The sequence below is a fragment of the Aureimonas sp. ME7 genome, assembly GCF_903970965.1.
Lineage (GTDB): Bacteria > Pseudomonadota > Alphaproteobacteria > Rhizobiales > Rhizobiaceae > Aureimonas.
Map to the genome: position 1 here is coordinate 53,616 of NZ_CAJCKW010000001.1, position 453,632 is coordinate 507,247.

Annotated in this window: 405 protein-coding genes, 4 pseudogenes and 1 riboswitch (1 of these 410 only partly in view); of the genes and pseudogenes, 224 read left to right on the forward strand and 185 right to left on the reverse strand. The window is 69.1% G+C overall.

All coding sequences use genetic code 11. The annotated features are described in order from the left end of the window. From H7A85_RS00290 to H7A85_RS00325, 8 genes are all read right to left on the reverse strand, one after another. Window positions 1-176, reverse strand: the start of a protein-coding gene (locus H7A85_RS00290) for an ABC transporter permease (RefSeq protein WP_182083897.1). It extends 679 nt beyond the left edge of the window; the window shows 176 of its 855 coding nt (coding positions 1-176); its start codon is at window positions 174-176; the stop codon falls past the left edge of the window. Between the two features lie 13 nt (window positions 177-189). Next, a complete protein-coding gene (locus tag H7A85_RS00295; protein WP_182083898.1) occupies window positions 190-1,026 on the reverse strand; it encodes an ABC transporter ATP-binding protein in 837 nt (278 codons plus the stop codon). 21 nt (window positions 1,027-1,047) lie between these two features. Beyond that, window positions 1,048-1,377, reverse strand: coding sequence for a ferredoxin family protein (locus tag H7A85_RS00300; RefSeq protein WP_182083899.1), 330 nt, complete (start codon window positions 1,375-1,377; stop codon window positions 1,048-1,050). Then, window positions 1,374-3,008: an FAD-binding protein gene (locus tag H7A85_RS00305; RefSeq protein ID WP_182083900.1), complete on the reverse strand. Its 1,635-nt coding sequence runs from the start codon at window positions 3,006-3,008 to the stop codon at window positions 1,374-1,376. The genes H7A85_RS00300 and H7A85_RS00305 overlap by 4 nt, the downstream gene beginning before the upstream one ends. A gap of 26 nt (window positions 3,009-3,034) precedes the next feature. After that, window positions 3,035-3,622, reverse strand: a complete 588-nt coding sequence (locus H7A85_RS00310; protein ID WP_182083901.1) for a thioredoxin family protein — start codon at window positions 3,620-3,622, stop codon at window positions 3,035-3,037. 224 nt (window positions 3,623-3,846) lie between these two features. Beyond that, a complete protein-coding gene (locus H7A85_RS00315) occupies window positions 3,847-4,074 on the reverse strand; it encodes a hypothetical protein (RefSeq protein ID WP_182083902.1) in 228 nt (75 codons plus the stop codon). Window positions 4,075-4,125: 51 nt separating this feature from the next. Then, window positions 4,126-5,676 (reverse strand): sodium:proton antiporter, encoded by a 1,551-nt coding sequence (locus H7A85_RS00320; protein ID WP_182083903.1) that lies wholly within the window; start codon window positions 5,674-5,676, stop codon window positions 4,126-4,128. Between the two features lie 120 nt (window positions 5,677-5,796). Beyond that, on the reverse strand, window positions 5,797-6,474 hold the full coding sequence (locus H7A85_RS00325) for an arylesterase (RefSeq protein WP_244630852.1): 678 nt from the start codon (window positions 6,472-6,474) through the stop codon (window positions 5,797-5,799). A 176-nt stretch (window positions 6,475-6,650) separates the two neighbouring features. Between H7A85_RS00325 and H7A85_RS00330 the strand changes: the two genes are divergently transcribed. Next, entirely contained in the window at window positions 6,651-6,956 is a 306-nt protein-coding gene (locus H7A85_RS00330; protein WP_182083904.1) for a DUF433 domain-containing protein, read from the forward strand. A gap of 194 nt (window positions 6,957-7,150) precedes the next feature. Here H7A85_RS00330 and H7A85_RS00335 read toward each other — a convergent pair whose 3' ends face one another. Continuing rightward, the gene (locus tag H7A85_RS00335) at window positions 7,151-7,579 is read right to left on the reverse strand and encodes a DUF1622 domain-containing protein (RefSeq protein ID WP_182083905.1); all 429 of its coding nucleotides are present in this window, start codon (window positions 7,577-7,579) and stop codon (window positions 7,151-7,153) included. 231 nt (window positions 7,580-7,810) lie between these two features. Further along, a complete protein-coding gene (locus H7A85_RS00340; RefSeq protein ID WP_182083906.1) occupies window positions 7,811-8,017 on the reverse strand; it encodes a hypothetical protein in 207 nt (68 codons plus the stop codon). 291 nt (window positions 8,018-8,308) lie between these two features. Here H7A85_RS00340 and H7A85_RS00345 point away from each other — a divergent pair, with 291 nt between their 5' ends. Continuing rightward, the gene (locus H7A85_RS00345; protein ID WP_244630853.1) at window positions 8,309-8,779 is read left to right on the forward strand and encodes a CreA family protein; all 471 of its coding nucleotides are present in this window, start codon (window positions 8,309-8,311) and stop codon (window positions 8,777-8,779) included. A gap of 296 nt (window positions 8,780-9,075) precedes the next feature. On the opposite strand, the gene H7A85_RS00350 is transcribed toward H7A85_RS00345, so the two are convergent. The 6 genes from H7A85_RS00350 to H7A85_RS00375 form a co-directional block, all read right to left on the reverse strand. After that, the gene (locus H7A85_RS00350) at window positions 9,076-10,476 is read right to left on the reverse strand and encodes an AarF/ABC1/UbiB kinase family protein (protein ID WP_182083908.1); all 1,401 of its coding nucleotides are present in this window, start codon (window positions 10,474-10,476) and stop codon (window positions 9,076-9,078) included. Window positions 10,477-10,480: 4 nt separating this feature from the next. Next, a complete protein-coding gene (locus tag H7A85_RS00355; protein WP_182083909.1) occupies window positions 10,481-10,975 on the reverse strand; it encodes a DUF427 domain-containing protein in 495 nt (164 codons plus the stop codon). After that, window positions 10,972-11,502 (reverse strand): DUF393 domain-containing protein, encoded by a 531-nt coding sequence (locus H7A85_RS00360; RefSeq protein WP_244630854.1) that lies wholly within the window; start codon window positions 11,500-11,502, stop codon window positions 10,972-10,974. The genes H7A85_RS00355 and H7A85_RS00360 overlap by 4 nt, the downstream gene beginning before the upstream one ends. A 420-nt stretch (window positions 11,503-11,922) precedes the next feature. Further along, a complete protein-coding gene (nth, locus tag H7A85_RS00365) occupies window positions 11,923-12,600 on the reverse strand; it encodes an endonuclease III (RefSeq protein ID WP_244630855.1) in 678 nt (225 codons plus the stop codon). 71 nt (window positions 12,601-12,671) lie between these two features. Further along, window positions 12,672-13,619, reverse strand: coding sequence for a bifunctional helix-turn-helix domain-containing protein/methylated-DNA--[protein]-cysteine S-methyltransferase (locus tag H7A85_RS00370; RefSeq protein WP_182083910.1), 948 nt, complete (start codon window positions 13,617-13,619; stop codon window positions 12,672-12,674). An 85-nt stretch (window positions 13,620-13,704) separates the two neighbouring features. Then, entirely contained in the window at window positions 13,705-14,184 is a 480-nt protein-coding gene (locus H7A85_RS00375; protein ID WP_182083911.1) for a DUF2244 domain-containing protein, read from the reverse strand. Between the two features lie 88 nt (window positions 14,185-14,272). Between H7A85_RS00375 and nth (H7A85_RS00380) the strand changes: the two genes are divergently transcribed. Beyond that, window positions 14,273-15,133 carry an endonuclease III gene (gene nth / locus H7A85_RS00380; RefSeq protein WP_182083912.1) on the forward strand — a complete coding sequence of 287 codons (861 nt, stop codon included), beginning with the start codon at window positions 14,273-14,275 and terminating at the stop codon, window positions 15,131-15,133. 110 nt (window positions 15,134-15,243) lie between these two features. Then, a complete protein-coding gene (locus tag H7A85_RS20770; protein WP_244630856.1) occupies window positions 15,244-16,110 on the forward strand; it encodes a hypothetical protein in 867 nt (288 codons plus the stop codon). A gap of 14 nt (window positions 16,111-16,124) precedes the next feature. On the opposite strand, the gene queE is transcribed toward H7A85_RS20770, so the two are convergent. The 4 genes from queE to H7A85_RS00405 form a co-directional block, all read right to left on the reverse strand. Further along, on the reverse strand, window positions 16,125-16,847 hold the full coding sequence (gene queE / locus H7A85_RS00390) for a 7-carboxy-7-deazaguanine synthase QueE (RefSeq protein ID WP_244630857.1): 723 nt from the start codon (window positions 16,845-16,847) through the stop codon (window positions 16,125-16,127). After that, a complete protein-coding gene (locus tag H7A85_RS00395; protein ID WP_182083914.1) occupies window positions 16,844-17,200 on the reverse strand; it encodes a 6-pyruvoyl tetrahydropterin synthase family protein in 357 nt (118 codons plus the stop codon). The genes queE and H7A85_RS00395 overlap by 4 nt, the downstream gene beginning before the upstream one ends. Next, on the reverse strand, window positions 17,200-17,898 hold the full coding sequence (queC, locus tag H7A85_RS00400) for a 7-cyano-7-deazaguanine synthase QueC (protein ID WP_182083915.1): 699 nt from the start codon (window positions 17,896-17,898) through the stop codon (window positions 17,200-17,202). Before queC ends, H7A85_RS00395 begins: the two co-directional genes overlap by 1 nt. A gap of 102 nt (window positions 17,899-18,000) precedes the next feature. Continuing rightward, entirely contained in the window at window positions 18,001-18,774 is a 774-nt protein-coding gene (locus H7A85_RS00405; protein WP_182083916.1) for a sulfate transporter family protein, read from the reverse strand. Between the two features lie 144 nt (window positions 18,775-18,918). On the opposite strand from H7A85_RS00405, the gene gshB reads away from it, so the two are divergent. The 3 genes from gshB (at window position 18,919) to H7A85_RS00420 (ending at window position 22,349) form a co-directional block, all read left to right on the forward strand. Next, window positions 18,919-19,857 (forward strand): glutathione synthase, encoded by a 939-nt coding sequence (gene gshB, locus H7A85_RS00410; RefSeq protein WP_182083917.1) that lies wholly within the window; start codon window positions 18,919-18,921, stop codon window positions 19,855-19,857. A gap of 124 nt (window positions 19,858-19,981) precedes the next feature. Then, the gene (locus H7A85_RS00415) at window positions 19,982-20,662 is read left to right on the forward strand and encodes an SH3 domain-containing protein (protein WP_182083918.1); all 681 of its coding nucleotides are present in this window, start codon (window positions 19,982-19,984) and stop codon (window positions 20,660-20,662) included. Window positions 20,663-20,816: 154 nt separating this feature from the next. Continuing rightward, window positions 20,817-22,349, forward strand: a complete 1,533-nt coding sequence (locus tag H7A85_RS00420) for a YifB family Mg chelatase-like AAA ATPase (protein ID WP_182083919.1) — start codon at window positions 20,817-20,819, stop codon at window positions 22,347-22,349. A gap of 196 nt (window positions 22,350-22,545) precedes the next feature. On the opposite strand, the gene grpE is transcribed toward H7A85_RS00420, so the two are convergent. From grpE to H7A85_RS00435, 3 genes are all read right to left on the reverse strand, one after another. Beyond that, complete coding sequence (gene grpE, locus H7A85_RS00425; protein WP_182083920.1) at window positions 22,546-23,277, reverse strand: nucleotide exchange factor GrpE; 732 nt, start codon at window positions 23,275-23,277, stop codon at window positions 22,546-22,548. Window positions 23,278-23,402: 125 nt separating this feature from the next. Next, window positions 23,403-24,620, reverse strand: coding sequence for a heat-inducible transcriptional repressor HrcA (gene hrcA / locus H7A85_RS00430; RefSeq protein WP_244630858.1), 1,218 nt, complete (start codon window positions 24,618-24,620; stop codon window positions 23,403-23,405). Window positions 24,621-24,739: 119 nt separating this feature from the next. Next, window positions 24,740-25,777 (reverse strand): acyltransferase, encoded by a 1,038-nt coding sequence (locus tag H7A85_RS00435; protein WP_182083921.1) that lies wholly within the window; start codon window positions 25,775-25,777, stop codon window positions 24,740-24,742. 363 nt (window positions 25,778-26,140) lie between these two features. On the opposite strand from H7A85_RS00435, the gene rph reads away from it, so the two are divergent. The 7 genes from rph (at window position 26,141) to H7A85_RS00470 (ending at window position 31,415) form a co-directional block, all read left to right on the forward strand. Further along, window positions 26,141-26,860 (forward strand): ribonuclease PH, encoded by a 720-nt coding sequence (gene rph / locus H7A85_RS00440; protein WP_182083922.1) that lies wholly within the window; start codon window positions 26,141-26,143, stop codon window positions 26,858-26,860. 61 nt (window positions 26,861-26,921) lie between these two features. Further along, window positions 26,922-27,575, forward strand: a complete 654-nt coding sequence (rdgB, locus tag H7A85_RS00445; protein ID WP_182083923.1) for an RdgB/HAM1 family non-canonical purine NTP pyrophosphatase — start codon at window positions 26,922-26,924, stop codon at window positions 27,573-27,575. A gap of 2 nt (window positions 27,576-27,577) precedes the next feature. After that, a complete protein-coding gene (gene hemW / locus H7A85_RS00450) occupies window positions 27,578-28,771 on the forward strand; it encodes a radical SAM family heme chaperone HemW (RefSeq protein WP_182084453.1) in 1,194 nt (397 codons plus the stop codon). Further along, window positions 28,768-29,094 carry a YnfA family protein gene (locus tag H7A85_RS00455; RefSeq protein ID WP_182083924.1) on the forward strand — a complete coding sequence of 109 codons (327 nt, stop codon included), beginning with the start codon at window positions 28,768-28,770 and terminating at the stop codon, window positions 29,092-29,094. Before hemW ends, H7A85_RS00455 begins: the two co-directional genes overlap by 4 nt. Next, the gene (gene rsmI, locus H7A85_RS00460) at window positions 29,091-30,011 is read left to right on the forward strand and encodes a 16S rRNA (cytidine(1402)-2'-O)-methyltransferase (protein WP_182083925.1); all 921 of its coding nucleotides are present in this window, start codon (window positions 29,091-29,093) and stop codon (window positions 30,009-30,011) included. The genes H7A85_RS00455 and rsmI overlap by 4 nt, the downstream gene beginning before the upstream one ends. Then, window positions 30,001-30,387: a YraN family protein gene (locus H7A85_RS00465; RefSeq protein ID WP_182083926.1), complete on the forward strand. Its 387-nt coding sequence runs from the start codon at window positions 30,001-30,003 to the stop codon at window positions 30,385-30,387. Before rsmI ends, H7A85_RS00465 begins: the two co-directional genes overlap by 11 nt. Before the next feature lie 29 nt (window positions 30,388-30,416). Beyond that, window positions 30,417-31,415, forward strand: a complete 999-nt coding sequence (locus H7A85_RS00470) for an adenosine kinase (RefSeq protein WP_182083927.1) — start codon at window positions 30,417-30,419, stop codon at window positions 31,413-31,415. A gap of 193 nt (window positions 31,416-31,608) precedes the next feature. Here the strand turns inward: H7A85_RS00470 and folD are convergent, their stop codons facing one another. Then, on the reverse strand, window positions 31,609-32,508 hold the full coding sequence (gene folD / locus H7A85_RS00475; RefSeq protein ID WP_182084454.1) for a bifunctional methylenetetrahydrofolate dehydrogenase/methenyltetrahydrofolate cyclohydrolase FolD: 900 nt from the start codon (window positions 32,506-32,508) through the stop codon (window positions 31,609-31,611). A gap of 152 nt (window positions 32,509-32,660) precedes the next feature. Here folD and H7A85_RS00480 point away from each other — a divergent pair, with 152 nt between their 5' ends. Genes H7A85_RS00480 through H7A85_RS00490 form a run of 3 tightly spaced genes read left to right on the forward strand, consistent with a single transcriptional unit; the run spans window position 32,661 to window position 34,951 of the window. Further along, window positions 32,661-33,440, forward strand: a complete 780-nt coding sequence (locus H7A85_RS00480; protein WP_182083928.1) for a 3-hydroxybutyrate dehydrogenase — start codon at window positions 32,661-32,663, stop codon at window positions 33,438-33,440. 35 nt (window positions 33,441-33,475) lie between these two features. Further along, window positions 33,476-33,619 carry a DUF3096 domain-containing protein gene (locus H7A85_RS00485; protein WP_182083929.1) on the forward strand — a complete coding sequence of 48 codons (144 nt, stop codon included), beginning with the start codon at window positions 33,476-33,478 and terminating at the stop codon, window positions 33,617-33,619. Window positions 33,620-33,658: 39 nt separating this feature from the next. Next, the gene (locus H7A85_RS00490; protein WP_244630859.1) at window positions 33,659-34,951 is read left to right on the forward strand and encodes an FAD-dependent oxidoreductase; all 1,293 of its coding nucleotides are present in this window, start codon (window positions 33,659-33,661) and stop codon (window positions 34,949-34,951) included. A 148-nt stretch (window positions 34,952-35,099) separates the two neighbouring features. Here the strand turns inward: H7A85_RS00490 and H7A85_RS00495 are convergent, their stop codons facing one another. Continuing rightward, window positions 35,100-35,846: a sulfite exporter TauE/SafE family protein gene (locus H7A85_RS00495; RefSeq protein WP_182083931.1), complete on the reverse strand. Its 747-nt coding sequence runs from the start codon at window positions 35,844-35,846 to the stop codon at window positions 35,100-35,102. Window positions 35,847-35,927: 81 nt separating this feature from the next. On the opposite strand from H7A85_RS00495, the gene H7A85_RS00500 reads away from it, so the two are divergent. Beyond that, window positions 35,928-36,827, forward strand: coding sequence for a LysR substrate-binding domain-containing protein (locus tag H7A85_RS00500; RefSeq protein WP_348519687.1), 900 nt, complete (start codon window positions 35,928-35,930; stop codon window positions 36,825-36,827). A gap of 92 nt (window positions 36,828-36,919) precedes the next feature. Here H7A85_RS00500 and H7A85_RS00505 read toward each other — a convergent pair whose 3' ends face one another. From H7A85_RS00505 to H7A85_RS00540, 8 genes are all read right to left on the reverse strand, one after another. Further along, on the reverse strand, window positions 36,920-37,324 hold the full coding sequence (locus H7A85_RS00505; protein WP_182083932.1) for a hypothetical protein: 405 nt from the start codon (window positions 37,322-37,324) through the stop codon (window positions 36,920-36,922). A gap of 195 nt (window positions 37,325-37,519) precedes the next feature. Beyond that, window positions 37,520-38,161 carry a cob(I)yrinic acid a,c-diamide adenosyltransferase gene (cobO, locus tag H7A85_RS00510; RefSeq protein WP_182083933.1) on the reverse strand — a complete coding sequence of 214 codons (642 nt, stop codon included), beginning with the start codon at window positions 38,159-38,161 and terminating at the stop codon, window positions 37,520-37,522. Further along, entirely contained in the window at window positions 38,158-41,868 is a 3,711-nt protein-coding gene (cobN, locus tag H7A85_RS00515; protein WP_182083934.1) for a cobaltochelatase subunit CobN, read from the reverse strand. The genes cobO and cobN overlap by 4 nt, the downstream gene beginning before the upstream one ends. A gap of 1 nt (window position 41,869) precedes the next feature. Then, a complete protein-coding gene (gene cobW / locus H7A85_RS00520) occupies window positions 41,870-42,949 on the reverse strand; it encodes a cobalamin biosynthesis protein CobW (RefSeq protein ID WP_182083935.1) in 1,080 nt (359 codons plus the stop codon). Between the two features lie 6 nt (window positions 42,950-42,955). Next, on the reverse strand, window positions 42,956-43,468 hold the full coding sequence (gene cobU, locus H7A85_RS00525) for a bifunctional adenosylcobinamide kinase/adenosylcobinamide-phosphate guanylyltransferase (RefSeq protein ID WP_182083936.1): 513 nt from the start codon (window positions 43,466-43,468) through the stop codon (window positions 42,956-42,958). Further along, window positions 43,465-44,184, reverse strand: a complete 720-nt coding sequence (locus H7A85_RS00530) for a CbtA family protein (RefSeq protein WP_182083937.1) — start codon at window positions 44,182-44,184, stop codon at window positions 43,465-43,467. The genes cobU and H7A85_RS00530 overlap by 4 nt, the downstream gene beginning before the upstream one ends. Window positions 44,185-44,341: 157 nt before the next feature. Next, window positions 44,342-44,518: a CbtB-domain containing protein gene (locus H7A85_RS00535; protein WP_182083938.1), complete on the reverse strand. Its 177-nt coding sequence runs from the start codon at window positions 44,516-44,518 to the stop codon at window positions 44,342-44,344. Window positions 44,519-44,549: 31 nt separating this feature from the next. After that, window positions 44,550-44,792, reverse strand: a riboswitch (cobalamin riboswitch). Window positions 44,793-44,947: 155 nt separating this feature from the next. After that, a complete protein-coding gene (locus H7A85_RS00540; protein WP_182083939.1) occupies window positions 44,948-45,865 on the reverse strand; it encodes an NADP-dependent oxidoreductase in 918 nt (305 codons plus the stop codon). 161 nt (window positions 45,866-46,026) lie between these two features. On the opposite strand from H7A85_RS00540, the gene H7A85_RS00545 reads away from it, so the two are divergent. Together H7A85_RS00545 and H7A85_RS00550 are read left to right on the forward strand one after the other, a co-directional pair. Beyond that, complete coding sequence (locus H7A85_RS00545) at window positions 46,027-46,716, forward strand: helix-turn-helix transcriptional regulator (RefSeq protein ID WP_244630860.1); 690 nt, start codon at window positions 46,027-46,029, stop codon at window positions 46,714-46,716. A 231-nt stretch (window positions 46,717-46,947) separates the two neighbouring features. Beyond that, complete coding sequence (locus tag H7A85_RS00550; protein ID WP_182083941.1) at window positions 46,948-47,799, forward strand: SDR family oxidoreductase; 852 nt, start codon at window positions 46,948-46,950, stop codon at window positions 47,797-47,799. Between the two features lie 8 nt (window positions 47,800-47,807). Here H7A85_RS00550 and H7A85_RS00555 read toward each other — a convergent pair whose 3' ends face one another. Together H7A85_RS00555 and H7A85_RS00560 are read right to left on the reverse strand one after the other, a co-directional pair. Further along, window positions 47,808-49,277 carry a cobyric acid synthase gene (locus H7A85_RS00555; protein ID WP_182084456.1) on the reverse strand — a complete coding sequence of 490 codons (1,470 nt, stop codon included), beginning with the start codon at window positions 49,275-49,277 and terminating at the stop codon, window positions 47,808-47,810. A gap of 23 nt (window positions 49,278-49,300) precedes the next feature. Next, window positions 49,301-50,047 carry a TSUP family transporter gene (locus H7A85_RS00560; RefSeq protein WP_182083942.1) on the reverse strand — a complete coding sequence of 249 codons (747 nt, stop codon included), beginning with the start codon at window positions 50,045-50,047 and terminating at the stop codon, window positions 49,301-49,303. Between the two features lie 454 nt (window positions 50,048-50,501). Between H7A85_RS00560 and H7A85_RS00565 the strand changes: the two genes are divergently transcribed. From H7A85_RS00565 to cobM, 6 genes are read left to right on the forward strand one after another with little or no spacing between them, the layout of a single operon-like run. Further along, window positions 50,502-51,704 carry a sirohydrochlorin chelatase gene (locus tag H7A85_RS00565; protein ID WP_182083943.1) on the forward strand — a complete coding sequence of 401 codons (1,203 nt, stop codon included), beginning with the start codon at window positions 50,502-50,504 and terminating at the stop codon, window positions 51,702-51,704. A gap of 4 nt (window positions 51,705-51,708) precedes the next feature. Continuing rightward, window positions 51,709-52,359: a precorrin-8X methylmutase gene (locus H7A85_RS00570; RefSeq protein WP_182083944.1), complete on the forward strand. Its 651-nt coding sequence runs from the start codon at window positions 51,709-51,711 to the stop codon at window positions 52,357-52,359. After that, on the forward strand, window positions 52,356-53,564 hold the full coding sequence (gene cbiE / locus H7A85_RS00575) for a precorrin-6y C5,15-methyltransferase (decarboxylating) subunit CbiE (protein WP_182083945.1): 1,209 nt from the start codon (window positions 52,356-52,358) through the stop codon (window positions 53,562-53,564). Before H7A85_RS00570 ends, cbiE begins: the two co-directional genes overlap by 4 nt. Continuing rightward, the gene (gene cobI / locus H7A85_RS00580; RefSeq protein WP_182083946.1) at window positions 53,561-54,292 is read left to right on the forward strand and encodes a precorrin-2 C(20)-methyltransferase; all 732 of its coding nucleotides are present in this window, start codon (window positions 53,561-53,563) and stop codon (window positions 54,290-54,292) included. The genes cbiE and cobI overlap by 4 nt, the downstream gene beginning before the upstream one ends. Continuing rightward, complete coding sequence (gene cobJ, locus H7A85_RS00585) at window positions 54,289-56,094, forward strand: precorrin-3B C(17)-methyltransferase (RefSeq protein WP_182083947.1); 1,806 nt, start codon at window positions 54,289-54,291, stop codon at window positions 56,092-56,094. Before cobI ends, cobJ begins: the two co-directional genes overlap by 4 nt. Further along, the gene (cobM, locus tag H7A85_RS00590; protein WP_182083948.1) at window positions 56,091-56,870 is read left to right on the forward strand and encodes a precorrin-4 C(11)-methyltransferase; all 780 of its coding nucleotides are present in this window, start codon (window positions 56,091-56,093) and stop codon (window positions 56,868-56,870) included. Before cobJ ends, cobM begins: the two co-directional genes overlap by 4 nt. Here cobM and H7A85_RS00595 read toward each other — a convergent pair. Both H7A85_RS00595 and H7A85_RS00600 read right to left on the reverse strand, forming a co-directional pair. Next, the gene (locus H7A85_RS00595; protein WP_182083949.1) at window positions 56,859-57,596 is read right to left on the reverse strand and encodes a cobalt-precorrin-6A reductase; all 738 of its coding nucleotides are present in this window, start codon (window positions 57,594-57,596) and stop codon (window positions 56,859-56,861) included. The two genes, cobM and H7A85_RS00595, sit on opposite strands and share 12 nt — an antisense overlap. Then, complete coding sequence (locus H7A85_RS00600; RefSeq protein WP_182083950.1) at window positions 57,586-58,716, reverse strand: cobalt-precorrin-5B (C(1))-methyltransferase; 1,131 nt, start codon at window positions 58,714-58,716, stop codon at window positions 57,586-57,588. Before H7A85_RS00600 ends, H7A85_RS00595 begins: the two co-directional genes overlap by 11 nt. A gap of 47 nt (window positions 58,717-58,763) precedes the next feature. Here H7A85_RS00600 and H7A85_RS00605 point away from each other — a divergent pair, with 47 nt between their 5' ends. The 3 genes from H7A85_RS00605 to cbiB are packed head-to-tail and all read left to right on the forward strand — an operon-like array spanning window position 58,764 to window position 62,043. After that, window positions 58,764-60,065, forward strand: coding sequence for a cobyrinate a,c-diamide synthase (locus tag H7A85_RS00605; RefSeq protein WP_182083951.1), 1,302 nt, complete (start codon window positions 58,764-58,766; stop codon window positions 60,063-60,065). Beyond that, entirely contained in the window at window positions 60,062-61,078 is a 1,017-nt protein-coding gene (gene cobD, locus H7A85_RS00610) for a threonine-phosphate decarboxylase CobD (protein WP_182083952.1), read from the forward strand. The genes H7A85_RS00605 and cobD overlap by 4 nt, the downstream gene beginning before the upstream one ends. Next, the gene (gene cbiB / locus H7A85_RS00615; RefSeq protein ID WP_182083953.1) at window positions 61,075-62,043 is read left to right on the forward strand and encodes an adenosylcobinamide-phosphate synthase CbiB; all 969 of its coding nucleotides are present in this window, start codon (window positions 61,075-61,077) and stop codon (window positions 62,041-62,043) included. Before cobD ends, cbiB begins: the two co-directional genes overlap by 4 nt. On the opposite strand, the gene cobS is transcribed toward cbiB, so the two are convergent. Beyond that, window positions 62,033-62,809 (reverse strand): adenosylcobinamide-GDP ribazoletransferase, encoded by a 777-nt coding sequence (gene cobS / locus H7A85_RS00620; protein ID WP_182083954.1) that lies wholly within the window; start codon window positions 62,807-62,809, stop codon window positions 62,033-62,035. The genes cbiB and cobS overlap by 11 nt on opposite strands. Window positions 62,810-63,083: 274 nt before the next feature. Between cobS and cobT the strand changes: the two genes are divergently transcribed. Next, complete coding sequence (gene cobT, locus H7A85_RS00625; RefSeq protein ID WP_182083955.1) at window positions 63,084-64,100, forward strand: nicotinate-nucleotide--dimethylbenzimidazole phosphoribosyltransferase; 1,017 nt, start codon at window positions 63,084-63,086, stop codon at window positions 64,098-64,100. Between the two features lie 3 nt (window positions 64,101-64,103). On the opposite strand, the gene H7A85_RS00630 is transcribed toward cobT, so the two are convergent. The 5 genes from H7A85_RS00630 to H7A85_RS00650 all read right to left on the reverse strand — a co-directional run bounded on the left by H7A85_RS00630 (window position 64,104) and on the right by H7A85_RS00650 (window position 68,468). Then, window positions 64,104-64,319 carry a DUF3329 domain-containing protein gene (locus tag H7A85_RS00630; RefSeq protein ID WP_182083956.1) on the reverse strand — a complete coding sequence of 72 codons (216 nt, stop codon included), beginning with the start codon at window positions 64,317-64,319 and terminating at the stop codon, window positions 64,104-64,106. A 250-nt stretch (window positions 64,320-64,569) separates the two neighbouring features. After that, window positions 64,570-65,757: an OpgC domain-containing protein gene (locus H7A85_RS00635; RefSeq protein WP_182083957.1), complete on the reverse strand. Its 1,188-nt coding sequence runs from the start codon at window positions 65,755-65,757 to the stop codon at window positions 64,570-64,572. A gap of 167 nt (window positions 65,758-65,924) precedes the next feature. Beyond that, the gene (locus H7A85_RS00640) at window positions 65,925-66,248 is read right to left on the reverse strand and encodes a hypothetical protein (RefSeq protein WP_182083958.1); all 324 of its coding nucleotides are present in this window, start codon (window positions 66,246-66,248) and stop codon (window positions 65,925-65,927) included. Then, window positions 66,245-67,885 (reverse strand): glucan biosynthesis protein G, encoded by a 1,641-nt coding sequence (locus tag H7A85_RS00645; protein ID WP_244630861.1) that lies wholly within the window; start codon window positions 67,883-67,885, stop codon window positions 66,245-66,247. Before H7A85_RS00645 ends, H7A85_RS00640 begins: the two co-directional genes overlap by 4 nt. Window positions 67,886-67,973: 88 nt before the next feature. Next, entirely contained in the window at window positions 67,974-68,468 is a 495-nt protein-coding gene (locus H7A85_RS00650; protein WP_244630862.1) for a MarR family winged helix-turn-helix transcriptional regulator, read from the reverse strand. Window positions 68,469-68,789: 321 nt separating this feature from the next. Between H7A85_RS00650 and H7A85_RS00655 the strand changes: the two genes are divergently transcribed. The 4 genes from H7A85_RS00655 to H7A85_RS00670 all read left to right on the forward strand — a co-directional run bounded on the left by H7A85_RS00655 (window position 68,790) and on the right by H7A85_RS00670 (window position 73,630). Next, window positions 68,790-70,436, forward strand: a complete 1,647-nt coding sequence (locus H7A85_RS00655; protein ID WP_182083959.1) for an MFS transporter — start codon at window positions 68,790-68,792, stop codon at window positions 70,434-70,436. Window positions 70,437-70,450: 14 nt separating this feature from the next. Next, on the forward strand, window positions 70,451-71,776 hold the full coding sequence (locus H7A85_RS00660) for an HlyD family secretion protein (protein ID WP_244630863.1): 1,326 nt from the start codon (window positions 70,451-70,453) through the stop codon (window positions 71,774-71,776). Window positions 71,777-71,871: 95 nt separating this feature from the next. Next, complete coding sequence (locus H7A85_RS00665; protein WP_182083960.1) at window positions 71,872-72,366, forward strand: DUF4142 domain-containing protein; 495 nt, start codon at window positions 71,872-71,874, stop codon at window positions 72,364-72,366. Window positions 72,367-72,547: 181 nt separating this feature from the next. Continuing rightward, the gene (locus H7A85_RS00670; protein WP_182083961.1) at window positions 72,548-73,630 is read left to right on the forward strand and encodes a catalase family protein; all 1,083 of its coding nucleotides are present in this window, start codon (window positions 72,548-72,550) and stop codon (window positions 73,628-73,630) included. Window positions 73,631-73,652: 22 nt separating this feature from the next. Here the strand turns inward: H7A85_RS00670 and H7A85_RS00675 are convergent, their stop codons facing one another. Further along, on the reverse strand, window positions 73,653-74,201 hold the full coding sequence (locus tag H7A85_RS00675) for a cytochrome b (RefSeq protein ID WP_182083962.1): 549 nt from the start codon (window positions 74,199-74,201) through the stop codon (window positions 73,653-73,655). Window positions 74,202-74,337: 136 nt separating this feature from the next. Between H7A85_RS00675 and H7A85_RS00680 the strand changes: the two genes are divergently transcribed. After that, complete coding sequence (locus H7A85_RS00680) at window positions 74,338-74,766, forward strand: sulfocyanin-like copper-binding protein (protein ID WP_182083963.1); 429 nt, start codon at window positions 74,338-74,340, stop codon at window positions 74,764-74,766. Between the two features lie 50 nt (window positions 74,767-74,816). Here H7A85_RS00680 and H7A85_RS00685 read toward each other — a convergent pair whose 3' ends face one another. Then, entirely contained in the window at window positions 74,817-75,278 is a 462-nt protein-coding gene (locus tag H7A85_RS00685; RefSeq protein ID WP_182083964.1) for an Lrp/AsnC ligand binding domain-containing protein, read from the reverse strand. 152 nt (window positions 75,279-75,430) lie between these two features. Between H7A85_RS00685 and putA the strand changes: the two genes are divergently transcribed. Further along, a complete protein-coding gene (gene putA, locus H7A85_RS00690) occupies window positions 75,431-79,120 on the forward strand; it encodes a trifunctional transcriptional regulator/proline dehydrogenase/L-glutamate gamma-semialdehyde dehydrogenase (protein ID WP_182083965.1) in 3,690 nt (1,229 codons plus the stop codon). A 15-nt stretch (window positions 79,121-79,135) separates the two neighbouring features. On the opposite strand, the gene purU is transcribed toward putA, so the two are convergent. From purU to H7A85_RS00705, 3 genes are all read right to left on the reverse strand, one after another. Beyond that, window positions 79,136-80,020, reverse strand: coding sequence for a formyltetrahydrofolate deformylase (gene purU / locus H7A85_RS00695; protein ID WP_182083966.1), 885 nt, complete (start codon window positions 80,018-80,020; stop codon window positions 79,136-79,138). 91 nt (window positions 80,021-80,111) lie between these two features. Further along, window positions 80,112-82,487: an EAL domain-containing protein gene (locus H7A85_RS00700; protein ID WP_182083967.1), complete on the reverse strand. Its 2,376-nt coding sequence runs from the start codon at window positions 82,485-82,487 to the stop codon at window positions 80,112-80,114. Window positions 82,488-82,606: 119 nt separating this feature from the next. Beyond that, window positions 82,607-83,473, reverse strand: a complete 867-nt coding sequence (locus H7A85_RS00705) for a DMT family transporter (protein WP_182083968.1) — start codon at window positions 83,471-83,473, stop codon at window positions 82,607-82,609. Window positions 83,474-83,654: 181 nt separating this feature from the next. Between H7A85_RS00705 and H7A85_RS00710 the strand changes: the two genes are divergently transcribed. Next, entirely contained in the window at window positions 83,655-85,052 is a 1,398-nt protein-coding gene (locus tag H7A85_RS00710) for a PLP-dependent aminotransferase family protein (RefSeq protein ID WP_182084460.1), read from the forward strand. After that, on the forward strand, window positions 85,049-85,567 hold the full coding sequence (locus H7A85_RS00715; RefSeq protein WP_182083969.1) for a metallophosphoesterase family protein: 519 nt from the start codon (window positions 85,049-85,051) through the stop codon (window positions 85,565-85,567). Before H7A85_RS00710 ends, H7A85_RS00715 begins: the two co-directional genes overlap by 4 nt. 19 nt (window positions 85,568-85,586) lie before the next feature. Here H7A85_RS00715 and H7A85_RS00720 read toward each other — a convergent pair whose 3' ends face one another. Together H7A85_RS00720 and H7A85_RS00725 are read right to left on the reverse strand one after the other, a co-directional pair. Further along, entirely contained in the window at window positions 85,587-86,429 is an 843-nt protein-coding gene (locus H7A85_RS00720) for a hypothetical protein (RefSeq protein WP_182083970.1), read from the reverse strand. Between the two features lie 108 nt (window positions 86,430-86,537). After that, entirely contained in the window at window positions 86,538-87,449 is a 912-nt protein-coding gene (locus H7A85_RS00725; RefSeq protein WP_244630864.1) for a LysR family transcriptional regulator, read from the reverse strand. Window positions 87,450-87,546: 97 nt separating this feature from the next. Here H7A85_RS00725 and H7A85_RS00730 point away from each other — a divergent pair, with 97 nt between their 5' ends. Then, window positions 87,547-88,776: an acyl-CoA dehydrogenase gene (locus H7A85_RS00730; protein WP_182083971.1), complete on the forward strand. Its 1,230-nt coding sequence runs from the start codon at window positions 87,547-87,549 to the stop codon at window positions 88,774-88,776. Beyond that, window positions 88,776-89,927: a CaiB/BaiF CoA-transferase family protein gene (locus tag H7A85_RS00735; protein ID WP_182083972.1), complete on the forward strand. Its 1,152-nt coding sequence runs from the start codon at window positions 88,776-88,778 to the stop codon at window positions 89,925-89,927. Before H7A85_RS00730 ends, H7A85_RS00735 begins: the two co-directional genes overlap by 1 nt. Here H7A85_RS00735 and H7A85_RS00740 read toward each other — a convergent pair. Beyond that, on the reverse strand, window positions 89,924-90,979 hold the full coding sequence (locus tag H7A85_RS00740) for a phosphotransferase (protein WP_182083973.1): 1,056 nt from the start codon (window positions 90,977-90,979) through the stop codon (window positions 89,924-89,926). The genes H7A85_RS00735 and H7A85_RS00740 overlap by 4 nt on opposite strands. Window positions 90,980-91,328: 349 nt before the next feature. On the opposite strand from H7A85_RS00740, the gene H7A85_RS00745 reads away from it, so the two are divergent. Further along, window positions 91,329-92,639 carry an aspartate aminotransferase family protein gene (locus tag H7A85_RS00745; RefSeq protein ID WP_182084462.1) on the forward strand — a complete coding sequence of 437 codons (1,311 nt, stop codon included), beginning with the start codon at window positions 91,329-91,331 and terminating at the stop codon, window positions 92,637-92,639. A gap of 10 nt (window positions 92,640-92,649) precedes the next feature. Here H7A85_RS00745 and H7A85_RS00750 read toward each other — a convergent pair whose 3' ends face one another. After that, the gene (locus tag H7A85_RS00750; RefSeq protein WP_182083974.1) at window positions 92,650-93,336 is read right to left on the reverse strand and encodes a GntR family transcriptional regulator; all 687 of its coding nucleotides are present in this window, start codon (window positions 93,334-93,336) and stop codon (window positions 92,650-92,652) included. A 451-nt stretch (window positions 93,337-93,787) separates the two neighbouring features. Between H7A85_RS00750 and H7A85_RS00755 the strand changes: the two genes are divergently transcribed. The 7 genes from H7A85_RS00755 (at window position 93,788) to H7A85_RS00785 (ending at window position 103,742) form a co-directional block, all read left to right on the forward strand. Then, on the forward strand, window positions 93,788-94,762 hold the full coding sequence (locus H7A85_RS00755; RefSeq protein WP_182083975.1) for an AraC family transcriptional regulator: 975 nt from the start codon (window positions 93,788-93,790) through the stop codon (window positions 94,760-94,762). Window positions 94,763-95,020: 258 nt separating this feature from the next. Continuing rightward, window positions 95,021-97,045: a hydantoinase/oxoprolinase family protein gene (locus H7A85_RS00760; protein WP_182083976.1), complete on the forward strand. Its 2,025-nt coding sequence runs from the start codon at window positions 95,021-95,023 to the stop codon at window positions 97,043-97,045. Between the two features lie 6 nt (window positions 97,046-97,051). Then, entirely contained in the window at window positions 97,052-99,013 is a 1,962-nt protein-coding gene (locus tag H7A85_RS00765; protein ID WP_182083977.1) for a hydantoinase B/oxoprolinase family protein, read from the forward strand. Between the two features lie 86 nt (window positions 99,014-99,099). After that, on the forward strand, window positions 99,100-100,182 hold the full coding sequence (gene torT, locus H7A85_RS00770) for a TMAO reductase system periplasmic protein TorT (protein ID WP_182083978.1): 1,083 nt from the start codon (window positions 99,100-99,102) through the stop codon (window positions 100,180-100,182). Between the two features lie 8 nt (window positions 100,183-100,190). After that, window positions 100,191-101,744, forward strand: a complete 1,554-nt coding sequence (locus H7A85_RS00775; RefSeq protein ID WP_244630865.1) for a sugar ABC transporter ATP-binding protein — start codon at window positions 100,191-100,193, stop codon at window positions 101,742-101,744. Then, entirely contained in the window at window positions 101,741-102,754 is a 1,014-nt protein-coding gene (locus H7A85_RS00780) for an ABC transporter permease (RefSeq protein ID WP_182083979.1), read from the forward strand. The genes H7A85_RS00775 and H7A85_RS00780 overlap by 4 nt, the downstream gene beginning before the upstream one ends. Continuing rightward, entirely contained in the window at window positions 102,747-103,742 is a 996-nt protein-coding gene (locus tag H7A85_RS00785; RefSeq protein WP_244630866.1) for an ABC transporter permease, read from the forward strand. Before H7A85_RS00780 ends, H7A85_RS00785 begins: the two co-directional genes overlap by 8 nt. A 4-nt stretch (window positions 103,743-103,746) precedes the next feature. Here the strand turns inward: H7A85_RS00785 and hisD are convergent, their stop codons facing one another. Next, complete coding sequence (hisD, locus tag H7A85_RS00790; RefSeq protein WP_182083981.1) at window positions 103,747-105,039, reverse strand: histidinol dehydrogenase; 1,293 nt, start codon at window positions 105,037-105,039, stop codon at window positions 103,747-103,749. A 137-nt stretch (window positions 105,040-105,176) separates the two neighbouring features. Between hisD and H7A85_RS00795 the strand changes: the two genes are divergently transcribed. From H7A85_RS00795 to H7A85_RS20970, 10 genes are all read left to right on the forward strand, one after another. Further along, window positions 105,177-105,725 (forward strand): cupin domain-containing protein, encoded by a 549-nt coding sequence (locus tag H7A85_RS00795; protein WP_182083982.1) that lies wholly within the window; start codon window positions 105,177-105,179, stop codon window positions 105,723-105,725. A 96-nt stretch (window positions 105,726-105,821) separates the two neighbouring features. Further along, the gene (locus tag H7A85_RS00800) at window positions 105,822-106,871 is read left to right on the forward strand and encodes an ABC transporter substrate-binding protein (RefSeq protein ID WP_182083983.1); all 1,050 of its coding nucleotides are present in this window, start codon (window positions 105,822-105,824) and stop codon (window positions 106,869-106,871) included. Window positions 106,872-106,943: 72 nt separating this feature from the next. After that, complete coding sequence (locus tag H7A85_RS00805; RefSeq protein ID WP_182083984.1) at window positions 106,944-108,005, forward strand: ABC transporter ATP-binding protein; 1,062 nt, start codon at window positions 106,944-106,946, stop codon at window positions 108,003-108,005. Further along, on the forward strand, window positions 108,002-109,180 hold the full coding sequence (locus H7A85_RS00810; RefSeq protein WP_182083985.1) for an ABC transporter permease: 1,179 nt from the start codon (window positions 108,002-108,004) through the stop codon (window positions 109,178-109,180). The genes H7A85_RS00805 and H7A85_RS00810 overlap by 4 nt, the downstream gene beginning before the upstream one ends. Before the next feature lie 5 nt (window positions 109,181-109,185). After that, window positions 109,186-109,968, forward strand: coding sequence for an ABC transporter permease (locus H7A85_RS00815; RefSeq protein ID WP_182083986.1), 783 nt, complete (start codon window positions 109,186-109,188; stop codon window positions 109,966-109,968). A 134-nt stretch (window positions 109,969-110,102) separates the two neighbouring features. Beyond that, window positions 110,103-110,939 carry an FAD binding domain-containing protein gene (locus H7A85_RS00820; protein WP_244630867.1) on the forward strand — a complete coding sequence of 279 codons (837 nt, stop codon included), beginning with the start codon at window positions 110,103-110,105 and terminating at the stop codon, window positions 110,937-110,939. After that, complete coding sequence (locus H7A85_RS00825; protein WP_182083987.1) at window positions 110,936-111,415, forward strand: (2Fe-2S)-binding protein; 480 nt, start codon at window positions 110,936-110,938, stop codon at window positions 111,413-111,415. Before H7A85_RS00820 ends, H7A85_RS00825 begins: the two co-directional genes overlap by 4 nt. Further along, on the forward strand, window positions 111,408-113,768 hold the full coding sequence (locus tag H7A85_RS00830; RefSeq protein WP_182083988.1) for a xanthine dehydrogenase family protein molybdopterin-binding subunit: 2,361 nt from the start codon (window positions 111,408-111,410) through the stop codon (window positions 113,766-113,768). Before H7A85_RS00825 ends, H7A85_RS00830 begins: the two co-directional genes overlap by 8 nt. A 491-nt stretch (window positions 113,769-114,259) precedes the next feature. After that, complete coding sequence (locus H7A85_RS00835; RefSeq protein WP_182083989.1) at window positions 114,260-115,642, forward strand: aspartate aminotransferase family protein; 1,383 nt, start codon at window positions 114,260-114,262, stop codon at window positions 115,640-115,642. Beyond that, complete coding sequence (locus tag H7A85_RS20970) at window positions 115,639-116,304, forward strand: nuclear transport factor 2 family protein (protein WP_182083990.1); 666 nt, start codon at window positions 115,639-115,641, stop codon at window positions 116,302-116,304. The genes H7A85_RS00835 and H7A85_RS20970 overlap by 4 nt, the downstream gene beginning before the upstream one ends. Before the next feature lie 3 nt (window positions 116,305-116,307). On the opposite strand, the gene H7A85_RS00845 is transcribed toward H7A85_RS20970, so the two are convergent. Further along, the gene (locus H7A85_RS00845) at window positions 116,308-116,715 is read right to left on the reverse strand and encodes a helix-turn-helix domain-containing protein (RefSeq protein WP_182083991.1); all 408 of its coding nucleotides are present in this window, start codon (window positions 116,713-116,715) and stop codon (window positions 116,308-116,310) included. Between the two features lie 71 nt (window positions 116,716-116,786). On the opposite strand from H7A85_RS00845, the gene H7A85_RS00850 reads away from it, so the two are divergent. Next, window positions 116,787-117,584 carry an NAD(P)H-binding protein gene (locus tag H7A85_RS00850; protein WP_182083992.1) on the forward strand — a complete coding sequence of 266 codons (798 nt, stop codon included), beginning with the start codon at window positions 116,787-116,789 and terminating at the stop codon, window positions 117,582-117,584. A gap of 64 nt (window positions 117,585-117,648) precedes the next feature. Here H7A85_RS00850 and H7A85_RS00855 read toward each other — a convergent pair whose 3' ends face one another. The 10 genes from H7A85_RS00855 to H7A85_RS00900 all read right to left on the reverse strand — a co-directional run bounded on the left by H7A85_RS00855 (window position 117,649) and on the right by H7A85_RS00900 (window position 126,781). Further along, window positions 117,649-118,842, reverse strand: a complete 1,194-nt coding sequence (locus H7A85_RS00855; protein WP_182083993.1) for an ABC transporter substrate-binding protein — start codon at window positions 118,840-118,842, stop codon at window positions 117,649-117,651. Window positions 118,843-118,886: 44 nt separating this feature from the next. Further along, on the reverse strand, window positions 118,887-119,972 hold the full coding sequence (locus tag H7A85_RS00860; protein WP_182083994.1) for a branched-chain amino acid ABC transporter permease: 1,086 nt from the start codon (window positions 119,970-119,972) through the stop codon (window positions 118,887-118,889). Between the two features lie 5 nt (window positions 119,973-119,977). Then, entirely contained in the window at window positions 119,978-120,883 is a 906-nt protein-coding gene (locus H7A85_RS00865; RefSeq protein WP_182083995.1) for a branched-chain amino acid ABC transporter permease, read from the reverse strand. Window positions 120,884-120,885: 2 nt separating this feature from the next. Continuing rightward, window positions 120,886-121,620, reverse strand: coding sequence for an ABC transporter ATP-binding protein (locus tag H7A85_RS00870; RefSeq protein WP_182083996.1), 735 nt, complete (start codon window positions 121,618-121,620; stop codon window positions 120,886-120,888). Then, window positions 121,617-122,369 (reverse strand): ABC transporter ATP-binding protein, encoded by a 753-nt coding sequence (locus H7A85_RS00875; protein ID WP_182083997.1) that lies wholly within the window; start codon window positions 122,367-122,369, stop codon window positions 121,617-121,619. The genes H7A85_RS00870 and H7A85_RS00875 overlap by 4 nt, the downstream gene beginning before the upstream one ends. A 195-nt stretch (window positions 122,370-122,564) precedes the next feature. Next, a complete protein-coding gene (locus H7A85_RS00880; RefSeq protein WP_182083998.1) occupies window positions 122,565-123,536 on the reverse strand; it encodes a biotin-dependent carboxyltransferase family protein in 972 nt (323 codons plus the stop codon). Continuing rightward, a complete protein-coding gene (locus tag H7A85_RS00885; RefSeq protein ID WP_182083999.1) occupies window positions 123,526-124,401 on the reverse strand; it encodes a carboxyltransferase domain-containing protein in 876 nt (291 codons plus the stop codon). The genes H7A85_RS00880 and H7A85_RS00885 overlap by 11 nt, the downstream gene beginning before the upstream one ends. Before the next feature lie 10 nt (window positions 124,402-124,411). Beyond that, a complete protein-coding gene (locus tag H7A85_RS00890) occupies window positions 124,412-125,779 on the reverse strand; it encodes an acetyl-CoA carboxylase biotin carboxylase subunit (RefSeq protein ID WP_244630899.1) in 1,368 nt (455 codons plus the stop codon). Next, window positions 125,776-126,009 (reverse strand): acetyl-CoA carboxylase, encoded by a 234-nt coding sequence (locus H7A85_RS00895; protein ID WP_182084001.1) that lies wholly within the window; start codon window positions 126,007-126,009, stop codon window positions 125,776-125,778. Before H7A85_RS00895 ends, H7A85_RS00890 begins: the two co-directional genes overlap by 4 nt. Before the next feature lie 46 nt (window positions 126,010-126,055). Then, complete coding sequence (locus H7A85_RS00900; RefSeq protein WP_182084002.1) at window positions 126,056-126,781, reverse strand: LamB/YcsF family protein; 726 nt, start codon at window positions 126,779-126,781, stop codon at window positions 126,056-126,058. A 132-nt stretch (window positions 126,782-126,913) separates the two neighbouring features. Between H7A85_RS00900 and H7A85_RS00905 the strand changes: the two genes are divergently transcribed. The 4 genes from H7A85_RS00905 (at window position 126,914) to H7A85_RS00920 (ending at window position 130,605) form a co-directional block, all read left to right on the forward strand. Then, entirely contained in the window at window positions 126,914-127,825 is a 912-nt protein-coding gene (locus H7A85_RS00905; RefSeq protein WP_182084003.1) for a LysR family transcriptional regulator, read from the forward strand. Window positions 127,826-127,917: 92 nt separating this feature from the next. After that, window positions 127,918-128,886: a magnesium/cobalt transporter CorA gene (gene corA, locus H7A85_RS00910; protein WP_182084004.1), complete on the forward strand. Its 969-nt coding sequence runs from the start codon at window positions 127,918-127,920 to the stop codon at window positions 128,884-128,886. Window positions 128,887-129,131: 245 nt separating this feature from the next. Further along, window positions 129,132-129,602: a 6,7-dimethyl-8-ribityllumazine synthase gene (locus H7A85_RS00915; RefSeq protein ID WP_182084005.1), complete on the forward strand. Its 471-nt coding sequence runs from the start codon at window positions 129,132-129,134 to the stop codon at window positions 129,600-129,602. A 103-nt stretch (window positions 129,603-129,705) separates the two neighbouring features. Next, on the forward strand, window positions 129,706-130,605 hold the full coding sequence (locus H7A85_RS00920; protein ID WP_182084006.1) for a dihydrodipicolinate synthase family protein: 900 nt from the start codon (window positions 129,706-129,708) through the stop codon (window positions 130,603-130,605). Between the two features lie 10 nt (window positions 130,606-130,615). Here the strand turns inward: H7A85_RS00920 and H7A85_RS00925 are convergent, their stop codons facing one another. Next, a complete protein-coding gene (locus H7A85_RS00925; protein WP_182084007.1) occupies window positions 130,616-131,455 on the reverse strand; it encodes a bifunctional allantoicase/(S)-ureidoglycine aminohydrolase in 840 nt (279 codons plus the stop codon). Between the two features lie 225 nt (window positions 131,456-131,680). Here H7A85_RS00925 and H7A85_RS00930 point away from each other — a divergent pair, with 225 nt between their 5' ends. The 11 genes and pseudogenes from H7A85_RS00930 to H7A85_RS00980 all read left to right on the forward strand — a co-directional run bounded on the left by H7A85_RS00930 (window position 131,681) and on the right by H7A85_RS00980 (window position 143,829). Beyond that, window positions 131,681-132,598, forward strand: coding sequence for a LysR family transcriptional regulator (locus H7A85_RS00930; protein WP_182084008.1), 918 nt, complete (start codon window positions 131,681-131,683; stop codon window positions 132,596-132,598). Between the two features lie 132 nt (window positions 132,599-132,730). After that, window positions 132,731-134,398: an OFA family MFS transporter gene (locus tag H7A85_RS00935; RefSeq protein WP_182084009.1), complete on the forward strand. Its 1,668-nt coding sequence runs from the start codon at window positions 132,731-132,733 to the stop codon at window positions 134,396-134,398. A gap of 71 nt (window positions 134,399-134,469) precedes the next feature. Further along, on the forward strand, window positions 134,470-134,955 hold the full coding sequence (locus tag H7A85_RS00940; protein ID WP_182084010.1) for a formate dehydrogenase subunit gamma: 486 nt from the start codon (window positions 134,470-134,472) through the stop codon (window positions 134,953-134,955). Beyond that, complete coding sequence (locus H7A85_RS00945) at window positions 134,952-136,541, forward strand: NADH-quinone oxidoreductase subunit NuoF (RefSeq protein ID WP_182084011.1); 1,590 nt, start codon at window positions 134,952-134,954, stop codon at window positions 136,539-136,541. The genes H7A85_RS00940 and H7A85_RS00945 overlap by 4 nt, the downstream gene beginning before the upstream one ends. A 28-nt stretch (window positions 136,542-136,569) precedes the next feature. Beyond that, window positions 136,570-136,800 (forward strand): annotated as a pseudogene (locus H7A85_RS00950) (DUF4287 domain-containing protein); the annotation flags it as partial. Further along, on the forward strand, window positions 136,784-139,657 hold the full coding sequence (fdhF, locus tag H7A85_RS00955; RefSeq protein WP_182084013.1) for a formate dehydrogenase subunit alpha: 2,874 nt from the start codon (window positions 136,784-136,786) through the stop codon (window positions 139,655-139,657). The pseudogene H7A85_RS00950 and the gene fdhF, both read left to right, overlap by 17 nt. Continuing rightward, window positions 139,654-139,956 (forward strand): formate dehydrogenase subunit delta, encoded by a 303-nt coding sequence (locus H7A85_RS00960; protein ID WP_182084014.1) that lies wholly within the window; start codon window positions 139,654-139,656, stop codon window positions 139,954-139,956. Before fdhF ends, H7A85_RS00960 begins: the two co-directional genes overlap by 4 nt. Window positions 139,957-140,097: 141 nt before the next feature. Next, on the forward strand, window positions 140,098-140,490 hold the full coding sequence (locus H7A85_RS00965; RefSeq protein ID WP_182084015.1) for a GFA family protein: 393 nt from the start codon (window positions 140,098-140,100) through the stop codon (window positions 140,488-140,490). Window positions 140,491-140,706: 216 nt separating this feature from the next. Continuing rightward, entirely contained in the window at window positions 140,707-141,972 is a 1,266-nt protein-coding gene (locus H7A85_RS00970; protein WP_182084016.1) for an extracellular solute-binding protein, read from the forward strand. A gap of 37 nt (window positions 141,973-142,009) precedes the next feature. Beyond that, window positions 142,010-142,882, forward strand: coding sequence for a sugar ABC transporter permease (locus tag H7A85_RS00975; RefSeq protein ID WP_182084017.1), 873 nt, complete (start codon window positions 142,010-142,012; stop codon window positions 142,880-142,882). Next, window positions 142,876-143,829 carry a carbohydrate ABC transporter permease gene (locus tag H7A85_RS00980; RefSeq protein WP_182084018.1) on the forward strand — a complete coding sequence of 318 codons (954 nt, stop codon included), beginning with the start codon at window positions 142,876-142,878 and terminating at the stop codon, window positions 143,827-143,829. The genes H7A85_RS00975 and H7A85_RS00980 overlap by 7 nt, the downstream gene beginning before the upstream one ends. On the opposite strand, the gene H7A85_RS00985 is transcribed toward H7A85_RS00980, so the two are convergent. Then, entirely contained in the window at window positions 143,812-145,362 is a 1,551-nt protein-coding gene (locus tag H7A85_RS00985; RefSeq protein ID WP_182084019.1) for a YcaO-like family protein, read from the reverse strand. The two genes, H7A85_RS00980 and H7A85_RS00985, sit on opposite strands and share 18 nt — an antisense overlap. A 349-nt stretch (window positions 145,363-145,711) precedes the next feature. Here H7A85_RS00985 and H7A85_RS00990 point away from each other — a divergent pair, with 349 nt between their 5' ends. The 7 genes from H7A85_RS00990 (at window position 145,712) to H7A85_RS01020 (ending at window position 153,059) form a co-directional block, all read left to right on the forward strand. Continuing rightward, window positions 145,712-146,233, forward strand: coding sequence for a sigma-70 family RNA polymerase sigma factor (locus tag H7A85_RS00990; RefSeq protein ID WP_182084020.1), 522 nt, complete (start codon window positions 145,712-145,714; stop codon window positions 146,231-146,233). A gap of 88 nt (window positions 146,234-146,321) precedes the next feature. Then, a complete protein-coding gene (locus H7A85_RS00995) occupies window positions 146,322-147,287 on the forward strand; it encodes a FecR domain-containing protein (protein WP_244630868.1) in 966 nt (321 codons plus the stop codon). Window positions 147,288-147,420: 133 nt separating this feature from the next. Beyond that, window positions 147,421-149,838: a TonB-dependent siderophore receptor gene (locus tag H7A85_RS01000; protein ID WP_182084022.1), complete on the forward strand. Its 2,418-nt coding sequence runs from the start codon at window positions 147,421-147,423 to the stop codon at window positions 149,836-149,838. A gap of 23 nt (window positions 149,839-149,861) precedes the next feature. Beyond that, complete coding sequence (locus tag H7A85_RS01005; protein ID WP_182084023.1) at window positions 149,862-150,737, forward strand: alpha/beta hydrolase-fold protein; 876 nt, start codon at window positions 149,862-149,864, stop codon at window positions 150,735-150,737. 131 nt (window positions 150,738-150,868) lie between these two features. Then, window positions 150,869-151,516, forward strand: coding sequence for a CDP-alcohol phosphatidyltransferase family protein (locus H7A85_RS01010; RefSeq protein ID WP_182084024.1), 648 nt, complete (start codon window positions 150,869-150,871; stop codon window positions 151,514-151,516). Then, on the forward strand, window positions 151,513-152,118 hold the full coding sequence (locus tag H7A85_RS01015; RefSeq protein WP_182084025.1) for a lysophospholipid acyltransferase family protein: 606 nt from the start codon (window positions 151,513-151,515) through the stop codon (window positions 152,116-152,118). The genes H7A85_RS01010 and H7A85_RS01015 overlap by 4 nt, the downstream gene beginning before the upstream one ends. After that, window positions 152,115-153,059, forward strand: coding sequence for a phosphatidate cytidylyltransferase (locus H7A85_RS01020; RefSeq protein WP_182084026.1), 945 nt, complete (start codon window positions 152,115-152,117; stop codon window positions 153,057-153,059). Before H7A85_RS01015 ends, H7A85_RS01020 begins: the two co-directional genes overlap by 4 nt. A 33-nt stretch (window positions 153,060-153,092) precedes the next feature. On the opposite strand, the gene H7A85_RS01025 is transcribed toward H7A85_RS01020, so the two are convergent. Further along, a complete protein-coding gene (locus H7A85_RS01025; protein WP_182084027.1) occupies window positions 153,093-154,055 on the reverse strand; it encodes an SDR family NAD(P)-dependent oxidoreductase in 963 nt (320 codons plus the stop codon). A gap of 162 nt (window positions 154,056-154,217) precedes the next feature. Here H7A85_RS01025 and H7A85_RS01030 point away from each other — a divergent pair, with 162 nt between their 5' ends. Further along, entirely contained in the window at window positions 154,218-155,108 is an 891-nt protein-coding gene (locus H7A85_RS01030) for an AraC family transcriptional regulator (protein ID WP_182084028.1), read from the forward strand. Window positions 155,109-155,128: 20 nt separating this feature from the next. Here H7A85_RS01030 and H7A85_RS01035 read toward each other — a convergent pair whose 3' ends face one another. From H7A85_RS01035 to H7A85_RS01055, 5 genes are all read right to left on the reverse strand, one after another. Then, the gene (locus tag H7A85_RS01035) at window positions 155,129-156,736 is read right to left on the reverse strand and encodes an EAL domain-containing protein (protein WP_210270205.1); all 1,608 of its coding nucleotides are present in this window, start codon (window positions 156,734-156,736) and stop codon (window positions 155,129-155,131) included. 190 nt (window positions 156,737-156,926) lie between these two features. Then, on the reverse strand, window positions 156,927-157,238 hold the full coding sequence (locus tag H7A85_RS01040; RefSeq protein WP_182084029.1) for a hypothetical protein: 312 nt from the start codon (window positions 157,236-157,238) through the stop codon (window positions 156,927-156,929). A 41-nt stretch (window positions 157,239-157,279) separates the two neighbouring features. Beyond that, window positions 157,280-158,743, reverse strand: coding sequence for a radical SAM protein (locus tag H7A85_RS01045; protein WP_182084466.1), 1,464 nt, complete (start codon window positions 158,741-158,743; stop codon window positions 157,280-157,282). A 27-nt stretch (window positions 158,744-158,770) separates the two neighbouring features. Continuing rightward, window positions 158,771-159,040, reverse strand: a complete 270-nt coding sequence (locus H7A85_RS01050; RefSeq protein WP_182084030.1) for a hypothetical protein — start codon at window positions 159,038-159,040, stop codon at window positions 158,771-158,773. Window positions 159,041-159,126: 86 nt separating this feature from the next. Continuing rightward, window positions 159,127-161,139, reverse strand: coding sequence for a PAS domain-containing sensor histidine kinase (locus H7A85_RS01055; protein WP_182084467.1), 2,013 nt, complete (start codon window positions 161,137-161,139; stop codon window positions 159,127-159,129). Between the two features lie 250 nt (window positions 161,140-161,389). Between H7A85_RS01055 and H7A85_RS01060 the strand changes: the two genes are divergently transcribed. The 4 genes from H7A85_RS01060 (at window position 161,390) to H7A85_RS01075 (ending at window position 166,361) form a co-directional block, all read left to right on the forward strand. Further along, window positions 161,390-161,977: a phosphatase PAP2 family protein gene (locus tag H7A85_RS01060; RefSeq protein WP_182084031.1), complete on the forward strand. Its 588-nt coding sequence runs from the start codon at window positions 161,390-161,392 to the stop codon at window positions 161,975-161,977. A gap of 150 nt (window positions 161,978-162,127) precedes the next feature. Then, window positions 162,128-162,865, forward strand: a complete 738-nt coding sequence (locus tag H7A85_RS01065; RefSeq protein ID WP_244630870.1) for a DeoR/GlpR family DNA-binding transcription regulator — start codon at window positions 162,128-162,130, stop codon at window positions 162,863-162,865. Between the two features lie 111 nt (window positions 162,866-162,976). Next, a complete protein-coding gene (gene deoC, locus H7A85_RS01070) occupies window positions 162,977-163,969 on the forward strand; it encodes a deoxyribose-phosphate aldolase (protein ID WP_182084468.1) in 993 nt (330 codons plus the stop codon). A 4-nt stretch (window positions 163,970-163,973) separates the two neighbouring features. After that, on the forward strand, window positions 163,974-166,361 hold the full coding sequence (locus H7A85_RS01075; RefSeq protein WP_182084033.1) for an aldehyde dehydrogenase family protein: 2,388 nt from the start codon (window positions 163,974-163,976) through the stop codon (window positions 166,359-166,361). Window positions 166,362-166,365: 4 nt separating this feature from the next. Here the strand turns inward: H7A85_RS01075 and H7A85_RS01080 are convergent, their stop codons facing one another. From H7A85_RS01080 to H7A85_RS01090, 3 genes are all read right to left on the reverse strand, one after another. Then, complete coding sequence (locus H7A85_RS01080) at window positions 166,366-166,650, reverse strand: hypothetical protein (protein ID WP_182084034.1); 285 nt, start codon at window positions 166,648-166,650, stop codon at window positions 166,366-166,368. A 117-nt stretch (window positions 166,651-166,767) separates the two neighbouring features. Then, window positions 166,768-167,547 (reverse strand): ethanolamine ammonia-lyase subunit EutC, encoded by a 780-nt coding sequence (gene eutC / locus H7A85_RS01085; protein ID WP_182084035.1) that lies wholly within the window; start codon window positions 167,545-167,547, stop codon window positions 166,768-166,770. Next, on the reverse strand, window positions 167,544-168,944 hold the full coding sequence (locus H7A85_RS01090; RefSeq protein ID WP_182084036.1) for an ethanolamine ammonia-lyase subunit EutB: 1,401 nt from the start codon (window positions 168,942-168,944) through the stop codon (window positions 167,544-167,546). The genes eutC and H7A85_RS01090 overlap by 4 nt, the downstream gene beginning before the upstream one ends. 299 nt (window positions 168,945-169,243) lie before the next feature. On the opposite strand from H7A85_RS01090, the gene H7A85_RS01095 reads away from it, so the two are divergent. Both H7A85_RS01095 and pbpC read left to right on the forward strand, forming a co-directional pair. Next, window positions 169,244-174,727 (forward strand): alpha-2-macroglobulin family protein, encoded by a 5,484-nt coding sequence (locus tag H7A85_RS01095; RefSeq protein WP_182084037.1) that lies wholly within the window; start codon window positions 169,244-169,246, stop codon window positions 174,725-174,727. 17 nt (window positions 174,728-174,744) lie between these two features. After that, window positions 174,745-176,826, forward strand: a complete 2,082-nt coding sequence (pbpC, locus tag H7A85_RS01100; protein ID WP_182084038.1) for a penicillin-binding protein 1C — start codon at window positions 174,745-174,747, stop codon at window positions 176,824-176,826. A 239-nt stretch (window positions 176,827-177,065) separates the two neighbouring features. On the opposite strand, the gene H7A85_RS01105 is transcribed toward pbpC, so the two are convergent. The 6 genes from H7A85_RS01105 to H7A85_RS01130 all read right to left on the reverse strand — a co-directional run bounded on the left by H7A85_RS01105 (window position 177,066) and on the right by H7A85_RS01130 (window position 184,123). Beyond that, a complete protein-coding gene (locus tag H7A85_RS01105; RefSeq protein ID WP_182084039.1) occupies window positions 177,066-177,947 on the reverse strand; it encodes a dihydrodipicolinate synthase family protein in 882 nt (293 codons plus the stop codon). A gap of 41 nt (window positions 177,948-177,988) precedes the next feature. Continuing rightward, window positions 177,989-179,149 (reverse strand): iron-containing alcohol dehydrogenase, encoded by a 1,161-nt coding sequence (locus H7A85_RS01110; protein ID WP_182084040.1) that lies wholly within the window; start codon window positions 179,147-179,149, stop codon window positions 177,989-177,991. Window positions 179,150-179,162: 13 nt separating this feature from the next. Next, window positions 179,163-180,188 (reverse strand): 4-hydroxythreonine-4-phosphate dehydrogenase PdxA, encoded by a 1,026-nt coding sequence (gene pdxA / locus H7A85_RS01115; protein WP_182084041.1) that lies wholly within the window; start codon window positions 180,186-180,188, stop codon window positions 179,163-179,165. After that, the gene (locus tag H7A85_RS01120; RefSeq protein ID WP_182084042.1) at window positions 180,185-181,306 is read right to left on the reverse strand and encodes a four-carbon acid sugar kinase family protein; all 1,122 of its coding nucleotides are present in this window, start codon (window positions 181,304-181,306) and stop codon (window positions 180,185-180,187) included. Before H7A85_RS01120 ends, pdxA begins: the two co-directional genes overlap by 4 nt. A gap of 815 nt (window positions 181,307-182,121) precedes the next feature. Beyond that, window positions 182,122-182,865, reverse strand: a complete 744-nt coding sequence (locus H7A85_RS01125; protein WP_182084043.1) for a FadR/GntR family transcriptional regulator — start codon at window positions 182,863-182,865, stop codon at window positions 182,122-182,124. Between the two features lie 91 nt (window positions 182,866-182,956). Continuing rightward, on the reverse strand, window positions 182,957-184,123 hold the full coding sequence (locus tag H7A85_RS01130; protein WP_244630900.1) for an exo-alpha-sialidase: 1,167 nt from the start codon (window positions 184,121-184,123) through the stop codon (window positions 182,957-182,959). Window positions 184,124-184,446: 323 nt separating this feature from the next. Between H7A85_RS01130 and H7A85_RS01135 the strand changes: the two genes are divergently transcribed. The 8 genes from H7A85_RS01135 (at window position 184,447) to H7A85_RS01170 (ending at window position 195,014) form a co-directional block, all read left to right on the forward strand. Beyond that, window positions 184,447-185,949, forward strand: a complete 1,503-nt coding sequence (locus tag H7A85_RS01135; RefSeq protein WP_182084045.1) for an ABC transporter substrate-binding protein — start codon at window positions 184,447-184,449, stop codon at window positions 185,947-185,949. A gap of 79 nt (window positions 185,950-186,028) precedes the next feature. Beyond that, window positions 186,029-186,943 (forward strand): ABC transporter permease, encoded by a 915-nt coding sequence (locus tag H7A85_RS01140; protein ID WP_182084046.1) that lies wholly within the window; start codon window positions 186,029-186,031, stop codon window positions 186,941-186,943. 5 nt (window positions 186,944-186,948) lie between these two features. Continuing rightward, window positions 186,949-187,896: an ABC transporter permease gene (locus H7A85_RS01145; RefSeq protein ID WP_182084047.1), complete on the forward strand. Its 948-nt coding sequence runs from the start codon at window positions 186,949-186,951 to the stop codon at window positions 187,894-187,896. Continuing rightward, window positions 187,889-189,490 (forward strand): ABC transporter ATP-binding protein, encoded by a 1,602-nt coding sequence (locus tag H7A85_RS01150; RefSeq protein ID WP_182084048.1) that lies wholly within the window; start codon window positions 187,889-187,891, stop codon window positions 189,488-189,490. Before H7A85_RS01145 ends, H7A85_RS01150 begins: the two co-directional genes overlap by 8 nt. A 105-nt stretch (window positions 189,491-189,595) precedes the next feature. Further along, window positions 189,596-190,324, forward strand: coding sequence for an HAD family hydrolase (locus H7A85_RS01155; protein ID WP_182084049.1), 729 nt, complete (start codon window positions 189,596-189,598; stop codon window positions 190,322-190,324). 88 nt (window positions 190,325-190,412) lie between these two features. Next, a complete protein-coding gene (gene betB, locus H7A85_RS01160) occupies window positions 190,413-191,885 on the forward strand; it encodes a betaine-aldehyde dehydrogenase (RefSeq protein ID WP_182084050.1) in 1,473 nt (490 codons plus the stop codon). 43 nt (window positions 191,886-191,928) lie between these two features. After that, the gene (gene betA / locus H7A85_RS01165) at window positions 191,929-193,581 is read left to right on the forward strand and encodes a choline dehydrogenase (RefSeq protein WP_182084051.1); all 1,653 of its coding nucleotides are present in this window, start codon (window positions 191,929-191,931) and stop codon (window positions 193,579-193,581) included. 125 nt (window positions 193,582-193,706) lie between these two features. Then, window positions 193,707-195,014: a PQQ-dependent sugar dehydrogenase gene (locus H7A85_RS01170; RefSeq protein WP_182084052.1), complete on the forward strand. Its 1,308-nt coding sequence runs from the start codon at window positions 193,707-193,709 to the stop codon at window positions 195,012-195,014. Between the two features lie 7 nt (window positions 195,015-195,021). Here H7A85_RS01170 and H7A85_RS01175 read toward each other — a convergent pair whose 3' ends face one another. From H7A85_RS01175 to H7A85_RS01195, 5 genes are all read right to left on the reverse strand, one after another. Next, window positions 195,022-196,008: an AraC family transcriptional regulator gene (locus H7A85_RS01175; RefSeq protein WP_182084053.1), complete on the reverse strand. Its 987-nt coding sequence runs from the start codon at window positions 196,006-196,008 to the stop codon at window positions 195,022-195,024. Between the two features lie 224 nt (window positions 196,009-196,232). Then, on the reverse strand, window positions 196,233-197,054 hold the full coding sequence (locus H7A85_RS01180; protein ID WP_182084054.1) for an ABC transporter ATP-binding protein: 822 nt from the start codon (window positions 197,052-197,054) through the stop codon (window positions 196,233-196,235). Continuing rightward, window positions 197,051-199,063 carry a Fe(3+)-hydroxamate ABC transporter permease FhuB gene (gene fhuB / locus H7A85_RS01185; RefSeq protein WP_280514896.1) on the reverse strand — a complete coding sequence of 671 codons (2,013 nt, stop codon included), beginning with the start codon at window positions 199,061-199,063 and terminating at the stop codon, window positions 197,051-197,053. Before fhuB (H7A85_RS01185) ends, H7A85_RS01180 begins: the two co-directional genes overlap by 4 nt. After that, window positions 199,060-199,935, reverse strand: coding sequence for an ABC transporter substrate-binding protein (locus H7A85_RS01190; protein ID WP_182084055.1), 876 nt, complete (start codon window positions 199,933-199,935; stop codon window positions 199,060-199,062). Before H7A85_RS01190 ends, fhuB (H7A85_RS01185) begins: the two co-directional genes overlap by 4 nt. A 423-nt stretch (window positions 199,936-200,358) precedes the next feature. Further along, window positions 200,359-201,534, reverse strand: coding sequence for a YihY/virulence factor BrkB family protein (locus H7A85_RS01195; protein WP_182084056.1), 1,176 nt, complete (start codon window positions 201,532-201,534; stop codon window positions 200,359-200,361). A 222-nt stretch (window positions 201,535-201,756) separates the two neighbouring features. Between H7A85_RS01195 and H7A85_RS01200 the strand changes: the two genes are divergently transcribed. From H7A85_RS01200 to H7A85_RS01220, 5 genes are all read left to right on the forward strand, one after another. Continuing rightward, window positions 201,757-202,260 (forward strand): helix-turn-helix transcriptional regulator, encoded by a 504-nt coding sequence (locus H7A85_RS01200; RefSeq protein WP_182084057.1) that lies wholly within the window; start codon window positions 201,757-201,759, stop codon window positions 202,258-202,260. A gap of 215 nt (window positions 202,261-202,475) precedes the next feature. Continuing rightward, entirely contained in the window at window positions 202,476-202,820 is a 345-nt protein-coding gene (locus tag H7A85_RS01205) for a YbaN family protein (protein ID WP_182084058.1), read from the forward strand. A 137-nt stretch (window positions 202,821-202,957) separates the two neighbouring features. Beyond that, window positions 202,958-203,908 (forward strand): substrate-binding domain-containing protein, encoded by a 951-nt coding sequence (locus H7A85_RS01210; RefSeq protein WP_182084059.1) that lies wholly within the window; start codon window positions 202,958-202,960, stop codon window positions 203,906-203,908. A gap of 53 nt (window positions 203,909-203,961) precedes the next feature. Beyond that, window positions 203,962-205,542, forward strand: coding sequence for a sugar ABC transporter ATP-binding protein (locus H7A85_RS01215; RefSeq protein ID WP_182084060.1), 1,581 nt, complete (start codon window positions 203,962-203,964; stop codon window positions 205,540-205,542). Then, window positions 205,539-206,552: an ABC transporter permease gene (locus H7A85_RS01220; RefSeq protein ID WP_182084061.1), complete on the forward strand. Its 1,014-nt coding sequence runs from the start codon at window positions 205,539-205,541 to the stop codon at window positions 206,550-206,552. Before H7A85_RS01215 ends, H7A85_RS01220 begins: the two co-directional genes overlap by 4 nt. Before the next feature lie 250 nt (window positions 206,553-206,802). On the opposite strand, the gene H7A85_RS21045 is transcribed toward H7A85_RS01220, so the two are convergent. Beyond that, window positions 206,803-207,543 (reverse strand): MucR family transcriptional regulator, encoded by a 741-nt coding sequence (locus H7A85_RS21045; RefSeq protein ID WP_182084062.1) that lies wholly within the window; start codon window positions 207,541-207,543, stop codon window positions 206,803-206,805. A 302-nt stretch (window positions 207,544-207,845) separates the two neighbouring features. Between H7A85_RS21045 and H7A85_RS01230 the strand changes: the two genes are divergently transcribed. Next, the gene (locus H7A85_RS01230) at window positions 207,846-209,069 is read left to right on the forward strand and encodes an MFS transporter (protein ID WP_182084063.1); all 1,224 of its coding nucleotides are present in this window, start codon (window positions 207,846-207,848) and stop codon (window positions 209,067-209,069) included. Window positions 209,070-209,254: 185 nt separating this feature from the next. Here H7A85_RS01230 and H7A85_RS01235 read toward each other — a convergent pair whose 3' ends face one another. Further along, entirely contained in the window at window positions 209,255-209,917 is a 663-nt protein-coding gene (locus H7A85_RS01235) for an OmpA family protein (RefSeq protein ID WP_182084064.1), read from the reverse strand. 311 nt (window positions 209,918-210,228) lie between these two features. Here H7A85_RS01235 and H7A85_RS01240 point away from each other — a divergent pair, with 311 nt between their 5' ends. Next, window positions 210,229-211,122, forward strand: coding sequence for a tetratricopeptide repeat protein (locus H7A85_RS01240; RefSeq protein WP_182084065.1), 894 nt, complete (start codon window positions 210,229-210,231; stop codon window positions 211,120-211,122). Between the two features lie 16 nt (window positions 211,123-211,138). Here the strand turns inward: H7A85_RS01240 and H7A85_RS01245 are convergent, their stop codons facing one another. The 3 genes from H7A85_RS01245 to H7A85_RS20975 form a co-directional block, all read right to left on the reverse strand. Then, window positions 211,139-212,524 carry an MFS transporter gene (locus H7A85_RS01245; RefSeq protein ID WP_182084066.1) on the reverse strand — a complete coding sequence of 462 codons (1,386 nt, stop codon included), beginning with the start codon at window positions 212,522-212,524 and terminating at the stop codon, window positions 211,139-211,141. Between the two features lie 163 nt (window positions 212,525-212,687). Beyond that, window positions 212,688-213,719 (reverse strand): aspartate-semialdehyde dehydrogenase, encoded by a 1,032-nt coding sequence (locus H7A85_RS01250; protein ID WP_182084067.1) that lies wholly within the window; start codon window positions 213,717-213,719, stop codon window positions 212,688-212,690. A gap of 263 nt (window positions 213,720-213,982) precedes the next feature. Continuing rightward, window positions 213,983-214,108, reverse strand: a complete 126-nt coding sequence (locus H7A85_RS20975; protein WP_280514897.1) for a hypothetical protein — start codon at window positions 214,106-214,108, stop codon at window positions 213,983-213,985. Between the two features lie 254 nt (window positions 214,109-214,362). On the opposite strand from H7A85_RS20975, the gene H7A85_RS01255 reads away from it, so the two are divergent. Next, on the forward strand, window positions 214,363-216,018 hold the full coding sequence (locus H7A85_RS01255) for an MFS transporter (RefSeq protein WP_182084068.1): 1,656 nt from the start codon (window positions 214,363-214,365) through the stop codon (window positions 216,016-216,018). An 84-nt stretch (window positions 216,019-216,102) separates the two neighbouring features. Here the strand turns inward: H7A85_RS01255 and leuB are convergent, their stop codons facing one another. The 3 genes from leuB to leuD all read right to left on the reverse strand — a co-directional run bounded on the left by leuB (window position 216,103) and on the right by leuD (window position 220,126). Continuing rightward, complete coding sequence (leuB, locus tag H7A85_RS01260) at window positions 216,103-217,218, reverse strand: 3-isopropylmalate dehydrogenase (protein ID WP_182084069.1); 1,116 nt, start codon at window positions 217,216-217,218, stop codon at window positions 216,103-216,105. Between the two features lie 97 nt (window positions 217,219-217,315). Beyond that, a complete protein-coding gene (locus H7A85_RS01265; protein WP_182084070.1) occupies window positions 217,316-219,316 on the reverse strand; it encodes an EAL domain-containing protein in 2,001 nt (666 codons plus the stop codon). A 204-nt stretch (window positions 219,317-219,520) separates the two neighbouring features. Then, window positions 219,521-220,126, reverse strand: a complete 606-nt coding sequence (gene leuD / locus H7A85_RS01270; protein WP_182084071.1) for a 3-isopropylmalate dehydratase small subunit — start codon at window positions 220,124-220,126, stop codon at window positions 219,521-219,523. Between the two features lie 127 nt (window positions 220,127-220,253). On the opposite strand from leuD, the gene H7A85_RS01275 reads away from it, so the two are divergent. From H7A85_RS01275 to H7A85_RS01285, 3 genes are read left to right on the forward strand one after another with little or no spacing between them, the layout of a single operon-like run. Continuing rightward, window positions 220,254-221,144, forward strand: a complete 891-nt coding sequence (locus H7A85_RS01275) for a CoA ester lyase (RefSeq protein WP_182084072.1) — start codon at window positions 220,254-220,256, stop codon at window positions 221,142-221,144. After that, the gene (locus H7A85_RS01280) at window positions 221,141-221,347 is read left to right on the forward strand and encodes a DUF1737 domain-containing protein (protein ID WP_182084073.1); all 207 of its coding nucleotides are present in this window, start codon (window positions 221,141-221,143) and stop codon (window positions 221,345-221,347) included. The genes H7A85_RS01275 and H7A85_RS01280 overlap by 4 nt, the downstream gene beginning before the upstream one ends. A gap of 15 nt (window positions 221,348-221,362) precedes the next feature. Next, window positions 221,363-222,079, forward strand: a complete 717-nt coding sequence (locus tag H7A85_RS01285) for a TIGR02117 family protein (RefSeq protein ID WP_182084074.1) — start codon at window positions 221,363-221,365, stop codon at window positions 222,077-222,079. Here the strand turns inward: H7A85_RS01285 and H7A85_RS01290 are convergent. The 3 genes from H7A85_RS01290 to H7A85_RS01300 form a co-directional block, all read right to left on the reverse strand. Further along, a complete protein-coding gene (locus H7A85_RS01290) occupies window positions 222,076-222,927 on the reverse strand; it encodes an MOSC N-terminal beta barrel domain-containing protein (RefSeq protein ID WP_182084075.1) in 852 nt (283 codons plus the stop codon). The genes H7A85_RS01285 and H7A85_RS01290 overlap by 4 nt on opposite strands. Window positions 222,928-222,940: 13 nt before the next feature. Beyond that, window positions 222,941-223,363 (reverse strand): metallopeptidase family protein, encoded by a 423-nt coding sequence (locus H7A85_RS01295; RefSeq protein WP_182084076.1) that lies wholly within the window; start codon window positions 223,361-223,363, stop codon window positions 222,941-222,943. A 72-nt stretch (window positions 223,364-223,435) separates the two neighbouring features. Then, on the reverse strand, window positions 223,436-224,113 hold the full coding sequence (locus H7A85_RS01300; protein ID WP_182084077.1) for a L,D-transpeptidase: 678 nt from the start codon (window positions 224,111-224,113) through the stop codon (window positions 223,436-223,438). 345 nt (window positions 224,114-224,458) lie between these two features. Between H7A85_RS01300 and H7A85_RS01305 the strand changes: the two genes are divergently transcribed. The 4 genes from H7A85_RS01305 (at window position 224,459) to H7A85_RS01320 (ending at window position 230,832) form a co-directional block, all read left to right on the forward strand. Next, window positions 224,459-225,472, forward strand: coding sequence for a hypothetical protein (locus H7A85_RS01305; protein ID WP_182084078.1), 1,014 nt, complete (start codon window positions 224,459-224,461; stop codon window positions 225,470-225,472). Between the two features lie 169 nt (window positions 225,473-225,641). Further along, window positions 225,642-227,021 carry a DNA polymerase Y family protein gene (locus H7A85_RS01310; protein WP_244630902.1) on the forward strand — a complete coding sequence of 460 codons (1,380 nt, stop codon included), beginning with the start codon at window positions 225,642-225,644 and terminating at the stop codon, window positions 227,019-227,021. 17 nt (window positions 227,022-227,038) lie between these two features. Continuing rightward, a complete protein-coding gene (locus H7A85_RS01315; protein ID WP_182084079.1) occupies window positions 227,039-230,509 on the forward strand; it encodes an error-prone DNA polymerase in 3,471 nt (1,156 codons plus the stop codon). Window positions 230,510-230,544: 35 nt separating this feature from the next. Further along, entirely contained in the window at window positions 230,545-230,832 is a 288-nt protein-coding gene (locus H7A85_RS01320) for a SelT/SelW/SelH family protein (protein ID WP_182084080.1), read from the forward strand. 62 nt (window positions 230,833-230,894) lie between these two features. On the opposite strand, the gene H7A85_RS01325 is transcribed toward H7A85_RS01320, so the two are convergent. Together H7A85_RS01325 and H7A85_RS01330 are read right to left on the reverse strand one after the other, a co-directional pair. Continuing rightward, a complete protein-coding gene (locus H7A85_RS01325; protein ID WP_182084081.1) occupies window positions 230,895-231,329 on the reverse strand; it encodes a DUF1236 domain-containing protein in 435 nt (144 codons plus the stop codon). Window positions 231,330-231,419: 90 nt separating this feature from the next. Beyond that, the gene (locus H7A85_RS01330; RefSeq protein WP_182084082.1) at window positions 231,420-231,782 is read right to left on the reverse strand and encodes a DUF427 domain-containing protein; all 363 of its coding nucleotides are present in this window, start codon (window positions 231,780-231,782) and stop codon (window positions 231,420-231,422) included. A gap of 151 nt (window positions 231,783-231,933) precedes the next feature. On the opposite strand from H7A85_RS01330, the gene H7A85_RS01335 reads away from it, so the two are divergent. Further along, entirely contained in the window at window positions 231,934-232,503 is a 570-nt protein-coding gene (locus H7A85_RS01335; protein WP_182084083.1) for a sigma-70 family RNA polymerase sigma factor, read from the forward strand. After that, on the forward strand, window positions 232,500-233,234 hold the full coding sequence (locus H7A85_RS01340) for an anti-sigma factor (protein ID WP_182084084.1): 735 nt from the start codon (window positions 232,500-232,502) through the stop codon (window positions 233,232-233,234). The genes H7A85_RS01335 and H7A85_RS01340 overlap by 4 nt, the downstream gene beginning before the upstream one ends. 17 nt (window positions 233,235-233,251) lie before the next feature. Here the strand turns inward: H7A85_RS01340 and H7A85_RS01345 are convergent, their stop codons facing one another. Next, window positions 233,252-234,157, reverse strand: coding sequence for an alpha/beta fold hydrolase (locus H7A85_RS01345; RefSeq protein WP_182084085.1), 906 nt, complete (start codon window positions 234,155-234,157; stop codon window positions 233,252-233,254). Between the two features lie 123 nt (window positions 234,158-234,280). Between H7A85_RS01345 and H7A85_RS01350 the strand changes: the two genes are divergently transcribed. From H7A85_RS01350 to yacG, 6 genes are all read left to right on the forward strand, one after another. After that, entirely contained in the window at window positions 234,281-234,808 is a 528-nt protein-coding gene (locus H7A85_RS01350; protein WP_182084086.1) for an AAA family ATPase, read from the forward strand. 66 nt (window positions 234,809-234,874) lie between these two features. Continuing rightward, the gene (locus H7A85_RS01355) at window positions 234,875-235,033 is read left to right on the forward strand and encodes a hypothetical protein (RefSeq protein WP_182084087.1); all 159 of its coding nucleotides are present in this window, start codon (window positions 234,875-234,877) and stop codon (window positions 235,031-235,033) included. 114 nt (window positions 235,034-235,147) lie between these two features. Then, window positions 235,148-236,437 (forward strand): UDP-N-acetylglucosamine 1-carboxyvinyltransferase, encoded by a 1,290-nt coding sequence (gene murA, locus H7A85_RS01360; protein ID WP_182084088.1) that lies wholly within the window; start codon window positions 235,148-235,150, stop codon window positions 236,435-236,437. A gap of 175 nt (window positions 236,438-236,612) precedes the next feature. After that, entirely contained in the window at window positions 236,613-236,831 is a 219-nt protein-coding gene (infA, locus tag H7A85_RS01365; RefSeq protein WP_024349579.1) for a translation initiation factor IF-1, read from the forward strand. Window positions 236,832-236,838: 7 nt separating this feature from the next. Next, the gene (locus H7A85_RS01370; RefSeq protein ID WP_182084089.1) at window positions 236,839-237,471 is read left to right on the forward strand and encodes a Maf-like protein; all 633 of its coding nucleotides are present in this window, start codon (window positions 236,839-236,841) and stop codon (window positions 237,469-237,471) included. A gap of 11 nt (window positions 237,472-237,482) precedes the next feature. Further along, the gene (gene yacG / locus H7A85_RS01375; RefSeq protein ID WP_244630872.1) at window positions 237,483-237,674 is read left to right on the forward strand and encodes a DNA gyrase inhibitor YacG; all 192 of its coding nucleotides are present in this window, start codon (window positions 237,483-237,485) and stop codon (window positions 237,672-237,674) included. 4 nt (window positions 237,675-237,678) lie between these two features. On the opposite strand, the gene H7A85_RS01380 is transcribed toward yacG, so the two are convergent. Both H7A85_RS01380 and H7A85_RS01385 read right to left on the reverse strand, forming a co-directional pair. Beyond that, window positions 237,679-238,290 (reverse strand): transglutaminase-like cysteine peptidase, encoded by a 612-nt coding sequence (locus tag H7A85_RS01380; RefSeq protein ID WP_182084091.1) that lies wholly within the window; start codon window positions 238,288-238,290, stop codon window positions 237,679-237,681. A 287-nt stretch (window positions 238,291-238,577) separates the two neighbouring features. After that, window positions 238,578-239,399, reverse strand: a complete 822-nt coding sequence (locus tag H7A85_RS01385) for an alpha/beta hydrolase (RefSeq protein ID WP_244630873.1) — start codon at window positions 239,397-239,399, stop codon at window positions 238,578-238,580. A gap of 174 nt (window positions 239,400-239,573) precedes the next feature. Between H7A85_RS01385 and infC the strand changes: the two genes are divergently transcribed. Then, complete coding sequence (gene infC / locus H7A85_RS01390) at window positions 239,574-240,113, forward strand: translation initiation factor IF-3 (RefSeq protein WP_244630903.1); 540 nt, start codon at window positions 239,574-239,576, stop codon at window positions 240,111-240,113. 115 nt (window positions 240,114-240,228) lie between these two features. On the opposite strand, the gene H7A85_RS01395 is transcribed toward infC, so the two are convergent. Together H7A85_RS01395 and H7A85_RS01400 are read right to left on the reverse strand one after the other, a co-directional pair. Then, window positions 240,229-241,599 carry a pyridoxal-dependent decarboxylase gene (locus H7A85_RS01395; RefSeq protein ID WP_182084092.1) on the reverse strand — a complete coding sequence of 457 codons (1,371 nt, stop codon included), beginning with the start codon at window positions 241,597-241,599 and terminating at the stop codon, window positions 240,229-240,231. Then, window positions 241,596-242,051, reverse strand: coding sequence for a helix-turn-helix domain-containing protein (locus H7A85_RS01400; RefSeq protein ID WP_182084093.1), 456 nt, complete (start codon window positions 242,049-242,051; stop codon window positions 241,596-241,598). Before H7A85_RS01400 ends, H7A85_RS01395 begins: the two co-directional genes overlap by 4 nt. Window positions 242,052-242,174: 123 nt before the next feature. Between H7A85_RS01400 and H7A85_RS01405 the strand changes: the two are divergent. From H7A85_RS01405 to H7A85_RS01500, 20 genes and pseudogenes are all read left to right on the forward strand, one after another. Further along, window positions 242,175-243,399: pseudogene (locus H7A85_RS01405) on the forward strand (MFS transporter). Window positions 243,400-243,643: 244 nt separating this feature from the next. Continuing rightward, window positions 243,644-243,844, forward strand: coding sequence for a 50S ribosomal protein L35 (rpmI, locus tag H7A85_RS01410; protein WP_182084094.1), 201 nt, complete (start codon window positions 243,644-243,646; stop codon window positions 243,842-243,844). A gap of 41 nt (window positions 243,845-243,885) precedes the next feature. Continuing rightward, window positions 243,886-244,302, forward strand: coding sequence for a 50S ribosomal protein L20 (gene rplT / locus H7A85_RS01415; protein WP_182084095.1), 417 nt, complete (start codon window positions 243,886-243,888; stop codon window positions 244,300-244,302). 208 nt (window positions 244,303-244,510) lie between these two features. Continuing rightward, window positions 244,511-245,362, forward strand: a complete 852-nt coding sequence (locus H7A85_RS01420) for a serine/threonine protein phosphatase (protein WP_182084096.1) — start codon at window positions 244,511-244,513, stop codon at window positions 245,360-245,362. A 125-nt stretch (window positions 245,363-245,487) separates the two neighbouring features. Beyond that, window positions 245,488-246,570, forward strand: coding sequence for a phenylalanine--tRNA ligase subunit alpha (pheS, locus tag H7A85_RS01425; RefSeq protein ID WP_182084097.1), 1,083 nt, complete (start codon window positions 245,488-245,490; stop codon window positions 246,568-246,570). A gap of 19 nt (window positions 246,571-246,589) precedes the next feature. Continuing rightward, window positions 246,590-247,639 (forward strand): glycosyltransferase family 2 protein, encoded by a 1,050-nt coding sequence (locus H7A85_RS01430; protein ID WP_244630874.1) that lies wholly within the window; start codon window positions 246,590-246,592, stop codon window positions 247,637-247,639. A gap of 71 nt (window positions 247,640-247,710) precedes the next feature. Next, on the forward strand, window positions 247,711-248,127 hold the full coding sequence (locus H7A85_RS01435; RefSeq protein WP_182084098.1) for a hypothetical protein: 417 nt from the start codon (window positions 247,711-247,713) through the stop codon (window positions 248,125-248,127). 48 nt (window positions 248,128-248,175) lie between these two features. Next, on the forward strand, window positions 248,176-250,590 hold the full coding sequence (gene pheT / locus H7A85_RS01440; RefSeq protein WP_182084099.1) for a phenylalanine--tRNA ligase subunit beta: 2,415 nt from the start codon (window positions 248,176-248,178) through the stop codon (window positions 250,588-250,590). Between the two features lie 33 nt (window positions 250,591-250,623). Continuing rightward, a complete protein-coding gene (locus tag H7A85_RS01445; RefSeq protein ID WP_182084100.1) occupies window positions 250,624-251,610 on the forward strand; it encodes a Gfo/Idh/MocA family oxidoreductase in 987 nt (328 codons plus the stop codon). 218 nt (window positions 251,611-251,828) lie between these two features. Beyond that, window positions 251,829-252,872 carry a penicillin-insensitive murein endopeptidase gene (gene mepA / locus H7A85_RS01450; RefSeq protein WP_182084101.1) on the forward strand — a complete coding sequence of 348 codons (1,044 nt, stop codon included), beginning with the start codon at window positions 251,829-251,831 and terminating at the stop codon, window positions 252,870-252,872. Window positions 252,873-253,091: 219 nt separating this feature from the next. Next, window positions 253,092-254,117 carry a glucokinase gene (locus H7A85_RS01455; RefSeq protein WP_182084102.1) on the forward strand — a complete coding sequence of 342 codons (1,026 nt, stop codon included), beginning with the start codon at window positions 253,092-253,094 and terminating at the stop codon, window positions 254,115-254,117. 293 nt (window positions 254,118-254,410) lie between these two features. Continuing rightward, window positions 254,411-256,192, forward strand: coding sequence for an ABC transporter ATP-binding protein (locus tag H7A85_RS01460; RefSeq protein ID WP_182084474.1), 1,782 nt, complete (start codon window positions 254,411-254,413; stop codon window positions 256,190-256,192). Between the two features lie 14 nt (window positions 256,193-256,206). Continuing rightward, window positions 256,207-257,025, forward strand: a complete 819-nt coding sequence (dapB, locus tag H7A85_RS01465) for a 4-hydroxy-tetrahydrodipicolinate reductase (RefSeq protein ID WP_182084103.1) — start codon at window positions 256,207-256,209, stop codon at window positions 257,023-257,025. Between the two features lie 35 nt (window positions 257,026-257,060). Further along, window positions 257,061-257,681: a 2,3-bisphosphoglycerate-dependent phosphoglycerate mutase gene (locus tag H7A85_RS01470; RefSeq protein ID WP_182084104.1), complete on the forward strand. Its 621-nt coding sequence runs from the start codon at window positions 257,061-257,063 to the stop codon at window positions 257,679-257,681. Window positions 257,682-257,861: 180 nt separating this feature from the next. Next, window positions 257,862-258,875 (forward strand): sulfate ABC transporter substrate-binding protein, encoded by a 1,014-nt coding sequence (locus H7A85_RS01475; RefSeq protein WP_182084105.1) that lies wholly within the window; start codon window positions 257,862-257,864, stop codon window positions 258,873-258,875. Window positions 258,876-259,086: 211 nt separating this feature from the next. Continuing rightward, a complete protein-coding gene (gene cysT / locus H7A85_RS01480; RefSeq protein WP_182084106.1) occupies window positions 259,087-259,977 on the forward strand; it encodes a sulfate ABC transporter permease subunit CysT in 891 nt (296 codons plus the stop codon). Beyond that, entirely contained in the window at window positions 259,961-260,869 is a 909-nt protein-coding gene (gene cysW, locus H7A85_RS01485; RefSeq protein WP_182084107.1) for a sulfate ABC transporter permease subunit CysW, read from the forward strand. The genes cysT and cysW overlap by 17 nt, the downstream gene beginning before the upstream one ends. A gap of 18 nt (window positions 260,870-260,887) precedes the next feature. Continuing rightward, on the forward strand, window positions 260,888-261,916 hold the full coding sequence (locus H7A85_RS01490; RefSeq protein ID WP_182084108.1) for a sulfate/molybdate ABC transporter ATP-binding protein: 1,029 nt from the start codon (window positions 260,888-260,890) through the stop codon (window positions 261,914-261,916). An 88-nt stretch (window positions 261,917-262,004) separates the two neighbouring features. Continuing rightward, window positions 262,005-262,688 (forward strand): hypothetical protein, encoded by a 684-nt coding sequence (locus H7A85_RS01495; RefSeq protein ID WP_182084109.1) that lies wholly within the window; start codon window positions 262,005-262,007, stop codon window positions 262,686-262,688. 216 nt (window positions 262,689-262,904) lie between these two features. Further along, window positions 262,905-265,067 carry a TonB-dependent siderophore receptor gene (locus H7A85_RS01500; RefSeq protein ID WP_182084110.1) on the forward strand — a complete coding sequence of 721 codons (2,163 nt, stop codon included), beginning with the start codon at window positions 262,905-262,907 and terminating at the stop codon, window positions 265,065-265,067. A gap of 109 nt (window positions 265,068-265,176) precedes the next feature. Here H7A85_RS01500 and H7A85_RS01505 read toward each other — a convergent pair whose 3' ends face one another. Both H7A85_RS01505 and H7A85_RS01510 read right to left on the reverse strand, forming a co-directional pair. After that, complete coding sequence (locus tag H7A85_RS01505; RefSeq protein WP_182084111.1) at window positions 265,177-266,193, reverse strand: LLM class flavin-dependent oxidoreductase; 1,017 nt, start codon at window positions 266,191-266,193, stop codon at window positions 265,177-265,179. Between the two features lie 171 nt (window positions 266,194-266,364). Then, on the reverse strand, window positions 266,365-266,763 hold the full coding sequence (locus H7A85_RS01510; RefSeq protein ID WP_182084112.1) for a RidA family protein: 399 nt from the start codon (window positions 266,761-266,763) through the stop codon (window positions 266,365-266,367). Between the two features lie 158 nt (window positions 266,764-266,921). On the opposite strand from H7A85_RS01510, the gene H7A85_RS01515 reads away from it, so the two are divergent. The 6 genes from H7A85_RS01515 (at window position 266,922) to H7A85_RS01540 (ending at window position 273,317) form a co-directional block, all read left to right on the forward strand. Further along, on the forward strand, window positions 266,922-267,521 hold the full coding sequence (locus tag H7A85_RS01515) for a TetR/AcrR family transcriptional regulator (RefSeq protein WP_182084113.1): 600 nt from the start codon (window positions 266,922-266,924) through the stop codon (window positions 267,519-267,521). 100 nt (window positions 267,522-267,621) lie between these two features. Continuing rightward, window positions 267,622-269,937: a Tex family protein gene (locus tag H7A85_RS01520; RefSeq protein WP_182084114.1), complete on the forward strand. Its 2,316-nt coding sequence runs from the start codon at window positions 267,622-267,624 to the stop codon at window positions 269,935-269,937. An 87-nt stretch (window positions 269,938-270,024) separates the two neighbouring features. Beyond that, window positions 270,025-271,509 (forward strand): FAD-binding oxidoreductase, encoded by a 1,485-nt coding sequence (locus tag H7A85_RS01525; RefSeq protein WP_348519688.1) that lies wholly within the window; start codon window positions 270,025-270,027, stop codon window positions 271,507-271,509. Further along, window positions 271,506-271,919: a DUF4383 domain-containing protein gene (locus tag H7A85_RS01530; protein WP_182084116.1), complete on the forward strand. Its 414-nt coding sequence runs from the start codon at window positions 271,506-271,508 to the stop codon at window positions 271,917-271,919. Before H7A85_RS01525 ends, H7A85_RS01530 begins: the two co-directional genes overlap by 4 nt. Next, window positions 271,916-272,983 (forward strand): hypothetical protein, encoded by a 1,068-nt coding sequence (locus H7A85_RS01535; RefSeq protein ID WP_182084117.1) that lies wholly within the window; start codon window positions 271,916-271,918, stop codon window positions 272,981-272,983. The genes H7A85_RS01530 and H7A85_RS01535 overlap by 4 nt, the downstream gene beginning before the upstream one ends. Continuing rightward, entirely contained in the window at window positions 272,967-273,317 is a 351-nt protein-coding gene (locus tag H7A85_RS01540) for a hypothetical protein (protein ID WP_182084118.1), read from the forward strand. Before H7A85_RS01535 ends, H7A85_RS01540 begins: the two co-directional genes overlap by 17 nt. Here the strand turns inward: H7A85_RS01540 and H7A85_RS01545 are convergent. Beyond that, window positions 273,290-274,342, reverse strand: a complete 1,053-nt coding sequence (locus H7A85_RS01545) for a DUF1176 domain-containing protein (protein WP_182084119.1) — start codon at window positions 274,340-274,342, stop codon at window positions 273,290-273,292. The genes H7A85_RS01540 and H7A85_RS01545 overlap by 28 nt on opposite strands. A 137-nt stretch (window positions 274,343-274,479) precedes the next feature. Further along, window positions 274,480-275,355, reverse strand: coding sequence for an oxidoreductase (locus H7A85_RS01550; protein ID WP_182084120.1), 876 nt, complete (start codon window positions 275,353-275,355; stop codon window positions 274,480-274,482). A gap of 91 nt (window positions 275,356-275,446) precedes the next feature. Here H7A85_RS01550 and H7A85_RS01555 point away from each other — a divergent pair, with 91 nt between their 5' ends. The 5 genes from H7A85_RS01555 to H7A85_RS01575 all read left to right on the forward strand — a co-directional run bounded on the left by H7A85_RS01555 (window position 275,447) and on the right by H7A85_RS01575 (window position 281,158). Next, window positions 275,447-276,373: a LysR family transcriptional regulator gene (locus H7A85_RS01555; RefSeq protein ID WP_182084121.1), complete on the forward strand. Its 927-nt coding sequence runs from the start codon at window positions 275,447-275,449 to the stop codon at window positions 276,371-276,373. A 185-nt stretch (window positions 276,374-276,558) separates the two neighbouring features. Then, window positions 276,559-278,079, forward strand: coding sequence for an aldehyde dehydrogenase (adh, locus tag H7A85_RS01560; RefSeq protein ID WP_182084122.1), 1,521 nt, complete (start codon window positions 276,559-276,561; stop codon window positions 278,077-278,079). A 63-nt stretch (window positions 278,080-278,142) separates the two neighbouring features. Next, window positions 278,143-278,493 carry a DUF779 domain-containing protein gene (locus tag H7A85_RS01565; RefSeq protein ID WP_210270214.1) on the forward strand — a complete coding sequence of 117 codons (351 nt, stop codon included), beginning with the start codon at window positions 278,143-278,145 and terminating at the stop codon, window positions 278,491-278,493. A 71-nt stretch (window positions 278,494-278,564) separates the two neighbouring features. Next, complete coding sequence (locus tag H7A85_RS01570) at window positions 278,565-280,859, forward strand: FdhF/YdeP family oxidoreductase (RefSeq protein WP_182084124.1); 2,295 nt, start codon at window positions 278,565-278,567, stop codon at window positions 280,857-280,859. Further along, window positions 280,856-281,158: a hypothetical protein gene (locus H7A85_RS01575; RefSeq protein ID WP_182084125.1), complete on the forward strand. Its 303-nt coding sequence runs from the start codon at window positions 280,856-280,858 to the stop codon at window positions 281,156-281,158. The genes H7A85_RS01570 and H7A85_RS01575 overlap by 4 nt, the downstream gene beginning before the upstream one ends. Window positions 281,159-281,174: 16 nt before the next feature. On the opposite strand, the gene H7A85_RS01580 is transcribed toward H7A85_RS01575, so the two are convergent. The 7 genes from H7A85_RS01580 to H7A85_RS01610 all read right to left on the reverse strand — a co-directional run bounded on the left by H7A85_RS01580 (window position 281,175) and on the right by H7A85_RS01610 (window position 288,212). Next, the gene (locus tag H7A85_RS01580) at window positions 281,175-281,660 is read right to left on the reverse strand and encodes a VOC family protein (RefSeq protein WP_182084126.1); all 486 of its coding nucleotides are present in this window, start codon (window positions 281,658-281,660) and stop codon (window positions 281,175-281,177) included. A gap of 63 nt (window positions 281,661-281,723) precedes the next feature. Then, a complete protein-coding gene (locus tag H7A85_RS01585; RefSeq protein ID WP_182084127.1) occupies window positions 281,724-282,554 on the reverse strand; it encodes an aldo/keto reductase in 831 nt (276 codons plus the stop codon). A 139-nt stretch (window positions 282,555-282,693) separates the two neighbouring features. Continuing rightward, window positions 282,694-283,866 carry a zinc-dependent alcohol dehydrogenase gene (locus H7A85_RS01590; protein ID WP_182084128.1) on the reverse strand — a complete coding sequence of 391 codons (1,173 nt, stop codon included), beginning with the start codon at window positions 283,864-283,866 and terminating at the stop codon, window positions 282,694-282,696. A 160-nt stretch (window positions 283,867-284,026) separates the two neighbouring features. Beyond that, window positions 284,027-285,718: a dihydroxyacetone kinase subunit DhaL gene (gene dhaL / locus H7A85_RS01595; protein ID WP_182084129.1), complete on the reverse strand. Its 1,692-nt coding sequence runs from the start codon at window positions 285,716-285,718 to the stop codon at window positions 284,027-284,029. Between the two features lie 49 nt (window positions 285,719-285,767). Next, window positions 285,768-286,409 carry a dihydroxyacetone kinase subunit DhaL gene (gene dhaL / locus H7A85_RS01600; RefSeq protein WP_182084130.1) on the reverse strand — a complete coding sequence of 214 codons (642 nt, stop codon included), beginning with the start codon at window positions 286,407-286,409 and terminating at the stop codon, window positions 285,768-285,770. A gap of 13 nt (window positions 286,410-286,422) precedes the next feature. Next, window positions 286,423-287,421 carry a dihydroxyacetone kinase subunit DhaK gene (locus H7A85_RS01605; RefSeq protein ID WP_182084131.1) on the reverse strand — a complete coding sequence of 333 codons (999 nt, stop codon included), beginning with the start codon at window positions 287,419-287,421 and terminating at the stop codon, window positions 286,423-286,425. A gap of 20 nt (window positions 287,422-287,441) precedes the next feature. After that, window positions 287,442-288,212, reverse strand: a complete 771-nt coding sequence (locus tag H7A85_RS01610) for a GolD/DthD family dehydrogenase (protein WP_182084132.1) — start codon at window positions 288,210-288,212, stop codon at window positions 287,442-287,444. A gap of 416 nt (window positions 288,213-288,628) precedes the next feature. On the opposite strand from H7A85_RS01610, the gene H7A85_RS01615 reads away from it, so the two are divergent. Then, window positions 288,629-290,875, forward strand: a complete 2,247-nt coding sequence (locus tag H7A85_RS01615; protein ID WP_182084133.1) for a methyl-accepting chemotaxis protein — start codon at window positions 288,629-288,631, stop codon at window positions 290,873-290,875. Window positions 290,876-291,034: 159 nt separating this feature from the next. Here the strand turns inward: H7A85_RS01615 and H7A85_RS01620 are convergent, their stop codons facing one another. Both H7A85_RS01620 and H7A85_RS01625 read right to left on the reverse strand, forming a co-directional pair. Then, entirely contained in the window at window positions 291,035-292,168 is a 1,134-nt protein-coding gene (locus H7A85_RS01620) for a hybrid-cluster NAD(P)-dependent oxidoreductase (protein ID WP_244630875.1), read from the reverse strand. Then, complete coding sequence (locus H7A85_RS01625) at window positions 292,165-293,421, reverse strand: aromatic ring-hydroxylating dioxygenase subunit alpha (protein ID WP_182084134.1); 1,257 nt, start codon at window positions 293,419-293,421, stop codon at window positions 292,165-292,167. The genes H7A85_RS01620 and H7A85_RS01625 overlap by 4 nt, the downstream gene beginning before the upstream one ends. Before the next feature lie 175 nt (window positions 293,422-293,596). Here H7A85_RS01625 and H7A85_RS01630 point away from each other — a divergent pair, with 175 nt between their 5' ends. Beyond that, window positions 293,597-294,526: a GlxA family transcriptional regulator gene (locus H7A85_RS01630; RefSeq protein ID WP_182084135.1), complete on the forward strand. Its 930-nt coding sequence runs from the start codon at window positions 293,597-293,599 to the stop codon at window positions 294,524-294,526. Window positions 294,527-294,553: 27 nt separating this feature from the next. Here H7A85_RS01630 and H7A85_RS01635 read toward each other — a convergent pair whose 3' ends face one another. The 11 genes from H7A85_RS01635 to H7A85_RS01685 all read right to left on the reverse strand — a co-directional run bounded on the left by H7A85_RS01635 (window position 294,554) and on the right by H7A85_RS01685 (window position 307,981). After that, window positions 294,554-295,063: a prolyl-tRNA synthetase associated domain-containing protein gene (locus H7A85_RS01635; protein WP_182084136.1), complete on the reverse strand. Its 510-nt coding sequence runs from the start codon at window positions 295,061-295,063 to the stop codon at window positions 294,554-294,556. A 119-nt stretch (window positions 295,064-295,182) separates the two neighbouring features. After that, on the reverse strand, window positions 295,183-296,226 hold the full coding sequence (locus H7A85_RS01640; RefSeq protein WP_182084137.1) for a glycine betaine/L-proline ABC transporter ATP-binding protein: 1,044 nt from the start codon (window positions 296,224-296,226) through the stop codon (window positions 295,183-295,185). Then, complete coding sequence (locus H7A85_RS01645) at window positions 296,219-297,106, reverse strand: proline/glycine betaine ABC transporter permease (RefSeq protein WP_182084138.1); 888 nt, start codon at window positions 297,104-297,106, stop codon at window positions 296,219-296,221. The genes H7A85_RS01640 and H7A85_RS01645 overlap by 8 nt, the downstream gene beginning before the upstream one ends. A 104-nt stretch (window positions 297,107-297,210) precedes the next feature. Further along, the gene (locus H7A85_RS01650; protein WP_182084139.1) at window positions 297,211-298,218 is read right to left on the reverse strand and encodes an ABC transporter substrate-binding protein; all 1,008 of its coding nucleotides are present in this window, start codon (window positions 298,216-298,218) and stop codon (window positions 297,211-297,213) included. 763 nt (window positions 298,219-298,981) lie between these two features. After that, a complete protein-coding gene (fdhA, locus tag H7A85_RS01655) occupies window positions 298,982-300,166 on the reverse strand; it encodes a formaldehyde dehydrogenase, glutathione-independent (RefSeq protein WP_182084140.1) in 1,185 nt (394 codons plus the stop codon). Window positions 300,167-300,197: 31 nt separating this feature from the next. Then, window positions 300,198-301,589 (reverse strand): L-serine ammonia-lyase, encoded by a 1,392-nt coding sequence (locus H7A85_RS01660; protein ID WP_182084141.1) that lies wholly within the window; start codon window positions 301,587-301,589, stop codon window positions 300,198-300,200. A gap of 108 nt (window positions 301,590-301,697) precedes the next feature. Further along, window positions 301,698-302,258, reverse strand: a complete 561-nt coding sequence (locus tag H7A85_RS01665) for a sarcosine oxidase subunit gamma family protein (RefSeq protein ID WP_182084142.1) — start codon at window positions 302,256-302,258, stop codon at window positions 301,698-301,700. Between the two features lie 14 nt (window positions 302,259-302,272). Beyond that, the gene (locus H7A85_RS01670) at window positions 302,273-305,266 is read right to left on the reverse strand and encodes a sarcosine oxidase subunit alpha (protein ID WP_182084143.1); all 2,994 of its coding nucleotides are present in this window, start codon (window positions 305,264-305,266) and stop codon (window positions 302,273-302,275) included. Further along, entirely contained in the window at window positions 305,263-305,565 is a 303-nt protein-coding gene (locus H7A85_RS01675; RefSeq protein WP_182084144.1) for a sarcosine oxidase subunit delta, read from the reverse strand. The genes H7A85_RS01670 and H7A85_RS01675 overlap by 4 nt, the downstream gene beginning before the upstream one ends. An 11-nt stretch (window positions 305,566-305,576) precedes the next feature. Continuing rightward, window positions 305,577-306,830: a sarcosine oxidase subunit beta family protein gene (locus H7A85_RS01680; protein ID WP_182084145.1), complete on the reverse strand. Its 1,254-nt coding sequence runs from the start codon at window positions 306,828-306,830 to the stop codon at window positions 305,577-305,579. Window positions 306,831-306,976: 146 nt separating this feature from the next. Continuing rightward, on the reverse strand, window positions 306,977-307,981 hold the full coding sequence (locus H7A85_RS01685; RefSeq protein ID WP_182084146.1) for a GlxA family transcriptional regulator: 1,005 nt from the start codon (window positions 307,979-307,981) through the stop codon (window positions 306,977-306,979). Window positions 307,982-308,274: 293 nt separating this feature from the next. Here H7A85_RS01685 and H7A85_RS01690 point away from each other — a divergent pair, with 293 nt between their 5' ends. Next, window positions 308,275-310,836, forward strand: coding sequence for an FAD-dependent oxidoreductase (locus H7A85_RS01690; protein ID WP_182084147.1), 2,562 nt, complete (start codon window positions 308,275-308,277; stop codon window positions 310,834-310,836). A gap of 88 nt (window positions 310,837-310,924) precedes the next feature. On the opposite strand, the gene fhuB (H7A85_RS01695) is transcribed toward H7A85_RS01690, so the two are convergent. The 8 genes from fhuB (H7A85_RS01695) to H7A85_RS01730 form a co-directional block, all read right to left on the reverse strand. Continuing rightward, on the reverse strand, window positions 310,925-312,883 hold the full coding sequence (gene fhuB / locus H7A85_RS01695; RefSeq protein ID WP_182084148.1) for a Fe(3+)-hydroxamate ABC transporter permease FhuB: 1,959 nt from the start codon (window positions 312,881-312,883) through the stop codon (window positions 310,925-310,927). Beyond that, window positions 312,880-313,806, reverse strand: a complete 927-nt coding sequence (locus tag H7A85_RS01700) for an ABC transporter substrate-binding protein (RefSeq protein WP_210270206.1) — start codon at window positions 313,804-313,806, stop codon at window positions 312,880-312,882. The genes fhuB (H7A85_RS01695) and H7A85_RS01700 overlap by 4 nt, the downstream gene beginning before the upstream one ends. A 34-nt stretch (window positions 313,807-313,840) precedes the next feature. Then, on the reverse strand, window positions 313,841-315,961 hold the full coding sequence (locus H7A85_RS01705) for a TonB-dependent siderophore receptor (protein ID WP_182084149.1): 2,121 nt from the start codon (window positions 315,959-315,961) through the stop codon (window positions 313,841-313,843). A gap of 129 nt (window positions 315,962-316,090) precedes the next feature. Further along, window positions 316,091-317,821 carry a biotin carboxylase N-terminal domain-containing protein gene (locus H7A85_RS01710; protein WP_182084150.1) on the reverse strand — a complete coding sequence of 577 codons (1,731 nt, stop codon included), beginning with the start codon at window positions 317,819-317,821 and terminating at the stop codon, window positions 316,091-316,093. Beyond that, entirely contained in the window at window positions 317,818-319,440 is a 1,623-nt protein-coding gene (locus H7A85_RS01715) for a carboxyltransferase domain-containing protein (RefSeq protein ID WP_182084151.1), read from the reverse strand. The genes H7A85_RS01710 and H7A85_RS01715 overlap by 4 nt, the downstream gene beginning before the upstream one ends. Window positions 319,441-319,448: 8 nt before the next feature. Next, complete coding sequence (locus H7A85_RS01720; RefSeq protein ID WP_182084152.1) at window positions 319,449-320,255, reverse strand: putative hydro-lyase; 807 nt, start codon at window positions 320,253-320,255, stop codon at window positions 319,449-319,451. 15 nt (window positions 320,256-320,270) lie between these two features. Continuing rightward, window positions 320,271-321,047, reverse strand: coding sequence for a 5-oxoprolinase subunit PxpA (locus tag H7A85_RS01725; protein WP_182084153.1), 777 nt, complete (start codon window positions 321,045-321,047; stop codon window positions 320,271-320,273). A 13-nt stretch (window positions 321,048-321,060) separates the two neighbouring features. Further along, window positions 321,061-322,335: an NRAMP family divalent metal transporter gene (locus H7A85_RS01730; protein WP_244630876.1), complete on the reverse strand. Its 1,275-nt coding sequence runs from the start codon at window positions 322,333-322,335 to the stop codon at window positions 321,061-321,063. Between the two features lie 367 nt (window positions 322,336-322,702). Between H7A85_RS01730 and H7A85_RS01735 the strand changes: the two genes are divergently transcribed. Next, a complete protein-coding gene (locus tag H7A85_RS01735; RefSeq protein WP_182084154.1) occupies window positions 322,703-323,371 on the forward strand; it encodes a GntR family transcriptional regulator in 669 nt (222 codons plus the stop codon). 10 nt (window positions 323,372-323,381) lie between these two features. Here H7A85_RS01735 and H7A85_RS01740 read toward each other — a convergent pair whose 3' ends face one another. From H7A85_RS01740 to H7A85_RS01760, 5 genes are read right to left on the reverse strand one after another with little or no spacing between them, the layout of a single operon-like run. Next, window positions 323,382-325,418 carry a hypothetical protein gene (locus H7A85_RS01740; RefSeq protein WP_182084155.1) on the reverse strand — a complete coding sequence of 679 codons (2,037 nt, stop codon included), beginning with the start codon at window positions 325,416-325,418 and terminating at the stop codon, window positions 323,382-323,384. Then, window positions 325,415-326,563 carry a VWA domain-containing protein gene (locus H7A85_RS01745; protein WP_182084156.1) on the reverse strand — a complete coding sequence of 383 codons (1,149 nt, stop codon included), beginning with the start codon at window positions 326,561-326,563 and terminating at the stop codon, window positions 325,415-325,417. Before H7A85_RS01745 ends, H7A85_RS01740 begins: the two co-directional genes overlap by 4 nt. After that, a complete protein-coding gene (locus H7A85_RS01750) occupies window positions 326,560-329,034 on the reverse strand; it encodes a DUF5682 family protein (RefSeq protein ID WP_182084157.1) in 2,475 nt (824 codons plus the stop codon). The genes H7A85_RS01745 and H7A85_RS01750 overlap by 4 nt, the downstream gene beginning before the upstream one ends. Further along, the gene (locus tag H7A85_RS01755) at window positions 329,034-330,137 is read right to left on the reverse strand and encodes an AAA family ATPase (protein ID WP_182084158.1); all 1,104 of its coding nucleotides are present in this window, start codon (window positions 330,135-330,137) and stop codon (window positions 329,034-329,036) included. Before H7A85_RS01755 ends, H7A85_RS01750 begins: the two co-directional genes overlap by 1 nt. Then, window positions 330,134-334,006, reverse strand: a complete 3,873-nt coding sequence (locus H7A85_RS01760; protein WP_182084159.1) for a DUF4132 domain-containing protein — start codon at window positions 334,004-334,006, stop codon at window positions 330,134-330,136. The genes H7A85_RS01755 and H7A85_RS01760 overlap by 4 nt, the downstream gene beginning before the upstream one ends. A gap of 301 nt (window positions 334,007-334,307) precedes the next feature. Between H7A85_RS01760 and H7A85_RS01765 the strand changes: the two genes are divergently transcribed. Then, window positions 334,308-335,534 carry an MFS transporter gene (locus tag H7A85_RS01765; RefSeq protein ID WP_182084160.1) on the forward strand — a complete coding sequence of 409 codons (1,227 nt, stop codon included), beginning with the start codon at window positions 334,308-334,310 and terminating at the stop codon, window positions 335,532-335,534. 5 nt (window positions 335,535-335,539) lie between these two features. On the opposite strand, the gene H7A85_RS01770 is transcribed toward H7A85_RS01765, so the two are convergent. Next, window positions 335,540-336,283: a hypothetical protein gene (locus H7A85_RS01770; RefSeq protein ID WP_182084161.1), complete on the reverse strand. Its 744-nt coding sequence runs from the start codon at window positions 336,281-336,283 to the stop codon at window positions 335,540-335,542. A 218-nt stretch (window positions 336,284-336,501) separates the two neighbouring features. Then, window positions 336,502-336,906: a host attachment protein gene (locus H7A85_RS01775; RefSeq protein ID WP_182084162.1), complete on the reverse strand. Its 405-nt coding sequence runs from the start codon at window positions 336,904-336,906 to the stop codon at window positions 336,502-336,504. Between the two features lie 159 nt (window positions 336,907-337,065). Here H7A85_RS01775 and H7A85_RS01780 point away from each other — a divergent pair, with 159 nt between their 5' ends. The 7 genes from H7A85_RS01780 to H7A85_RS01810 all read left to right on the forward strand — a co-directional run bounded on the left by H7A85_RS01780 (window position 337,066) and on the right by H7A85_RS01810 (window position 346,927). Next, window positions 337,066-337,794, forward strand: coding sequence for an SDR family oxidoreductase (locus H7A85_RS01780; protein ID WP_182084163.1), 729 nt, complete (start codon window positions 337,066-337,068; stop codon window positions 337,792-337,794). 236 nt (window positions 337,795-338,030) lie between these two features. Next, window positions 338,031-339,038 carry an ABC transporter permease gene (locus H7A85_RS01785; RefSeq protein ID WP_182084164.1) on the forward strand — a complete coding sequence of 336 codons (1,008 nt, stop codon included), beginning with the start codon at window positions 338,031-338,033 and terminating at the stop codon, window positions 339,036-339,038. Between the two features lie 49 nt (window positions 339,039-339,087). Beyond that, complete coding sequence (locus tag H7A85_RS01790) at window positions 339,088-340,020, forward strand: sugar-binding protein (protein WP_182084165.1); 933 nt, start codon at window positions 339,088-339,090, stop codon at window positions 340,018-340,020. Window positions 340,021-340,090: 70 nt separating this feature from the next. Continuing rightward, window positions 340,091-341,620: a sugar ABC transporter ATP-binding protein gene (locus tag H7A85_RS01795; protein ID WP_182084166.1), complete on the forward strand. Its 1,530-nt coding sequence runs from the start codon at window positions 340,091-340,093 to the stop codon at window positions 341,618-341,620. Window positions 341,621-341,933: 313 nt separating this feature from the next. Then, window positions 341,934-344,519 (forward strand): EAL domain-containing protein, encoded by a 2,586-nt coding sequence (locus tag H7A85_RS01800; protein ID WP_182084167.1) that lies wholly within the window; start codon window positions 341,934-341,936, stop codon window positions 344,517-344,519. Window positions 344,520-344,557: 38 nt separating this feature from the next. Continuing rightward, a complete protein-coding gene (locus tag H7A85_RS01805) occupies window positions 344,558-345,802 on the forward strand; it encodes a type III PLP-dependent enzyme (RefSeq protein WP_182084168.1) in 1,245 nt (414 codons plus the stop codon). A gap of 27 nt (window positions 345,803-345,829) precedes the next feature. Then, the gene (locus tag H7A85_RS01810) at window positions 345,830-346,927 is read left to right on the forward strand and encodes a DMT family transporter (RefSeq protein ID WP_244630877.1); all 1,098 of its coding nucleotides are present in this window, start codon (window positions 345,830-345,832) and stop codon (window positions 346,925-346,927) included. Here the strand turns inward: H7A85_RS01810 and H7A85_RS01815 are convergent. From H7A85_RS01815 to H7A85_RS01835, 5 genes are read right to left on the reverse strand one after another with little or no spacing between them, the layout of a single operon-like run. Continuing rightward, window positions 346,924-347,688 (reverse strand): class I SAM-dependent methyltransferase, encoded by a 765-nt coding sequence (locus H7A85_RS01815; RefSeq protein WP_182084170.1) that lies wholly within the window; start codon window positions 347,686-347,688, stop codon window positions 346,924-346,926. The two genes, H7A85_RS01810 and H7A85_RS01815, sit on opposite strands and share 4 nt — an antisense overlap. A gap of 14 nt (window positions 347,689-347,702) precedes the next feature. Continuing rightward, a complete protein-coding gene (locus H7A85_RS01820; protein ID WP_182084171.1) occupies window positions 347,703-349,340 on the reverse strand; it encodes an ABC transporter ATP-binding protein in 1,638 nt (545 codons plus the stop codon). After that, a complete protein-coding gene (locus tag H7A85_RS01825) occupies window positions 349,340-350,506 on the reverse strand; it encodes an ABC transporter permease subunit (RefSeq protein ID WP_182084172.1) in 1,167 nt (388 codons plus the stop codon). The genes H7A85_RS01820 and H7A85_RS01825 overlap by 1 nt, the downstream gene beginning before the upstream one ends. Beyond that, window positions 350,499-351,422, reverse strand: coding sequence for an oligopeptide ABC transporter permease OppB (oppB, locus tag H7A85_RS01830; protein ID WP_182084173.1), 924 nt, complete (start codon window positions 351,420-351,422; stop codon window positions 350,499-350,501). Before oppB ends, H7A85_RS01825 begins: the two co-directional genes overlap by 8 nt. Before the next feature lie 55 nt (window positions 351,423-351,477). Beyond that, the gene (locus H7A85_RS01835; RefSeq protein WP_182084174.1) at window positions 351,478-353,073 is read right to left on the reverse strand and encodes a peptide ABC transporter substrate-binding protein; all 1,596 of its coding nucleotides are present in this window, start codon (window positions 353,071-353,073) and stop codon (window positions 351,478-351,480) included. A 245-nt stretch (window positions 353,074-353,318) separates the two neighbouring features. On the opposite strand from H7A85_RS01835, the gene H7A85_RS01840 reads away from it, so the two are divergent. Next, window positions 353,319-355,265 carry an EAL domain-containing protein gene (locus tag H7A85_RS01840; RefSeq protein WP_182084175.1) on the forward strand — a complete coding sequence of 649 codons (1,947 nt, stop codon included), beginning with the start codon at window positions 353,319-353,321 and terminating at the stop codon, window positions 355,263-355,265. Window positions 355,266-355,280: 15 nt separating this feature from the next. On the opposite strand, the gene H7A85_RS01845 is transcribed toward H7A85_RS01840, so the two are convergent. The 15 genes from H7A85_RS01845 to tssA all read right to left on the reverse strand — a co-directional run bounded on the left by H7A85_RS01845 (window position 355,281) and on the right by tssA (window position 374,996). Further along, the gene (locus H7A85_RS01845; protein ID WP_182084176.1) at window positions 355,281-356,423 is read right to left on the reverse strand and encodes a polysaccharide biosynthesis/export family protein; all 1,143 of its coding nucleotides are present in this window, start codon (window positions 356,421-356,423) and stop codon (window positions 355,281-355,283) included. Between the two features lie 151 nt (window positions 356,424-356,574). Then, window positions 356,575-357,459 carry a hypothetical protein gene (locus H7A85_RS01850; RefSeq protein ID WP_182084177.1) on the reverse strand — a complete coding sequence of 295 codons (885 nt, stop codon included), beginning with the start codon at window positions 357,457-357,459 and terminating at the stop codon, window positions 356,575-356,577. Next, window positions 357,456-358,778 (reverse strand): type VI secretion system-associated protein TagF, encoded by a 1,323-nt coding sequence (tagF, locus tag H7A85_RS01855; protein ID WP_182084178.1) that lies wholly within the window; start codon window positions 358,776-358,778, stop codon window positions 357,456-357,458. The genes H7A85_RS01850 and tagF overlap by 4 nt, the downstream gene beginning before the upstream one ends. A gap of 15 nt (window positions 358,779-358,793) precedes the next feature. Next, window positions 358,794-362,258 carry a type VI secretion system membrane subunit TssM gene (gene tssM / locus H7A85_RS01860; RefSeq protein WP_182084179.1) on the reverse strand — a complete coding sequence of 1,155 codons (3,465 nt, stop codon included), beginning with the start codon at window positions 362,256-362,258 and terminating at the stop codon, window positions 358,794-358,796. Next, window positions 362,255-363,733, reverse strand: coding sequence for a type VI secretion system protein TssL, long form (tssL, locus tag H7A85_RS01865; RefSeq protein ID WP_182084180.1), 1,479 nt, complete (start codon window positions 363,731-363,733; stop codon window positions 362,255-362,257). Before tssL ends, tssM begins: the two co-directional genes overlap by 4 nt. A 5-nt stretch (window positions 363,734-363,738) precedes the next feature. Further along, window positions 363,739-365,079, reverse strand: a complete 1,341-nt coding sequence (tssK, locus tag H7A85_RS01870) for a type VI secretion system baseplate subunit TssK (protein WP_182084181.1) — start codon at window positions 365,077-365,079, stop codon at window positions 363,739-363,741. After that, a complete protein-coding gene (locus H7A85_RS01875; protein ID WP_182084182.1) occupies window positions 365,076-366,335 on the reverse strand; it encodes an FHA domain-containing protein in 1,260 nt (419 codons plus the stop codon). Before H7A85_RS01875 ends, tssK begins: the two co-directional genes overlap by 4 nt. An 18-nt stretch (window positions 366,336-366,353) precedes the next feature. Then, a complete protein-coding gene (gene tssG / locus H7A85_RS01880) occupies window positions 366,354-367,343 on the reverse strand; it encodes a type VI secretion system baseplate subunit TssG (protein ID WP_244630878.1) in 990 nt (329 codons plus the stop codon). After that, window positions 367,340-369,103: a type VI secretion system baseplate subunit TssF gene (gene tssF, locus H7A85_RS01885; RefSeq protein ID WP_182084183.1), complete on the reverse strand. Its 1,764-nt coding sequence runs from the start codon at window positions 369,101-369,103 to the stop codon at window positions 367,340-367,342. The genes tssG and tssF overlap by 4 nt, the downstream gene beginning before the upstream one ends. Beyond that, window positions 369,096-369,605: a type VI secretion system baseplate subunit TssE gene (gene tssE / locus H7A85_RS01890; RefSeq protein ID WP_182084184.1), complete on the reverse strand. Its 510-nt coding sequence runs from the start codon at window positions 369,603-369,605 to the stop codon at window positions 369,096-369,098. Before tssE ends, tssF begins: the two co-directional genes overlap by 8 nt. After that, a complete protein-coding gene (locus H7A85_RS01895; protein ID WP_182084185.1) occupies window positions 369,598-370,407 on the reverse strand; it encodes a type VI secretion system accessory protein TagJ in 810 nt (269 codons plus the stop codon). The genes tssE and H7A85_RS01895 overlap by 8 nt, the downstream gene beginning before the upstream one ends. Before the next feature lie 11 nt (window positions 370,408-370,418). Then, the gene (gene tssC / locus H7A85_RS01900) at window positions 370,419-371,810 is read right to left on the reverse strand and encodes a type VI secretion system contractile sheath large subunit (protein WP_182084479.1); all 1,392 of its coding nucleotides are present in this window, start codon (window positions 371,808-371,810) and stop codon (window positions 370,419-370,421) included. A gap of 19 nt (window positions 371,811-371,829) precedes the next feature. After that, window positions 371,830-373,308 (reverse strand): type VI secretion system contractile sheath large subunit, encoded by a 1,479-nt coding sequence (tssC, locus tag H7A85_RS01905; RefSeq protein ID WP_182084186.1) that lies wholly within the window; start codon window positions 373,306-373,308, stop codon window positions 371,830-371,832. Between the two features lie 28 nt (window positions 373,309-373,336). Continuing rightward, window positions 373,337-373,858 carry a type VI secretion system contractile sheath small subunit gene (gene tssB, locus H7A85_RS01910; protein ID WP_182084187.1) on the reverse strand — a complete coding sequence of 174 codons (522 nt, stop codon included), beginning with the start codon at window positions 373,856-373,858 and terminating at the stop codon, window positions 373,337-373,339. Window positions 373,859-373,946: 88 nt separating this feature from the next. After that, on the reverse strand, window positions 373,947-374,996 hold the full coding sequence (gene tssA / locus H7A85_RS01915) for a type VI secretion system protein TssA (RefSeq protein ID WP_244630879.1): 1,050 nt from the start codon (window positions 374,994-374,996) through the stop codon (window positions 373,947-373,949). A 267-nt stretch (window positions 374,997-375,263) separates the two neighbouring features. On the opposite strand from tssA, the gene tssH reads away from it, so the two are divergent. The 14 genes from tssH to H7A85_RS01985 all read left to right on the forward strand — a co-directional run bounded on the left by tssH (window position 375,264) and on the right by H7A85_RS01985 (window position 386,478). Continuing rightward, window positions 375,264-377,930, forward strand: coding sequence for a type VI secretion system ATPase TssH (gene tssH, locus H7A85_RS01920; RefSeq protein ID WP_182084188.1), 2,667 nt, complete (start codon window positions 375,264-375,266; stop codon window positions 377,928-377,930). Between the two features lie 83 nt (window positions 377,931-378,013). Beyond that, the gene (locus H7A85_RS01925; protein WP_090677105.1) at window positions 378,014-378,490 is read left to right on the forward strand and encodes a type VI secretion system tube protein Hcp; all 477 of its coding nucleotides are present in this window, start codon (window positions 378,014-378,016) and stop codon (window positions 378,488-378,490) included. Window positions 378,491-378,576: 86 nt separating this feature from the next. Continuing rightward, a complete protein-coding gene (locus tag H7A85_RS01930) occupies window positions 378,577-379,167 on the forward strand; it encodes a hypothetical protein (RefSeq protein ID WP_182084189.1) in 591 nt (196 codons plus the stop codon). Then, complete coding sequence (locus H7A85_RS01935) at window positions 379,167-379,562, forward strand: contact-dependent growth inhibition system immunity protein (protein WP_182084190.1); 396 nt, start codon at window positions 379,167-379,169, stop codon at window positions 379,560-379,562. The genes H7A85_RS01930 and H7A85_RS01935 overlap by 1 nt, the downstream gene beginning before the upstream one ends. A gap of 14 nt (window positions 379,563-379,576) precedes the next feature. After that, the gene (gene tssI / locus H7A85_RS01940) at window positions 379,577-381,685 is read left to right on the forward strand and encodes a type VI secretion system tip protein TssI/VgrG (protein ID WP_182084191.1); all 2,109 of its coding nucleotides are present in this window, start codon (window positions 379,577-379,579) and stop codon (window positions 381,683-381,685) included. 56 nt (window positions 381,686-381,741) lie between these two features. Beyond that, on the forward strand, window positions 381,742-382,245 hold the full coding sequence (locus tag H7A85_RS01945) for a hypothetical protein (protein WP_182084192.1): 504 nt from the start codon (window positions 381,742-381,744) through the stop codon (window positions 382,243-382,245). Then, entirely contained in the window at window positions 382,245-383,099 is an 855-nt protein-coding gene (locus H7A85_RS01950; protein WP_182084193.1) for a hypothetical protein, read from the forward strand. The genes H7A85_RS01945 and H7A85_RS01950 overlap by 1 nt, the downstream gene beginning before the upstream one ends. A 146-nt stretch (window positions 383,100-383,245) precedes the next feature. Further along, window positions 383,246-383,494, forward strand: a complete 249-nt coding sequence (locus H7A85_RS01955; protein ID WP_182084194.1) for a hypothetical protein — start codon at window positions 383,246-383,248, stop codon at window positions 383,492-383,494. A gap of 9 nt (window positions 383,495-383,503) precedes the next feature. Continuing rightward, a complete protein-coding gene (locus H7A85_RS01960) occupies window positions 383,504-383,644 on the forward strand; it encodes a hypothetical protein (protein WP_182084195.1) in 141 nt (46 codons plus the stop codon). Window positions 383,645-383,672: 28 nt separating this feature from the next. Next, complete coding sequence (locus tag H7A85_RS01965) at window positions 383,673-384,053, forward strand: PAAR domain-containing protein (RefSeq protein ID WP_182084196.1); 381 nt, start codon at window positions 383,673-383,675, stop codon at window positions 384,051-384,053. 2 nt (window positions 384,054-384,055) lie between these two features. After that, complete coding sequence (locus H7A85_RS01970) at window positions 384,056-385,135, forward strand: DUF4123 domain-containing protein (RefSeq protein ID WP_182084197.1); 1,080 nt, start codon at window positions 384,056-384,058, stop codon at window positions 385,133-385,135. Between the two features lie 4 nt (window positions 385,136-385,139). After that, entirely contained in the window at window positions 385,140-385,604 is a 465-nt protein-coding gene (locus H7A85_RS01975; protein WP_182084198.1) for a hypothetical protein, read from the forward strand. Window positions 385,605-385,613: 9 nt separating this feature from the next. Further along, the gene (locus H7A85_RS01980; protein ID WP_182084199.1) at window positions 385,614-386,075 is read left to right on the forward strand and encodes a hypothetical protein; all 462 of its coding nucleotides are present in this window, start codon (window positions 385,614-385,616) and stop codon (window positions 386,073-386,075) included. A 25-nt stretch (window positions 386,076-386,100) separates the two neighbouring features. Beyond that, on the forward strand, window positions 386,101-386,478 hold the full coding sequence (locus H7A85_RS01985; protein ID WP_182084200.1) for a hypothetical protein: 378 nt from the start codon (window positions 386,101-386,103) through the stop codon (window positions 386,476-386,478). Window positions 386,479-386,582: 104 nt separating this feature from the next. Here the strand turns inward: H7A85_RS01985 and H7A85_RS01990 are convergent, their stop codons facing one another. From H7A85_RS01990 to H7A85_RS02015, 6 genes are all read right to left on the reverse strand, one after another. Continuing rightward, entirely contained in the window at window positions 386,583-387,587 is a 1,005-nt protein-coding gene (locus H7A85_RS01990; RefSeq protein WP_182084201.1) for an ABC transporter ATP-binding protein, read from the reverse strand. A gap of 32 nt (window positions 387,588-387,619) precedes the next feature. Continuing rightward, window positions 387,620-388,669: a Gfo/Idh/MocA family oxidoreductase gene (locus H7A85_RS01995; RefSeq protein WP_182084202.1), complete on the reverse strand. Its 1,050-nt coding sequence runs from the start codon at window positions 388,667-388,669 to the stop codon at window positions 387,620-387,622. Then, window positions 388,666-389,508 (reverse strand): carbohydrate ABC transporter permease, encoded by an 843-nt coding sequence (locus H7A85_RS02000; protein WP_182084203.1) that lies wholly within the window; start codon window positions 389,506-389,508, stop codon window positions 388,666-388,668. Before H7A85_RS02000 ends, H7A85_RS01995 begins: the two co-directional genes overlap by 4 nt. Before the next feature lie 10 nt (window positions 389,509-389,518). Then, entirely contained in the window at window positions 389,519-390,442 is a 924-nt protein-coding gene (locus H7A85_RS02005; protein WP_182084204.1) for a sugar ABC transporter permease, read from the reverse strand. 80 nt (window positions 390,443-390,522) lie between these two features. After that, window positions 390,523-391,785: an ABC transporter substrate-binding protein gene (locus tag H7A85_RS02010; protein WP_182084205.1), complete on the reverse strand. Its 1,263-nt coding sequence runs from the start codon at window positions 391,783-391,785 to the stop codon at window positions 390,523-390,525. Window positions 391,786-391,832: 47 nt separating this feature from the next. Then, window positions 391,833-392,735, reverse strand: a complete 903-nt coding sequence (locus tag H7A85_RS02015) for an N-acetylmuramic acid 6-phosphate etherase (protein WP_182084206.1) — start codon at window positions 392,733-392,735, stop codon at window positions 391,833-391,835. A 433-nt stretch (window positions 392,736-393,168) separates the two neighbouring features. On the opposite strand from H7A85_RS02015, the gene H7A85_RS02020 reads away from it, so the two are divergent. The 7 genes from H7A85_RS02020 to H7A85_RS02050 all read left to right on the forward strand — a co-directional run bounded on the left by H7A85_RS02020 (window position 393,169) and on the right by H7A85_RS02050 (window position 398,010). Further along, the gene (locus H7A85_RS02020) at window positions 393,169-394,056 is read left to right on the forward strand and encodes a BadF/BadG/BcrA/BcrD ATPase family protein (RefSeq protein WP_182084207.1); all 888 of its coding nucleotides are present in this window, start codon (window positions 393,169-393,171) and stop codon (window positions 394,054-394,056) included. After that, window positions 394,053-394,811 carry a GntR family transcriptional regulator gene (locus H7A85_RS02025; RefSeq protein WP_182084208.1) on the forward strand — a complete coding sequence of 253 codons (759 nt, stop codon included), beginning with the start codon at window positions 394,053-394,055 and terminating at the stop codon, window positions 394,809-394,811. The genes H7A85_RS02020 and H7A85_RS02025 overlap by 4 nt, the downstream gene beginning before the upstream one ends. Then, complete coding sequence (locus H7A85_RS02030) at window positions 394,808-395,833, forward strand: SIS domain-containing protein (protein ID WP_182084209.1); 1,026 nt, start codon at window positions 394,808-394,810, stop codon at window positions 395,831-395,833. The genes H7A85_RS02025 and H7A85_RS02030 overlap by 4 nt, the downstream gene beginning before the upstream one ends. Before the next feature lie 139 nt (window positions 395,834-395,972). Further along, entirely contained in the window at window positions 395,973-396,527 is a 555-nt protein-coding gene (locus tag H7A85_RS02035) for a fasciclin domain-containing protein (RefSeq protein ID WP_182084210.1), read from the forward strand. 87 nt (window positions 396,528-396,614) lie between these two features. Next, the gene (gene msrB / locus H7A85_RS02040) at window positions 396,615-397,100 is read left to right on the forward strand and encodes a peptide-methionine (R)-S-oxide reductase MsrB (RefSeq protein WP_182084211.1); all 486 of its coding nucleotides are present in this window, start codon (window positions 396,615-396,617) and stop codon (window positions 397,098-397,100) included. Window positions 397,101-397,270: 170 nt separating this feature from the next. Further along, entirely contained in the window at window positions 397,271-397,708 is a 438-nt protein-coding gene (locus H7A85_RS02045; RefSeq protein ID WP_182084212.1) for an Hsp20 family protein, read from the forward strand. 44 nt (window positions 397,709-397,752) lie between these two features. After that, the gene (locus H7A85_RS02050) at window positions 397,753-398,010 is read left to right on the forward strand and encodes a DUF1150 family protein (RefSeq protein WP_182084213.1); all 258 of its coding nucleotides are present in this window, start codon (window positions 397,753-397,755) and stop codon (window positions 398,008-398,010) included. 78 nt (window positions 398,011-398,088) lie between these two features. Here H7A85_RS02050 and ptsN read toward each other — a convergent pair whose 3' ends face one another. The 6 genes from ptsN to lptC all read right to left on the reverse strand — a co-directional run bounded on the left by ptsN (window position 398,089) and on the right by lptC (window position 403,160). Continuing rightward, window positions 398,089-398,553 (reverse strand): PTS IIA-like nitrogen regulatory protein PtsN, encoded by a 465-nt coding sequence (ptsN, locus tag H7A85_RS02055; protein ID WP_182084481.1) that lies wholly within the window; start codon window positions 398,551-398,553, stop codon window positions 398,089-398,091. Window positions 398,554-398,695: 142 nt separating this feature from the next. Next, the gene (raiA, locus tag H7A85_RS02060; protein ID WP_182084214.1) at window positions 398,696-399,271 is read right to left on the reverse strand and encodes a ribosome-associated translation inhibitor RaiA; all 576 of its coding nucleotides are present in this window, start codon (window positions 399,269-399,271) and stop codon (window positions 398,696-398,698) included. 179 nt (window positions 399,272-399,450) lie between these two features. After that, window positions 399,451-400,905 (reverse strand): RNA polymerase factor sigma-54, encoded by a 1,455-nt coding sequence (rpoN, locus tag H7A85_RS02065; protein ID WP_182084215.1) that lies wholly within the window; start codon window positions 400,903-400,905, stop codon window positions 399,451-399,453. 138 nt (window positions 400,906-401,043) lie between these two features. Further along, complete coding sequence (lptB, locus tag H7A85_RS02070; protein ID WP_182084482.1) at window positions 401,044-401,796, reverse strand: LPS export ABC transporter ATP-binding protein; 753 nt, start codon at window positions 401,794-401,796, stop codon at window positions 401,044-401,046. A 138-nt stretch (window positions 401,797-401,934) separates the two neighbouring features. After that, window positions 401,935-402,555 carry an LptA/OstA family protein gene (locus H7A85_RS02075; RefSeq protein WP_182084216.1) on the reverse strand — a complete coding sequence of 207 codons (621 nt, stop codon included), beginning with the start codon at window positions 402,553-402,555 and terminating at the stop codon, window positions 401,935-401,937. Then, entirely contained in the window at window positions 402,552-403,160 is a 609-nt protein-coding gene (lptC, locus tag H7A85_RS02080) for an LPS export ABC transporter periplasmic protein LptC (RefSeq protein WP_182084217.1), read from the reverse strand. The genes H7A85_RS02075 and lptC overlap by 4 nt, the downstream gene beginning before the upstream one ends. Before the next feature lie 388 nt (window positions 403,161-403,548). On the opposite strand from lptC, the gene sppA reads away from it, so the two are divergent. The 3 genes from sppA (at window position 403,549) to H7A85_RS02095 (ending at window position 405,451) form a co-directional block, all read left to right on the forward strand. Next, the gene (gene sppA / locus H7A85_RS02085) at window positions 403,549-404,505 is read left to right on the forward strand and encodes a signal peptide peptidase SppA (protein ID WP_182084218.1); all 957 of its coding nucleotides are present in this window, start codon (window positions 403,549-403,551) and stop codon (window positions 404,503-404,505) included. 116 nt (window positions 404,506-404,621) lie between these two features. Further along, on the forward strand, window positions 404,622-404,903 hold the full coding sequence (locus tag H7A85_RS02090; RefSeq protein WP_182084219.1) for an integration host factor subunit beta: 282 nt from the start codon (window positions 404,622-404,624) through the stop codon (window positions 404,901-404,903). A gap of 146 nt (window positions 404,904-405,049) precedes the next feature. Continuing rightward, a complete protein-coding gene (locus H7A85_RS02095; RefSeq protein WP_182084220.1) occupies window positions 405,050-405,451 on the forward strand; it encodes a lipopolysaccharide assembly protein LapA domain-containing protein in 402 nt (133 codons plus the stop codon). Between the two features lie 4 nt (window positions 405,452-405,455). On the opposite strand, the gene H7A85_RS02100 is transcribed toward H7A85_RS02095, so the two are convergent. Continuing rightward, window positions 405,456-405,920, reverse strand: coding sequence for a carbon monoxide dehydrogenase subunit G (locus H7A85_RS02100; RefSeq protein WP_182084221.1), 465 nt, complete (start codon window positions 405,918-405,920; stop codon window positions 405,456-405,458). A 132-nt stretch (window positions 405,921-406,052) separates the two neighbouring features. Between H7A85_RS02100 and H7A85_RS02105 the strand changes: the two genes are divergently transcribed. From H7A85_RS02105 to H7A85_RS02120, 4 genes are all read left to right on the forward strand, one after another. After that, window positions 406,053-407,138: a class I SAM-dependent methyltransferase gene (locus H7A85_RS02105; protein ID WP_244630880.1), complete on the forward strand. Its 1,086-nt coding sequence runs from the start codon at window positions 406,053-406,055 to the stop codon at window positions 407,136-407,138. Beyond that, window positions 407,123-407,989 (forward strand): RNA methyltransferase, encoded by an 867-nt coding sequence (locus tag H7A85_RS02110; RefSeq protein ID WP_182084223.1) that lies wholly within the window; start codon window positions 407,123-407,125, stop codon window positions 407,987-407,989. Before H7A85_RS02105 ends, H7A85_RS02110 begins: the two co-directional genes overlap by 16 nt. Next, window positions 407,989-408,480 carry a signal peptidase II gene (gene lspA / locus H7A85_RS02115; RefSeq protein WP_182084224.1) on the forward strand — a complete coding sequence of 164 codons (492 nt, stop codon included), beginning with the start codon at window positions 407,989-407,991 and terminating at the stop codon, window positions 408,478-408,480. Before H7A85_RS02110 ends, lspA begins: the two co-directional genes overlap by 1 nt. 218 nt (window positions 408,481-408,698) lie before the next feature. After that, window positions 408,699-409,544, forward strand: a complete 846-nt coding sequence (locus H7A85_RS02120) for a GNAT family N-acyltransferase (RefSeq protein ID WP_244630905.1) — start codon at window positions 408,699-408,701, stop codon at window positions 409,542-409,544. Window positions 409,545-409,560: 16 nt separating this feature from the next. Here H7A85_RS02120 and H7A85_RS02125 read toward each other — a convergent pair whose 3' ends face one another. Next, on the reverse strand, window positions 409,561-409,863 hold the full coding sequence (locus H7A85_RS02125) for a DUF1236 domain-containing protein (protein WP_182084226.1): 303 nt from the start codon (window positions 409,861-409,863) through the stop codon (window positions 409,561-409,563). Window positions 409,864-410,215: 352 nt separating this feature from the next. Here H7A85_RS02125 and mutS point away from each other — a divergent pair, with 352 nt between their 5' ends. The 5 genes and pseudogenes from mutS (at window position 410,216) to murJ (ending at window position 418,853) form a co-directional block, all read left to right on the forward strand. Then, the gene (mutS, locus tag H7A85_RS02130; protein WP_182084483.1) at window positions 410,216-412,858 is read left to right on the forward strand and encodes a DNA mismatch repair protein MutS; all 2,643 of its coding nucleotides are present in this window, start codon (window positions 410,216-410,218) and stop codon (window positions 412,856-412,858) included. Window positions 412,859-412,953: 95 nt separating this feature from the next. Continuing rightward, window positions 412,954-413,307, forward strand: coding sequence for a DMT family protein (locus H7A85_RS02135; protein ID WP_182084227.1), 354 nt, complete (start codon window positions 412,954-412,956; stop codon window positions 413,305-413,307). A gap of 90 nt (window positions 413,308-413,397) precedes the next feature. Continuing rightward, window positions 413,398-414,246 (forward strand): annotated as a pseudogene (locus tag H7A85_RS02140) (SDR family oxidoreductase); the annotation flags it as partial. A 132-nt stretch (window positions 414,247-414,378) separates the two neighbouring features. Continuing rightward, entirely contained in the window at window positions 414,379-417,246 is a 2,868-nt protein-coding gene (locus H7A85_RS02145; protein WP_182084229.1) for a [protein-PII] uridylyltransferase, read from the forward strand. Next, entirely contained in the window at window positions 417,243-418,853 is a 1,611-nt protein-coding gene (murJ, locus tag H7A85_RS02150) for a murein biosynthesis integral membrane protein MurJ (protein WP_182084230.1), read from the forward strand. Before H7A85_RS02145 ends, murJ begins: the two co-directional genes overlap by 4 nt. 18 nt (window positions 418,854-418,871) lie before the next feature. Here the strand turns inward: murJ and H7A85_RS02155 are convergent, their stop codons facing one another. Beyond that, window positions 418,872-419,414 (reverse strand): DUF3597 domain-containing protein, encoded by a 543-nt coding sequence (locus H7A85_RS02155; RefSeq protein ID WP_182084231.1) that lies wholly within the window; start codon window positions 419,412-419,414, stop codon window positions 418,872-418,874. A gap of 184 nt (window positions 419,415-419,598) precedes the next feature. Here H7A85_RS02155 and trpS point away from each other — a divergent pair, with 184 nt between their 5' ends. Continuing rightward, window positions 419,599-420,666, forward strand: a complete 1,068-nt coding sequence (gene trpS / locus H7A85_RS02160) for a tryptophan--tRNA ligase (protein ID WP_182084232.1) — start codon at window positions 419,599-419,601, stop codon at window positions 420,664-420,666. Window positions 420,667-420,890: 224 nt separating this feature from the next. Next, entirely contained in the window at window positions 420,891-421,382 is a 492-nt protein-coding gene (locus H7A85_RS02165) for a universal stress protein (protein WP_182084233.1), read from the forward strand. Window positions 421,383-421,389: 7 nt separating this feature from the next. Here the strand turns inward: H7A85_RS02165 and bluB are convergent, their stop codons facing one another. The 3 genes from bluB to H7A85_RS02180 form a co-directional block, all read right to left on the reverse strand. Next, the gene (gene bluB, locus H7A85_RS02170) at window positions 421,390-422,016 is read right to left on the reverse strand and encodes a 5,6-dimethylbenzimidazole synthase (RefSeq protein ID WP_182084234.1); all 627 of its coding nucleotides are present in this window, start codon (window positions 422,014-422,016) and stop codon (window positions 421,390-421,392) included. A gap of 146 nt (window positions 422,017-422,162) precedes the next feature. Next, complete coding sequence (locus H7A85_RS02175; protein WP_182084235.1) at window positions 422,163-423,587, reverse strand: HAMP domain-containing sensor histidine kinase; 1,425 nt, start codon at window positions 423,585-423,587, stop codon at window positions 422,163-422,165. Further along, entirely contained in the window at window positions 423,584-424,255 is a 672-nt protein-coding gene (locus H7A85_RS02180) for a response regulator transcription factor (protein ID WP_182084236.1), read from the reverse strand. The genes H7A85_RS02175 and H7A85_RS02180 overlap by 4 nt, the downstream gene beginning before the upstream one ends. Before the next feature lie 142 nt (window positions 424,256-424,397). On the opposite strand from H7A85_RS02180, the gene H7A85_RS02185 reads away from it, so the two are divergent. After that, window positions 424,398-425,288 (forward strand): hypothetical protein, encoded by an 891-nt coding sequence (locus H7A85_RS02185; protein WP_182084237.1) that lies wholly within the window; start codon window positions 424,398-424,400, stop codon window positions 425,286-425,288. Window positions 425,289-425,344: 56 nt separating this feature from the next. On the opposite strand, the gene H7A85_RS02190 is transcribed toward H7A85_RS02185, so the two are convergent. Then, window positions 425,345-426,502 (reverse strand): HPP family protein, encoded by a 1,158-nt coding sequence (locus H7A85_RS02190; RefSeq protein ID WP_182084238.1) that lies wholly within the window; start codon window positions 426,500-426,502, stop codon window positions 425,345-425,347. Between the two features lie 164 nt (window positions 426,503-426,666). On the opposite strand from H7A85_RS02190, the gene H7A85_RS02195 reads away from it, so the two are divergent. The 20 genes and pseudogenes from H7A85_RS02195 to truB all read left to right on the forward strand — a co-directional run bounded on the left by H7A85_RS02195 (window position 426,667) and on the right by truB (window position 446,689). After that, the gene (locus H7A85_RS02195) at window positions 426,667-427,248 is read left to right on the forward strand and encodes a NifU family protein (RefSeq protein ID WP_182084239.1); all 582 of its coding nucleotides are present in this window, start codon (window positions 426,667-426,669) and stop codon (window positions 427,246-427,248) included. Between the two features lie 16 nt (window positions 427,249-427,264). After that, the gene (gene tsaB / locus H7A85_RS02200) at window positions 427,265-427,945 is read left to right on the forward strand and encodes a tRNA (adenosine(37)-N6)-threonylcarbamoyltransferase complex dimerization subunit type 1 TsaB (RefSeq protein WP_182084240.1); all 681 of its coding nucleotides are present in this window, start codon (window positions 427,265-427,267) and stop codon (window positions 427,943-427,945) included. Between the two features lie 75 nt (window positions 427,946-428,020). After that, on the forward strand, window positions 428,021-428,545 hold the full coding sequence (locus H7A85_RS02205; RefSeq protein ID WP_182084241.1) for a GNAT family N-acetyltransferase: 525 nt from the start codon (window positions 428,021-428,023) through the stop codon (window positions 428,543-428,545). A gap of 49 nt (window positions 428,546-428,594) precedes the next feature. Continuing rightward, window positions 428,595-429,497, forward strand: a complete 903-nt coding sequence (locus H7A85_RS02210) for a lysophospholipid acyltransferase family protein (protein WP_182084484.1) — start codon at window positions 428,595-428,597, stop codon at window positions 429,495-429,497. A gap of 38 nt (window positions 429,498-429,535) precedes the next feature. Further along, window positions 429,536-430,957 carry a tRNA (N6-isopentenyl adenosine(37)-C2)-methylthiotransferase MiaB gene (gene miaB / locus H7A85_RS02215; RefSeq protein ID WP_244630881.1) on the forward strand — a complete coding sequence of 474 codons (1,422 nt, stop codon included), beginning with the start codon at window positions 429,536-429,538 and terminating at the stop codon, window positions 430,955-430,957. Beyond that, window positions 430,954-431,994: a PhoH family protein gene (locus H7A85_RS02220; RefSeq protein WP_244630882.1), complete on the forward strand. Its 1,041-nt coding sequence runs from the start codon at window positions 430,954-430,956 to the stop codon at window positions 431,992-431,994. Before miaB ends, H7A85_RS02220 begins: the two co-directional genes overlap by 4 nt. Continuing rightward, the gene (gene ybeY, locus H7A85_RS02225; protein WP_182084244.1) at window positions 431,991-432,524 is read left to right on the forward strand and encodes an rRNA maturation RNase YbeY; all 534 of its coding nucleotides are present in this window, start codon (window positions 431,991-431,993) and stop codon (window positions 432,522-432,524) included. Before H7A85_RS02220 ends, ybeY begins: the two co-directional genes overlap by 4 nt. Window positions 432,525-432,552: 28 nt before the next feature. Then, a complete protein-coding gene (locus H7A85_RS02230; RefSeq protein ID WP_244630883.1) occupies window positions 432,553-433,605 on the forward strand; it encodes a hemolysin family protein in 1,053 nt (350 codons plus the stop codon). Window positions 433,606-433,769: 164 nt separating this feature from the next. Then, on the forward strand, window positions 433,770-435,338 hold the full coding sequence (lnt, locus tag H7A85_RS02235; protein WP_182084245.1) for an apolipoprotein N-acyltransferase: 1,569 nt from the start codon (window positions 433,770-433,772) through the stop codon (window positions 435,336-435,338). 128 nt (window positions 435,339-435,466) lie between these two features. After that, a complete protein-coding gene (locus tag H7A85_RS02240; protein WP_182084246.1) occupies window positions 435,467-435,907 on the forward strand; it encodes a helix-turn-helix transcriptional regulator in 441 nt (146 codons plus the stop codon). 108 nt (window positions 435,908-436,015) lie between these two features. Further along, a complete protein-coding gene (gene metK / locus H7A85_RS02245) occupies window positions 436,016-437,224 on the forward strand; it encodes a methionine adenosyltransferase (RefSeq protein WP_182084247.1) in 1,209 nt (402 codons plus the stop codon). Next, window positions 437,214-437,927 carry a tRNA (guanosine(46)-N(7))-methyltransferase TrmB gene (locus H7A85_RS02250; RefSeq protein ID WP_182084248.1) on the forward strand — a complete coding sequence of 238 codons (714 nt, stop codon included), beginning with the start codon at window positions 437,214-437,216 and terminating at the stop codon, window positions 437,925-437,927. Before metK ends, H7A85_RS02250 begins: the two co-directional genes overlap by 11 nt. Before the next feature lie 192 nt (window positions 437,928-438,119). Further along, window positions 438,120-438,746, forward strand: coding sequence for a ribosome maturation factor RimP (gene rimP, locus H7A85_RS02255; RefSeq protein WP_182084249.1), 627 nt, complete (start codon window positions 438,120-438,122; stop codon window positions 438,744-438,746). Window positions 438,747-438,854: 108 nt separating this feature from the next. Next, entirely contained in the window at window positions 438,855-440,450 is a 1,596-nt protein-coding gene (gene nusA, locus H7A85_RS02260; protein ID WP_182084250.1) for a transcription termination factor NusA, read from the forward strand. 35 nt (window positions 440,451-440,485) lie between these two features. Beyond that, entirely contained in the window at window positions 440,486-441,154 is a 669-nt protein-coding gene (locus H7A85_RS02265; protein WP_182084251.1) for an RNA-binding protein, read from the forward strand. A gap of 96 nt (window positions 441,155-441,250) precedes the next feature. Beyond that, window positions 441,251-441,406, forward strand: a pseudogene (locus H7A85_RS21050) (translation initiation factor IF-2 associated domain-containing protein); the annotation flags it as partial. 375 nt (window positions 441,407-441,781) lie between these two features. After that, window positions 441,782-444,505: a translation initiation factor IF-2 gene (infB, locus tag H7A85_RS02270; protein WP_348519691.1), complete on the forward strand. Its 2,724-nt coding sequence runs from the start codon at window positions 441,782-441,784 to the stop codon at window positions 444,503-444,505. A gap of 51 nt (window positions 444,506-444,556) precedes the next feature. After that, a complete protein-coding gene (locus H7A85_RS02275) occupies window positions 444,557-445,087 on the forward strand; it encodes a YcxB family protein (RefSeq protein WP_182084252.1) in 531 nt (176 codons plus the stop codon). A 196-nt stretch (window positions 445,088-445,283) separates the two neighbouring features. Further along, window positions 445,284-445,703 (forward strand): 30S ribosome-binding factor RbfA, encoded by a 420-nt coding sequence (gene rbfA, locus H7A85_RS02280; protein ID WP_182084253.1) that lies wholly within the window; start codon window positions 445,284-445,286, stop codon window positions 445,701-445,703. Beyond that, window positions 445,703-446,689 (forward strand): tRNA pseudouridine(55) synthase TruB, encoded by a 987-nt coding sequence (gene truB / locus H7A85_RS02285; protein ID WP_182084254.1) that lies wholly within the window; start codon window positions 445,703-445,705, stop codon window positions 446,687-446,689. The genes rbfA and truB overlap by 1 nt, the downstream gene beginning before the upstream one ends. A gap of 6 nt (window positions 446,690-446,695) precedes the next feature. Here truB and H7A85_RS02290 read toward each other — a convergent pair whose 3' ends face one another. Next, the gene (locus H7A85_RS02290) at window positions 446,696-447,454 is read right to left on the reverse strand and encodes a ZIP family zinc transporter (protein WP_182084255.1); all 759 of its coding nucleotides are present in this window, start codon (window positions 447,452-447,454) and stop codon (window positions 446,696-446,698) included. 197 nt (window positions 447,455-447,651) lie between these two features. Between H7A85_RS02290 and rpsO the strand changes: the two genes are divergently transcribed. From rpsO to bla, 3 genes are all read left to right on the forward strand, one after another. Next, window positions 447,652-447,921, forward strand: coding sequence for a 30S ribosomal protein S15 (gene rpsO, locus H7A85_RS02295; protein ID WP_182084256.1), 270 nt, complete (start codon window positions 447,652-447,654; stop codon window positions 447,919-447,921). Window positions 447,922-448,244: 323 nt separating this feature from the next. Then, window positions 448,245-450,377 carry a polyribonucleotide nucleotidyltransferase gene (pnp, locus tag H7A85_RS02300; protein WP_182084257.1) on the forward strand — a complete coding sequence of 711 codons (2,133 nt, stop codon included), beginning with the start codon at window positions 448,245-448,247 and terminating at the stop codon, window positions 450,375-450,377. Window positions 450,378-450,564: 187 nt separating this feature from the next. Then, window positions 450,565-451,437 carry a class A beta-lactamase gene (gene bla / locus H7A85_RS02305; RefSeq protein ID WP_182084258.1) on the forward strand — a complete coding sequence of 291 codons (873 nt, stop codon included), beginning with the start codon at window positions 450,565-450,567 and terminating at the stop codon, window positions 451,435-451,437. Between the two features lie 66 nt (window positions 451,438-451,503). Here the strand turns inward: bla and H7A85_RS02310 are convergent, their stop codons facing one another. Next, complete coding sequence (locus H7A85_RS02310) at window positions 451,504-451,932, reverse strand: organic hydroperoxide resistance protein (protein ID WP_182084487.1); 429 nt, start codon at window positions 451,930-451,932, stop codon at window positions 451,504-451,506. Between the two features lie 119 nt (window positions 451,933-452,051). Between H7A85_RS02310 and H7A85_RS02315 the strand changes: the two genes are divergently transcribed. Next, the gene (locus H7A85_RS02315; protein WP_182084259.1) at window positions 452,052-452,531 is read left to right on the forward strand and encodes a MarR family transcriptional regulator; all 480 of its coding nucleotides are present in this window, start codon (window positions 452,052-452,054) and stop codon (window positions 452,529-452,531) included. A gap of 8 nt (window positions 452,532-452,539) precedes the next feature. Here H7A85_RS02315 and H7A85_RS02320 read toward each other — a convergent pair whose 3' ends face one another. Continuing rightward, entirely contained in the window at window positions 452,540-453,592 is a 1,053-nt protein-coding gene (locus H7A85_RS02320) for an aldo/keto reductase (protein ID WP_182084260.1), read from the reverse strand. Window positions 453,593-453,632 lie beyond the last annotated feature (40 nt).

The following is a 453,632-nucleotide window of genomic DNA, read 5'->3' on the forward strand; positions in this document are numbered from 1 at the left end:
GCGTTGATCCAGCCGAGGCGCGGTGCGGCTTCCCAGAGAACGGCGAAGGCGAGGAGCGCGGGAAGGCCGAGGCCGAGGCTGGTCGCTGCGCGCCGCAGTCGCGAGGTGACGGGCGCGAAGCGCAGCCGCGTGCCGACGAAGGGGGCGAAGACGGGCTTGGGCGAAACGAGGGACATGGGCTCGGTCCTTTCAATGCGCGAGCCGCGCGGCGAGGGACCAATCCCCTTGCGCCTTGCGCACCTCGTCGCGCAGCGCCTCCCAGACGCGGGCGCGGTAGCGGTTGAAGTCGTCGCCGTTGCGCAGGTCGATGTCGCGCGGGCGCGGCAGGTCGATGTCGATGATCTCCTTCACGCGCGCGGGCCGGGCGGTCATCACGACGATCCGGTCGGCCAGAAAGATCGCCTCGTCGATGGAATGGGTGACGAAGACGACCGTCGTCTTGATCGTCTCCCAGATGCGCAGGAGCTCGGACTGGAGGATGTCGCGCGTCTGGGCGTCGAGGGCGGCGAAGGGCTCGTCCATCAGGAGCACTTCCGGATCGTTGGCGAGCGCGCGCGCGATCGCCACGCGCTGCTGCATGCCGCCCGAAAGCTGCGCGGGATAGCGGTCCTCGAAGCCCCCCAAGCCGAAGAGATCGAGCAGTTCTCGCGCCCGTTCGCGCCTTTCCCGCTTGCCGACCCCGCGCACCTCCATCGCGTATTCGATGTTTTCCAGGGCCGTGCGCCAGGGAAAGAGCGCATATTGCTGGAAGACGTAAGCCGTCCCCGCGTGGGGGCGCGTCACGGGCTTGCCGTCGATCCGGGCGACGCCCGACGAGGCTTCCGTCAGCCCGGCGATGACGTCGAGCAGCACCGACTTGCCGCTGCCCGAAGGGCCGACCAGCGTGATGAACTCGCCCTTGCGAATGGCGAGGTCGACACCGCCGAGGACATCGACGCGGTCGCTTCGCCGCCCGTCCACGGTGACGCTCTGGCCGGGCTTGAGCTGGAATGTCTTGCGCAGGTCGCTGACGTCGATGCGGTCCATGGATGGGTTCCCGGGATGAGTTCAGTTCTGCGCCGCGCGCAGGAGATGGGTGGGATCGCGGTCAGTGCCGCCGGCGCGTCCCCGGCTCCAGCCCAGCGCCCGGGCATAGGCGCCGAACAGGCCGCGCCGTTCGACCTCGGCTTCGGTCATGCCCGTGGGCCCGTTCGCCTGCTCGGCGACGTAGAGCGCGTCGGTCGGGCAGTAGATCTCGCAGAGGTAGCAAGTCTGGCAGTCGTCCTGCCGGGCGATGATCGGCAGCCCGGTCGCGTCTCGGTCGAAGACGAAGGCGGGGCATATCCGTTCGCAGATGTCGCAGCGGATGCAGCGGTCCCCGGACACGACCTCGATCACGACGCGGCTCCTTCCACACGGGCCTCGGCTTCCCCATCCCAGTCCGCCCGGACTTGGCCCAAGCCGCCCACTGTGATGCGCTGGGCCATGCCGGCGTCGGTTTCCGGGAAATCGCTGCGGCGATGGGCGCCGCGGCTTTCCGTGCGCAGCTGCGCGGCGGCAAGGGTCCAGCGCGTCACCGCCGTGACGGCGGCGACCTCGCGGGCACGCAGACGCCCGATGCCTTGTGCCTGCAAGTGCCGGCTGACCTCCGTCCAGACGGCTTCCACCGCGCGTCGTCCCTCGGCGAGGGTGCCGGCGTGACGGCGATAGTTCCGGCCGAGCGGCGCGATCCGGGCGCGCACTTCGGCCACGGCGCGGTCGAGATCGACGGCGCGCGCCTCGGCCGAGGGCCGCAGACCGGCGCACCCGAGCGGTGCCACGCGGCGCTCGGCCTGCGCGGCCGCACGCCGGGCGGAAAGGCTGGCGCCCCGCCCCGCCCACCAGCCGCTGGCCATCGCCCAGGAGGCGTTGACCGCCCCGCCGCCGGAGACGCCGCCGGTCACGTTCTCTCGGCTGGCCGCGTCGCCGGCCGCGAAAAGGCCGGGAATGCCGGTCGAGCAATCGGCCGATGCGATGCGGATGCCGCCGGTTCCGCGCACCGTGCCCTCGAACTTCAGCTCCACCGGGAACAGGTCGCGGAAGGGATCGAGCCCCATGCGCTCGTACGGCGTGAAGCAGTTGGGCTGGCCCCGGCGCAGCGCGTCCTCGATCGCGGGATCGGCGAGGTCGAGCCGCGCGAGGACGTCGCCTTCCCCCAAGGCCTCGGCGATCAGCCGTTCGGCGGCGCCGATGCCGTTGGTGACGGGTTCGCCGCCCGGCCCCCGGAGCGGCGTGCCGTCCGGCCGGTAGAAACTCGCCCAGCGGAAGGGCAGGCCCTTGTTCAGCGAAGAGCCGCGCGGGGCCAGCGTGTACTTGCCGGTGAACTCAAGCCCCGAAAGGCTCGCGCCCGCTTCCGCCGCGAACAGGTGTCCGTCGCCGGTGAGGCCCGTGCCGCCGAGGATGCGCTCGAAATAGGCGCAGCCGCCGCTCGCCAGGACCACCGCACCGGCACGAATCTCGAAGCTCGCGCCCGATCGCCGCGACATGCCGTTCGCACCCGCCACCGCATGGCCGTCGCCTAGCAATTCCAGGATCGGGTGGTGATCGAGGATGCGCACGCCGCGCTTGGCGACCTGTGCGCGCATGAAGCGCATGTAGTCGGGGCCGCGCAAATTGGCGACGTAGAGGTTTCCCCCCTCGTCGCTCGGAAACGGATAGCCCCATTCGCGAAGGCGCGTCAGGTTCTCGTAGCTCTGGTCGACGCAGCGCAACATCCAGCGGCGGTCGCCGAGCCCGGCCGTTCGCTTCCAGCGCGCTTCCACGGCGGCCTGTCGCCCGTCCCCGGGCGGCACGCACCATGTGCCGGTGTTGGAGGGCGCGGTCGCGCCGCTGGTGCCGAAATAGCCCTTGTCCGCCAAGACGACGCTCGCGCCGGCCTCGGCCGCCGAAAGGGCGGCCCAGGCCGCGGCCGGACCGCCGCCCACGACGAGCACGTCGCAGGCGAGGCGCTCGCCTTCGGGAAGCGATCGGTCCTTGGCGGTGGAGGCCATCCGGCGCGCCCTCGATCCGGCTTCGCTCAGGCGGCGGCCGGGACGACGCCCGGTTCGTTGCCTGCCGTCCACTTGATGTTGCAGCCGATCGAGGGCGTCTGCGCCGCACCGGGTGCCTGTCCGGCGAGGACCGCGTCCACGGCCGCACGCAGGTCCGCGCCGGTCACCGGCTTGCCGTTTCCGGGGCGCGCGTCGTCGAACTGGCCGTGATAGCGGAGCCGGCGCTCGGCGTCGAAAAGGAAGAAGTCCGGCGTGCAGGCGGCGTCGTAGGCCTTGGCCACCTCCTGCGAGGCGTCCTTCAGATAGGGGAAGTCGTAGCCCTGCTCGCGCACCTCCGCCTCGATCCGCTCCAGCGTTTCCTCGGGATGGGCCGCAGCGTCGTTGGAGTTGATGGCGATCACGGCCAAGCCCTTGGCGGCATAGTCGCGCGCGAAGGCCGCGAGTTCTTCGCGCAGGAGCACCACGAACGGACAGCGGTTCGAGATGAAGGCGACGAGGAGCGCCGGTCGATCGGCGAAGTCGGAGAGCGCGACCTCGTGCCCGCCGGGGCCCGGCAGCGAGAAACCCGGAGCCTTGGTGCCGAGGGCGACGGTGTTGGATTGGGTCTTGGGCATGCGAGCCTCCACGCATCGGGGATGCGAAGAGTGGAGCATTCAGTATACTATATTGGTAGACAAAAAATTCCTCGGACGTGCGTCTTGTTAGATTGTTCGTCCGGAGTGCTTTGCCGGGCTGCGATTGGTTGTCGGGACGCGATCGGACCGGAGCGGCATGGCCCGGCCCGGCGGGCGACCCTCGCCGCCGGCCCCGAGGCCCTCCGGCTTCCCGAGCGACAGCATCAGACGGTTGCCCGGTCGAAGAAGGCGTAGCCGAAGCGCACGCGCTGCGCGATGGGCATCTGGCGCTCTGCGGTGCCGCGCGCGGTATGGATGACGGTCGTGTTGCCGGACGCGGTGGCGCCGCTCGTGCCGACGTAACCCTTCTGCATCAGCATCACGGAGGCTCCCGCCTCCAGCGCCGTCATGGCGACCCAGGACCCGGCCGGACCACGCCGAGGCAGCGGCATGATCGGCGGGCGGAAGCCGGGATCGCGATGTCGCCGACCCCAGGTTGGGCGTCAGGTTCGGGTCGCCGTGGCGAGATCGGCGAGATCGATTTCCTCTTCGAGGACATGGAAGGCGTCGTCGCCGATCGTGCCGTCCCGGCGCAGTTCCAGAAGCCGCTGCCGGCGGACCGTCAGCACGCCGGCCCGCAAGGCCTTCTCGGGTGGAGTGGGGCGCCCGTCCCCATCGTCCGCGTCCGCCGCCACGCGCCGCTCGTAGTCCAGCTCGTCGCGCAAGGCGGCCATTCCCGGTGCTCCGTCGTCCCGCACGGCCGCGAGCCCCGCTTCGGCCAGGGCCACACGGGCGATCCTCACCTCCCGGGCGACCGGCCCGTCGTCCTTCAGTCGAAGGACCCGTACCAGCGGACGCAGCGTCGGCCCCTGGATCACCAGAGTTCCGAGGGTGACGGCGAAGGCGCAGAACAGGAGCATGCCGCGCTCGGGAAAGTCGCCGGGCAAGGCCAGTGCCGTGGCGACGGTGACGATGCCGCGCGTGCCCGCCCATCCGATGACGAGGCCGGTTCGCCAATCCGGCGCCCCGCCGCCGTCGAGATCGGCGGCACCGTTCAGCTTGAGCTGCCGCCGGCTCCAAAGGGCCGCGGCAAGGGTCCAGCCCAGCCGGACGGCGATCACGGTCGCGAGGACCGCCGCACCGACGACCGCCCAGCGACCGAGCTCCCCGTCCGGCGCCGACGCGATCACGGCGCCGAGCTCGAGGCCGATGATGAGGAAGGCGAGGACGTTGAGGACGACGACGGCGGTGTCCCAGACGGCGAAGGACGGGATGCGCAGCCGTGCCGACTGGTAGGCGGCGGGCAACCTCGCGAGCGTCATGCCGTAGGCGACGATCGTCAGGATCGGGGACATGCCGAGTCGTTCTGACACCACCCAGACACCAAACGTGGAGACGAACTGGAAGATGATGGAGGACGGTGCGTCTTCGATCCGGCGCGTGATGCCGCCGACGATCCAGGCGAGGGCAAGGCCCGCGACGACGCTGCCGACGAGCGAAAGCAGGAAGGCCGGCGCGATGACCTCGGTGCCGATACCGCCGCCCGAGGCGACGGCTGCGAGCGCGAGGCGGTAGATCAGCAGCGTGGATGCGTCGTTGAGAAGCGCCTCGTTGCGCAGGATCACCGACACCCGATGCGGCAGGCGTACGTCCTGGAGCACCGTCGTCGTCGCGACCGCATCCGGAGGCGCGACGATGGCGCCGATCGCGATGGCGGCCGCCCAGGGGATGCCGGGAACGATCCAATGGACGACGAACGCGGCGGCCGCGGTCGTGAGGCCGACGGCGACGAGTGCCAGGCTGAGGACGGCGCCCCAGTTGCGCTTCAGGTCCCGCAGCGAGGTGTCGTAGGCCGCGTCCAGGAGCACGGGCGCGACGAACAGCGCGAGGACCAGGTCGGGTTCGAGATGGAACTCGACATGGAAGGGCGCGAAGGCGATGCCCACACCCGCGAGCGCGAGGAGGACGGGGTAGGGAAGATGTCCGCGCCGGGCCAGGCCAAGGATCAGAACGCCGACCGCGAGCATCCCGAGGATGGTCTCGAACACGATCATGCCAGGTCGCTCCCATTCAGCTAGGCTCGAGCGCATGAGGTAGCGTGGCATGTCGGAGGCGCCATAGGCTCCGGACCCGCCAACCCGTCGTCCGCTATGCCGGGGCCCCGCGGCGTCCCCTCAATCGGCTGCCGCGCGGCGCGTCTCGAGCTTGCTCAACTCGCGAACGACGGTCGGGAGGATGCCGTCCACGATGCGCTTGACGCCGGCCGCGTTCGGATGGATGCCGTCGCCGAGGTTCAGGCTCCGCTCGCCCGCCACGCCCTTCAGGAAGAACGGATAGAGCGCCGCCGAGTGCCGCTCCGCCAAGCGGGCGAAGATCGGAGCGAACGAACGCGAGGCCTCGTTGCCGAGGCCGGGCGGGACGACCATCCCGGCAAGCACCACGGCCTTCGACCTGCCTCCGACATGCGACAGGACGGTGTCGAGGTTGCGTTCCGTGGTGCCGGGTGCCACGCCCCGGAAGATGTCGTTCGCACCGAACTCGACGATGGTGAGGTCGGTGCCCTTCGGCACGGCGCGCTCCATTCGCGCTACGGCTCTGGCCGACGTGTCGCCGGAGACGCCTGCGTTGGCGACCGTCACGTCGTAGCCCCTGGCCCGAAGCGCGGCCTGCAACTGCGCCGGGAACGCCTCGCCCGGTCGCAGGCCGTAACCGGCCACAAGACTGTCGCCGAACGCGACGATCCGGATCGGCTTCGAGGGTGGCTGAGCGAGCGCGTCGCTACCCGTCGTCACCAGGACGCCGAGCATGGATAGGGCCACCGCGGCGGCTCGGAAAAGAACTCCGTCGGGCATGGGACGTCCTGAGGCGGGGTAAAGGGCAACCATACATGGGCCGGGACAAGCGCATTTGCGACGCGGGGTCAGGCAGGGTTGATCGCGGCGCGTCCATTTGCCCCGAGGGAGTTGGTCACTTTCCTTCGTTCGAACTGTGATCCGACGAAACGCGCACGACATGAGGACGACAAGGAGTGCGGCTATCCCGCGTCGTGTTCGAAACCATGACGGGCACCACGATGCAGATTTTCCATCCGATCTTCGGTGAGCTTGTCACTGCGAACAGGCTGGTTCGCGGCGGCCGTTGGGTCTTTCGCGGCACGATCGTGCCGCTCGACGACGTTTTCGCCGACCTCGACGGGGGCATGAGCCTGCACGAGGTCTGGGAGAAGCACGGAGCGTTGGTGAAGGCCGACCTCGAAGCGGTCGCCGTTCGCGCGTCACGGGGAGGAGCGATGACGATGGGCGAACCGGTGGGGGAGCGACGGCGCGCGGCCTGAGGACGGAGCCGTTCGGTCCGCGTCCTGAACCGGAGGCGGAAGGGCAGGAGGATTCATTTCGCGCAGCGCGGGGAGCCCCGATATCCCGCCCTGAGGGTCGGCGCCGATCGAAGGAGTGCTGACGGCATCCACGGCGACGGATGGCGCCGCAGCGGCAGGACGCGAGGTGCCGGCTGATTGCGGCGCCCATCGTGTCATGTCTGCGAGGGCGTTCGGGTCGAGCTCAAGGGAACGGCATCGCCGAGCGTGGCTCGGCTCCGTTCGCCACGGCCGGCCGCCTCCTTCCGCCACGGCCACCTCCCGTCGATCTCGACCTCCAGCGAGACGCTGAGGAAGGTCCGGATGGCGACGATCCCCGCCAGAACGGCGAGGCTCTGGAGGCTCGGCTCGATGGCGACGGTGTTGATAATGTCGGCCGCAACGAGCAGTTCCAGTCCGAGGAGGATCGAGCGGCCGACGCTCGAGCGATAGGTTCGGTAGGTATCCTCCCCGGGGGCGGAACTCAGCCATTCCCGCAAGTATCGGATCGTCGCGCCGACGATGCCGACGACGATGGCAAGGATGCCGAACACCTCGATGGCGCGGGTCGTCCAGTGCAGGAGGGTGACGAAATCGAGATCCATGGGCGAAGGGCTACGATCTTTCGCGCGGACCGTCGATCCCCCTCTGGGCGCCGGATATCCGCAACCTCCGGCGCTTCGATATCCTCGCTCCGAGGAGCGAAAGGCCCGCTGGCCGCGGCTACTCCCGACCGATCCGCGGCGTCCGTTCGGCGAAGCCGGGACGGGACGCCGCGGGCTCGAGCCTGTTCGCCAAGCGCATTCAGCGGGCGGGGAACGCGATGACCTCGGGTTCTACTTCCCGGCTTGGGTCTTCCTGCCCGGCCGGACGCTGTCGATAGCGGTCCGGATCACGTTCTTCCGGCGGCGGGGATCCATGTCGGGCACTAGGGTGCCCTTCAGCATCTCCTCGCCGATCGCCGCGGTCTCCTCCTTCGTCAAATCGCGGCGACGCATCCGGCCCGCCTCGATCTCCCACGCGTTCATCACACCCTTGGTCACCGGCTTCCTCCTGGTTTCGACGACACAACCGAGCTCGCGGGGCCGATGTTCCGGTGTGGCGACTCCATGCGACCGTCCGGTTGCCGATCTTCCTCGAACCGAGGCCTTGCCAGGCCGGACCGTATCCTCGAAAACCTCGCCAGCCCATGGGTGACGGGTCGCCGGAGCTCCGCCATTCCCGGTTCCTGCCCGTAAGCCCGACGAGCCAACGGCGACACGGGGACCTCCATCGTCTATGACCTTGGGCCCGTCTTTCGTTTCCTTGGTTCCGTCATGAAGCTCCGGCTCGCCTTGTTCGCTCTTCTGCTTCCGTTCCAGGCTTCGGCTCGCGATATCGGGGAAGTGTCGACGGCCTTCAAACTCATCGGCCCGAACCACAAGATCGTCGTGACGGCGTTCGAGGATCCGAAGGTCAAGGGCATCAGTTGCTACGTCGCCCGGCCGCGCACGGGCGGTCTGAAGGGCGCCGTGGGGCTGGCCGAGGATCCGTCGATCGCCAGCGTCTCCTGCGTCCAGACCGGACCCGTCACCTACGCCGAGGCGATCAGCGGGGACGAGGAGGGCGAGCAGGTCTTCGACGAGAGCCGCTCCCTGATCTTCAAGTCGCTGGAGATCGACCGCATCCTCGACAAGGAGAACGGCAGCCTCGTCTATGTCGCGCGGACCACGCGGCTGATCGACGGGTCCCCCAGCACCTCGCTGTCGGTGGTCGCCCCGATGACATGGGAAGCCGTGCCGGCGGAGGCGCCCAAGGTTCGCTGAGAGCTCAACCCAAAGCGCGGCTGTCGCTGGAGCCGCATCGTCCGGCAGCCGGGGACGGGAGGCTTTGTCGGTGTTGCACAGGAGGGAGTGTCGGCACCGGCAGCCAGTCCCGCTGTCTGCCGGCGGCATGATGGGATGGCGTCCCCGGCAACGCTGGCCGCGATGACGCTTCGTACCCCCTTGCAGGCTCGATCCGTCCGGTGCGGGACGCTCGCCGGCAAGTCCCGAGGGACCGGACGGGAGACCGTCGGGCTCGGGCGCAGCGCGCCGAGGCTCCGACATGGGATGCGGCAGTCTCAGTCCGCGCGTCCACCGGGTTCCAATCCGCTCCCGAGGGCCGATGGCACCGGGGAAGCGCCCCTTGGCTGGACGGCTCCCACATGCGCCGCGACCATCGACCGGACGTCGACCCGAGCCTTCAGGCGTGCCGCAAGAAGCGCCATGCCGCTGATCTTGCGCTGGATGAAGAGCGTGTCCGTCGGCGGGACATGCCAGGTCTCGCGGTCGCTCGCCACGGCGGCAGCCTGGTCGCGGATCACGGAGACCATGCGCCGGTCGGCGAAGTCGAACGGACCTGCCCGGGAGGCTTCCGTCACGATGAGTTCGATCATCTGCCCGATCACAGCCTCGTGCCGCCGGACGGCCGCCTCGCCGAGAAAGCCTGCGTCCAGCGCGGCCCTCTTCACCGCCTCGCCATCTCCGGCAAGGCCTGCGGCAAGCAGTGTCCGGTAGCCTCGCGCGGTCGCCGTTGAAACCGTTCGCGTCGCCCCGAAGTCGAGAAGGACGACCCTTCCGGTCGAGGGCTGGTATCGGAAGTTCGCGAAGTTCGGATCGGTCTGCATCACCCGCAAGCGGAACAGTTCGTCGAGGGTGAGATCGATGAGGAGCGCCGCGATCCGGTCGCGCTCGTGTTGCGGGGCGCCGACCATGTCCTCGATCGGCACCCCCTCGACGAAGGACATGGCCAAGACGTTGTCGGTCGTGAAATCCGGCGCCATCGTCGGCACCACGAAGGCGTCGTTGTCCGCCAGACGGTTCCGGTACGCTTCCATCTCGGCGCCCTCGCGCCGATAGTCGGTTTCCTCGTGGAGTTGCGCCTTCGCCTCGGCCAAGAGCGCGGCGATGTCGAGCCCGGGCGGCATAAGGCCGGATACGCGTAAGAGGGCCGCGACGTTGTCGACATCGGCGTCGATGCTTTCACGGACGCCGGGATACTGGATCTTGACCGCCAGCTCGCGTCCGTCGAGCGTCACCGCGCGGTGCACCTGCCCGATCGAGGCCGCGGCGATCGGCTTGCTGTCGAAGCGTTGGAAGCGAATGCGCCATTCCCGCCCCCATTCGCTCGTCAGCACCCGCTCGAGCTGGGCCGGGGGCATGGGATCGGCATCGGCGCGAAGCCGGGCCATGATCTCCGACAGTTCGGCGGGCAGGGCGTCGCCCGCATCCAGCGAGATCATCTGCCCGAGTTTCATCGCCGCCCCGCGCAGGTGCGACAGGCGATCGGCAACCCGCAGGAGGTTGCCGGGCGTCAGCAGCATGTCCCGCATCCGGGGCCGCTGGCCGTCCGCCATGCGCCTTGCGCCCTCGGCGAGCATGCCGCCCGCCACGCCGCCGGCCAGCCGTCCGAACTGACCGAGCCGCGAAAGGCGCCCGCTCGGCACCGGACGACCGCTCGGGCCGTCGTCCCTTTTGCTCATCCGCCTACCATCCCGCGCTGCCCGGTCCGCCCTTGAAGGGACCTGCATATCCATCGGTGATCCAGCCGCCATAGAACGCGCCCGCCTGGGGCGTCACGGTCTGGCCGTCGACGGAGCAGCGATCGAACGGACCCGCATAGAAGGCGACGCGGTCCTTCAGGATGGCGAAGGAGGGGGTCGGCGAGGGATAGCTCCAGCCGACCCGCTCCAGCACGATGCCGTCCGTCACGACATCCCAATAGACCGCCGCGCCCTTCCATTCGCAGAAGGAGCTGCCCTGGGTTCGGCGCAGGGCGGCGGGCTCGATATCCTCCCGCGGAACGTAGTAGCTCGGGGGATGGCTGGTCTCGAGCGTGCGGATCGTCCGACGGCTGTCGACGATCCGGCGGCCCCGATGCTCGATGACGATATGAGCCCCGGTTTCCCGGGCGATGGCGGGCCGAGGGAACGACCAGACGCTTTCCTGGCCGGGGGCGGTTGGCTCCGGTGTCGGTTTCATGGGCGGTCCAGCCGACGGGCGACGCGCTGCAGGGCGGGGCGCACTCTCAGGAACGCGCGGTAGACCCGTTCGAGGAGGGCGAGCGCAGCCGGGTGGCTTGCCGCCATTCCCAACGGGCGCAGGAGCGGAACCGCACGCCACATGGCCGCAAAAGCCTCGGCGCCGCTGACGAGGCGCCCGTTCTCCGATGCGTGGAAGTGGGCGAGAAGGTCGCCGCGGTTCACCGGGCATCCCGTCGTCTCGCCCCGTGACGCATCGACGAAGCGGATCGAGCCGCGACGATCGAGCCTGCGGACGAGGGCTATCTCCCGCCGACACAAGGGGCACGCCCCGTCATACCAAACCGTCAGTTCTTCCATGGCGAAGAGATGGTGCACCCGCATCCCGAAGTCGCGTCCGGCGGCATGCGGCAGATCGCGCCGGGCATCGTGTTCGCGCGTGTTCGTGCCTGCGTCGATATCGGGGTCGCCGAACTCGGCGAGGACACGGGGAGACACATTCCGGGCCCCGTCGAAAGCGGCGCGCATGCCCTTCGAACGGTCGCCGGGATACCCTCACGCCTGCCATGCCGCGATCGAACGGACTGGAGGAATTCGGAACGCAACGGCGCCGCGATTTGGGCACCGGCGATCTTGGGCTCGACGAAATCGCTTGAGGGGGCCGGGTTCATACTCCGCCTCGTCGACCTCGCTCCGGAAAACGGACAGTCCCGTCTCCTGTCGAAGATCCCGCACGCGGAGCGTGGAACGGCAGGGCGGTCGCCCGAGCCGACCGTCCGGATCGTTCGGGTGGCGGCCGGCGCCATGTGCGCGAACATGGGAGCGGCCTCGCAGCACTGTCGGTGCGGCACCGGAATCCTCTCGCGAACTTCGGCTCTCTCGACGGCGATCGGCGAAGGCGCATGTCGAGTCCAGATCATGCGTCGGGAGTCCTGATCTTCGGCAGCATCAGGAGGGCGCCTCCTTCGTGGCGGAGAACCAGCGGCAGAGGTCGTTCAGGAAGCAGGTTTCGCAGCGGGGGCGGCGGGACTGGCAGACGGCCTTGCCGAACTGGATCAGCCAGAAATGGCCGTCGTGCATCGCCCAAGGGGGCACGGTGCGCTCCAGCGCTTCCGCCGTCTTGTCGGCGGTGCGCTCGTTCGTGAGGCCGGTCCGGTTGGCGACGCGGAAGACGTGCGTGTCCACCGCGATCGTGTCTTCGTCGAAGGCGAAGCTCATGACGATGTCGGCGCATTTTCGCCCGATGCCGGGCAGGCTCATCAGCCCCGCCCGGTCGCGCGGCACGACCCGGCCGTGCTCCTCGATCAGGGCGTGACATAGGCGGCGGATACTTTTCGCCTTCATGTTGTAGAGGCCGCAGGGCTTGATCGCGCGCGCGATCTCCTCCTCGCTCAAAGTGAGCATCTCGTCGGGCGTTCGGGCCAGCGCGAAGAGGTTGCGGACGGCGGCGGCCGTGTTCACGTCGCGGCTTTGCGCCGACAGGAGGCAGGACACCACGGAGCGGAACGGGTCGGGCTGATCCTTCGGACCCTTTGCGTCTTTCGTTCGTCCCGGCATGTGCGCCGCGAGACGGCGAAATGTTTCCTCGCGCTCGGCCTCGCCCATTACCTCGCTTCGTTCCGCCATCGCCGCGTCCGCTTCCGTTTTCACGAGGCGGGGACGCGGCAAGGCGGTTTCGGGTTCCCGGCCCGCGACGATCAGGCCGCCGCCTCGCTCCCGCCCTTCACGCCGAACTCCCAGCCCAGCATGGCGCGCTTGCGCGTCAGGCCCCAATGATAGCCCGTCAGCGCGCCGGACTTGCCGACCACGCGGTGGCAGGGCACCACGAAGGACAGGGGATTGCGCCCGACCGCCGCGCCCACGGCGCGCGATGCCTTCGGGCTGCCGATCTCGGCGGCGATGCCGGAATAGGTGTGCGAGGCGCCGAAGGGGATCGCCAGGAGCCGCTCCCAGACCTTGACCTCGAAATCGGTGCCGATCAGGACGACGCGCAGCGGCGCGGCTCCCGCCCAACTGTCCAGTCGGAACACGCGCTCGAGGCGGCGCCCGGCGCCCTCATCCGAGCGGGTGGCGGCCGCGCGCGGCCAGCGGCCGAGAAGATCGGCCAGCGCATGGGCGTCGCCGCCCCGGTCCTCGTCGGAAAAGGCAAGACCCGCAAGGCCCCGCTCGGTCCACACGGCGAGTGCGCGGCCGAAGGGCGTGTCCCCGAATCCGTAAGACAGGGCAAGGCCCTCCCCGCGCGTCTTGTGCGCGCCCGGGCTCATCGCCTCGTGTTTGACGAAGAGATCATGGAGGCGCGAAGGGCCGGACAGGCCGACCTCAATCGCCGTGTCGAGAAGCGGCAGGCCGCCCGCCAAATGCCGACGTGCATGGTCGATGGTGACCGCCTGGAGAAAGGCCTTGGGCGACAGGCCGGCCCAGCGCCGGAAGGTCGCTTCCAGATGGGCGGGCTCGGCGCCGCAGGCGAGCGCGATCTCGGCGAGCGACGGCTGCGCCCGGTAGCGATCGGAGACGAACTCGATCACCCGGCGCACCAGGGCGTAGTCGGACGGGGGCGCCAGGGCTTCGAGGGGGCGGACCGGCGGCTCGGCGACGCTCGGTCCGAGGGCGGGAAGGGGGCCGGGGAAGGGGGCGTGAAGGGTCATGGAAACGCTCTCGGGCCGTCTTGATCAACGGAACGATGAACCCTCCCGCGCGGCGCCGCCACCCGTTTTCCGGCAAGACGCGCCCTCAGCCGCGCTTGGCCTCGTTCAGAGCCCTGGTAAAGGCCTCGGCGAAGCTTTCGCGGTCGTCCGGATTGAGAAAGGCGCCGATCTCGGTCTGCCGCCCTTCCGCGGCCACGGCCATGTGGGTGACGCCGGCCAGCTGGTGGCGGCGCACCAGGAAGCGCGTCCAGAACGGATTGTAGCGCGCCTCGCTCCGGTGCCCCTTCGCCGACGTCTTGACGATGGCGAGCTCGGTGCGCGACACCAGCACCTCCTCGCTGGCCTTGGCCGAACGGAAGCTTGCCTTCAACGCCAGCCAGAGGAGGAACACGTCGAGCCCGAAGAAGCCGACCACCGGCCAGGCGCCGTTGGCGATGAAGATCGCGCACGACAGGACGCTGGCCCCGCCGAACAGGGCCATGGTCACGTTGAAGCCCCGCGTCCCCAGCGATCGGTAGGGGGTGAGCAGGGCGTGGAACAGGGGTGTCTCGGCGCTCTCCGGCATCTCCGGCTTGCCTCATAGGCTGGATCCGTTCCAAAGAACCGGACGACGGATCGCGTGAAGACCTCGGCGGCCAGGATAGGCGAAAATCATGGCGGAAACAGTCCCCGCGTCCAAACGCGCGCCCAGCCGGGCCAAGGCGGCTGCGGCCAAGGCGCCGGCGAAGGGCAAGGCGAAATCGGCCGTCGCCAAGGCGGTGCGGGCCAAGGCCGAAACGGCGGCGCCGCCCATCCCCTATTCGGCCGACGAGATCGCCGAGATCTTCCGCCGCTTCGCCGTGCAGCGTCCCCATCCGACGTCCGAGCTGGAGCATGTCAACACGTTCACACTGCTGGTGGCGGTGGTTCTGTCGGCGCAGATGACGGATGCCGGCGTCAACCGCGCGACGCGTGGCCTGTTCGCCCGAGCCTCGACGCCGGCCGCGATGGCCGCGCTCGGCGAGGACGAGATCCGCGAGGCGATCCGCTCCGTCGGCTTCTTCCGCACCAAGGCGAAGAACGTGCAGCGGCTTTCGGAGATCCTACGCGATGAGTTCGCGGGCGAGGTGCCGCATGACCGGGCCTCCCTGGAAAAGCTGCCGGGCGTCGGTCGCAAGACCGCCAACGTCATCATGAACACGGCCTTCGGCGAGGAAACGCTGGCCGTCGACACCCATATCCTGCGCATCGGCAACCGGCTGAAGATCGCGCCCGGTAAGACGCCGGAAGCGGTGGAGGCGGGGTTCCTGCGGATTATTCCGGACGGGTTCCTGCGCCACGCCCATCACTGGCTGATCCTTCACGGCCGCTTCGTGTGCAAGGCACGAAAGCCCGATTGCGAGCATTGCGTCATCGCCGACCTTTGCCGCGCCGACGAGAAATGGTGCGAAACGCCCGCCCCGCTCGTCGCGCTTCCCGACGCCCCGCCCGGACCCCAGCCGCTGCCGCCGGGCGCCAAGCGCCCGGGCGGGTGAGGCGGGACATGCGATCGGGCGATGACGCCGCCGATCGCGGGGGATAGGCTGGGGCATCCCCCCGGCCGAGACCTTCGAGGCCGGATCGCACGTGACGCGGGAGGCTGGCCATGCGCCGGAAACCGAACGGAGCCGGCCTTCGTCGCGGCCTTGCCGCGACATCGTGCCGGCGCATGGGCTCGGCCGCGCTCGTTCTCGCGGGCCTCGCGTGTTTCGGCCTGCCTGCCCTGGCGGGGAACCCAGCCGAGCCGTCGCGGCCTCCTTACGCCGGGGAGAAGGCCGATTCCCCGTATCGAACCCTACGTTCCGAGGCGCGGTTCGCCTTTCCCGGCGCGCTGCCCGCTCGCGGGATTCTGCTGGCGCGGGGAAACTTCCTTTCGCCGAAGGCGCACTGGATCGTGGTCGATCTCGACGCGGGGACCCTGCGCCGCGCGACGACGCACCTGTCGGGGCGAACGGCGGGCGGCGAGCCCGTCGCCGTCCTCGATGCCGACCGGACGCAGCGCCTCGCGCCCGCCGCGATCGAGGCCCTCGTCATCGGCGCCAACGCGATCTGGAAGGGGGAACCGGTCGACCGGCCGCGGCTCGGCGAGCCGACCGACCAGACCTGCAGCCTCGCCCTCTTCGACGGCGACGAGGTTCTGCACGAGTTCGCCTCGGCCTGCCCGCGACCGGACTTCGCGAAGGCGCTGGACGCGGCGGCGAACCCCGAGCCAGCAGCCGACACGGTGGATCCCGCCGGCTCGCTCCCCGCCGCGATCGGCTCGGCGCACCGGGAGGCCGACGGCACGCTCGTCCTCCGGCTGCGGGCCGAAAGCGAGGACGGCTCGATCATCGGGGACGGCGAGCTGCGCACCCGGCCGGGCGATCCCGACTACGAGCGCGTCCGCCGCCATCTCGGACCCATTCCGCCCGGCGGCGAGGTCGCCGTTCGCCCCTTTCCGAAGACCTGGGACGCGGAGCCTTCGGACCCTTGAACCCGATCCGGAGGTCAGACCCCCTTGCGGTTGCCCCAAAGAAACACGTGGAGCTGGGGCAGGACGCGGGGCTGGAACCAGCCGTCGGCGACCACGGCGTCCACCAGCCAGCGCATGCAAGCGGCGAGCGCTTCGAGATCGGCCGGATCGTCCTCGCGGGCATGTTTACCCGCCGGGTTGCCGGGCTGGAGCACCAGCGGTAGATTGGGAAAGCGCCGGGCGGCACCCCGCGCGAAAGCGTAGTCCGCCTCGTCGAAGACCACGATCTTCATCATCACACGGGCCGGGCCGGCCGCCGCGACGCAGGCCGCGAACGCGTCCCAGTCCGGCACCATGCCGCTCGACGGAGGCTTGGGGCTGAGCACCAGCGTGTCGAGATCCGTGAACCAGGGGCGGGCGATCGAGCCTTGCGTTTCCAGGGCGAAGCGATAGCCCTCGCGCCGGCCAAAAGCGATGAGGGGGCCGAGCGGCTGGATCGCCGGGTTGCCGCCCGACAAGGACACGAGAAGCGGGCGCTCGCCGCTCAAAACTCGCACCCGTTCCCAGATTGCCTCCGCGCTCATCGGCGCCCAGGTGTCGCGGAACGCGCTATCCACCGCGTGCAGCGTGTCGCACCAGTCGCAGCGATAGTCGCACCCGCCGGTGCGCACGAACACGGTCGGCTCGCCGATCAAGGCGCCCTCGCCCTGGATCGTCGGCCCGAAGATTTCCGAAACGCGGATCACGTCCGCGCTCACGGCCGGTATTCCGCCCAGGTCTTCGGCGTTTCCGACACGCGCACGGCGCTGACCTCGGGAAAGCGCGCCCGCGCCCATTCGAAAAGGTGCTGCGCCAGGACCTCGGCCGTCACCCGGTCGTGGCCGAGAACGTCGTTGAGGTGGCGGTGGTCGAACGTGTCGTCGAGATACGCCTTGAACACGCCGAGTTCGCGGTAGTCGCGCACGAAGCCGACGGCATCCAGCGTCGGGGAGGCGAGTTCCACCTCCACCGCGTAGTTGTGGCCATGAAGGCGCGCGCAAGGGTGGCCTTCGGGCAGCATCGGCAGGACGTGGGAGGCGGAAAACTCGAAGCGCTTGGCGATGCGAAACATCAGACGCGCGCCCCCGCCACCGCCGCCTGCCAGAAGTCGGGGTCGTCGTAGCGGGTCGGGTCCCCGACGCCTGCCACCGCGAAGGCCTCGCGACGCTCGACGCAGGTGCCGCAGCGCCCGCAATGATGCACGCCGCCCCGGTAGCAGGACCAAGTGTCGGCGAAGGGCGCATCCACCTCCGCCCCGCGCCGCACGATGTCGGCCTTCGTGGCGTGGACGAAGGGGGCGAGAAGCGCCACCTCGGCATAGCCGTCGAGGGCTTCTTTCTGCATCGCCGCGAAGGCGTCGATGAAGGGCGGGCGGCAGTCGGGATAGATGAAATGGTCGCCGCCATGGACGGCGATGGCGACCGCATCGAGCTTCTGCGCGGCCGCGAGGCCGAAGGCGACGCTCAGCATGATGGCGTTGCGGTTGGGAACCACGGTCGAGCGCATCGTCTCCTCGGCATAGTGCCCGTCGGGCACCTCGACCGCATCCGTCAGCGCCGAGCCGGTGAGGACGCGGCCCAGCACCGACAGGTCGATCAGGTGATGCGGCACGCCGAGCCGACGGGCGGCCGCGGCCGCGAAGTCCAGTTCCTTGGCGTGGCGCTGGCCGTAGTCGAAGGAAACGAGAGCGGCGAGCTGGCCGTCGCGCTTCAGCGAATACGCCAGCACGACGCTGTCCAGTCCGCCGGAGCAGACGACAAGTGTCTTCATGGATGGGATCCCTTGTTTTGACCGGGTGGGCTGCGACCGGAGAACGGGGGTCTTAAGGGATCGGGGGGCCCCAAGCAAACCGGCCAGGCGGCCGGGCCGTCGTCAAAGCTTCGTGCGTTCGTCCGCCGCGCCGGTCGCGATCCGCTCGGCCTGCGTCGCCGGCGGCAGCGGCAGGCCGCCTTCGCGCTGCGACACGCGCTGATGGAGATGCACCATCAGCGCGGCGGCAAACAGCGGGGTCAGGAGGTTCAGGATCGGCACGGCGAGGAAGGCGGCGAGCAGGAGCCCGGCGAGGAAGATCGTGATCCCGTAGCGCCGGCGCAGTGCCCGCACCTCGTCCTCGGAGCGATAGCGCAGCGCGGCGAACTCGAAATATTCGCGCCCCAGGAGATAGCCGTTGATCACGAAGAAGGCGCCGAAGTTCACCACCGGCACGAAGAGAAGCGCGAAGGCCAAGAGATTGCCGAGGATCACGACGCCGAAGAATTTGGCCGACAGAATGATCGAGCGCCCGAGCGGGATCGCGCGGCCCGCATGGCCGCCGGGATAGTCGTCGCGCTCCACCACCTCGGCGACGTCGTCGAGAAACAGCCCGGCGATCACCGCGCTGACCGGCGCGATCAGGAAGGCGAGGAGAAAGGCGAGCGCGATCCCCGCCGCCCAGCCGGCGAAGGTGCCGGCGTTGTCGACCCAGGCCGGCATGTCGGGCGCCCAGCCGGCGAAGAACGGGATCGCCACGACCTCGAACAGCCAGCGCACCGCGAACCACAGCGCCACCAGAACCACCGCCGTCAGCCCGAGCGACTTCCACAGCGCCGCCCGGAAGGGCGGCGAAAAGAGGTCGCGAAGCGCGCGCGCGGCCGAGCCGAGGATCATCGGGGGTGAACTCCGTTGGGTCGTGTCGCTCCTTCACATGGGACGGACGGATCGGCGCGGCAATGACGGGATCGGTGGACTTGGGGCGGGTTTCCCCCTACCTCGCCACGGAAGCTGAGATTTGAGAGAAAAGGGCAGGCCGCCATGGCGCTTAAGGTCGCGGTCCAGATGGACCATGTGTCGGGGATCACGATCAAGGGCGATTCCACCTTCGCCCTGTGCCTGGAGGCGGAGCGGCGCGGGCACCAGCTCTTCCACTACACGCCCGACCGCCTGTCGCTTCGCGACGGCGTCGCCACCGCGCGCGTCGAGACGCTGAATCTTGTCGAGGAGCAGGGCCGGCACTTCACGCTCGGGCAGCCCGAGAAGGTGAATCTCGCCGAAATGGACGTGGTGCTCCTGCGCCAGGACCCGCCCTTCGACATGAACTACATCACCTCGACCCACATCCTGGAGCGCGTCCAGCCGAAGACCCTGGTGGTGAACGACCCGGCCTGGGTGCGCAACATGCCGGAGAAGATCTTCGTCACCGAGTTCGCCGACCTGATGCCGGAGACAATCATCACCAAGGACCCGGCAGAGGTCGCGGCGTTCCGCGCCGAGTTCGGCGAGATCGTGATGAAGCCGCTCTACGGCAACGGCGGCGCCGGCGTGTTCCATCTGACGAAGGACGACCGCAACCTGTCCTCGTTCTTGGAAACCTTCGCGCTTCTCTTCCGTGAGCCCTTCATCGTCCAGCGCTATCTCAAGGACGTGCGCAAGGGCGACAAGCGCGTCATCCTGATCGACGGCGAGCCGGTGGGCGCGATCAACCGCGTGCCGTCCGAAACCGACGCGCGCTCCAACATGCATGTCGGCGGGCGCGCCGAGCCGACCGAACTGACCGAGCGCGAGCGCGAGATCTGCGCCCGGATCGGCCCGACCTTGAAGGCGCGCGGCCAGGTCTTCGTCGGCATCGACGTGATCGGCGACTACCTGACGGAAATCAACGTCACCTCGCCGACCGGCATCCGCGAGGTCAAACGCTTCGGCGGCGCCGACATCGCCGCCCTGTTCTGGGACACGGTCGAGGCCAAGCGCTGAAACGCGCAACCCGCGTCCGGGGTCCCGCGTTTCCTGAACGCCGCATGAACGGCGCGTTCGGGGACCGCTCACCTCGCGCGTGGTGAAATGCATTCCATCGAAGCCTTGTGACGGGACGGCTCCCATGCCCCGACTGAATTCCATAAAGGCCCTCGCGCTCCTCGGAGCGCTCGCCGTTCCCGGCTCGGCGATGGCCGCGACCGCCATCGCCACCACCAACGTCAACCTGCGCGCCGGGCCTTCCACCGCCTATCCGCCGGTCAACGTCGTTCGCGGCGGCGAGGACGTGGAGGTTTTCGGGTGCCTCGCCAACCGCTCGTGGTGCGATGTCGACTTCTACGGCCAGCGCGGCTGGATGTCGTCGAACTATCTCGCCTTCATCAGAGGCGGCGTTCGCTACACCGGCCCGCGCTCGGTCGGCTATATCGGCGCGCCGACGATCACCTACTCGTTCGGCAACTACTGGGACCGGCACTATCGAGGCCGCGACTTCTACCGCGACCGCCAGCGCTGGGATGGCATCTACGGCCCGCGCATCTTTGATCGCGGCCCGCCGCCGCGCGGGCGCGACTGGCGCGACGGTCCGCCGCCTCCGCCCTACGCCGGCCGCCCGGACCGCCGAGACGATCGGCGCGAGCGCTGGGAGGAACGGCGCGAGGATCGCCGCGACCGCTTCGAGCGGGACCGCGACCGCTTCGAAGGCCGCCGCGACCGCGACCGCTTCGAGGACGGCCCGCCGCGCTGGCAGCGCACCGACGCGCCGCCGCCCTACGGCCCGGACAGCGGCTACGACCGGGATTATTGAATATCGAAAGGGCGGCTCGCGGGCCGCCCTTCTTTTTTTCGCGCCTGTGGAAGTCGTCTCCGCGTTCCGTATCCGTTCTTGCTCTGCGTGTGTCTGTCGTTCTAGTCTCGCCTGCCGGTTGGGGTGCCGGCTCGATTGGGGTTCAGAGTCGAGCATGATTTCGCGCGTCAGGACGGTGGCGTTCCAAGGGGTCGACGCCATCCCGGTCGATGTCGAGGTCATGGTCGCGCCCGGCAAGATGGGCATGCAAATCGTTGGCCTCGCCGACAAGGCGGTGGCGGAAAGCCGCGAGCGCGTCCAGGCCGCTCTCCACGCCTCCGGCCTCGCGATGCCGCCCAAGCGCGTCACCGTCAATCTCGCGCCCGCCGATCTGCCCAAGGAAGGCTCCCACTACGACCTGCCCATCGCTCTCGGCCTGATGGCCGCGCTCGGCGCCCTGCCGGCCGATCGGCTCGCTGAATACCTCGTGCTCGGCGAACTCTCGCTCGGCGGCACCGTTTCCCCCGTCGCGGGCGTCCTGCCCGCCGCCATGGCCGCCCATGCCCTCGGGCTCGGCCTCGTCTGCCCGGAGGCGGGCGGCGCGGAAGCGGCCTGGGCGAGCCCCGACATGGCCATCGTCGCCGCCCGATCGCTGATCCAGATCGCCAATCATTTTCGCGGCACGCAAATCCTTGCCCGCCCCGAGCCCGCCATGCGCTCGGCCGCCGCCGACCTGCCCGACATGGCCGAGATCCGCGGCCAGCTCGCCGCCCGGCGCGCGTTGGAAGTCGCGGCGGCTGGGTCGCACAACATGTGTATGGTCGGCCCCCCGGGTTCGGGCAAGTCGATGCTCGCCGCGCGCCTGCCCTCCATCCTGCCGCCGCTGACGCCGCCTGAAATCCTCGACGTGTCGCGCATCGCCTCCATTGCCGGCGAACTCTCCGACGGGCGTCTGTCGGACCGCCGCCCGTTTCGCGCGCCCCACCATTCCGCCTCCATGGCCGCCATGGTCGGCGGCGGCCAGCGCACCCGCCCCGGCGAAGTCTCGCTCGCCCATCGCGGCGTCCTCTTCCTCGACGAACTCCCCGAATTCTCGCCCGCCGTTCTCGATTCCCTTCGTCAGCCCATCGAAAGCGGCCAGAGCGTCATCGCGCGCGCCAACTACCGCGTCACCTATCCCGCCCAGTTTCAGCTCGTCGCCGCCATGAACCCCTGCCGCTGCGGCATGGCCGGCGAGCCCGGCCACACCTGCGCCAGAGGCCCGCGCTGCGCCACCGACTACCAGGCCCGCGTGTCCGGCCCGCTTCTCGACCGGATCGACATCCGCATCGAAGTCCCCGCCGTCTCCGCCGCCGAACTCCTGACCCTCAAGCCCTCCGAATCCTCCGAGACCGTCCGCGCCCGCGTCGAGGCGGCGCGCGCCATCCAGGCCGAGCGCTACCGCGCCCTCGGCCTGCCCCCCGCCACCCTCAACGCCCACTGCTCCGCCGCCCTCGTCGAACGCGTTGCCTCGCCCGACGCCGCCGGCACCAAGCTCCTGCGCGAGGCCGCCGAACGCATGGCCTTCTCCGCCCGGGCCTACCACCGCATCCTCAAGGTCGCCCGGACCCTCGCCGACCTCGCCGGCGCCGAAACCGTCGGCCGCCCCCACCTCGCCGAAGCCATCGCCTACCGCGTCGCCACCGAGCGCCCGGCCCAGGTGGCGTGAGGGGCGCTGAGGGTATTGCGGGGCTGCCGCCCCGGCCCCCGCTCGGGAACGAATTCCCGAACCCTTCTTTTCTTTTGACAACAAAAAGGGGGCCAGCGGCCCCCTTTTTGTTGTCATGACAGATGAGGGGTCCAGGGGAAATCATTTCCCCTGGCGGGGTGCAGGGGTGGAACCCCTGCTAAATCTCAAGCGCCTCTCAAGCGTCCTTGGTGCTCTCGTCCGGCACGCCGGGCTTGGTGTCGGGGCCGGGGGCGGGCGCGGCCTTGGGGCCGCCCTTGGAGACGCCGACGAGGGCGGGGCGCAGGACGCGCTCGCCGATGGCGTAGCCTTCCTGGACGACCTGGACGACGGTGTTGGCGGGCAGGTCGGCGTTCGGGATTTCGAACATGGCCTGATGGAAGTTCGGGTCGAAGCGGGCGTTGAGGGGCTCAAGCTTCTTCACGCCGTGGCGTTCCATGGCGGACAGCATGGAGCGGCCGGTCATCTCGACGCCTTCGACGAGCGATGTGAAACCGGCGTCGCCGGATTCGCGTGCGCCTTCGGGCAGGGCCTGGATGGCGCGGTCGAGATTGTCGGAAACGGACAGCATGTCGCGGGCGAAGTTGGCGACGGCGAACTGGCGCGCGTCCTTGATCTCGCGCTCGGTGCGTCGGCGCAGATTTTCCATGTCGGCGGCGAGGCGCAGGAGGCGGTCCTTGACGTCGGCGTTCTCGGCTTCGAGCTCTGCGATGCGCGCGCGGTCGGCTTCGTTGGCGTTGTCGCCGCCCCAGGTGGGCACGGGCTCGTCGTCGATCGGGGCGTGGCCGGCGGGCGGGTTCATGTCGCCGGCGGCCGCTCCGGCGACGCCGCCGCCCTTGAAGTAGGCCTGGGCTGCGGGGCTGGCGTTGCGCTGGCTCTCGTTCGCGGTCTTGTCGGTCTCGCTCGTCATCGAAGAGGGCGCTCCTTGGCTGTTCTACAGAAGTGGCCGGGCTGGCCGTCGCCGGAACAAGGCCGACGGATGCCCGCCGAGGCAAAAGGGGGTCGGGCCGGATATCGAACGGGGAGGGGCGAAAATCAAGGCCGGCGCGAGGGGGCCGTTCCCGACAGGAGGCGCGACACGAGGCGGGCGGTGTAGTCCACCATCGGCACGATCCGGCGATAGTTGAGGCGGGTCGGACCGATCACGCCGACGGCGCCGATCACCCGGTCGTCGCCGTCGCTATAGGGCGCGATGACGAGCGAGGAGCCGGACATGGAGAACAGCTTGTTTTCCGAGCCGATGAAGATGCGAACGCCGTTGCCCGATTCCGCCAGATCGATCAGCTCCATGATCGAGCTCTTCGATTCGAGGTCGTCGAAGAGGTGGCGCAGGCGTTCCAGATCCGGCGCGTCGTTGGCGCTGCCCAGAAGGTTGGCGCGCCCGCGCACGATGAGGCGCGAAGGCTGGCCCGCCCCTTCGCCCGACCAGACGGCGAGCCCCGCCTGCACCAGCTCCTGCGAGAGGGTGTCGAGGGCGCGGGCGGTGTCGTCCTTCAGGGCGGCGATGCGCACGCGCGCTTCGCTCAATGTGCGTCCGACGACATGGGCGTTGAGAAAATTCGTGGCTTCCACCAGCTGCGAGGCGGTGATGCCGGGGGTGAGCTCGAGGACGCGGTTTTCCACCTCGCCGTTTTCGCCCACCAGCACGACGAGCGCACGGGCGGCGTCGAGGCGCACGAACTCGATGTGCTTCAGGCGGATGTCGGTCTTGGAGGCGAGAACGATGCCCGCCCCGCGCGATAGGCCGGACAAGAGCTGGGAGGCTTCGGTCAGGAGCGCGTCCACCGGGCGCCGCTCGCCCTCGGCGCGCACCCGCTCCTCGATCTCGAGGCGCTCGCGCTCGGGCAGGTCGCCGGTTTCCAGAAACGCGTCGACGAAGAAGCGCAGGCCGATCTCGGTCGGCAGGCGGCCGGCCGAAACGTGGGGCGCGTAGATGAGGCCGAGCGCCTCCAGATCCGACATGACGTTGCGGATGGAGGCAGGCGACAGGGCGCTGGTGAGAAGGCGCGACAGGTTGCGCGAGCCCACCGGCTCGCCGGAATCCAGATAGGTGTCGACGATGAGCCGGAAGATCTCGCGCGAACGCTCGTCGAGCGTCTGGCCGAGATCGAGGCTGCGGTCGAGGTGATCGCGGGAAAAGGACAGGTTGGTGCCGAGCTTCATCACGAGATGGAATATATGGGGCTCGCCCGGCGCGGCCAAGCGGCGGGAGGGTTCATGCGAGGCCTTCGCGCAAGCTCGGGCTCCCGGCATGCCGCCGCCGCGCTCCCGCCTGAAGGCCCGATCGGCATGGAGCGGCCCCCGGCAGCGGAGGCCGCCCCCCTAACCCGCGGCTGGGATGTTTATTCGACCACGGCTCGAGAGGCCGAAGCTCAAGCGATTCCGCGTTCGGCGACAGGCGCGGGCGCTCTGATGAGCTTGGGCAGGCGCATGGCTGGTCGCTCCACGAGTCGGTGAATCACGTAGGCCAAAAGAAGCGCCGCCAGTGTCGAAAGGACGAACAAGGCGACGATCCGATATCCCGTCTGATTCTCCGGCACCCAGGGCATGTTGCGAAATGCGAAGGCAATGCCCAAGCCATGCACGAGATAGAACGGATAGCTGACAAGGCCGAGGAACTGCATGGGCCGGCTGAGCAGCCAGCGGGGTTGGGAGGCCCGGACATGGGCGACGATCAGAACGGCGCCCGCCATCTCCAGGAACCGCGCTTCCCAGCCATGTCCCAGGAAGAGGCTGGAAACCAAGAGGATCGGCACGCCGACCAGAAGCAACAGGGGCGAGCGGGCCAGGGCGCCCGGCACGTTCGCAATCGCGGCGCCCAGAAGGAACGCGGGCAGGAAAAGGGCGTATTGCGACCCTGTATGGCGGAAGACCAGGAAGCTGGGAAAGGATAGAAGAAGCGCGAGAAGCGATCGCCCGCCTGTCGCGGCCCATATGCCGAAGAGCAGGATCGACGCCACGATCTCGACCTGGAGCGACCAAAGGACGCCGTTCGTGTCACGGCTGAGGATGAACATGGTGCGCAGAACCTCGGCCGGTTCCATCGGCGCCACATAGCCGATCCGCGTGGCCAGTCCGAACAGGATGCCGGCGACGATCGAGGTGGGAAGAAGCCGCCAAAGCCGCTCGGTGATGCAGCGAGGCAAGCTTTCGATGCCGGCGTAGCGGCGATCGAACATCGACCAGAGCACGTGTCCGCTCAGAACGAAGAACACCATCACGGCGGCATCGCTCGGCGCCACGATGTAGCCGAGGCGAGCCATGACGTTTTCGAACGGCTGATCGGCGAATTGCCGATACGTCAGCATCCAGACGCCCATGCCCGTGAACGCCAGGATGCTGTGCCCGCCGGCGACGGCCAGAGCGGCCAATCCGCGCAGGCCATCCAGCGCATAATCTCTCGGTGCCATAAGCCTGACCTTGCATCACCGTCATCGATGGATGGTGGAAGGTCGCCCACAGCACAACCTCAGCGAATGGTTTCGCGCGGTTCGTGTAGGGGTTGTGGCGCAATGGCCACAGAGCGTGGTTGCTCGGCCAAGTCGAGCCGAACCATGGGGTGCCAGATCGGCGAAGCGATCCGCTCAGGCCTGCGATCGAGCATCCCTGATCCAACCTGGGGTTCAAGTTCGGTCGGCCGACATGCAGGCATGGGCGCGGGTCATGTGCCGCGCCGCCCGCTCCGCGAGCCGCTGCCGACAGCCACCGCTTTCGGTCCCAGTCCTGATGCGTTAAGGAGACCGCAACATCTTCCCGAATTGAGCGGACATCTCATGCGGCCTTCCAAACGCCAGAACGACGAATTGCGGCTTGTGACGCTGGAGCGCGGTCCTTCGCGCCATGCGGAAGGCTCGTGCCTCGTGCGGTTCGGCGACACCCATGTCCTGTGCACGGCGAGCCTCGAGGAGCGCGTGCCGGGCTGGCTGAAGAACACCGGCAAGGGCTGGGTCACGGCCGAATACGGCATGCTGCCGCGCGCCACGGGCGAGCGCATGCGCCGCGAGGCGGCGTCGGGCAAGCAGTCCGGCCGCACGCAGGAGATCCAGCGCCTGATCGGCCGCTCGCTTCGCGCCGTGGTCGATCTCCAGGCGCTCGGCGAGCGCCAGATCACGGTGGACTGCGACGTGATCCAGGCGGACGGGGGCACGCGCACGGCGGCTATCACCGGCGCCTTCGTCGCCCTGTCGGACTGCCTTGCCTGGATGGAAGCGCGCGGCATGGTCAAGCGCGACGCCGTCCTGAAGGACCACGTGGCGGCGATCTCCTGCGGCATCCATGGGGGGACGCCCGTGCTAGATCTCGACTATCTCGAGGATTCGGCCGCAGAGACCGACGCCAACTTCGTGATGACCGGGCGCGGCGGCATCGTCGAGATCCAGGGGACTGCCGAGGGCGAGCCCTTCTCCAAGGACGAGCTGGCGGCACTCTTGAGCCTTGCCGAAGGCGGCATCGCCACGCTGGTGGAAAAGCAGCGCGCGGTGCTGGCGGGCTGATCCGCCCCCGCGAAAGCCTCGCCCCGTAACCTCCAACCGAACCCGAAGCGCTCCCGAACCCATGGCCAACGATCTGCCCCTCGATCCGAACCGCGGCCCGCTTCTGGTCGCCAGCCACAACGGCGGCAAGATCGCGGAATTCCGCGAGCTTCTCGGACCCCTCGGCTTCCAGGTCGTCTCGGCGGCCGACAAGGGGCTGCCCGAGCCGGAGGAAACCGGCTCGACCTTCGAGGAAAACGCCCGGATCAAGGCGCTGGCGGCCGCGCGCGCCACCGGGCTGCCCGCCCTGTCGGACGATTCCGGGCTCGCGGTCGATGCGCTGGGCGGTGATCCCGGCATCTATTCCGCCCGCTGGGCCGGGCCGGGCAAGGACTTCACGATGGCGATGCGCAACGTGGAAGAGAAGCTGCAGACGGCGGGCGCCACCGACCCGTCGCGCCGCACGGGGCGCTTCGTCGCCGTTCTCTGCCTCGCCTTTCCGGATGGGCAGACGCGCGAGTTCCGCGGCGAGATCGAGGGAACGATCGTCTGGCCGCCCCGAGGCCAGCTCGGCTTCGGCTACGATCCGTGCTTCCTGCCCGAGGGCGAGACGCGGACCTTCGGCGAGATGAGCTCCCATGAGAAGCACGGCTGGGTGCCGGGGCAGGAAACCGCGCTGTCGCACCGCGCCCGGGCCTTCCGCCTGTTTGCGGGGGAAGCCTTGGGCGTCTCGTGAACATGGCTGTCCGCCAGCTCGCCGCGATCCGCCCCTATACGCCCCCTGAAGGCGATCCGGGCTTCGGCGTCTATGTCCACTGGCCGTTCTGCGCGGCCAAATGCCCCTATTGCGACTTCAACAGCCACGTGCGGCACGAGCCGGTGGATCAGGCGCGCTTCGTCGCCGCCTTCCGGCGTGAGATCGCGGCGCAAGGCGCGCGCTCGCGTGGGCAAACTGTCACCTCGATCTTCCTAGGCGGCGGCACGCCGAGCCTGATGGAGCCCGAAACGGTGGCCGCGATCCTCGACACGGTCGCCGCCACCTGGACCGTCGCGGACGGCGCCGAGATCACGCTGGAGGCGAACCCCTCCTCCGTCGAGGCGACGCGCTTTCGGGGCTACCGGGCGGCCGGCGTCAACCGCATCTCGCTCGGCGTCCAAGCGCTGAACGACGCGGACCTGCGCCGGCTCGGTCGCCTGCACGACACGGCCCAGGCGCTCGGCGCGATCCGCCTCGCGCGCGAAATCTTCCCGCGCCTGTCCTTCGACCTGATCTATGCCCGCCCCGGCCAGGGCGTCGAAGCCTGGGAGCGCGAGATCGTCCAGGCGATCGATCTCGCCGCAGACCACCTGTCGCTCTACCAGCTCACCATCGAGGAAGGCACCGTGTTCCACGCCCTTCACAAGGCGGGCAAGCTCGTGGTGCCGGACGGCGAACTCTCGGCCGAGCTCTACGAGGCGACGCAGGCCATCACCCGCGCCCACGGCCTGCCGGCCTACGAGATTTCCAACCACGCGGTGCCGGGCGCAGAATCGCGCCACAACCTGACCTATTGGCGCTACGGCCTTTATGCGGGCGTCGGCCCCGGCGCGCATGGGCGGCTGCCGGGGGCGGACGGGCGCCGCCACGCGGTCGCCAACGAGAAGCATCCCGAAACCTGGCTGCGCATGGTGGAGGACTGGGAGACCGGCTCGGTGGAGGACGTGGCGCTCGCCGACCACGAGCAGGCGGACGAACTGATGCTCATGGGCCTTCGCCTCACTGAGGGCATCGACCTTCTTCGCTGGAGCGCCCTGTCGGGCCGCCCCATCGACGCCGATGTGGAAAGCGATCTCGTGGGCCACGGCATGCTGGAGCGCCTGGGTAACCACCGCATCCGCGCCACCCCCGCCGGCATGCTGGTTCTCGACGCCGTGGTGGCGGACCTCGCGTGAGCGCCTTGCCGGTCTATGCGCTGGCGGCGCTGGCCGAGATCGCCGGCTGCTTCGCGTTCTTCGCCGTTCTGCGCGGCGGAGCCTCGCGGCTCTGGCTCGTGGCCGGCATCCTGGCGCTCGCGGTCTTCGCTCTCGCGCTCACGCGCGTCGAGACGGAGTTCGCCGGGCGCGCCTATGCCGCCTATGGCGGGGTCTACATCCTCGCCTCGCTTCTTTGGATGTGGGGCGCGGAAGGGGCGCGGCCGGATCGGTTCGATCTCGTGGGCGCGGCGCTTTGCTTGAGTGGTGCCGCCGTGATCCTCTGGGCGCCGAGGGGCGCATGAGCGAGGACGATCGCGATCTACCGGAAACGACGGAGCGCACAGGCTTCACCCTGCGCGGTGCCCCCCTTTCCGCGTCCCGCCCCGAGCCGGGCCTTTATCTTGTGGCCACGCCCATCGGCAACCTGTCCGACATCACGCTGCGCGCGCTCGAGATTATCGCCGGCGCCGATGTCCTCGCCTGCGAGGACACGCGCCAGACCGGCAAGCTTCTCCAGCGCTACGGCATCCGCCGGCGCACCTTTTCCTACCACGAGCACAACGCGACGAGTGCGGGCGAGGCGCTTCTGGCCGAACTGGAAGCCGGGCGCTCCGTCGCTCTCGTGTCCGACGCCGGCACGCCGCTTGTTTCCGACCCCGGCTTTCCGCTGGGCGCAGAGGCCATCGCGCGCGGCATTCCCGTCGTCCCCATTCCCGGCGCTTCCGCGCCGCTCGCCGCCCTTCTCGCCTCAGGCCTGCCCTCGGACGCCTTCTTCTTCGCCGGCTTTCTGCCGCCGAAGGAAAGCGCCCGGCGCACCCGCCTCGAAGCGCTGGCCCGCGTGCCCGGAACGCTCCTGTTCTTCGAGGCGCCGCACCGCATCGCCGAAAGCCTCGCCGACATGGCCGCCGTCTTGGGGCCGCGCTCCGGCGCCGTCTGCCGCGAGCTGACCAAGGCCTTCGAGACGATCTATCGCGGCCCGCTGCCGGATCTGGCTGCCGAGTTCGCCGCGATGGAGCGCGTGCGCGGCGAGATCGTCGTTTGCGTCGGCGGCCCGGCGGACGAGGCGGCCCCGTCCGCCGACGATGCCGACGCGATCCTGCGCGGGCTCCTCGCCGAGATGAAGCCCGCGAAAGCCGCCCAGGAGGCGGTGAAGCTCACCGGTCTCACGCGGCGCGAGCTCTACGCCCGCGCCCTTGCCTTGAAATCCGATGGCGGCTGACCGCGCCACCGAGCGTTTGACGGAACGCCGCGCCCGCTTCGCCAAGGGGCATCGCGGCGAATGGCTGGCCGGTTGGGCGCTGCGCCTCAAGGGCTACCGCATCCTCGCCATACGCCACCGCACCAGGGTCGGCGAGATCGACATCATCGCCCGGCGAGGCAACACGATTGCTGTCGTTGAGGTCAAGGCGCGCGCCACCCTGGAGGCCGCGATGGACGCCGTCTCGCCCGCCAGCCAGCGCCGCATCGAGAACGCCGCCGATCTCTGGCTCGCGCGCCAGCGCGACCACGCGGCCCTGTCGCTCCGCTTCGACATCGTCGCCGTCCTCCCCCGCCGCTGGCCCGTCCACATCCCCAATGCCTGGGCTCCCGCCTGATCTCCAAAGCAAAGGTTCCGACCCGCTCCATGGCCGAATACGACCTCCTGACGATCGGCAACGCCATCGTCGACATCATCGCGCGCACCGACGACGCCTTCCTGAAGGACGCCGGCATCGAGAAGGGCGCGATGACGCTGATCGACGCCAAGCGCGCCGAAGACCTCTATGCGCGCATGGGGCCGGCCACGGAAATGTCGGGCGGCAGCGCCGGAAACACGGTCGCCGGCCTCGTCTCGCTCGGCGGCCGGGGCGCCTATTTCGGCAAGGTGTCGAGCGACCAGTTGGGCGGCATCTTCACCCACGACATCCAGGCGCTCGGCATCCACTACGAGACCGCGCCTCTTCCCGCCGAGCCGCCCACCGCCCGGTCCATGATCCTCGTCACCCCCGATGGCGAGCGCTCGATGAACACCTATCTCGGCGCCTGCGTCGAGCTTTCGACTGATGACATCGACGAGGCCGTCGTCGCCGCCTCGCGCGTCACCTATTTCGAAGGCTATCTCTGGGATCCGCCCCGCGCCAAGGACGCCATCCTCCAGGCCGCGCGCATCGCCCACGCGGCGGGGCGCGAGGTCGCCATGACCCTGTCGGACCCGTTCTGCGTCCACCGCTACCGCGCCGAGTTCCTCGACCTCCTGCGCTCGCGCACCGTCGATATCGTCTTCGCCAACGAAGCCGAGGCCCTCGCCCTCTACGAGACCGAAATCCTCAAGGAAGCCCTCCACCACCTGGGGCAGGACACCGCCCGCCTCGCCGTCGTCACGAGAGGCTCGGACGGCTGCGTCGTCGTCGAAGGCGGCACCCGCACCGCCCATCCCGCCACCTTCGTCCCCCACGTCGTCGACACGACCGGTGCCGGAGACCTCTTCGCCGCCGGCTTCCTGCGCGGCTACACCCAAGGCCTCGACCACGCCCAAAGCGCGCGCCTCGGCGCCATCGCCGCCGGTCACATCATCTCCCAAATCGGCCCCCGCCCGCAGACGCCCCTCGCCGACCTGCCGGAGGCGAAGGCGATCCTGGGGTGAGGGGCGCTTGGGGCATCGCAGGGGTTCCACCCCTGCACCCCGCCAGGGGAATGATTCCCCTGGACCCTCATCCTGGTGACAACAAAAAGGGGGCCGGCGGCCCCCTTTTTGTTGTCAAAAGAAAAGAAGGGTTCGGGAATTCCTTCCCGAGCGGGGACCGGGGCGGCAGCCCCGCAATAGCCCCACGTACTCCTCAGAACCGAGGCGCCGTCTCGCCGGCGGCGCGGAAGGCGGCGGAGACGGTGTTGGCCATGAGCATGGCGATGGTCATCGGGCCGACGCCGCCGGGGACGGGGGTGATGGCGGATGCGGTCTCCGCGGCGGGGGCGTAGGCGACGTCGCCGACGAGGCGGGTTTTGCCCTCGCCCTTGTCGGGGGCGGGCACGCGGTTGATGCCGACGTCGATGACGAGGGCGCCGGGCTTGACGTGGTCGGGGCCGAGCGTTTCGGGGCGGCCGATGGCGGCGACGAGGATGTCGGCCTCGCGGCAGAGGGCGGCGAGGTCTTTCGTGCGCGAATGGGCTGTGGTGACTGTGGCGTTGGCGAGCAGCAGGAGCTGGGCCATCGGCTTGCCGACGAGGTTGGAGCGGCCGACGACGACGGCACGCTTGCCGGAAAGATCGTCGCCGAGGGTTCGGCGGATCAGCACCATGCAGCCGGCGGGGGTGCAGGGGACGAAGGCTTCCCCCACGAGGCCGGAGGCGAGGCGGCCGGCATTGACGACGGTGAGGCCGTCGACGTCCTTGTCGGGATGGATGCGCCCGACGACGGTGTCCGTGTCGAGGCCGTTCGGCAGGGGGAGCTGCTGGAGGATGCCGTGGATCGCGGGGTCGGCGTTGAGCCGGTCGATCAGGGCGAGGAGGTCGGCCTGGGGCACGTCGGCGGGCAGGCGGTGGGTCACGGAATGGAAGCCGCATTCGCTCGCCATGCGGCTCTTGGAGCCGACATAGACCTGGCTGGCGGGGTCTTCGCCGACGAGGATCACGGCGAGGCCCGGCTGGGTGCCGGTGCGGGCCTGGAGGTCGGCGGCGGCGCGCTTCACCTCGGCCAGAACGTCCTCGGCCACGGCCTTGCCGTCGATTCTCGTCGCCACCATCGATCCGCCTCGCGTTCTCGGGATTGCTGCGCTGCTTATAGGGCGGGTGCGCGCGGCGTGCGAGCGAGAAAAGCCGTAAGCCCGCCCTGTCTTTCGGCGTGTCGACGCCTATCCTTGGGTGGGACGAGGACTGCCGGCGGGGACCATTCATGCAGCTTGCGGATCAGGCCGCGATCGTGACGGGAGCCGGTTCGGGGATCGGGCGCGCGATCGCGCTGGCTTTCGCGCGCGAGGGCGCCAGCGTCGGGGTGGCGGACATCAACGCCGCGAGCGCCCAGAAGGTCGCCGCCGAGATCGAGGCGACGGGCGGCCGGGCGATCGCGCTTGCCATGGACGTCACCGACGAGGCGATGGTCAACGCGGGCGTCGAGAAGGTGGTGGACCGCTTCGGGCGCCTGGACGCGATGGTGGCCAATGCGGGCATCCAGATCGTGCATCCGATCGAGGAGTTTCCCTACGAGGAGTTCCGCCGCGTGGTAGACATCCATCTCGGCGGCTCGTTCCTTCTGACCAAGGCGGCGGTCAAGCACATGTATCCGCGCCGCTCCGGCTCGCTGATCTACATGGGCTCGGTGCACAGCCACGAGGCCTCGCCGCTGAAAAGCGCCTATGTCGCGGCCAAGCACGCGATCCTCGGCCTCGCCCGGACGATGGCCAAGGAAGGCGGACGGCACGGCGTTCGCTCCAACGTGATCTGCCCCGGCTTCGTGCGCACGCCGCTCGTGGAGAAGCAGATCCCCGAGCAGGCGCGCGACCTCGGCATTTCGGAAGAGGACGTGGTGAGCCGCGTCATGCTGGGCCGCACGGTGGACGGCGAGTTCACGACGCTGGAGGACGTGGCCGATATCGCCGTGTTCCTGGCCGGCTTCGGCTCGAGCGCGCTCACCGGCCAATCGATGACCGCCAGCCACGGCTGGTACATGGGCTGAACGGCCCGAAGACACTGCAGAGAAAGAACCACCCGATGGAAATCATCACCCTTCAGCCGATCGTCGCCTTGATCGCCGGGATCCTGATCCTCGTGATGCCGCGCCTTCTGAACTACATCGTCGCCTTCTACCTGATCGTGGTCGGTCTCACAGGATTGATCGGAACCGCCGGCGTCTGAGCGCATCTTTCAGGGGAGATGATGGCGCGAGGGCGAACGGTGGCGAGTGCGGATGCGGGACGGAGGGTACTGATCCTGGGCGGGGGCGCGGGTGGGCTGGAACTCGCCTCGCAGCTCGCCAAGCGAAGCGACGTGGCGGTCACTCTGGTGGACCGCGAGATGGCCCATCTCTGGAAGCCGCGCCTCCACGAGTTCGCCGCGGGCACCGTGTCCTCGACGCTCGCCGAAGTGTCCTTCTATCTCCTCGCCAAGATGCGCGGCTTCCACTTCGAGCAGGGTGAGGTCGCCGGGATCGATCGTGGCGCGCGCGAGGTCGAGCTTGGCCCCATGCGGGACGGAGAAGGGCGCGAACTGGCGCCGGCCCGGCGCCTCCCATACGACCTTTGCGTCGTCGCGCTCGGCGGCGTGACGCCGGACTTCGGGATCGAGGGCGTCGCCGAAAACGCCATCCGACTGGACGGGCCGGCGGACGCCGAAGCCTTCCGCACCCGCTTTGCCGGCGCGATGATCCGCGCGCGCGCCAGCGGCATTCCCGCCGAGATCGTGATCGTCGGGTCGGGCGCGACGGGCACGGAGCTTGCCGCGCACCTGCGAAACTCGGAAAGCGGGTTCCTGGCGCGCGAGCCGGGCACGAACGGGCCAAAGCTCCTCGGCATCACCATCCTGGAATCGGCGCCCGAGATCATGCCCGGCATCGACGCGGACCTGCGTGCCAAGCTGGTGGAGCGGCTGCGCTCGCTCGACGTGAAGACCGTGACGGATGCCAAGATCGCGGCGATCGAGCCGGACGGCGTGCGCTCGGAATCGGGCGAGCGCTGGCCGTCCGATGTGGCGGTCTGGGCGGCAGGCCTCGTCGGCAACCCACTCCTGAAGGAGTTGGCCGACTTCGAGCTCGACGACAAAGGGCGCATTCGGGTGGACCGGACGCTGCGATCCACCGTGGACGAGCGGATCGTGGCGATGGGCGATTCCGCCAGCGTCGTGACCAAGGGTGCCGACAAGCCTTTGCCGCCGACGGCGCAGGCCGCCGCGCAGGAGGCAGCCTATCTCGTCGACACGGTTTCCCATCTCCTGAAGGGCCAGCCGGTGGAGCCCTTCGCGTTCCAGAACCGGGGCCGGCTCGTTTCGCTCGGCCGTGCCGGGGCGGTCGGTCGCATCGGCTCAGGGAACGGCGACGACTTCCTGATCCACGGTCAGTTCGCGGTCGCCGCCTATCACGCGCTCCAGCGCCAGCACCAATGGCGCGTCCTCGGAACCCTTCGCGGCTCCGTCGCGATCTTCGCCGACATGCTGTCCCCGGCCAAGGGCCCGGCGCTGAAGCTTCACGGGTAGCGTAGGGCGCCTTCCGGGGGACGCGGGGAGCATCCAGCTCGAGGCCGCCGCTCTCGCCGGCGTCGTTCGGCGCGGAAGGGTGGTTCTCGAAGGGTCCGCTCATGTCCGAGATCAGGCTGGGGCAGACGGGTGAGACCGTCGGTTGCCGTTAGAACAAGGGCCGTGACGCCATCTCCAGTCCGAGAAGGAGCAGGAAGACCAGGAACACGCGGCGGAAGACGAGCGGACTGATCCGGGTTCGGACGAGCTGACCGACCTGCATCCCGGCGAGAGCCGGGATGACGGCTAAGACGGAGGCGAGCCAGCCGTCGCCTGCGATCGCGCCGTTCCAGCCGAGGCCGAGACCGAGTGCGATCGTCGAGACCGTGAAGGACAGGCCGAGCGCCTGGACCAGATCGTCTTTATCGAGCCCGAGGGACTGGAGATAGGGGACGGCGGGAATGACGAAGACCCCGGTTCCCCCCGTCACGATCCCCGTGATGAGGCCGACGAGGGGCGAGGCGACGCGCTCCCACCGTTCGGGGACACGAAGCGGGCGCGCGAAGAGCGTATAGACCGCGTAGACGACGAGGGCGACGCCGAGCGCGGTCGTCGTCCGCTGTGTGTCGCCTCCGGTCAGCAGTGCCGAGCCGAGGACCGTCCCCGCGACGATCGTCAGCATCATCGGCCAGAGGCGAAGCGCCAGCGCTCCGAAGCGGGGCCCCGCCAGAAGCTGCCAGACGTTCGTCACGAAGGACGGCGCGAGGAGAAGCGAGGCCGCCGCGAGCGGCGACAGGAAGGCGCCGAGCACCCCCATGGCGACGGTTGGCAGCCCCATGCCGGTGACGCCCTTGACGATCCCGGCGGCGAAGAAGGTCGCCGTGATGGCGGCGAGGAGAAGAAGGTTCTGTTCCATTCGGCCATTCCACCGATCGGGCGAGCCGGCGCAATTCGGAAGAGGCGGCGTCACCCTTCTGCTGTTCCGAAACCTCAGCCCGTGCCACGATCCGTCATGCGCTTCGATCTGCCCGACCTTCGCCTGTTCCTCGCCGTCGTGGATGCCGGGAGCATCACGCACGGAGCCGGTGCGGCGAACCTGTCCCTGGCGGCGGCGAGCGAACGGTTGCGGGACATGGAGATCGCGTCCGGCGTGCCCCTGCTCCTTCGCAACCGACGAGGCGTCGTGCCGACACGGGCGGGCGACACGCTCGCGCATCATGCCCGCCTCGTCCTGCGGCAGGTCGGCGCGATGCAGGCCGAACTCTCCGACCATGCGAAGGGGTTCCGGGGCTCGGTCCGCGTATTGGCGAACTCGGCCGCGATCGTCGGGCTGCTGCCCGAGCGTCTCGGGCCGTTCCTAGCAAGGCACCCAGGAGCGGACATCGACTTGGAGGAGCGACCGAGCCCCGACATCGCGAAGGCGGTGGCGGGTGGGCTGGCCGAGATCGGGATCGTTTCCGATGCGGTCGACACCAGCGGGCTCCGGACCTTGCCCTTCGCGATCGATCGGCTGGTTCTCGTCGCGGCCCGCGATCATCCGCTCGCTGGCGCCGATCGCGTCGCCTTCACTGAGGTCGCCGCGGAGCCGATGATCGGGTTCGAGGGGGCCCTTCAGGTGCAGCTTCGGGACCAGGCCGAGCGGGTCGGCGTGCGCCTGCGTCCGCGCGTGCTCCTTCGCACCTTCGACGGCATCGCCCGAATGGTTGCCGACGGTGCCGGGATCGCCGTCATGCCCGAGTTCGCCGCGCGTCGTGCCCGGCGCTCCGTGCCATTATCGAGCCTGCGGCTGACGGATCCATGGGCAACGCGGCGTCTCCTGCTTTGCACGGGGGAGCGGGCCGAGCTGGAGCCGTTGGCTTTGAACCTGTTTCAGCATCTGGCATCGACCGCAAGCTAGAGCCAGTCCAGATCGGCGCGGCGGATCACCGACCGCTTCGACGGCCGGTCGTCACTGTCGCGAACGTCCAAGCCTCCGGTCGATAGCGGACCTTATGCGCGCGTTCGGGGCGGCAGGGCCGCTTCCGCCTTTTGGAGAAGGCCGGCCAGCGCTTCCTGCAGGGCGTCGGCCGTGGGCACGCGCCATGCGAGCGGATGTGACCCGCCGACTTGAAACGTGTCCACGCCCACGCCTTGCCAGACCCGCGCCCGCCACCGGCCCTCGAATCGTCCCGACTCGCCCGTCTCGGAGGCGTGCAAGGTGACCGTCGCCGTCACGCGGCGGGTTTGCGAGCCGCAAGTTTGGCTTCGTTCGATCTGCACACCCCACCAGGGCCCATCCCGGCTCGAGCGGTTGGAGGCGTCGCGCACGACGCCTGTTGCGAACGGGCCCTGATCGACGCAGAGCGCGACGATCTCATCCAACTCCTTCATGCGCAGATCGAACGAACGGTTCATCGATTCGGCTTTCCCGGAAGCATGGCCCAAGGGGCGATCGAGCGGAACGCTCGAAGCGATCGTTCCCGAATGACCGGCTCGCAAGACGACGAGGGAGGCGCGGACCTGATCGCCAGGGGTCGAAGACCGACCTGGCTTTCGCACGTCGCCTCTTCCGGATCTCTCATCTCCGCCGCCGTGCGCATGGCGTCGGCCTCAGAACTCGATCCCGCGCTGCGCCTTCACGCCGGAGCGGAACGGGTGCTTGACCATTTCCATCTCGGTGACGAGGTCGGCGAACTCGATCAATTCCTCGCGCGCGTTGCGGCCGGTGACGACGACGTGCTTCATCGCCGGCTTGTGCTCTCGCAGAAACTCCACCACCTCGGCGACGTCGAGATATTCGTAGCGCAGGACGATGTTGAGCTCGTCCAAGAGAACCATCTGGTGCTCCTCGTCGAGGATCAGCGCCTTGGCGCGCTCCCAGGCTGCCCGGGCGGCCGCGATGTCGCGCTGGCGGTCCTGCGTTTCCCAGGTGAAGCCGTCGCCCATCGCCGTGATCGTCACTTCGCCGGGAAAGCGCTCCAGCGCCTGACGCTCGCCGGTGTCCCACTTGCCCTTCACGAACTGGACGATGCCGACCCGCATGCCGTTGCCGAGCGCCCGGAAGACGAGGCCGAAGGCGGCGGTGGACTTGCCCTTGCCCTTGCCCGTGTGGACGATGACGAGGCCCTTTTCCTGCGTCTTCGTCGCCAGGATCTTGTCGCGCGCCGCCTTCTTCTTCTTCATCTTCTCGGCGTGGCGGGCGTCGAGTTCTTCTTCGCTCATCTCAGCGACGAGGGCGGATTTCTCGCTCATGGGGTGGCTTCCTCCGGTTCGAGGGCAAAGGTGGCGGAGTTGGAGCGCGGGCGCCAGAGGCCGCGCCGGATGGCGTCGAGGAGCTTCGCCTTCATCTCGGCGAAGGCGGCGGGGTTGTTGGCCCGCATGAACGCCGACACCGTCTCGTCCTCGACGAAGGCAGCGTGGACGGCGTCGAAATGCCGGTCGGCGACGGCGTTGGTGGTGGCGGCGAAGGCGAAGAGATAGTCGACGCTCGCCGCGATCTCGAAGGCGCCCTTGTAGCCGTGGCGCATGACGCCGGCGATCCATTTCGGGTTGACGACGCGGGCGCGAACGACGCGGGCGATCTCCTCGTCCAGCGTGCGGATCAGCGGGCGCTCGGGGCGCGAATGGTCGGAATGATAGGTCGCGGGCGCCGCGCCGCGAAGGTGCTCCACCGCCGCGCTCATGCCGCCGTGAAACTGGTAGTAGTCGTCCGAATCCAGAAGGTCGTGCTCGCGGTTGTCCTGGGTCTGGACCACGGCTTCGAGTTGGCCAAGCCGCGCGGCGAAGGCGTCGCGCTCGGACATGCCTTCCGTGTCCGCGCCGTAGGCGTATCCGCCCCAATGGAGATAGGACTCCGCCAGATCGGCGCGCGCGTCCCAGCCGCCCTCGTCGATCAGCGCCTGCAGCCCCGCCCCGTAGGCGCCGGGCTTGGAGCCGAAGACGCGGAAGCCCGCGCGCTTCATCGCATCCGCCTCGCTCGAACCCTCGGCACGCAAGGCTTGGCCCTCCGCGCGCATGCGCGCGGCGATCGGGTTGTCCTCGGCGTCCTCGTCCAGCGCGCCGACGGCCCGCGCGGCGCGGTCGAACAGGGCGATCTGGTCGGGAAAGGCGTCGCGGAAGAAGCCGGACACGCGAAGCGTGACGTCGACGCGCGGGCGCCCGAGGGCGGCGGGCGGCAGGATCTCGAAGCCGGTGACGCGGCCCGACGCCCGGTCCCAGACCGGCCGCGCGCCGATCAGCGCGAGGGCCTGCGCGATGTCGTCGCCGCCCGTCCGCATGTTGGCCGTGCCCCAGCAGGTGAGCCCGACGCTGCGCAGCCATTCGCCGTGGTCCTGGAGATGGCGCGTCAGCAGCAGGGTGGCGGATTTCGAGCCCAGCGCCCAGGCGGTCTCGGTCGGCACGGCGCGCGTGTCGACGGAAAAGAAGTTGCGGCCCGTCGGCAGGACGCCCGGCCGCCCGCGCGTCGGCGCGCCGGACGGGCCGGGCGGCACGAAGCGACCATCGAGGCCGGCGAGAAGCCCCGCGATCTCCGCCCGCCCACAGGCCTCAATCGAGGGGCGCAGCCGCGCGTCGATCTCGGCGAGGACGGCGGCGGTGGCCGGCCAGCCCTCGCTCAAGCTCCGCTCGCCCGACACGAGCGCGGTGCTCAAAAGCTCCAGCCGCTCCACCGTGTCGCCGTGGGAGCGCCAGGGATCGGCGGTGAGGTCTTGGAGAACGGCGGGGCGCGGGACTGCCCAAGGCGCGGCGAAGTCGCAGGCGAGCGGGTCGAAGCCGTCGAGGCCGAGATCGCGAGCCAAGGCACGCAGAAGGGATTCGTCGGGCGGCTCGGTTCCGCGCGGCAGGCGGGCGAGCGCCACTGTCAGGTCGGTCAGAAGCCGGCCGTCCGGCGCGCGGCCAAAGATGTGGAGCCCGTCGCGGATCTGCATCTCCTTGAGATCGCAGAGCCAGGCGTCGAGCTTTTCGAGCGCGCTGTCGCCCGCCTCCGCCGCGTCGATCCCGGCATCGGCGCCCAAGCCGGAATCGGCGGCAAGCTCGAGGATCTGGCGCCGGAGAAGCGCGGCGCGGCGGGGATCGCCGTTTGAGGCCTCGTAGTATTCATCCACCAGCCGTTCGAGGTCGCGCGCGGGGCCGTGGCTTTCGGCGCGCGTCAAGGGCGGGGTCAGGTGGTCGACGATCACGGCCGCCGCGCGGCGCTTGGCCTGGGAGCCCTCGCCGGGGTCGTTGACGATGAACGGGTAGAGATGGGGCAGGGGGCCGAGCACGGCTTCCGGAAAGCAGCCTTCCGACAGCGCCAGCGCCTTGCCGGGCAGCCATTCCAGATTGCCGTGCTTGCCCATGTGGACGATCGCCTGCGCGCCGAAGGTTTGGCGCAGCCATGCGTAGAAGGCGAGATAGTTGTGCGGGGGCACGAGGTCGGGCGAGTGGTAGCTCGCCTTCGGGTCGATGTTGTAGCCGCGCGCCGGCTGGATGCCGACCACGACACGGCCGAAGCGCGCGAGCGGCAGGGCGAAGCCGTGCGCCGGATCGAAGAACGGATCCGTTTCCGGTGCGCCCCAGCGCTCCGTCACCGCATCGCGCACCGAAGGGGGAAGGCCTGCGAAGAAGCGGCGGTAGTCGGCGAGGGCCAGGGTTTCGCGGATCTCGCGCCCCTCCACGCCGGCGTTCGTCACCCCGCGCTGGAGATGCTCCACCAGGGCGTTACCGTCCGTGGGAAGCGCCGCGAGACCGTAGCCCTCGTCCCGCATCGCCCGCAGGACCTCCAGCGTCCCGGCCGGCGTGTCGAGGCCGACGCCGTTGCCGAGCCGGCCGTCGCGATTGGGATAGTTGGCGAGGACGACCGCGACCCGGCGCTCGGGCGCCGGCGTCGCCCGAAGCCGTGCCCAGGCGCCTGCAAGATCCGCCGCAAAGGTGATGCGCGAGGGCTCGGGCCGGTGCGCGACGATGTCGGTCTCGGTCAGTTCGTGCCATTCGCCCGCCGACTTGAAAGCGAGCGCGCGGGTGAGCACTCGCCCGTCCACCTCCGGCAGGGCGACGTTCATCGCGAGATCGCGCGCCGACAGGCCTTGGGCGGATGCCTCCCAGGCGTCTCGCGTCGAGCCGGACAGAACGCCCTGGAGCACCACGGCGCCCGCCTCGTCGAGAACGGTCGGCCGGAAGGGGCGGCCGGGCGAGGACACGGCAAAACCGGTAAGGTTGACGACGACGGCCGGCGGGCGGGGGCCGAACAGGACGCGCACGGTCTCGACGCTGACAGGGTCCTTGAGGCTCGACACGAAGACCGGGAGCGCATCCACGCCCCGCGCTTCCAGGGCGGTCGCCAGCGCCTCCACCGCCTCCGTCTGCCCGCTCTGGACGAGGGCGCGGTAGAAGACGATCGCGGCGAGCGGGCGCGCCGGATCGGGCGGGAGGCGGGAGGGGCGGTCGAGGATGCCGGCCTTCAGGAGCGGGCGCGCCTCGCCCTCCGCCGCGCGCCCGTCCGCGATGGCTTCCGCAGCCTGCAGGAACGCGTCGGCATTGGCCGCCCCACCCTCGCGCAGGAAGGCCCACAGGCGTTCGCGCTCGGGCGCGGGGAGCGTCGAGTAGCGGTCGAGCCCCGGGTCCGGCCGGTCGTCGCCCGGCAGGATCGCGAGGGGGAAGCCGAAGCGCTGGGCGGCCGAGGCCCAGGCCTCGCAGCCGTGCGGCCAATAGGCCGAACCGCCGAGAAGCCGGATCACCACCAGACGCGCGCCGGGGGCCATACGCTCCGCATGCGTATCGACCGACATCGGATGGGCGAGGCGCAGGAGGTTGGCGAGGCGCAGCGCGTCCGGCCCGAGCCCCAGCCGCGAGGCGGCGGCGGCCAGCGAGGCGAGCTCGGTGTCGGCCGCCGACAGGACGAGGATGCGCCCCGGCGTCTGCCCGAGGTCCACCGCCTCGCGCCCGTCCGCGATCGTGCCGCGCTGGAGGCTGAGGAGATGCACCCTATTCGGCCGCCTGGGACGCGGCGGGCGCGCCGAGGCCCGCGATCGCCGCACGGATTGCCGCTTCCCCGTCGTCGATCGCGTCGTGCAGGCCGATCACCACGAGGCGCGTTTCGCGCGCCTCGCCCGGACCCCAAGGCCGGTCGAAATAGGTCTCGATCCGCCCGCCGACGGCCTGGACGATGAGGCGCATCGGCTTGCCCCGAACGCAAGCGAAGCCCTTGAGGCGCAGAACGCCGTGGTCCGCGATCACCGCGCGCAAACCTTCCACGAACGCCTCGACGTTCTCGATCTCGCCCGTCTCTGCGACGAAGCTCTCGAAATCCTCGTGGTCGTGGCTGTGGCCGTCCGCATGGTGGATCTCGTGATGCGAGCGGCGGGTGGCTATGAGGTCTTCAGTGCCGGCCTTGAGGCCGAGAAGCACGTCGGCGGGCAGCTTGCCGTTCTCGGCCGAGACCACAGTGAGCTTGCGGCCCGCCTCCGCTTCGACCTGCGATTTCACCCGCGCCAGCGTGTCGGCGTCCACGAGATCCGCCTTGTTGAGGACGAGAAGGTCGGCGGCGCGGATCTGGTCCTCGAACAGCTCTTCCAGTGGGTTGTCGTGGTCGAGGCTTAGGTCGGCTTCGCGCGCGGCCTGCACCTTCTCCTCGTCGTCGGCGAAGCGCCCGGCCGCCACTGCGGCCGCGTCGATCACGGTGACGACGCCGTCGACGGTCACGCGCGCCTTGACTTCGGGCCAGTTGAAGGCGGCGACCAGCGGCTGGGGCAGGGCGAGGCCAGAGGTCTCGATGACGATGTGGTCGAGGCGGTCGGATCGCTCAAGGAGCTTTTCCATCGTCGGGATGAAGTCGTCGGCCACCGTGCAGCAGATGCAGCCGTTGGTGAGTTCGACGACGTCCTCCTCGCGGCAGGTCTCGACGCCGCACCCTTTCAGGATGTCGCCGTCGACGCCGAGATCCCCGAACTCGTTGATGACGAGCGCGATGCGCCGTCCGTCGGCGTTCTGGAGGAGGTTGCGGATCAGCGTCGTCTTGCCGGCGCCGAGGAAGCCGGTGATCACGGTCGCGGGAATCTTCTGCATGGGCGTCTAGCCTTTCAAAGTCAGGGGCAGGCCGGCGGCGACCAAGGTGACGTGTGACGCCACGGCCGCGACCCTTTGGTGGAGAAGGCCGGCATGGTCGCGAAATTCGCGCGCCATGGCGTTCTCCGGCACGATGGAAAGCCCGACCTCGCTCGACACGAGAACCACGAGGCCGGGCAGGGGCGTTGCCAGCGTTTCGAGAAGCCTGGCGAAGGCGGCTTCGACGTCGTGGCCCCCGAGCATCAAGTTGGTGAGCCACAGGGTCAGGCAGTCGCCGAGGATCGCCCGGTCCGGGGCGGCCTCGCGGTGGAGCGCCTCTGCCAAGTGCAGCGGCTCCTCGACGGTTTCCCAGGGCGGCGGGCGGCGCTCGCGGTGGAGCGCGATGCGCGCGGTCATCTCGGCGTCGAAGGCCTGCCCGCTTGCCAGGTACAGGGGGCGGAGCCCGCTTGCGAGCACCAGCCCTTCGGCGAACGCGCTCTTGCCCGAGCGCGCCCCGCCCAGAACGAAATGGAGGCTCATGCCGGCCGGGGCAGGGCGCGTCGATCCCGGTCGAGGATCAGCCCGGCGAACGCGCCGACCAGCACCCAGAACAGGACGGACAGCCCAAGCGAGGCCACGGCGAACTCCGCCGCGAGCGTCGCCGGAACGGGACTGGCGATCTCTGCGGGATGGGGCGCGCCGACGAGATGGGGCACGAGAAGCAGCGCCAGCCCCAGAAGGCGCGCGGCGGTGGATGCCTGGAACGCCAGCAAGTAAAGTCCGCCCGCCGAAAGCGCCACGGTGGCGAGCCACCAGAGCTGGCGTGCCTCAAGGTCGGCCGCCGGCATGGCGGGGAGTTCCGGGGGCAGGCCGAGCGCCGGCGCCAGCGACAGGACGGCGAAGCCCGCCAGACCCCAGAGCGCCCCGTTCGCCGCCGTGATCGGATGCCCGAGGAGAAGGCTCGCGCCCAGAAGCAGAAGCGAGAACGCGGCGCCGATCACGAGATTGGCCAGAAGCGTTCCACTGACGCGCGCGGCGTCGAAGCCCTCCGCCGCCGGCGCTCCTTCGGCATGCGCGTGGGCCGGCGACACGAGCGAGGGAAGCGACGCCGCGTGGTCGTGACCCCCGCCCTCGCCCGTTTCATAGGTTTCCGCCGCCAGGATCAGCGGCGTGGTCTTCCAGGACTGGACCGGGGTGATCACCACGCCGGCCAGGATGCCGGCCAGAAGCGCGGCGAAGAGATATCGAACGATCATGGACTCGGAATGCCCCTCGAAGGCCGCCGCGCGCGGGTGCTGCCGCTCGCGGACGCAAAGCCTTTCAAACCACGGAAGAACGTCGGGCCGGTGCCTCGGAGGAGCACTCGGCCGACGCGAAACGAACCCTGGCGGCGCTATGCCGCCCGAAGAGGGATCAGTGGCAGGGAAGGCCCATGGCGTGGCGCGCGTCGTGCGCAGCGTCGTGCAGCGCGTCGGCGCTGGCAAAGCCCGCGCCCCAAAGAAAGAAGGCGCCGAGAACGAGCGAGAAGACGGCCGCCGGCAGGCGTGCGGAAACGGGCAAGGGGGCGACGAGCGCCTTGGAACGGGTCATCGGTTCAACCTCCGTGAGGGCGGCCGGAATGGCCGCCTTGGCAACGGATGGCAGGTCTCCTGGCTCACGGGTCGTCGGCACTCCTCCTGCCTTCCCGGACGAAAACCGTCCAGTGGCGTTTCCGATGGGTGAAAACCCATCGGCGGAGGCGCCTCGCCGCTCTACAGTCGCGGGGTCGGCTGCGATACGGGCCCCGAATTCGGTCGGCCCTTCGCATTCCCTCTTAGCCCGCACCCGACACTGCCGGAGCGGGACCATCCGCCGCCCAGGATAAACGGGTTCGGCCCGCAGTCAATCGGAGCGAAGCGGCAGGTGGCCTCCTTCGCGGACTGCGACCCAGACTGGGCGGACTCCGGACACGCGCCTCGACGGCGCACGTTCGTCATCGATGCGATGGGTCTCGCATGGGATCGTCCGCCGCTCCCATGTTCACGACGCCATGTGCAGGACGATCTTGCCTCTGGGGCGACCGTTCTCCGACAGGTCCAGAGCGTCGGCGACGTTCGCCAGCGGCAGCACCTGTGCCACACGTGCCCGGATCTTGCCGGCTTCCGCCAGGTCCCGGATGGAAGCCAGTTGCGGGCCGTTCGGCTGGCACTGCACCCGCGCCACGCCCGGGCCTTTCTGGCGATCGGCGTCGCTGGGGAACGCGACGGCGGTCGCGAGGAAGCCTTCGGGCTTGAGGACGGCGAAGGCACGCTCATAAATCTCGCCGCCCACCGTATCGAACACGACATCCACGTCTCCGGCGACGTCCTCGAACCGCTGAGCGGTGTGGTCGATGAAGGCGTCCGCGCCCAGGCTGCGGACATAAGCCTCGTTCGCAGCCGATGCCATGGCGATCACATGCGCGCCCGTGGCCTTCGCGATCTGAACCGCGAGCGAGCCGACGCCGCCCGATCCGTTCGTGATCAGAAGGGACTGGCCAGGCATCAGATGGGCGACGTCGAAGAGAGCCTGCCAAGCCGTCAAGGCACCGAGCGGGATCGCGGCGGACTGGACGAAATCCAGCGTTGCGGGCTTGTGCGCGAGGTCCGCAGCCCTCGCGAGCGCATATTCGGCGAACCCGCCCGCATCGATGATGCCGAACACGTCGTCGCCGACCCGGAAATTTTCGACCCCGTCGCCGATACTTTCGACCTTGCCGGCGATCTCGCCGCCCAGATGGATGGGCAGGGTCTTTCCCATCCGCGCGCCCGCGCCGTTCCGAATCTTCCAGTCCACCGGATTCACCCCGGCAGCCTCGACCCGCACGAGCACCTCGCCCGGTCCAGGTGACGGCTGCTCGATATCCGCGAGCCGTACCACCTCGTTGCCGCCATAGGCGTCGATGACCACTGCCTTCATTGCCTTGCTCCGCTTCATCAGGCTTCGCCCGTCGATGCTCGCTGTGATAACGAAATGCGTCAGCGACGAAGCGCCAATCGTCATCGCGCAAAGGCCAAAGCGATATGCCACCGCCCTTTCGCCTTTCCCGCGGCCGCAAGCCTTGCGGCGCGGGCCTTCCCTTGCACGTTCACGACGATGCGCAACTCACCTTCGTGGTGTCGGGCGTCGTGCAGGTCCAGACAAGCGAGGGGCGGTGGTTCGTGCCGCCGCAACTCGCGGTCTGGATCCCGCCGAACGTCATGCATACGATCGAGGTCCTGACCGATGCGGAGCTCTGGCTGGTTCACTGGCAACCCACCGCGATCTCGGATTGGGCGCCGCGGAGCCTTCCCGACCGCACCTTCGCCCTGCATGTCACATCGCTTCTCGGAAGCCTTCTGAACACCGCCTTCGCCGACGATACGTCGGCGGAAAAGGCGGAACTGGTGGTGCGGCTCATGCTGCACGAACTCGTCGAGGCGCCCGACGCTCCCACGTTCCTGCCGCTTCCCTCCAGCCCGGTGGGCCGGCGCATTGCCAAGGTCGCGCTCGGCGACCCGCAGAACAGGCTGAGCGCGGCGGAAACGGCCTTTCGCGCGGCGACCTCCGTTCGCTCGATGAGCCGGCTCTTCCCGACGGAGACCGGATTGACGTTCAAGGCTTGGCGTCAGCGAGCCCGCATCATGCAGGCTATGGAACGTCTGGCACACGATCAACCGATCGCGCAGGTTTCGAGCGCCGCCGGCTTCGCCAGTACGGCCGCCTTCTCATGCGCCTTCCGACAGGTGACGGGGACGACACCCTCGGCCTTCCTGGGGCGACCGCGCTGAATGCCGGCCACAAACCGAAGGGATCTTGCCGACGATCGTCCTCACCCCTTTGCTTTCGATAAGCAGACCGTCCAGCAACCATCCTTATCCCGATACGCTGCCGGTCGGGTTGACGAAGCGCACCAGACGATACCCGAACCCGCGCCCGGCAACGCCCGTCCGCCTTCCCTCGCGCCGCCGTGCGGCTATCTCCCCGGATCCAAGCGACACTGCCCGAGGACGAGACCCGCTATGCATCATCCCGCCATCGCGCCGCTCCACACCGCCGTCGTGATCGGCGGGGCCGCCGGCATCGGGCTGGCCGCTGCGCGCCATTTCGCCAGGAACGGGCTGAAGGTCGCGATCGTCGATCGCCGGATGGAGGATCTGGCGAGCGCGCACGAGGAACTCGTCAGCCTTGCCGACGGCGAGGAAGGGCGGATCGTCGCGGCCGCCTGCGACGTCAGCGACCGGGCGGGCCTCCAGAAGACCGCCGAGCATATCGCCGAGCGGCTCGGCAAGGTGCATGTCCTCATGAACAACGCCGGCATCCAGCCGGGATCCTCGATCTTCGGGACCCAGGCCAACTGGGACGCCGTCCTGTCGATCAATCTCGGCGGCGTCGTCAACGGAACGCGTGCCTTCGGCCCCGACATGATCGCGCACGGCGAGCCGGCCTTGATCGTCAACACCGGCTCCAAGCAGGGCATCACGACGCCGCCCGGCGATCCGGCCTACAACGTCTCCAAGGCGGGGGTGAAGGCCTTCACCGAGGCGCTGGCGCACGAATTGCGGCAAACGCCGGGGCATCAGGTGTCGGCCGCGCTCCTCATTCCCGGCTTCGTCTTCACCGGGCTGACCGCCCGGGGGCGCACCGAGAAGCCCGAAGGCGCCTGGACGCCGGAGGAAACGGTCGGCTTCATGATTGAGCGCCTGGAAGCGGGCGACTTCTACATCCTCTGCCCGGACGGGGAAACCACGCGCCGGACCGACGAGAAGCGCATCCTCTGGGCCGCCGGCGACATCGTGGAAAACCGTCCGCCCCTGTCGCGCTGGCACCCCGACTGGGCCGAGCGGTTCCGCGAATACGCCGCGAAGGGCTGAAAACGGCTTCACCCCCGGCCGAGACCGGCGATCCGGGCCAGCGCCCCGATGTCGAGATGGCGCTCCAGCTCGGCCGCGATCGCATCCAAAGCCGCCTCGACGCCCGCTCGGTGCCCATAGGCCGAAGGGGACACGCCGAACCCTTCGAGAAAGCGCTCGCGCCAGGGATCGCCGGCGAAGAGGCCGTGCAGATAGGTGCCGCTGACCCGCCCGTCGGTGGAGCGCGCCCCTTCCGGCTCGCCCCCGACATGGGCGAAGGGGCGGGCCCGGTCGGCGCCCTCGCTCGATCCCATGTGGATCTCGTAGGCCTCGAAGCCGACGCCCTCCGGCGACATGGCGCGGACCTCGCTCACGCGCTTCTCCCCCGCCATCCGCGTCTCGACGTCGAGAAGCCCGAGCCCGTCGGCCTCGCGCACGTCGCCTTCGATGCCTTCGGGATCGAGAATGCGCCGGCCCAGCATCTGGTAGCCGCCGCAAAGCCCGAGGACATGGCCGCCCTGCCGGTGGTGGTCGAGGATCGCCCGGTCCCAGCCTTGCGCGCGAAGCGCGGTGAGATCGGCGATCGTGGACTTCGAGCCCGGCAGGAGAACGAGCCCGACGCCCTCGGGCCACGGCTCGCCCGGCCTGATGAAGGCGAGATGGACGCCGGGGCTGGCCATAAGCGGGTCGAGATCGTCGAAATTGGCGATATGGGGCAGGCGCGGCACGGCGACGACGAGATCGCCGGGGGCGGCCCGCCCGTTCGCCATCCGCTCCAGCGCCACCGAGTCCTCGGCCGGCAGGCGCGCGGCCGCGCCGAGCCAGGGCACGACGCCCAGACTCGGCCAGCCGGTGAAGCGTGTGACGGCGGCGAGCCCCTCGTCGAAGAGCGACGGGTCGCCCCGGAACTTGTTGATCAGGAAGCCGCGGACGGGCGCGCGATCGTCGTCCGGCAGGATGGCATGGGTGCCGACGAGGGAGGCGATCACGCCGCCCCGGTCGATGTCGCCGACCAGCACGACGGGCACGCCGGCCGCGCGCGAGAACCCCATGTTGGCGATGTCGCCGGCCCGAAGGTTGATCTCGGCGGGCGAGCCGGCGCCCTCGACGAGAACGAGATCCGCGCCTTTGCCGACCTCGGCGTAGCTTTCGAGCACCTTGGCGAGGAGCTGCGGTTTCAGGCGCTGGTAGTCGCGCCCGCGCGCCGAGCCCGCCACCCGCCCCTGCACCACGATCTGCGATCCGGTCTCGGACTGGGGTTTCAGGAGAACCGGGTTCATGTGGACGCTAGGGGCGACGCGGCAGGCGAGCGCCTGGAGCCATTGCGCGCGCCCGATCTCGCCCCATTCGCCGGTTTCGGGAATGGTGGCGACGGCCGCGTTGTTGCTCATGTTCTGCGGCTTGAACGGGCGCACCTGGAGACCGCGGTTAGCGAATAGGCGACAGAGCCCGGCCGCGAGAACGCTCTTGCCGACGTCCGACCCCGTGCCCTGCAGCATCAGCGCGGGCGGGCGCGCAGCGCTCACGACCAGAGAAGGCGCAGCGCCAGCGCGATGCACACGAGAACGAGAAGCGGGCGGATCAGCCCGGCGCCGAAGCGCATGGCGACGCCCGCCCCGGCGCGCGCGCCGAGGAACTGGGCGACCCCCATGCACAGGCCGAGCTTCCAATGGATGGAGCCGACGGTCGCGAAGACCGCGAAGCCGCCGATGTTGGAGGCCAGATTCAGGAGCTTGGTGTGCGCCGTCGCCTTGAGGACGCCGTAGCCGGCGAGCGACACGAAGGCGAGCATGAAGAACGACCCGGTGCCCGGCCCGAACAACCCGTCATAGGCGCCGATCAGCGGCACGAGGAGAAGCGCGAAGGTGCGCGGGCTCATGCGCCGCTCGCGGTCCACGTCCGACAGGCCCGGCTTCAACGCGAAGTAGATCGCGATGGCGATCAGGAGGAAGGGCAGGAGGCGCTGGAGGAATTCGAGCGGCAGGGCGGCGGCCAGAAGCGCCCCGGCTGCCGAGCCGGCGCAGGACAGGGCCGCCGCCGGCAGGAGCGGGCCGAGCTTCACATGGCCCTTGCGGGCATAGGAGATCGTCGCCGAGCTGGAGCCGAACATCGACTGCAGCTTGTTGGTGCCGAGCGCCGTCAGCGGATCGAGACCGCCCAGAAGAAGGGCGGGCACGGTGATCATGCCCCCGCCTCCGGCGATCGCGTCGATCAGTCCCGCGACGAAGGCGGCGGCGACCAGCATGAGGAAAACGGGATCGAAGTCCATGGGATGTCCGGCATCGGCAAAGGAATGCCAGCGGCATAAGCCCCCGGGCGGCGAATGTCCAAGCGCCTCGCGCGCATGGAAGCGGGGACGCACGACGACCTGGGGCCCGAGCGGGGCCGGCTGTGCGTTTCGGCTCCGCCTTTCACGCCCTGCCGGGCGACGCAAGGCCGGAGCCCCTGTTCCGCCGCCCTTTCCGGCATCTGCGCGGACGACTATGGGCACGCTCTATCGGCGCCGGAATGTCGAGCCCCGACCATGCCGACCGGCGTCCCGTCCGGCCCGCCCGGTTTGACGCGGCGGCCCGGCTCGGGCATGACGCTTGCGCCTGACGGTGCCCGAACGGGCTCTCGAAACGATTTTGCGATGCTCCGACCCAAGCCGGGGGACGCGCGCGAAAACTGTCGGAACGATTCGCCGCCGGGTGTCCCGCGGCGCCTCCTCCGGCGCGATAAGGATGGAGGACGCCTTGGTGAAGGCCTTGATGCTGTGCGGCCATGGCAGCCGCGATCGCGGCGCGGTGGAGGAATTCCGGGGTCTGGCCGAAAAGATGGCCCGGCGCCTGCCCGACTGGGCGGTGGACTACGGCTATCTCGAATTCGCGACCCCGATCATCCGTGAAGGGCTCGACGCCCTGCGAGACAAGGGCGCGCGCGAGATCCTGGCGCTGCCCGGCATGCTGTTTGCCGCCGGCCATGCCAAGAACGACATACCCTCCGTTCTCAACACCTACGCCGCCGGCTCGGACGTTTCGATCACCTACGGGCGCGAGCTCGGCATCGACCCGAAGATGATCCGCGCCGCGGGGACACGCATCCGCGAGGCGTTGCGGGCGGACGGCTGGCGCGACGGCGAGCCGCTGCACGACACGATGCTGGTGGTGGTCGGGCGCGGGGCGTCCGACCCGGACGCCAATTCCAACGTCGCCAAGGTGATGCGTCTTCTTTGGGAAGGGCTCGGCTTCGGCTGGGGCGAGACGGCCTATTCCGGCGTCACCTTTCCCCTGGTGGAGCCGGGCCTCGCCCACGCCGCCCGGCTCGGCTACCGGCGCATCGTCGTGTTTCCCTATTTCCTCTTCACCGGCATTTTGGTGGACCGGATCTATGCCGGCGTCGACAAGGCGGCCGCCGCCCATCCGGGTATCCGCTTCCTGAAGGCGGGGTATCTCGGCGCCCACGACCTCGTGGTGGAAACCTTCGTGGACCGGCTGGAGGAGATTCTCCAGGGCACCAACGTGATGAACTGCCAGATGTGCAAGTATCGCGAGCAGGTGCTCGGCTTCGAGACCGAGGTCGGCCTGCCCCAGGAAAGCCACCACCACCACGTCGAAGGCATCGGCACTGGGCCGGCGGCGGGCGAGGGCGTGCACGACCACGGCGAGCATGGGCATTCTCATGAACACCCGCATCATCACCATGGGCACAATGGACACGAACATCATGGACACGAACATCATGGCCATGAGCACCGGCCCCATGGGGACCACCATCACGACGGTGGCCACCACCATGGCGAAGACGGGCACCACCATCACCACAAGCACGGCGCGCATGGGGATCACGCACATTCCCACGACCACGGGCATTCGCACGGCCACACCCATCATCCCTATCCGCATGCCGACCACCCGCTGGGTCCGCGCACGCTGAAGGGGCACTGACACCTTGCCCGTCCCCGCGTACCTGCGCGATCCCGACGCGATCTACGAGGCGAGCTTCCGCACCATCCGCGAGGAGGGCGCCGCCGCGCTCGCGCGGCTGGAGGCGGACGCGCACGACCTCGCCATCCGCATCGCCCATGCCTGCGGCATGGTGGACGCGATCGAGGATCTCGAAATCTCCCCCGATGCGGTGGCGGTGGGACGCGCGGCTCTTGCGAGTGGTGCGCCGATCCTGGTGGATGCACAGATGGTGGCGCACGGGATCGTCGGCGCGCGCCTGCCGCGAAACAACGCCGTGGTTTGCCGGCTTAACGAGCCGGACATTCCTGAGCGTGCAAGGGCCCTTGCCACCACCCGTTCCGCCGCGCAGGTCGATCTCTGGGACGCCGATCTGGCGGGCGCCGTGGTGGCGATCGGCAACGCCCCGACCGCCCTGTTCCGCCTCCTCGAACGGCTGGACGAGGGCGCGCCGAAACCTGCCGTGATCCTTGGCTTCCCCGTCGGCTTCGTCGGCGCCGCCGAATCCAAGGTGGAACTGGCCGCCAACCCGCGTGCTGTCCCCTTCGCGACGCTGCATGGCAGGCGCGGAGGCAGCGCGGTCGCCGCCGCCGCCGTCAACGCGCTCGCCGCCGGTCTGCAAGGCGCGCCGGCATGACGCCCTGGCTCCATGTGATCGGGATCGGAGACGGCGGGCTCGGGGGCCTGACGCCGGAGCAATCCGCGATTCTGACTCGGGCGGAAATCGTCTTCGGCGGCGCGCGCCATCTCGCGATGCTGCCCGAAGGCCATCCCGCCGAGCGCCGCCCCTGGCGCTCGCCCTTCGCCGAATCCGCACCGGATATCCTCGCCGCGCGGGGCCGGCCGTCCGCAGTTCTCGCGACCGGCGACCCATCCTGGTTCGGGCCGGCGAAATGGCTGGCGAGTGTTCTCGACCCGTCCGAATTCCGCGTCCTTGCCTCGCCGTCCGCCTTTTCGCTCGCCGCCGCCCGTCTCGGCTGGGCGCTGGAGGACGTGCGGTGCCTGTCCGTCCACGGTCGCCCGCTCGGCGCTGTGGCGCCCGAGCTTCGCGATGGGGCGCGGCTTCTGATCCTGTCGGAAGACGGATCGTCCCCCGCCGCGCTCGCTGCGCTTCTGGCCGCTCGCGGCTTCGGCCCGAGCCGGCTCCACGTCCTGGAGCATCTGGGCGGCGCGGCCGAGCGCGTGCGCGCGGCGGAGGCGGCCAGCTTCGATCTTCAAGGCATCGCCGCCCTCAACACGGTCGCCGTCGAATGTCGGCTTGGCGATGGTGCGCGCGTCTATTCCAGCGTCCCCGGCCTGCCCGACGCCGCCTTTCGGCACGACGGCAAGATGACCAAGCGCACGCTACGCGCGCTGGCGCTTGCCGCGCTCGAACCCATGCCGGGCTCGCTTCTCTGGGATGTCGGCGCTGGTTCCGGCTCGATCTCGGTGGAATGGCTGCGCGCCGTGCCGGGCGCCCGCGCGGTCGCCATCGAGCCGAACCCCGCGCGCCGCGCGCTGATCGCCGAGAACGTCGCGGCCCTCAACGTCCACGGGATCGAACTCGTCGAAGCGCCCGCCCCACAAGCCTTCGACGGCCTTCCCCCGCCGGACGCCGTGTTCATCGGCGGCGGGCTGACGGACGGCGTCTTCGTGACGGCCTTCAATGCCCTGAAGCCGGGCGGGCGCCTCGTCGCCCATGCCGTGACGCTGGAATCGGAGGCGATCCTCCTTCATCTCCACGAGGTGCACGGCGGCGAGCTCCTGCGCGTGTCCACCGCGACGGCCGAGCCCGTCGGCCCTTATCGCGGCTGGCGCCCCGCCATGCCCGTCACTCACTGGCACCTCACCAAACGCGCATGACCGGCACGCTCTACGGCATCGGCCTCGGGCCGGGCGATCCCGAACTCCTGACGGTGAAGGCCGCGCGCCTGATCGGCGCGGCGGATGTCGTCGCCTATCCGCTCGCGGAAGGATCCCCAAGCCTCGCCCGCACCATTGCCGCGCCGTATCTCACCGGCCGAGCCGAGGAGATCGCGATCCCGCTCTGCATGTCGGCCGACCGGGCGCCGGGGCAGGGCGCCTACGACGAGGCGGCTCCGCTCATTGCCGCCCATCTCGAAGCCGGCCGCGACGTCGCGGTCTTATGCGAGGGCGACCCGTTCTTCTACGGCTCGTTTCTCCAGCTCTTCGCGCGTCTCGGGCGAAGCTTCCCGACCGAGATCGTGCCGGGCGTCTCCTCCGTCATGGCCGCCGCCGCCAAGGCCAAGGCGCCGCTCGTCGCCCGCTCCGATCGCTTCGTCGTTCTGCCCGCCACTTTGCCGGACGAGGTGCTGCGCAGCGCCCTTCTAGCCTGCGAGGGCGCCGCGATCCTCAAGCTCGGCCGCCACTTTCCGCGCATCAAGGCGCTTCTCGCCGAGATGGGCCTTCTCCATGGCGCGATCTATGCCGAGCGCGTCGACCAGCCGGGCGAGCGCATCCTGCCGCTCACTGAATCGGGGCCGAGCGCTCCCTATTTCGCGCTGATCCTCCTGTATCGCGGCACCGAACCGGCGATCGCGAGCACCCGAACCACGAGCATGGCCTTATGAGCGCCCCCGCGATCCTTTGTCTCGGCCCCGCCGCCCTGCCGCTTGCGCGCCGGCTGGCCGATCATCTCGGCGGCGAGGTCCACGGCACCGCGCGCGTCTCCGGCGCCGATGTCACGGTCGCCGATACGGGCGCCCATCTTCGCGACCTGTTCGCGGAAGGCCGCCCTATCGTCGCCCTGATGGCGACCGGCGCGCTGATCCGCATCCTGGCGCCGCTTCTCGCCGACAAGCGCGCCGAGCCGCCGGTCCTCGCGATCGCCGAGGACGGCTCGGCCGTGGTGCCCTTTCTCGGCGGCCATCACGGCGCCAACGATCTCGCCCGGCGCATCGGTGCGCTTCTCGGCACGCCCGCCGCCGTCACCACCGCCGGAGACCTGCGCTTCGGCGTCGCGCTGGACGACCCGCCGGCCGGCTTCGCCCTTCAGAACTCGGAAGATGCCAAGCCCGTCATGGCCGAGCTTCTGGCCGGCGAATATGCCTGGGTCGAGGGCGAGGCGGATTGGCTGATGGCGTCCGCGATCCCGCTCTCCGACGACGGGCGGGTAACGCTGCGCGTCTCGGACGTCGCCGGCGAGCCCGGTCCGCTCGAACTCCTGTATCGCCCGCAAACGCTGGTGCTGGGCCTCGGCGCCGAGCGCGGCGCGCCGCCGGCGGAAGCCATCGCTCTGGCGGAGGAGGCGCTCACCCAAGCCGGCCTCAGCCCGCTTTCGGTGGCCTGCGTCGCCTCGCTGGACCTCAAGGCCGACGAGCCTGCGGTTCATGCCGTCGCCGCTCGATTTCAGGTGCCTGCCCGCTTCTTCGACGCCGCCCGGCTTGAATGCGAAGCGCCCCGCCTCGCCAACCCGTCCGAGGTGGTGTTCCGCGAAACCGGCTGCCACGGCGTTGCCGAAGGCGCGGCGCTCGCCGCCGTCGGCGAGGAGGGGGCGCTGGTTCTGCCGAAGCGCAAGTCGGCCCGCGCGACGGTCGCCATCGCGAAGGCCCCTCGTCCGGTGGACCCGGAGACGGTCGGCCGCGCGCGCGGCCGCCTCTTCGTCGTCGGCATCGGGCCGGGCGCCGCGCATTGGCGCTCGCCCGAAGTCTCCCGCATGGTGGGCGAAGCCACCGATCTCGTCGGCTATTCGCTCTATCTCGACCTCCTCGGACCCCTCGCGAAGGGCAAGGCGCGCCACGACTTCGACCTCGGCGCGGAGGAGGCGCGGGTGCGCTTCGCCATGGAACTCGCCGCAAAAGGCCGCGACGTCGCCCTCGTCTGCTCGGGGGATGCGGGCATCTACGCCATGGCGACGCTGGTGTTCGAGCTGATGGAGCGCGGCGACATCACGGACGGCGCGCGCCGCATCGCCGTCGAGGTGTCGCCCGGCATCTCGGCGCTCCAGGCGGCGGCCGCGCGCGTCGGCGCCCCGCTCGGCCACGACTTCTGCACGATCTCGCTCTCCGACCTCCTGACCCCTTGGGAGGACATCCAGCGCCGCGTGCGCGCGGCGGCGGAGGGTGACTTCGTGATCGCCTTCTACAATCCCGTTTCGCGCCGCCGCCGCACCCAGCTCGCCTTCGCGCGCGACGTTCTTCTCCAGCATCGCCCGGCGCAAACGCCCGTGGTGATCGCCGCCAATCTCGGGCGCGAAGGGGAAAGCGTTCGCGTGGTCGAACTGGCTGCGCTCGACGTCGACGAGGTCGACATGCTCACCGTCGTGATCGTCGGCTCCTCCAACACGCGCAGCTTCACCAGCGGCGAGGGGCGCACCTTCGCCTATACGCCGCGCGGCTACGCGGCCAAGCCAGGAACGGGGATCGGCTCGTGACGGTTCACTTCATCGGCGCCGGACCCGGCGCGCCCGACCTCATCACCCTGCGCGGTCTTCGCCTGATCGAGCGCTGCCCGGTCTGCCTTTATGCCGGCTCGCTGGTGCCGGAGGAGATCGTGCGTTCGGCCCCCAGCAGCGCCCGCGTCCTCGACACCGCGCCGATGCATCTCGACGAGATCGTCGCCGAAATGGAAGCCGCTCATAGGGCGGGCCTTGACGTCGCGCGCGTCCATTCGGGCGATCCGTCGATCTACGGCGCGACAGCCGAGCAGATGCGGCGTCTCGATGCGCTCGCCATTCCCTACGACGTGACGCCCGGCGTTCCAGCCTTCGCCGCCGCCGCCGCCGCGCTGAAGCAGGAACTGACGATCCCCGAGGTCTGCCAGACGATCGTCGTCACCCGCACGGCGATGAAGTCCTCCTCCATGCCGCCCGGCGAGGATCTGGCGACGCTGGGCATGAGCGGTGCGACGCTTGCCATCCACCTGTCGATCCGCAACCTCGCCCATATCGAGCGCGAGCTGTCGCCCCTGGCGGCCTACGGCCCGGACTGTCCGGTGATCGTCGCCTACCGCGTCGGCTGGCCGGACGAGGCCTTCATCCGCGCGACGCTCTCGACCGTCGCCGCCGAGGTGCGCCGGGCGAAGCTGACGCGCACCGCGCTCCTCTTCGTCGGGCGCGCGCTGAGCGCACAAGGCTTCGTCGATTCCAAGCTCTACGACGCCGCCCACCCCCATATCCTGCGCCCGGCGGCGAGGAAGTCAGCCGGCTAACCACGCCAACGCCTCATCCACGCTCGCCGCCAGCGGCCCGGGCGGGGCGGGGGGGCGGTCGATCAGCACCACGGGGAGCCTGAGTTCGCGCGCGGCGGCGATCTTGGCGTAGGACCTCGTGCCGCCCGAGTTGCGGCACAGGAGATGGGTGATGCCGAGGTTGCGGAACAGGTCCGCCTCCGCTTCCCTGCTGCCCGGCTTGCCGAGGATGACGCGGGCCGGAAAGGGCAGCGCCTCAGGCGCGTCCACCATGCGCAAGGCGATGGCGAGATCGGGCCGGTGGCGGAACGGGGCGATGTGCTGCGCGCCGAGCGCCAGGAACGGCCGGCTGCCCGCCGGCAGCGCGTCGCGCGCCGCGCCGAGGCACGACACGCGCACCCAGCGGTCGCCCGGAACGGGCTCCCAGGGAGGGCGCCACAGCGCGAGGCGCGGAACGCCCGCTTGCGTGGCGGCTTCTGCGGCGTTGCGCGACATGCCGACGGCGAACGGGTGGGTGGCGTCCAGGATCCGGGTGAACTTCTCCCGTTTCAGGAACGAGACCAACCCGGCCGCGCCGCCGAACCCACCGATGCGCGTTTCGACGCCCTCCAGTAGGTCCGGCGCGCGGGTCCGCCCGGCCAGCGACAGGACGAGCCGACCCCGATGTTTCACGTGAAACCTTTTGGCAAGGATTGCGGCCTCGGCCGTGCCGCCGAGAAGGAGAACGGCCGGCGGATCACTCGGCACGGGCGATCACCTCGCCGCTCCGGTCGGTCACCACGACCTCGATCCGGCAGGGCGCCTTGCCCACCGCCTCCCGTGCGGTTTCGAGCGCGCCCGTCGCCACCGAGGCGGCGAGGTCGATGCCCCGTTCCGAGGCGATGTCCAGCACCTCCTTGGCCGTGTTGGCTCCAAGGATGCGGGCTTCGAGCGTGCCCGCCGCCGCCGCGTCGATGGAGCGCACGCGCTCCAGCAGGAAGGCGAGGTCCACCTGGCTTCGGCCGGAGTGGAGGTCGAGCGAGCCTTGCGCGAGCTTGGTGAACTTGGCGAAACCGCCGGCGAGCGTCAGGTGCGGCACCGGGTGCCGGCGCAGATATTTGAGGACGCCGCCCGCGAAGTCGCCCATGTCGAGATAGGCGATCTCAGGCAAGGCGGGGTAGAGCCGGCGCGCCGCCGCCTCGCTCGCCGATCCCGTCGCCCCGACGACGCGGGAAAGGCGGCAAGCGCGCGCCACGTCGATGCCGCGATGGATGGAGTGGATCCAGGCCGAGCAGGAGAAGGGATGGACGATCCCGGTGGTGCCGAGGATCGACAGCCCGCCGAGAATGCCGAGGCGCGGGTTCCAGGTGAGCGCCGCCAGCCGCTCGCCGTCCGCGACCTCGATCGCGATCTCGACGTCGGGGGTGAGCCCGTGCTCGGCGCACAGCGCCTCCACCACCTCGCGCATCATCGCGCGCGGCACCGGATTGATCGCGGGCTCGCCGGGCGGGATCGGCAGGCCGGGCTTCGTCACCGTGCCGACGCCTGGCCCGGCTTGGAATACGATGCCAGACCCCGCCGCGCCGAAGCGCACGCGCGCCCCGATCTCGGCCAGATGCGTCACGTCCGGGTCGTCGCCCGCGTCCTTGACGATGGCGGCAAAGGCTTGGGGTCCGTCGAGGCGCGTGCGGTTCAGGGCGAAGGCTGGTGTCTCGCCTTTGGGCAGGCGGATCGTCACCGGGTCTTCGAACCGGCCGGTCAGAAGGGCGCCGAGCGCCGCCTTCGTGGCGGCGGTCGCGCAGGCGCCCGTGGTCCAGCCGCGCCGGAGCGGCACGCCGTCACGCGCCTCCTGCGATTTGGTCCGGCGCTGCCCGAGATCGACACCCATGAAGGGGCTTATAGAGGGGCGTGATCCGTGCGAAAAGCGCCCGCACCATGACGATCCCGAACCCATCCTCCGGCCTTCTCGTCGCGGCTCCCCGATCGGGCAGCGGCAAGACGCTGTTCACGCTGGCACTCCTGCGCTGGGCGCGCGGTCAAGGCTTGCGCGTCGCGCCCGCCAAGGCGGGGCCGGACTATATCGACCCCGGCTTCCATGCGCATGCGCTCGGGCAGCCGTCCGTCAACCTCGACCCGCATGCGATGCGCCCCGCGTTGATCCGGTCGCTCGCCGCGACGGACGGGCGCCCGCTCGTGGTGGAGGGGATGATGGGCCTCTTCGACGGGGCGGCGGACGGCAGCGGGTCCTCGGCCGACCTCGCCGTGCTTCTTCGGCTTCCCGTCGTCCTCGTCGTCGACTGCGCCAAGCAATCGCATTCGGTGGCCGCGCTCGTTCGCGGGTTTCGCGACCATCGAGGCGATGTGCATCTGGCCGGCGTCGTCCTCAACCGCGTCGGCAGCCCGCGCCACGAGGCGATGCTGCGCGGGGCGCTGGAGTCGCTCGGGGTGAGGGTCCTCGGCGCGCTGCCGAACGCGCCGGATCTGGCGCTTCCCGAGCGCCATCTCGGCCTCGTGCCGGCGGGCGAGCACGGCGATCTCGACCGCACGCTCGACCACGCCGCCGCTTGGTTCGCCGGCGGCATGGACTTAGCAGTGATGGAAGCCTTGCTCGCGCCCCGAGCCGTATCGGTCCCGCCGACCGTCTCCACGCTTCCTCCGCTCGGGCGCCGGGTCGCGGTGGCGCGCGACGAGGCCTTCGCCTTCCTTTACCCGCATCTCCTGGCCGGATGGCGGGCGGCGGGCACCGAACTCGCCCTCTTCTCGCCGCTGGCGGACGAAGGGCCGGAGCCGGGTTGCGACGCGGTGTTCCTGCCGGGCGGCTACCCGGAGCTTCACGCCGGGCGCATCGCGGCCGCGTCGGGGTTTCGCGCCGGGATGGAGGCCGCGCGAAACCGGGGCGCCGCGATCTACGGCGAATGCGGGGGCTACATGGTGCTGGGGGAAAGCCTGGAGGACGCGCAGGGGATCGCCCACCCGATGCTGGGCTTCCTGCCGCTGCGCACGAGCTTTCGCCGGCGCCGGCTGCATCTCGGCTATCGCCGCCTCCGTCCGCTCTCCGGCGCGCCTTGGGCCGCGCCGCTGGCGGCCCACGAATTCCATTATTCCACGGTATCCTCGGAGGGCGAGGCGGACCGCCTTTTTGCGGCGATCGACGCGCTGGGGGAGGATCTTGGGGTGATCGGCCTCCGACGCGAGCGCGTGTCCGGCTCCTATGCCCACGTGATCGACCTCGCATGACGACCCATCTCGTCCATGGCGGCGCGCTCGGGGCCGCGATCGCCCGCTTCGGCGGCGCCCTGGAAACGTGGCTGGATCTCTCTACCGGCATCAATCCGGTGCCGCCGCCGATGCCGGCGCTGTCTCCGGCGGTCTTCGCCCGCCTGCCGGAACGGGCGGCTGAGGAGGCGCTGATCGCGAGCGCCTGCTGCTTCTTCGGCGCGGGCGAGAGCGCCGCGATCGCCATCGCACCCGGCAGCCAGGCGCTGATCTCGCTTCTGCCGCATCTCCTCCCCCCCGCCGAGGCCGCGATCCTCGCCCCTGCCTATGCCGAGCACGCGCGCGCGTTTCGAGCCGCCGGGCACCGCGTGCGGGCGATGCCGGGGCTCGGCGATTTGGGCGCGAATACGCAAACCGTCGTGATGGTGAACCCGAACAACCCGGACGGACGGCGCTTCGCCCGCGCCGAGCTTCTCGCGCTTGCCGACCAACTGGCCGAGGGCGGCGGGCTTCTCGTCGTCGACGAGGCGTTCATGGACGCCGACCCATGTGAAACGCTGAGTGGCGACGCGGGGCGTCCGGGTCTCGTGGTCCTCCGCTCCTTCGGCAAGTTCTTCGGTCTGGCGGGCCTGCGTCTCGGCTTTGCGCTCGGCGAGCCAAGGCTTATGGCCGCGATCGCCGAGCGTCTCGGCCCCTGGGCGGTCTCCGGGCCGGCGCTGGCCGTCGGCGCGGCGCTGATGGGCGATGCGGCGCTGGTGGCGACACTTCGCCGCGACATCGCCCTGCGCGCCGATCTGACCCGTGGCGCCATCGGGGGCGCCGGCCTCGAGGCCTTCGGCGACGCCGCCTTGTTCGCGCTGGTGGAGGTGCCCGGCGCCCACGCCCTGTTCGAAGCCTTGGCGCGCCGGCACATCCTGACGCGCCCCTTCGCGGACCAGCCGAACTGGCTTCGCATCGGCCAAGTGCGGGACGAGGCGGAGGCGGAGCGCCTGCGAACGGCGCTTGGCGACGCGCTTGCCGAGATCGGCGCGTGAGCGCGGTTCTGGCGCTGGCCGCGCTTCTGATCGATCGCCTCGTCGGCGACCCCGACTGGTTGTGGCGCCGTCTGCCCCATCCCGTCGTCGGTTTCGGCGCCCTGATCCGCTGGGCCGAGCGAGGTGGCAACCGGCCGCAGTGGCCGGCCGGCCGGCGCCGTGTGGCCGGCGTATTCGCTACTCTCGTGCTTCTCGTCTTGGCCGGCGCGGCAGGCTTCGCGCTGCATCGGCTGCTGGCGCCGCTCGGGATCGCGGGCTTCGCCATGGAAGCCGTGATCGCCTCCATCCTCCTGGCGCAGCGGAGCCTTGCGGATCATGTGCGCCGCGTCGCCGACGCGCTTCGGCGCGAGGGGCTTCCCGCCGGGCGGCGGGCGGTCTCGATGATCGTCGGGCGCGACCCGGAGGCGCTGGACGAGCCGGCGGTGTGCCGCGCGGCGATCGAGAGCCTCGCCGAAAACGCCTCGGACGGTGTCGTCGCGCCTTGGCTCTATCTCCTCCTCTTCGGCTTGCCCGGCCTCTTCGCCTACAAGATGCTGAATACGGCCGATTCCATGATCGGCCACATGAACGAGCGATATCGCGCCTTCGGCTGGGCCGCCGCCCGGCTCGACGATCTCGCCAACTGGCCGGCCGCGCGCCTCGGCGCGATCCTGTTCGCGCTCGTCGCCTCCGCTCGGGTCGGGCGCGTCGGCGCCGTGCGGGCTTGGGGCATCGCCCGACGCGACGCCCCGCAGCATCGATCGCCCAATGCCGGCTGGCCGGAAGGGGCGGTGGCGGGCGCGCTCGGTCTCGCGCTCGGCGGACCCCGGCGCTACGGCGAACTCGTGGTCGAGGCGCCGATGCTTAACGAGACGGGGCGGCGCGAGGCGACCGTTTCCGACATCGGCAGGGGCCTTCGCCTGTTCGCCAGCCTGTGCGACGCCCTTCTTGCACTCACCCTGGCGCTGGCACTCCTCACCCTTTGAGAAGGGCGAGGCCGAGAAGGCAGGCGATCTCGACGATCTGCTGGCAGGCGCCGAGCGCGTCGCCGGTCTGCCCGCCGAGGCGCCGCCGGAGAACGCTGCGCAGCCAGAGGTAGGCGAGGGCGGTGAGGATCGGGGGAAGCAGAAGCGCGCCCCAGCCGAAGACGGAAGCGGTCAATACCGCGCCTGAGCCCCAGCCGATCAGCGCGGCAAGTCGGCCGGCGCGCGGGGAGGGCCGACCCATCCGGTCCGCGAGCCCGCCGGGGTCGGCGGAGGGGAGCTCAGACCACAGGAGCGCCATCGCCCCCCGGCTCGCGGCCGCCGAGCCCATGAGCGCAAGGGCGCCTGCGAGTGGCGAGATGGCCGCGATCTCGGCCAGCGCGGCGACGCGTAGGAGAAGCGAGCCGACGAGTGCAAGCGCGCCATAGGTGCCGATCCGGCTGTCCTTCATGATAGCGAGCGCGCGGGACCTGTCGGCGTGGCCGAACAGCCCATCCGCCGTGTCGCCGAGCCCGTCCTCGTGGAGCGCCCCGGTCAACGCGACGAGCGCGAGGACGGCGATCGCGGCCGTGGTGAGCGGCGAAAGGCCCCATGTGCCGAGGAGCCAAAGGAGAAGCGCCGGCGGCGCGGCGACGAGGAGGCCGACCGCGGGAAAGGCCGCCGCGTCCCCGCCCAGCGGCCATGGGCCGCCATGAAAGGCGCCGGGCGCGGCCGGCAGGCGCGTCAGAAAGGCGGCGGCGCGCAGCAGGGGGCGGATCGGGCGAATCATCGAGGCGAGCCTATACGAAGCTTGGGCTGCCCGGGCGAGCGGTCACATCCCGGTTCGCCGCGCCCCAGCGCGCTCAACGGAGCCGAAGGTGGCTTCGCATCCGGATTCTCGGCCTGGAGAGGAACCCGCTCCGGTGGGTGAAGGGGCAAAGGACGGTGCCGTCCGCGTGGCGTCGTGCCTCGGAGCACATAGGCGGGCTCGGAGATTTGCGAAGCCCCCGCTTTCCCCCTATCACCCGGCCGACCCTCGTTATTGCCCATCGGAGCGCCCATCCATGTCCGCCACCGGCCTTCCCTTCGACGATATCCGCGCCCTTCTTCGCCAGATGCCGGCGGCGGACGCGAAGGCCCGGCACGACGCACGCCACCGGCAGGAGGAACTGACCAAGCCATCGGGCAGCCTCGGGCGGCTGGAGGAGATCGCCGAATGGATGGCGGCCTGGCAGGGGCGCAAGCCGACGGTCGACCGGCCGGTGGTGGCCGTGTTCGCCGGCAACCACGGGATCGCTGAGAAGGGCGTCTCGGCCTATCCCGCGTCGGTGACGCAGGCGATGGTGGAGAACTTCGCGGCCGGCGGGGCGGCGATCAACCAGATCTGCGCGACCTTCGACCTCGGCCTGAAGATCTTCGACCTCGCGCTCGACTATCCGACGGCCGATATATCCGAGGAGGCGGCGTTCGGTGAAAAGGACTGCGCCGCCACCATGGCCTTCGGCATGGAGTGCCTGGCGGGCGAGCCCGATCTCCTGTGCATCGGCGAAATGGGCATCGGCAACACGGCGGTAGCCTCAGCGCTCCTGGCGGCGCTGTTCGGTGGCACGGCGGCGGACTGGGTCGGGCCCGGCACGGGCCAGGACGCGGCCGGCATGGAGCGCAAGATCGCCGTCGTCCAACAGGCGCTCGACCTTCATCGCCCGCATTTCGGCGACCCGCTGGAGGTGCTGCGCCGGCTCGGCGGGCGCGAGATCGCGGCGATGGCGGGCGCGATCCTCGCCGCCCGGCTCCAGCGCGTACCGGTGATCGTCGACGGGTTCGTCGCCACTTCCGCGGCGGCCGTTCTCTACGCGCTGGACCCGCAAGCGCTCGACCATTGCCTGTTCGGGCACGTTTCCGCCGAGCCCGGGCATCGCCAGGCGCTGGAGCGGATGGGCAAGGTGCCGGTCCTGGCGCTCGGCATGCGGCTCGGCGAGGGCACGGGCGCCGCGCTGGCGGCCGCGATCGTCAAGGCGGCGGTCGCCTGCCACAACGGCATGGCGACCTTCGAGCAGGCGGGCGTCGCCGGCCGGGCCTGACGGCTACTCGCCCGGCGTCGTCGCTGGACCCTCGTCCGGGGCGGCGGGCTTGTAGTTGAGAAGAAAGACCCAGGCGCCATAGGCGCCGATGGCGCCCGTCATCACGCCGAACATCGGATCGCCCACCGCGAACTCCACCCCGGCCCAGACCACGCATGTCGCCACCACGGCGACGCGCCGCCAGAGGGGGCGGAAGAAGGGATGCTGGGCGTCTTTCAAGGGCGGGCTCCCGGGCAGACCGGATAACCCGGCCGCTCTTTGTAGCCGAAAGGGCAGGGCCGGCGCCATCCGTGCGCGTCTGACGCTTTCGGGAGCGCACCGGCGTTTTGAAGCCCGTTTCTGCGCCAAGGGCCGGGCGGGCTCGGGCATTCTTTCCGCCCGGCCGCCCCGTTGCATCGCAAACTCCCCGTCCGGCCCGCATTCGAGGAGCCGCGAAGCGCCTTTCGCCGTTTGCGGCAGCACCCGTTCTTCAGGCCTGCGCCCGGCCTGTGCGTGCATGCGCGGGCTTCCAGCCGGCGGGCGCGGGGACGGCCGCGGCGGCCGGTGCCGGCTGGTTCACGGCGCGCCACCAGTCCAGGAACAGGGCGAGCGCGAAGTGGAGCGCGATCCCGAGCGCGATCAGCGCGGTGTCGAGTGCCAGCGAAGGCTCGCGGTTGAGACGCGCCATCTGGAAGGCGAGCGACAGGACGGTGCCGGTCGCGAAGACGGGCAGCGAATGGCGGCCGAGCAGCGTGAACGGGTTGAAGCGGCCGACGCGCTGCAGCGGCGAATGGGCCGGCGCATGGGCGAAGACGTAGACCAGCGCCAGGACGTGGAGAAGGCGCGGCAGGGTGGCATAGGTCTTGTCGAAGTCGCGCAGGAGGTCGGGCAGCGGCAGCGCGCGCTCCCAGCCCCAGAGCGAAAAGGCGACGAAGACGAGCGACAGCGCGAGATAGGCTGATGCCGCGACGTAGAGCGGGCGCGAATAGGCGACCAGCGCCCGGCCCCCGGCCTTGGCGAGCCCTGCCGCCAGACCGATGGCGAAAATGAACTGCCAGGCGAAGGGGTTGAATTGCCAGCCGCCGGGATTGGGGTGGTTCGGCAGGTTGAAGCGCCACATGCCGCATAGCGCCCAGAGCGCGCCCGAAACCAGAAGCAGTCCCGGCAGCCCGAAGCGGCGCACGATCGCCAGCATGGCCGGCACCATGAGAAGCAGCACCGAATACATCGGCAGGATGTTGAGATAGGCGAGCTGATGGCCGAGCGTGGCGATGCCGGCGAGCGTGTCCACCGGCCGGGACATGAAGTAGCCGATGCCCAGCTGCATGAGATAGCGCCCGTCGCCGCTGGCGAGCGCGGTAAAGGCATAAAGGCTGACGACGATCATCGTCAGCGCGATATGGACGAGGTAGAGGACGCCCGAACGGCGGAGCGCCCGGATCGAGGCGATCAGCGGCGAGGCCTGGAGGAAGCTGCGGCCATAGGCGAAGGCGCAGGAAAAGCCGGCCAGGAACACGAACACCTCGGCCGAATCGGAAAAGCCGAAATTGCGCGAGGTGAACCGCTCCCACAGGACGCCGGGAACGTGGTTCACGAAGATCATCAGGAGTGCCAGCCCCCGGTAGAAGTCGACCCGGTGGTCGCGACCGGGGGTCGGCTGGCGGATGGATGCTGCCATCGGATGTTCCGGCTCGATACGCTACGAAGCCCGCCGGCCGTAACGAATCGGCCGGCGACACTCCCATGTCCCTGCCGACCCATATCTCGCCCGGATGGGGCAAGGGCAAGGCGCGGGGGGTGTTTTCCCGAGGGAATGAACCGATAGGCGGGAAGCGACGGGCGGCGTCAGTGTGCCGGATCGCCTCCTTCGTGCTCGCGCAGGATCGGGCGGACAGGCATGGTGAGGGGCGCGCGGGGCGGGGGCAGGAGGAGCTTGCGCAGGAAGGCCAGCGCCTTGCGCTTGCCGAGGCGCGCCGCCTCGATCACGACCTGCGGATCGGGGCCGGTGCGGCCCTCGAACACCAGACGCTCGGCGATCGCCAGGAGCAGATCCTCTTCCGACAGATCGGGCCGGTCCACCAGCATGCCGGCGGGACGCGCGTCGAAGAAGCGTTCGTGCGGCTCGGGGGCGGGCGCCATGGTCGGCGGCGCGACGGGGGGCGCTCTCACGGGCGTCCGGTCCATTGATAGAGCCAGGTTTCGGAGATGATGCGCTGGTTGAAGGAAAGCTTGGCCTTCAGCTCCACCGGCGAGGCATCGAGCTTTTCGAGCTCGATCGACAGGCGCCAGCCGCCGCCCGGCAGCCGGCTCATGCCGCTATGGACGAGGCGCGCCGTGTCCGGGATCTCGAGAATGGGGACCACTACCGCGTCGCCCGACAGGTTTTCCGCCGTGCCGCCGACGAAGTTGATCTCGAAGCGGCGCAGGTTGGTCTCGTTCGTGTCCGCGCCGTTGCCACCGAGCCCGGCATAGGTCGCGCCCACTGTCGCCTGCGAGCTTTCCATCTCGTCGACGAAGCCCCAGTGCATGCGGTAGCGGAACTCGAACTGCGAACCGGCGGCCGGCTTCTCCTCCGGCACCCAGAAGGCGACGATGTTGTCGTTGACCTCCGAATCGGTGGGGATCTCGACGAGCTGGATGATGCCGCGCCCCCAGTCCCCCATCGGCTCGATCAGGAGCGAGGGGCGAAGCTCGTAATGGGCCTCGACGTCCTGATAGTGCGAGAAGTCGCGGTCGCGCTGGAGAAGGCCGAAGAGCTTGGGCGAGTTCTCGCCGAAATAGGAAAGGGCGAGTTCGTCCGGGTTCTTGAGCGGTCGCCACAGGCGCTCACCCGTTGGTCGCAGGATGAACAGGCCATCGCTGTCGTGGACCTCGGGCCGGAAGTCCTCGCGCACGTTGTGGTCGTTTTCGCCGAAATGATACATCGACGTCAGCGGGGCGACGCCGAGCCGCTCCACTTCCGAGCGGAAGAACAGGCGCGCGGTCACCTCGATTTGCGTCTTCACGCCCGGCCGCAGGAGGAAGGAATAGGCACCCGCCAGGCTCGGGCCTTCCAGCTCGGCGTAGAGCTGGATCGTTTCCTGGCCCGGCTGCGGCTTGACGATGTAGAAGGCGGTGAAGCGCGGGAACTCCTCGGCCGTGGCCGTCGCCGTGTTGATGGCGAGGCCCCGCGCCGACAGGCCGTAGCGGTTGTCCTTGCCGAGCGCGCGGAAATAGCTGGCGCCCAGAAACGAGACGAGCTCGTCGTAGAGGTCGGGCCGGTCGAGCGGATAATTCAGGCGGAAGCCCGCGACGCCCGGCAACTGTAGGTTCTGGAAGGCGGACGGGTCGAGCGGGGCAAGGAACTCGAAGTTCGCGCCCGAGAAGATCTGCGGCTGGAAATGGGCGCCGTCGCCGATGAAGAGGCGCGTCGTGTCCTTGTAGAGGAAGCCGGGAAAATAGGCCTGGAGGTGGAAGTTCAGCGGCTCATTGGCCCAAACCGTTTGGTCGCGCCGGTAGAGGATGCGCCGGTATCCGTCGTAGTCGAGATCGGCGATCGGCTGCGGCAGGTCGCGCGCCGGCTCGGCGAAGGGCTGGGCGGCGCGCGCGCGCATCGCGCTCGACAGGGCGTCGAAGGAAAAGGCGTTGAGATCCACCACGGTGGGCGGCACGGCCGGGGGCGGAGTGGGAGCGGCGGGTACCGGGGCGCCGGCGGGAGCCGGAGCGGGCTCCTGCGCCCGCGTGCGCTCGGCCCACAGGAGGGCCAGCGTGCCTCCCAATCCGTATTTCAAGGCCGTGCGGCGGGAGAACTGGGAGGATGTCGTCACGGAAAGGCAGAATCTTTTCTATCAACCGGCAAGGCCCTTAGCATAGGCAAAAAGCCGGCGCCTGCCTAGATTGGCTCGCTCGTCGTGCCTAACGCAGCCGGCGCAGTTTGGCGGATAGGAGCGTGTCGGCCTCGCCGAGCGAGCGAAGGAGCGCCTCGCGCTTTTCGGGCGGCACCGCGCTCGAAAGCTCTACCTCCAGCTTGTCCCAAAGCTCGGTCACGCGCCTGCGCAGCGCCTCGCCGGCGGGCGTCAGCATCACCATGGTGCGCCGGGCGTCTTCCCGGTGCGAGGCGCGCTCCACCAGTTTCTTCTCCATCAGCCGGTCCAGCATCTTGGACACGGTGGAAGGGCGCACGGCCAGCTGGTCGGCCAGCGCCGAGACGCTGATCGGCACGCCCGGCTCGACACGGGCCAGAAGCTGGTCCTGACCGGGATGGAGGTCGAGCTCCATCAGAAGAAGGGACAGAAAGGCCCGTGTGGACTTGGAGATGGACAGAAGGTGCTGCACCAGGCCGACCTGCCCGTTCGGCAGCACGGGGGCGGGCAGGGCATCGTCTGCGGACCGAAGAAGGGGTTCGTTCATCTTCCATCTTGTGAGGGAAGGAAGCGACCGGCGTCTTTAAACTATTTGTAAGTTGGGCAAATAAATTTAACCTTTCCAACCGCGACGGATCGCGCGCCTCGGGTTCCGATCGATACCGCGCGGCGGATCGTCTCCGTTCGAGGAACGGTCGGTCGCCCTTCCGATCGCGCGCCCGGACGGCATATAGGAGCGGAAAGCTCCGGCGTGTCGGCTCCTGGCCACGCGGCGGCGCGCGACGATGCCGAGAGCGTCCGCGACGCAAGGCGGGGCGGTCAGGTGGGCCTGCCGGCCTCGTCCGGTCCCGACGGGAAGCGACATGCCATGAGGTCGATCGAGTATATCGAGCCGCCGCCGAACTGGACGCCGGACGAGCGACCGACGCTTCCCGGCTCTCCGGCCACGCCCTATCACCGCCCGCCGGTGCGGCTCGCCTATATGGCGGTGGGGCTTCTCGTCGGCATCACCGGGGGGCTCGGCAACGCGCTCGTGACCGCCAACCTCCCGCAGATCCAGGGCGATCTCGGGCTGACGCCGGCGGAAGGCGCCTGGCTGCCGGCCGCCTACTTCATGGTCAACGTGTCCTCCAACCTCCTCTTGTTCAAATGCCGCCAGCAGTTCGGCATCCGGCGCTTCGCGGAGGTCGGGATCATCGCCTATGTGCTCGTCACGGTGCTGCACCTCCTGGCCAACGACTACGCGACCGCGCTCTTCGCACGCGCGGCGAGCGGCTTTGCCGCAGCGCCCTTGAGTTCGCTCGGCTTCTACTACACGCTCCAGGCCTTTCCGAAGCGCTTCGTCGGCGCGGCGCTGTGCATCGGCTTCGTCCTGTCCCAACTCGCGACCCCGATCGCCTGGATCGTGTCGCCGCCCCTTCTCGACATCGCCGATTGGCGTGGGCTGTATCTCTTCGAGCTCGGCATGGCGCTCCTGTCCATGGCGGCGGTGGTGGTGCTGAAGCTGCCGCCGGGCATGCGCATCCGCGTCTTCGAGCCGCTCGACATCCTGACCTTCGCGCTGGCCGCGCCCGCCTTCGCGTGCCTCGCCGCGGTCCTCTCGCAGTGGCGGGTGGAATGGTGGGCGGACCAGCCGTGGATGGCCTATGCGCTGATCGCGGCCATCCTGCTTCTGGCCGCTGCCTTCTTCGTGGAGCACCACCGGCGCTTTCCGATGATCCAGACGCGCTGGCTCGGCGCGTCCGAGGTGCTGCGCTTCACCTTCGGCGCCCTGATGCTGCGCTTTCTCCTGTCGGAGCAGACCTATGCGGCCACGGGCCTCCTGCGCACGCTCGGCATGGGGCCCGACCAGCTTCGCCCGCTTTATGTCGTGATCCTCGCCGGAACGGCGATGGGTGCGCTGACATCCGCGGTGCTGTTTTCGCCCAAGCGGATCCTGTGGCTCCTCGCCGCCTCCGTGGTGCTGATCGTCGCGGCGAGCTGGATGGACCAGAGCGCGACGAGCCAGACGCGCCCGCACGACCTGTTCGCCAGCCAGTTCGTCATTTCGCTCGCCGCCGGGATGTTCGTCGGGCCGCTCCTACTCACGGGAATGACGCGCGCGCTGGCCAGGGGCGCGGACTACGTGATCACCTTCGTGATCCTGTTTTCCCTGACGCAGAGCCTCGGCGGTCTCCTCGGCCCGGCCGTCTACGGAACGTTCCAGCAGTATCGCGAACACGAATATTCCGCCGCCATCACGGCCGGCGTCGATCCGACCGATCCCGTAGTCGCCCAGCGTCTGCAGCGCCAGAACCAGATCTATGCCGCGACGATCACCGATCCGGTGCTGCGCGCGGCGCAGGGGCGCGCGCAACTGGCACAGACCGCCACGCGCGAGGCCAACGTGCGCGCCTACAACGATGTCGTCACCCTGAACACCGCGATCGCCGTGGCCTTTCTCGGCTGGTCGATCTTCCGCATTCTTGCCGTGCGCCGCCAGGAACGCCTGGCCGCGCGCGCGAACCCCGCTTGAGGACCGGTCCCATCATGGACGATATGCAGACCCCGACGAAACCCAGCCAAGCCGACGAGGCCGCGCGGCAGGAGGCGGCGGAGCGCGAGGCCATGCAGGGACGCGTCAGCGAACTGGCCACCGACGCGACGCCGGTGGTCGCACGCACGGCCGAGCCCCCCGCGCCCGCGCCGGAGCCCGCTTCCACCTCGGCGCCCGCTGCCGTGCCCGTCGAGGCCCCCAAGAAGCTGAAGCCGAAGCGCGCCACCGTGTTCTGGATGGCGCTGGTGGCCTTGGTCGCCGTCGGCATCATCCTCTACGCCTGGCGCCTCGGCCCCTTCGCCGGCCCGGTGGTCTCGACCGAGAACGCCTATGTGCGCGGGCAGATCACCGTTCTCGCGCCGCAGGTCAACGGCTATGTCACCGACGTCCTGGTGCGCGACTTCGCCCATGTGAAGGCGGGCGACCCCTTGGTGAAGATCGACGACCGGATCTATGCGCAGGCCGTGGCTCAGGCGGAAGCCGCCTTCGCCCAGGCCGAGGCCGCGCTCGACAACAACCGGCAGACCGTGGCGCAGAACCGGGCCGAGATCGTCGCCAAGCAGGCCGCGCGCGCCCAGGCCGGCGCCGAGCTGGAGCGCGCCAAGGCCGATGCCGCGCGCGCGGGCGCCCTGTCACGCGACGGGTTGAAGCCCCAGTCGGAAACCGACCAGGTCGTGGCGACCTTGCGCACCGCCGAGGCCGGCATCGCCTCGGCGGACGCGGCCGTGTCCATCGCAAGGGAGGTGCTCCGCTCGACGGAGGTGTCGCGAAAGGGGCTGGAAGCCAGCGTCCAATCCGCGCAGGCGCAGATCGATCTCGCCCGCATCAACTTCGGCAACACGGTGGTCCATGCCCCACGCGACGGGCAGATCAGCGAGGCCTCCGTTCGCCCGGGGCAATACGTGTCCGCCGGCTCGCAGCTGATGTTCCTGGTGCCCGACACGCTGTGGGTGGTGGCGAACTTCAAGGAAACGCAGGTGCACTACGTCGCCGTCGGGCAGCCGGCGAGCTTCAGCGTGGATGCGCTCGGCAGGCGCCTGTTCCGGGGCCGCGTCGTCGAGATCGCACCGGCCACGGGCTCGGAGTTCAGCGTGCTTCGGGCCGACAATGCCAGCGGCAACTTCACCAAGGTGGTGCAGCGCCTGCCCGTTCGCATCGCGATCGACGGGGGCCAGGGTGAGGCGGAACGGCTGCGCCCGGGCATGTCGGTGGTGGCCCATGTGGACACGACCGGCGCCGCCCCCGAGGCCGGGTCCGGCTGGGCGGAGCGCGGGCTGCAGGCCTTGCGGGAATGGAAGACGGACGCGTTCGGTCGGTAGCCGGCGCCCGATCGAGGCTGGAACACCGGTAGCGATCCCGGCATTGCGCTCTCGAACTGCCCCTGGCGGGCAGCATCCGTTTCCGGGAGAGATTCATGAAGACCCTATTGGCAGCGGCCGCGCTGACGATGTTGTCCACGGCCGCCTTCGCGCAGGCCTCGCCGCAGGATTTTGCCAAGATGGCCGCGTCCGGCGGCCTCTACGAGATCCAGTCGAGCGAGATGATCCTGAAGGACGGGTCGGCAAGCGCCGAGGTGAAGGCCTTCGCCGAGCAGATGGTGGCCGACCACACCAAGGCGGGGGCCGACCTGAAGGCGGCCGCGCAAAAGGCCGGCGTCGACGTGCCTGCGGCCCCGGCTTCCAAGGAAGCCACCAAACTGAAGCAGCTCGGCGAGGCGCCGGCGGCCGAGCGCGAAAAGCTCTACCTGACGCAGCAGCGGCTGGCCCACAACGACGCGGTGGTCCTTCACCGCGCCTATGCGGCGTCGGGCACCGACCCGAACCTCAAGGCCTATGCCGAGAAGGTCGTGCCGATCATGGAAGAGCATTCCACCCATGTCGACAAGCTGCAGGCCGACATGGCGAAATAGGCCTTCGATCGAGAAGACCGAACGCGAAGCCTCGTTTCCCCAGGGGAAGCGGGGCTTTTTGCTGGCGAACCCTTCCTTTCGGTCGTGCCTTGCGAAGTTTTGCCATCAGTCGATGAACCGGCACTCGTTTCGAACGGTTCCAGACAGCGGACCTCGCTCGCTCCCCGAAAGGAACGGTTCCATGGCCTATCTGACCTATCGCCCCGAGATCGAAACGCCCGAGCCGGACGAGGTCGAAACGATCCGCGGCATCATCGAAGGCATGACCCGACAGTCGCAGACGGTGGAAAAGCGCGAAGGCCACGCGGTGCGTGCCAGCCATGCCAAGAGTTCGGCGCTCGCGGTCGGACGCCTCACCGTGCATGCCGACCTGCCGCGCGAGCTGGCGCAAGGGCTTTTCGCCGCGCCCGGCGCTTACGACGTCGCGATCCGCTTCGCGCAAGGGCCGGGCGAAACGCTCAAGGACAGCGTTTCCACCCATCGCGGCATGGCCATCAAGGTGTTCGGCGTCCGAGGGGAGAAGCTGCCGGGGCACGGGCAAGCGACGCAGGACTTCGTTCTGGCCTCCGGGCCGACCTTCCCGTCCGGCACCGCCAGCGGCTTCCTGCGCGACGAGAAGCCGCTGGCGGCGGGTGCCGGCGCGCCGGAGGCGATGAAGAGCGCGGTGTCCTCGATCGCGCGCAACGTCAACCGCGTGCTCCAGGCGGTCGGCACGCAAAGCCCCAAGGCCGACTTCTTCGGCCACCCGTTCAGCCATCCCCTGTCGGAGCCCTATTACAGCCAGGCGCCGCTGCGCTACGGAGAGTATGTCGCCAAGATCGCGGCCTTTCCCGCGAGCGACGCGCAGGAAAAGCTGGCGGGCGAGACGATCGACACGTCCGAGGATCCGGACGCCTTCCGCCATGCCACGAGCCGCTTCATCGCGGAAAACGAGACGCGGTTCGATCTGCGCGTCCAGCTCTGGACGGATTCGCGCACGCAACCGATCGAGGATGCCTCGGTGGAATGGCCGCAAGCGGAATCGCCGTTCATCTCGGTCGCCACGATCGCGGTTCCGCCGCAGGAGGCGTATTCGGCGGCGCGCCAGCGCTATTTCGACGAGGTCATGTCGTTTCGCCCGGCCCACAGCTTGGCTGCCCATCGCCCGCTCGGCTCGGTGATGCGCGCGCGGCTGAAAGTGTACGAGGCGCTGTCCGACTTCCGCCACCGCGAGAACGGCGTGCGCGCCGAGGAGCCGGAGGATGTGTCGCAGATTCCGGCCTGACACGCGTCGCGGCCCCGGCGCCTCAGCCGATCCGCATGCGCGCGAGGAGCCCGTCGCGGTGGACGAAATGGTGCCGGACCGCGCCTGCCACATGCAGCGCGACGAGCGCTAGGAGCACCCAAGCCAGCGTGCCGTGGATCTGGAACAGGCGGTCGCCGAGATCCTCGTCCATCGGGAGGATCTCGGGCAGGGGAAGGCCGAAGGCGCGCACCACGTCCCCCGTCGCGGCCGACGCCGCCCAGCCGAGAAGCGGCATGGCGACGAGGAGCAGGTAGAGCGCGCCCTGGACGGCAGCCGCCAGCCACCGCTCCCAGGCCGGTATGCCGGGCGGGATCGGCTCGACCTTATGGGTCAGCCGCCACACGAGGCGGGCGATGACGACCGCGAGGAGAAGGAGGCCGAACGAGCGGTGCCAGTCCACCAGCGCGGCGCCGAGATCGCTCGGGCCGAGCGCTTCAAAGGTCCAGGCCAGAGCGAACATCGCCACCAGAAGCGCCGCGCTCGCCCAGTGGAGGCGGCGCAGTGCGAGGGGTAGGGGGGCGGCGCCGTTGGGCGCGGAAGCGTCTGGCATCGGGGAAACCTCGAAGGGGGAATGAGCGTTCCTGCGTCCGAGAATGCCTCAAGAATGCCGCGTCCGCATCCCAGCTTCGATCGAACGTTCGTTTCCACCCCGGCCATCGGTCGGACCAACTCCCCCGAGGACATCTATGCGCCAGCTTTCCCTTCCGATCGCCGCCGCCGCCTTCGCCCTCCTTTCGGCCTATCCGGCGCTCGCCGCCGAGACCGTTTCCGTCGAGCTTTTGGGCGAGCGGGGCGGGGCGATGTCGATCAAGCTCGACAAGTCGAGTGTTCCGGCCGGCGAGGTGACGTTCCAGGTCGCCAACGTCGCCAAGAACACGCCGCACGAGATGGTGGTGGTCAAGGTCGACAAGGCCGGTCAGCGCCTTGAGGTCGATCGCGCGACCAACCGCGTCGACGAATCCAAGCTCGATTCCAAGGGCGAGGTGTCCAACCTCAAGGCTGGCCAGGACGGGACGCTGACCGTCAATCTCGCGCCCGGCTCTTACGAGCTGATCTGCAATCTCAAGGGCCACGTCATGGCCGGAATGGTCGTGTCCTTCACCGTGACGGGCTGACGCGCGGCGGCGCGAGGACCCAAGCGGCGGGGGCGCCTTCGCCCTCGCCGCTACTTCTCCTTGATCGCCTCCATCGCGACGTTGGTGGAGGTGCTGGCCACGAAGGGCAGGTTGGAGATGGTTTCGCCCAAGACTTCGCGGTAGCGCCGGATGTCGCGGGTGCGCACCTTCAGGAGATAGTCGAAGCGGCCGGCGATGAGGTGGCATTCCTCCACCTCGCGGATCCGCTTCACCGCCGCGTTGAAGGCGAAGAGCGCGTCTTCCTTGGTGGAGGACAGCTTGACCTCGGCGAAGGCCACATGGTCGAGCCCGATGCGCGACGGATTGATCACCGCCTTGAACCCGTCGATGAACCCGTCCTCGATGAGCCGGCGGAAGCGGTTCTGGCAGGGCGTCTTGGACAGGCCGACGCGCGCGGCGAGTTCCGTCACCGAGATGCGCCCCTCGGCCCCCAGGATCTCGAGGATCTTGCGATCGAAGGCGTCCAGATCGCCTGTCTTGGGGATTTCCATGGGCGTTTCGCCTGTTTCGGAACTTTCGATAAGTTCATACGGCCTTTTCGAGGCCCAAGACAGGGCGGATCGTCACCAAGCGGCATCCTATATTGAGGCATGAGCGCCGGCGCTCTTTCGCACCGGCACCGTTTCGCCCGATCGGATCGCCCATGTCGCACCAACCCGCTCCCGCCCCGCTGGCCGATTTCGAGACGCCGTTCCAGAATTTCGCCCCGCCGATCCGGACGCCCAGCGCCCTGCGCCGGGCGATCACGGCAGCCTATCGCCGCCCCGAACCCGAGTGCCTGCCGCCCCTGGTGGAAGCGGCGCGTCTGCCCGAATCCCTACGCGGCCCGGTGGCCGACACGGCCCGGCGCCTGATCGAGGCCCTGCGCGCCAAGCACAAGGGTTCGGGCGTCGAGGGCCTGGTGCGCGAATACTCGCTGTCGAGCCAGGAGGGCGTCGCGCTGATGTGCCTCGCCGAAGCGCTGCTCCGCATCCCCGACACGGCGACGCGCGATGCCTTGATCCGCGACAAGATCTCCGGCGGCGACTGGACCTCCCATATCGGCGGCGGGCGCTCGCTCTTCGTCAACGCGGCGACCTGGGGCCTCGTCGTCACCGGCAAGCTGACGGCGAGCGTCGAGGAGCGCTCGCTGTCGGCCGCGCTCACCCGCCTTGTCGCGCGCGCCGGCGAGCCTGTGATCCGGCGCGGCGTCGACATGGCGATGCGCATGATGGGCGAGCAGTTCGTCACCGGCGAAACGATTGGCGAGGCGCTGGAGCGGGCCAAGCCTCTGGAAGCGCGGGGCTTCCGCTATTCCTACGACATGCTGGGCGAAGCGGCGACGACGGCCGCGGACGCGGCTCGCTACAACCGCGACTACGAGAACGCCATCCACGCCATCGGCCGGGCGTCGGGCGGGCGCGGCGTCGTGGAAGGCCCGGGCATCTCGATCAAGCTTTCCGCCCTCCATCCGCGCTACGTCCGGGCGCAAGGCGCCCGCGTCATGACGGAGCTTCTGCCGCGCATGAAGGCGCTCGCGGTGCTGGCCAAGGGTTACGACATCGGCTTCAACATCGACGCCGAGGAAGCCGATCGGCTGGAACTGTCGCTGGACCTTCTGGAAAGCCTCGCGCTCGACCCCGATCTCGCCGGCTGGAACGGTCTCGGCTTCGTGGTCCAGGCCTATGGCAAGCGCTGCCCCTTCGCGATCGACTGGATCGTCGACCTCGCGCGTCGCTCGGGGCGGCGCATCATGGTGCGCCTCGTCAAGGGCGCCTACTGGGACGCCGAGATCAAGCGGGCGCAGCTCGAAGGGCTCGAAGGCTTCCCCGTCTACACCCGCAAGATCCACACCGACGTCGCCTATCTCGCCTGTGCCAAGAAGCTCATCGCCGCGCCGGACGCCGTGTTCCCACAGTTCGCCACCCACAACGCGCAGACGCTGGCGGCGATCTACCATCTCGCCGGACCGCGCTTCGTGCCGGGCGACTACGAGTTCCAGTGCCTCCACGGCATGGGCGAGCCGCTCTACGACGAGGTCGTCGGCCGCGCCAAGCTCGATCGCCCCGTGCGTATCTATGCCCCCGTCGGCACGCACGAGACGCTGCTCGCCTATCTCGTGCGTCGCCTCCTGGAGAACGGGGCGAACTCCTCCTTCGTGAATCGCATCTCGGACCCCGGCGTCCCCGTGGCCGACCTCGTGGCCGATCCGGTGGAGACCGTGGCTGCCCAGGATCCCGTTGGCGCGCCGCACGCGGCCATCGCTGCGCCGGCCGCGCTGTTCGGCGCCGAGCGATCGAACTCCGCCGGGCTCGACCTGTCGAACGAGAGGATACTGGACGCGCTCGGCACCGAGCTTCAAACAAGCGCCGCGACCTTCCTGAGCGCGCGCCCCCTTCTGGTGAGTGGCGAAGGGGAGGGCGCGCGGCGCGCGATCCTGAACCCTGCCGATCATCGCGACGCGGTGGGCGAGGTGTTCGAACTGGACGCCGGAAGCGCTGCCGCGATCCTCGTCGCCGCGCGCCAGGCCGCCCCCGCCTGGGGCGCCGTTGCGCCCCCCAAGCGCGCCGCGTGCCTGGAGCGGGCGGCCGACCGGATGCAGGAGCGCATGCCCGCCCTGATGGGGGTCGTGATGCGGGAAGCCGGCAAGTCGGCGGCCAATGCGGTCGGCGAGGTGCGTGAGGCGATCGACTTCCTGCGCTACTACGCGGCCGAGGCGCGGCGCACGCTGGGCCCGGCGCAGGCCCCGCTCGGGCCCGTGGTCTGCATCAGCCCGTGGAACTTCCCGCTCGCCATCTTCACCGGTCAGGTCGCCGCCGCGCTCGTCGCGGGCAATCCGGTGGTGGCCAAGCCCGCCGAGGAAACGCCGCTCATCGCGCATGAGGCCGTGCGCATCCTGCACGAGGCGGGCGTGCCCGCCGGCGCCTTGCAGTTCGCGCCGGGCGACGGGCGCCTCGGCGCCGCGCTGGTGGCCGTCGCCGAGACGACCGGGGTGATGTTCACCGGCTCGACCGAGGTCGCCAAGGCGATTCAGGGGCAGCTGGCCGAGCGCCTGTCCGCGGCGGCCAAGCCGATCCCGCTGATCGCGGAAACCGGCGGGCAGAACGCGATGATCGTCGATTCCTCCGCGCTTGCCGAGCAGGTGGTCGGCGACGTGATCGCGTCCGCCTTCGATTCGGCCGGCCAGCGCTGTTCGGCGCTGCGCGTCCTCTGCCTGCAGGAGGACGTCGCCGAGCGCATCCTCCTGATGCTGAAAGGGGCGCTCCGGGAGCTTGCCATCGGGCGAACCGACCGCTTGGCCGTCGATATCGGCCCGGTCATCTCGGCCGAGGCCAAGGCGGGCATCGAGGCGCATGTCGAGCGCATGCGCGGGCTCGGGCGGCGCGTCGAGCGGATCGAGCTGCCGGCGGAAACCGCCGAAGGCACGTTCGTCGCCCCGACGATCGTCGAGATCGGCTCGCTCGGCGATCTCGAGCGCGAGGTGTTCGGGCCGGTGCTCCACGTCGTGCGCTTCCGCCAAGGCGAGATGGACCGGCTGGTCGATGAAATCAACGCGTCGGGCTACGGGCTGACCTTCGGCCTCCACACGCGTCTCGACGAGACGATCGCGCGTGTCACCGGCCGGATCGCGGCCGGCAATCTCTACGTCAACCGCAACGTCATCGGCGCTGTGGTCGGCGTCCAGCCGTTCGGCGGGCGCGGGCTGTCGGGCACCGGGCCGAAGGCCGGCGGCCCGCTCTATCTCGGCCGGCTGGTCACGCAGGCGCCGGCGGCGCTGGAGCCCCCGGCCAGTTCCCCCGATCCGGCGCTCGCCGACTACGCGCGCTGGCTTGAGCGGAAGGGTTTGAGCGCCGAGGCGGCGCGCGCGCGCGCCGAGGGCGAGCGCTCGCATCTCGGTTTGTCGAAAGAACTCGCCGGCCCGGTCGGCGAAACCAACCTCTATGCCCTTCACCCGCGCGGGCGCATCCTCGCCCTGCCCGAAACGGCGGAAGGGCTGCGCCGGCAGCTGGCGGCGGTGCTGGCGACGGGCAACACGATGGTGGTCGACGCCGCGCCGGTCCTGCGCGAGGCGCTGGCGGACCTGCCGGCTTCCGTGCAAGGCCGCCTGTCCTTCGGGCCAGTATCAGGTGCCTTCGCCGGTGCGCTGGTGGAGGGCGAGGGCGAGCGGGTGCGCGAGGCGAACCGGCGGATCGCCGCGTTCGAGGGTCCGCTGGTGCTCGTCCAGTCGGCGAGCGCGGCCGAGCTTTCGAGCGAGGCGTCGCCTTATTGCCTGAACTGGCTGCTGGAGGAGGTCTCGACCTCGATCAACACGGCGGCGGCCGGCGGCAATGCCAGCCTGATGAGCATCGGCTGACGGCCGGCCTCGTTTCTATCCCATCCGCTCGGAGGCGTAGCCTCCGGGGGAGGCGGGAAACACCACCGTGCTGGAGCCGTTCAGGAAGGTGCGGTGGTGGATATGGGCATGGATGGCGCGCGACAGGACCTGCGCCTCGACGTCGCGCCCGATGGTGACGTAGTCCGCCGCCGACTGGGCGTGGGTGACGCGCGCCACGTCCTGCTCGATGATCGGCCCTTCGTCGAGGTCGGCCGTCACGTAGTGCGCCGTCGCCCCGATCAGCTTCACGCCGCGCTCGTAGGCCTGTTTGTAGGGGTTGGCGCCCTTGAACGAGGGCAGGAACGAGTGGTGGATGTTGATGATGCGCCCCGACATCTTGTTGCACATCGCGTCCGACAGGACCTGCATGTAGCGCGCGAGCACGATCAGTTCGGTACCCGCGCTTGTCGCGATCTCCAGGATCCGCGCTTCCGCCTGAGGCTTGTTGTCCCGGGTCACCGGCACATGGTGGAAGGGGATGTCGTGGTTCACCACGAGCTTCTGGTAGTCGAGATGGTTGGACACGACGCCCACGATCTCGATCGGCAGCGCCCCGATGCGCCAGCGGTAGAGGATGTCGTTGAGGCAATGGCCGAAGCGCGACACCATCAGGAGCACCTTCATGCGCGCGCTCGCGTCGAAGAACTCGTGGGCCATGGAAAAGGGCGCGGCGATCGGGGCGAAATCGCGCCGAAGGGCCTCGAGGCCCACGCCTTCTTCCGACCGGAAGCCGACGCGCATGAAGAAGCGCCCGGTTTCGAGATCGTCGTACTGCGCCGAATCCACGATGTTGCAACCCCGATCCGCCAGATAGGTCGAGATCGCGGCGACGATCCCGCGCGTCGTGGGGCAGGAAACGGTCAGGACGAACTGTTGCATGGCTCTCTTCGCGGCTCGGGGTGGGCTTTGGATCTTCCCTGCCATGCCGGGGCGCGGCGCGACAAGGCCTACGGGGCGCTCGGCGCCCCTCTCAGACGGCCTGGAGAACGCGCTCGCGCCGGGGCTCCCAGGCGAAGCTCGGCCGGGTCTGCGGCCGGCCGACGAGATAGCCCTGGATGTCGGTGCAGCCGAGGCCGCGCAGCGTCTCGAACTGCTCGGGCGTTTCGACGCCCTCCGCCGTGGTGGCGATGTTCATCGTGTTGCCGATCTGGATGATCGCCGCGAGCAGGCTTTTGGACCGTTCGTCGGCATGCGCGTCCATGACGAAGGAGCGGTCGATCTTGAGACGGTCCAGCGGGAATTCGCGCAGGTGCCCGAGCGAGGAATAGCCCGTGCCGAAATCGTCCATCGCGATCTTCACGCCGAGCGCGGCGACCGAGCGAAGCACGTCGGCGATGCGCGCGCCGTCTTCGACGATCGCGGTTTCGGTCAGTTCGATCTCCAGCCGGTAGGGCGGCAGGCCGCTTGCGGCGAGCGCGCGGGTGAGATCGCCGAGGAGACGCGGCGAGGACAGCTGCACGGGCGAGACGTTGACCGCGACATAGGTGTCCTCGCCCCAGCGCGCCGCCTCCCGGCAGGCTTCCTCCAGGATCCAGCGCCCGATCGGCACGATCTGCCCGCTTTCCTCCGCGATCGGGATGAAGCGGGCGGGGGACACGTTTCCGCGCGTGGGATGGTCCCAGCGCAGCAGCGCTTCGAAACCGACGATCCGGTCCTCGGACAAGTTCAGGATCGGCTGATAGGCGAGGTGGAATTCGCCCGCCTCCAGCGCCGTGCGCAGATCCGCCTCGATCGTCTGGTTCTCGGCCACGGCTTCCAGCATGCCGGGGCGGTAGAACGTGGCTCGCCCGCGCCCCTCGTGCTTCGACGTATAGAGCGCGATGTCGGCCATCTGGAGGAGCTGCGTCGTGTCGCGCGCGCCCTGCGCCGCGCAAAGGCCGATGCTGCAGCTGACCGAGACGGTGACGTCGCCGAGATGAAACGGCTCGGCGGCGGCTCGGAGGATGGCCTCGGCCAGCTCGTCCGTCCGCCGCTCGTCGCCGCGAACGATCACGGCCAGCTCGTCGCCGCCCAGCCGCGCGGCAAAGCTTGCAGGGCCGATCAGGCCGCCGACGCGCTCGGCCATCGCCAGGAGGAGCCGGTCGCCCGTCGCGTGGCCGTGGCTGTCGTTGATCGCCTTGAAGCGGTCGAGATCGATCAGGAGCAGCGTGAAATCGGCCGAGCGGGCGAAGCCGTCCTCCAGTCGCCCTTGGAAGGCGCGCCGGTTGCCGAGCCTCGTGAGCGGATCCACGAGGGCCATCTCCTCGGCGCGGTGGCGGGCTTCGCGCTCGCGCGTCACGTCGTCGAAGGTGATGACGGTGCCGTCCGCGCCCGCGGCGCGGACCTCGACGCGAAAGACGCGCGCTTCGTCCGGGGCGTAGTCGAAGCTCCGCTCGTGCCGGGGGTCGACCCATTCGCGGAAGCGGGCCAGCGCCAGCGCTTCGCGCTCCGGCGGCCAGCCGAGCTTCCGGCCGAAGGCGGCGATCATCGCATCGGGCGTCATGCCCGCCGCGATCGTGCCGGGCGACAGGCGGTAGAGTTCGAGATAGCGACGGTTGAAGAGCTGCAGGCGGCCTCCAGCGTCGAAGCACAGGAGCCCGTTCGACATGTTGTCGAGCGCGGTGGCGAGCACGGCCGAATGGGCGCGCTCCTGCGCCTCGAAACGGCGCGCGGCGCGCACGGCCGCGAGCGTGGCCACCAGGAGAACGGTGGCGGTGGCCAGGATCACCTGCATCAGGACCCCCTTCTCGCGCGGGTCGGCAGGCGCCGCGCCCAGAAGGGTGATCTCGGTTCCCATGGACGACACGAAATGCGCGCTCGAAACGGCCGCCACGAACAGGATCCAGTTCGTCGTGACCGAGCCCCGGCAGGCGGGATGGGTCCGCGCCAGCATCAGGCTCGCGGCGCCGATCGCCGCGCCCATCGCGGCCGGCCCGAACGCCGGCCGGATCAGGCATCCCTGGAGCGCTGTCATGCCCATATGATGGACCCCTGCGATGCCGAGGCCCGCCGCCGCGCCGAGCGCGAGCCGCCCGAGGGGGCGCTCCACGCGGGCCGAAAGGGCGAGCGGCAGACCGACCAGAAGAAGGGCCAGCCCGGCGGAGGCTGCGATCGTCTTCGAGTCGTAGTCGAAGACGATGTCCGGCCGGAAGCCGAGAATGGCGACGTAATGCGTGGTCCAGACGGTGAGGCTGGCCACCGTCGCGCTGCCTCCGATCCAGACGAGGCTGCGGGTCGACGCGCGTCCGCGCACGGGACGGGCGAGAAGGGTCGCCGTCAGCCAGCCGCCGATCAGGCAGATGACGAGCGCGACCCAGAGAAAGTCGGCTGCGGTGGATGGGACGAGAAACACGAGCGAGGATGCCATGGGCTGGGTCGATACTTTCGGCAACTCCTTCCATCTTGCGTTGCAAGCGTTAATCCCGTGTTCGACCGACGCGTATCGTCGCAGGCTTTTTCACCTCATGCGAGTGCCTCGCTTCGTTTTCAGCTGAAGCGCCGGGCGCCGGCGACGCAGGCGACCACGCCGAGCGCCGCCGCGACCATGGCGGGGGCGATCGGCTCGCCGAGCACGAGCGCGGCGAGCCCGAGGCCGAAGAAGGGCTGGAGGAGCTGCAGCTGGCTGACGCCCGCCACGCCGCCGAGCGCAAGCCCCCGGTACCAGAACACGAAGCCGAGGAGCATGGAAAACAGGGACACGTAGGCGAGGCCGCCCCAGGCGGAGGCACCGATCCCCGCCCAATCGTCCGGCCGTGTCGCGATGGCGATCGGCACGCTCGCGGGCAAGGACAGGACCAGGGCCCAGGAAATCACCTGCCAGCCGCCGAGGCGCCGCGACAGGGCGGCGCCTTCCCCGTAGCCGTAGCCGCACGCGAGAACCGCCGCCGCCATGAGCGCGTCGCCCCGCAGGGTGCCCGGCCCCCCGCCGGCCAGCGCGAAGCCGGACACGACGAGGGCGCCCAGACCCGCGAAGAGCCAGAACGGGGCACCCGGCCGCTCGGCCCCGCGCACGGTCGCCAGGAGTGCCGTCGCCAGCGGCAGGAGCCCCACGAAGACGATCGAGCGGCCGGCCGGAATGTGCTCGAGCGCCAGCGCGCTCAGAAGCGGAAAGCCGACCACGACGCCGAGCGCCACGCCTAGGAGCGGGGCGAGGTCGGAGCGCCCCGGCCGGCGCTCGCCCAGCATCGCGATGAGCCCCGCGCCGACCAGCGCAGCGATCACCGCCCGGGCGCCCGTCAGGAACAAGGGCGAGAAGCCGGCGAGCGCGAGGCGCGTGGCCGGCAGCGAGCCGCTGAAGATCACGACGCCCAGGAGCCCGCTGCCCCATCCCCTCGTCGATCCCCCTCGTTCCATGGCTCGTCCCCGTTTCGCTGAAGCGCCGGGGCGGGTCTAGCCATCGCGCGCGGGATCGGCCAGAAACGGTTCGGTACGATCGAGCCGAACCGTATGGGTCGATCCGCCCATACGCGGACGAACGGAGGAGGGGAGATTGGAGCGGGAAGGGGCCGGTCCTGCCACGCGCACGGGCGCGGTGATGGACGCGATCCGGCGGCGCATCGCCACGCGCGCGCTCCTGAGCGGCGATCGGCTGCCGTCGATCCGAGGGCTCGCCGCCGCGATGCGCGTTTCGCCCTCGACCGTGGTGGAAGCCTACGACCGGCTGGCCGCAGAGGGACTGATCCGGGCGCGGCCGGGCTCCGGCTTCTTCGTTTCGGACGCGGCGGTGCCGCTCGTGCTGGCGACCGCGCCGGACCCGGTCGAGCGTGCGATCGACCCGTTCTGGGTGTCGCGCCAGTCGCTGGACGCCGGGCCGGAGATCGCGCGGCCGGGTTGCGGCTGGCTGCCGCCGGACTGGATGCCGGTGGGCGCGCTGCGCCGCGCGGCACGCTCCCTCTCCCGCGCGCCGGATGCCGTGTTGACGGACTACGGGCCGGTGCGAGGGTGCCTGCGCCTTCGCGCCCATCTCGCCCGCCGTTTCGCCGCCGAGGGGCTGAATGCCGGGCCGGACGACATCCTCCTGACCGGGTCGGGCACGCAGAGCCTCGATCTCGTCTGCCGGCTTCTCCTTCGCCCCGGCGACACGGTGCTGGTGGACGATCCCTGCTACTTCAACTTCCGCGCGATCCTCGCCGCGCACCGGGTGGCGGTGGTGGGCGTGCCGATGACCGCCGCGGGGCCCGACACGGACCGCTTCGCCGAGATCGCGGCCGCGCACCGTCCAAGGCTCTACCTGACGAATTCCGCCCTCCACAATCCGACGGGCGCGACGCTCATTGCCCCCGTCGCCCATCGCGTCCTCGTTCTTTGCGCCCGTCACGACATCACGGTGGTGGAGGACGAGGTCTTCGCGGACTTCGAGCCCGAGCCCTCCGTCCGGCTGGCGGTTCTGGGCGGGTCGCAGCGCGCGGTTCGCATCGGCTCGTTTTCCAAGACGCTGTCGGCGTCGGTGCGCTGCGGCTATGTCGCGGCTCGGCGCGACTGGATCGAGGGGCTGATCGACATCCAGGTCGCCACGAGCTTCGGGGGGCTCGCTCCGATGGCAGCCGAAATCGTGCACTCTGTCCTTGCCGACGGGAGCTATCGCAAGCACATGGAGGCGCTGCGCCGCCGCCTCGCCTATGCGAGGCGCGAGATCGGCGACCGGTTGGAGAATCTTGGCTACCGGCCGTTCCTGCGTCCACGCGGCGGCTTCACCCTGTGGTGCGAGGTGCCGGGGCCGGGAGGGGCGGCGAGCCTGGCGCGCGCCGCGCTGGAGCGGGGCGTCGTTCTGGCGCCGGGCGAAGTCTTCAGCGTGTCGGGCGAGGCCGGGCGCTTCATGCGCTTCAACGTCGCGCAGATGGGCGAGGCGCTCGTCTTCGAGGTTCTGGCGGAAGGTGCCGCCGCTGCAGAGAGCGTGCCGGACGCGCGCGCTACCCTATCATCGCCGGGATGATCTTCTTCACCGCCGACACCCATTTCAACGATCCGCGCGTCCTGCGCCTCGACCGCCGCCCCTTCGCCGACTTGGCAGCCCACGACGAGGCGCTGGTAGCGGGCTGGAACGCGGCGGTGGCCCCCAGCGACACGGTCTGGCATCTCGGCGACTTCGCGCGCGGGACGCCCGCTGAGGTGGACGTGCTTCTCGTCCGCCTGAACGGCACCAAGCACCTGATCGCCGGCAACAACGACGACGAGGCGACGCGCTCGCTCGCCGGCTGGGCGAGCATCAGTGATTACAGCGAGATCGAGGTGGACGGGCGCCGGCTGATCCTGTGCCATTATGCGTTTCGCACCTGGAACGGCATGGGGCGGGGCGCGATCGACCTTCACGGCCATTCGCACGGAAGGCTGAAGCCGATGACGCGGCAATACGATGTCGGCGTCGACGCCTTTCCGTTCCGGCCCGTCGCGCTGGACGAAATCCTGCGATCTCGCGCGCGGTCGCGAAAGGCGCTGGCGAACGGCTGAGGCAAGGATGGGCTCGGCGTCAGGCGACGCGCGCGTCCAGCGCGGCGAGGAGCCGGGCGGCGCGAAAGCGCGCGTTCTCCTCCGCGCCCTCGGGACGGGCGTCCTCCGGCGGGGCGGCCAGCCCGTCCGCGATCGCTTCGAGGCGCTCGCGGAAGGGGGCGTCGGCGAACCCGAGCTTGTCGCCGGCCCAGACCGCGTCATAGCGCACCCAGGCGCTGTCGTCGGCGAGCCCTCGCATCACCATGGCATGGACATCGGCGCTGTCGCTCGCCGGCTGTTCCATGAAGCGGATCGCCGTTTGGGCGACGCGGCGCACGAAGGGGCTTTCGTCCGAGAGGATGGTCGATTCGAGGATGGCGAGCGTCAGGTCCTTGTCCGGCCGATCGGCGAAGTCTCGGGCGAGCGCGAAGATGTCCGCCGGCATGGCAACGGGTTGGAGGCCGAGTTCCAGCGCGCGGTCGAGAAGATCCTCGTAGCCGCTTTCCTCCGGCTCGGGCGGTCGGGCGCGGTCGGCGAGGATCGCGCCGAGGCACCCGGCGCCGGCGAGCCCGAGCGCGATCAGCTCGCGTGTGCCGAACGCATCGGCCGCGCCCTCGCCGGTGATCGCGGCGGAGATGCCGAAGGGGATGAGGAAGAAGACGCCGGTGACGAGAAGCTGTATCAGATAGGTGACGGGCAGGCCGAGCGCGGTCTTCGCCCCGCCGTGGAGGCTCAAGGAGGCGCGCCACAGGCCCCGCTTCTGCCAGACATAGGCGATCGTCATGAAGACGGCGGCTGAAGGCGCGAACCAGGGCGACAAGCGCAGGGCGCCGGCCGCCACGATGGCGAGAATCATGACGGCAGCGAAAAGCTTCGTCGGCATGCGGGGACGCTCCGTTCGAGGCGCGGCGGGCGGAACCGGGGTCCGAACCCCAAGCCGATCCAATTCCCGGTTGTAGGTCGATCGGGCGATCCGGCCAGTCCCGATCGTTCAGCGCGCGCCCTTCACGCTCTCCTCCAGCCAGCTCCGGAACCGCGCGAAGGCGGGGCGCTCCGTGCTGCGGTCGGGGTAGACCAGCGTATAGGGGGCGGCGAGGCGCATGACGCGGGGCGACGCCAAGGTGAGGAGCCCGGCCTCCAGCTCGCGCCGGACTGCGAAGTCGGGCACCAGCGCGACGCCGAGCCCGGCGAGCGCCCCTTCCACCACGGTCGCGAACTGGTCGAAGCGGTGCCCGCGCAGGATGTCGCGCGCGTCGATGCCTGCTTCCCGAAACCATTCCAGCCACAGGGTCGGGCGCGTCGCCTGCTGGAGAAGGGGAAGGCGTAAGAGCGCGCTCGCGTCGGAAAGCGTGTCCTCCTCTATCAGGCGAGGGCTGGCGACGGCGAGGAGCCGGTCGTCCTCCAGCGCGAGCGATCCGAAGCCGGCGGGGCGCTGGTCGGTGCGCCGGATGGCGGCGTCGAACCCGTCGGTTTCCACTCCCCCGAACACGAGCCGGGCGGCGATGTTGAGGCTGATCGCGGGCTCGAGGCTGGAAAAGGCCTGGAGGCGCGGCACCAGCCAGCGCGAGGCGAAGGTCGGCAGGACGGCAAGGTTCAGGATCTCCGTGCGCCCGCCGAACGCCATGGTCTTCACAGTCGCTTCGTCCAGATGGCGCAGGATCGCCCTGGCGTCGGTCGCGAACAACCGGCCGGCGTCGGACGGGACGAGGCGCTTGCGAACGCGATGGAAGAGGGAAACGCCGAGCTTCTCCTCCAGGAGGGCGAGCGAGCGGCTGACCGTGCTCTGCGTCAGGGCCAGCGCCTCGGCGGCGCTCGTCACCGAGCCCTTTTCCATGCAGGCGACGAAGGCTTGGAGTTCGGAGATCGTCGGCTGGTAGCTCGTGCGCATGGGTGAGAAGTTCATCGAATTCTTCGATGAACTCAAGCGCTATCATCGTTTGCCCGGAAGGGTCGGCGGGGTTTAGGAAGGACACCACATATCGAAAGGGAGAAGCGAACCCATGTCCGCCCTGCCGACGCAAGATACCGAGCGCTCCGCATCCGCACCGTCCCCCGCCGCCTTCGACTGGGCCGATCCGTTCCGGTTGGAGGATCAACTCACCGAGGACGAGCGGCTGATCTTCGAGACGGCGAGCCAGTTCGCCGAGGAACGGCTTCGCCCTCGCATCGTCGATGCCTACCGAAACGAGACGACCGACCCGTCGATCTTCCGCGAGATGGGCGAGCTCGGGCTTCTCGGCGTGACGCTGCCGGCCGAGTTTGGCTGCGCCGAGGCGTCTTATGTCGCCTACGGGCTGGTGGCACGCGCGGTGGAGCGGGTGGATTCGGGCTACCGCTCGATGATGTCGGTCCAGTCCTCGCTCGTCATGTACCCGATCCACGCCTACGGGACGGCCGAGCAGCAGGCGAAGTATCTGCCGAGGCTCGCGTCCGGCGAATGGATCGGCTGCTTCGGGCTGACAGAGCCCGACGCCGGCTCCGACCCCGGCGGCATGCGCACGCGCGCCGAGCGCACGTGCGAAGGCTATCGCCTCCACGGGGCGAAGACCTGGATCTCCAACGCGCCGATCGCCGACGTCTTCGTGGTCTGGGCGAAGTCAGACGCCCATGACGGGGCCATTCGCGGCTTCGTTCTCGACAAGGGCACGAAGGGGCTGTCGGCCCCGAAGATCGAGGGCAAGCTCTCTTTGCGCGCCTCCATCACCGGCGAGATCGTGCTCGACGGCGTGGAGGTCGGCGAGGATGCGCTTCTGCCCAACGTGTCGGGCCTCAAGGGGCCGTTCGGCTGCCTCAACCGGGCACGCTACGGCATTTCCTGGGGCGCGATGGGCGCGGCGGAAGACTGCTGGCACCGCGCGCGCACCTATACGCTGGACAGGACGCAGTTCGGCCGCCCGCTGGCCCAGACGCAGCTCGTCCAGCGCAAGCTCGCCGACATGCAGACCGAGATCGCGCTGGGGCTCCAGGCGAGCCTGCGGGTGGGGCGCCTGTTCGACGAGGGGCGGATGGCGCCTGAGATGATCTCGCTCGTGAAGCGCAACAACTGCGGCAAGGCGCTCGCCATCGCGCGCGAAGCGCGCGACATGCATGGCGGCAATGGCATCATGGGCGAGTACCACGTGATGCGCCACGCGCAGAACCTCGAAACGGTCAACACCTACGAGGGCACGCACGACGTCCACGCCCTGATCCTCGGCCGGGCCCAGACCGGGCTCCAGGCCTTCTTCTGATGGACGGGGGCGACCGCTCCGCGCCGCTTCGCGGAATCAAGGTCCTCGAACTCGCGCGCATCCTCGCCGGACCCTGGATCGGCCAGACGCTCGCCGATCTCGGCGCCGAGGTGATCAAGGTCGAGGCGCCGGAAGGCGACGACACGCGCCGCTGGGGGCCGCCCTTCGTGGAGCACGGGGGCGAGCGGGTCGCGGCCTATTTCCACGCCTGCAACCGGGGCAAGCGCTCGGTGGTGGCCGACTTCTCGACGCCCGAAGGCTGCGCGCTGGTGCGTCGGCTGGCCGGCGAGGCCGACGTTCTCGTCGAGAACTTCAAGGTCGGGGGCCTTCGTAAATTCGGGCTCGACTACGAGACCCTGAGCGCGACCAACCCGCGCCTCGTCTACTGCTCCGTCACAGGCTTCGGGCAGGACGGGCCTTATGCCGCGCGCGCCGGCTACGACTTCATGATCCAGGCGATGTCGGGCATCATGGACCTCACCGGCGAGCCGGACGGCCAGCCCCAGAAGATCGGCGTCGCCTTCGCCGATATCTTCACCGGCCTCTACGGGACGATCGCGATCCAGGCGGCGCTGCGAAAGCGCGAGGCGACGGGGCGCGGCGACCATATCGATATGGCGCTGATGGACGCGATGACCGGCGTTCTCGCAAACCAGGCGTTGAACTACTTCGCCGGCGGCACGGCCCCCAAACGCCTCGGCAACGCCCATCCCAACATCGTGCCCTACCAGAGCTTCGCGGTCGCCGACGGCCACATCGTGATCGCCTGCGGCAACGACCGGCAGTTCGCGCGCTTGGCCACGATCATCGGCGAGTCGGATTTGGCGGGGGACCCTCGCTTTGCCACCAACGAGGCGCGCGTCGCCCATCGCGCGGGCCTGATCGCGATCATGGAAGGGCGCATGCGCCTGATGACGCGCGACGCGCTGCTTGGCCAACTGGAGCGCGAGGGCGTGCCGGCCGGGCCGATCAACACGCTTGCCGACGTCTTCGCCGACCCGCAGGTTCGCCATCGCGGCATGCGTATCGAGCCCGGCGGCGTGCCGGGCCTGCGCACGCCGATCCGCTTCGCGGGCGCCGACCTGTCGTTGGAGCGTCCCTCGCCGCGCCTCGGCGAGATGGATGGCGAGGGCGGCTTCGGCGTCCCTTAGCCGAACCCGCAGGCCTGCCGCAGGATCGCGATGCCCTCGCCGCGCGAAAGTTCGGCGCAGCGCCCGATCGCCATGGCGGCGCGGGCGCGGTTGCGCAGGATATAGGGCGCGTTCTCGGGGTAGCGGTGCGCACGCCATTCGCCGATCGTGATCGACATCGCATGGCGGGTCTGGATCAGGTCGAAGAGGTGATCGAGCTCGCCCTCCGGCACCGGATGAACGGCATGATAGGCCGACACGAGCTCGACGACAGGGGCCAGCGGCGGGCCGTCCGCACCCACTTGATAGGACGCGGCAACCGCCAGATCGTAGATCGCCGGGGTCGCGACGAGATCGCCGAAGTCGAGGATGCCGGTGATCCGGTCCGGGTCGGTTTCGTCCACCAGGATGTTGAACGGGTTGAAGTCGTTGTGAACCACCTGGTGCCGAAAGCCCGGCTCCGCCGGCTGGATCCGGGTCACGAAGCGCGCGAACACCGCCTCGACGCGATCGCGAAGGTCGCGGTCGGCGATGTGATGGGTGAGGGGCACCAGCTGGGCGGCGCGGCGGATGTCCCAGACGATGTCGTGGTCTTCCGACGGGTGGTGGAACGTTTCGAGCGCGCGGGCGAGGCGGCCGAGCATTTGCCCGAGCGCGCGCATCTGCGTGCCCGTCTGGGGCGCGCCGTAGAGGGGGCGTCCGGGAAGCCAGGTCAGAAGCCGGGCGAAATGGGCGTTGCCGTCCCTTTGGGCGAGGAACTCGTGCGCGCCGTCGAGGCCCGGCACGAGGCGCGAGGCGGGCACCTCCGGTGCCGCCCCTTCCAGATGGCGGAGCGCGCGGTTCTGAAACTCCGCGACGCCCGGATCCTCGGCCGCGTTGGCGATCTTGAGGACGAAGCTCTCCCCATCGGCGGCGTCGAGGCGCGCGGTCAGGTCCCGCTCGCTGGTGAGAAGGGTGGCGCGCGTTTCCAGCCCGTAGCGATCGCGCACCAAAGCTACGAGCTCGGACAGGGTGAAGGCCGGCGCGCTGGTCGTGAAGATTGGGTTCGGCTGGGCGGTCGGTGTGGCGGACATGCCGGCATCGTCCTGAAGGGGCAGGGAAGGGGAAAGGCGCTGGGTCGATCGTCGCGCGAGAATGGCAATCGGACACCGGACCTAGCTTCTGTTTTGATATACCATATACGAAGGAAGTCAATCGGTGGGCGAGGCTCCTCCTCGTATCAGGAGCTTGTCCACGAGCGGCAAAACCTATGACGATTGCACGTTGCCTACGCCTAAGATTGGTATATCATGCACCAATTCATCGATGTCGACCTGCTTTCGGCAGTCGATGCGATCGTGCTGGCCTGCCGTTTCCATCATGGACGGAGCCGCTTCGTTTCCCCTTGGAGTCGCCCCGTTGAGCGCTGCCCCCGACCTTTCGATGCCGAACGCCTTCGTCGCCGGTCGCGGCGATGTCTCGCCCGAAAACCTCGGCCTGATCGAGCGCCGCGCCCGGGTGCTCGGCCCGGCCTACCGGCTGATGTACGAATCCCCGCTCCATCTGGTTCGGGGGGAGGGCGTCTGGCTCTACGACGAAACGGGCCGGCCCTATCTCGACGCCTACAACAACGTCACCTCGCTCGGGCACTGCCATCCGCGCGTCGTGGAGGCGATCCGCGCGCAGGTCGGCATTCTCGCCACCAACACGCGCTACCTCCACACCGCGATCCTCGACATGGCGGAAAAGCTCGTCGCGACCTTCCCCCCCGAGCTGTCCCAGGTGATGTTCGCCTGCACGGGCAGCGAGGCGAACGATCTGGCGCTGCGCATCGCCAGGGCGTTCACGGGCGGCACCGGGATCATCGTCACCGAAAACGCCTATCACGGGATCACGGAAAGCGTCGCGGCCTTCTCTCCCTCGCTCGGGCCCTCCGTCGATCTCGGGCCCCATGTGCGCACCGTTCAGGCACCGGGCGCCTATCACATGGGCGGCCGGGACGTCGGCGAGGCGTTCCGCGAAAGCGTCGAGGCCGCCATCGCCGACCTGAAGCGCCACGGCATCAAACCGGCCGTCCTGATCGTCGACACGCTCTTCACCAGCGACGGAGTCCTGCCGGGGCCGGCGGGTTTCCTCCAAGGCGCAGCCGACGCCATCCGTGCCGCCGGCGGGCTCTTCATCGCCGACGAGGTGCAACCCGGCTTCGGGCGCACGGGCGAGGCGATGTGGGGCTTCGAGCGCCACGACGTCCTGCCGGACATGGTGACGCTCGGTAAGCCGATGGGCAACGGCCAGCCGATCTCGGCCGTGGTGATGCGGCCGGAAGTTGTCGAGCACTTCGGCCGCAACGCGCGCTACTTCAACACGTTCGGCGGCAATGCCGTGTCCTGCGCGGCGGCGAGCGCCGTCCTGGAAGCGATTGCGGCGGAGGGCCTGCAGCGGAACGCGCTGGAAACCGGGCGCTATCTCTTGGAGGGCGTCCGGGCGGCCTGCGAGGGCGACGAGGGCGTCGGCGACGTTCGCGGCGTCGGCTTCTTTCTCGGCGTCGAGTTCGTGGCGAACCGGGAAACCCGTGCGCCGGACCGCGAGCGGGCGGGCCGCGTCGTCAACGCCATGCGCGAGCGCGGCGTCCTGATCTCGGTGTCTAGCAAGCACCACAACAGCCTGAAGATCCGCCCGCCCCTGGTCTTCACCCGCGAGAACGCCGATCTCTTCGTCTCCACCTTGAAGGAATGCTTGAGCGCGTCCGCCTGAACCGGCGCGTTCAGGCCGGGGCGGTGGCTTTGCGCTCCGCCTTCTCCAGGGCCTGGAGGTGCGGGACGAGGAGACGGCCGGCCGTCGCGAGATCGGCCACGATGCCGGCGCGCGCGCTCCGCCCGTCGCCGCGCTCCAGGGCTTCGACGATCGCGCGGTGCGCCTCGTTGGCATGCGCCTCGTAGGCCGGCGCGCCGAAGAGCTCCTTCATGTAGGGGCCGGTCTGGCTCCACAGGTCCTGGATCAGTTGGAACAGGCGCGGGGAGCCCGCCTCGGCGTAGATCGCGAAGTGGAACGCCTGGTTTTCCCGGCGATAGCTGTCGTGGTCGCCTCTTCTCAGGCTGTCGTCCATCCCGGCCAAGAGCTTGCCGAGCCGCCGGAGCGCCGCTTTGCCGATGCGCGAGGCGGCGAGTTCCGCCGCAAGCCCCTCCAGTTCGCTGCGAATCCGGGCGATCTCGGCATACTTGTCCGCTTCCAGCGCCGGCACGGCGATCGAGCGGTTGGGAAGGAGCTGGAGCAGGCGCTCGGCGACGAGCCGTTGCAGCGCCTCGCGAACCGGCGTCGTGGAAATGCCGTAAGCCTCCGCCAGCGTGCGGATCACCAGCACCTGGCCGGGATGGAACGAGGCCGCCATCAGGCCCTCGCGGATGCGCTCGTAGGCGAGGTCGTTGAGGGTACGGTACTCGATTTTGGACACGGCGCGCGGCTCTCCTTTTCGTCCAGCGACATATCATATACGAATGCTACAAGCGCTTCTCGATCTCTTCGATATTTCTCCTCATGCTGGGATCGATCGGAATTGGTGAAAAACTTGGCAGAAAATCTGATTTTCCGATACCGCCGGCCGGATAAAACGATTTGACGCCGAGCATCCGAGTTCCGCAACTTATGTGTTGCCTCATGTGCCGTAGCAATAATGCAGCTTATGCTTCGACCTTTCTGCCGAATTGTTGAACACATGAGGGGTGGACACTTCGCTTCATGAAGCGCGAGGGGGCTGGAAAGCTTGGTGGCATGGTTCTTGCTGGGTAGGGTTGAAGCGCCGCGCGATGGCGAACCTCTCTCGAAGGGCCGGTTCGAGCCGTGCGCAAACGACGCGAAGCATGGAGCGCCAGGGCTTTTCAGGAACGAAGATCGGAGCGCCGGGCATGCGATCGAGCTATTCCACCCACGACAGCGCGCCTGAAACCCGCAAGACGGTCTGGCAGGACGCCGTCTCGCGCATCTACTTTCCGCTGGACGTGAAGTTCCGCCCGTCGGTCGAGTTCTCCGGCACGCTCGACGTCTGGTCGCTTGGATCCGTGTCCATCTCGCGCAACCAGTCGGATGCCCTCCTGTATCGCCGCCACGAGCGTCATCTTCTCACCGAGCGCGAGGAAAGCTTCCTGATCACCGTGCCGGACCTGGCCGAAATCCGTTTCGAGCAGGACGGGCGCGACGTGTCCTGCCGGCCGGGCCAGTTCCTGATCGAGCGCAGCCACCTTCCCTACGAGTTCAGCCACCGCGAGCGGGCGCGGCTCTGGGTCATCAAGATTCCGAGCCCAGTGCTGCGCGCGCGCATCGCACGCCCCGAACGGCTGGCGACCCTCCAGTTCGATGCCACGCGCGGCGTCGGCGCCCTGTTCGTCGACATGCTACGCCTGACGGCCGGGCGTCTCGACGAGATGGACGAGCCGGCGCGCCGCCTGATGGGGAACCAGCTCGTGGATCTCCTCGCCATGGCGGTGGAGGCCGACGACCGCGTGCTCGGCACCCGCTCCTCCTCCATCCGCAACGCCCATCTGCAGCGCGCCGAGCATGTCATCCGATCGCGCCTGCGCGACATGGACCTCACCCCCGGCCTCGTGGCCGAGAGCTGCGGAATTTCGCTGCGCTATCTCCATCAGCTCTTCGAGGCGGAGGGCCGGAGCGTTTGCGCCCACATCCGCACGCAGCGTCTTCTGATGTGCGACGCGATGCTGAAGGACCCTTTCAGCCACAAGGCGATCGCCGAGATTGCCTATGAATGGGGTTTCACCGACCAGGCCCAGTTCAGCCGCAACTACCGCGCCCATTTCGGCCAAACGCCGAGCCGCGCGCGCATGGCGGCGCGCTCCGCCCCCTCGGCTTCCGCGAAGCCGTAGTATCGCGCCCTTCCCGCTGATCGAAATTGGTGCACTGCAAGAAAGCGCCTCGGATTTGTGCGAGGATCGCGCTCCGGCACAAGGTTTCGTGCGCGCACGATCAAGAGAAGCCCGACCAAACCCCCTTTAATCCCCTCATGGCCTTCGAAACCGAAGGCTGGATTTCGAGGCCGAACCACGAGCGCGGGGATGCGCCACGCGAACCCGTGGTCCCGCTCGAACCCCGCCCATCGCGACACATCGCAAAGGAGCCCCATCTTGCCGAATCTTCGCGTTGCCGTCGATGTGGGGGGCACCTTCACCGACATCTGCATCATGGACGAGGACACCGGCCTCATCCGGATCGAGAAGACGTCCTCCACCAAGGATCCGATCGACGGCATCATGGGCGGCGTCGGCAAGGCCGGGATCGACCTGTCGAGCGTCGCCCTCTTCAGCCACGGCACCACGGTCGCCACCAACGCCCTGATCACGCGCCGCCTGCCGCGCACCGCCATGGTGTCGACGGAAGGGTTTCGCGACGTGATCGAGATCCGCCGCGCCAACAAGGAAGACCTTTGGGACGTCTACAAGGACGTCGTCCCCCCTTACGTGCCGCGCCGCGACCGGCTGACCGTCCCGGAGCGGGTGGATTCGGCCGGACAGGTCGTGGAGGCACTCGACGAGGCGAAGGCGCGCGAGGTCGCCCGCATCCTGGCTCGGCGCGGCGTCGAGGCGATCGCGGTGTGCTTCATGAACAGCTATCTCAACGGCACCAACGAGCGCCGCATGCGCGAGATCCTGATCGAGGCCATGCCGGACGTGCCCGTTTCGATCTCCTCGCAGGTCCTGCCCGAAATCTTCGAGCACGAGCGCTTTTCCACCACCGTCGCCAACGCCGCGCTGTCGCCCGTCGTCGTCAGCTATACGAGCCGCCTCGGCGAACGGCTGGCGACCGAGGGCTACACCCGCGACCTCCTGCTCCTCCACACCGGCGGCGGCGTGATGACGCCGGGAAGCGTCAAGGACTATGCGGCGCGCCTTGCGGGCTCCGGGATCGCGGCGGGCGCCATCGCCTCGCGTCACATCGCCTCGCTGTGCGGCTTTCCCAATTCCATCGGCCTCGACATGGGTGGAACCTCGACCGACGTCTCGCTCGCCTACGAGGGGCAGTCGCGCGTCACCAAGGACTGGTTCATCGAGTTCGGCTACCCCATCCGCTTTTCTTCGATCGAGGTTCTGACGATCGGGGCGGGCGGCGGCTCGCTCGCCTGGACCGACGAGGCGGGATCCTTGCGCAACGGGCCGCAGTCGGCCGGCGCCTTTCCCGGTCCCGCCTGCTACGGCAACGGCAACGAGCAGGCGACCAACACGGACGCCAACGTCACGCTCGGGCGCCTCGGCACCAGCCTTGCCGGCGGCAAGGTGCAGCTCGACGCGGGTCTCGCCCGCGCCGCCGTGGAGCGCAGCGTCGGCGAGCCGTTCTCCTTGAGCGCGACGGCGGCGGCGGAAGCGATCGTCAAGGTCGCCAACGCCAACATGTCGGATGCGGTTCGCCTGATCTCGATCAGCCGCGGCTACGACCCCCGCGACTTCGCCCTCGTCGCCTTCGGCGGGGCGGGGGCGCTGCACGGGGTGGACGTCGCGCGCGAGCTCGCCATTCCCGCCGTGATCGTGCCGCCCAATCCCGGCGTCACCTCGGCGCTCGGCTGCCTTCTCGTCGACATGCAGCACGACTTCTCGGAAAACTGCATGGTGGAAGCGGCGGACGCCGATCCTGCCGCGGTCGAAGCCCAGTTCGCCCGGATCGAGCGCGAGGCGCTGGACCGGCTCACCCACGAGGGCGTGGCGGAAGCCGACATCGTGCTCCAGCGCTCGATCGACATGATGTATCGCGGCCAATGGCGCTCGCTCGCGGTTTCCGTGCCGAGCTCGATCACCGCCATCGCGCCGCTTGTCGCCGACTTCCACCGCGAGCACCAGCGCGAATACAACTTCCGCCGCGACGACGCGCCGGTGTCCTTCTTCCGCGTCAACCTCAAGGCGATCGGCGTCGTGCCCAAGGCCGAACTCGCCGCCCACGAGCCGACCGGGGCGATCCCTGAGCCCGTTTCGCGCCGCGAAGTCTGGTTCGAGGGGGAGGGGCGCGACACGCCCGTCTACGCCCGTGCCGACCTGCCCTGCGGCTTCCGCTTTGCGGGGCCGGCGATCGTCGAACAGGTGGATTCCACCGTCGTCGTCCCGCCGGGCGCGGCGGCCGAGGTCGATCGGTATCTCAACATCATCATCCGCGTGAAGGGCTGAACCCGCATGGCCGCCGACCAGACGCTCGACCCCGTCACCTTCGAGGTCCTCAAGAACTCCTTCATCACCAGCGTCGACCAGATGGGCGAGCAGGTGCTGCGGACCTGCTATTCCTTCGTGATCTACAATCACGACTTTTCGTCCGCCCTTCACGACGCGAACGGCGAATGCGCGGCGCAGGGCAATCAGGACATCGCCGTCCACGTCGGCACCCTCCATTTCACCTGTCAGGACGTCATGCGCGCCTTCGAGGGCGACATGCACGAGGGCGACGTCTTCGCCATCAACGACCCCTATGCCGGGGGAACGCACTTTTCCGACGTGCGCCTCGTGCGCCCGATCTTTTCGGGCGGCGAGATCATCGCCTTCGCCCAGTCCAACGGCCACTGGTCCGACATGGGCGGCTCGGTGCCCGGCTCCTTCGACGTCACCGCCAAGGACATGTTCCGCGAGGGTCTTCGCATCACGCCCGTGCGCCTCTTCGATCGGGGTGTGATGCGTCGCGACGTCGCCAACATGATCGCCGCCAACACGCGCGATCCCGCCTCCATCATCGGCGACATCCAGGCGCAGGCCGAAGGCACGGCCGTCTGCGCGCGAGAGATCCTGCGCCTCGTCGAGAAATACGGCCGCGACACGGTGAAGACGGGCCTTGCCGAGGTCCAGGACTATGTCGAGCGGGCCGTGCGCCAGCGCATATCAGCCCTTCCCGACGGAACCTGGGAAACGGTGGATTATATCGACCGCGACCCGGCCGGCGGCGAGGGCATGATCCCGATCCGCATCAAGATGACGATCCGGGGCGACAAGGCCTATTACGACTTTTCCGGCAGCCACCCGGTGATCGGTTCGATCTACAATTCGGCCTTCGGCGCCACGTTCTCGGCGGTGGCGGCGGGCATGAAGACCTTCTTTCCCGACCTGCCGCTCAATTCCGGCTTCTACCGCGCGTTCGAGCTGACCGTGCCGGAAGGCTCCATCGTCGATGCGCAGTGGCCGGTCGCGGTGACCGGCTTCCTGATGCCGTTCGAGAAGATCATGAACTCGATCTACGAGATGTGGTCGAACCTGATGCCCGAACGCGCGCTCGCCTGCACGTTCAACCTCGAATACCTGCTGACGGGCGGGCGCGACGCGCGCGTCGCCGACAAGCCGATCTTCATGTTCTACGACTGGCTGCCGGGCGGCTGGGGCGGGCGCAACGGCCGCGACGGCGTCAACGTCACGACGGCGTGCTTTGGCACCGGCATGCTGGCGCAGCCGGTCGAGGGGCAGGAGCGCTCCAACCCGATCCTGACCACGGAATACGACATCCAGCGCGATTCCGGCGGCCCCGGCCAATGGCGCGGCGGGCTCGGCATTTCCAAGGGCTCGCGCATGCTGGCGGCCGAAGGCACGGTGATCTCCTATATCTGCGACCGCGAGCGGGCCGTGGTCTGGGGCATCGAGGGCGGCCTGCCGTCCTCCCCGCACGGGCTGACCCTGACGCGCGCGGGCTCCGACACGCCCGAGCGCCTCGGCACCATCTTCTCCGACGTACCCCTGGGGGAAGGCGACGTGTTCCAGCGCCCGACCGCAGGGGGCGGGGGCTTCGGCGATCCCTTGAAGCGCGACCCCGCCGCCGTTCTCGCCGATGTCGTGGACGACTACGTTTCGGTGGAGCGAGCCGCCAAGGACTACGGCGTCGTGATCCGGCCGATCGACCCCGAAATCTGCGAATACGAAATCGACGAAGCGGGAACGGCGGCGCTGCGCGCCGAGATCGCCGCGACACGCGTCGAAAAGGCGCGCATCGACCCCGCCATCGTCGCCCGGCGCTTCCAGGCCGGCGAGATCGACGCGCTCGACGCCATCCGCCAGCACGCCGTGATCCTCGACTGGGGCTCGGGCGAACTCCTGCCCGAATCCACCCGCCAGTTCCGCGACACCTTCGAGCGGCGCACCCTCGCCCGGTGGGACGCGGCCTGAGGCAAGGCCTCGCCCGAGCCAGTGCATGCCGGACAAGCCGCGTCTTGCCGGCCCCGACCCGTCCTTTCGTTCACAGGAGCCATGCCATGACCTTCCGCCAGCATCTCCCCCGGACTCTCGGCCTCGTGGCCGGCCTTCTCGCCTGCGCGAGCGGCGCTTCCGTCGCCTCGGCCGAGGACGCCGCCCTGCTTCCGATGAAGATCCTCGACGCCTCCTCCGGCACCCCGAGGCCGGCCGAATACACGCCGGTCGGAAAAGCCGAGAAGCCCTACAATCTCTGCGTCCTGTTCCCGCACATGAAGGACAGCTTCTGGGTGGCGGTCGCCTACGGCATCGTGAAACAGGCGGAAGCGGCCAACGTCAACATGACGCTCTACGAGGCCGGCGGCTACGAGAACCTGCCCAAGCAGCTCTCGCAGTTCGACGATTGCCTGGCCAACGGCTCGGACGCCATCATCGTCGGCGCCATCTCGGGCGCCGGGCTGGCGCAGAAGTTCGGCGAGGCCGCCGCCAAGGGCGTGCCGGTGGTCGGCGTCACCAACCCGATCCCGCCGGGCGCCACGCCCGCCGCCAACTACGTCGACTTCGAGGCGATGGGCGGCGTCACCGCCAAGGGGCTCCTGGCGCAGCTGCCGGCCGGCGAGAAGGCCAATGTCGTCACCTTTCCCGGCCCCGCCGGCTCGGGCTGGGCGGAAGCCTTCAACGACGGCTTCAAGAAGACGGTCGCCGCCAACCCGGACGTCACCATCCTCGCCGAGAAGTTCGGGGATTCGGGCGTCGCCGTGCAGCTCCAGCTGATCCAGGACGCACTCCAGTCCTACCCGGACATGAACGTGATCTGGGGCTCGGCGCCGACGGCGGAAGCGGCGATCGGTGCGGTGGCCGAGGCCGGGCGCTCCGACATCCGCATCATCTCCTCCTACGAGAACCAGGCGATGCTGGACGCGCTCAACCGCGGCGACATCCTCGCCTTCGCCACCCAGTATCCGGTGGGTGAGGGGGCCATTGCCATCGATCAGGCCGTGCGCCTCATCGAGAAGAAGGACGTGATCAAGGTGGTGCAGCCGGAAGCGGCCGTGATCGACAAATCCACCGTCGGCAGCGTCAACATGGCGCTCGTTCTGGCGCCCGCCGACTGGACGCCGGTCTACTCCGTCAAGGCGAAGTAAAGGGCGGCATGGGCATGGAGCGAGCCGAGATCCAGGCGCGCCCGGGCGAGGCGGAACCCCTGCTTCGCCTGGCCGGCATCACCAAGCGCTTCACCGGCGTTCGCGCGCTCGACGGCGTCGATCTCGACGTTCGGGCGGGCGAGCTCCATGTCCTGTTCGGCGAGAACGGCGCCGGCAAGTCGACGCTGATCAACGTCGTGTCCGGCACCTTCGCGCCCGACGAGGGAAGCTTCCATCTCAATGGCGAGGAGATCCGCCACCTGACGCCCCAGCGGGCCCGCGCGATCGGCATCAGCCCGGTGTTCCAGGAATTCTCGCTGGTGCCGTCCTTGAGCGTCGAGGAGAACCTGTTTCTCGGCCGCGAGGTGGCGACGGGCGGCGTCCTGCGCGCGGCCGAGATGCGCCGGCGCGCCCGCGCCCTCATCGACGAACTCGGCTTCGATCTCGACCCCGCCGCCCGCGTCGAGGACCTGTCGCGCGCCCATCAGCAGATGGCCGAGATCGCCAAGGCGCTCCTGTCGCCGGTCAAGCTCCTGATCCTCGACGAGCCGACGGCCTCGCTCACCGAGCGCGAGACCGGGCGCCTGTTCGAGCTGATCGCCCGTTTGAAGGCGCAAGGGGTCGGCATCATCTACGTGTCCCATCGCATGCGCGAGATCCGGGCGCTGGCCGACCGCGTCACGGTCCTGCGCGACGGGCGCCACATCAAGACGCTGGATGCGGCCGATGTCGGCGACGGCGAACTCGTCGAACTGATGACCGGACGGCGCATCGACGTCCTGTTTCCCGAGATCCTCCACAAGCCGGAAGGGATCGCGGTGGATGCCGAGAACCTCTCGACGGCCGACGGAACGGTGCGGGGCGTCGACTTCCACGCTCGCGCCGGCGAGATCACCGGGATCGCCGGCCTCGTGGGCTGCGGCAAGTCTGAACTGGTGCGCGCCATCTACGGGCTGGAGCCGATCGCAGGCGGGCGCGTGCGCCTTCACGGCACCCCCTACGAGCATCCGAAGCCGCGCGCGAGCCTGCGGCGCGGCCTTGCCTATTTTCCCGCCAACCGGGTGACGGAAGGCTTGGCCCTGTCCCGCCCGATCCGCGAGAACGCCTCGATCGCGGCGCTGGACCTCCGGCGTTTCGTGCGCTTCGGCGTCCTGCGGCCCGGCGCCGAGCGTCGCCTCGTCGGCTCGATCATGGATACGCTGAAGCTGCGCCCGGCGGGCATCGAGCGGGCGGTCGGCAACCTGTCGGGCGGCAATCGGCAGAAGGTGATGCTGGGTCGCGCGCTGACGCGCGATCTCTCCGTCTTCCTGTTCGACGAGCCGAGCGTCGGCATCGATGTCGGCGCCAAGCTCGAGGTCTATCAGTTCATGAAGCGGCTGGTGGAGGCGGGCGCCGCCGTGATCGTGGTCTCGTCCGAACTTCCCGAAGTGCTTGCCCTGTCCAACCGACTCTATGTCATGCACCACGGGCGCATCGCGGCCGAGCTGTCGGGCGCGGCCAAGACGGAAGGCAACGTCCTGGCGAGCTTCTTCGACGAGGAAGCGCCGGGGAGGGCGGCATGAACGCGCCGGCCCTGGCCCTTCGCGGCATGCCCTCGCGCGCCGCCCGCTTCGATTGGACGCTCGCTCTCCTGCCGATCCTCCTCGTCCTGCTGGTCGCGGGCATGTCGCTCGTCTCGCCCCAGTTCTACGGGCCGATGAACGTCCTCAACATCCTGCGCAACACCTCGTTCCTGACGATCGTCGCGCTCGGCCAGGCCATGGTGATCATCGCCGGTGGCTTCGATCTGTCGGTCGGCGCGGTGGTGGCGCTCGCCAGCGTCGTCTGCGCCAAGACGATGGGATGGGCCGGCGCCGTTTTTCCCGGAAACGATGCGGCGGTCGTCCTGTGCGGTGTCGGCGCCGGGCTCGGCTCCGGCCTCGTCGTCGGTCTCGTCAACGGATTGTGCGTGTCGCGCCTCAAGGTGTCCGGCTTCGTGGTGACGCTCGGCACCATGTCGGCGACGGCCGGCGTCGGGCTGATGATCACCAGCGGCATTCCCGTCTACGGCATGCCCGACGGCTTCGTGAAAGGCTTCGGGCGCGGGCAGGTGCTCGGGCTTCCGATCGCGGTCTATCTGGCGCTCGCGCTCCTTCTCGTCATGATCTTCGTGCAGCGGCGCACCCTGTTCGGGCGCTATGTCTATGCGATCGGCGGCCATGCGGAAGCGGCGGTGGTGTCGGGCGTTTCGATCGAGCGCCACGTGGTCGGCACCTATGTCCTGTCCGGTGTCCTGGCGGCGCTCGCGGGCATTCTCTACACCGCCCTCGTCGGCTCGGGGCAGGCGAGCTTCGGGGGCGACCGCATGATGCTCCAGTCGATCGCCGCCGCCGTCATCGGTGGGGTTTCTTTGCGCGGCGGGGTCGGGCGCGTGGAGAGCGTGGCGCTCGCGGCCCTGTTCCTGACCGCCTTGGGCAACGCGCTCAACCTTCTCCAGGTCGATGCCCGCCTCCAGCCGGTGTTTCTCGGCCTCGTCATGGTGGCGGCTGTGGCGGCGGAAGAGCTCGCGAGACGGAGGGTGCATCGTGTCTGACATCGAACTCGCGGCGACCCCGCCCACCGTCACGTTCGCGGAGCGGCTTTGGCCATGGGCGCTGCCGATCGCGCTTCTCGCGCTGCTTCTCGGATTTGCCACCGTCGACGCGCGGATGCTCGGCGCGGCCAACCTTCTCAACATCGCCCAGCAGACGAGCTATCTGGCGCTTTTCGCCATGGCCCAGACCGTGGTGATCCTGACGCGTGGCTTCGATCTGTCGCTCGGGCCGACCGTGTCCATGGTTTCGGTCGCGGCCGCGCTTGTTCTTACGGCGGCGGCGGGCGCCGGCCACGGCCCCGTCGCGGTTCTTCTTCTCGGACTGCTGGCAGGGCTTGCGATGGGGGTGGCAGCCGGCGTCTTCAACGGCGTCGTGATCGCGCTTCTCGGCGTCAGCCCCTTCGTCGCGACGCTCGGCAGCTACAATGTCGCGATCGGCATCGCCACGACGATCTCAGGGGGACGTCCCGTCCAGGGCGTGCCCGATCTCTTCGCCACCCTCCTGTATCGCGGCACCGTTCTCGGCGTGCCGGCGGCGATCGTGATCGCGGGCGCTGTCGCCGTCCTCCTCCATCTCGTCCTCCGAAGAACGGTGTTCGGCCGTTCGCTCTATCTCGTCGGAACCAACGCGCGCGCCGCCCTCGTCGCCGGCCTGCCGGTGAAGCGCATCCTGGCGCTGGCCTACCTCCTGTGTTCGGTGCTGGCGGCGCTCGGCGCCCTCCTGATGACGGCGCGCACGGGATCGGGCGAGCCCAATCTCGGCGGCTCGCTGTCGCTCCAGGCGATCGCGGCGGCCGTGGTCGGGGGCACGAGTCTCGCCGGCGGGCGCGGCGGCGTCGGCACGGCGATCCTCGGCGCGCTCTTCGTCACCATCCTGTCGAACGGCATGAACTTCGCCCGGATCGACGGCTACGTGCAGATGGTGGTCTTGGGCGCGATCGTGATCCTCGGCGTCGTTCTCGACCGCGCCCGTTTGCGGGCGAGGTAGGCCGTTAGCGAAAGAGCTCCGGCTTTTCCAGCCGGAGCGCCGCGGCCCGGCGATGCCCTTCGAGCCCCTCCGATGCGCTCTGGCGCGAAGCGGGCGGGGCGACGGCCGCAACGCCCTCGTCGGTGAGCCACTGGTGCGTCGCGATCTTCACATAGGACCCGACCCAGAGGCCGCCGGTGTAGCGCCCCGCGCCCATGGTCGGCAGCGTGTGGTTGGTGCCACAGCATTTGTCGGAGTAGACGACGCTCGCCTTGGTCCCGATGAAGAGCGAGCCGTATCCGGTGAGCCGGGCCGCCAGCGCCTTCGGGTCGCGGGTGTGGACCTGGAGATGCTCGGCGGCGATCCAGTCGGAATAGGCGACGAGATCGTCCTCCGACGCGCACACGGCGATCTCGCCCTGTCGCTCCCAGGAGACGCGTGCGACGTTCGCGGTGGAAAGCGTTTCGAGCTGGCGCTCGATCTCGTGCACCACGGCCTCGGCCAGCGGGCGGTGGGTGGTGATGAGGCCGACGCGCGTGTGGACGTCGTGCTCGGCCTGCGCCAGGAGATCGGTCGCGATCACCTCGGCATTCCCCGTTTCGTCGGCCAGCGTGTAGATCTCGCTCGGGCCCGCCAGCTGGTCGATGCCGACCGGGCCGAACACCTGGCGCTTGGCCTCGTTCACATAGGCATTGCCGGGGCCGACGATCTTGTGAACGGCAGGGATCGTTTCCGTCCCATAGGCCATGGCGGCGATCGCCTGCGCCCCGCCGACGCGGAAGATGCGGGTGGCGCCCGACAGGTGGCAGCCCGCGATCATGGCATCTGCCGCCGTCGGCGGCAGGCAGGCGATGATCTCGGCGCAGCCCGCGACCACGGCCGGCACGATCGTCATGATCGGCGCCGACAGGAGGGGGTAGCGCCCGCCCGGCACATAGGCGCCGACGCGTGCCACCGGAATGACGCGGTGGCCGAGATGGAGCCCTGGCGCAAGCTCGATCTCGAGTGGCAGGATGGTCTTCAACTGGGCCTTCGCAAACGCGCGCACGTTGCCGATGGCGAACTCGGTGTCGGCCCGCGTCTGGGGGTCGAGCGCGGCGACCGCCGCTTCGCGCTCCGCCTGCGTCACCTCGAAGGCGTCCGGCGCTACCTTGTCGAAGGCCTGCGAATAGCGCCGTACCGCCGCATCGCCTTCGCCGCGCACCGCCTGCAGTACGTCGGCGACGGTCTGCGAAACGTCGGCCTGCGTTTTCGTGTCGGCCGTGGACGCCTTCACGAAGGTGAGTCGCTTGCGAAGGGTTTCGATCTCGGGGGTCATCCCAGGCATTCCTTGCCGCTGTTTGCGGCAGGACGCTCGCAGATGCAGCATGGACCCACAATGGCGCCGGACCCCATTGTTGAGTATTGTCACCAGAGGCCCGGCGCTTCGACTGGGCCCTAAGACGGGAGCACGACATGCCGGCGATCGGGGCCGCCATCCGGGAACTCAGGCGTCGCCGGCAGCTGACGACGCGTCAGCTCGCGGTGCGCTCCGGGATTTCCCATTCCACCATCTCGCTTCTGGAGCGCGACCGCCTCAGCCCCTCCGTGGACACGCTCGGCGCGATCCTGGAGGCGATGGGCGCGACCTTGTCCGGCTTCTTCTCCGATGTCGGCGCGCAACTGCCCCATTCGCCCTTCTACGGCGCGGACGACCTGCCGGAGATCGGACGCGACGACGGGATCTCCTATCGTATGGTCGGCATCAACCATCCCAACCGACGCCTGCTTCTGCTGCGCGAAACCTATCGGCCGGGCGCCGATACGGGCGAAGCGTTCTCTCACAAGGCGCAGGAGGCGGGGATCGTGACCCGGGGCGTGGTGGAGGTGAGCGTCGGCGACCAGAAGAAGCTCCTGAAAGCGGGCGACGCGTATTACTTCGACAGCGAAACGCCGCACCGCTTCCGCAATCCCGGCTCCGAGCCGGCCGAGCTCATCAGCGCCATCACGCCGCCGACCTATTGACAGGTCTGGAGATTATTTCGACCAGCGCCGCGAAGCCGTTTGTCGGATCGTGCTTTCGTGGTTCAGTTTCGAACCGTTCAACAGGGGAGAAGCGCCATGACCCGCATCGGAATATCCAGGATCCTCGGTGGCCTCGTCGCCGCGACCCTTCTGACGGCCACGCCCGTCCTGGCGCGCGACCTGACCGTGGTGTCCTGGGGCGGCAACTATCAGGACGCCCAGCGCGAGATCTACTTCAAGCCCTTCTCCGAAAAGGTCGGCAAGCCCGTCCTGGAAGAATCCTGGGACGGCGGCTACGGCGTCCTGTCGGCCAAGCTCCAGGCCGGCACGCCCAACTGGGACGCGGTCCAGGTCGAGGCCGAGGAACTGGCGCTCGGCTGCGCCGACGGTATCTACGAGCCGGTGGACTGGGGCAAGCTCGGCGGCGAGGATAAGTTCATCCCGTCCGCCGTCAACGAATGCGGCGTCGGCGCGATCGTCTGGACCACGGGTCTCGGCTACGACGCCGATAAGCTGAAGGAAGCGCCGAAGAGCTGGGCGGACTTCTTCGACACCGCGAAGTTCCCCGGCAAGCGGGCGCTGCGCAAGGGCCCGAAATACGCCCTCGAATTCGCCCTGATCGCCGACGGCGTCGAGCCGAAGGAGGTTTACGAGGTTCTGGCGACCCCGGAGGGCGTCGACCGCGCCTTCCGGAAGCTCGACACGATCAAGAAGGACATCGTCTGGTGGGAAGCGGGCGCCCAACCGATCCAGCTCCTGGCGTCGGGCGAGGTGGTGATGACCTCGGCCTATAACGGACGTCTGGCCGGCATCAACAAGTCGGAAGGCAAGAACTTCCAGATCGTCTGGCCAGGCTCGATCTACGCGGTGGATTCGTGGGTCGTCCTCAAGGGCTCGCCCAACAAGGACGAGGCCTTCGACTTCATCGCGTTCGCCAGCGACCCGGCCAACCAGTCGAAGCTGCCGGACTACATCGCCTACGGCCTGCCCAACAAGGCGGCGGGCGAGATGCTGAAAGCCGACGTCGCGGCCAACCTGCCGACGGCCCCCGCCAATCTCGATGTCGCCATCCCGCTCGACACCGACTTCTGGGTCGACAACATCGAGGCGCTGAACACCCGCTTCAACGCCTGGGTCGCCCAGTAACCACAAGAACCCGACGGGCCGGATCGTCCGCATTCGGCCCTCGTCCTTTCCAGACCAAGCGAACGGAACCTGATGAAGAGCTTCATCCACTTCCAGGACGTGTCGAAATCCTTCGGGCAGACGAAGGTCGTCGAAAATCTGGATCTCGAAGTGGAGAAGGGGGAGTTCCTGTCGCTCTTGGGGCCATCGGGCTCGGGCAAGACCACGATCCTGATGATGCTGGCGGGCTTCGAGAACGCGTCCTCGGGCACGATTCTGATGGACGGCGAGCGGATCGAGGACCTGCCGCCCCACCGGCGCGGCATCGGCGTCGTGTTTCAGAACTACGCCCTGTTTCCGCACATGACGATCGCCGAGAACGTCGCCTTTCCCCTGCAGATGCGAAAGCTCGGCAAGGCGGAAACGAAGGATCTCGTGGACAAGGCGCTCGACCGGGTGCGCCTCAAGCATCTGGCCGACCGGCGGCCCGATCAGCTGTCGGGCGGCCAGCAGCAGCGCGTGGCGCTGACGCGCGCGCTGGTGTTCGAACCCAAGGTCGTCCTGATGGACGAGCCGCTCGGCGCGCTCGACAAGCAGCTGCGCGAGGAGATGCAGCTCGAAATCCGCGAACTGCACCGCCGCCTCGGCCTCACCGTCGTCTTCGTCACACATGACCAGGGCGAGGCGCTGACCATGTCGAACCGGATCGCGATCTTCGACAAGGGCCGGATCGCGCAGATCGGCACGGCAACGCAAGTCTACGACCATCCGCAGAACGCCTTCGTCGCGCGGTTCATCGGCGAAACCAATCTCCTGCCCGCGCGCGTTTCGAGCGCGCAGGCGAGCGGCCTCGTTCTCGACCTCGGCGAGGGCGTCGCCTTGAGCGCTTCGCAAGCGCCGAGCTTTCTTGCCGGAACGCAGGTGATGGTCTCCGCTCGCCCCGAGCGCCTGCATCTTCAAGACGCGAACGCGCCCGGCACGATCGCGATGGAGGTGGACGACGTGGTGTATCAGGGCGACCACCTGCGCCTGCACCTGTCGCGCGGGAGCCTGCGCCTGATCGCGCGCGCCGAGCGGCGCCTCCTGCCTCCGAGCGTCGGAGGAGCGGTGGGCGTGTCGGTCGATCCCGCCGACGTCGCGGTGTTCGCGGCATGACGCGCGCCGGCTCCTCCTTGCGCAGCGCGGCGCTGATCGCGCCCTTGTTCCTGTTTCTCGCGCTCTTCTTCCTGTGGCCGCTTTGGACCATGGTCTCGGTGTCCATGCGCGATCCGGCGGTCGCTGCCGCGCTGCCGCGCACGGCCGCCGCGATCTCGTCCTGGAGCGGCGAGGGCGTGCCGGACACGGATACGCAAGGGGCGCTCCTTGCCGACCTGCGCGAAACGGACGCCGTGGCGCTCGGCGGCGCCGTGCGGCGTTTGAACAGCGAGGTTTCGGGCTTTCGCACCCTGATCCCCAAGACGCAGCGCGCCGCAAAGGATGGCGCGCCGGGTGCGCCGGCCGATCTCGCCGCGCTCGACAAGCGCTGGGCCGATCCCGCCTTCTGGACGGCGATCCGCAACGCCTCCTCCGCTTACACCGACCGGAACCTTTTGGCGGCCGTCGACCTGACCAGGAACGACGCCGGTTCCATCGAAAGCCTGCCCCCGGGAAGCTCGGCCAACCGCCTGATCATCGGGCGCACCTTTCTGATCGCGGGCACGATCACCCTGTGCTGCCTCCTGATCGGTCTGCCCTACGCCATGCTGATGGCGGCCGTGACGGGCTGGAAGCGCAACCTCCTTCTGATGGCCGTCCTCCTGCCGCTCTGGACCTCGCTTCTGGTGCGCACCGCCGCCTGGTTCATCCTCCTCCAGGACCAGGGCGTCATCAACGGCGCGCTCCAGGCGCTGGGTCTCGCGAGCGGGCCCCTGCCGCTGATCTTCAACCGGACCGGCGTCGTCGTCGCCATGACGCATGTGCTCCTGCCCTTCATGGTCCTGCCGATCTATTCGGTGCTGAACACCATCCCGAAGACGCTGATGCCGGCCGCCGCCTCCATGGGGGCGCCGCCGCTCAAAGCCTTCCGGCGCATCCTCCTGCCGCTCGCCATGCCCGGCATCCTGTCCGGCTCGCTTCTCGTCTTCATGGTGGCGATCGGCTACTACATCACGCCCGCCCTCGTCGGCGGCCCGAACGACCAGATGATCTCCTCGATCATCGCCTTCTACGCCCTGCAAACGGCCAACTGGGGCATGGCGGGCGCGCTCGGGCTGATCCTCCTCGTGGTGACGACGGTGCTCTACGTCGTCTACGGCCGTCTGTCGCGCGGCTCGACGCCCGTGGGAGCCTGACCGCGATGTTGCGTGGCTTCCAAACCGTCTTCGGTGCGTTCGCGGTGGTGTTCCTGCTTCTGCCGCTCGTCGCCATCCTGCCGCTCGCCTTCACCTCCGGCATCTTCCTGAACTATCCGATCCCTTCCTTTTCGGGGCGCTGGTTCACCGAGCTCGCGACCGTCGGCGTCTGGCGGCTCGCGATCGTCAACAGCCTCGTGATCGGGTCGGGCGCGACGATCCTATCTGTGGTGCTGGGAACGCTGGCCGCGCTCGGGCTTCGAAACGGGATCCTGCCGTTCCCGAACCTCCTGCGCACCGTGTTCCTCCTGCCCATGGTGGTGCCGGCCGTGGTGCTGGGCGTCGGGCTGCAGATCTCGCTCGGGCGGCTCGGCCTCACGAGCAGCTACATCGGCGTCATCCTCGCCCATACGGTCCTGTGCGTGCCCTTCGTGGTGGTCTCCGTGTCCACCGCGCTCCAGGGCATCGACCGGCGGGTGGAGCGCGCGGCGGCAAGCCTTGGGGCCTCGCCCGCCACCGTGTTTCGCCGCGTCACCTTTCCGCTCGCCCTGCCCGGCATGGTGACGGGGGCCGTGTTCGCCTTCGCCACCTCGCTCGACGAGGTCGTGCTGACGCTCTTCGTCGCCGGACCCAACCAGCGCACGCTGGCGCGGCAGATGTTCTCCACCATCCGCGAGAACATCTCGCCCGCCATCGCGGCGGCGGCCTTCGTCCTGATCGTGGGCACGCTGCTCCTGGGCGCTCTCGTTCTGTTCATGAACCGGCGTCGGCGTCGAGCCACGGTGTGAGCGAGCGGTCTCCCACGACCTTCCCAGTTTCCGCATCTGTTTTTTCGATACCGATTTGAAGGAAGTCGTATTTCACATCCTTGCGTGGAAATGATGCACTGATGGAAATCAAGGCATCCACAAGGATGGCGCCGATGGCGGATCGTTCCTGGCCTTCTTTCACCCAAGCCGATTCGCTCGAGGCCGTTCTGCGCGCCCGCCGTGACGGCGCCGCGGTGCTGGCGGGCGGAACCTGGCTGATGCGCGAGCCGCGACGGGGCGGAACGCTGCCCGTCCGGGTCGTGACGATCAGCGGCATCGCGCATCTCGCTGAAGTGAGCGTCGGCGTGGACGAGGTGCTCGTCGGTGCCGCCGTGACGCACGCGGCGCTGGCCGACGCTCTTCGTGGGCTGGCCGGATTGGAAGCTCTGGCCGCGGCGGCCGAGGGGGCCGCCAATCCGGCGATCCGCCGCATGGCGACGGTGGGCGGCAACCTGTGTGCGAGCGGGTTTTCTGCTGCCGATCTCGTGCCCGCGCTTTTGGCGCTCGACGCGCAGGTGGAACTGGCGGGCGAGACCGGAACGAGCTGGCTCGACATGGAGCGCTTCGTCCGGGAGCGCGACGAATGCCTGAAGAGCGCCTTCGTCACCCGTGTGCGGGTTCCGCGCGCGGCCCTGGCAAGCGTCCATGTCCGCCTGCCGCTGCGCCGGGCCGGCGATTATCCCGTCGCGATCGTTTCCCTCGCCCGCATGCCGGACCGGGGCGTGCGGATCGCCGTCGGCTCCGTAGAGCGGGACGCACGCCGATGGCGGGCGCTGGAAGAGGCTCTGGGCGAGTGGACGGGCGGCGACGCGCTCGCACTGGCGTCGCGCCACAACGATTTCACCGGGCGCGAGAGCATCGAGGCCGAGGGCTGGTATCGCCGCGAGGTCCTTCCCGTTCTGGCGGTCCGCGCCCTGAAGGCACTCGCTTCGGAAAGCACGCGCCCATGAGCATCGAGTTGGAACTCAACGGCGAGCCGTTCCGCTTTCGCGGCGATCCGATGACGCCGCTGGTGGACGTCCTGCGCACCGACGCCTTCCTGACCGGCAGCAAGGCCGTGTGCCGCGAAGGGTTCTGCGGCGCCTGCACCGTCCACATCGACGGCGAAGCGCGGATGTCCTGCCTCGTTCCGGTCGGGCTCGTCGAGAATCGCCGCGTCACCACGATCGAGGGCCTCGGGGCGGGGGCTCGCCATCCCCTGCAGGTGGCCTTCGAGGCGGCCGACGCGGTGCAATGCGGCATGTGCTTTCCCGGCATGGTGATGAGCCTCGCCTGCACGCTGCGCGATCGCCCCGATGCGGACCGGGACGAGATCAAGCGCGCGATGACCGGCAACATCTGCCGCTGCACCGGCTACGAGCGCATCGTGGATGCGGTCGCGGCCAGCCTCCGGCCGTCCTCGAGCGCGGAGGCGGCCGATGCTTGAGCGCCCCGCCCTTGCTCCTGCCACGGTGATGGACCTTCCCCGGCGCGACGCGCGCGACAAGCTGGTGGGGCGCACCCGGTACACCAACGACCGGGCGCGCCCGGACATGCTGCACGCGGCTCTCCTGCGCTCGCCGGTGCCGGCCGGGCGCATCCGGCGGCTCGACGTGTCGAAGGCGCTCCGCTGCCCCGGCGTGCGGGGCGTGGCGACGGGGCGCGACGCGCCCGGCCTCTACGGCATCGGCATCGCCGACCACCCGCTTCTGGCGATCGACGAGGTGCGCTATGTCGGCGAGCCGATCGTGGCGATCGCGGCCGAAACCCTGGCCGAGGCCCGCGCGGCCCTCCTCGCCGTGGAACTGGAGATCGAACCGCTCGATCCCGTGCTCGCCATGGCCGAGGCGCTGGCGCCGGGCGCGCGCCTCGTCCACGAGAACTGGCGGGACTACGAGGTGCTGAGCGAGGGCGGCGCGCGGGGCGCCAACATCGCCTGGGAAGCCAAGACACGCCGGGGCGACGTCGATGCCGCCTTTGCAAGGGCGGACGTGCGCATCGTGGAAAGCCGTTTCGCGGTCGGGCGCCAGAGCCAGGTTCCCTTCGAGCCGCGCGTGGCCATCGGCGCCTGGGAGGACGGGCGCGTCCATATCCAGACCTCGACGCAGGTGCCCTGGACGGTGCGAAACGTGACGGGCCGCGTCCTCGGGTTGCCGCCGGGGCGCGTGCGCGTCACCGTGCCGCCGGTGGGCGGCGGTTTCGGGCTGAAGTTCGACGCCACGATCGAGCCGATCACCGCGCTTCTGGCCAGGGCGACGGGCCGCTCGGTGATCCTCGAGAACTCGCGGCAGGAGGAGATGGCGACCTGCCTTTGCCGCGAGAACGCCGAAATCTGGATCCGCTCGGCGGTGACGGAGGCGGGCGAGATCGCGGGGCGCGAAGCGGTGGTGCTGATGGATTGCGGCGCCTATGGCGGCGAGCAGATCTTCCTGACCACGATGACCGCTCATACGCTCGGCGGCAACTATCGCGTCGGTGCCACGCGCCTCGTCAGCCGCGCGGTCTATACCAACACGCCTCCCAACGGCGCCTTTCGCGCCTGCAACGGCGTCTACAACACGTTCGCCCTGGAGCGGCACACGGACGAGATCTGCGATGCGCTCGGCCTCGACCCCGTCGCCTTCCGCAGGCGCAACGTCATCGGCGATGGCGATCCCGGCGCCACCGGACAGATCTACGAAGGCGACGTCCTGCGTCCCATGATCGAGCGGATGGAGGCCCTGCGGGGCAGAACGGGCACGGCCGAGCACCGGGCGGACGGCCGGCTCTACGGCCGGGCCCTGAGCGTCGGGACCTGGTTCGTCTTCACCGGCCCCTCGGCCGCCACCGTCCATCTGAACGCCGACGCGAGCGCCACCCTGGTGACGTCGGGTGTCGAGATCGGCTCGGGATCCATGGTGCAGGCGCTGCCGCAGATCGTGGCCGCGCAGCTCGGGCTGGAGCCCGACGACGTGGTGGTGCGCGAAGCCGATACCGATGCGGCCGGCGTCGACGTCGGGGTCGGCGGCGGGCGCACCACCGTTTCGATCGGGGCGGCGAGCGTGGCGGCCTGCGCCGAAGTGCGCGACAAGCTCCTGCGCGCGGCAGGCGAACTCCTCCAGACCGTTCCGGAGGACCTGGCGATCGTGAAGGGCCGGGTCGAGATCGCGGGACGGCCGGGTTCGGGCCTGCCGATTCCGGCGGTGGTCGCCCATGCCCAGTCCACCACCGGCCCGATCTCGGGCAGCGGCGCCTTCACGGCCGCGGGGACCCCCGCCATGGCGGGCTGCGCAATGGGGCACTTCATCGACGCCTTGGATATTCCCGTCTTCGTGGTCCACGAGGCGGAGGTCGCGGTGGATCCCGATACCGGCCATGTCGAGGTCCTGGCCTACCGCGTGGTGCAGGATGTCGGTCGCGCGCTCAACCCGCGCGCCGTCCACGGCCAGATCCAGGGCGGGGTGGTGCAGGGGCTCGGCTACGCGCTGCACGAGGCCGTCACCCTCGGGCCGGACGGGGCGATCCGCGAGGACGGGTTCGAAACCTATCGCGTTCCCCTGGCGCTCGACGTGGTGCCGGTGGATGCCGATCTTTTCGAGGGCGCGCCGTCCATCGGGCCGCTCGGCACCAAGGGGGCGGGCGAGGTGCCGATCCTGGCCGTCGGGGCGGCGATCGGCTGCGCCGTGGCGCGCGCGACGGGCAGGCCGGTGCACAGCCTGCCGCTGACGCCGCCACGCGTCCTGGCCATCCTGCGCGGACGCGAAGCGGCGCCCGTCCATGCCCATATCGCTCCGCACTGGACCGCCAACACGCTGGGGTGAGGCGCCCGTGCCGTCCGGCCACCAACGGAACACGATGAACGATCCGAACCGCGACATCGGCCGAAGCCCGCGAGATCGGGTGCCGGGCAGCGAAGCCGGGACGCGACCCGGGGCCCGCGCCGGCATCGCCCTTCGGTGCGAGCGTCCGCGATCGGGCGGCGATGCTCCGGGGAGCGGGGCTCGCCGGGAAAACGCGCATCGGCGTGCGGCGGCGTCCCGCCTCGCGCGACGGGTCGTCCGGGCTTCTGTTCGGGGAGGGCGTGGGCGACCGTCGCGTTTTCCGGACCGATTTCGGCAGGACATGCCGGCCGCCGTCCCCGTTTCGGGTTGCGGGCGCGCGCGAAACGGCGATGATCGGTCTTCAGGACACCGTTTCCGGCGATGCCGGAACGAGCGGCTTCCCGCCGCAACCGCCTTCGCCTCGTAGGATCGGCCCGCATTCCGGCGTATGGTCCCGCGTTCCCATCGGCTTCAGCTTCGGACGGTTGATCATGGACACACTCTCGAACTCGCTCGCGGCGGCCGACATCGCCCATACGCTCCACCCCAACACCAACCTGCGCGCCCACGAGGCGAACGGGCCGCTGGTGATCGCCAGGGGCGAAGGCATCCGCGTCTACGACGACCGGGGCAAGGAGTATATCGAGGGGCTGGCGGGCCTCTGGTCCGTGGGCGTCGGCTTCTCGGAAAAGCGGCTGGCGGACGCGGCCTACGCCCAGATGCTGAAGCTGCCCTACTACCACACGTTCACATCCAAATCGAACGAGCCCTCGATCCGCCTTGCCGAGAAGCTGGCCGAGATCACGCCCGAACCCCTCACGCGCGCCTTCTTCACCTCGTCCGGGTCGGAGGCCAACGACACCATCGTCAAGATGGTGTGGTACATGAACAATGCGCTGGGGCGGCCGAACAAGAAGAAGTTCCTCGCCCGCACCAAGGGCTATCACGGCATCACGGTCGCGTCGGGCTCGCTCACCGGTCTGCCGGTCAACCACCGCGACTTCGACCTGCCGGCGATCCCCGTGCGCCACCTGACCTGCCCCCACTTCTACCGCTTCGGGGCTGAGGGCGAAGACGAGGCGGCGTTCACGCAGCGCCTCCTCGCCGAGCTGGAAAGCGTCATCGCCGAGGAGGGCGCGGATACGATCGCCGCCTTCATCGGCGAGCCGCTGATGTCGGCCGGCGGCGTGATGCCGCCGCCCGCCGGCTACTGGGAAGGTGTGGAGCGGATCTGCCGCGCCAACGACATCCTTCTCGTGTCCGACGAGGTGATCTGTGGCTTCGGGCGCCTCGGCACCCCCTTCGGCTGCCAGAAATACGGCTTCACGCCCGATATCATGACCCTGTCGAAGCAGATCACCTCTTCCTACATGCCGCTCGCGGCCGTGATGATCTCGGATGCGGTCTACAATGCCATCGCCGACAATTCCGCCCGGCTCGGCGTCTTCGGCCACGGCTTCACCGCTTCTGGGCACCCGGTGTCCACCGCCGTCGCCCTCGAAAACATCGCGATCATCGAGGAAAAGGACCTCATCGGCAACGCCGCCCGTTTGGAGGGCGCCTTCCAGGCGGGCCTTCGGTCCTTCGCCGACCATCCGCTGGTGGGCGAGGCGCGGGGCGCGGGGCTGATCGGCGCCCTGGAGCTCGTCGCCGACAAGGCGGCCAAGCGCCCCTTCGAGAAGGTGGGCCGCGCCGGCCAGCTTGCGGCCGCGATCGGCCACGAGGAAGGGCTGATCTTCCGCTCCATCGGCGACCAGCTGGCGCTCTGCCCGCCGCTGATCGTCACCGAGAGCGATGTCGGCGAGATCATGGCGCGGATGGGCCGGACGCTGGAGCGCCTGGAAGGCGCGGTGGCGGCCGAGAACCTCCGGTGAGCCGGCCGGCGGCCGAACCCGTCGTCCATATCGACGACGGGCGGTTCCGCGTCACCGAATGGCGCTTCGCGCCCGGCGCCGAGACCGGCTGGCACATCCACGGGCACGACTACGTCATCGTTCCGCTCACCGACGGACGGTTGGAGCTCGGCCTTCCGGACGGCGGGTCGGCCGAGGCGACGTTGAGCCGGGGCGTGCCCTACTCCCGGCGCACGGGCGTTGCCCACAACGTCGTCAACGGCGGCGACGAGCCGCTCGCCTTTCTGGAAGTGGAGGCGGTGGACAGCGACCTGTCCGCGCGCCGGCTCGAAACGCTCGACCGGTTCCTCGCCGCCTGGAACGGGCGCGACGTCGATGCGCTGATGGCCTGCATGGCCGACTCTTGCGCCTTCCGTGCCTCCGGCGGTCCGGGTGCCGACGGCACCCGCCACGAGGGACGGGGGGCCGTTCGCGCTGCCTACGCGGCGCTGTTCGAGGCCTTCCCGGAAGCGGCCTGGACGCGCGGGCGCCACTCGGTCAGCGGCGACACGGGCCTGTCCTCCTGGCGCTTCGTGGGCGTCACGGCGGCGGGGGAGCGCGTCGAGGTGGACGGCTGCGACATCTTCGACTTCGACGGCGACCGGATCGCGCTGAAGGATTCCTACCGCAAGAATCGCGGCTGACGGCTACCGGTCGGCATGGGCGTCGAAGCGCGCCTGCGCGGCTTCGATCTCGGCCTTGCGCGCTCGGCTCCATTCGACGAGCCGAGCGACTTGCGTCGCGAAGGATCGGCCGAGGTCGCTCAACTCGTAGGTGACGCTCGGCGGAATGCTGGCCTCGACATGGCGCAAGACATGGCCGTCGCGCTCCAACCGACGCAGCGTCAGCGTCAGCATGCGCTGCGAGATGCCGGGCAGGGAGCGCTCCAATTCCCGGTATCGGCAGGGGCCCGCCGAAAGCTGGGCCAGCGCCATCACGCTCCAGCGCTCTCCCAATCGGTCCAGCGAGAGGTGCAATCCGCAATCCTCGTGCGCCGGCGAGCCGCAGGGCAGGAGGTCTTCGCGAAGACGAACATCGGTGTGCGTAGCGGACACGAAAGTGCCTCCTTACGGGTCGGCTCGCCATCCCATAGGTCGGATGCGGATTCAACGAAAGGACCCGCATCATGATCCTCGTCACCGGAGCCTCCGGCCAACTCGCCTCGCTCGTCGCTGCCCAGGCCAGGGCGATCGGTCTGCCCTTCCTCACCGCCGGTCGTTCGGCCGATGCCGACAGGGTGATCGACTTCGACCGGCCGGAAACATTGGACTTCGGCGGTATCTCGACGCTTTTCTGGGTTTCGGCCGGTTATGCGGAGGACGACGTGGTGATCCGCCGCCACGGGGCGGTGCTCGAAGCCGCGCGCCGCCACGGGGTCGGGCATGTCGTCTACACCAGCCTGTCGCGGGCGAGCGACCATCTCGGCTTCGCGCTGGCCCATCGCTGGACCGAGCAGGCGATCCGGGAAAGCGGCATGGACTGGGCGATCCTGCGCAACGGCCTTTATGCCGAACTGATCGGAGCGCTCGCCGCGCCCGTCGGCGGGCGGATCGAGGCGCCGTTCGGCTTCGGCGCCATGTCCGCAGTGGCACGCGCCGATTTGGCCGGGGCGGCGCTCGCCGTCTTGCGCGATCCGGCCTCCCATCGAGGCAGGATCTACGAGCTGTCCGGCGTGACGCCGTTCCGCGCGCCCGATCTCGCCGCTCGGCTCGGCGTGTCCTATGCGCCCCGGAGCCTTGCCGCCGAGCGCGAGCGCTTAGGCGTCCTCCCGCTTCTGCCCTTCCAGCCGCCGATGCTCCTGTCGATCTTCTCCGCGGCCGCCGCGGGCTTTCTCCACACACCGGCGAGCGACCTTCGGGCCTTGGTCCGCGAGCCGCTCGACGCGCTGTCCGTCGCCTGCGAGGCGGCGCGACGCGGCGTCTGATCAAAACGAAAAGGGCGCCCGGCGGCGCCCTTTCCCCATCGATTTTCTAGACGGTTCCGAAGGCCTACTTCAGGATCGCATCCATCGGCACGGGCTCGGACAGGGTCCACTTGCCGACGACGCCCGGCTTGCCCTTCTCGACGTCCACGACGAGGTAGGTGGCGTTGTTCTGGTGGTGCAGTTCGGAGGTGAAGGTGCGCGGGCCGAAGAGGGTCGGCTCGTCCTTCATCTTCTCGAGCTCGGCCACCACGGTCTCGGCATCCGTGGTGCCGGCCCGCTCCACGGCCTTCGCCCAGACGTCCACCATCACGTAGCCGGGATAGGCGTACTGGCTGGAGGGGTCGGCGCCGGTCTTCGCCTTGAAGGCGGCGTTGAAGGCCTTGACGTCCGGGTTCGGGTCGTCGCCGTAGATCGAGCCCTGGACGGGGATGAAGAAGTTCGACAGGTCCGGCACGGCGGGCAGCCAGTAGGAGCCGTCCATGCCCGATCCGGTGAGGATCATCGAGTTGATGCCGGCGGCACGGATCTGCTTCACCGCCGAAACCCCGCCCGGCATCATGGTGCAGAGCATGATCGCGTCGGGCTCCTTCGGCAGCGACTTGATGCGGGTGATCTGCGCCGCGATCGAGGCGTCCTCGTTCTTGAACGTGTCCTCGCCGACGAGCTTGGCACCCTCGGCTTCGAGCTTGGGCATCATCCAGTCGAAGCCGTCGCAGATGCCCTTGTTGTAGACGGTCCAGGTGTCGAGGAGCTTGTAGAAGTCCTTGGCGCCCTTTTCCTTGAAGGCCCATTGCGACATGGCCGCGCCCTGTACGGGAGCGAGCACGGAGGCCGAGAAGGACAAGGGGCCGACGCCCTGGATGCCGGCCTTGACCGATTCGGCGCACAGGAAGAACGAGACCTTGCCGGCGTCCTCGGCGGCGAGCGCTGCCGGCGAGCCGAAGTCGTAGTCGCAGGACACGACCACGAGGTCGGCGCCCTCGTCGATCACGGTGAGGCCGGCCTTGGCGCCTTCCGCCCGGTCGGACTTGGTGTCGGCCTTGACCACTTCGATCCGCTTGCCGAGAAGGCCGCCGGCCTTGTTGATCTCGTCGATGCGGATCAGCGCGGCGTCGGTCGCCGGCTTGTCGTAGGCTTCCATGAAGCCCGATTCGGCGGTGGCGAAGCCGATCTTGATCGTGTCGCCCTCCGCAAAGGCGGGCGCGGTGAGACACACCGATGCCAAGGCGGCTGCGACAAGGTGCTTTGCGTTTGTCATGCACGTCTCCTTTGCTGGACGGCCCGGGCGTCATGCCGGCGGGGTCAGGCGTTGCGGGACTTTCGGAACAGCGTGATCTCGGCTCGGCCGAAGAGGCCGGCCGGCCGGAGCGCGAGGATCACGATCATGATGACGCCGAGCGCGATCTCCTGGAGGCCCTTGGGCAGGGCGAGGGTGGTGCCGCCGACGTCGACGCCCGCTTCGAACCAGCGCAGGATCTGGATCAGGGCGGACAGGATCACGGTGCCGAGCACGGCCCCGGTCAGGCTGTTCATGCCGCCGACGACGAGCATGGACAGCGTGATGAAGGTGAGGCCGAGATAGAAGGTGTCGGGGGTGACGACACCGACCGAATGGGCCATCAGCGCGCCGCCCATGCCCATCACCGCGCCCGAGATCGCGAAGGCGACGAGGCGCTCGCGCGGGATGTCGACGCCCGATGCGCTCGCCGCCGTCGGCTCGTCGCGCGCGGCCCGCAAGGCGAGGCCCGCCCGCGAGATGGCGTGCGCCCAGGCGACGAACACCGCGACCACGGCGCCGATCAGGTAGGGCCAGAGCGTGCGCACGATCGGGATGCCGACCACCGACGAGGTGCCGCCCGTCACCGAGTCCCAGTTGGCGTAGATCGTGTTGATCATCGCCAGCACCGCGAAGGTCGCGATCGAGGCGGCGATGCCCGACAGGCGCATGAGGACGCGGCCGAAGACGAGGGCGGCGAGCCCGGCGAAGAGCGCGGCGAGCGCGGCCGACTGCCAGTAGGGCAGGCGCGCGGAGAGGATGAGGTCCGGCAGGCCGGGCAGGGCGCTCGCCTTCATCACCGGGTTGATGGTGAGCCAGGCCGCCATGTAGCCGCCCAGACACGCGAAGCCGACATGGCCGAAGGAGAGGACGCCGGAATTGCCGATGAAGATGTAGAGGCCGACCACGAAGACGACGCGCACGAAGACGTCGATCACCGTCTGGTTGAACGGGCGCGAGCCGGTCGCGACGGTCACCGCGGCGATGGCGAGAAGGATAAGCGACAGGAGGACCGGCGTCAGGATCGTGCGCCGGGCGAGCGCGAAGCGGGCGGGCTTGCGCGCTTCGGGCAGCGAGGCGGCGAGGGGAAGCGAGGCGGAGGGCGTGGTCATGGGGATCAGACCCTTTCCTTGGTGCCGCGCGCGGCGACGAGCCCCTGCGGGCGGAACAGGAGCACGAGGATCACGGCGGCGTAGACGAAGGCATCGCGGAAGGCGCGCGCGTCGAGCGGCAGCGCGACCTGCATGACGACGGAAGCGGCGCCGAGCAGGAAGCCCGCCAGCACCGCGCCGGCCAGACTCCCGAGGCCGCCGATCACGGTGGCGATGAAGGCCATCAGCATGAGCGAGGCGCCCATCTGGATGTCGACGGTGCCGGTCTGCGCGCCGAAGATCAGGCCGATCGCGCCGGCCAGCGCGCCGGACAGGGCGAAGGCGCCCATGATGACGCGGTTGGCCCTCACACCCAGCATCCGCGCCATGGAGAAGTTCTCGGCCGCCGCGCGCATTTCCAGCCCGAAGCGGGTGCGCCGCAGGAACAGGGTCAGCCCGGCGAGGATGGCGAGCGTCGCCAGGATCGTGATCAGCTGCAGGAGCGGCAGGCGCGCGCCGAGAATCTCGACCGGCTGCGACAGGCCCGGCAGAAGCGAGATCGACTTCGGCCGGCTCGTGAAGAGCATCAGGAGGAAGTAGCGGATCACGAAGCCGAGCGCGAAGGAGGCGATCATCATCGTGGCGGGGCTGGCGTGCCGGAAGCGCCGGAACACGACGATCTCGCAGACGACCGAGAGTCCGGCGCCCACCAGAAGCACGAAGGGCACAAGGAGATACGGGGGCATCTGCCCGGCGAAGACGATCGCCATCGCATCGGTCGAGGGCCAGAGAAGGGCGAAGATCGAGAAGGCGATCACGTCGCCATGGGCGAAGTTGACGAGGCGCATGACGCCGAAGATCAGCGCGATGCCGAGGGCGCCGAGCGCGTAGAGGGAGCCGAGCGAGAGCGCGTCGAAGACGACCTGCAGCATGATCAGTGATCCTCGTAGCCGAAATAGGCGGCCTGGATGGCCTCGCCCTGGCCGAGCTCGCGCGCGTCGCCGTCGAGAAGGATGCGCCCGCCGCGCATGAGCAGCATGCGCCCGCCCACCATGGCGGCGCGGGTGGAGCTTTGCTCGACCACGAGGAGCGTCAGGCCGCGCTGGCGCTGGAGGCCGAGAAGCCGCTCGTAGACCTGGTCGGTGATGTTGGGGGCGAGCCCCAGCGAGGGCTCGTCGATGGCGACGAGCTTCGGCCCCGTCATCAGCGCGCGGCCGATCACGAGCATCTGCTGCTGCCCGCCCGACAGGAGGCCGGCCTGGGAGTGCCGGCGCTCCTTCAGGATCGGGAACGTGTCGTAGACGGCTTCCAGTTCGGCCGCGCTCCTCGCCTTGGCGCCCGGCTCGCGGGTCCGCATGCCGGTGCCCACCAGAAGGTTCTCCTCGATGGTCAGCGAGCCGAAGACCTCGCGCCCTTCCGGCACCATCGAGAAGCCGAGGCGGGCGATGGCTTCGGGCGTGCGACCGGTAATGGGATAGCCGTCGAAGTCGACGGTGCCGCCGGCCACGGGAGTGACGCCGGCGATGGCGCGTAGGAGCGACGACTTGCCCGCCCCGTTCGGGCCGGTGATGAAGAGGGTTTCGCCGTCCCGCATGGAAAAGGACACGTCGCGCACGGCGGTCAGCCGGCCGTAGCGCACCTCGACGCCGGAAAGGTTGAGAACGCTCATACCAGAGCCTCCACGCTGGGGGCGGGTGCGTCGGCGGCCGTGCCCATGTAGGCGTGGCGGACCTTTTCGCTCGCGCGGATGGCGGCGGGCGTGCCTTTCTCGATCACGGCGCCCGAATCGAGGACCACGATGTCTTCGCAAAGGCCGAGCACCAGCCCGACATTGTGCTCGATCAGAAGGACGCCGCAGCCGAGATCTCCCGCGATGCGCCGGATCAGCGCGGAAAGGTCCGCCGCCTCCGGTCCGCTCATGCCGGCCGCCGGCTCGTCGAGAAGGACGAAGGCCGGGCGGCCCATCAGGGCGCGCCCGATCGCGACCCGCCGCTCGTCGGTATAGGGAAGCGTTCCGGCGATGCGGGACTTGAGGTCCGCGATGCCCATCCAATCCAGCATCGCCTCGGCCTCGGCCACCGCCTGCCTGCGCGACAGGCCGAGCCCGACGCCGGTCACCTCGAGATTGTCGATCACGGTGAGATCGCGGAACAGCCGCCCGCCCTGGAAGGTGCGCGCGATGCCGCGTCGGCGCACCTGAAAGGGCTTGAGGCCGGCAAGGCTCGCGCCGTCGAGCTCGACCGTGCCGCCCGTCGGCGCCTGGAAGCCGGTGAGGACGTTGACCAGCGTCGTCTTGCCGGCGCCGTTCGGCCCGATCAGGCCGGTGATGCGCCCGGGCACGATCGGCAGGTCGACCGCCGACAGCGCCTTCAACCCGGCAAAGGCGACGGACACGGAATCCGCCTTCAAGCTTCGCATGCGCCATTCCTTTCCTGTCTCGATGGAAGGGCGCGACGGCCCGCCGGATGGCCGGGACGTCGGCAACTCTTGGGAAGCCCCTCCGATCCGGCCCAAGCGGGGCCGGTTCCTGCGGACGGCCGGCCGCGGAGCCGGACGTTTATCGTGGAGCTCCCCGCGCCGGCCCCCACCGGCGCGCCTTGTTCGAGCGGGCGCTCAGCCCGCGACGTGGTCCCTGGCGCGGGCGAGCGCCTCCTTCGCGTCGGATCTGGCGGCGAGCGCCTCCTCCAAGGTCACGGGCTGGAAGCGCGTCGGCGTGTGAGGCTGGAGCTGGGCGATGAGGTCCATGTCGGCCGAGATCACGACGCCCAGCATCATGTAGCCGCCGCCCGACACCGCATCGCGGTGGAGCACGATCGGCTCCGTGCCGCTCGGCACCTGGACCGAGCCGTAGGGATAGCAGGCGTCGACGATGTTGGACGGGTCGGAGCCGGCGCCGAAGGGCTGCTCGCGGGCGACGAACTCCAGCGGCGCGCCGCCCCGGAAGCGGTAGCCGATGCGATCGGCCTCGGGGGCGACCTTCCAGGTGTCGTCGAAGAAGCGCCGGCCGGCGGCCTCGGTCACGCGGTGCCAGTAGATGCCGGGCAGCATGCGCAGCTCGGCCGGGTTGGCGGGCGCGCGGCGCAGGTTCGGCGGCAGGCTGCGCCCGGTCGCCATCCGCCCCTCGCCGATGGGCAGGACGTCGCCCGCCTTCAGGGCGCGGCCCTCGAAGCCCCCGAGCGCCCCGAGGACGTAGGTGGTGCGCGAGCCGAGCACGACCGGCACGTCGATGCCGCCGGAGATGGCGATATAGGCGCGCGCGCCGCTCTTCAGGTAGCCGAAGGAGAGGCGGTCGCCGGCTTTTACGGGGAAGCTTTCCCAGGTCGGGCGCTCCTCGCCGTTGACCTTGGGCGGCAGCTCGCCCCCGGTCACGGCGACGGCGGCGTCCGCCGTGAATTCGAGCTCGGGGCCCATGAAGGTGGCTTCGAGAAGCGCGGCTTCCGCCTCGTTGCCGACGAGGAGATTGGCGATCGCGGTGGCGAAGCGGTCCATGCCGCCGCCTTCGGGAATGCCGAGATGGTAGTAGCCGGGACGGCCGAGATCCTGGACCGTGGTCGCCAGACCCGGAGAGATGACGTTAACGGCCATCGAGAAGCTCCATCAGCTTGGCGTTGGTACCCGCGATGTCGCGGTTGAACTCGGCGAGGTTGAAGGTGCAGGGGCTGATCGTCGGCGCGAAGGTGTTGGCCTCGATCGCTTCCAGCGTCGCGTCGTAGGCGTCGCGGTCGATCGCCTTGAACTTGACGATGTCGCCCGGCTTGAACAGGCACATCTCGTCGCGGAGGTAGTTCACCTGACGCGTCGGATCGTAGATCGGGGCGGGCGTCACGCCGTACATCTGGTAGCCGCCGGCCCCGCGCACCGAGTAGATCGCGGCGAAGCAGCCGCCGTGGCCGATGGTGAGCTTGGGCGTGTCGGTGCGCGGGCGCAGATACTTCGGCGCCTCGATCTGCCGCTGCCGCTCCACCATCTGGTAGAGCCAGGGGAGCCCGGCGACGAAGCCCACCATCGAAACGAACCAGGGCTGGCCGGAATAGGCCTCTATGAACTCCTCGACGCTCCCGTAGCCGTTGATGCGGGCGGAGTATTCGAGATCGGTCGAGGACGGGTCCTGATGGCGCTCGCGAAAGCGCTGGCCGGTTTCGTGGGTCCACGGGTCCTGGAAGTAGACCGGCAGCTCGATGATGCGGGTGTTCAGCGTCTCGTCCGACTTCGCGGCCGCCGCCTCGAAGGATTTCAGCTCCCGCAGGAGGTCCCGGGGTGAGATCCTGTCGGGGTCGAAGCGGATCTGGAAACTGGCGTTCGCCGGGCAGATCTCCGTGACGCCGGGAATGGCGGCGTCGCGGACGGCCTTGGTCATCGACAGACCGGTGAAGAAGGAGGCGAGCGACATCTCCTCGGAGACTTCCCCGAAGATGTGTTCGTCGCCGCCGAAGCTGAAGCGTATCGACATCGATCCTCCGTCAGGCGCCAAGCGCCGCCGCGTTGTCGGTGAGCCAGCCTTCCAGCCAGCGGGTGTGGACGTCTCCGGCCCGCACGGCCGGGTCGGCCGCGAGCGCGAGAAAGAGCGGTTTCGTGGTCTTCAGGCCGCCGATGCGCGTCTCGCTCAAAGCTCGCACCAGGCGTTCGATCGCCGCCTCGCGTGTTTCGGCGTGGACGATCAGCTTGGCGAGCAGCGAGTCGTAGAAGGGCGGCACCGTGTAGCCGGGATAAAGCATCGAATCGAAGCGCACGCCGGGTCCGCCGGGAATGCGCAGGTCCTCGACCGTGCCGGGGAACGGCGCGAAATCGCGAGAGGGGTCCTCGGCGTTGAGGCGCACCTCGATCGCGTGGCCCTTCACCGCGACATCTTCCTGCCGGATGCGCAAGGGCTCGCCGCCCGCGATCCGCAGCATCTCGGCCACGAGGTCGATGCCTGTGATCGCTTCCGTGACCGGATGCTCGACCTGGATGCGGGTGTTCATCTCGATGAAGTAGAAGCGGTCGGCGCCCTCGTCGTAGAGATATTCGACCGTTCCCGCGCCCGAATAGCCGACGGCCTTGGCGAGCGCCACGGCCGAGGCGCAGAGCTCCTCGCGAAGGGCGGGCGAGAGCGCGCGCGAGGGCGCTTCCTCCCAGACCTTCTGCCGACGGCGCTGCAGCGAGCATTCGCGCTCGAAGCAGTGGATGGCGTTTCGCCCGTCGGCCAGGACCTGCACCTCGATATGGCGCGCGCGCCCGATCACCTTTTCCATGTAGAGGCCGCCGTCGCCGAAGGCGGCGAGCGCCTCGGCCTCGGCCTGGGGAAAGAGCTGGTCGAACTCGGCCTGGCTCCCCGCGATGCGGATGCCGCGCCCACCGCCGCCCGCCGCGGCCTTGATCATCACCGGGAACCCGGTCTCGGCCAGCACCTCGCGCGCCGCCTCGATGCCCGCGACGCGGCCCCGGGAGCCGGGCACCACGGGAACACCGGCTTTCGCCGCCGCTTCGCGCGCCGAGACCTTGTCGCCCATCAGGCGGATCGCGTCGCCCGAGGGGCCGACGAAGACGAGGCCGGCGGCCTTCACGGCATCGGAGAACTCGGCGTTCTCGGCAAGGAACCCGTAGCCGGGATGGACGGCGTCGCAGCCCGTATCGGCAGCCGCCTTCAAGAGCGCGTCGATGGAGAGATAGGACTTGCGCGGCGCCGGCGGGCCGATCGCGACGGCCTCGTCGGCGAGCTGGACATGGAGGGCGTTCTCGTCGGCCGCCGAGTAGACGGCCACCGTCGCGATGCCGAGATCGCGGGCCGCCCGGATCACCCGCACGGCGATCTCGCCCCGGTTGGCGACCAGAAGCTTGGCGAGCATCAGCCGAGATCCGCGAGCGGGGCGCCCGCCATCACCGGCTCCTCGTTGTCGGCGAGAAAGCGGATGTTGTCGCCCGCCACCTCGGAGCGCACCTCGTGGAAGGACTTCATCACCTCGACGAGGCCGATCACGTCGCCGACGGCGACCGCCGCGCCGTCGGCCTTGAAGGGCGGCTGGTCGGGGGCGGAGGAGCGGTAGAACGTGCCCGGAAGCGGCGACAGGATCTGGACCATGGGGAAACTCCGGCAGGCGGGGTGGGGGTTGAAGGGTCAGGCGGCCTCAAGCGCGCCAGGGCGCGATCGCCTCGCGCACGGCCCTTGCGATGTCGAGGGCGTTGGGCGTGTCGGAATGGATGCAGATCGTCTCGCATCGCACGGGAAAGAAGGAGCCGTCCGTGGCCGTGCCCTCGCCCTTGGAAAGCGCGTGGATGCAGCGCCCGGCCATCTCGGCGGGGTCCTTGGCCTCGTGCTCGCGCGTCACGATCAGCGCGCCGCCCGGCTGGTAGTCGAGGTCGGCGTAGAACTCGGCGACGAAGGGAATGCCGCGCGCCTGGTAGACCGTCTCGTGCATCGTGCCCGTCATGCCGAAGAGCGGCACGTCGAAGATCTCGGCCGCGTCGCAGATGGCGTGGGCGATCTCCTCCTGGCGCGCGGCCATGCCGTAGAGGCTGCCATGCGGCTTGATGTGGTGGAGGGGAACCCCTTCCGCCTGGAGGAAGCCGCGCAGCGCGCCGACCTGGTAGATCACCATGTTGGAGACCTCCTCGCGGCTCATCTTCATCTCGCGCCGGCCGAAACCCTGGAGGTCGGGAAGGGACGGATGAGCCCCGACCCCGACACCGGCTTCGCCGGCGCGGCGCACCGTGCGCCGCATGTGGTCCGGGTCGGAAGCATGGAAACCGCAGGCGACGTTGGCGACGTCGATGAGCGGCAGCATGCCCTCGTCGTCGCCCATCCGGTAGAGGCCGAAACCCTCGCCCATGTCGCAGTTCAAGGTGACGCCCATCGGTTCCGAGCCTTCCCATCTGCCAAATTTTTAGCGTTGCAAATTTTTTGCGCAAACGGTTTGAATTGTGAAATAGTAGTTTTGGTTCTTTGATATCGAAAAAATCGATATCCTTTGCGAAGGACGCCCGGCGTGGCCATCACCTTGCGGCAGCTCGACTATTTCATCGCCACCGCCGACAGCGGCCAGGTCAGCCACGCCGCGGTGGACCTCAACATCTCGCAGTCGGCCGTCACCGCCGCGATCAAGGCGCTGGAAGCCGAGCTCGGCGTCAAGCTCTTCGACCGCACCCATTCCGGGGTGCGCCTGACGCTGGAGGGCGGCCGCTTCCTGGAGCGGGCGCGCATCATCACCGGGGCCGTCGCAGCCGCGCTCCAAACCCCCTTGCGCGAGCGCCAGGGGCATTCGGGAACGCTTCGGCTCGGCATGAGCTACACGGTGGTCGGCTATTTCATGTCGCGCTACTACGCCCGGTTCCGCAAGCTCTACCCGCAGATCGAGGTCCGGGTCGTCGAGCTGGCGCGCGAGGCGCTGGAAGCGGGCGTCGTGGACGGCGAGATCGACATGGCCGTCATGCTGGTGTCCAACCTCGAGCGCGGGGAGGAGATCGAGCACGAGATGCTGATGCGCTCGCGCCGCCGCCTTTGGCTGAGCGTCGACCACCACCTGCTGGCCAAGCCCGAGATCAGCCTGGAGGACGTCGCCGCCGAGGACTACGTGATGCTGACCGTTGACGAGGCGCGCACCACCGCCGCGCGCTACTGGGACGCCGCCGCGCTCCAGCCCCGTCCGGTTCTGGCCACGAGTTCGGTGGAAGCCGTCCGTTCGCTGGTGGCGGCGGGCGTGGGCGTCACCGTCCTGTCGGACATGGTGTATAGACCCTGGTCGCTGGAAGGGCAGCGCATCGAGGTGCGCACGCTGGTGGATCCGATCCCCAGCATGGATGTCGGCCTCGCCTGGGCCCGGCATCGACCGATCGTTCCGCCCGCCGCCGTGTTTAGGGCCTTCATGTCGGTCACCATGGGCGGGGGCGGGGGCGGCTGACGGGAAGGCCGGCCCGACAGGCCCGGGCAAGGCATGGGGCGGCTTTGTCGGCCCGCATGCCTCCGTATGGAGCTTCCCGGGGAGGAAATCCGATGTCCGTGATCGCGTCCTATCTCTACCGCGACGGGGTGCGCGTCCGCCCCGTGTCGATCGACGAGCGGATCGACTTTCCCGACGACCGCTCGCAGTTCGTCTGGATCGGCCTGTCCAGCGCCTGCGCCGCCGATCTGGAAAAGCTCCAGGCGCTCTACGGCCTCCATCCGCTCGCCGTGGAGGATGCCTTGAGCGACCGGCAACTGCCCAAGGTCGACATCCACGGCGACCAGCTCTTCGTGATCGCCCGGACCGCCCGCCTCGACGAGGCGACGATTCACTACGGCCAGACCGCGATCTTCGTCGGGCACAGCCACATCATCACCGTGCGGCTCGGCTCGGAGCGCGCGCACCAGCCGCTGCGCGCCGAGCTCGAAACCAACCCCCAGCTCCTGCGCCAGGGCGTTGACTACGTCCTTCACGCGGTTCTCGATTTCATCGTCGACGGCTACCTGCCGATCGTGCGCGCCATCGAGGACGAGGTGGTACGAATGGAGGAGCACATCCTCGATTCCTTCCTGGAGCGGCGCGAACTCGCCCGCATCCTGACGCTGCGCCACGAGCTGATCCGCTTCCAGCGCATCCTGGCGCCGATGGAGGACGTGGCGCGCAAGCTCGCCCGCTCCGAGTTGCCTTGCATCGACCCGGAGGCGCGGCCCTACTTCTCCGACGTCCTCGACCACGTGCGCCGCGTCGAGACGATGGTGGAGGGCCTGCGCGAGGTCCTGGTCTCGGTGGTGGAGTTCTCCAGCCTGATCGAGCAGCAGCGCCAGGGCGCCATCACCCGGCAGCTGGCCGCCTGGGCGGCGATCCTTGCCGTTCCCACCGCCATCGCGGGCATCTACGGCATGAACTTCGAGGTCATGCCCGAGCTCAAATGGCGCTACGGCTACCTCGCCGTATGGATCGCGATCGTTTCGGCCTGCACGATCCTTTATTCGCGCTTTCGCAAGTCGGGCTGGCTTTGACGAAAGAGAGGGCTGCGCGTGAGTTCCGACCGCCCCCTGGAAATTCGTTCCACCCGAGCGGGACCCGTGCGGCAGAGCGATCCGCAAATCGCGGTGGGAACGCCAAACTTCGCGCCTCTTGCATCGGGCGTCCAAGTCTATAGTCGTTCCATGAAACGATGCCGATATTCCATGCGGCAGGTCGGTCGCGAACCCGAAATGACCCGAACTTCGCTGCCGGCCCACCGAATGCCTTCGAGGACGCCATGACCGCACCCCGCTTCGCCTTCGTCAAAGCCAACTGGCATGCCGACATCGTGTCGCGCGCGCTGGAGGGTTTTCGCGAGATCGTGCCGGAGGCGCAGATCGACGTCGTCGACGTGCCCGGCGCCTTCGAACTGCCGCTCGTGGCGCGCGAGCTCGCCCGCACGGGGCGCTACGAGGCGGTGGTGGCCGCCGCCCTCGTCGTGGACGGGGGCATCTATCGCCACGACTTCGTGGCCCAGAGCGTGGTGGACGGCCTGATGCGGGCGGGGCTGGATACCGGCGTGCCGGTCCTGTCGGTGTCGCTGACGCCGCACCACTACCAGGAAACCGAGCACCACAACGCGATCTTCGCCGCCCATTTCGTGGAAAAAGGCCGCGAAGCCGGCCGGGCGGCGCTCGCAATCGTCGAGGTCCACCGCCGGCTGAAGCACGAGGCGCCGGGCTCGGCTCCCTTGCGCGCGGTCGGCTGACACGCCAGCCGCTGTCTCGAGGGTCGGCCCTTCGACGCTCCGGGCGTCTTGCAGGGCACGCATGCCTGTGATCTCCCTTCTCGGCCATGAGGGGAGGGGTTCGATGACCGGCGAGCGACTGTTTCGAGGCGTTTCCGCCTTTCCGATCACGCCCGCCGACGCCGGGGGGCGGGTCGATACCGCGCTTCTCGGCCGCCTTCTGGAGCGGCTTTGCGAGGCGGGCGTCGATTCGATCGGCCTTCTCGGCTCCACGGGAACCTATGTCTATCTGACCCGCGAGGAGCGACGGCGCGCGGTGGCCGCCGCCGTCGAATGCGTGGGCCGGCGCGTGCCCTTGATCGTCGGGGTCGGCGCGCTGCGCACCGATCATGCCGAGGCACTGGCGCGCGACGCGCGCGATGCGGGCGCCGACGCCCTTCTGATGGCGCCGGTGTCCTATACGCCGCTGACGCAGGACGAGGCGTTCGAGCACTACCGTGCGGTGGCCGGGGCGACGGAGCTGCCGCTCTGCGTCTACAACAATCCCGCCACCACGCATTTCCAGTTCGGCCCGGAGCTTCTTCAGCGGCTCGCCGCCATCGACACGATCCGGGCGGTGAAGATGCCGCTGCCGGCGAACGGCGACTATGTGGGGGAGCTTGCCGCCCTGCGCGAGCGAACGGGGCTTGCCGTCGGCTACAGCGGCGATTGGGGCACGGCAGACGCGCTTCTGGCGGGGGCGGACGCCTTCTACAGCGTTCTCGCCGGCCTTCTGCCAGGGCCCGTCCTGCGGCTGGCACGCGCCGCGGCGAAGGGCGAAGCCGCCGAGGCGCGGCGCCTCGATGCGACGCTCGGCCCCTTGTGGGACACGTTCCGAGCCCACGGGAGCCTTCGCGTGATGTATGCGCTCGTTTCCATTCTGGAGATCGGCGAGGCCGCGCCGCCCCTGCCTATCCGGCCCCTGGACGGGGACGCCCGCGATGCGGTCGCGCGGGCGGTGGAGCCGCTTCTCGCCGGGTCCTGAAAGGGCGACCCTAGCCGCGCCCGGCGCCCCGCAAGGCCATGTGCCGGTTGACGTCCTTGTAGAGGAGATATCGGAAGGGACCGGGGCCGCCGGCATAGCAGGCCTGCGGGCAGAAGGCGCGCAGCCACATGTAGTCGCCAGCCTCGACCTCCACCCAGTCGCCGTTGAGATGGTAGACCGCCTTGCCCTCCAGGACGTAGAGCCCGTGCTCCATGACGTGGGTTTCGGCGAAGGGGATGCTGCCGCCCGGCTGGAAGGTAACGATCGTCACGTGCATGTCGTGGCGAAGATCGGCCGGATCGACGAAGCGCGTCGTCGCCCAGGCGCCGTTGGTGCCCGGCATCGGCGTCGGCGCGATGTCGGCTTCGTCGAGGAAGAGCGGCTCCGGCTTGTCCAGCCCCGGCACGGGTTCGTAAGCCTTGCGGATCCAGTGGAAGCGGGCGGGCGAGGGGGAGTCGTTGCGCAAGGTCCAGTTCGATCCGGCGGGCAGGTAGGCGTAGCCGCCGGGCTTCAGCGTATGGGCGGCGCCATCCACGCGCACCGTCGGCTCGCCCTCCACCACGAACAGGACGCCCTCGGCCTCGGCGTCGGATTCCGGCCGGTCCGATCCGCCGCCCGGCTGCACCTCCATGATGTATTGCGAGAAGGTCTCGGCAAAACCCGAAAGCGGCCGCGACAGGACCCAAAGGCGCGTTCCTTCCCAGTGCGGCAGGAAGCTCGTCACGATGTCGCTCATCGTCCCCTTGGGAATCACCGCGTAAGCCGTGGTGAAGACGGCGCGGTCGGTGAGGAGCTGGGTCTGCGGCGGCAGGCCGCCGGTCGGAGCGTAGTAGGAGCGCTTGGGAGGCATCGGGCGGGATCTTTCGGAAGGCGGTTGGCGGGTTTTTAGCGGTTCCAGCCTAGAGGCTGTCACGCCGCTTGGACAGGCGTTCCGCCCTATGCTCGGGGATCGGCGGCGGCCTTCAGCGCCTGTCGGCCCCGCCATTGCCCGCTTGGCCCGCGCCCGCTAACCTTCCGGCCTTGCCCGGCATTCGCTTCGAAGGGGCTGCCTCGTCCCCCCGAACGGAGCCATTCCATGCAGATCCGGCATCTCCAGTATTTCGTGACGCTCGCGCGCATCGGCCATTTCCGACGCGCGGCGGCGAGCTGCGGCGTGTCGCAGCCGACCCTGTCGGCGGGAATCGCATCGCTCGAAACCGCGCTCGGCGTCGAACTCGTGCGGCGCGACCGGCGCTTCGTCGGGCTGACGACGGAGGGCGAGGCGGCGCTCCCCTGGGCGCAGCAGATGCTGCACGACTGCGACGGCATGCTGCGCGCGGCCGGGCGCCCAGGCTTCGGGCTGACCGGGCGGCTCCGGCTCGGGGTGATCCCGGCCGCCATGCCCGCCGCCGGCGCCATCCCGCCGGTTCTGGCTGCCGAGCATCCCGATCTCCAGCCGGTGATCCTGTCGATGACCTCGCGCGAGATCGAGCGCGCGCTCCAGGCGCACGACATCGACGGCGGCGTCACCTATCTCGACAACGAGCCCCTGTCGGGCGTCATCAGCTGGACCTTCTACGAGGAGCGCTACCTGTTCGCGACGCCCGCCGACGGGGCGTTCCGAGGGCGAACCTCCGTATCCTGGGCGGAGGCGGCGAGCGCGCCGCTCTGCCTTCTGACGCGCGACATGCAGAACCGGCGCATCCTCGACGCGCAGATGAGCCGGGTGGGCGTCGACGCCGGCCCGCGCGCCACCGCCAATTCCTACACCGCGCTTCTGTCCATGGTGCGCATGGGCGAACTCTCCTCCATCCTGCCCCACCCCCATGCCCGGATGGCAGACCGCGACCCGGCGATCCTGATTCTGCCCTTCGACGATCCCTCGCCCCCGCAGGCGGTCGGGCTCGTGGTGCTGGACCGTCACCCGATGTCCTCGCTGACGCGTGCGATCCTCGCCTGCGTGCGCTCGGCGGAGTTTCGCAAGCGCATCGAGCCGCTGCGCGGTGAGGGCTGAAACTCCTCCTGATAGGATCGCTCTATCGTCGATCGAGTTTTGAACGTTTGACTCGTTCTAAGTTTGCGTCGAATTTGGGGAGATAAAGAGGCACGGCCGAATTGCCGAAGCCTTGGGATTCCGGGAGGTTGGATGAGTTCCGCAGCCGATGTCGCGCGCCCCGCAGGCGTGGGTTTTCTCGATCGTGAAAACACCGTGGCCAAGGCCGGGTTCAACCGCTGGCTGATCCCGCCCTGTGCGCTCGCCATCCACCTGTGCATCGGCATGGCCTATGGCTTCTCCGTGTTCTGGCTGCCCTTGTCGCGCGCCATCGGAATCTCGCAGCCCGTCGCCTGCGAGGGTATGACTCTCGCGACCGCCCTGTTCACGACGACGTGCGACTGGCGCGTGTCGGACCTCCTGTGGATGTACACCCTGTTCTTCGTTGTGCTCGGCACCGCCGCCGCCATCTGGGGCGGCTGGCTGGAGCGGGCCGGCCCGCGCAAGGCCGGCCTCGTTGCCGCCCTGTGCTGGTGCGGCGGCATGGTGATCTCGGCGATCGGCATCTACACCCACCAGCTCTGGCTGATGTGGCTGGGTTCTGGCGTCATCGGGGGCATCGGCCTCGGCCTTGGCTACATCTCGCCCGTCTCCACCCTCATCAAGTGGTTCCCGGACCGGCGCGGCATGGCGACCGGCATGGCGATCATGGGCTTTGGCGGCGGCGCGATGATCGGCTCGCCCCTCGCCGACATCCTGATGCGCCGCTTCGCGAGCGCCGACGGCGTCGGCGTGTGGCAGACCTTCCTGGTTCTGGCCGCCGGCTACTTCGTGTTCATGGTGGCGGGTGCGCTCGGCTACCGCGTACCGCCTGAGAACTGGCGCCCGGCCGGCTGGACGCCGGCGGCCGGCGGCACCAAGATGATCGCCACCGGCGACGTCCACCTCAAGGACGCGCACAAGACGCCGCAGTTCTGGCTGATCTGGGTGGTGCTCCTCGTCAACGTCACCGCCTCGATCGGCCTCATCGGCGTCGCCTCGCCGATGCTTCAGGAAATCTTCGGCGGGCGCCTGATCGGCGCGGCGGGCACCGGCTTCCTCGACTTCACGCCCGAACAGCGCACGGCGGCCGCGGCCGTCGGCGCCGGCTTCGTCGGTCTCGTGTCGCTCTTCAACATCGGCGGGCGCTTCTTCTGGGCGTCCTTCTCGGACCGGCTCGGCCGCAAGGTGCTCTACGCCACGATCCTGGCGCTCGGCCTCGTGCTCTATGCCGCCGTGGTGCCGTTCTCGGCGTCCTCCGGCAGCGTGTTCCTGTTCGTCGCCGCGTTCTGCATCATCGCTTCCATGTACGGCGGCGGCTTCGCCACGGTGCCGGCCTATCTCGCCGACGTGTTCGGCACCAAGTTCGTGGGCGCCATCCACGGCCGTCTGCTGACCGCCTGGTCGCTCGCCGGCGTCTTCGGCGGCCTGATCACCGGCACGATCCGCGACAACAACATCGCCTCGGGCGTCCCGCGCGATCAGGTCTACCAGCCGATCTTCTTCACGGTCGCCGCGCTTCTGGCGGTCGGCTTCGTCGCCAACCTCCTGGTGCGGCCCGTGGCGCAGAAGTGGCAGATGCGCGAGGCGGCCAAGGGTGCGGCTCCGGTCGGCACCGCACCGGCCACCGTGGCCGCTGCCGCGCCGGCCCCGGCCTTCGGCGACTACGGCATCGGACGCGGCGGCTTTACGGGCCCCGCGATCCTCGCCTGGGTCGTGGTCGGCCTGCCGCTTCTCTGGGGCGTCTTCATCACCCTGCAGAAGGCGGCCGCCTTGTTCTGACGAAAACCCGAGGCGGCGGGGCACCGGGAGAGGGTGCTCCGCCCCTTTCGAACATACGGGAGGAAAGAGCGATGCTCGACAGAGCCAAAGGCTCCGTGCCGTTCGACGCCGAGCGCCTGGGCGAAATCCTGGCCGCCCATGCGGGCCGCCGGGGGGCGCTCCTGCCCATCCTGCACGACATCCAGGTCGAGTTTGGCATGGTGGACGATGCGATGGTTCCGTCGATCGCCGAGGCGCTGAACCTGTCGCGTGCCGACGTCCACGGCGTTCTCACCTTCTATCACGACTTCCGCCGCGCGCCCGCCGGGCGCACGGTGGTCAAGCTTTGCTCGGCGGAAGCCTGCCAGGCGGCCGGCGGCCGGGCACTCCAGCGCGAGGCCGAGACGGTGCTGGGTGTGCCGATGAAGGCAACCAGCGGCGACGGCGCGGTGACGCTGGAGCCGGTCTATTGCCTCGGCCTCTGCTCCGTCGCGCCCGCCGCCATGGTGAACGGGCGCATCCATGGCCGCCTGACCGGCGATCGCCTGCGGACGATCCTCGGGGAGGCCGTGCGATGAGCGCCCCCATCCGCATCTTCGTTCCGGGCGACGCGGCCGCCGTGGCCGTCGGCGCCGACATGGTCGCCAGTTCCTTGCGCAACCTCGCCGCGCTCCGGGGCGTCGAGGTCGAAATCGTGCGCAACGGCTCGCGCGGCGCCCATTTCCTGGAGCCGCTGGTGGAGGTCGAGACGCCGATTGGGCGCATCGGCTACGGACCCGTGACGCCGGGCGACGTCGAGGGCCTCGTGGCCGCCGGCCTGTTCGAGGGCGGGGTGCACCCGCTTCGCATCGGCCGGCCGGAGGAGCACCCCTTCCTCGCGCGCCAGACGCGCTCGACCTTCGCCCTTTGCGGCATCGTCGATCCGCGCTCGGAAAGCGACTACCGCGCCCATGGCGGCTGGCAGGGCCTGCAAAAGGCGTTGAGCCAAAGCGCCGAGGACCGGGTGAAGACGGTCTCCGCCTCCGGCCTTCGCGGGCGCGGCGGCGCGGGCTTCCCGACCGGCATCAAGTGGGACACGGTGCGCCGGGCAGAGGCGCCCCAGAAATTCGTCGTCTGCAACGCCGACGAAGGCGATTCGGGCACCTTCGCCGACCGGATGACCATGGAAGGCGATCCGTTCCGTCTCGTCGAAGGCATGGTGATCGCCGCCGTTTCGGTCGGCGCGACCTACGGCTACATCTACATCCGCTCCGAATATCCGCATGCGATCGAGGCGATGGAGAATGCCATTCTCGCCGCGCGCCGCGCCAAATGGCTGGGCTCCGACGTCGGCGGCTCGGGTCTCGCCTTCGACATGGAGGTTCGGGTCGGAGCCGGCGCCTATGTCTGCGGCGAGGAAACCTCGCTTCTGAATTCCATCGAGGGCAAGCGCGGCATCGTGCGCGCCAAGCCGCCGCTGCCCGCGCTCCAGGGCCTGTTCGGCATGCCGACGGTGGTCAACAACGTCCTGTCGCTCGCCGCCGTCCCGGCGATCTTCGCCGATGGCCCCGAAGCCTACGAGCGGCTCGGCCTCGGGCGCTCGCGCGGCACCATGCCGGTGCAGCTCGGCGGCAACGTCCGGTACGGCGGCCTCGTCGAGGTGCCCTTCGGTATCACGCTCGGGGAACTGGTGAACGAGATCGGCGGGGGCACGGCCTCCGGGCGCCCGGTGCGCGCGGTTCAGGTCGGCGGCCCGCTCGGCGCCTACTTCCCTCCATCGCTCTTCGATACCCCCTTCGACTACGAGGAGTTCGCAAGCCGAGACGGCCTGATCGGCCATGGCGGCATCAGCGTGTTCGACGACACGGTCGACATGGCCCACATGGCGCGCTTCGCGATGGAATTCTGCGCAGCGGAAAGCTGCGGCAAGTGCACGCCCTGCCGCATCGGCGCGGTGCGCGGGGTCGAAACGGTGGACCGGATCCTTGCCAACCGCGAGGCCAAACGTCCGGTTCGGGACGAACTGACGCTGCTTGCCGACCTTTGCGACACGATGAAGTTCGGATCGCTTTGCGCGCTCGGTGGTTTCACACCCTACCCGGTGACGTCGGCAATGACGCATTTCCCGGAGGATTTCGACCTCGACGCTCGTCGCCTTCCGGCCGGGCTACAGGCCGCGGAATAAGGCGCTCGCCCGATGAGCGACGCGCCCAAGACCCAAGGGACCGGCCTCGTACTTGCCCTCGATCGAGAAAACCTACGGGCAGCCGATCGAGCACTGGAAAGCCTTGATCCGGCAACGCGCCGGCTCGCAGCATATGGAGATCGTGAACTGGCTGAAAGCCGAGCACGGTCTTGGACACGGACACAGACACGCCCTCGTCGCCCACACGCTCGCCGAAACGGCGGGTAGCCAGGAGCCGATCCATGAGCCTCGTTTCTGAAACCGACTACGGCACGCCGGCGCGCCGCGCCGAGACGCAGGTGACGCTCACCATCGACGGCGAGACGATCACGGTTCCCGCCGGCACGAGCCTGATGCGGGCCGCCGCCGAGATGGGCACCAAGATCCCGAAGCTCTGCGCGACCGACTCGCTCGAGCCCTTCGGCTCCTGCCGCATGTGCCTCGTCGAGGTGGAAGGCATGCGCGGCACGCCGGCCTCCTGCACCACGCTGGCGGCGCAAGGCATGGTGGTGCGCACCCAGACCGACCGGATCGCCAAGCTGCGGCGGGGCGTGATGGAGCTCTACATCTCCGACCACCCGCTGGACTGCCTGACCTGTTCGGCCAACGGCGACTGCGAGCTGCAGGACACGGCCGGAGAGGTCGGCCTTCGCGACGTGCGCTACGGCCAGCACGGGGAGAACCACGTCCACCGCCATGAAGCGGGCGGGCCGAACCCGCTCTTCATGGAAAAGGACCTGACGAACCCGTACTTCCAGTACGACCCGTCGAAATGCATCGTCTGCTCGCGCTGCGTGCGGGCCTGCGAGGAGGTGCAGGGCACCTTCGCGCTGACGATCGCCGGGCGCGGCTTCGACAGCCGCGTCTCGCCCAGCCAGGGCGAGGACTTCTTCTCCTCTGAATGCGTCTCCTGCGGCGCCTGCGTCCAGGCCTGCCCGACCGCGACCCTGATGGAGAAGTCGGTGGTCGCCATCGGCGTGCCGGAGCATTCCAAGGTCACGACCTGCGCCTATTGCGGCGTCGGCTGCTCGTTCAAGGCGGAGATGCGGGGCGAGGAGTTGGTGCGAATGGTGCCCTGGAAGGACGGCAAGGCGAACCACGGGCATTCCTGCGTCAAAGGCCGCTTCGCCTACGGCTACGCCAACCACCGCGAGCGCATCCTGAACCCGATGATCCGCGCCTCGACCTCCGAGCCCTGGCGCGAGGTGTCCTGGGAGGAGGCGATCGCCCACACGGCGTCCGCGTTCCGCCGCATCCAGGGCAAATACGGGCGCAACGCGGTCGGCGGCATCACCTCCTCGCGCTGCACCAACGAGGAAACGTTCCTCGTCCAGAAGCTGATCCGCGCGGGGTTCGGCAACAACAACGTCGACACCTGCGCCCGGGTCTGCCACTCGCCGACCGGCTACGGGTTGAAGACGACGCTCGGCACCTCGGCCGGCACGCAGGACTTCGATTCGGTGGAGGATGCCGACGTCATCCTGGTGATCGGCGCCAATCCGACCGATGGGCATCCGGTCTTCGCCAGCCGCATGAAGAAGCGCCTGCGCGAGGGCGCTCAGCTGATCGTCGTCGATCCGCGCCGCATCGACCTCGTCAAGACGCCCCATGTCGAGGCCGCGCACCATCTGCCGCTGCGCCCCGGCACCAACGTCGCCGTCCTCACCGCCATGGCGCACGTGATCGTCACCGAAGGACTGGTGGACGAGGACTACGTTCGCACGCGTTGCGACCTCGAAGCCTTCGGGGCCTGGGCCGAGTTCGTGTCCGACGCTTCGCGCTCGCCGGAAGCCGTGGAGCCGATGACGCGCGTGCCGGCCGACGAGCTTCGCGCGGCCGCCCGCCTTTATGCCACCGGCGGTCGTTCGGCGATCTACTACGGGCTCGGCGTCACCGAGCATTCCCAGGGCTCCACCACCGTGATGGCGATCGCCAACCTCGCGATGGCGACCGGCAATATCGGCGTGCGCGGCGCCGGCGTGAACCCGCTGCGCGGGCAGAACAACGTGCAGGGCGCCTGCGACATGGGCTCCTTCCCGCACGAATTGTCGGGCTACCGCCATGTGTCGGACGACACGGCGCGCGCCCTCTTCGAAGGCATGTGGGGCGTCCGGCTCGACGACGAGCCGGGCATGCGCATTCCCAACATGCTGGACGCCGCCGTCGCCGGCGAGTTCAAGGGCATCTACATTCAAGGGGAAGACATCCTTCAGTCCGACCCCAACACGCGCCACGTCACGGCGGGGCTCGCCGCGATGGAATGCGTCGTCGTCCAGGACCTCTTCCTGAACGAGACGGCGGTGCATGCCCATGTCTTCCTGCCGGGCTCGACGTTCCTGGAAAAGGACGGCACCTTCACCAATGCCGAGCGCCGCATCCAGCGCGTGCGCCGCGTGATGGCGCCGAAGAACGGCTACGCCGACTGGGAGGTGACGCAGCTTCTCGCCAATGCCCTCGGCCTGCCGATGAACTACGCGCACCCGTCCGAGATCATGGCCGAGATCGCCTCGCTCACCCCGACCTTTGCCGGCGTATCCTACGAGCGGCTGGAGACGGAATCCCTGCAATGGCCGGTCACCGACAAGGCGCCGGCCGGCACGCCGCTGATGCACCTCGAAGGCTTCGTGCGCGGCAAGGGCCTCTTCGTGGTGACGGAATACGTTCCGACCGACGAGAAGGTCGGCCCGCGCTTTCCGCTGCTTCTGACCACCGGCCGCATCCTGTCGCAGTACAATGTCGGCGCGCAGACGCGGCGCACCGACAACGTCCTGTGGCACGAGGAGGACCGGCTGGAGATCCACCCGCACGACGCGGAAGAGCGGGGCATCCGCGACGGCTCCTTCGTCAAGGTGGCGAGCCGGGCGGGCGACACGACGCTGCGCGCGCTTCTGACGACGCGCGTCGCGCCGGGCGTCGTCTACACGACCTTCCACCATCCGCTGACGCAGGCCAACGTCGTCACGACGGACTTCAGCGACTGGGCGACGAACTGCCCGGAATACAAGGTGACGGCGGTTCAGGTCTCGCCCTCCAACGGGCCGACCGACTGGCAGGAGCGCTATTCGAGCTTTGCCGAAACATCGCGCCGCGTGGCGCCCGCGGAGCCGGCGGAATGAGCGTGGGGGCGGAAGCCGAAAAACTCGTCACCATGGTGAACCAGGTGGCGCGCTTCTTCGAAAGCCAGGCGCACGAGCCGGGCGTCCTCGGCATCGCCGACCACGTCGCAGCCTTCTGGACGCCGCGCATGCGCGAGGCGATCTTCCGCCACGTGGACGAAGGGGGCGTGAACCTCCGGCCCCTGGCGCTGGAAGGCCTCCAATCCTTGCGCGCCCGCCCGCCCAAGGCGGCGGCCGCCAAGCTGGAAGCGGCCGGCGGCGTGTCGGTCGGCACCGAACGGGGTTCGGACGCGGGCTGAGGTCGCGAGGCGGCCGATGGGAAGCACTTCAAGGTTCGGGAACGCCCGTCCCATTGCGGTGTTTGCGGAAGGGGAACGGACCGGCCCGTTTCGAAGCCGCGTGAAGCCCGTGTCCACCCCGATCGATAGGGAAGCGCCTGTATGTCCCGTTTTACCGGCGGCTGCCTCTGCGGCAGCGTTCGCATCTCGGCCGAGGGGGATCCCGATAGGGTCGGCCTTTGCCATTGCCTCGACTGCCGCAAGCACGGCGGATCCTTGTTTCACGCCTGCGCGATCTTTCCGCGGGGCGCGGTCGCGATCAGCGGGGAAACGCGCGAATATGCCGGGCGCTGCTTCTGCCCGACCTGCGGATCGTCGGTTTTCGGCCGCGGGGAGGGCGAGGTGGAGATCGCGCTCGGCGCCCTGGATGCGCCGGATCAGCTGACGCCCACCTACGAGCTCTGGACATCGCGCCGCGAAGCTTGGCTTCCGGCGTTTCCCTTGCGTCATCGATACGAGCGCGACCGCGACGCGGCGTCTTGCTCCGAGGATTGAGGCCCCCCGCTCTTTCCGCTGTTCCAGCTTGGTGCCCGTCGCCGCCGGCCCCACGCGAACGCCCTCCGGTTTTGAAGCGGGTGATCGATGCCATCGCTCGACCGCCCGCGACATAACGTCGTTTCGAGCCCGCTTCGATCCCCCGCGGGTGTCCCGTCCCGGTGCGATGTTGCATGGTCTGCGGGAAAAAAAACGGCGAATCTGGTGGGGCGCGACATGAACACGGCTAGGCGATATGCGATCTCCCTTCTGGGCGTGCTCGGGCTCACCTCCGGGGCCTTCGCACAGGAGCCCGTCACCCTCACCTTCGCCGCGCACTACACCGATACGGAGATGGCGCCGCTCACCGCCTGCTTCCGGCGATACGAGAGCGAAAACCCCGGCATCCGCATCGACTATCGTCAGACGCCGATCGCCGACTTCATGCAGAACGTGATGACCTCGCGCGTGGCGGGCGCGAGCCCCGACATCTACAATGTGTATTCGATCTGGGGAAAGCGCCTCGTCGACAACGCCATCCTCGCCGAACCGCCTGAGGATATCGCCGACTTCATTTCGGCGAACTTCGAGGCGAGCACTGTCCGCTCCGCCGTGGTGGACGACCGGCTCTGGGGCATCCCGGCCGAGGTCGCCCTCTACATGCTGATCTACAACAAGAAGCTGTTCGCGGAGGCCGGCATCGCCGAGCCGCCGAAGGACTGGGCGGGAGTTCTGGACGCGGCCGCGAAAATCGCCAAGCGCGACGACCTCGGGCGTGTCGAGGTCGCGGGCTACGCGTTCGGGCCGAGCGTCGCCAACGCCGCCCATCCGTTCCGCACGCTTCTGTTCTCCAAGGGCACCTCGATCCTCACCGACGATCTCGCGGGCACGCATCTGACGGAAGCGCCCGCCGTCGAGATCCTCGAGGGCCAGGCGAAGCTCTTCCGCGACGGGCTCACCAGCGCCTCGCACCAGATCCGCGACTTTCCCGCCGGGCGCATCGGCATGATCATCGGCGCCAACTGGATGAAGCAGCTGATGCGCGAGGGGCTCGGCGACAAGCTCGACGAGACGGTCGGCGTCGCGCCCATTCCCGGCGGTCCGGACTGGAAGACCTATCAGTATTCCTTCTACCAGGGCGTCGACGCCAACAGTGCGCACGGGCCGCAAGCCTGGGCGCTTCTGCGTTGGCTCAACACGCCGCAAGACGAAGGCAAGCGCTCCTGCGTCGGCGACATGCTCGTGGCGCTCGGCAGCCTGACCGCCAACAAGGCCGATCTGGCCGCCTCCACGGCCGAGTTCGGCGACGCCTTCACCGCGCCCTTCGTGGAAGCGCTACGCTCGGGCCGCGCGGTCGGCGATCCCAACATCGCCCAGACGCCGGAGATGGACCGCATCCTTCGCACCGCCATCGAGGAAGCTTGGCTCGGCCGCAAGAGCCCGGCCGACGCGCTGGCGGGTGCCGACCGCGAGATCACCGACCTCCTGGCGCTGCCGCAATGAGACGGCGCTCCGGCCCGAACGGGCCTCGCGGGGGCGCATGATTTCGGCCAAACGGCTGGCGCCCTACCTGTTCCTGGCGCCGACGCTCGTTCTGGGGTTCGTGTTCTTCGTCCTGCCGCTCGCCCTTTCGCTGGGGCTCAGCTTCATGACCTGGAATTCCTTGAGCCCGCCGCGCTTCGTGGGGCTCGCGAACTATCGATATCTCCTGACCCGCGACCCCTTGTTCTTCGATAGCCTTCGCAACACCGGCACCTTCGTCGGAGCGACGATCGCCTTCGGAGTGCCGCTGGCGCTGGGGCTGGCGCTCGCCTTCCGGCGCAGCCGTTTCAAGCGGATGTGGCGCAGCGCCTTCTGGCTTCCCACCGTCACCAATGTCGTGGCGGTCGCCTATATCTGGCAGTTCCTCCTGGCCGACCCCTATGGCCTCATCAACCGGGCTTTGGGTGTCCTCGGGATCGCCGGTCCCGCCTGGCTGGCGGACCCCGCCTTCGCCATGTCGGCGCTGGTGCTCGTCTTCGTCTGGTTTCATGTCGGCCAGGACATGATGCTGCTCGCGGCCGGGCTCGACGGGATCGACGAGGCTTGCGAGGAAGCCGCCGAAATGGACGGGGCGGGGCCCTTGCGCGTGTTCTGGTACGTCACGCTGCCGCTTCTGAAACCCACGATCCTCCTCGTCGTGATGACCAACATGATCAAGGGCGTCGGCTATTTCGCGCTCATGCTGGTTTTGACCGGGGGCGGGCCGGTGAACACGACCAACGTCGCGGCGCTCCACCTCTACAACATGGCCTTCGGCGACCTGCGCCTCGGCATGGCTTCGGCAGGCGCCTACGTGCTCCTCCTGATCGTCTTCGCCATCGCGCTCGTGCAACTGCGCCTGTCGCGCCGGGGCGGGCTCGAAGCATGGTGAACGTCTCGCTCGCGGATGCGGCGGAAGAGCCGGCTGCCGAGAGTGCGGCAGTTCGCGAGGTCTCGGCCGCCCGCCGCCGGCGGGGCTGGCGCCTCGTTGCCGCGCTGGTGCTGGCGCTCGGCGCCGCCGTCATGGTCCTGCCGTTCGGCGATCTTCTGCTCGGCGCCCTCAGAACGCCCGCTGAGCGCCTGATGCGCCCGCCGGCCTACTGGCCGGCAACGCCGGTCTGGGGAAACTTCACCCAAGTCTTCGAGCGCTATCCCCTGTCGCTTTGGATCTTCAACAGCCTCGTCACGACGATCTCGATCACTTGTCTTCAGGTGGCGACCAGCGTCACGGCGGGCTATGCGCTCGCAAAATTCCGCTTTCGCGGGCGCGACCTCCTGCTGCGCTTCGTTCTCGTCGCGCAGCTCTTTCCGTTTTTCCTGTTCCTGATCCCGCTCGTCTTCATCCTGCGCTACTGGCCGCTTTTCGGCGGTAACGACTGGCTCGGGCAGGGCGGCACCGGGCTCATGGGCACCTACGCCGCGCTGATCCTGCCGTTTTCGGTCTCGTGGTACGGCGTGTTCCTGATGCGCCAGTTTATGATCGGGGTGCCGGACGAACTTCTGGATGCCGCGCGCATGGACGGCGCGGGCGAGGCGCGCATCCTGTGGTCGATCGTCCTGCCGATCGTGCGGCCCGCTGCCGCCACGCTCGCCCTTTTCGTCTTCGTCTACCACTGGAACGAGGTGGCCTGGACGCTGACGGTGACGCAAAGCGCGCCCAGCCTCCAGACCGCGCCGATCGGCATCTACATGGTGCGCGGCGCCTTCGACACCGAAGCCCAGCTGTCGCTGCAGCAGGCGATGATCCTCGTCACCATCGCCCCGGTGATAGCAGCCTTCCTCTTCCTCCAGCGCTTCTACGTCAGCGCCGTGAACGGCCCCTCACGAAGGATGGGCTGAGCCGTCGGTTTCGAGGCTCCAGGCGACGTGGAGCGCTTCCGGCTCGCGGTAGAGCGGATAAAGCGGCCCAACCGCGCGATCCACCGCCGCCGTGTCGAGAAGCGGCTGACGGCCCCCTAAGCGCTCCAGGGCCTGCGGCGTCAGGCGCACGGGGCGCAGCGTCTCGCTTTCCTCGCCGAAGCGAATGAGATCGCTGCCGCTCTCGATCAGGCGCCGCGCGTTGCGCTCGCCGATGCGATAATAGCTCATCGTCTCGACCTCGAGCCCGGGCACGATCACCTTGGCGACCCCGACGCTGCCGTCCGTGGGCGAGCCGTTCACCACCAGAACGTCGAAGCCTTGGGCTTCCAGCGCTTCGGCCGCAAAGCGCCCCTTTTCGCGGCTGGTGGCGAGCGGGGTGGCGGGCAGGTCGGCGAAGCGCTTCGTTGCGCGCCGGTCATAGACCGTGCCTTCCAGCGCGGCTCGGAGATCGTCCGCCGGGCGGGTCGCCCAGTCGCGCATCGCCGTGAAGGCGCGGCTTTCGCCTCCGACGAGGCTCGGCATGGCGTTGGCGAGGAAGTCTTCGATAAAGCCTGCCGGCGCGACGGCGCGCGCCTCGCTCATGCGTCCATGCGCATAGGCCTTGCGGACCCGGGCGGAGCAGAATTCCAGAAGCGCCTTGCGAAGCGCCACCCGGCGGTCGGGATCGCAGGCTTCGCCGCAGGCCGACAGCATGATCGGCTCTCGCGGACCCGATCCCGGCCGGTCGAAGCCGACCACGTAGACATTGGCGAGCCCGAACGCGTCCGTGGCGAATTTCGGGATCACCTCGATGCCGCTTGCGTCGAGGTGGTGCAGGAGGGCGCGCGTCTCGTCGTCGAGATCCCCTTCGTCGATCTCGAGCACTTCGCCCCGGTCGAGCGCGCGGAACCCGAGACCGTTGCCGTCGCGCTGGAGAAGTTCGAGAAGCCCGTGGCCGATCGCCCAGTCGAGGTCGGGGCCCGCGCCGAGGCCGTTGGTGATGAGGGTGGTGAAGGGCTGGTAGCCTTCGGGCAGCTCGAAAGTATCCGTCGCCGCGACGTCCATCGGCACGAGGACCGGCTCATCCGTGCGACGGCGCCGCGCCTCGATCCAGGCGAGGGGTGTGTCCCGTGTGACGGGCGACCCGGCCGGGAGGCAGAGGGTCAGCGGGTCGACGATGCCGCTCTCGCCCCGCTCGCGCAGGAGTTCACTGTAGGAGCCGATCCACCGGGGCTCCTTCATGAGGCGCAGCGTCGGCAGGATCGCCTCGGCGATCTCGGCAAAGGCGCCGATGATCGCCGTATCGTCGTCGAACCCGTAGCCGTAGCCGGACGGAAGGTTGCCGGGCATGGCGCCCGCATCGTCAAGGAACAGGGCGACCTTCCAGGCCTTCACGCCGGTCCGGTCGAGACCCTGCAGGGGAAAGCCGACGAAGCGCCCCGGTGGAAGGGCATCGCGGTAGGCACGCGCGGCCGGCGGAAGTTCGGGCAGGCCCGTCATGCGTTGCGCGTTTTGCGTCGAGGTGTCAGCCATCGTCCAACCCTTGTTCCTGCTGCGTCGGGGGGCGGCCAAGAAGCGCGGCCCCGTCCGCTTCCTAGCCGAGTTCGGCGCCCGGTCCGCTGCGGCATATCCGGCCGGATGCCGAGGCCGGGCGTTGCAGGCAGGGGTTGCGTGAACTGCCGGCCGGCCGAACCCTCAGCGGCAAGCTTAGAATGGCTCCATATCATAGTCGTTGTTATCGTCTCTAGGCTGAACTATAAGCTCGGCACGAGCGTAACTGTTTTTTCGGGATCCCCATCTTGCCTGCCTTCGCCCATATCTTGCCGGCTGTCCGATCGATGGTTCGATCGTTTCGAGGCGGCAAGGTGCAGGGCGCGCTGTGATGCGGCTCGATCACTGGCTCGCCGATCTCTACCGCCGGCACCATCGCGAGCTCGTACGCTACACGACCCGCCTCGTCGGCGATCGGAGCGACGGCGAGGATGTGGCGCAGAACGCCTATCTGCGGCTGGCCGCGCGCCAGGCGGAAACCGCGATCGAGCGCCCGCGCAACTATCTCTTCACCGCCGCGCGCACCGCCGCCTTCGACTTCTCCGCTCGGCAGCACGCCGAATGGCTCACCCGTGTGGACTGGGAGGACGCCGCCGAGCGCGTGGCCGGCGAGGATCCGGCGGAAGCCTTCGAACGGCGCGAGCGCATCCTGCGCCTGGCTCTCGTTCTCAACGAGTTGCCGAACAGCTGCCGGACGGCCTTCGTCCTCAACAAGATCGAGGGGCTGACGCATCGCGAGATCGCGGGGCGGCTCGGCATTTCCGTATCTATGGTGGAAAAGCACATCATGCGGGCGCTGGTTCATTGTCGCGACGTGGCGCGCGATGAAGCTCGTTCCTCGACATCGCGTTGAGGGTAAATCCCGTCTCGGCCGTCTATGGCACGGAAGGCGGCATCCCGCTCGCTCGCGCAAGGCACGGACGACGTTGAGCGAAAACCAGTTGCCCCGACCTTTGCCCTCCCGGGAATTGTCCGACGAAGCGCTTCTGTTTCTGGTCCGGCTCCATTCGGGCGAGAACGAGGACGAAGCGCGGCAAAGCTTCGCCGCCTGGCGCGCCCTCGGCCCCGAGCACGAGGCGGCGGCCAGCGAAGCCGAGGCGCTGTGGGCCGATGCCGGCCACGTCCACCGCGATCCCGCCTCCGGGCGCATCCATCCCGGGCGGCGCCGGGCGCGCCTGTCGCGCCGGCAGATCCTCGGCGGGGCGGCGGGGATTGCCGTGGCGGGCTTCGGGGCCGGCGTCCTTCGCTCCGTCCTGACGCCCTATCTCGCCGATCTCGCGACCGGCACCGGGGAAACGCGGGTGGTCGAGCTTCCCGACGGATCGCGCGCGACCCTCAACGCCCGAACCGCGCTGGACCTCAGCTTCGACGCCGCGGCCCGCATCGTCGAGCTCTTGGAGGGGCAGGCCTTCTTCGAGGTCGCACCCGACCCGGCGCGCCCGTTCGAGGTACGCCGGGGCGCAAGCTCGGTGCGCGCGCTCGGCACCGCCTTCGACGTCGATGCCGCGCTGCCCGGCGGGGCGTTGGCGATCGGCGTCGCCGAACATTCCGTGCGGGTTGCGGCGGGCGGTGCGGGGGAAGTGCTGGTTCTCCAGGAGGGCGAGCGGGTCGTCGTCGGCGGCGACGGGCGGATCGGAGCGGTGTCGCGGGGGGAGCGCGAGGCGGTCGCCGCGTGGCGAAGCGGCATCTTCACCGCGCAGGCGCAGCCGCTCGGCGAAGTGGTCGCCGCCTTGCGCGCCTATTATCCCGGCTGGGTCGTGGTGCGCGGCGAGGCGCTGGCCCGCCTGCCGGTCAACGCCGTTCTCGACCTTCGCCGACCCGGCGCCTCGCTGGACGCGCTGGCCGCCGGCTTGCCGATCCGCGTCCGGCGCCTGTCGGGCGTTCTCACCATCATCGATGCGCCCTGACGATTTTTTTCGAAAAGCCCGAAGTTTTTGTTGAGGGAAAGGGTCCGCTTTCCCGTCTGCCATGGGTGAGGGATGGTCGAAGCTCGGCCGTGGGGACCCCTCCTGTCCAAACCTATCCGAGGGGATCGCTTTCATGTCCGGACGTATCGCATCGCTGAAGACCGCCCTTGCCCTATCGACCGCGCTGGGGCTCGGCGTGCCCGGCGGTGCGGCCTGGGCGCAAGGGGCGAGCGCGGCATCGGCCGCGACGTCCTTCGACCTGCCCGCGCAGCCGCTCAGCCGCTCGCTCGCCGCCCTCGCGCGCGACACCGGGCTGCAACTCGCCTATCCCGCCTCGCTCACCGCCGGGCGCACCGCGCCCGCCCTTCGCGGTGCCTTCACGCGGGAAGCCGCGCTCGCCCGGCTTCTCGCCGGCAGCGGGCTCGACTACGAGTTCCGCTCCGCCGGCACCGTCGCGATCTTCGAGCCGGACGTGCGCGCGACCGGCAGCGTCGCGGCCGATGGCTCGATCGTGCTCGACACGGTGACGGTGGAGGGCGCCGGGGCGCCGGGCGTCGGGCTCGGCGGCGGCGTTGCCCAGGACGGCTATGTCGCCACCAGCGCCAGCGTCGGCACCAAGACGGACACGCCCCTCGTCAAGGTCCCGCAGGCCGTCAACGTCGTCACCCGCAAGCAGCTCGAAGACCGGCGCGTCCAGACGCTGAAGGAAGCGCTGACCTATACGCCGGGCGTGCGCGTCGATGCGTTCGGCCTCGACAACCGGTTCGACGCCTTCTACGTGCGCGGCTTCGACGTGACCTATACCGGTGTCTACCGCGACGGCCTGCGCGAGCTGAACGGCGTGTTCTCCTTGTTCAAGACCGAGCCCTACGGGCTGGAGGCGGTCGGCGTCCTCAAGGGTCCGAGCTCGGTCCTCTACGGGGGCGGCTCGCCCGGCGGCATCGTCAACCTCGTCACCAAGCGGCCGACCGACACGCCGTTCCGCGAGGTCGAGACGCAGGTCGGCAACAACGACCGCTACCAGGCCCAGTTCGACGTTTCGGGCCCGGTGGCCGGCAACGACAACGTCCTCTACCGCCTGACGGGGCTGGCGCGCAGCGCCGATACCGAGTTGCGCAGCGTGCCGGACGATCGCATCTACATCGCGCCCGCGCTCACCCTTCGCTCGGACGACGAGGCGACCACCTTCACGCTGCTCGGCGAGTATTCGCACTACGAGGTCGGCGGCAATCCCGGCATCTTCAGCGAGGACGGGCGCTTCACCGGCATCGAGTCCGGCGATCCGGCGCTCGGAACCTTCCTGCAGGACCAGGGCCGGATCGGCTACGAGCTGACGCACCGGTTCGACGAGACCTGGACCCTGCGCCAGAACGTGCGCTACGCCCATATCTACACCGACTCGCCCTACACCTCGATCAACTTCATCCGTCCGGACCGCTTGTCGGCCTCCCGCTCGGCCGTGGTCGTCAACGACAAGTTGGACTCGTTCGCGATCGACAACCAGGCGGAGGCGAAGTTCGCGACCGGCGCGCTCGACCATACGCTTCTGATGGGGCTCGACTACAATTCGGTCGACGTGCGCCACAAGATCGGCTTCGGCGAGGCGCCCGACCTCAACCTCGTGACGTTCAACTACGGCCAGCAGTTCATCCCGCGGCCGGGCTACAATTTCTACGACGTCACCACGCGCCAGAACCAGACCGGCGTCTACGCCCAGGACCAGCTGGAGTGGAACCGCTTCGTCCTGACGCTCGGCGGCCGCTACGACTGGTTCGACAACCAGGATCGCGCCAACGACAACCTCGGCACGGACGGGGAGCAGGACGACAGCCAGTTCTCCGGTCGCGTCGGGCTCGGCTATCTCTTCGACAACGGCATCGCCCCCTATGTCAGCTATTCCACCTCGTTCACGCCCACGATCGGGCGCAGCTTCGAGGGCGACGCGTTCAAGCCGACCGAGGGCAGGCAGATCGAGGCGGGGGTGAAGTACCAGCCGACCGACACGAACCTTTCGGCCAGCGCCGCCGTCTTCCACATCGTCCAGTCCAACGTTCTGGCGTCCGATCCGGACAACTTCAACTTCCAGATCCAGCGCGGCGAGGTGCGCTCGCAAGGCGTGGAACTCGAAGCCACGACGAGCCTGCCCTTCGGCGTGGACCTCACCCTCGCCTACACCTATCTCGACCTCGAGATCACGCAAGGCGACAATGCCGGCAACAGGCCATCCGGCATCCCCGAGCACAGCGTCTCGCTTTGGGGCGCCTATACGTTTTCCGATGGCCCCGCCGACGGTCTCGGCCTCGGTCTCGGGTTGCGCTACGAGGGCGAAAGCTTCGGCGACGACACCAACACGTTCCGGAACGACGACCGGCTTCTGGTGGACGCCAAGGCGTCCTATGATTTCCGCCGTCTGAACCCGAAGCTGGAAGGCGCGGAAGCGCAGATCAACGTCAAGAACGTCTTCGACAAGCGCGAGCCGGCCTATTCCGGCGGCTTCGGCTACTACACCGAAGGGCGGCAGGTGATCGGCTCCCTGCGCTACCGCTTCTGAGCGAGCGCGAGGGAGCGGCCGCCATGTCCCCGGTGCTGCACCCCGCCGGCCTCACCGACACGGTGTTCTTCGACCTCGTGGGGGAGGACGGGGGGGAGCCCTGGCGCATCTTCCTCCATCGCCCGCCGGGGCCGGCGCCGGAGGGCGGCTGGCCGCTTCTGGCGATCACCGACGGCAACGCGATGATCGCCACCGCCGTCGACGCTGTGCGGGTGCAGGGGGCATATCCCGGCGGCACCAACGTGGCGCCGGGCGTCGTGATGGCGATCGGCTATCCGACGGAGGGCGCCTACGACCCTTGGCGCCGCTCCTTCGACCTGTCGCCTCCGCCCGGCCGTGCCTATCCGCCTTTCGCGGCGGACGGGCCGGAGGTGCGCACCGGGGGCGCCGATCGCTTTCTGCGCTTCATCGAGCGCGAAGCCTTGGCCGCGGCGGACGCGATCACCCCGATCAATCCGGCGCGGCGCACCTTGTTCGGCCATTCCTTCGGCGGCCTCTTCGCGCTCCATGCCCTGTTTTCGGGAACGCGGGCCTTCACCCGCTTCGTCGCCGCCAGCCCGACGATCGGCTGGGAGGACGGGGTGCTGACTCAAACGGAGCGCCGTTTTCTGGAAGCGCCGGCCTTGGGCGGGGAAGTGGTGGTTCACCTGTCGGCGGGCGAATACGAGGGGGACGCGCTGGCCCCCTTCCAGTACGGGCGCGAGGACACGGCCGAACGGCTGGAAAGGGCGCGCACCGTTAGAACGGCGGCCTTGACCAGCGCCATGGCCGAGCGCCTCGCGCGTGTCCCGAACCTGCGCGTCCTTCACGAGACCTATCCCGGCGAAACCCATATGACGATGCTGCCGATCGCCGTTTCGCGAGCGGTGCGCGTCGCCTTTCCCGCCCGCGAGGACTGACGGCGGATCGCGAACCAAAGTATCGCGCAAGAAGATCAAGGAAGGAGCCGCCTCGCTTTTCTTGTCGCCTTCGGCCCTCTTCCATCGTAACGGACGAGGAAAAGGTTGTCGGCCGAGGGGAGCGTTGCGGAATGGGGAATTCGATCGAGGGGGAAGGGCCGGCGGATCGCCGCCCGCTGGCCTCGCGCGGCACGCGCTGGGCGGGAGGGATGGCGCGGGCTCTTCTTCGCACGCGGGCGACGCCGAACGGCATCTCGGCCACCGGCATCCTGTTCGCGGCCGGCGGCGGGCTCGCCTTCGCCTTCGCGCCGGGGCATCCGTGGCTGTTTCTCCTCGGCGCGTTCCTCGTCCAGATGCGCCTCCTGTGCAACCTTCTGGACGGCATGGTGGCGGTGGAAGGCGGGCGCGGATCGCCGACCGGCGCGCTCTTCAACGAGATCCCCGACCGACTGGAAGACAGCGTCCTCTTGATCGGCTTCGGCTACGCGTCCGGCACACCCGAACTCGGCTTCGTGGCGGCGATCCTGGCAGTCCTGACCGCGTATCTCCGGGCCTTCGGCGCTTCGCTTGGCCTCGGCCAGGATTTCGGCGGGCCGATGGCCAAGCCCCAGCGCATGGCCGCGCTGACGATCGGCGGGGTCGTGGCCTTCCTCGAACTCGTCGTCCTCCATTCGCTTTACGTGCCGACCATCGTCCTCGCCGTCGTCCTTGCCGGAACGCTCTGGACCTGCCTGCGGCGCACCGCGCGCATGGCGAGAAGCTTGGAGGCGCGGCGATGATCGACCATCTTCTCGTCGGCCTGTCGCGCTTTCTCGTCGGCGGGCGGCCGGACTGGATCGGCACGCAGCCCTCGCCCCGCCAGCGCATCTACTTCGCCAATCACGGCAGCCATCTCGACACGATCCTTCTCTGGGCGGCGATGCCGAAATCCTTGCGCGCCACCACCCACCCGGTGGCCGCCGCCGACTATTGGGGGCGGGGGCGCCTTCGCCGGGCCATCGCGATCGGGCTCCTGAACTCGGTTCTCGTCGACCGCGCGGGCTCGGCGTCCGGCAAGGATCCGCTGGCCCCTTTGGAGGTCGAACTCGAGCGCGGCCATTCGCTGGTGATCTTCCCCGAAGGGACGCGGGGTGGGGAGCGGCTTCCCGGCCCGTTCAAGTCCGGCCTGTTCCGGCTGGCGACGCGCTTTCCGGAGGCCGAGCTCGTGCCGGTGTATCTGGAAAACCTGTCGCGCGCCTTCCCGCGCGGGGCGTTCCTGCCCGTGCCGATCTCCTGCCACGTGCGCATCGGGGCGCCGCTGCGGCTGGAGCCCGGCGAGGAAAAGGAGGCGTTCCTGGCGCGCGCGAGAAACGCGATCGTCGCCCTTTCGGAGGTGAAGTGACCGTGGATCCGACGCTTCTGACCCTTTTTGCCGGCCTCGTCGTGATCCTGGGCACCGCCAGCATCACGGGCCGGGTCCTCGCCCGCCGGGTGACGAGCCCAGGCGGCCGGGCGACGGTGGACAATCTCAATGCGCGCATCCGCGCCTGGTGGCTGATGATCGCGATCTTTGCGCTCGCCTTCACCTTCGGCAAGGCGGTGACGCTGGTGCTCTTCGCACTGACCTCGTTCTATTGCCTGCGCGAGTTCATCTCGCTGACGCCCACGCGCCCCGCCGACCACCGGGCGCTGGCTTTCGCCTTCTACGTCTTCCTGCCCTTGCAATACGTCCTGATCGGGGTCGACTGGCAGTCGCTTTTTTCCATCGCCATTCCCGTCTACGCCTTTCTACTGCTGCCGGTCCTGGCGGTGCTGAAAGGGGAAACCGACGACTTCCTCGCCCGCACCGCGAAGGTGCAATGGGCCTTGATGCTGACCGTCTACTGCATCAGCCACGCGCCGGCGCTGCTTCTTCTCAAGATCCCGGGCTTCGAAGGGCGGAGCGTCCTACTTCTCTTCTTCCTCGTCACCGTGGTGCAGGCGAGCGATGTCCTCCAGTACATCTTCGGAAAGATCTGGGGTCGCCACAAGATCGCGCCGCTCGTCAGTCCGTCCAAGACCTGGGAAGGGTTCGTCGGCGGGGGAGTCAGCGCGACGCTTCTGGGTGCCGCCCTGTTCTGGATCACGCCCTTCGGGCCGCTGGAAGCTGGTGCCATGGCGGGCGCCATCGTGATCGCCGGCTTCTCGGGCGGGCTGGTCCTGTCCGCGATCAAGCGCTCCATGGGCGCCAAGGACTGGGGGCGGATGATCGAGGGCCATGGCGGGGCGCTGGACCGGATGGATTCGGTCACCTTCGCCGCCCCGCTCTTCTTCCACCTGACGAACTACTACTTCGTGCCGTGAGAAGCAGCGTTTCCTGAAGGACGTGGCGGGCGCTCAGGCGACGCCGGCCACGAGTTCCTCGCTGCGCGCCCACAGCGCCTTCGCGCGCTCGCCGTCCGCCGCATAAGGGCGGACGCCGCCGCGAATGCCCTCGCCGTCCTGCACGGCGGCGACCGCGCAGTCCTCGCAGTAGCGTCCGCCGACCTCGTCGGCTGCGGCGACGGCCGCCGCCCAGACCGTCGTTGCCGCCCCTTGCGGAATGGTCTTGTAGCGGAAGGGCGGTAGGCCGGCCGCCGCGTGCGAGGCGTCGATCCGCTCGATCAGCGCGGTTTCCTCGTCCGGTGTCATGTGACGGGACAGTTCGGTGCGGATGCCGCCGGGGTGAACGGCGGCGGCCCGGATGCCGCTTGCCCGGAACCGGCGATCGAACTCGACGGCGAACAAGGCGTTGGCGGTCTTCGACCGGCCATAGGCGACCCAGGGGTCGTAGGGCGTGTGTTCGAAGTTCGGATCGGCGAGATCCACGTCGGCGAAGCGATGCCCGGCCGAGGACAGGGCGACGAGACGACTGCCCTCGCGCAGGAGCGGCGCGATGCGGTTCGCCAGAACGAAATGGCCAAGATGGTTGGTGCCGAACTGCGTCTCGAACCCGTCCGCCGTCCGTCCGAACGGGGCCGCCATCACGCCGGCGTTCAGGATCACCGCGTCGAACGGCCGGCCGTCGGCGAGCAGTTGGTCGGCACAGGCGCGAACCGAGGCGAGCGAGGCAAGGTCGAGCTCTATGAGATGGAAGCTGCCGCCGCCATGCTCGGCCGCCGATCGAACGGGGGCCGTCGCGCCGTCCGCCTTGGCGAGGTCGCGCGCGGCGCCCACCACCTCGGCGCCGTGCGCGGCGAGCGCGCGGGCGGTCTCGATGCCGAGCCCGGCCGATGCGCCGGTGACCAGGACGCGCTTGGCCGTCAGGTCGATGCCGGCGAGAACCTCGTTGGTCGTGGATTGAGCTCCGAATGGGGGCATGGGTGATACACCTTCTCAAGCCGAGCCCGCCGGAAGCGGCCGGGTCTCGCCTTGTCGATATGGGCGGCGCGCTGCCCGGCCCCGTGCCCGATCGGATCGATTGCTTGCCTATTCCTATCAGCGAACTTGCGCGCCCGGCCGGAATTGCCGATCCTCCTTATCATGCAGGACCTTCTCGATCGCATGACCCGGCGCATCCTGCGCCATGCCGACACCGATCATCGCAAAACGGCGCTGCCGCGCGTCGGCTTCGGCATCTCGCGCGAGGCGGGCCGGGCGATGTCGTCGCACTACGAGCCGATGGCGTGCATCGTGCTTCAGGGCGCCAAGCAGGTGCTGATCGGGACCCAAGTCCTTCATTACGATGCGGCGACCTCGTTCGTCGCCTCGCTGGACCTGCCGGCCACGGGCTGCGTCACGCAGGCATCCGCGGACCGGCCCTATGTCGCGGCGGGGTTGGTGCTCGACCGCGAGCTCCTGTCGGCGATCGCGGCCGACATGCCGCCCGCGCCAAGCGGCGATCCGGTGCCGGGCTTCGGCGTCGCGCCGGTCACGATCGAGCTTCTGGAAGCCTTCGATGGGCTGATCGCGCTTTTGGAAAGGCCGGACGACGTCAGCTTTCTGGCGCCTTCGCGCGAGCGCGAGGTGCTGTATCGCCTGCTCCAGGGAACGCACGGGCCCATGCTGCGCCAGATCGGGCGCGAAGGCAGCCGCCTGTCGCGCGTGCGCCGAGCGATCGACTGGATCGCCGTTCACTTCGACCGGCCGATCCGAACCCAAACGCTGGCCGAGATCGCGGGCATGAGCGTTCCCTCGTTTCACCGCCATTTCAAGGCGGCCACCGCCATGAGCCCGCTGCAGTACCAGAAGCGGCTTCGACTCCAGACAGCGCGGCGGCTGGTTCTTTCGGACGGTGACGCCGGCCGGGCGGCCTATGCGGTGGGCTACGAGAGTGCCTCGCAGTTCAGCCGAGAATATGCCCGCCTGTTCGGCTGTCCGCCCTCGCGCGACGGCGCAGGGATGGAAGGGCGGCAAGCGGCGGAGGTGATCTGACCAGGGTCTGCCCGACGGCGTCAGGCGCCGACCAGGGCGCGCGCCTCGGCCTGGGAAACGAGCTCGTGGGCGGACTGGCCCTGTTCGATGCCGGATTCCAGAAGCTCGGCATGGGCGGCCGAACCCGCGAAGCCGTCGGCGCTGACGGTCAGGCCCAACCCGTGGCCGAGGCCGGCCAGCGCGCGCACCATCCGGCCTGCGTCCGCGTCGCCGAGGCTTTCGGTGAACCGACGGTCGATCTTGACCTTGTCGATCCGGAATTCCTGCATGTGGTGGAGATTGGAATAGCCGGTGCCGAAATTGCCGAGCGCGATACCGACGCCGGCCGCGCGCAAGGGGCCGAGCGCGGTCCGGGCGGCGTCCAGATCGTAGACGATGGTGCTTTCGGCGATCTCGATCTCCAGCCGGTTCGGCGAAAGGCCCGCTTGCCCAAGGATGTCCAGAATGCCGGCGGCCAGGGCGCGGTCCTTCAGCTGGCTCGGCAGGACGGCGACCGTCAGGAGAACGGAATCGGGCCATTCCATCGCGGCCGCGCAGGCCGAGGCGAGGATCCCGCGCGCCAGCTCGTGGATCAGACCGGTTTCCTCCGCGATGGGAAGGAAACGCTCGGGCGGCACCGCGCCGCCGTCCTCGCCCTCCCAGGCGGGCACGGCCTCGAAGCCGACCACCGCACCGCTCGCCAGGTCGAAGGCGGGGCGGAACCGGGGCTGGATGCGCGTTTCGGCGAGCGCCCGCTTCAAGGCGCGCTCCATGCGCTCGCGCTCGCGCACGATCCGGTCCATGTCCTCCTCGAAGAAGCGGAAGGCGGAGCGCCGCTCCGCCTTGGCGCGGTATAGGGCGACGTCGGCCTTGCGGATGGCTTCGGCCGCATTTTGCGCGTCGCCCGGCAGGAGGGCGATCCCGATCCCCGTGCCGATCGGATGGGCGATCCGCCCCGTGCGGATCGGCTCCGACAGGGACTCGATGATGCGCAGCGCGATGCTGGAGGCGGCCTCCGGGCCCATCAGGTGGGGGGCCAAGACCACGAACTCGTCGCCGCCGAGCCGGGCGACGAGGTCGCCCTCGCGCATGGCGCGCAGGAGACGCTGGGCGACGATCACCAGAAGCTCGTCGCCGACGCTGTGCCCATGCGTGTCGTTGACCTGCTTGAAGCCGTTGAGATCGAGGATCAGGAGGGCATGGGAGGCACCGGCGGGGGGCGGGGAGGAGGCCGCGGTGCGCAGGGCCTCCTCGAACTGGCGCCGGTTGGGAAGGCCGGTCAGGGGGTCCTGATAGGCGAGTTCGCGCGCCAGTCGCTCGGCGGCGATGCGCCGGGTCATTTCCCGCTTCTGCTCGAAATAACGGCGCAGGGAGATGACGAGAAGCCCGAGCGCCAGAACGCCGCCCAGAAGCAGGACCTCGTCGAGCTCCACGACCTCCTGGGCGGCGGTTTCATGGCCCTCCGTCATGAAGATATCGACCTCGAAGGCGATGTAGGTGAGCACCGCAAGGCTCGCGGCCAGAATTCCCAGATCGCGCAAGGCGGCACGCCAGCGCAGCAGCAGCCTGCGCGAGGGCGAGGACGCGCGCTCCTGCGCCCGACCGATGGTGCCGGGCATCCTGTCTTCGGTCGATAGCGTATCGGTCATGACGGGAACTCGCGGGAAAGGCGCGGACCCGGATCACCCCCGGAACGAGCGCCGAACAGAACCACGGGGCATGGCCCTGCAGTAGATGTCTCAACCGGCGAAAAATGGAAGACAATCTGAGGTTTTGCCCCATGCCTTCGCCCATGTCGGGGAAGGGGGACGAGGATCTGCGCGCTCCCTTGTCGCCCCGTCAGCGTCCGGAGGGCGGCGCCGACCACATTTCGGCATCGTCGACATGGGCTTTGCGCGTCTTCTTGTCGTAGAGACAGAGCACCGCACGCGCCGAGCCCCGCGTTCGGTCCGATACCAGCATGGCGACCACGCCCACGCGGTCGTCGAACCCGACGATCCGGGACGGGCGGGCGTTGCGCAAACCGCTGGCGGCAAGGCAGGCCTTCTCGACGCGGGCGTCGAACTCGGCCCATGCATCCGGGCTCGATGCGACGGCCGGTCCAACCGCAAGGGCGATGGCGAGGGCGGCGAGGCGGATTCGGTTCGTCATGGAGTGTCGGTGCCTCTTCGGTAGCCTCTTACGGTGTTTTCTCAGCGCCGCCCGAACCATTGTCCGAGCGTCAGCGTCGACGCTTCGTCCGGGGGCGAGCGCCAGAATTCGGCGACCTCGGCCCGCCAAACCCGGAACGAGAAGCGGAAGCACCAGCGCAGGTGGGCACGAAGCTCCCGGTCGGGATGGGCGAGAGCGCGCGCGAGCGCACGGGGACGCGCGTGAACGGCCAGCTCCATCAGCTTCACCAGGCAGAAGATCGCTGAGGCCGACAGGTGGCGCGAGGCGAGCAACTGGTTGCGATAGTCCCATTTGGCGAGATCGCGCTGGATCACGACGCGCCGCTCGTTGTCCGCCGTCCAGTCCGACCAGCGATGGGGCGTGACATACATCGCGTTCAGGAGATCGGGATCGTAGAGCGAGACCTGACGGATGGCGCGGGCGTAGTCGGCAAAGCGCTCCTCCTCGAAGCCGACGATATGGCCGAGCATGGACAGGATGCCGTGCTCGCGCAGGAGCGCCACCGCGCGCTGGTCCTCCATCGTGGTGGAGCCTTTGCGGATGGCCCGGAGCGTTGCGGGATCGGTGGTCTCAATCCCCATGAGGACGCAGATCATGCCGGCGCGCTTCATCAGGGGCAGGAGGTCGGCGTCGCGCACGATGTCGGTGGCGCGGATCGTGGCGAACAGGCGCACGGGCACGTTCTCGTCCGCCATCGCCTGGAGGAACTCGCGCCACAGGCGCTTGGAGGAGGTCGGGTTCTCGTCCGCCAGATCCACGAAACGGACGCCGTGGTTGCGGTGGAGGGAGGCGATCTCGGCGGCGACCGCTCGCGGGTCGCGGTAGCGCCACTTCGTCCAGAACTGGTACTGGCCGCAATAGGCGCAGGAATGCGGGCAGCCGCGCGAGAACTGGACGATGGCCGCGCGCCCGAGCCCGAAGCACTGGTAGAGGTCCCAGTTCTCGATCAGCTCCCAGCCGACGCGCCATTCGTCGAGGCGGCGCAGCATGGGTGCCGGCGCGTTGGTTTGGATGCGGCCGCCTTCGCCGCGGAAGGTGATGCCGGAAACGCCGGCAAGCGGCGCGCCCTCCAACAGGGCTTCCACCAGCGCCGATGCCACGGCCTCGCCTTCGCCGCGCACCACGATATCGACCGCCGGTTCCTCGGCAAGGACGTCCTCGGCGTGATAGGTCGGATAAACGCCGCCATAAACGGTGACGACCTCCGGCAACGCTCGCTTGGCCGCGCGCATGACCTCGAGCGAGGCGGGGTGGGCGGGCGTCGAGCCGGCGTGTCCCGTCATCACGACGCCCGGCGCGAAGTCGGCGATCGCCCGCTCGATCTCCTCGGGCGAAAGATGGCCGCGTTCGGCATCCAGGAGGCGGACCTCGTGGCCGGCGTCGATCAAGGGGCCGCCGAGGCACAGGAGGCCGAAGGGAATCTGGTGCCCGACGCCGCGCGAGGTGAGCGAGAGGTAGGGCGGATTGACGAGGAGGATGCGGATTTTGGAAAAACTCCCGGCGAACGTCTTTCAGGCTCTTGCGCGCGAGGTCGCTCGGACAAGGCCGAACGCCGCAAGGCCGCCCAGGATCGCGACGAGGGTTCGGGCGGCGAGCGAACCCGCCGGATCCGGCAGGCCAGGCGAGAGCAAGGCGTAGAGGAGCGTCGCGATCGCAACCCCGATGGCCTGGGAGCGGACGCTCGAAAGGGCCGCGATCCGGCGAAGAAGCCAGGCGATCAAGGCGCCCAGAAGCGCCGCTCCCAGAACAAGTCCCAGGATGCTTCCGATCAGCGAAGCCACCGACACCTCCCTTGCCCGCTCGCCCTCTTGGGTAGCACTCGCGGCAAGCGCGAGTAAACTGATATCGCGAGTTGTGGTGGGCGGAATCAGGCTGCCATCAGCTCCGCGATGCGCCTCGATAGCGTCGCCATCTCGAACGGCTTGGTGACCACGTGCATGCCGGGCTCCGGATGCCCGTCGCCGAGGATGGCGGTTTCGGCATAGCCGGTCACGAAGATGACCTTCAGGCCGGGGCGCAGCTCGCGCGCCGCATCGGCCACCTGCCGCCCGTTCATGCCGCCCGGCAGGCCGACATCCGTGATCAGGAGGTCGATGCGCGCGCCCGAGCGAACGATTCCCATCGCCTCCGGCCCGTCGGCGGCTTCCAGCGCCCGGTACCCGAGGTCCTCCAAAACATCCACCACCAGCATGCGCACCAGCGCCTCGTCGTCGATCACGAGAACGCTCTCGCCTTCCCGCGCCCGGTGGTCGGCGGTCTCGATCGGCGCGGCGGGCGCTGCAGCCTCGGCCACTCCATGCCGGGGCAGGAAGATGGTGGCCGTGGTGCCGCGCCCCACAGCGGAATCGATGCGCACCTGTCCGCCCGACTGGTGGGCGAAGCCGTAGATCATGGACAGGCCGAGCCCGGTGCCGAGCCCGAGCGGCTTGGTGGTAAAGAAGGGCTCGAAGGCGCGCGCAAGGACGTCCGGCGCCATGCCGGTGCCGGTGTCGGATACGGATAGCGACACGTAGTCCCCGGCCGGCATGTCGCCCGCCGAGCCGGCGCCGTCGTCGATCCGGCGGTTGGCGGTCCGGATCGTGATCGCGCCGCCCTCCGGCATGGCGTCGCGCGCGTTGATGCACAGGTTGAGAAGGGCGTTCTCCAGCTGGTTGGGATCGACGAGGGTCGGCCAGATGTCGTCCGTTCCGTGGAAGGCGAGCGCTATCTGCGGCCCGACCGTGCGGCGCACCAGATCCTCCATGCCGGCCACGAGGCGGTCGATGTCGGTCGCCTTCGGCTCCAGGGTCTGGCGGCGCGAAAAGGCGAGAAGGCGATGCGTCAGGGCCGCCGCGCGCCGGGCGGCGCCTTGCGCGCCCGTCATGTAGGGCTCGATCTCGCCCGAACGACCTTGCTCGATCCGCGCCTGGATCATTTCGAGGCTTCCCGAGATGCCGGCGAGCAGGTTGTTGAAGTCGTGGGCGATGCCGCCCGTCAGCTGTCCGACGGCCTCCATCTTCTGGGACTGGCGCAGCGCCTCCTCGGCGAGGCGCAGCGCCTCGGCCTGCCGCTCGTCGTCGGTGACGTCGCGTCCGAACCCGTAGGTCACGCCGCCGTTGGGCGCGGCCACCCAGGCGATCGAGCGCACCGACCCGGTCTTGTGCCGAAAGCGGTTGACGATGCGCGGCGAGCCGCCGCCGGCCGCCAGCTCGTAGGCTGCCACGGTTTCGCGGTGGTCGCCGGCGAGGACGAATTCGTTGACGTGGTGCCCGACGAGCTCGTGCGGCTCGTAGCCCAGAAGCCGCGTCCAGGCCGGGTTGACGCGCTGGAGGACGCCCTCGCCGTCGATCACGACGATCAGGTCGGGCGAGGTGTCCCACATCAGGTCGCGCTCGGCCGTGCGCTCCTCGACGCGCCGCTCCAGCGTCTCGTTGAGGGCGCGGAGCTCGTCCTGGCTCTGCGCCAGCGCCCGGTCGCCGAGAACCCGGCCCGTGGTCTCGTTGGTGAAGATGAAGAGGCCGGCGACCGCGCCGCGCGCATCGAGGATCCGCGAATAGGAAAAGGTCCACCAGGTGTCGCGTGAACCCCGGTCGGTGTCGAGCTTCCAGGGCAGGTCGGTGAAGCGCTGGCTTTCCCCTGCGAAGGCCGCCTCGATGATGGGTCTCGCCTGGTCCCAGCCGTCCGCCCAAACCTTGTCGAAGCGCTCGCCCATCGCCCAGGGCAAGCGCGGGCCGAGAAGCGGGAAATAGGTCTCGTTGAAGAAGAAGGAGAGCTCCGGCCCCCAGGACAGGATCATGGATTCGGGCGAATTGAGAACGAGGCTGAGCGCGGCGCACAGTTCCGGCGACCAGGTTTCCGGCCGGCCCAGCGGATGGTTCGACCAGTCCCGCTCGCGGATCATCCGCGACGCCTCGCCCCCGCCGTCCAGAAAGCTCAAGGCCGGATTCACGACCGGCGACCCCTGATCGCGTTCACGTGAGACTGCATGGTGCGCACTGCCTCGGTTTTGGCGACGCTTTGGGCCCGCCGCGTTCTCGAATCCCTGTTGGAAGGCTCATAGAAGAAAACGGCAGGTTCCAACAAGCAATGGTGAGCACCGGGGTACGTGTAGACGCCTACCGTCCCCCCCGTTTCGGTGCCATAGAAGGGGCATGACGCAGTCTCAGCCCACGCCCGCCCAGCCGAACGATCTCGAAGCCATCGACCGGTCGATCGGCGAGGAGATGGCCGAGGCGCGACACCACCCCGCCGTGCGCTTCCTCGGCTGGCTGAGCGAGATCGCCGACCAGCCGCAGCTCGCCTCGGTCTGCGGCCTCACCGTTCTCCTCGGCCTCGTGCGCCGGGACGAGCGTCTGGCCGCGACCGGGCTGCAGATGCTGGGGGCGCACGCGCTGGCGACCTTCGCCAAGAGCTGCCTGAAACGGGCGATCAACCGGACGAGGCCGAAAGTGGCGGTCGAGGAAGGGCGCTACGAGATGGAGCTCGGGACAAGCCGGAACGGCGACGACCAGTCCTTTCCTTCCGGCCACACGGCAGGCGCCGTCGCCGTGGCGGGCGTCGTCGCCCTGCGCCATCCGGCGGCGGCGTTGCCGGCCTGCGCCCTGGCGCTCGGCGTGTCGGCGATCCAGGTGCCGCGAGGCAAGCACTATCCCGGCGACCTGGCGGCGGGCGTGGCGATCGGCGTTCTCGCCTCCGGTCTCGTTCTCGCCGTGTCGAAAGCGATCCGCGACGGGCGCTGAGGGAAGCGGGCTGCGAGTGTCTGGCCTGTCGGCCGGGAATGTGACAAGTATCACATTCGACAACGGGGCAACCGGGATCGTCTCCGATTCATCCGCGAGACCGCTTCCCCGTTCATCTGGAGCTCGCCGCCGCCGATGTCCAAAGCCCAGATGAAACGCATCGATGCGCTCGGCCAGGCGATCGCGGCTCGCGGCGTCCTGCATCTGCGCGAGGCGGCCGGTCTTCTCGGTGTTTCGGAAATGACGGTGCGCCGCGATATCGCCGCCCATTCCGGCCGCTTCGCCTATCTCGGCGGCCATATCGTCAACGCGGCGGATCTCGGCGGAGGCGGCACCGCCTACGATCTGGCCAGCGAGGCCGACAGCCACGCGCGGGCCAAGCGCCAGGCCTGCACCCACGCGCTGGCACTTCTCCATCCCGGCGAGACGATCTTCGTCGATTGCGGCACGACGCTGGTGCATCTCGCCGAACAGATCCCGGACGACCTTCCCCTCACCGTGGTGTGCTACTCGCTCAACGTCGCCGACCCCCTGCGGGCCAAGCCGGCGGTGCGCCTCGTGCTGCTCGGCGGCGTCTACCAGCCGGGGTCGGATTCGTTCTCCAGCGAGGACAGCCTGGCGAGCCTGAGCCGGATCGGGCTCGACGCCGCCTTCGTTTCGGCCGGCGGCATCCATGCCGAGCGCGGCGTCAGCTGCTCGCATTTTCACGAGGTCGGCTACAAGAAGCGCGCCATGGCCGGGGCCACGCGGCGCTATCTCGTGGCCGACCGCTCCAAGCTCGACCGCGTCCGCCCGGCCTTCTTCGCGGGTTTGAGCGAGTTCGACGCCTGGGTCTCGGAAGACGGGGTGGAAGCACGCTCGCAAAAGGGGCGCACGATCTCCGCTTGACGAGTCGGCCCTCCGTTCGATACGGATTTCACAAATGATACGATCGTAACATCCGGTGTTCGCCCTGCGAAACCGGATGGTGGAGGAGGCTAGCCGATGTCGGTCCATGCAATGGCCGCCGCGCCGCGCGAACCGGGGGACGCGCCATCGGGCGCCGTGCCGCGCAACGAGGGCATGCCGCTCGACGAGGCCTGGCTGACCGGAGCGCGGGTGAACCTGTCGGCGGCCGAGCGCCGCGTCGCAACCCTGCCCGGGCGCCGCTCGGTGAAAAAGGACGCGCAGGCCGGCTGGCTTCTCAAGGCCGTCACCTGCATCGACCTCACGACATTGTCGGGCGACGACACGGAAGGGCGCGTGCGCCGCCTTTGCGCCAAGGCGCGCTCCCCGATCCGGCCCGATCTTCTCGAAGCCATGGGCATGGAAGGTCATGGCATCACCACGGGAGCGATCTGCGTCTACCACCGCTTCGTGGCGGCGGCCGTGGATGCTCTGGTGGGGAGCGGCATCCCGGTCGCGGCCGTGTCCACCGGCTTTCCGGCGGGTCTTTCCTCGCACGAGGTCAAGATCGCTGAGATCGAGGACTCGGTTCGCGACGGGGCGGCCGAGATCGACATCGTGATCACGCGCGAGCACGTCCTGACCGGCAACTGGCAGGCGCTCTACCAGGAGATGCGCGACTTCCGAAAGGCGTGCGGGCCGGCCCACGTCAAGGCGATCCTGGCGACGGGCGACCTGAAGACGCTGCGCAACGTCGCCAAGGCCTCGCTCGTCTGCATGATGGCGGGCGCCGACTTCATCAAGACCTCGACCGGCAAGGAGGGCGTCAATGCGACGCCGCTCGTCACGCTCGTCATGCTGCGGCAGATCCGCGAGTATTTCGAGCGGACGGGGTTCACCGTCGGCTACAAGCCCGCCGGAGGCATCTCGGCGGCGAAAGACATCCTCACCTACCAGTTCCTGATGAAGGAAGAGCTCGGCCGACGCTGGCTGGAGCCCGACCTCTTCCGGGTGGGCGCGTCCAGCCTTCTCGCCGATATCGAGCGGCAGCTCGAGCATCACGTCACCGGCCGCTATTCGGCCTTCCACCGACACGCGGCAGGGTGAGACGATGAGCGTGGCCCACTATTTCGACACGATGGACTACGGCCCGGCCCCGGAAGCGGACGGGGCGGCGCGCGACTGGCTGAAGCGCTTCGAGGGCGGCTTCGGCCACTTCATCGACGGCGCGTTCCGCGAAGGTCTCGGGGGTGAAACCTTCCAGACTTTCGAGCCCGCGACGGGCCAACCGCTGGCGCGGCTCGCATCCGGCACGGCCGCCGACGTCGATGCGGCCGTGGATGCCGCGCGCCGCGCGCAAGGCCGATGGGCGGCGCTCGGTGGCCATGCGCGGGCGCGCCATCTCTATGCGCTGGCGCGGATGGTGCAGCGGCACGGGCGGCTTCTCGCCGTTCTGGAGGCGATCGACAACGGCAAGCCGATCCGCGAAACGCGCGATCTCGACGTGCCGCTCGTCGCGCGCCACTTCTACCATCATGCCGGCTGGGCGCAGCTTCAGGACACCGAGTTCGCCGGCTACTCGCCGCTGGGCGTCGTCGGGCAGATCATCCCGTGGAACTTCCCGCTCCTGATGCTGGCCTGGAAGATCGCCCCGGCGCTGGCGCTCGGCAACACGGTGGTCCTGAAGCCGGCCGAATACACCTCGCTCACCGCGCTGCTCTTCGCCGAGCTGGCCAGCGAAGCCGGCCTGCCGGACGGCGTTCTCAACGTCGTCACGGGCGCGGGCGAAACGGGCGCGGCGCTCGTCGACCATCCCGGCATCGACAAGATCGCCTTCACCGGCTCGACCGAGGTCGGGCGCCAGATCCGCGAAAGGACGGCCGGCTCCGGCAAGAAGCTGACGCTGGAGCTCGGCGGCAAGTCGCCCTTCATCGTCTTCGATGACGCCGATCTCGACGGCGCGGTGGAAGGCGTGGTCGACGCCATCTGGTTCAACCAGGGGCAGGTCTGCTGCGCCGGCTCGCGCCTTCTCCTGCAGGAAGGGATCGCGCCCGAATTCCTGCGCCGTCTCGAACGGCGCATGGGAACGATGCGCGTCGGCTCGCCGCTCGACAAGGCGGTCGACATGGGCGCGATCGTCGATCCCGTGCAGCTTCGCCGCATCGAGGAATTGGTGGCGGCAGGCGTCGCGGAAGGCGCCAAGCTGATCCAGGCTCCGGCCGATCTGCCGGCCGGCGGCTCGTTCTATCCGCCGACGCTTCTCACAAACGTTCATCCGAGCTCCACCGTGGCGCGCGAGGAAATCTTCGGCCCCGTCGCCGTCGCGATGACCTTCCGCACGCCCGACGAGGCGGTGATGCTGGCCAACAACTCGCGCTATGGCCTCGCTGCCAGCATCTGGAGCGAGACGGTGGGCTTGGCGCTCGACATCGCGCCGAAGATCCAGGCGGGCGTCGTCTGGATCAACGCCACCAACCTCTTCGACGCGGCGGTCGGCTTCGGCGGTTACCGCGAAAGCGGGTTCGGCCGCGAGGGCGGGCGCGAGGGTGCGCTCGAATACCTGAAACCCGACGCCTGGGCGAAGCGGACCCCGCGTGAGAGCGCGGCGCCGTCGGAGCCCGGCGCCCGGCCCCCGCGCGGCTTCGACCCCGTCGCGCTCGACCGGACGGCCAAGCTCTTCATCGGCGGCAAACAGGCTCGGCCGGACGGCAACGGCTCGCGGGTGATCCGCTCAAGCTCCGGCGCGATGGTCGGCGAGGTCGGCGAGGGCAACCGCAAGGATATCCGCAACGCGGTGGAAGCCGCACGCAAGGCCGAAGGCTGGGCGCGGGCCTCGACGCATGCGAGAGCGCAGATCCTCTACTATCTCGCCGAGAACCTGTCGGCGCGCGGAGCGGAGTTCGCCGCGCGGATCGCCAATTCTACGGGCGCGAGCCGGGGGGATGCCGAGCGCGAGGTGGAGGCGGCGGTGCAACGCCTCTTCACCTACGGCGCCTGGGCCGACAAGTTCGACGGGGCCATCCATTCGCCTCCGCTTCGCGGCGTGGCGCTGGCGCTCCACGAGCCGATCGGCACGGTCGGCGTCGTGTGCCCGGACGAGGCGCCGCTTCTCGCCTTCGTCAGCCTCGTCGCGCCGCTGGTCGCCACCGGCAACCGCGTGGTGGCGGTGCCGAGCGAGCGCCATCCGTTGAGCGCGACCGACCTTTATCAGGTGTTCGAGACGTCCGACCTGCCGGCCGGGGTCGTCAACATCGTCACCGGCGCGCGCGAGGCGCTGACCCGCGATCTCGCCGCCCACGACGATCTCGACGCGCTCTGGGTGTTCGGCTCGGCGGAAGCTTCGGCCACGGCCGAGCGCCTGTCGATCGGAAACCTCAAGCGCACGCTCGTCGACGACGGGCTGACGCTCGACTGGTACGATGCGCGAGCAGCCGAGGGCCGCATCTTCCTCATCCAGGCGGTGCAGGTGAAGAACGTCTGGATTCCCTACGGGGACTGACCGCTCAGGCCGAACGGCGGCGCGTCGCGGCGAACACCACGGCGCCCGCCGCGACGCCGGCCAGCGCCCACTTGAAGGGAAGGACGTCGGCGGTTTCGGAGCGGATCGGCAGAACCGTCACCGAGCCCCGGTCGTTCTCGACGCCCATCTTGCCGTCCGCCTTGGCGGCGGCGATCTCTTCCGGCGACACGACCCATTCCGCGCCGCGCCGATTGTCGAGCGTCATCCAGCCGAAACCGACGGCGAGGGCGACCACGAGGGCGAGGACGAGACGGACGGGAAGAGACATGGGAAAACCGGTCCTTGAAGGGTGATCGTTCGCAAGGCGAAGCATCCCTCTAGCAGGAAGCTCGACTTCTTGCTCGTGCCGTGCCCGAAAACGTCGCAGCCTTGCCGGCGCGCGCGCTCAGCCCGGCAGCGACCCGATCGCGCGCCCCCCGTCGCGCCCGAGCGCCACGCCGCTGCGGCCCTCCTCCAGCATACGCGCACCGAGGTCCTCGATCTGGCGCGCGGCGCGCTCGATGGAGAGACCCCCTTCCCGGATGTTGGAGATGCAGTTGCGCCGCGAATCGGGCGTGCCGGGCTTCGGATCGAAGGTCAGATAGGCGCCGAGGCTATCGGCCGCCGACAGGCCGGGCCGCTCGCCGACCAGCACCAGCGCGATCCGGGCACGAAGGGCGGCCCCCGCCTCGTCGCCGAGCGCGACGCGCGCTTCCCGCGCCAGGACCACCGGGGCGAGGCGCCAGCCGCGCGCTTGCGCGATGGCCGAGACGCGGGCGGCGAGCGGGCCGGCGTTCAGTGTGACGGCGGTGGCCGAGAGCCCGTCCGCGATCACAATGCACAGGTCGCTCGGAGCTTCTGCGGCCTCGGACAGGCGGGCGCTCGCCTCGGGCGACAGACGGCGGCCGAGATCGGGGCGGCGCAGGTATTCGGCTCGATCGCGCACGAGGCTTTCCGCCTCCGCGACGGTCAACCCGCCTCCTTCCAGAAGCTCACGGACCGCCGGCCAGTCGACCTTGGTCCACACCGCCTCGCGCGCCCGCGCATGGTCGAGGAGGAAGCGCTGGTGCGCCCCCGTCGGCACCCCGCCGCCGGCATGGCCGAGCGCGACGCGCGCCGCCGTCAGCCGCCGGAGGTCGGGCGCGGCGATGCGTTCGGGCGGCGCCCCGTCGTCCCGGTCGCTCATGCCGCCCCCAGCGCCAGCGCCTGGTGGCCGAGACGGGCGGCGAAGTCGGCCAGAAGCCGGGGCGGGGCGCCGAGCCGCCCGGCCGGGTCGAGAATGCCGGTCTCGATGAGCCATCGCTCGAACTCGGGCGCCGGACGACGGCCCAGCGTCTGCCTCGCGAAGGCGGCGTCGTGGTGCGACAGCGACTGGTAGTTCAGCATGATGTCGTCGGCGCCTGGAACGGTGATCACGAAGTTGACCCCGGCCGCCGCCAGAAGCATCAAAAGCGCGTCCATGTCGTCGCCGTCGGCGTCGGCATGGTTGGTGTAGCAGACGTCCACCCCCATCGGCAGGCCGAGGAGCTTGCCGCAGAAATGGTCCTCCAGCCCGGCGCGCAGGATCTGCTTTCCGTCGAAGAGGTATTCCGGGCCGATGAAGCCGACCACCGTGTTGACGAGAAGCGGGTCGAACTCGCGCGCGACGGCGTAGGCGCGCGCTTCCATCGTCTGCTGGTCGACCCCGAAATGGGCGTCGGCCGACAGCGCCGAGCCCTGGCCGGTTTCGAAATACATGAACTGGCCGTCCTCAGGGCAGCGCTTGAGCGCGCGGGCCGCATCCCGGGCCTCGCGCAGAACAGCCAGATCGACGCCGAACCCGGTGTTGGCTTTTTCCGAGCCGGCGACGGACTGGAACACGAGATCGACCGGCGCCCCGCTCGCCATCGCCTCCAGCGCCACGGTGACATGGCCGAGGCAGCAGGTCTGGGTGGGAATGGCGAGACGCTCGCGCAATTCGTCCAGGAGCTGGACGATGCGGACGTAGTCCTCCACCGTGTCGGTCGCCGGGTTGACGCCGATCACCGCGTCGCCCGAGCCCAGAAGCAGCCCGTCCAGCGCCGAGGCGAGGATGCCGGCCGTGTCGTCGGTCGGATGGTTCGGCTGGTTGCGCGTGGACAACCGTCCGCCAAGGCCGATCGTGGAGCGGAAGCGCGTGACGACGCGGCGCTGGGCGGCGATGGCGACGAGATCCTGCAGGCGGCAGAGCTTGGACACGGCGGCCGTCATTTCCGGCGTCAGCCCATAGGCGAGCGCGGCGATGGCCGGCCCCTTGGCCGCAAGCAGCCATTCGCGCAAGGCTCCGACCGTCAGGCTCGATACGGGTGCGAAGGCTTTCTCGTCGAACTGACGCTCGATGAGGTCGGACACCTCGTCCTCCTCGCCGGGGATCAGTTCCTCGGCCAGAAACGCCCGCAAGGGCAGATCGGCGAGCGCCATCTGCGCGGCAAGGCGCTCCACCGGGCCTTCCGCCGCGATGCCCGCCAGCTGGTCGCCCGAGCGCTCGGGGCTCGCCTTGGCGAGAAGCTCGGCCAGCGTCGCGAAGCGGAACACGGTGTTCTCGACCGTATGGGCGTAAGGCATCGCTTGGCCTTTGCGAAAAGCGCCATCGACCGGAAGCGTCCGGCCGACGGGGACCCAAGAGGTAGCAGCCGCTTTCGCGCCACCGCAAGCCCGCGCCCGGTTCGGGGGGCTTCCAGAATGCCGGGCGTTCTGGCGCCTCTCGTCCTCGGCGCTCCATCCACCAAGCGGGCAGCAAGGCCTTGCCAGGATTCGAACGGGCAACCGGCAGCCCGGCGAAAGACGCCTGGACGGATCAACCGGTGCTTGCGGCGCATCCGCATCCTCTCATAAGGTCGGCTGAGGGATCGGGGAGGGGTGTGATGCGAAACGTTCGGCTTCTGGCGGGCTTGGCTTTCGGCTGGACCCTCGCGCTCGCATCGCTCGGGGGCGCGTCGGCGCAGGAAGGCGAGCGCACGATCGTCGCCGCGCCCGACGCCGACTATTACGGCCACGACTACGACATCATGAAGGATGCCGACCAGAACCTCTGCGAGACCGCGTGTCTGGCGGACAACCAGTGCCGCGCCTTCACCTTCAACACCGCCAAGGGCTGGTGCTTCCTGAAGAACGACGTCGGCGAGCTGCGCGCGGCGGCCGGCGTCGTGTCCGGTCGGATCGCTGTCGCCGCCCCGCCACAAGCCGTCGCCGAGCGCGAGCGCGAACGCATGGCCGAGCTCGCCCTTCTTCCGCGCGAAAGCCTCGACGCCGCCCGCCAGTTCCGTCTGGCGCTGGCCGAGGAGGAGCGCGATCGGTCGATCCCGGCCGGCGAGGCCCTGTGGCCGGCCGCCGACGCCGCGCTGGAGCGCTTCGACTACGGCTCGGCGATGACCGCCTATCGCGAAGCGCTGCGGCGCGACGGGCAATCGGCGCGCGCCTGGCTCGGCCTTTCCGTATCCAGCCTCCTCTTCACCTCGGACGACGGGCAAGCGCGGCAGGCGGCGCGCGAGGTGCGCCAGCCGGCCGCGATCAACGCCTACCTGACGGCGGGCGAGGACCGCGAAAAGGCGGCGGCGCTGGATTTCGTCGCGCAAGGATTTGCGGCCGACGACGACTGGCGGCAGGCCATCCGCACGTGGCGCGCGGCGCTGGCGATCGCGGAGCGGCCCGACGCGCGAAAGCGCTTGGAGGCGGCCGTTGCCGAGCACGGCTTTCGCATCACCGACAACACGGTCGACAACAACGCCGCCGCCCCGCGTATCTGCCTGAACTTCTCCGAGCCGCTCGAGCCCTCCTTCACCGCCGGCGAAACGGCGGGCGACTTCCTCCAAGTGGACGGCGGCGGCGCGCTTCCCGTCTCGGCCAGCGGCTCGCAGCTCTGCGTCGAGGGCGTCACCCACGGCGCGCGCTACCGGCTGGTGGCGCGCCAGGGCATTCCGGCGGCGAGCGGCGAGGTCCTGGCGAAGAACGTCGAAGTGTCGGTCTACGTGCGCGACCGCGACCCCTCCGTGCGCCTGTCGGGCAACGCCTATGTGCTGCCGGCGGGGGGCGAAGCCTCGATCCCGGTGACGAGCGTCAACACGGACACGATCGAGGCGCGGCTCCTGCGCGTCGGCGACCGCGCGCTGGCCCGAACCGTGGGGGCCAGCCGCTTCCTGCGCCAGCTCGAAACCTACGAGCTCGACGAGGTGTCGGAAAGCGACGGCGAGGCGGTGTGGTCCGGCTTCATCGATGTGAAGCGCGCCGCCAACGAGGAGGTGACGACCGCCATTCCCGTCGCCGAGATCCTGAAGGAGCGCCAGCCCGGCGTCTACATCCTGTCGGCCAAGGCGAAGAATGCGCGCTCGGGCGACGATACGCCGGCGACGCAGTGGTTCGTCCTGACCGATATCGGGTTGACGAGCTTTTCGGGCGCGGACGGCTTCCACGTCTTCGCCCGCTCGCTCGGCAGCGCCGAGCCGATCGCGGGCGCCAAGCTCGACCTCGTCGCCGTCAACAACGAGATCCTCGGCACGGTCGAGACGGACGCGGCCGGCCATGCCCGGCTCGCGCCCGGCCTCCTGAAGGGAACGGGCGGCGACCGGCCGGCGCTTCTGATGGCGAGCGGCGAAGCGGGAGACTTTTCCTTCCTCGACCTCACCGCCTCGCCCTTCGACCTCGCCGACCGGGGCGTGGAGGGGCGCGAGCCGGCGGGCGCGCTCGACGTCTTCCTGACCCCTGAGCGCGGCATCTACCGGACGGGCGAGACGGCTCATCTCACCGGGCTCCTGCGCGACGGGCGGGGGGAGGCAGCAGGCGATCTCACAGTGACCGCGATCCTGAAGCGCCCGGACGGCGTCGAGGATCGGCGCGCGGTGATCGAGGCGCGCGACGCCGGCGGCCTCGTCTGGGACGTGCCGCTCGCCGCTGGCGCGATGCGCGGCCTTTGGACGGTCGCCCTCCATACCGACCCGAAGGAGCCGGCGCTCACGACCACGAGCCTGCGCGTCGAGGACTTCGAGCCGGAAAAGATCGACTTCGATCTCAAGCTTCCCGAAGCGGCGATCGACCCCGCCGCCCCGCCGCCGATCGACGTGGACGTGCGCTATCTCTTCGGCGCTCCGGCGGCCGGTCTCGAAGTCTCCGGCGAAACGGTCGTGAGCGTCGCCGATGGGCTCCCCGCCTATCCCGGCTACCGCTTCGGTCTCGCCGACGATGCGCCGACGCCGACGCGCCTGCCCTTCGACGGAGACGTCACGGACGAGGCGGGCAAGGTGCTCGTCGCGCTGGCACCCCTCGAGCTTCCCGCGACCACCAGGCCGCTCCAGGCCTCCGTCCAGATGCGGGTGACGGATGCCGGCGGGCGCCCGGTAGAACGGTCGGAGACGCGGCCGCTTCTGGGCGATCAGGCGCGCATCGGCGTGCGCCCGCTGTTCGACGGGGCGGTGCCGGAGAACGGGCAGGGCGGCTTCGATCTCGTCGCCGTCGGCCCCGACCGGGCGCGCACGGAGCGCTCCGGCGTCGAATGGGTGCTGAACAAGGTCACCACCGACTACCAGTGGTATTCCTCGGCTGGGCGCTGGAACTACGAGCCGGTGGAGCGCCGGGCGCGGGTGGCGAGCGGCCGGGTGGATCTGGGCTCCGCCGATCCGGCGCGGCTGTCGCTGCCGGTGGAATGGGGTTCCTACGAACTTGTCGTCAACGATCCCGGCGGCAAGACGCTGCCCGCCAGCGTCGCCTTCGAGGCCGGCTGGTATGTCCAGCCGAGTTCGGCCGAAACGCCCGACATCCTGAAACTGTCGCTCGACAAGCCGCGCTACCGCGTCGGCGAGACGGCGGTGGTCCATGTTGAGCCGCGCTTTGCCGGCAAGGCCGAGATCCTGGTGATGGACGAGCGCGTGGTCGCGACGGTGGCCGCCGACATTCCGGTGGAGGGTGCCGACATCGAGATCCCCGTCACGCGCGACTGGGGGCCGAGCGCCTATGTCGCGGCGGTCCTGTATCGCCCGATGGATCTGGCTGAGAAGCGCATGCCCGGCCGCGCGCTGGGGCTCGCCCATGCCGGTGTCGATCCGGGCGAGCGCGCGCTTGGCGTCTCGATCGAGGCGCCCGAGCGCATCGCGCCGCGCACCGCGCTCGATGTGGCCGTGCGCCTCGGCAACGTCCAGCCGGGAGAAACCGCCTTTGTCACGCTGGCGGCGGTGGATGTGGGCATCCTCAACATCACCGGCTTCACGCCGCCCTCGCCCAAGGACCATTACTTCGGCCAGCGCCGGCTCGGCGTCGAGATCCGCGATCTCTACTCGCGCCTGATCGACCGGATGCAGGGCGCGCCGGGCTCGGTGCGCTCCGGTGGCGACGCCGGCGCGGACGGCTCGCGGCCGCCGCCGATGGACGATCTCGTGTCCCTGTTTTCCGGGATCGTCACGGTGGATGCCGACGGTGAAGCGCGCGTGTCGCTCGACGTTCCCGACTTCAACGGCACCTTGAAGCTGATGGCGCTCGCCTGGTCGAAGACCGGCGTCGGCGAGGCGAATGCCGACGTCCTGGTGCGCGACCCCGTGGTGGCGCAGGTGAGCCGGCCCACCTTCCTCAGCCCCGGCGACCATTCGCGCATCCAGATCGATCTCAACCACGTGGAAGGGCCGGCGGGGACCGTCCATCTCAGTCTGACGGGCGGCGAAGGAGCGCTTCGCATCGAGGCGAACACTGAGAGCGATCTCCAGCTCGAGCCGAACGGGCGGGCGCGCCTGCTCGTGCCGGTCGAGGCGCTCGCGCTCGGCGATGCGGCGATCGAGCTGGCTTTGCGCACGCCCGGCGGCGAGGTTCTCACCAAGAGCTTCACCCTGCCGGTGCGCTCCATCCAGCCGCGCGAGGTCAAGAAGAGCCGCTTCGAGATCGCGGCCGGCCAATCGCTCGAACTCGGGCCCGACGTCCTCGCCGACTTCCAGGCGGGAACGGGCCGCGCCACCTTGTCGGTGACGCGCTTCGGTGGGTTCGACGTGGCGGGCGTCGTCGCCGCGCTCGATCTCTACCCCTATGGCTGCACGGAGCAGCTGACGAGCCGCGCCCTGCCGCTTCTGTATCTCGACGAAACGGTGCTGGCGGCGGGCCTGCCGGGAACCGGCGACGTCGCCGAGCGCATCCAGACGGCGATTGGAGGCGTTCTCGCCAACCAGAGCTCCTCGGGCAGCTTCGGGCTGTGGGCGCCGGGCGGCGGCGATCTCTGGCTCGACGCCTATGTCACCGACTTCCTGACCAGAGCTCGGGAAACCAGGCATCCGGTGCCGGACGAAGCTTTCAGCCTCGCGCTCGACAATCTCGCCAACCAGATCGCCTATCTTCCCGATGCGCCCGACTGGTCGCAGGCGGCCTATGCCTACTACGTGCTGGCGCGCAACGGCCGGGCGGCGATCGGCGACCTGCGCTACACCGCCGACAACGCGGCCGCCGGCTTCAAGACACCGCTCGCCCAGGCCCAGCTCGGCGCGGCGCTGTCCTTCTACGGCGACGCCTCGCGCGCCGGCTCGCTGCTGCGTCAGGCGGCGGCGAATGCGGCGGCCTTCAGCGACGTCGTCAACCGCGGCGACTACGGCACCCCCTTGCGCGACGGGGCGGCGGTGGCGACGCTGGCGCTGGAAACCGGTGTGGAAGGCGTCGACCTGACGCCCCTGATCACGCAGATCGGCGCGGCGCGCGATCACAAGCGCTACACGTCCACGCAGGAGGACGTGTGGTCGCTTCTCGCCGCCCATGCGGCGCTCGCCAGCCAACCGCCGAGGCTGGAGATCGACGGCGCCGCGCACGAGGGCGGGTATTCGCAGACGCTCGATTCCGGGCGTCTCGCCGGCGGTCTCACCATCGCCAATCGCGGCGAGGCGCCGGTCTCGGTCGCCGTCACGGTCGCCGGTGTGCCGACCGTCGCCCCGCCGGCCGAGGTTTCGGGCTACGAGATCGCTCGCAGCTACTACACGCTGGATGGCGAGCCGGCCGACCTTTCCACGATCGCGCAGGGCGATCGGCTGGTGGCCGTTCTCGACGTCCAGCCGGTGGACGGGCAAGCCGCGCGCCTGATGATCGACGACCCGCTTCCCGCAGGTCTCGCGATCGACAATCCCGCGATTCTCAAGGGCGGCGACGTCGCCGCCCTGGACTTCCTGGAGCTGACGGGCGAGGCCGCCCATACCGAGTTCCGCGCCGACCGCTTCGTCGTGGCGGTGGACAAGCCCGCGAACTCGACGAGCGCCATGCGCTTCGCCTACATCGTGCGCGCCCTGTCGCCCGGCGAGTTCGTGCATCCGGCGGCAGTGGTGGAGGACATGTACCGGCCCGAGCGGCGCGGGCGCACCGACGAGGGCCGCGTGTCGGTCGTCGGTCCGCTGCGCTGACCGGGAAACGCGCTGCGATGGGCCGCGCCCGGTGGTGGACGCTCGCGGCCGTGGCAGGCGTCCTGATCGGAACGGCGGCGGTCGGCGGGACCCTGGCCGAGCGCGCCATCGAGGCGCGCGTCGCGGCCCTGCGCGAGCCCGAAACGGGCTTCGCCGTAGAAGCGCGCGACGGAACGCTCCTGCGCGCCTTTGCCGCCGGGGACGGGCGATGGCGCATGGCGGCGGGCGTCGGGGATGTCGATCCGCGCTTCCTGCGCATGCTGCAGGGCTGGGAGGACAAGCGGTTCGAAACCCATGGGGGCATCGATCCGACCGCGCTCGCACGTTCCGCCTGGGATTCGCTGCGCCACGCCCGGCTGGTGTCGGGCGGCTCGACGCTGACCATGCAGGTGGCGCGGCTTCTCCAGCGCCTGCCGACCGGCAGCGTCAGCGCCAAGGGCCAGCAGATCCTCGGCGCCCTCGCCCTGGAGCGGGCTCGCACCAAGCCGGAGATCCTGTCGCTCTACCTGACGCTCGCGCCCTATGGCGGCAATATCGAGGGCGTGCGGGCGGCGAGCCTCGTGTGGTTCGGCCACGAGCCGAAGCGCCTCACCGCCGGCGAGGCAGCGCTTCTCGTCGCCCTCCCGCAATCGCCCGAGCGCCTGCGCCCCGATCTCCATCCCGAGCGCGCGCGCTTAGCGCGCGACCGCGTCCTCGATCGCATGGCGGCGATCGGCGTGCTCGCGCCCGAAGAAGCGGCCCGCGCCCGGCGCGAGGCGATCCCGACCCGGCGCCGGGAGATGCCGATGCTGGCAGCCCATGCCGCCGCCGACGCACGCGAGCGCACGGTTCGGGAGCGAAGCGGGCGGCCGTCCCGGCGGCTGACGATCGACGCGGCGCTTCAGGCGCGCCTCGAAGCCTATGCGCGGGAAAAGGCGGCGACGCTGCCCAGGCCCCAAAGCCTTGCCATCGTCATCGCCGACTACCGGACGGGCGAGATTCTGGCCACGGTCGGCTCGCCCGACCTCTTCGACGCCGGGCGGCAGGGCTATGTGGACCTGACGAAAGCCGAACGCTCGCCCGGCTCCACGCTGAAGCCGATGATCTACGGCCTCGCCTTCGAGCGGGGCGTCGCCCATCCCGAATCCCTGATGGACGACCGCCCGACCTCGTTCGCCGGATACACGCCCGGCAATTTCGACGGCCGCTTCGAGGGCACGATGACCGCGCGCCGGGCGCTGCAGCTGTCGCGCAACCTGCCGGCCGTGGAGCTTCTGGCCGCCGTCGGCCCGGCGCGCCTCACTGAACGCATCCGAAGGACGGGCGCCACGCTCGAGCTCGGCAGCCGCACGCTGCCGGGCCTGGCGATCGGCCTCGGGGGCCTCGGCATCTCGCTGGAGGATCTCGTTCGCCTCTACGCCGGCATCGCCAACGGCGGCATGGCCAAGCCGCTGCGCATCGACGCCGATCCCCTGGCAGCCCTCCAGGCGGGTCCCGGCCGGCGCATCCTGTCGGAGCAGGCGGCGTGGTACGTCGCGTCGATTCTGGCCGGCGCGCCCGCTACCGCCAAGGGGTCGCCCGGCACGATCGCCTTCAAGACCGGCACCTCCTTCGGCTATCGCGATGCCTGGACGCTGGCCTTCGACGGGCGCCACGTGGTCGGCGTCTGGCTCGGGCGCCCGGACGGGGCGCCGGTGCCGGGTCTCGTCGGGCAGGATGCGGCGGTGCCGGTGATGCGCGACGTGTTCGCGCGGATCGGGCCCGCCGTCCGGTTGCCGGGGCCGCCGCCGGGGATCATGGCCAGCGCCGCCCGCCTGCCGCCCGCCATGCGCCACCTGTCGGCCAAGGGCGGGCGGGCGAAGGCCGACGCGCCCGAGATCGTGTTTCCGCCCAATGCCGCGCGCGTCGAACTCGGGCTGGCGGGAGGGCAAGGCGCCGATCTCGACCTGAAGGTTCGCAACGGTCGCCCGCCCTTTACCTGGTATGTCGACGGACGGGCGGCGCTCACCGGCTTGTTTGGCCGCCAAGCCGTCTGGCACCCGCGCGAGCCGGGCTTCGTGGAGATCTCGGTGGTGGACGCGGCGGGCGGCGCCGCGACGACGCGGGTCTTCCTGGAATAGAAGCCCGTCCTGCAGGAAAAGGCGGATCGGCGACGGCTTGGCCGTCGCCCTCCGCTTCCGAACGGCCTTCCCCCTAGAAGTCCGTCCGAAAAGTCCGCCGGGTCGGCTTGTCGGGTCTTTCCGTCGGCCTCATCGTTGCCGATTCGCCGCCGATGCCGCCGGCATCGACTGCGTTCGGCGCCTCGACCGCGGCGAAAATCCCTCGCCGATCCTCCGCCCGAGACTTTTCGGATGTGCGCTCAGACCAGTTCGTATGCTCGCAGGATCGCGCGGATCTTCTCGTCCTGCGCCGCGTCGGGAAGAAGCGCCGGCTGCCGGCTGGCGCCGACGGAAGCGTCCATCAGGTAGAGCGCGCGCTTCACCAGCGCGGGGGGGTAGCCGAGCGCGTAGAGGTCCTTGCGGAAATTGCCGAAGATCGCCTGCTGGCGGGCCGCTTCCGCCTCGTCGCCGGCGTTGAAGGCGGACAGGATGGCCGCGAGCACGCCCGGCATGACGTTGCCGAGCCCGGAGATGCAGCCGGCCGCCCCGTTTCGGAGCGACCAGTGGACGAGGTGATCGGGCCCGGAATACACGGCAAATCCCGGATGCTCGCGCCCGACGCCGAGATAGGCTTCCAGCGTTTCCTGCGCGCCGCCCGAATCCTTGATGCCGGCGATGTTGCCGTGGCCGGCGAGCCGGGCGGCGGTTTCGGGCTCGATATGGTTCTGGGTGCGGGCCGGGATGTCGTATAGATAGACCGGCGTTTGCACCCCGTCGGCGACGGTGGAGAAGTGGCGGATCAGCCCGTCCTGCGTCGTCTGGATGAAGAAGGGGGTGATTACGGCGATGCCGTCGACGCCGATCCGATCGAACTCGCGTGCGAGTTTCATCGTCTCGAAGGTGGCGGGCATACCGGCATTGACGATGACCTTGGCCACGCCCGCCACCTCGTCCACGACGGCCTCGGTCAGCTGCACCTTCTCTTCGAAGGTGAGGGCCGTGAAGTCGCCGTTGGTGCCCGCGCACATGATGTTGTTGCCGGCCTCGACCTGACGCCGGACCTGGCGGCGCGTCGCCTCGAAGTCCAGGGTCTCGTCGTCGCGAAAGCACGTCACCAGGGCGACGAAGGCGTCTTTGGTCATGGGGCAATCTCCCGGGAAGCGATCGGTCGGCAAGGGAGCCATCAGAGGGCTCGGGTGTAGATCGCCGAGATGTCGTCCTGCGTCATGTCGCGCGGGTTGTTGTCGAGAAGGCGGCGGATGGCATGTGCCTCGCGGGCCATGGCGGGCAGGTCGTCCTCCGGCACGCCGAGCGCCGACAAGCGCATCTCGCAGCCGAGATCGGCGCAGTAGCGATAGGCCGCGTCGAACGCCGCGCCCTCGCCGGGCCCGACCGAGAGACCGAGCGCATCGAGGACGGCGGCGGTCTTTTCGGGCCGCGCGGGCGCGTTGAAGGCGAGCGTATGGGGGAAGACGAGGGCGTTGGCCGCCCCGTGGGCGATGTGGTGGCGCGTGCCGAGCGGATAGGCGACGGCATGGCCCGCCGTGGTGTTGACGGGGCCGAGGCAGAAGCCGCCATAGAGCGAGGCGAGGCAGAGGCCGGCGCGCGCTTCGAGGTCGGACCCGTCGGCGATGGCGCGGGCGAGGAAGCGCCCGACGAGCCGGACACCCTCCAGAGCGTACATGTCGATGAGCGGATGGGCCTTCTTCGACGTGAAGGCCTCGACGCAGTGCGCCATGGCATCGACGCCGCTGGCGGCGGTGACGCCGGCGGGCAGCGTCAGCGTCAGATCGGGGTCGATGATCGCGATGTCGGCCTGGCAGTGGAGGCTTTGGACGGCGAGCTTGTTCTGCGTGGCCGGGTCGGTCACGAGGGCGCGGGTGCCCGCCTCGCTGCCCGTTCCCGCCGTCGTCGGGATCTGGGCGAGGAGGGCGCCCTTGGCGCGCACCTTCTCGGGGCCGACGACTTCGGCGAGCGTCTGCCCCGAGCCGGGCAGAACCGCGACGAGCTTGGCGAGATCCATGGCCGAGCCGCCGCCGAAGCCGATCACGAGTTCGGGCCTCACCGCTTCGGCGATCGCCAGCGCGGCTTCGAGGTTGGGAATGTCCGGCTCGGGCCTCACCTCGCCGAACACCGTGACCTCGCCGGAAAGGTTGAGCGCGGAAACGCGCGCCGCGTTGAAGGCGTCGGCGACGACGAGAATGCGCCGCACGCCCCGCCCGGCCGCCCATTCGCCGATCGTCGCCGCTTGTCCCGATCCGAAGCGGATGACGGCGGGGCGCTGGATCTCGATCGGGGCGGCGAGCGTCGTCGTTTCCACGGCCGGAGTGTGATGCAGGTTCATTGCCCAATCCTCCTCAAAGCGCCCGGGCGCCGGCCAGGCGCTCGGCGTAGTCGATCGCCTCGATGAGGCTGAGCTCGTTGGCAATGCCCTGGCCCGCGATGTCGAAGGCGGTGCCGTGGTCGACCGAGGTGCGCACGATCGGCAGGCCGAGCGTGATGTTGACGCCCGACAGGGCGTCCCAGGTGCCGGTCTCGGGGTTGACGTGGAAGCCGAGAAGCTTGACCGGCACATGGCCCTGGTCGTGATACATCGCGATCACCGCGTCGTACTGGCCGGCGCGCAGCTTGACGAACACCGTGTCGCCGGGGATCGGGCCGACCACGTCGAACCCGTCCGCCACGGCCTTCGCGACAGTGGGCACCGACACCGCGTCGTCCTCGTGCCCGAACAGGCCGCCTTCGCCCGCATGCGGGTTGAGGGCGGCGACCGCGATGCGCCGGCGGGGCAGGCCGAGCGCGCCGAGCGCCTCGTCGGTACGCTCGATCACGAAGCGCAGGCGCTCGGGCGTCAGGCGCGCGGCGACGTCCTTGAGCGCGACATGGGTGGTGAGGTGGCTGACGCGCATCCCGTCATGGGCGAGCATCATCACCGAGCCGCGCGAGCCGGTGAGCTCGGCCAGCATCTCGGTGTGGCCGGCATAGTGGTAGCCGGCCTTGTTGAGCGCTTCCTTGTTGAGAGGAGCGGTGACGATGCCCCCGACGCGCCCGCCCTGCGCCAGACGCACGCCGCGCTCCACCGCCAGATAGGCGAAGCGCCCGGCATCCGCCGACAGAATGCCCGGTCGGATCGGCTCGCCTTCGGGGCCGGCCTGAAGGCAGGCGAGCGCCGGCCAGTCGGCGGCGTCCTCCTCGACCTCGGCAAAGGCGACCGGGTCGCCCAAAGCGTGCGCCGCGCTCTGGAGGGCGGCGTTGGAGCCGATCACCACGAGGCTGAGGTCCCCCGCCTCGATCCGGTCCCGCAACTTGGCGCAGGCCTTGACGATGATCTCCGGGCCGATGCCGGCCGGATCGCCCATGGTGATCGCAAGGGGAAGCTTCATGGGGCTCGAACTCCGAAAGGGCGCCCGCATACGGGCGCCAGAAGGCCTTGAAGGAAGTCCGGCGCGCCGAAGGCACCGGATTTGGAAAGGGTGAGCGTGCCGTCCCAGCGCCCGCCGACGAGGCGCGAGCGGGCGATGCCGGGCGCGACCTCGCCCGCGACGTCCAGCCGATCGACGCCCAGTCCCTCGCAGAGCGAGCGCAGCGTTTCCCCGCCCGCGACGACCAGGGTTCCGGGGGCGTCGAGGCGAAGGGCGAGGGCATCGAACCGCTCAGCGATCCGACGCGCCGCCGCTCCGCGATCCGTACCAGGCGGCAGCGCCACGGTGACGAAGGCGGCGCCGCGTTCGGCGAGGCGACGCGCCAGCGCATCGACCCCGTCGTGGTCCTCCTCGCCGAGTTCCAAGCGATGGTCGGCGACGGCGCCGAGCTGCCCGAGCATCACCGGATGATCGGTGCCGAACAGCCCGAGAAGCGGAGCGGCGATATCGATGCCGGAGGCGGAGGGCGATGCGCCCCGGCGGCGTGCCAGCGCGCCGGCAAGACCCGCGCTGCCGACCCAGAGCACGTCGTCGAGATCGATGCCGACGATGCCGTCGAGATCGGCGTCGGTCTCGGCGTCGAAAAGGGTGATGCCGGGTTCGATCGGCACGCCGGTCGCGGTGCGGCGCACGCGATGTCCGAACGCTTCGAGACGCGCGCCCAGATCTCCGGCGAGCGGTTCAAACGCGCCGTCCGGGCCGCTAAGACCCTGCCGGCCGCCGCGCGTCAGGCGGCCTTGCGCGGGGAAGGCGGGGGCGACGACGCAGTGACGGAAGGGCCGCTCGCGTAGGATCGCGTCGATCTCCTCGGCTTCCGAGCCGCGCAGGAGGCTGTCGATCTTCTTGAAGGCGAGGGCGTCGGACTGCGAGAAGAAGGGTCCTGCAAGTCGTCGAACGATGTCGGCCGCCGATGCCGCCGAGACTTCGCGGGTTCCGGTGTCGAGGGCGAGGGCCCCCGGTCGACCTGCCAGAGCGCTCCGCCAGCCGACCGGAACCGGCATCGACGGGCTTGCGAACGCCGCGGCGCTGTCCAGAGCACCTGTCAGGTCGTCAGCCATGAGGCGGAGGGAGGGGAACATCGCAGAACGTGGAGAAATGGATCGATCAAACGCGGGAAGCTAAACAACTTGCCTAAAACATGTCAACATGTCATTTGATGCTTGGTCTCGTTGAGCTTGGTCCCGCCGCATCGGCGGCTGGGTGGGTGGCGAGCCCTTTGGATTCGGCCGTTTCGCTTCCAAGATCGCTCCGCTTCCTCGGAAGCCGGTCCCGACACCCCTTCGAAATCAGTCCTTCCGGGGGGGCGTCGACTGGGTGTGTCGTGAAACGCAAGCCTGGAGATCGCCGTCCCTCGGCACGACGGATCTCCGTCGGCGCCACGCGAAAGGCAGGGGCGAAACGGGGTAGGGACGTCCCGTGCCGATATCCCGTGCGATGGGACGTTCTCTTCAGGGTCGATCCGTCGGGTGAGCCCTACCTCGCTCCGTTCGCCTCCGGCCTTGTTTCGCCGAGCATCCGGTTCGCTCGCAAGCCTTATGGAGCCAGCATATGGGGCGATCGGATTGCCCGGCCGCGAAGCTGGAGCGAGGGTTCCGTCGAGGAGTGAAAGCTCGGCATGCTCGGCGCTCGGTTCGCCGCTCCCGTTCCGAAGGCCGTGTCCGACTCTTTCCGGCAGCGAAGGTCCCTGCCGCATCCCGAAAGGGTGGGGCGAACGGGATTGGAGGCCCTTCGACAAGGCGGCGTCTCCGCTCGCGAGAACGATGCAGGGCGCGAGGAGGGCGCGATGGCGTCGCATCGTGACCGACGAGCAACGCTGCGGCGGAGCGAAAGCGCCCCGACGCGGAGCAGGCGTCCGCAGGACGATGACGACTCTTCGACCCGGCCGGAAAACGCTCTAGAGCGACAGGTCGAGAAGGCGTCCTTCGAACAGGCGTTCCAGCGAGCCCTTGAGATGGGCGTGCATGCGGGTGGAGGCCGCGACCTCGTCGCCCGTGCGGATCGCCTCGAAGATGCCGGTGTGCTCGGCGAACACGCGCTGGAGCCCAGGGGTCGGGCCCATCAGCGTCAGCCCGTGCAGCTTCATGCCGACGGCGATGTGCTCGCGCAGCGCCTGAAGGGCCGACAGGTGGTAGTGGTTGTTGGCCGCCTTGGCGACGGAGATGTGGAAGGCGAAGTCGGCGTCCTCGCGGTGGCGGTGCTGGCGGGTCGCGTCGTCCATCATGGCGAGTGCCGCCTCGATGCGCGCCAGCGCCTCGTCGTTGCGCCGGCGCGCCGCATAGGCCGCCGCTTCCGGCTCGATCGTCAGGCGGAACTCGTAGCAGCGCTGGATGTCGGCGATGGTTTCCACCGGCGCGAAACCGAGCTGCTGGACCGCCGGCGCGCCCCGAGCCGGCCGTGCGAAGGAGCCCGCGCCGCGCCGCGAGTAGACAAGGCCCTCGCCGCGCAGGCGCTCCAGCGCCTCGCGCACGATCGGACGCGACACGTCGAACTGGGCGGCAAGGTCGTATTCCCCCGGCAGTCGTTCGTCGGCGCCGTAGACCCCCGTTCCGATCCGCTCCTTCAGCGCCTCGTAGACGCGCTCCGAAAGGGGGCTCGCGGGCGCCGGACGCGCCACGACCTCTTCGGCACTCGGCTTCATGCGGGTTCGTCCTTTCGAGTTGCGGGGAGGCCAAGATGACAGGAAAGCCGGGGGCAGAAAAGCTCGGGAGCCCTTCCGCCGCCCGGAGGCGTCACCGGGCGCCGGGCTCGGGGGTGCCGGACTGGGCGGCGAGCCAGCCGGGCGCAAGGCGCACGTGCCGGATCGCCCGCCGCTTGTAGGTGAAGGCGATATGGATCGTCCCGTCCGGGGCTTCCAGAAGCACGGGATAGGACAGTTCCTCGTTCCGCCCGTCCCCCGAATCGTTGGATAGGCACGCGCCGGACGAATCGGCGATCACATGGCGCTCGGAGAACGTCCGCCCCTCGTCTGTGGACAGGCAAAGGGCGAGCGGAGCGCGCGGAACGCCCCAGATCGGCGAGCAGCCGCCCTCGGCATCCGGACGCGTGTCCGCCTCGCCGAGCTCGTCGTAGAGCGACCGGCGGCGGTCGGCGGAGGTGGTCGCCGAACTCGGATTGCACACCATGGCGATGCGCCCATCACGCAGGCGCACGACGCCGATGGAGGAATTGTTGTTGGGAACGTCCGTCGGCCGGGGCGCATCCCAGGTTCGCCCGCCGTCGAGGCTTTGCGAGCGATACACGAAATCGGCCTGCCGACGGCGATAGAAGGCGACCATGCGCTCGCCCCCGAGCGGCACGATCGTCATGTGGACGCAGCCGATCGAGCCGGGAACTTGCATGAGATCCCAGGTGCGACCACCGTCCGTCGTGGTCGCCACGCCCGCCGTGTCGTGGCTCCCGGTCCAGCGCATGCCCGCCGGCGCGATGCAGCGAAACACCGGCAGAAGCCATGCGCCGTCGCCCCGCTCGACGAGCGGCGCGCGCACGAATGTGCCGCGCGGCAGCGGCAGAAGCTCCGGCTCGCCGCCCGCGATCCGCCCGTGCGGCGAGGTGAGCGCGCGCCGCCGCAGCACGCACTCGTCCTGGTTTCCCGACACCTGGGCGGTGTGGATCAGCATCAGGACGCCGTTTCGATCCTTGAACAGGACGGGGTTCTGTTCGGAGCGCTCCGGATCGTTCGACAGGGCCACGGCCTCGGACCAGCGCGCGGTGCCGGGCGCCAGGCTCGACAGGTGGATCGAAATGTCGGACTTGCCTTCCAGCGTGCCGCCGAACCAGGCGCAGAGCAGCGTCCCGTCCGCCATGAGCTTCAGAAAGGCCGCGTGGTTCTGGATCATCGGCGAGGGGATGAGGGCGTCGGAGCGCAGCCCCTCCTCGCGGGACAGCTCGCCCGTCATGCCCTTGGCGATATCCTCGATCGCGGCCTTCGCATCCAGCAGCGCGCCCATGGTCGATCTCCCTCGTTCGAAATCTCCCGAACTTCGCTTCACCTTATAAAATATGTCAAGTTGTTGTGCGACGGAGTGCCTATTTCACGCTCCGCTGCGGAGGAAAAGGCTGGGATATGGAGCAATCGGATGGCATCGTGCTCATGCCATGTTGACAACTTTTCGTCCCGGCGACATCCTTTGCCCGATACAGGTTCCGCGTCCCGTCCGATCCGCCCCGAAACGGGGAGCGCGGCGGCCGCAACGCCCGCGCAACGATTTGGGAGGATCGCATGAAAGGCCTATCGCTCGCCTTCGCCGCCTTGCTGGCGACCACTGCCGGCGCCTTCGCGCAAGGCTCGACCGACATCACCGTGGTGCTCGACGAGGAGCTCGATCTCGTCGAGCCCTGCATGGCGACGCGCTCCAATATCGGCCGCGTGATCCTGCAGAACATCTCCGAAACGCTGACCGAGCTCGATACGAAGAACGGCGGCGCGGTGGCCGGGCGGCTGGCCGAAAGCTGGGAGGACCGGGGCGAGGGCACCTGGCGGTTCAAGCTGCGCGAGGGGGTCAAGTTCTCCGACGGAACCGCTTTCGACGCCGCCGACGTGAAGCACTCGCTGGAGCGCGCCACGAGCCCGAAGATCGCCTGCGAAAGCTCGCGCTACTTCGGCGACACCAAGCTGTCGGCCACCGTGGTCGATCCCGGCACGATCGACATCAAGGCCGAGCCGCCGCAGCCGATCCTGCCGCTTCTCATGTCGGTGCTGACGATCGTGCCGGAGGAAACCCCGGTCGAGTTCACCCGCCAGCCGGTCGGCACGGGCCCCTATGTCCTGTCGCAGTGGAACCCGGGGCAGAACATCGTCCTGACGCGGCGCGACGACTACTGGGGCGAGGCGCCGAAGGTCACCAAGTCGACCTACGTGTTCCGCTCCGATTCGGCCGTGCGCGCGGCCATGGTGCAGGCGGGCGAGGCGGATCTCGCACCCTCCATCTCGGTGCTGGAGGCGACCAATCCGGCGACCGACTTCTCCTATCCGAACTCCGAGACCATGTATCTGCGGATCGACACCTCGATCCCGCCGATGAACGACAAGCGCGTGCGTCAGGCGCTCAACATGGCGATCGACCGCACCGCCTTCATCGGCTCGCTGCTGCCGGAGGGCACGGAGCCGGCCGTCGCCATCGTGCCGCCGACGACGCTCGGCTGGAACAAGGACGTGCATGTTCCCGCCTACGACGTGGAAGGGGCCAAGGCACTCCTCGAGGCGGCGCGCGCCGACGGCGTTCCGGTGGACACCCCGATCGAGCTGATCGGGCGCACCAACAACTACCCCAACGCCACGGAGGTCAACGAGGCCATCCAGGCGATGCTCCAGGATGCCGGCTTCAACGTCCAGCTGCGCATGCTGGAAGTCGCCGAACAGGAGCGCCTCTACTCCAAGCCCTACCAGGAAGGGCGCGGCGTCCAGCTCCTGTCGGTGCTGCACGACAACGCCAAGGGCGACCCGGTCTTCTCGGCCTTCTTCAAGTATCATTCGGACGGACGCCAGTCCGGCATTTCCGACCCGAAGACGGACGACCTGATCACCCGCGCAAGCGCCGCCACCGGCGAGGAGCGCGCCAAGCTCTGGTCCGAACTCTTCGCCCATGTGCACGACGACGTCGTCGCCGACGTTCTCCTGTTCCACATGGTCGGCTTCGCACGCGTTGCCGAGCGGCTCGACTTCCGCCCCTCGATCGCCACCAACTCGCAGCTCCAGTTGTCCGAGATCGGCTTCAAGCCCTGAAGGCTGCCGCTCGAGCGCCCCGCCCCGATGCGGGCGGGGCGCTTTCGTTCTTTCCGCCCCAAGCCTTCCAGAGGTCGCCATGCTTCGCTTCGTCAGCCGGCGGGTTCTCGCCAGCTTCGTCTCGCTTCTCGGCCTCGTGGTCATGGTGTTCTTCCTGTCGCGCCTGACGGGAGACCCGACCGACCTGTTCCTGCCCATCGACGCGACGGAAGCGATGCGCGAGCAGTTCCGCGCCATCCACGGGCTGAACGATCCGCTCGTCGTCCAGTTCGGTCGATACGTGTGGGATCTCCTCCATCTCGACTTCGGCGACTCGATCCGGCGCGCGCGCCCGGCGATCGACGTCGTCCTGGAAGCCTTCGCCTGGACCTTCCAACTCGCCGTCATCACCATGGCGCTCGTCGCGGTCTCGGCGACGGTGATGGGCTCGCTCGCCGCCTTCTGGGTCGGGCGCCCGTTCGACCGGGTCGTCACCTTCGTGTCGCTGGTCGGCGCCTCGGCGCCCGATTTCTGGATCGCGATCGTCGCGATCGTCCTGTTCTCGATCAATCTCGGGCTCCTGCCGACCTCGGGCACCGGCGGGTGGCAGTTCTGGATCCTGCCCGTCGCCGTTCTCTTCATCCGCCCCTTCGGGCTGATCGTGCAGGTGGTGCGCGGCTCGATGATCTCGGCCCTGTCGTCCCCTTACGTGAAGACGGCGCGGGCCAAGGGCGTCAGGAACCGGCCGATCATCTTCGTCCACACGCTGCGCAACGCGATGCTGCCCGTCGTCACCGTGATGGGCGACCAGGCCGCCGCGCTTTTGAACGGCGCCGTGGTGGTGGAAACGATCTTCGGCTTTCCGGGCGTCGGCAAGCTGATGATCGACGCGATCCTGCAGCGCGACTTCAACGTGATCCTGGCCGCGATCATGGTCACGGCGCTCGCGATCTTCGTCATGAACCTTCTGATCGACCTCGCCTATCTCCTGCTCGATCCCCGGATCAGGACCTGAGGACCATGGCCGCTTCCCCGCTTCCCGCCGCCGCTCCGCTCGCCGGCGACGCCGCCCCGATTCTGCCTGAGCGCCCGGCGTTCCAGCGCTTCGCCGCCATGCTCTGGCGCGATAAGGTCGCCCTCGGTGCGGCGCTCGTCCTGGTCCTCGTCGTGTTCTGCGCCCTGTTCGGGCCCGCGCTCCTCGGCGAGGCCGCCACCAAGCAGAACCTTCGCGGGCGCAACCTCGCGCCCTTCACCCTCGATCAGGGCTGGCTCTTCGTCCTGGGCGCCGACCAGCTCGGCCGCTCGCTCTTCGCGCGCATCGTGGTCGCCGCGCAGAACACGATGATGGTGGCCGCCGGCGCGGTTTTCTGCTCCGCCCTCATCGGCACTGTGCTCGGCCTCTTCGCCGGCTACGGGGGCAAGAGGACGGGCGAGACGATCGCGCGGCTCGCCGACGTCATCATGTCCTTCCCCTCGCTGCTTCTGGCGGTGATCGTCCTCTACGTTCTCAGCCCTTCCGTCCTGAACCTCGTCGTGGTCCTGGCGATCACGCGCATCCCCGTCTATCTCCGCACGACGCGGGCCGAGATTCTGGAGCTGCGCGAGCGCATGTTCGTGCAGGCGGCCAAGGTCATGGGCGCGAGCCACCGGCGCATCATGTTCCGGCACATCCTGCCGATGGTGCTGCCGACGCTTCTCACCATCGCCACGCTCGACTTCGCCTTCGTGATGCTGGCCGAAAGCTCGCTGTCGTTCCTCGGCATCGGCATCCAGCCGCCCGAGATCACCTGGGGTCTGATGGTGTCCCAGGGGCGGCCCTACCTCAACAACGCCTGGTGGCTGGCCTTCTGGCCGGGGCTGGCGATCATCCTGACCACCATGTCGCTGAACCTCCTGTCGGGCTGGATGCGCATCGCGCTCGATCCCGTGCAGCGCTGGCGCCTGGAAGGGGGCAAGACCCGTGGCTGATCCGCTCCTCGAGGTCCGGGACCTCGCCGTCACCTTCCACACCGCGAACGGGCCGGTGGAAGCGGTCAAGGGCATCTCCTACCAGCTGGGGCGCGGCGAGGCGCTGGCGGTGCTCGGCGAAAGCGGCTCGGGCAAGTCGGTCTCGGCCTCCGCGATCATGAATCTCCTGGACATGCCGCCGGCCGAGATCGTGCGCGGGCGCATCCTCCTCGACGGGCGCGACCTCCTCGATTTGAGCGACGAGGAGCGCCGGCGGATCAACGGCGCCAGGATCGCGATGATCTTCCAGGATCCGCTCGCCCATCTCAATCCGGTCTATCCCGTCGGCTGGCAGATCGCCGAGACGATGACCGCGCACGGCCGCCCGCGCGCCGAAGCGCAGGCGCGCGCCCTGGAGCTCGTGCGCCGCGTCGGCCTGCCCGAGCCGGAGGCCGCGCTCGCCAAGTATCCCCATCAGTTCTCCGGCGGCCAGCGCCAGCGCCTGATGATCGCGATGGCGCTGGCGCTCAAGCCCGACATCCTGATCGCCGACGAGCCGACCACCGCGCTCGACGTCACCGTGCAGGCCGAGATCCTGAAGCTCCTGAAAGAGCTGCAGGCCGAGACCGGCATGGGCCTTCTCCTGATCACGCACGATCTCGGCGTCGTCGCCGAGATCGCCGACCGCGTCGTCGTCATGAACCGGGGCGAGATCGTCGAAACGGGTCGCGTCGCCGAGGTCTACGCCGACCCCCGGCATCCCTATACCGCCAAGCTTCTCGCCGCCGCGCCCGGCAAGGGCGCGATGCACGAGCCGGATGCCGCCGGCGAGCCGCTTCTCAAGGTTCGCGGCGTATCGAAGCTCTACGGCCGGTTCACCGGCCTTCACGAGGCCTCGTTCGATCTCATGGCCGGCGAAACGCTGGCGGTGGTGGGCGAAAGCGGCTCGGGTAAGTCGACGCTCGCCAAGGTGCTGATGCGCCTCGAAGACGCCAATTCCGGCACCGCACACTACAAGGGACGCGACATCATCGCCATGTCGCCGAAGGCGCTCGCCGGCATCCGCCGAGAGATCCAGATGGTGTTCCAGGACCCGACCCAGTCGCTCAACCCGCGGATGTCGGTGTTCGACCTCATCTCGGAAGCCTGGGTGATCCATCCCGAGATCCTGCCCAAGGCCCGCTGGCGCGAGCGCGTCGCCGAACTTCTGACGGAAGTCGGCCTCGCGCCTGAGCACATGCGCCGCTACCCCCACCAGTTCTCCGGCGGCCAGCGCCAGCGCATCGCCATCGCCCGCGCCCTGGCGCTCGAACCCGACCTCATCGTCTGCGACGAGGCGGTGTCGGCGCTCGACGTCTCCGTCCAGGCGCAGGTCGTCGCCCTTCTCGACCGGCTGCGCCGCGAGCGCGGCATCGCCTTCCTGTTCATCGCCCACGACCTCGCGCTGGTGCGCGACTTCGCCGACCATGTGATGGTGATGAAGGGCGGGCGCATCGTCGAGAAGGGCACCGTGCGGCAGGTCTTCGAGGCGCCGCGCGAGGCCTATACCCGCGCGCTCCTCGCCGCCGGATCGCACGCGGTGCCGGAGCCGGAAGGCATCGCCGCCGCCCTTTAGGGGGCTTCGGCGGGGAAACGCCCGTCGCGGCCCGTCGCGGCGCGCGCGGATCTCGGCTACATCGTTTCGCCATGGCCGACGGCTGAGGACGAAGAAGCCCTTTCGATGACGATGTTTCCCCTCGATGCGATCGAGGCCGTCCTGTTCGACAAGGACGGCACGCTGATCGACTATCACCGGTCCTGGGAGCCGACGAACCGCCGCGCGGCCAAACTCGCCGCACGGGGCGACGAGGCCCTGGAGCGCCGGCTCCTCCAACTCGGCGGCACCGATCCCGAAACCGGCGTCACCCGCGCCGGTAGCCTCCTGGCGGCCGGCAACACCAGCGAGATCGCCGATGCTTTCATCGCGGCCGGAAGCCTGTTCGAGCCCGGCGATCTCGTGGCCCGACTCGACGCGCTCTTCATCGCGGCAGCCGATGACGCCGTGCCGGTCACCGATCTCGCGGCCCTGTTCGCGGCGCTTGCCGGCCGCGGGCTGGCGATCGGCATCGCCTCCAGCGACAGCGAGGCCGCGATCCGCCGGCTCCTCCATCTCACCGGCGCCGAGCCCTTCGTCGGCTTCGTCGCCGGCTACGACAGCGGCCACGGAGCCAAGCCCGGCCCCGGAATGCTCATCGGCTTCTCGCGAAGCATCGGCGTCGCGCCGGAGCGGATCGCCGTGGTCGGCGACAATCTTCATGATATGGAGATGGGGCGGGCCGGCGGCGCGGGCTTGCGGATCGGCGTCCTGACGGGCACGAGCACCGCGGAAGACCTGATGCCCACCGCCGACCTTTGTCTGCCGAGCGTCGTCGAACTGGCCGAGCGGTTGGCAGGCCGGTCGGCGGCGTGAACGGAGCGGCCCCGGCAGCGCTTCCGCGCCGGCCGAAACCGGGGCATGAAGGGTGGAAGACCCGCCTCACCAGGAAAGACGATTACCGATGTCGCCACGCTTCGAAGCCCCCTCCTATATCCACGGCCAGCGCTTCGAGCCGGCTGGCGGGCAGCCGTTCCGGAGCGTGAATCCGGCGACGGGCGAGGTGCTGGCCGAGGCGCGGGGCGCCGGGGCGGCGGAGGTCGAGCGCGCGATCGAGAGCGCGGGCGAGGCGCAGCGCGAATGGGCGGCGATGACGCCGGTCGAGCGGGGGCGCATCCTGAACCGGGCGGTGGCGATCCTGCGCGAGCGCAACGACGAACTGGCTCATCTGGAAACGCTGGACACCGGCAAGCCGATCTCCGAAACGGGAAGCGTCGACATCGCGACCGGGGCGGATGTCCTCGAATACTACGCGGGTCTGGCGCCGGCGATCGAGGGCGTGCAGGTGCCCTTGCGCGAGACGAGCTTCTTCTACACGCGCCGCGAGCCGCTGGGGCTGGTCGCCTCGATCGGCGCCTGGAACTATCCCATCCAGATCGCCCTGTGGAAGTCGGCCCCGGCCTTGGCGGCCGGCAACGCCGTGATCTTCAAGCCGAGCGAGGTGACGCCGCTCACCGCCGTGGCGCTCGCCGAGATCTACCGCCAAGCCGGCCTGCCGGCGGGCGCCTTCAACGTCCTCCAGGGGCCGGGCGCCGACGTCGGGAAGCTTTTGACGGGCGACCCGAGGATCGACAAAGTGTCGTTCACCGGCAGCGTCGCCACGGGCAAGGCGGTGATGGCGAATGCCGCCGCCTCGAGCCTGAAGGAGGTGACGATGGAGCTCGGCGGCAAGTCGCCGCTCCTGATCCTGCCCGACGCCGATCTCGACCGCGCCGCCGACATTGCGATGATGGCCAACTTCTACAGCTCCGGCCAGGTCTGCACCAACGGCACGCGCGTCTTCGTGCCGAGCACCCTGAAGGCCGCGCTGGAGGACAAGCTTCTGGAGCGCGTTGCGCGCATGCGCATCGGCGATCCGCTGGACCCTTCGGTGAACTTCGGACCGCTCGTCAGCTTTGCGCATATGGAGCGCGTGCTGGGCTTCATCGAGGCGGGCAAGCGGGAGGGCGCCACGGTTCTGACCGGCGGTCATCGCCTGGGCGGCGAGCCGTTCGATCGCGGCGCCTTCGTCGCGCCCACCATCTTCACCGACTGCCGCGACGAGATGACGATCGCGCGCGAGGAGATCTTCGGGCCCGTCCTGTCCATTCTCGCCTATGACGAGATCGAGGACGCGGTGAGGCGCGCCAATGCCGGTCCGTTCGGGCTGGCGGCGGGTGTCGTGTCGCGCGATCTGGCGCTCGCGCACCGCATCGTCCATCGTTTGGAGGCGGGCATCTGCTGGATCAACACCTGGGGCGAGTCGCCGGCCCAGATGCCGGTCGGCGGCTTCAAGCAGTCCGGCGTCGGGCGCGAGAACGGCATCCCGACGCTTCTCGCCTATACGCAGGTGAAGTCGGTCCAGGTCGAACTCGCCCCATTCGCCTCCGTGTTCTGAAGCCAGAACGCCCGCCCCTTTCCGCCAACGACGGTTCGAGCCCATGACTTCGAGGGAGTACGACTACATCATCGTCGGGGCCGGCTCGGCCGGCAACGTGCTGGCCGCCCGGCTGACGGAGGACCCCGGCACCACCGTCCTGCTTCTCGAAGCGGGTGGGCCGGACTTTCGCATGGACTTCCGCACCCAGATGCCGGCGGCGCTCGCCTATCCCCTGCAGGGCCGGCGCTACAACTGGGCCTATCTCACCGATCCCGAGCCGCACATGAACAACCGGCGCATGGAATGCGGCCGGGGCAAGGGGCTCGGCGGCTCCTCGCTGATCAACGGCATGTGCTACATCCGCGGCAACGCGCTCGACTACGACGGCTGGGCCGAAATGCCGGGCCTGTCCGACTGGAGCTATCTCGACTGCCTTCCCTATTTCAAGAAGGCGGAAACGCGCGACATCGGGGCCGACGACTACCACGGCGACGACGGGCCGATCCGCGTCACGACGCCGAAATCCGGCAACAACGAGCTTTTCGCCGCCATGGTCGAGGCCGGGGTCGAGGCGGGTTATCCGCGCACCGACGATCTCAACGGCTACCGGCAGGAAGGCTTCGGCCCGATGGACCGGACGGTGACGCCGCAGGGGCGCCGCTCCTCCACGGCGCGCGGCTATCTCGACACGGCGCGCGGACGCGCGAACCTGACGATCGTCACCTATGCGCTGGCCGACCGCATCCTGTTTTCGGGCCGGCGCGCGGTGGGCGTGTCCTGGTTTCGGGGGACGGAACGGGAGGAGGCGCAGGCCGCGCGCGAGGTGGTGGTGTCCAGCGGGGCGATCGCCTCGCCCCAGCTTCTCCAAAGGTCGGGCGTCGGGCCGGCGCCGCTCCTGCGCGAGCTGGAGATCCCGGTGGTCGCCGACGTGCCGGGCGTCGGCGAGAACCTCCAGGACCATCTGGAGCTCTACATCCAGTATCACTGCACCAAGCCGGTCTCGCTGGCGCCGACGCTGAAGCGCCTCAACCAGCCGGCGATCGGCGCCGAATGGATGCTGCGCGGCACCGGGGTCGGGGCGAGCAACCAGTTCGAGGCCGGCGGCTTCATCCGCTCCGAGGACGCGTTCGCCTGGCCCAATATCCAGTATCATTTCCTGCCCGTCGCGGTGAGCTACAACGGTCGCAACGCGGTGGACGACCACGGCTTCCAGATGCATGTCGGCTCCATGCGCTCGCCGAGCCGGGGCAGGGTGCGCCTCCTCTCGCGCGACCCGCGCGAGCACCCCGGCATCCTCTTCAACTACATGTCGCACGAGCAGGACTGGCGCGAATTCCGATCCGCGATCCGCATCAGCCGCGAGATCGTGGCGCAGAAGGCGCTAGACCTCTATCGCGGCGAGGAAATCTCGCCCGGCCGCGACCTCCAGACCGACGACGAGCTCGACGCCTTCGTGCGCGCGCATGGCGAAACCGCCTATCACCCATCCTGCTCCAACCGGATGGGCGAGGACGACATGGCGGTGGTGGATGGGAGCGGCCGGGTGCACACCCTGGAGGCCCTGCGCGTCGTGGATGCCTCGATCATGCCGATCATCGTGACGGGAAACCTCAACGCCCCGACGATCATGATGGCCGAAAAGATCGCCGACCGGATGCGCGGGCGCTCGGCCCTGCCGCGCGCCGACGTGCCCTATTACGTGGCGGGCCGGTAGGGGCCGTGCTCAAGCCGCTCTCAACAAAACGGGAGCGGCGTTGCCGGGGCGGGCGCCGGGTTTAGTTCGCTGGGAAACGGGGCGCCGCGGGGCGGCCCGGCTCTTCCCGCGAGGAACTCTCGAATATGCGATCTTCCCTTCTTCTCACCGGCCTTGCCGCGCTCCTCGCCGGCACGGCGCTTGCGGGCCCTTCGCTCGCCCAGGATACCAACAGCCAAGGCGAGCGCCTGCCCCATGTCGACGGCAACGCCCCGGCGACCGGTGCGGGCCAAGCGGCGACCGGCGAGCCGGTGGAAACCGAGGCCGCCAACGCGCCGGACCAGAAGCCCGCCTTCGCCGCCCAGACGCGCGCGCCCCAGCCTGCCGACATGCCGGAGGTGAAGACCGCCCTCGTCGCCGAAGGCCTGCCGAACCTCTGGGCGCTGGAGTTCATGGCCGACGGCCGCATGCTGGTGACCGCCAAGGAGGGCAAGCTCCTGATCCTGCCGGCGGACGGCAAGGGCGAGCCGGTCGAGGTGTCGGGCGTGCCGGAGGTCGCCTCCGCCGGCCAGGGCGGGCTTCTCGACGTGGCGCTCGGCCCCGACTTCGCCAGCGACGGGCTGGTGTTCTTCACCTTCTCCGAGCCGCGCGGGGCCGAGGGCAACGGCACCTCGCTCGCCCGTGCCAAGCTGACGGAGACGAACGGCTCGGCCGCGCTGGAGGACATGGATGTCATCTTCCGGCAGACGCCGAGCTACGACGGCGACAAGCATTTCGGCTCGCGCATCGTGTTCGACGGGCAAGGCCACCTGTTCCTGGGCGTCGGCGAGCGCTCCGACGAGCCGATCCGCGACCAGGCGCAGAACCTCGATTCGGGCCTCGGCAAGGTGTTCCGCATCAATGCCGATGGCTCGATCCCGGACGACAACCCCTTCGTCGGACGGGACGGGGCGCTGGACGCGATCTGGAGCTACGGCCACCGCAACATTCAGTCGGCGGTGCTCGGCCCCGACGGCGCGGTCTGGACGATCGAGCACGGCGCGCGCGGCGGCGACGAGCTCAACCGGCCGGAAGCGGGCAAGAACTACGGCTGGCCGGTGATCACCTACGGCGTGTCCTATGGCGGCCAGCCGATCGGCGAGGGCATCACGCAGACGGACGGCATGGAGCAGCCGGTCTACTACTGGGACCCGGTGATCGGCCCCTCCGGCATGGCGATCTACGAGGGGACGGAGTTCCCCGAATGGAAGGACGCGATCCTGGCCGGCGGCCTCGTCGCGCAGGGGCTGGTGGTGCTGCGCATGAACGAGGACGGTCAGGTGGCGAGCGAGGAGCGCGTGCCGCTCGAAGCGCGCATCCGGGACGTTAAGGTCGGGCCGGACGGCGCAGTCTACGCGGTCACCGAAACGCGGGGCGGGGGCGGCTCTACCATCCTGCGCCTCACCAAGGGCTGAGGATCGCTCAAGCGCCGCGCCGGCTGGTTTCGGACGGAAGGCAGCCGTAGCGCGTCCGGTAGCGGCGCGAAAAGTCGCTGAGGTGGAAGAAGCCCCAGCGGTAGGCGATCTGCGACACGTGGAGGCGCCCGGCATTGGCCTGGAGGTCGGCATGGGCGCGCTCCAGCCGGCGCTCCAGGATGTAGCCGATCGGCGTCTGGCCGGTCTGCGAGCGGAAGCTCGCCTGCAGCGTGCGCACGCTGGCGGCGGCCGCGCGCGCGATCTGCGACACGGTGATGGGCTCGGCCAGATGCGCCTCGATGAAGTCGAGCGAGCGGGCGACGACGCGCGCCGCGTTCTCCTCGCCGTGGCCGTGCCACCCCTCCTCCTGCGGCCAGGCGGCGAGGATCTGGTTGAGGAGAAGGTCGTGCAGGAGCGGCGTGGACAGGGCGTTCGCGCCCTCGTCCAGATCGCCGGCGAGCCGCCTCATCGTATGGGCGAGCGCGCGCATCGGCAGGCTCGACAGATCCGCCAGCGGGCGAAAGGCGGGACGGCGCGACCCGGTCAACACCTCGAGGCGCTCCTCCAACGCATGGGCGCGGATGTTGCAGTGGACGACCTCGGATCGCGGGGCGCAGCGCGTGCGCAGGATCCGAGATGAACGGATCAGCGAGGCCTGGCTCGCGTCGGCCGTGTAGGCGAAACCATCGGCGTCGCGGGCGAAATGCCCGCGCAGGGGAACGCTCAACGTGTAGACGTTCTCGTCGAAGCGCGGCAGGCTTTCGAAACCCGTGACGGAACGCATGCGCCAGACCGAAACGTCCGGCCCGATCGTCCCTTTGAGATCGAGATCGGGCGCCTCACGCCCCACCGCGCGCAGGCGGATGGGGCAGGTGAGAGCCGCGTTGATCCGGTCGAAGCCGTCGTTCCCGGCGACCGTTTCCCGATACGAGCGGAAGGGCGAGGGCTTGGATCCCCCGATCGAGGAAGCCTCCATGGCGACGGCGTGATACATCGGTCGATACCCCGTCCGGAAACGGCGGCCCCGCTTCGGGCGACCGATCCGCCCGCCGCAAGGCGAGCATCGGCCGAGAGCGAGCACCCGTGTTCGCTCTGTCGTTGTGATACAACCATGCATTCAATCGTGCGCGAAATAAATCGCCGGAATCCTATTATTTTCGTAATGGTCCGTTCCGAAATCTCGAACCAGGGGTTGCGCCGCGTCCGGGTAGCTGCCGCTCAGGCCGGAACGGCGACGGGCTCCGGCCGGCCGGGATGGCGCATCACGGCCATGTCGAGACCGTAGATCGCCTTGAGCGACGGAGCGGTGACGACCTCCTCAGGCGTTCCGCGCGCGACGAGACGCCCGTTCTTCAGCGCCATGATCTCGTCGCAGAAGCGGGCGGCCATGTTGATGTCGTGGAGCACTACGACGACGCCGAGCCCCCGCTCGTGGCTCAAGGCCCGCACGAGGCCGAGAACCTCGATCTGGTGGGCGACATCGAGCGCCGAGATCGGCTCGTCGAGGAGCATGCAGCCGGGGTTCTGCGCCACCAGCATGGCGAGCCAGGCGCGCTGGCGCTCGCCTCCCGAAAGCGCGTCCACCGGGCGCTCGGCGAAGGGCTGCGTGTGCGTCGAGCGCAGCGCGCCTTCGACATGGGCGCGGTCCTCGGGAGAGAACCGGCCGAACGGCCCGTGCCAGGGGTAGCGCCCGAGGGCGACGAGCTCGCGCACCAGAAGGCCGGGCGCGGGCGGGGTCGTCTGCGGCAGATAGGCGACGTGGCGGGCGAACTCGCGCTCGCCCCAGCTCTTCAGGTCCCGGTCGCCGAAGCGCACGGCCCCGGCGGAGGGCTGCTCCTGCCGGGCGAGAAGCTTCAGGAGCGTCGATTTGCCCGAACCGTTGTGCCCGACGAGCGCGACGACGCGCCCCGGCGCGATGTCGAGGCTCAACGGCTCCAGAAGCACCCGACCCGGAATGGAGAAGCCGAGCCCCTCCAGCCGGAAGCCGGCCGGCTCGGCGGCAGTGGTCTCGGGGCGGGGCAAGGGCTCAGGATGGGTCATCGGCGGGGCGATCCTTGGCGGGCGAGAAGGAGCATCAGGCAGGGCGCGCCGACCAGCGCGGCGACGAGGCCGGTCGGCAGAACCCAGGGGAAGGCGATCGTGCGCCCGATCCAGTCCGCCAGAACCAGAAGCGCGCTTCCGGCCAGTGCCGACAGGAGAAGGGCGGGAAGCGGCCGGTGGACCCCCGCCATGCGCACGATGTGGGGCGCCATCAGCCCCGCGAAGGTCAGCGGCCCGGCGATCGGCGTGGCGCAGGCGGTCAGAACGGCGGCCAGCGCGAAGAGCGCGAGGCGCGAGGCGCCCAAGGGAAGGCCGAGCGCGCGCGACACCGGCCCGCCGAGCGGCAGAAGCGCCAGCGCGCGCACGGCGAGGCAGGCGAGGGCGAGAAGCACGGCGGCGGCGAGGGCTGCCAGAACGGCGCTTCGCTCCGTCAGCCCGTTGGTCGAGCCCGCCATCCAGCCGAACACCATAAGGGCGCGCGGATCGCCGGTGGCCGACAGGAGGCCCACCACGGCATCCAGAAGCGCGTTGAGGGCGATGCCGGCCAGAAGCACGCGCTCCGGCTGGAAACCGGAGCGTCGCCCGACGGCGAGAACGGCCGCGACCGTTGCGAGGCTTCCCGCCACGGTCGCCGCGCCGATGGCGGCGGCCCCCGGGGCGGAAAGAAGAAACAGGGCGAGCGCGGCCGCGAAGGCGGCTCCCGCGCTGACGCCTAAGACCTCGGGGCTCGCCATCTCGTTGCCGGTGAGGCGCTGGAGGATCAGCCCCGCCGCGCCTAGCATGGCGCCGGCGGCGGCCGAGCCGAGAAGGCGCGGCCAGCGCCAGGGCAGGATTTCGGGAAGGAGTGTCGGCGACAGGATGCCCCAGCGCCCGCTCGCGGGGTCGGGCCCGACCAGAAGCGCTATGAAGAGGAGAAGGGCGAGGGCGATGAAGGCCAGAAGGGCGCGGCGTCTTGCCGGCCCGGGTGCCCGGCGCCGAACGCCGGGTTCGGCGGGCATCGGAGCGCGATCGCCCGGCGCCAGACGCGGCAGAAGCCACAGAAGCAGCGGCGAGCCGAAGATCGCGGTCACCGCCCCGGTCGGCAGGAACGCGTCCTCCAGGGTGGACACGGCCTGGAGCGCGGCATCGGTGAGAAGCAGGAGGAAGGCGCCGATCAGGATCGAGAGCCCGAGCCGGGCGGCGAAGGATCGCGTGCCCGCGAGCCGGGCCAGGACCGGCGCCACCAGCCCGACGAAGCCGATGACGCCGACGGCGCTCACCGTGAAGGCGGACAGGAGGACGGCGAGGAGGACGGCAAGAAGGCGGATGGCGCCGGGATCGAGACCGCGCGCCCGCGCGCCGGCGTCGTCGAGGTCGAGCAGCGACAAGGGGCGCAGGAGAAGAAGCGCCGGGGGCACGAGAAGCGCCAGACGAAAGGCGAGATCCTCGAACGGCTGCCAGCTCTGCTGGCTGAGCGAGCCCGCGCCCCAGATGAAGAGGCTGGCGAGATAGCGCTCGTTCAGAAGCGTCAGGATGCCCGAAAGGGCGCCGGCATAGAGGCCGACGACGAGGCCCGCGAGGATCAGCGACACGGCGGCGAAATGGCGCCGGCGCACCAGTGCGAAGACGAGAAGCGTCGACGCGATGCTTCCCGCCAGCGTCACGAGATCTCGCCCCCAGCCGAAGAGGCCGGGTGCCCAAAGGGTGGCGAGCGCCAGCGCCAGGCGCCCGCCTGCGTCGATGCCAAGGGTCGTCGGTGAGGCCAGCGGGTTGCGCAGCGCCTGCTGCAGGAAGGCGCCCGAAGCGGCGAGCGCCCCGCCGCACAAGAGAGCCATGGCGAGGCGCGGCAGGGTGGAGTGCAGAAGCGTCAGCCGCGCGGCATCGTAGCCGCCCGGCAGGGCGGCGGCGGTCCCGGACCAGAGCGCGGCAACGGGTGCGGCCACGACATAGGCCGCGAGCGCCAGCGCGATCAGGCCGAGCGCCGAAACGCTCATCCATGGCGAAGCGGGACGGCGAACGGTCAGACTCAAGCCGCCCGCTCCGCGAGTTCGCGCGTCAGAAGCTCGGCGAAGCGCGCGGCCGAGGGCAGGGCGCCGAACATCAGAACCGCCGGCAGGCGCGAAATGCGCCCCTCGCGCACGAAGGGAAGCGCGGTCCAGAGCGGGCTTTGCGGCAGGACGCGGTTAAGATCGGGCGGCTCGGGTGCGAAGCTGACGAGGCGCGCCTCCCCCATCTCCGCCAGCCGCTCGATGCCCAGCGTCGCAAAGCCCCAGGGGTTCACTTCGCCGGCGAAGGCGTTGGTGAGGCCGAGCTGGTCCAGGGTGTTGCCGTAGAGGCTGGCGCGGCCGTAGACGCGCACATGGCGCGTGTCCATGAAGCTGACGAGAAGCAGAGGCGGGGTGCGCGGGGGCAGCTTCGCCCGGAGGGCGGCAAGCCGCGCGTCGAAGCCGGCAAGCGCCGCCTCGGCTTCTCGAGCGAGACCGAGGCGGCGGCCGAGAATCGTGGTGATCTCGCGCGAGCGCAGCAGCGGCTCGGGGCCCGCGCCGTAGATCGTCAGCCGCTCCACGGGAGCGATGCGGGCGACCGCGGGCTCGGCCATGGCGACATAGTCGGTGGACAGGACGAGATCGGGTCGGAGCGCGGCGAGGCGCTCAAGGTTGGGCTCCTGCGAGGCGCCGAGATCGGCGACGGAAGGCGGCAGCTTCGGCTCGACGACCCAGGTGTCCCAGTCGGCCGCCGCCATCACGGCAAGCGGCGTCAGCCCAAGGAGCAGCAGGGTTTCTGCAAGCGCGTAGTCGAGACAAGCGATGCGGCGGGGAAACGCACCTTGCGCGCGCACGGGACCTGTCGTCGTGGCAGCGGCGAGCGCGAGGGACAGGAAGGAACGGCGATGAAGGGGCATGGTGCGAAATCTGGAGGCGTTTCCTCCGATTTTCCGTAGCGCGGGCCATTCGGTGGAGCAAGGGCGAAGCGGCGACCACGGTCCGGAAGGCACCCGCGAGCCGATAGAAGGGGCGACCCGGTTCTCACCGACACCATCCGCCCCACCGCTTCGAGGGGGCCTCTTGGGTTCCACGCCCTTACTGCTCCTCTACCCGGCGTGGCGCGTAGCATGTCGTGAACACGCGTCGCCGATCCTACGGTGGCGATGGCGCGAACGGTTTGCGAGCATGTGCCCCGATGCGCCGTCCTTCGCACTTCGCTCCACCGGCTTCGGCGCGGGGCACCCCCATCCGGCTGGTCCGGCGGACCGAGGCGCGCCCCTTCCGCTCCGGCGCAGCGGTGAAAAGCGCGCGCGATCGGTCCGCGCGCGCCGTCCCTTGTTTCAGCCCTTGGCTTCGCCGATCGTGTCGGCCATGCGCGCGCCGCGCGCGCCCATGGGCTTGGCCGGGCTCGTGGTGGTGTCACGTGCGGTCTGGTGCTCCAACTCGGCATTCAGCTCGGCGCCGAGCAGCACCACCATGGTGGACACCCAGATCCAGGTCATGAAGCCGATCGCCGCGCCGAGCGAGCCGTAGGTCTCGTCGTAGTTGCCGAAGTTCTGCGCGTAGAACGAGAAACCGATGGAGAAGATCACCCACAGGACGGCGGCCACGACCGCGCCCCAGGACACCCAGCGCCAGCGCGCCGTGGTTCGGCTCGGGCCCATCCGGTAGACCACCGACAGCCCGGCCGCGACGACGACGAGAAGGATCGGCCAGCGCAGGAACAGGAGCCAGGGCTCGATCGCGCCGAGGCCCACGAACTCGAAGACGATCGGCAGGAGCACCACGCAGGCGAGCGCCAGGATCAGGAACACCAGCGTCGACAGGGTGAACAGGAGGGACACGAGCGTCAGCTTGATGAAGCTGCGCTTTTCTTCCTCCTCGTAGACGATGTTGAGCGCGTCGAAGAGGGTCTTCATCCCTGCGTTCGCGCTCCACAGCGCGATGCCGAGACCGAACACCAAGCCGAGGCCGAGCTTGCCGTCGCTTTTCGATGCGACGCGGGCCATCTGTTCGCCGATGATGTCCATCGCCCCGCCGGGCAGGAAGCCGGAAAGAACCTGCATCTGGTCGCCGAAGTTCGAGGCGTCCGTGAACAGGCCGTAGATCGATACCATGGCGGTGATGGCGGGAAACAGGGCGAGGAGGACGTAGAAGGTGACGCCCGCCGAAACCAGCATCAGCCGGTCGTGGGAGAATTCCTCGACCGTACGCCAGAGAACGTCCTTCCAGCCGCGCGCCGGGATCTCGCCCGGGCGCTCCGCATGCCGCCCGCGCCCACGCTCCAGGCTTTCGGACGGGTCGGCGTGGCTGTTCTTGGGTTGGCCGAAGCTGGCTTCCTCCGACGGAGCGGCCGGGGTGGCCCGGCGCCGGGCGCCGGTGCCCCGTTCGTCCCGCCGGTCGCTCTGAACGAGCGCGCCCAGAACGCCGAGCGAGGCGAGGGAGGCGAGCCCCAACACGATCTCGCCGCGTCCCAGCGGGCGGGTGCGGCTGTTGTTGTCAGGCGCGCGCGGCATCGTATCCCTCCGGTTGTGATCCTGGCGGCATTGCAACGCAAGAATCGCCGATCCGATCCCGTCCGGGCCGCAATGCGGCCACAAATGCACGACCGGACCGAGCGAACATGGGCCCGACTCCTGTGTTGGCGGCGACTTTCGAGCCGCAGGCGGGAGCCGTTGATTTTGCGCACGCAGGATCAACCCATCGCTTGTCATCGTATCGCCCGAAATCGTATCGTAATGACGCAACGTCCGGTGGGTGGGTTGCTTTCGAACGACTCGTCGACGGGCAGGCTTATTATCGACGAATTCATAGTAGAGATTGTTATTTTGATAGCTAAAGATCCCATCGACATCCATATCGGATCGCGTCTTCGCTTCATTCGCGACAAGCGCAGCATGACGCTGGGGCATGTCGGTCGGAAGTTGGGTCTGACCTATCAGCAGATCCGCAAATACGAGAGCGGCGACAACCGGTTGAGCGCGAGCCGGCTCTACCAGCTGTCGGCTCTCTTCGGCGTGGAGCCGGCCTTCTTCTACGACGGGCTGGACTTGGCGTCGGCATGGGGGCCGTCCCGCGGCGGCGGCGCCGACCACGCTGCGCTGGACCCGGTCCTGAAGCGGATCGCCAATCCCGAAGCGCGCTACCACATCGAGAAGCTGATCCAGATCCTGGGTGGGTTGCAGGGCGAGCAGACGGTGGAAGGCGGCGCCAAGCTGTACGGCGAGGTGGGAACGCCCTGACGCCCCGTTTCGCCTGACGTCGCCGGGCGCGGCGGTGTGACCCTCGCCGTATCGCCGGGCCACGGCTCCCAAAGCCGCCCCGAAGAACCGAGCGACGGTTCACGGCCTGGAACCCGAGGTCGCAATTCGCCCTTCATCATGCCATGGACCCCGCTTTGGACGTCGAACCGCGCGACGAACGCCGCTTGCCGGCTGCGGGCGCCTTGAAACGCTGGATGTTTCGCGCCTTGGCCATGGCGGCGCTCGGGCTCGCGATTCTGGGCGTCGCGCTGCCCGGTCTTCCCACCACGCTGTTTCTTCTTCTGGCCGCCTGGGCGGCGGCGCGAAGCTCGCCGGAACTTGCCGCGCGCATCGACAACCACCCCCGGTTCGGCCCGCCCTTGCGCGCCTGGCGAGAGCGGGACGTCGTTCCCCTGCGGGCCAAGATCTTCGCCCTCGGCTCCATGGCCGCGAGCCTTGCGATCCTCGGCTGGAGCGGCGCGCCGGCGATCGCACTGGCGGGGGTGGGCGCCGTCATGGTCGCGGTGGCGGCGTTTCTTCTCACCCGCCCGTCGGATTGAAAGCGCAAATATCACGCCCGGTGGCTCCAACCCCCGCTTGCGCCCGTTCCGGCCCATGATAGCTTGACCCTCGGTCCGTTCGACCCCGGCGAAGATCGGGGCGCGGATCGTCAGGCGAGATCTCGGGAGGATCCATCATGAACAGGCGTTCGTTCCTGTTGTCGTCGGCGGCCTTGGGCGCGTTCGCGCTGGCGCCGTCCATCGGTTCGGCTCAAGGGGCCAACCTCAAGGTCCTCGGCTCCGTGCCGAGCCTCACCTTCCCCTTCTTCGTTCACATGCTGAACCAGATCAAGGCGGAGGCCGCCGCGATCGGCGGGATCGACCTGATCGAAAGCGACGGCCAGAACTCGGCGCCCAAGCAGACGGGCGACGTCGAGGCGGCCGTGGTGCAGAGCGTCGATGCCATCGTCATCTCGCCGCTCGACGTGAACTCGCTGGCGCCCGCCGTGGAGCAGGCGGTGCAGGCCGGCATTCCGGTGGTGACCATCGATCGCCGGGTGGACGGGGTGGAGGGCATCCTCGCCCATGTCGGCGCCGACAATTCCAAGGGCGGCGAAGCGCAGGCGCAGGCGATCATGGCGGCCAAGCCGGACGGTGCCACCATCTTCCACCTCCAGGGCCAGCCGGGCGCGGGCCCCGCGATCGACCGGAACAAGGGCGTCCACGCCGTTCTCGACGGGCAGGACAAGTACAAGATCGTCTTCGAGCAGACCGCCAACTTCGCGCGCGCCGAAGCCCTGTCGGTGACGGAAGCCGGCCTCACCGCCCACGGCAAGCCGGACGTCATCGTCTGCGCCAACGACGACATGGCGCTCGGCGCGCTCGAAGCCTGCACCGCCGCGGGCCACACGGACGTCCTGATCTACGGGTTCGACGCGCTGCCGGAAGCGCTCGCGGCCGTTCGCGACGGCAAGCTCGCCGGCACGGTGGAGCAGTTCCCCGGCGAGCAGGCGCGCCGGGCGCTGCGCATCGCGGTGGACTTCGCCAAGACCAAGGTGAAGCCGGCCGAGACACAGGTCCTTCTCACCCCGATCGTCATCGGCAAGGACAATCTCGACAAGGCCGAGCGCCTCGGCGAAGCCGGCTGACGGGAGCCGTTCCGCGCGGGTCGCCTTGCCAAGGCCCGCGCGGAACGCCGGACATGCTGAGCCCATCGTCGCCATCCGACGCGCCGCGCAACCGGCCGCTTCTCGAAATGCAGGGCATCGGCAAGGATTTTGCCGGCGTCCGGGCGCTCGACGACGTGTCGCTGCGCCTTTATCCCGGCGAGATTCTCGGCCTGATGGGCGAGAACGGGGCGGGCAAGTCGACGCTTCTGAAGATCCTGTCCGGCGTCCAGCCGCCCTCGCGCGGCGAGATCCGCATCGACGGCGAGACCGTGCGGCTCGCCGACCCGGTCGAAGCGATGGCGCGCGGCATCGTGACGATCCACCAGGAACTCTCGCTGATCCCGACCTTGTCGGTGGCCGAGAACATCTTCGTCGGCCGGGCGCCGATCGGCCGGCTCGGTCTCGTCAGCTGGGGCGCGATGCGCGAAGCGGGTGCCCGCGCGATCGCGCGCGTCGGGCTCCGGCTCGACGTGCGCACGCCCGTCTCGGCGCTGTCGGTCGCCGAGCAGCAGATGGTGGAGATCGCGCGCGCCCTCTCGCTCCATTCGCGCGTCATCGTCATGGACGAGCCGACCTCGGCCCTGTCCGAAGCCGAGGTCGTCCGGCTTCTTGCCATCATGCGCCGGCTGCGGGGCGAGGGCGTTTCGATCATGTTCGTGACCCACCGCCTGGAAGAAGCGTCGGCCGTGTGCGACCGGATGACGGTCTTGCGCGACGGGCGCCTCGCGGGCGAACTGACACGCGGCTCCGAGCCCATCCCCGTGCCGGCCGTGATCGAGCGCATGGTGGGGCGGGCGGCGTCCGAACTCTACGCGCGGCCCGCCGAGCGCCCGGCGCCCGGCCCGGTGCGCCTGTCCATTCGCGGTCTGGCGACCCGGCGCAACCCGGACGCTCCGCACGCGATCGTCCTGCGCGGCGTCGACCTCGACGTGCGGGCGGGCGAAATCCTCGGCATCGCCGGGCTTGTCGGGTCGGGGCGCACGGAGCTCGCGCGCGCCATCTTCGGCGCCGACCCGATCGAGGCGGGCGAGATGCGCCTCGACGGCGAGCCGCTGGCGCCCGCTTCGCCGGCGGAGGCGATAGCGCAGGGGCTCGGGCTCGTTCCCGAAGACCGCAAGCATCAGGCGATCTTTCCCGCGCTCGGCATCCTGCCGAACTTTTCCGTCGCCTCGCTTCGTGCCTATGCACAAGCGCTCGGCTTCATGGCCGAGCGGCGCGAGCGCGACGACCTGTCCCGCTATCGCCGGCTCCTGAACATCCGCATGGCGGGCCCCGAGCAGCCGATCGCCAGCCTTTCGGGCGGCAACCAGCAGAAGGTGATCCTCGCCCGTTGGCTGACGCTGGACCCCAAGGTGCTGCTCGTCGACGAGCCGACGCGCGGCGTCGATGTCGGCGCCAAGGCGGAAGTGCACCAGATCCTGGTGGCGCTCGCGGCGCGCGGGATCGCCGTCGTCGTGATCTCCTCGGAGCTGCCGGAAATCCTGGCGGTCAGCGACCGGATCGTCACCATGCGCGAGGGCCGCATCACCGGCGAGGTGCCGGGCGCGGGCGCGCGAGAAGAAGACCTCATGGCGCTGATGGCGCTGGGCCCGGGCGAGGAGGCGCGTTCATGACGGCAGCGAGCGAAGAGGCGGCGCGCCGCCCGGTCAACGTCTTCCGCATCCTGAAGACCTTCGGGCCGCTTCTGTTTCTTCTGGTGCTGATGGTGGTCTTCGCCCTCGTCAACCCGAACTTCCTCAATCCGACCAACCTCTTCAACGTCCTGCGCCAGATCTCGATCACCGGGCTGATCGCGCTCGGCATGACCTTCGTGATCCTGACGGCGGGCATCGACCTGTCGGTCGGCTCGCTGGTGGCCTTGAGCGGCATGGTGGCGGCGGTGGTCGCCAAGGGCGGGGCGGCCAACACCCTGTCGCTCGGGGCGGCGGGGGGCGGCGGCTATGGCTGGTTCGCCGCACTTCTGGCCGCGCTTCTCGTCGGCACGGTGTGCGGCGGGGTGCAGGGGCTTCTCATCACCCGCCTCAAGGTTCCGCCCTTCGTGGTGACGCTGGGCGGGCTCACCATCTTTCGCGGGCTGACGCTGACCTTGTCCAACGGCGGGCCGATCTCGGGCTTCGACGCTTCCATGCGCTGGTTCGGGACCGGCCTCGTCGGCCCCGTGCCGGTGCCGGTGATCGTCTTCGCCGTCGCCGCCCTCCTGTGCCACGTCGTCCTGCGCTACACGCGCTACGGGCGCTCGGTCTATGCGGTGGGCGGCAACCCGGAGGCGGCGCGCCTGTCCGGCCTTCGCGTCGATGCGATCCTCGTCTCCGTCTATGTGATCGTCGGCTTCTTCTGCGGCCTCGCCGCCTTCGTCCTGTCGGCGCGGCTGAACTCGGCCGAGGCGGTCGCCGGCATCGGCTACGAGCTGACCGTGATCTCGGCCGTGGTGATCGGCGGCACCAGCCTCTTCGGCGGGGTCGGCACGGTCGGGGGGACGGTGGTCGGAGCCGCGCTGATCGGGGTTCTCGTCAACGGGCTCGTCCTCAACAACGTCTCGTCCTACACGCAGCAGGTGGTGATCGGCGCGATCCTGATCCTCGCCGTCGCCTTCGACCGCTGGCTGAAGACGCGGGCGCGCTAGGAGCGGTTTTCGGGATCCTGCCCGAGGAACCGGCACTCCGGCGGCCTAGGGCGAAGCCGGGCAGGGGATCCGATTCCCGGCGGACCACTTGGCGCCGAGGAAGAGGCGCCCCCCATCGTCCTCGAACGAATCGCAACTCCGCCCGTGCGTGGAACTCCTCCGGACGCCAGCGACGGGGAAGGCCGACGCGAAAACGGGAGGCCCTTGGCGGACCTCCCGTTGGCTTGTTCCATGGTTGCGCGTCGCGGCGTCAGGCGGCGGCTGCATCCTTCTTGGCCGCGCGGCGGCGCTTGGGCGTCTTCGCCTCGTCGCTCGCCTCGGGCTCGGACGCGTCGTCCGCCTCGGCCTTCGCCGGGCTCTTGGCCTTGGCGGTTCGCCCCTTCGGCTTCGCGGGAGCCTTGGCGTCCTCCGCCTCGATCGGCTCGCTCGCCACGGCCTCGCTCTCGGCATCCTGGCTCTTGGCGGCCCGGCCGCGCTTGGGTGCCTTCGGCTCTTCCGCCGGTGCGGGCTCGGGCGGCTGCGTGCCCACCGGCTCGCTCGCGGCCTCGATCTCGAGTTCCACCAGTTCCTCGAGCTCGGGCTCCGGCAGAGCCTTGCGGCCGAGGCCGATGCTTTTTGCCAGCTCCGAACGCTTGGCCGCATAGTTCGCCGCCACCATCGGATAGTCGGCCGGCAGGCCCCACTTCTGGCGATAGGCTTCGGGCGACAGGTCGTAATGCGTCTTCAGGTGGCGCTTCAGCGACTTGAACTGCTTTCCGTCCTCCAAGCAGATCAAGTAGTCCGGCGTCACGGATTTCTTGACCGAAACGGCGGGAACCAGAGGAGCGGCAGGGCTCGGTTCGCTTTCCTTGGACGCACCGAAGTCGAGGCTGTCGTAGACGATGCCGATCAGGGGCGCGAGATCGTCTCGCGTCACGTGATTCTTGCTGACATAGGCCTTCACGATCTGAGCGGTCAGATGGCGACGCGAAACGTCCTTGCTGGTGTCCATTTCATCCTCTCGAAGTTTCGCGAACGAATAGCCCAGACAAGTATATGGGTCCACATGTTTATGATTGATCGAGGTGAGCGACAAATTTTGCTTGTCCTCTTGCGAAGCTTTCATGTCGTTGATCGATTTTTGCAATCACACCGTGTGAAAAGGCCGGCAGACGGTTCGACTGGAGCGGCGACCGGCGGGGGCGTCCTGCATCCGCGAGCGAAAGCGCATGCCTGTCATGCATTCCCGCCCATGGTGGTCGTCACAGTTTCGTGCTGATGCTCGGGGCGATTCGCTCTGGATACCTTACGTTCATGTCAGCTCCCTCCGTCGCCGCCGATTCCCTGAACGCCAGCATCGGATCGCAGCCGCGCGCGCCTCGGGTCGGTCTGGCGCTGGCCTCGCTGTCGCTCGGCTCCTTCGTGATCGGTGCGGGCGAGTTCGGCATCATGGGGCTCCTGCCCACCATCGCGCGCGATCTCGGCGTCTCCATTCCCCAGGCCGGCCTGCTGGTGACCGGCTATGCGCTCGGCGTCGTGTTCGGCGCGCCGCTGCTCGCCGTCCTTACCTCCCGCTGGGAGCGCCGACGCACCCTGTTCATGCTGGCCACGATCTTCGTGATCGGCAATCTCGCCTGCGCGCTCAGCCCCACCTACGAACTCCTGATGGCCGCGCGCCTCTTCACCGCGCTCGCCCACGGCGCCTTCTTCGGCATCGGCGCGGTGCTGGCCGCCGAGATCGCCGCGCCCGGCAAGGAAGCGCAGGCCATCTCCATGATGTTCGTCGGCATGACGCTCGCCAACGTCTTCGGCGTGCCGCTCGGCACCATGGTGGGGCAGGCCTTCGGCTGGCGCTCGGCCTTTCTTGCGGTCACGGGGCTCGCCGCCGTCACCGCCATTTCCATCGCTCTTTTCGTGCCGACCAGCCATCCGCGCCCGGGCGTTCGCTTCCGCGACGAGATGCGGGCTCTCGGGCGGCCGCCCGTGCTCCTCGCCATGCTGCTCAGCGTTCTCGCCTCCTCCGCACTCTTCGCGCTCTACACCTATATCGCGCCGCTGCTCGAAACCGAGACCGGCCTCGCCCCGACCTCGATCCCCTATCTCCTCTTCGTGCTCGGAACCGGCATGACCATCGGCAATCTCGCCGGCGCGCGTCTGGCCGACTGGAAGCTGATGCCCTCCATCATGGGCCTCTTCGCCGCCATGGCCTGCATCCTCACCGCGATCCACTTCTTCGCCGGTAGCGCCATCCCCATGATCGCCCTGATGCTGCTCTGGGGCGCCGTCGTGTTCGGCCTCACCTCGCCGATCCAGATGCGCATCGTCGCCACCGCGCAAGGGGCGCGCAATCTCGCCTCCACCATCAACCAGAGCGCCTTCAACCTCGGCAACGCCTTCGGCGCATGGCTCGGCGCCGCCCTGATCTCCGCGGGCTTCGGCTACGACACCCTGCCGCTCGCCTCCGCCGCCCTCGCGCTCGCAGCGCTCGCCGTCGCGGCCTACAGCTGGCGCATGGACAAGCGCGCGGCGGGGGAATGATCGCAGGGGTTCCACCCCTGCACCCCGCCAGGGGAAATGATTTCCCCTGGACCCCTCATCTTGCATGACAACAAAAAGGGGGCCGCGGGCCCCCTTTTTGTTGTCAAAAGAAAAGAAGGGTCCGGGAATTCATTCCCGGATGGGGGCCGGGGCGATAGCCCCGCAATCCCTACCCGTTGCCCCGCTCAGCCTGCCTGCAGCGGCGAGATGGAGATTTCGACGCGGCGGTTCTGGGCGCGGCCGGCTTCCGACTGGTTGGAGGCGACGGGGCGGCTCATGCCGTAGCCTTGCGTGTTGAGGCGGCGCGGGTTGACGCCCTGGCTGGCGAGGAACTGCGACACGGAGGATGCGCGGCGCTGGGACAGGGCGAAGTTGTAGCCTTCGCCACCGACATTGTCGGTATGGCCGGCGACGTCGACGATCGACTGGTCGTACTTGTTGAGCACGATCGAGACCGACTGGAGCACGGGGTAGAATTCCGAGCGGACTTGGTCCTGATTGGTGTCGAAGGTGATGTTGGAGGGCATGTTGAGGATGATCCGGTCGCCCTGGCGGGTGACGGACACGCCGGTGCCCTGGAGCTGGGCGCGAAGATCCGCCTCCTGGCGGTCCATGTAGGCGCCGATGCCGCCGCCGCCGATGGCGCCGATGCCGGCCCCGATCAAGGCGGCGCGGCCGGGGTCGCTGCCGGTGGCGCGGCCGACGAGATAGCCGCCGAGCGCGCCGGCGCCCGCGCCGATGCCGAGACCCCCGGCGGTGTTCGAGATCTTCTGTTCGCCGGTATAGGGGTCGGTGGTGCAGCCCGACAGGAGGCCGACGCTAAGCGCGACGAGAACAAGCTTCTTCATGACGGATTCCAGCCTTCCGATGGTCCGGGGCCCATTCGATCGAGGCCCTCGTTGGTCGTTGGGAAGGGGTTAGAAAACAGTCAAGGCTGGATTGGGGCTGGGACGGCGCATTTCCTGCGCGACGCGAAAAAACCTGTCGATCGTGTCTTGCCTGTCGCCTGCCGTGCCGCCCGGCGTTTTCCGGCGGGAGGATCGTTCTATGTTCCGGGTCGCATGGGTCGTCGGTTCGAGGAGGGAGCATGAGGACGCGGTACGGAGCGGCTACTCTGGCCTTCCTCGCCGGGATCGCAACCGGGAGAGGAGAGATCACCATGGCCGAGGAACCGATGGTGGTCGCCATCGAGGACGCGGGACAGCCGAGCGGCGAGACCGATTTCCGGACGCGGGTGGAGCGCATGCGCGCCACGCTTGACGACGCCAACGCCCGGTTCAGCGCGAGCGCGGCCGTGGCCGAATTGAACGCGCTGCGCGCCTATGCCGGCACCCGGCCGGAGCTTCTGCCCGAGCGGCGCGAAATCCTGTCGATGATCGGTGCGATCGCCTCGCGCTCGTCCTTGATGGAGTTCGAGGACGGGCTGGAGCCCTTGCGCGAGTTGATGATTTTGGGGGAGGGCGATACGCGCTCGCCCAAGCGGCGCCTCAACGACCACTACACTTATGCCGAGCTGGCCGCCGGCCAGGCGTGGCTTCCCGGCCATTCGGGGGGACATGCGCTGGCCGCCGAACATTATGGCCTGGCCGCGGCGCTGGCCGACGGACTTCCGGACTATACGGACGACCAGCGTGCCGGCATGCGCGAGAAGCAGGCCTACGAACTCCACGAGGCCGGGCGCTACGAGGAGGCGCTGGCGGTGAACCGGGATGTCCTATCCGAGGGCGAGCGCCTGTTCGGAGCGGAGGACGCCAAGCTCAAGACCGTTCTCACCAACATCGCCCAGAACCTCCATGCCATGGAGCGCAAGGCGGAGGCGGAGCCCTATCTCGTCCGCGTGCAGGGGATCGCGGAAGTCGGGGAGGATATCGAGACCGTTCAGGACATGTTGTTCCAACGCGGGGTGCTGGCCTTCGAACTCGGGCAGCCGGCCGAAGCGCGCGCCTTCATGCGCGAGCGGATCGCACGCTTGGAGGCAGCGGGTGATCCGGAACTCCTGGCGACCGCCAAGGAGGACTACGCCGAACTGGAACGGCGTTTGTCCAAACCCTGAGCGGGCGACGCCCCGTTCAGCCCTGCTCGGCGACCTTGTTAATGCGGGGCAGGGAAACGATCCAGAGCACGAGGCCGCACACGGCAAACGCGCCGAGCGAGAGATAGGCAACCGAGAACCCGTAGGCCGAGACGATCGTGCCGGCGATGGCGGGGCTGAGCGAAGCGCCGACGCCCTGGACCGTCATCACCGCGCCGAGCCCGGCATTGATCCGGCCCGTGCCCTTGAGGATGCGCGCGACGAGACCGGGCACGGCGACGCCGAGGAGCCCGGCGCCGACCCCGTCCAGCATCTGCACGGGAACGAGCGCATAGGGGCTCGGCCAGAGCCCGGCGATCAGGGCGCGGATCGGCAGGGCGAGGAGGGCCGCGACGAGAAGCAGGACATAGCCACGCCGGCCGGCGAAGGCTGCGGCCAGAAGCGCGACGGGAATCATCGTCAGTTGGGCGATGATCACGGTGGCGGCGGTGTAGGACACGGGATCGGCGAGAAGCGCCTGGAGGGTCGTCTGCTGACGGGCGGGATGGGTAGCCGGCTGTCCCGGCGTCGCGGTGGACGGGCCGATCGGGCTGGAGGCATCGCCCGACGCGGCGGGCTGGGTCGGGTTCGTCGCGTCCTCCACCGCGTTCTGCGCCACCTGCTGGCCGAGCAGCGGCAGCATCGCGCCGTTGCCGAAGTGGAACAGCATGAGCGTGGCCGCCAGAAGCAGGAGCGGGGTGGAGCGGTAAAGGACGGCGAAGCCGGATGGGGCCTCGCCCTTGCCCGCATCGCGCTTCTCCAGGCCGCGCGCTGCGTCGTGGTCGATGTCGCCTGGGCGGATCAGGAGCACCGCGGCGATGGAGCCGATCGCCATCACGGTCATCAGGATGAACACGGCCGGCAGGCCGAACTCGTAGCCGAAGAAGCCGGAGCCGGCGGCCGCCACGACGTTGCCGCCGTGGTTCCAGGCCTCGTTGCGCCCAAGCTGGTGGGGGAGGCCCTTCTGGCCCACCAGCCCGAGCGTCAGGCTGGCGAGCGCCGGACCGATGGCCGCGCCGGCGATGCCGGTCGCGATCTGCGAAGCGGCGACGAACGGAACGCTCGGCACGAACAGGATGGCCAGCGAGGCGAGGATCACCAGCGCGGCGCAGAAGGCGACGATGAAGCGCTTGGCGCGCGAGGCGTCGGCGAGTGCGCCGAGCGGCGTCGTCGCCAGCATCCCTGCGATGCCGCCGATCGTCATCACGTAGCCGATCGTATCGGTTCCCCAGCCCTGGCCGATCAGGAAGATGCCCAGGAACGGCCCGAGGCCGTCGCGTACATCCGCCAGGAAGAAGTTCACCGCGCCGAGCGCCTTGAGCGAGCGGGACGGCGAGGCGGGTGGAGAAGACGCCGATAAGGTGGGCGCCGAAGCGACAGTCATGGGCCGTCTCCGAAAACTCCAAGCTCAGCCCGGTCGGGTCAGCGCGCGATCAATTCACGCGCCCGTGAAATGGTTCCTTTCTGTTCGGACCGAATTCCGCGCCCCAATATGAAAAAGGGCCGGCCCAGTTGGACCAGCCCTTTCGAACACGGTGATGAAGGCCTCAGGCCGCCTTGCGCTGGCCGATCAGCTTGCGGTTGACGAGGAGCTCGGCGATCTGCACGGCGTTGAGCGCGGCGCCCTTGCGCAGGTTGTCGGCCACGACCCAGAGGTTGAGGCCGTTTTCCAGCGTCTGGTCCTCGCGGATGCGGCTGATATAGGTCGCGTCCTCGCCCGCCGTGTCGATCGGGGTGACGTAGCCGCCGTCCTCGCGGCTGTCGATCACCAGGCAACCCGGGGCTTCGCGAAGAATCTCGCGGGCCTCGTCGGCGGTGATCGGGTTTTCGAACTCGATGTTGACCGCTTCCGAATGGCCGATGAAGACCGGCACGCGCACGGCCGTGCAGGTGACCTTGATCTTCGGGTCGAGCATCTTCTTGGTCTCGGCCATCACCTTCCACTCTTCCTTGGTGGAGCCGTCCTCCATGAAGACGTCGATATGGGGGATGACGTTGAAGGCGATGCGCTTGGTGAACTTCTTGGCTTCCACGGGGTCGGACACGAACACGGCGCGCGACTGGGTGAAAAGCTCGTCCATCCCGTCCTTGCCCGCGCCCGAGACCGATTGGTAGGTCGACACGACGACGCGACGAATCTTGGCCTTGTCGTGCAGGGGCTTGAGCGCCACCACGAGCTGCGCGGTGGAGCAGTTCGGATTGGCGATGATGCGGCGCTTGGTGAAGCCGGCGACCGCGTCGGCGTTGACTTCCGGCACGATCAAGGGAACGTCCGCGTCGTAGCGGAAGGCCGAGGAATTGTCGATCACGACGCAGCCGTCCTTGGCGATGCGCGGCGCCCATTCCTTGGCGACCGAGCCACCCGCCGACATCAGGCAGATGTCGGTGCCGGCCCAATCATAGCTTTCCAGAGCCTTGACCTTGAGCGTCCTGTCGCCGAACGACACCTCGGTGCCTTGGCTCCGGCGCGAGGCCAGCGCCACCACCTCGTCGGCGGGAAAGCCGCGCTCGTCGAGGATCCCCAGCATCTCGCGGCCGACATTGCCCGTCGCGCCGACCACAGCCACCTTGTAGCCCATCTTCTACCCCCGTCAGTTTCCGCGCCCCGAGAACCGATTGTCACGCTCTTTTCGCCCCGTCCCGGGGGCGGCGGGACGAGGGGTCAGATAATGATGGTGGTTTTGGTGAGGCCGAGCGCGAACATGGAACAAGCTCATGCGCCGGGCGCGGCGCGAAGTCAATCGGTCGCAGGCAAGCTCCAATACGCAAAAGGGCCCGAGGCGATCGCCGCCTCGGGCCCTGGATTCCATGGTGCCTCGCCTGGCCGGCGAGGCCGGCGCGTTCAGGCGCGGCGGTCGGGATAGGCGCCGCCGGCCGGCTGCGGGGTGGCCGAGCGGCGCGCCGCGCGCTCAGCGATCTTCTTGGTGACCCAACCCACGACCAGGGCCTTGATGATACCGCGAATCATGATGCTCTCCTCGAAACGATGACGGTGCGAACTCGATCAGGGAGGGGAATGCGTCTCTCGGCCAAGGGTTCCCGAGGCCGGCTCGCGGCAGGATTGTGGCGGGATTGGGAAGAACAACTTCCAATTTTCGAAAAAGTGGTTAGCCTTTTCATCCGAGCGCTGGGGAAGCGCTGCCGCCGTCATCCGCGGCTCTGGGAGGAAAACGCGTGACAAGCTATCCAACGAGCGCCGCCACGGCGTCCGAACGACAACCCATGACGAAGCGCGAGCGCAAGGTGATCATCGCCTCGTCGCTCGGCACGGTTTTCGAGTGGTACGACTTCTATCTCTACGGGACGCTCGCCGCGATCATCGGCAAGCAGTTCTTCTCGCAGTTTCCGCCGGCCACCCAGGCGATCTTCGCGCTCCTGACCTTTGCCGCCGGCTTCCTGGTGCGCCCGTTCGGCGCGCTCGTGTTCGGCCGGCTCGGCGATCTCGTCGGGCGCAAGTACACGTTCCTTCTGACCATCCTGATCATGGGCCTGTCGACCTTCGCGGTCGGCCTCCTGCCGGGCTACGACCAGATCGGCGTCGCCGCACCGATCATTCTCGTGGCGCTTCGCATGGCGCAGGGGCTGGCGCTCGGCGGCGAATACGGCGGCGCGGTCGTCTATGTCGCGGAGCATTCGCCGCGCAACCGGCGCGGCTTCTACACCGCCTGGATCCAGACCACGGCGACGATGGGCCTGCTCCTGTCGCTCTTCGTGATCGTGACGCTGCGCATCAACATGGGCGAAGAGGCGTTCGCGACCTCGCAGCCGCTGTTCCTCGGGCTCCAGGGCGGCTGGCGCATCCCCTTCCTTCTGTCGATCATCCTGCTTCTGGTGTCGATCTACATCCGGCTCCAGATGCACGAATCGCCGATCTTCCAGAAGATGAAGGAAGAGGGCACCCAGTCCAAGGCGCCGCTTTCCGAAGCCTTCGGCAACTGGCGCAACGGGAAGATCGTGCTGATCGCGCTGTTCGGCCTCGTGATCGGCCAGGCGGTGGTCTGGTACACCGGGCAGTTCTACGCCCTGTTCTTCCTGCAGACGGTCCTGAAGATCGATCTTCTGACCGCCAACGTGCTGATCGCCTGGGCGCTCCTGCTCGCCACGCCCTTCTTTCTCGTGTTCGGCGCCCTGTCGGACCGGATCGGGCGCAAGCCGGTAATCCTGGCAGGCTGCCTCATCGCGGCGGCCACCTACTTCCCGCTGTTCAGCGGGCTGACCTCGGCCGCCAATCCGACCTATGCGAGCGCGATCGAGACCGTGCGCGCCGAGGTCGTGGCCGATCCCGCCACCTGCGGCTCGCTGTTCGACCCGGTGGGCATCCGCACCTTCACCAGCCCTTGCGACGTGGTGCGCCGGACCCTGTCGCAGCAGGCCTTCCGCTACACGCAGGTCAACGCGCCGGCGGGAAGCCCGACGCAGCTCGTGGTCAACGGCGGGGCGCCGATCGTCTTCACCGACGCCCCCGCCTTCACCGCCGCGCTCGGCCCCGCCATGGTGGCGGCCGGCTATCCGGCGGCCGACGACCCGGCCAAGGTGAAGATCGACGGCTTCTTCTCCGCGCTGGGCAGTTTCCAGGCGTTGAAGGTGATCGCGATCCTCTGGGTCATGGTCGTGTATGTCACCATCGTCTACGGGCCGATCGCCGCCGCGCTGGTGGAGTTCTTCCCGACCCGCATCCGCTACACCGCGATGTCCTTGCCCTACCACATCGGCAACGGCTGGTTCGGCGGCCTCCTGCCGGCGACCTCGTTCGCGATCGTCGCCTCCACCGGCGATATCTTCGCCGGCCTCTGGTATCCCGTGATCTTCGCGCTCCTGACGGTGGCGATCGGCGTCATCTTCGTCCGTGAGAAGAAGGGCGTCGATCTCGCCGACTGACGGCGGACTGTCGTCCCTATCCCACGAAAAAACCGCCGCCCCGATCCCTCGGGGCGGCGGTTTCGTTTCAATGCAGCGCGTTGATCAGGCGGCGAGGCGCTCGGAAAACGCTTGGGCGATCGCATCGCCCATCTCACCCGTGCCGACCTGCCGGCAGCCGGGGGCCATGATGTCGCCGGTGCGCGTGCCGCTTTCGAGGACGCTCGCGATCGAAGCCTCCAGGGCGTCGGCTTCGCGCGTCAGGCCGAACGAATAGCGCAGCATCATCGCGGCCGAGGCGATCATCGCGATCGGGTTGGCGATGCCCTGGCCGGCGATGTCCGGGGCCGAGCCGTGCACCGGCTCGTAGAGCGCGCGGCGCTTGGCCCCGTTCGCGGCATCCGGAGCGCCGAGCGAGGCGGAGGGCAGCATGCCGAGCGAGCCCGTCAGCATGGCCGCGATGTCGGACAGCATGTCGCCGAAGAGATTGTCGGTGACGATCACGTCGAATTGCTTAGGCGCGCGCACGAGCTGCATGCCGCCGGCATCCGCCAGCATGTGCTCGAGGCGCACGTCGGGATATTCGTCGCGCCCGATGCGGGTGACAACCTCGTTCCACAGGACGCCCGTCTTCATGACGTTGCGCTTTTCCATGGAGGTCACTTTTCCATGGCGGGTGCGGGCAGCCTCGAAGGCGGCACGTGCGATGCGCTCGATCTCGTAGGTCTCGTAGACCTGCGTGTCGATCCCGCGCTTCTGGCCCTGCCCGAGGTCCACGATCTCCTTGGGGCTCCCGAAGTAGACGCCGCCCGTCAGTTCGCGCAGGATCAGGATGTCGAGCCCGTCCACCAGCTCGCGCTTCAGCGAAGAGGCTTCGGCGAGCGCGGGATAGCAGATCGCGGGCCGGAGGTTGGCGAAGAGTTCCATGTCCTTGCGAAGGCGCAGGAGGCCGGCTTCGGGCCGGATCTCGTAAGCGACGCCGTCCCATTTCGGGCCGCCGACCGCGCCGAACAGGACCGCGTCGGCGCCAAGCGCCAGCGCCATGTCGCCTTCCGAGATCGGCACGCCGTGCGCGTCGATCGCCGCTCCGCCGACGAGGCCCCGCTCGGTTTCGAAGCGTGCCTCGCCCCGGTTCAGGACGGCGAGAATCTTCTCGACCTCCGCCATCGTCTCGGGGCCGATGCCGTCGCCGGCCAGAAGCAGGAGCTTGTGCGTGGTCATGGGCGGTCCTTCAGCGTCAAGTCGCGGGAAACTCCAAGTCGCCCGTCCTCTAACGCATCGGTGAGGCGATCGGAACGCCTCGCTTGGCCTCTTTCGCTCAGGCGGTGAGCGCCAGGGGCGTGTCCACGAGCGCGCCGGGGCGGCCGAGAAGATAGCCCTGCGCCTCGTCGCAGCCTTCCTCGCGCAGGATGCCGAGTTGCGTGTCGGTTTCCACACCCTCCGCCAGGACGGAGATCCGGAGCGTGCGCCCGAGCGTCAGGATGGCGCGCACGATCGCCTTGGCCTCCACCGACTGGCCGAACTCGGTCATGAAGGATCGGTCCAGCTTGATCTTGTCGAAGGGGAAGTTGCGCAAGGTCTCGAACGAGGAATAGCCGATGCCGAAGTCGTCGAGCGCCAGCGACACGCCGAGCGCCTTGATCGCGCGCATCGTGCCGAGCGTGCGGGCGCGGTCGATCAGGAGGGTGGATTCGGTGACCTCCAGCTCCAGCCGCTCCGGCGGAAGGCCGGTTTCGCGCAGGATGGCCGCGACGGCGGCGGCCAGATCGGCGCGCACGAACTGGACGGGCGAGATGTTGACGGCGATCTTGTGCGGGTGGTGCCACCGGGACGCCTCGCGGCAGGCTTCGCGCAGGACCCATTCGCCGATTTCCAGGATATGGCCGCTTTGCTCGGCCAGCGGAATGAAGACGGCGGGCGGGATCGTGCCGCGCTTGGGGTGGAACCAGCGCAGGAGCACCTCGTAGCCCGACACGGCGCCGCTCTGGACGCTCTGCTGGACCTGGTAGTGGAGCGCGAGTTCGCCGCGAGACAGGGCAAGGCGCAGTTCGGCTCCGAGTTCGCGCCGCTCGCGCGCCGCCTCGTCCATCCGGTTTTCGTAGAAGCGGACGCGGTGCTCCAGATCCGCCTTGGCGCGGTACATCGCCAGATCCGCGTTGGCCAGGAGGCGCTCGACGCTGTCGCCGTTCTCGGGAAACAGCGCGATGCCGAGACTCCCTCCGCTCGGGATCGACAGGCCGTCGAGTTCCAGGGGCTGATGGAGCGCGGTTTCCAGCCGGGACACGAAGTCGAGCACCGCCGCCTCGTCGGCCTGCGCCGTGACGGCGGCGAACTCGTCGCCGCCCACGCGCGCCACGTATTCGCCGGGCTTGAGGATCGCGGTGAGGTTCTGTGCCACCTGGCGCAAAGCCTTGTCGCCGGCGGCATGGCCGCGCAGGTCGTTGATCTCCTTGAAGCGGTCGAGATCGATGCCGACCACGGCGAAGCGGGCGTTCGCTTCGCGCGCGCTTTCCAGAAGGGCCGACAGGTGATCGGACAGGGCCACGCGGTTGGGTAGTCCGGTCAAGGCGTCGCTGAGCGCCAGAACGCGCAGGTGCTCGACGCTTCGGTTGCGCGCTTCCTCGTCCAGAAGGTAGGTCACGGCGCCCGCCCCGGCGACCATGAGCCCGACGCCGGCGACCGCCATGGCGAGCGCGCGCATCACGGTGTCGTCGAGGCCGCTGCCTTGAAGGCTCAAGGGCTCGATCGCGAGCGCCGACATTCCCAGAAGATGGAGCGACAGGATCGCCAGGAAGAGAAGCGCGACCGCCGGGCGCGTCCGCCCCTTGGCCAGGAGCGCCAGGGACAGCCCGGCAAGGCCCAAGGAGGCGGTCACCGACAGGATCACCGTGCCCCATTGCCAGTGGAGGATACCCTCCACGCGGTAGGCCAGCATGCCGAGATAATGCATGGCCGCGATCGAGGCGCCCACCACGGAACCGCCGATCGCGGCCTTGAGGACGGATCCGCAACCGGCCAGGAGCAGCCCCGGCAGGGCGCCGCCGACGGCCACCAGGAGCGAGACCATGGTCAGCGTCGGATCGATCGAGACCGCCGCGCCCGGGTCATAGGCGAGGATTCCGATGAAGTGCGTGCACCAGGTGACGCAGCCCGCCGTCACGGCGGCCAGGAAGCCCCAGCCGATGCGCCGCCGCCCGTCCGACATCATCATCGTGCGCACGAGGCGGATCGTGACCGAGGATCCGACGAGGCAGAAGCCGGCGGCCAGGACCAAAAGGAAGAGATCGTGCTGCTGGCCGATACAGGTGATGAGGCGCATCGAACGAAACCCGGCGGGAGGCTGAGATCGCCATCCTGCACGGGGAGTCATGAAGATCGTGCGCCAACCAATCGTTGGGGAAGGAGCGCCTGTGGATAAGATGTAACCGTGGGGCGTGATCGCCCGCCCGAACCCATCCTGCGGGCGAAGACCGGGCGGCGATCGCGGATCGTGCCTAACGAACCGTGATCGCCATCGCGCGCCTTAAGCCCAGGGCCGCTCGCTCGCGAGCTTCGTCTCGAACGAGGTGATCCCGCCTTCCTGCTCCAGCGTCAGGCCGATGTCGTCGAGCCCGTTCAGGAGGCAGTGCTTGCGGAACGGGTCGATGTCGAAGCGCACGGTGCCGCCGTCCGGGCGGCGGATTTCCTGGGCTTCGAGATCCACCGTCAGACGCGCGTTGGCGCCCTTGGCGGCGTCCCCCATCAGGGCGTCAAGCTGGGCCTGACTGACGCGGATCGGCAGGATGCCGTTCTTGAAGCAGTTGTTGTAGAAGATGTCGGCGAAGGACGTGGAGATCACGCAGCGGATGCCGAAGTCGAGAAGTGCCCAAGGGGCGTGCTCGCGGCTCGATCCGCAGCCGAAATTGTCGCCCGCCACCAGGATCTCGGCCTGCCGGTAGGCCGGCTTGTTGAGAACGAAGGTCTCGTCCTCCGATCCGTCCTCGCGATAGCGGATGTTGGCGAAGAGACCGACGCCGAGCCCGGTGCGCTTGATCGTCTTCAGGTAGTCCTTCGGAATGATCATGTCGGTGTCGACATTGAGGATGGGAAGCGGTGCGGCGACGCCCGTCAGGTGGTCGAACTTCTGCATGGGATCGTCCTTTCCTTCGCGTGGGACATGCCGAACGCGCGTTGGTTACACCCTCCGGCCCGTGTGCAAAAGCCCGCATCGACCGCCAAGCTTGAATGGGGGCGGGCGATGGGGCAGGGAAGAGGCGATGACAGGCAAGCCCCAGCCCCTTCTGCGCTCCGCTCTGTTCGTGCCGGCCGCCAACGCGCGCGCGCTCGAAAAGTCCGCCGCGCTCCGGCCGGACGCCCTGATCTTCGATCTGGAGGACTCGGCGGCCCCCGGCGAGAAGGACGAGGCGCGCGAGCGGCTGCGCGCCCATCTCGGCATGCAGCCTGCGGGCGGGCCGCTGCGCGTGGTGCGCGTCAATCCGCTCGGCACGAGCGCAGGCACGGAAGACCTCCTCATGGCCTGCGCGGCGCGCGCCGACGCCGTGCTCCTGCCCAAGGTGGAGAGCAAGGCGGCGCTTTGCGAGGTGGACGAGGCGCTGGCGCACTGCGACGCGCCGTCCGGCCTCGCGCTTTGGGCCATGGTGGAAACGCCGGCCGGCGTCCTCCAGGCGAGCGCGATCGCCGGCGCCCGTCTGTCCCGCCCCCTCGGCGCCCTAGTGATCGGTCCGAACGACCTGGTTCTAGCGGCCGGGCTCCAGCTTTCGCCCGGCCGCCCGGAACTCATGCCCTGGCTCGGGCCGGTTCTCGTGGCCGGCCATGCGCACGGGCGTCCCGTGCTCGACGGCGTCTTCAACGATCTCACCGACGAGGCGGGCTTTGCCGCCGAGTGCGCGCAAGCGCGCCGCTTCGGCTTTGCCGGCAAGACGCTGATCCACCCCGCGCAGATCGCCCCGTGCGAAGCCGCCTTCGGCCCGACGGGGGAAGAGATCGAGGAAGCGGAGGCGATCGTCGCCGCCTTCGCCGATCCCGCTCATGCCGGGCGCGGCGTGATCCGCCTCCACGGCCGCATGGTCGAACGCCTTCATCTCATACAGGCGCAAGCGCTCCTCAACCGCGCCGCCCTCGTCGCCTCGAAAGGACAGGTTCCATGAAACTCTACCGCCTTCTCACCGGCGTCGACGACGCCGCCTTCTGCCACAAGGTGAGCCTGGCCCTGTCCAAGGGCTGGGAACTCGCGGGAAGCCCGGCCTATGCGTTCGACGCGGCCGAGGGCGTGATGAAATGCGCCCAGCCCGTGACCAAGGTCGTGGACGGGGTGGATTACGACCCCGCGATGAAGCTCGGCGAGCAATAGGGAAAGCCGGCGCGTATGGCGGGAAGGGCCGGAGCCTTCGCGAGCCGTTTGCTGGCGGGGCTGGCGGCGCTCGCCGCCGTTCTCGTGGGGCTTATCGTGCTCGGCATCCTGGTGCCGCGCGCGCCCGCGAACACGTTTCCCGCGGCGGGAGGCGAGACCGGGCGCAACACCGTCTGGATCGTCGCCAACCCGATCCACACCGACATCGTGCTGCCGGCGACGCCCGGGGTTCTCTCCCGGCTTTCCTTTCTGGAGCGCGACGGCCTCGATATCGGCCATCCCGACCTCGCCACGATCGCGGTCGGCTGGGGCGGCCGGGCGTTCTATACGCAGACGCCGACCTGGGCCGATCTGACGCTGGATGCCGTGTGGCGCTCGGCCACACTGGATCGCTCGGTGCTGCACCTGTCGCTCGGCGGCGCGATGGCGGCGGAGGCCGCCGGCACGAGGCGGCTGGAGCTCGGCGACGCCGCCTTCGCGGCGCTCCTGGATTTCGTGGCCGCGAGCTTCGAGCCGGGGCCGGACGGGGCGCCGGCCGTCCTGCCGGGGGCCGGCTACGGCCGGTTCGACCGGTTCTACGAGGCGCGGGGGCGCTTCAACCTCCTGGCCGGGTGCAACACCTGGACGGCGGCGGCGCTTCGGGCGGCGGGCGTTCCGACCGGCGCCTGGTCTCCCTTGCCCCCGACGCTCCTGTGGGGGCTGACGCTCCATGCGCCGGAGGTGGTTCCTTAAGGGAGGAGCGGCCAGCCGCCCTCGCGCGCCTCCAAGACCCGCACCGGATCGCCGACGCGGATCGTGCCCACCCCGCGCGGCACCGCGTTCCAGCCGAACAGGGCGCCGGGCGCGCGCGCCTCGGCGGAGCGGCGGAACTTCGCCAGCGTCGCGAGCGGCTCCTTGCCCGCGCGCCGGCCCTCGTCCTGATCCACCGTCGTCACCGCGCAGCGCGCGCAGGGTTTGATGAGATCGAGGACGACATCGCCGATCGCGATTCGTCCCCAGCCGTCCTCGGGAAAGGGTTCGGGCGTGTCCACCACGATGTTGGGCCGGAACCGGCTCATCGGTACTGCCTCGCCCCCGGCCGTGACGATGCGGCGGTTGAGATCGCGCAAGGCGCCCGTCGTGGCGACGAGGATCGGAAAGCCGTCGGCAAAGCCCACCGGATCGCCGCCGTCCGTCCAGTCGCGCGAGACGGTGCGCCGCGCCGCGTCGTCGAAATAAACCAGGCGGGCCGGGCGGCCGAGCCAGCGCGACAGGGCGGCGTCGTCGGCCAGGGCGACGCCGGCCGCCTCCACCGCGTCCCGCCAGATCGAAACGGCGAGGCGATCCTCGCCATCGGGAAACGGCACGAAGCGCTCGCCACCGGATTCGCCGGGAAACGACAGGTGGAGCCCGTCCTCGTCCGGCTCGGCGTCGAGAAGGGCGAGCGGGGGATATTCGCGCTGCGACAGGAAGCGGCCGGTCTCGTCGACCACCATCCAGCGCCGGTCGCCGGAAAGGCCCATCGGCTCGACATGGGAGGTTTCGGGAAAGCGGCCGCGCCCGCCCTTCACCGGATAGATCGCCAGCGTCGAAACCTGCATCTCTTCTCGCCTTTCAGTCGGTGGCCGCCTCCAGCGCTTCCATGTCCTCGTCCGACAAGCCGAAATGGTGGCCGATCTCGTGGATCAGGACATGGGCGACCAGGGTGCCGAGGCTTTCCTCGTGTTCGGCCCAATAGTCCAGGATGGGCCGGCGATAAAGCAGGATCCGATTGGGCATCTCGCCGGTCTGCGCCGTCCCAAGCGCGCCCACCGCCCGGCCCTCGAAAAGGCCGAGAATATCGAACGGGGTTTCGAGCCCCATCTCCTCGACGACGTCCTCGTCGGGAAAGTCGGCGACATGGAAGCGGATTTCGCCCGACAGCGCGCGGAACTCGCCTGGAAGAGCGGCATAGGCTTCCAGCGCCAGCGATTCGAGTTCCTCGAGGCTCGGCGCCAGGCGCCGCCCCCAGTCGCTGGTCTGGTCCAGTTGCGCCATGGGCGATTCCCCCGCGTTGCGATCGTTCTGGTGCCTGGCTTGGCATATTCGCGCCGGGTGCGAAACGGTGCCTTACGCCAACCCGCCCGCCTCGCCCTGCAGCACGACGACCGTGGTTCCGTCCTGCACCCGCCGGTGAAGGTCGATCACGTCCTGGTTCAGGAGGCGGATGCACCCCGAGGAGATCGAGCGGCCGATCGACCAGTCCTCGTTGGTGCCGTGGATGCGGTAGAGCGTGTCCTCGCCGTTCCGGAAGAGGTAGAGCGCCCGCGCGCCCAAGGGATTGCGGGGGCCGGGCTCCATGCCGTCGGCCAAGTGGCCGTAGCGCTCCGGCTCGCGCGCCATCATGGCGTCGGTCGGGCGCCAGCGCGGCCAGGCGCGCTTGTACTGCACCCGCGCTTCCCCCTCGAAGGCGAGCCCCGCCTTGCCGACGCCGATCCCGTAGCGCAGCGCCCGGCCGTTCTCCATCTGCAGGTAGAGAAAGCGCGCCGGCGTGTCGACGATCAGGGTGCCGGGAATGCGCCCGCTCTCGTAGGGGACTTCCTGGCGATAATATTGCGGGTCGATCTTCGTCAGATCGGGCGCGGGAACGGGGAACGGCTCGCCTGCCACCGGCGCATACATCGCGAGGTAATAGGGCGGCACGATTCGCGGGGGCGCGGCCGGCGCGACGTCGGACAAGCGGCCGGACACGCAGGCCGACAGGAACAGCGGGGCGCCCGCCAGGAGCGAGCGACGGGACAAGGGCATGGGGAAAACGATCGAAGGGTTGCGGGTGGAAAGGGTGCGGCTCGGCCCCGATCCCTGCCGTGCCCGGCCTGTCGGCCGCAAGCCCGGGGCGCCGGTCTCTCGGCATCGTGAGACATCGCCTCATGCCATTGCCATCCGCGTGATCGAGCCAGGCGACCTGTCCTCCCGTTCTCCTCTGGAATCGTCCACCGGATTTCGTTCCCCGTCCACAGGAAAATAATCTTAAACGCGCAATCCTTGACAGGGTGGGGCGAGTCGGAAATGTCATAGGAACATAAAGGGAACGGATGCGCTTTGGGCATTCGAATGCAACGGCCGGAACCCATCGGGCCGATGGAGACGGGCATGGCATCTTTCGGTTCTCGACGCGGCTTCGCCCGGCTTCCCAACGACGAAGCCGGCTGGCCGAAGGAAGAAATTCCCGATGGTTCGCCTCCGGTTCCTCCCATGGAGGGGCGCGCGAGGGCAAGCCACGCGCCCGAACGGATGGCGATGCTGGCCGCCCTGCGGCACGCCATCGGGCGTATCGAGGGCGCGCCGCCGCCGATCGTCGAGACGCCGGGCGGTCCGGCGGCGCTTGGCCTCCTGCCGCTCGGCGCGCCCCGTTTCGACGCGGCGCTCGGCGGCGGGCTTCCCCGCCGGGGCCTTCTGGAAGCGCGCACGAGGGCCGCGCGCGACAGCGGCGCGGCGATCGGCTTCGCGTTGGCGCTGGCGATCGGCTTCGGGGCCTCGCCCGAGCGCCCGCTCCTGTGGATCGCCTCGGCCGAGGCCTGGCGCGAAACCGGCTTTCCCTGCCGGGAAGGGCTTCTCCACTTCGGGCTCGACCCGGGCGCGCTGGTTCTCCTGCGCACGCGAACGGACGTCGATGCCGCCTGGGCGGGCGAGGAGGCGGCGCGCTCGGGTGCGCCCGCCCTCACCGTGGTGGAAGCGCGCGGCAACCCGGCCGTGTTCGCGCTGGAAGGCTCGCGCCGCCTCCACACCCGCGCCAAGGACGCCGGGGTCCCGATCCTTCTCGTGCGCCATGGCGGCGAGGCGGAAACCGGAGCCGCTCCGCTTCGCCTCCTGGTCGCGCCCGGCCGTGCCGCGCCCGTCGCCGGCCTCGAAACCCTGCCCCTTCTCGGCCGCCCCCGCTTCGCCCTTCACCTGGAAAAGGCGCGCGGCCTTCGTTCACGAACCCTTTGCCTGGAATGGGACCCCCATGAGCGCCGCTTTCACGACATCGACGCCGAGCCCGGAATTCCTCGCCGTCCGGCTGACGCGCCTTTCCACCGACCGGATCCGGCGCGAGCGCCTGGGGCGGTCGTGGCGCTTCGCCGGGAGGGTGGGCGTCCAGGAGGGCCGCGCGCCCCTTGGCACTGAAGGCGCCGCCGCCTTTCCCGTGCCGCTGGGGGCGGGCAACGGCCACCGCCCGGCGGGAGGGGCGCTGGTGCTCGCCCCCGTTCCCTTCGCGCCCGCCCTCGTCGGCGGCGAGGCGGGGCTGCCGCTCGTTCTGTTCGGCCGGGTCGGCCAGGGGGACCGGGTCGAAGCCGTGTGCGAGGGCGCGCAAGCCCTCGGCCTCCATCCCGGCCTCGCGCTGGCGGATGCGCGCGCCCGCTTTCCCGGCGCCGAGTATCTTCCGAGCGAGCCGGGTGCCGACCGCCGGCTCCTGGAGGGCGTCGCCGACTGGTGCGACCGCTACACGCCGCTCGTCGCGCTCGACGGGGCAGCGGGGCTCGTTCTCGACATCACCGGCTGTTCGCATCTCTTCGGTGGGGCTGGGCGGCTTCGGGCCGACCTCCTTCAGCGCCTCGATGCCCAGGGCTTTGCGGCAGAGGCCGTCGTCGCCGCCCATCCCGGCACGGCGCGCGCCTGCGTCCTCGGGCGCGCGGGCGCCCCGGTCGTGCCGCCCGGCACGGAGCGCGCGGCGATCGAGCCCTTGGGCGTTTGTGCCCTCGGGATCGGGCCGGAGGAAGCTGGCCGGCTCCACCGGCTCGGCCTTCGCCGGATCGACGATCTCCTGGCCCTGCCGCGCGCCGCCCTGGTGCGGCGCTTCGGCTCGGGGCTGGCGCGCCGTCTCGACGAGGCGTCCGGCACAGCGCGCGGGCCGATCGAGCCGCGCCGCCCGGTGCCGCTCCTGATCGCCGAGCGGCGCCTGTTCGAGCCGGTCAGCTTGTCCGAAGACATCCTGCGTCTCGTTTCGCACCTGGCCGCGCGCCTGCGCGAAGGGCTGGAGGCGAGGGGCGAGGGCGCGCGCGAGGTCGAACTCGCGCTGTTTCGCGTCGACGGGCGGGTGGAGCGCTTGGCGGTGCGCTCGGGCGCGCCGTTGCGGGACGCGGCACGGATCGAGCGCCTGTTCGCCGAGCGGCTGAAGGGGCTCGGCGACGAGCTCGACGCCGGCTTCGGCTACGATCTCCTGCGCCTGTCGGTGCTGGGCGCGGAGGCGATGCCGGACCGGCAGGACGATCTGGCCGCGCGCGCCGGCGCCGCGACGGAAGACCTCGGCAGCCTCCTCGACCGGCTCGGCACGCGCCTTGGCGAGGCCTGCGTCTTCGCCCTCGACGGGGTGGACCGGCATCGGCCGGAAGCCGCGCAGCGGCGTGCGGCGCCCCTCGCGCCCAAGTCGCCCGGCCCCGTCATGCCCCTGTCCCCGCGCCCCTTGCGCCTGTTCGGACGGCCCGAGCCGGTGGAGGCGACCGCCGAGGTGCCGGACGGGCCGATCCGCCAGTTCCGCTGGCGCCGCGCCTTCTACCGGGTCGGGCGCATCGAGGGGCCGGAGCGCATCGCGCCCGAATGGTGGCTCGGCGACGAAACGCCGGAGCGCGACTATTTCCGCGTCGAGGACGAGGACGGCCGGCGCTACTGGCTGTTTCGCCAAAGCGCCGGGCCGGAAAAGCCCTCCGGTTGGTTCCTGCACGGCCTGTTTGCGTGAGCGAAGGACCACGGGTCATGGCCCCCGGACCGGGCTTCTGCGAGGTCGGGGCAGCGTCCAACTTCTCGTTTCTGCGCGGCGCCTCGAAGCCCGGCGAGATGGTGGTCGCCGCGCAGGCGCTGCGGCTCGGCGGCCTGGGGCTGGCCGATCGCAACACGGTTTCGGGCGTGGTGCGTGCCTATGGGCAGGCGCGCGCGGCCGGCTTTCCCTTCCGCCCTGGCGCCCGGCTCGTCTTCGCCGACGGCTCGCCCGACATCCTCGCCTATCCCCGCGACCGGGCGGCCTGGGGCCGGCTGTGCCGGCTCCTGACCGTGGGCAACCTGCGCGCGGAAAAAGGAAGCTGCCTCCTCGCCCTTCCCGATCTTCTGGAGGGTGGCGAGGGGATCAACCTCGCGGTGCTGGCTCCGCCCGCGATCGGGGGGGCGGGCGAGGCTTGCGAAGCGGCGATGGCGAGGCTCGGCGACACGCTTCAGCGGCTTCGCGAGGCGCACGGGAGCGCGGTGCGGCTGGGGCTTTCGGTGTGCCACGACGGGGGCGACGCGCGGCGGCTGGCGCGCGGCGGCCGGCTGGCCGACGTGCTCGGCACCCCGATGCTCGCCACCAACGACGCCTTCTACCATGTGGCGGACCGGCGCCCGCTCGCCGACGTTCTCGTCGCCATTCGCGAGCACACGCCGCTCGCGCGGGCCGGGCGCCTTCTATCGGTGAATGCCGAACGCCATCTGAAGCACGAGGGCGAGATGCTGCGCCTGTTTCGCGGCTATGAGGGCGCGATCGGAGAGGCGCGCCGCTTCTTCGAGGAGCTTCGCTTCGACCTGAAGAGCCTGAAATACGACTATCCCGACGAGGCGCTGCGCCTCGGCGTCTCGCCGCTGGACGAGCTGCGACGCCTCGCCGTCGAGGGCGCTCGCGACCGCTATCCCGGCGGCGTCCCCCGGCGCATCTTCGAACAGATCGAGCAGGAACTCTCCCTCATTGCGGAGAAGAAATACGAACCCTACTTCCTCACCGTCCACCGCATCGTCGAGGCGGCGCGGGGCATGGGCATCCTGTGCCAGGGGCGCGGCTCGGCGGCCAATTCCATCGTGTGCTTCTGCATCGGCATCACCTCCGTCGATCCGGACGTGGCCGGCCTCCTGTTCGACCGCTTCCTGTCGAAGGAGCGCGACGAGCCGCCCGACATCGACGTCGACTTCGAACACGAGCGGCGCGACGAAATCATCGACTGGATCTACGACGCCTACGGGCGCGATTCGGCCGCGATCGCCGCCACCGTGATCTCCTACCGGGCGCGCTCCTCCTTGCGCGAGGTCGGCAAGGCCTTCGGCCTGTCGGAGGACGCGGTCTCGGCTCTCTCCGGCTCGGTCTGGGGCTACGGCCCGGCCGACATGGGCGACCGGGAGGCGGAAGGCGCGGGCCTCTCCAGCGCCGATCCGACGGTGGCCCGGGTCCTTCATTTCGCGCGCGAGCTCAACGAGTTCCCGCGCCATCTCAGCCAGCATGTCGGCGGCTTCGTCCTGACGCGCGGCCGGGTGGACGAGACGGTGCCCGTCCACAACACCGGCTCCAAGGGCCGGATCATCGTGGAATGGGACAAGGACGATCTCGACGAGCTGGAGATCCTCAAGATCGACATCCTGGCGCTCGGCATGCTGAGCGCGCTCAGGCGCGCCTTCGACATGCTGAACCGGCTTTATCCCGGCGAAGCGACGGCGGACGGGCGCGCGGCCGCGCTCGCCACGCTTCCGATGGAGAAGCGGAACGAGCCGGTCTGGCGGATGACGCACCGCGCCGACACGCTCGGCACCTTCCAGATCGAGTCGAGGGCGCAGATGACCATGCTCCCGAAGCTCCAGCCGAACGAGTTCTACGATCTCGTGATCCAGGTCGCGATCGTGCGCCCCGGCCCGATCCAGGGCGACATGGTGCATCCCTATCTGCGCCGCCGCATGGGGCTGGAGGAGGTCGAGTACCCGAAGGACGAGCTGCGCGACATTCTGGAGCGCACCTGCGGCGTGCCTCTGTTCCAGGAGCAGGTGATGCGCATCGCCATGGTGGCGGGTGGCTTCTCGGGCGGGGAGGCCGACAATCTGCGCCGCGCCATGGCGACCTTCAAGCGCACGGGGCAGGTCAAGGACTTCGGCGACCGGATGATCGCCGGCATGGTCGCCAACGGTTATACCGAAGATTTCGCCCGCCGCTGCTTCGCGCAGATCGAGGGCTTTGCCGGCTACGGCTTCCCCGAAAGCCACGCCGCCTCCTTCGCGCTCCTCGTCTACGCCTCGGCCTTCATCAAGTGCCACTACCCCGACGTCTTCTGCGCGGCGATCCTCAACGCCCAGCCGATGGGCTTCTACGCCCCGGCGCAGCTGGTGCGCGACGCGCGCGAGCACGGGGTCGAGGTGCGCGCCGTCTGCATCAATGCCTCGCGCTGGGACGCGCTTCTGGAGCCCACTGGGTTCGACCCGGCGCGCGTCGCCCCGCGCCACCGCGAAATGGCAGGCGCGATCCGCACGCGCCATGCGGTGCGGCTCGGTTTTGGCCAAGTGAAGGGCCTGTCCGAGAAGGAGATGGCACGGCTCGTTTGGGTGCGCGACACGTCCGGCCCGTTCGATTCGGTGCGCGACCTCTGGCGGCGCACCGGCCTCCACCGCCGGGCGATCGAGCGTCTGGCCGATGCCGACGCCTTTGCCGGGCTCGGCTTGCCCCGCCGCGACGCCCTGTGGGCGGCGCAGGCGCTGGACGAGGGCGTCGCGGTGGAGCGCCTGCCTTTGTTCGAGGGCGCTTCCGGCGAGCTGCAGCCCGAGGACGAGGTGTCGCTGCCCCGAATGCCGATGGGCGAGGAAGTGGTCAACGACTACCGCTTCCTGTCCTTGTCGCTGAAGGCCCATCCCGTGTCCTTCCTGCGTGCCGACCTCGCCCGGCGGGGCATCACGCCGACCTCGCGCCTCGAAGCCACGCGTTCGGGCGGGCGCGGCGATGTCGCCGGGCTCGTTCTGGTGCGCCAGCGGCCGGGCTCGGCCAAGGGCGTCATCTTCATGACGATCGAGGACGAAACGGGCGTCGCCAACGTCGTCGTGTGGACCAAGATCTTCGAACGGTTCCGCCCGGTGGTGCTGGGCGGGCGCTTCGTGCGCGTGCGCGGACGCGTCCAGGCCGATCGCGGGGTGATCCATCTCGTGGCGGAAACGATCGAGGACCTGACGCCGCTCCTGTCGCGCCTTGCCGAACGGGGCCTGGAGGGGGCGCGCATCCTCCAGCCGACCGACCACGTGAAGAGCCCCTTGCGCCATCCCCCGCCGCCGCGCCCGCTGCCGGCGATCCGGGGGGACGGGGCGGATGCCGCCACCGCGTTCGACGCGGCGCTCGCCTCCGCCGACGAGGTGCGCCGCCCGGCGCGCGTCGTCCTGCCCTCGACGCGCGCGGTGGACGAGGATGCCGCGCGCGAGATCCGCACCGTCTTGCCGAAGGGGCGCAACTTTCACTAGGTCTGACGACCGTTCGCCCGCGCAGGAGCATCGCCATGGAACAGACCGCCCCCGGCCCCCGCATCACCATCCGCTACTGCACGCAGTGCCAGTGGCTTCTGCGCTCGGCCTGGCTGGCGCAGGAACTCCTGCAGACCTTCGGACCGGACCTGGGCGAAGTCGCTCTCCTGCCGGGAACGGGGGGCATCTTCGAGGTCGCCTACGAGGGCGAGACGATCTGGGAGCGCAAGGCAGACGGCGGCTTTCCCGAGGCCAAGGTCCTCAAACAGCGGGTGCGCGACCGGCTCGACCCCGACCGCAGCCTCGGCCACAGCGATCGCTGAAGGCCATGAAAAAAGGCCGCCGCGTTTCCGCGCGACGGCCTCCCGTGCGAAATGCGGACGGCTTACTGCGCGTAGTAGATGACCTTACGATCCGTGCGCGAGACGATCACCGGCTGGTTGTTCGAGGTGTAGAAATACTCGTAGTCCGGGTTGGACGGCACCGGGACGAGCGTCACCGTGCCGGGAATGACGGAGCCTTGCGTGATCTCGCCGTCCACGATCACCGGCTGGGTCGGGTTGGCGACGACGTACTGGCGCACCTCGTCGGGTGCCGAGGCCGCGCCGCCGATCACCGTGCCGGCGACGCCGCCGACGACGGCGCCAACCGGGCCGCCGACGAGCGCGCCCGCGACGGCGCCCGTGCCCGCGCCCGCCAGCGTGCCGGCGGCCTGCTCGCCCTCGCTTTTGGGCTCGGTCGTGGTGACGACGGTGGTCTGGGCCAGAACCGGACCGGCCAGGAGACCGAGGGCGGCGGTGGCGAGAAGGATGCGACGCATGGGTGTTGTTCCTGAAAAGATCTGTCCCTGTGGCGCGCTAATTCGCCACAGGGGCGATCGGTTCCATCCGCATCGCCGCGAGACGCGCGATCAGGCCGGCTGACCGGCGACGACCCGCACCTTGCGCGGATCGAAGGCGAGATAACCGGCGATCCCCTCCGAGCCCGGCTTCGGCGTCTCGTAGGACCAGACCGCGTCCTCCTCGCCGTAGCCCTCCGCCGAGATCGACCAGTAGCGCGCCTCGCCCTTCAGCGGGCAGGTGGTGCGCTTGGCCGATTCGTGCAGAAAGGCCATCTCCACATGCTCGCGCGGCACGTAGATCACCGGGTCGCGCGTGCCCTCGAACAGCTGGACAGCCTCTGTCGTGGAGCCGATCACGGCGTCGTGGAACAGGACCTGGACCGGCCGCGTCTCGGGCTCGATGCGAATCGGTGTCGGGGAAACGGCGGACATGGCTTTCCTCCTCGGGGAATTTCATGGGATATGGAGCCCCAATCGAGCCGGGCGCCATCCGGTTCCCACCCCGATTCGGCGCCGGCTTTTCGTTTCGCCTTCGATTCCCTCGTCGGATCGAAATCGTTCGCCGCGGCGCGGGAGAGCTGGAATGTCGACGGGGCCGACATCGGTGCAAGCGCGCCGACGCCTGACGGATGCCCTGGCCGAGGTCGCCGGCGGCGATCGCGCCGCCTTGCGCACCGTCTACGATCTCACCTCCGCGAAGCTTTTCGGCGTGACCTTGCGTATCTTGCACGACGAGGCCGAGGCCGAGGACGTGCTGCAGGACGTGTATCTGACGATTTGGAGGCGCGCGGAAAGCTTCGACCCCGAGCGCTCGAGCCCGATCACCTGGCTGTGCACGATCGCGCGCAACCGGGCGATCGACCGGTTGCGCGCCCTGGGTCCCCACGGCGGGCAAGCGGGGATCGAAGGGGCGGAGGACGTCGCCGACGACCGGCCGGACGCCCTGGAGACGCTGGAAACCAGCGACGAGGCGCGGCGCCTTTCCGCCTGCCTCGACGCGCTGGAGCCGCGCGCCCGCGAGGCGATCCGCTCCGCCTTCTTCGGCGGACGGACCTACGAGGACCTGGCACGGGCGGCCGATATGCCGCTCGGCACGATGAAAAGCGTCATCCGACGCGGTTTGATGCGGTTGAAGGGATGTCTGGAAACATGAGCGCGGGCGACGGCAAGGAGCAGGAGGGGCATGAGACCCTGGCCGGCGAATACGCGCTCGGCCTTCTGACCCCGATGGAGCGCCGGGCGGCCGAGCGGCGCATGCTCCGCGACCGGGCGCTGGCGAGCGAGGTCGCGGCCTGGGAGGCCCGGCTTCATCCGCTGGCGGCCTCGGTCGAACCCGTCTCGCCGCCCGCCCGCCTTTGGCAGGCGATCGAGGAGGAACTCGGCCCCGCCGTCCGGCCCGCCCGTTCGGCCTCCCCGCCGGCCGCTGCCCGGCGCCGCGTCGCCGCCTTCTGGCAATGGCTGGCGATCGGATCCATGGGGCTTGCCGCCGCGAGCCTCGCTGGTCTGGCGCTGACCCTGTCCGGTCCCTTGCCCGCCGCGCCGCCGACGCTCACCGCCTCCATCGCCCCCGAAGGCGGCGCGCCGCTCTTCGTCGCGGTGATCGATCCGGGAAGCGGGCAGGCGACCCTGATGCCGGTGGCGCTCGGGATGGGGAACGGCCGGGTGCCCGAGCTTTGGCTCGTGCCCGCCGGCGGAGCCCCGATCTCGCTCGGCCTCATGAACCCGGCCGCCCCCTTGCGCATGAACCTGCACGATCATGCCGGCATGGAGATGATGCGCACGCCCGGCGCCGCGCTCGCCGTGTCCATGGAGCCCGAGGGCGGCTCGCCCACCGGCCAGCCGACCGGGCCGGTGGTCGGGCAGGGTGCTCTCCACGAGATCTGACCGGGGGTCCGTCGCCGTCAGGCGAAGGCGGCAAGCGCCTCGCGAATGCCGGCGGGGATCGAGCCCATGTGGTCGCCCGGCACCGTGCGGTGCTCGGCGCGGCCGCCGGCGGCCCGGGCGCGCGCCACCGCAAGGTCGATCGCACGGGCCGAACGTGTTTCCCGGTCGCCGTGCGACATGAGGACGGGGCAGCGAAAGCCGGACGCGAAGCACACGGCCGAGCGCATCTCCACCTCGCGCGGGTCCGACAGGTCGAACGGCGCGTCGGCGGCGAAGCGCTGGAAGAAGAGGCGCGTGTCGGGCGAGGGGGAAAGCGCCGCCGCGCCCGCGAAATCGCCGGCAAGCGCCGCCAGAAGCGTCAGCGTGCCCCCGACGCTGTGGCCGCACACGAAGACACGCGCGGGATCGACGCCCGGGCGGGCGCGCAACGCTTGCGCCGCGGCCAGAACGTCGTCGGTTTCGTCGTAGAAGGCCGAAAAGTCGCCCGGCTGGCCGTTCTCGCCGCGCATCGTCGGCATCAGGGCGTGAAAGCCCGCCGCGACGAAGGGCGCCGCCAGACCCCCCCAATGTCCGTGCCAGATCGCGTTGCCGCCATGAAGCACGAGAACCGCCGGCTTGAGGGAGGAGGCTCCCTCCACGGGGCTCGCCCAGGCGACGAGCTCGCGGCCTCCCGAGGGGTAGCGGAGCGCCTCCGCCCCATCCGGCGCGCCGAGCGCGTCGCCCCCGTCGGGCGCCGGCCCGCGGCGCACGAGCCTGGTGCGAAAGCCGGCGCGCGCCGCGCGGTAGTCGTTGCCCAGAAGCGGCGCCTCGGGCAGGGGGGCGGGTTCGGGCGCGGCGGCCGAGCCTGCGCGGGTGGCGAAGGGCGCTGCCGCGATCGCGGCGAGAACGGTGCGGCGGGACAGGAGCACGGGGGGAAACTCCATGGGGACGGGAACAGGGTTCATCCCGCGCCCGGCTCAAGGCGGTTTCGTGGCGTGGCGACCGGCATCACGCGCGACCTCGTCGCGCCGACGCGATGTCAGGCACACGATACATCAGGAGACATCATGGACCCACGACACGTCGTCTTGTCGGGCTGCTCGGGCGGGGGCAAGTCGACCCTCCTCGCCGAACTGGAGCGCCGGGGCTTTCGCACCGTCCCCGAGCCCGGTCGCCGGATCGTCGAGGAAGAGCTGCTGGGAACCGGTGCCGCCCTTCCCTGGATCGACCTTGCGGCCTTCGCCCGCCGCGCTCTGGAGATCGCGGCGGCCGACCGGACGCGCGAGGTGGGCGGGGCGGGTTGGGTCTTCTTCGATCGCGGTCTGGTGGATGCCGCGGTCGCGCTCGCATATGCGACCGGGCTGCCCGCTCCCGATGCTCTCGCTCCCTACGAGCGTTATCATGCCCGCGTCTTCATGACCCCGCCCTGGCCCGAGATCCATGTGCGCGACGACGCGCGACGGCACGATCTCGCCGAGGGACGAGCGGAATACGACCGCCTCCTGATCGCCTATCGCGCGCTCGGCTACGACGTGCTGATTCTGCCGAAGACGAGCGTCGGCAAACGGGCGGACTTCGTGCTGCGTCATCTCTGAGGCGATGCGCTTGTCCCCAAGATCGGATCCAGCTTTTTTCCGGGAAATGCTCTAGGGACGGGACCCATGAACAAGCTCTTCTCGTTCCTGATCATCCTGGTGATGGCGCTTCAGATCGTGCGCCCGATCGGGCTGCCCGGCCTTCGCCGGCGCGGCGACTTCTGGAAGCTGGCGATCGTGGCGATGGTCTTGTTCGGCCTCGACGTCTTGCTGCGCCCGCACTGACCTCGAGGCGAAAGCCTTCGGACCCACCCGATTTGCCCCCCGCCCCCGCCTCATGTAGAGGACCGGGCTTCCGGCTCCTTTGCCCGCGTTTGAAGCATATCGAGGCCCCAAGTCATGGATCGCATTCGCATTCGCGGCGGCAACGCCCTCAACGGCACGATCCCGATCTCGGGCGCCAAAAACGCCGCCCTGCCGCTGATGATCGCCTCGCTCCTCACGGACGACACGCTGACGCTGGAGAACGTGCCGCACCTAGCCGACGTCGAGCAGCTGATTCGCATCCTCGGCAACCACGGCGTCGACTACACCGTGTCGGGCAAGCGGCTGGCGACGCAGGCCTCGTCGGGACGCACCATCCACTTCACCGCCCGCACCATCGTCGACACCACCGCCCCTTACGAGCTCGTCTCGAAGATGCGCGCGAGCTTCTGGGTGATCGGGCCGCTTCTGGCGCGTTGTCACAAGGCGCGCGTGTCCCTGCCGGGCGGTTGCGCCATCGGCACGCGGCCGGTGGATCTCTTCATCGAGGGCCTGCAGGCGCTCGGCGCCACGATCGACATCGACGCCGGCTATGTCGTCGCCGAGGCCAAGGGCGGGCTCGTCGGCAACCGCTACACCTTCCCCAAGGTCTCGGTCGGCGCGACGCACGTCATGCTGATGGCCGCGACGCTGGCCAAAGGCCAAACGGTGATCGAGAACGCGGCGCGCGAGCCGGAGGTGGCCGATCTTGCCGCCTGCCTCAACGCGATGGGTGCCAAGATTTCGGGCGCCGGCACCTCGACGATCACGATCGACGGCGTCTCCGCCCTGTCGGGCGCGCGCCACCGCGTCCTGCCCGACCGGATCGAGACCGGCACCTATGCCATGGCCGTTGCGATGACGGGCGGCGACGTGACGCTGGAGGGCACTCGCTCCGACCTTCTCCAGACGGCGCTGACGGCGCTCGGCGACGCCGGGGCCGAGATCACCGACACGGCGGACGGCATGCGCATCGTGCGCAACGGCGGCGGCATCCGGCCGGTGGACGTCGTCACCGACCCGTTCCCCGGCTTCCCGACCGATCTCCAGGCCCAGTTCATGGCGCTGATGACGCGCTCGGACGGCGTCTCGCACATCACCGAGACGATCTTCGAGAACCGTTTCATGCACGTCCAGGAACTGGCGCGTCTCGGGGCGAAGATTTCGCTTTCGGGCCAGATGGCGCGCATTGAGGGCGTGCCGCGCCTTGTCGGCGCGCCGGTGATGGCGACCGATCTTCGCGCCTCGGTGTCCCTCGTCATCGCCGGGTTGGTGGCGGATGGCGAGACCATCGTCAACCGCGTCTACCATCTCGATCGCGGCTTCGAGCGCCTGGAGGAAAAGCTTGGCGCCTGCGGGGCGGAGGTGGAACGCATCTCCGGCTGACGGCGAAAGCTAGAAACGGGCGGAATCGCGGGCAAGCCTTGCTTTTTGCTGCGCGACGTCCGATCTAGGGCTCGAAATTCCAGGAACTAAGGAGGCCGCCCGCGACGGACGGTCCCGATTTGACGAGGGGCGGCGCCAGGGTGCGACCGGCCCCGATACGAGGTCCGATACACGCATGGCGAAAGAAGAAGTTCTCGAGTTTCCCGGCACGGTCACCGAACTGCTGCCCAACGCGACCTTCCGCATCAAGCTCGAGAACGAACACGAGATCATCGCCCACACGGCCGGCCGCATGCGCAAGAACCGCATCCGCGTCCTGACGGGCGACAAGGTGCTCGTCGAGATGACGCCCTACGATCTGACCAAGGGCCGCATCACCTACCGCTTCAAGTAGGGCGTCCATGCCCGCCAAGCCCCATAGCGCGCTGGTCCTGGCGTCCGCTTCGCCGCGCCGGCTGGAGCTTCTTCAGCAGGTCGGCATCGAGCCGGCACGCCTCCTCGGTGCGGACGTGGACGAGACGCCCGAACGCTCCGAGCACCCGCGCTCGCTCGCCAAGCGCCTGTCGCGGCTGAAGGCCATTACCGCCTTCGAGGCGCTGAAGGCGCGGGGCGAGGCGAAGGATTGCTTCGTGCTGGGCGCCGACACGGTGGTCTCGCTCGGCCGGCAGGTGATCCCGAAGGCCGAGATCGAGGAGGACGCGGTGACCAACCTGCGCCTTCTGTCGGGGCGCGCGCACCGGGTGTTCACCGGGGTCTGCGTCGTCACCCCGTCCGGCAAGGCGCGCCAGCGCCTCGTGGAAACGCGCATCCGCTTCAAGCGCCTGTCGCGCGAGGACATCGAGCGTTACGTCGCGTCGGGCGAATGGCGCGGCAAGGCGGGCGGCTATGCCATCCAGGGGCTGGCCGGCGGCTTCGTGGTGCGCCTCGTCGGCTCCTATTCCAACGTCGTCGGCCTGCCGCTTTACGAAACGCTGTCGCTTCTGACGGGCGAGGGCTTCGTCCTGTCCGCCCCCGGCGCCGTTCCCGCGGTTTGAGGCCAAACGCCGTGAGCGCCGAGGTCACGCCCCTTCGCCCGCGTCGCAAATGCCCGGAATGCGGGCAGGCGTCCGAGCGCGCCCATTTCCCGTTCTGCTCGCCGCGCTGCAAGGCGGTGGATCTCAATCGCTGGCTGTCGGGCGCTTATGTGATCGCCGGGCCGGAGGAGGAATCCAGCCCCGGCGACGACGGGCGCGGCTGACGGGTCAGGGCGAGACCGCGCTGACCAGCGGGTCGGAGCCGCTTTCGATCTCGAGCCAGGTGCCGGCATTCGCCGAGGACTGCCGCTTGATGAAGCGATAGGGCACCTCGTTCCACGGGCGCACGCGCCAGTCGAGATTGTCGAGAACGAAGTCGCCCGAGCGGGTGCGCAGCGTCAGCACCGCATGGCCGGTGCCGTCGCGTTTCTTCACCACGGTCAGGAGAAGATCGGCGAGCGAAATGCCGGCCGCATGAAGGCGCTGGCGCTTCAGGAGGGCATAGTCCTCGCAGTCGCCGCGATCCGTCGGAAAGGCCCAGACCTCCTCCTGCCCGTAAAGCTCCTGGTCGCTCGCCGGCTTGATCGCGCCGTTGACCTCGAGATTGACCTTGGCGACGAGCCGCATCAGCGCGGCGTCCAGAACCACGGGGGCTTGCGCGCTGGCGTTGATCGGGCCGCATTCGGTCGGAAGCCGCTGACAGAAGGCGTGATGGCCGAAGGGCTGCTTGGTCGGGCCGCCGACGTTCATTCCGGAAGCGGCCGGAGCCGCCATCGCGGAACCGAAGCCGGAAAAAAGACACAGCACCACCGCCGCGCTGAAGAAGCGCCGAAAAATCATCACGATCTCCGTCGAACGAGCGACCCGTCCTCGCTCGACCGCTATCGTGTGTGCAGCGCGGAAAGCTGTCAATCACCCCGAAATGCGGGGCAGCGAGATAGCGGCCCGTTTTTTTTCGTCAAGCTTTCGGCGCACGAAAATCCATTGCGCCGAAAAGGCCGACGAGGGAAGGATTCACGCGCCGATCCGGTGCGTTGCGGACGATGTTGCCAAACTGACACGATCGCGTCACGCAATGGCGACGAGGCGGTTTTCGCGCCGAGCCGGCTGGGTCCTTCGCCCGGCGGTCAGGCGCCGCCGTGCTGCCCGTCCGCTAGAAGGCTCGTCACCGCCGCCTCCATGCGCGCCAGATCCTCCGGGCGCGACAGGCGGTGGTCGCCGTCCTTCACCAGCGTCAGCGTCACGCCGGCGGAGGGAAGAAGCGCAACGAGATCGAGCGCGTGAGAAAACGGCACGTCGGGGTCTTCCATCCCCTGGATGACATGCACCGGCGCGTCGAGCCCGATCGGCCCGCCCATCACCCCGGCCGCCTCGCCGTCGCGGATCAACTGTGCCGTGTAGACCGTCGGCTGGTCGGAATAGGGCGAGGCCTCCTCCAGACGCCCGTCGCGCGCCAGGATCTCGCGCTGAGCGGCCGACAGCCGGGGCTCGAGGAGACGGCTGGTGAAGTCGGGCGCGGGCGCCAGGAGCAGAAGCGCGGCGATCCGGCCGGGCAGGCGCTGGCCGAGGCGCAGCGCGATCCAGGCGCCCATGGAGGAGCCGACGAGAAGCAGCGGGCCGCTCGTTCGGGCGGCGATCATCGCGGCCGCGTCCTCCGTCCAGCGCGAGATCGTGCCGTCCTCGAACGCCCCTTCCGATTCGCCGTGCCCGCTATAGTCGAAGCGCAGGAAGGGCAGGCCTTCCCGTTCGGCCAGCGCCGACAGGACCTCGGCCTTGGTGCCGCGCATGTCGGAGCGGAAGCCGCCGAGCCAGACCACGGTCGGGCCGCCGGGCCGGCCGGGCCCTTCCAGAAAGGCCAGACGCTCGCCCGAATGGGGCACGGTCTCGAAACGGGCGGGCGCGATCGTGGCCATGGCGGGGCCTTTCCTGGCGGCGGGATGGGCTTTCATGTGTTTTTTCGCCGTCCCCGGCGTGAAATCGGGGGCGGGGCGTGTTATATGAAGCGAAAGTTATCGGACGATAAGGACTGGGCCTCGCGGTTTTTGCCGCCTTCCGCCCGCAACCGTTTCGCGCCGAATTCGTATCTCGAAGAGTTCGATCGTCAACAGCTGGAGTCAACGACCATTCGCAGACCATTTCGCGCGCCGCCGGCCCAGAAGGAAGGGCCGCGCTCCAACCGGGAGATCCGGGTTCCCTCTGTTCAACTGATCGATGCGGACGGACAGAACCGAGGGGCCATCCCCACGGCCGAAGCGCTGGCCCTGGCCGAGGAAGCCGGGCTCGACCTCGTCGAGATCGTGCCGACCGCCAGCCCTCCCGTCTGCAAGATCCTGGATCTCGGAAAGCTCAAGTACGAGGGCCAGAAGAAGGCCGCCGAGGCCCGTCGTCGCCAGAAGATCATCGAGGTCAAAGAGATCAAGATGCGTCCCAACATCGACGACCACGACTACGACACCAAGATGAAGGCGGTCCGCCGCTTCTTCGACGAGGGCGACAAGGTCAAGGTCACGCTGCGCTTCCGCGGCCGCGAGATGGCGCACCAGGAACTCGGCATGCGCCTGCTCAACCGGGTGCGCGAGGAAACCGCCGAGATTTCCAAGGTCGAGGCCGAGCCCAAGCTCGAAGGCCGTCAGATGATGATGGTGCTGGCACCCAAGGGCTGACCGGCCCGCCGATACCGGTTGGAAGAAGGCGGCTTCGGGCCGCCTTTTTCATGTCCGCTCTTTCCTTGTCGCTCTCCGCCGGAACAAGCCGGGCGACGAGGGAGGGTGCCGGCGCTCAGCCGGTTGCCGCCCGCGCCAGCGCTTCGGCGAGACGCGCGACGTCTTCGTGCCGGGTCCGCCAGGACGAGATGCTGATGCGGAAGGCGGGGCGTCCCCGCCAGATCGTCGTCCCGAACCAGCCGGCATCCCCGTCGAGGACGCCCTGGCGAACGCGCGCGGTTCCCTCGTCGTCCTCGTATCGCACGAGAACCTGGTTGAGGACGACGCGGTTGAGAACGTCGAAGCCGCTCGCGCGCAGGCGCTCGGCCAGCCATGCGGCCTCCTCGCAGTGGCGATCGACGAGTTCGGCGACTCCTCGTCGCCCCAGCGTGCGAAGCGCGGCCCAGATCGGAATGCCGCGCGCGCGGCGCGAGAACTCCAGCGTCAGGTTCTTCTGCGCATCCCGCGATGCGGTGGAATAGGCCGCGTCGGCGTTCATCGCCCCGGCGAGGGCCTCGGCGTCACGGCAGATCGCGACTGCGCCGTCATAGGGCGTGTTCAGCCATTTGTGACCGTCCGTGGTCCAACTGTCGGCGCGATCGACACCCCGGGTCAGCGCCCGCTGCGAGGACGCGCGCGCCCAGAGCCCGAACGCCCCGTCGACATGTACCCATGCGCCGGCGCGCCCGGCGGCCGCGATCAGCGGCTCGAACGGATCGAACTCGCCGGTGTTCACTTCGCCGGCCTGGAGGCAGAGGATGGTGCGCTCGTCCAGCGCGGGAAGGCGAGCGGGGTCGATCCGGCCTTGCGCGTCGGTCGGCGCGACCACGAGGCGCCCCGTGCCGAAGCCCAGAAGCCTGAGCGCCTTCTTCACGGTGATGTGGACGGTGTCGGAGACGACGACCCGGATCTCGGGCGCCCCGTGGAGCCCGTCCCGGTCGAAGTCCCATCCGTGGCGGGCGAGCAGGGTCCGCCGCGCCGCCGAGAGGCAGGTCAGCGTGCAGGCCGTCGCGCTGGTGCCGAACCCGACGCCGCTTTCGCGGGGAAGGTCGAGCACGTCGAGAAGCCACTCCCCGGCGATTCGCTCCACGGTCGCTGCCACGGGCGAGTTGTCGTAGGACGACGCGCATTGGTCCCAGGCCAGCATGAGCCGTTCGGCGGCGGCTGCCGCCGGCAGCGCGGCACCGATCACGAAGCCGAAGTAGCGCGGCCCGTTCGAGGCTGTGGTGGCCGGGGAGCCGTAAAGGTCGAGAAGACGCAGCGTGTCGGCACCGTCGTGGCCCCGCTCGGAAAGGGGTTCGGCGAAGGCCGCCAGGGCGTCCCGCGCCGCCTTCGCGGGAAAGGCCGGGCGCGCGCCGAGCGTCGTCAGATAGGTTCGGGCCCGCGCGTCCGCGTCCCGGACGAGGTCGAGTTCCGCAGTTCCCGTGGTGTCGAGCGTGTTCGTCATCGAGTTTCTTCCACCTTCTTCACCCGCGTCATTTCCGGGGCCAGCGACAGTCCAGCATGGGTGCGAAGGTCCAGCCGGGGCACCGGCTCGTTCGTTTCCACATCGACGAGCGAGGACCGGGCTTCGCCGGAGCGGTAGAGATGGTCCTCGCCCCATTGCCGAAGCGCCACCACGACGAGGAACAGGCTCCGTCCCTTTTGCGTCAGCACGTATTCCCGGTAGGCGCTGCCGTCGGACGCCGGCGCTGTTTCCAGGATGGCGTTGCGCGTGAGATCGCGCAGGCGGGACGCGAGGATGCCCTTGGCGATGCCAAGGCTCGCCTGGAACTCGCTGAAACGCCGCACGCCGTCGAACGCGTCGCGCACGATGAGCAGCGACCACCCGTCGCCGATCACGTCGAGCGCACGTGCGACCGGGCATGGCGCATCGCCGAAGCCGATCCGTTTGACCATCACGCCTGCCTTTCCACGTCACCATATCTGGTTCTAATTTAGGACTTGATCCCGGTCCGAGCAAGTGGTTCCAAAAAGGAACCAGGTGCCACGCGAATCGGACCGCCCATGTCGAAGAACCCCATGCGCCGACCCCACGGACGAGCCGAGGACGGTCTGCCGCGGCCCGCCGTCTGGCTGTTTGCCGTCGCAGCAGGCCTCGGCGTCGCCAATATCTACTATGCCCAGCCGCTTCTGGACGTGATGGCGCAGGACTTCGGCATCCAAGCTTCCGCCGTCGGTCTGGTGGTGACGCTGACGCAGGTCGGCTACGCGCTGGGGCTGATCTTCGTGGTTCCGCTCGGCGATCTCGTCGACCGACGCCGAATGATCGTCGGGATGAGCCTCCTGTCGGCGGGCGCGCTCGCTCTCGCGGCAACGGCGGAAACGAGCGCGATCCTGTTCGCGGCCTTGATGGCGACGGGTGTGCTGGCCGTGGTGGTGCAGGTTCTCGAGGCCTTTGCCGCGACGCTGGCGAGCCCCGGCGAGCGGGGCAAGGTGGTGGGCGGGGTGACGAGCGGCGTGGTGGCCGGCATTCTGGGCGCGCGCTTCGTCGCCGGGCTGATCGCCGATTGGGGAGGCTGGCGCGCCGTGTACCTCACCTCCGCCGCCCTGGCGTTCGCCATGGCTGTGCTGCTCCTCCGCTTCCTGCCCACGCGGACCCCTCGCGCGGGGGAGGAGGATTACGCGAGCGTGCTCCGGTCGATCCCGGTTCTCTTCTTGAGCGACCGCGTTCTCCTGCGGCACGGTCTTCTGGCCCTCCTGATCTTCGCGGCCTTCGCCACGTTGTGGACGGCGCTGGTGCTGCCGCTGAGGGCCGAGCCCTTCTCCTACTCCCATACCCGGATCGGCCTGTTCGGCCTCGCCGGGATGGCGGGCGCCCTGGCGGCGTCGCAGGCCGGCCGCCTGGCGGACCGGGGCCTCGGCGAGCGGACCACGGGATGGGCGCTCATGCTTCTCACCGCCTCATGGGGGGGCGATCGCCCTCGTTTCGCATTCGGTCCTGCTTCTCGTCGTCGGCGTGATCCTCTTGGATCTGGCGGTACAGGCGGTCCACGTCACCAACCAGAGCATCATCCTGGCGCGGCATCCGCAGGCCGGCAGCCGTCTCGTCGGCGGCTACATGGTGTTCTACTCGGTCGGCAGCGCCCTCGGGGCGATCGTCTCCACAACGGTCTACGCCGCGGCGGGCTGGACCGGCGTCTGCGGGCTCGGGGCGGCGGTCAGTGCCGCGGCCCTCGCGCTATGGGCCGCCGGCCGCGCGAAAGCGGGTGGAGCGACGGCAGAGCGCAAGCGTGCCACCGGCTGAGCGCTCGATCGAGGCACGGGCCATGCCGCCCCGTTTCCACGGCGATCCCGGCCACCCGGGGGCATCTTGCGCGCCGCGGCCGGGATCTGTATAAGCCGCCCGTTCACGCGAACCGGCCGGCAGGGCATGCCGTGTCGGTTCTGATGCTGTCGTGGTCCCCCCGATCCGCTTATCACGGATGGAGCGCCGAGCTTTCGCGAGCCCGGCCGCGGGACGAAACGATTTTCCGATCCAGGAGAGCGAAATGCCCAAGATGAAGACCAAGTCGGCCGCCAAGAAGCGGTTCCGCATGACGGCCTCCGGCAAGGTGAAGGCGGGTCCCGCCGGCAAGCGCCACGGCATGATCAAGCGCTCCAACGACTTCATTCGCGACTCGCGCGGGACGATGATCCTCAGCGAGGCGGATGCCAAGATCGTCAAGATCTACATGCCCTACAACCGCTAAGCGCGGCTTGAGGCTATACAAGATTTCAAGGAGATAAGATCATGGCACGCGTCAAGCGGGGCGTTACGTCCCACGCCAAGCACAAGAAGACCCTGAAGGCCGCCAAGGGTTTCTACGGTCGCCGCAAGAACACGATCCGCGCCGCCAAGGCCGCGGTGGATCGCTCCAAGCAGTTCGCCACGCGCGACCGCCGCGTCAAGAAGCGCAACTTCCGCGCCCTGTGGATCCAGCGCATCAACGCCGGCGTGCGCGAGCACGGCCTGACCTACGCCCGCTTCATCGACGGCCTCAACAAGGCCGGCATCGAGGTGGACCGCAAGGTCCTGTCCGACATCGCGATCCACGAGCCGGAGGCCTTCGCCGCCCTCGTGGAACAGGCCAAGACCGCGCTCGCCTACATCAAGGACGAGAGCGAGACGGCCCATGCCAAGGCCGTCGGCGAGAAGCTCGCCGCCTGATCGGCAGCGACATCGCTGGAAGTTCGAAAAAGGCCTGGGGGCGAACGGCTCCCGGGCCTTTTTCATGCCCGGACGCCGCGCAAATGTGACATCCCTATGACAGGACTCGCGAAAACGCGTCCGCTCGATCGCCCCTAGGTTGAATCGCGAACGGTTCTATCCTTCTTGGGAGGGATAGTCTTCGACGCGAACAAGGACCGCGAAACCCATGGGATCGGCAGAAGCGCAGCGTCAGGATGGATCGGTCGCTTCCGATGCGCCCGCGCCGCGCATCGAGCGCCGGGTCCTGGCGGACGGGCGCGTGGTCTGGATCAAGCGCTTCGGCACGGAGCGCCTGCGGCTGGCCCAGCGCCTTCACGGGTGGCTGGCGCGGACGCTGCCGATCGGCTTCTGGAGCGCTTCGCCGCGCGCCGGGGCCGGCGAGATGCGCTCGCGCGAGCTTCGCAAATACGCCGCCTTCCGCCGCGCCGGCATCGCGGTTCCCGAGATCGTCGAGGCCGATGCGCATTCGCTGACGATCGGCGATGCGGGCCCCAGCGTCGAAGTGCTGGTGAAGCGCTTGGCGCAGGCCAGGGATACCGCCGGTCAGGACGAGCTTCTGGTGCGCGTCGCCGCCTCTCTCGGTGCGATCCACGGCGCGGGCCTCTGCCACGGCCGCCCGCATCTGCGCGACGTGGCGGCGCCCGGCGAAGAGATCGTCTGGTTCGACTTCGAGGAGGAGCCGGAGGCCACCATGCCGGTGGCGGACGCGCAGGCGCGCGACGTCTGGCTCCTGTTCTTCCAGATCTGCTGGCGCGCGGGCGATCGGCAGACGCCGGTGCGCGCGCTCCATGCCTATCGCGAAAAGGCGCCGTCCGGCGTCGTGGAGCGCCTGGCGGTGCACCTGTCGCGCATTGCCTGGACGCTGCCCGTGGCGCGTCTGGCGCGGCGCGTCCATGCCGGTGGCGATCTGGTGCGCTATGTCGGCGCGACGGCGTTTCTCCTCGCCAATCTCGTGTCGCCCGATATGCCCAAGCCCCCCGAGCCCCCGACGCATTCGGTGACGCGCTTCGACCGCTGACGCCGGGGCCACGTCGCCGTTCCCGAAAATCCATTCCCGTTTGGCGATCGTTGCGCTAGGAAGGCGCCGGCCGGGTGGCTTCGAGCCCCCGGCCCCTTCTGCCGCCTGCCCCAAGAGGACCCGCCGTGACGGATCTGTCCGCGATCGAAGCCCGCACCCTGCAAGACGTCGAGAACGCCGCCGACGAAGCCGCGCTGGAGGCCGTGCGCCTCGCCGCCCTCGGCAAGAAGGGCGAGATTTCCGAACTGCTCAAGGGTCTGGGCAAGATGGACGCCGAGGAGCGGCGCGAGTTCGGGCCGAAGGTCAACGGCCTGCGCGACCGCGTACAGGGCGCGCTGACGACGCGCCGGGACGCGCTCGTGGCGGCCGCGACGGAAGCGCGCCTCCAGGCCGAGCGCCTCGACGTGACGCTGCCCGTGCGCCCCTCCGCGCTCGGGCGCGGGCGCATCCACCCGATCTCCCAGGTGGTGGACGAGATCACCGCGATCTTCGCCGACATGGGCTTTTCCGTCGCCGAAGGGCCGGACATCGAGACCGATCGCTACAATTTCACCGCGCTGAACTTCCCCGAAGGCCACCCGGCGCGCGAGATGCACGACACGTTCTTCCTGAAGAGCGCGGACGGGGCCGAGCGCAAGCTTCTGCGCACCCACACCTCGCCCGTGCAGATCCGCACGATGGAGGCGCAAAAGCCCCCGATCCGCATCGTCATCCCCGGCAAGACCTACCGGCAGGATTCGGATGCCACCCACACGCCGATGTTCCATCAGGTGGAAGGGCTCGTCATCGACAAGTCCGCCAACATCGCCAACATGAAGTGGGTGCTGACCGAGTTCTGCAAGGCGTTCTTCGAGGTGCCGTCCTTGAACATGCGCTTCCGGCCGAGCTTCTTCCCCTTCACCGAGCCCTCCATGGAGGTCGACATCCAGTGCGACCGCTCCGGCTCCGAGGTGCGCTTCGGGGAAGGCACGGACTGGATGGAGATCCTGGGCTGCGGCATGGTCCACCCGAACGTGCTTCGCGGCGTCGGGCTCGATCCCGACGAATACCAGGGCTTTGCCTGGGGCATGGGGATCGACCGCATCGCCATGCTGAAATACGGCATGCCGGATCTTCGCGCCTTCTTCGACGCCGATATCCGCTGGATCGAGCACTACGGCTTCCGCCCGCTCGACATGCCGACGCTGTTCGCCGGCCTTAGCGCCTGACCCTTTGGCGAACGCGGCCGTGGGTCGGACCTTCGCCTATCCCGTGAACGACCCGGCGGACTGGGCGGCGATGCGCCGCCTGTCCCCCTGGCGGCGCCTGGTTCTCGCCCTTCGCGAGCGCCGCTACCGAAAGCGGGCGGTCCCCGCCGAAGGGGTGGAGCTTCGCCCGCAAGAGAGCATCCGTCCGCTCGAGCGGGACGATCTCGCGCTCGTCTGCACCGTGCGCAACTCGGCGCCCTACCTGCCGGCCTTTCTCGCCCATTACCGCCGTCTCGGCGTGACGCGCTTCGTGTTCGTGGACGATCGTTCGGACGACGGAACCTTCGCGCTCCTGGCGGGCGAGCCCGATGTCGATCTCTTCACCTCCAACGTCACCTATGGCGAGGCCGTCTACGGCCGTGTCTGGCGCGACGCCCTGTTCTCGCGATACGGGCGCGAGCGCTGGTATCTCAATGTCGATGCCGACGAGTTCCTCCTGTTTCCGGACTGCGAGACGCGAAACCTTCGCGATCTGATCGCCGATCTCGAGCGCGCGGACCTGCGGCGATGCCTCGCCCCGATGCTCGACCTTTATCCGGACGGCCCCTTGCGCGATGCGGTGTTCGACCCGGCGCTCCACACCCATCCGCTGGAGGTTTCGCCGCTGATCGACGGCGGGGATTACGAGATCGCACCCGAGAAGTTCTGCATGGCGGTGCGCGGCGGCCCGCGCACGCGCCTCTTCGGCAACCGCATCCGCCTCACCAAGTTTCCGGTGATCTTCGTGGACGAGGCGACGCAGGAAAACGGCTCCTCGATCCACGGGCCGCTGCCGATCGCGCGCAACTTCTCGGCCGTCAACGCCGTGCTCCTCCACTACAAGTTCTCCGCTGCCTCCGTGGAGGAGTTCGCCCGGCTCGCCGGCGAGGGGCAACATTTCGGCGGCGGCGTCTTCTATGCCGAGATCGCGCGGTCGGGCGCCTTTCACGACGATCTTTCGCTCCGCTATCCCGGCTCGCTGCGGGTCGGCTCGTCGATGGACCTCGTGCGGCGCGGCTTCATGGAAGATCTTCGCGCCCGCGCCATTTGACCCGCCGGGAAAAGGCGGGCATCACGGCCCGGCCCCTTGAACCTCGACGCCCCCGCGAAGGAGACGACCCCATGGCCCGAGACGCCGCCGGAACCGCTCGCTTCGTCGTGGTGGAGGCGATCGCCGTTCTGGCCGGCGCCATCATCGGCCTTTTGGTCGCCGCCGTGTTCGGCTGGCTGTTCCTGTCCGTGATTTTCGGCTCGATCGCCGCCGCGCCCGGCTATTACATTCTGGCGCTCGTCACGGTGCTCGTGTTTGCCGTTCTCTACCACAGGCTTCCCGGCACGCCGGCAGCGCTCGCCTCGCTCGCGGTCGGCATTCTCCTGCCGACCGTGATCGCGCGCTTCGCCTTCGACCGGGTCGAGCCGCTCGGAAGCCTCGTTCTCCTTCATCTCGTGTTCGCGCTGGTGGCGCTGTCGGTGTATCGCTTCGTTCACGCGAGCGGGCTGGTGCAACGCGCCGCCGACAATGTTACCGACCGTCCCTGACCATCCCGGCGCCGTTTCCAAGCGCCCTCCAGACCCTCTAGGCCCGTCATGAAGTTCACCCTGTCCTGGCTGAAGGACCATCTCGACACCACCGCGACCCTGGCCGAGATCGCCGAGCGGCTGACCTCGCTCGGGCTCGAAGTCGAGGCGGTCGACGACAAGGCGGCGATGCGCGCCTTCACGATCGCGCGCGTTCTCTCGGCCTCGCGCCACCCGGACGCCGATAAGCTTCAGGTGCTCAGCGTCGATGCGGGCCCTGGCGTCAACGAGGGGCGGCCGCTCCAGGTCGTGTGCGGGGCGCCCAACGCGCGCGCCGGCCTCGTCGGTGTTCTCGGCCTGCCCGGCACCTATGTGCCGGGGCTGGACGTGACGCTCGGCGTCGGCAAGATCCGCGGTGTCGAGAGCCACGGCATGATGTGCTCCGAGCGCGAACTGGAGCTCTCCGACGAGCACAACGGCATCATCGATTTGGCCCCGGACGCGCCCATCGGCACCCCGTTTGCCGACTATGCGGGGCTCGGCGACCCGGTGATCGAGATCGGCCTGACGCCGAACCGACCGGACGCGACGGGCATCCACGGCATTGCGCGCGATCTCGCCGCGTCCGGTCTCGGCACCCTGAAGAGCGGCGCGGTGGAGCCGGTCGCGGGCGAAGGCGCCTGCCCGGTGGAACTGCGGGTGGAAAGCCCGACCTGCCTCGGCTTCGCGCTGCGGCGCGTGTCGGGCGTCACGAACGGTCCCTCGCCGGACTGGATGCAGAAGCGCCTGAAGGCGATCGGCCTTCGCCCGATCAACGCGCTCGTCGACATCACCAACTACATCACCTTCGACCGGGGACGCCCGCTCCACGTCTTCGACGCGGCCAAGGTTTCCGGTGCGCTCGCCGTGCGGCAGGCGCGGGACGGCGAGGAGATCCTCGGCCTCGACGGGCGCACCCACAAGCTGAACCCGAGGACTTGCGTCATCGCCGACGAGAACGGGCCGGAATCGATCGCCGGCATCATGGGCGGGGAGCATTCGGGCTGCGATGAGGGCACGACTGATGTTCTGATCGAATCGGCGCTCTGGGAGCCGATCGACATCGCCCGCACCGGGCGCTCGCTCGGGATCATCACCGACGCGCGCTACCGCTTCGAGCGCGGCGTCGATCCGGCCTTCATGGGCGCCGGCCTCGATCTCGCCACCCGCATGGTGCTGGACCTCTGCGGGGGGGTGCCAAGCGAAGCCTCGATCGTCCCGCCGAAGGACGCTTCACCAGCGCCTATCCGCTTCCCCTTCGCCGAGGTCGAGCGCCTGACGGGCCTTTCCGTCGACAAGGACCGCCAAGTCGAGATCCTCGGAAAGCTCGGCTTTCGCGTCGATGACGCGGGCGACCACGCCGCCGTTCTCGCGCCCTCCTGGCGCCCCGACATCGAGGGCAAGGCCGATCTCGTCGAGGAGGTGATGCGCCTCGTCGGCGTCGATGCCATCGAGCCGCAGCCGCTGCCCTCGCTCGCCGGCGTCAACGCGCGCGTCCTGACGCCGCGCCAGCTGCGCGATCGCGCGGCGCGGCGCACGCTCGCCGCGCGCGGCCTCGCCGAAGCCGTGACCTATTCCTTCCTGTCGAGCGAGGCGGCACGCGCCTTCGGCGGCGGGGCTGAGGCGCTGCAGCTCGAAAACCCGATCGCCGCCGATCTTTCGGACATGCGCCCCTCGCTTCTGCCGAACCTTCTTCAGGCGGCGCAGCGCAACGCGCAGCGGGGTCTCAATGATCTCTCGCTCTTCGAGGTCGCTTCGATCTATCGCTCCGACGAGCCGGACGGGCAGCGGCGCGTGGCCGGTGGCGTTCGCCGGGGCACGGCGGGTGCCCATGGTTCGGGCCGCGACTGGGCGGGCAACGCCACCCCGGTCGGTGTCTTCGATGCCAAGGCGGACGCGCTGGCGGTTCTGGAAGCGATCGGCGTTCCCGTTGAGCGCATCCAGTTCGAAACGCCCGCCAGCGCCTGGTACCATCCCGGCCGTTCCGGCCGCATCAAGCTCGGCCCCAAGACCGTGCTCGCCGAGTTCGGCGAGTTCCACCCGGCGGCCTTGAAGGCGCTCGGCGTCTCGGGCACGGCGGCCGGCTTCGAGGTGTTCCTCGACGAGGCACCGGAGGCCAAGCGCAAACCGACGCGCACCAAGCCGGTGCTCGCCCTGTCCGCGTTCCAGCCGGTACGGCGCGACTTCGCTTTCGTGGTGGACCGTTCGGTGGAAGCGATCAAGCTCCTGCGCGCGGCCGAAGGCGCCGACCGCAAGCTCGTCGGCGAGGTCCGCCTGTTCGACATCTTCGAGGGCGCGGCGCTGGGCGAGGACAGGAAGTCGATCGCCATCGAGGTGACGCTGAAGCCGACGGACAAGACGCTAACCGACGAGGACTTGGAAGCCGTTTCGGCCAAAATCGTCGCGGCGGTGGAGAAGGCGACGGGCGGGCAGTTACGCGCCTGATCGCGACGAGAAACGAGGGGAGGGAAGCTTAAGATGCTGCGTTGGGGAATCCTGTCGGGCGCCAAGATCGCCCGCGACCACGTCATACCCGCCATCCTCAAGGCGGAGGGCTGCGTGCTGGAGGGCATCGCCAGCCGGGACGCGGCGCGGGCGGGCGAACTCGCCCGCCATTTCGGCGCGCCCCGTTCCTTCGGCTCCTACGAAGCGCTTCTGGAAAGCCCTGAGATCGACGCGGTCTATGTGCCGCTGCCGACCGCCCACCACGTCGAATGGGCGGTGCGGGCAGCGGATGCCGGCAAGCATGTGCTGGTGGAAAAGCCGCTGGCGCTTCGCGCCTCCGACATCGCGCGCGTGATCGAGGCGCGCGACCGAGCGGGTGTCCAGGTCGCGGAAGCCTTCATGGTGCGTTACCACCCGCAATGGGCGACGGTGCGCGACTGGATCTCGGTCGGCCGGATCGGGCGCTTGCGCCACGTGCAAGGCGCCTTCTCCTACTTCAACGACGACCCCGCCAACATGCGCAACCAGATCGATCTCGGCGGCGGCGCCCTGCCCGACATCGGCGTTTATCCGGTGGTCGCCACGCGTCTCGTCACCGGGGCCGAACCGGCTTCGGCCAGAGCCCGCATCGAGCGCGACGCGCGCTTCGGCACCGATATCTTCGCCGAATGCGAAGCCGACTTCGGCGCGTTTCGCTTGAGCTTCTATGTCGCGACGCAGATGGCTGCCCGCCAGACCATGGTGTTCCACGGCACGGACGGCTTCATCGAGGTGGACGCACCCTTCAACGCCGGCCTCTACGCCCAAGCCGCCGTCCACCTCCACGACCGATCGCACGGGACGACCGAGACCGTGCGCTTCGGCGGGGTCGACCAGTATCGCCTCCAGGCCGAAGCCTTCGCGCGTGCCGTTGCGGGTTTGGGCGAGCGGCTATTCGCGCTCGAGGAATCGGTCCTCAATCAGCGGGTGATCGACGCCTTCTACCGCTCCGCCGAGGCGAGCGCGCCCGTTCCGGTCTGACTGCACCTCTCCCGAAGCCTGCCGGATCGCGGCTGGCAGCCGGGCGCTGCCTGATCCGATGTCTTAAGCGGCGGTGCAAAGGGCGAGGGAGCCGACCGGCCTCGCCGGAGGATATCTCCTCCCGCCGCGCGCCACCTTCGCGCAAGCTCCAGGCCACCCCTCGGCCTTAGTTTCGGCCGATCTGTCGGGCTGATCGCAGCCGAACGGAGGGCAGGGCCATGGCGGGATCGAAACGGGGACGGTGGGGCGCTTGGGCGTTGGCGGCGCTTGTGGGGCTGACGGGCGCGGCCCGCGCCGAGCCCGCCGCCAAGGATCTCTTCTCCGCCGAGCGCCACCCGTCGGCCGCTGCACCGCAGAGCATCGGCTTCTATTCCAAAGGGTGCCTCGCCGGCGGCCTGGAAATGCCCAAGGACGGCCCGACCTGGCAGGTGATGAAGCCCTCGCGCGACCGTGCCTATGCGCACCCCGCGATGATCGCGCTTCTCCAGAAGCTGTCGCGCGACGCCGCGCGCGAGGCGAACTGGCGCGGCCTCCTGTTCGGCGACATGGCTCAGCCGCGCGGCGGCCCGATGAAGGACGGCCACGCCTCGCACCAGATCGGCCTCGACGCCGATATCTACCTCACCGAGATGCCGAACCGCCGTCTCTCCGATGCGGAGCGCGACGGCATGCCGCTCCCGTCCGTGATCGACAAGCGCACCAACCGGATCGACGAGCGCCGCTGGCGCCCGGAAATGCTGAAGCTGATCCGCACGGCGGCCGAGGAGCCGGAGGTCGAGCGCATCTTCGTCCATCCCGGCATCAAGGAAAAGCTCTGCAAGACCGCGGGGCGCGATCGCTCCTGGCTCAACAAGGTCCGGCCGATGTACGGACACGACTACCATTTCCACGTGCGCATCAGCTGCCAGCCGGGCTCCACCAACTGCAAGGAGCAGGAATCCACCGGTTCGGGCGACGGCTGCGACAAGCTCGACTGGTGGTTCAACGTCGCGCTCCAGCCCCCGCCGCCGAACGCCAAGCCCTACAAGAAGCCGCCACCGATCTTCCTGTCCGCCCTGCCGCGCGCTTGCGCCGCCGTCCTGAAGCAGCCGGATGCCGGGGGGGCGCGAACGCTGGTCGCCGCGCCCGCATCCGAGCCGGAGGCCTCCGCGCGCGCCGTCGAGCCTCCGCCGTCGGCCGCCGCCTATTCCGCGCCCACGCCCCCCGCGCCGGTGCCGGACGCAGGGCGCCTGCCGATGCCTCGCTTCCGGCCGGGAGGCTGATCGTCCTCGCGCCGATGTCGACCCTTGCGAGGAGAGGGTCGAAGTCGGATGCGAGAACCAAGGCGAAGATCGTCCCGCAGCCGGCGGTCGGGGTGCGAGGCGAACCCTTGCTTCGGCTCGGGAACGTTCCAAAACGGTATTCCCCACCGGCATGCCGCCTTTTGCCCGTCACGGCTTGGTGCTAAGGCAGCATCTTCAAACGATTAGATCGGGTGCCGCATGATCTCCACGTCCGATAGCGCCGACACGCTGAAGTTTCCCATCCTGATCGGCGACATCGGCGGCACCAATGCCCGCTTCGCCATCCTGGTCGACGCCTTCGCCGACCCGAAGACCTTCCCGATCGTCCAGACTGCCGACTTTCCCAATATCGACGACGCCATCCAGGCCGCCGTTCTCGACAAGACCTCGATCCAGCCGAAATCCGCGGTTCTGGCCATCGCCGGCCCGGTGGACGGCGACGAGATCGACCTCACCAACTGTCCCTGGGTGGTGCGCCCGCGCACCCTGATCGCCGAACTCGGCCTTGAGGAGATCATCGTCCTCAACGACTTCGAGGCCCAGGCGCTCGCCGTCTCCGCCCTGCCGGACTCGGGCCGCGAGGCCATCGGCGGCGGCACCGTGCGCGAAGGCGCGAGCCGCGTCGTCGTCGGCCCCGGAACGGGACTCGGCGTCGCCGGCCTCGTGCGGGCCCGCAAGATGTGGATCCCCGTCGCCGGCGAAGGCGGCCACATCGACCTCGGCCCCCGCACCGCGCGCGACCTCGCCATCTGGCCCCATCTCGAAACCGTCGCCGGCCGCGTGTCGGGCGAGCAGGTCCTCTCGGGCCGCGGCCTCGTCAATCTCTACCACGCCCTGTGCGCGGCGGACGGCGCCACCCCCGTCCACACCGACCCCGCCGCCGTCACCGAAGCCGCCGTCAACCGCAAAGACCCTCAGTCCGCCGAAGCCGTCCAGCTCTTCGCCACCTATCTCGGCCGCGTCGCCGGCGATCTCGCCCTCATCTTCATGGCGCGCGGCGGCGTCTACATCGCCGGCGGCATCTTCCAGCGTATCATCCCCATCCTCCAGGCCGCCGAAATGCGCGCTGCCTTCGAGGACAAGGCCCCCCACCAGGCCCTCCTCCAGGACATCCCCCTCTTCGTCATCACCCAGCCGCTGGCCGCGCTCGCCGGCCTCACCGCCTTCGCCCGCTCCCCCCGCTTCTATGGCCTCGAAACCGCCGGCCGCCGCTGGGTCGCGTAGGCGGGCGGTTGGTGGCATGGGGCTCTGCCCCAAACCCCGCCAAGGGAAATGATTTCCCCTGGACCCCTCATCTGTTGAGATGTGTCCAAGATCAGGGAGGGCCGGCGGCCCTCCCTGATCTTGGAAAAGTCCCAAGAGGAAAGAAGGGTTCGGGAATTCCTTCCCGAGCGGGGACCGGGGCGGCAGCCCCGCCACCCACGCCCCACCCACGCCACCCGGTAGGCAGCCATGGCGTGACGCGCTATAGAGCCGGCGAACGAAGGTTGGCGGCGTTGAGCGGAACGAAGAAGAGCTTGTCCTTGTCGGACGGGGCCGAGCGCGGGGAAGCGTGGCGGCTTCTGAAGCGGATCGTAGCGGAGAACGGGCGCGAGCATCTGCGCGGCTATGCCGTAGCGGTGGTGTGCCTGGTTCTGGTGGCGCTGTCGACGGCGTTTCTGGCCTGGATCATGCGCGACGTGATCGACGAGATCTTCGTGGTGGGCAACCGGGCGGTTCTGTTCACGCTGCCGTTCGCGGTGTTTCTGTCGTTTCTAGTTCGCGGCTTCGCGTCCTATGGGCAGGGGGTGATCCTGTCGCGCATCGGCAACGATGTGGTGGCGCGTTATCAGCGGCGCCTGTTCGCGCATCTGACCGAACTGTCGGTAGACTTCTTCGGCGAGAACCGCTCGGCGCAACTCGCCGCGCGCATCAACCAGAACGTGACGGGGGTTCGCGAGACGCTGAACCTGACGGTCACCTCGCTGGCGCGCGATCTTCTGACGCTGATCTTCCTGATCGGGGCGATGTTCTGGCAGGACTGGGTTCTGTCCCTCATCGCGCTGACGGCGGGGCCGCCGATCGCGATCATGATCTCGAGCCTGTCGCGCAAGCTGCGCAAGGCGACGCGCCAGTCGGTGGACCTCAACGCGCGGGTGCTCGGCTCGATGCAGGAGACGGCGCAAGGCATCCAGGTGGTGAAGGCCTTCACCATGGAAAAGCTCCTGCGCGACCGGACGGAGGTGCTGATCCAGGCGGCGGAGGAGCGCTCCAACCGGATCGCGGCGATCACCGAGCGTTCGGGGCCGGTGACGGAAACCGTGGCGGGTCTGGCGGTGGCGGCGGTGATCGCGTGGTCGGGCTATCGCTCCATCGTCTACGGCTATTCGCCGGGCGCGATGTTCGCCTTCATCACGGCGCTGCTTCTGGCCTACGATCCGGCGCGGCGTCTGGCGCGGCTGCAGGTTCAGCTGGAAAAAGCGCTGGTGAACGCGAGGATGATCTACGAGATCCTCGACGAGGCGCCCCGGCAGGCGGATACGGCGAACGCGCGCCCGCTTCGCATCGAAAGCGGCGAGATTCGCTTCGAGAACGTCGTGTTCGGCTACGCCGGCGGCGAGCCGGTGCTGCGCGGCATGGACTTCACGGCGCCCGCCGGGCGCACCACAGCGCTGGTGGGGGCGTCGGGCGGGGGCAAGTCCACCGTGATCGCGCTGCTTCTTCGCTTCTACGACCCGACGGGTGGGCGCGTCGCGATCGACGGGCAGGACATCCGGGATGTGACCAAGCGCTCCCTGCGCACCCAGATCGCCTATGTGCCGCAGCAGCCGGTCCTCTTCGAAGGCACGATCCGCGATAACATCCGCTTCGGCCGGCCGGACGCGAGCGATGCCGAAGTCGAAGCGGCGGCGCGCCGCGCGCAGGCGGAGGAGTTCATTCTGACCCAACCGCTTGGCTACGAGACGCCGGTCGGCGAGGGCGGAGCGACGTTGTCGGGCGGCCAGCGCCAGCGCCTGTCGATCGCGCGCGCGCTCCTGCGCGATGCGCCGATCCTGGTTCTGGACGAGGCGACCTCGGCCCTGGATTCGCGCTCCGAAGGGTTGGTGCAGCGGGCGCTGGAAGAGGCGATGCGCGGGCGCACCGTCATTGTCGTCGCGCACCGGCTATCGACCATCGTGGGGGCCGACCAGATTCTGGTCGTGGATCGCGGCCGGATCGTCGAAGGCGGGCGGCACGGCGAACTTTTGAGCCGGCCGGACGGGCTTTATGCCAAGTTCCATGCGCTGCAGGCCGGCTCCGTGCCGGAACTGGCGGACTGAAGGGGAGAGAGCCCATGAGCGAGATGCGGCTGGCGGTGCTCGGCGTCGCGGGACGGATGGGGCGCACCCTGATCCGCGTGATCGGGGAAACGGAGGGCGTCAAGGTGGCGGCCGCTTTGGAGCGGCCCGGCTCGATCGCCTGCGGCGACGACGCGGGGCTGCTTGCGGGTGCCGGGCATCTCGGCGTTCCCGTCAGCGACGATCTCGATGCCGCTCTTTCCAATGTCGACGGCGTGATCGACTTCACCGCGCCCGCCGCCAGCGTCGCCCTGGCGCGCGAGGCGGCCCGGCGCGGGCTGGTGCATGTGATCGGCACCACGGGCTGCTCGGCGGACGACGATGCGGCGATTGGGGAAGCCGCGCGAGGCGGCGCCCGGATCGTGAAGTCCGGCAACATGAGCCTCGGCGTCAATCTCCTCGCCGCGCTGGTCGAGCAGGCGGCGCGCGCGCTGGGGCCCGATGCGTTCGACATCGAAATCCTGGAAATGCACCACCGGCACAAGGTGGATGCGCCGTCCGGCACCGCGCTTCTTCTCGGCGAAGCCGCCGCCTATGGGCGCGGCGTGGACCTCGGCGCGCAGAGCGTCCGCGTGCGCGACGGGCACACCGGCGCGCGTGAGGCCGGCACGATAGGTTTCGCCACGCTTCGCGGCGGCTCGGTGATCGGCGACCATGAGGTGATCCTGGCCGGCGAGGGCGAGCGCGTGACGCTCGGCCACCATGCCGAAGACCGGGCGATCTTCGCACGCGGCGCCGTGCGCGCCGCCCTTTGGGCGCGGAGCCAAGAGCCTGGCCTTTATTCGATGCGCGACGTTCTCGGCCTGTCCGCGTAACCCGTTTCCGATCACTCGAAGGGAGCTTCAAGCCCATGTCCCGAACCCTCGTCCTCGTGCGTCACGGCCAGAGCGACTGGAATCTCAAGAACCTCTTCACCGGCTGGCGCGACCCGGACCTGACGGAACAGGGCGTGGCGGAAGCGAAAGCCGCAGGGCAGCGCCTCAAGGCGGCCGGCCTCCATTTCGACGTCGCCTTCACCAGCGTCCTGTCTCGCGCCCAGCGCACGCTGGCGCTGATCGAGGGCGAACTCGGGCAGGGCTCGATCGAGACCCACCGCGACCAGGCGCTCAACGAGCGCGACTATGGCGACCTGTCGGGCCTCAACAAGGACGACGCGCGCGCCAAGTGGGGCGAGGATCAGGTCCACATCTGGCGCCGCTCCTACGACGTGCCCCCGCCGGGCGGCGAATCCCTGAAGGACACGGGCGCGCGCGTCTGGCCCTACTATATCCATCGCATCCAGCCGAAGGTCCTGGCGGGGGGTACGGTGATCGTGGCCGCCCACGGCAACTCGCTGCGCGCCCTGATCATGGCGCTCGACGGTTTGACCGGCGAGGAGATCGTCGCACAGGAACTCGCGACCGGCGTTCCGATCATCTACCGGCTCAACGCCGATTCCACCGTCGCCTCGAAGGACGTCCTGGAAGGCTGAACGCCGCGCGCAAGCGGTTGCGGCAAACCGGCGGTTGCGACGACCGCCGGTTGCAGCGACATCATTATGTCTACCTTGTGACCGGTTTTAGTAGATCATTTCTGTCGCGCTCCGTTGCCGGGCTTTAGCATCGTTCCAGTTGAAGCCTCGAAGTCCGCCACCGGAAAGGACCCCCGCGACATGCGTTTTTCCCTCAAGATCGGCATTGCCGCGGCCGCGCTCATGGCGCTGGCGGGCCCCGTCTCCGCACAGACGCTGCTCAACGTTTCCTACGACCCGACGCGCGAGCTTTACCGCGCGTTCAACGACGCCTTCAACGCTCACCTGAAGGCCGAGGGCAAGGACACGATCACCATCCGCAACTCGCACGGCGGCTCGGGCGCGCAGGCCCGCACGGTGATCGACGGGCTGGATGCCGACGTCGTCACGCTGGCGCTCGAGGCCGACATCAACGCCATCGTCAAGGCGACAGGCAAGATCCCGGAGAACTGGCGCACGCTCCTGCCGCACAACTCCTCGCCCTACACGTCCACCATCGTGTTCCTGGTGCGCAAGGACAATCCGAAGCAAATCAAGGACTGGGGCGATCTCGTCAAGGACGGGATCCAGGTCATCACGCCGAACCCGAAGACGTCGGGCGGCGCGCGCTGGAACTATCTGGCCGCCTGGGCCTGGGCCAACAAGGAATACGGCGGCGATCCTGAGAAGGTGAAGAACTACGTCGGCGAGGTGTATCGCCACGTGCCGGTGCTCGACACGGGCGCGCGCGGCTCCACCACGACCTTCGTCCAGCGCGGCATCGGCGACGTGCTGCTCGCCTGGGAGAACGAGGCGTTCCTGGCGCTGGAAGAACTCGGTCCCGACCAGTTCGAGATCGTCGTTCCCTCCATCTCGATCCTCGCCGAGCCCCCGGTGGCGCTGGTGCCGGGCAACACCGAGGCCAAGGGCACGACCGAGGTCGCCAAGGCCTATCTCGACTATCTCTATTCGCCGGAAGGCCAGGAGATCGCGGCCAAGAACTTCTACCGTCCGGCCGAGCCCGAGAAGGTCGCCGACAAGGCGCTTCTGGAGCGCTTCCCGAACGTCGACCTCGTGAAGATCGACGACGCCCAGTTCGGCGGTTGGGCCAAGGCGCAGCCCGAGCACTTCGGCGATGGCGGCATCTTCGACCAGATCTACAAGCCCGCCAACTGAGCCGGATCGGGGCCGCCCCCTCGCGCCGCCCGGCGCGAGGGGGCGGCCCGTCCGTTTCGAGAAAGGCCGAGCGTCGAAGGCGCCCATCGCCGCCGATCCCGATGCGTGGGGGCAGGGCCCCTCGCTGCGCCTTTCCGGGAAACCGATATCGGTTCGAAGGGCAATGCTGTAGATTCGCCCCGCAGAACCCGCCCTGACGTCCAGGAACCGTATGGTCTCGACCGCCGCCCGATCATCCTTCTCCTTTCGCCGCCCGAGCGTCGTGCCGGGCTTCGGTCTGTCGCTCGGCTTCACGCTCGCCTATCTCAGCATCCTCGTGCTTCTCCCGCTGGCGGCGCTCGCGCTTCGCGCCGCCGGGCTCGGCGCGTCCGAGCTTTGGGCACTGGCCGGCGACCGGCGCGTTCTGTCGGCGCTCGGCCTGTCGTTCGGGGCGTCCTTCGTGGCGGCGCTGATCAACGCGGTGTTCGGCCTGCTGCTCGCCTGGGTGCTGGTGCGCTACCGCTTTCCCGGCAAGAAGCTGGTGGATGCGGCGATCGATCTGCCCTTCGCGCTGCCCACTGCCGTCGCGGGCATTGCGCTGACCGCGCTCTACGCACCCAACGGATGGGTCGGCCAGCTCTTCGCGCCGGGCGGCCTGTTCGCGCCGCTCTTCGGCACCGGGGGGCTGCGCATCGCCTATTCGCCGATCGGCGTCGTGGTGGCGCTCACTTTCGTGTCTCTGCCCTTCGTGGTGCGCACCGTGCAGCCGGTTCTGGAGGAGGTGGACGTGGAACTGGAGCAGGCCGCCGCGACACTCGGCGCCCACCGCTTCCAGACCGTGTTCCGCGTCGTCCTGCCGACGGTCCTGCCCGCGCTGATGACCGGCTTCGCCCTGGCGCTCGCCCGGTCGATCGGCGAATACGGCTCGGTGATCTTCATCGCCGGCAACATTCCCTACGTGTCCGAGATCGCGCCGCTCCTGATCGTGATCCGGCTGGAGGAGTTCAACTATGCCGGCGCCACGGCGGTCGCCTCGCTGATGCTGGTGATCTCCTTCGCCATCCTTCTCCTGATCAACATCGTGCAAGCCTGGAGCCGGAGGCGATATGGCCTTGGTGCTTGAAGACACTGGGGCGGGGCCCGCCGTGACGGCCGGCAACACGCAGCGCCGCCGACGCTCGCCGACGGAGGAAAGCCCCGCCGTCAAGTGGACGCTGATCGCGATCGCGCTCCTCTTCCTGGCGCTGGTCCTGTTCCTGCCGCTGGTGGCCGTGTTCGTGGAAGCGCTGCGGGGCGGGGCGGCCGCCTATGCACGGGCGATCGGGGACCCCGATGCCCTTTCCGCCATCCGCCTGACGCTGACGGTCGCGGCCATCGCCGTGCCGGTGAACCTCGTGTTCGGGCTGGCCGCCGCCTGGGCGGTGGCCAAGTTCGAGTTCAAGGGCAAGACGCTGCTGACCACCCTGATCGACCTGCCGTTCTCGGTGTCGCCGGTGATCGCGGGCCTCGTCTTCATTCTTCTCTTCGGCTCGCAGGGCTATCTCTACCCACTGGTCCAGGCGACGGGCGTGCCCATCGTCTTCGCGCTGCCCGGCATCGTTCTCGCCACCGTGTTCGTCACTCTGCCGTTCGTGGCGCGAGAGCTGATCCCGCTGATGCAGGAACAGGGCACGGGCGACGAGGAGGCGGCGATCTCGCTGGGCGCCAGCGGCTGGCGCACCTTCTTCTTCGTCACCCTGCCCAACGTGAAATGGGCGCTCCTCTACGGCGTGCTCCTGTGCAACGCGCGCGCCATGGGCGAGTTCGGCGCGGTGGCGGTCATCTCCGGCAAGATCCGGGGCGAGACCAACACGATGCCGCTCCATGTCGAGATCCTCTACAACGAATACGCCTTTTCCGCCGCCTTCGCGGTGGCGACCCTTCTGGCCGGGCTGGCGCTCGTCACCCTGTGCCTGAAGACCTTTCTCGAATGGCGCTATGCCGGCGACATCAAGGCCAGCCGCGGCGGCCACTGACGGGACGGAACTGACCCCATGAAGATCGGCGTGCGCCACATCCGCAAGGAATTCGACCGCTATCCCGCGCTCCACGACGTGTCGCTCGACATCCGCTCGGGCGAACTGATCGCGCTGCTTGGGCCCTCGGGCTCGGGCAAGACGACGCTTCTGCGCCTCATCGCGGGGCTGGAGTTCCCGACCTCGGGCCAGATCCTCTTCGGCGACGAGGACGCGTCTTTGAAAAGCGTCCAGGAGCGGAACGTCGGCTTCGTGTTCCAGCACTACGCCTTGTTCAAGCACATGACGATCGCCGACAATATCGGCTTCGGCCTGCGCGTTCGCGGCCGGAGCGAGCGCCCGCCGGCAGGCGAGATCGCGCGGCGGGTGGAGGAGCTTCTCGACCTCGTGCAGCTGTCGGGGCTGGGCAAGCGCTATCCCCAGCAGCTGTCGGGCGGCCAGCGCCAGCGCGTGGCGCTGGCGCGCGCGCTCGCCATCGAGCCGCGCGTGCTGCTGCTCGACGAGCCCTTCGGCGCGCTCGACGCCAAAGTGCGCAAGGACCTGCGCCGCTGGCTGCGCGAGCTGCACGACAAGACCGGCCACACCACGGTCTTCGTCACCCACGACCAGGACGAGGCGGTGGAGCTCGCCGACCGCGTCGTCGTCATGAGCCAGGGGCGGATCGAGCAGGTCGGTTCGGCCGACGACATCTACGACCGGCCCGAAAGCCCCTTCGTGTTCTCCTTCATCGGCCAGTCCAACGAACTGCCCGTCGAGGTGCGCGGCGGCGAGATCGGATTCGGAGGTCGATCGCTCGGGCGCACCGATGCGGCCGACGGCGCTTGGCGCATGTTCGTTCGCCCGCACGACTTCGAGGTCGTAGCCCCTGGCGAAACGGCGCTCACCGGCGCGATCTCTCTGACGCGGCGCGTCGGCGGCGTGCGCGTCGCCGAGTTCAGCCTTGCCGAGCCCGCGCGCCGCATCGAGGTCGAGCTTCCTCCCAGCGCGCCGAGCGAGATCGGCGCGCCGATCACCGTGCGCCCCCGGCGCTGGCAGCTCTTCGCCTGAGGGCGCGGCATCGCGTCCCGCCCGCCTTGGCGCTCGTATCCCCAGCCCCAGCTAGAGGGAAAGGACGAGGGAGCGGACGCCAGGTGCTTTGAGCGAGGACGAGCTGGCCGAGCTGATCCGGGATTGTCCGGTTCTCTACCACATGGCGGCACGCGGCAGCTGGCCCTCCATCCGCTGCCACGGGCTCTTGAGCACTTCGGCGGTGCTCGACCTCTTCGGGGTCGAGGGCGAGGCGCGCGAGGCGATCGAAGAGCGGCGGCGCGCAGGCTCGGTCGAGGTCGAGCGGGCGGAGCTCGGAACCGCCGTCATCCGTGACCAGAAACCGATGAGCGACGCCGCGCTTCGGCGCTGCCTCGACGACGGGCTTGTCCCCGCCGACTGGTATCGCACCTTGAACGCGCGCGCCTTCTTCTGCCTCACCCGGAAGCGCCTCCTGCGACTTCTGACGGCCGGCTCCTACCGGAACGATGCCCACGACGTTCTTCATGTCGACACCGCCTCGCTGGTGCGCGCGCATCGCCCGCGCATCACCCTGTCGCCGATCAATTCCGGCTTCGCGCAGCGCTTTGCCGCGCGCCGCGGCCGCGACACGTTTCAGGCGATTCCCGACTACCCCTATGCCGGATGGCGGGGGAAGCGACCGCGCGGCGAGCGGGTGGTGGAACTGGCAGTGGCGCCGGGCGTGCCCGATATCGCCCGCCATACGCGAAGGGTCGTCGCGATGCGGGGCGAAGAGGAGCTGGAAACGGTCTGGTCCGCTCCCGAGCGTTGAGCCGGAGGCCCCTTCCACTGACGCCGTGCCCGTCGATCTTTTCGCAACGACGGCTCGGACCCCGGATCGCCTGGGCGGGGGCTGCCCCTTCGGCTCTCGGCACATTATTGCCACAGTCGCGACGCGACAGCCTGCGTCCTCCAACTCTTAGTTGACCAAACCCCTCATGTTTGAGACGAGCGCTTTCATTGCTGCTCCGCATCAAGGAAAGCCTCCATGCCCTCGCCCTTTGCCCACCGCGCCCTGCGCTCCGTCCTGATGGGCTGCTCGACGCTGGCTCTCGCATCGGCCGCCGCCGCGCAGGACACGGTTGCGCTCGACACGGTGGTGGTCGAAGGCCAGGGCGGATCGGGCAACGAGGGCTCCAGCGACACCGGGGGTCTGACGGCCGACGGCTATGTCGCAAAGGACGCGCGCGTCGGCACCAAGACCGACACCGACCTTCGCAAGGTGCCCCAGGCGGTCGCCGCCGTGTCCAAGAAGGAGCTCGAGGATCGGCAAGTCCAGACGCTGACGGAAGCGGCGCGCTACACGGCGGGCGTCAGGGCCGGCACCTACGGCTTCGACCCGTCCTTCGACACGATCTTCATCCGCGGCTTCGACGTCACCTATTCCGGCTTCTACCGCGATGGCCTGCGCTCGCTCGGCGGATCCTTCGCCACCTTCCGCCACGAGCCCTACGGACTCGAAGGCGTCACCATCCTGAAGGGCCCGAGTTCCTCGCTCTACGGTTCGGCAGCGCCGGGCGGCCTCGTCAACGTGATCTCCAAGCGCCCGACGGAAGCGCCCTTCCGCGAGCTCGAGTTCCAGGTCGGCTCGCACGACCGGGCCCAGGTCAACTTCGACGCTTCGGGCCCGCTCGGCGGCAACGACAACGTCCTCTACCGCATCACGGGCATCAAGCGCTCGGCCGACACCGAGTTCGTCGCCGCGCGCGACGACCGCACCTATATCGCCCCGGCGCTGACGCTCCGCTCGGACGACCGCGACACCCATCTGACCGTGCTCGGCGAATATTCCGACCTGAAGGCGGGCGGCGCGCGCGGCTTCCTGACGCTGACCAACCCGCTCAACGGGCAGGCCTTCATCACCGATATCGAGCAGGGCGACCCACGCTACCGCGACCTCGACCAGGAACAGGCCCGCATCGGCTACGAGTTCGAGCACCGGTTCAACGAGAACCTCGCGGTGCGCCAGAACCTGCGCTTCCAGTCGATCTCGACCGACATGAAGTACGTCTCCGTCTACGGCCTCAACCCGGACGGCATCTCGGCCTATCGCGGAACGGGTCAGATCCTCGACAATGCCGACGGCATTGCGGTGGACAACCAGATCGAGGGCAGGTTCCAGACCGGCGAGATCGCCCACACGGTGCTCGGCGGCCTCGACTACACCTATTTCGACGGCCAGTACCGCTACGGCGGGGGTCTGGCGCCCGATCTCAACCTCATCACGCGCAACTACGGCCAGCAGCCGGTCGACCCCGTCACCTCCAACAGCGTGATCAACTCCGACACGCACCAGCAACAGGTCGGCCTCTACGTCCAAGACCAGGCCGAGTACCAGCGCTTCGTCCTCACCGGTGGCCTGCGCTACGACTGGCTCGACACCGACACGCTCAACAACGTGACGCCCTCCTCCTCGCAGCGGGCCGAGGACCGTCATCTGTCGGGCCGCGTCGGCGTGAGCTACCTCTTCGACAACGGCGTGACGCCCTATGCCAACTACGCGACGTCGTTCGCGCCGACGCTCGGCGTCGGGGCCGACGGCTCGGCCTTCGACCCGACCACGGGCGAGCAGATCGAGGTCGGCGTCAAGTACGCGCCCGAAGGGCTCGGCTTCACGGTGGACGCCGCCCTGTTCCAGATCAAACAGGACAACATCCTGTCGGCCTACGACGCGCTCGGCTTCCAGCGCCAGGAAGGCGCGGTGAAGTCGCAAGGGTTCGAGATCGAGACCAAAGCGAGCCTCACCGACGGCCTCAGCCTCGTCGCCGCCTATACCTATCTCGACCTCTCCTATGACGGCGGCGAGAACGACGGCAACCTCGTGGTCGGCCAGCCGCACCACCAGTTCTCGCTCTGGGGCAACTACGAGTTCCTGTCGGGCCCCGCGCAGGGGCTGGAGCTGGGTCTCGGCTCGCGCTTCATCGGCAAGACCTATGCCGACAACGCCAACACCTACGAGAACGAGGCGCGCGTCCTGATCGACGCCTCGATCGGCTACGACTTCGGCGCGGCCGACCCGCGTCTCGAAGGCGTGAAGGCGCAGTTCAACGCCAAGAACGTCTTCGACGACCGCAAGGCGCTGTGCAACAGCGGCTACTGCTACCGCGAGGAAGGCCGCAGCCTGATCGGCTCGCTCCGCTACCGGTTCTGAGGAACGGGGTCCCGAGCCCCGTTCGTGGCTCGGGACCCTTGCGAACGAAAAACGGCGCGCTTGGGTGTTTTCCCGAGCGCGCCGTTTTCGTTTGGTGCCGGTCGTCCCCTCAGCGCCAGCCGAGTGCCGGGGCGACGTGCCGCAAGATGCTCTCGATCACATGGGCGTTGTAGTCGACGCCGAGCTGGTTCGGCACGGTGAGGAGCAGCGTGTCGGCCTCGGCGATCGCCTCGTCGGCTCTGAGCTCGTCCACCAGCCGGTCGGGTTCGGCGGCGTAGGAGCGGCCGAACACGGCGCGCATGTTGTCGATCACGCCGACCTGGTCGGAATCCTTCCCGCGCCCGAAATAGGCCCGGTCCTGATCGTTCACGAGGGCGAAGATCGAGCGCGACACCGAAACGCGGGGCTCGCGCTCGTGGCCGGCCGCAGCCCATGCCTCGCGATAGGCCCGGATCTGGCGCGCCTGCTGGACGTGGAAGGGTTCGCCCGTTTCGTCCGCCTTCAGGGTCGAGCTTTGCAGGTTCATGCCCTTTTCCGCCGCCCAGCGCGCCGTGGCGTCGGAGGCCGAGCCCCACCAGATGCGGTCGCGAAGCCCCGCCGAGTGCGGCTCGATGCGCAGGAGCCCCGGAGGGTTCGGAAACATCGGGCGCGGGCTCGGCTCGGCGAAGCCTTCGCCACGCAGGACCTCCATCAGCACCTCCGTGTGGCGACGGCCCATGTCGGCATCCGTTTCGCCGGGCGCCGGCGCGTAGCCGAAATGGCGCCAGCCCTCGACCACCTGCTCGGGGCTCCCGCGGCTGAGGCCGAGCTGCAGGCGTCCGCGCGAGATGAGGTCGGCGGACCCTGCGTCCTCCGCCATGTAGAGCGGGTTCTCGTAGCGCATGTCGATGACGCCGGTGCCGATCTCGATCCGGCTCGTGCGCGCGCCGACGGCGGCCAGGAGCGGAAACGGCGAGGCAAGCTGGCGGGCGAAATGATGGACGCGGAAATAGGCGCCGTCCGCCCCGAGTTCCTCGGCCGCGACCGCCAGATCGATCGACTGGAGAAGCACGTCGCCCGCCGATCGCGTTCCCGACTGGGGCGAGGGCGACCAGTGGCCGAAGGACAGAAAGCCGATCTTCTTCATGGGGAGGCACCTCACGCGTTTCGGACCGGCGCCTTCGTTCGAAGGCGCCGGAATGCCGAGGCTCGAAGGTCCCGGCGTCCCGCTTCACTTGGGCGAACGGCGGTTCGCGCACAAGCCGGGCGGGTGTCTCCAACACCCTCGATCCGGTGAACGGTCCTTCTCCGGCAAGGCTTAAACGTCGCCGGGGATGCGGGCGATGACCTTGATCTCGAAGCGGAAGCCGGCAAGCCATGTCACGCCGACCGCCGTCCAGTTGGGATAGGGCGGCTCGCCGATCGCCTCGCCGCGCACCTTCATCACCGTCTCCAACTGCGACGGCGGATCCGTGTGGAAGGTGGTGACATCAACGACGTCGGCGAGCGTGCAGCCGGCCGCTTCCAGAACGGCACCGAGATTGCGGAAGGCGAGGCGCACCTCGGCTTCGAAATCGGGCTCCGGCGAGCCGTCGGCGCGGCTGCCCACCTGGCCGGACACGAACAGGAGGTCGCCGGAGCGGATGGCGGCGGAATAGCGGTGCTCCTGGTAGAGAGCGTGGCGATCGGCGGGAAAGACGGCTTCGCGTCGGGTCATCGGGTGGGTTCTCCTGAACGGATGGGCGCAGCGAGACCGGCCATTCGAGCCATGGCTTCACATGGCGAGATGTTCTACATACGCTGCGTATGTCAGTTGATATTGGCATACGCAGCGTATGTCAATTGGCATACGACGCGTATGCGAAGGGAGCAGCTATGGCCGCCAGACGTCGAGCCGACACGATGCAGGAAACGCGTGCCAAGCTTCTGACGGCCGCACGCCGCGTTTTCGCGCAGAAGGGCTATGCGGCGACGTCCATGGACGATCTGACCGCCGAGGTCGGGCTGACGCGCGGCGCGCTGTATCATCATTTCGGCGACAAACGCGGGCTGCTCGCCGCCGTGGTCGAGGAGATCGACGGCGAGATGGCGGGCCGCGCCCGCCGCCTCGGCTACCGGAGTGCCGACGCCTTCGAGGCGCTTCTGACGGAGGGCGCGGCCTATATCGAGATGGCGCTGGAGCCCGAGGTGCAGCGTCTGGTTCTCCTGGACGGGCCGGCGGTCTTAGGCGACCCCTCGCTCTGGCCGAGCCAGAACAGCTGCCTCCGGGCGACGCTGGAAGCGGTGCGCGCGCTGCAGGCGGACGGCGTCCTCAAGCCGGTGGACGCGGAAGCCGCCGCGCGCCTCCTGAACGGCGCGGCGCTCAATGCCGCCCTGTGGGTCGCGGCGAGCGCCGAGCCGCAAGACGTTCTTCCCAAGGCGGTCGAGGCGTTCCGGTGTCTGGCGGAAGGGTTGCGGATCGCCCCTTCGAACTGACCTCAAGGCCGCGTCCCGGGGAAACGGCCGGGTACGCGGCGCCTTCGAAATGGGCTATGGCAAGGCCCGATCCCGGCCCCCAGCCAGCGAGACCTGAGCGATGACCGTCACCGCCCGCCCGTCCATCGAAACCCTGATCGCGCGCGAGATCGGCGCGCGCGGCGAACAGGTCGCGGCCACGGTCGCGCTTCTCGACGGCGGGGCGACGGTGCCCTTCATCGCGCGCTATCGCAAGGAAGCCACCGGCGGGCTCGACGACGCGCAGCTGCGCACGCTGGAGGTGCGCCTCGCGTACCTGCGCGAGCTGGAAACGCGCCGGCTGGCGGTCCTGAAGTCGGTGCGCGAGCAGGGTCACCTGACGCGCGAGCTCCAGGCGGCGATCGAAGGGGCGGCGACGCGCGTCGAGCTGGAGGACATCTATCTTCCGTTCCGCCCGAAGCGGCGCAACCGGGCGGACGCCGCGCGCGAGCGCGGGCTTGGGCCGCTCGCCGAGCGCATTCTCGCCGACCGCACGGTGGACCCGGTCAAGCTCGCAGGCGGCTTCCTGTCCCCGGAGGTGCCGGACGCCAGGGCCGCCTTGGAAGGCGCGCGCGACATCGTGGCCGAGGGCATGGCGGAAAACCCGGCGCTCGTCGGCGAGATCCGCCGCCATCTCGTCGCCAAGGCCCAGCTTCGCGCCCGCGTCGTGAAGGGCCAGGAGGAAGCGGGCGCCAAGTTCTCCGACTATTTCGACCATACGGAAAAGTGGGCGGGCGCGCCGAGCCACCGCGTCCTCGCGCTCCTGCGCGCCGAGCGCGAGGGCGTCGTGTCGGTGGAGATCGAGGTGGACGCCGAGGACGCGGCCTCCGTGAAGCCGGTGGAGGCGATGGTGGCGCGTCATTCCAATGTGCGCACGCAGGGCGGAGGGGCGGCCGACGCCTGGCTCCTGTCGGTCGCGCGCTGGGCCTGGCGGCAGAAGCTCAAACCCGGCCTTTCGGCGGAGATGATGGGAACGCTGAAGGAAGGGGCGGACGCGGAGGCGATCCGCGTCTTCTCGCGCAACCTCAAGGACCTGCTCCTGGCCGCTCCCGCCGGCCCCAGGGCGACGATGGGGCTCGACCCCGGCATCCGCACCGGCGTCAAGGTTGCCGTGGTGGACCGGACGGGCCGGCTGGTGGACAGCGCGACGGTGTATCCGTTCCAGCCGCGCAACGACGTCGCGGGCGCGTCGGCCAAGCTTGGCGAGCTGATCAGGCGGCACGGCGTCGAGCTGGTGGCGATCGGCAACGGCACGGCGAGCCGCGAAACCGAGCAACTGGCGGAAAGCGTCATCAAAGGGCTTCCCGGGGCGAAACCCGTCAAGGCGGTGGTGAGCGAGGCGGGGGCCTCGGTGTATTCGGCGTCCGAGCTGGCGTCCCGCGAGATGCCGGGCGTCGACGTGTCGATCCGGGGCGCGGTGTCGATCGCGCGCCGCCTGCAGGACCCCTTGTCGGAGCTGATCAAGGTGGACCCGAAGGCGATCGGGGTCGGCCAGTATCAGCACGACGTCGACCAGAACCGGCTTGGGCATGCGCTCGACGCGGTGGTGGAGGACGCGGTGAACGCGGTCGGCGTCGATCTCAACACGGCGTCCGCCGCCCTCCTGTCGCGCGTCGCCGGCCTCGGGCCCTCGCTGGCGCAAGCCGTGGTGGCGCACCGCGACGCCCTCGGGCCGTTTCCCTCGCGCCGCAAGCTTCTCGACGTGCCGCGCCTCGGGCCAAAAGCCTTCGAGCAATGCGCCGGCTTCCTGCGCATCGTGGGCGGCACGGAGCCGTTGGACGCGTCCGCGGTCCACCCGGAAGCCTATCCCGTCGCGCGTCGTATCGTGGCGGCGCTCGGCCGGGACGTCGCCGGCGCCATGCGCGACCCGGCGGCCTTGAAGTCGCTCGACCCCGAGCGCTTCACCGGCGACGGGTTCGGCCTGCCGACGGTGCGCGACATCATCGCGGAGCTCGAAAAGCCCGGCCGCGACCCGCGCCCCGCCTTCCGCACCGCCGTCTTCGCCGACGGGGTGAACGAGATCGGCGATCTCAAGCCCGGCATGAGCCTCGAAGGCACTGTGACCAACGTCGCGGCCTTCGGCGCCTTCGTGGATATCGGCGTTCACCAGGACGGGCTTGTCCACGTGTCGCAGCTCGCCGACCGCTTCGTGAAGGACCCGGCCGAGGTGGTGCGGGCGGGGCAGGTCGTCCGGGTGCGGGTGGTGGAAGTGGACGTGAAGCGCAAGCGCATTTCGCTCACCATGCGGCGCGAGATGCCGGACGCCGCCGCCCCCCGGCCCGCCGGAGCGGAGGGACGGCGCGGGCACGCGCCGAAGCCGTCGAGGACCGAGCCGAAGCCGGCACCGGACGGCGCCTTCGGCTCGGCGCTGGCCGCCGCCTTCCGGAACCGGAAGTAGCGCTGGGGGGCGCGCCCCGCCGGAAGGCTTTGAGTCCTGCCGCCGCGATGCTCTATGGTTGCGGCGAATCGCACGGAGGTTGCCCTTGTGGCGTTGACGCGAAGAGCATTGCTGGTCGGCGCGGGGGCCGTGGCGGGCGCGGGCGCGACCGTCGCGCTGGGATCGGAGGAGGTCTTTTCCGGGCGGCCCGCCGTCGTCCCGGACGCCGATCCGAACCTTCTCAACGACGCCAGCGGCCTCAGCCCGGTCCGCGTTGCGCGGCACGTCACCGTCGAAACCGGCGGCGAGGAAGCCCTGGCCACGCTTCGCGCCGAACTGACCGAGGCGCGCGCCGCCGGGCGGCCGTTCATCGCCAGCGCGGCGCGCCATTCCATGGGCGCCCACAGCCTCGCCTCGCAAGGCACCGCCGCGACGCTGCGCCAGGACGAGGTGATGCTCGACACGGCGGCCGGCACCTTTCGCGTTTCGGCCGGCGCGCGCTGGCAGGGGGTGATCGCGCAGCTCGACGCCGCCGGCTGGTCGCCCACTGTGATGCAGTCCAACAACGATTTCGGCGTCGCCTCGACCTTCTGCGTCAACGCCCACGGATGGCCGGTGGCGCACGGACCCTTCGGCTCCACCGTGCGCGCGCTGCGCCTTCTGACGGCGGGCGGCGAGGTGGTGGAATGCTCGCGCGAGCGCGAATCCGACCTCTTCCGCGCCACCATGGGCGGCTACGGGCTGACCGGGATCGTGCTCGATCTCGATGTCGGCATGGTGCGCAACGAGCTTCTGGAGCCGACCTTCGAGACGCTGTCGCCGGAGGGTTTCGCCACGCGCTTTCCGGCGGTCGCGACGGACGCCAACGTGCGCATGGCCTATGGCCGGCTCGACGTGTCGCTCGGGCGCTTCTTCGAGGAGGCCGTGCTCGTGTCCTACCGGCCGACCGGAGCCGAGGGCGCGATCCCGGCGGCGGTGAGTTCGGGCTTCCTCAGTCGTGCCTCGCGATACGTGTTTCGCGGGCAGGTCGGCTCGGAAGGGGTGAAACGCGTGCGCTGGTGGATCGAGCGCGACGCCGCGCCCCGCCTCTACGGGGCGGCGACGCGCAACACGCTCTTGAACGAGCCGGTGGCGACGCTGGACGACGGCGATCCCAAGCGCACCGACATCCTGCACGAGTATTTCGTGCCCCCCGCCGCCTTTCCGGCCTTCGTGGCGGCCTGCCGCGAGGTGATCCCGTCCTCGTTCCAGGACCTCCTGAACGTGACGCTGCGCTATGTCGCGCCGGACGGGGACAGCGTGCTCGCCTATGCGCCGGGCCCCCGCATCGCGGCGGTGATGCTGTTTTCGCAGGAAATGAGCCACCGTGCCGAGCGCGACATGGCGGCGATGACGGGGGAGCTGATCGAGCGCACCCTCGCGCTCGGCGGCACCTACTACCTGCCCTATCGCCCGCATGCGAGCCGCGCGCAGTTCCAAACGGCCTATCCGCGCTTTGCCGAGTTCGCCGCCTTCAAGCGCCAGGTCGATCCCGACCTCACCTTCCGCTCGCCCTTCTGGGAGCGCTATCTCGCCGACGAGGGGGCATCATGAGCCGTATCCGCCTGCTCGCCGCCGTCTATGGTTTGATTCTCTTGGGGGCGGCCAGCCTCAACTACGTGCCGGGCCTGACGGACGATCAAGGGCGCTCGTTCGGCATCTTCGCGCTCGATCTCTACGACGACCTCCTTCATCTCGCCTCCGCGCTCTGGGCCTTCGCCGCCGCCGCGCTCGGTGCGAGGGCGGCGCGCGCCTTTCTTCTGTATTTCGGGGTCCTTTATCTCGGCGACGGGCTTCTGGGGCTCCTCACGGGCTCGGGCTATCTCGATCTCGGCATCTGGAACTACGGGATCCAGGACTTCCCCCTCGGCTTCAAGATCCTGGCGAACCTGCCCCATATTCTCCTAGGTTCCGTCGCGGTCGCCGGGGCGTTCTTCCTCGAACGCGACCGGGTGCCGGCTTGAGGCGGCGGGCGAAGCTCGGCCTCGGCCTCGGCGGGCTGCTTCTGGCCGGGCTCGTGCTGATCGGCGGCCGGATCGCCTATGTCGAAACCGCCTGCCGTGCCGCGCCCGAGGGGCAAGATTTCGCGCCCGCGATCACCGACCATGTCTGGCAGCGGCCGGAGCCGCGAACCTTCCTGACCTATCCCGAATGGCACATGGTCTATGCCTACGAGGATCTGGCCGAGACCCTGAAGACCGGCGACGAGCACGATTTCGACTATGGGCGGAGCGTCGCTTCCTTCTGGTCGTCCTACTGCGCGCTCAACCGGCTCGCCGACGCTCATGGCGGGGCGGACGGGCCGACGCGGCAGATGATTTATGTGATCGGTACGAGCTTCGACATCGAGATGGGGCTGAAGGCGGGTTACGAGGAAACCATCGGGCGCTTCACCGCCTGGATGCGCGGGCCCGAGAAGACGCCGCAGGACGCAATTGCCGCCGAGATGGCGGAGGCCTACGGCGCCTTTCTCCATCAGGTGCCCTGGTATCGCTTTCCCTTCCGCGAATGGGTGGCGCGGCTCGATGCGGCGCCGGCCGAGGGCCTTCGCGGGGTGGAGCGGCGCTGGGCGCTCGGTGCCGAATGGCGGGCCAAGCAGCTCTACGCCGATGCGATCGCCGGTGCCGTCGCGGCGACGGGCGCGGACGAGTTGCGCATCCGCAGCGTCGTCGCCGACCTTTCGCCCGAGGTCCTGCAAGCGATGGCCGGCGTTTCGCTCATTGGACCGGCCGCGACGGGGACCGTGATCGAGACCGACCGCTATGCCGCCTATACCGATCTCCTCCGGCGCCTCGCGGCGGCCGGCGGCGACCTTGCCGAGATCGCCGGCAACGACGATGTGATGATCTCGGTCGTCGCACCGCCGGGCACGGCAGGGCTCGGGGCGGACACGCTCGTGCGCGCCTTCGCCCCGATGGCGGACGGGCGCGTGCGCTCGCTTCATCTCCTGAAGGTCGCGGCCCTCCTGCCGACGCTGCGTGGCGCTTCGGCGGGCGGCTACGAGGTGGAGCATGTCTTCGACTACTAGGAGGCGGATGGGGGCGCTGGGGCGCCTCGCCGCCGTGTCGCTGGCGCTTCTCCTCGCCTGGACGCTGGCGAGCGCCGCGATCCTGGCTGTCAGCGAGGAAGCGGAGGCGGTGACGGTGTTCTTTTCGAAGGACGCCGGCACCTTCGCGCTGCCCGGCAGCGTCCGCCTCCTCGAATGGGACGGGCGCCGGGGCCGCTTCCGGGGTGCCGAGCCCGGCTATATCAGCGATCTCTACCGCGCCGGGGCGATCCTCGTCATCCCCGCGCGGGCGATGGGCTGCCTGAGCCTTGCCCGCGATCCCGGCGCCTACTCGCCGGCCGTCGGGCGCGAATAAAGCTCCGGCCAGTCGCCCGGCGAAACGCCCCGGCATTCGCCGAGCGCGGACAGTTGCACGAGCCGGAAGGCCTCGCCGTCGAAGTTCCAGCTGCTGGTGGAGCCGCAATCGCCGATGCCGCGCCCCTTGTTGAAGTCGATCATCGTCAGCCCGTGCTCGTCGAGACCGGCATTCACCAGCCCGTCGAAGTCCGAGCCGTCCTCGCCGGGCACGAGAAACGACAGCTGGCGCACGCCCTTCTGGTCGGCGAGCCAGTATTCGGTGCCCGAATTGTAGGCCGCCGCAAAGGAGCAGATGCCGAAGATGCGCGCGCCGTTCGCCGCCTCGTAGGCTTCCGGCTCGGTGCTCTCGCCGCAATCCTCGCCGGGCTTGGGAATGCCTTCGGGAAGCGCGGGAACGGGGTCGAGCCCGGTCAGCTTGAGAGCCCGCACCGGCGCGGGCGACGGCGCGGCGGGCACGGCCTCGGCCGGCTTCCCGCCCTTGGCCACCAGCGCGGTGACGCCGCCCTCGCGCCCTTGTTCGGCGTCCATGTAGCGCAGCGCCGCGCTCATGCCCTTCAGCGATACGGCGACGGGATCGCCCGTCCCGCCCTGGCGAACGCTTAAAGTTTCGCCTTTCAGGAGGGCGGCGAGGAAGGGGGCCGCGACTTGCGCGCCCACCGGGGCGACGGCGTATCCGCCGGACGCTTCGCCGGGCAGGCTCGCCACCGGCAGGGGCGTGTCCTTCGCGCCTTGGAGTTCGAGATCGAGCGGCGCGTCGGTGGCGTCCTCGTTCTCGGGCAGAAACACCACCGAAACCTCCGGCCGGGCCTCTCCCCCGGCGCCGCGCAGCACCTTGAGATAGGCGACGGCGGCGCCGTCCTCGGGGGGCAAGCCGAGCGCCGTGCAGCCCTTCAGGTTGCTGCAGCCGACCGTCCAGTCGCCGAACGTCTTGAGCTCGCCGACCGCCGGCTTGTCCGGCTCCGCCGCTCCCGCGGGGGCCGATGCCATGACGAAGGCGAGGAGGGGGAGGCTTAGGCGTCGCATGAAGGGCTCCGGTGAGGTGGGCCCCAGCTTCGAACCGGAGCCTGTCACCCATCCTAGTTCGCGGGCGGCGCCTTGCCCATTCCCCCCACACGCCGAAGGGCAGGTGGCGCGAGGGCTCCCGTTCCTGGAAGGGCGGATCAGCCCTTGCGCCCGAGCGCGTCCAGGCGGGCGAGGTGCGCCTCGGACAGCTGCAAGGCCGCGGCCGCGACGTTTTCGCGAAGATGGCCGCGGCTCGACGTGCCGGGAATGACGAGGATGTTGGGGCTGCGTTGCAGAAGCCAGGCGAGCGCGACGCTCTGCGGACTGGTCCCTGCTTCCTGCGCCACGGCCGACAAGCCGTCCGCCTGGAACGGGGTGAAGCCGCCGAGGGGAAAATAGGGGACATAGGCGATCCCCTCCTCGGCCAGCGCGTCGATCATCGCGTCGTCCTCGCGGTGGACGAGATTGTAGTGGTTCTGCACGCAGACCACCGGGGCGATGTCGCGCGCCGCCGCCAGCTGGCGCTCCGTCACCGTGCTGACGCCGATATGGGCGAGGAGCCCTTCCTCCTGCATCCGCCGCATGGCGCGCATCGGCGTTTCGATGTCGTCCTCCGGGCCGCCCATGCGCAGGTTGACGATCGACATCTGGTCTAGACCGAGGCGCGAGAGATTGTCTTCCACCGAGCGGCGCAGGAAGTCCGCGTCGCGCCGCAGGATCCACTCGCCCGTCTCGTTGCGCCAGGCGCCGATCTTGGTCACCAGGGTGAGCGCGGCGGGATAGGGGTGGAGCGCCTCGCGGATCAGCCGGTTGGTGACGTGCGGCCCGTAGAAGTCGCTGGTGTCGATATGGTCGATGTCGAGGCTCAGGGCTTCGCGGAGCACGGCGCGCGCCTCGTCCGGGTCGCGCGGCTCGCCGAAGACGTGCGGGCCGGCAAGCTGCATCGCGCCGTAGCCCATGCGGTTCACCGAAATGTCGGTTCCGGGAAAGGTGAAGCGGCCGGCGGCCGTGGCGGAAAGGGTGATGCCGGACATGCTAGGGGCTCCTTGATGCGTTCGGGTCCACCCAACATCGCCGTTCGCCACGGAATTGATAATCCGGCTCGCGGCGAATAGGCTGTTCGGTATGGCGAACAATGACGCTCCGGACTCGCTCGACGATCTGCGCGCCTTTCTGGCCGTCCTGGAGGCGGGCGGGTTTCGCTCGGGCGCCCGCCGGCTCGGCCTGTCGCCGTCCACTGTCAGCGAGACGATCGGACGGCTGGAAGGGCGGCTCGGCGTTCCCCTGTTCAACCGGACGACGCGCAGCGTCACGCCGACCGAGGCCGGGCGCATCCTGGCATCGCGTCTCGGCCCCCTTCTGGCCGAGGTCGGCGCGGCCGTGAACGAGGCGGCGAGCTCGGTGGCTGAGGTGCGCGGGCGTCTGCGTCTCAACGTGCCGGGGGCGGTGATGGTCGATATCCTCCCACCGCTGGTCGATCGCTATCTCGAACGCCACCCCGCCGTCGAGGTCGAGATCGTGGTGGAGGACCGCCTGGTCGACATGACGGCCGCCGGCTGCGACGCGGGCATTCGCTACGGCGAGCATCTCGGGCAGGACATGATCTCGGTGCCGATCGGGCCCCGAAAGCAGGAATATGCGCTGGCGGCGTCTCCAGCCTATCTCGCGCGGCGGGGCATCCCTCAGCATCCGCGCGACCTCCTCGCCCACGACTGCATTCGCCTGCGTTTTTCCGGGGCGGCCATCAGTCCTTGGGAGTTCGAACGCGGCGGGGAGGCGCTGACGCTCGACCCGCCGGCGCGCCTCGTCGTCGGCCCCGCCGGTTCGGGCGCGATGGTGAGCCATGCGCTCGCCGGGCGCGGCATCCTCTGCACCTTCCGCAACTGGCTCGATCCGCATTTCGAAAGCGGCGCCCTCGTGCCGCTCCTGCCCGACTGGTGGCCGCGCTTCGACGGGCCGCGGCTCTACTTTTCCAGCCGCTTCATGCCCGCGACCCTGCGCGCCTTTCTCGATCTCGTCGCGCAGGAGCGGGCCTCCGCCGACAAGCGTTGACGGCCGATCGGATCGGGAGCAGGCTACCGGTCCGAAAGGGACGTCTCGTTCGGCCACGGGCCGGGTGATCGGTGCGGGCCGGGGAGGCCGGCGCCCTTTCATGACGCCGAAAAACCCGTGTGGGAGCGCGGTCGGCGGCTTGGAAGACGTCCCCGCAAGCCGTGTTCTCTGGGAGGAACCACAGCATGTACCAGCAAGCCATCGATCAGGTTTCCAAGAAGGTCCTGATCCGCGAGCGCTACGACAACTTCATCGGCGGCCAATGGGTCGCGCCGACGGACGGGCGCTATTTCGACAATCCGAGCCCAGTCACCGGCCAGACGCTCTGCCATGTCGCCCGTTCCTCGGCCGCCGACATCGAGCTGGCGCTCGACGCCGCTCACAAGGCGCGCGAGAAATGGGGCAAGACGCCGCCCGCCGAGCGCGCCAAGCTCCTCAACCGCATCGCCGACCGGCTGGAGGAGAACCTCGACCTCCTCGCCATGGTCGAGACGCTCGATAACGGCAAGCCGATCCGCGAAACGACCCATGCCGACATGCCGCTCGGCGTCGACCACTTCCGATACTTCGCCGGCTGCCTGCGGGCGCAGGAAGGCTCGATCTCGGAGATCGACGCGGATACGGTCGCCTACCACTTCCACGAGCCGCTCGGCGTCGTCGGTCAGATCATCCCGTGGAACTTCCCGCTCCTGATGGCCATCTGGAAGCTGGCCCCCGCGCTCGCGGCCGGCAACTGCGTGGTCCTGAAGCCCGCCGAGCAGACGCCGCTCTCCATCATGGTCTTCGCCGAGCTCGTCGCCGACATCCTGCCGGACGGCGTTCTCAACGTCGTCAACGGCTTTGGCCTCGAGGCCGGCAAGCCCCTCGCCCAGTCGAAGCGCATCGCCAAGATCGCCTTCACCGGCGAGACGACCACCGGCCGCCTCATCATGCAGTACGCATCGGAAAACCTCATTCCGGTGACGCTGGAGCTCGGCGGCAAGTCGCCCAACATCTTCTTCGCCGACGTGGCGTCGGAGGACGACGACTTCCTCGACAAGGCGCTGGAAGGGTTCGCGATGTTCGCGCTCAACCAGGGCGAGGTCTGCACCTGTCCGAGCCGCGCGCTGGTGCATGAGTCCATCTACGATCGCTTCATGGAAAAAGCGGTCGCCCGCGTGAAGGCAATCAAGCAGGGCCATCCGCTCGACCCCACGACGATGCTCGGCGCGCAGGCCTCCAACGAGCAGATGGAGAAGATCCTCTCCTATTTCGACATCGGCCGTCAGGAAGGCGCCGAAGTGCTGACGGGGGGCAAGCGGGCCGATCTCGGCGGCGAGCTTTCGGGCGGCTACTATATCGAGCCGACGATCTTCGCCGGCCACAACAAGATGCGCGTCTTCCAGGAGGAGATCTTCGGCCCGGTCGTGTCGGTGACGAAGTTCAAGGACGACGAGGACGCGCTTCGTATCGCCAACGACACGCTCTACGGCCTCGGCGCCGGCATCTGGACGCGCAACGGCACGCGCGCCTACCGCTTCGGGCGCGCCATCCAGGCGGGGCGCGTCTGGACCAACTGCTACCACGCCTATCCCGCGCATGCGGCGTTCGGCGGCTACAAGCAGTCCGGCATCGGGCGCGAAACCCACAAGATGATGCTCGACCACTACCAGCAGACCAAGAACATGCTGGTGAGCTACAGCCCCAAGGCGCTCGGCTTCTTCTGAGCGAACGCGAAAGAGCATGGCGGGTCGCGACCCGCCATGCCGTCTTCCCAAGAGGGACTCCCCATCATGGACAAGGTCACCGCGACCCCGGAAGCCATGGCCTTCCTCGCCGAGATCGTCGCCGACCACGGCCCCGTCCTGTTCCATCAGTCGGGCGGCTGCTGCGACGGCTCCTCGCCCATGTGCTATCCGCGCGGCGAGTTCCGCATCGGGGAGGGGGACGTTCTCCTCGGCAAGCTTGCGGATGAGACGCCCGTTTATATCGGTGGCGCCCAGTTCGAGGTGTGGAAGCACACCGACCTCATCCTCGACGTCGTGCCGGGGCGCGGCGGCATGTTCTCGCTCGACAACGGGCGCGAACGGCGCTTCCTGACGCGCTCCACCGTCTGCGCGCCGGCGACCGGCGGCGCTTGATAGAAAACCTCGATCACTAACAACGTCATCCGTCTTGACGGCGATGCTGGAACGGCCGATCGCATCGCAGCATGACGACTGTTTTCATCGGCAAGAAATCGGCGGCGGCCGGCGGTTGGGGCGCTTTGAAAAGCTGCGGCAAGCGGCTGATGCAAAGCGGCTCGCCGCTCGCCGGCGCGCGCGCGCTCCTCAAGGCCAACCAGCCCGACGGGTTCGACTGTCCGGGTTGCGCTTGGGGCGATCCGGAGCACGGCTCTTCCTTCGAGTTCTGCGAGAACGGCGTGAAGGCGGTGGCCTGGGAGGCGACCGAAAAACGCGCGACGCCCGACCTCTTCGCCCGCCACACCGTGACGGAGTTGAAGCAGCAGAGCGACTACGAGATCGAGCTGAACGGGCGCCTGACGCACCCGCTTCGCTACGACCGCGGGAGCGACCGCTATCTGCCCGTGGAATGGGCCGATGCGTTCCGCGAGATCGGCGCGATCCTGCGTGGTCTCGACAGCCCGAACCGCGCCGAGTTCTACACCTCGGGCCGCGCCTCCAACGAGGCGGCCTATCTCTACCAGCTCTTCGTGCGCCTCTTCGGCACCAACAACTTCCCCGACTGCTCCAACATGTGCCACGAGGCGAGCGGCGTGGCACTCCGCCAGGCGATCGGGGTCGGCAAGGGCACGGTGCTCCTGGAGGACTTCGAGCGGGCCGACGCCGTCTTCGTGATCGGCCAGAATCCCGGCACCAACCACCCGCGCATGCTGGGCGACCTGCGCCGCGCGGCGATGCGTGGGGCGCGGCTCGCCGTGTTCAATCCGGTGCGCGAAAAAGGGCTGGAGCGCTTCGCCGATCCGCAGGCCAAGATCGAGATGATCCGCGGCGGCTCCCAGGCGATCGCCAGCCACTACTACCAGCCGCGTCTCGGCGGCGACATGGCGGCCGTGCGCGGCATGGCGAAGGCGGTGCTGGCCGCGGAGGACGCGGCGAAGGCCGAGGACCGTCCGGCGATCATCGACCATGCGTTCCTCGCCGAGCATTGCGCGGACTTCGACGCGTACCGCGCGGCGGTGGACGCCACCACCTGGGAGGAGATCGAGGACCAGTCGGGGCTGACGCGCGCCCAGATCGAGGAGGCGGCCGGCGTCTACATGGGCGCCGAGCGCGTCATCTGCACCTGGGCGATGGGCGTCACCCAGCATCTCCATTCGGTGGCGACGATCCGCGAGATCGCGAACTTCATGTTCCTGCGCGGGAACATCGGCCGCCCCGGCGCCGGCCTCTGCCCCGTGCGCGGCCATTCCAACGTGCAAGGCGATCGCACGGTCGGTATCAACGAGAATCCGCCGGCAGCCTTCCTCGATGCCTTGGAGGCGCGCTTCGGCACGCCCATGCCGCGCGAGCCCGGCCACAACGTGCTGGCCGCCATCGGCGCGATGCTGGACGGCACGGCTGAGGTCTTCGTCGGCCTCGGCGGCAACTTCGCGCGCGCGACGCCCGACAGCGCGCTCGTGGCGGAGGCGTTGGCGCGCCAGAAGCTGACCGTCCACATCGCCACCAAGCCCAACCATTCGCACCTGATGCCGGGCGAGGCGAGCTTCATCCTGCCCTGCCTCGGGCGCACCGAGATCGACCGCAACGGCGCCGGCACTTCGCAGATCGTCAGCGTCGAGGATTCCATGAGCATGGTGCACGGGTCGGGCGGCATCAACGCCCCGGCCTCGCCCCATCTCCTGTCCGAGGTCGCGATCATCGCCGGCATGGCCGAGGCGACGCTGGGCTCGGGCACCGTCGACTGGCGGGCTCTCAGCGACGATTACGACCGCATCCGCGACCTGATCGAGGACACGATCCCCGGCTTCGAGCGCTACAACGAGCGCCTGCGCGTGCCGCGCGGCTTCCACCTGCGCAACGCGGCGGCCCACCGCGAGTGGAACACCGCGACGGGCAAGGCGACCTTCGGCGGCGAGGCGCTGCCGGCAGAGACCGTCCACCAGCGCGCGGCCCGCAACGCGCACCTCTTCGCGCTCCAGACCTTCCGCTCGCACGACCAGTACAACACCACGGTCTACGGCCTCGACGACCGCTATCGCGGCGTCTACGGCGAGCGAAACGTCGTGTTCGTCCACCCCGACGACCTGAAGAGCTTCGGTGCCTCCGCCGGGGATCTCGTGGATGTCGTCGGCGAGTTCGACGACGGCGTCGAGCGCATCGCCCCGGCCTTCCGCTTCGTGCCCTACGACATCCCGCGCGGGAGCGTCGCCGGCTACTATCCCGAGCTCAACGTCCTCGTGCCGCTGGGCTCGGCGGGCGTCGAGAGCGACACGCCGACCTCGAAGTCGGTCATGGTCTCGTTCCGCCGGCGCGAGGCCGCTTGAGCGAGGCAGACCCCGCCGCCGAGCTCGAAGCCCTGGTGGCCCGCGTTGCGGAGGCGCAGCCGAGCCTGTCCCCGATCGCGGCGGCGGTTCTGGCCGCGATCCATCTCGGCCTTGCCGCCGACAGCCGAAGCTTCGCCAACCGGCTGGGGCTCGCCCATGCGCTCGCGCTTCGCGAGGTCGGGGCGCTGACGGAAGCGGGTTATCTCCGCATCGAGCGACGGGACGCGAAGACGATGCGCGTCTTCTATGCGCTGGAGCCGGACGGCGTCGGGCTTCTGGAACGCGCGGCGGCGACTTGAGGAGCGGAGCCGGTCCTCAACCGCCCGTCCTTCCCGCGACTGCCGCCTCGATCGCGGCGACGTCGATCTTGCCCATCGTCATCATCGCTTTGAAAGCGCGACTGGCCGGTTCGCCGCCCGCAGCCAAGGCGTCGGTCAGAACGCGCGGCGTGATTTGCCAGGACAGGCCCCAGCGATCCCTACACCACCCGCAGGCGCTCTCGCTGCCGCCGTTGTCGACGATCGCGGTCCAGTAGCGATCGGTTTCCTCCTGGGTGTCCGTCTGTATCTGGAACGAGAAGGCTTCCGAGTGTCGGAAGGCCGGGCCGCCGTTCAAGCCAAGGCAGGGAATGCCGGCCACCGTGAATTCCACGGTCAGGACGTCGCCCGCTTTGCCGGCGGGATAATCGCCGGGTGCGCGATGAACGGCGCCGACGAAGCTATCGGGAAACGTGTCGGCATAAAAATGGGCGGCCGCCTCCGCTTCCCCTTCGAACCAGAGACAGATCGTGTTCTTGGCCATCTCGCCTTCCTCCCTGTTGAGGGGAAAGGGTCCGCCTTTCGGCGAACCCTGGCAAGCTCCGGTCTAGAACTTGGCCGTCATCGGATCGGGGCCGATCCGCCCCTCCGCCGAATCCAGGGCGGCGATGGCCGACAGGTCTTCCTCGTCGAGGCGGAAGTCGAAGACGGCGATGTTTTCCCGGATGCGGCTCGGCGTCACCGATTTCGGAATCACCACGAGCCCGTTGTCGACGTGCCAGCGGATGATGACCTGCGCCGGCGTCTTGCCGTGCTTTTGCGCGATGCGGGCGATGGCGGGGTCGGACAGGAGCTGCCCCTGCCCGAGCGGGCTCCAGGACTGGGTGGCGATGCCGCGCGCCTCGTGGGCGGCGCGCAGGTCCCGCTGCTGGAAGCGCGGGTGAAGCTCGATCTGGTTGAGAACCGGCGTGACGCCGGTTTCCCCGATCAGGCGGTCGAGATGCTCGGCGGTGAAGTTCGACACGCCGATCGAACGCGCGCGCCCTTCCTCGCGAAGCCGGATGAAGGCCTTCCAGGTGTCGACATAGGCCTCGCGTGCCGGCGAGGGCCAGTGGATGAGGTAAAGATCGACATGATCGAGGCCAAGGCGGTTCAGGCTTTCGTCGAAGGCTCGCAGCGTCCGGTCGAAGCCCTGGTTCTCGTTCCAGAGCTTGGTGGTGACGAAGACGTCGCCCCGCGTGACGCCCGATTGGGCAAGGCCCCGGCCGACGCCGCGCTCGTTCTCGTAGATCGCGGCCGTGTCGACATGGGTGTAGCCGGCCTTGAGGGCTTCCGCGACCGATTGCGTCGCCGTCTCGTCCGGCACCTGCCAGACGCCGAGCCCGACCTGCGGAATGGCGCGGCCGTCGTTGAGGGTGATCGAGGTTTGCTGGGACATGGGATCGAGAGTCTCCGATGGTTCGGGCGACAAGTCGGGCGCGGGCGCCAAAAGTCGAGCGAGCCGAAACGCCGCCCGTCGTGGAAACGGCCGGAGATCGCCTCCGGCCGTGGGTCGCGTCCTGTACGGGAACGGCGCGTCAGCCGAGGTGGAACACGACCTTCGTGCAGCCGTCCTTCTTCTCCTTGAAGGCCTTGTAGAGGTCGGGTCCTTCCGCGAGGTCGGTGCTGTGGTGGCTGACCACCGAGCGCATGTCGATCTTCCCCTCTTGGATGAGCTTCGTCAGCGGCTCGAGATAGCGCTTCACGTGCGTCTGGCCGGAGCGCATCGTCAGGCCCTTCTGGACGATCTGGCCCATGTTGATCGACAAGGGCCCGCCGTAGACGCCCGGAACCGACACGACGCCGCCGGGGCGCACGGCCTTGATCGCCTGTGTCAGCACGAACTCGCGCTCCACCGGCGCGACCTTTTCCTTGATCGCCGAGATGAGGCCGCCCTGGCCGTGCCCGGCATCGGCCTCCATGCCGACGCAGTCGATCACCGCATCGGCGCCCTGGCCGCCCGTGATCTCCTTGATGCGCTCGAAGACATCCTCCTTCGCGAAGTCGATGATGTCGGTGGCACCGGCCTTGCGGGCGAGCGCGATGCGCTCCGGCACGGTTTCGATGACGATGATGCGCTCGGCGCCGAGCACCTTGGCGGACTGGATGGCGAAGTAGCCGACCGGACCCGCACCCCAGATGGCGACCGTCTCGCCGCCCTTCAGCTCGCACTGCTCCACGCCCTGGTAGCCGGTCGGGAAGATGTCGGTCAGAAACAGCGCGTCGTCGTCGCTCATGCCGTCCGGCACCACCATCGGCCCGACATCGGCCATGGGCACGCGCACGTATTCCGCCTGGCCGCCGGCATAGCCGCCGGTGAGGTGCGAGTAGCCGAAGAGGCCCGCCGTCGGATAACCGAACTGCTCGGCCGCCATCTGGCCGTTGCGGTTGGAGCGCTGGCAGACGGAATAAAGGCCCATCTTGCACATGCGGCATTCGCCGCAATTGATGTTGAAGGGCACCACGATGCGGTCGCCCTTCTTGAGCTTGTGATTGGCCGAGCCGACCTCGACCACCTCGCCCATGAACTCGTGGCCGAGAACGTCGCCGCTTTCCATCGTCGGCATCAGCCCGTCCATCAGGTGGAGGTCGGAGCCGCAGATGGCGCAGCTCGTGACCTTGATGATGACGTCGCGTGCGTCCTCGATCTTCGGGTCGTCCACCGTGTCGCAGCGGATGTCGTTGGTGCCGTGCCAGCAAAGCGCTTTCATGGATGTTTCCCCGTATCCGGATATTGGGTGCGGCAACGGCGAAACCCGTCCTGCCACGTTTGAGGGGCAAGTTCGGGAATGGAAGGCTTGTTCCATGGGCCGAGATTGCCCGGAGGTCTCAAACCATACCCGGCCAACGATCCGGACGGGGCCGGGCGGGTCACGCCTCGCCCGAATGTGCCCTCAAGGCGCCGGCCACCGCGTCCAGCCATGCGGCGACGGCCTCGGCGCCCGGATCCGGGATGCCGAGGACGCGGCTGCCGAGATAGCTGGACCGCCCGCGGCGCGGGGGAATGCGAGCGGTGGCCTCGGCGCCCGCCTGCGCGGCCCCGGCGGCGTCGGAAAGGTCGGCCCCGCCGGCCAGGCGTTCGGCGGCCGGAAGCAGGGCGTCGAGCATGGTGCGGTCGCCCTGCCTGGCGTCGCCGATCTCGGCGATCGCCTGCGCGCCGCCTTGAAAGGCCTCGGCCCAGTCCTTGACGGAGGGAGCGGTGCGCCCCTCCAGCGTGTTGGCCGCCCGCAGGAGCCCCGCCGCATAGAGCGCCCCGGACGTGCCGCCGACGGTGCGGCGCATCGTGGCGGAAAGAGCGCGCAGCACCGAAGCGGGCGATCGGTCGCGGTAGCCTTCGATTTCGGCGAGCACGGCCTCGGCGCCGCGCGCGAGGTTGGCGCCGAGATCCCCGTCGCCGACCTGCCGGTCGAGGTCCGTCAATCGGCTCTCCTCCGCCACCAGCCGCTCGGCCGCCGCGCGGATCGCGGCGACGACGGCCGGATTGGGAGCGGCGGGCTCGGGCGCGCCGGCCGCCTCGCGGGGCACTTCCACGAGCGGCAGGTCCACCCTCGGCCTCACGCCCTTGCCCGGCCAAGGCGGCGCCGAGGCCGGGGCGTCGAGCGCCGAGAGGAGGTCATCGTCGAGCCGCAGGACGGAAACCGAGCACCCGGCCATCTCGATCGCAGTGAGAAAGGTGCCCGTCCATAGGCGCTCGACGCGCACGCCGCGCGCGTCCGCCGCCTTGAGCGCGGCGCGCGCCACGAGGTCCATCTCCATGGCGGGCGTTCCGCCGAGATTGTTGGCGAGAAGCGCGACGGGTTGGCCCTCGCGCACGTCGAGCCCGTCCAGCACCCGGTTCAGCAGAAGCGCGACCAGATCGTCCACGGGGCGCCAGGCGACGCGCTCGACGCCCGCCTCGCCGTGGATGCCGAGGCCGAGCTCGATCTCGTCCTCGCCCAGCGTGAAGCTGGGCTTGCCCGCCGCCGGCACGGTGCAGGGTGACAGGGCGACGCCCATCGTGCCGACCGCCGCGATCGCGCGCTCGGCCTCCCGCTTCACGTGCGCCAGCGTCCGGCCCGCGGCGGCCGCCGCACCCGCGACCTTATGGACGAGCACCGTTCCGGCGATGCCCCGGCGGCCGGCATTGTCGCCGCTCGCATCGATCGACATGTCGTCGGCCACCACCACCATCTCGACGAGCAATCCCTCGCCCCGGGCGATCTCGGCGGCAAGGCCGAAGTTCAAACGGTCGCCGGTGTAGTTCTTGACGATCAGGAGCGTGCCCGCCGGTCCCGTGACGGCGCGGATGGCGGCCAGCACGGCGTCGGTCGAGGGCGAGGTGAAGACGTCGCCGCATACGGCCGCCGTCAGCATTCCCTCGCCGACATAGCCGGCATGGGCGGGCTCGTGGCCCGAGCCGCCGCCCGAGACGATCGCGACCCTTCCCGCGCCTTTCAGCGTCTCGATATCGTCCCGCACCACCACCCTTTGCCCGGCGAGGATGGCGAGCCCCTCGCGAGAGCGCACCAACCCTTCGATCATCTCGTCGACCACGGCCGAGGGATCGTTGATCAGCTTCTTCATGGGTTGAGTTCCTTCGGCGATGGGTGGGAACGAGATGCGGGTTGAGCGACTAGCGCAGACGGCCGCCGGCGCCTTCGGCCAGAGTGCGAAGGATCAGGGCGCAGGAGGTGGCGCCGGCGTCGAGAACCCCGCGCGAGCGCTCGCCGAGCCGGCTCGCCCGTCCGACCCGCGCCACGAGGTCGATCGTCGTGTCGCGGCCCCGTTCGGCGCCCGTCGCCAGCGCGTCCAAAGCCTGCGCGAACGAATGCCCTTCGGCGATCGCGGCGTCGAAGGCCTCCAGCGCCGGCACGAACGCGTCGACCAGGGTCTTGTCGCCGACCTTCGCTTCGCCGATCGACTGGACGCCTTCCAGACCCTTGCCGAGCATGGCGGAAAAGGCGGGCGCGTCGATCTCGTCCCGGCCCTCGATGCTTTCCGCGAACTCGGTGAACATCATGCCGTAGAGCGGACCCATGGAGCCGCCGATCTCGCCCATCAGCACCTCGCCGAGCGTCGCGAAGGCTTCGGCCAGGGTCGTGTCGCGTCCGCGCAGCCGATCGGCCGCCATGCCGAAGCCCTTGGCCATGTTGACGCCATGGTCGCCGTCGCCGATCCGCCCGTCGATCTCCGACAGATAGGCCTTGTTCTCCGCGATCCGGTCGGCCATCGAGAGGACGATCTCGCCGCTGCCGGCATTGGAAAAGCTGGTCATGGCAGGGCTCCCGTCAGGCGCGAAGGCCGGGCGCGTGCGCCTCGGCGTCCAGAAGGCGCTTCAGCTCGTCGTCGAGCGCGAGAACGCTCAAGGTCGCGCCCACCATCTCCAGCGAAGTGAAGTAGTTGCCGACATAGGTGCGATAAACGACGAGCCCGCGTCCCGCGATCTCCGCCTCGATCGTGTCGTTCAGGATGTAGAGTTCGTTCAGCGGCGTCGCGCCGAGACCGGAAACGAGAACCGCGACCTCGGTGCCTTCGGGCAGCGCGTGGTCGTCGAGGACGATGCGCGCCATGTCGCGCGCCACCTCGGCAGCGGTCTTGAGAGGCTCCACGCGGATGCCCGGCTCGCCGTGATGGCCGATGCCGACCTCCATCGTGCCCGCCTCGATCCGGAAGTTCGGGTGGCCGACGGCCGGCAAGGTGCAGGGGCCGAGGCCGATGCCGACCGAGCGGCAGTTGTCGATCGCCCGCTGCGCGGTGGCGCGCACCTCCTCGAGGGTCGCGCCCTCAGTGGCTTTCGCCCCGCCGATCTTCCATAGGAAGATCTCGCCGGCGACGCCCCGGCGCTTTTCGCGCTCGCCCGGCGGCGCCGAGCATACGTCGTCGTTGGCCACCACCACGGCCACGTCGATGCCGTCCTTGGCCGCGAGCTTCGTGGCCATCTTCACGTTCATGTTGTCGCCGGCATAGTTGCCGTAGAGGCAGACGACGCCCGCGCCCCCGTCGGCTTCGCGGATCGCGTCGTGGAAGCTCTTGGCGGTGGGCGAGGAAAACAGCTCACCCACCGCCACCGCGTCCACGAGGCCGCGGCCGGCATAGCCGATGAAGGCCGGCTCGTGGCCCGAGCCGCCCCCGGTCACGACGCCGACGCGGCCCGGTTCGGGCGCCGCGCGCGAGACCACGACGCGTCGATTGCGCTCGGACAAGCGCACGAGATCGGCGTGCGCCTTGACGAAACCGCGGACCGTGTCGTCCACCACCTCGTCCGGATCGTTGATGAAACGCTGCATGGAACTCTCCCGAAGGACACTCAGAGGATGGTGTAGCCGCCGTCGACCAGAAGGTCGGCACCGTTGATCATGTCGGCCCCGCTGGAAGCGAGAAACACCGCGGCGGCAGCGATTTCTTCCGGATGGGCGAAGCGCCCGGCGGGGATGCGCTTCTTCGCCGCCTCGCCCTTCTCCCCGCTCCAGGCCTGCCGGCCGAGTTCGGTGAGCACCACCGTAGGGGAGATCGTGTTGGCGCGGATGCCGTGGCGGCCCCATTCGGCGGCCAGCGTCTTGGTGAGGCCGATGACGCCGAACTTGGAGGCGCAATAGGCGGCATGCTCCTCGATCGCGACCGTGCCGGCCTGCGAGGCGAGGTTGACGATCCGCCCGCCGCCGCTCGCGATCATCAGCCGGCCGACGGCCTGGCACACCAGGAACGTGCCCCTGAGGTTGATCGCGATCGTCCGGTCCCACGCGTCGAGCGAGAGCGTCTCGGCCGGCGCCAGCGCGACGATGCCGGCGCTGTTGACGAGGATGTCGATGCGCCCGAACGCCGAGTGCGCGGCCGCCACCGCCTCGTCAACGCAAGCCTTGTCGGCGACGTCGCAGCGAAAGGCGCGCGCGCCGCGCCCGATCTCGCGCGCCTGGGCGTCGGCGGCTTCCCGCTGGATGTCGAACAGGGCCAGGCTCGCGCCCTTGCGCGCGAAAGCCGAGGCGATGGCCGCTCCGATCCCCGAGCCGCCGCCCGTCACCACGGCAACCTTGCCTGCCAGCGAGAAGTCGAGATCCACCTCGGGTGCCGCATCGCTCATTCTCTCGGGTCCTTTCATGCCAACGCCGCCCCCGGCGGCGGTTCGGGAAAACGGAGGGAAGGGGCATGGGTCAAGCGGGAGAAATCGCGCGGCCGGGCGCCGATCGCCCGTCCTTCCGCCTCGACGAGCCGCCGAACGGATCGCGCGGCCTCGGGCGCTGGGCAAAGCGTTGTGGACATCCCTCGTTCCTCCCGAAGCCCCCGCATCCCCCAGGGCTTCCGAACGGAGGCGGCACGTCCCGCACCCGTCCTCGACCTTCTTGGTGGAAGCGGGGCCTTTTATCAACACCGGGAGGGCGACGATCGCGCCTCGTTCGTTCGAAGAAGGATTGTCAACCTTCGATGGCTAAGGTCGCCCGGTCGCATGCGTCCCGGGAACGACACCGATCGCAGGAAGAGGCGGCCGGAGGACATTCCATGACGACCGGACAGGCGGCGGTGAAGCGACCGCTCTGGGTTTCCATCACCGCGTGCGGCTTTGCGGCCGTGCTGTTCGCCAGCGGCGCCATCGGTGGCCTGGCCTGGTATCGCCAGACGCAGATGAGCCAGGACACCGTCCAGAGCGAGCTGCGCAACGACCTTGGCTTCGTGATGGGCGACATCGAGGCGCAGAAGCGCGCGGCCTCGGCCCTGGCACTGGCGCTGGCGGGCGAGCCGGAAACCGCGGGTCTCATCGAGGCCGGGCAGCGCGATGCGATCGTCGCCCGCTATGCCGCCAGCCTGCCGCAGATCGTCCAGAGCGGATCGCTTCAGCTGATCAGCTTCGTCGACCGCGACACCAACGTGATCGCCCGTATCCACACGCCCGACAAGTTCGGCGACCAGATGAAGGGCCGGCGCAAGACGGTGGAAACCGCGCTGCGAGACGGCAAGCTGACGGTCGGTATCGAGCCGGGCCGCACGGCGGTCAGCGTCTTCGCCAGCGCTCCCGTCCTGCAGGGCGGGGCGGCCGTGGGCGTCGTGGATGTCGGCACCACGCTGACCAAGGACTATTTCACGCGTCTGGCGAAGGCCGTCGACGGCGCGCTGACGGTGCAGGTCCTGGCGGACGGCCAGTTTCAGACCCAGGCTTCGACATCGGATTCGGGGGGCCTCCTCCGACCGGAAGAACTCCAGGACGTCCTCGACGGCCGACCCGTGGAGCGCGTCGCGAGCGTCGGGGGCGTCGACTACGCCGTCACCGGCGTCGTCCTGGCCGACTTTTCCGGCGCGAAGATCGGCGTCCTGGAGCTGGCGTCCGACGTGACGCCGATCCTCGTAGCTGCCCGCTCGGCCGCCTGGACTATGCTGGTCTGCACGGTCGCGATCTCGGCCCTGGCGCTGATCGGCTTCATGCTCTTCGCGCGCCGTCTGGGCGTCGCGATCCAGACGCTGACCGGCACGATGGGCCGGTTGGCCGCGGGCGATCTCACCGCCAGCGTCGAGGGGCGCCAGCGCTCCGACGAGATCGGCGCGATGGCGGGCGCCGTCGAGGTGTTCAAGCAGGCCGCGCTCGAAAAGGTGCGGCTGGAGGAGGAGGCCCTCGCGCTTCGCGAGCGCCAGCGCCTGGAGGACGCGCGCCTGGCGGAGGCGGAGAAGGCGAAGTCGGACGAGCTGACCGGCTTCGTGCGTGACATCGAGGTCGGGTTCGAGGCGCTGGCCGAGGGCGACCTGACCGTGCGCATGGAGCGCAGCGTCGCCCCCGCCTACGAGCCGATCCGAGCCCGCTTCAACCAGACCGTGGTGGCGCTGGAGGAAACCATGGGCGGGGTGATGACGGGCGTGTCCTCGATCCGCAACGGGCTCGGCGAAATCAACATCGCGTCCAACGACCTCGCCCAGCGCACCGAGCAGCAGGCCGCGAGCCTGGAGGAGACCGTGGCCGCGCTTGCCGAGGTGACGCGCGCCGTGCATCAGACGGCCGAAGGCGCCGGCCGGGTGCAGAAGACGGCAGAACTGACGCAGAAGAGCGCGGAGAAGGGCGGCCGGATCGTCGCCGACGCGGTGACGGCGATGAGCGCCATCGAGAAGTCGTCCGACGAGATCGGAAAGATCATCGGGGTGATCGACGAGATCGCCTTCCAGACCAACCTCCTCGCCTTGAACGCGGGCGTCGAGGCGGCGCGCGCCGGCGAAGCGGGACGCGGCTTCGCGGTGGTAGCGCAAGAGGTGCGCGGCCTTGCCCAGCGCTCGGCGGAAGCCGCCAAGGAGATCAAGGAGCTGATCTCGACCTCCTCGGTCCAGGTCGGGCAGGGGGTTCAGCTGGTGACGGCCTCGGGCCGGAGCCTCGAGGAGATCGTCGCCCAGGTCGCCACCATGTCGGCGGAAGTCTCGGACATCGCCCGCAGCGCGCGCGAGCAGGCGATGAGCCTGAAGGAGGTCTCGACCGCCGCCGACCAGATGGACAAGGTGACCCAGCAGAACGCGGCGATGGTGGAACAGGCGACCGCCGCCGCGCAGACGCTCGCGGACGAGACCGACCAGCTTGCCGCGCTGATCACGCGCTTCAAGCTGGCGACCACGGCGCGGCACGAAGCGCAGGCGCGGCGCGTCGAAGCCAGAAGGGCGCCGACGCCCAAATCCTTCTCCGCCCCGCGCGCCGCGGCGTCGAGCCCGCCGGTGGCCCAACTGAGGGTGACGGGAAGCAATGTCGCGCCCGCAGCCGATAGCTGGGAGGAGTTCTGAACTTTTCAGCGGGCGCGCCGACCGTCTTCGTCGGCGCGCCGTGCCTCATGTTCCTTCCGGGATGCGGCGCGTCGACCGGTCGGAGCCCGGGGTCGGACGATCGCGTGCCCGGCCCGTGACGCATCGATGGGAGGCCGGGCGCCTCGCTTTCGAGCGGCTCTAGCGTTCAATCACGAGGTCGCTGGTCGGCTTGGAGCAGCACAGAAGAACCATGCCGGCGTCGATCTCGCGCTGGCGGATGCCGCCTTGGTGCGCCATTTCGAGCGTGCCCGACACCTTCTTCGACTTGCAGGTGCCGCACAGGCCCTTGGCGCAGGAGGAGGGCAGGCGCATGCCGGCCCGCTTGGCCGCTTCCAGCACCGTCATGTCGGCGGGCACCTCGATGGTGCGCCGCGTCTTGGTGAACTCCACCCGATAGGTCTTGACCGCCGCCTCGGCCTCGAGCTGGGTCTCGGCCTCCATCGCCTCGGCCTTTTCTTCGACGGCAAGGGCACTGAAGTCGAAGCTTTCGTCGTGGTGCCGGCGCATGTCGAAGCCGGCCTCCGCCAGAAGGGCGCGCACCGCCGCCATGTAGGGGGCGGGACCGCAGACGAAGACCTCGCGCTCCCGGAAGTCGGGCGCCACGAGATCGAGGATCGCGCGGGTCAGATAGCCTCGAAGGCCGCTCGACGGCGCGAGCGGGCCCACCCGCTCGACGATGGGCACGAAGCGGAACGCCTCGTCGACGCGCGCCATCGCCTCCAGCTCCTCGCGGAAGATGATGTCGGCGGGCGTGCGGGCGGAATGAACGAAGACGACGTCCTCGCCCCCGCCCAGATCCCCGAACGTGCGCGCCATCGACATCAGCGGCGTGATGCCGCTGCCGCCCGACAGGAAGAGATACTTGGGCGCGGGATGGGCGGTGGAGGTGAACTCGCCCATCGGGCCGACGGCGCGGATGCGCATCCCCGGCCGGAGGTTGTCGTGCAGCCAGTTCGATACCGGGCCGCCGGGCACGCGCTTCACGGTGAAGCTCAACCGGTCTGGCCGGGTCGGCGGCGAGGAGATCGTGTAGCAGCGATACAGCGTCTCGCCCCCGATCTCGAAGGCATAGGTCATGAACTGACCGGGCTGAAAGCGGAACCGGCCGGGGGTGGACGGTGCCAGCACGAACGTCTTGACGTCGTGGGTTTCCTGGCGGACAGCCCGGCAGACCAGCGTGTCGTCCGCCTCGCAGTCCCAAAGCGCTTCGGCCGGGGCGAAGGGGGCGGGGAGGGCGCCGTTCGGGCCGAGCCCGTTTCCTGCCATGCTCATTGGGCGAGGTGGTCCGCCATGCGGGAAATGTACCAGCGGATGAACTTCTCGACGAGCATCTCGGTGTTGGGCGAATAAGGGCCGGGCTCGTAGGCGGGGCTGGTGGCGCCCTGCTGGCACATGGCGACGAGCGCCGCGTCCTGCGCGTTGGTGGCGGTCCACACCTCGATCAGGCGTTCGATGTCGTAGTCGACGCCTTCCACCGCGTCCTTGTTGACCAGCCACTTGGTGCGCACGAGCGTGCGCTCGGCGTCGAGCGGCAGCACCGAGAAGGTGACGATGTGATCGCCGAGGAAATGGTGCCAGGAGTTCGGCTGCGTCCAGAAGGACAGGCCGCCGAGCTTGGCGTTGGCGACCGCGCCCAGCGGAATGCGGCAGGCCGCGCGCGTGTCCATCGTGTGGCTCTCGCCCTCGCCGTCGAGCGGCAGGCGCTCGGTGCGAAAGCCGGTGACACGCGTGTCGAGCTCCTCGATCTCGCGCGAGGGCAGGCCCATCGCTTCCCACTCGGCATGGCTCGCCTGGCGCAGCGCGTCGTAGCGCTGGGCGTTTTCGAGGTCGATCGGGTCGAGCTCCTCGGGCGCGAAGCCGAAGCCGTAGGCGAACAAAGGCACCGTCAGCTCGGGATGGTTCGCCTCGCAGTGGTAGCACTCGCGGTTGTTCTCGATCGTGAGCTTCCAGTTGCCCATCTCGACGAGGTCGCTCTGGTAGGCGATCTTGGTGTTGCGCACGTTGTGGGGCGCGATGTAGGGCCCCATCCGCGCGGCGATCTCGTCGAAGTCCTCCGGCGGGTTCTCCGCCAGGCACACGAAGAGGAGCCCTTCCAGCGAACGCAGGTGGACGGGCTTCAGGCCCTTGCAGGACGGGTCGAAGTCCGGCCCCATGTGGGGCGCGTGGAGAAGGCGCCCGTCGAGCCCGTAGGTCCAGGAATGGTAGCGGCAGACGAGATTGCCGACCGTGGTCTTTTCCTCGTCGATCAGGCGTGCCCCGCGGTGGCGGCACACGTTGAAGAAGGCGCGCACTTCGTTGTCGTCGTCGCGGATCAGGAGGATCGAGGCCTTGCCGATCTCCACGCTCGCCACGTCGCCGGGCTCGGGAACGTCCGGCTCCACCCCGACATAGATCCAGTGGCGGTGGAAGATCGCTTCCATGTCCGCCTCGAAGATCTCGGGCGACGTATAGAAGGGGGCCTCCAGGCTATGGCCGGCCTTGCGGCCATGAACCAAGGCTTCCAGCGAATTCAACCTATTCAGCATGGCTTGGCGTCCATCCGCGACGAGGAGGCTGGATCGAGCCTCTTCCAAGCTTGGAAGAATTCTCGTTTTCCTTTGTGCTGTCTTGAAGCGGCGCGACAGCTATTTTAGATTTTCCGACATTGTCATGTCGGGTGATGTGGTGAGCGACGGTTCGAGTCCCGAAGTATTCGGCTTCATGCTGACGGAGCGGTTCTCGATGATCGCCTTCTCGGCCGCGATCGAGCCCCTACGCCTGGCCAACCGGGTGGCCGGCAGGACGCTGTACGAGTGGACCCTCTATTCGGCCGACGGCGTGGCCGCCGAAGCGTCCAACGAGGTGCGGGTCAATGTCGACCGGTCGTTTCGCGGCGCCGTCGACATGGACGCCGTGGTGGTCTGCGCAGGCGTCGACGTGCAGCTTTCCCATCATCACGACCTGATCGCCGTGGCGCGCCGGCTGGTGAAACGCGGCGCGGCGGCCGGGGCCGTGTGCACGGGCGCCCATGTGCTGGCCAAGGCCGGGCTTCTGGCCGGCTATCGCTGCACCATCCACTGGGAGAACCGGCCGGGGCTCCAGGCGAGCTTTCCCGATCTCGAGGTCGGCGACGAATTGTTCGAGATCGACCGCGACCGCTTCACCTGCGCGGGGGGCGTGGCGGCCGCCGACATGATGCTGTCGCTGATCCGGAGCCGGCACGGCGAGGCCATGTCGCGCGGGGTCGCCGACCAGATGATCCACCACCGGATCCGCGATGCGGGCGAGCGTCAGCGGCCCGATCCTCGCGGCGGCCGGCCCGGCGTCGCGCATCCCAAGCTCCTGCGCGTGGTGGAGATGATGGAAGCCTCGATCGGTCGGCCGGTGAGCATCGAGGACTTGGCGCGCGGCGTCGCACTATCGCCGCGCCAGATGGAGCGCCTGTTTCTGGAGCATCTCGGCGTGTCGCCGAGCCGGCACTTCATCGACATCCGCCTGGAACATGCCCGCCAGCTCCTGCGCCAGACGCGTATGACCATTCTGGACGTCGCCATGGCGAGCGGCTTCAATTCGGCGTCGTATTTCTCGCAGAGCTACCTGGAGCGGTTCGGCCACAGCCCGAGAGGGGAGCGCCGGACCGCGCCCGCTTGAGGTCGCGAGCAGCCGACCAAGCGAGGGTCATTCGGCGCTCGCCAGCGCGTCGAAATCCACGATCTGCGCCTCGTGGCCGGTCGCTTCCACCACGCGAAGAAGGTCGGCGCTCGCCAGGGATACGGTGGCGGTGTTGCGCAGTGGATGGACGGTGAGGCGGGGGTGCGACAGCATCCGCTTGTCGAGAACGAGGCTGACCGCTTTCGCCTTGTCGTTAACGAGGGCGAGCGGGCTGACCGAGCCCTGAACGACGCCGAGCGCCTCCAGAAGCGTCTCCGCGCTGGCGAAGGAGAACTTCTTGGCGCCGAGGTGCGCGGCGAGCGCCTTGAGGTCGAGCCGCCGTTCGGTGGGAACGCAGATCAGCCAAAGCCCGCCCTTGGCGCCCTTCAGGAGAAGGTTCTTGGTGTGGACGCCCTCCAAGGCGCTCCAATAGGGCAAGGCCTCCTCCACGGTGTGGACGGGGGGATGTTCGATGGCTTGCGGCGCGATGGCGAGACGATCGAAAAGGGCGTCGAGTTCGCGGTTGGCTTCCGTCATGGGCTCCCTCGCATGGGTCGGCGGGTGAAGGCCGGGCGGCCCGTCGCGCAAAGGCTCTAGCCGTCGGAAGGGCCGGCGGGCAAGCGAGGCCCCCCAGTCTCCCGCCCGCCCCGCATGCGTCAGGGCGCGACCATGGCCGAAACCAGCTGGGACAGCGTCAGCGAGCCGACCCGCCCGCCCCGCTCGTCGGTGACCACCACATGTTCCCGGCCCGATGAAAGGAGGGCGGACACGGCGTTCTCGAGAAGCGTACCCCTGGACAGTTCCAGCCCTTCGGCGCAGCCCCCGGCCGCCGGCTCGGCGTCCATCACCGTCTCGATCCGGATGACCTTGCCCCGGTTCACGTGGCGCACGAAGTTCGAGATGTATTCGTCGGCGGGCGAAAGGACGATTTCCTGGCCCGTGCCTTGTTGCACCACCTCGCCGTCGCGCAGGATCGCGATCCGGTCGCCGAGGCGCAGCGCCTCGTCGAGGTCGTGGGTGATGAAGACGATGGTTTTCCGGATCTCCTTCTGGAGGTCCAGGAGGATCGACTGCATGTCCACCCGGATCAGCGGATCGAGCGCGGAGAAGGCCTCGTCCATCAGGAGGATCGGCGCGTCGTTGACGAGCGCTCGGGCCAGCCCGACGCGCTGCCGCATGCCGCCCGAGAGTTGGTGCGGATAGTGCGCCTCGAAGCCGGCGAGGCCGACGCGCCCGAGCCAGTGCCGGGCCGCCTCCACCTGCCGCGCGCGCGGCACGCCCTGGAGCTTCAGCCCGTAGACCGCGTTGTCGAGGACGTTGCGGTGCGGCAGGAGGCCGAACTGCTGGAACACCATCGCCGTCTTGTGACGACGGAACTCGCGCAACTCGCCCGGCGACATCCGGCACACGTCGACGCCAGCCACGACGACCTCTCCCGTGCTCGGGTCGATCAGGCGGTTGATATGGCGGATCAGGGTCGACTTGCCCGAGCCCGACAGGCCCATGATGACCTGGATGCGGCCGGCGGGCATGGCGATGTTGATGTCGTTGAGGCCGAGGACGTGCCCGTGCACCTCCATGATCTCCTGCTTGCTCGCGCCACGCCGGAGAAGGGGCACGATGCGCTCGGGATGCCGGCCGAAGATCTTGGACAGGCCGCGGATCTCGATCCCGTGCTCCTCGGGCGGGCGATCAGCCATGTCCCTGCTCCTTGTGGCGTTGCAGGCGCTGCCCGAAGGCCTGGCTGATCCGGTCGAAGATGATCGCGATGCCGACGATCGCGAGGCCGTTGAAGATGCCGATGGTGAAGTACTGGTTGTTGATGGCGCGCAGCACCGGCTGGCCGAGCCCCTGGACGCCGATCATGGAGGCGATCACCACCATGGCGAGCGCCATCATGATGGTCTGGTTGATGCCGGTCATGATGGTGGGCATGGCCAGCGGTAGCTGGACGTCGAAGAGCTTCTGCCAGGACGACGAGCCGAAGGCATCGGAGGCTTCCAACACCTCCCGGTCGACGAGGCGGATGCCGAGATCGGTGAGGCGGATGATCGGGGGAATGGCGTAGATGACGACGGCGATCAGGCCGGGGACGCGGCCGATGCCGAGCAGCATGACGACGGGGATGAGGTAGACGAAGCTCGGCAGCGTCTGCATCACGTCGAGGACCGGGCTGATCACGCGCCGGACGCGGGCCGACCGGGCCATGGCGATGCCGATCGGAATGCCGAGCGCCAGCGAGATGAGGGTGCACACGAGGATCATCGAGATCGTGCGCATCGTGTCCTCCCACATGTCGAAATATCCGATCAGGAGAAGGGTGGCGACGGAGCCGATGACGATCGGCCAGCGGCGGCTGGCAGCCCACGCGAGGGCGGCGACGGCCAGCACGATCACCGGCCAGGGGGTGCTCAGCATCACCCATTCGGCCCAGACCAGAAGCAGCCGCAGCGGCTCGAACAGGGCCTGGATCGGATCGCCCCAGGCGCGCGTGAAGGCGCGGAACCTGTCGTCGATCGTGGTGCGCAGGACCCGTAGGCTGTTGTCGTCGAGGTGCGGAAAGGTCCAGAGCCAGTCCATTCAGTTTCCCCTTCCCCGATGCGGGTCGCGTGGTGCATCGGCCCGGTCGGGTGCGTCCCGCCGGCCCGGCGGGGCGGACGGGACGCACCATGAATGCCGTGGGCTCAGAGCGCCGCCTCGACCTTGGCCGCGACCTCGGGCGAGACCCAGGTGCTCCAGACGTCCTTCTTGGTTTCAAGGAAGTGCTTGGCGCCGTCGTCGCCCGTGGCCTGGTTGTCGGTCATCCAGGCGAGGAGCTCGTTGACGGTCGCGTTGGACCAGGAGCGCGTGCCGAGATACGTCATCACCGGCTCGCCCGCCCGCTCGGCGAACCGGGAGGTGGTGACCGTCAGCACCTTGTCGGCCACCCATTCGTTGCGCTTGGGGTCGGGGCAGTCGGCGACGGCGTTGCAGCGCTTCCATTCGGCGTCGTCATGGGGGGCGTCGAAGCCGAGCTTCACCATCGGGTAGCGTCCCAGAATGGCGGTCGGCGCCCAGTAGTAGCCGAGCCAGCCCTGCTTGTTCTCGTAGGCGCGCGAGATCGAGCCGTCGAGACCGGCGGCCGAGCCGGTGTCGACGAGGTCGAAGCCGGCGGCCCCGGCGTCGTAGGCCTTGAAGAGCTGCGCCGTCACCACCGTGCCGCCCCAGCCCTGCGGCCCGTTGTGCACGGCGCCCTTGGCCGGATCCTCGGGAGCGGGGAAGAGGTCGGGATGCTTCAGCGCGTCGCCGATGGTCTTGATGTCGGGATGGGCGTCGGCCACGTATTTCGGGATGAACCAGCCCTGCTGGGCGCCGTCCGACAGGGCGGGACCGGGGGCCACGAGCTTGCCTTCGCTGATCCCGCGGTTGATCACCTCCGGCACGAGGTCGACCCAGCCTTCGGGTGCGATGTCGGGCTGGCCGCGCTCGGCCATCGAGGTCAGCGTCGGCACGGTGTCGCCCGAGATGACGGAGACATTGCAGCCGTAGCCGTTCTCCAGGATGAACTTGTCGAGGCTGGCGAGGACCTCGGCGCTTTGCCAGTTCATGGCTGCGATGGTGACCTCGCTGCAGTCTCCTGCCGCATGCGCGGCGGCCGAGCCGAGCGTCAGGAGACCGAAGGCGAGGCAGGTCGAATGAACGAAGCGATTCATCTGCTGTTTCCCATGGCGCAAATGACGGGAGCATCGCGGCGGCGCCGGTTTCCGGGGCTCCCCTTGGTGGTTGGCAGGCGGAACGGTCTTCTCGAAACTCCCTGGTCGGTGTGGTCCGAACTCACGTGATCGGCGTTCGCTTGATCAGTGCGCCTCATCTCACAAGTATTTTCCAAGCCTGGCAAGTCTTGGGGGCGAACCTTCCAGGTTTCACCGAATTAGCCGATGCAAACCCCATTCCTTCCGAGATCTTCGGACTCAAGAACAAAGGTGATTCGCGCGTCGTTGCAGTGCAACTGCGCTCGTTGAAGCCGCATGCGCAACGACGGGAGAGAAGGGTAATGCCGACCGTTTCTTGTCCTCATGTGACGATGCTGAAGGAAGCTTAAAGGTGTTCCAACCTCCAAATAGGACCTATGCGACATATCCGTTGTCGTTTTGAGACAGGAGCGCTTTGGCGTTGGGCAGTGAAAAGCGGCTGCCTAAAAGAAGGGCGTGGGTGCGACACTTGTGCAAAGATGCGGCGCACACAAACGTCCCCGCTACGAACCACTAGGAACGTCGCCGACATCATGAATTTTCGACAATAGATTCGGCGCGCTCGATCCCTGAAACGCGGCAGGGCAGTTGCGAGCCCCCATGAAGGGGTCGACGATCCGTGGGAGCGCGCACCGAAGCTCGAAGGATCCGGTGCGCGGCCATGCGCGCCTTCCCCGCCCTGATCGGATCAAAGCGGGGGCGAGCGCTCCGGCGTAAGGCTGCCTCAGGCGGCGAGCGCGCCGTGGGGATCGAGCACGAACTTCACCGCCGCCCCCTGGTCGAAGGTCTCGTAGCCCTTCGCGGCGTCGTCCAGCGAGATGATGCGCGCGTTGACGATGTCGGCGATCGGCAGGCGGTCGTGCAGGATCGCCTGCATGAGCTGGCGGTTGTAGCGCAGGACCGGGGTCTGGCCGGTGTGGAACGACTGCGCCTTCGCCCAGCCGAGGCCGAAACGCAGGGACAGGCTGCCTTGGCGGGCGGCGCTGTCCACCGCGCCCGGATCTTCGGTGACGTAGAGCCCGGGAATGCCGATCGAGCCGGCCGCGCGGGTGATCTCCATCATCTGGTTGAGGACGATGGCGGGCTGCTCGCCCCCCGCATGGCCGCGCGCTTCGAAGCCGACCGCGTCGATCGCGCTGTCCACTTCGTTCGAGCCGGTGACCTCGGCGATCATCTCGCCGAGATCGTCGTGCTGGCCGAGGTCGATCGGCTGGAAGCCTACCTTAGCGGCGTGGTCGAGGCGCTCCTTGTTGAAGTCGCCGACCATCACCACGGCGGCGCCCAGAATCTGCGCGGACGCGGCGGCGGCCATGCCGACCGGCCCCGCCCCCGCCACATAGACCACCGAGCCGACCCCGACCCCCGCCTTCACCGCGCCGTGGAAGCCGGTCGGCAGGATGTCGGACAGCATGGTCAGATCGCGGATCTTGGCCATGGCGCGGTCGCGGTCGGGGAAGCGCAGGAGGTTGAAGTCGGCATAGGGCACGGTGACGTAGCGCGCCTGCCCGCCGATCCAGCCGCCCATGTCGACATAGCCGTAGGCGCCGCCCGCGCGCGACGGGTTGACGGTGAGACAGACGCCCGTGTCCTGCGCCTTGCAGCAGCGGCAGCGCCCGCAGGCCACGTTGAAGGGAACCGACACGATGTCGCCGATCTCCAGCATCTCGACGTCGACGCCCTTCTCGATCACCTCGCCGGTGATCTCGTGGCCGAGGACGAGGCCGGGCTCGGCCGTGGTGCGCCCGCGCACCATGTGCTGGTCCGAGCCGCAGATATTGGTCGAGATGACCTTCAGGATGACGCCGTGCTCGATACGCCGGCCATCCGGGGCCGCGAGCTTGGCATCGTCGATATCGCGCACCTCGACCTTGCCGGGCCCGACATAGACCACGCCTCGATTGCTGCTCATGGTTTCCTCCCTTTTTGCCCTCGGCCGACGATCAGCACTCGGGCAGGTTCACCGCCAGCCCTCCCAGGCTGGTTTCCTTGAACTTCGTGTTCATGTCCTCGCCGGTCTGCCGCATCGCCTCGATGCAGTTGTCGAGCGGCATGAAATGGGACCCGTCGCCCCTGAGCGCGAGCGAGGCGGCGGCGACCGCCTTGATGGCGCCGATGCCGTTGCGCTCGATGCAGGGCACCTGGACGAGGCCGGCGACCGGGTCGCAGGTCATGCCGAGATGATGCTCGAGCGCGATCTCGGCCGCGTTCTCCACCTGCTCGGGCGTGCCGCCCAGAACGGCGCAAAGGCCGGCCGCCGCCATGGCCGCCGCCGAGCCGACCTCGCCCTGGCAGCCAGCTTCCGCGCCCGAGATCGAGGCGTTGTGTTTGATTAGGCCGCCGATCGCGGCGGCCGTCAGAAGGAAGTCGGAGACCTTCGCCCGGTCCGCACCGTGGCAATGGTCGAGATAGTAGCGCAGGACCGCCGGCACGACGCCGGCCGCTCCGTTGGTGGGCGAGGTGACGACGCGCCCGCCGGCCGCATTCTCCTCGTTCACGGCCATCGCGTAGACCCCGAGCCAGTCGGAGGTGGCATGGGGCTGCGCGATGTTGCTTTGCCGCTCGGCCAGAAGCTGCTGGTGGATCCGCCGCGCCCGGCGCCGCACCTTGAGGCCCCCCGGCAACTCGCCCTCCATCGCGAGCCCGCGCTCGATGCAGGCGTCCATCACGGCCCAGATGTGGTCGACCTCCGCCGCCACCTCGTCGCGTGAGCGGAGCCTTGTCTCGTTTTCGCGCTTCATGTCGGCGATCGACAGGCCGCTGACGCCGGCCATGCGCAGCATGTCGGCGGCGTTGCGGAAGGGAAAGGGCCAGGGCTGCTCAGGTCCGGCTGCGACGGACGCGCCCGCCGGCCGTTCGCGCTCGGCCGCCGTGACCACGAAGCCGCCGCCGATCGAATAGAAGGTTTCGGTGAGAAGCAGCTCGCCCCCCGCATCGAAGGCGGAGAAGACGAGGCCGTTGGCATGGCCAGGCAGCGGCGGCCCATAGTCGAAGACGATGTCCTCGGCCGGGTCGAAGTCGATCGGCGACAGGTCCGGCAGCCTCAAGGTGCGGGCGTGCGCGAGATCCGCGAGCTGGCGCTCCGCCGCCTCGATGTCGAGCGATGCGGGAAGCCAGCCGAGAAGACCGAGCGCCACGGCGCGGTCGGTGGCGTGGCCCTTGCCGGTGAAGGCGAGCGAGCCGTGCAGGCTGGTGCGGATGCGCGCCGCCCGATCGCGGTCCGGAAACTGCCTCAGACGTTCGAGAAACCGTGCCGCAGCCGTCATCGGCCCCATCGTGTGCGACGAGGACGGGCCGATGCCGATCTTGAAGACGTCGAAAACGCTGAGAAACACGGGATGTCGATCTCGCCTTTGGACAACGGGACTGCGGAGGGGAATGGCTCCTTTCGGGTCGGCGACAGGCGATGGCAGGCGTTCGGCGGGCCGCTCGTTCGGACGGCGTCAGAGGCCCAGTTCGAACTCGCGGCAGATGCCCGCCAGAAGATGCCAGACGTGGTCGGCGAAGGAGGGCCAGACCTCGATCCGGAACCGGTCCTCCGCTTCGCGGATGAGGATGATCTGGACCCGATCGATGAGCGTACGGCGCGCGCCCCCGACGGGCATCTCGCCCACCGGGAAGGCGATCGCCGACTGGAGGGCGGCGGCCGCTTCAGCGCCCTCGACGAGGATGCCGACCTCGCGGTGGCTGATATCGACGAGGCTGTGGATCGTCGTTTCGTAGAGCGCGGCAAAGCCCGCCTCGATCCGGTCCCGCTCCGAGCCTGGGGCGATCAGGAACCATTCGTCCGGGCCGATGCAGGCGGCCAGGCGCTCGGGCGAGCCGGCGAAATCGCCGATGCGCGCGGGCAGCTCGGCGCCCCAGACGGCGGCGACGGCGGCAAGGCTCGCCGGATCGACGCGCAGGTTGAAGCGGGCGCAGTCGTCGATCGGGCGGATGGCGACGGGCGCGCCTGCGGCGGAGGCCAGCTTGCGGCCGACGGGGGGATGATGGTTCTGATACATCTCGGCTCGGCTCCTCAGGCGCTCAGGCGCTTGTTTTCGGTGTCGAAGAACACGGTCCCCGTCACGGTGGCGCGCAGCGTCTCGTTCGGCATCGGGATATGCACGGTCTCGCCCATGCGGCCCCGGCCCCCTTCCACCACGGCGAGCGCGATCGAACGGTTCAGCGCGACGCTCCAGTAGGAGGAGGTGACGTGGCCGACCATCTTCATCGGCACCGGCTGGGCGGGATCGAGGACGATCTGAGCGCCTTCTTCCAGGATCGTCTTCGGATCCTCGGTGAGGAGGCCGACGAGCTGCTTGCGGTCGGTCTTCAGCATGTCCGGGCGGCCGAGCGAGCGCTTGCCGACGAAATCGGGCTTCGCCTTGCCGATCGCCCAGCCGAGGCCCGCGTCGTCCGGCGTCAGCGTGCCGTCCGTGTCCTGGCCGACGATGATGTAGCCCTTCTCGGCGCGCAGGACGTGCATCGTCTCCGTGCCATAGGGCGTAATGCCGTAGGTGCGGCCGGCTTCCATCAGCTTCTCCCAGATGGCGCGGCCATGGCGGGCGGGCACGTTGACCTCGTAGCCGCGCTCGCCGGTGAAGCTCATGCGGAAAAGGCGCGTCGGCACGCCGCAGATCCGGCCTTCCGCGATCGACATGTGCGGGAAGGCCTCTTCCGACAGGTCGATGCCCTCGACCAGCGGCGCCAAGAGATTGCGGGCGTTCGGCCCATTGAGCGCGATCACCGCCCATTGCTCGGTGGTGGAGGTCAGCCAGACGCGGAGCTCGGGGAACTCGGTCTGGAGATAGTCCTCCATCATGCCGAGAACGCGCGCGGCGCCGCCCGTCGTGGTGGTGACGTGGAAGCGGTCCTTCGACAAGCGTCCGATGACGCCGTCGTCGCGGATGAACCCGTCCTCGCCGAGGAGCACGCCGTAGCGCGTGCGGCCGGGCTCGAGCTTGGTCCAGGGGTTGGTGTACATGCGGTTCAGGAACTCGGCGGCGTCCGGCCCGACGATCTCGATCTTGCCGAGCGTCGAGGCGTCGAAGATGCCGAGCGAATCGCGCACCGCCTTGCATTCGCGCGCGACGGCCGCATGCATGTCCTCGCCGGCCTTGGGCAAGTACCAGGCGCGGCGCCATAGGGCGACGGGCTCGAACACGGCGCCCTGTTCCTCGGCCCAGCCGTCGATCGCGGTCTTGCGCGTCACATCGAAGAGGCGGCCCCGGCTGTAGCCGGCGAACGCGCCGAAGGTCGTCGGCGTGTAGGGCGGGCGGAACGTCGTCAGGCCGACCTGCGGGGCCGGGCGGCCGACCGCGTCGGCGGCGATGGCGAGGCCGTTGATGTTGGAAATCTTGCCCTGGTCGGTCGCCATGCCGTTGGTGGTGTAGCGCTTGATGTGCTCGATCGAGCGGAAGCCCTCGCGTACCGCGAGCCGGATGTCCTTGGCCGTGACGTCGTTCTGGAAATCGACGAAGGCCTTGGCCTTGGACGGGTTGGCGTCGGTCGGCAGGTCGCGGCTGGCAAGACCGGTGAGCCGGCGCTCGCCCTCGACGCCGTAGGTCGAGACGCGCGCTTCGAAGCCGGCCACTGTCGCCGCTTCCGCGCCCGCCTCGGCGCCCTCCGCCAAGGCGCGGGCGAGACCGAACGAACCGTTGCCGGCGCCCGCGCAGCGGCACTCCTCTCGGTACTCGGCGGGCACGAAGGTCTGCTCCTCGTCGCGCCAGGCAAGCTTGCCCTGCGTGTGGGAGAAGAGGTGGAGGCTCGGCGTCCAGCCGCCGCTCATCAGAACGGTGTCGCAGGCGATCGTGCGGGCCTGAGAGCTTTGCCCGCCGATCGGAAGGACACGGATCGAAGCGACGCGCAAGCGCCCCTTGGTGCCGGTCGCGGTCCAGCCGGGCAGCACCTCGATGCCGAGCGCGGCGGCCTCCGCCGTCAGCTCGGCCGACACTTCCGGTCGCACGTCGACGATCGCGGCGATCGCGACGCCGGCGCGGGCGAGGTCGAAGGCGGAGACCCAGGCGCTGTCGTGGCTGGTGACGACGACCGCCCGGTTGCCGACCTTGACGCCGTAGCGGTTGAGATAGGTGCGCGCGGCACCCGCCAGCATGACGCCGGGACGGTCGTTGCCCGCGAACACGAGCGGGCGCTCGATCGAGCCCTGCGCGAGGACCACCCGCTTGGCGCGCACCTTCCACATGCGCTCGCGCGGGGCACCGTCCGGCGCGGCGGCGAGGTGGTCGGTGAGGCGCTGGCAAAGGCCGACGAAGTTCTGGTGGTAGTAGCCGATCGCCGTGGTGCGCGGCAGGAGCGTGACGTTGGGAAGGGCGGCGAGCTCGTCGAGCGCGGCCTTCAGCCAGTCCCAGCCGCTCGTGCCCTCGATCGTGGCGTCGGTTTCGGACAGGAGCGAGCCGCCGAACTCGGCCCCCTCGTCGGCGAGCACCACCTTGGCGCCCGCACGCCCGGCTTCCAGCGCGGCGGCAAGGCCCGCCGGCCCCGAGCCCACCACGAGGACGTCGCAATGGGCGAAGCGGCTGGAGTAAAGGTCGGGATCGGGAACGGTCGGCGAATGCCCAAGGCCTGCCGCGCCGCGGATGATCGGCTCGTAGACCTTGTTCCAGAAGCTCTTCGGCCACATGAAGGTCTTGTAGTAGAAGCCGGCCGAGAACAGCATGGAGAGCGCGTCGTTCACCGCGCCGACGTCCCGCTGGAGCGAGGGCCAGTGGTTCTGGCTGCGCGTGCGCAGGCCGTCGCGGATCTCGACCACCGTGGCGCGGCTGTTGGGCTCGACGCGAGCCGTGCCGTGGTCGATCCCCAGAAGCGCGTTCGGCTCCTCCGAGCCCGCCGACAGGATGCCGCGCGGCCGATGGTACTTGAACGAGCGGCCGACGAGGTGGACGCCGCTCGCGAGCAGCGCGGAGGCGACCGTGTCGCCGGCGAAGCCCGAATAGGTGGCGCCGTTGAACTCGAAGCGGACGGGCCGGGCGCGGTCGACGCGGCCCCGGCCGGGAATGCGAAACTCGCTCATGCGTCCGTGCTCTTGCTGGAGGCGGCGTCCGGGCTCGGCTGGCCGGCCTTGTAGGTGGTCTCGAACTTGTCGGTCACGGTATCGCGGATGGCGTTGAAGAAGCGTCCGCAGCCGTGGATGTGGCGCCAGCGCTCGTGATGGCGCCCGCGCGGGTTGTCGCGGATGTAGAGGTAGTCGCGCCATTCCTCGTCCGACATGCGGGAAGGGTTCTCGGGCCGTGCGACATGGGCCTGTCCGCCATAGGCGAACTCGACCTCGGGGCGCGCCTCGTCGCAATAGGGGCACTGGATGAGCAGCATGAGCCGATCCTTTAGTGCGCGACGGCGGCGGCCGCCGCCTCGTCGATGAGCCGGCCGGTGCGGAACCGCTCCAGCGTGAAGGGGGCGTTGATCGGGTGGGGCGCGTCGTGGGCGATCGTGTGGGCGAAGACGTTGGCCGAGCCCGGCGTCGCCTTGAAGCCCCCGGTTCCCCAGCCGCAGTTGACGTAGAGGCCCGGCACCGGCGTCCGGCCGATGATCGGCGAGCGGTCGGGCGTGACGTCGACGATGCCGCCCCATTTGCGCAGCATGCGCATGCGGGTGAAGATCGGGAAGATCTCGCAGATCGCCGCCACCGTGTGCTCGATCAGCGGCAGGCCGCCGCGCTGCGAATAGGACACGTATTGGTCGGTGCCCGAGCCGATCACGAGCTCGCCCTTGTCGGACTGCGAGATGTAGGCATGCACCGTGTTCGACATGACGACGCAGGGGAAGATCGGCTTCACCGGCTCCGACACGAGCGCCTGGAGCGGGTAGCTTTCGAGCGGCAGACGCACGCCCGCCGAATCCATCACGACGGAGGTGTTGCCGGCCGCCGAAACGCCGACCTTCTTCGCCTTGATGAAGCCGCGCGCCGTTTCCACGCCCGACACGGCGCCCGACGCGTCGCGCCGGATCGCCGTCACCGGGCAGTTCTGGATGATGTCGACGCCGCGCGCGGCCGCGCCCCGCGCATAGCCCCAGGCCACCGCGTCGTGGCGCGCCACGCCCCCGCGCCGCTGGAGGGCGGCGCCCATCACCGGGTACCGGGCGGTGGGCGAGATGTCGAGCGGGTCGCAGAACGCCTTGGCTTGGCTCGGCGTCAGCCACTCGTTGTCGATGCCGTTCAGCCGGTTGGAATGGACGTGGCGCTTGAAGCTCTGGACGTCATGGACATTGTGCGCCAGCATCATCACGCCGCGCTGCGAGAACATGACGTTGTAGTTCAGCTCCTGGGACAGGCCTTCCCAGAGCTTCATGGCGTGCTCGTAGAGCATCGCGCTTTCGTCGTAGAGATAGTTCGAGCGGATGATCGTGGTGTTGCGGCCGGTGTTGCCGCCGCCGAGCCACCCCTTGTCGATCACCGCCACGTTGGTGAGGCCGTGCTCCTTGGCGAGGTAGTAGGCCGCGCCCAGGCCATGCCCGCCGGCGCCGACGATGATCGCATCGTACTCGGCCTTGGGCTCGGCATCGGGCCATTGCGGCTCCCAGTCCTTGTGGCCCCTCAGGGCGTTCGCCACGAGCGAGGGAAAGGAAAAACGGGTCATCGCGAACCTCAAGCGGCCATGTCCTGGATATCATTGCGACAATGCGGAATCGGGGACAGGAGATTTGCGTCAACGAATCGCATTTTAACGCCGAAGCTCGGCGCTCCTTCGCGGCGCGGCATGTGCCTCGTTCGTCGGCTTTCGCGTCAGGCCGCCTGCCGATCGTCGCCGGCCGTCCGGCGCCGGATTTCCTGGGGCGTCGAGCCGAAGCGCTGGCGGAACATCCGGCTGAGATGGGAAGAATCGCAGAAGCCGCATTCCACCGCCACGGCCGAAACGAGCTTGTCGGTGGTCTCGATCAGGTGGCGCGCGAAGGTCAGGCGGATCTGGAGAAAGGCGGCCTGGGGCGAGTCGCCGAGCGCGGAGCGGAAATGGCGTTCGAGCTGTCGCTTGCTGTGACCCATGCGCCGGGCGAGCTCGGCGACCGATAGGGGCGTGTCGATGTTCTGCTGCATCAGAAGCAGCGCGCGCATCACCATCGGATCTCGGGTCGAGATGTCCATCGACACGCCCGGCTGCGGCTTCTCGGGCCGCATGGCGTCGTCGATGATCATGATGTGGAGGCTCTTGCTGGCTTGCGCGCGCCCGACATGGCGCTCCACCAGATAGGCGGCCAGATGCGCCGAGCTCGCCCCGCCCGAACAGGTCAGCCGGTCGCCGTCGTCGATGAAGATCTGGTCGGACACGGGGTGCAGCCCGTCGAACTGTTCCAGGAAGTCGGCGTGATGGAACCAGGACACGCAGCAGCGATAGCCCTGCATCAGCCCGGCCTTGTGAAGAAGAAAACCTCCGGTGCAAAGGCCGATCAGCGGGATGCCGGCCGCCGCCGCCCGCTTCAGATAGGCGGCATAGGGCGCGCCGAGCCCCGTCAGGTCGTCCATCACCCCGCCCACCACGACGATGTAGTCGAACCGCGTGGGATCGCCGAGCCGCTCGTTCGGCTGCACCGACACCGCGCTGCTCGAGGGGATCGCGCACATCGTGTCGGACAGGACGCTCCAGTTGCACAGGATGGGGCGCGAGCGGTCGCCCTCGTCGGCCGCCAGGCGCAGGACGTCGACGAAGTTGGCGAAGGCGCAAAGCGTGAAACGCTTGGCGAGGATGAAGCCGACCGACAGGCGCAGGCCGCTCCTTCGCGGCCTTGAGGGCATCGACGATAGCGTGCCTGTTCGGCCCTCGCTCACCCTGGCGTCCATCGCATGTCCTCGCGCTGCGATCAGCATCTGTCGTTGTCGTATCGCTAATGCCGGTTTGACGCAAATGTTCTGTCCCGAGGGACCCGGCGTCGCAATGCTTTCCTTCGTGACCGAGGAACGGCCCAAGCCCCATCCATCCTCGGCGACCAGGGTCATACGGATCGCGCTCGAAATTTTGGTAAGGACGTCGAGTTGCCTCTGCGCCGCGTGCGCGCGATTTCGACCCGACCCCGTTGGAGAACATGGACATGGCCGCATTTCCGGAAAAAGCGAAGGTCGTCATCATCGGTCTGGGCGGGATCGTGGGCGCTTCGATAGCCCATCACCTCGCCGAACGCGGCTGGGACGACATCGTGGGCATCGACAAGTCGGGCATCCCGACCGACATCGGCTCGACGGCCCACGCCTCCGATTTCTGCTACACGACCAGCCATGACTTCCTGTCGTGCTGGACCACGCTCTACTCGATCGACTTCTTCGACAAGATGGGCCACTACGCGCGCGTCGGCGGGCTCGAGGTCGCGCGCGTCGGCGACGACGAGCGCATGGACGAGATCCGGCGCAAGGTCGCTTCGGGCAAGGCCTTCGGCACGCGCGCGCGCCTGATCGAGCCGGCCGAGATCAAGGATAAGATGCCGCTCGTCGACGAGACGCAGGTCCAGGGCGGCCTGTGGGACCCGGACGCCGGCCTCGTCATCCCGCGCTCGCAGACGGTGGCGGGCAAGCTCGTCGATCAGGCGGTGAACGCCGGCAAGCTCCAGGCCTTCGCCAACACCTCGGCGAAGTCGCTGGTGATCGAGGACGGGCGCATCCGCGGCGTCGTCACCGACCGCGGCACGATCCGGGCCGACCACGTCGTGGTCTGCGCCGGCCTCTGGGGCCGCCTGATCGCCGAGATGGCCGGCGAGGACCTGCCGGTGATGCCGGTGGACCACCCGCTGACCTTCTTCGGCCCCTACAACGAGTTCGCCGGAACCGGCAAGGAGATCGGCTACCCGCTCCTGCGCGACCAAGGCAATTCGGCCTACCTGCGCGACACGGGCGACCCGAAGACCGCCGAGGGCGGCCAGATCGAGTGGGGCTACTACGAGGAGCACGACGTGCGCCTCGTCCACCCACGCGAGCTTCTGGAAAAGCACGAGGCGCGCCTGTCGCCCTCGCAGCGCGACCTCGACATGGAGCAGGTGATCGCGCCGATGGAGCGCGCCATCGAGCTGACCCCGATCCTGGGCGAGCTCGGCTACAACGAGGGCCATTCCTTCAACGGCCTTCTCCAGACCACCACGGACGGCGGCCCGTCCATGGGCGAAAGCCAGAAGGTGCGCGGCCTGTGGTACTGCGTCGGCATCTGGGTCAAGGACGGCCCGGGCATGGGCAAGCTGATCGCCGACTGGATGACGGACGGGCGCACCGCGATCGACCACAACCGGATCGACTTCGCCCGCTTCAGCGCCTTCCAGCTCGACGAAAAGTTCATCGAGGAGCGCTGCACCGAAACGGCGCGCAAGATCTACAACCCGCCGGTGCATCCGCGCGAGCCTTTCGCGGGCGGGCGCGGCATCCGCCGCTCGCCCTTCCACGAGCGCGAACGGGAGCTCGGCGGCTACTTCATGGAACTCGGCGGCTGGGAGCGCGCCCACGGCTACGCCGCCAACGAACACCTTCTCGAGAAGTACGGCAACCGGATTCCGGTGCGCGAGAACGAATGGGACAACCGCCACTTCTGGCGCGTGTCCAACGCCGAGCACCTCGAAATGAGCGAAAGCTGCGGCATCATCAACCTGTCGCACTTCTCCATCACCGACATCGAGGGGCCCGACCATGTCGAGCTGATGGAATGGCTGTGCGCCGCCAAGATCGGGGGCGACGCCAATATCGGCAAGGGCATCTACACCCACTTCCTCGACGACGAGGGCATGGTGCGCGCCGACTTCACCGTGATCCGCATGGCCGACCGGATCCGCATGATCAACGGCGCGGACGCGGGCCCCCGCGACTACCACTACATGCGCCGCACGGCCGAGGATCGCGGCCTCGACGTCACGATCACCGACGTCAGCGAGCGCTACATCACCATCGGCATTTGGGGCCCGACCGCGCGCGAGAATCTCGGCAAGCTCCTGGACGACCCCTCCGTGCTCGCGCCCGAAAACTTCCCCTTCGCCGCGATCAAGCCGATCACCATCGCGGGCAAGTCAGTCGCCGCCTTCCGCATCTCCTATGTCGGCGAGCAGGGCTGGGAGCTTCATATGGCCTACGAGGACGGGCTTGCGGTGTGGGACGCTTTGCGCTCCACCGGCGTCATCGCGGTGGGCGTCGAGACCTATGCCAACACGCGGCGCATGGAAAAGAGCCTGCGCCTCCAGAACGCCGACCTTCTGACCGAATACAACCTTCTGGAAGCGGACCTTGCCCGACCCAAGGTCAAGGAAGCCGACTTCCGGGGCAAGGCCCGCCACGTCGAGTATCGAGAGCGCGCCAACCAGCCCGCCATGCTCTGCACGCTGGTGATCACCGACAATGCCGACTCGAAGGGCGTTCAGCGCTATCCCGTCGGCATCATGCCGGTGCTCGACCCGGAAACCGGCGAAACGCTGGTGGACGAGCTCGGTCGGCGTTCCTACACGACCTCGGTCGCCTACGGCCCGACGGTCGGCCGCAACATCGCGCTCGCCTACCTTCCCTGGAGCCACTGCCAGGTCGGTCGCAAGGTCGACATGGAGTATTTCGGCGACACGTTCCCGGCCGAGGTCGCGAGCGTCGGCTACAAGCCGCTCTACGACCCGGAGAACGCCAAGCCCCGCTCCTGACGCAGGAGCCGGTTTCAGGCGAGCCGAGCTTCTAAAATGGCCGGCCGGAGAGCGATCCCCGGCCGGCCTTTTCCGTCTTGCCGGGGGCCTATCGCAGCCCGCGATTGAGCAGCCACACGAGATACGGAGCGCCGACCAGCGAGGCGAGAAGGCCGACCGGCAGTTGGTAGGGAAAGGCGAGGCTTCGCGCCATCCAGTCCGCGAAGACCATGAGAAGGGTGCCGATCGCCACCGATGCGGCGAACTGGAGCGGGGGCCGGGCGAAGCCCGCGAGCCGCGCCATATGGGGCGCCATCAGCCCGACGAACGACAGCGGCCCGACCGAGAGCGTCGCCGCCGCCGAAAGGACGGCGGCCAGAAACACCAGCCATCCGCCGGCCCGGCGGGGCGAAAGCCCGATCGCTCGCCCGACGCCGGGCCCGAGCGGCAGGATCTGGAACCACCGCGCGAGAAAGGGCATCGGCGCCAGAAGCGCGAGGGCGAGGAGCGCGGTCGCGCCCGCCTCCATCGGGCTGGCGAGAGCGGTGGAGCCGCTCAGCCAATTGAGGAGCCGGTTGCCCTCCGGGCCGCCCCGCGCGATCCCGGCGGTCACCAGCGCGCCGGCGAGCGAGCCGACCGCGATGCCGCCGAGCAGCAGGCGCTCCGGCCCGAAGCCGCCGCGCGCGCCGAGCCCGAGAACCACGAGCAGCGCGGCGCCAGAACCCAGCACGGCGCCGGCGAACTCCCATCCGGGCCCGGCCTGGGGCGCGAGAAGCAGAACGGCGGCCAGCCCGAGCCCCGAGCCTGAGCTGACGCCGAGCGCCTCCGGGCTCGCCATCGGATTACCCGTGACGCGCTGGAGCGTGAAGCCGGCCGCCGCAAGCATGGCGCCCGCCGCACCCGCGACGGCGATGCGCGGCCAGCGCCAAGGCGCGACGGCCTCCAGCGTCGGCCCCCAAGCCCAGTTCCAGCCATCGGGGCCGGGACCCCAAAGAAGCGCGAGCGCTCCGACGAGCGTGGCGAGAAGTGCGATCACGAGCAGTATCGCGCCGGGGCGCGCCAAGCGGGCGATGGGAGCCGCGGCCGTGTCCGCCAGCCGAATGGCCGAGCGGAGCCGGGGCAGGAGCCAGATCAGGAGCGGGCCGCCGAGAAGCGCCGTCGCCGCGCCCGTGGGAAGGATCTCGCTGTCCCCGAGGCTCGCCGCCTGCACAAGGCCGTCGGTGATCGCGAGAAGGATCGCGCCGAGAACGGGCGAGGCGAGAAGCACGGCGCGCAAGGTCCGGAAGCCGGCAAGGCGTGCGAGGTTGGGCGCGGCCAGCCCGACGAAGCCGATGACGCCGACGAAGGCGATCACCCCCGTCGCCAGGGCGACGGCGAGGCCGAGGACCAGAAGCCGCATGCCGGACACGCCGAGGCCGAGCGCGCGCGCATTGGAATCGTCGAAGCCGAGGAGCACGAGCGGGCGCAGGAGAAGCACTGTTGCCCCGGCCACGACCCCCAAGCGCACGAGAAGCGTCGCGGAGACGCCCCAGCCGGTCTGCTCCAGCGATCCGCCGCCCCAGATGAACAGCGACATCATGTATTCGCCGTTGGCGAGGATCACCGCGGCGCTGAGCGAGGCGGCCACCAGCGAGATCAGCATGCCGCACAGGACCACCGTCACCGGGTCGAAACCGCGCCGCCAGGAGACAGCGAGGATCAGGCCGAGCGCGCCCATGCCACCGGCGAAGGCCAGCGGCTCGCGCGCCGTTTCCATCCATGCGGGAGCGTAGGCGGTGGCGAGCGTCATCGCGAGCTGCGCCCCGCTGGCGATGCCGAGCGTCGAGGGATCGGCGATCGGATTGCGCAAGACGCGCTGGAGAAGCGCGCCGGAAAGGCCGAGCGAGGCACCCGCCAGAAGCGCCACCGCCCCGCGCGGCAGGACGCTGTCGACGAGGACGATCCGGCCGAGCGCGTCGCCGGCCTCCGGCCAGGCGAGCACGACCTGAACGGCAAGCAGGAGAAACGCGGCGAGCGCCGCCAGCCCGAGAGCCGGGACGGCGCGCGGGAAGAGGCGGGGCGCGGTCACGCGAGCTCCCGCAGCGCTTGGCCCAGAAGGCGCGCGAAGCGGCGCGCCGCCGGCAGGCCGCCGAACGGATTGACGGGATCGATGGTGACGACGCGGCCCGCCTTCACCGCTGGCATCGCCTGCCAAAGGGCGCTGTCCGGCAGGGCGCGCCGGGCGTCCGGCGGAACGGGGGAAACGATCACGACGATCGCGTCGGGAAAACGAGCCAGCGCCTCGACGCCGACCGGGGCCGTCGCGCTGTAGCGGGTGAGGGGACCCCAGGCGTTGGCAAAGCCTAAGCGCTCGCCGATCTCGCCGAACATGGAATCGGCGCCGAAGGCGCGAAAGTGCCGACTGTCGCCGATGTTGATGACGAGGAGCGGGCGCCCGGCGTGGCGCCGAGCCGCGTCGGCATGGGCCGCGAGCTCGGCCTGCAGCGCTTCGATATAGGCCTCGGCCCGATCCGCGAGCCCGAGGTCGTCCGCCATGGCGCGCATGGCGCCTTGCGCCTTGGCGAAGGGCTTTTCGCCCCGCCGGTAGATGCTGAGTTCGCGCACCGGCGCGATCCGGCGCATCTGCTCGTTGGCCCAGGCGCTGTAGTTCGAGCCGTAGATCCGGTCCGGCGCGACGAGCGACAGGAGCTCGAAGTTGAGCGAGCCGCGCAGGCCGAGATCGACGACCGCGTCGGTAACGGGCGGCTCCACCGCGTATCGCCGGAACAGGACGAGCTCCACCGCCGCCGCCGGCGCATGGCCGAGCGCGAGGCAGGTTTCCAGAAGCGCCCAGTCGGCGATCGCGATCCGGGCGGGAGCCGGGGCGGCCAGCGCCGGCCGGAGCGCCGGCAGCCCGGCGAAAAGCGCGCCCGCGCTGAGGAAGGCGCGCCGCGACAGGCCGCGCGCGCTTGCGCGGCCTTCACCCCGGCGCTCTTCCTCCCGGTCTCTCACGGCGCGCGCCGTGCGATCGGCGTCGCGGGTCGGCTCACCACTTGTAGGTCAGGCTGCCCACCACCGTGCGGCCTTCGCCGTAGAAGCAGCCGAAGTTGCAGCTGGCGGCATATTCCTTGTCGGCGATGTTGTTGACGTTGAGCGCCGCCTCGAAATCCTCCCGCTCGTAGCGGATCGCCGCGTCGAGCAGCACGACGCTCGGCAGCTCGATCGTGTTGGCGTCGTTGCCGAAGCGCGAGCCGACATAGCGCACGCCCCCGCCGAGCGAGATGCCGTCGAGCCAGGTCATCTGCGAGGCGAAGAGGGCGCTCGGCAGCCGGTAGTTCACCCAGAGCGAGGCGGCGTGGTTCGGAACGTCCCGGAACTCCTTGCCGAGAAGGGTGGCGACCTCGCTCTGCGTCACCTCCGTGTCGGTGTAGGTGTAGGCTGCGAGGAGATCCAGCCCGTCGGTCAGCGTCGCGCTGCCGTCCAGTTCGAAGCCGCGCGAGCGCACCTCGCCGATCTGCGTCAGCGTCCGCGTGGCGTTGTTGCGGTTGACGACGTTGGTCTTGGTGATCTCGAAGACGCTGGCGGTGACGAGGGTGTTCCAGCCGGGCGGCTGGAACTTGACGCCGGCCTCGATGGATTCGCCCTCGGTCGGCTTCAGGAGCTGCTGCGCGTCGTTGGCGCCGGCCGTCGGGTTGAACGAGGTCGAGTAGCTGACGAAGGGCGCGAGCCCGTTGTCGAACAGGTAGACCGCGCCGGCGCGCCCGGTCAGCGCGTCGTAGCGGGTGCTCGCGCCGGTGACCTCGTTGGTGTTCTCGGCCCAGTCCTGGCGAAGGCCGAACGTGCCCGTCAGCCCGCCCCAGCGGATCTGGTCCTGGGCGTAGAGGCCGGCCTGCTCCAGCGTGGTCTCGGTCCGCGAGGGCGCGCCGGGGACGTAGCGATACTGGCCGTAGACGGGGTTGAAGACGTCGATCCGCGTCGTGCCGCCGGTGAAGTTCGACGTCCGGTCCTGCGAATTGTGGCGGTAGTCGAAGCCGATCAGCGTGGTGTGGTCGAGGACGCCGGTGTCGAACTTCGTTTCCAGCTGGTTGTCGACGCCCAGGCCCCGGTAGGATTCCGACTGGACGCTGAAGCCCCGGTTCACCGTCCGCCCGTCGGCGGCAAGGCTGGAGAAGTAGAGATTGTTGTAGTCGGAATCGTAGCCGACATATTGCAGGTTCTGCCGGACCTCGAAGGTCTCGTCGAAGCGGTGGCGGAACTCGTAGCCGATCGTGCCGAGCGTACCTTCAGCGTTGTTGAAGTCCGGCTCGCCGATGTAGCGCGAGGGCGGAATGTGGCCGTTGGGGTTGAAGTCCAGCGTGCCCGATTGCGGCAGACCGAGCGGCGAGGTGCCCGTGTCGTGCTGCAGGCTGGACAGGATGGTGAGCGACGTATCGGCGTCCGGCGCGATGGTCAGCGTCGGCGCGACGTAGAACCGGTCGTCGGTGACGAAGTCCATCTGGTCGTCGGCAAGGCGCCCGAGCGAGGTCAGCCGCCAGGACAGGAGGCCGTCCTGCGACACGCCACCGATGTCGGTGCGCGCGACATAGCGGTTGTCGGATCCGAACTGGACGCCGGCCTCGCCGAAATTGGTGAAGGTCGGGCGCTTCTGCACGAGGTTGACGATGCCGCCCGGCTCGTCCTGCCCGTAGAGCACCGACGCCGGGCCCTTGATCACCTCGATCCGCTCCACGCCATAGGGCTCGAAGGCGATCGCGCCGAAGTCGCGCGAGAAGCGGAAGTTGTTGAGATAGATCGAGTAGGGCGAGGCGAAGCCGCGGATGATCGGCGCGAAGAAGCGCGGATCGGAGGACGGCTGGAGCACGCCGGCCGTATAGCGGATGGCTTCGCCGAGGTCCTGCACGGCGCGGTCTTCGAGCTGGTCGGTGGTGATCACCGAGATCGACTGCGGAATCTCCACGATGGGCGTCGCCGTCTTGGAGCCCGTGGTGGTCGTGGTGGCAACGTAGCCCTCCACCGGGCCGGTCGCCGATTCACCCTCGCCCGTTCCCCCTCCAGCGCCTTCCACGACCACCGTGTCGAGAACGACGTCCTGCGCATGGGCAGCGGATGCGAGCGCGGTGCACGACAGGAGAACGGTCCGGGTCAGGCGGCGAGCGGATGACGACATGGGAATCTCCTGCAACGATCGAGCCCCTGCATATCGATCGAAACAGGATAAGACAGGTCAACTTTACGAACTTCGAGCCGAAACGCGGCGGCTGTCGCGTTTCGGCCACAATGTCGATCGCTTGCGGCTTCAGCTCGGGCGGAACACGATCCGGGCGAGCGGCTCGCCAGCCTGGAGATAGGCCCCCGCCTGCGCGACAAGTTCGATCACGCCGCTGATCGGCGCCGTCACCTGCGTTTCCATCTTCATCGCCTCCATCACGGCGATCACTTGGCCTTCCTCCACGGGCGCCCCGTTCTCGACGCGCCAGCCCTGGAGAGTTCCCGCGACGCTGGCCCCGACAAGGCCGGGATCGCTCGGCGCTTCCGTCTCGATGCCCGCGCCGCCGGCGGGAGAGCCGAGGCGGGCGAGGAAGGCGGCCGGAAGGCCCAGAACATGGCGGCGCCCGTCGAGCTCGACCGGCACGCGCAGCATGGCCGGCCCTTCGGCCGGGGCGGGGCGGGCGGCGGCTTCCAGTTCGGCCGCGAAGTCCGTCTCGATCCAGCGCGTGTGGACGCGGAACGTGTCGCCCGTAAAATCGTCCGCTTCCAGAACCGCGCTGTGGAAGGGAAGAACCGTCGGAACGCCTTCGATCGTGAACTCGGCGAGCGCGCGCCGGGCACGCGCGATCGCGATCTCGCGGGTCGGTCCGGTGACCACGAGCTTGGCCATCATGGAGTCGAAATGGCCGGGGATCACCGAACCCGACACGACGCCCGAATCGACGCGCACGCCCGGTCCCGCCGGCGGCTCGAACCGGTCGATCGGCCCAGGCATCGGCAGGAAGCCGCGCGCGGGATCCTCGGCGTTGATGCGGAACTCGATCGAATGGCCGCGCGGCTCCGGCGTTTCGGTCAGTTCGAGGCGTTCGCCGTCGGCGATGCGCAACTGCTCCACCACGAGATCGAGGCCCGTGGTTTCCTCCGTCACCGGATGCTCGACCTGAAGCCGCGTGTTGACCTCGAGGAACGAGATCGTGCCGTCCTGCCCCAGGAGGAACTCGACGGTGCCCGCGCCGACATAGCCGGCCTCGGCGCACACGGCGCGCGCACCCTCGTGGATGCGCTCGCGCTGTTCCGGGGTCAGGAAGGGGGCGGGCGCTTCCTCCACGAGCTTCTGGTTGCGGCGCTGGAGCGAGCAGTCGCGCGTGCCGACGACCAGCACGGTCCCGTGGCTGTCGGCGAGGATCTGCGCCTCGACGTGGCGCGGCCGGTCGAGGAAACGCTCCACGAAGCACTCGCCGCGCCCGAAGGCGGCCTCGGCCTCGCGGGTGGCGGAGGCGAAGAGCTCCTCGACCTCATCCAGCTTCCAGGCGACCTTCATGCCGCGCCCGCCGCCGCCGAAGGCCGCCTTGATGGCGATCGGCAGCCCGTGCGCCTCGGCGAACGCCAAGGCCTCCGCCGCGTTCGCGACGGGGCCGTCGGAGCCCGGCACCAGCGGCGCGCCGACGCGGCTCGCGATCTCGCGCGCGCGCGTCTTGTCGCCGAGCGCCTCGATGACGGATGCCGCCGGGCCGATCCAGGTCAGGCCCGCATCCACGACGCCTCTCGCGAACTCGGCGCGCTCCGACAGGAAGCCGTAGCCCGGATGGACCGCGTCGGCGCCGGTGCGCTTGGCGATGTCCAGAAGCTTGCCGATGTCGAGATAGGTCTCGGCCGGCGTATCGCCGTGGAGCCCATGGGCTTCGTCGGCAAAGCGCACATAGGGCGCGTCGGCGTCGCAATCGGCATAAACGGCCACGGACAGGACGCCGTGGTCGCGGCAGGCACGGGCGATGCGCAGCGCGATCTCGCCGCGATTGGCGATGAGGACTTTCTTCATGGGACAGCCTGTTCGGATGTAGGGGCGATCTCGGCGAAGGAGCGGATCGCGCGAAAGCGGATGCGCGCGCCGACCGGGATCTGCGCGGCAAGGTCGAGATGGTGTTCGGCGAGCGTTGCGATCACGGGGTAGCCGCCGGTCAGCGGATGATCGGCCAGAAACAGAACCGGCTGACCGTTGTGGGGCACCTGGATCGCTCCGTTCGCCGTGCCCTCGCTCGGCAGCTCGGCCTTCGGGTCGAGCCGCTCCAAGGGAACCTCGCCTTCGATGCGAAGGCCGACGCGGTTGGACAAGGGCGTGACGGTCCATTCCTGCGCCGTCAGGGTCTCGATGCCGGCCGCCGTGAACCACTCCGTTCGCGGACCCATCACGACGTCGAGCACCACGGTGTCGCCGGGGGCGGGAAGGCCGGGGGGTGGGCTCTCGGGCGCGCCGACGGCCGTATGGCCGGCAAACGGAAGGACGGCGAGGCTCGCGCCGGCGACGACGGGCTCGGGGCCGAGGCGAGCCAGCGAATCCACCGACGCCGAGCCGAGCACCGGGGCGACGCGAAAGCCGCCGCGCACCGAAAGGTAGGTGCGAAGCCCATGGCGGGGGGCGCGAAGCGTCACCCGGTCGCCGACCTCCAGCGGCACGGGGCGCCCAGCAGCGGTTTGCCTCGCGCGCCCGGCAGCGTCCCGGATTTCGAGCACGGCGTCCGTGCCCGCGATCGCCACCACGGCCGGTCCGTCCGCTTCGAAGGCGAAGCCGCCGGCAACGATCTCGAGCGCGGGCGTGCCGACGGGATTGCCGACGAGGCGGTTCGCCGCGTGGAGCGCTGCGCGGTCGAGCGCGCCCGACGCCGAAACGCCCTGCGCCGCCTGTCCCGGTCGGCCTTCGTCCTGGAACAGCGCCGGCATGGGGGCGGCCGTCACGCGCAAGCTCGTGCCCTCGTGCGCCCGTGCCTCGCTCGTCGCCTTCGCGCGCGCAGCCTCCGTGGCGGCGATCGCCTCGAACGCCTCGCGGGAGGGAAGCTGCGTGAAGCGCACGCGCGTTCCCGGCTGGAACAGGGTGGAAGGATCGCGCACAAGATCGAACATCCGGAGCGGCGTCGTGCCGATGAGCTGCCAGCCGCCCGGCCCTTCCTGCGGATAAACGCCGGCGAAATGGCCCGCGAGCGCCACGGTTCCCGCCGGAATGCGGGTGCGCGGGCTTTGGCGGCGCGCCACGTGAAGCGCCGGGTCGCCGCCCACGAGATAGCCGAAGCCCGGCGCGAAGCCGGTGAAGGCGACGGTGTATTCGCTGCCCGTGTGCCGCGCGATCACCTCGTCCACCGACAGCCCGGTGAGCGTGGAAACGTCGGCAAGATCCTCTCCGTCGTAGACGACGGGAATCTCCACCAGCCGATCCGAGCCTTCCATCTCGGCCGAAATGTCCCGCGAGCGAAGATCGGCGGCCAACGCCTCCATGTCCGGTGGGGTGCCGGGCCGGAAACGGACGAGGAGCGTGCGCGCCGCCGGCACGATCTCCTCGATCGCGGCGATGGGCTTGGCTTTCAGCGAGGCAAAAAGCGCGAGCGTCTCACCGAGATCGGCGAGCTCGACCAGCACCGTGCGAAAGCTGACGGGAAGGATGCGCATGAAGCTTCTCAAACGTGATAGGCGGCGTCGGGAACGTCGGTGACGAACATATGGCCGGGCGCGTGGGTCACCGCGAAGGGCACGCGCGAGGCCATCACCGCCGCCTGCGGAGTGACGCCGCAGGCCCAGAACACCGGGATCTCGCCCGGCTCGATGCGCACCGCGTCGCCGAAGTCGGGCCGGGCGAGATCCCGGATACCGAGGCTCGCGGGGTCGCCGACATGCACGGGCGAGCCGTGGACGGCGGGAAAGCGCCCGGTGATCGTCGCTGCGTCCGCCACGCGCGCCGCCGGGATCGGGCGCATGGAAACGACGAGCTGGCCGGTCAGCCGGCCCGCCGGGCGGCAGGCCCGGTTGGTCAGGTACATCGGCACGTTGGAGCCGTCCGCGATATGGCGCACCTCGATGCCGGCTTCCTGAAGCGGGGTTTCGAAGGTGAAGGAGCAGCCGATCAGGAAGGAAACGAGATCGCCCGCTTCCTCGAAAGCGGCGCCGGCATCCGTCACTTCCTCGGCCAGCTTTCCGTCGCGCCAGATGCGATAAAGCGGGATGTCGCGCGCGACATCGGCCCCTTCCGCCAGCACCGTGGAGCGCGAGCCCGCGTCGGTGACGTCGAGCACCGGGCAGCTTTTCGGGTTGCGCTGGGCATAGAGCAAAAAGTCGTAGGCCCAGTCCCGCGGCAGCGAGATCATGTTGGCCTGGGTGGCGCCCGGAGCCACCCCGGCTGTCGGCTCGACGAGGCCGCCGCGATAGCGCGCCCGCGCCGCGCGGGCGGCCGAGCGCATCTCGTCCAGCTTGGCGTCAACGAGGTTCATGACGCTTTCCTCCCTTCAGACCGGCGCGAAGGCCAAAACCGCAAGGCCGTCCGCTTCCAGGCGCTCGCGCACGGCCTTGGCGATCGCCACGGCGCCGGGACTGTCGCCGTGGACGCAGATGGAATCCGCCTTCAGGTGGATGGTGGAGCCGTCGATCGCTTCCAACTCGCCGGTCGCGGCCAGACGCGCCATGCGCGCGGCGACGAGGCCTGTGTCGTGGATGACGGCACCCTTTTCACGGCGCGAGACGAGCGTGCCTTCCGGCGTATAGGCGCGGTCGGCGAAGGCTTCCGAGACGGTGCGCAGGCCCATGCCCTCGGCAAGCCGCACCAAGGGCGCGTTGGCGAGGCACATGAGGATCAGCGACGGGTCGGCCCGGAGGACGGCGTCGACGACGTCCCGCCCCTGGCGCGGATCGCTCGCGATCGTGTTGTAGAGCGCGCCGTGGGGCTTGACGTAGGTGACGCGCGTGCCCGCGACCTCGGCCAGGCGCTGCAGCGCGCCGATCTGGTAGATCACGTCGGCGACGAGATCCTCGGACGCCACGTCCATGTTGCGCCGGCCGAAACCCCCCTTGTCGGGATAGGACACATGGGCGCCGACCGCGACGCCCTGCGCGGCTGCTGCCCGCAGCGTGCGCAGGATGCCGGCCGGATCGCCGGCATGGAAGCCGCAGGCGACGTTGGCCGACGACACGAGCGACAGCATCGTCTCGTCCTCGCCCATGGCCCAGGCGCCGTAGCTTTCGCCCAGATCGCTGTTGAGGTCGATCGCGGTGGTGGTGGTGGTCATGTCGGCTTCTCCCTCAGCGGCCCAGGAAGGCGAAGATCGGGCCGATCGAGCGATAGCCCATCCACCAGGTCAGCGCGGCGGTCGCCACGCCCAGCGCGAAGAGCCAGGTCGGATGGCGGTAGTCGCCCATCAGATCCTTCCGCTTCCACGCCGCGAAGAGGATGATGGACAGCCCGATCGGCAGGACAAGCCCGTTGAAGCCGCCCACGAACACGAGAAGCGAGGCCGGCGTCGTGCCGATGAGGAGGAACACCGCGAGCGACACGCCGATGAAGACCACGGTGGACCAGGACCGCGCGCGGTCGCTCATGCCGGGCTTGAAGGCGGTGAGGAACGACACCGACGTATAGGCCGCGCCGATGATCGAGCTCATGCCGGCGGCCCAGAAGATCAGGCCGAAGACACGGAAGCCGAACTCGCCGACGGCATGGCCGAAGGCCTGCGCGGCCGGGTTGGCGGTGCGGCCCGACAGGTCGAGCGTCACGCCCGAGGATACGACGCCGAGGATGCCGAGGAACAGGATGAAGCGCATGATGCCCGTCACCGTGATGCCGTTCAGCGCGGCCTTGGTGACGGCGGGAATGTTCTCCTGGCCGACGAGACCCTTGTCGAGAAGGCGGTGGGCGCCGGCATAGGTCAGGTAGCCGCCGACCGTACCGCCGACGATGGTGGTGATGGTGGGGAAATCGATCGTGTCGGGCCACACGGTCTGCCGCAGCGCCTCGCCGACCGGGGGGCTGGCGGAATAGGCGACGAAGAGGATCAGCGCGATCTTGATGACGCCGAGCGCGATCATGGTGCGGTCCATGACGCCGCCGGCGCGCTTGTTCAGGAAGATGCCGATGGCCAGCAGCGCCGACAGCGCGCCGCCGATCTTCGGATCGAGCCCGACCAGCGCGTTGAGGCCGAGGCCCGCGCCCGCAACGTTGGCGATGTTGAAGAAGAGACCGCCGAGGATCACCAGAAAGGCCAGAAGATAGCCCGAGCCGGGCACCGCCGCGTTGGCGATGTCGGACGCGCGCATGCGGGTCGCCGCGACGATGCGCCAGATGTTGATCTGGACGATGTAGTCGATCACCACCGAGGCCAGGATGCCGAAGGCGAAGGCGGCGCCCATCGTCTGGGTGAAGGTCGCGGTCTGGGTGATGAAGCCGGGGCCGCTGGCGGCGGTCGCCATCAGGAACACGGCCGAGATGAGCGCGAAGCGCTGGGACTCGTTGCCGCGTCCGAACCGCGACGATGCGGCGGGCTCGGCCCTTCGGCCGGAAGTAGCTGGATCCATCGTCATGCTCCGGTCGAGGCGGCGCGCGCCCGAATTGCGGGGAAATTGCGGCGCAACCTTCCGACGAAAGAACAGGAACGTCAATATTGTTCAACGATTTTTGCATCCCTGTCCTGCGATATGAGCATTTCGCAGGCAGGATGCTCGTTCGGTGTTCAACGCAAAGCCCACCTCGCAGGCGGAGACACGATAGGGGGCAGGTAGGGACGCTTTGTGTGTTTGCGTCCCGGCGCGGCTTGATGTCGGGCGGGGCATGGCCGAAGGTCCGCTGCGATTCGATCGAGGGATGCGAGGAACGGAAGATGCCGGCGCGCGACGGGACGAGAGCCGGCTTCCATGCCCGGCGCGAAGCGACGGGGAGGGCGACAGAACCATGAGCGTCGCCGATCCCCTCCCGCCGACCCTGACGCTGACGACGCGCATCTGCGCGCAACTGCGCGACCGGGTGATCTCCGGCGAGTTCCTGCCGGGTCAGCGCTTGTCGGAAAGCGCGCTTTCGGCCGATCTCGCCGTTTCGCGCAATACGCTGCGCGAAGCGTTCCGCCTTCTCACCAAGGACGGCCTCCTGCGCCACGAGCCCAATCGCGGCGTCTTCGTGGTGACGCCCGACCATGCCGCGGTGATCGACATCTACCGGGTCCGGCGCCTCGTGGAATGCCGCGCGCTCGCGCAAGGGGAGCCGGGCCATCCGGCGGTTCGGCGCATGCGCGCGGCGGTGGAGCGGGCGATGGATGCGCGCGAGGCGGGCGACTGGCGGGTCGTCGGCAGCGCCAACATGGCGTTCCATGCCGCGATCGTGGACTTGGCGGACAGCGCGCGCCTTGTCGCCTTCTATGCGCAGATCGCGGCGGAGCTGCGCCTCGCCTTCGGCCTCTTGGATGCGCCGGAGTTTCTCCACGCCCCCTTCATCGAGCGCAATCTCGCCATTCTCGAAGCGTTGGAAGGCGGCCGCGCGGAGGAGGCGAGCCGCATGCTGGACGACTATCTCCAGCGCTCCGAGCGCCTGATCCTCGGCGCCATGTCGCGCACACGGCCGGCCTGAAGGCCGTTTCTCAATCGCGGGGCGCGACGAAGGGCAGCGCGGGCTCCAAGCGCTGAAGCGCATCCAGCGCATGAACGGCGACGAGGAGATGATGGGCGCGCGCATCGCGCGACGCCGAGGCTAGGGCGCCGAGAAGACGGGCCGGCGTTTCGAAGCCGGCAAGCCGCATCTCTCCCGCGAAGCGCTCGATGCGCGCAAGGCGCTCGGGGTCCTCCATCCGCCCGCCGAGTTCGGCCAGCGCCAGAAGTTCGTCGGCGGCCGCCCCCGTCTGTCGGTAGAGAGGTGATGCGGCGGCGACGGGCTCTAAGCGGCGTGCGTTTCGCTCCGCCATCCCGTCGCGCAAGGCGTCGAAGCGCCGCGCCCAGTCGCCGAAGAAGGAGCGCGCCGGGGCCTTGCCCTCCCGGTGGGTCGGCAGATCCAGCGAGCGCAGCGTTTCGCCTGCGATCGCGATGGGCTCCAGCACGATCGCGCCTTCGCGCGCCCGGACGAGAACGCAGAGGATGGGCACGGGCCGGGCGCGGCGGGCAGCTTCCAGCGCCTCGATCCGCGCTTCCAGCCGGTCGTCGGCGGGGAGCTCCAGCGACAGCCAGAGCCCCGCCGCATCCCCGACCGGCCAGCGCACGCACTGCGCCAGGGTGTCGAAGGCAGGGCGCTCGACCTCTACCGGGCGCAGAAGCACGAGCCGGGCGCCGGGGCGGGCGCGAAGGCTCGGCCGCGCGGATTGGCGCAGGGTCTCGCGCAGCTCGCTCCAATCGCTCGAAACCGCGCCGGAGGCTTCCACGATCCCGCTCCACGAGCCGGGTTCGCGCGTCGCTCGTCCCGCTGCGCTGGACAGGCGACCGCCGGGGCGGGCGGCCCCTTCCACGAGCCGGAAGGCACCGGCCGACAGCTCGGCGAGCGTTGCTCCGAGCACCGGTTCGAATTGTGCTGCCTCCAGCGGCGAGAAGCCGGGATCGGCCCCCGCTGCCCTCGCCAGCGTCAGCGCGAAGGGCGCGCCGTCATCGAGGCGCAGGAGATGGGCCGTCGCGCCGCGCCCGCCGGTGGTCCCGCGCCAGAGTTCGAGGCCGCATCCGAGAAAGCGCGTCGGCGGGAGCGGCTCCCCCACCTCGCGCGTGGTGCCGCCGAGTCCTCGATCGCCTCCCTCGCGCAGCGCTTGCGTCAGGGCATAGGCACCCGCGATGCGCCGCAGCGTCACGCCCGGCTCCTCCGTTTCCAGCCGTTCCCGGTGCCGGCGAAGCGCGGCGGCGATCGCTCGGAGTTCGGCGGCAAGGCGCGGCATGGTCTCGATGCGCGACGACAGGGCGAGATCGCCGATCCGCTCCTCCAGCGCGGCAGGCGCGGCGGAAAGCCCCGAGCGCGCCGCCTCGCGCAGGGCGGCGGCCACCGCGTCCGCCACGGGGGAGGGGGCGTCGGGCTCGGGTTCGCGATCCCTGGCTCCCGCTCCGATCATTTCGGGCCGCCGGATCGCCAGGACGGCGGCGGCATGGAGCGCCGCGCGTTCGCGCGCCTCCGCCTTGGACACGAGCCCGCCCGGCCCCGCGCCGGCGGGCAGGAGCACGTCCGGCTGGCCGGCGATGCGCACCGTGACGAGTCCCGGCGTCGGCGTGATCGCGACCTCGCCGGGGCCGAGGCCGGCGAGGAGCGCTTCGGCGCGCACCAGGGCGGCGCGGCCGAAGGCCTTGGCGAGCGCCGTCTCGCTCCAGGCGTGGATCTCCGCCATGGCGTCCGGGGCGGGGGCGGCGTCCGGCGCCGTCGTTTCCACCGCCTTGCCCGGCGGCGCTTCGCGCAGCGCGATCACGGCGGTGAGGATATGCCGGCAGGCGCCGGTGGCGGGACAGGTGCAGGTGGCACCCGACAAGGGGCCGGGGGCAAGGCGCACGGTTTCCCCGTCCACGGCGAGAATGGCGGTGCCTTCCTCCCAAGCGGGTTCGTCGACGAGCCCGGCTTCGGCGTCCCGCCTCGCCCGGCGCACGAGGCCTCGGTTGGCCGCCGCTTCCAACACCTCGTCGGTGATGGAGGCGGCGGAAAAGCGTGCTGCCCCGCTCATCGCATGTGCCCCGCGACCCACTGCGCGAAGTGTTCGGGCGTCAGGGCGGCGATCTCCATGCCGGCCTCGACGAGCCGTTCGGCCGTGTCCCGGTCGTAGGAGGGCTTGGCCTCCTCGTCGATCGCAGCGAGCCCCAGAAGCTTGACCCGCGCGCCCGCGAGGCGCCGCGTCGTGGCGAGAAGCGCGCCGAGGGAGGCGCCCTCGCAGAAGTCCGAAACGAGGACGAGAAGCGTGCGCTCCGGTGTGGCCACATGGCGCGCCTCGCAATAGCTGAGCGCCCGGCCGATATCCGTGCCCCCGCCGAGCTGCACCGACATCAGAACATCCACCGGGTCTCCCACCCGGTCCGACAGGTCGACGATCGCGGTGTCGAAGAGGACGAGCTTGACGTCGACGGCCGGAAGCTGGCTGAGGATCGCGGCCATGACGGCGCTATAGATCAGCGAGGTCGCCATGGAGCCGGACTGGTCGATGCACAGGACGATGCGCCAGGGCAGGTGACGGCGCATGGCGGCGTGGAAGCGCAGGTGCTCGACGACGAGCGCTTGGCGTTCCGCGTCCCAGTTCCGGAGGTTGCGCCGGATCGTTTCGCGAAAGGCGAGATCGCGCGCCGAGCCCTTGAGGCCCGTCGTCGCCCCGCGCCGGCGCGCACCGGACAGGGCGCGGCTGGTCTGGAGGCGGAGGCGGCGCGTCAGCTCCTCGACGACCCGCTTGGCCACCTGCCGGATCTTGGCCTCCACCGCCGGGTCGGAGCGGCCGCGATGGGCAAGGAGCGAGGCGAGGATCGCGGGGTCAGGCTCGAGTTCGGCCAGCGCCTTGGCGTCGTCCAGGATCTCGGTCATCCCGAAGCGGGCGAGCGCATCGGTCTTGACGATGTCGAGCACGCCTTGCGGAAACAGCTCGCGCATTTCGCCGAACCATTCGGGCATGGTCATCCGAGGCGGCTCGTTGCTGCCGCGCGGGGACTTGCGCCCGCCATCCAGCCGAATGCCGCGCCGCCGATAGCCCTCGCCGTAGATCCGCTCCAGCGCACGGTCGCGCCGAAGATCGGCGCCCGAACAGCACGCGCCCATCGAGCGGTCGGCGAAGCGGCCGAGAACGAGGCGCCAGCGGCGCAAGGCCTCGTCGGGCGTGTCCTGGCTCATGCGGTGTGCGCTCCGGCTTGCGGCTCCAGCCAGGCGCCGAGCCCATCCTCTCGCCAAAGCGCGACGAGCTCCGCGTCGAGCCGCGCGCCCTCGAGAAGCTCGGTTTCGGAAAGGTGGTCGGGGAGGCGCGGCGCGAGATCGAGCGCGCTTGCGTGGCCGCGCGCGATCTCGGCGGCGAGATCGTCGGTTTCGCCGGGCGCGAGGCTGGAAAAGGCGTAGCGCAGGCCGGGCAGAAGCTGGAGAAAGTCCTCCGCCGACAAGGCGGCCATCGCTTCGTCCACGGCAGCCAACAAGGCCGGTACGCGGCGCAGGAGCGCCGGCTGGACGGCCAGGACCCCGACCAGCGGCTCGGTCCGTCCCTTGGGCTCGCCCCCGAAGCGCAGCGCGCCGGCGATTGCGGTGCCAAGCTCCTCTGCCGTCAGCCGCCCGGCGAGATAGGACAGCGCGGCGACGGCGCCCGCGACGCGCGGCTCCAGCGCCGCATCGCTTAGATCTGCGATCCCCTCGTCCAGAAGGTCGAGGGCGAGGGCGGGAAGGTCGCTCTCGCCGCTGCCTGCCCCTTCCGCGACGTCGTTGAGGGCGGCGAGCGCCGAAACGAGTGCCGGCACGTCCTCCTCGCCCGCATCGCGAAGGTTCGGCAGGAGGTCGATCGCGCGGGCGTAGGCAAGACGGCGCAGGCGGCCGGGGTCGTCGGTGTCCGCGAGGCCGAGGATGCGCCGGCCTCGGCACAGGTTGTCGAGGGCGGCGAGCGTCGAAACCGTGCGGCCGAAGTCGGGGTCGGCTCCGATCGCCTCGCCGATGGCGCGCACAAGTGGGCCGCAGGCGCCCGCCATCCCGGCCTGCGCCGCGGTGACGAGAAGGCGCACGGCGGCGGCGGCGTTCCGCTCCTCCGCCCTTTCGCTCAAACGGGCGATTTCGCGCCGGAGAACGGCGACCGCGACCCGCTCGATCGTGTCGCCGTCCGTGCAAAGGGCGACGAGCCGCGTTTCCACCGCCGGCGTCCAGCGATAGGTCCATTGCTCCGTGATGATGTCGGTGGACACGCCCCCGCTCCAGTCCGGCCCCTGCCGGCACTGCGCGAAGGGGGTGCCGAGAAGCACCATCGCATGAAGGAAGCGGCTGGCGGCCAGATGTCGGGGCTTGCGGTGGAGGTCGAGCGCACGAGCGCGCTCGGTGCCGTCCTCGACGTTGAACCGGAGGGCGCGAGCTCTGGCACGCAGGGCCTCCACCAGCGGTGGGCTTCCGGCCGCGCGGGGCACCTCGCCGATCCCCTCGCCGCCGAGCTCGAGGCCGAGCATCTCCATCAAGGGCGAGCCGTAGCGCGGGTCCTCGTCCTTGACGAGACAGGAGCGGGCGGCGTCCACCACCTCGCAGCGGCCGGGGCCGGGAAGGCCGCGAAGCGAAGCGAGGCCCCGCGCATGCGCCAGCGTTTCGACGAGGGCGGGAAGCGGCGGCGCGAAGCCGGGGCGCTCGGCGCGAAGGCGCTTGGCGAGCGACAGGACGAGATCGCCCGCCGCCGCCTCGCCGGGATCGGCGGCGCCGGCACCGGCCGCCGCGGCGAGCCGCTCGTACCAGCGCGGGCTCGGCATGCCCGCCCCGTAGCCGTTGATCCGGTTCAGCGCCTCGTGGGTGTAGCGCACGAGATAGGGCGTGGCGGGCGCCGGCTTCGGGATCGCGATCTCAGCCACATCGGGCGGATCGAGCAGCACCGGCGTATGGAAGCCGCCGGTGACGACGGCGATCGGGCCGTCGCCGGGGGTTTCCAATGCCTGGGCCACCGCCGCGCGCATGAACGTCTCGCGTGGGCGCGTGTCGTCGTCGGCGATCTCGGCCTCCGGCGTCAAGAGGCGCGTCAGGAAGCAATGGACGCCGATGTCGCGAAAGAACAGGCGCCAGTCCCGGTCCGCGATGCGGCTTTCGAACAGACGGTCCCAGGCCTCGTTGAAGTCGCGCGCGCAAAGGCGCTTGACGAGGGCGTCGGCGTAGCGCCCGCCGGCCAGCGCCTCCTCGCCCGTCAGGAGGAGCGGGGCGGGGGGCTCGTCGGGTCTTGCCTGGTTTGCCCGTTCCTCCTCCAGCGCCAGCCGGGTGCCGCTCGGCAGGTCGGCGAGGAGGATAGGGATGCCGGCGGCGTTCGCCCAGCGCAGCGCGGTCCATTCCGGTGCACTGTCCGAAAACGGCCAGTGGGCGACGGGGACGCGCTCGCCCCTGGCCTCGGTTATGGAGACGACGGACACCGGGTTGCGTGTCTCGGGATGGGCGAGAAGAGGCAGGATCGGCCCGAAGTCGGCCGGCATCTCGATCACCAGAGCGCGCGGGCGCGTCTCCGCGAGAGCCTGAGCGAGATGATGGGCGCAGGCCGGCGAATGGTGGCGGATGGGAAAGAACAGGCAGCCCCGCTCGCCCGCAAGGAGCCGTTCTCCCCAAGCGCTGAAGCCTTCGGATGCGAAGGCGGCCTCCGTCGAACCCGCCATCAGCCGAGCCTGAGCGCGCGCGCCGCCTCGTAGAAGGAACGCCAGTCGCCCGACGAGCGCGCCCGGTCCTTGGCGACGTGATCGACATAGGACTTGAACTTGGCGCCGTCGGCCGGATCGTCCTTCAGGACGACGCCGCCGATCTGGCGCGCCAGATGGCCGCCCGTCACCTCGCCGCCCTGCAGATAGACCGCTTCCAGCGCCGCGGCATGCGCGACGTTGACGGCCTCGGCGGTGGACATCACGGCGGCGGGCTTGGGGATCGCGACGCCCTCGCGCGTGCGCCCTTCGCGCAACTCCTGGAAGCAGGAGACGAGGATGTCGAGTGCGGCCGGCGGCAGTTTGGCCTCAGTGCCTGCCCCGGTCATGCGGTCGGCCAGACGGCGCTCGATCAGCTCACGTTCGAAGGCCGGGTCGCCGATCGGATGCACGGTCTCGAAGTTGAAGCGGCGCTTGAGCGCGCTCGACATCTCGTTGACGCCCCGGTCGCGCAGGTTGGCGGTGCCGATGACGTTGAAGCCGGGCGCGGCGCGCACCACGGCCTCGTCCCCGAGTTCGGGAATGGCGATCGTCTTTTCCGACAGGATGGAGATCAGCCCGTCCTGGATCTCGGGCGCGCAGCGCGTCAGCTCCTCGATGCGCACGATCGTGCCTTCCTGCATCGCCTGGAGAACGGGCGAGGGGACGAGCGCCTGCCGGCTCGGCCCTTGTGCGATCAGGAGCGCGTAGTTCCAGCCGTAGCGCAGGTGGTCCTCCGTGGTGCCGGCCGAGCCCTGCACAACGAGCCGCGTCGAGCCCGACACGGCGGCGGCCAGAAGCTCGGACAGCATCGACTTCGCCGTTCCCGGCTCGCCGACCAGCATCAGCCCCTGTTCGCCCATCAGGCTGACGATCGCGCGTTCCACCAGCGCGTCGTCGCCGTAGAACTTTCGCGACACGCCGAGCGCCTCGTCGCCGAGGACGAAGCTTCGCACGGCGCGCGCCGATAGGCGCCAGCCGGGCGGCTTCAGGTTCTTGTCGGCCTCGGACAGGCGCTGCAGTTCGCCGGCAAAGCGCACTTCCGTCGCCGGGCGCAGAACGGCCGTTTCCTCCACGTTGCTCACCAGCCGCCCTTCTTTTCGTGCTCGGGGTCGAAGCCCGTCCCCTTAGCCGCGATCTCGCGGTAGTCGTTCCAGGCTTCGGACACGAGGACCGGCGGCACGTCGCTCAAAGCGACGCCGCTTCCCCCGCCCCAGCGCGAGACGCGCTCCGGTCCGGACGGCTCGAAGGCGAGCGTCGTCAGGTATTTCGGCACCCGGTCGTTCTCGCCGACATAGGAGCCGCTGAACTCTATCACGGCGACAAGCCCGGAGTCGGGAAAGCTCTTCTCGTACGCGTAGAAGCCGGCGCCGTCCTCGACCGAGCCGCGGATATAGCCGAGATTCTCGGCCGCCGAGCGGAGGGTGAGGTTGTCGATCATGTGGCCGCGTCGGTCGTCGATGACGCGTGCTTCCGCTTTCGTCTCGCCGGGCGCGGGGCGCTGGAACTGCTCGAAGAGCGGCGACACTTCGTAATCTTCGAGATGCTGCGTCCAGGCGGCGGACGCCTCGTCGCCGAGGCTCGCACGATGCGCGATGCCGATGCCGGCGAAACCGTCGATCTCCACGCGCTCGTCCTCGGCATCGGTGAAGGTGCCGTCGTCGAGGGCGCGCAGGCTCTGCACGACGTTTCCTTGCGCATCGTGCCCGGTCAAAACCAGACGGCGCAGGAGATGGTTCATCACCGGATGAGCCAAGAGAAACGACTGGAAGTCCGCCACCGGCCAGATCCGCCCGGCGCACATCGCCTCATAGAGCCGTCCAGTTTGGAGCTCCACGGTCTGCTTGAGTTCCTTCTTGGCGGCCGACAAGGCGCCTTTCGCTTCCTTTGCCTCAGCCGCCTCGTCCGGGTCGCTCGGCGAGGGAAGCGATGCGACCGGCTTGCCGTCCGGGTTCTGAAGGGCGAGGCGCAGTTCGGGTGCGCCGGTCTTCTTGGCCTTCACCGTTTCCAGCCGGGCGCGGAACGTGCGCTCGCCGACGGGGAGTTCCAGCGTGCCGGTCTCGTCGAGGCCGACAGCGGGAATGGTGCGGTCGGCGAGTTCCGCCGGGCTCCAGCCGCGCTCCTCGGCGAAGCGCGCGGTGACCTCGCCGGCATATTTGCGAAGGCCCGGCTGCTTGTGGCGCTGCGAGGCGGCCAGCACCAGCTGGAGCGAGGCGGGCTCGGGCTTGGCCATTAGCATGTCCACCAGCGCCCGGCATTGGTTGGCCCGCTTGCCGTGGTCGCGCAGGTAGCGCTTGACGATCGCCGCCGCATCCGCCGCCGGCGCGTAGGCGGCGAGCGCCAGGAGCCCGCGATGGTCGAGCGCGCTGTTGAGGTAGACGGCGAGCTTTTCGCGCCGAAGCTCGGCGAAGGCGAGGTCTTCGGTGAAATCCTTCTGCCAGCGCTGGCGATATTCGGCCGTGCGCTTGGCGTTCTCGGCGGCATAGGCGTTGGCCTCCTCGCTGGAAGGGCGGGCGGTGTCGAAGGCGACGAAGGCGTTGAGGATCTGGAGCCCCAGCCGCTCGGCGTCACCCCGGTCGAGGCGCTCCAGCGCCATGTGGAGGAGCGGGTCGCCGCCGGCGTTCTTCAGCTTGTGGGCGCGCACGAACCACCAGCGCACGACCTCCGCCGGTACCTCGCGCCCGTCCGCCCAATGAAGCGCGGGCAAGGCTTCGGCGTCGAACAGGGCGGAAAAGTCCGCCTTGGTCTTGGCGAGACCCTTGCGCGCGTCGGCAAGAAGCTTGTCCTCGGAGAACTGGTCGGACACGTCGTCGCCGCACAGGGCCAGCGCCGAGATGATGGCGGCCGTGGCACCGACCCCCTTCTCCTTTTCCAGCGCCTTGCGAAGGGCGGGAACGGCGGCGTCGTCCCGGCGCTCGGCCAGCCACCGCGCACCGGCGATGCGTGTCGCCTCCGCGCCCGCTTCCAGCATCGGGGTGATGACAGGCGTCAGTTCCGCGACGTCGCGCAGGAGCCAGCGGGCATAGTCGCGCCCGCGCTTCTGGCCTTGCGCCGCACGGTCCACCACGACGGGGAAGTAGCGGCGCGGCAGCTTGGGGAAGAAGCTGAGCGCCAGAAGGCCGAAATCGGCGCCCTGGTCGCGCAGGCGTCCGGTCGGTCCGCCGAACGCCTCGTCCAGCATGGCCGGCTCCGCCATCAGGACGGGCCAGACGGTTTCGTTGGTAGGCACGCGCGGGCGTTCGGGCAGGTTGAACCAGCGCCCCTTGGTTTCCCGGAACAGGGCGGACATGGCGTAGCCGCTCCGTTGCGCCGCTGCCTCGAAGATCCGCAGGTCCGCGCCGGCGCCGTAGCGCTTCTGCAGCTCGAAGCCGGCTGGCGAATAGGCGTGGCCTTCGGAGCCGAGCGCCGTGCGCAGGACATCGGCCGCCGCGCGCTCCTGCCGGATCGCGAAGACGAGATTGGCGAGTGCCTCGATCGAGACGTCGCTGCGCGAAAGCAGGGCCGCCAGCTGCTTGGAATGGGTATCGCGCGCCTTGCTGCTCCAATATTCCAGCCGAGGATCGATCACGATGCGAGCCGCGCCCGCCTCGTCGTCCGACAGGGGCGCCCCCTTCATCGCGGCGACCACATGGCGCGCGGCGGCCGGATCGACGGGCGGCCGGAAGGGTTTGGCCTTGCGCTGGTTCCATTCCTTGCCGACCGGGGTGCGGGCGTAGTCGTCCTGCGCCGCCGCGTTGGTCGCTTCCAGCACGGCGCGCAGCGCCCCTTCCAGATCGGCCGGCAGGGGAGGCTCCGCTTCGGATGCGGTGGTCGGGGCGGAAACGAAGCTTCCGTCGAAGGCGACATATCCGTCCGGCCCATCGGCCTGACCCTCCGGCCCTTCGCCGCCGACGGCCGCGCTCGCTCGCGCCGTGGCGATGGCCTGGAGCACCGCCTTGGCCTTTTCGCCGCCTGCCTCGTGCGCTTCGAGAAGGGGCAGGGCGTCCGACCCGAGGCGGGCGAGGAGCACGTTGACGGCGGCCAGCCGATCCGCCGACTGCTTGGACCCGAGGGCCTCGGCCGCCTTGTCGCGGATGCGCGTCTCGTCGGAGGTGGCGAGCGCCGCGATCGCCGCCTCGCGCGCGGTGCGCGCGCTGTTGCCGGCGCTGGCGAAGACGAAATCGAAGAAGCGCGGCTCGGCGTCGATCAGCCCTTCGCGCGCCAGGAACTGGATCATCACCTGCCGACCCGTGGAGCCGAGGGCGGCGATCGCCGCGACCGCCTCGCTTGGGGCCGCCGCGAGCGCTTCCGTAAAACCCGGCATCGCGAGATAGCTGGGCGTGTGGCGGTCGTAGGACGAGGTCTCGCCGCCGGAGAATCCGCAGTCGATCAGGGCAGGGAATGCGCTGGCCTCACCGTCCTCCAGCATGGCGAGGATGCGCGGCGCGGTCAGGAAGCCGAAGCCCTTCCGGTCCCGGTTCTGGTGGTTCTGGAGCTTTCCCGCCACGATATGAACGAGGGATCTCGCCCAGGTCGGCGAAGCGTCGGTGCCGGGATAGTTCCAGCGATAGCTGCTCGACATCGCCTGAAGGGCGAAGAGCTCGCCGTAGCGGCGCAGGACGCCGGGGTCGAAGCCTTCCAGATCCAGAACCACGCGTTCGCGCGCCTTGGCGTGACGTTCGTAGTCCTTGGGGTTGTCCGTATGGGCGCCGTGGGGCTCCAGCACCTGATACGTTTCCCAGTAGCGGGGATGGCCGGACTGCAGAAGGTTGCCTAGACGCAGGAGAAACGTCGCGTCCTCGCCAGTCAGGACATAGCGCGCCGCCGCCTCGCCGAGATCGGGCTCGATTCGGTTCAGAACCGAAAGATCGGCGGCGATCGCCTTCTCATCGGCCGCCGTCAGTCCCCCGACCGGTGAAGGATCCTCCGCCGGACTACCGATCCCGAACAGTTTCTTGAGGCTGGCTCCGATCATTCCGATCCTCCTTGGGCACCCTCTTCCGCAGCGGGTGCGAAGCGCACGCACGCGTTGCGCTCAACATGGGCGGGACGGGGCATGGCTCAAGGGTTCTGCCTGCCGTCGAGTGATCACCGGTTGTGTGATTGGCCGGCAAACGACATCCTCACCATTCCTTATCAATGTGCAACCATTGCGGCATGGCGGGTTCGCGAGTCGGGTGAAGGTTCCATGTGGCGCTTCGTGAGGCCGAGGCGCATAAGGGGCACGGGGGCCCTTACGTCGCGAGGGCTGCCGCGTCCGAGTAGGGAGGGCCTCGATGAACATTGCCGCCGCCGCACCAGCAAGCTTGAAGCCGCGCACCTACATGGCGGTGCTCGGCACGCTCGGTCTCGCCCATCTCCTGAACGATCTTCTCCAGTCGCTCATCCCGGCGATCTACCCGATCATCCAGCGAAGCTACGGCCTCGACTTCCGCCAGATCGGCCTCATCACCCTGACCTTCCAGATCGCGGGATCGCTGCTCCAGCCGCTGGTCGGCGCCTATACCGACAATCGCCCGGCCCCTTATTCGCCGGTGGCCGGCATGGTGTTCACCCTGTCCGGCCTTCTGGCGCTCGCCTTCGCGAGGAGCTACGAGTTCATCCTCGTCGCGGTGACGCTGATCGGCATCGGCTCCTCGATCTTCCACCCGGAAGCCACGCGCATGGCACGCTATGCGGCCGGCGGCCGGCAGGGTCTGGCGCAGGGCATCTTCCAGGTCGGGGGGCAGGCGGGCGGCGCGCTGGGTCCGGTGTTCGCCGCGCTCGTGATCGTGCCGCTCGGCCAGCCGAGTCTTGCCTGGTTCGCGGCGGGCGCGCTTCTGGCGATGGTGCTGCTCACCTGGATCGGGCGCCAGCAGCGCGAGATCGCCCAGCATTTCGCCGCCATTCGCGCCGCCACCGCCCAGCACGCAAGCGGCCAGCCGGCCTATGCGCCCGCCACCGTCGCCGTCGGGCTCGTGGTGCTGACGCTCCTGATGTTCTCCAAGAACGCCTATATCGAGAGCTTCCGTTCGTTCTACACCTTCTATCTGATCGAGCGCTTCGGGCTGACGATCCCCGCTTCGCAGATGATGCTGTTCGTGTTTCTCCTGTCCTCGGCCGCCGGCGCGCTGATCGGGGGCATCGTCGGCGACCGGATCGGGCGCTACCGGGTGATCTGGATCTCGGTGCTCGGCCCCCTGCCGCTGACGCTTCTCCTGCCCTATGCCGACCTCTTCTGGACGGGCATCCTGACGGTCGCCATCAACCTCGTGATGGCGAGTGCCTTCGCTTCCATCCTGATCTACGCGATGGAACTCCTGCCGAACCGGATCGGGCTGATCGGCGGCCTGTTCTACGGACTGAACTTCGGCTTGGGTGGCACTGCGGCCGCGCTTCTCGGCGGGCTCGCCGACGGTTACGGGATCGAGGCGGTGTATCGCTTCTGCTCGTTCCTGCCGCTCGCGGGGCTGCTCGCCTGGTTTCTGCCTCGGCTGGAGGGAGACGGTGCCAAGGCGCGATAGCGCCTTCAGTCCGTCCTGCAGCCGTCCGGTCGGGGATACCCTTCCGGCGGGCAGAAGCCGAAGCCGCGAATCGCGGCGGGAGCGTCGAGTTCGGGCACGATCTCCAGATGGCTGAGGTCGGGCGCGGCGCCGTCGAAGCGGATCCGTGCCGAGGCGTGGACGGGACCGGCCGTGATGTCGTTCAGAAACGGAAAGGCTGCGCGGATATCGGCCCGGTCGGCCCAGGCGGGACGGTCGGCCACCGTGTAGGTGAAGCGCAGGATGGGGGCGGGATCGAGCGTTCCGTCGCCTTCCAGATAGACCCAGCCGGGCGCGGGGCGCCCGTAGCAGAGCTTGACGAGGCGCCGGTCGCCGAACGGCTCGGTCTGCATGAAAGGGCCGGCCGCCTCGCTCATGCGATAGAACGGGTAGGGCCGCTCGGTGGGCGCTTCACCCGGCGGGAGCGGCTCGATCAGACCCGACGCCGCGAGCGCCCTGACGCTTGGCAGCGATTCCGACGTGCCGTACATGGCGAAGGGTTCGGGACCGTCGAGAACCGTGGCGCACAGGCGCTCGCTCGCCAAAGATCCCTCCAGTGTGCGCATCGCCGAGCCGTCGTCGACGGCCGCTCTCGCGAGGCGCCTTGGGTCGGTCAGCTTCTCGTGGATCGACCAGGCGCCGAACCCGGCAAGCCCGAGAAGAAGGCCGAACCCGGCCAGACAGGCGCTTCGCTTCAGCAGCCTGATGTTTCGTTCACGGCGCCCTTTCATTGGTCGCTCGGCGCCATCGGGCAAACGGGGAAGCCGGCACCTTCAGCGGGTTTAGCCCAGCGCTTCCCTATCCCGCAGAGGAGGGGAAGCGCCGTCGTCGTCGGATTCGTCGTCATCGATCGAGGCTAGCCCATTCCCGCCTGCAGCCCAACCGCTGCTCGAAGGAAAGGGCAAGAGGGAGGCCGCCTCGTCGGCGGTCTCCCCTCCTCAGGGCGGTGTCAGGCCGCGGCGATCGCCTTTTCGATGTCGGCGCTGGTCTGGCCGGTGAGGTCCTTCGAGATTTCGCCGACGAGCGCGTCCTTCAGCTTGACGTGGTAGTGCTTGCGCATCTCGCCGAGCGCCCGGGGCGCCGCGATGACCACGATCTTGGAAATCTTGCCGCCGATGGCCTGCTGGTTGAGGACATCGACGACGCCCGCGACGAACCCGTCCTCGTCCTGCGTGTCGTCGTCGGGATTGGCCGCGCTGCTGGCGTGTCCCTTGCCCCCACTCTTGTTGTCGGTGTCGATCGGGCCGACGGGCAGCGCGGACAGCTTCGGCGAGGCCTCGTCGCCCCCGTTCTGGAACAGGCTGAGCTTCTGGCCGTCCATCACCGCAACCGTCGCACCCTTGGGAATTTGCATGTCGTTCTCCGTTTTCGGCGAGCGGATGTCCGCCGCCTTGTCCGTCCGGTCAACGCGGACGGGGCCGAGATGGCTCCCTGGCGGACGCACGAGGCGGGCTTGTTCCCCGGCCCGGCGTCCGGTTAGCCTCGTGCCGTCGGCAAGGTCTGGGAGGACGGCATGGACGAACGTTTGCAGGGGCGCGTCGCGCTGGTGACGGGGGCGAGCTCGGGGATCGGCCGGGCGACGGCGCAGCTTCTGGCGGGGGAAGGAGCGAGCGTGGTTCTCGTGGGGCGCTCGGCCGAGCGGCTCGGCCGGACGGCGGGCGAGATCGAGGGAGAGGCGCTCGCGATCGCGGCCGATCTCGCCGTGCCGGGCGAGGTCGATCGCGCGGTGGCCGAGGCGCTTGCGCGCTTCGGGCGCATCGACATCCTCCTGCCCAATGCCGGCCTCTACATTCCCGGCGACGTGGCGGAGGGGAACCCCGAGCGCTGGGAGGAGATGATCGCGGTCAACGTCTCCAGCGTGTTCCGCCTGGTTCGCGCGGTTCTGCCGGGCATGATCGAGCGCCAGGGCGGCGACATCGTCGTCACCTCCTCGATCTCCGGCCATCAGGCGATCCACTGGGAGCCGATCTATTCCGCCTCCAAACACGCGATCCAGTCCTTCGTGCACGGGCTTCGCCGACAGGTGTCGAAGGACCGGGTGCGGGTCGGGGCTGTCGCGCCGGGCATCGTCCTCAACGAGCTCTGGGGCTACGACGACCCCGCCGCGATCGAAGCCAAGGTCGAGGCGCGGGAGGGCCTGCGCTCTGAGGACATCGCCGAGGCGATCCTCTTCATGCTGACGCGCCCCCCGCACGTGACGATCCGCGACCTCGTGGTCCTGCCCCAGAACCAGGACATCTAGGCCGATCGTCCGCCCCGCGCGGAACCGCTTGGGAGCGGCGCCTCGTCCGGCGCGGCGGGCCGAGAAAGACTCCGCCGATGACGGTTGCGTTACCCGGCGGAGGCGATAAGCTCCCGTTCATCAAGTGGAGCGTCCTTGGGAGGGGAAGTCTGCATGATGTCGTGCGTGAGCTTTGCCTTCCGATCCGTCCTTGCGCTTTCGCGACGGCTTGCCGCCGCCGGGCCCGGTGCGTGCGCATGAGCGCGACCGGCGCTTCCGCGCAGGAACGGCTGAAGGCGCGTCCGAGCCTGGCCCGGCGCCTTCTGCGCTCGCGCGAAACGGGCATCGTCGGGGCGTTGGCGATCATGATCGTCGGCCTCACGCTGTTCCAGCCCGACTTCGCCAGCACCGACAACCTTCTCAACGTCGCGCGCAACGTGTCCTTCGTCGGCATCGTGGTGCTCGGCCAGGCGATGGTGATGATCACCGGCGGCATCGACCTGTCGGTCGGTAGCGTCTGGGGGCTGTCGGCGGTGTCGGCGGCCGCCTTCATGGCGGCCGGGCTCGGCGTCGTGCCGGCCTGCCTTCTGGCGCTCCTGATCGCGGCGGCCTTCGGCCTGTTCAACGGGCTTTGCGTCACCAAGCTGCGCATGCCCCCCTTCGTGCCGACGCTCGCCACCATGAGCATCGCGCGCGCGCTGGCGCTCGTGGTCACGCGTGGCAAGGCGATCGACGAGTTTCGCCCGTCCTACGACGACCCGTTCTTCGCGCTCGGCGGCGGCGACACGTTCGGCCTGCCCAACCCGTTTCTCGTCTTCGTGGTGCTGTCGATCGTCATCGGCATCGCCCTGTCGCGCAGCGTCTACGGCCGGCAGCTTTATGCCGTCGGCGGCAACGAGCGCGCCGCGCGCCTCACCGGCCTGCCCGTCGATCGGCTGAAGATCAGCGTCTATGTCGTGTCCTCGGTTCTGGCCGGCATCGCGGGCATCATCGAGGTCAGCTACCTGTCCTCGGCCATTTCCAACCAGGGGCTCGGCAAGGAGCTGAGCGTGATCGCGGCGGCCGTGATCGGGGGCACCAACCTGACGGGCGGCGAGGGAACGGTGATCGGCGTCTTCGTCGGCGCCGTGATCCTGGAGGTCCTGCGCAACGGCCTCGTGCTTCTGGGAACCGACGCCTACTGGCAGGGCGTCTTCGTCGGCTCGGTGATCGTGCTTGCCGTGTTCATCGATCAATTGCGGAAAGGCGTGTGGGGGAGCCGCTGAGGAGGCGGAACGCGCGCCGACAAAAAGGGAGAAGACACAAGTGAAGCGCATGCTGTTTGCCACCATCGCCCTCGCCGCATTGGCCGCTGCCGGTTCCGCCGGGGCGCAGGAAAAGGTCTTCGCCCTGGTGCCCAAGGCGCTCGGCGTTCCCTTCTACGCCGATGCCGAGAAGGGCTGCGAGGAGGCCGCCAAGAAGATCGGCGCCACCTGCCTCTTCACCGGCCCGGCTCAGCTCGACGACGCCGAGCAGGCGCGCATCGTGCGCGACCTCATCACCCGCAAGGTCGCCGGCATCTCGATCGCGCCCAACAACGCCGAATCGATCGCCAGCGTGATCGCGGCCGCGCAGGACAAGGGCATTCCCGTCGTCACCTTCGATTCGGACGCGCCCAAATCCAAGCGCACCGCCTTCATCGGCACCAACAACGAAGCCGGCGGCGAATCGGCTGGCGAAGCCTTCGCCAAGGCGCTGCCGAAGGGCGGCAAATACGCCGTCCTCACCGGCGGGCTTTCGGCGGCCAATCTCAACGACCGCATCAAGGGCTTCAAGTCGAAGCTCGACGGCTCGTTCACCGAGGTCGCGGGCTCGCCCTTCTCCTGCAACGACGATTCCAGCGCCGCCGTGCAGATCATCCAGGACGTTCTGGCCAAGAACTCCGATCTCGACGGCATCTTCTTCGTCGGCGGCTGGCCGATGTTCGCGCCCCAGGCCTACGCGCGCGCCGTCAAGAACAAGGTCGAGGACCTGAAGGCCGGCAAGTTCGTGATCGTCTCGTTTGACACGCTGCCGACGCAGGTCAAACTCCTGAAGGACGGCTATGCGACGACGCTCGTCGGCCAGCGCCCCTACGCGATGGGAACTGGCTCGGTGGAGCAGCTCGACAAGCTGAGCAAAGGCGAGACCGTGCCGCCCGTCACCGATACGGGCGTCGACATCGTCGACAAGACCAACGTCGACAAGTTCATGGCCGCCGCCCAGTAGCGCATCCTCCGGCGGATGCTTCGCGGCAGCCGCCGGATCGCCCCCGACGTTCCAAAGGACCCGAGCCGCCGTGCCCGCATTGCTGCGCGTCGAAGACGTTTCCAAGAGCTTTCCGGGCGTCCAGGCGCTTCGGGACGTGACGTTCGAGGTCGAGCGCGGCAGCGTCCATGCCATCATGGGCGAGAACGGGGCGGGCAAGTCGACGCTGATGCAGGTGATCGCGGGCGCCTTCGCGCCGACCGCCGGGCGCCTTCATCTCGACGGGCGCGAACTGTCCCTGTCCGGCACGAAGGACGCGGCGGCGCAGGGCATCGCGATCGTGTTCCAGGAGCTGATGCTCGCGCCCAACCTGTCGATCGCGGAAAACATCTTCCTCGGGCTGGAGCCGAGGATCGCCGGCGTCCTCGTGGACCGCACGGCGCTCCTGACACAAGCGCGGACGGCGCTCGCCCGGCTCGGCGTCGATCTCGACCCTGGCACCCGGCTCGGCGATCTCACCATCGCCCAGCAGCAGCTCGTCGAGATCGCCAAGGCCCTGGTGCACGAGCCGCGCCTCCTCATTCTCGACGAGCCGACCTCCAGCCTTTCGGAGGCGGATTCGCTCGCCCTGTTCCGCGTGGTCCACGACCTTCGCGAGCGGGGCGTGACGATCCTCTACATTTCCCACCGGATGCGAGAGGTCTTCGGCAACTGCGACGCCGTCACCGTGCTTCGCGACGGGCGCCACGTGCGCACGATGCGCCTGTCCGACACGACGCCCGAGGAGGTCGTGCGCCTGATGGTCGGGCGCGATCTCGCCGATGTCGGGCGCATCCGTCCGGACGAGGGCGAGCGGCCCGTGGTTCTGTCCGTCGAGGGTTTGGGCGACGGCGAGCGATACCGGGACGTGTCCTTCGAGCTGCGCCGGGGCGAGATCGTGGGGCTCGCCGGGCTGATCGGGGCGGGGCGCTCCGAACTCGCGCTCGGCCTCTTCGGCGCCCCGCCGCCGAAGACGGGCCGCATCCTCCTGGACGGGAGCCCGGTTTCCATCGCCCGGCCGCAGGATGCGATGGCGCTGGGGCTCGGCCTCGTTCCCGAGGACCGCAAGGGGCAGGGGCTGGTGCTCGGCATGGGCGTTGGAGCCAACCTGTCGCTTGCCGCTCTCGGGCTCGGGCGCATCTCGCGCGCCGGCTTCGTGCGGGCCGGCGAGGAGGCGGGGCTGGTGGAGCGCTATGTCTCGCGCTTTCGCATCCGCACGCCCGGCACCGAGCAGCCCGTCGGGCTCCTCAGCGGCGGCAACCAGCAGAAGGTGGTGCTGGCCAAATGGCTGGCGGCGAACCCGCGCGTCCTCGTCGTGGACGAGCCGACGCGCGGCGTCGACGTCGGCACCAAGGCCGAGATCTACACGCTCCTGCGCGATCTGGCGCGCGGCGGGCTCGCGGTTCTCGTCATCTCCAGCGACCTGCCCGAGATCATGACGATCTCCGACCGCATCCTGGTGATGCGCGCCGGGCGCCTGGCCGGGGAGATCGGCTTCGACGAGGCGTCCGAAGAGCGCATCATGGCACTGGCCGCGCTCGAGCAAGAGGAAGGCGCCGAGAGGCGAGCCGCAGGCCGGTGAAGCGGGCGAACGATCGCATCGGGCTCGGGGGTTAACCTTTCGTTAGGGATGTGGATCCAGGCTTTCCCCACCGGAAAGAGGATCCTCCCGATGAAAAACCGAAACGCATCCCCCTCCCTCGGCATCACCGTCGCCATGCTCGTCTGCGCCTTGCCGCTCGTCGTGGTTCTCGTGGCGTGACGCCTGCCCTCGGCTTGTCGGCGAAGACTTCACGGCTTGTTATCTGTCTTTTGGAGAGGCTACCGCTGCGTAAGACAATTTAACGCAGGCGCTTGTTACCAAGGCTGGTTCGAATCGGGAGGCCGGCCCCAACATGCGCGAAGTCACGACCCAGTTTTCCAGCGCCGGCTTCAGTCGCCGTGTGGTCGTGCCGATGTCGGGCATGATCGTCGCCACGGTTCTCCTAATGCTGGCCTTCGCCCTGGTCAGCGCCTCGCGGCAGAACCAGCTCTCGATCGAATCGTCCACCCAGCTCGCCGAAACGGCGCTTCGGGTGAAGAAGCGCGAGATCGCTCGCAATCTCAAGGACTACGCCGTCTGGGAGGATGCCTACGCCAACCTCCACGAGCATCTCGACACGGTATGGGCCGCGACCGATGGAAACGTCGGCGCCAATATCTTCTCCGGCCTCGGCTACGAGATGGCCTTCGTCCTCTCGCCCGAGCGCCGAACCGTCTATGCGGTCATCGAGGGCGAGCCGCAGGAGGAGGCGGATGCCTTCGCGCTGATTCCCGACGGCATGCGCGAGTTGATCGAGCGTGGCGCGGCCGAGCCCGAGCCGGTGGTCGGGCTTCTTCAGTCCAGCCAGGGCGTGCTTCTGGTGGCGGCCACCGCGATCGTGCAGCCCTCGATGGACCGCTCGGACACGCTTCCCAAGGACCGCTCCGTCCTTTCCTTCGTCAAGAAGCTCGACGCGCCGTTCCTGTCGCGTATCGGCAGCGAATATCTCCTCAAGGACCTGCGCACCATCGCGTCGGGAGACCAAAGCCTCGGTGCGGCGGTCGCGATGCGCGATCCCGACGGGCGAGAGCTCGGCCAAGTGACCTGGACGCCGGAAACGCCGGGCTACAGTCTCCTGCGCTTCCTGCTTCCGCCGATGGCCGGGTCGCTGATCATCTTCGGCGTGTTTTCCTTTCTGGTGCTGCGCCAGGTGCGCCGCTCCACCACCGACCTCGAAGTCTCCTCTCGCACCATCGAGGCCTATGCCCAGACCCTGAAGGAAAGCGAGGCGCGCTTCCGCGACGTCGCCGAGGCGTCCTCGGACTGGATCTGGGAATGCGACGGGGGGATGCGGCTCGTCTACTTCTCCTCGCGCTTCACCGACGTCACCGGCCTGTCGGACGCGAGCGCGCTCGGGCGCACGCTGGAGCAGTTCTTCGTGATCGAGCGCGCCGAGGCGGGATGGCAGACGCGCGCCGATGCGCTCCATTCGGCGACGCCCTTCCGCGACCTGCGCTGCCGCTATCACGACGCGGCCGGCACCATGCGTGTTTGCCGTCTGGCGGCCCGGCCGATGTTCGACGCCGAGGGCGCCTTCTGCGGCTATCGCGGCACGGCGACCGACATCACACGCGAGGTCGAGGCGCAGGCTCGTGCCACCCATCTCGCCCTTCACGACGCGCTCACGGGCCTTCCCAACCGCACGCTCTTCCATGAGCGCCTGGATGCGGCCCTCCAGAGCAACAAGGAGGAGAAGAGCCGGCTCGCCGTCCTCTGTCTCGATCTCGACCACTTCAAGGAAGTGAACGACACGCTCGGCCATTCGGCCGGCGATATCCTTCTCCAGGAGGTCAGCGAGCGCCTGCGCAGCTGCATCCTTCCCTCCGACACGGTGGCGCGCCTCGGCGGCGACGAGTTCGCCATCGTCCAGAACGGCGTGCACCAGCCGCTGGACGCGAGCGTTCTCAGCCGGCGCATCATCGAAAGCCTCAACGCCCCGTATTTCGTGGAAGGCAACGAGCTGCATGTCGGCGTCAGCGTCGGCATCGCGGTGGCCGGCAACGAGGACGACACGCCGACGACGCTTCTGAAGAACGCCGACATCGCGCTCTACCGCGCCAAGCAGGCGGGTCGCGGCACGATGCGCCTGTTCGAGCCCCGCATGGATCTGGAACTCCAGGCCCGCAAGGCGCTGGAATACGACCTGCGCCAGGCGCTTTCGCGCGACCAGCTCGAGCTGCACTACCAGCCGCTGATCGAGCTCGACGGCGAGCGCATCGCCGGCGTCGAGGCGCTGGTGCGCTGGCGCCACCCCGAGCACGGGCTCGTGCCGCCCAACGCCTTCATTCCGCTGGCCGAGGACACGGGGCTGATCATCCCGATCGGCGAATGGGTGCTGCGAACGGCCTGCGAGCAGGCACGCGAATGGTCGGACCTGCGCGTGGCGGTGAACCTGTCGCCGGTGCAGTTCAAGCACCGCGAGCTCGTGGATACCGTGCGTCAGGTCCTCGTCGATACCGGCCTCGAGCCGCAACGGCTGGAGCTCGAGATCACCGAAAGCGTCCTCCTGCACGACGCCGAGGCGGCGCGCGAGATCCTCAACGGGCTGAAGGAGCTGGGGGTCCACATCGTGATGGACGATTTCGGCACCGGCTATTCCTCGCTCGGCTACCTCAATTCCTTCCCCTTCGACAAGATCAAGATCGACAAGTCCTTCATCTCCGACCTGACGGTCGAGAAGTCGAACGCCATCGTGCGCTCCGTGATCGGGCTCGGCCAGAGCCTCAACATGATCACGACGGCCGAAGGGGTGGAAACCGCCGAGCAGGCCGCCTTCCTCCTGCAGGAGGGCTGCGAGCAGGTCCAGGGCTACCACTTCGGCCGACCCATTCCCGCGGCCGACATGAACCGGCTGATCGACGGCTGGAACGAACGGGACGGCGTCACCAACGCCGCCTGAACCAACAACAAAATTCATTCAACATACGAGGTTCCACCATGTCGGCACTCCGGGCCCTGGACGACGCGCGTCCGTCCCTCACCGTCACCGATCAACTGGCCAGGGTGGAAGCCGCCGGCCCTGCCTTCGCGCGGAGCCGGACGCTCGGTGCGCCGCTGCCCGCGTTCGCGAGCGTCGATCAGGTCGTCGCCGACCTCCAGCCGTCCGAGCCGGTCTTCTGCATGATTCCGAGCGAGCTGAGAAAGGCCGCCGAAGGCTTCAAGGGCCTGCCGGCGCGCGCCCTATACGCAGTGAAGTGCAACCCGCATCCCTTCGTGCTCGACACGCTCTATCAGGCCGGAATCCGCGACTTCGACGTGGCCTCGCTGGAGGAGGTCCGCCTGATCGACGCCCTGTTCGGCAAGGCTGCCGGCCAGTTCTTCAACAATCCGGTGAAGACGCGCGAGGCCATCCGCGTGGCGAGCCGCGATTTCGCCATGCGCTTCTACACGGTGGACTGCGAGGCCGAGGTCGAAAAGATCCTGGAGGAAGCGGGGCCGGGCGGCGATCTCATCATCGCGGTGCGTCTCGCCACGCCCTCGCGCGAGGCGCGCTACGCCTTGTCCACCAAGTTCGGCGCCCCGCCCGCGGAGGCGGCCGAGCTTCTGCGCCTCATCGACCGGCGCGGCGTGAAGACCGGCATCTCGTTCCATGTCGGCTCGCAGTGCCTGTCGCCCGACGCCTTCGGCGCCGCGCTGGAGCTGGCCGGCAAGGTGGCGAAGAAGTCCGGCGTGCCGCTCAGCGTCCTGAATGTCGGCGGTGGCTTTCCCGCGCCCTATCCCGGCGACGATCCGGCGCCGCTCCAGCGCTACATCGCCGAGATCATCCACGGCCGGGGGCGGCTCGGCCTGCGGTCGGGCTGCATGCTGATGTGCGAGCCGGGACGCAGCCTCGTCGCCACCGGCGGCAGCGTCGTCGCCCAGGTCGTGGTGCGCCGGGGGCAGACGATCTTCCTCAACGACGGCGTCTTCGGCTCGCTTCAGGAACTCGGCCACCCGAAGGAGAACCGCCCGGTGCGCATCGTGCGCCCCGACGGGCCGCCGGCCTCCGCCCGCACCGCCGCCTTCAAGGTGTTCGGGCCGACCTGCGATTCCAACGACGTGCTCGGCGCGCCCTTCCACCTGCCGGACGACGTTCGCGAGGGCGACTGGCTGGAGATCGGGATGATGGGAGCCTACAGCCTGTCGATGCGCACGCGCTTCAACGGTTTCCATCTCGACCAGATCGTGCGGATCGGCGACTGAGCCATGCCCGATCGAGGGACCCATCCCGTGCGACCCCCGTCCCGGACGCCCCGGCTTCTTCCCTCGATCCTCGGCGTCGCCGGCATCGTGCTTTGGGCATCGGAAACGGTGCTCATCACCTTCACCACCGAGATCCCGCCGCTCGAGACGGTGGGGCTCGCCTTCGTGTTCGCGGCCCTCCTGTCGCCGCTCGTCTGGTGGATCACCGGCGACGATCCGCGCGCGGCCTTCCGCCAGCCGCCCCGGGTCTGGATCGTCACCGTCGGCTCGCTCGTCGCCTATCATGCCTGCATCTACTACGCGACGCAGAAGGCGCCGCCGGCCGCGGCTGCCCTTCTCCAGGGGACGACGCCGCTGATCATCGTTCTCGGCTCGGCGCTTCTGCCGGGCGAGCGGCTGAGGTGGTGGCACCTGATCGGCGCCGGGCTTGGCTTCGCCGGCATCCTCCTCCTGATCGACGGGGGCGGCGAGGCGGCTTCGCAATTCGCAGATGCCGGGTTCTATCTTGCGGTGATCGGCGTTTCGGCCGCGCTTTGGGGCGGCTACTCCATCCTGTCGCGCTCCTTCGGCGACGTGCCGAGCTCGGCGCTCGGCGTGTTCTATGCGGCGTCCGCCGTCCTGTCGCTGGGGCTCCACGTCTCGTTGGAGGAATGGGTGGCCCCCAGCGCCGCCGACTGGTGGGCGATCGCGCTTCTCGGCACTCTGCCGATGGGGCTGGCGCTCTATTTCTGGGACTACGGCGTCAAGCGCGGCGATATCCAGGCGCTCGGCGCGATCTCCTATGTCGAGCCCTTCATCGGCGCCGCGCTGGTGGCGATGGTCGGTCAGGGCGAACTGTCGTGGACGCTGGCGCTGGCGGGCCTCCTCGTTGTGGCGGGCGGCGTCGTCGGCAGCTGCGGCCTGTTCGAGCGCGCGCCCGCGGCCGCCCTCGCATCGCCCGTTCTGACGCCGGGGGGCCGAGAGGAGATCGAGGCCGAGCTTCTGGCCGTCAGCCTTCGGCTGATCGAACTCTCGGCGGCGGGCGCGAGATGCCCGGAAACCGACCGGCTCGTCGCCCGGACGCTGATCGCCTGGCGCGTTCTGGACGCCGAGGCGGTTCAGCGCAATTTCGAGACGGCGTCTTAAGCCGCCACCGCCTCGAACCAGGCGACGTCGAGCAGAAACGAGCCGTCCGCCTCAATGGCGAAATGCTCGCGGACCGCGCCCGACGCCGCGTCCTGAAGGGCGCGCACGGCGCTCGCCATGGCAGGCGGTGTTCCGATGCGAGCCGTCCAAGAGGCGAACTCCATGGGCAAGCGCCAGCTGCGCATCGTCTCGACCCGAAACCCGGCCTCCTCCAGCGCGCTCACCCATTCGCCGGGGCGATAGTCGCGCCCGTGCGAGGGGTCGCGCAGCAGTTCGACCGCCTGGAGATGGGTGTCGAGCGCGGCGGCCGGCGGGGCGACGGCGTCGACGAACACGGCCCTGGCGCCGGCCTTCGCCACGCGGCGCGCCTCGCTCAAACCTTGGGACAGCGAAGCCCAGTGGTGGGCGGAAAAGCGGCTGGCGACGAGATCGAAGCTCCCGGCCTCGAAGGGCAGGCGCTCGGCGGCCGTCACCCGGCCGGTGACGTTCGACAAGCCGCGCCGACGCGCTTCCGCCTCCACCGCCGCGATCATGTCGGGCGACAGATCGCAGGCCACCACCTCGCCCGCGCCCGCCGCGAGCGCATAGGCGACGTGCCCGCCGCCCGTTCCCAGATCCAGCGCGCGGGCCGGGCGGGAGGCGAGGCTCAAGGCGCGCAGGGCTTCCAGATCGGCACCGCCCGCATGGACGGCGCTGGCGACATAGGCACCGGCCTGGGGGCTGAACTGGGCGACGGCGAGATCGTGCTGGCTGCGGCTCATCCTGTTGATCCTTCTTAGGCCGCGGGGGCCGGCGCCGCCTCGCGCGGGCGCTTGGCGTCGAAGGCAGCGGCGATCAGGCTCCGTGTATAGTCTTCTCGCGGGGCGGAAAAGATCGCCTCCGTCGGTCCTTCCTCGACGAGGCGACCGTCCTTCATGACGAGGATATGGTCGGAGATCGCGCGGATCACGCCGAGATCGTGGCTGATGAAGACATAGGACAGCCCGTGCTCGCGCTGCAGGCGGCGCAGAAGTTCGACGATCTGCACCTGCACCGAGCGGTCGAGCGCGGAGGTCGGCTCGTCGAGCACCACGACCTTGGGTTTTAGGATCACGGCGCGGGCGATGGCGATGCGCTGGCGCTGCCCGCCGGAAAACTCGTGCGGATAGCGGTTGCGGGCTGAGGGCGGCAGGCCGACCTCCTCCAGCGCCGCGCCCGCCCGGGCCGAGCGCTCGGCAACTGATAAGCCGGGCTCGTGGACGAGAAGCCCTTCGGTGACGATCTCCCCGACGGTGAGGCGCGGACTCAAGGAGCCGAACGGATCCTGGAACATCAGCTGGAGCTCGCGCCTGAGCGGGCGCATTCGCCGCCGATCGGCCCGGGATATGTCCTTCCCTTCGAAGCGATAGGTGCCCTCGCTCGGCAGGAGGCGCAAGATCGCGCGCCCGAGCGTCGACTTGCCCGATCCCGATTCGCCGACGACGCCGATCGTCTGGCCGCTGCGAAGGGTGAGCGACACGTCGTTCACCGCGCGGAATTTGTCGCCCCCCTTGGCGAACAGGCCGCGCGTGCCGCGCAGGTCGTAGTCGACGACGACGTGCGCGGCTTGGAGAACCGTGGGCGCATCCGCGGGCGGGGGTGCCTTGCCGCCTTCCGGCTCGGCGGCCAGAAGCATCTTCGTGTAGTCGTGGCGCGGGGCTGAGAAGATCGCCTCGCTCGAACCTTCCTCGACGATCTCGCCGCGCCGCATGACGACGACGCGGCCGGCGAAATGGCGCACCACGCCGAGATCGTGGGTGATCAGCAGGATCGCCATGCCGAGCCGGCGTTGGAGATCGGCCAGAAGCTTGAGGATCTGCGCCTGGACGGTGACGTCGAGCGCCGTCGTCGGCTCGTCGGCGATCAGGAGCTCGGGATCGTTGGCGAGCGCCATCGCGATCATCACGCGCTGGCGCTGGCCGCCGGATAGCTCATGCGGGAAGGACGCGATGCGCCGTTCCGGCTCGGGGATGCCCACGAGGCGAAGAAGCTCCAGGACGCGGGCGCGAACGGCCTGCCCCCGCAAGGGCGAATGGTATCGGATCACCTCGCCGATTTGCTTGCCCACGGGATAAAGCGGGTCGAGCGAGGTCATCGGCTCCTGGAAGATCATCGAGATGCGCGAGCCGCGATAGCGGTTGAGGCGCGCGGGCGAGAGGCCGAGGATCTCCTCACCGCGATAGCGCGCCGAGCCGGACGCGCGTCCATTGGAGGCCAGAAGCCCCATGACGGCCATCATGGTCTGGCTCTTGCCCGACCCCGATTCGCCGACGACCGCCAGCGTTTCGCCCGGCCGGACGTCGAAGGACACGCCCTTCACCGCCTCCAGCGTGCCGTCCTCCGTGTCGAAGGCGACGCGCAGGTCGGAAAGGGAGAGAACCGTATCGGCCGGCATCAGCGGTCCCTTGGGTCGAAGGCGTCGCGCAAGCCGTCGCCGATGAAGTTCAGGGCGAACAGGGTCACGCAGAAGAGGATGGCGGGAAAGACGAGGAGCCAGGGCGCCGCCTGGATCGTCTGCGCCCCGTCGGAGATCAGGGCGCCCCAGCTCGTCAACGGCGCCTGGACGCCAAGGCCGAGGAAGGAAAGGAAGCTTTCGAGGAGGATGACCTTCGGCACCACGATCGTGACGAACACCACCACCGGCCCGACCGTGTTGGGTACGACGTGGCGGCGCACGATCTGCCCGTCCGACAAGCCCATGGCTTCCGCCGCCGCCACGAACTCGCGCCGCTTGATGGACAGCGTCTGCCCGCGCACGATGCGCGCCATGTCGAGCCATTCCACGAGGCCGATGGCGACGAAGATCAGGACGAAGGAGCGCCCGAAGAAGGCGACCAGCATGATGACGAGAAAGACGAAGGGCAGGGAGTAGAGGATCTCGATGAGGCGCATCATCAGGTTGTCGACCCGCCCCCCGACATAGCCCGACACCGCCCCGTAGACGACGCCGATGACGAGCGACACGAGGCTGGCGAGGATGCCGATGACGAGCGAGATCTGGCCGCCCACCATGGTGCGCACCATGAGGTCGCGCCCGTTCCGGTCGGTGCCGAAGGGGAAATACTGCTGCGACACGCCGCCGGCGACGACGACCTCGCGACCGTCCTCGCGCGTCTCCGCGATCCGGCTGGCGCCCGTCAGCTCGTTCACCCGGTCGAAATAGCGAAGGACGCGCGGATCGATCGGCTCGTCGTTTCGGATCGTCGCCCGGAACTCGCCGTTTTCGATCTCGAAGGCGGCGAGCTCGACGCGCGCGCGCCGCGCCACGCCCTCGACGACGCCTTCCAGGCTTTCCGTGCGCGGCCACGGCTGGAGGGAAGGCGGCACCGCGACATAGGACGGGAACACCTCGTCGTAGCGGTGGTTCGACAGGTGCGGACCGACGAACGAGAACAGGGACACGAGCACAAGGACCAAGAGCCCCGTCATCGCCGCCCGGTTGCGACGAAGGCGCAGGAGCGCCAGCTGGAACAGGGAGCGTCCGCGCGCTTCGGCTGTCGTTTCCGGCAGGTCGCCGGGCAGCGGGCCGGGATCGGGCGTCGTGGAAGCCAGATCAGTCATGGCGGATCCTCGGGTCGAGCAGGGCGTAGACGAGGTCGACGAGAAGGTTGAAGCCGATGATGAAGACCGAGATCAGCACCACCGTTCCCATCACCAGCGTGTAGTCGCGGTTGAGCGCCCCTTCCACGAAGTAGCGGCCGACGCCGGGAATGGTGAAGATCGTCTCGACCACCGTGGAGCCGGTCAGAAGCGCCGCGCAGCAGGGCGCGAGATAGGTGACGGCCGGCAGCATGGCGCCGCGCATGGCGTGGGTGACGACCACCGAGCGCCAAGGCAGGCCGTAGGCTTTGGCCGTGCGCACATGGTCGGTGCGCATCGCCTCGATCATCGAGCCGCGCGTCAAACGCGCGAAGACGGCGAGCTGCGGCAGGCCGAGCGCGATCACCGGCAGAAGGAGGTTGCGAAAGCCGCCCCCGCCCCAGCCGCCGGCCGGAAGCAGCGAGAAGATGATCGCGAAGACGAGCGTCAGCACCGGACCGACCACGAAGTTCGGCACGGTGATGCCGATCGTCGCCACCCCCATCACGAGATAGTCGACCCAGCCGTTCTGGCGCAGCGCCGCGACGACCCCGGCCACCGTGCCGCCGACCACGGCGAACAAAAGCGCCCAGAGGCCGAGCGTCACCGAATAGGGCAGGGCCTGGAGGATCAGCTCGGCCACCGAATAGTCGCGGTAGATGAAGCTCGGGCCGAAGTCGCCGCGCAGCGCGTTGGCGACATAGGTCCCGTACTGGACGAGAAGCGGCTGGTCGAGCTGGTAGGTGGCCATCAGGTTGGCCATGGTCTGCGGCGGCAGGGGGCGCTCGAGGTTGAACGGGCCGCCGGGCGCGAGACGGATCAGGAAGAACGAGATGCTGACGACGATGAACACCGTCGGCACCGCGCTCAAGAGGCGGTTCAGGACGAAGCGGAGCATGGGGATCTCTCGGGAAGGGTGGGCGACCGTCAGGCCGCCCATGGGTTGCGCCGGATCAGCGGGCGACCGAGAGATATTTCGACAGGTGCTCGTCGGCGGCGTTGTCGGCCCAGCCGGACACCTTGTCCGACACCAGCCAGAGCGAGGCCGAGTTGAGGAGCGGGGCGAGCGGCTGTTCCTTGAGGAGCAGCGTCTCGGCCTCGTGCAGGATGGCGGCGCGCCGCGCCGGGTCCTGCTCCCCGTAGGACGAGGCCATCAGCTTGTCGTAGTCCGGGTTGGACCATTTGGGATAGTTGAACGTACCGTTGCCCGTCGTGGTCAGCGACAGGAAGTTCTCGGCGTCGGCGTAGTCGGCGACCCAGCCCGCGCGCGCCACGTTGAAGGCGCCCCCTTCCTGCAGATAGGCGTAGTGCGAGGCGATGTCGGAGTTCGACAGCGTCACCTTCGCCCCGAACTGGGTGGTCCACATGTTGGCGATGGCGGTCGCGATGCGCTCGTGGTCGGTGTTGGTGTTGTAGCGGATCGAGATTTCGAGCGGCTTGCCCCCCTTGCCGTAGCCGGCCGCCTCCATCAGGCTCAGCGCCTCGTCCTCGCGGTCGAGCTGGTCCTTGTCGGCGAAGTCGGGCTTGGACGGCTCGCCGTAGCCCTCCAGGCCCGGCGGCACCAGCGAGAGGGCAGGCAGCCGCGCGCCGTTGAAGATCTCCTCCGACAGGAAGTCACGGTCGATCGCCATCGAAAGCGCGCGGCGCACGTCGGCGTTGTCGAAGGGCGGGGTGCGGGTGTCGAAGGCGTAGTATTCGGTCGACAGGCGAGGCGTGACGCGAACCTCGTCCTTGAACTCGCCGCGCAGGAAGTCGAGCTGGTCGGCCGCGAAGTTGAGGACGACATCCAATTCGCCCGCCTGGAACCGCCGCTGCGAGGCGGCCACGTCGTCGATCGGATAGAAGATCACCTTCTCCAGCTTGACGTTGCCGGCGTCCCAGTAGTTCTCGTTCCGGGACAGGGTGATGTGGTCGTTGGCGACCTGCTCGGTCAGCTTGAACGCGCCGTTCGACACCATCACGCCGGGCCGCACGAAGTTGGCCCCTTGCGCCTCGACGGTGGCCTTGTGCACGGGAAGCGCGGTCTGGTGCGCCAGAAGCTCGAGGAAGAACGGCGTCGAGCGCTCTAGGGTGATTTCCAGCGTCTTGGCGTCCACGGCGCGCGCGCCGAGCTCCTCGACGGGCTTCTCGCCCTTGTTGACGGCCTCCGCGTTGCGGATGGGATACAGGACGTTGGCGTAGCCGGCCGCGGTTTCGGGCGTCTCCAAGCGGCGCAGCGAGTAGACGAAGTCCTCCGCCGTCACCGGATCGCCGTTGGACCATTGGGCGTCGGCGCGCAGCTTGAACGTGTAGATGGTGCCATCATCCGACACCTGCCAGCTTTCGGCCGCGCCCGGCGCGATCTTGCCGTCGGCGGTGTAGATCGTCAGCCCCTCGTAGAGATCCTTGAGAACGAAGGCCTCCACATTGGTCGAGGTGCGGGCCTGATCGAGCGATTCGGGCTCGCCGCCATTGGCGCGGTGCAGCGTCTGCGCGAGGGCGGGGCCGGCCAGCATCGTGGTGGCGAGAAGGGCGGCGGCGGCAAGGGCAGACAAGGACCGTCGGTTCATCAGGCGTCGTCTCCGATCGTTGGATGCCGGGAGCCTTCGGGTGATCCCGGCTCGACCGGACATGCGGAAGGGGCGATCCAAGCACGACCTTCCGTTGACGCGCAAGTAAGGGGAGCAAACGATCCCTGGCTTTCGACGCGGGCGGCGCGTCGGGCCCAGCGCAAGAGTCGATTGTCGGAAAGGCGATCGGAAACGGGTCTGTAATCGGTTTGCGGTAGAGTGAGGCCGCAATGGACCGGTGACACATGCCCCACCTCATGCATCTCGTTCGCTGGCTTTGTCTTGAGGGGGAAGACCCCGCTCTTCTTTGCGCCCAGCACCGGGAGCTGCGGCGGCAAGTGCCGCTTCTCTACGCTCTCCTGAGCGTCAACGCGCTGGCCCTTTCCTACACGCACTTCGCCTTCGCCCCCCGGTGGATGACCGTCCTGGTGCCCGGCGCGCTCGTCACCGTCAGCATCGTGCGCATGGCGGCATGGCTGCGCCCGGCCGCCGCCGACGTTCCGCCCGAGCGCATCGTGCGCAAGCTCCGCATCACCACGGTTCTCGCCGTGGTGCTGGCGCTCCTCTACGTCATCTGGGCCCTGCGCATGAGCGCATACGGCCACTCGGACGAGCGGGCGCACGTCGCGATCTTCATCGCCATCACGGTAATCGGCTGCATCTTCTGCCTGATGCATCTGCCCCAGGCGGCGCTCAGCATCGCCACCATCGTCACGGTCGCCTATCTCAGCCACTATCTCCTGTCGGAAAGCGCCGTCTACGGGGCGATCGCCTTCAACATCTTTCTCGTCACCCTCGTGGTCGCGCGGGTTCTCCTCAACAGCTTCGCGGCCTTCTTCGATCTCGTGCGCTCGCGCGCCGAACTGGATCGCCTGCATCGGCAGATGACGATCCTGGCGCATACCGATGCCCTGACCGGTCTTCCCAACCGGCATGCCTTCTTCGCCGAATTGACGCGGATGGGACAGGAGCGGAGCGCGGGGGGCGGCGACCTCTCGCTCGGGATGATCGATCTCGACCGCTTCAAGGCGGCCAACGACACGTTCGGCCACCTCGTCGGAGACCGCCTTCTGGAGGCGGTCGGGCAGCGTCTGCAGGCGATCAGCCCCGCGCCCGGCATGATCGCGCGTCTCGGAGGCGACGAGTTCGCCGTTCTCGTGCCGGTGCCTGCGTCGCGGGCCATGGCGATCGCCGAGGACCTGTGCGTCCGATTGTCGGAGCCCTACCGGATCGGCGATCTCGTCATCACCATCGGCGCCTCCTGCGGGGTGGCGACTGCCGAGGACGGTGAGGGCACTCACTCGCTGCTCTACGAGCGGGCGGACTACGCCCTTTACTACAGCAAGGAATCAAGGCGCGGCCTCGCGACGCTCTACTCGCCGCAGCTGGAAAGCAGCCGGCTATCCGAGCAGGCCATCGAGGCCGCGCTCCAGTCCTGCGACGTGGAGCGGGAAATGGCCATCCATCTCCAGCCGATCTTCGACGTCGCGAGCGGGCGCATCCTGTCGGTGGAGGCTTTGGCGCGCTGGACCCACCCCCTCCTCGGTCCGGTGCGCCCGGACGTGTTCATTCCGCTCGCCGAGCGCTGCGGCATCACCCATCACCTGACCACCAGGCTTTTCGCCAAGGCGCTCGGCCACGCCGCCCGCCTCCCGGGCGATATCCGCATGTCGTTCAACCTGTCGGCGCACGATATCGTCTCGCACGAGACCATCCTCGCCCTCGCCCATGCGATCGGCATGTCGGGCCTTGCCCCGTCGCGCATCGTCTTCGAGCTGACTGAAACGGCCGTGGTCCGCGATTTCGCGCTGGCCCGCGAATCGCTCCACCTTCTCCATACGCTCGGCGTGCGCATCGCGCTCGACGACTTCGGCACGGGCCAGTCGAATCTCGGGCATCTCAACGAACTGCCGATCGACGAGCTGAAGATCGACCGCAGCTTCGTGTCGGGACCCAAGGCGGACGGGCGCCGGCACCTGCTCGCGGCCGTGGTCGCGCTCGGCCAGTCGCTCCGGCTGCGGTGCATCGCCGAAGGGGTGGAGGAGGCGGACCAGCTGGCGCATCTCAAGGAGATCGGCTGCGACGCCTTCCAGGGTTACCACGGCGCCAAGCCGATGCCGATCGACGAACTTCTCCGGCTGATTTCCGGCCGGGAGACCGAAGGCGACGGACGGCGGGCGATGCGTTCGTGATCCGGTGACGGATGCCTATTGCGGCGGGGCGGGGACGCTCGGCTGCTGCGGAGCCTGGAACAGGTTAAGCGACTGGCGGATGTTGGCGCCCGCCGAGTTCGGCACGTAGAGAAGGTCGCCCTTCTGCACGGGAAAGCTCTGCATGGCGAACAAGGAAGCCGGCTGCTTCATGTCCACCCGGTAGATCACCGGTACCGAGCCGCCCGACGTGTCGGAGGGGGGCAGGATGCCGAGGCTGCGGGCGACGGACGAAGGCTCCGAGCGCAGGAGATAGACCCGGCTGGCGTTGGCCCGGTCGTTCAGGAGGCCGCCGGAGCGCGCGACCGCCTGGGCAAGCGTCAGCTCGCCCGGCTGGAAGTTGAACTCGCCGGGGCTCGCGAAGGCGCCGAACGAGGTGAAGCTCGTGGCGTCGCGGCCGAGAAAGATCTGGTCGCCGGGCTGGACGTAGATGTTCTCGCTCTGGTCGACAAGCAGGCGGTCCATCGGGGCGGAGGCACGATCGCCGCCCCGGATCACGGTGACCTCGGTTTCGCCGGACGGCGAGGCCGGTCCGCCGGCCATGGCGATGGCGTCGAGAACGCGCTCGCCCTGCGTCGTCAGGTTGAAACGGCCGGCCTGCCTGACGCCGCCGTTCACGGTGAAGCCGCTGCCGCCCGTTTCCGAGACGAAGACCGTGGCTTCCGGCGAGATCGAGGAGCCCTTGAGACCGCCCGCGATACGGTTGCGCAGGGCCGAGGGCGTCGAACCCGCCGCACGCAGGCGCCCGGCATAGGGCAGGTCGACATATCCCGCCTCGTCGATCTTGAAGGAGCCGAGATCGAGCGAGGAGGACGAGGCGGTGGACAGAAGCCCGTCCTCGCCCGTGTCGAAGATGCGGACCGTCACCGTGTCGCCCGGGCGAAGCGTGCCGCCGTTGAATTTGGGCCCTGCGAGCCGCGCCAGACCGCCTTGCCCGCCGCGCGGGGCGCTCGGCATGTTGTAGGCGGTGAGATCGACGATCGGCGCCTGCCCGGTGGAGGCGATCCGCACCGAATTCTCCAGCGCGTTGGCGCTCGGTCCCGCGCCCGGCGAGGCGCAGCCGGCAAGCGATGCCGAAAGAAGAAGGAGCGCGGCTGCGGTGCGATGGGGACGGCGGTGCGGGAAGTGGGCGCGCAGCATCGAAAGCCTTCTCGGAACATGGCCGGAGCCGATGGCAGACCCCGCGTCGATTCGGCTCGGTGTCCGACCTTCTATGCGGCAGACAGAGGGTGTCCACCAGCGATCATAGGGCACCCTGCCGATCTGTGGCTGGGCCCACATATCTTTTCCCTCAGGTTGTGTCATCGGTGCCGCAATCGCCCAGAAAACCATCGATTTCACATGCGCTCCGCAATCCGTTGGCCGGTTCGGGCGAGGTCAGCGCCGCAACGAGCGCGCTGAGGGCAAAGGAGGGTGTGGAACAGGCGACGCCAAGAAGCCGACCCAGCGACCAGAGATCGTCGGCGGGGCCGGCGAGGGCATCCGGCTCTTGCCTTCCGGGACCGGCGAACCGAGGCGTTTGCGCCCGTTCTACGTCCTCGCGGCGCCAAGGCGCGCCGATCGGGCGCGCGAGACCGAAGTCGAACAGCACCGCGGCTTCGGGCTTGCCGCCGGGCAGGAAGACGTTGCCGGGCTTGACGTCGCCATGGACGATCCCGGCCGTGTGAACGGCCGCGAGCGCTTCGCCGAGGCGCCGTGCGAGCGCGAGGGCTGCCTCGGCGTCGAGTGGTCCTTGGTCGAGGATCGCCTGAAGCGTCGGGGCTTCCACGTGGTCGGTGAGAAGCGCCGGCCGTCCGTCGGGAAGGCGCAGGAGCGCGCGAAAGGCGAGGCAGGCGGGATGAGCGACGCGCCCCTGATGGGCGGCTTCGTCGAGGATCAGCCGGCGAAGCAGGGGATCGCTCGCCCGATCACCGCAAGGGGTCTTCAGGGCGTGGAGCGTGCCGGCGTCGCGCTGGCGCAGGAGATGGACCTCGAAAAGGGGGCCTTCGTGAAGCAGGCACTCGCGGGCGTAGCCTCCCGCGACGATCTCGGCCCCGGCTGCCGGTTCGGCGCCCCGGTCCAGGGCGTCGCGCACGGCATCGAGGGCGATGCGCCGATCGCTCGGCTCGGGGATCGCTCCCAGTGCCCCGCGCAGGTCGGCAAGGCGCGCCGCGACCTCGGCGAAGCCGGAGATCACGGAACGGCCGCCACGATCACCGAAACGTTGTCGCGCACCCCTGCGACCAAGGCGTCGTCGACGAGGGCGCGCGCGGCGTCGTCGGGCGAACTGCCGAGAAGACGGGCGGCGATATCGCGCTCGCTCAAGCTGCGCGTCAGGGACGCGGTGGCGAGAAGGAACACGTCGCCCGTCTCGAAGGGGCCGCCCGCGACGTCGCAGGCGAACTGCGCCGCCCCGCCGAGCGAGCGCGTCAGCCGCCGGTCGAGTCCGATGCCGAGATGGTCGCGTGTCAGGCAGCGCATCATCCCCGCGCGCAGGAGATAGCAGCGCAGGTCCCCGGCCCAGACCACCGAGAACCCGTCAGGGGCCAGAAGGAGGGCCAGAACGCCGATGCCGCCTGCCGGCAGCGTGCTCGCTCCCTCGCGGCGCAGCAGCGTGTTGGCGTTGCCGAGCTCGCCCTTGGCTTCGGCCGTCAGGTCGGCGATGCGCGGGAAGGGGGCGATGCGCGCGAGCCGCTCGATCGCGAGGCGGGCGGGGGCGGGCGAGCCGGTGAGCGAGCCCTGGCCGCCCGCGATGGCGAGGAGGTGGCCGGGCTCGGAAACCAGCACGGCGTCGGCGTTCACCCGGAGCCGCGTGCCGGGATGGCTGCGGGAGGCGGCGAGAAATTGCGGGTGCCGGCTCGTAGGCCTTGGAACGGGTGACAGGACGGCGGCCGGTTCCCGCTCGCCGTTTCGCTCGCGCGCGGGCGTCGGGGCGTCGATGAAGTGGCCGAACTCTTCGGGCGCCGGAAAACCGTTCGCCGCGAAACGTCGGGGCGAAACGCCCTGCCCGTCGGTCCACCAGAACGAGCGCTCCCCTTCGCGCGGATGGGCGGGCTCGGCACCGTCCGCCGCGACGGAAGCCGGATCGGGACGCAGAGCCTGGGCCGCACGTTCGAGACCGTCCAGCGGCAGGGCGGCGCCGCGTGCGCCGAGCGCCAGCGCCTCGGCAGCCTCGAACCAGCGGCGCTGGCGGGCCAGAAAGCGCACGGGACCCCGATGATCGGCCACCCGCATGCCGAGAAACAGGGGAAATGGACGCCCGACCCGGTCCTGGCTCGGCACCATGACGCCGATCGCCGGCTCGCCGCCGGCCAGATCCGCCCCCAGCGCGAAGCGCCAGGGCGGCATGGCGAGAAACGAGCGCTTCCACGCCTCGCCCCGCTCGCGCCGCACCTGCGCCAGCGCGCGCTGCGCCCATCGATCGAGCCCGTCGCGCAGTGCGCGGTCGAAACGGCTGGCGACGAAGTCGCCCTGGCTCGGCACCTTGCCGAAGAAGCCGGTGCCGCCTTCGCCCATGCGCCCGGCCACGCCCTAGAACCCCGCCGGGCAGCGGAAGCCGGACAAGGCATCGGTCGCGAACGGGTTGAGGATCGAGCCGACCTGCACGTCGAACTCGGCCGACTTGCCGCTGACGGTGAACCGGGCACGGAACCGGTCGTCCGAAAGCGTTTCGCGATCGGCCGCATCGAACAGGCGCATGGCCGACCAAGGGCCGGTGCGCGTCAGGGCGTTCTGCCAGCCCCCCGGCTGCATCACGACGCGCGACTGCGCCGCCCCTTCCGCTTCCGGCCAGGTCAGGCTGCGCGACTGGATCGGCCCGTGGAAATAGGCGACCCGGCCCGCCCCGATCTCAAGGATCACCGCGGAGGCGTCCTGGCTGAGGGACACCGGCGTGACGTTGATGCTGACGCTCGGCCGCGCGCCGTTGGTGAAGAAGGCTTCGCGGATGCCGCGCGCGGCGGCGAACTGCCCGAGCGCCTCGCTTTCGCGCCCCTCCGCCCCGAACGTGCCGCGCCAGCGCCAGGGCGTGGCGGAGGTGTCGACGAAGGGGGCGAGGCGGTCGCGGAAGAAGGTCTCGAAGACGCCCTCCGGGCCGAAGACGCGGGCGAAGTCGTCGAGCGCCACCTCGCTGGAAGCGGAGCGCTCGAACGGATAGCGCCCGGCGATCGCTTCTTCGCAAAGACGCGCTCCGCCCGCTTGCCATTCGCTCTGCAACTGGGCGCGCGCGGTGGTGACCGCCAGCGAGTCGACATTGGCCGCCAGCCCGCCGACCCAGGCGTCGAGCGGGGCGGGCAGGCGGCGCGCTTCGGCCACCAGCGCCTGGTTGGCCTCGTTGAGCTGGCCCTTGGTGTCGAAGATCGCGGCGACCTCGGCCGATGAGGAGGCGGCGCGCGACAACTGCTCGTAGAGCGTTGCGATCAGCGGCTGGATCGCGGAAACGACGGTCGGCGGCTCGCTGCCCTCCGCCGGTGCCGGGGCGCCGGGGACGGGCTCATCGAGCGCCTGGCGCAGCGGGGCGAACGGATCGGGCGCCGAGCCCGGATCCACGCCGAAGCCCGACAGGTCGGCACCGTCCGGCGGGGCGAGCCGTGCGGCCTCGGCCAGCGAACGGGCAAGGCTGGCAAGCGGCGGGGGCTGGCTGGCCAGGATGCGCGCGACCTCGGTCATCCCCGGCAGGTCGGCGCCCGCGCGGACATGGAGGTCGGCCGACAGGGCCCGCCACTTCGCTTCGAACTCGGCATGGTAGAGCGCCAGGATCTCGCGCGCGGCCGCCGCCGGGTTGGTGCCCGCCGGATTGGCGCGCCCGCGCACCCATTCCTCGTCCACGGCCTCGGCGGCCGCGCCGGCGACGCCCGGCAGGACGATCTGCCCGTAGCCGCCGCGCGTGAAAAGGCCCTCCACCCCCTCGCGCAGCGAAGCGCCTGACGTGCGCTCGAAGGCGGCTTCCCCGTTGGAGCCGACGGCCGAGGCCGGTGTCCAGGGGGCGAGGTTCGCCGCCTCCGCACGCCCCTTGAGGATGTCGTAGCCGCGTTCGGCGATCGACTGGTCGACGATCCTGGCGCGCGCACGATCCACCAGGGCGCGATCGATGGCGATGGCGGCGATGGGGCGGGCGATGAGGGCATCGAGATGGGCGCCGAGCCGCTCGCGCGATTCGCGCATGCCTTCGCCCGGATGCGCCTTGGCGAAGATCCGCCGGCCTTCCGTCGAAACCACGGCGGGATCGAGCGCGCCGAGGCCCCCCAGCATGGCATAAAGTTTCAGCGCGTCGAAGGTTTCGCGTTGGCTGGCGTCCTCGCGCCCGAGCTCGTTCTGGAGATGAACGAGGAGGCGCGGCAGGAGGAGCGCGTTCAGCGCCCGCCCGTAGGCGAGGCGATGGGAGCCTTGCGTCTTGTCCCGCTGGTCGAGACCGAAGCCGAAGCCGAGCGGGGAAGCGTCGGCGAAGCGCGCGTTGGCCCCGGCCAGCGCGTCCAGCGCCGGCAGGACGGACAGGAAGTCGGCATCCGACACGTTGCGCGTCGGGATGCCGGCGCTCAAGGTCTTGAAGCGTTCCGTCTCGGCGGCGGCGTAGGCGATGGCGGATCGGTTGTGCAGATAGGCCGCGATCCAGCCCGTCAGAACGAAGGCGACGAGAACGCCCGCAAGCCCCAGCGCCACCCGCCGCACGAGAAGGGCGCGGCGCGACAGGCGCTTGTCGCGGGTGACGAGCGCGGCCTCGGCGAAGATGACCTCGTGGAAGAGGCGCGACAGGAAGTAGGAGCGGCGCATCGAGCGGGGGCTGCGCGCCGCGCTCGTTGCCGCTTCCGGCGCCTCGTCCTGCGTGCCCGAAGCGAGATAGATGCCGCGAACCAAGGGAGCCGCGACGAGGCGCGAATGCGAGGTGAGTTCGGTGAGAACCTCGTGCACCGGCTCGCGCAGCCGCGAGACCTCGGCGGGAAGCTGGAAGATGCGCCCGCGCTGGTCGATGTCGGGCTCCTGCTGGAGGCGTTCGAGAAGCAAGGCGTCGATGCGCTCGCGCAGGAGATCGAACTCGGCGAGGAACCGGTCGGGCAGCTCGCGCGGCTCCTGGCTCAAGGCCAGCTCGAAGGTCGTGCCCCAGACCTGGTCCCGCTCGGTGCGCGCCAGACCATCGAAGAAGGGCACGAAGCCTTCCAGAAGGTCGGCCTTGGTCAGCACCAGATAGACCGGCACGCGTGCCTTCAGAATGTCGTCCATTTCCGACAGGCGCTGGCGGATGGCGCGCACCTCCTCCAGCCGCAGCGCCGGGTCGCGGTGCAGAAGGTCGGGGATCGACAGGGTGACGAGGACGCCGTTCACCGGCTGCGAGCGGCGATGGCGGCGCAGGAGCTGGAGAAAGCCGGTCCAGCCCGCCTTGTCGACGCCGGAAAAGTCTCCTTGCGTCGTGTAGCGCCCCGCCGTGTCGATGACGATGGCTTCTTCCGCGAACCACCAATCGCAGTGGCGCGTGCCGCCGACGCCGCCGATCGGCTCGCCCCCGGTTCCCGTTCCCAGCGGGAACTTGAGGCCGGAATGGATCAGCCCCGTGGTCTTGCCCGAGCCCGGCGCGCCCATCATCACGTACCAGGGCAACTCGTAGATATAGCCGAAGCGCCGGCCCGCGACCTTGCGCAGGGTCGCCATGGCCTCGCGCAGGCGGGTGCGCAGGGCGTCCACCTCGGCGCGCTGGTCGGCGCCCGGATCGCCGGCCCCGTCCTCGGCGATCGCGTCGATCATCGCCTTGTCGGCGCGCTTGCCCCTGATATAGGCGACTGCGATGTAGACGACCCAGGCCGCGAACACGGCGCCGATGAGGTAGAGGCGGTGGAGCGCGGGCTCCAGCGGGCGGAAGGTGCCCGAGCCCATCATCGGCCCGTAGAACCAGACCACCACCGCGATCGCGACGACCCAGATCAGCGACAGGAAGCGCCGTCCGACGATTCCGGCATAGGAATCGACATAGGCGCGGATCGTGTAGAAAAGATTCAACGGGTTCATGGGCGCGGCTCCCCGCCGGTATTGGCCTGGGACCCAGGGGCTTGTGACCCGTCGGCACTGGCTGCGCCCACCACCAAGATCTCGGTGCGCCGGTTGGCCTCGCGGCCCGCGTCCGTGGCGTTGTCGGCGACCGGTTCGGTGTCGGCGCGCCCCTCGGCGGTCACGGCGCCCGGGCCGGCATATTCGGACAGGATGGCGCCCACCGCCTTGGCGCGCGCTTCCGACAGATGCCAGTTGGAGGGGTACTGCACGGTGTTGATCGGCGTGTTGTCGGTGTGGCCGATGACGACGGCGCGGAAGTTTTCGGCGGCCACCGCCGTGCCGATGCGAACCAGAAGATCGCGCAGGCCCGGCTCGACATCGGCGCTGCCGACCGCGAAGAGGCCGGCATTGCGGATGCGCACGAGAACGGAATCACCGTCGCGCGTCAGCGTGACGAGACCCTGTTGCACCTCGGGCTGGAGGAACTCGGCAAAGCCCGCAAGTGCATCGGGGCGCGGCGGGGGCACGTCCGTCGGCGGCGGGACGATCGGGGGGCTGACGTCGGCCTGCGCGACATCAGTCGTCGGCGGGGCGGGAGCGTTGACGATCGACGGCACGGCGTCGGGCACGGCGCCGGCATAGGCCTGGAGCGTCGCGTCGGAATTGCGGTTCAGCGCCAGAAGAAACAGGACGTAGCCGAGCGCGAAGAACAGGACGAGCGCGCCGAGCAGCGCCCAAAGGGCGGCGGCGTTGCGCAAGGGCTCGTGGCGTGCCGTCTCGCCGCGCCAATGGGGCGAAAGCTCGCGCTCGAAGTCGCCGAACTGGCCGCGCAGCGTGCGATACAACCCGTCGCGGATGCCGTTCAGCTCCAGGGCCCCGCGCGGGGACACGCGCGTCCTGCCCTCGAAGCCGAGCGACAGGCAGAGGTAGATCAGCAGGAGGACGTCCTTGTTGGCGCCCGGATTGCGATGGAAGTGGTCGAGAAGGTCGAACACCCGGTCGCCGCCCGTCACGTCCATGTGGAAGGTGGACACGAGGCCGGAGCGCGCCCAGCCGCTCTGGACGCCCCAGGGCCGGGCGAGGACGATGTCGTCGATCAGCGCGCAGGCGACGTAGTGCGCCGCGCGCGCGCGCTCGGGCGCGATGCGGGCACCGGCGAGATTGCGCTCGTATTCGCGCACGGTGGCGAGGCTAAGCTGGCGAAGCGCTTCCGGGTCGGGCTGGCTCTTCGTTTCGCGCACCGCGTTGGCGAGCGCCAGAACCGGGGCGGCGGCGCCCACCAGCGGGGGCAGTTCGTCGCCGAAGCGGAAATGCTCCACGACGCGGCGAAAGTCCGGCGCGGCCCCGCCCGCGTGCGCACCCTCGCGCGGGGCGGCCGGGCGCACGTCGTCGAAGACGTCGGCGAGGCCCGCCGCCAGCGCGGCGCGGCGCTGGCCCTCGGCGGTCGGCTCGATGATCGTGGGCTCGTCGGCGGCGGACCCTTCGGGCGACATGCGGCTCATTCCTTGAGGGCCCAGAGTTCAAGCTCGAGGCCTGGGAACTCGCCGGCAAGATGGAGGGCGATGGCGCCCGAGGTTTCCAGCTGCTTCCACATCGGCGCGGACGTATCGAGCTCGAAATAGACGGTGCCGGTGCGGTAGGGGAGCTGGCGCGGCAGGACGGGCAGCGGGCGCACCGGAATGCCCGGCAGCGCGACGTTGACGAGCTCGGCGATGCGCTCCACCGGCCCGACCTTGATCTGGTTGGGCAGCGTCCGGCGCAGCGTCTCGGCCGCCATGTCGGCGCGCACGGCCAGGACGAAGCCGGTGTTCTGGAGAAGCGTCCGGTCGTTGATGGTGCCGACGCGCACGCCGTAGCGCCGCTCGTCCAGCGGGATCGCGATCGCCGCCTGTTCGAGCACGGCCGAGAGCGAGGCGCGCAGATCGTCGAACACGGCGCCGAAGCTCGCCTGGAGATCCTGGTGGCGATAGGGCGGGAAGTCGGTGGCGCGCTTGGTCGGGGCGGTAAAGGTGGAAAGTTCGCCCGCCAGCGCCAGGCAGGCGCGATAGAAGTCTTCCGGGTGGATCTGCGCGGCGTTGGATGCCAGGTGCGCCAGGACGGGTTCGGCGCGATTCAGCGTCTGGAGAAGCAGGAAGTCGCCGACCTCCGCCGTGCCGCGCACCGTCGGGTCGCCGATGCGCTGCGCGATCGCCTCGGCGCGGTGCCGCACGATGCCCAGAAGCTCGGTCAGAAGCGACAGGATGCGCCCGCCCGCATGGCAGTTGAGCGCCGAGGGGATGAAGGCCTCGTCGAGCACCACGGATTGGTCGGTGCGCACCTCGACGATGCGGGCGAGCGCGATCAGTTCGTAGCCGCCGAGCTCCTCGCCTTCCACGAGGTGGCGCAGCCGCAGCCGGCCGACCTCGATCGGGGCCGACAGGTCGCTTCCCGCGTTGGCGTCGGGCGCCTCGAAGGCGCTGGCCACGAGCCGCACGGCGGCGGACGGTGCGCCGTCTTCGGGCGCGACGTCGGCGCGGCCGGGCCGGCGCATCGGCAGGGCGAGGTAGACGAGGGCGTTCTTGACGTCGGGAGACAGGGGAGCGGGCGGCGGCAGGTCGGCGTCGCCCGGCGCGTCGAAGGCGGTGCCGTCCGGCAGGATGCCGCTCGCCGCCGATAGCGCGAAGCGGCCGATGGCGAGCGCCTCGCGGTCGATCTCGAGGGCCGACAGGCCCCAGGGAAAGGGCGTCAGCTCGCGCGTCGCCGCCTGCACGAGCCGCTCGGTCCAGCGGTCGGCCTGCTGGAAATGCTGGACGCGAAGGAACATGCCCTCGCTCCAGGCGACGCGGTTGCCGTGCTTCATTCCATCTCCCCGTGTCGCGGACGATCCGCGCTGAGTTCCACGAATTCCGCGGTGGCCGGATCGGCCGGCTCGCGGTCCGGCGCGCCGAGGCGCCGGGCGAAGCGCTCGCGCGGGCTCGACGCTTCGGCGCCCTTGTAGAGTCTGCGATATTGCTCCAGGAGGGCGCGCTCGGCGCGGCCGGGAAGGGCGAGGCGCGAGGCGAGCGAACTGCCGCCCGCGCCCGGCTCGGCCACCCGAGCCTGGAGCGCGAGGCGATCGGGATCGAGCGCGTCGGTTTCGGTCACGAGCGCGCGCACGGCATCCAGCAGCGCACGTTCCAGCTCGGGCAGCTCGTCCAGGCGCCCGGCCCCCGGCTGCGCGACGTCGAACTCGTCGAGGAACTCGCACAGGAGCCGCGTGATCTGCGCCAAAGCGGCGCCTTGCGCCCGAAACGTCTCGCCAGCACCGGCGAGAGCGCGGATCGGGTCCGCCCCGTCTCCGAGTCCGGCCGGAAGGGCACCCTTGCCGGCCGCCCCGAAGAACGCGTCGAACGCCTCGGCCGCCGACGGCCCGTCGGGTGACGGGATCGGAGCGGCGCGCTCCGCTTCCTGTCCGGGCGGGCGGGGAATGCGCATGCGCGTCGAGGTGGCGACGCGGTGCTCGGCACGCGTGGCGGTTGCGGCCTCGGTGTCCCAGTCCTCGGGAAGGCGCGCGCCGCCGGTGATCTCCATGTCGATCGGCTCGCTCCAGCCGATCGCGGGGCGGCTGGCGCGAGGCGCCAGGCTTTCGGACGGACCTTGCGTGCCGGCAAGACCGGCCAGCCAGTCCTCCTCGCCGCCGCGCCCCGGCAGGACGCCGCTCGCGGTCGTGCCGCCCGGCGACACGTCCGACAGGATCGCGGTGATCGAGGGCGCGTCGTCCGACAGGGCGTAGCGCGCATCCGGGTCCTGCCAGTCGGGCTCGGCCTCGCCGGTGATCTCGACGGCGAAGCGCTGGCCGCAGAAGGCGATGAGCGAGCCGGCGCGAAGCCGCGCGGTCTGTCCCTGCGCCAGATCCTGCCGGTCGACGCTCATGCCGTTGGTGCTCTCGTCCGTCACCGTGAAGCCGGTGGCATCGCGCCGGAGGCGGCAGTGGATCTTGGACACGGTGCGGGCGGGGTCCGGCAGCACCCAGCCGCAGGACGGGTCGCGCCCGAGCGTCAGCTCGCCGCGCTCCAGGAGGCGCCAGCCCTTGTCGGTGTCCGGCATCGGCGTCTGCGCGACGAGGCGAAGGCGCATGGCGTTTCCTTCCCCCTTCTAAAGCGTTGCCGCGACGATCGCGTCGCGGCTGTCGGCGGCTGCCGGCGCCACCCGCGCCCAGGAGTTCCAGCCGAGGCGCGCCGGCGTCGCGCTTTCGCCGAGACGACAGAAGGGCACGTCCTCGCGCTGCAAGACGACCTGAACGTCGAAGCGAAGGCTCGGCCCCGCGTAAAGGCGCACGAGGCGCATCGCCTCCTCCATGCGGGCGCCGCCCGGCTCGAACGACAGGTAGTCGGCATAGCCGACCGGCCCGACCACCACGCGAAAGCCGCCGGCATGGTCGCGGATCGCCTGGCCGGCCGCCGCGTCCACCCCGAGGCGGGCGCCGCTGATGGCGCCGAGTGCGCTTTGTTCGGCTGGCGGAATGGGTACCCAGCGCGGGGAGAACTGCTCCACCTCGACGGGCAGGCGCAGATGCTCGCCCAGCATGGCGGCAAGGCTCGCGGCGTTGCGGGTGCGCGCGGCGAACAGCCCGGCATAGCGCAGCACCGTCTCGTCGCCGAGCGCGTTGGCGGTGCGTAGCGTCTGCGAGCGAAGCCCGACCAGGGCGAGAAGCGCGCCGACGATCGTGTTGGCAGCGGAAAGCTTTCGCCAGCGCAGAAGCCGAGGAAGGCGGTATTTTTCCTGCGCCTCGACCATGAGGCGGGCGATGGGGTCGGAGAAGATGTCGACGAAGGCGCGAAAAGCGCGCGAGCGCCGCCGCTCCTCTTCCAGGACGGTTTCAGTATAGGCGGGCGGCAGGACGCCGAGCGCGCCGAGAAGACCCGGCAGCGTGGAGCGGACCACCACCGTCCCGGCCTTTTGCTCGACGCGCGCGATCGCGGCGGGCGCGAGCCGCGTCGAAACCTCGGAGCCGATCTCCAGCCGCGCCCCCGCCCGCTCCGCCACGCGGATCGCGGTGGTCGGCTCGAAGCTCTGCGGGTCGGCCAGAAGCGCCTCGACCAGCGGATCGAAGGGTTCGGGCAGGGGTTTTTCCAGCGCGCTCACAGGAGCGGCCTTTCGGAAAGGCGTGCGGGAAAGGCGGCGACCGGCTCGCTCTGCCCGCGCATGACAGCGGTCATCCGCGTGAACGAGTTGATCGTGGCATAAAGGCCGAGAAAACGGTCGATCACGCTGGCGAAAAGATAGGCCGCGCCCCGGTCGATCAGGCCGGGCTCGAAGGTGAGCGTGACCTCGGTGCCCGGCACCATGCCCCCGCCGCCGATGCGCGACATGGCGGGGCGCGAGGACACCCCGCAGATCGCGTCGATCAGAAGGTTCGCCTCGCGCCGCTCGGGCCGCACGTAAAGGCGGAGCATCTCCTTCATCGCGGTGCCATCGCCGTCGGCGAGCGACAGGTGGTTGAGATTGAGATGGGACAAGAGGCGCCAGCGCCGGTCCTCGTTTCCGTCGAAGCGCAGAGCCGGCGTCGGGGCTCCGAGCGCCTCGACGCGCCCGACGCTGGCCGAAGGGTCCGCCAGGTCGAGATGCGGGTGGCCGCCGCCGAAGGGCAGGCGCTTGGGAAGGTCGCGGTTGAGGCAGAGCGTATCGATGCCCGCAACCAACTCGTCCCCCGTCTCGCCGCCGCCCGCAAAGGCGATCGCGACGTCCGATGTGCCGTCCAGCGGGTCGAACTGGCGTCGCACCTGCCACGCCGGAACGTCGGCGCTTCCCCCCTCGAAGAAGCGGGGTGCGACAGTGCGGTTGCCGGCGCGGTCGGTGAGGGTGACGCTTTCGACGCCGTAGACCTCGCGCGTCAGATGGCGGCGCGCGTCGGGCACGAGCGCGTATTCGCTGCGCCGCCCGTCCACCACGATCGGCTCCGCCCTTTGCCGGAAGAGATTCACGGCGGGCGCCGCATTGAGGGCGAAGGTCTCGGCCGAGACCGCGCGCTCCAGCACCGGCTCGCTGCGGTCGAGATAGATGAAGATCTCCAGCGTCTCGCCGGTCCAGCGCCGGAGGCCGGAGAGTTCCAGAAACAGGAACTTCTGCGGCAGGGCGAAGAATTCCGACAGGAGCCGGTAGCCGGCAAAGCTCGAAGCGGGATAGGGCAGCATGCCCTCGTCGGGCTCGAAGCCGCCGGCCCGGATGGAGGATGCGGGCAGGAACACGGGATCGCGGTCGCCGGCGTGGCGGGCGAGCGCGACGCCGAGCGCATGGTTGGCCAGAAGCTCGTGCAGCGCCGTGGCTTCGCGGAACGGCGCGTCGAGATAGAAGCGGAGACGGTCGATCCCCAAGGCTGCGATGGACGGCACGGGTGCAAGGGGGCTGAGCCGGAGCGAAAGGCAGGCCGCGGCGCTCCATTGCGGGGCCAGCGGCGCCTCGATCGGCTGGCCGCCGAGCGCGGCACGCTCCACCCGAAGCGGCGCGAGGTCGACGCCTTGGCTGAGGCGGAAGCGGCAGCGCTCGTCCTCGATCGGCTCGGCGACGATCTCGGTGTGGCGCGCGATGTGCTGGACCGTCTCCAACCCCGCGACGGGCGATAGGCGCACCATCATCATCGAGGGAACGGGCGCCAGATAGTGCGGGTAGAGGGTTTCCAGCATGGAGCCGGTGAGCTCTGGAAACTCGTCGTCGAGCTTCTGGCGCACGCGCGCGCTCGCAAAGGCGAAGCTCTGAACCATGCGCTCGACATGGGGATCGTCGATCTGCTCGCCCGAGATGCGCAGCCGCCCGGCGATCTTGGGATGGGCGCTGGCGAAGCGCGCCGCGCGCCGGCGCAGGTTCCCGAGCTCGTCCGCATAGCGCTGGAGAAAGCCCTCAGCCACGGCTCGCCTCCACCCGGAAGCGTTGCGTGGACGGGTCCACCGCCGTTTCGAAGGCGATCGGCGGCATGCCTTCCTGCGCCCGGTACACCGCCTCGATGCGCAGGCGAAGCGAGCGCTCGGACGGGTGGCGCGGGGGCAGGGTGGACACGGAAAGGTCGGACAGGCGCGGCTCGAACAGGCGGATGCGCCGCTCCATCGCGGCCGCGAACTCGGCGCGCTGATGGTCGGTGACGAGCCCGGTGACGAAGAAGCCGTCGGTGCCGAAGGCGACGAGCGAATCCTTGAGATCGTCGAGTTCGGCAGGCGGCGAGGCGGGCGGGCGGCGCGTGTTGAGAAGCCGCTCGAGGTCGCGCCGGAGGCTTTCGCGCAGATCGCTCATCTGCTGGCCGATGGTCTGCGGCGCGTCGTGGCCCTGATCGGGGTCCGCGTCGCACAGGCGATCGAGAAGCGAGCGAGCGAGAACCGGGGCGGTCGGGCGATAGCGATCGAGCGGATCAGCCATGCGCGATCTCGCGGAAGACGATGCGCTCGATCTCGCCGAGTGCCACGAGCGCGTCGCCGGCCAGAACGCAGCGCTGGCCGCGTCCGGTGACGATGCCGCCCGGCTGGTCCTCCCAGTCGGTGGAACGTCCGAGACGCTCCGCGTCGCTCGACGCCTTCGCCTCGTAGATCAGGGGCAGGAGGACGTCCGAGCCCGAACCGTCGCGAAGCTCCAGCCGGGCGCGCCGCCAGGCGAGGTCGCGCGGGCGGGATGCGGGCTGGAGTTCGATCGAGGCGATGCGGCTCGTGTCGGTCCAGAGATAGGCGCCGCCGTCGGTCACCGCTTCCACGGCATGCGCGAAGCGGTCGTCGGCGTCGCGAACGTCCTCCTCTTCGCTGAGCCCGACGAGAGCGGGACGGAGGCCGCGCGCGTCCTCGAGTTCGCGAAGGGCCGAGGCCGCAGCATCGGCCTCCCCAATGCGCAACGCCAGTCCCAACCGGAGAGCGGCCTCGTCGCAAGGGGACGGCCCGCCGGGAAAGCTTGGCACGGCGCCCGCTTCGAACCACTGTCGGCGTGCCTCCATGCCGCGCAGGAGACCGCGCAGGCGGGCGATCCCGACCGCCTCGGCGGGCTGGAGGCGGGCGGCGATCTCCGCTTGCGCGTCGGCGCGCGCGTAGTCGCCCTGCAGGATCAGAAGGTCGATCAGAAGGAGGCGTAGGCTGAGATCCTGCGGGCGGGCGCGCAAGGCCCCGACAGCCTCACCGGCCGCCTCCGCGAGGCGGTCGTCGGCCAGAAGGGCGGCGATGGTGGGGCTCGTCGTCATGTCCTGGCCCTTCAAGCGCCGGCGACCGCGAGCGACCGGTTGCCCGAAAGGGCGGAGGTCTCGGCCAGGAGGTGGAAGCTGGTGGCGATGTCGTCGAGCTGGAAGTGCGGCTGGAGGCGCACCGCGCAAGAAAACGAGCCGGCGCGCCCGGCCTGCTCGGACACCGAAACGCTGGCGAGGCGCAGCGGGAAGCGGGTGCGAAGCGCCATGTCCGCGTCGTCGTTGCCGAGCGTGTAGCGCGCCAGCCATTCGTCCAGCCGCCGCTGGATGCTGTGCGCATCCGCCAGTTGGCCGACCTCCTCACGCAGGATGACCTTGAGATAGTGGGCGAAGCGCGAGGCGCACAGGACGTATTGCAGCATGGCGGACAGGCGGGCGTTCTGGGTCGCGCCGGCCTGCGAATAGGTGGCGGGCTGGTGCAGCGACTGGTTGGAATTGAAGACGCAGGTGTCCGACAGGTAGCTCGTGGACAGGGGTATCAGCCCGAGCTCGGCCATTTCCTGGTCCTGGAGGCTGGTCAGGCGCACCTCGACGGGGGGCTGGGCCGACAGGCCGGCGCTTTCGGACCCGTCGTCGAACGGGTCGAGGCCGGGCACGAGGCCGCCGCCGTCCTCGTCCTGCGGGGCGCCGCGCAGGTCGGCGAACCAGCCCGAGGCGCGAAACCTGGCGATCGCCACCGCGCCGAAGGCGAAGGCCCCGTTGCCCCAGAGAAGATGCCGCCCGTCGGCATGGACGCGCTCGCGGAAGCGGAAGCCGTCGATGCGCTGGCGCGTATCGGCGCGATAGGGACGGCGCAGGAGGATGCGTGGGGCGACGAGGCCGAGAAAGCGGGTGTCCTCGCGCTGGCGCAACCGGCTCCAGCGAAGGAGGTTGGGATCCGTGGACAGGCGCGACAGGTCGGGCAGGCGGGCAAGGTCTGCGAAGGAGTCGAGCTGGAGAAGGCGCGGCGAAGCGCCGGCCACCAGCGGGCAGAAGGCCGCCGCCGCCACGCCGGCCGCCGCCGCCAGCGCCCCGACCGGGTCGCGCCCGCCCTCGACGGCCACGTGCGCCACCTCGTAGTCCGCAACGAGAAGGCCGAAGGGCTCGCCCCCCGGCATGCCGAATTCCTGCGAATACACAAGCTCGAACAGGCGGCTCTGGTCGAACTCGGTGGCGCGCTCCATGGAGCGGCCGAACTCGGGCCACGAGGCGGACAGGAGCTTGACCTTGATCTCCGGCGCGCCGCCGGCCGTGCGCAGGAGAAGCGCGACGCCGCGCCAGCGCGCCTCCATCGCCTGGAAAGCGGGATGATGGAGGATCGCGTCGACCTGGGTCGATATGGCCGCGTCGAGGCGTGCCACGAACCGTTCGGCCCGCGCCACCGCTTCCTCCCCCCGCCGCGCCTTTTCGCCCCGATCCTCCATCACGCTGTCGATGATCCGGTCAGTTCTTCTCCGGAATGCGCGCGACCATGCGCAGCGAGGTGGTGAGCTCCTCCATCTGGAGCCAGGGGCGCATCCAGGCCACCGCGTTGTAGGACCCCGGCTTGCCGGCGACTTCCTGCACCGTGACCTTGGCGTCGCGCAGCGGGAACTTGGCCCGCATCTCCTCGCCCGCGCCCTCGTTGGCGTTGACGTAGCCTGAGATCCAGCGGTTCAGCCAGCGCTCGCAGTCTTCGGCTTCCATGAAGGAGCCGACCTTGTCGCGGCCCATGACCTTCAGGTAGTGCGCGAAGCGCGAGGTCGCCATGATGTAGGGCAGGCGAGCCGAGATGGCGGCGTTGGCGGTGGCCTCCGGCTTGTCGTAGGTTTTCGGCTTATGCGCGGTCTGCGCACCGAAGAACACGGCATAGTCGGTGTTCTTGTAGTGGCAGAGCGGCAGGAAGCCGAGCTTGCCGAGCTCGGCGTCGCGCCGGTCGGTGATGCCCACCTCCGTCGGGCACTTCACGTCGAGATCGCCGTCGTCGGACTGGAAGAGGTGCATCGGCAGGTCTTCCACCTTGCCCCCGTTCTCCGCGCCGCGAATGGCCGTGCACCAGCCGTTGATGGAAAAGGCGTTGGTGAGGCGCGCGCCGAGCACATAGGCCGCGTTCATCCAGGTGTAGTTGTCGTGCGGCAGCTGGCCGTTTTCGCGGCCCACCGTTTCGTCGTAGTCGAACTCGTCGATGCGCACCGTCTCGCTGCCGTAGGGAAGGCGGGCGAGGACGCGGGGCAGGGCGAGCGTGACGAAGCGGGAATCCTCCGATTCGCGGAACGAGCGCCATTTGATGTACTCGGCGGTCTGGAAGATCTTCTCCAGATCGCGCGGGCGGGCGAGTTCACGGTAATCGTCGAAGCCGAAGAGCTTCGGGCTCGCCGCCGAGATCAGCGGCGCGAAGGCGGCCGCCGAGATCGCGGCGAGGCCTTGCAGAAGCTGGACGTCCTCGAACGAGTTGTCGAACTCGAAGTCGCCGATGATCGCGCCCATCGGCTCGCCGCCCGGCGTTCCGAACTCGTCCTCGTAGATCGACTTGAAGAGGCGCGACTGGTCGAATTCGACCGCCTTCGACAGATCGCGCGACAGGTCTCGCTTGGACGCGTTGAGGACGCGGATCTTGAGGTTGGCGTTGGTCTCGGAGTTCGAAACCAGGTGATGAAGCCCGCGCCAGGCGCCTTCCAGCTTGGTGAACTTCTCGCACTGCATGATGGCGGCGAGCTGGCGCGAGATCTTCTCGTCGATCGCCGCGATCGCGCCGTTCAGCGTCAGCGTCAGGTTGCGGTCGTAGGTGACCGTGCCCTTCATCGCCTCGTCGGTCAGGGTCTTCAGGAGATCCTGCGTCCGGTCGGGCGTCGTCTGGCGCGTGGCCGCGATCACCTGATCGAGGAGCGGCGCCGGGGCGTGGACGGTTTCGGGCGTCGCCTGCGTCTGCGTTTCGGTGCTCATGGGCTCAAGCCTCCTTCAACGCCGCGGTTCAGTTCTTGGGCGCGGGGGCGGAGCCGCCCTTCGCCTTCAATTCGTCGGCCAGCGCCGACAGGTCGCCCCGGTTCTGGAGAATGTTTTCCAGAAGGGTCTCGAGTTCCTCGGAGCGGTCGGCCTTGGCCAGGAGATCGCGCAGCTCGTTGCGCGCGTCGAGAAGTGCTTTGAGCGCCGGAACCTGATTGGCGACGGCCGCCGGCTCGAAGTCCTCCAGCTTTTCGAACTTGAGCTGGACCGACATGTCGGTGCCGTCGTTCTGCAGCGTGTTCTCGACCGCGAGGTTGAGCCCCGGCGTCATCCGGCGCATGACCTCGTCGAAATTGTCCCGGTCGATCTGCACGAACTTGCGCTCGCCGAAGGGTTTGAGCGGCTGCGTCGGATCGCCCGAAAAGTCGCCGAGAACGCCGACCACGAAGGGCAACTCCTTCTCGATCATCGCGCCTTCGGTCTCGACCTCGTACTTGATGTGGACCCGCGGCTTGCGGACCCGCTCGAGCTTGTCGTGAACACTGGCCATGAGGCTTCTGTCTCCGATTGGTCGGTTTCGCGGCCGCGCGGTTCGCTTCAGGAACCGGGCACGGCCCTCGTTAGGCGGGACGCGAATGTCACATTCCGCCTGATTCTGGTCTGATGCCGGCCGCAATCAAGATGGTGCGGCGGGTATGTTCGTCTTCCACGAGTTCGGCGAGAAGTTTCGCGAAGTCGAGGCGCCCTCGCGACACGACGGTTTCGATCGCGTCGGCCATCGGCGACTGTGGCTCTGCCACCCGAAAGTAGCGCGCGACTTCGAGAAGACGCTCGAACGCTTCCTCGCGCGTGCGGATGGGGCCGGGAGCCGATGTTCGGGCCTGGGAGCCATCCGTGCCCCCTGCGGCCGGCAGGGCAGGCGCCTCGCCGGCCGTTGGCTCCGGTTCGATGTCGCGCAGGCCCGAAAGGTTGAGGATCGCGAGCCGTGCTTCGGTGAGGACCGCGCGGATGTTGGACGCGGCCGGCGCGTCGCGCCCGCAGGCCGCGTCGAGGGCCAAGGACAATGCCTCGAAGGCGGCGAGGCAGCCGGTCACCTCGTCGAGATGGGCGCGCATCGCTGCCGGCCCCGCCTCGCCGACGGCGTCCTGAAGCTGCTTCATGCGCTCCGCCTCGCCCGGGCGCTGCGCCATCTGGTAGTCCCACAGCGTGTGCCGAAAGAAGGAGGCGCCCGGCACCAGCGAGGTGAGGCGCAGGGGCTGGATCAGCGTTCCCTCGCCGCCGACCCCGTTGAGCCCGGCCAGCGGCGAGACCTTGTCCTCGATCCCGTCCCCGTCGATCGAATGCAGCGCGTCGAACCGTGCGTCCACGAGGCGCGTGGCGAGCGCGAAGCATTCCCGCAAACCCGCAAAGCCTTCCAGCCGCAGCTCCGCCTCGCAGAACCACGCCAGCACCTCGACGTCCTGCGACAGCGACTGGAGGATCTCCAATGCGATCGAGCGAACGTCGGACCACGCCGGGGCGAGACGGAACGCTTCGCCGGGATCGATGTTGCGCTCCTCGGATCGCGCCGTCGAGCGGGCATCCTTCAGTCGGTAATAGAGTTCGACCCGTTCGCCGGTGCGGATGTCCGAACCGGCCGGCGAAGTTTCGGATATGGGTTCGGCCAGTGCCTCGATGTCGAATGGCAAGCGTTCTCCCGTCGCGCAAGTTGACAGAAAGAGTTGCGCAAGAGGTAGAGCGCCTCGTGTGATTGCGCAAGCAGATACCGATAGGATCGATCCGCCGGTTTCGGTAAACTTTCTTATTCGAAATAATATCGTTTGCTTTCAGTAGCTTCTTCGTAAGCCTCGCTTGTAAATTCTACCTGTCGGTTGCGAGGGCCTTGCAGAGGACAACCTCTCGCCACATTTCGCTCGGAGTTAGACGACCCCGGATTGAGGGAGACGCTTCAAACGATGTCGTCGATCGACCTGCAAAACCTTGTTCAGCGTATGTCTGCGCCGGTTCGCGCGTCCCTGGAAGGGGCGGCGGCGCTTGCCGTGCGTCACACGCATGACGCGATCGAGCTGCACCACTGGCTGGGCGCTCTGGCGCTCGACGATGGATTCAGGAGCCTTCTAGGCGATCTCGGCGTATCTGCGAAAGACTTTCGCGCCGAGATCGATCGCGAGATAAATACTTTGCCTCGGGGGCGCGGCGGGACGCCTGCCTTTTCCGGCAACGCGATTTCGCTGGCGCGCGAAGCGTGGATGGCGACGTCGCTGGGCGGCGGTCGCGCGCAGATTGGCTTTGCCGACCTTCTGACCGTTCTGGCCGACGACGTCAGTCTGCGTTCGCTGTCGCGCGCCCTTTGTCCGAGCCTGCGTTCGCTGGACACGGCCAAGCTCGCGGCCGAGCGTGCAAAGGCCGACGAAGGGGAGCGCCAGGCCGTCGGCGCCGCCCGCCCGGCGGCTTCGGCGACCTCCGGCGAGGATTTCCTCGGCGCCTATACGCATGACATGACGGCGGACGCGCGCGCCGGTCGCATCGACCCGGTGGTCGGCCGCGAGGACGAATTGCGCCAGGTCGTCGACATCCTCCTGCGCCGCCGGCAGAACAACCCGATCCTTGTCGGCGAGGCCGGCGTCGGCAAGACGGCGGTTGCCGAAGCCTTCGCCCTGCGGCTCGTCGTCGGCGACGTGCCTGAGCGCCTGCGGGACACCCGCCTCCTGTCGCTCGATCTGTCCCTTCTCCAGGCGGGAGCGGGGGTCAAGGGCGAGTTCGAGCGGCGCCTGACGGGCGTCGTGGACGCGGTGAAGTCTTCGCCTGAGCCGATCATCCTCTTCATCGACGAGGCGCACGGACTGGTGGGTGCCGGCAACCAGGCGGGGCAGGGCGATGCCGCCAACATCCTGAAGCCGGCCCTCGCACGCGGCGAGCTGCGTACCATCGCGGCGACGACCTGGGGCGAATACAAGCGCTATTTCGAGCGCGATGCCGCGCTGACGCGCCGCTTCCAGCCCGTCAAGGTCGGCGAGCCGGACGAGGAAACCGCCGTTCGCATGCTGCGCGGCGTCGTCGACATCCTCCAGTCGCATCATGGCGTTCGCATCCGCGACGAGGCGCTGCGGGCGGCCGTCCGCCTGTCGGCCCGCTATATTCCCGCCCGCCAGCTGCCCGACAAGGCGGTGAGCCTGATCGACACGGCCGCTGCCTCCGTCGCCTTCGGTCGCGCCGCCGAGCCGGCCGCGCTGGAGGACGCGAGGCGCGAGCGCGAGCATCTCCAACTGGAAGCCGATCGCCTGTCGCGCGAGCCGGGCGACGAGGACACGACTGAGCGCGCGCACGAGATCGCCCGGCGTCTCGATGCGCTCGGCGGCGAGATCGCGGCGCTGGAAGCCAGGCTCGAAGCCGAGCGCGAACTGATCGACGAGGCCGACCGGCTGGAAGGCGAGATCGAAACTGGCGACGACGAACAAGACCGGCGCGCGGCGTTTCATGAAGCCGCCGGTCGTCTGGCGGATGCGCAGGGCGAGGCGGCGCTGATCCACCGCGTGGTGGATGCGGAAGCCGTCGCGGCCGTCGTGTCGCGCTGGACCGGCGTGCCGCTCGGCCGGCTGGTCAGCGATCAGCTGGCGGCCGTCAACGAGCTCGGCAGCCGCCTCAAAAGCCGCATCGTCGGCCAAGACGACGCGCTCGACCGGCTGGCGGATGCGATGCGGGTGTCACGCGCGCGCCTGTCCGACCCGCGCCGGCCGACCGGCGTCTTCCTGATGGTGGGCATGTCGGGCGTCGGCAAGACCGAAACCGCGCTGGCGCTGGCCGACCTCCTTTATGGCGGCCCGCAGAGCCTGACCACGATCAACATGTCGGAGTTCAAGGAGGAGCATAAGGTTTCCATGCTTCTCGGCTCGCCCCCCGGCTATGTCGGCTTCGGCGAAGGCGGCGTCCTCACGGAAGCGGTGCGGCGCCGGCCTTACGGCGTTCTCCTGCTCGACGAGATCGACAAGGCGCATCCCGGCGTTCAGGACGTGTTCTACCAGCTCTTCGACAAGGGGAGCTTACGCGACGGCGAAGGGCGCGACATCGATTTCCGCAATACGCTGATCCTGATGACGGCCAACACCGGGTCCGACGTTCTTCAGGCGCTCAGCGCCGATCCCGACACGATGCCGGAAGGCGAAGCGCTCGGCGCCGTGCTCAAGGATGCGCTTCTCCAGGAGTTCAAGCCGGCCTTTCTCGGGCGAACGGTGATCCTGCCCTTCCAGCCGCTGGGGGCCGACGCGTTGGCGGGCATCGTCGATCTTCAGATCGGGCGCGTCGCCGATCGCCTCGCCGCCAATTACGGCGCGTCCCTGGACCTCAGCGAGGCGGCGCGCGCCGCGCTCGTCGCAGGGGCTGCCGCCGGCGATACGGGCGCGCGCGCCATCGAGAGCGCCATCGCGCGCGATCTCCTGCCCGTTCTGTCCGCCCATTGCCTCGACGAGACGCTGGCCGGACACAAGATCCGCACCGTGCGGATCGACCACGACGGGAGCGGCTTCGTCGCCGCCGGCCCGTCCTCCATTCCCCTCGCCGCGCAAGCGGTGGACCGGGCCCCTTCCGAAGACCCGGCGCCGGAGCGCTGGCGGGAGGCGGTCTAACCCAGCGCGGGCCAAGAACCTTCCGCGCGAAAGTGAAGTGCCAACGCCAGGTTTTCAGCGAGAACGACGAAAAGAGAGGTTTCATGCCGATTTATCTTCAGATCGACGGTATCCAGGGCGACGCCACCCACGAGCAGCACCGCAAGTGGATGGACATCGAAGCCATCCACTGGAACGTCGCCCGCAATCTGAATACGGCGGCCGGCTCCGCCACCAATCGCGAAGCGTCCGAGCCGACGATCTCGGAGATCGTCTTGACCAAGGTCAGCGATAGCTCCTCCACCAAGCTGTTCCAGGAAGCCGTCGCCGGGCGCCAGGGCAAGCGCGCGGTGATCCATCTCGTGACCACCGGCAGCCCGGGCGAGACCTATATCGAGTACAACCTGACCAACACGCTGGTCGCCAACTACTCGATCGATTCCAACGGCGATCGTCCGCTCGAGACGATCAAGTTGAACTTCACCAAGCTCGAAGTGAAGTACACGCCGTACGACGAGAACAACAAGCCGCAATCCCCGATGATCGCCTCCTACGATCTGTCGACGACGCGGGCCGGGTAACGCCCGACCCCGGGACGCCCCCGCCAGCGCGGTGTGGGCGTCCTTTTCGTTCGAAGCCAAGGCACCAGCGATCCAGGAGATCCTTCATGGCCACAACGGACCCGACGCCCGTTCGCGCGACGCCCGAGCATCTGATCGTCGAGACGACGTCCACCGAAAGCGTGGCGGGCAGCGTCATTCCCTCGATTTCCGTGAAGGGCATCACGCTCGCCTCGCTCGGCCATCTGCAGGTGATGCGCTACGTCTACACGCTGGTGGAGGCGCAGCAGGTCTATTTCGAAGGGCGCCCGCTCGCCGCCATGCCCGGCATCCGCGAGGCGGTGGTGGAATGGCTGACGCCCGGCCAGCAGATCGTCAGCAAGCCGACCGGCCGCTACAGCGTGCTGCATGCCTATACCGGCAAGAAGAACATCATCCAGCCGCAGGTCATGCAGAAGGAAGTGGCCTCGCTGCCGCTCGGCTATATCGACCTCTTCGGCGAGGATCCGGCCGAAGGCGTCCGGCTCTATGGGCGCGCCGACGTTCCGTTCGTCACCCGCGGCTCGGCCAACCCGATCGCGGCCGCCTACTACAATTCCGAGACGCAGCGCCTCCAGATCATCCAGAATCCCGACCCGAAGACGCTGATGTCGCGCTTCGCCGCCCGAGCGCCGCGCGGCGCCGTTCCGGTCGGCTGATGGACGGACGGCCCGGCCTTGTGGCGGACGGCGGACGCGGCGAGCAGGACGATCTGTTCGAGCTCGATCAGCTGATCGGCGCCTATCTCCACCAGAACATGGAGATGGAGGTCGCCACCGTGCCGCAAGCGATCGCCCGCTATGCCCGCCTCAACGACGAGCCGACCAAGCGTGGGCTCGTCGAAGCGATGGAGCGCTTCCTGCACCGCTTCGGCAACGATCTCCACGGCGAGTTCGCGCGTCGCTACCGATACGACGTCATGCCGGAGGATCTCGGCCTGACGGTGCCCGAATTCTTCGACATGGTGCGCACCCTTCTTGCCGATCCCGACGAATATCGTCGGTTCGAGGCGACGCAAGCTCCGGGCGGAGCCGGGCCCGCCCTTCGAGCGTGAACCGAGGAGTTGGCATGAGCGACCTGCTGCTGCCGAGCGACTACATCCAGGCCGAGCGCCTGCTTCGGATCTCGACCCATCTGGGTGGGGATGCCTTCCTGATGGAACGCTTCTCCGGCACCGAGATGGTCAACGGGCTCTTCGAGTTCACCGTTGCCGTGCGCGCCAAGCGCGACGACGTGAAGCCTGAGGAGATCGTGGGCGAACGGGTGGACGTGTCGCTGGACATCGGCTTGGGTCGGCGCCGCTCCTGGAACGCCTTGGTGACGGCGCTCGACGAAGAACCGCGTCTGACACGGAGCCTGCGCCAATACGTCCTGACGCTGCGCCCCGACATCTGGCTCCTCGGCCAGAAGTCGGACTGCCGCATCTGGCAGAACAAGTCCTCGGTCGACGTGGCGGAGGCGCTCCTGTCCGAGCACGGCCTTCCCGCGCCCGACACGGCCGGCGTCCATTCGCCGCCCCCGGCTCACGAATACGACGTCCAGTGGAACGAGACGGACCTGAACTATCTCCTGCGCCGCCTGGAGGAGGACGGCATCCACTACTGGATCCGTCAGGCGGAAGGGGTGCAGCGCCTGGTTCTGGCGGACTCGGCCGCCGGCTGGGACAAGGGGGCGGACGGCGACACGGGACTGGAGCGCTTTGCCGCCGGCTCCAGCGATCGCAACCACGTGACCTCCTGGCGCCGGCGCTTTTCCTTCACGCCGGGCAAGCGGGCGGGCCGCGACTGGAATTTCGAAACGCCGGGTACCGTGCCCGGCGCCGATACGCCCTCCACCGTCAAGCTGCCGAAAAACGGCGACTACGAGCTTTACGAATATCCGACGCGTGCGATGGACATGGGCAGCAACGAGCGCGCTTCCAAGCTGCGCGTTCAGTCGGTGGAGGTCGACCACGAGGCGCTGAACGGCGCGTCCACCGTGCGCACGCTGGCGCCCGGCGCGCAGCTAACGCTCTACGACGTCGCCCATCCCGAGCACCGTTTCGAGACGAGCGTCGTCCTCAGCGTCCACCACGACGCGGCGAACCCGAGCTACGAGACGGGACCGGGCGAGCCGTCTTACGAAAACCGCTTCACCGCGCTTCCCGCCCGCCTGCCGGCCACGCCCCACCGCGCTACGCCGCGCCCACGCATCGACGGCTCCCAGATCGCGCTCGTCGCCGGCCCGGAGGGCGAGGAGATCCACACCGACCAGTATGGCCGCGTCAAGCTCTGGTTCCCCTGGGACCGCCGCGCCCGGAAGGACGGCTCCGACACCAAGTGGGTGCGCGTCGCCCAGCCCTGGGCCGGCGGCGCCTGGGGCACACAGGTGATCCCGCGCATCGGCATGGAGGCGGTCGTGTCCTTCGAGGCCGGCGACCCGGACCGGCCTATCGTGACGGCACTGGTGCCCAACCCGCAGAACAAGGTGCCCTACGACCTGCCGGCCAACAAGACCCGCATGGTCATGCGATCGAACACCCACAAGGGGCAGGGGTTCAACGAGCTTTCCTTCGAGGACGACATGGGTCGCGAGGAGGTCTTCATTCATGCGCAGCGTGATGCCACGACGAAGGTTCGCAACCACGCCAGCGAGCGCGTCGATCGCAACAAGGTCGTCAGCGTCGGCGGTGCGGCCCTGACCGAAGTCAGCCGCAACCGAGTGGACAATGTCGGTCAGAACATGACGATCAACATCGGCGGCGGCACGGTTGCCCCGATCGTTCGCCACGCACTGGCCAGCGACCGATACGGTATCAAGCAGGCCGCCTATTTCCTGGGTGACATGGAGCCGTTGGCGACCGACAGTGGAAATTTCGGCTTGAATGCCGCCGGCACCATCGCCCAAAGCGCCGATCAGTCGCTTCTCCTGACGGCGACCGAGGATTACCACCTCTCGGTGGGGGGGAGTGCGACGGTGATCGTCGGCGAGAACTTCAGCACATCCGTCACACGCGAAAGCACCGAAATCGTCGGCACGGTCAAGACGATCGAAGCGCATGAGACATTGCGCCTTCGCTGCGGGAAGGCTGAACTCGTGATGCATGCGACGGGGGAGGTCACGTTGAACGGGAAGACGTTGAGCATCGAATTCGATGATCGGATTTCGGCGAAATCCGCCCGGATCGACCTCAATTGAACCGCGTCGCCCTTTCCTCGCTCCCCTTGATCCTTCTCTTGACAGGATATCTACCCGTGCCGCCAACCATCCTGAACGTCGTGGTCGAAGGTCAGCTTCTTGAGCAAGGAGGAGCCGTGGTCGTTCTCGTCACGAGACTGGACCAGCCGACTTTCGACAAGCGATATGGCGATCTCGTCGAGCCCCAGAATGGTGAGATCGTGCTTCAGGCGAAAGCCGACAGCTCGGTGACCTTCATTGAGTTCGACGCCCCACCAGGGTTCGAATACCGATTTCGGACCCATGCTGGAGAGCCTGTCGCCGACCGGCAGGCAAGCGTGGGGGAAGGCGGTGGCTACGTGGACGCCGCGACCGGCGAGTTCGCTCCCTCCAGCGTCACGTTCAATCACTACATCCCGGGTCCAAGGATGACGGAGGCCGATGCGGCGTCCCTACTCGGTAGCGAGTTCCGCATCGATCGACAAACGTGCCGGGTGCAACCGGCGGTTCGCGTTTGTTCGGGCAGCGAGAGCGATCTCGAAGGGATGCTGCAGAAGTTCAAGCGGTCGGAGGCGCCCTGATGCTGCGCATCTATGTCCGATCGTTCCATCCCCGCGAGAATTTCGGTCGAAGCGGCCTCTACTTCAGCGGGGACAATCGAGGTTTCAAGACTGATCCACGTGCCACCGCTCGTATCACCAGTATCGTCAATATCGATCTGCAGGGTCACAAGATCACGAAAGAGCGCGTTTTCTCGCATCCCAGCCACAACACCTATTCCCAAAACAAGGAGCGGGCGACCGAAAACTATCAGGACGTCAGGACGCAGCCGACGGGCGATCTGAGTCGGCCGGCCATGACGCCTTACAGGGAGGGCGGCGACCAAAGCTTCTCGTACACATTCGCCTATCGCGGCAAGAACCACGCGTTCGGGCAATGGGACTGGGACGATGCCAACACGACGGTAGAAAACGTCATCATTCCCGATCTCGACGTCACCTATACCGTATCGGGAACCATCCGACGGCAGGCCCGGGAATTCAACATCAACCTGACCATGCGCGGCGACGGCTTCCCCAACGCGGAGGCCATTTTCTACGACACAAGTGGTAACCCTCTGTTTCTCGTGTCTCACATTCGCGTGGGGACGGCGACGAGCCAGCTCTTCGGAAACCGCCGTATCCTCATGGGATCGTGCTCGTTGCGCACCGAATGGCTGCAAGGCGACCTGTTGGGAAGTTCCGCTTATGTTTTGGACGCGCGAGACTATGCCGGCGAGGGGAGCCCCTCGACGATCGGTCCGCTTGGACAAACGACCGTATCGCAATGGAACGAGCGCCACACGGGTCGTAGCGCGGTTGGGCCTGAGTCGCGACGCCGCCTCGACGACTCCTGGCCGATTCCGTTCATGAAGCGCGAGACACCGGTGGAATAGCGATCCCGTGCCGATCTCAACCCTGCTGAGAGGCGAAGCCATGGGTTTCAGACGAGTCGCTCGCCCCGCCACGATGACCCGTTGCATGCGAACCGGGTGCATGCCGTTCCCGATCGACGCGCAGCGGGGTGGAAGAGGATGCCGAAATGACTGATGCCGTTCCCCCGCGCCCTTCGACATGGCGCATCGTCCTGGCTGCCATTCTCGACTTTCTCACCGCGTTCTTCGTGTTCGGCTATTGCGTGGCGCTCGTCTTCGGCGGGGTGACGTCGGGCGGATTTCAGTTGAACGGTGCACCGGCTTTCCTAGCCTTCGCCCTGATCGTCGCCTATTTCGTCGTCGGCCGGCGGTGGCTTGGCGGAACGCTCTGGCAGCGCCTTCTCAAGGCACGTTAGGCGGGAGCAATGCCGGATACCTTCGCCCTGTTCTTCGACACGCTGTCCAGCCCGTTCCATTCCCGCCGGGCGAACCTCTTCTTCCAGATCCTGTTCGGATCGCTGGCGCAGCTTCTCCTCGTCCTGATGCCGCGCTCTCTTCCGGCCTGAACCCGCCGACCTTCGGAGGACACGTTCCATGCCCCCAGCCCATCGCAAGGCCGATATCGGATCGGGCCACGGCTGCCACTTTCCGCCCTCGCTGGCGACGGGCGGCAGCGGGGATGTGTTCGTCAACGGACGACCGCTGATGCGCGTCGGCGATGCCTACGCGCCCCACGCCTGCGTCGCCGGTCATGCGGGGCCGCATGGGCGCAAGCTCGCGCAAGGCTCGCCGAGCGTCTTCGTCAACGGGCTGAAGGCCGGGCGGATCGGCGATGCGATCGACTGCGGCGGGGAGGCGCGGACCGGCTCGGGCGACGTCTTCATCGGCGACGGAAAGGGCGCGGACGCCGGCAGCACCGCGAATTCCTGCCAGGCGGCGATGGCATCGAGGTCGATGCCCTTCGTGCGAGCGTGAACATGGCGGAAGATCCGTCCGGGCTCGAGGCGCGGCTCTTCGATGCGCTCGCCGATCTCGCGCGCGATCCCTCGGCCCGTGTCTATGCGGTGATGGACGGGGCGATGGTCGCCGACCTGCCGCAAGCCCTCGCGCGCTCCAGGCTCGACCACCGTTCGCTGGTGCAGGAGGGGAGCCCTCGCGAGGTGGCCGCCCTCGGCCTCTGGCTGGTGGACCCGGCCGTTCGCCGCGCGGCCGTCGATGCTTCAGAAGTTCCCGAGGCTGCCGACCTGTCGGACGAAGCGCTGGCGCTCTGGTCCGAGCGAATGGGGGCAGAGGCCGAGGCCGCGTTGGCGGGCGGCGACGAAACCGGAGGCGGTGCCTTCTCCCCCCATCGCACGGAGCCTGCCGATCCGCTGGAGGGCCTTGCGGCGGTGCGCGAGATCGCCGGGTCGGGGCCGGGCCTCGTGTTCTGGTGCGGCGGGCCGAGGCTTGGCCTCGACACCCTGTTCCGCCACCTGCGCGGTCTCGGCCGCATCGTGACCGAAGGCGAGCGGGAGGAGATCGTCCTGTTTCGGCACGGCGACGCCAATGTCCTCGCTCAGGTTCTGCCGGCGCTCGGCGATGGCGGCCTCGCCCGCTTCCTGGGGCCGGCCGACTTCGTCCTGTTCGCGCCGGGCAAGGCCTGGGGCGGGGGCCTGAAGCGCGCCGGACCCGCCGTGGGCGAAGCCCCCGCCGGAATGCTTCGCATCGGCGCCGACGCGCTCGGCGCCATGGAGGAGGCGCGCCTCGGGCGCTCGCGCGACAAGGTCGCGGCTTATCTGCGAGAGGTCGCGCCCCTGGAAACGGCCGGCCTCGACGATGCGGCGCTCGGGCGTAGGGTGCGCGAATACGAGGCGGACGGAGCGCGGCTCGGCCTTCGTTCCGAGCGCGCCCATGCGCAATGGTCGTTCCTGATGCTCACCACCGGCGGACAGGTGGCCGGGGACCGGGACGTGCGGCGTGCCCTGGAGCGGTCGCGCGATCCCGACCGGGCGCTCGCCCGGATGCTGCGCCATGCCGGACGGCTGGAGCAGCAGGCCGCATCGAGCGGGGAGGGCTGACCCCATGCCGGCGATGGCGATCCCGGTCGGCTTTGCGATCCTGCGCGGCGGCATGGCGGCCTGGCGGCTCTACCGCGCCTACCGGACCGTCCAGATGGCGGCCGAACTGGCCGACCAGATCTCGAAAGCCGAGGCGGCTTCGGAGGAGCTCGACGCTTCGCCCGAGCGCGGCAAGCCCTGCGACGGCTGCGCGCCCGGCTATGTCGGCACCCAGGACAAGGACAGCCGCGACCAGGGCAACCGGCACAACAGCGGTCCGCTCGCGCCCGAGAACGGCGGCACGGGCGATGCGGAAAAGGACTTCGACCACCTGACGGGTGGTCAGAGCCAGCCGGCCGGCGATCGGTTTCCCGAAGGGTCTCGCGTCGGGCCGGGCGGCGAGCTGTTCCGGCCGGGCTCGGGCTCCAAAGGGCCGCGTATCGATATCCCGGCGTCCGGCGGCAAGCGCCACGAAACCCTGCACTACTAGGACGAACCCATGTTCGCTTTGGCTCTTTCCGGCATCTCCGATCTTGCGGCCGAGCTGCGCCGGCCCATCGTGGGCGTGGCGCTGGAGCGCCTGCCGAACGGCCCCGTCACGGCGGCCGCGATCGTGCGCCCGGACGGCAGTCGGCTCGTCGTCACGTCCCGGGTCAACGACGTGGGCCCGCGCGCCGAGATGGGGTCGCTCGAAATCGCGCTCCGATCGGGCGACGGGCCCCTCGCCGTCGATCTTCCCTTGTCCTGGCTGGGCGGCCCGGAAAGCGTCTCCAAGCTCCTCGCGCGTCTCGACGGGGAAGAAGCGGAAGCCGGCCTCGTGCTGCGCGGGCCGGGAGGGACGAGCCTGACGCTGGCCTCCGGCGTCTACCCCCATTCGCTCCATGTCGCGGCGAGCGATCTCCTGGACGAGGGCGAACTGGAGTTCGAAGAGCACGAGTACCGCCTTCTTCCTTTCGGCTGAACGGGAGGTGAGGGTGAAGCGATCGATGAGTTTCCTCGCCCTGTCTGATGGCTATGGGTTGGAAGGGCGGACCTTGTTCGAGCTCATGGCGAGCGCGAACACCGTCACGCTGCGCTTCGACCTCTACCATTGCGACGACGAACGGCGGTGCGAGGATGGGATGGAATACCTCCTCGACATCACCGTCCCACCGGAACGGTTCAGGATCGTCGACGGCGCGGGGGAGCGTCTCCGCGGCGACTTCTCGGCCGATATCCTGCAGGTGGAGATCCGGGGCGGCGAAATGCGTCTCCTCGCCGACTGTTCCTTCTACGATCCGCCCAAGGGCCGCGATGTCGTCCTTCTGGCGCTGGCCGGCGGCGAAGCGGATGTCACCGAGCATCCGCCGGCAAAGGTCGCCTGAAGTCCGCAACGGAAAGTCCGTCGCAGGCTCGGCTCGCTGCCGCGGCAAGCCCCGGACTGCAGGGCGCGGGGACCGCGCACCGGCTCGCCGGGCGCTCGGCCGGGTCAGCCGGGGCCGAGCGCCAGTCCTTCGGCGTCGAAGCGGTGGATGCGGCCGGGGAGGGGGCTGAGGCGCAGCGCGTCGCCGACGCCGATCGCCGTTTCCTCGGGGATGCGCACCGTCACCTCCTGCCCGCCTTCCAAGGACACATAGAGATAGGTGTCGGAGCCCAGATGCTCGGCATGGCGCACGGTGCCGGCCCAGGCTCCCTCGGGATCCACTCGCAGGTGCTCCGGGCGGATGCCAAGCGTCGCGGCGCCCGCCTGCGCCGCGACGGGGCCGGTGAGGAAGTTCATCTTCGGCGATCCGATGAAGCCGGCGACGAAGAGGTTGCGCGGATGGTTGTAAAGGTCGATCGGCCGGCCGACCTGCTGCACCGTGCCCTCGTTGAGAATGACGATCCGGTCGGCCAGCGTCATCGCTTCCACCTGGTCGTGGGTGACGTAGATCATCGTGGCGCCGAGCGTCCTGTGCAGCTTGGCGATCTCGAGCCGAGTGGCGACGCGCAAGGCCGCGTCGAGATTGGACAAGGGCTCGTCGAAGAGGAAAAGCTGGGGCTCGCGCACGATCGCGCGCCCGATCGCCACGCGCTGGCGCTGGCCGCCCGAAAGCTCGGCCGGGCGCCGTTTCAGGAGTGCGGACAGTTGCAGGAGCCCCGCCGCCTTCTCGACCCGCGCCTCGCGCTCGGCCTTGGGAACCCCGTCCTCTTTCAGCGCCAGCGTCATGTTGCCGGCCACCGTCAGGTGCGGATAGAGCGCGTAGGACTGGAACACCATGGCGATGCCGCGCTTGGCGGGAACCGTGGCGTCGACGTTGCGCCCGCCGATCTCGACGCTGCCCGAGGTCTGCGTTTCCAGCCCCGCGATGATGCGCATCAGGGTGGACTTGCCGCAGCCGGACGGGCCGACGAAGACGACGAACTCGCCGGTCTCCACTTCGAGATCGACGCCTTTCAGGACCTCGATCGGGCCGAAGGTCTTGACGATGCGCGAAAGCTTCAGGGAGTGCATGCGGACAGCCTCCGGGGCGGGGCGAGGGGCGCTCACAGGCGGACCGCCCGCGCTTCGCGCATCGAGCGGTCGGCGGCAAGCACCACTTCGAGCGAGCGCACGGCGTCCTCCATGTGGCGGGTGAGATCGAAATCCTCGGCGATGGCGCGGGCGACGAAGCGCTGTTCGGCTTCGCAGAGCGCCTGATGGCCGGGCTCGCCGGCCATGGACGCGACCTCGTCGGCGCGCGCGAAGCCGCCGTGCTCGGCCCGCTCGGCATGGTGGATGCGCAGGCGCGCGGTCTTCGTGTGCGTGTCGATGTCGTCGGACCGGGCGTCCTCGTCCATCACGATCGAGATCGAGCCGTTCGGGCTCATCACGTCCTTCACGAAGAAGGCGGTCTGCGAGATCATCGGCCCCCAGCCGGCCTCGTACCAGCCGAGCGAGCCGTCGGCGAAGAGCACCTGGAGATGGCCGTAGTTCACCTGGGCCTCGGCGATCTCGTTTGAGAGGCGCAGCCCCATGCCGCGCACCTCCACCGGGGCGGCGTCGGTGATCTGGAGCATGACGTCGAGATAATGGACGCCGCAGTCCACCACAGGCGACGTCGTTTCCATCAGCCGCTTGTGGATCTCCCACGCCGAACCGCTGGACTGCTGGTTGAGGTTCATGCGGAAGACGTAAGGACCGCCGAGCGCGCGAGCGCGTTCGACGAACTCCACCCAGGACGGGTGATGGCGCAGGATGTAGCCGACGACGAGCTTCTTGCCCAAACGCTTCGCCGTCTCGACGACGCGCCGCGCATCCTCCACGGTTCCCGCCAGCGGCTTCTCGACGAAGACGTGGGCGCCCGCTTCCATCGCGCGGATCGCCAGTTCGGCGTGGCTGTCGGTGTAGGTGTTGATCGAGACGAGGTCGGGGCGCAGCGCCAGCCCCGCTTCGAAGTCGGACAGGAGTGGATAGGTGCGCAGCTCCTCCGGCAGGTCCGGGGCGGAGCGGTTGACGAGGCCGACGATCTCGAAATCGGGATCGGCGTGGTAGGCGAGGGCATGGGAGCGGCCCATCTGGCCGAGGCCCATGACGAGGGTGCGGATCGGGCTCATTTGACGGCTCCGGCGGTGATGCCGGCGATCAGCTGGCGGGAGAACACGAGGTAAAGAACGAGGATCGGCAGGATCGCCAGCGACAGGGCGGCGAGCACCGCCTCCCAGTTGGTGACGAACTGGCCGAGGAAGATTTGCGCGCCGAGCGTCACCGTCTTGGTGCTCTCGCCGGGCGCCAGGATCAGGGGAAACCAGAGGTCGTTCCAGATCGGGATCATCGTGAACACGGCGACGGTGGCGAGCGCCGGGCGCACGAGTGGCAGGACGAGGACGAAGAAGATGCGGTATTCCGACAGGCCGTCGATGCGCCCCGCGTTCTTCAGATCGTCCGACACGCCGCGCATGAACTCCGACAGGATGAACACGGCGAGCGGCAGCCCCTGCGCGGTATAGACGAGGACGAGCGCGGTCAGCGTGTTCACGAGGCCCGCCGCCACCATCATCTGGAGGATGGCGACCGTGCCGAGCCGGATCGGAACCATGATGCCGAGCGCCAGGAACAGGCCGAGAAAGGTGTTGAGCCGGAAGCGATACTCTGAAAGCGCGAAGGCCGCCATCGCCCCGAACAGGAGCACGAAGAACAGCGACGCGATCGTGACGGTGAGGCTGTTCTGAAAATACAGGAGGAAGTCGCCCTGCTGGATCACCGTGCGGTAGCCGGCCAGGCTCGCGGTGGTGGGCAGCGGCGGCTCGAGGGGCGCGGCGAAGATCGCGCGGCGCGTCTTGAACGAGTTCATGACGACCACGAGAACCGGCAGGACGGCGATCAGCGCGTAGAGGCCGAGCGCCAGATGGACGAGGGCGAGGCGCAGGCGCTGCGCCGGGGCTCGCGGGGTCATGCGGGCCGCCTCACATCTGGTAGCGGCGCATGCGCCGCTGGATGGCGAAGAGATAGAACGACACGCCCCCTAAGATGATCAGGAACATCGCGGTCGCCACCGCCGCGCCCATGTGCCGGTCGCCGGCCTGGAGCTGGAAGCCGAAGAAGATGCGGTAGAGATAGGTGCCGAGGATGTCGGTCGAGAAGCTCGGGCCGGCGAGCGCCCCCTGCATGGCGTAGATCAGGTCGAAGGCGTTGAAGTTGGCGACGAAGGTCAGAACGCCGACGAGGCCGATCGTCGGCAGGATCAGCGGCAGTTTGATCTTGAAGAACTGCTTGAAGCCGGTGATCCCGTCGCATTCGGCGGCCTCGAGCACTTCCGAAGGAATGGTGATCAGCGCGGCATAGATCAGCATCATCGGAATACCGATGAACTGCCAGACCGAGACGAGCGACACGGCCGTGAGCGCATAGGCCTCCTGGCCGAGCCAGGGCGCGAACCAGGATCGAAGGCCGAGGGCGCCGAGCACGTTGGGCGCGACGCCCCAGAGCGGCGACAGGAGAAGCTTCCAGATGAAGCCGACGATCACGAAGGACAGGATGGTCGGCAGGAACAGGGCCGTGCGGTAGAGCGCGACGCCGCGCAGGCGCGGCACCGACAGGAGGGCGGCCAGCGCGATGCCGATCGGGTTCTGCACCAGCATATGGAAGACGAAGAAATAGACGTTGTTGGCGAGCGCGTTCCAGAACCCTTGCGAAAAGCGCGGATCGCCGAACAGGGTGCGAAAGTTGTCGAGCCCGACGAAGACGCGGGTTCCCTCGCGGATGTTTTCCAGCGCCAGCAGCAGCGTCTGCATCAGCGGCACGAGCATGACCGCCGTGTAGACGAGAAGGGCAGGCGCGAGAAACACGGCGATGTGCCAGCGCGCTCGTACCTTGGGTCTTGGTGTCATGGGCGGGGCGCCTTCGCGGGAGGGCGGACGGGAAGCGCCGCGCGCGCGGCGCTTCCGTGTGTCGCGTTCGAGGCGGACGATCAGTTCGCGGTGCCCGGCTTGTACCAGCTGTCGAGGCCCTTCTGCAGCTTTTCGGCTGCCGCTTGCGGCGTTTCGGTGCCGTTGATGACGTTGGCCGAGGCCGCCCAGGTCTCGTTCTCGAGATTGGGCGTTCCGCGCGACAGGATCTGGTAGGTCGAGCGGATGGTGGACTGACACTCGCCCCGCCAGGCGACGATCTCCTTGGCGAGCGGGTTCTCCAGCGTCACCGGCTTGTCGATCAGTGGGAAGAAGCCGGGCGCGGCATTGGCGTAGATCGCCGCGAAATCGGGGCTCGCCACCCAGGACAGGAAGGTCTTGGCGGCTTCCGCATTGGGCGAGGCGGCGTTCAGCCCGAGCGCGATGTCCGGATGGTCCGAGACGTAGCACGTGCCCCCGGCGGTCTCGACGGGCGGCGGGAAGGCGCCGATCTCGAAGTCCGCCTGCGCTTCGAAGGGCGCGATCTCCCAGGAGCCGGCCGGATAGATCGCCGCGCGCCCGAGGGTGAAGAGGTTCTGGCTGTCGGGATAGGTCTGCGCCTGGAACCCGTCGCCGAGATAGGGACCCCACTTGGCCAGGCGCTCGAAGGGCTTCACCCATTGCGGATCGGTGAGCTTCTCCTTCCCCTCGATCAGGGCCTTGCGGCCTTCCTCGCCCTTCCAGTCGTCCGGGCCGATGTTCTGGTAGCCCATCGTGGCCGCTTCCCACTGGTCCTTGGTGCCCATGGCCATCGGCACGTAGGTTCCGTTCTCCTTGATCTTGTCGAGAAGAGCGAAGAACTCGGGCTCCGTCTTCGGCGGCTGGAGGCCGAGCTCGGTGAAGATCGTCTTGTTGTACATGAAGCCGTGGAGGACGGCGGCCATCGGCACGCAGAACGTCTCCTTCCCGTCGTCGGTGGTCCAGGCAGTGCGCGCGGCGGGGGTGAAGTTCTCCATGCCGGGCAGCGAGGAAAGGTCGGCGAGCTGCTTCTTCTCGTAAAGGCCGAGCGAGGCGTCGAAGGGGCGGCAGGCGACGAGATCGCCGGCCGATCCCGCGTCCAGCTTGGCGGCGAGCGCCGAATTGTATTCGGTCGGCGCGGACGGCGCGAAGGTGACCTTGATGTCGGGGTGCTCGGCCTCGAAGGCGGGGATGATCTTTTCCTGCCAGGTGGCGAGGTCGTCGTTGCGCCAGCTCTCGATGGTGAGCGTCGTCTGCGCCAGCGCGGGGGCGGAAAGCGCGACGAGGGCGCCCAGCGCAACCGTCGCCTTGAGGATCTTCCGTGTCATTGCCGTCTCCTGTTGCGGGTGCGCCTGGGCGCTGGGGCTGGAATGCGTCATGCGCCGAGCCCTTCGAGGGCGCGGCGAAGATGTCCGTCGGCGCGCACGAGGCGCGTCCGCGCATCGGAAAGGTCGGGCGCGCCGGCGGCGAGAAGCGCTGCGAGCTTGACTTCGCCGCCGCTCAAGTGAAGCGCCGCCGAGGCCGCTTCGGGCGCGGCGCCCGCGATCTCGGCCACCATGCGGGTCGCCCGCTCGCGCAGCTTGGCGTTGTCGGCGCGAAGGCTGACCATGTGGCCGTCGTGGACGTGGCCGCGCCGGACGGCGATCGCCGTAGAGATCATGTTGAGAACCGCCTTCTGCGCCGTTCCCGCGCCCATGCGCGTCGAGCCGGCGACGACCTCGGGGCCGGTGTCGAGGAGGATGGCCGCGTCCGCTTCCGGAAGGATCGGGGCGCCGGCATTGTTGGCGAGCGCGATCGTCTTGGCGCCCGCCCGCCGCGCGGCGCGAAGGCCCGCCCGGACATAGGGCGTCGAGCCGCTGGCCGAGATGGCGAGGAGGCAGTCCGCCGGCCCGATCCCGGCATCGGCGACGTCCCGCTCGGCGGCGGTCGCGTCGTCCTCCGGCCCGCCCGCGAAGTCGCGCGCGATGTCGAGGCCGCCGGCGAGGATCGCGCGGAACCGCTCGGGCGGCTCGCCGAAGGTCTGCGGAATCTCAAGAGCGTCGGTGAGCGCGATCAGCGCCGGGCTTCCGGCCGCGAGATAGACGAGGCGCCCGCCGCGCTCCAGGGCCTCGGCGGCGAGTTCCACGCCACGGGCGATCGCGGGCAGCGCCGCCTCGACGCTAGCCAGCGCTCGCACCTGCCCACCAAGGAGACGCGCCAGCACCTCACCCGTGCCGCAGGCGTCGATGCCGGCGGCGCTGGGATCTCGCTCCTCGGTGCGGCGAAGACCTTCGGTCAAAGTCGGGCTCCCCTCGTGTCATACGCCCCGCGCGGTGCGAAGACCGGCGGGCGGATGCGGTGGGACGGGCCGTTCGGCCGAAACCGGAGTTGGACGACAAGCAAGAAGCGATGGTTCGGCCGCGGCTCGAAAGCCGAGGACATCCTGTCTGCCTGTGGTCGAACCCCAAGGGTTATCGGCGGTGCCGACCCCTCCCTGCATTTTGTTGGCCGGATCGTACCAACATAAAGCCAATTGTCCAGAAGCGGCTGCAAGATATTCCTGCGCCCTTCGCATCTGCAACAAAACCGAGCACTTGGAGGGGGTAATCCGCTGAGCAGGCCCCATCAAATCGCGCTCATGCGGCGACGGTGCGAGGTCAGAAATCGATGGCGATCGCATGAAGATTGGCTTATAGGTTGATTGGTATTGTTTTGGCTTTGCGAGGCGATGTATGGCGGTGGAGCTTTTGGCAGGGGTGGACGGCGGCGGCACGAACTGCCGGGTGCGCGTGCGCCATGCCGACGGCCGCCTCGTCGGCGAGGCGCAGGGCGGCACGGCCAACGTCTTCGCCGGCCTCGACGCGGCGCTCGCCACCATCGTCTCGACCACCCGGAAAGCGCTGGCGCAAGGCGGCCTTTCGCCGGCCGATCTCGCCCGATGTCATGTCGGCCTGGGGCTCGCGGGCGCCAACGTTCCTTCCGTCGCCGAGGCGCTTCATGCGAAGGAGCTGCCCTTTGCCGGCTTCGGGCTGGAAACCGACGCCGTGACCGCCTGCCGCGGCGCGTTTGCCGGCGGGGACGGGGCGATCGCGATTCTGGGCACGGGCACCGCCTATTGCGTGCGGGCCGGCGGCGCGCAGACGCTGCTCGGCGGCTGGGGCATGCTCGTGTCCGACCAGGGCAGCGGCGCCGATCTCGGCCGCCGGGCGCTGGCGGTGGCGCTTCTGACGCTCGACGGGGTGCGGCCCCGCACCCCCTTCTGCGAAGCCGTCCTGTCCCGCTTCGACGGGTCCGCCGGGGCGATCGTCGAATTTGCCGGTGCCGCCCGCCCCCGCGACTTCGGCCATCTTGCTCCCATGGTCTGGGATCATGCCGACGCGGGGGACGGGCAAGCCGTCCTTCTCGTCGACGAAGCGCTTGCCGACGTCGAGCCGATGCTGCGCCGGACGCTGGCGCTCGGCGCGCCAGCGATCGCGCTTCTCGGCGGTCAGGCCGAGCGCTACCGTCCGCGCCTTGCCCCCGATCTCCAGGCCGTTCTCGCCGAGCCGCTCGGCGATGCGATGGAGGGCGGGATCGACCTCGCCCGCGCGGTCCGGCAGGCGGAAAGGGAGGGGGCTTGAGTGCGCTTTTGAAAGCCGGCGCGCTGCCCGAGGGGCAGGGGCCGCTCTACCTGCGCCTTCAGGCGCTGATTCGGGGCGCGGTGGAAGCGGGCGACCTGAAGCCGATGGACGCGCTGCCCTCCGAGCGCGATCTCGCCGAAGGGCTCGGCGTGTCGCGCGTCACCGTGCGCAAGGCGTTGACGGGGCTCGTCGGCGAAGGCGTCGTCGAGCAGCGGCAGGGGTCCGGCACCTTCGTCGCCGGGTCCCGGCGCAAGCTCCAGCAGGGGCTGTCGCACCTCACCTCCTTCACCGAGGACATGGCGACGCGCGGCCGGCGCACCACCTCGGACTGGCTCCTGCGCGCCCTGGAGCGGGTGACGCCGGCCGAGGCCATGCATCTCGCGCTCTCCCCGGGCGACCTCGTCTGCCGCATCCATCGCCTGCGCCGCGCCGACGGAGCGCCGCTCGCCATCGAGCGCGCCTGCGTTCCCGCCGCGATCCTGCCCGACCCGGGGCTGGTCGCCGATTCGCTCTATGCCGCCATGAGCGCGTCCGGCCGCCATCCCGTGCGCGCGCTCCAGCGCATCAGCGCGGGCAATCTATCGGCGGACGAGGCCGCGCTTCTCGGCGTCGCGCCGGGCACGGCGGCTCTTTCCATCACCCGCGTGTCCTTCGACGCCGAAGGGCGGCCGGTGGAACTCACCCAGTCCCAGTATCGCGGCGACGCCTACGACTTTGTCGCCGAGCTCACCCTGTCGGGTGGAGGAACCCCATGACCCAGCCAAGCCTGATGGCGCGCGAGATCGACGAGATTCCGGACGCGGTCCGCCGCTTCCTGTCCGGCTCCGGCGCGGCGGTGGAGGCGGCCGGCCGGCGCCTCGCCGCGCTCTCGCCCGCCGTCGTCGCGACGGTCGCGCGCGGCTCGTCCGACCATGCGGCGACCTATTTCCAGTATGCCGCCGAGATTGTCACCGGCCGGCCCGTCGCCTCGCTCGGCCCCTCCGTCGTCTCGGTCTACGGGGCGCGGCTGCGGCTGGAGGGCCAGGCGGCGCTCGCCATCTCGCAGTCGGGACAAAGCCCCGATATCGTGGCGCTCCTGCGCGCGGCGCGAACGGGGGGCGCCGAGACGATCGCCATCGTCAACGCCGAAGGCTCGCCGCTTCTGGAAGCCGCCCACTGGCAGGTTCCGCTGGAGGCCGGTCCCGAGCGCAGCGTGGCGGCCACCAAGAGCTTCGTCACCTCCGTCGTCGCCGCGCTGGCGCTCGTTGCGGCCTGGAGCGGCGACGAAGAGCTCGCCCGGGCGCTCGCCGATCTTCCGGGTCATCTCACTGAAGCACTGGAGCAGGACTGGACGCCGGCCCTCGAGACCGTGGCCGGCGCCCGCTCGCTTTATGCGCTCGGCCGGGGTCCGGGCTTTGCGGTCGCCAGCGAAACCGCCTTGAAGCTCAAGGAAACCTCCATGCTGCATGCCGAGGCCTATTCGGGCGCCGAAGTGCTGCACGGGCCGGTGTCGCTCGTGGAGGCGGGCTTTCCCGTCCTCGCCTTCGTGCCGGACGACGCGGCGAGGCCCGGTCTGACGGAGATCGCCCGGCGGGTCTCGGCGTCGGGCGCTGCCCTCTTCACCGTCGGCGAGGCCGGCGTCGGCACCCGCCTTCCCCACGCCGCGACCGGCCATCCGCTGACCGAGCCCTTGAGCATGCTCGTGTCCTTCTACCGCTTCGTGGAAAGCGTCGCGCGCACTCGTGGCCTCGACCCGGACGCGCCGCGCGGTCTCAGGAAGGTGACGCAAACGCTGTAGCGGGCACCCTTGCAGCGCCGATCGGAAGCCGAAACGCTTTTTCTCGGTTGCCCTCCGCATCCGAAGCGGACGCCCACCCGTAGCTTGCCCTGCCTCTCGCGCTGAAAGCGACGAGTTCAACGATCAGGGAAACGAACAGATGATTGCCAGCTTCATTCGCACCGCCGCCGTCGCCTCGCTTCTTCTCGGCTCGGCCGGCGCTTCCCTTGCGCAGGACAGCGTCACGGTCGGCGGCGCGCCGATGTACGCTTCCAAGACGATCGCCGAGAACGCTCCGAACGCCTCCAACCTGAAGACGCTGGTCGCGGCCGTGAAGGCGGCCGGCCTCGTCAAGACGCTGGACGGGGCGGGACCGTTCACCGTGTTCGCACCCGATGACGCCGCCTTCGCCAAGCTGCCCAAGGGCACGGTGGACACGCTGGTGAAGCCGGAGAACAAGGCCCAGCTCACCAAGATCCTGACCTACCATGTGGTGCCCGCCAAGGCGACGTCGGCCGCCGCGATGAAGATGATCAAGGACGACGGCGGCAAGCACATGGTGAAGACGGTGGAGGGCGAGGAACTGACGCTCGCCATGAAGGGCGACAAGCTCACCGTCACCGACGCCAAGGGCAACGTGGCCACCGTCACCCAGGCCGACGTCATGCAGAAGAACGGCGTCGTCCATGTGATCGACACGGTTCTGATGCCCTGATCGATCGGGCTTGAACGCAGGGCGGGCGCCATCCTAGATCGAGAGGGCGCCCGCCCGACCCGAGACGGCGATTTCCGGAGGCCTTCCATGCAACGCAGACAGTTTCTCCTGGGGGCCGCCGTGTCCGGTCTGGCGCTGGGGCTCGCGAGCCGCCTTTCGAGCGCCGCCACGTCTTCCTTTCCCTTCGCCTTGAGCGACGAGGACTGGCGCAAGCGCCTGTCGAGCGATCAATATGCCGTGTTGCGGCAGGAAGCGACGGAGCGCCCTTATTCCAGCCCGCTGAATGCCATCAAGGCCAGCGGCATGTTCCACTGCGCGGGCTGCGAGAACACCCTGTATTCCTCCGCCACCAAGTTCGATTCGGGCACCGGCTGGCCGAGCTTCTGGGCGCCGGTGGGCGGCGCGATCGGGACGCAGACCGACTATGTCCTGATCTATCCGCGCACGGAGGTGCACTGCGCCAATTGCGGCGGACACCTTGGCCATGTCTTCGACGACGGGCCGCCGCCCACCGGCAAGCGCCACTGCATCAACGGCGTCGTGCTCCAGTTCAAGCCGGGGCCCGTCACCTGAGCCGAGGTCAACACTTCCGCAAGGGTTGGGGGCGTCTCATGGCGGAAGCCGCCGCGAGCCGCCCGGCGCATTGAACAAGGGGAGCGGTGTCGCCATATCGTGGAGTGTCGAACGGGGTGCCGATCCGGGCCCCATCCGACAAGTCGCTTGGGATAAGGGCTTGCCGTGACATGAACAGAATGACGCCGTTTTCCAGTCCCCTGCTCGTCGGCTTCGACGGAGTGGAGAGGATGTTGGAGCGTTTGGGCAAGGGGAGCGACGGCTACCCGCCCTTCAACATCGAGCGCGTGCGCCTCGATGGGGAGCGCGACGGGGAGGGTGGCCACGCCATCCGCATCACGCTCGCGGTGGCGGGATTCCGGCCGGAAGACCTCGAGATCACGACCGAGGAAAACCAGCTGACCATTCGCGGTGCGCAGAGCGAGCGCGAGGAGCGGGACTTCCTGCATCGCGGCATCGCGTCGCGCCAGTTCCAGAAGAGCTTCCTCTTCGCCGACGGGATGCGGATCCTCGGCGCCCAGTTGAAGAACGGGCTCCTGATGATCGATCTCGTGAAGCCCGAGCCCGAGCGTGTGGTGAAAAAGATCAAGATCCTCGTCGAGGACTGAAACCTCGAAGCCGATCTCCCGTTTGCCTATTCAGGAGACGAAACATGACCCGTACGAACGCCCTCGACCCGGTTTCCCAGTCCGACCTCGCCTCGATCGGCGAAGGGCATCTGGCCTATCTCCGCCGCATGTCGTCCGACGACATCCGCGCCCGCTTTCCGTCCGCCCAGTCGATCCGCCCGGGCCTGAAGCTCTGGGCGCTGTTCTCGGCCGACGGCACGCCGATCGCCGTGTCTGACGATCGCGGCTCGATCCTGGCAAGCGCCACCGAAAACGAGCTGATGACCGTCAGCATCCACTGACGCGCCCAACCCGAGCATGAGGGTCGGTCGGCATCGCGCCGCCGGCCCTTTTTGCTGCGCCGATCGTGGGCGAGGCCCTCAGGCCGCGTGCGGCGGGGCGCTCTGCGTGATGAGGTGATGGAGCGAGCCGGCATCGCGCGAGGCGCGAAGCTCGCTGATGCGGCGCGGATCGCGCAGGAGGCGCGCGATCTTGGAAAGCGCCTTGAGATGGTCGGCGCCCGAGCCCTCGGGCGCGATCAGGAGAAACACCAGATCCACCGGCTGATCGTCCAGAGCCTCGAAGTCGATCGGCTTGGCGAGGCGCGCGAAGACGCCGCGAATGCGCGGCAGGCCGACGAGCTTGCCGTGGGGAATGGCGATGCCGTTTCCGATCCCGGTGGAGCCGAGGCGCTCGCGCGCCACCACGGTTTCGAAGACGTCCCGCGCTTCCAGTCCGGTCAGGGTGGCGGCACGCTCGCAAAGGTCCTGCAGAACCTGCTTCTTGGAATGGGCGCGAAGCGAGGGAAGGATCGCTCCCTCTTCGATCAGTTCGGACAGCTCCACGACGACATGCCTTCCGCTCACCCGGATCCGTCCGAACGGATCGGACGAAGTGTTGCCGGTTCAACCTTGCGCGGCCCTTCCCGTTCCGGGGAGGGCCGCAACCTGGGCGAGAACTATCGACCTGGTTCGGGCGTGGCGGATATCAGATCCGGGCCCTGAGTGTCGAGGGGTCGATCCAGCCGACGTTTCCGTCGGCGCGTCGATAGACGATGTTGACCTCGTCGTTGGCGCCGTTCTTGAACACCACCACGGGCCCGTCCCGCCGGTCGAGCTCCATCACCGCGTTGGCGACGCTCATCGTTCCGACCGCCAGCGAGGTTTCCGCGATCACGGCCGGGGCGAAGTCCTCCGGCACGTCCTCCGCCTCGTCCGGCACCGGGCTGATGACGGTGTAGGCGACATCGCGCGAGGCGGCGCTGGACGCCTTATGATCCTTCAAACGCGTCTTGTAGCGTCGCAGGCGCTTCTCGATCTTGTCCACGACTTCGAGAAAGCTCGATTCGGGGTCGTGGGATTCGGACGTGGCCTGAAAATACACGCCGCTGTCCAAATGCAGCGTCGCGTCGGTCGAGAAGCGCAGGCCCTCCTTGGAGATCACCACCGCTCCGGAGAAGTTGCCGTCGAAATACTTGGTGACCAGTTCGTTCACGCGCTCTTCGATCCGCGACCGAAAGGCTTCGCCGACGTCCATGTGTCGGCCCGATACGCGAAGTCCCATTCGTATCTCCTTCCATTCATCCGGCGCCTTCGTCCCTCGCAACAAGCGGCAGGCGCCGCTTCTTCGAAGGCTCGCCGGACCGTTTTCGTTCCGGCGCGCCGGGCAATCCATTCGATCCCAATTCGATGGCGACGAAAAGGCCCGATGTGGATGGTTCTGCCGCTGATTGAACGGGACGATCAGCCGGCGAGGCGGCGCGCCTTCATCTCGCGGCGGCGCTGGACGGAGGAGGCGATCCCCAACGCCTCGCGGTATTTGGCGACCGTGCGACGCGCGAGTTCGACGCCCTCGCCTTTCAAACGCTCGGCGATCTCGTCGTCGGACAGGACCGCGTCCACGGTTTCCGTGATCACCATGCGTTGAATGCGCAGCTTCACGCTCTCCGCCGAATGCGTCTCGCCCCCGTCGCTGGCGGCGATGGCGGCGGAAAAGAACGCCTTCATCTCGATCGTGCCGCGCGGGGTGGCGATGAACTTGCCCGCCGTCACGCGGCTCACCGTGGATTCGTGCATGCCGACCGCCTCCGCCACGTCCATCAGCGTCATCGGCCTGAGATGGCCGGCGCCTCGGGCGAGGAAGGCCTCCTGGCGCCGCACGATCTCGCCGGCGACCTTCAGAATGGTTCGCGCCCGGCTTTCCAGCGATCGCTGCAGCCATGTCGCCGATTGCCGGCACTGGGCCAGGAAGACGCGCGCCTCCCGTTCCTCGCCGAGCCCCGAGATCCGATCGCGGATCCGAAGCCGGGGAAACGCGTCGGGGTTCAGCTCGACGCGCCAGCCGCCGACCGACGCCGGATCGCTGCGAACCACGACATCGGGCACCACGATGCCGACCGGCCCATCGGCAAAGCGGGCGCCCGGGCGCGGATCGAGCTTGCGGATTTCGTCCAGCATGTCGAGAAGCTCCGCCTCGCTTTCGCCGGTCAGGCGAGACAGGGACGCGAAATCGCGGCGGGCGAGAAGCGGCAGGTTCGCCATGAGCGCCTCCATCGCCGGGTCCAATCGGTCGCGCCGGCGCAGCTGGATGGCGAGGCATTCGCTTAAATGACGGGCAAACAGCCCGGCCGGCTCGGCCAGGTCCTGAAGGCGGGCCAGCAGCGGCAGCGCTTCGGCGGGAAGGGCGGCGTCCCCTGCGAGATAGCCCGCCGGGTCGAGGTCCCCGAACCATGCTTCGGCCAGGCGCCGCTCGTCCGGGCGGGCGAAGGCGTCGCGGATTTCCCCCGCCGCGTGGGCATGGAGCGAAACCTCGGCTCCAGCCGTGCGCTCGCCGATCGGGGTTTCCTGCGCGAAGCCGGCGAGAGTCGGTGCCCCGTCCCAACCGGCCTCGAAGGCACTGAACGGATCGCCCTCGCCCGGCGCGCCGTCCGCAAAGGCCTCGTCGCTCGCCTCCCGCCCCGACAAGGGCGCGGGATCACCCGCCGGAGCGAGCGGAGAGGGACCCTCGGTGGCGGCGATCTCGCTCGCGCCGATGCCAGGCTCCACGAGTTCCAGAAGCGGATTGCCCTCCGCCTCCCGCGACAGGAAGGCCAGGAGTTCGATGTGGTGGAACTGGAGAAGGCGGATCGACTGGAGAAGCTGCGGCGTCATCGCCAGGGACTGGCTTTGACGGATCTGGAGGTTGATCGCCAGGTTCACCGCGCGCCTCCCGTGCCGATGGACAGGCTGCCCCGAACGGCCAGCCTCAGGCGTCCAGAGAACTGGTCCCGTTCTTGCTTGTCAAGGCGAGGCCTTGCAAAACGGCTTGGCCGCCCCAGTCCGGGGCGGCGCGGATTTTCAGTAGGTGAACTGTTCGCCGAGATAGATCCGGCGCACGTCGACATTGTCGACGATGTCCTGCGGCGTGCCGTGCGTCAGCACCGCGCCGGCATGCATGATATAAGCCCGGTCGATGAGGCCCAGCGTTTCGCGCACGTTGTGGTCGGTGATGAGGACGCCGATGCCGCGCCGCGTCAGGTGGCGCACCAGTTCCTGGATATCGGCCACCGCGATCGGATCGACGCCGGCGAAGGGCTCGTCGAGCAGCATGAAGGTCGGTCGCGAGGCGAGCGCGCGCGCGATCTCGCAACGCCGCCGCTCGCCGCCCGAAAGCGCGGTGGAGGGCTGCTTGCGCAGGTGGTCGATGTGGAATTCCTCCAGAAGCGCGGTGAGCTGCTTTTCGCGCTCCGCCTTGGAAGGCTCGACCATTTCCAGGACGGCGCGGATGTTGTCCTCCACCGACAGGCCGCGAAAGATCGAGGCCTCCTGCGGCAGGTAGCCGATGCCGAGCCGGGCGCGGCGATACATCGGAACGCCGGTGATGTCGTGCCCGTCGAGCTCGATGCGCCCGCCGTCCACCGGCACGAGGCCGGTGATCATGTAGAAGCACGTCGTCTTGCCCGCGCCGTTCGGCCCGAGCAGGCCGACCGCCTCGCCGCGACGAACCGCCACGTCCACCGAGTCCACCACGCGGCGCCCGCGATAGGTCTTGGTGATGCCGCGCGCGATCAACGTGCCGGCCGACGGATGAACGCGCCCGCCCGGTCCCATCGCGTCTTCGCGCGGGTCGGCGGCCGGAGGGCGGGAAGCGGTTTCGAGAGTGGAGGCCAAGGAATGTCCGAAGTCTGAAACGGGAAGGGGCGGGAGGGGCTCGAGGCCCGCCCGGCCGAAGGTGCGCGGGGCTGGGCGTCAGTTGGTGCCGCCCGACCCGCCAGCGCCCGGCGACAGGAGCATGCGCACGCGCCCGCTGCCCCCGCCCGAGGCGCCGTTGCAGTTGTTGCTCTGAAGGCGGGCGACGCCCGTGTCCATCTGGATGCGCAGGACGCAGCCGGTGGCCACGTTCTTGCCCTGGCTGAGCACCACGTCGCCGGTGAGGAGGGCCACCTGCGTCGCCATGTCGAACTCGGCCTTGGTGGCGGTGGCCGTCTGGTCGGCGGAGCGGATCGTCACCTTGCCCGTGGCCTCCAGCCGGCTGATGTCACCCGAGCCGCCCGGCATGTTGGAGCGCGCGGCGGCCGGCTGCGCCTCGCCGCCCTCCGTCTTGCGCACGTAGAAGACGAGCAGCTTCTCGGCGTTCATCGAGGTTTCGCCCTGGCGGACGCTGACATCGCCCGAAAACGTCGCCAGCGACTTGCCGTCGTCGACGTCGAGCTGGTTGGATTCGATGGCGATCGGCTGGTCCCCCTGCACCTGGAGGCCGCCGAAGGAATTGCCGAAGCCTTGCGACTGGCCCTGTGCCGCCGCCGCGCCCGAAAGCAGGAGGCCGGCAAGACCAAGGACCGAAAGGGCCGAAGGACGGATCGAGATCATGGCGAAGGCTCGCTGGAAGGGGCTTCGGCCCCGTTGGGTTGGGAGGCGGATGCGGAATGGGGCAGAAGGGTCAGTTTGACGCGGTTGCCGAAGGTCAAGCGCTTGCCGCCTTCCGAGATCGAGACGTTGCCGGATTCGAGCCGCTGGTCGGGCGTTGCGATCTCGATCGGACCGTTGCCGGTCAGGTGCCCGTCCTCCAGCGCGACGTCGGCGCTTTCCATGCGGATGGTGATGCCGCTCGACGTGTTCACCGCGATCTGGTCGTAAAGGCGCAGCATGTTGGAGCGCGTGTCGAAGCGGCCCTTGGCGGCGGTCAGCTCGGCCGTGGTGCTTTCGTCCACCGTCAGGTTGGCCTTGACGCCCTCGAGATCGATGCCCGAGCCGCCGAGCGCCTGGATGGCGCGGTCTGCCATCATCGAGAAGGGGCGGTCGTTGCCGTCGACGCCCGACATGCGCGGATCCCTCATCACCAGGCGCCCATCCTCGATCGAGGTCGAGGCGAAGGCGATGTCGGCCGGCAGGCTGCGCGCCACCCAGGTGGCCGCAAGCCCGGCCAGCACGATCGCGGACGCGGCCACCGGCAGGCCGATCTTGAGCCAGCGCACGCGCCGCGTATGCCGGCGCGCGCGCCCGAACTCGCCCTCGGCCCGCGCGTCCTCGCGCGCCCGAACCGGCAGGGCGCCACGCGCCCGGCTCGCTCCGTTCTCGTCCCCCGTCCCCTGCCTGATGCCGCCGTCCAGAATAGCCGATGCTCCTCGATCCGGATGAACTCTTGGATGCCGATGCCGCCGCGAAAAGGCGCGACGCGGCGAAACGCGGGTTATAATCGATATAGGGTTTTTAGATGGTAAAGCGACGGCATGCGAGAGGGGGTCCCCCGGGGCGCCCGGCCTGTCGCCGCCACGAGGGGCGAACGGGCCTCCAGCGCTTGGCAAGCCGATCCCGGCGGTCTATCGCTCGCGGCCACCCGTCGAACTCAAGGGCCGTGATCTCATGGACGCGCAAGGCATCATCGACCGGCGGCGCCTTCGCCGCAAGCTCGCGTTTTGGCGGATCGGCGCGATCGCGGCGCTCGCCCTCGCGGTGGTGCTGGCGGCGCTGGCCTCCGGCTGGCGCCCGGGCGCCGGGCTCGCACCCCAGATCGCGCGCGTCGAGATTTCCGGCATCATCACCGAGGACCGGCCCATGCTGGAACTCCTGGACGCGTTGAAGCGCGACGACGCGGTCAAGGCGGTGATCGTCAAGATCAACTCGCCGGGCGGCACCACGGTCGGCGGCGAGACCCTATTCCATGCGGTGCGCGATCTGGCGGACGCCAAGCCCGTGGCCGCCGAGGTCGGAACGCTGGCGGCCTCGGCCGGCTACATGGTGGCGATGGCGACCGATCGGGTCGTCGCCCACCATTCCTCCATCGTCGGCTCCATCGGCGTTCTCTTTCAATACGTCGACGCTTCGGTCCTGCTCGGGCGCATCGGGGTGGACGTGGCGGCGGTGAAGTCCTCGCCGCTGAAGGCGGAACCCTCGCCCTTCGACCCCGCGCCCCCGGAGGCGCGCGAGATGCTGGCACGCCTCGTCGGCTCCTCGTTCGACTGGTTCAAGCGGCTCGTCGGCGAACGGCGCGGCTTTTCGCCCGCCGAAACCGATGCGGTCTCCGACGGTTCGGTGTTCACCGGCGAACAGGGACTCCGGAACCGCCTGGTGGATGCGCTCGGCGGCGAGGCCGAGATCCGGCGCTGGCTGGAAAAGGATCGCGGCGTGCCCGAAGGTCTTGAGATCGTGGAGCGCGAGCCCGAGCGCGAATCGGCTTGGGTCATGCTGACGGGCGCCCGCTCGCTGGCCTCGCTCGCGTTCGGCTTCGACCCGTCCGCCGGCGCGCTCGGGCAGACGCTGAAGGGCGCCACCGGCAGCCTTGACGGCATGGTGTCGCTCTGGCAGCCTCCGACCCCTTGACGCCAGCGGGTGACCGCTGCTCTACACGATTGAAAACAATAGGGTTTCTGGATCGTTTCCAAAAGTCTGGAGCGGTCTCTTCCACCGCCGCCGCTTAAGTTCGAGGGAAACGGATCGTGATCAAGTCGGAACTGGTGCAGATCATCGCCGGTCGCAATCCCCATCTCTACCAGCGCGACGTCGAAACCATCGTCAACGCGATCTTCGACGAGGTGACGCAGGCCCTGTGCGAGGGGAACCGCGTGGAACTCCGGGGCTTCGGCGCTTTTTCCGTCAAGAACCGGCCGCCACGCGCAGGCCGCAACCCGCGCACCGGCGAGGCGGTGGACGTCGAGGAGAAGTGGGTGCCCTTCTTCAAGACCGGCAAGGAACTGCGCGAGCGCCTCAACGAGGTCTGAAGGGCCGGAAGCTTTCGCATCGCGCCGAGGCCGCGATTGACGCGGGGGCCCGCTCCCATACCTTGTGTTCGAACCCACCGGGCGTCCGGCCTTCCGCCGTGCGCCTTGCCAGCACTTTTCCAGGCCTTTCCGGGCGGTTTTACGCGATGATCTCGAAGATCCTGTCCTTTCTCGTTCTGGCGCCGCTGGCGATCCTGCTCGTGGTGTTCTGCGTCGCCAACCGGGCGCCGGTTCCCGTGTCGCTCGATCCGATCGGCACCCTGCCGCAGTTCGTCTTTGCGGTTCCCCTGTTCGTGCTTCTGATCGGGGCGGTGATCCTCGGGCTTCTCCTTGGCGGCTTCGGCACCTGGGTCACGCAGGCGCGCTACCGGGCGCGCACCGCGCGCCGGCGCCAGGAGGTCGAGAACCTCCGCCACGAGGTGGAGCTTTCCAACGAGCGCCTGCGCCGCCTGCGCGAGGAGCAGGCGCGCGCGCCCGTTCCCGCGATCGGTGGCGGAGCGCCGACGGAGCATCGCGCCGCCCTGGCGGGGCCCGCCGCCGCCGCCTGATCCCTCAATCGCCGGCCGTGGCCGGCGAGCCATTCTCGACTTGCTCCGCAAGGCGCTTGAGGAAGCGCTCGACGAGCTTGGCGCCCGCCGCCTCCACCCAGCGGCCGCCGAGTTCCGCGATGCGCCCGCCCGTTTCCGCTGTCACCCGGTAGTGGAGCACGGTCTCGTCGCCTTCGTCCGCCAAGCGGATATCGGCCCGACCTGCGGCAAAACCGGCGATGCCGCCCTGGCCCTCGCCCACGATCGACCAGCGCTCCGGGGGATGGATGTCCTCCAGATGCATCTCGCCGGAAAAGCGCGCCGTCCAGAAGCCGAGCTTGATCCCGACCCGAACCGCCATCCGGTTTTCCGCCGTCACCTCCAGCATCTCGCAGCCGGGGATCGCTTCGCGCAAGGTGGCCGGGTCGTTGAGCCGGGTCCAGACCGTTTCGCGGCTGGCCGCCAGGCGATATTCGCCCCTCAGTTCCATGGGAAGGGTTCCTCGTCGTCGGTGCGTCACCCCCCCTTAGAATGGGAGGGTGCGGTCGCCTCGCCAACCCGGGGCGGGAGGTCGAAAGGTGCCGTTTGCGGATGGGGCCCGCGATACGCTATGAGCGCGGGCATGAAGCATCGCAAACCCAGCGGGCCGAAGCGCGAGGAGCGTCGCCCGGCCGGACCCGGCCGCCGGCCCGAACCCGCGCTTGACCCCGAGCCGCGCCCGCGCCGCGAAAGCGTCGAGGAGATCGCGCGCGAGAACCGGCGCGAGCGGCCCGCCGTGGAATGGCCTTCCGGCGCGCGGCCCGGCTTCTCGACGCCCGTGATCCTCGAGGTCGAGCCGACGGGCGACTACGCGCTTCTGGATTCGGGCGACGGCGAGAAGCTGGAGCGCTACGGCCCCCTTACCATCCGCCGGCCGGAAAACCAGGCGATCTGGCCGCGCCGGCTGGCGCCGGGTGCCTGGGACGGGGCGGACGCGATCTTCACCGGCGACACGGACGAGGAAGGCGCCGGCCGTTGGCGCTTTCCCCGCGAGGCGCACGGCGAAACCTGGGCGATGCGCCAGGACGGGCTGCCCTATTGGGGCCGCTTCACCTCGTTTCGCCATGTCGGCGTGTTTCCCGAACAGGCGGTCCACTGGCGCTTCATGGTGGAGGCGATCGAGCGGGCGCGGGCCGAGTCCAGCCGGCCGGTGCGCGTTCTCAACCTCTTCGGCTACACCGGCCTCGCCTCGCTTCTGGCGGCGCGCGCCGGCGCCGAGGTGACGCACGTCGACGCCTCCAAGCGCGCCATCGCCTGGGCCCGCGAGAACGCCGAGGTCGCCGGCCTCGCCGACAAGCCGATCCGCTGGATCTGCGAGGACGCCGTGCGCTATGCCGAGCGCGAGGCGCGGCGCGGCAGTTCCTACGAGATCATCCTTCTCGATCCGCCGAAGTTCGGGCGCGGGCCGAAGGGCGAGGTGTGGCAGATCTTCGAGGATCTGCCCCATCTCCTCGTCCTGATGCGCCAGCTCCTGGCCGATCGCCCGCTCGCCCTCGTTCTCACCGCCTATTCCATCCGCTCCTCGTTCTATTCGCTGGCCGCCCTGATGGGCGAGACGATGCGGGGGCAGGGCGGGCGGATCGAATCGGGCGAACTCGTCATCCGGGAGGAGGGCGAGGATGCCCGCCTCCTGTCCACCTCCCTGTTTTCCCGATGGGTGTCGTCTTGAAAGATCGCGAAACGTCCCGCCGGCCCGACACCGTCGCCCCCGGCCGGGTGAAGGAGGTGACGAGCGTTTCCAACCCGATCGTCAAGGACATCCGCAACCTCGCGCTGAAAAAACATCGCGAGGAAACCGGGCAGTTCCTGGCCGAGGGGCTGAAGCTCGTGATCGACGCGCTGGACGCCGGCTGGACGCTCGACACGCTGATCGTCGCCAAATCCCAGCTCCATTCCGAGCTTCTGGCCAAGACTGCCGCGCGCACGGTGGCGGCAGGCGCGGATGTTCTGGAAGCCAGCGACAAGGTGCTGACCGCGATCTCGCGCCGCGACAACCCGCAAAGCGCCATCGGCGTGTTCCGCCAGAAGGTGTCGCGGCTCGAGCGCATCGACCTCGGGCGGGACGGGCTTCTCGTGGTGCTCGACCGGGTGCGCGATCCCGGCAATCTCGGCACCATTCTGCGCACGGCGGACGCGGCGGGAGCGAAGGGCGTGGTTCTGGTCGGCGAAAGCGTCGATCCGTTCTCGCTGGAGGCGGTGCGCGCCACGATGGGCTCGATCTTCGCGGTGCCCTTGGCGCGCGTCGACGAGGCGGGGTTCCTGGCCTTCCGAAAGAGCTTCAAGGGCCTCGTGGTCGGCACCCACATGCGCGGGGAAACCGATTTTCGCGCCCCCGCCTATGGGGCCAGGCCGACGCTTCTCCTCATGGGCAACGAGCAGGCCGGCCTGACGGAGGCGCTGGCTGGTGCCTGCGAGGCGCTGGTGCGCATTCCCCAGGTCGGGCGGGCCGACAGCCTGAATCTCGCCGTCGCCACCGGCCTGATGATCTTCGAGGCGCGGCGCGGGAGCCTGAAGCTGTGATGGGCCGGCTTTTCTCGGCGCTGTCGGTGGTGGCGCTGGCCGTGGCACTGGACCAGGCGATCAAGCAGCTTGTGGTGGCCACGATGGGGCTGGGCGAGGCGATCGACATCCTGCCGTTCCTCGCTCTCTTCCACGCCCGCAACGAGGGCATCGCCTTTTCCATGCTGGATGGGTTCCACGGGCTGGGGCTCGCTGCGATCTCGGCCCTCGTCCTCGGCTTCGTCGGCTGGCTCTGGTGGAGCACGCCGGCCGACCGGAAGCTCACCCAGTTCGCCTTCGCCATCATCGTCGGCGGCGCGATCGGCAATCTGATCGACCGTGTTTCGCTCGGCTACGTGATCGACTACATCCTGTTCCATACGCCGGTCTGGAGCTTTGCGGTCTTCAATCTGGCGGATGCCTTCATCTCGGTCGGCGCGGGGCTGATCCTCTTCGACGAGTTCGTGCTTCATCGCCGGGCGAAGCGGGAAGGCGGACCGGAAACGCGTTAGCGCCGGATGTGCCGATACGTGCCCATCCTCACCGACACGCAGCCATTCCAACGAAACGGGTCCGTCACGAAACCGTCGCCCCTGCCCGCTAGTTGAAGGGGACACGACAGGTCGCTCGACCCGAGGAGACGCTAGAGATGGGATTGGACGTTTCGATCGATCCGCAGGGGCCGCGCCCCGCTCGCCTCGCCGAGCCCCTGGCGCGCCGCGTCCTGTCGATGCTGCCGGCCGGCGCGCGGCGCCCCGCCGCTCCGCTCGATGCCGCCGCCCCGGTTCTCGGGCGCCTCGGCTCGCTGGAGGTGCGCCTCGCCCGCTCCAAGGCCGAGATCCGCGCCGCCCAGCATCTGCGCTACCATGTGTTCTACGAGGAAATGAGCGCCAGGCCCTCGGCCCTCCAGAAGATGACGCGGCGCGACGCCGACGCCTTCGACCGGATCTGCGACCACCTTCTGGTGCTCGACCGCGACAAGAAGGGCTCGGACGCCGACCAGATCGTCGGCACCTACCGTCTCCTGCGTCAGCCCCAGGCCGAGGCCGCGGGCGGCTTCTACACGGCCGGCGAGTTCGAGATCGACACGCTCGTGCGGCGCCATCCCGGTCTGCGGTTCCTCGAACTCGGGCGCTCCTGCGTCCTGCCCGAATATCGCGGCAAGCGCACGGTGGAACTCCTGTGGCAGGGGATCTGGGCCTATGTGCTCCATCACCGGATCGACGTCCTGTTCGGCTGCGCCTCGCTGGCGGGAACCGATACCGAGCGCCTCGGCGGCGTCCTGACGTTTCTGAAGGCGAGCGCCCCGGCCCCCGACGAATGGCGGGTGCGGGCCGTGGCGAGCCGGCGCGGGCCGGCCCGCGCGGATGCGCCCGCGATCGATCCGAAGCGGGCGCTCGGCGCCCTGCCGCCGCTCCTGAAAGGCTATCTGCGCCTCGGCGGCTATGTCGGCGAGGACCCGGTGGTGGACCACCAGTTCGGCACCACCGACGTCCTGATCGTCCTGCCGGTGTCGCGGATCAACCCGCGCTACGTCAACCACTACGGAGCGGATGCAGGCCGGTTCGCGGCCTGACATCGAAGGCCGTCGCTCAGTTGTCGATGCGCACCACGGAGCGGGTCTTCAACTCCACCAGGACCGGGCGGCCGTCGTAATAGAAATAGCCGTAGATCTCGTCGCCCGACACGGTGGCGAGTTCGACGTTCTGCGGCACCGAGGCGCCGAGGCTGGGGGCCGAACGCATCTGCACGTCGGCCTGCGGATGGTCGATCGCGTACTGGTAGACGCTGACCCGCTCCTGTTCCGCGCTCTGCGCCAGCGTCGCGCCGCTCGCCGATGCGAGAAGAAGCGCTGCCAGGAGCGCCGTGCCGAAGTGCTTCGATGTTGCCGTCATCGCCTTGATCCTCGTTCCCACCGCCCGGCGGTGAAGCGAGCCGAACCTTGAAGCCTGTCTAGCATTCGCGCCGCGCGAAATCATCCAGGCTCTCCAAGTGCTTGTCGCATGCGTGAGGTGAATGCCCGATGAACGCTCCCGTTCCCGGGAAGGCATCGGCCCGGGCGCGCGGAATCCTGGGGACGGGCCGGACATCGGGACTCCCGCTTGAGGCCCATGTGCTTTATTCGGTGAAACCATGCTGGAGATCCTGCGACCCGACCGCGAGCCGCGCGCCCCCGTTCCTGCCGGCACGGAGCCGCCGAGCCTCGATGCGGCGGCCGCCGTTCTTCCCGACGGCGCGCCGACGCCGATGATGGCGCAGTTCCTCGAGATCAAGGCCGCCCATTCCGACTGCCTCCTGTTCTACCGGATGGGGGATTTCTACGAGCTGTTCTTCGACGACGCGGTGGAGGCCTCCGCCGCGCTCGGCATCACGCTGACCAAACGCGGCAAGCATCTGGGCGCCGACATCCCGATGGCGGGCGTGCCGGTGGTGTCTTCGGACGACTATCTCCAGAAGTTGATCGCGCTGGGCTACCGGGTGGCGGTCTGCGAGCAGATCGAGGACCCCGCCGAGGCCAAGAAGCGCGGCGGCAAATCGGTGGTCCAAAGGGCCGTCGTGCGTCTGGTGACGCCGGGCACGATCACCGAGGAAACGCTGCTCGAGCCCGGGCGGCCGAACTACCTGATGGCCCTGTCGCGCATCGGCGGGGCGAACGGCAGCTTCGCGATCGCCTGGACCGACCTGTCCACCGGCCTCTTCCGCATTGCGCCGACCAGCCTGGATGGGCTCGGCGCCGATATCCTGGCGATGGAGCCGTCCGAGCTCGTCATCCCCGACACGCTGGCGAGTGAAGAAACCCTCGCGCCGCTCTTTCGCCGGCTCGGTCGGCGCGTGCGCTTCGAGCCGGGCGTCCTGTTCGACGGGGCGAGCGCGGGCGAGCGCCTGTGCCGCTTCTTCGACGTCGCGACGCTCGACGGGTTCGGCGCGTTTTCGCGGCCCGAGCTTTCGGCCGGCGCCGGTCTCCTCGCCTATCTCGCCCGCACCCAGCTGAAGGCCCATCCGCCGTTGTCGCCTCCTGAGCGCGTCGAGGCCGGCTCCTTCATGCGCATCGACCCGGCGACGCGCTTGAGCCTCGAGCTGACGCGCACCGTGTCGGGCAAGCGCCAGGGCTCGCTTCTCGCCGCGATCGACCGCTGCCTGACGGGTGCGGGCTCCAGGCTTCTGGGTGCCCGGCTCGCCCTGCCGCTGACCGACCCCTTTGCCATCGCCATCCGCCAGGACAGCGTGGCGCTCTTGGCAGGCGACGGCGCGCTTCGCCGCGCCCTGCGTCTCGATCTGAAGGGCCTGCCCGACATCGAGCGCGCCCTGTCGCGCCTGGCGCTCGACCGGGGCGGCCCGCGCGACCTCGGCGCCTTGAGCGAAGGCTTGCAGCGCGCGGGCGAGATCGCGCACCGCCTTGGCTCCTTGGAGACCGGTTCCGAGCTTCTCCAGGCCGTGCGCGCGCTGGAAGCGCTGCCCACCGAACTCGGCGAACGCCTCGCCCAAACGCTTGCCGACGACCTGCCGCTGCAGCGGCGCGACGGCGGCTTTGTGCGCGAAGGAGCGGTGCCCGCGCTCGACGAGGCGCGCGCGCTTCGCGACCATTCGCGCCGCGTCATCGCCGAGCTGCAGGCGCGCTATGCCGGAGAAACCGGCATCCGCTCGCTCAAGGTGAAGCACAACAACGTGCTCGGCTACTTCGTCGAGGTTCCCGAGGCGCAAGGGCCGGCGCTGCTCGGCGGGGGCGCCTTCCACCATCGCCAGACGCTGGCCTCCGCCATGCGCTTCTCGACGCCCGAACTCGCCGATCTGGAAGCGCGCATCACGGAGGCCGGCGCCCGGGCGCTTAAGCTCGAACTCGAAGTCTTCGCCTCGCTGCGTGATGCCGTGCTCGAAAAGATCGAGCCCATTCGGGCGGCGAGCGAGGCGCTCGCCGTGATCGACGTATCCGCCGGACTGGCGGAGCTGGCCGTCGCCGCCGACTGGGTGCGGCCGGAGGTCGACGCTTCTCTCGCCTTCTTCGTCGAGTGCGGACGCCATCCGGTGGTGGAGGCGGCGTTGAAAGGAGCGGGGCAGAGCTTCGTCGCCAACGACTGCGACCTTTCGCCCCCTTCGGGATTGGCGGGCAGGGCGAAGGGGGCGGGCGCCATCTGGCTGATCACCGGCCCGAACATGGGGGGCAAGTCGACCTTTCTGCGCCAGAACGCTCTGATCGCCGTTCTCGCCCAGATCGGCGCCTTCGTGCCGGCGTCGAAGGCCCGTATCGGCGTCGTCGACCGCCTGTTTTCCCGCGTCGGCGCCTCGGACGATCTTGCCGAAGGGCGCTCCACCTTCATGGTCGAGATGGTGGAAACCGCCGCGATCCTCAATCAGGCGAGCGAACGCACGCTCGTGGTGCTCGACGAGATCGGACGCGGAACGGCGACCTACGACGGCCTTTCGATCGCGTTCGCCGCCGTCGAGCATCTTCACGAGGTCAACCGCTGCCGCGCTTTGTTCGCGACGCACTTCCACGAGATGACGGCGCTCGCCGGACGCCTCAAGCGCCTTCACAACGCGACCGTGCGGGTCAAGGAGTGGGAAGGCGAGGTGATCTTCCTCCACGAGGTGACGGGGGGCGTCGCCGATCGCTCCTACGGCGTCCAGGTGGCGCGCCTCGCCGGCCTGCCGCCGGCCGTGGTGGAGCGCGCGCGAGAAATCCTCGGCCAGCTCGAGAGGTCCGAGCAGGGCGAGAAGCGCACCGCCTTCCTCGACGACCTTCCCCTCTTCTCGGGTCTGGTCGCCAAGGCGCCGACGGTGCCCGCCAAGGCGCCGGCCCTGGAAGCCCTGGAGACGATCGATCCCGACGCGATGACGCCCCGCGAGGCGCTGGAGGCGCTTTACCGCCTGAAAGGTATGCTCGCGTCTTGAGCACCGCGACCCAAGCGTTCCAGCGCCCCCTGTCCGAGCGTCAAGTTCCCCGCTAGATCGTTCGCGGCGGCATTCGGGCCGCCCTGGAGCGTTCCATGCCGAGCACCGCCCTCCTTCTGCCGCCGCTTCTCCTTCTCGCCTCCAACATCTTCATGACCTTCGCCTGGTACGGGCACCTGAAGTTCGAGAACAAGCCGCTCCTTCTGGTGATCGTCGCCAGCTGGGGCATCGCCTTCTTCGAATACTGCCTCGCCGTGCCGGCCAACCGCTACGGCCACCACGTCTATTCGGCGGCCGAGCTGAAGGTGATGCAGGAGGTGATCACCCTGGTGGTCTTCGCGATCTTCTCCGTCGCCTATCTCGGCGAGAAGCTGACGATCAACCATGCGATCGGCTTCGGCTTGATCGTCGCGGGCGCCTTCTTCGTCTTCAAGGGGCCGATCGGATAGCGCGGCGGAACGTCTAAGGGCGGCCGGGCCTTTCCCTCGCAACGTGAAGCGGCCGTCTCACACGGCCGCGCGAGACGAAAACGGCCAGCCCCCATGTCGAACTTTCCTCCTCAGCACCAGGACCACACGCCCGGCCTCGAACACGAGATGAACCCGAGGCCCGACTACGAGCCGCGCTTTCCGGGCTCGGGCCGCCTCCAGGGCAAGGCCGCGATCATCACGGGCGGCGATTCCGGCATCGGACGCGCGACGGCCGTCCTCTTCGCGCGCGAGGGCGCCGACGTCGCGATCGTTTATCTCGACGAGGACCGGGACGCGGAGGAAACAAAGGCTGCCATCGAGCGGGAAGGGCGGCGGGCGCTCCTGATCCGCGGCGACCTTCGCTCCAAGGCCTTCTGCACCGAGGCCGTGAACCGGGCGGCGGCTGAGTTCGGCAAGCTCGACATCGTCGTCAACAACGCCGCCCATCAGGCCGAGGTCGAGGACGTTCGAGAGATCTCCGAGGAGCAGCTCGCCAAGACGTTCGAGACCAACATCTACGCCTATTTCTACATCACGCAGGCGGCGCTCGATCACCTCAAGCCCGGCGCCTCGATCGTCAACGTGACGTCGGTGAACTCCTACAAGGGCAACGACACGCTGATCGACTATTCCTCCACCAAGGGCGCGATCACCGCCTTCACGCGGTCCATGGCCGCCAACCTCGTGGAAAAGGGCATCCGCGTGAACGGCGTCGCGCCGGGGCCGATCTGGACGCCCTTCATCCCGATGGCGATGGACGAGGAGAAGGTGGCGAGCTTCGGCTCCCAGGTTCCGATGAAGCGCGCCGGCCAGCCGAACGAGGTGGCCTCCGCCCTCCTGTTCCTCGCCTGCGAGGACGGCTCCTACTTCACCGGCCAGGTGCTGCACCCGAACGGCGGAACGATCGTCGGCGCCTGAGGCGTCTTCGCGCCGGGCCCTTCCTGCCCGGTGCAATCTTTTGTCAGGGCGCCCGCGTCATGGTAGAGCGCCGCGCGCCATCCCGATCCCGTCGGGGCGGTGCGCGGCGCGATCGCCGGCACGAGGCAGCCCATGAGCGTTTCCCTGAAGACCGGACAGCGGATCGAGGCCCGGCACCATCCGGATGAGGCGGATCTGCGCCTCGCCGAAATCGTCGAGCCGCAAGCCCTTCGCGCCTCGCTCTGGGCGCTGGTCCCCTCGTCGAAGCCCGGCGCCTGCACGGCGCCGGAGGTTCGCGCTTCGGTGCTTGCGGTCCTCAAGGCGGCCAACGTGGCGGGGCGCCGCGCGGCCGAGCGGATGCTGTTCGAGGACGGCGGCGGGCTCCTGTGCGCGGCGCGCATCTCGGCGCTGCAGGACGAACTCATCCGCGCCATCCACGACTTCGCGCTTCACCACGTCTTTGCCGCCACCAACCTGTCGGCCGGCGAGCGCATGGCGATCCTGGCCGTCGGCGGCTACGGGCGCGGCACGCTGGCGCCCGGCTCCGACATCGATCTCCTGTTTCTCCTGCCCTACAAGCAGACAGCGCTCGGCGAGCAGGTCGCCGAATACCTCCTCTACCTCCTGTGGGACCTCGGGCTGAAGGTCGGCCACGCGACGCGCTCGGTCGAGGAAAGCGTACGCCTGTCGGAAACCGACTTCACCATCCGCACCGCGATCCTGGAACGCCGCCTGATCTGCGGCGACGAGGCGCTCTTCGCCGAACTCGGCACCCGGTTCGACGCGGAAGTGGTGGAAGGAACGGGGCGCGCCTTCATCGCCGCGAAGCTCGCCGAGCGCGACGCCCGCCACGCAAAGGGCGGCGACACCCGCTATCTCGTCGAGCCCAACGTCAAGGAAGGCAAGGGGGGCCTGCGCGACCTCCACACCCTGTTCTGGATCGCCAAGGACCATTACCGCGTCGACACGCGCGAGGCGCTGGTGGCCATGGGCGTCTTCTCGCGGCGCGAGGGCCAGCTCTTCCGCAAGGCCGAGGACTTCCTCTGGGCCGTGCGCTGCCACATGCACTTCCTGACCGGCAAGCCGGAAGAGCGCCTTTCCTTCGACATCCAGCCCGAGATCGCCGCCCGCCTCGGCTACAGCTCGCATCCCGGCCTCACCGAGGTCGAGCGCTTCATGAAGCACTACTTCCTGATCGCCAAGGACGTCGGCGATCTCACCGGCATCTTCTGCGCGGCGCTGGAAGAGGAAAAGGCCAAGGACGCGCCGGGCCTCGTCGGCTTCGTGCGCTCGCTGCGCCGCCGCTCGCGCTCCATTCCCGGAACGCTCGCCTTTCTCGTCGACAACGGGCGCATCACCGTGGCCGACCGGCAGGTCTTCGCGACCGACCCGGTCAATCTCCTGCGCATCTTCAAGCTCGCCGCCGTGCACCGGCTGGAATACCACCCGGACGCCCTGAAGCTGATCCGCCGCTCCTTGCGCCTCATCGACGCCGACCTCCGGCGCAACGCGGAGGCCAACTCCCTCTTCCTCGATGTCCTCACCGATCGCGAGAACCCGGCCTTTCACCTCAGGCGGATGAACGAGGCCGGCGTTCTCGGACGCTTCATCCCCGAGTTCGGCAAGATCGTCTCGATGATGCAGTTCAACATGTATCATCACTACACGGTGGACGAGCACCTGATCCGTTCGATCGCCGAACTCACCAAGCTCGAGCACGGCGAACTCGGCGCCGAGGTGCCGGTCGCCAGCGGCTTCGTCTCGACGATCCGCGACCGCGTGCCGCTCTACGTCGCGCTCCTTCTCCACGACATCGCCAAGGGCCGGCCGGAGGATCACTCGATCGCCGGCGCTCTGATCGCGGAAGAGCTTTGCCCGCGCTTCGGGCTCGATGCCGGTGAAACGGAGCTTGTCGCCTGGCTGGTCCACGACCATCTCGTGATGTCGATGACGGCGCAGCAGCGCGATCTCACCGACCGCAAGACGATCCGCGACTTCGCGGCCCGCGTTCAGACGCTGGACCGCTTGAAGCTCCTGACGCTTCTCACCGTCTGCGACATCCGCGCCGTCGGGCCGGGCGTCTGGAACGGCTGGAAGGGCCAGTTGATCCGCACCCTCTATGCCGAGACCGAGCCGGTGTTGACGGGCGGCTATTCCGAATCCTCGCGCCGCGAGCGCACGGAATCGGCGCGCGCCGAGCTTCGCGCCCGCCTCGACGCTTGGCCCGCAGTGGACGCCGACGGGGCGGTGGACCATCACTACCAGAACTACTTCCTGACGGTGCCGGTGGAGGAGCAGGTCCGCCACGCCGAGTTCGTGCGCGCGGCGGACGAAAAGAAGAAGAGTTTTGCCACGGTGGCGCGGACCGACAGCTTTCGCAGCGTCACCGAGATCACGGTGCTGGCCCCCGACCATCCGCGCCTCCTGTCCCTGATCGCCGGCGGTTGCGCCTCGGCCGGCGCCAACATCGCGGACGCGCAGATCTTCACCATGACGGACGGGCGCGCGCTCGACATCGTCACCCTCAACCGCGAGTTCGCGGAAGATGCCGACGAGTTGCGCCGCGCCACCCGCATCGCGCGCACCATCGAGGGGCTTCTCGACGGGCGCGAGGCGATCCCCGCCCTCATCGCGCGAAGGCGGCCTCCGCGCACCGTGTCCTCCTTCGAGTTCCATCCCCGGATCGACGTCCACAACGAATTGTCCAACCACCTCACCGTCCTGGAGGTCGAGGGACTGGACCGGCCGGGGCTTCTGGCCGACCTCACCGGCGCGATCTCCGACTTGTCGCTCGACATTCGCTCGGCGCATATCTCGACCTATGGCGAGAAGGTGGTGGACGTGTTCTACGTCACCGATCTCCTCGGCATGAAGGTCAACGGCGAGGGGCGGATCGACCGCATCCGCCGCCGCCTTCTGTCGGTCTTCCAGGACCCGGACGGCGAATTGTCATCGCCCACGGTCAAACCCTCTCCCGTCGCCTTCGGAATCGTCCATTGAGCCTTCTCGGTAAGTTCGCCACCGTCGGGGGCGCGACGCTCGTGTCCCGCGTCTTCGGCTTCACGCGCGAAATGATGATGGCCTCCGCGCTCGGCATCGGGCCGGTTGCGGACGCCTTCAACCTCGCCTTCCGCTTTCCCAACCTGTTCCGCCGCCTGTTCGCGGAAGGCGCCTTCAACGCTGCCTTTATCCCCCTCTTCGCCCGCTCGCTGGAGGAGGAGGGGGAGGCCGGCGCCCGCCGCTTCGCCTCCGAAATCTTCGCGACGCTCTTCGTGGTGCTGACGGCGCTCACCGTCGTCGCGATGATCTTCATGCCCTTCCTGGTGAAGACGATCATCGCGCCGGGTCTGGCCGCCTGTATCGACGACCCGCTGACTCTGAAGCAGCAACTCTCCTGCGAGGATCGCTTCGGCATCACCGTCGCCTTCTCGCGCATCATGTTCCCCTATCTCGCCTGCATGTCGCTGATGGCGATGGTGTCGGGCATCCTCAACGCCTTCCGCCGCTTCTTCGCGGCAGCCCTTGCCCCGACCATCCTCAACTTCGCGCTGATCGGGGTGCTCGCCTGGTGCTGGTGGACCGGGGCGGACCAGCGCACGATCGGCTTCCTGATGAGCTGGGGGGTCCTCTTCGCCGGCATCGGCCAGCTTCTCACCGTGACGTTTGCCATGCGCCTCGCCGGCTTTTCCGTGGCGCTCGGCCGGCCACGCTGGACCCCGGCCTTGAAGCGCCTGCTGGTTCTGGCCGGCCCCGCCGCGCTGATCGGCGGCATCACGCAGATCAACCTTTTCGTCGGCCAGGCGATCGCCTCCTACAAGCCCGGTGCCGTGTCGATCCTGACCTATGCCGACCGGCCCTACCAGCTGCCGCTCGGCATGGTGGGCGTCGCGATCGGCGTCGTGCTCCTGCCCGAGCTTGCCCGGGCGCTGAAGGCGGGGCGCATGGAGGAAGCCCAGCACACGCAGAACCGCTCGCTCGAATTCGCGCTGTTCCTGACCGTGCCGGCCGCCGTCGCGCTGTTCGTGATGCCCGAGCCGATCATTCGCCTGATCTATGAGCGGGGCGCCTTCGGGCCGGAAACGACCGAGAAGGTCGCCGCCGTTCTCGGCCTCTACGCCCTCGGCCTGCCGGCCTTCGTCCTGATCAAGGTGTTCTCGCCCGGCTATTTCGCGCGCGAGAACACGCGAACGCCGATGATCGTCACCGGCATCTCGGCGCTCGCCAACACGGCGCTGTCCTTCGCGCTGTTCTGGTTCTACGCCGAGCGCGGCATCGCGCTTGCCACGACGCTCGCCGGCTGGATCAACGCCTGGCTCCTGTTCGAGGGCCTGCGCCGGCAGGGCCTCTGGCATATCGACCGCGAACTCGTCCGGCGAGCGCTTCTCGTCGTCGTGTCGGCGGCGCTGATGGGGGGGGCGCTCTTCGTCATGCTGGCGGCGCTGGAGCGCTGGATGGGCTCCGACCCGAACGTCATCCACCAGTCGGCCGCCGTTCTCCTTCTCGTCACCATCGCCATGCTGGTCTACTTCGCGCTCGCCTTCCTGACCGGGGCGGTCGATCGCGGGCTGGTCCTCAAGCTCCTGAGGCGGAAGCGGGCGGCCGAATAGGGCCGCCCGACGTCACCATCAGTCGCGAAGCTCGGCCGGCACGTTGCCGCCGTTGGCCGCGAGCTTGGTCATCACCTGCCGGTGCAGCCAGGTGTTGAGCGCCGCCGAATCGTCGGCATTGCCGGTGTAGCCGAGTTCCTGACCAAGCTCCTTGCGCGCCGTCAGGCTGGAATCGAGGTCGAGAAGCTTCAGGAGATCGACGATCGAACGGCGCCAGTCGAGCGTCTGCCCGGCGCCCTTCGCCTTCTCGTCGAGGATCTTAGCGACATCCACCGAGCCGGGCGCCGCCGCCGTCGAGCCGCCGGGGGCGGCCGCCACCGGGGCGGACGAGCCGGCGGAACCCGGAACCGCCGCGCCGGACGAGGCATCGGGCGTGGCGGGCGCCGTGATCTGGGGGCTTGGTGCCGGCGCGTTGCCGGCGGGCGAGGCCGGACCGCCGAAATTCGTCGAGGCCGGCGTCGAGGCCGGTCCCGTGGAAGCCTGGGGTGCGGCCTCGACGGGCGGCGTCTCGGCATGCGCCGTGCCGAAGATCTTGGACTTGATCCGGTCGAAGAAGCTCATCGTCTGCGTTTCCTGTCTTGTCTGAACCGCCCTGCGACGGCTTGTCCCATCGAAGACGCGCGGGGCGAACGCTTGGTTCCTCCGACCCGCCCGATCCGCATCCGCCTTGCGAGGGCCGGCCGGCTTCGCCATAAGCGCCGGGAACCGGCCGCATCGGCCGCCCGATCCTCGGAGCTGTCCTTCCATGGCCGCGTTTCAGCCGCTCGTGTTCTCCGGCGTCCAGCCCACCGGAAACCTGCACCTGGGCAACTACCTCGGCGCCATCCGCCGCTGGGTCGCCCTCCAGGCCGACTACCCCTGCCTGTTCTGCGTGGTGGACCTCCATGCCATCACCGTCTGGCAGGAGCCGGCCGATCTCGAGCGCCAGATCCGCGAAGTCACCGCCGCCTTCATCGCCAGCGGCATCGACGCGTCGAAACACATCCTCTTCAACCAGAGCCGCGTTCCCGAACACGCCGAACTCGCCTGGATCTTCAACTGCATCGCGCGCCTCGGCTGGATGAACCGGATGACCCAGTTCAAGGACAAGGCCGGCAAGGACCGCGAGAACGCCTCGCTCGGCCTTCTCGCCTATCCCAGCCTCATGGCCGCCGACATCCTCGCCTATCGCGCCACGCTCGTGCCCGTCGGCGAGGACCAGAAGCAGCATCTGGAACTCACCCGCGACATCGCCGCCAAGTTCAACCACGACTTCTCCGAGCGCATCGAGGCCAAGGGCCTCGGCCACCCGATCGCGATGGGCGACGAGACCGTGCAAGGGTTCTTCCCCCTTACCGACCCCCTGATCGAAGGCCCCGCGACGCGCGTCATGAGCCTCAAGGACGGCTCCAAGAAGATGTCGAAGTCGGACCCGTCTGACCTGTCGCGCATCAACCTCACCGACGACGCCGACACGATCGCCCGCAAGATCCGCAAGGCCAAGACCGATCCCGACGCGCTTCCCTCCGAAGCCGCCGGTCTCGCCGGCCGCCCCGAAGCCGACAACCTCGTCGGCATCTACGCCGCCCTCGCCGACCGCCCCAAAACCGACATCCTCGCCGAATTCGGCGGGCGCCCCTTCTCCGAGTTCAAGCCGGCGCTCGCCAACCTCGCCGTCGAGAAGCTGAGCCCCATCGCCGACGAAATGCGCCGCATCCTCGACGACCCCGCCGAGATCGACCGCACCTTGCGCGACGGCGCCGACCGCGCCCGAGCCATCGCCAGCCGCACGCTCGCCGACGTCAAGTCCATCGTCGGGCTGTTGAACGGGTAGGTGGTGAATGGCGGGGCTGCCGCCCCGGTCCCCGCTCGGGAAGGAATTCCCGAACCCGTCTTTTCTTTTGACAACAAAAAAGGGGGCCAGCGGCCCCCTTTTTTGTTGTCACCAGGATGGGGATCCAGGGGAATCATTCCCCTGGCGGGGTTTGGGGCAGAGCCCCATGCCACCACCCACCCACGCGCTTGCCGCCCCGGCGCGGCGCTGGCATGGTCGCGGGCATGGTATCGAAGCGACTCGGGCGGGGCGAAGGCGGGCGCCGCAAATTTCTGGCTGTCATCGACGAGACGCCCGAGTGTGGGCGGGCGGCGGCCTATGCGGCGCGCCGGGCCAAGGCGTCCGGCGGGGCGGCAGTGTTTCTGTATGTGATCGACGCGGCGGACTTCGGACAGTGGCTCGGCGTCGGCGACATCATGCGGGCGGAGGCGCATGAGGAGGCGCAAACGCGGCTTGGCCGGGTGGCGGACGAGATTCGCGAGGCTGTCGGCCTTGAGCCGGAGACGCTGCTTCGCGAGGGCGAGACGGTGGAGGAGATCCGGGCGCTGATCGAGGCGGACCGGGAGATCGCGATCCTAGTTCTGGCGGCGAGTGCGTCGGCGGAAGGGCCGGGGCCGCTGGTGTCGGCGGTGGCGGGCTCTGGCTCGGCCTTTGCGATTCCCGTCACGATCGTGCCGGCGACGCTGACGGACGACGAGATCGAGAGCCTTTGTTGACCGGCGCCTAGCGGCGCAGCACGACGGCGGGGCGGCGGCGTTCCCAGCCTTCGCGTTCCAGTTCGGGCGTTTCGCTGAGGTCGGCGGGCCAGCCGAGGCAGAGATAGGCGACGAAGCGCCAGTCGGCCGGCACGCCGAGGGTGGTGCCGACGTCGGCGGGGTCGAGGATCGACACCCAGCCGAGACCGACACCTTCCGCGCGGGCGGCGAGCCACAGCGTGTGGATGGCGAGAACGGCCGAGAATTCGAGGGTCTGGGGCATGGTGCGCCGGCCAAGGCCGGAGCCGGCCTCCGGGTCGCCCTCAGTGAAGACGGCGAGGTGCACCGGGGCTTCGCGCAGGCCGGCCAGTTTCAATCTCGCATAGGCGGCTTGGCGATCGGGCTCGGTCCGGCGAAGCGCCTCGTCGTTCGAGCGCTCGAAATTGGCGACAACGGCGGCGCGGCAGGCTTCGCTTTCGACCCGCACGAACCGCGCCGGCTGGCTGAGCCCGACGGATGGGGCGAGCATGGTCAGGTCCAACAGGCGGTCCAGCAGGCCTTCGGGCAGGAGATCGGTCCTGAAATGGCGCACGTCCCGCCGCCAACGCAGGAGCGTTTCGAGGTCGGCGGCGAAACGGGGTGGGAAACGATCCATGCGCACCGTTTCCCATTCTCCGGGCCGGAAGGGAAGCGGCGCGCGTGCGTTGAATGGGACGCGAGGCGGAAGCAACGGTTCGCATTCTGCCTGTCGGGGCGAGGCGTCGGTGGGCACTCCCCCGGCGAACCTTTCGGCGCCGTGTTTCAGGCCGGCGAGGCGGCGGCGAGTGGCAGGAGAAGCCGGGCTTCGAGACCGCCCTCTGGGGCGGGGCCGAGCGTGAGGGCGCCGCCGTAGAGCGCGGCGATCTCGGCGGTGATCGGCAGGCCGAAGCCGTGGCCGGGGGTCGTCTCATCCAGCCGACGGCCCGGCTGGAGCACGGCCGCGATCTCGGGCTCCGTCAGCCCTCGCCCGTCGTCGGCGATGCGAATCGTGGCATTCGCGCCCGAGCGCGTCGTCTCCATGAGGACGGTGGACTTCGCATGGCGACAGGCGTTGTCGAGGAGGTTGCCGAGCATCTCGTCGAGATCCTCGCCGTCCACGGCAAGGTGGAGGTCCGGCTGGAGCCGTGTCTCGATCGCGACGCGCGGGTCGAACTTGGCGAGCGTCGCCGCCAGATCCCCGGCGTGGACGGCGAGATCGGTGCGCTGGCGCACGGGGCCGCCGAGTGCGCTGGTGCGGGCGCGGCGCAGGTGGTGGCGCACACGCCGGTCCATCAGAGCGGTGAGGTCCAGGAAGTTCGCGCGCGCGTCGTCGTCTGACAGCCGCTCGGCGGCGACCGAAAGCGAGGCCAGCGGCGTCTTCAGCCCGTGCGCGAGGTTGGCGACATGGAGGCGCGACTGGCGCAGGTTGGCGGCGTCCTGCTCGATCAAGGCGTTGAGCTCGCGCTGGAGGGGGGCGAGCTCGACCGGGTAGTCTCCCTCCACGGCCTCGCGCTCGCCCGAGCGCACGAGCCCCAGCGCGTGCGTCAGGCGGCGGAGCGGGGCGAGGCCGAAGCGCACCTGCGCGAAGATGGCCGTGACCAGAAGCGCGCCGAGCAGTGCCAGCGTGCCGGCGATCTGGAGCGTGACGTCGCGCAAGGGATCGGCGATCGCATGGGCGGGGGCGGTGGCGACGATCTCGGCCTCGCGCCCGCCGGGCAGCCGGATCTCGCGCGAGCGAAACACCAGCGCCTCGCCGTCCGGCCCGCGCGCCTGGCCGAGGCGCATGGGGCCGCCGCCGCGCCCGGGGGCGTCGTCGTCGTCGTCCTCGTCGATCGCGAGGGTGCGCCCGGCCAGGGTGCGCGAGGCGGCGATCGGCCGGTCCTCGATGCTGACCTGCCAGTACCAGCCGCCGCGCGCCCGGTCGAAGGGCGGCGTCTGCGCCTCGGCCAGGGCTTCCAGGCGATCCGGCCCCCGGCCTCTGTCCCGCCGCCCGGGCGGTGGGGGCGGGCCGAGGAGCGCGCCCTCCAGCGTCGTGATCTGCAGGTCGAGACGGGTGGCGACCTCGCCGCGCACGAAGCGCTCCAGGACGGTCGCGATCAGGAAGCCGGTGACGAGAACCGCCGCGATCACGAACAGCGCGGCCGACAGGGTCAGGCGTGCGCGCAAGGACAGGGAGCGCAGAGGGGCGAGGGCGCGCAGCGGACTCACGCGGGGCCTTCGCCGGCCGTCAGGCGGTAGCCGAGGCCGCGCACCGTCTCGATCATGGCATGGCCGATCTTGCGCCGTAGGCGCGCGATGATGACCTCGACGGAGTTGGAATCGACCTCCGCATCGCCCTCGTAGACGCGCTCGATGAGGTCGGCCCGCGCCACCACGATCTCCTTGCGCAGCATCAGGCAGGACAGGACGCGCCATTCCAGCGCGGTGAGCTTCAGGGGAAGCCCATCGCGCTCGAAGGTGCCGACCTGCGCGTCGAAGACGAGGGGGCCGCAGACGAGGCGCGCGTCGGCATGGCCGCGCGAGCGGCGAACGAGGGCGCGCAGGCGCATCACCAGCTCCTCCACGCGAAACGGCTTGACGAGATAGTCGTCCGCTCCCGCCTTGAACCCCTGCACCTTGTCGCTCCAGCCGTCGCGCGCCGTCAGGATCAGGACGGGAAGGTCACGCCCCGCCGCGCGCCAGCCGCGCAGGACCTCGATGCCGCCGAGCCCCGGCAGGCCGAGGTCGAGAACCGCTGCGTCGAAGAGTTCGGTGTCGCCGAGATGGAGGCCGTCGATCCCGTTCGCCGCCCGGTCCACCGCGAAGTTCTCGGCCCGGAGCGCGCCGGCGATCTCGCCCGCGAGCGCTTCGTCGTCTTCCACCAGAAGCACGCGCATGGAAGATCCTTCTTGAAAGGGGCACCCGCGCCCGGAACTAGTCTTCCCGCCTGAACGGAATCTGAACCGTCCGGTTCAGGAGGGGTTTCGCGGCGGGGCGTAGAAGGGTCGTCATCCGCAACAAACCAAGGATTTGCGAGACATGAAGACCCCCTCTTCGCTTTCCCTCCGGCAGCGCCTCGCCATCGGCGCGCTCACCCTGCCGCTGATCGCCGGCTCGACGCTGGCCTTCGGGCAAGGGGCTCCCAAGGTCCCCGAGCCGACGCCCGCCACCGTGTCGCAGCTGCGCGACATGAACGATCTGCGCCTCGAAGGCCGGGTCGCCGAAGTGTTCGGCAGCCGCTTCGTCCTGGAGGACGCCACGGGCCGCACCCTGGTGGAGACCGGCCCGCGCGGCGGGCGGGGCGATCTCGTCAAGGCGGGCGACACCGTCTTGGTGGACGGCCGCTTCGAGCGCGGCCAGGTGGACGCGCGCTCCATCAGCGTCGGCGGCGCCGAGCGCGTCGTGCTGGAGCGCCCGCACCCTGAGCGCGACGGCCCGCGCGGTCCCGGGCGGGGCCCGGGCGACGACGGACCGGGTCCTGGTCCTCGCGGCGGCCCGCACGGCCGCGACCACGACGGCCCGCCGCCCCCGCCGCCGGAAGACGAGCGCGCCGGCTTCGGCTGGTTCGGCGGCGGCGGCATCGACAAGGACGCCGCGACCAAGGCGGTGAGCGACGCCGGCTATACGGACGTGATGCTGACCGACACCAAGCGCCACCACGCCGAGTTCACCGCCAAGGACGCAGGCGGCAAGGTCTGGGCGCTCAAGGTCGACGACGACAATCGGATCGCCGAGCGCGAGCCTTTCGTGGCTCCACTGTCGGAGGACGCGGCGCGCGCAGCGATCGAGAAGCTCGGCTACACCTATGACGGAGACTTCGAGACCCGCCGGGACCATGTCGAGGCCGATGCCAAGGACGCTTCGGGCCGCGACCTGCGGATCGAGCTGAACGCCGACGGCTCGCTGCGCAAGGAGCGCTTCGAGGGCTGACCGTCCCTCAGCGCGGACGATCGAGGGCGGCCCGGCGACGGGCCGCCCTTCTCCGTTCAGGCGGGTTGCCGGCGCGCGGCGTCCGCAAGAAGCGCCACCACGAGATCGCTCTGCGAGACGATGCCGATGAGGCGGCCGTCCTCGTCCGCCACCGGAAGATGGTGGATGCCGAGGCCGGAGAGGATCGGCACGACGGCGGCGATGGGCTCGGCGGGGCCGATCGTGCGCACGGGCGTCGTCATGATGTCTCGGACGCGCGTCGGTGCCGCCTGGCCGCCGCCCCAGCGCGAGCGGACGCGGTGGAGCGCGCCGGTCCGGGGGCCGCCCTCGTCCCACGCAACCTTGTCGAGAAGATCGGTCTGCGTGAGGATTCCGACGATCCGCGATGCGGCATCCGTGACGGGCAGGGCTTTGATGTGGTGGCGGCGAAGCCGGTCCAGCGCTTCGCGCAAGGAAGCGTCGGGCGCGATGCAGACGACGTCGCGCGACATGATCTCGCCCGCCAGCGTCTGCCGCGCGCGGCGCGCCAGCGAATGGAGCTCGGCACCGTGGAGGAGCGCTTCGAGATCGGCCGGATCGATGTCGAGGATCTGGTCGGCCTCCGCCAGCGCCGCGTCGATGTCCTCGCGCGATACGCCGATGCGTTCGGGCGCGGGCGGATCCTTCGTCCCATGGGATGGCGCCGGGCGCAGCGGACGGTGCGGATAGGCGCGCCCGGTCAGGTTGTTGAACAGGAAGGCCGTCGCCAGCAGCAGTATGGAATTGGCGAGGATCGGCCACAACGCGAAGCCGTAGCCGAGCGCGGCGACCGCCGGACCCCCGAGAACCGCCGTCAGCGCCACCGCCCCGCTCGGCGGATGGAGGCAGCGCAGGAGAAGCATGGCGAGGATCGCCAAGCTGCCGGCCAAGGGCGCGGCGAGGACGGGATCGGGCACGAGCCGCGCCGCCGTGACGCCGAAGAGGGCCGACACGAGATTGCCGCCGAGGATCGACCAGGGCTGGGCGAGGGGGCTGGCGGGAACCGCGAAGAGAAGCACGGCCGAGGCGCCCATCGGAGCCACGAGGATCGGCCACGCCGAACCGGTGCCGACCGCCAGCCGGCAGACGAGGCCCGTAACAAGGAGGCCGATCAACGCGCCCAGCGTGACGCGCGCGTGCTCCCGCCAGCTGACGGACGGGAGGTCGGGGGTCAGGCGACGAAGGAAAGCATACATGCGCCGGTCGATTCGCGAGGGATGACGGGCTCGCACCATGGCCGGCGGAGGCGCGCGGGCGCAAGGCGAACGGGCCGTCACCCCCGGGCCCTTGCTTGCGGGCGGGACGCGGGGCGACTATCTGAGACACCAAGAGCTTTTGCCGCCCGAAGGGACGCGCCGCCATGTTCATCCAGACCGAATCCACCCCGAACCCCCAGACGCTGAAGTTCCTGCCCGGCCGGGTGGTCCTGGAAAACGGCACGGCCGAGTTCCTCGACCCGGCGGACGCGGCCGCGCGCTCCAAGCTCGCCGCGCGCCTGATGGGCATCGAGGGCGTACGCAGCGTCTTCTTCGGCTACGATTTCGTCACCGTCACCAAGGACGAGACCGGCTGGCAGCACCTGAAGCCGGCGATCCTCGCCGGCCTGATGGAGCATTTCCTGTCCGGCGAGCCGGTGATGGCGGCGGGAGCCGCGCAGGCGAACGGCAGCGACGATTCGGGCGAGGAGTTCTTCGACTCCGCCGACGAAGGCGTCGTGTCGACGATCAAGGAGCTTCTGGACACGCGGGTGCGCCCGGCCGTCGCGCAGGACGGCGGTGACATCACCTTCCGCGGCTTTCGCGACGGGGTGGTGTTCCTGAACATGCGCGGCTCGTGCGCCGGCTGCCCGTCCTCTACCGCGACCCTGAAGCACGGCATCGAGAACCTGCTTCGCCACTTCGTGCCCGAGGTCGAGGCTGTGGAGGCGATGGAAGCCGCCTGACGATCCAGGTCTCCCCGTGACGCGCAACCTTCTCCTGGCGATCGACACGGCCGGCGAGCGCTGCTCGGTCGCCGTGTTCGACATGGGCTCCGACGCGATTCTGGTGAGGCTCGATCCCGCGATCGGGCGCGGCCATGCCGAAGTGCTGATGGATACGATCGAGCAGGCGATGGGCGAGGCCGGCGCCGGCTGGGGCGAGATCGCCAAGCTGGCCGTGGGGATCGGGCCGGGATCGTTCACCGGCATCCGCGTCGCTGTCGCGGCCGCGCGCGGGTTCGAGCTGTCGCTCGGCATCCCGAGCGTCGGCGTGTCCACGCTGGAAGCGCAGGCGGAGCCGTTCTGGGGGGAGGGGGCGGTTTGGGCCGTTCACGACGCCAAGCGCGGCGAGGTCTATGCCGCGCTTTATGGCCCGGGCGGCGAGGAACGGATGGCGCCGCGCGCTCTGACGCACGAAGCGTTCGCCGCTATGGCGCCGGGCACCGACCGGCTCGTCGGCTCGGGCGCGGCGCTGGCCGCCGAGCTTCTGGATGTCGGGCCGGAGCATATCCTTTCCGCCGAGCCCTGTGCGCCGATCGAGGCGATCGCGCGCATCGGCGCCCGGCGCCCGCTCGCAGAGTCCCCATTGCCGCTCTATTTGAGAGGGGCGGACGCGAAGGCGCAAAAACCCTTGGGGCTTCGGGCGTTCGCGCCGACATGAGGCTTTAACGATCGGCTGGAATAGTGAGGTGGCCGGCGGCATCGGGAGCCCGCCGGCGATCCGGGGAGAAGAGGCATGTACTGGTATCTGCCATGGGCTTGGACGCTGTCCTTCTGGGAGGAGTGGCTCCGACCGGCCGATACCGTCGCCGAACCGCTTGCGGCCGACGACGTGGAATGGGCCGCAGCCCTCCACAGCCAGGCCTTCTCGCAGCCCTGGTCGGGCGACGAGTTCGCCGCGCTCCTGTCCCAGCGGGGAACCTTCGGATACGTCGTACGCCGTTCGGGGGCGGTGCGCCCGCTCGGCGTCGTCCTGGCGCGTCTCGCCGCCGGTGAGGCCGAGATCCTCACCATCGTGGTGGACAAGGCGGCGCGCGGCAAGGGCTTCGGCCGCCTCTTGATGGACAACACCCTCCAGCATCTCCACGCGGAGCGAGCCGAGTCCCTGTTCCTCGAGGTCGAGGAAACCAACGCCCCGGCGCTGAAACTCTACCGGCACCTCCGCTTCGAGGAGGTCGGGCGCCGGCCGGCCTACTACACCGCACCCGACGGCACCAAGCAGAACGCCTTGATCCTGAAGCGCACGCTTGGCCCCTCCTGACGCCGCCGGCGCGAACGCCGAGCGAGAGGGTCGCGATCCGGTCGCCGCGATGCGCGTCTGGATCGTGGCGACGGTTCTCGTCGTCATGACGCTCGCGCTCTCGCCGCTGCAGCTTCTGGCCATCCGCTTCCGCTGGCCCCTGGCGCGGCACCTGCCCTGGATCTGGCAGCGCGTCGCCGCGCGGGTTGCTGGCGTGCGCGTTCGTGTCGTCGGGCGGCCGGCGACGGAGCGGCCGCTGCTTCTCGCCGCCAACCACCAGTCCTGGGCGGATATCATGGCGCTCGGCTCGGTCATGCCCCTGTCGTTCATCGCGAAATCCGACGTTCGCGGCTGGCCGGTGTTCGGCTGGCTGGCCCGTCTCCAGCGCACCGTTTTCGTCGAGCGCAACGCGCGCGGGCGTACGGGCCAGCAGACGGATTCGATCGCCGCGCGCCTCCGGGCGGGCGATGCGATGGTGCTGTTTGCCGAAGGGACGACCTCGGACGGCAACGAGGTGCTTCCCTTCAAGACCGCCCTGTTCGGCGCGGCGCAGGCCGCCTTGCGGGACGGGAGCACCGATGCCGTCCTCGTCCAGCCCGTGTCGATCGCCTATTGCGGCGCGCACGGCATGGCGATGGGCCGCTTCGCCAGGCCGCTCGCCGCCTGGCCGGGCGACGTCGCTCTGATGCCCCATCTCGTGCGGTTCCTGCGCGAAGGGGCGGTGGACGTCGAGATCTCGTTCGGCGAGCCCGTGGTTTTCCGGCCGTCCAGCGATCGCAAGGCGACGGCGCGCCTTTGCGAGACCCGGGTGCGCGCGATGCTGCGCCGCAGCCTCGGATTTGGCAGAAGCTGCGAGGATCGGGGCGCGGCGGGACGCGCGAAAACGTCGCTTGCTTCGCTGCCGGGAGAAGCCGATAAAGAGGGGGAGGAACGGGTCGCATCTTGGAGCGGCGCGAACGGCCGCAACGGATGAGCGCATCGGTGGGATCGCCGGTGTCTTGCAAAGGGCGCATGGATACGACGGACGACCGCATGAGGGGCGAGCGCAAGGTCTTCATCAAGACCTATGGCTGCCAGATGAATGTCTACGATTCGCAGCGCATGGGCGACGCGCTGGAGCGCGACGGCTATACGCAGACCGACGCGATCGAGGACGCCGACCTCGTGCTCCTCAACACCTGCCATATCCGCGAAAAGGCGGCCGAGAAGATCTATTCCGAGCTCGGGCGCATCCGCCTTCTGAAGAACGAGCGGGCGGCCGAGGGCCGCGAGCTTCGCGTCGGCATCACCGGCTGCGTCGCGCAAGCCGAGGGCGCAGAGATCATCGAGCGCGCGCCCGTGGTCGATCTCGTGGTCGGCCCGCAGACCTATCACCGCCTGCCGGACGCGCTGCGGCGCGTGGAGAAGGGCGAGCGGGTCGTCGAGACCGACTACGCGGTCGAGGACAAGTTCGAGCATCTGCCCAAATCCGGCCGCGCGGCGATCGCCAAGCGTGGCGTCACCGCGTTCCTGACGGTGCAGGAAGGCTGCGACAAGTTCTGCACCTTCTGCGTCGTGCCCTATACGCGCGGCGCGGAAGTTTCGCGGCCCTTCGCCGCGATCATGGACGAGGCGCGGCGTTTGGCCGATGCCGGCGTTCGCGAGGTGACGCTGCTCGGGCAGAACGTCAACGCCTGGGGCGGCACGGACGCTTCGGGTCGGGCGATCGGGCTGGGGCAGCTCCTGCGCGAGCTGGCCGCCGTGCCGGGGCTGGCGCGCCTTCGCTACACGACCTCGCACCCGCGCGACATGGACGACGACCTCATCGACGCCCATCGCACGCTCCGCGCGCTGATGCCCTATCTGCACTTGCCCGTGCAGTCCGGCTCCGATCGGATCTTGAAGGCGATGAACCGCCGTCACAAGGCGGCGGACTATCTCGCCCTTCTCGATCGCATCCGCGAGGCGCGGCCCGATATCGCCCTGTCGGGCGACTTCATCGTCGGCTTTCCCGGCGAGACCGATGCCGACTTCGAGGCGACGCTCGATCTCGTGCGCACCGTGCGCTACGCCGCCGCCTATACGTTCAAGTATTCCCCTCGTCCCGGCACGCCGGGCGCTTCCATGGACGGGCACGTCGAGGAAGCGCTGAAGACCGAGCGCCTCGAACGGCTGCAGGCGCTGATCCGCGAGCAGCAGGTGGCGTTCCAGGATTCGTTCGTCGGGCGCGACACCGAGGTGCTGATCGAGAAGCCGGGGCGCCATCCCGGCCAGATGATCGGCCGCTCGCCCTTTCTGCTTCCCGTCGTCGTGCCGGCCTCCGCCGGCGCGATCGGCGATATCGTCTCGGTGCGTGTCGCCGACACGCGCCCCAATTCCCTGATGGCCGCCGGCGCCGAGCCGGCCTTTTCCGCTCCGGCGATAGCCGAGCGTTTCGCAAGGAAGATCGCATGAAGGCAGCGCGCGGCGTGCTTCCGGCATCCGGAGCCTCGGACATGGCTCATATCGTGCTGACCTTCGACGACAACCGATTGGCGAGCGCCCTGTTCGGGCAGTTCGACGAGCATCTGGCCCTGATCGAGCAGAAGCTGACGGTGGACGCGAGGGCGCGCGGCAACAAGGTCGAGCTGCGGGGCGACCCGACTTCGACCGACCAGGCGCGGCGCGCGCTCGATATCCTCTACGAGCGCCTCCAGTCCGGCCACGATCTTCAGACCTCTGACGTCGAGGGCGCGATCCGCATGGCGGTGGCGCAGGACGACCAGCTCGTCCTGCCGACGCTGGAAAAGAAGGGGCGCCTGGCGCTCGCCCAGATCGCCACGCGCAAGAAGACGATCTATGCGCGCACGCCGACGCAGGACGCCTATATGCGCGCGATGGAGCGCGCCGAGCTCGTCTTCGGCGTCGGGCCGGCCGGCACCGGCAAGACCTATCTGGCCGTCGCCTACGCCGCCCAGCTCCTGGAGCGTGGCCAGGTCGAGCGTATCATCCTGTCGCGCCCGGCGGTGGAGGCGGGCGAGCGGCTCGGTTTCTTGCCCGGCGACATGAAGGACAAGGTCGACCCGTATCTTCGCCCGCTCTACGACGCGCTCTACGACATGATGCCGGCCGAGAAGGTCGAGCGCGCGCTGACCGCCGGCGCGATCGAGATCGCCCCGCTCGCCTTCATGCGCGGGCGCACGCTCGCCAACGCCGCGGTGATCCTCGACGAGGCGCAGAACACCACGACGATGCAGATGAAGATGTTTCTGACGCGGCTCGGCGAAAACGCCCGCATGGTGGTGACGGGCGACCCGTCGCAGATCGACCTGCCGCCGGGCGTGAAGTCCGGCTTGGTGGAGGCGCTGCGCGTTCTCGACGGCGTGTCGGGCGTCGTGTCCGTGCGCTTCGAGGCCAAGGACGTCGTGCGCCATCGTCTCGTCCAGGCCATCGTCGAGGCCTACGAGGCGGATGCCGGGGCCGAGCGCGCCAAGGCGGCGGCACGGCTTTGAGCGACGGACGATCTCCCGCCGCGGCCCGCACGGGGCCGCGCATTCTCCTGTCGATCGAGGACGAGAGCTGGACGACGCTTCTCGCCGCCGACCCGGAGGCGCTGGTGCGCCAAGCCCTGTTCGCGGCGGCCGATGGGGGAGGGCTGCCGCCCGATATCGACACCGAAGTGTCCGTCACCTTGTCGAGCGACGAGGACGTGCGCGCCCTGAACGCCGAATGGCGGGGCAAGGACAAGCCGACCAACATCCTGTCCTTTCCCATGGTGGCGCTTGAGCCCGGCGACACGCCCGGCCCGATGCTCGGCGACCTCATCCTTGCCCGCGAAACGCTGGAGCGCGAGGCGAGCGCCGAAGGGAAGACACCGGACGACCATTTCCGTCATCTTCTGGTGCACGGGCTCCTGCATCTTCTCGGCCACGACCACGAGGACGAGGAGGAGGCTGAGGCGATGGAAGTTCTGGAAACCGCGATCCTCGCCGGTCTCGGCATCGCCGACCCCTATGCGGACGGGCCGGAGCCCGCCGCGTGACGATCAAAAGGAACCATAGGTGAACCACATGAGCATGCCGCCATCCGACGACGGGGCGGGGCTGGAGCCCCACTCGTCGGACCCGTCCGAGGCGCGAAGTCGAAGGCCGGAGCCGGCGCGCGAGCTGGCTCGCGATGCGGCCGGCAGCGAGCCGGGCTTCTTCGAGCAGCTCGTCGCCTTTCTGCGCCCGCGCGTTCCCTCCTCGCTGCGCGAGGAAGTGACCGAGGCGCTGATGCGGGGTGAGGGGGAAGCCACCGGCTTCACCACCAACGAACGCCTGATGCTCACCAACATCCTCCAACTGCACGACAAGCGGGTGGAAGACGTGATGGTGCCGCGAACCGAGATCGAGGGGATCTCGTCGGGTGCGACGCTGTCCGAACTCATGGCCCGCTTCGAGGAAACCGGGCGCTCGCGCATGCCGGTCTACGGCGACGGGCTCGACGATCCCGTCGGCATGGTTCACATCCGCGACATGGTCGGCCATATCACGCGCGCCGCGCTCCGCTTCGGCCATGCGGGCGAGGCGAGCGACGCGCCGATCCGCTCCGGTCTAGACCTGTCGCGCGTCGACCTCGCGCAAACGATCGCCGATCTCGGCCTCGTCCGGCAAACCCTCTTCGTGCCCCCTTCCATGCACGCCGCCGAGCTGATGACGCGCATGCAGGCGAGCCATATCCAGATGGCCCTCGTCATCGACGAATACGGCGGCACCGACGGGCTCGTGTCGCTCGAAGACATCCTGGAAATGGTCGTCGGCGATATCGAGGACGAGCACGACGACGAGGAGATTCTCGTGACGGATGCGGGCGAGGGCGTCTTCTATGCCGATGCGCGCGCCGATCTGGAGGAGGTCTGCAAGGTGATCGGCCCGGATTTCGACGTCGCCGAGCACAAGGAGGAGGCCGACACGATCGGCGGGCTCGTCGTCAACGCGCTCGGCCGCATGCCGGAAACCGGCGAGGTGGTGGAAGCGGTGCCGGGCTTCGAGATCGAAGTGCTGGAAGCCGATCCGCGCCGCGTCAAGCGCCTGCGCATCGTGCGCTTTCCCGAAGGAACCGACGTCGTCCTTGGCGACTGAACGCCCATCCCGCAGGCTTGGGGAAAGTCGCGCGGGCTAGAGCGGACGATCGAGGGGACGAGACGGCCTTCCGTCCGGCGTGACGCTGCACGATCGCCCCTCTTGCAAACGGATGGGCGCTGGACGGAGCTGAGGATCGATTGGAACGGCTGGCCGGACGTATCATGCTCTTGCACGGCTGGCGCCGGGGGCTCGTCGCGCTTTTGGCCGGGGCGCTGGCGACCCTCGGCCTCGCGCCGGTCAACGTTCCCGCCGTCGGCTTCGTGGCGTTTCCCCTTCTCGTCTGGCTATTGGACGGGGCGAGCGGCGAGCCCGGCCGGGGGCGCATCCGGCGCGCGCTGCCCGCGTTTCGCATCGGCTGGTGCTTCGGCTTCGGTTATTTCCTCGCCGGCCTCTGGTGGCTCGGCGCCGCGATCCTGACCGACCCAGCCTTTCTCTGGGCGCTGCCCCTGGCGGTTCTCGGCCTGCCGCTCGTTCTGGCGGTCTACCACGGGCTGGCCTCCGCCGTCGCCCGCATGGTCTGGAGCGACGGGCCGGGGCGCGTCTTCGCGCTCGCCGCGAGCTTCGCCGGGTTCGAGTATCTGCGCGGTGTTCTCTTCACCGGCTTCCCGTGGAACGAGATCGGCGTTCTCGCCGCCCCCGTGCCGCTTCTGATGGGCAGCGCGTCGCTCGTCGGGTTGCACGGGCTGACGCTGCTGGCGGTTCTCATCTTCTCCCTGCCGGCGCTGGTCGTGGGCACGCGCCGGGGGCGCTCGGCGGTCTGGGCGCTGGGGCTGGTCCTCGTCGCCGGGCATGCGGGGTTCGGCGCATGGCGCCTCGCCGAGGTGCCGGACGGCACGGCGCCCAACGTGCGTCTCGACATCGTCCAGCCCAACATTCTCCAGTCGCAGAAATGGGACCCGGAGGAGGCGGAGCGCAATTTCGCGCGCCTTCTCGATCTGTCCGCGCCCCGCACCGCGCTGGAAGCGGGCGACCGGCGCCTCGTCGTCTGGCCGGAATCCGCCTTTCCCTTCATTCTCACGGACCGGCCCGATGCCGTCGGCCGGTTGGCCGACACGCTGGGCGAAGCCGACACGCTTCTGGCCGGCGCGACGCGCGTCGAAGGGCCGACGACCAGCCCGGCGGCGCGGTTCTACAACTCGCTCTATGAGATCGACGGCGAGGGGGCGATCCGTGGGGCCGCCGACAAGCTGCATCTCGTGCCCTTCGGCGAGTACCTCCCCTTCCAGGCGCTTCTGGAAAGCTGGGGCGTCAGCCAACTGACGCAGCTGCCCGGCGGCTTCTCGCCGGGCACGAAGCGCCAGATCATGGCATCGGGCGATGCCGGCCCGAGCTTCCTGCCGCTGATCTGCTACGAGGCGATCTTCGCCGACGAAATCGCCGGCGATCTCCAGACGCGCCCGGACTTTCTCCTCAACGTCACCAACGACGCCTGGTACGGGCTGACGCCCGGACCCTACCAGCACCTGCGCCACGCCCAACTGACGGCGGCGAGCTTCGGCCTGCCCCTGGTGCGGGCCGCCAACACCGGCATCTCGGTCGTGACCGACAGCGCCGGCCGCCCCGTGGCGGGGCTCGGCCTCGGCGAAGGGGGTACGCTCGAGGCGCGGCTGCCGCTTGCCGGAGCGACAACCGTCTTCGCCCGGCTCGGCAACGCGCCCTTCGCCGTTCTCTTGGTGGCGACGGCTCTGGTCGCGCTCGTCTGCGCGTTCCGCTCCCGACGAAGCCGCTGAACGCTCCGTTGCTCCTTGCTTTCTTATCCTCTAAACAACGGCCTATAATTCTATCATCTCCAGCCGGGCGGGGGCGTGCCTGCGGGGGACGCCGACCGGGCGTGTGCGGGGCCTGCGAGGGGCGAAGAATGGCGGACGACACCAAGAAGCCGAACCCCGTCGACATCCATGTCGGGGCCAGGGTCCGGTTGCGCCGCACGATGCTGGGAACCAGCCAGGAAAAGCTCGGCGAGGCGCTCGGCGTCACCTTCCAGCAGGTCCAGAAATACGAAAAGGGCACGAATCGCGTCGGCGCCAGCCGCCTCCAGAAGATCGCCGAGGTGCTGGACGTGCCGGTCGCCTTCTTCTTCGAAGGCTACAAGGGCGACGCGCCCGCCCATGGCCACGGCCCCGGGATGCGCGAGGCGGACGCCGAGTTCGTCGAGGACTTCTCCGTTTCGCCAGAAACCCTGCAGCTCAACCGCGCCTTCGCGCGCGTCCAGGATCCGACCGTCCGGCGGCGCATCCTCGATCTCGTGCGCTCGCTGGCCGATGCGGAAGCAGGCGAGGCGTCGTCCAAGACGCGCTGACCCGTCCCTTCGCGATCGCCAGAAAAACCTTGCGCGTCGCAGCACGCTTGCCTTAACCCCCATTCGAAGCCGATCGAAGATCACCGACGAGCGAAAGATCGTACGCGGATGCGCCAGGGCGAATATTTCTTCACCTCCGAAAGCGTTTCGGAAGGTCATCCCGACAAGGTCTGCGATCGGATCTCGGACGAGGTGCTGGATCTTCTCTACCGCGAGGCGAAGAAGGCCGGGCTCGACGGCTGGAACATGCGCGTCGCCTGCGAAACCCTGGCCACGACGAATCGGATCGTGATCGCCGGCGAGGTTCGCTGCTCGCTGGAATCGTCCAAGCTGCGCTCCAAGGTCCGCTCGGCCGCGCGCCGCGCCGTCAAGGCGATCGGCTACGAGCAGGCCGGCTTCCACTGGAAGACCGCCAAGATCGACGTTCTCCTGCACGAGCAGTCCGCCGACATCGCGCAAGGCGTGGATGCCGGCGGCAACGCCAGCGAGGGCGCGGGCGACCAGGGCATCATGTTCGGCTACGCCTGCCGCGAAACGCCCGAGCTGATGCCCGCGCCGATCTTCTACGCCCACAAGATCCTGGAGCGCCTGTCTCAGGCGCGGCGTGCCGGCGAGGGTGGGGCGGGTGTGCTCGGCCCCGACGCCAAGAGCCAGGTGACGGTGCGCTACCGCGACGGCAAGCCGATCTCGATCTCGTCCATCGTCCTGTCGACGCAGCATGTCGACGAGAGCCTCACCTCGGACGACGTGCGCAAGGTCGTCGAGCCCTTCGTGCGTGAGGCGACGAACGGGCTGCCGATCGAGGACGATTGCGTCTGGCACGTCAACCCGACGGGCAAGTTCGTGATCGGCGGGCCTGACGGCGATGCCGGGCTCACGGGCCGCAAGATCATCGTCGACACCTATGGCGGCGCGGCGCCGCACGGAGGCGGCGCGTTCTCCGGCAAGGACCCGACCAAGGTCGACCGCTCGGCCGCCTATGCCGCGCGCTATCTCGCCAAGAACGTCGTGGCGGCGGGGCTGGCCGAGCGCTGCACCATCCAGCTGTCCTACGCGATCGGCGTCGCCGAGCCCGTGTCGGTCTATGTCGACCTGCACGAAACCGGGAGGGTGAACGAGGCGGAGCTGGAAACGGCGCTGCGCGAGCTCATGAACCTGACGCCGCGCGGCATCCGCGAGCATCTGGATCTCGCCAAGCCGATCTACGCCAAGACCTCGGCCTACGGCCATTTCGGCCGCAAGCCCGGCCGCGACGGCTCGTTCTCCTGGGAAAAGACCGACCTCACGCAGAAGCTGAAGGCCCGGCTTGGTCGCTGAACGCCGCTCCAACGCGACGCGCACGCGCGCGCGCGAAAACTTCTTCGGCCGCTCGCGCGGCAAGACCCTGCGCCCGCTTCAGGTCGGCCTCCTGCACGACAGCCTGCCGGCCTTCGCACTGGATCTCGGCGCACCGGCGCCCGCTGACCTATGTGACCTGTTCGCGGCAGACGTCGAAGAGGTTCGGCTGGAGATCGGCTTCGGAGGCGGTGAGCACCTTCATATCGAATCGGGGCGCAACCCGGCCCAAGGCTTCATCGGCGTCGAGCCCTTCGTGAACTCGATGGCCAAGATGATGGTGCTTCTCGGCGAGGATCCGCGCCCCAACCTGCGCCTCTTCGGCGACGACGCGACGCTGCTCCTCGATTGGCTGCCGGATGCATCGCTCGCCGGGATCGACCTGTTCTACCCCGACCCCTGGACGAAGCGGAAACACTGGAAGCGTCGCTTCGTCAACACGCGCACGCTCGCTCGCTTCGCGCGTGTGCTGCGGCCCGGCGGGCGCTTCCGCTTCGCCTCCGACATCGAAACCTATGTCGACTGGACGCTTGGCCACCTGCGCGACCACGAGGCGTTCCGGTGGCTGGCCGAAGGGCCCGCAGACTGGCACACGCCCTACGATGGCTGGCCGGGAACGCGCTACGAGGCGAAGGCGCACCGCGAAGGGCGCAAGGGCGCCTATCTCACCTTCGAGCGGGTCTGAGGGCGCGTTCGGGCGTCGGGCGGTTGCCAAGCGCCGCGGCGCGCTGTATATCGGCATCAAATTCTCGGCGATGCGATCGTGAGAGTGGGTCCTCCCGGTCCCGCTCTTTTTTGTTAAGGGGCCTTCCTTTTTTCGGAAGGTGCCGGAGCGGTCGACGCGGAGGCGGCGGTTCTTGCGAGCCGCCTTCAGGCCATGACCGGAGATTTCGTGACGGACAAGCGCATTATCATCGAGGGAGGGCTGGAAGCCCGCGTCGCCGCTCTTTTGGAGCCGGTGATCGAGCAGCTCGGCTACCGCCTGGTGCGGGTCAAGGTGTCGGCGATGAACGGCACCACGCTGCAGATCATGGCCGAGCGGCCGGACGGATCGATGAGCGTCGAGGACTGCGAGGCGGTGTCGCGCGGGATCTCGCCGGTGTTGGACGTCGAGGATCCGATGGACCGCGCCTATCATCTCGAAGTGTCCTCGCCCGGTATCGATCGCCCGCTGGTGCGCGTCGGCGACTTCCAGGCCTGGGCCGGCCACCTGATGAAGCTCGAGGCCGGCCGCCTCGTGTCCGGGCGCAAGCGCTTTCGTGGCCGGGTGGTGTCGGTGGACGATGCCGGGCTTCGCCTCGAGCGCGACGCGGTGTCCGGCGAGGAGGAAAAGGTCGTCGAGATCCCCTTCGACGCGATCGCCGAAGCGCGGCTGATCCTGACCGACGACCTGATCGCCGCCTCGCTGAAGGCGGATAAGGCGGCACGCAAGGCCAAGGGCCTGCCCCCGCTGGACGACGAGGCGGACGACGCCGATGGAACGGGCGAGCCAACCGCCCATTGAACGAGTGACCGGAGGTTCGAGTGCTCCGATTTCGAGCGTTCGAGCATCCTTTCCCGGAGGGCCGGAGCGCATGGATCGCCCGGCAGCTTTCGACCAGGAGACCGAAACATGGCAGTCAGTGCGAACAGGCTCGAGCTTCTGCAGATCGCGGATGCCGTGGCGCGCGAAAAGTCGATCGACCGCGAGATCGTGATCGCCGCGATGGCCGACGCCATCCAGAAGGCCGCCCGCTCGCGCTACGGCCAGGAAACCAACATCCGCGTCGACATCAACACCAAGACCGGCGAGATGAAGCTCCAGCGGCTTCTGGAAGTGGTCGAGGAGGTCGAGGATCCCGCGACGCAGATCTATCTCGATCTCGCGCGTGATAAGAACCCCGATGCCGAGCCCGGCGACTTCATCGCCGAGCAACTGCCGCCGATGGAGTTCGGCCGCATCGCCGCCCAGTCGGCCAAGCAGGTCATCGTCCAGAAGGTGCGTGAGGCCGAGCGCGACAAGCAGTACGACGAGTTCATCGGCCGCGTCGGCGAGATCGTCAACGGCACGGTGAAGCGCGTCGAATACGGCAACGTCATCGTGGATCTGGGCAAGGGCGAGGGCATCATCCGCCGCGACGAGCAGATCCCGCGCGAGCTCTTCCGCTACGGCGACCGCGTGCGCGCCTTCGTCTACGACGTGCGCCGAGAGCAGCGGGGCCCGCAGATATTCCTGTCCCGCACCCATCCGCAGTTCATGGCGAAGCTCTTCACCATGGAAGTGCCGGAAATCTACGACGGCATCATCGAGATCAAGGCGGTGGCCCGCGATCCGGGCTCGCGCGCCAAGATCGCCGTGATCTCGCGCGATTCGTCCGTCGACCCGGTCGGCGCCTGCGTCGGCATGCGCGGCAGCCGCGTCCAGGCCGTCGTCGGCGAGTTGCAGGGCGAGAAGATCGACATCATTCCCTGGTCGCCGGACGCCGCTTCCTTCCTCGTCAACGCCCTGCAGCCGGCGGAAGTCGCCAAGGTCGTGCTCGACGAGGACGCCGAGCGCATTGAAGTCGTGGTGCCCGATGACCAACTGTCTCTTGCGATCGGGCGTCGCGGACAGAACGTGCGCCTCGCCTCGCAGCTCACCGGTTGGGACATCGACATTCTGACGGAGCAGGAGGAATCCGAGCGCCGCCAGAAGGAGTTCACGGAACGCTCCGCCCTGTTCATGGAAGCACTCAACGTCGACGAGATGGTGGGCCAGCTTCTCGCCTCCGAAGGCTTCGCGAGCGTCGAGGAGGTCGCCTATGTCGATTCCTCCGAAGTCGCGGCCATCGAGGGCTTCGACGAGGACACGGCAGGCGAGATCCAGAACCGCGCCAAGGAGTTCATCGACCGGCGCGAGCAGGAGCTCGACGACAAGCGGGTGGCGCTCGGCGTCGCCGACGAGCTGCGCGAGATCGACGGCCTGACGACGCCGATGCTGGTGGCGCTCGGCGAAGACGGCGTGAAGACGATCGAGGACTTCGCGGGTTGCGCGGCCGACGACCTCGTCGGCTGGACCGAGCGCAAGGACGGCGAGACCAAGCGCTTCACCGGCGCCCTGTCGAGCTTCGAGGTCAGCCGCCAGGATGCCGAGGCGATGATCATGCAGGCCCGCGTCAAGGCCGGTTGGGTCGAGGAAAGCGATCTGGCAGCCGACGAGGAGATCGAGGGCGAGGCGGAAGAGGCCTGATCGAAGGCTCTGGAGAAGGACGGCGACGGAACGAGATGGCGATCGACGAGGATCAGGAATTGGAGGAGGCAGTGATGAACGGACGCATGTGCATCGTCTCGCGCCGTTCCATGACCCCGGACGCGCTGATCCGTTTCGTAGCGGGGCCGGACGGCCGGGCGGTGCCCGATCTCCGGCGCCGGCTCCCCGGGCGCGGCGCCCATGTGGAAGCGCGTCGCTCGGCGGTGGAACTCGCGGTCAAGCGCCGGCTCTTCGCCCGCGCCTTGAAGCGCGACATCGCCGGGACCGAGTCCTTGGCCGACGAGGTCGAGGCGCTTCTCGTTCGCGCCGCCGGCGGGGCGATCGGGATCGCCCGCAAGGCGGGGCAGATCGTCACGGGCGCCACCAAGGTCGAGGCGGCGATCCGCTCGGGCAAGGCGCTTGGCGTCCTGCACGCCTCCGATGCGGCCCCGGATGGCGTGCGAAAGCTCGACGGCGCCCGGCTCGCCTTTGCGGCCGAGACCGGTGGAAAACCCGTTTCCACCTGCCGGGCCTTGAGCGCCGACGAAATCGGTTTGGCCATGGGCGACCAGAATGTGATACATGCGGCCATCTTGTCCGGCGGCGCCGGATCGGCCCTGATCGAGCGCTTGGAGGCGCTCGAGCGATATCGGGGTTCGACCCCCGACTTCATGGAGACGGAATCCGGCGAGCCGGTCCCGTGACCCGACCATTAAGATCAACCACAGAGCACGGTTGCACAATGCTCTAGGCACAGATAAGGGCGCGAGGAATTTCCCGCGCAGGAAGCGGAAGCGTAAATGAGCGATACGAAATCCGGCGACGACAAGACGCTGAGTGTCACCCCGAAGAAGACCCTGAGCCTGAAGCCGAGCGGCACCGTCGCTCAGTCGACGGTTCGGCAGAACTTCTCGCACGGGCGCACCAAGAACGTCGTCGTGGAGACCAAGAAGCGCAAGTTCACCGTGCCCGGTGAAACGGCGAAGGACGCGCCGGCAGCGGCTGCGGCCCCCGCCGAGCCGGCGGCGCCCGCCCCGGCGCCGGCCGCCGCACCGCGCCCGACCCTGACGCCCGCCCAGCAAGCGGCGCTTCAGCACGCAGCCCGCAACCCGCAGGCGCCCGTGGTGCCCGATCGCGTGCCCACGCCGGCCCCGGTTCCGGCCGAGCCGGTGGCGGAGGCTCCGCCCGTCGCCGAGGCGGCACCGGCCGTCCCGGCCGCCGAGACGCGTGCCGAGCCAGAGGTTGTCGCCGCTCCCGCGCCGGTCGCGGCGGCGGAACCTGCGCCCGTATCCGATCCGACCCCTCCCAAAGCCGAGGCACCGCAGCCTTCCGTGAGCGAAACCGCCACAGCCCAACCCGCAGCCGCAGCGCCGGCCGCTTCCACGCCTGCCGCCCCTGCTGCGGCGCCGGCCGCCCGCGCGTCGCAGCCAGCCGGCGCACCGCGTCCGGCGGCTCCCGCCGCGACCGCTCGTCCCGCCGGCTCGCCCGGCGCCGGGGCTCCGCGTCCCGGCCAGCCGTCGAACCGTCCCGGCTACGCCGGCGCCCAGAGCGGGCGTCCGGGTGGGCCGGCCCAGGCCGGTCGTCCGGGCCAGCCGGGCCGTCCAGGTCAGCCGGGCGGTCGTGACGACCGTCGCGGACCCGCGCAAGCCGCCGCTCCCGGCGCGCGCCAGCCGCGCGGCGCCGTTCTCTCGGACCTGTCGTCCAAGGAAATGGACGCGCGCCGCCGCGCCCTTGAGCTCGCCAAGCAGCGTGAGGTCGAGGACCGCCGCCTGTTCCAGATTGAGGAGGCGCGCCGCGTCGCCGAGGATGAGCGCCGCCGTGCCGAGCGCGAGGAATCCGAGCGCCGCCAGGCCGAGGAAGCCGCGCGTCTCGAGCTCGAGGCCGCCGCTCGCCGCAAGGCCGAGGAGGATGCGGCCCGCCGCGCCGCCAACAAGCCCGTGGCGCGTCCCGGCACGGCCGGTGCCAAGGCCAACGTCATTCCCGGCCCGCCGCCGGTAGACGATGGGCTCGGCCTACGCCCGGCCGGTCGCACCGACCTCACCAAGAAGACGCGTGCCGACGACGAGGACGATCGTCGTCGTCCAGGCGCCGGCCGCGGGCCCGCCCGTGGCCTGGCAGCCGATGCCGCCAAGCCGACGCGCGCTCGCCCCGGCGACGATCGCCGCGGCGCGGGTGGACGCGTGGACGTCGGGCGCGCTCTTTCGGACGAGGATGCACGCGGCCGTTCGCTGTCGTCGATGCGTCGCCGCCAGGAGAAGTTCAAGCGCTCCCAGCAGAACCAGCAGCGTGAAAAGATTGCCCGCGAAGTGATTATTCCCGAAACCATCACGATCCAGGAACTCGCCAACCGCATGTCGGAGCGGGCCGTGGACGTCATCAAGTTCCTGATGGCGCAAGGTCAGATGATGAAGCCGGGCGACGTGATCGACGCCGATCTCGCCGAGATCATCGCCTCCGAGTTCGGCCACACGGTTCGCCGCGTCGCCGAGTCGGACGTCGAAACCGGCATCTTCGACGTCGCCAGCAACCCCGACAAGCTGGTGTCGCGCCCGCCGGTCGTCACCATCATGGGCCATGTCGACCACGGCAAGACTTCGCTCCTCGACGCCATCCGCAAGGCCAACGTCGTGGCCGGGGAAGCCGGCGGCATTACGCAGCATATCGGCGCCTACCAGGTCGAGCAGAACGGTCACAAGATCTCGTTCATCGACACGCCGGGCCACGCCGCCTTCACCGCCATGCGCGCCCGCGGCGCGCAGGCGACCGACATCGCGATCCTCGTGGTCGCGGCCGACGATTCGGTGATGCCGCAGACGATCGAATCGATCAGCCATGCCAAGGCGGCGGGCGTTCCGATCATCGTGGCGATCAACAAGATCGACAAGCCGGGCGCCGACGCGCAAAAGGTCCGCACGGGGCTCCTCCAGCACGAGGTGTTCGTGGAATCTATGGGCGGCGAGGTGCTCGACGTCGAGGTGTCGGCCAAGAACCGCACCAATCTCGACAAGCTGCTCGAAGCCGTCCTGCTGCAGGCCGAGATCCTCGATCTCAAGGCGGATCCCGAGCGGACCGCCGAGGGCGTGGTGATCGAGGCCCAGCTCGACCGGGGCCGCGGCGCGGTCGCGACCGCGCTGGTCCAGGCCGGGACGCTGAAGGTCGGCGACATCGTCGTGGCCGGCGACCAGTGGGGCCGCGTGCGCGCCCTCGTCAACGACCAGGGCAAGCAGCTGAAGGAGGCCGGTCCTTCGACCCCGGTCGAGATCCTCGGCATGCAGGGGACGCCGCTCGCCGGCGACCGCTTCGCCGTGGTCAAGGACGAGGCGCAGGCACGCGAGATCACCGAGTATCGCCAGCGCCTGACCCGCGAGAAGGCGGTGGCCAAGTCCGCCGGCCAGCGTGGCTCGCTCGAGCAGATGATGAGCCAGCTCCAGTCGAGCGGCCTCAAGACCTTCCCGCTGCTCATCAAGGGCGACGTGCAGGGTTCGGTCGAGGCGATCGGCACGGCGCTGGACAAGCTCGGCACCGACGAGGTGCAGGCGCGGATCGTCCATTCGGGCGCGGGCGCGATCACCGAGTCCGACGTCCAACTGGCCGCCACCTCGAACGCCGCCATCATCGGCTTCAACGTGCGTGCCAATGCGCAGGCCCGCCAGCTCGCCGAGCGCGAGGGGATCGAGATCCGCTACTACAACATCATCTACGACCTCGTGGATGACGTGAAGCAGGCGATGTCGGGCCTCCTGTCGCCGGAGCGCCGCGAGACGTTCCTCGGCAATGCCGAGATCCTGGAGGTGTTCCACATCACCAAGGTCGGCAAGGTCGCGGGTTGCCGCGTCACGGAAGGCAAGGTCGAACGCGGGGCCGGCGTGCGCCTCATCCGCGAGGGCGTCGTCATCCACGAAGGCACGCTCAAGACCCTCAAGCGCTTCAAGGACGAAGTGGCCGAGGTTCCGGGCGGCCAGGAATGCGGCATGGCCTTCCAGAACTACGACGACATCCGTCAGGGCGACGTCATCGAGTGCTTCCGCGTGGAGCACATCGCCCGCACGCTGTAAGGGCAACGGCAGGGAGCGTCCGACAAGGGCGCTCCCGTCGCCGGGCTGTGCATGGCCGCGCCGCCGCTTCCCGATCCTTTCCGACTCGGTGTCGACGACATCGCAGCCTGGGTGAACGCCCGGGGCCTCAGGCGGCGCTTCGGCCAACCGCCCGATTGGCTGTGGTACGGGCTGGGAGCGGCGAACCTCGCGCTTGGCGCCTATGCCTGTTTCGGGCTGGGGGTTCGGCAGGGCGTCCTGAGCTGGTTGCCGTTCGCGGTCGGCGCGTTCGCCATGGCGGCGCCGGCGATGAACCAAGGCTATTGCTGGTTGGTTCTTCGTCGCAACCCTGGGCGGGGCCACGATATCGGGATCGGCTGGGGCGAGGCGGCCCTCGAGTTCCGCTACGGCGGGGTCGAGGACGACTTACCCTACGCACAGATCGTGCGCGTCGACGAGCGGCCGGAGCATATCCTGCTTTGGCTGGACACGTGGCGCGCCGTCATCGTGCCCAAACGCGCTTTTGCGAGCGGACGCGATGCCGACCGTTTCGCGGAAGCCTTGCGGGACGAGGTGTCCGGCACGCGGCCTGGCGGTTCCTGAGAGCCGGCGGGATCGCAATCATCGATCCTGCGTTCGGCTTCCAAATCCGAGCGCGGGAGGCAGGCTCGCTCGGGCGAACATGGGTTCGCCGAACGGGTCTTTCGCCTTTTTCCTTGCGCATCGTTCGCACGCGGGGGCTGGCTTTCAGCTCTCGTTCGAACATGCTCCAGGGCGCCTTATCGGCCGGGAACAAGACATGAAGAAGAATCACGGGCGCGCCGCCGGCCCTTCGCAGCGGCAGCTTTCCGTCGGCGAGAAGGTCCGCCACGCGCTGACCGAGATCCTGCAACGCGGCGAGATCACCGATCCGCTCCTGGAGCGCTCGGTGGTGACCGTCACGGAAGTGCGCATGAGCCCCGACCTGAAGCTCGCCACCGCCTATGTGACGGTCTTGGGCCAGGAAGAGCTCGACCCTTACGTGAAGGCTCTCAACGCCCATACCAAGTTTCTGCGCGGTCGGCTGACGCCGTCGCTGCGCCAGATGAAGTACATGCCGGAGGTTCGCTTCCGGGAAGACGACAGCTTCGAGAACTTCGCCCGGATCGACGCGCTCCTGCGCTCGCCCGAGGTGCAGCGCGATCTCGACGCCGAGGACACGAACGAGGACGACAGGTAATGGCACGTCGCGGCAAGAAGCCGAAGGGACGCCCGATTTCCGGCTGGGTGATTTTCGACAAGCCGAAGGGCATGGGATCGACGGACGCCGTGTCCAAGATCAAGTGGCTCTTCTTCGCCCAGAAGGCGGGACACGCGGGGACCTTGGACCCACTGGCATCCGGCATGCTGCCGATCGCGCTCGGCGATGCCACCAAGACCGTTCCCTTCGTGATGGACGGGCAGAAGACCTATCGCTTCACCGTCTCGTGGGGCGCGGAAACCACGACCGACGACACGGAAGGGCCGGTCGTCAACGCCTCCGACCGTCGCCCGGCGCGGGACGAGATCGAGGCGCTTCTGCCGAACTATACCGGTGAGATCAGCCAAGTGCCGCCGGCCTTCTCGGCGATCAAGATCGAGGGCGAGCGCGCCTATGATCTGGCGCGCGCCGGCGAAACGGTGGAGATCGCCGCGCGCACGGTAACGGTCCACAAGCTCGTTATCGTCGACATGCCGGACGCGTCCACCACGACCTTCGAGGCGGAATGCGGCAAAGGCACCTATGTGCGCGCCATCGCCCGCGATCTCGGGCGCGACCTCGGCTGCTTCGGCCACATCACCGAGCTTCGCCGGGTGCGCGTCGGCGCCTTCGACGAGGACGATCTCGTCACCCTCGACGATCTGATGGACGCCGCCGAGGAAGGGCTGGAAGAGCTCGACGAGGCGGCGATCGAAGCCGGCTCGCGCCCGCGCGTCACCGACTTCACCGCGCTCGACGAGGTGGTGCTGGATGCTGCGACCGCGCTCAGCGACCTCTACGAGGTGACGCTGACCGACGACCAGGCGGGGCGCGTCCTGTCGGGCAACCCGGTGCTCCTGCGCGGGCGCGACGCGCCGGCCTTCTGCGACGAGGCCTATGCCACCGGTCACGGTCGATTGGTGGCGATCGGCTCAATCGACCAGGGCGCGTTCCATCCCAAGCGCGTCTTCGGCGGGAGGGGCTGAGGCCGATCAGCCGCCGAGCTTCGATAGAACGAAGGCGGCGAGAAATCCGGCCACGGTGACGAGGCCGGCAAAATCGTGCGTGTCGGCGAAGGCTTCCGGGATCATCGTATCGACGATCATCGCGAGGATCGCGCCGGCCGCCACGGCATTCACGGCGGCCAGAAGGTCCGGCGCGGCCTGGCTAAGCGCGAGGTTGCCGAGAAGCGCGGCGAGGCCCGACAGCGCCGCAATGCCGATCCAGACGCCGAAGACGTAAGATCCCGAGCGCCCGGCGCGGCGCATTCCCGCCGAACTCGACAGGCCTTCGGGCACGTTGGACAGGAACACGGCGGCGACCGTCGGCACGCTGACCCCCGCGCCGCCGACGAGGCTGACGCCGATCACGATCGATTCCGGGATGCCGTCGAGAAGCGCGCCGACGGCGATCGCCAGCCCCGAGCCGTCCTCGCCGGATTGGCTTTCACCGTCCTCGTGCCCTGAGCGCTTGCGATGGCGCGCGCCCCGCCGCGAGATCGCGACATTGGCGAGCGTGTAGACGACGGCGCCGCCGAGGAAACCGGCGGCGGTGGAATCGAACCCGCCCTGGCGATAGGCCTCGTCCATCAATTCGAAGGCGACGGCCGAGATCAGGACGCCGGCGCCGATCGCCATCACCACGGCGACGATGCGACGGGGGAGCGGCGCGAACCAGCCGACGGCCGCGCCCAGCACCAGCGCCGAGCCGCCGAGAAGGCCCCAAAGGCCGGCCTGCACGAAAAGTGGCATCGATCGGCTCCCGGAAAGGCCGCATCCGCGCTGCGCGCGCGAGATCGGCAGGCAGGCTGGTGTTTTCCCGCGATCCGGCCTATATCGAGCCCGCGCGAGCCCTTTCCAGGGCTTCTCGCCGTTTCATGGCCCTGGCTGGACGACATCCCGGCTCGGGCGGCCCAACCCTCCAGATTTTCTCAAGAAAGGGATCTTCGATGTCGATCACGCCCGAGCGCAAGGCCGAGCTTCTGAAGGAATACGCGACCAAGGAAGGCGACACCGGTTCGCCCGAAGTGCAGGTCGCCCTTCTGTCGGAGCGCATCGCCAACCTGACCGAACACTTCAAGGGCCACAAGAAGGACAACCACTCCCGTCGTGGTCTCCTGAAGATGGTCTCGCAGCGTCGCCGCCTTCTGGACTACCTGAAGGACCGCGAAGAGGACCGCTACACCGCTCTGATCGGCCGTCTCGGCCTGCGCCGCTAACACCTGAATTTCGGCGCGGCGCTCGGGTTTCCCCAAGCGCCGCGCCAGACTTCCCGTCCGCTCGCCAGAGCGGACCCCTGTCCTGACCGGTGCGCTTTTCGCGAGCGCCCGCGTCCGACGAGCCGCCAGCGCTCATGGGGCAGGATTGCCGGATGCTTCCCGGCATGATCCGAGGGCTCGGGCCCCCGGACCCTATCGTGCCCGAGACTTCGAGGGTCTGCCTCGCCAAGTCTCGCCGGAAGCCTCCCGCCGTCTTGCCCATGCGCGTTTCGAATTGGAACGGCCGCGATCGATCGCGGCCCCGAAGACATGAGGCAAACCGCATGTTCAATACCCACAAGGTCGAGATCGAATGGGCCGGCCGCACGCTGACCCTGGAAACCGGCAAGATCGCGCGCCAGGCCGACGGCGCGGTGCTGGCGACCTATGGCGAAACCGCCGTGCTCGCCACCGTCGTCTCCGCCAAGGCGCCCAAGCCCGGCTTCGACTTCTTCCCGCTCACCGTGAACTATCAGGAAAAGGCGTTCGCGGCCGGCAAGATCCCGGGCGGCTACTTCAAGCGCGAAGGACGCCCGAGCGAAAAGGAAACCCTGGTTTCCCGCCTGATCGACCGTCCGATCCGTCCGCTCTTCGCGGAAGGCTACAAGAACGATACGCAGGTGGTCGTCACCGTTCTCCAGCATGACCTGGAAAACGATCCCGACGTTCTGGCCATGGTCGCCGCTTCCGCCGCCCTGACGCTTTCGGGCGTGCCCTTCATGGGTCCGATCGGCGGCGCGCGCGTCGGCTACATCAACGGCGAATACAAGCTCAACCCGCATGTCGACGAGATCGCCGAGTCGAAGCTCGACCTCGTGGTCGCGGGCACCGAGGACGCCGTCCTCATGGTGGAATCGGAAGCGCACGAGCTGGACGAAGCCACGATGCTGGGCGCCGTGATGTTCGGCCACAAGGGCTTCCAGCCGGTGATCGAGGCGATCGTCAAGCTCGCCGAGCACGCCGCCAAGGAGCCGCGCGACCACGCCGTTCCCGACCATTCCGCTCTCGAGACCGAGATGCTGGGCATCGCGGAAGGTGAGCTGCGCGACGCCTACAAGAACACCGACAAGCAGGCGCGCTACGCCGCCGTCGACGCGGTGAAGGCCAAGGTCAACGCCCATTTCCTGCCGGCGGAGGGCGAAGCCCGCTTCTCCAAGGAGGAGGTCGGCACGGTGTTCAAGGACCTCCAGGCCAAGATCGTGCGCTGGAACATCCTCGACACCAAGAGCCGCATCGACGGCCGCGACCTGTCGACCGTTCGCCCGATCGTCTCGGAAGCCGGCATCCTGCCGCGCACGCACGGCTCGGCGCTGTTCACGCGCGGCGAAACGCAGGCGCTGGTGGTGGCCACGCTCGGCACCGGCGAGGACGAGCAGTATGTCGATAGCTTGACGGGCACCTACAAGGAGACCTTCCTCCTTCACTACAACTTCCCGCCCTACTCGGTCGGTGAAACGGGCCGCATGGGCTCGCCGGGCCGCCGCGAGATCGGCCATGGCAAGCTCGCATGGCGCGCCATCCGCCCGATGCTGCCCGCCAAGGAAGCCTTCCCCTACACGATCCGCGCGGTCTCGGAAGTCACCGAATCGAACGGCTCGTCGTCGATGGCGACCGTCTGCGGCACCTCGCTGGCGCTCATGGACGCCGGCGTTCCGCTCCAGCGCCCGGTGGCGGGCATCGCCATGGGCCTGATCCTGGAAGGCGAGCGCTTCGCGGTTCTGTCCGATATCCTCGGCGACGAGGATCACCTCGGCGACATGGACTTCAAGGTGGCCGGCACGGATCGGGGCATCACCTCGCTTCAGATGGACATCAAGATCCAGGGCATCACCGAGGAGATCATGCGCATCGCCCTCGAGCAGGCCAAGGGCGGGCGCGAGCACATCCTGACCGAGATGAACAAGGCGCTGGGTTCGGCCCGCGCCGAACTCGGCGAGTTCGCGCCGCGCATCGAGGTCATGCAGATCCCGACCGACAAGATCCGCGACGTGATCGGCTCGGGCGGCAAGGTGATCCGCGAGATCGTCGAGAAGACCGGCGCCAAGATCAACATCGAGGACGACGGCACGGTGAAGATCGCCTCTTCGTCCGGCAAGGAGATCGAGGCGGCCAAGAAGTGGATCCACTCCATCGTGGCCGAGCCGGAAGTCGGCGAGATCTACGAGGGCACGGTGGTGAAGTGCGTCGAGTTCGGCGCCTTCGTGAACTTCTTCGGCTCGCGCGACGGCCTCGTGCACATCAGCCAGCTGACCAGCGAGCGCGTCGCCAAGACGCAGGACGTGGTCAAGGAAGGCCAGAAGGTCTGGGTCAAGCTGATGGGCTTCGACGAGCGCGGCAAGGTGCGCCTGTCGATGAAGGTCGTCGATCAGGCGACCGGCGAAGAGATCAAGAAGGCCAAGGAAGACGCGGCCGAGTAAGCGGCGACGCTTCGCAAATCATGAAAGGGGCGGGCCGGAAACGGTCCGCCCTTTTTTCGTCGGCGTCATCGACGCTCGATAAGACCTGTGGCATCGCCCGCCCCGAAGCGGCCGTGGAATGGCCGCCGGAACGTGACAAACTCCCCGCAGGCGTCGAATCGGACGCCGACATGGGGGGACCTCGCGAATGACCACACTTCTGACCCGGCGCGGCTTCGCGGCCCTGTCACTGGCGCTCGTAGCTGGCCTGCCTGCTCGGTCGGCCTTTGCGGCCTTCGATGGACTGGAGGCGCTGTTCGCCGAGATCGAGCGCGAGATCGGCGGTCGCCTCGGGGCCTATGTCCGCGACACGGGAACGGGGGCGAGCGCTTCGCACCGGCCGGACGAGCGCTTTCCCTTGAACAGCACGTTCAAGGCCCTGGCGGCCGGTGCCGTTCTGGCGCGCGTCGACAAGGGCGAGGAGGACCTCGACCGCCTCGTGGCGTACGAGGCTAGCGATCTCGTGACTTATTCACCGGTGACCGAGAAGCACGCGGGCAAGGGGATGACCCTTGCTGCCTTGTGCGAGGCGACGGTCACGCTCAGCGACAACACGGCCGGCAACCTGGTGCTCCGCAGCCTCGGCGGGCCGGAAGGGCTGACGCGCTACCTCGGCTCGATCGGCGACGGGGTGACGCGCCTCGACCGCTGGGAAACCGAGCTGAACGAAGGGCGGCCGGGGGACGAGCGCGACACGACCTCCCCGCGGGCGGCCGCCGCCACGCTGGAGCGTCTGCTATTGGGCGGCGCTCTTTCCGCACGCTCGGCCGAACAACTCGGCGCATGGCTGCGATATGCCAAGACCGGGGACGCCAAGCTGCGCGCGGGCGTGCCCAAAAGCTGGGCCGTCGGCGACAAGACGGGAAGCGGTGGCAACGGCTCGGCCAACATCCTCGCGGTCCTGTACCCGCCCGGCGGCAGGCCGATCGTGGTGGCGCTCTACTTCACGGGAAGCCAGGCGCCGATGGATGCCAAGAACGAGGCGATGAAGCGGATCGCGCAGACGATCGCCACCACCTGACGAGGCCTAAGGAAAAGCCCCGGCGGCGGGTGGGCCGGCCGGGGCTCGGGTGTTCGAACCAAGGGTTCAGGCGACCGTCAGGCCGACCTCGACATTGCCGCGCGTCGCGTTGGAATAGGGGCAGACCTCGTGGGCGGTGTCGACGAGCTTCCTGGCGTCTTCCTTCGACAGGCCGGGCAGCGTGATCGTCAGGTCCGCTGTGATGCCGTAGCCGCCTTCCGAGCGCGGGCCGAAGCCGATCTCGGCATCGACGGTGGCGTCCGCCGGCACCTTGAAGCCGACCTTGGCCGAAACCGCCCGCATGGCGCCGAGGAAGCAGGCGGAATAGCCGGCGGCGAAGAGCTTCTCCGGATTGGCGCCGGTGCCCCCTGGACCGCCCATCTCCTTGGGCACCACCAGATCGAGGTCGATCGTGCCGTCCTCCGATCGGGTGTGGCCGTCGCGGCCGCCGCCGGATGCGGTGGCACGGGTCTTGTAGATGACGTTGACGGGCATCGGATGCTCCTGATCCATGCGAAGTTTATCGCGATAAATATCTTTTAGACCGAGATCGTTTCGCTGTCCAGCGGAATGTTATCGTGATAAGAATTTTCGCGTTCGGACTGGAGAATGCGATGGGCCAGAATAGCCGTCCCCTGCCGCTCGACGACCACCTTTGCTTCGCGCTCTACGGCGCGTCGATGGCGATCGGGCGGCTCTACAAGCCGATCCTCGACGAATGGGGGATCACCTATCCGCAATATCTCGTGCTCGCCTCGCTCTGGGAGCGGGACGACCGGCTGATCGGCGAACTCGCCGAGCGGCTGGCGCTGGAGCCGAGCACGATCACGCCGCTGGTGACGCGGCTGGAGGGAGCGGGTCTGGTGCGGCGCGAGCGCGACCCAACCAACGGGCGACAGGTGATCGTGCATCTGACGCGGGAGGGCCAAGCGCTCTCAGTCAAGGCCGCGTGCCTCGGTGCCGCGCTGATGGAGGCGGCCGGCATCGACCCGGCGCGGCTTTCCGCCATGAGGGCGGAGGCGCGGGCCCTGCGCGATGCGATCGCCGCGCATGGGGACGCGGACGCGCGCAAGGGCGCGTCCGCGAAGGGGTGAGGCTGAACTCAGGGCGCCGGGTTGCCGAAGCGCTGGTGGAGCGCGTCCACCTGTTCCTGCATTTCCGCCGTCCAGGCGACGTCCTCGGCGGCGAGGCACGCGTCGAGCTGGTCCAGCGTGGTTGCGCCGATGATCGAGGCGGTCACGAAGGGCTGGGCGAGGATGAAGGCGTTGGCGAAGGTCGCGGGATCGAGGCCGAACTCGGCGGCGAGCGAAACATAGGCGTCCACCGCCTCGGCCGTGCCGGGCTTCTCGTAGCGCTGGAGGCGGTCGAAGAGCTGCTTGCGCGAGCCGGCCGGCAGGGCGCCGCCGGCATATTTGCCCGTGAGATAGCCTTGCGCGAGCGGCGAATAGGCGAGAAGCCCGACATCCTCCCGCAGCGCGATCTCGGCGAGCGCCGTTTCGAACGTGCGGTTCAGGAGGTTGTAGGCGTTCTGGATGGAGGCCACGCGCGGCGCCCGACCCGCTTCCGCCTCGCCGATCCAGCGCATCGTGCCCCAGGCGCTTTCGTTGGAAAGGCCGAAATGGCCGATCTTGCCCTCCGCGACGAGCGCGGAAAACACTTCCGCCGTTTCCGAGATCGCCACCTCGTCCGCGACCGGCTCCGGCGTCTGCCAGCGCGTCGGCACCGAGCCGAAGCCGGCCGTCGGCCGGTCCGGCCAGTGGATCTGGTAGAGGTCGATATGGTCGGTCCCCAAGCGCTTCAGAGACTTCTCGACCGCCTCGCGCACGTTGCGGGCGTCGAGGCGCGGCTCCGATCCGTCGTCGCGGAACCAGGTGCTCTGCGAGCGGCCGACGACCTTGGTGGCGATCACCAGCTTGTCGCGGTTGCCTCGCGCTTGCAGCCACGAGCCGATGAACGTTTCCGTGCGCCCCTGCGTCTCGGCCTTCGGCGGGATTGGGTAGAGTTCGGCCGTGTCGATGAAGTTCACGCCGCGATCCACCGCGCGGTCGAGCTGGGCATGCGCTTCGCCTTCGGTGTTCTGTTCGCCGAAGGTCATGGTGCCGAGGCAGATCCGGCTGACGCGAAGCGACGTGCGGCCGAGAGGACGTTGCTGCATGGAAGAACTCGTCTGGGGATGAGAGAATGGAAGGCTTCCT

Coding starts and splice junctions, on each gene's coding strand:
- H7A85_RS00755 (WP_182083975.1), top strand. CDS start 93,788: ATGCGATCGAGCTATTCCACCCACGACAGCGCGCCTGAAACCCGCAAG.
- H7A85_RS01690 (WP_182084147.1), top strand. CDS start 308,275: ATGGCCGCATTTCCGGAAAAAGCGAAGGTCGTCATCATCGGTCTGGGC.
- H7A85_RS00965 (WP_182084015.1), top strand. CDS start 140,098: ATGTCCCGTTTTACCGGCGGCTGCCTCTGCGGCAGCGTTCGCATCTCG.
- H7A85_RS00715 (WP_182083969.1), top strand. CDS start 85,049: ATGATCTTCTTCACCGCCGACACCCATTTCAACGATCCGCGCGTCCTG.
- H7A85_RS01155 (WP_182084049.1), top strand. CDS start 189,596: ATGACGATGTTTCCCCTCGATGCGATCGAGGCCGTCCTGTTCGACAAG.
- nth (WP_244630855.1), bottom strand. CDS start 12,600: ATGGCGGAACGAAGCGAGGTAATGGGCGAGGCCGAGCGCGAGGAAACA.
- H7A85_RS00415 (WP_182083918.1), top strand. CDS start 19,982: ATGCCCCGACTGAATTCCATAAAGGCCCTCGCGCTCCTCGGAGCGCTC.
- H7A85_RS02135 (WP_182084227.1), top strand. CDS start 412,954: ATGCCGAGCACCGCCCTCCTTCTGCCGCCGCTTCTCCTTCTCGCCTCC.
- tssI (WP_182084191.1), top strand. CDS start 379,577: ATGAGCGACCTGCTGCTGCCGAGCGACTACATCCAGGCCGAGCGCCTG.
- H7A85_RS01280 (WP_182084073.1), top strand. CDS start 221,141: ATGAAACTCTACCGCCTTCTCACCGGCGTCGACGACGCCGCCTTCTGC.
- H7A85_RS01760 (WP_182084159.1), bottom strand. CDS start 334,006: ATGATCGGAGCCAGCCTCAAGAAACTGTTCGGGATCGGTAGTCCGGCG.
- metK (WP_182084247.1), top strand. CDS start 436,016: ATGCGCCAGGGCGAATATTTCTTCACCTCCGAAAGCGTTTCGGAAGGT.
- rpmI (WP_182084094.1), top strand. CDS start 243,644: ATGCCCAAGATGAAGACCAAGTCGGCCGCCAAGAAGCGGTTCCGCATG.
- H7A85_RS01125 (WP_182084043.1), bottom strand. CDS start 182,865: ATGAAGCCGAGTGCCGAAGAGGTCGTGGCGCGTCCGGCGCCCGCGAGC.
- H7A85_RS00960 (WP_182084014.1), top strand. CDS start 139,654: ATGAGCGTGGGGGCGGAAGCCGAAAAACTCGTCACCATGGTGAACCAG.
- H7A85_RS01200 (WP_182084057.1), top strand. CDS start 201,757: ATGACGCAACGTCCGGTGGGTGGGTTGCTTTCGAACGACTCGTCGACG.
- H7A85_RS01180 (WP_182084054.1), bottom strand. CDS start 197,054: ATGACCCATCCTGAGCCCTTGCCCCGCCCCGAGACCACTGCCGCCGAG.
- torT (WP_182083978.1), top strand. CDS start 99,100: ATGACCTTCCGCCAGCATCTCCCCCGGACTCTCGGCCTCGTGGCCGGC.
- H7A85_RS01620 (WP_244630875.1), bottom strand. CDS start 292,168: ATGAGCATGGCAGGAAACGGGCTCGGCCCGAACGGCGCCCTCCCCGCC.
- H7A85_RS01095 (WP_182084037.1), top strand. CDS start 169,244: ATGCGAAACGTTCGGCTTCTGGCGGGCTTGGCTTTCGGCTGGACCCTC.
- tssB (WP_182084187.1), bottom strand. CDS start 373,858: ATGGCCAGTGTTCACGACAAGCTCGAGCGGGTCCGCAAGCCGCGGGTC.
- H7A85_RS00775 (WP_244630865.1), top strand. CDS start 100,191: ATGGGCATGGAGCGAGCCGAGATCCAGGCGCGCCCGGGCGAGGCGGAA.
- tssM (WP_182084179.1), bottom strand. CDS start 362,258: ATGAACCCGTTGAATCTTTTCTACACGATCCGCGCCTATGTCGATTCC.
- msrB (WP_182084211.1), top strand. CDS start 396,615: ATGCAACGCAGACAGTTTCTCCTGGGGGCCGCCGTGTCCGGTCTGGCG.
- H7A85_RS00800 (WP_182083983.1), top strand. CDS start 105,822: ATGACCCGCATCGGAATATCCAGGATCCTCGGTGGCCTCGTCGCCGCG.
- H7A85_RS02005 (WP_182084204.1), bottom strand. CDS start 390,442: ATGACACCAAGACCCAAGGTACGAGCGCGCTGGCACATCGCCGTGTTT.
- H7A85_RS00680 (WP_182083963.1), top strand. CDS start 74,338: ATGCGCCAGCTTTCCCTTCCGATCGCCGCCGCCGCCTTCGCCCTCCTT.
- tagF (WP_182084178.1), bottom strand. CDS start 358,778: ATGGGCGAAGGCGGCACCGGCTTCTTCGGCAAGGTGCCGAGCCAGGGC.
- H7A85_RS01980 (WP_182084199.1), top strand. CDS start 385,614: ATGTTCGCTTTGGCTCTTTCCGGCATCTCCGATCTTGCGGCCGAGCTG.
- H7A85_RS01275 (WP_182084072.1), top strand. CDS start 220,254: ATGACAGGCAAGCCCCAGCCCCTTCTGCGCTCCGCTCTGTTCGTGCCG.
- H7A85_RS00435 (WP_182083921.1), bottom strand. CDS start 25,777: ATGGCACCGAGAGATTATGCGCTGGATGGCCTGCGCGGATTGGCCGCT.
- H7A85_RS00825 (WP_182083987.1), top strand. CDS start 110,936: ATGAGCATCGAGTTGGAACTCAACGGCGAGCCGTTCCGCTTTCGCGGC.
- H7A85_RS01705 (WP_182084149.1), bottom strand. CDS start 315,961: ATGTCGTCATCCGCTCGCCGCCTGACCCGGACCGTTCTCCTGTCGTGC.
- H7A85_RS01625 (WP_182084134.1), bottom strand. CDS start 293,421: ATGCTGAATAGGTTGAATTCGCTGGAAGCCTTGGTTCATGGCCGCAAG.
- oppB (WP_182084173.1), bottom strand. CDS start 351,422: ATGCTCCGCTTCGTCCTGAACCGCCTCTTGAGCGCGGTGCCGACGGTG.
- H7A85_RS01955 (WP_182084194.1), top strand. CDS start 383,246: ATGACTGATGCCGTTCCCCCGCGCCCTTCGACATGGCGCATCGTCCTG.
- H7A85_RS01120 (WP_182084042.1), bottom strand. CDS start 181,306: ATGTTCCCCTCCCTCCGCCTCATGGCTGACGACCTGACAGGTGCTCTG.
- H7A85_RS01665 (WP_182084142.1), bottom strand. CDS start 302,258: ATGTATCAGAACCATCATCCCCCCGTCGGCCGCAAGCTGGCCTCCGCC.
- H7A85_RS01175 (WP_182084053.1), bottom strand. CDS start 196,008: ATGTATCACGCCGTCGCCATGGAGGCTTCCTCGATCGGGGGATCCAAG.
- H7A85_RS01190 (WP_182084055.1), bottom strand. CDS start 199,935: ATGCCCCTTCATCGCCGTTCCTTCCTGTCCCTCGCGCTCGCCGCTGCC.
- H7A85_RS02095 (WP_182084220.1), top strand. CDS start 405,050: ATGATCTCGAAGATCCTGTCCTTTCTCGTTCTGGCGCCGCTGGCGATC.
- H7A85_RS01350 (WP_182084086.1), top strand. CDS start 234,281: ATGGACCCACGACACGTCGTCTTGTCGGGCTGCTCGGGCGGGGGCAAG.
- H7A85_RS01500 (WP_182084110.1), top strand. CDS start 262,905: ATGCCCTCGCCCTTTGCCCACCGCGCCCTGCGCTCCGTCCTGATGGGC.
- H7A85_RS01285 (WP_182084074.1), top strand. CDS start 221,363: ATGGCGGGAAGGGCCGGAGCCTTCGCGAGCCGTTTGCTGGCGGGGCTG.
- H7A85_RS01220 (WP_182084061.1), top strand. CDS start 205,539: ATGACGGCAGCGAGCGAAGAGGCGGCGCGCCGCCCGGTCAACGTCTTC.
- H7A85_RS00940 (WP_182084010.1), top strand. CDS start 134,470: ATGCTCGACAGAGCCAAAGGCTCCGTGCCGTTCGACGCCGAGCGCCTG.
- H7A85_RS01840 (WP_182084175.1), top strand. CDS start 353,319: ATGCCCCACCTCATGCATCTCGTTCGCTGGCTTTGTCTTGAGGGGGAA.
- H7A85_RS01265 (WP_182084070.1), bottom strand. CDS start 219,316: ATGCGCCTCATCACCTGTATCGGCCAGCAGCACGATCTCTTCCTTTTG.
- cbiE (WP_182083945.1), top strand. CDS start 52,356: ATGACGCCCTGGCTCCATGTGATCGGGATCGGAGACGGCGGGCTCGGG.
- H7A85_RS01300 (WP_182084077.1), bottom strand. CDS start 224,113: ATGCCCTTGTCCCGTCGCTCGCTCCTGGCGGGCGCCCCGCTGTTCCTG.
- H7A85_RS02105 (WP_244630880.1), top strand. CDS start 406,053: ATGAAGCATCGCAAACCCAGCGGGCCGAAGCGCGAGGAGCGTCGCCCG.
- H7A85_RS01995 (WP_182084202.1), bottom strand. CDS start 388,669: ATGAGCCCGATCCGCACCCTCGTCATGGGCCTCGGCCAGATGGGCCGC.
- H7A85_RS01825 (WP_182084172.1), bottom strand. CDS start 350,506: ATGACTGATCTGGCTTCCACGACGCCCGATCCCGGCCCGCTGCCCGGC.
- H7A85_RS01060 (WP_182084031.1), top strand. CDS start 161,390: ATGACGCAGTCTCAGCCCACGCCCGCCCAGCCGAACGATCTCGAAGCC.
- H7A85_RS00820 (WP_244630867.1), top strand. CDS start 110,103: ATGGCGGATCGTTCCTGGCCTTCTTTCACCCAAGCCGATTCGCTCGAG.
- H7A85_RS01385 (WP_244630873.1), bottom strand. CDS start 239,399: ATGAAAGCCCATCCCGCCGCCAGGAAAGGCCCCGCCATGGCCACGATC.
- betA (WP_182084051.1), top strand. CDS start 191,929: ATGACTTCGAGGGAGTACGACTACATCATCGTCGGGGCCGGCTCGGCC.
- H7A85_RS01035 (WP_210270205.1), bottom strand. CDS start 156,736: ATGACCGATACGCTATCGACCGAAGACAGGATGCCCGGCACCATCGGT.
- H7A85_RS02125 (WP_182084226.1), bottom strand. CDS start 409,863: ATGACGGCAACATCGAAGCACTTCGGCACGGCGCTCCTGGCAGCGCTT.
- H7A85_RS00465 (WP_182083926.1), top strand. CDS start 30,001: ATGGCGGCTGACCGCGCCACCGAGCGTTTGACGGAACGCCGCGCCCGC.
- H7A85_RS01055 (WP_182084467.1), bottom strand. CDS start 161,139: ATGATCCGCGAGCGGGACTGGTCGAACCATCCGCTGGGCCGGCCGGAA.
- H7A85_RS01790 (WP_182084165.1), top strand. CDS start 339,088: ATGCTGTTTGCCACCATCGCCCTCGCCGCATTGGCCGCTGCCGGTTCC.
- H7A85_RS01515 (WP_182084113.1), top strand. CDS start 266,922: ATGGCCGCCAGACGTCGAGCCGACACGATGCAGGAAACGCGTGCCAAG.
- H7A85_RS01015 (WP_182084025.1), top strand. CDS start 151,513: ATGATCGACCATCTTCTCGTCGGCCTGTCGCGCTTTCTCGTCGGCGGG.
- H7A85_RS01325 (WP_182084081.1), bottom strand. CDS start 231,329: ATGCGTCGCATCCTTCTCGCCACCGCCGCCCTCGGTCTCCTGGCCGGT.
- H7A85_RS01320 (WP_182084080.1), top strand. CDS start 230,545: ATGGAACAGACCGCCCCCGGCCCCCGCATCACCATCCGCTACTGCACG.
- tssC (WP_182084186.1), bottom strand. CDS start 373,308: ATGAGCACCGAAACGCAGACGCAGGCGACGCCCGAAACCGTCCACGCC.
- H7A85_RS01245 (WP_182084066.1), bottom strand. CDS start 212,524: ATGACTGTCGCTTCGGCGCCCACCTTATCGGCGTCTTCTCCACCCGCC.
- H7A85_RS01990 (WP_182084201.1), bottom strand. CDS start 387,587: ATGCACTCCCTGAAGCTTTCGCGCATCGTCAAGACCTTCGGCCCGATC.
- H7A85_RS01355 (WP_182084087.1), top strand. CDS start 234,875: ATGAACAAGCTCTTCTCGTTCCTGATCATCCTGGTGATGGCGCTTCAG.
- H7A85_RS02230 (WP_244630883.1), top strand. CDS start 432,553: ATGAGCATGCCGCCATCCGACGACGGGGCGGGGCTGGAGCCCCACTCG.
- H7A85_RS01240 (WP_182084065.1), top strand. CDS start 210,229: ATGGCCGAGGAACCGATGGTGGTCGCCATCGAGGACGCGGGACAGCCG.
- H7A85_RS02110 (WP_182084223.1), top strand. CDS start 407,123: ATGGGTGTCGTCTTGAAAGATCGCGAAACGTCCCGCCGGCCCGACACC.
- H7A85_RS01080 (WP_182084034.1), bottom strand. CDS start 166,650: ATGTCTCTTCCCGTCCGTCTCGTCCTCGCCCTCGTGGTCGCCCTCGCC.
- mutS (WP_182084483.1), top strand. CDS start 410,216: ATGATGGCGCAGTTCCTCGAGATCAAGGCCGCCCATTCCGACTGCCTC.
- H7A85_RS02275 (WP_182084252.1), top strand. CDS start 444,557: ATGGCCGCGCCGCCGCTTCCCGATCCTTTCCGACTCGGTGTCGACGAC.
- H7A85_RS00375 (WP_182083911.1), bottom strand. CDS start 14,184: ATGCCGGAGAGCGCCGAGACACCCCTGTTCCACGCCCTGCTCACCCCC.
- nusA (WP_182084250.1), top strand. CDS start 438,855: ATGGCAGTCAGTGCGAACAGGCTCGAGCTTCTGCAGATCGCGGATGCC.
- H7A85_RS00505 (WP_182083932.1), bottom strand. CDS start 37,324: ATGAACCGTTCGTTCGATCTGCGCATGAAGGAGTTGGATGAGATCGTC.
- H7A85_RS01680 (WP_182084145.1), bottom strand. CDS start 306,830: ATGACCCGTTTTTCCTTTCCCTCGCTCGTGGCGAACGCCCTGAGGGGC.
- H7A85_RS00780 (WP_182083979.1), top strand. CDS start 101,741: ATGAACGCGCCGGCCCTGGCCCTTCGCGGCATGCCCTCGCGCGCCGCC.
- H7A85_RS00935 (WP_182084009.1), top strand. CDS start 132,731: ATGAGTTCCGCAGCCGATGTCGCGCGCCCCGCAGGCGTGGGTTTTCTC.
- H7A85_RS00540 (WP_182083939.1), bottom strand. CDS start 45,865: ATGAAGGCAGTGGTCATCGACGCCTATGGCGGCAACGAGGTGGTACGG.
- deoC (WP_182084468.1), top strand. CDS start 162,977: ATGGCCGCCGCGCCGCGCGAACCGGGGGACGCGCCATCGGGCGCCGTG.
- H7A85_RS02290 (WP_182084255.1), bottom strand. CDS start 447,454: ATGCCACTTTTCGTGCAGGCCGGCCTTTGGGGCCTTCTCGGCGGCTCG.
- H7A85_RS00850 (WP_182083992.1), top strand. CDS start 116,787: ATGATCCTCGTCACCGGAGCCTCCGGCCAACTCGCCTCGCTCGTCGCT.
- H7A85_RS02120 (WP_244630905.1), top strand. CDS start 408,699: ATGCTGCCGGCCGGCGCGCGGCGCCCCGCCGCTCCGCTCGATGCCGCC.
- H7A85_RS00795 (WP_182083982.1), top strand. CDS start 105,177: ATGCCGGCGATCGGGGCCGCCATCCGGGAACTCAGGCGTCGCCGGCAG.
- H7A85_RS01470 (WP_182084104.1), top strand. CDS start 257,061: ATGTCCCGAACCCTCGTCCTCGTGCGTCACGGCCAGAGCGACTGGAAT.
- H7A85_RS21045 (WP_182084062.1), bottom strand. CDS start 207,543: ATGGACACCAGCAAGGACGTTTCGCGTCGCCATCTGACCGCTCAGATC.
- H7A85_RS02190 (WP_182084238.1), bottom strand. CDS start 426,502: ATGTATGCTTTCCTTCGTCGCCTGACCCCCGACCTCCCGTCCGTCAGC.
- H7A85_RS01960 (WP_182084195.1), top strand. CDS start 383,504: ATGCCGGATACCTTCGCCCTGTTCTTCGACACGCTGTCCAGCCCGTTC.
- H7A85_RS00560 (WP_182083942.1), bottom strand. CDS start 50,047: ATGGACTTCGATCCCGTTTTCCTCATGCTGGTCGCCGCCGCCTTCGTC.
- H7A85_RS01615 (WP_182084133.1), top strand. CDS start 288,629: ATGACGACCGGACAGGCGGCGGTGAAGCGACCGCTCTGGGTTTCCATC.
- H7A85_RS01820 (WP_182084171.1), bottom strand. CDS start 349,340: ATGCCGGCCGATACGGTTCTCTCCCTTTCCGACCTGCGCGTCGCCTTC.
- H7A85_RS01420 (WP_182084096.1), top strand. CDS start 244,511: ATGGGATCGGCAGAAGCGCAGCGTCAGGATGGATCGGTCGCTTCCGAT.
- H7A85_RS01255 (WP_182084068.1), top strand. CDS start 214,363: ATGACGAAGCGCGAGCGCAAGGTGATCATCGCCTCGTCGCTCGGCACG.
- tssK (WP_182084181.1), bottom strand. CDS start 365,079: ATGAAGCACGGCAACCGCGTCGCCTGGAGCGAGGGCATGTTCCTTCGC.
- miaB (WP_244630881.1), top strand. CDS start 429,536: ATGGATACGACGGACGACCGCATGAGGGGCGAGCGCAAGGTCTTCATC.
- H7A85_RS00530 (WP_182083937.1), bottom strand. CDS start 44,184: ATGATCGTTCGATATCTCTTCGCCGCGCTTCTGGCCGGCATCCTGGCC.
- H7A85_RS00855 (WP_182083993.1), bottom strand. CDS start 118,842: ATGACAAACGCAAAGCACCTTGTCGCAGCCGCCTTGGCATCGGTGTGT.
- H7A85_RS00805 (WP_182083984.1), top strand. CDS start 106,944: ATGAAGAGCTTCATCCACTTCCAGGACGTGTCGAAATCCTTCGGGCAG.
- H7A85_RS00355 (WP_182083909.1), bottom strand. CDS start 10,975: ATGAAACCGACACCGGAGCCAACCGCCCCCGGCCAGGAAAGCGTCTGG.
- hisD (WP_182083981.1), bottom strand. CDS start 105,039: ATGACCCCCGAGATCGAAACCCTTCGCAAGCGACTCACCTTCGTGAAG.
- H7A85_RS01345 (WP_182084085.1), bottom strand. CDS start 234,157: ATGGAGTTTCCCCCCGTGCTCCTGTCCCGCCGCACCGTTCTCGCCGCG.
- H7A85_RS00535 (WP_182083938.1), bottom strand. CDS start 44,518: ATGACCCGTTCCAAGGCGCTCGTCGCCCCCTTGCCCGTTTCCGCACGC.
- H7A85_RS02185 (WP_182084237.1), top strand. CDS start 424,398: ATGAAGACCCCCTCTTCGCTTTCCCTCCGGCAGCGCCTCGCCATCGGC.
- grpE (WP_182083920.1), bottom strand. CDS start 23,277: ATGACGAGCGAGACCGACAAGACCGCGAACGAGAGCCAGCGCAACGCC.
- H7A85_RS01510 (WP_182084112.1), bottom strand. CDS start 266,763: ATGACCCGACGCGAAGCCGTCTTTCCCGCCGATCGCCACGCTCTCTAC.
- H7A85_RS01010 (WP_182084024.1), top strand. CDS start 150,869: ATGGGGAATTCGATCGAGGGGGAAGGGCCGGCGGATCGCCGCCCGCTG.
- H7A85_RS00920 (WP_182084006.1), top strand. CDS start 129,706: ATGACCGGCGAGCGACTGTTTCGAGGCGTTTCCGCCTTTCCGATCACG.
- H7A85_RS01455 (WP_182084102.1), top strand. CDS start 253,092: ATGATCTCCACGTCCGATAGCGCCGACACGCTGAAGTTTCCCATCCTG.
- H7A85_RS00555 (WP_182084456.1), bottom strand. CDS start 49,277: ATGCTGCAGGGCACGGGGTCGGACGTCGGCAAGAGCGTTCTCGCGGCC.
- H7A85_RS01935 (WP_182084190.1), top strand. CDS start 379,167: ATGGACGGACGGCCCGGCCTTGTGGCGGACGGCGGACGCGGCGAGCAG.
- H7A85_RS00945 (WP_182084011.1), top strand. CDS start 134,952: ATGAGCGCCCCCATCCGCATCTTCGTTCCGGGCGACGCGGCCGCCGTG.
- H7A85_RS01735 (WP_182084154.1), top strand. CDS start 322,703: ATGAGCGTCGCCGATCCCCTCCCGCCGACCCTGACGCTGACGACGCGC.
- H7A85_RS01140 (WP_182084046.1), top strand. CDS start 186,029: ATGCTTCGCTTCGTCAGCCGGCGGGTTCTCGCCAGCTTCGTCTCGCTT.
- H7A85_RS00605 (WP_182083951.1), top strand. CDS start 58,764: ATGACGATCCCGAACCCATCCTCCGGCCTTCTCGTCGCGGCTCCCCGA.
- H7A85_RS01725 (WP_182084153.1), bottom strand. CDS start 321,047: ATGACCACCACCACCACCGCGATCGACCTCAACAGCGATCTGGGCGAA.
- lspA (WP_182084224.1), top strand. CDS start 407,989: ATGGGCCGGCTTTTCTCGGCGCTGTCGGTGGTGGCGCTGGCCGTGGCA.
- H7A85_RS01670 (WP_182084143.1), bottom strand. CDS start 305,266: ATGAGCGAGTTTCGCATTCCCGGCCGGGGCCGCGTCGACCGCGCCCGG.
- H7A85_RS01235 (WP_182084064.1), bottom strand. CDS start 209,917: ATGAAGAAGCTTGTTCTCGTCGCGCTTAGCGTCGGCCTCCTGTCGGGC.
- H7A85_RS02045 (WP_182084212.1), top strand. CDS start 397,271: ATGAACAGAATGACGCCGTTTTCCAGTCCCCTGCTCGTCGGCTTCGAC.
- betB (WP_182084050.1), top strand. CDS start 190,413: ATGTCGCCACGCTTCGAAGCCCCCTCCTATATCCACGGCCAGCGCTTC.
- H7A85_RS01130 (WP_244630900.1), bottom strand. CDS start 184,123: ATGACGGGCGAGCTGTCCCGCGAGGAGGGGCTGCGCTCCGACGCCCTC.
- H7A85_RS01545 (WP_182084119.1), bottom strand. CDS start 274,342: ATGCGACGCCTAAGCCTCCCCCTCCTCGCCTTCGTCATGGCATCGGCC.
- H7A85_RS01965 (WP_182084196.1), top strand. CDS start 383,673: ATGCCCCCAGCCCATCGCAAGGCCGATATCGGATCGGGCCACGGCTGC.
- H7A85_RS00370 (WP_182083910.1), bottom strand. CDS start 13,619: ATGACCCTTCACGCCCCCTTCCCCGGCCCCCTTCCCGCCCTCGGACCG.
- pbpC (WP_182084038.1), top strand. CDS start 174,745: ATGGGCCGCGCCCGGTGGTGGACGCTCGCGGCCGTGGCAGGCGTCCTG.
- H7A85_RS00650 (WP_244630862.1), bottom strand. CDS start 68,468: ATGAACGAACCCCTTCTTCGGTCCGCAGACGATGCCCTGCCCGCCCCC.
- H7A85_RS00335 (WP_182083905.1), bottom strand. CDS start 7,579: ATGGATCTCGATTTCGTCACCCTCCTGCACTGGACGACCCGCGCCATC.
- dapB (WP_182084103.1), top strand. CDS start 256,207: ATGAGCGAGATGCGGCTGGCGGTGCTCGGCGTCGCGGGACGGATGGGG.
- H7A85_RS01775 (WP_182084162.1), bottom strand. CDS start 336,906: ATGCAAATTCCCAAGGGTGCGACGGTTGCGGTGATGGACGGCCAGAAG.
- pnp (WP_182084257.1), top strand. CDS start 448,245: ATGTTCAATACCCACAAGGTCGAGATCGAATGGGCCGGCCGCACGCTG.
- H7A85_RS00705 (WP_182083968.1), bottom strand. CDS start 83,473: ATGGAACGAGGGGGATCGACGAGGGGATGGGGCAGCGGGCTCCTGGGC.
- H7A85_RS01400 (WP_182084093.1), bottom strand. CDS start 242,051: ATGGTCAAACGGATCGGCTTCGGCGATGCGCCATGCCCGGTCGCACGT.
- H7A85_RS01730 (WP_244630876.1), bottom strand. CDS start 322,335: ATGACGATGGATCCAGCTACTTCCGGCCGAAGGGCCGAGCCCGCCGCA.
- H7A85_RS00495 (WP_182083931.1), bottom strand. CDS start 35,846: ATGGAACAGAACCTTCTTCTCCTCGCCGCCATCACGGCGACCTTCTTC.
- H7A85_RS00745 (WP_182084462.1), top strand. CDS start 91,329: ATGCCGAACGCCTTCGTCGCCGGTCGCGGCGATGTCTCGCCCGAAAAC.
- H7A85_RS00865 (WP_182083995.1), bottom strand. CDS start 120,883: ATGCTGCAGGTCGTCTTCGACGCGCTCTCGCTCGGCTCCCTCTACGCG.
- H7A85_RS01640 (WP_182084137.1), bottom strand. CDS start 296,226: ATGGCTGATCGCCCGCCCGAGGAGCACGGGATCGAGATCCGCGGCCTG.
- H7A85_RS01250 (WP_182084067.1), bottom strand. CDS start 213,719: ATGGGCTACAAGGTGGCTGTGGTCGGCGCGACGGGCAATGTCGGCCGC.
- H7A85_RS01765 (WP_182084160.1), top strand. CDS start 334,308: ATGAACATTGCCGCCGCCGCACCAGCAAGCTTGAAGCCGCGCACCTAC.
- H7A85_RS01555 (WP_182084121.1), top strand. CDS start 275,447: ATGGCGAACAATGACGCTCCGGACTCGCTCGACGATCTGCGCGCCTTT.
- cobO (WP_182083933.1), bottom strand. CDS start 38,161: ATGAGCGAGAAATCCGCCCTCGTCGCTGAGATGAGCGAAGAAGAACTC.
- rph (WP_182083922.1), top strand. CDS start 26,141: ATGCGGCCTTCCAAACGCCAGAACGACGAATTGCGGCTTGTGACGCTG.
- H7A85_RS01630 (WP_182084135.1), top strand. CDS start 293,597: ATGCTGACGGAGCGGTTCTCGATGATCGCCTTCTCGGCCGCGATCGAG.
- H7A85_RS01970 (WP_182084197.1), top strand. CDS start 384,056: ATGGCGGAAGATCCGTCCGGGCTCGAGGCGCGGCTCTTCGATGCGCTC.
- H7A85_RS01950 (WP_182084193.1), top strand. CDS start 382,245: ATGCTGCGCATCTATGTCCGATCGTTCCATCCCCGCGAGAATTTCGGT.
- H7A85_RS01770 (WP_182084161.1), bottom strand. CDS start 336,283: ATGAAAGGGCGCCGTGAACGAAACATCAGGCTGCTGAAGCGAAGCGCC.
- H7A85_RS01370 (WP_182084089.1), top strand. CDS start 236,839: ATGCCCGCCAAGCCCCATAGCGCGCTGGTCCTGGCGTCCGCTTCGCCG.
- H7A85_RS01445 (WP_182084100.1), top strand. CDS start 250,624: ATGCTGCGTTGGGGAATCCTGTCGGGCGCCAAGATCGCCCGCGACCAC.
- H7A85_RS02035 (WP_182084210.1), top strand. CDS start 395,973: ATGATTGCCAGCTTCATTCGCACCGCCGCCGTCGCCTCGCTTCTTCTC.
- H7A85_RS01585 (WP_182084127.1), bottom strand. CDS start 282,554: ATGTCCCAGCAAACCTCGATCACCCTCAACGACGGCCGCGCCATTCCG.
- H7A85_RS01340 (WP_182084084.1), top strand. CDS start 232,500: ATGAGCGCGGGCGACGGCAAGGAGCAGGAGGGGCATGAGACCCTGGCC.
- H7A85_RS02240 (WP_182084246.1), top strand. CDS start 435,467: ATGGCGGACGACACCAAGAAGCCGAACCCCGTCGACATCCATGTCGGG.
- H7A85_RS00870 (WP_182083996.1), bottom strand. CDS start 121,620: ATGAGCGTTCTCAACCTTTCCGGCGTCGAGGTGCGCTACGGCCGGCTG.
- H7A85_RS02315 (WP_182084259.1), top strand. CDS start 452,052: ATGGGCCAGAATAGCCGTCCCCTGCCGCTCGACGACCACCTTTGCTTC.
- H7A85_RS00740 (WP_182083973.1), bottom strand. CDS start 90,979: ATGTCCGCCACACCGACCGCCCAGCCGAACCCAATCTTCACGACCAGC.
- H7A85_RS00720 (WP_182083970.1), bottom strand. CDS start 86,429: ATGCCGACGAAGCTTTTCGCTGCCGTCATGATTCTCGCCATCGTGGCG.
- H7A85_RS20975 (WP_280514897.1), bottom strand. CDS start 214,108: ATGATTCGCGGTATCATCAAGGCCCTGGTCGTGGGTTGGGTCACCAAG.
- infA (WP_024349579.1), top strand. CDS start 236,613: ATGGCGAAAGAAGAAGTTCTCGAGTTTCCCGGCACGGTCACCGAACTG.
- H7A85_RS01540 (WP_182084118.1), top strand. CDS start 272,967: ATGTCTTCGACTACTAGGAGGCGGATGGGGGCGCTGGGGCGCCTCGCC.
- H7A85_RS01205 (WP_182084058.1), top strand. CDS start 202,476: ATGTTTCGCGCCTTGGCCATGGCGGCGCTCGGGCTCGCGATTCTGGGC.
- H7A85_RS01210 (WP_182084059.1), top strand. CDS start 202,958: ATGAACAGGCGTTCGTTCCTGTTGTCGTCGGCGGCCTTGGGCGCGTTC.
- tssL (WP_182084180.1), bottom strand. CDS start 363,733: ATGTCGCCCGAAGGGTCCGCCGCCGACGAGCCCACGATCATCGAGCCG.
- H7A85_RS00735 (WP_182083972.1), top strand. CDS start 88,776: ATGGACGGGGGCGACCGCTCCGCGCCGCTTCGCGGAATCAAGGTCCTC.
- H7A85_RS00350 (WP_182083908.1), bottom strand. CDS start 10,476: ATGAGCAAAAGGGACGACGGCCCGAGCGGTCGTCCGGTGCCGAGCGGG.
- H7A85_RS01720 (WP_182084152.1), bottom strand. CDS start 320,255: ATGAACCTCGTTGACGCCAAGCTGGACGAGATGCGCTCGGCCGCCCGC.
- H7A85_RS01750 (WP_182084157.1), bottom strand. CDS start 329,034: ATGGCGGGTTCGACGGAGGCCGCCTTCGCATCCGAAGGCTTCAGCGCT.
- H7A85_RS01875 (WP_182084182.1), bottom strand. CDS start 366,335: ATGCGCCTTCGCCTCGTCGCGCAGACGCCGATGCCGGACACCGACAAG.
- H7A85_RS01745 (WP_182084156.1), bottom strand. CDS start 326,563: ATGAGCCAGGACACGCCCGACGAGGCCTTGCGCCGCTGGCGCCTCGTT.
- H7A85_RS01195 (WP_182084056.1), bottom strand. CDS start 201,534: ATGCCGCGCGCGCCTGACAACAACAGCCGCACCCGCCCGCTGGGACGC.
- corA (WP_182084004.1), top strand. CDS start 127,918: ATGTCCGTGATCGCGTCCTATCTCTACCGCGACGGGGTGCGCGTCCGC.
- H7A85_RS01590 (WP_182084128.1), bottom strand. CDS start 283,866: ATGAAAGCGCTTTGCTGGCACGGCACCAACGACATCCGCTGCGACACG.
- H7A85_RS01610 (WP_182084132.1), bottom strand. CDS start 288,212: ATGAGCGATGCGGCACCCGAGGTGGATCTCGACTTCTCGCTGGCAGGC.
- H7A85_RS01740 (WP_182084155.1), bottom strand. CDS start 325,418: ATGAGCGGGGCAGCACGCTTTTCCGCCGCCTCCATCACCGACGAGGTG.
- H7A85_RS01785 (WP_182084164.1), top strand. CDS start 338,031: ATGAGCGCGACCGGCGCTTCCGCGCAGGAACGGCTGAAGGCGCGTCCG.
- H7A85_RS01570 (WP_182084124.1), top strand. CDS start 278,565: ATGACGACTGTTTTCATCGGCAAGAAATCGGCGGCGGCCGGCGGTTGG.
- H7A85_RS01315 (WP_182084079.1), top strand. CDS start 227,039: ATGGCCCCCGGACCGGGCTTCTGCGAGGTCGGGGCAGCGTCCAACTTC.
- H7A85_RS01975 (WP_182084198.1), top strand. CDS start 385,140: ATGCCGGCGATGGCGATCCCGGTCGGCTTTGCGATCCTGCGCGGCGGC.
- H7A85_RS01580 (WP_182084126.1), bottom strand. CDS start 281,660: ATGGCCAAGAACACGATCTGTCTCTGGTTCGAAGGGGAAGCGGAGGCG.
- H7A85_RS01925 (WP_090677105.1), top strand. CDS start 378,014: ATGCCGATTTATCTTCAGATCGACGGTATCCAGGGCGACGCCACCCAC.
- dhaL (WP_182084129.1), bottom strand. CDS start 285,718: ATGAAGAAGCTGATCAACGATCCCTCGGCCGTGGTCGACGAGATGATC.
- H7A85_RS01295 (WP_182084076.1), bottom strand. CDS start 223,363: ATGGCGCAACTGGACCAGACCAGCGACTGGGGGCGGCGCCTGGCGCCG.
- H7A85_RS02180 (WP_182084236.1), bottom strand. CDS start 424,255: ATGCGCGTGCTTCTGGTGGAAGACGACGAAGCGCTCGCGGGCGAGATC.
- H7A85_RS00925 (WP_182084007.1), bottom strand. CDS start 131,455: ATGCCTCCCAAGCGCTCCTACTACGCTCCGACCGGCGGCCTGCCGCCG.
- H7A85_RS00915 (WP_182084005.1), top strand. CDS start 129,132: ATGACCGCACCCCGCTTCGCCTTCGTCAAAGCCAACTGGCATGCCGAC.
- H7A85_RS00655 (WP_182083959.1), top strand. CDS start 68,790: ATGAGGTCGATCGAGTATATCGAGCCGCCGCCGAACTGGACGCCGGAC.
- lptB (WP_182084482.1), bottom strand. CDS start 401,796: ATGGGACCGGGCGGGCGCGTTCATCCGTCGGCCGGCACGTTGATCGCG.
- pdxA (WP_182084041.1), bottom strand. CDS start 180,188: ATGAAGCTTCCCCTTGCGATCACCATGGGCGATCCGGCCGGCATCGGC.
- H7A85_RS20770 (WP_244630856.1), top strand. CDS start 15,244: ATGCGCCGGAAACCGAACGGAGCCGGCCTTCGTCGCGGCCTTGCCGCG.
- cobS (WP_182083954.1), bottom strand. CDS start 62,809: ATGATTCGCCCGATCCGCCCCCTGCTGCGCGCCGCCGCCTTTCTGACG.
- H7A85_RS01550 (WP_182084120.1), bottom strand. CDS start 275,355: ATGTCCGGCATCACCCTTTCCGCCACGGCCGCCGGCCGCTTCACCTTT.
- H7A85_RS01505 (WP_182084111.1), bottom strand. CDS start 266,193: ATGAAGAAGATCGGCTTTCTGTCCTTCGGCCACTGGTCGCCCTCGCCC.
- tssE (WP_182084184.1), bottom strand. CDS start 369,605: ATGGCTGATCCGCTCGATCGCTATCGCCCGACCGCCCCGGTTCTCGCT.
- cobW (WP_182083935.1), bottom strand. CDS start 42,949: ATGCAGAAGATTCCCGCGACCGTGATCACCGGCTTCCTCGGCGCCGGC.
- H7A85_RS00860 (WP_182083994.1), bottom strand. CDS start 119,972: ATGACCACGCCCTCCGCCTCGCTTCCCCTCGCCGCCTCGCTGCCCGAA.
- H7A85_RS00930 (WP_182084008.1), top strand. CDS start 131,681: ATGCAGATCCGGCATCTCCAGTATTTCGTGACGCTCGCGCGCATCGGC.
- H7A85_RS01075 (WP_182084033.1), top strand. CDS start 163,974: ATGAGCGTGGCCCACTATTTCGACACGATGGACTACGGCCCGGCCCCG.
- H7A85_RS00470 (WP_182083927.1), top strand. CDS start 30,417: ATGGCCGAATACGACCTCCTGACGATCGGCAACGCCATCGTCGACATC.
- trpS (WP_182084232.1), top strand. CDS start 419,599: ATGGCCGCGTTTCAGCCGCTCGTGTTCTCCGGCGTCCAGCCCACCGGA.
- H7A85_RS00315 (WP_182083902.1), bottom strand. CDS start 4,074: ATGCCGCTGCCTCGGCGTGGTCCGGCCGGGTCCTGGGTCGCCATGACG.
- H7A85_RS00360 (WP_244630854.1), bottom strand. CDS start 11,502: ATGCGCGCCGCTTTCGACGGGGCCCGGAATGTGTCTCCCCGTGTCCTC.
- H7A85_RS00325 (WP_244630852.1), bottom strand. CDS start 6,474: ATGCCCGACGGAGTTCTTTTCCGAGCCGCCGCGGTGGCCCTATCCATG.
- H7A85_RS00420 (WP_182083919.1), top strand. CDS start 20,817: ATGATTTCGCGCGTCAGGACGGTGGCGTTCCAAGGGGTCGACGCCATC.
- rimP (WP_182084249.1), top strand. CDS start 438,120: ATGACCGGAGATTTCGTGACGGACAAGCGCATTATCATCGAGGGAGGG.
- H7A85_RS00895 (WP_182084001.1), bottom strand. CDS start 126,009: ATGGTCCAGATCCTGTCGCCGCTTCCGGGCACGTTCTACCGCTCCTCC.
- cobJ (WP_182083947.1), top strand. CDS start 54,289: ATGAGCGCCCCCGCGATCCTTTGTCTCGGCCCCGCCGCCCTGCCGCTT.
- H7A85_RS01230 (WP_182084063.1), top strand. CDS start 207,846: ATGTCAGCTCCCTCCGTCGCCGCCGATTCCCTGAACGCCAGCATCGGA.
- H7A85_RS00635 (WP_182083957.1), bottom strand. CDS start 65,757: ATGGCAGCATCCATCCGCCAGCCGACCCCCGGTCGCGACCACCGGGTC.
- H7A85_RS02195 (WP_182084239.1), top strand. CDS start 426,667: ATGTTCATCCAGACCGAATCCACCCCGAACCCCCAGACGCTGAAGTTC.
- bla (WP_182084258.1), top strand. CDS start 450,565: ATGACCACACTTCTGACCCGGCGCGGCTTCGCGGCCCTGTCACTGGCG.
- H7A85_RS01930 (WP_182084189.1), top strand. CDS start 378,577: ATGGCCACAACGGACCCGACGCCCGTTCGCGCGACGCCCGAGCATCTG.
- cobU (WP_182083936.1), bottom strand. CDS start 43,468: ATGAGCCTCCATTTCGTTCTGGGCGGGGCGCGCTCGGGCAAGAGCGCG.
- H7A85_RS01605 (WP_182084131.1), bottom strand. CDS start 287,421: ATGCAGCGTTTCATCAACGATCCGGACGAGGTGGTGGACGACACGGTC.
- H7A85_RS01380 (WP_182084091.1), bottom strand. CDS start 238,290: ATGATTTTTCGGCGCTTCTTCAGCGCGGCGGTGGTGCTGTGTCTTTTT.
- cysT (WP_182084106.1), top strand. CDS start 259,087: ATGGTCTCGACCGCCGCCCGATCATCCTTCTCCTTTCGCCGCCCGAGC.
- H7A85_RS01335 (WP_182084083.1), top strand. CDS start 231,934: ATGTCGACGGGGCCGACATCGGTGCAAGCGCGCCGACGCCTGACGGAT.
- H7A85_RS02205 (WP_182084241.1), top strand. CDS start 428,021: ATGTACTGGTATCTGCCATGGGCTTGGACGCTGTCCTTCTGGGAGGAG.
- H7A85_RS01685 (WP_182084146.1), bottom strand. CDS start 307,981: ATGCCCTCAAGGCCGCGAAGGAGCGGCCTGCGCCTGTCGGTCGGCTTC.
- H7A85_RS00985 (WP_182084019.1), bottom strand. CDS start 145,362: ATGGCTGACACCTCGACGCAAAACGCGCAACGCATGACGGGCCTGCCC.
- leuD (WP_182084071.1), bottom strand. CDS start 220,126: ATGCAGAAGTTCGACCACCTGACGGGCGTCGCCGCACCGCTTCCCATC.
- hrcA (WP_244630858.1), bottom strand. CDS start 24,620: ATGCCGGGAGCCCGAGCTTGCGCGAAGGCCTCGCATGAACCCTCCCGC.
- tssH (WP_182084188.1), top strand. CDS start 375,264: ATGTCGTCGATCGACCTGCAAAACCTTGTTCAGCGTATGTCTGCGCCG.
- rsmI (WP_182083925.1), top strand. CDS start 29,091: ATGAGCGAGGACGATCGCGATCTACCGGAAACGACGGAGCGCACAGGC.
- H7A85_RS01105 (WP_182084039.1), bottom strand. CDS start 177,947: ATGACCAAAGACGCCTTCGTCGCCCTGGTGACGTGCTTTCGCGACGAC.
- H7A85_RS00550 (WP_182083941.1), top strand. CDS start 46,948: ATGCATCATCCCGCCATCGCGCCGCTCCACACCGCCGTCGTGATCGGC.
- rpsO (WP_182084256.1), top strand. CDS start 447,652: ATGTCGATCACGCCCGAGCGCAAGGCCGAGCTTCTGAAGGAATACGCG.
- H7A85_RS00395 (WP_182083914.1), bottom strand. CDS start 17,200: ATGTTTCGCATCGCCAAGCGCTTCGAGTTTTCCGCCTCCCACGTCCTG.
- H7A85_RS00875 (WP_182083997.1), bottom strand. CDS start 122,369: ATGCGAAGCTTGAAGGCGGATTCCGTGTCCGTCGCCTTTGCCGGGTTG.
- H7A85_RS00310 (WP_182083901.1), bottom strand. CDS start 3,622: ATGCCCAAGACCCAATCCAACACCGTCGCCCTCGGCACCAAGGCTCCG.
- H7A85_RS00405 (WP_182083916.1), bottom strand. CDS start 18,774: ATGATCCTCGGCTCGGCCGCGCGCGCGCTTCGCGACCTCTTTTCGCCG.
- murA (WP_182084088.1), top strand. CDS start 235,148: ATGGATCGCATTCGCATTCGCGGCGGCAACGCCCTCAACGGCACGATC.
- H7A85_RS01290 (WP_182084075.1), bottom strand. CDS start 222,927: ATGCAGGTTTCGACGCTGGCGATCTATCCGGTGAAGGGCGGGCGCGGC.
- H7A85_RS02155 (WP_182084231.1), bottom strand. CDS start 419,414: ATGAGCTTCTTCGACCGGATCAAGTCCAAGATCTTCGGCACGGCGCAT.
- H7A85_RS01330 (WP_182084082.1), bottom strand. CDS start 231,782: ATGTCCGCCGTTTCCCCGACACCGATTCGCATCGAGCCCGAGACGCGG.
- H7A85_RS02020 (WP_182084207.1), top strand. CDS start 393,169: ATGGCGGTGGAGCTTTTGGCAGGGGTGGACGGCGGCGGCACGAACTGC.
- H7A85_RS02010 (WP_182084205.1), bottom strand. CDS start 391,785: ATGACACGGAAGATCCTCAAGGCGACGGTTGCGCTGGGCGCCCTCGTC.
- H7A85_RS02220 (WP_244630882.1), top strand. CDS start 430,954: ATGAAGGCAGCGCGCGGCGTGCTTCCGGCATCCGGAGCCTCGGACATG.
- H7A85_RS01395 (WP_182084092.1), bottom strand. CDS start 241,599: ATGACGAACACGCTCGACACCACGGGAACTGCGGAACTCGACCTCGTC.
- H7A85_RS02310 (WP_182084487.1), bottom strand. CDS start 451,932: ATGCCCGTCAACGTCATCTACAAGACCCGTGCCACCGCATCCGGCGGC.
- H7A85_RS01005 (WP_182084023.1), top strand. CDS start 149,862: ATGTCCCCGGTGCTGCACCCCGCCGGCCTCACCGACACGGTGTTCTTC.
- truB (WP_182084254.1), top strand. CDS start 445,703: ATGGCACGTCGCGGCAAGAAGCCGAAGGGACGCCCGATTTCCGGCTGG.
- H7A85_RS00700 (WP_182083967.1), bottom strand. CDS start 82,487: ATGGCATCCTCGCTCGTGTTTCTCGTCCCATCCACCGCAGCCGACTTT.
- tssC (WP_182084479.1), bottom strand. CDS start 371,810: ATGGAGGATCGGGGCGAAAAGGCGCGGCGGGGGGAGGAAGCGGTGGCG.
- H7A85_RS01635 (WP_182084136.1), bottom strand. CDS start 295,063: ATGACGGAAGCCAACCGCGAACTCGACGCCCTTTTCGATCGTCTCGCC.
- H7A85_RS00970 (WP_182084016.1), top strand. CDS start 140,707: ATGAACACGGCTAGGCGATATGCGATCTCCCTTCTGGGCGTGCTCGGG.
- rplT (WP_182084095.1), top strand. CDS start 243,886: ATGGCACGCGTCAAGCGGGGCGTTACGTCCCACGCCAAGCACAAGAAG.
- H7A85_RS01040 (WP_182084029.1), bottom strand. CDS start 157,238: ATGACGAACCGAATCCGCCTCGCCGCCCTCGCCATCGCCCTTGCGGTT.
- sppA (WP_182084218.1), top strand. CDS start 403,549: ATGGACGCGCAAGGCATCATCGACCGGCGGCGCCTTCGCCGCAAGCTC.
- H7A85_RS00810 (WP_182083985.1), top strand. CDS start 108,002: ATGACGCGCGCCGGCTCCTCCTTGCGCAGCGCGGCGCTGATCGCGCCC.
- gshB (WP_182083917.1), top strand. CDS start 18,919: ATGGCGCTTAAGGTCGCGGTCCAGATGGACCATGTGTCGGGGATCACG.
- H7A85_RS00295 (WP_182083898.1), bottom strand. CDS start 1,026: ATGGACCGCATCGACGTCAGCGACCTGCGCAAGACATTCCAGCTCAAG.
- H7A85_RS01135 (WP_182084045.1), top strand. CDS start 184,447: ATGAAAGGCCTATCGCTCGCCTTCGCCGCCTTGCTGGCGACCACTGCC.
- fdhA (WP_182084140.1), bottom strand. CDS start 300,166: ATGAGCAGCAATCGAGGCGTGGTCTATGTCGGGCCCGGCAAGGTCGAG.
- H7A85_RS00320 (WP_182083903.1), bottom strand. CDS start 5,676: ATGATCGTGTTCGAGACCATCCTCGGGATGCTCGCGGTCGGCGTTCTG.
- H7A85_RS01815 (WP_182084170.1), bottom strand. CDS start 347,688: ATGAGCCGCAGCCAGCACGATCTCGCCGTCGCCCAGTTCAGCCCCCAG.
- H7A85_RS01650 (WP_182084139.1), bottom strand. CDS start 298,218: ATGAATCGCTTCGTTCATTCGACCTGCCTCGCCTTCGGTCTCCTGACG.
- H7A85_RS01090 (WP_182084036.1), bottom strand. CDS start 168,944: ATGCCTTACGCCCATACGGTCGAGAACACCGTGTTCCGCTTCGCGACG.
- cysW (WP_182084107.1), top strand. CDS start 259,961: ATGGCCTTGGTGCTTGAAGACACTGGGGCGGGGCCCGCCGTGACGGCC.
- cobI (WP_182083946.1), top strand. CDS start 53,561: ATGACCGGCACGCTCTACGGCATCGGCCTCGGGCCGGGCGATCCCGAA.
- H7A85_RS02030 (WP_182084209.1), top strand. CDS start 394,808: ATGACCCAGCCAAGCCTGATGGCGCGCGAGATCGACGAGATTCCGGAC.
- rbfA (WP_182084253.1), top strand. CDS start 445,284: ATGAAGAAGAATCACGGGCGCGCCGCCGGCCCTTCGCAGCGGCAGCTT.
- H7A85_RS01170 (WP_182084052.1), top strand. CDS start 193,707: ATGCGATCTTCCCTTCTTCTCACCGGCCTTGCCGCGCTCCTCGCCGGC.
- H7A85_RS01675 (WP_182084144.1), bottom strand. CDS start 305,565: ATGCTGCTCATCCAGTGCCCCTATTGCGACGAGGCGCGCCCCGAGGTC.
- H7A85_RS00665 (WP_182083960.1), top strand. CDS start 71,872: ATGAAGACCCTATTGGCAGCGGCCGCGCTGACGATGTTGTCCACGGCC.
- raiA (WP_182084214.1), bottom strand. CDS start 399,271: ATGGGACTTCGCGTATCGGGCCGACACATGGACGTCGGCGAAGCCTTT.
- queC (WP_182083915.1), bottom strand. CDS start 17,898: ATGAAGACACTTGTCGTCTGCTCCGGCGGACTGGACAGCGTCGTGCTG.
- H7A85_RS01780 (WP_182084163.1), top strand. CDS start 337,066: ATGGACGAACGTTTGCAGGGGCGCGTCGCGCTGGTGACGGGGGCGAGC.
- adh (WP_182084122.1), top strand. CDS start 276,559: ATGTACCAGCAAGCCATCGATCAGGTTTCCAAGAAGGTCCTGATCCGC.
- H7A85_RS01145 (WP_182084047.1), top strand. CDS start 186,949: ATGGCCGCTTCCCCGCTTCCCGCCGCCGCTCCGCTCGCCGGCGACGCC.
- leuB (WP_182084069.1), bottom strand. CDS start 217,218: ATGACCACGCACAAGCTCCTGCTTCTGGCCGGCGACGGCATCGGCCCC.
- H7A85_RS00725 (WP_244630864.1), bottom strand. CDS start 87,449: ATGAACTTCTCACCCATGCGCACGAGCTACCAGCCGACGATCTCCGAA.
- H7A85_RS00975 (WP_182084017.1), top strand. CDS start 142,010: ATGATTTCGGCCAAACGGCTGGCGCCCTACCTGTTCCTGGCGCCGACG.
- cobD (WP_182083952.1), top strand. CDS start 60,062: ATGACGACCCATCTCGTCCATGGCGGCGCGCTCGGGGCCGCGATCGCC.
- H7A85_RS00480 (WP_182083928.1), top strand. CDS start 32,661: ATGCAGCTTGCGGATCAGGCCGCGATCGTGACGGGAGCCGGTTCGGGG.
- H7A85_RS00880 (WP_182083998.1), bottom strand. CDS start 123,536: ATGGCCGTTAACGTCATCTCTCCGGGTCTGGCGACCACGGTCCAGGAT.
- H7A85_RS00710 (WP_182084460.1), top strand. CDS start 83,655: ATGGACGCGATCCGGCGGCGCATCGCCACGCGCGCGCTCCTGAGCGGC.
- H7A85_RS02075 (WP_182084216.1), bottom strand. CDS start 402,555: ATGATCTCGATCCGTCCTTCGGCCCTTTCGGTCCTTGGTCTTGCCGGC.
- H7A85_RS02000 (WP_182084203.1), bottom strand. CDS start 389,508: ATGACCCCGCGAGCCCCGGCGCAGCGCCTGCGCCTCGCCCTCGTCCAT.
- H7A85_RS01110 (WP_182084040.1), bottom strand. CDS start 179,149: ATGAACCTGCATCACACTCCGGCCGTGGAAACGACGACGCTCGCCGCC.
- H7A85_RS01800 (WP_182084167.1), top strand. CDS start 341,934: ATGCGCGAAGTCACGACCCAGTTTTCCAGCGCCGGCTTCAGTCGCCGT.
- H7A85_RS02210 (WP_182084484.1), top strand. CDS start 428,595: ATGCGCGTCTGGATCGTGGCGACGGTTCTCGTCGTCATGACGCTCGCG.
- putA (WP_182083965.1), top strand. CDS start 75,431: ATGTCGCACCAACCCGCTCCCGCCCCGCTGGCCGATTTCGAGACGCCG.
- H7A85_RS01000 (WP_182084022.1), top strand. CDS start 147,421: ATGTCCGGACGTATCGCATCGCTGAAGACCGCCCTTGCCCTATCGACC.
- nth (WP_182083912.1), top strand. CDS start 14,273: ATGGCGGAAACAGTCCCCGCGTCCAAACGCGCGCCCAGCCGGGCCAAG.
- H7A85_RS00305 (WP_182083900.1), bottom strand. CDS start 3,008: ATGGCCTCCACCGCCAAGGACCGATCGCTTCCCGAAGGCGAGCGCCTC.
- H7A85_RS01895 (WP_182084185.1), bottom strand. CDS start 370,407: ATGACGACGAGCCCCACCATCGCCGCCCTTCTGGCCGACGACCGCCTC.
- lnt (WP_182084245.1), top strand. CDS start 433,770: ATGCTCTTGCACGGCTGGCGCCGGGGGCTCGTCGCGCTTTTGGCCGGG.
- H7A85_RS02265 (WP_182084251.1), top strand. CDS start 440,486: ATGGCGATCGACGAGGATCAGGAATTGGAGGAGGCAGTGATGAACGGA.
- H7A85_RS00765 (WP_182083977.1), top strand. CDS start 97,052: ATGGCCGCCGACCAGACGCTCGACCCCGTCACCTTCGAGGTCCTCAAG.
- fdhF (WP_182084013.1), top strand. CDS start 136,784: ATGAGCCTCGTTTCTGAAACCGACTACGGCACGCCGGCGCGCCGCGCC.
- H7A85_RS02320 (WP_182084260.1), bottom strand. CDS start 453,592: ATGCAGCAACGTCCTCTCGGCCGCACGTCGCTTCGCGTCAGCCGGATC.
- mepA (WP_182084101.1), top strand. CDS start 251,829: ATGGCGGGATCGAAACGGGGACGGTGGGGCGCTTGGGCGTTGGCGGCG.
- H7A85_RS00980 (WP_182084018.1), top strand. CDS start 142,876: ATGGTGAACGTCTCGCTCGCGGATGCGGCGGAAGAGCCGGCTGCCGAG.
- H7A85_RS00565 (WP_182083943.1), top strand. CDS start 50,502: ATGGAGGACGCCTTGGTGAAGGCCTTGATGCTGTGCGGCCATGGCAGC.
- H7A85_RS00670 (WP_182083961.1), top strand. CDS start 72,548: ATGGCCTATCTGACCTATCGCCCCGAGATCGAAACGCCCGAGCCGGAC.
- H7A85_RS01490 (WP_182084108.1), top strand. CDS start 260,888: ATGAAGATCGGCGTGCGCCACATCCGCAAGGAATTCGACCGCTATCCC.
- H7A85_RS01985 (WP_182084200.1), top strand. CDS start 386,101: ATGAGTTTCCTCGCCCTGTCTGATGGCTATGGGTTGGAAGGGCGGACC.
- H7A85_RS00600 (WP_182083950.1), bottom strand. CDS start 58,716: ATGGGTGTCGATCTCGGGCAGCGCCGGACCAAATCGCAGGAGGCGCGT.
- H7A85_RS01305 (WP_182084078.1), top strand. CDS start 224,459: ATGGCATCTTTCGGTTCTCGACGCGGCTTCGCCCGGCTTCCCAACGAC.
- eutC (WP_182084035.1), bottom strand. CDS start 167,547: ATGAGCGACCGGGACGACGGGGCGCCGCCCGAACGCATCGCCGCGCCC.
- hemW (WP_182084453.1), top strand. CDS start 27,578: ATGGCTGTCCGCCAGCTCGCCGCGATCCGCCCCTATACGCCCCCTGAA.
- H7A85_RS01715 (WP_182084151.1), bottom strand. CDS start 319,440: ATGCGCATCCTTCCCGTCAGCTTTCGCACGGTGCTGGTCGAGCTCGCC.
- H7A85_RS01805 (WP_182084168.1), top strand. CDS start 344,558: ATGTCGGCACTCCGGGCCCTGGACGACGCGCGTCCGTCCCTCACCGTC.
- H7A85_RS02165 (WP_182084233.1), top strand. CDS start 420,891: ATGGTATCGAAGCGACTCGGGCGGGGCGAAGGCGGGCGCCGCAAATTT.
- H7A85_RS02100 (WP_182084221.1), bottom strand. CDS start 405,920: ATGGAACTGAGGGGCGAATATCGCCTGGCGGCCAGCCGCGAAACGGTC.
- cobT (WP_182083955.1), top strand. CDS start 63,084: ATGTCCGCCACCGGCCTTCCCTTCGACGATATCCGCGCCCTTCTTCGC.
- H7A85_RS01710 (WP_182084150.1), bottom strand. CDS start 317,821: ATGAAGAAAGTCCTCATCGCCAATCGCGGCGAGATCGCGCTGCGCATC.
- H7A85_RS01475 (WP_182084105.1), top strand. CDS start 257,862: ATGCGTTTTTCCCTCAAGATCGGCATTGCCGCGGCCGCGCTCATGGCG.
- H7A85_RS00900 (WP_182084002.1), bottom strand. CDS start 126,781: ATGGGCGTCACCTTGAACTGCGACATGGGCGAGGGTTTCGGCCTCTAC.
- H7A85_RS01845 (WP_182084176.1), bottom strand. CDS start 356,423: ATGCTGCGCGCCCACTTCCCGCACCGCCGTCCCCATCGCACCGCAGCC.
- H7A85_RS01065 (WP_244630870.1), top strand. CDS start 162,128: ATGAAACGCATCGATGCGCTCGGCCAGGCGATCGCGGCTCGCGGCGTC.
- purU (WP_182083966.1), bottom strand. CDS start 80,020: ATGCAACAGTTCGTCCTGACCGTTTCCTGCCCCACGACGCGCGGGATC.
- H7A85_RS01835 (WP_182084174.1), bottom strand. CDS start 353,073: ATGAACCGACGGTCCTTGTCTGCCCTTGCCGCCGCCGCCCTTCTCGCC.
- pheT (WP_182084099.1), top strand. CDS start 248,176: ATGAAGTTCACCCTGTCCTGGCTGAAGGACCATCTCGACACCACCGCG.
- bluB (WP_182084234.1), bottom strand. CDS start 422,016: ATGGATCGTTTCCCACCCCGTTTCGCCGCCGACCTCGAAACGCTCCTG.
- H7A85_RS00885 (WP_182083999.1), bottom strand. CDS start 124,401: ATGTCGATACGCTTCAGCTTCGGCGGCGACGAACACATCTTCGGGGAA.
- H7A85_RS00830 (WP_182083988.1), top strand. CDS start 111,408: ATGCTTGAGCGCCCCGCCCTTGCTCCTGCCACGGTGATGGACCTTCCC.
- H7A85_RS02145 (WP_182084229.1), top strand. CDS start 414,379: ATGAGCGTTTCCCTGAAGACCGGACAGCGGATCGAGGCCCGGCACCAT.
- H7A85_RS00685 (WP_182083964.1), bottom strand. CDS start 75,278: ATGGAAATCCCCAAGACAGGCGATCTGGACGCCTTCGATCGCAAGATC.
- H7A85_RS00660 (WP_244630863.1), top strand. CDS start 70,451: ATGGACGATATGCAGACCCCGACGAAACCCAGCCAAGCCGACGAGGCC.
- H7A85_RS00835 (WP_182083989.1), top strand. CDS start 114,260: ATGGACACACTCTCGAACTCGCTCGCGGCGGCCGACATCGCCCATACG.
- H7A85_RS01025 (WP_182084027.1), bottom strand. CDS start 154,055: ATGCCCCCATTCGGAGCTCAATCCACGACCAACGAGGTTCTCGCCGGC.
- H7A85_RS00730 (WP_182083971.1), top strand. CDS start 87,547: ATGTCCGCCCTGCCGACGCAAGATACCGAGCGCTCCGCATCCGCACCG.
- H7A85_RS00675 (WP_182083962.1), bottom strand. CDS start 74,201: ATGCCAGACGCTTCCGCGCCCAACGGCGCCGCCCCCCTACCCCTCGCA.
- H7A85_RS01030 (WP_182084028.1), top strand. CDS start 154,218: ATGCAGGACCTTCTCGATCGCATGACCCGGCGCATCCTGCGCCATGCC.
- H7A85_RS02050 (WP_182084213.1), top strand. CDS start 397,753: ATGACCCGTACGAACGCCCTCGACCCGGTTTCCCAGTCCGACCTCGCC.
- H7A85_RS00485 (WP_182083929.1), top strand. CDS start 33,476: ATGGAAATCATCACCCTTCAGCCGATCGTCGCCTTGATCGCCGGGATC.
- H7A85_RS00815 (WP_182083986.1), top strand. CDS start 109,186: ATGTTGCGTGGCTTCCAAACCGTCTTCGGTGCGTTCGCGGTGGTGTTC.
- H7A85_RS01520 (WP_182084114.1), top strand. CDS start 267,622: ATGACCGTCACCGCCCGCCCGTCCATCGAAACCCTGATCGCGCGCGAG.
- H7A85_RS01645 (WP_182084138.1), bottom strand. CDS start 297,106: ATGGACTGGCTCTGGACCTTTCCGCACCTCGACGACAACAGCCTACGG.
- H7A85_RS00990 (WP_182084020.1), top strand. CDS start 145,712: ATGCGGCTCGATCACTGGCTCGCCGATCTCTACCGCCGGCACCATCGC.
- H7A85_RS01530 (WP_182084116.1), top strand. CDS start 271,506: ATGAGCCGTATCCGCCTGCTCGCCGCCGTCTATGGTTTGATTCTCTTG.
- H7A85_RS01435 (WP_182084098.1), top strand. CDS start 247,711: ATGGCCCGAGACGCCGCCGGAACCGCTCGCTTCGTCGTGGTGGAGGCG.
- dhaL (WP_182084130.1), bottom strand. CDS start 286,409: ATGACCAGCTTTTCCAATGCCGGCAGCGGCGAGATCGTCCTCTCGATG.
- rdgB (WP_182083923.1), top strand. CDS start 26,922: ATGGCCAACGATCTGCCCCTCGATCCGAACCGCGGCCCGCTTCTGGTC.
- H7A85_RS01215 (WP_182084060.1), top strand. CDS start 203,962: ATGCTGAGCCCATCGTCGCCATCCGACGCGCCGCGCAACCGGCCGCTT.